Genomic DNA, 461373 nt, shown 5'->3' with positions numbered 1-461373 from the left:
TCTCGGTTTTCCAATATGAGGTACCAAAATCATTTGTGATTGATGAGAGGAATGCATCAACACGCATCGGTTGATCTATTTCGATATACTGCGGTTTGTATGCGATATCAAGCTGGAATGAGAGTGATTGACTGTCCGGATCCGATTCAAGTGCACCAGTGAATAATTTCGCAAGCGTTGATTTCCCGATTCCATTTGGTCCCACCACACCAAGAACCTCCGACTCATAGATTGTGCCAGATTCAACCTCAAGTGAAAACTCATCAGTGCCATATGACTTTGATATTGCTGGATACTCAATAAGTGGTGTCGATTTCGCTGTTTTGCGTGGGGCGTGTTCCTGAAATTCAATTTTATCTGGACGAATCCGCATGTTCTCATTTGAGAGGAATCCCTTGAGATACTCATTAATCCCATTACGAACAGACTTCGGGTCGGTAATAACACCGAAGGCACCGGGTTCACCGTAAGCAACATGTAATGAATCTGCAAGTAAATCAAGGATTGCAAGGTCATGTTCAACGACTAAGACAGCACGATTAGCATCCTCGGCAAGTTCACGAATTAATCGAGCAGCAGTCACACGTTGACCGATATCAAGATACGGTGAGACTTCATCAAGGAAATAGAAGTCACGGTCACGAGCAAGTGTTGCTGCAAGTGCAACGCGCTGAAGTTCACCTCCAGATAATGTGGATAATGGTTGATCAATAACCGGACGAATGTCAAGACGATCAATATATGAATCAAGCGCACCCCGTTCATCTGTTGATTCAAGCAGTTCACCGGTTGTTCCGTCAAACTGTCCGGGGATTTGATCTACATATTGTGGCTTTTGCGCAATAGAAATATCATCAGAGCGTATTCGCTCGATATATGTTTGTAGCTTCGTTCCACGATATCGATCAAGAACAGCATCCCATGTTGCCGTCTCAGCTGCTTCTGCGGTATACTCACCAAGATTTGGAACTAACTCACCGGCAAGCGCACGAACAGCGGTCGTCTTGCCAATTCCATTCGGTCCGAGAATACCTGTTACTGTACCAGGGTCAGGAACCGGTAATCCATAGAGCGCAAACGCATTTTCACCGTACCGATGAACGGGATCGTCCTCAAGTTCAACTGGAAGATTAATTATCTCGATGGCGTCAAAGGGACATTTCTCAACGCAAATACCACAGCTCTCACCAAGACAAACCTCCTCTGAAATGCGAATTTGATTTGGGTCTCCGTCGAATGGTTCATCATCGTCGTAATAATCACTACGGGTAACAATACATTCTTTACCCGTTCGATTCGGCGGACAGTAGTTTGCACACTCGTAATTACAACGATCAGGTTGACATCGATCAAGATCAACAACAGCAATGCTATCGTCCGCCATTGATTTACAGCGTAACTCCTTCAGTCAAAAGAATGCTGAATGTGATGAACCACAGTGTAAATGTCATGAACACCACATAAAGATGGTCCTTCGCGCCGAATTCGTTCACATCAATACCAGCGAGTTTCAACACTGGGAACTGAAGTAGCACAAACGCACCCACCAATATTAGCGTTTGTTGACTTCCAGCAGCAGCAACGCTGGTACCAATAACCTGTCCAGATGTAATCGCAGCGCCGACGCCAGCAAGACAGGCAAGCGTCGTCACTGTGATCCCTCGAAGGTGACCAGACAGGTTGCGACCCGTTTCCGTAGCCATACAGTTATATCTACTATCGGACGTCAAAAGCCGTTCGTTCCACAGGTGTCGACAGCAATGCTGAGCTTTTTGCACACGACTCGCGAAGGTTTATGCCGATTCATTACCTCGTTATCGTATAATGGCTAAGGGAGAGGAGGAGAGGCTTGATGACCTCCCACCGAGTGCAAAGCTGGTATTTAAAGTGCTCGAATATAGTGGTCCCCTCACGCAGAAGGGGATTGTCGAAGAATCGATGCTTTCGGCGCGGACGGTCCGCTACGCGCTTGAACGACTCGAAGATATTGATATTGTGGATGAGGACGTCTACTTTGCAGACGCACGACAGAATTTATATCAGCTTACAGAGGCTGTTCCGAAGGCAGCGACTAGCACTGACGGTGGTGAATCAGGTTCAACGTCATCGCTATCAGATTCAGAATCAGATTCAGAGCCGGACTCAGAAGTCGAACCTCGTCATGCTGAGTGAATTAATTGCCATATATACGCGTGATCAAATAACGCTGAGATAGATGCAGGTATACTGTTGTAACTAGTGGTTTCGATTTGTGAGCGAATCACACTATTATTCGTCAATACTTGTGAGTGTTGTACATCTTTTAGTTATTCTATCAGATATTTTCGAAGGATATGAACATGGATAATGTTTCTTCGGATGATTTCTCACAACTTATCGAATGATGCGATAGAAGCAGGATCAAACGTGCCAATCTTGAGTAGTGTCCTGCGCCAGCAATGGTGAAGTACCTCGGGGGCACAGTAATTCACAGAAGAAGTGGGTGCTTAACTGACATACATCAGTCAGAATAGTCCTCTCGTATCGAATTAGTGAATCAGTTCATCAAAAAGTTGCGTTAATCACTAAACACTCGCCTTGGTTTTATTTGTAGAGACTAGATTTGTCAGTTAGGGCGTGTCATGTCGGATGAACGGTAATTTGTGCTCGACGGTCGATGGCTGTCTCAAGATCATCAGCAATGGCGCTTCCACGTGAGACTTGAATATCTCCCCCGCGACCAACGGTTGCTGTGAACAGATACTCATTATCTGCGCGAATTTCAACAGTCTCACCAACATGTTCGTCAAGTCGAACGACTACATGCCTGGATGTGACCTCAGGCGTGACTGTCATCGTGTCATCCGCAGTGTCACGGGGATTACTATCACTTGAGGCGGTTCCTTGGGAGCTGCCCCCATCGCCTCGATGATTTGATGGGTTTTCTTCGTGTGTTCGGACATCAATATCAATTCCAAGGCGATCTTCGACATCAGCGATGCGTCCACCACCCTTGCCAATTACATATGAGATATCATCTTCCTCAACATATACAATAGCATCATTCTGTCCTTTTAGCTCAACATCGACATGCCCACGCGCAATTGAGCGGATTTCTCGCTCGATCTCCTGTCGTGCAAGTCGTCCAACTCCAGTTTCTTCATTACTTGATTCACCATCCAATGGTACCGTGATAACTTGCCGATTAAATGTATAAATCTCATACGCTGGAATATCTGTTTCAAAGTCTGATATTTGAATAACTGGTCGTGCGAGGTCCTCAGCCGCAAGCCCTTCTGGAACTTTTACCTCTGTTGTGACATCATAGACGGTTTCAACATGACCATCTTCAATATATACCACTGTGTCGACAACTTGCGGGATCATCCCAAGTTCGACACGACCAACAAGTCGTTGAAGTGCATCGATTGCCTCCGTTGCATGGACAACACCGACCATCCCAACACCAGCCAATCGCATATCAGCAAATACACTGAAATCTTTTGTTTTCCGGACTTCATCATAGATGGTATAATCCGGTCGAACAAGTAGCAATGAATCGGCTGTTTTTGCCATATCACCACCGAGTGCAGTGTATTGTGTCACGTCACTACCGACTTGAAGATCACGGGGCTTCTCCATTGTCTTCACAGCATAATCGCTGTCTGTCAGAAACTCCGCGACCGCCTGTGCGAATGTTGATTTTCCAGCTCCCGGTGACCCAGAGATGAGGACGCCGCGTTGTTTAGCTTCAAGTCGCTCCCGAAGGTCATCCGCAAACTCATAATCATCAAGTTCAGTCTTGACAATCGGACGGACCGCGGTAATCTCGATTCCATCCGCAAATGGTGGTCGAGCAACAGCAATGCGATAATCGCGGAATTGAACGATTTTCATTCCTGGTTCACTGAGCTCAACAAATCCATCAGAACTGCTCCGTGCTGTAGCTTCAATATCATCCGCCCACTCTTTCATTGTTGGCTCATCGGTGGGAGACTCAGCAATCTGCTGATAATGCATATCACCAATCGCTCCACGCTTTGCCTTTGGGATAGTATCTGTTTTAAGATGAACAGACATTGTCTGCTCATCAAAGAAATCCTCGACAGCAAGATCACCTGATGTTGATGCAGTCCCACGGGGACGAGGCTCAACATACTCAACAGTAATTCCTTTTGCCTTTGCAACCTCTGATTGGACAACATCACTCGTAAGAAGTGTTGCATTCTCAACATCAGCCACATCACGGATAATAGCATCAATATCAGCGGGACCGTCACGAATTGATGCAGCATCACCGTTTGTCAGTTCATTTTGAGCGTTCCCATCACCGACATATTGCACATCAACGTTTCCAGCATCAGCAAGGGATGCAAGTTGCTGTAGCTCCTCAAGTCCATCCCACCCAGTCTCACGTCCATCATTTGCCTGCGATTCAAGTTCACCAACGACGACCTCTGGAACAACGATTGTCGCCGTTTCTGCCGACTCAACGCGTTCGGACACGCGACCGTCAACGACCGCGCTCGTGTCCGGAACTACTTTCATATGAACTATTTAGTGTGGCAGCGGGATAAGGATGTGACATCACATCGGGCTTTGACCCGTCCGGGCGGTGTCAAATCAACGTGTTTCATCTCCCTGAGACATTTTAACACTGGGGATAGCATATGATAGCATGTCTTTAGAGCACACAAACATTCGCGATGAGCTGGTCTCACTCACACGAACGCTTGTCTCAATCCCAAGTCATCGCGACGCAACTGCTGTCGGTGACGTAATTTACAATTGGATTGAGAACAACACCGATGCAGCGGCGCAACGGGACTCACACGGAAATATCATCGCTCGACGAGGTATAGGCTCGGTGTCGATTGCACTTACTGGACATCATGATGTTGTTGATCCTGATGAACAGCAAGTGACCGATAATGGGGAGTATCAAGTAACAAAGCAGAACAGACGACTATACGGACGCGGCACCGCAGATATGAAGGGATCACTTGCCGCTGCTCTCCTTGCGTTTCGTGATATAGTTCCTGCTGACGGTATTGAGGTTGTATTCGCATCATTCATCGGCGAGGAAGATGGTGGCATCGGTGCACAGGCAGCGATTGAAAATGGGTTTAGCCCAGAGTATGCTATTGTTGGTGAAGGCTCAACGAATTACGCTGGAGTGAAACAAACAGATGTTGTCGTTGCACATAAGGGACGGCGGGGGTCAACACTCACTGCACACGGTGAGGCTGCTCACGCAAGTGAAGTTGATTGTGGCATAAACGCTATTTATCGTGCCTCAGATGCTATCGATATTCTTCAAGAACTGGCTGCTGATGCACCGGTTGCCTCTGTCGGGGAGACAGAGATTTCAGGGAGTGTAGCTGTTACTGAGATTGATGGGGGGACTGCGTGGAACACTATCCCTGATACTTGTCAGATCACTATCGACGAACGGACTGTGCCCGGCAAACGTGCTCCAATTGAGCGGGCAGCTGTCGAAGGTGTAACTTGGAGTATCGACCAAGATCTCCCGCCGATGGCATGTGATGACCCAACCTTTGCTACTGCTGTGACAAACGTAGCAGCGAATATACATTCAGAAACAACGCCAAGAAAGGTGACAAAGCCACATGCAACCGATGCTGGATGGCTTTCGGATGCCGGGACGACTTGTGTTATCGTCGGAGCTGCTGAACCAGGAGAAGCACATACTGCTCAAGAGAGTGTCTCGATTGATGCAATCGAGCGATGTTATCAGATATATCGTGCTGTTCCATCACAACATTGTATCGACAATAATGAATGCTGGTCATCCGATTAGTAGTTCACAGCTGTAATTTTATCACAATAAAGGGTAAAACCCCCTTTCTCGAGGAGTGAGTGAAACGAACGAGTAGCGAGGAGATATGCCCGATGATCATAACGGTAATACTGTAGTCCGATATACACTGATTGTCTAATGTGGAAGTCTTTCAAACCGCTGAATCAGACGGCAACACCATCCGTTCTTGTCGTTTCGCCACAGTTTGGACAGGTAAGCTCAATCGCTCAAGTAAGATGTTTGAAAAAAGAGTCTAGTGAGGGCTGTGAACGCCCTACAGCGGATAGTTCTCTCCAATGTGGAACACTCGGAGATTAAATCAATCTTCACTGAAAGCCCCTTTCCCGTCCTCACAGAAGCCGTCTCCGACGGTTGAGTAGGTCGGGGGAGTTCACAGAGTTACAAGGCGGATACCACGGGACTTAATCTCGAGACAGTTTACCGACGTAATTATTCTCACCTTGACAAATAGTCGGAGTTATGATACACCACCAATCAACGAGCGGTGGGTTGATTGCATTACCGTGGTATATATTGATAATGTCGACAGACGCATACGCGACACTTTGTGAGCAGTATGAGCAGATAGCAAACATTCAGCATGCGCAGGGTGTGCTTTCATGGGATCAACAAGTGACAATGCCAGAGGGTGGAACTCCGGCTCGAACAGCACAACTTTCAGCACTCTCAACTGTTGCACATAACGCACTCACTGATGATATAATCGCAGACGCGCTTGAAACACTGCGTGCTAACAGTGATTCACTCTCGTCTGATGAAAAAGCGACTGTACGGGAGATTCGTCGAAAACACGAACGAGCAGCAGCAGTCCCAGAGTCACTCGTTGCAGAGATGTCGGAGACAGCCTCAGAGGCGCTCTCGGTCTGGGAATCTGCAAAAGCGAACAATGATTTTAATGCATTTGCCCCGTATCTACAGCGGCATGTCGAACTAAACCGCGAATACGCTGAGTATATTGACCCAACTCGTGATGCGTATGCGGTCTTGCTTGAAGAATTTGAGCCGTGCCTTCCACTTGATCACGTAGAATCTGTTCTTCGAGAAATTCGTGAGGCGCTTGTTCCGATGATTGATGCGATTCGTGCATCAGATACGACACTAGCGACGGATGCATTTACCAGACAGGGAACATACTCGTCTGCCAATCAGGAAGCCCTTTGTCGAGACGTTCTGACAACACTCGGATATCCATGGGAGCGGGGTCGTCTCGATACAGCGCCACATCCATTTTCAATGGGGACAAGCTTCGATGCCCGGGTCACGACGCGATTTGATGAGACTGATCCGCTTGGGTCACTTTTTTCAACAATTCATGAATTCGGTCATGCAACTTACACCCTGGGATTATCAGATGATGCATATGCAACGCCGCTTGGTGAGGATCGAGATCTCTCGGTTCATGAGTCACAATCGCGCTTGTGGGAAAATCACGTTGGACGTTCGCGTGCATTTTGGAATGTGCTGTTACCACAAATTAATACTCATTTCCCAAAGACAGATGCATTGAGTGTCAATGAAGCATATGAAGCCGCAAATCAGGTATATAAGGATAATCTCATTCGTGTTAATGCAGATGAACTAACGTATCATCTACATGTTCTAATTCGATACGAAATCGAGCGTGCGCTGATTGCTGGAGACATTGATGTTGCGGAGGTTCCAGCCATCTGGAATGATAAATACGAGGAGTATCTTGGAATTCGACCCGAGACAGATGCTGAGGGCTGCCTACAGGATATTCATTGGAGTCACGGAAATATCGGGTATTTCCCCACATATTCACTTGGATCAGCAATGGCCGCACAACTATATGCTGCTGCTAAGGAATCGATTGTTGAACTTGATTCAAAGGTTGCTGCTGGGTCATTTGATGAGATACGTAGGTGGCTCCAGACAAATGTTCATCAACACGGGGCGCGGTACGAGACTGATAAACTCATCACACAGGCAACGGGCTCATCGTTTACTGCAGACGCGTTCATCTCGTACGTGAGTGAAAAATATGGATCACTATATGATCTTGATCAAGAGTTTCGTGTGGGGAATTGACATTCTTCTCGCGTTCATACGAAAGAATTCCAAGTGGTATGAGTGTCAGATTTCGCGATCCCACCGAATACCAAATTAGTTCGAATCTGATCGGGGTGTTCGTTGGCTGAATCGGGCGGGACTAGTGGTGGTAGCAGGAGAACTCCTGTTCTCGACCATTACCGCGCCCGGTGTTGTTTGTGCCACGACTACGAGGACGTCAACAGTCGTCAGCATACTCAGAGTTACTTTCAGGATGCCTGTAAGCAACCCAGCACGGTATCGATTCAGTGTCGGAACCCAACCATTCATCGGACTGACTCCAAGGATTATCTGATTGCTCGGGACGGACAGACCGCCATCGTCGGACTGGCGGGAATCGCCCTATTCTCACTCGATTCCTACATTATAATATGGGTGTCCGTCAGTCAACAACCTCGGGGTCAGGTCCCGAGGCTTATCGGTAGTCTTGTCGCGTCATACCTGAGTGAGACTCAATATTATTCCCTGTCGAGTTGCAGGCATTCACGAGTCAGCGACCCCAATTTTGGGGCTGGTTGACTGGCAGCCCATGACTAACAACACTTGTGGCTGCTGGTCACTATCGAATCATGCAGGATCGTTAAGAATAGATATTTTGCAACTCAGGTGACCGTTGGCTTCCTCTCCAGGGTCGAGCCTCGGAGTATCCGCCTCAATATCCGATGAAACGTATTGATGTTGAAGCGTGAGTCGCAAGATAACGGTGAAGTACCTCGGGGTCAAGCCCCGAGGCTTCACCGTTTGGGGTCTGCACAGCACCCGCAGGCGAATTTAATTCCCTCCGACCTTCCCCGTGAGGGGTCGGCTGGAATTAACACCCGAACTCCGCGAGGAGTCCGTGGAGGTCGGCGGCTTCACTCTGCCCGTTGAAACCCCCGTCGCACCATCATAGTAGCGGATTTTGAGAGCGGCCACATTTCCAAACTGTCAAACGACCAGCGAAGGAAATGAGGTCTTCATTTCCATACTTTGATGGGTTGTTTCTGGTCGTTGTCGCTATATTGAACGCTAGAAATGGTTAAATTTGTGGCATATAGTGACGGCATTCACCCTCGGGGTCAAGCCTCGAGGCACTCTGCCTGTTAATCTGTAGATTAGCATAAAGAGCAACAGCACGTATCCACGGTTTGAACGTCATGGCATTGTGCCTGCTCAGCATATAACACGCAACTATATTTACGATCCAACACCCGGATCTGCACTAGTCTCAGTCTCAAACCAGCGCCATGCAGCGAGTGCGGTCGTAACACCGCCTGCGACAGCGAGCGCAATCCCACGGAACCCTAGCTCAAACGCCCCGGCTGATCCGCCAAACACATAGATGAGTCCGCTTCCAACGAGCGCATAGAGTAAGCCGATAGCAGTGAGTAGATACATCGGTCCACGAACGAAGCGCATCTCAACAAGAACGCCAGCAATACTTCGTCCGAAGAGGACGAGTCCACCAACGGCTATAGGTGTGAAGTCAAAGAGAACACCAACTTCTGCGGCGACGAAGCCAAATGGAACAAATGCATGCCATATACCAGTCGAATCTGGGTCTGGGTCTGGGTCAGGTTCAGGTTCAGGTTTTGAGTTCTGACGAGAGTCGATGTTCGTAGTGTTGGAAGATGAAGAAGCCCGATTGGTATTTGAATCGCGCGACGGAGTGAAACTCATCGTCGACTGTATGCCCCCAGTTGTCAAGACCGTTTTGTGTGAGTATATGAAACAAATAAATGTTGAAGAATGATGCAGCAGCAGAGTTAGTGGACCGATTAATTATGTATGATTGAGCTGGATATACTGACCTAAGTTAGCGGTAAGCATAAGTAATGGTAACGAGTATCATAATGTGTATGGCATCAGCACCGCCCTCTGATGACGCACTGTTCGATCAGTTTCTCAGTGATCGTGGACATGAGGTAGAGTCCGCTAGCTGGGAGGAATCGTATAATAAGAAACAGTGCCCGGATTGTGGTGCACTGCATGACATGTCGGCAACAGTGTGTTCTGTCTGCGAGTGGACTCCAGAGTCGAACTAGCACCAATATCACTGCTGATAGATTATCTATATTATAATACTCAAGTGCTCAGTAACATGTATCACCACTGAGCATAGAAGCACACGGTTTATCACCAGTAAGAGCGTGTATACGGACAATGAGCGATGCCAACCCGGAAATCACCCGACTGTTCGGTGGTCCTGGCAGTGGAAAGACCACTGCGTTACTTGATGAGGTCGACAAGATTCTTGATGCCGATGATGTTAGCATTCGTGATATCCTTGTTGTTTCGTATACACGGGCCGCAGCCGCAGAGGTTCGCGAGCGGCTTGCCGAGCGACTTGATATCTCTCCACGCGCTCTTCAAGGAAATGTCGCGACGATGCACGCAAAAGCCTATGAGCTATTAAATCTCTCGCGGGGAGATGTCATCGATGATAGTGATAAACAAGAGTTCTGCGAGGAATATGGCGTTGAGTTCGAAGATAAATATGGTGGTGCAGGTCGGCGAACGGCGCGGTCAACAACACTTGGGAATAAAATAATTGCAACCAGTCAATGGCTTCAGCGAACGCGACGCGATGTAGCTGATTGGTATGAAGTTCCATTTCAGTGGAATGTTGAAGAGGTCCGACTCCCACCTGATGTCGACCCAAATGCACAGGAGGGAAATAAGTACACACCAACATGGTCATCTGATGATGACCGTATTCATGTCCCAGAAGTAATCCAGGCATGGCGGGCATACAAAGGGGATCATGGATTGGTTGGATTTGCCGATATGCTCGAACGGGTAAAACAGCGCTCACTTGTCCCGCAAGTAGATTATCTTGTTATCGATGAATTTCAGGATATCACCACGTTACAATATGACGTCTATGAAAAATGGAGGTCGAGTGTTGATCGTGTACTCATCGCTGGTGACGATGACCAGGTCGTATATGCTTGGCAGGGAGCTGATCCAAATCTGTTACTTGATGCTAATCGCGATGAAGACGTTGTACTCCCAAATTCATACCGTCTCCCATCAAAGGTCCTTAGCGTCGTTAATCAAGAGATCCGACATATCGACAAGCGACAAGAAAAAGATCTCCATCCGCGTAAACAAGGAGGCACCGTTGAGGGAATCGAATCCCCATCAATGCTCGATCTCGCACGTAACGTTCGTCATACTGTCGAGCGGAGCGACGGTGAAGAAACGTTAATGATCCTATTTCGTGCTCGATATCAGATGTTCCAATTTATTGATGAGTTCCTCCCATTAGGAATGCCATTTTCAGCACTCACTGACCAGCGGATGTGGACAGATCGACTCACGCAGTATGTTCGTGGAATTGAACAATTGGACCGTGATGAAACTCTCACTGGATTACAGGCGCGGCGACTCGCCGATATGCTTCAGGCATCTGCGTTCGGGACAAAAGAGCGTGATGCACTGTTTGATTATATCGATGATAAAAAAGAAGCTGCCGACGTCGACGATTTAACAGAACTATCGATTGAGCCAGATATTATTTCTGAACATGCGCCTTTCGCTCCGAATACAGCTGCAGCCGGTGATATGCTCAGGAAAGTGACTTCATTCCAACGAAAATCTGTGGAGGCGTATTTCGATGGGGACTATGGTGGAATGGACCCAAGCCGCATTCGTGTTGGGACAATCCATTCTGCAAAGGGTCGTGAAGCAGATCATGTATTTGTTGCGACTGATCTGACGGAGAAGGTCGTCGAACAGATGGCTGCATCTGTTGATGAAAGTGCAGTTCCTGGCGTCGACGAATTTACCGCACGGACCGACCCGGTGCCGATTCTTACAGACAACGAACGACGCGTATTTTATGTTGGGATGTCGCGTGCTCGTGAGCGACTTGTATTACTTGAGAATCTTGTCGGGGGGCACCAACCCTACCAATTAGCGTTCTTCTTCACAATGAGACTCGCCATGAATCGGTTGATGATCTGCTTGCGGCGACTCAAGAGGAGTCAGCTCCAGCCCCTGAACCGGACGCGTGAACGATAATACATCTCTCAAGAGCGCTACTGATGCCGGACTCGGCATAAATGATCCATCAGTTGTCGTCACACCGAGTCGAACGCCTGTTGTTACTGCGATTGAATCTCATGATGCAATTGGGTTTGTAAATATCAATACCACTGAGAGTGAGTACCCCACAGCTTCGTTTCGATACTTGACCGCGATATCATCCTCAAACAATAGTGCCTATGTTCATACAGATTCAGGACCGGTACTCTGTGTACAATCGGAAGCAGCTAAAAAAGCGATACAGGCAGAATACCGTGCTCTTAGTAAACAAATTGAGTATAGTGATTCGCTGATAGCTTGTGATGAAATATCCGCCGCCAGTGAGCCTGGAGATAATCGTGTCAATTCAGACATCGCAATTCCAATCTATCAGGATTCCAGACCAATTGGTGTCCAGGCAGCGGCTGTTCTCGATTCAGCGCGGACAACAGATGCAGAATGTGCAGACACGCAGACAGTACTTGTTCCATCGACAATTCCACACGACAGCGCTATTCATCTTGAACAAGCTGGGTACACACTTCAGTCTACATCGGCGGTGACAAACGCTCGGGTGAAAAAAGATGCTGCTGAACGTCAGGCGATTAAGATTGTACAATCAGCAGGGCTGGCAGCAATCGCTCGTATTGAGACTCAAATTGCGGATATGACCGTAAGTGATGGGCAACTACTCCTACAGGGAGAACCAACTACTACACGACATCTCGAACAAATTGCAGCCGCTGAGCTTGCCCATCGCGGAGTTGGCAGCGGGGATTGCGTATGTATAATAACGACCGAATCAGCAGTGTCACGCCTCTCGAGGAATATCGGATCGGGCGTATTGTCTTCGACATCGATACAATCTGGCGTCCCAATACAGATTGGTGTTTGTCCACGCGGTCCAAATGGATATCATGGACTTATCTGGCGGACCATCGTCGTTGAGAGTGAGGGAGGATGGGAACGACGAGCGCATATTGCTGTTGAGGCTGCGCTTGAGACAGCAATTGAGACAGTCGAACCAGGAATATCGCCTACAACTGTCTATAATGAGGCTCTCGCAGAGCTTGCAGCCTTTGGATTTAATCCAAGTGCATCTGAGGGATCAGCTAAGAAATCTGAGGGTATTAATATTATGATACACGGAATTGGGTTATCGCAGCGAGAGCGTCCTTATATTGACTCTGAAATGACAATGGACCCTGGGACAGTTGTTTCAATCGCACTAGGAGTATTTAATATAGAATATGGTGGTGTCCGACTCTGCGATGTGGTTACTATCGGTAAGGACGGGGTTTCAGTTGCTGGGAGTCGGGCAACTTCATCGAATGATATGAATCGGTCGCTTACACCTACAGCAAACTCATATTCATCCTGATGATGGATTCGGATTTAATGTCAGACTCAGCGTACTAATAAAGATATTGTGTCACTTATTCGACTTAGATATACATATTGAGTGATATGTCTATGTTTTCAACAGTCATAAGAATCTTATTTTGCTGTTTTACTATATTACCCCGATGCTGTCTCAGTGGTTTTTACTCACGGCTGAGTCAGGTTCATCCGTTGTGTCGGTACCATCCGCAGACTGTTCCTCAGTGGAGGTCCCAACTATCCCGATAAGTCGTTTGCTCATTGCAACAGGGATTTCTTTTGGGGTAATCAGACGTTGTGGAAGAATAATCATCAACGCCGCAATTCCAATGAGCGCACTCCCAAGACCGAACTGACCAGTCGCCAACTGCTCTACGCCAAAGATACCGACTGGGAGGGCAAAGATGAGCGTTCCTGCAATCCCAATCATGTCTAATATACCAAGAGACATTGGAGTCACTAATTCAACTCCACCACGAATTGTGCCGAGTAAGTGTAGTAGCGGTGACTGTGTTCCATCAATATTCACTCATAAGAAATGCATTGAATTAATGATTTGTGTCACAAATTGTCAATTCCCAGCTGAGGTCACATTCAATTATCAAGGGAGTCTCTCAATCTGTATACAAAAGTGGTAATGTGCAATCATCATGAGTTAGCTGACCTCCTTGCACTGCCGATGAAATTAATCGAGATTGTCTGAAGCGTCACAGCGATTGCCGATGGAAGATGTCAATTCAGATAAGGGTTAATTAGTGAATAACTAATGCGCATTGGATGTTGCTCAGATACACACGATAATCTCAAGCTTGCTCAACAGGCTATTGAGACGTTCACGAGTGCTAATGTTGATATGATCGTCCATTGTGGTGGTATCGTCTCGCCGTTCACTGCGTCACTGTTTGATACTGGGATACCTCTGCATGCTGTCCGCGGGAACAATGATGGTGAGTGGGCACTGGCGTCAACGATTGAGGGATTCGAAAACGGGTCTGGAACGTACCACGGAGAAAGTGCTCATCTATCACTTGAAAATCATGCAAACGAATCCTCAGATTCAACGGTTGATATCGCCGTGTATCATGGGACCAGTGAGCGTCTTGTTGATGCGCTGCTTGGATGTGGACAATATGATTACGTCCTTCGCGGACACACATGAACAAACAGTCGAACTGTCTGATGGCTCGTCCATGTTAATCCAGGTGGACTCCCGATTTCAGGCGCTGATGATACAAATCATGCAGTATCAACAGATGCAGTGACGGTTCATGCGATCAGTGCTAATGATAATTAGGACAACATTTTCAATAGTTGCATTATGATAACAATTGAACAGATTTGAGGTATATTTACAGATTTCTCACCCTGTGAGCGAATAGTAATCAGTCATCTGCAGCCTCAACTCCAGAGTGATCAGTATCAACGACTCCTACTGGTGACCCGGTAATCCCAACGCCAAGTGTTCGGTTTGTTAATTCAATACTTTCAGCGGCTGTTGCTGATTCGGTCATTGCTCGAATCGCATCAATATTCTCTGGAATAACATCTGATTCCTGATGGATTGCTTGGAAGAAATACAAGTCACGACCTGAGATAGCAATTGATTCACCCCAAACGCAGTTTTCCCAGATGTCTCCCCGTGGACGCCCAGCGTCGTGTGCAAAATCCTTGAGTTTTCCAGCGCCGTCAATCCCCATTCCCTCACTAATAACATAGATTCGAGATTCTTCTTCAAGCAACTGTCGAACGTGTGCTACAGTTACATCAGACTTGAGCGTTACATTGAGTGCATGCACGTGCATCAGTGTTGCTGGAACTTTTAATCCAAGCGTATCAATTGCAAGATCAGGAAAAATCGTCTTAACATCCGGACCATGATGTGAGGGAATTGAGATTGGATTTGGCAGAATGTCATTAATCGGACCACGGGAATTTTGACTGGGATCACCACCACGTCGAACGAGTGTCGTTCGAACCTGTTCGATCCCATAAGCTTCCTGAAGTGGAGCAATAACCCGTGATAATCCAGTAGTGTTACATGAAACAACTCGAACGCTATCAGTCCCACAGGCAGCAGCATAATTCGCCCGAGCGTTGAAGCTCACCTCAGCAATCGTTGCATCTTCACCACCCTGAAAAATGGCGGGGGTGTCGTATGATTCATACAGTGATTTATTCTCCGCACCAATTCCAGATGGTGTACAGTCAATCATGATATCAGCAGCCGCAACCAATTCATCAACCGCACCGGCAAGTTCAACGCCAGCATCCCCAAATAATGGAGCGCGGTCTGGGATTGCAGCATACATCTCATAACCGCGTTGATCAGCGGTGTGGGCCTCAAAATTCGGCTTTGTCTTTGCGACGCCGACGACTTCCATATCGGGTTGCAACGCAACAGCGTCGGCGACACGTTTGCCGATTGTCCCATAGCCGTTGACACCCACTCGTATCATTATTGGACAATCAAGTGAGCACGTCTATAATTATTTCGAAGATATTAAAGAGAAATTAACTACCGGACGAGTACTGTGTTATATCTGGATGATAGCCGCAGTGACCCGAATCCATAACACGACAGCGCTCTGATTATATGATATGCATCAGTCTAAATCCAAACTTGCTGCTGCGGCGACAACGGCCGTTGAGAAGTGTGCATCGCTCCAGCCTACAGAGTCATGTGTGATTATTACAGATCACAATCGCCGTCCAATCGCCGAGGCGCTCTTTGATGCAGCGCAGACAATCAGTGATACAGTCTCATTAATTCAGTACCCGCCAGGATCACAGCATGGTGAAGAGCCACCAACGTTTGTTGCAACAGCAATGAAAAATGCGGATGTGTTTTTTGCACCAACAACAAAGAGCATCAGCCACACTCGGGCACGAGGAGAAGCCTGCGATGCAGGGGCAAGAGGGGCAACGCTTCCTGGCATCACACAAGATGTCTTTATGACAGGATTAGACGCCGACTATCAAACAATTAGTGACCATAGTCGTAATATCTATGACCAGGTTGCAGACGCAAATGAGATACGCATCACCTCACCTGCAGGAACAGATCTCAAAGTGACTCCCGGTGAGCGAGAGTGGTATCAGGACACAGGATCCATTGATACTGCTGGGTCATTCTCAAATCTTCCTGCTGGAGAGGTATTCACCGCACCAGTAACAGCAACAGGTACGTATGTTGTCGACGGCACAATGCGACCACATGGTCGAGTTGACCCGGACGACCTGCTTGAATTTGAAGTGGAAGATGGGACCGTCAGCAGAATAAGCGATGATGCGATTCGCAATCAAATTGAGACTGCAGCAGAGACCGCCGGTGATGCTGCATACAATCTTGCTGAATTGGGGATTGGAACAAATGTTGGTGTGAGCACACTCGGTGGATCGGTTCTTCTTGATGAGAAGGCTGCAGGAACGGTTCATGTTGCGATTGGTGATAATCTTGGTATTGGTGGTGAGACTGATGCACCATTACATCTTGATGGAATTATTCAGGACCCAACCGTTTATGTCGATGGTGAAAAGGTATCACTTCCTTCCTGAGACCGTATAAAATTCATATTTGTTGATAATTAATCATCTATCGTTCAAATCAATATCTCTACATGCTCTTTGGTTATTCCTCTAATTGAACGGTTCAACTCTGTACTGTGTCAACGGGTCATCAATCCACCTACCAGCGAACCCTAAGTTATCTTTTCAGACATCTGATTGCATCGCCCCTACTTCGATTGTCGTGGTTTTTTACTCGAAGCCTCTGTTGGCTCCACAAATAAAAGAAGAGTGAGCTAGGTTCACAAAGTCAATCTGCTGAAAAGGCGGATTTTTACCCATCCATAGAATATCTATGAATATGAGTATGTCACAAAACCGACGTGGTGTTGGATGCCCCTCTTGTTCGCCTTCAGAGCCGACCGTACATGAGGTGCTAAGCAAGGGTGGAGGACGACATACCGTCCGCTGCACCGCATGTGGTCATGTACATAAAGTTTCAGCTGAAACGCAACAGGAGATTGAACGCGATGTTATTATTTCACAGGATGGAGATTCCTTTGCAACGACGACAGAGGTATCGCCTGAGGAGCAGATTGCCGTTGGTGATGAATTCATCGTTGATAGTGATGCTGCGATCATGTTAGTTCGAGTCACTGGTATTGAAGTTGGTCCTGAACAACGGGCAGAGGAGGCATCTGTTGGAGATATTAGAACAATCTGGACTCGTGCAATCGATAATGTCGCCGTGAGTGCAACTGTTAATCCGAAAGAAGGAACGGGAGCGCGTGAATCGACACGGAGTTTTGAGATTCAATTGCCGGGAGATCATGAGTTCACAGTCGGTGAGACAGTGTCATTCGGTGATGAGGAGTTTTTAATCAAGGCAATCCAAGTTCGAAGGGACGCGCCAGAATATAGACATGGGAAGCTTGAGCATGATGGTGACATGGTGTACGCAAGAGATATCAAACGAGTCTATGGAACTGACCAGACAACGTCTGCATGGTCAGCGTGGTGAGTGTAACATCACCTGTCGCTTGTCGCTTGTCGCCTGTCACCAGACGCCAGAGCGTATAGTTGATTAGGACGCATCCGTCATTATACCCATATGGACCCCGCGGTACTCCGTGAAGATATGGTCAACAGCGTTGAAACACAGCTTGATGTCAGCGTCGCTGCGCCTGTTTCTCATGCAATGCGCACTGTTCCGCGGGAACCATTTGTTGAAGATGCGCCCTATCAGAATAGTTCCTCTGAGCATATCGGAACGACAATTCTCGCCCCAAGCGTCGTTGCACGATTGCTTACTGCACTGCACATCTCAACAGAACCAGATATCAATGTCCAGTTGAATTCACCTGAGTCCACGGAAAATCCTGAGAGTGCAGACAAGAGTATAGCCAAGGGTGAGAGTACACATGAAACAGCCTCAGATGATGTGCTTGTTGTTGGTGCTGGTGTTGGATATACTGCAGCAGTGCTCGCTGAGCTTACCGATGAGCGGCATGTTCACGCAATCGATATTAATCGCCAAGTTGTCCATACAGCACGGTCAAATCTTGAAGTAGCTGGATATGAGGGTGTTCTTGTTGATACGCGCGATGGTGCACATGGATTACCTGAGTATGCGCCATTTAACCGAATTCTCGTTGAAGCCGCATCGCTCGAACCACCGAAAGCACTTCTCAATCAACTCACAGCCAATGGGCGATTGGTCATTCCATTGGGAGGACCATCGCAAACAATTGCAACTGTTGATGCACAGGGGAACATACTTACTGAACAGGGTGCAGTCGCACTAGATCCACTGTTGGTTGAAGGTGAAAGCGGTGATGGTCCAGCGCGGAACCGAACGGTCCGTGAAGACGCTGAATTCGATGAGAGTGGATATTTTGCACCAACTGGGTGGGAGCAGGAGTGGATTGATTGGGATAAAAACCAACATTAAATTCCTATCAGGGGCAGTAGACTGTCCTAAATCTACAGAAATGATACTCTTGATATCATATATACTCCACGTTTGATGAATCGCATTTCTCTTAGATATCTCTAAGACACCATATATTAGTATAAATATCGATACAACGAGTGTCAGCGAAGATTACGCATCAAAATTTGTTATATAGTCGTCTTCAGCCCGCTTCCAGTGAGTGGAACCACAACATCATCATGAGCTGCAATTATCTCCCGATCCCGATAGATGTCAAGTGCAGCCGGGGCAATTGCACAGGTGGGCTCAGTATAGAATCCCCGGGCGTGAAGTGCATCGACTGTCGTATCAACAACATCAGCGGAAAGTGCAATTGCATCACCATCAGTGGAATTAATAGCTGTAAGGATCTGCTTACGGCGGACAGGTTCCGCAATCTGGATTCCATCAACACGGTTATTCACTTTTGTCGGCGCTGTTGAAATGTCATGAAGCTCACGTGCGATTGGTGCATGTCCAGTCGCCTGTGCACAAGGAGTCGCGGGAGTGAGTCAATCCATCCCGCGTTCAACAGATCAACAAAGCCACGATATGCGTCAAGGAATAATGTACCGTGACCAAGTGGCATTACAACGACGTCTGGTGCACTCCATCCACGCTGTGCACATACTTCAGCAAATGTTGCTGTCTCCGCAAAGAAGGCGGGATTCCATGCATGTGAGGCATACCACGCCTCATCGGACTTCACGGTTTCAATACACGCTTTTGTGACTTGCTCACGAGATCCTTCGATACTAATCGGCGTTGCCCCAGTGCGTTCAATTGCCCGTCGTTTTGCTGGCTTGATTGACGCTGGAATATATATTTCACTCCGATGTCGGGCGGTTGCGTTGGCAAGGTCGTGGTGAGTTTCGGTCGGTGTCGTACAATCAGTCTAGTCGCTTCAACGTGGATCACAACACGGGCGATGAGGGATTCGTGCGACTCCGACTCGAAAAAATCGGCTGGTTCAAAATACGTGCAAATCGTGACGTACCACCAGCGGGCGATATTGATGAGGGAATCCTCAAGAAAGAGCCGACCGGTGAGTGGTACGTCTCACTCGTCACCACTGTCGAAGACACACCTGAGAAACCGCCACTCACCGAGATTGACCCAGACGACTGTATTGGTGTTGACCTCGGTATCACGAGCTACATCTACACCTCTGAAAACCTGTCCGTGGGTACACTTGACCTGTCGGATGAGTACGACCGTTACGCCCGCGAGCAACGGAAACTCTCACGAAAAGAACACGGCTCGAGTAACTGGGAGAAGCAACACCGAAAGGTCGCTCAAGCGAAACGAGCAATTAAGCGGAAGATGCGTAACTACCAGCACAAACTCACGACGTGGCTGGTGCAAGAGTACGACGTTGTGGCTGTCGAAGACCTAGACGTAGACGTGAAGCCAATGCTGGAAACGAGCCAGAACGCGAAAAACAAGCAAGATGCCGCGTGGTCACGATTTATCGAGTTGCTGGAGTACAAGGCTGACCTACATGGCACCCATGTTGAGAAGGTGAAACCGGAAGGGACGACCAAAGAGTGTGCTGTGTGTAGTGTTGAGACGGAAAAACCGATTTGGGTGCGAGAGCACTCCTGTCCTGCGTGCGGTCATACTGAAGACCGTGAGTTGAACGCAGCGAAGAATATTCTTAATCGTGGTTTGAAGCAGTTAGGGGCGGGACGCTCCGAATTAACGTCGTCCGAGATACGAAGTCTCTCGTGATCACGAAAATCTTCGATTTTCGAACGACCTGTGCAGACTGCGCTCCCTACGTTCACACCTCAGCGAGAGCGTGTGGATGCAAAGTGCGTTCACCAGACTCCGTCTGGTGGGCTGTCAGACGCAGTCTGACAACGTCGTTGAGGCAGGAAGCCCCGGGGCTTGACCTTAGAGTGGGTTCACAAGTGGGGTTAATCCCTCACCAAGGGAGACCGTAGGCTCAACCGGAAGCAGGTCTGTGAATGCCCAAAGTCCATCGGTGGTATCTCTCCATGTCGGTGACGCAGGTGGTTCGCCGTCTGGAGTCTGTGAAACGGCGAAATCCAAGGGCGAACCACAATGACACCGCCATACCCACCTATCGTTATATTGTTGACCACATACATGACAGCATAATTGAAGTGATGTCGGTAATGCTGACATTATTTTCTCAATATGAATCAACGCTCGTTCCGACGGAGCAGACATACTCTCCGGTCGCGACCTGTGGAAGTCGTCGTGATCGCCAAAATACACCGTCGTTATCAGCAGTAATACGCGCTTTCAGTTCACCAAAGATGTCTGTTACTTCAAAGAGTACGTCACCGGTTTTAATCCGCTCGCCAAGTTCAGCTTCGAATTGAATCAATCCACCGGCTGGTGACCCATATTGATCAAAACCTCGTGCACGGGTTTGACGAGATTTTGATACTGTTCCATCGAGAAATCCGTATTCACGAAGGACATTGAACACTCCCCGAACACCAATGTCAATACTCTCACCATCCCAACCAATACATCCACCGAGTTCAGGATCAACCGTTGGAATACCCTCATCAGGGGCGACACGGGCGAGTTGACCGTTTGGACCCTTCTGGTCAAACACATAGCCGCATCCAAATGTTTTTGCAAGCCCAAGACATTCATCGTGGAGTCGATGCCGGCGACCACACCGAACACGCACTTCGTCAATCATTTGTGAGGTTGACCCCTGATGAAGATCTAAGATAAGATCCGCCCGCTTCGCGGCTGCGAATGTAACCGCAGCAATCCGCTCTGATGATGTTCCAGATTCATTACCAGGATACGCTCGATTCATTTTCGTGTCGTCAATTGGATTTCGATGTTCTGCAATCTGAAATCCATGATAATTCACAATACCAACAGCAAGCACAGTCCCAGAGAGAACAGCCGGATCAACTTGAGGAATCACACGGTTTAATACACCAATCCCATTCAATTCATCACCATCAGAAGCAGCCTGTACATAGAGGGTTTGTCCATCAGAAGCTCCTTCAACAACTGCGCAGGGGAGCCCAACAGTTGTCCCATCACGTGTCTCCCCAATCTCAAGTCGGCCCGTATCAATTTCACCCGGGGCCGCACTCGCCGTACCGAGTGTGGTCATTAATGAATAGTCAGTGGCAGTTCCCTTTATGGATTCGGTGTCAGATTCCTTCACGATGAATATTCCACCGTATACTATCGATTTAATTTAGTGGGTGCGCATCCTACGTGGGATGATACCGACATTGATAATCTTTCGAATATAATGAGCAACGAGATACCCGATCGTCCAGAACAATCAGGGCTGATTACTGCGCTGAAAGTGCCTCGAAATGCAATTATCGGTGTTGCTGTTGGCATTGTGCTGGCAATAATTGTTTATGTTGCCCGTATATTCGAAATCCTTGGTCCATTTGCAGGAACTCGACAGTATCCAGTCGTTGGACCGGAGGGTTGGTTTATTGTGCTTGCATTTGTCCTTGCAACATCAACAGCACTGCTTGTAACAACGATACTCACAGTTGTGAGCGCAGTCCGGTTGATTCGGGAATTATAGAATGTTGAAAATTAGAAGCACAGATATTACACCTCGAATGACTGTGGATCGTCGACTGCATCACCAAGCAGCTGTGCACCAGCGCGCGTCCCCTTCGCGATGATGGTATCACCCGCACGGAGTTCGGTCTTTGGTCCTGGCTGTACAACCCATCCATCATCATCGTTACCACGTCGAACGGCAATCACGCGCATGCCAGTTTCGGTCTTAACCTGTTCTGCCCCAAGAGTTCGACCAGATAATTGACTTTCAACGCCAACTGACAGTCGGACGATGACTTCATCAGATTCCTCAACCGCTGCGGCGACAACTGGATGTGCATCAATTCCCCGAAGTACACCCTCGCTGATTTCTAATGCAGCATCAGAGATAACTTCAGTCGCTGAAGCAATATGAACAAGCCCTCGAAGACGAACCGGATCCGCTAGTCTGGTAGCCGCACGCAGCGTCCATGCCTCAAACCGTGATTTGAGTGCATCAACCTCTGCTTCTAATTCTTTTACTTCCTCTGCGACTCCTGTGCTCTCAAATAATACTGCTCCATACGCTAGATCGACAGCAAGTTCACTCATATCCTTCATAAGTGTTATTGAATTGACAGCACGCTCAAGATCATCGATCGGTTCCTTCGTGACAACAGGCGGCTCATATGATTCCCCTGTGGCAGCCGCATATACCGTTGCAACTCCATCTTGTGGTCCACGAAGAAGAACCGAATCGCCCTCATAAAGATGTGTATCAGCTCCAGGGTTTATCAACCACTGCTGTTTTCCAGTGACCGCATTACGACGGATTGCAATCACCCGAACACCGGATTCTGTCTCCATGTTTATTTCGGCGAGAGTATGATCAGCGTACCGTGAACCAGACTCAACTGTCGCTCGAATTAATACTTCGACAGCACCTGGAAGAGAGCCACGAATAGCATTTGGAAGACCGATGTCCTCAACAACGACCTTCGCAATATCACCAGCAGCATTTGAGATCTTCTCTGCAGCCGCCATCACGCCAAGAACAGGAGCGAGTTGTTCTGCATCCTCTGGACGACGTGCCGCCATCAGGAGACTCATTCGTCCCTGTAATTGAAGTCGGTCCATCCGTGCTTCAAGATCGAGAACCTCATCAGCGATTTCGTCACTCTCATGAAGAACAGCGGAGTACGAGAGATCGATAAGTAATTCAGCGGTATCTTTCATCTCCGCAAGAATAGTCTTGACATTAACCGGTTCGTACTCCACATCACGATCCATATGGATTCATTGGTGGTGCGATGATAAAAATAGTTGATGAGTTGTTATACTATTGAAATGTGTATCGAGTGAAATGAGAATATATCTCTAGTTGCGGAATGAATCCAGCGATGAGTTCGCTCACTCACGCTCGAATCATTGTCTGGATACTGTATGCTCATGAACTAGCTTACTTTACCATACCCAGTCATTCACGTGACTTTATTGCAGATTGGGCTTACAAGGAAGTTTCCTATAAGATCTGCCCATATTCAAGCTTAGATGTGTATCAGCCAGTCCTCGTATATACTCAAAGTCGGTGTGATGTACACTATGGTCATGTCAATAACATATTCACGTCTGGATCCTAGGACACTCGATCTGTGCTATCTGTTGGCTTATTGATGGGACAGGCGCTAAAACCCCGTGTGCTTTAGCGCTGTCTCTTACCCACAACTCGAGTCAGGATTTTAGTGGAACGGGATCGGCGAGCACGACTGAAATCCTCGGTATCTACAGTTTCAACATCTCTTTGGAATAATTGTAATGGAGTTGATTACCGGCGTTCTGTCACCCCCAAGCCGATATCACTGTCTGAATCGCCTCTCGCCTCGATTTTTTGCGTTCAAAATACCTCTGAGAGTGTCTGAAACGTCCGGTTACGACTCCACAAACTTATGAATAAGAGACAGCCGCTTACGGCGGGGAGGATGTCACAATTATATTCTGTGTCATTGAGATTGATACATTACATTCGCCATATTTACGCTATGCGCATCGCGTCACAGTCCTAATATACGCATAGACTTCGTTCAATACGCTGAGTGTCGTCTCTGCTCAGAGGAATAACTGTCTGCAATATGCTTTGGTCGGATATTTGGTGATTGTATCTGGCTCAAACGGTCCGTAAACGATAACGCTTTTCTCAGACGGATAAAAATCGAATGGTATGTCAGACGAGGTTAAACGTGGGCTGGAAGATGTTCTCGTTGCTGAGTCGGAACTCAGCTGTATTGACGGTGATGCTGGAGAACTCGTCTATCGAGGATATAGCATCGAAGACCTCGCTCAAAAAGCGTCATATGAGGAAGTCGTCTATCTGCTATGGCATGGTCGACTTCCGACTGGTGATGAACTTCAGTCATTTACTGATGCAATGATTGAGGAGCGAACAATCAATACGGGTGTATATGAGCAAATTGAGCGGTTGGCTGCTGCTGATGAATCCCCAATGGCTGCGCTACGAACAATCGTTTCGACACTTTCAGCATATGACCCTGATGCTGATGCTGAAGTGACAGATCACGAGGCAAATGCGCGAAAAGCGCGACGGATTGCCGCTAAACTCCCAACAGCCCTTGCAGCACTTCAGCGGTGTCGAGAGGGTAATGACCCGGTCACACCACGACCTGATTTAGACCATGCCGCAAACTTCTTATACATGCTGAATGGGTCCGAACCTGACCCAGTACTTGCAGAAACGTTCGATATGGCACTTGTTTTACATGCGGACCATGGACTCAATGCCTCCACATTTTCGGCGAAAGTGACAGCCTCGACGTTATCCGATCTGCATTGCGCAATCACTACTGCGGTTGGAACTCTCTCGGGATCATTACACGGTGGTGCAAATGCAAATGTGATGCGGATGCTCAAAGAGGTTCATGCTAGCGATGCTGACGCAGTAACGTGGATTGAAGACGCACTTGAATCTGGAAGACGGGTTCCAGGCTTTGGTCACCGAGTGTATAATGTTAAAGATCCACGTGCGAGAATTCTTGGTGAGCGCTCAAAAGAACTTGCAGAGGCTGCTGGTGAAATGTGTTGGTATAATTATTCAATTACGATTGAGGAATACATTGACGATCATAAAGGACTTGCCCCGAATGTAGACTTTTACTCTGCATCAACATATTATCAAATGGGAATTCCCATCGATATCTATACGCCAATTTTTGCAATGGCACGGACTGCTGGGTGGATTGCACACACGTTCGAACAATATGATGAAAATCGACTGATTCGACCTCGAGCCCGATATGTTGGCAATGAAGATGAAATGTTCAAATCTGTCGAAGAACGTTGATTCATATACACTCGAATAAGGCGGAGTGAAACTATTGTATAAATAATCCTCTGTCTGTTGATTTTTACTTTCACTCCACATGGCGGATATTTATGTATCTGCGGATTATGATTACACTTGCACGTCACATGCGTGCATTCCCCCTTTCCCCCACTTTTGATATATGATATATGTATGAGTGGTAGCATGTCTTCTCAAGATGGATAGATTCCATCATTGCATAGCTATATTATTAATAGCGACAGTATTAGGCAGCGCTGTACCATCGCATATATTTGAATGCTCGAAGTTGCTGATATCGAAGCCGCGCGCGACCGGATCATGTCGGTTGTGAGACGCACTCCAATGCAGCGCTCACCGACATTTAGTTCCATGACAGGTGCTGATATCCATCTAAAGCTTGAGAATACACAGCGAACTGGTGCGTTTAAAATTCGAGGTGCGACAAATCGTATTGCAAAGCTTTCAGCCGATGAACAAGCTGCTGGCGTCGTCACAGCAAGTGCTGGGAATCATGCACAAGGGGTCGCACTGGCAGCATCACGCGCCGGTGTTGATGCAACGATTGTTATGCCTGAGCAAGCACCTGTTTCAAAAATTGAAGCCACAGAGCGGTATGGTGGTGATACTGTACTTCAAGGGACAGATTATGATGAAGCACAGGCGTATGCACATCAACTCGCTGAGGAATCTAGACAGACGTATGTGCATGCATTCGATGATAAAGCTGTTATGGCAGGACAAGGCACAATTGGACTTGAGATCATCGAGGACTGTCCTGATGTTGAGACTGTTGTAGTGCCTATTGGTGGCGGTGGACTGATTGCTGGTATTGCAACAGCTGTGACCGCGCATAATCCAGATATCCGAGTTATTGGTGTGCAAGCGGAGGGCGCTGCATCTGCTCGGAAATCACTCGCGAGCGGCTCAATTCACAAACTTGAGACAGTAAATACAATTGCAGATGGAATCGCAACACGTCGAATTGGTGATCGTCCATTTGCAGTGATTGATGACCGTGTTGATGATGTTGTGACGGTAACTGATGATGAGATTGCTGTCGCGGTAACGTATATTCTTGAGCGTTCAAAAACGCTCGTTGAGGGAGCTGGCGCTGTTGCAATGGCTGCTGTCCTTGCTGATGCATTTGATTATAGCAATAACGAAACAATTGTTCCAGCATTATGTGGTGGCAATATCGATATGAATCGACTAACCACTGTTCTTATCCGTGGTCTTGTTGAGACTGGACGGTATCTGCGTATCAGGACAGTACTTGAAGACTATCCGGGAGCGCTTGAGGAACTCGTTGCAATCCTCGCTGATTACCAAGCGAACATATATGCCATTCAACACGATAGGACATCTCGAACTGTTGAAATGAACGAGGCAGATGTAGAGATAGATCTTGAAACGCGTGGACACGACCATATCGACACGATATTATCTGCGCTTCGGGAGTCCGGATATACGGTTGAGGTACTCGTATAGCACAGTATCAATGTGGTTTCTTTTTGATTCATCATCATCATAGCATGCAACATGTAGCAAACGATATATTAGAGTAGATAGCTTCAGATAATTTTTCTATGTCGTGTTTGGAGACAGATCAATCATATCTAATACTCTTTGCATTATATTCACATGCTGTGAGTAACAGGGTTTGCTGCTGATTCAGTAATGAAACGGATTATATCTGCACTCCTCTGGGGTCTCCTTGGCATTCTGTTATTTGGTGTATTAATCCAAGCGTATTACTTACTTATCGGACCGGTAAATATCGGTCTCTGGATACTTGTAGCCATTGCAGTGATGATTGGTATCATAGTGGCGAGCACTGCATATATATTCGAGGTCCGGCTATTATCGAACAGAAGATTTTAATCAGCATGATATACTATATTTAAATAGAGCCGGAATGGCCGAGTGGTAAGGCGCACGCCTGGAAAGCGTGTTCCCTCTGGGATCCAGGGTTCAAATCCCTGTTCCGGCGTTTTCTTGTTATTGCTTGGCGAATTTTGTGGATTGAGTGCGCCCAGTCTCAACCTCTAATATTATGGCTTGTTGTGGTTATAACGATGAGTATGACACTAGTATATGTACATGATGTAGTAACAACACATTCGAGTATCGAGAGAGTAGAGTACTTTATGTAAGGCGATCAATAAATGTCACTGAAACGACTTATCAGCGCTACTATTGATAGAGATCACATTAAATCGGTGCTTCTGTTAACACTCATCGTTTTATGCTTGACTGTCGGATTCATCGGCTCGACAACAGCTGTGACAGGAATCGAGCTCACACAGGCAAATGTCGAAATTGAGAGAATCAACGAAAATCAGAGTGCACAAACAGTGACAGTTGGATCTGACTTTACTGTTAGTGGAGTGACAAATCGAGATCCAGATAATGCTGTGATTATCGTTGAATTACGTCGTGATGGCGGTGATATTGTCACGGTCGCGAGTGACGAGCAGTGGGGTGAATCCGGTGAATGGCGCGTGACGATTGAGTTGGGTGACATCGAACCCGGCTCGTATACAATTGAAGCATCGACCGGTGATGAAACAGATATCAAAGCAGTAAATATCGTTGCGTCGACGCCTACTCCGACGGCTACGCCAGATATGACACCAACAGCAACACCGACGGCAACATCAACGTCAACATCAACACCAACGCCGACCCCAACACAAACCCCAACAAGATCAACCATCACAGCGGCACCATCACCCACACAGACAACAGAAACACCTGGATTCACTGCTATCACTGCGATTGCAGCGGTGGGAATTATCCTTATTGCCGCCAGCTTTCGATTGCATAGGCGATGACTCAGACAACTGACTGAAAGGAATAGACAACTGTATTATATTCATCCTCGGGATAAAGTATACTGACGTTCTCTGCAGACGCTAAAAGACGGTATAGTATTTTGTATTCGTAGAACATCACAATTTGATATGTCATTTGTTATTGTCGGGTATGGGCGCGTCGGCGCACGGACTGCACAGATTCTTGAGACAGACGGATACAATGTCGTTGTTGTTGACAATGACCCAGATAAAATTACACATGCTGATAACGCCGGGTTTGATGTCATCGAAGGGGACGGAAGTGATGCTTCAGTGTTGAAACAAGCGGGTATCGATGAAGCCGTTGCACTTGGAGGACTCACCGACGACCCAACGGTTAATTTTGCTGCCTGTTTGACCGGAAAGCAGCATGGTTGTCGGGTCGTGATGCGTATTAGCGAGGATATCAATTCAAATGTATATGAACAATATGAATCTGATGTTGATGACGTAATCGACCCAGAGCGGCTAGGAGCTGCGGGCGCTAAAACCGCACTTCTCGGTGGTAACTTCAACGTGCTTGATGAGCTTACTGAGGGGCTGAGTTTAACAAGTCTTTCAGTCCCGGTTGATGCTCCGATCATTGATCAAACGGTGAATGAGATTGAACTGGGCGATCATGGACGTATATACGCACATGGTCGGGCAAACGAGCCGATGACGATTCCATTACCAGCCACAATAATCAAAAGTGGTGATAGACTCGCACTCGTCGTTGAGCAAAATAACCTTATAGAAGTCCGACGGACACTCATGGGTGATAATTGACTGGTTCTACATCTTGATGTCATCCACACACTAAATTCATGCCCGCCGTGACTGTTTTGGGCGAGACAGAGCTGCCGACCCTCACGGACACAGCAAGTATTCGGGTGTGAATTCCAGTCGATCCCTTCAGGGGGAGATCGAGGAGAATTAAATTCGCCTGCGGGTTCGGTGCGGTGCAGTACAGACTCAAAATGGTAAATCCTCGGGAGCTTGTCCCCGAGGTAATTCAGTTTGCAGGTGGTATATGATCATACGGTCAATCGGTTATCAGGTATTTCACACTGATCTGCATCACCGCGCCCCAGTATGGTCGTTATGCTTCTATCCATGTAGGGGTTAGATGGTTGTATGAATACAGACTCGTGGAGCACGCTTCTCAAGCGGGCAGCTGATTTAATGAATGAACACGGTGATATTGGTCGGACACAAATCAAACAACTGCTTGACGACCGGCGAACAGATAGGTTAGAGTCCTCTGAAAACAGCGAGTATCAGACAGACACTGAACGTCAGACGGGAGATAATAAACCGCCAACGCCGCCCGAGTCAGCATCCATATCTGCACAGGAACCGCAGACAGAGTCTGAGCTGAGTATTACTGAACCGGCTACGGATCCAATGCCGACATCTGTTGTGGTTGATGCGGATGTTTTCGTCGCTGATTTTCTCTGTGGGAGCGATACTGATGCTCGACAAGCAATTGAAATTCTCTGGACGCATTCATGGATGACGCTCTTTGCGAGCAACACATTACTCACCGATGCACAAGCGCTCATCGCAACATTAGCCACAGATCAACTCGCTCGTGAATGGCGAGCGCATATGACAGATTGGTGCTCGATTGTAACACATCCACCTGATGATCATCCGGCACTAGCAACAGCATACCGAGGTGGTGCTATGCATATTCTTTCATTCAATGACCAACTGCGGTCAGTCCAAGCGGGTGCATCGCTTCGTGGGCAGTTCCCGGTCAGCGTTCGTGACCCAGCGGCATATACAGCGGTATTTTCACCTGACCGATTGTATAATGCCACCGTCAGTGATACTGATACTGATACTTACCCCGGTCCTGATCGGGGTTCGCGAATGCAATGATTGCATAATCGCGGCTTGGGCATAATAAGGATGATATAAAGTTACGAGATAGTGTTGACGCTCAGAGTGGTAGGAGATGTCAACGCGCTTGGAACCATTCAGCAAATGCTGTCAACGCGCGACCACGATGTGAAATTTCGTTTTTCTCAGCAGCATCACGCTCAGCAAGTGTCATGCCATCATATTCGAAAATCGGGTCATATCCAAAACCACCGTTACCCCGGGGGGGAACAATACGACCGCTTACTTCTCCAGTGAATAGTTTCACTGGAGGTGTCTCTGTATCTGTATTTGTGTTTAGGTACTCATCATCTGATGGCTCAATTGCCTCTCCATCACAGTATGCAAGGACACATCGAAAAGTAGCATCTCTTGATATCTCAGATTCACTTTCAACGACGCGCTGTACAGTCTTTACACCAAGTGTATTCTCGACAAAGGCAGAGTATGGACCGGGAAACCCATCAAAATCATCGATAAACAACCCAGCATCATCAACGAGCACTGGCGAATCGGTATAATGATATGCTTCATGAGCTCCGGTTGCTGCAATTGGACGGAGGGATGTCGCCTGAATCTCGGTATAATCATAGGACAACGATTTAATTGCGTCTGGGTCAAGATATTGTCGAGCTTCGCGGACTTTCCCACTATTTGTCGTAACGTATCGGAGTATGTCAGCACTCACGAATAGTGCCACCGTGTGTTGATTCGTAACTGCTGTGATTTCACTCGGTATACTGTTGGCATGAACTTCCATATTGACTGTATCAATAAGCGTCGGAATACGCGCGGATCAGTCAACAATAACCTCAACAGGGCTATCATCTTCAGATTCACTGTTACCTCGTTCTTCTTGAAAGAGCAGTAGCCCAACAACAAGAAGTGCAACCCATGACCGCCAGTTTGCAAGGTTGAGTGTATACCCGATTCCAAACGGTTTTTTGACGATCATCCCCGAATCGGGTTGCCAGCGAGCGGCTATTAGTCGCCCGAGCGATGGTCGTTCGAAATTATACGGGACGCCGAATATATCTCCCTGTTTCGTTTCTTCGTCCATATGTATAGCTACGCTAGTCGGTCATAAATTGTTTTTCTATCAGCTAGCGAAACTGCAATCCAATCTATAATCATCATTATGATTCTCTTCGCCCTCATTTGCAGCATGAGCGTGTATTATACCATCGATACTGTCGGTATTAATGGATGAATTATATGCTGAGCAGGCGCAATACCACGGCCTTTAGTACTCCATGAAACATTTTGAACCATCGGTCCGACGCAACAGTATCAGCAGCTACTCTATGACAAGATTTTGAATTGAATTCCTCAATAAGTTTTCAGGAGCACCACAGGCCGTGGATACGCGCCGTCACGCCCCACAAAATCCTACTGTTGTCGCTCGATTCAAATTTCAAAATACATACATTTAAATGACAGGTGATCACACAATAAAAGAGGAATCGGTTGGAAACAGAGCGATTCCCGCCAGTCCTACGATGGCGGCCTGTCCGCCCCAAGCAATCAGGCAATCATCGGAATCAGTCTGGTGAACGGTCGGTTCCGATAATGAACCGATGCAGATGCAGATGCTGTGCCCGACTGCTTGGAAGCAACATTGAAAGTAACTCCGAGTTTGCTAACGCCTGCCGGCGTCCCTGCGGCAAAAACAACGCTTGCGCTTGGACGCCGTACATGGTCGAGAATAGGAGTAGGAGTACCGGCGGCTTGGCACCGCCAGCAGTCCCACCCGCCCCCGCCCCCGCCCCCGCCTCAGACCGCGAACAACCCTTCAGATTCGCACTGGCTGGTTGTTCGGTGGGGGTGGGAGTGTGAAACCTGAAACTCCCACCGCTCGGGATTCCTCCGCGTGAACCCGGAGGAGGATGTCAATGATAGCGTCCACGTGACTCGATATCACGAAGTCGTGATTGAACAGTCGATATTCCTGTTTCAGCGTATCCGGATTCAAATGCAGTGATAAGCGGGGCAGGATCTGATGCAGTTCCAGTTACGCTCTGTATGAAGACGTGAAGATCCATTGCATGGTCCTCAACATGATCAGTGTGATATCCTAACCCAAAATCAATAAGATAATTTTGTGCTGAGTCAACACGAACATTCCGTGTTGTTGGATCACCATGGACGAAACCCGCATTATGTATCCGCCCGAGATGTTGCCCTACCGCATGGCACCGACTCACAGTGAGGTCTGCTGCGAGATCAGTCTCACCGACATATTCAAACACTAACGTTCCTGTCTCGGGGTCAGCATCGAATATAAGAGGCGTTGGAACGCCAAGACGCCGTGCAGCACTTGTCAGTCGTGCTTCCGCCCGTGTCCGTTCAGCACGCAGTCGTGTGTCAAGTTTAGGATGCCGATATGACTTTTCAACACGGCGTTTTACGACGTGATCATTGATACGTCTCACTATCGCCTCTGCCCCTCGTACTGGCGTTTTATCGAGTGTTGCCGGGGTACGGGTCACTGATGTTTCATCATCACGCCACATAACAGTAACCGCATCCGGGCGGAAGGTCGGATCAACAGCAGAATCGTTGACTGAAATTGTCTGTCCAGCCTCATACATCGCTGCACCCAATACAGCAATCATGCCTGCGTTATCCCGAAGAAATCGTGATTCAGGCGCATAAAATGAGGCACCACGAGCAGTACACATTGTTGAGAGCATCTCGCGAAGACGATCGTTCTGTCCGACTCCCCCACCAAGTACAAGTTCATTACTCCCAGTTAAGGAGAGTGCCCGTTCGGCAACTTCAGTTAACATCGCAAAGATTGTTTCTTGCAGTCCTGTACAAACATCAACAACAGGGACCTCATTATCAACGGCATCTTTGGCAGCTGACATGATCCCTGAAAATGAAAAATCCATCCCTTTGACAACATATGGAAGGTCATGATAACTCCCATCAGTCGCTGCCGCTTCGACTTTCGGTCCACCAGGGTGATTCCATCCAAGATGACGGGTGAATTTATCAATTGCATTCCCAACACCAGTATCCATCGTCTCACCGAGCACCTGATACTGACGACGATGATACCCAAGGAGATGTGCGTTGGCTCCTGAGGCATTGAGACAGACTGGTGTTGTAAATCCAGACTGATGACGTCCAATCTCAAGATGTGCAATCATATGGTTTACCCCAATAAGTGGGACAGATAGCGCCTGTGTAAGCGTTCGAGCGGCGGTTCCAACAACTCGAAGACATGGACCAAGTCCAGGACCACGTGAAAATGCAATGGCGTCAATTCCAATTGCATCTGTGTTCCCAGAACTTACCGCGCGCTCAAGAATAGTTGAGATAACCTCCGGGAGTGCTGTACTCATATGTTCAGCCGCTTCCCGTGGATGCAGACCACCGCTGTCAGGCTGATATGGGTCAGACTCAATTACTATTGTTTCATCATGCGTATTGTATAATGCCGCACTTGCTGCCCATGCTGTTCCTTCAATTCCAAGAATTCGCATAATAAATATGATATCTTACTATGATGGATGACTCACACAGTGGGTCCTGAGAATACAGTTATTCATTACCACAATTAATCACTCGTTTGGAGTCACCGGGGTAATACACACACGTCATATGATATCTGACATCTGATATCCGGTATCTACTATCTAGTGATACTATAATAATCAGCCAAGAGTCATCACTGTTATTCGCGAGTGTCCCTGTTATGCTCCTTCTGCTGCACTGTCTTCATCTTCCGATTCGATCTCAATTTTATTTCGCTTAAGCATGTAATCCTGTTCGACTTGACGAGCGGACTGTGGTGAGTCATATACCTTTGCGTATCCAATCGTCTTTCGCATCCCAAATTTGGTATCAAGTTTATGTACAACAACCTCGTCAGAGTCCTTATTTATTTTCGCTGCAAGGCTGTCACGAACAGACAATCGAGATGGGGTTGCATCCTCGTGTGCAATCTCAAATTGAATGTCGGTGCGGTGCAACATCGAATTTTCATCTTCAGAGAGAATATCGACTTCCATTGGTTAGTTAATGCATATTCATTTTGAAACGACTAAAAGGATTTCGAAGCAATGAATTGCCATCACTTCGCGTTCGTTGCCTCTCGCGTTTCGAGTATATAAATGGTGGTGTCGCGAAGAATCTCTTCAGCCGGATGAGACAATAATATTACGTTGCAGCAACTGCAACTGTTTTTGAAGAGGTCTAACCGATGTCAAACACGGAATTTGGAGTGTCCATTTCGGATGAACTCGTTGAGGAACTGGACGATCTGACCGAGCAGTGCGTCGATCTCCAAGCAAGCCGTTCAGAGGTTGTTGAGGCGATTCTGACCGCGTACTTCCAGAGTGACATTGACCACGAAGCACGCGTTCGTGAGTTGATCATTCGTCGTCGAAAGGGGACGCTCTGACTCACTTTCTTCCTGTTGCAGTCACTGCAACCGATTTTGAATCTGTCTCTTAACGATACCTGATGGAACTCACCGCCGGGTTTTAAATACTCGAAACGGAACAGTTCGTTGCTCACAGTGTATGTTGCGGTGTGATATCCTCCCAATCGTAAACGATAGGACCCGATATAACAGATACGTGCTGAATTGAGAGATTGACAGGATATTATTTTGAGGGAATAGCAATACCATACGACTGTACATTGCCTGATGGAGAGAGTGCCTTCCGCAAAAAAGAGGAATCCCCGATGCTGCCTCAGTGAGATACGGCAGAGAGACCGATTCGATTGGTATTCAGTGCATCATAGAATTTCTAAAAACTATATGCAAGCACTGTACTCCGATGCTAAAACGCGAAGTGAGCACCCTATCCTGCCACACTGACGTAACAAACAGATTAATTCAATTATCGATACGATCAAGTCATTTTTTATTGCCACTGCGATCCACTCCAAGCCGGTCAAATGCTGCAGCAGCATCTCCATCCATGCGTTTAAGTAATCTCGACATTGTGGTCTTTGTCTCAGGAGTCACAGCAATACGTACCATCCCTTGGTTGGGTTGTCCATACACGACGGTCCCCCCAGGTCGTGCTACAAGAACCGCCGGGAGTGTTGCAAGGTCTTCTTCGCCGTCGACAACGATCATAACAGATTCAGGTGTTTCGACTGCGGTCTGCAGCGCCTCTAATAGCGCGATAGATATTGTCCCCGGTTGGTTTTCAACATCTATCCGTTTGTTATGCTTCGAGAGCGCTGGTTTGACTGTTTCATCGACGCTTTCACGTTTTGTCTGTCCGTCGATGACAGCCACTGCCGGAGTGTAATCGACTGTCTGGAGGTGATATGTGACGATATCACCAACAGCAATAATCGGTCGACCGGCATCGGCGAGGAATTGGGTGACGTCAGTGTAGACTGGACCAAATGGTGATTTAAATTCCTGCCGGAGTGATGATGGAAGTTCGAGTGGCAGCCTAGCCATTGCTGCTGCGTTAGCGCACCTTTAGCGCGTATCCACCGGGTTCTTTGACATTCATCTCCTCAGCAATTGCTGAATCATCTGGGTGCGTAACAACAACATATCCCGCCCAATCCTCAGTCAGACTACTTGACCCACAGTTCTCACAGGTTTGTGAATCGGCGTGATTGATATAATGACACTCGCGACATGAAAGGCGGGTTTGTACCATCTACTTACCCTCCGCGCCGGCCTCCGTCGTAGCAGCGTTGGCCTGTCGGTCCGCTTGCAACCAGCCATGCTTACCAAGACCAGGTTGTTTCGCGGTAAGACCTATTTTTGAATCACGGGGATTTCGCTCATCAATACTTTTTGTCACAACGCGAACACGCACAGAGTCACCAACACCAAGCGTCCGATTTGACTCTGTGGACGCAAGTTGCTGATTTTCACCGTCGTATGCAAGGTATTCATCGGAAATTTGTGAGACGTGCAACAACCCATCAACCGGACCAATTCCGACAAATGCCCCAAATTCAACAACTTCAACGACTTCACCATCAACGACCTCCTGCATTGCTGGGTCGAATGTAATTGCATCGAATTTAGCTTCGTAGTATACACCAGCACGCCCTGGAAGGACTGCGCCTTCACCAATATCAAGAACGCTGATGACGCTAACAACGCTTCCAATATCTTCATCCATCCGTCCCTCTAATTTGTCTTGTAGAAGTCGCTTAACACGCTGTGGTGTGACATCTGCAAGGTGCCGCGGAGGCACTTCAACTGTATCTGTAAGTTGTACCCGTTTATACATACGTTATGGTTCTGTTATCTCCAATGTGTTTCGCCCCCTTATACCGATTACGCGAACATCATGTTCGTATAATCGATTACGGAGCGGTCTATCTTCTGTGACGACATATTGTTTTATCGTCAAATATTCGTCTTCAGCTATCTCTGTCGTCGCCTCCGCCGTTGACTCCCGGTCGGAAATCTCAATCAGGTCTGCATTTCGGTCGTCACTGTGAGCGTCGGCTTCCACATTAATTTGTCTGCCTGCATGTATATTATTATGGACATTCGTATGTGTACCGATATCTTTCTCATCGGACTGACGATTATGAGTGCTGTCAACTGTAGTAGTGTCAGCACAGATCTCAGTTTGACCCAATACAGTCTCAGTGGTCGCCAACTCGACAATAGCGTCATCAGCGAAATCAGCTTCAGTATCAATGATAGAACAGCGATCAAGTAGGTCGCTACCAACATTTGCTGCTGTCGCTTCAACTCCAGCACCGTCACTGAGATGATGCAGTTCAGCAACAACCGGACGCGGAACAAGTGATATATATGACTCTGTGAGGATCCGATCAAGCTCCTCGAACAGACGAACATCTCGTTCAACAGGCAACATCAATGCGTTTGTATCGAGGATTACGGCGATCATGATGTCAAATACTGAATATTTTATATTTATTCATTACAATGAGATCGTGTTATACCCATGTCATGTTCAGTCCCGCCTGTCATATGCCGCTCTGTTTTGTATCGTGCGTGATATCCGCAGATTGGGTTTGATACCAATGTCAGAGGCGATCGTGTTAATGAATTGTAATTATCACTCACTCAAGCGTCCCAATCCCAATGAGCCGCCATCGGGCGCCAACGCGGCGATTGATTGCAATCTTTGACCCTTCTTCAGCGCAGACTGGTCGTTTAAGTGAGACTTCGGCTTCACCGCTGCGCGCACTTGTGACCGCCCCAACGGTTGTTGCTGTACCAACTGTCAACATCAATGGTTCTCCTGTTGAAATCGTCTCGACATCACCCGCTTCATCACCAACAACTCGGTCAAGCAACTCGACAGTCATAGTAAATGATTCACGCGTCGGTGGTAATGTCCCTGGCTCACCAACAATCTGTCCGGCGAGCGAGTCTCCTTTCGTTAAACTTGGATCGAGACCAGTGCCAACCCCGCATAATCCGCCAGGAGTTACTTCAGGGACGCTTTCACCACCCGCTTGTAATGAGCGAACATCTGTGATGATCGGTTGCCACTCAACCTGCCCGCCTTGGTCAACTTCACGTCCTGGGCGCAATTCAATCTCTGCTCCGGTTTCAAGTCGTCCGCGGGAAACAGAGCCACCGATAACACCACCAGAAAGGTTCTTCCAAGTCGTTCCTGGACGATTAATATCAAATGATCGAGCAGCATAAAGCCGAGGTGACGTATCTGCATCGCGCTCAGGCGTTGGGATTTCACGCTCAATTGCATCAATAAGAAGGTCAATATTGACCGCCTGCTGAGCGCTGACAGGAACGATTGGAGCATCCTCAGCGACTGTCCCCTCAACGAATGACTGGATCTGATTATGTGATTCGATTGCACGCTCACGGTCCACAAGATCAATTTTATTTTGTGCAATAACGACGTTTTCAATTCCAATGATATCGAGTGCCATCAGATGCTCTTCAGTTTGTGCCTGTGGCACATCCTCTGTTGCTGAGACAACAAGAACAGCACCATCCATAATTGCTGCTCCAGAAAGCATTGTCGCCATCAGTGTCTCATGTCCTGGTGCGTCAACAAATGAAACCGTTCGAAGCGTCTCAGTTGGTTCGCCGTCAGGACCTGTTTCGTCAACGGTATATCCCTCTGGTGGATTAACATTAGAAATCATACGGAATGTTGCGTCGGCATATCCAAGTCGAATTGAAATACCTCGCTTCATTTCCTCTGAGTGCTGATCTGTCCATGAACCGGACAACGCTTGAACGAGCGTTGTTTTCCCATGATCGACATGACCGACGAGTCCGATATTCACCTCCGGTTGTTGTGTTTGTTGTGTCACTATTGACCTCCTGAAAGTAATCTTGGAATCAATTCACCCTGAGCGACAGATAAAGTTGCTGTTCTCACCTCGAAGTGGAGTAACACTGTCTTATGGATGGAGTGTTTCTCAGTTGCTGATTTCCGCTAGGTAAAACGATCGATGTAACCAAATCCGTATTTGATCATCGAGTTGTGATCTACGTGGGGCGATGATGACTGATTCCAGAAGCAAACCGTGACGTGTGTTCGTGTGAGTCCCAGAGTTGCTCCGTTACAAGATAAGGACAATTGAGAGAGATAACATTCATATCCAACTTTAGTTTTATCCGTGCGTACATCTGTCTACTCACCATATATTACAGGATAAAATTCCCACGCTGGATTGCCATGAGAATATCAATATATTGAGATGAGAGTGTCATGGAACTCTTATTATCGTTAACTAGCCAGTACGAAATGCACCGAATCAGTTTATTTTTGGAATAAATGTAATGATTGAGCGCGCTAATATAACATGACTTAAGCCAGATCACGGGAGAGTGACCGTCTATGACATCTAGTATACGAATTATTCTCCGGAAGATAATATCAATTTTTTAACCTCGTTACGTAGTGTGGACACGTCAATATCGTAATCAGGTTTACATCGGATAACAAGACGTGGATCACCTCTATTGTTAGTTGACTGTTCAACTTCACTCTCTGGAACTCCAATTTCGTTTGCTATCCTGTTCCGACCTTTGGGATCACAAGTTAATCCCATCCATATTTGTAGCTGTGTTACCTGAGTCCTGATTATTAAACGATACTGTAGAGTTTGATGATCAAGCGCAACATATGGTTTCTGATTCCAAGATGGATCTTGTAGGGAGTCAATAGTAGATAGTTGGCTTACGATCTCTTCTATAAGTTCACCTGTCTCGGGATTCGGTTTCTCTTCTATGTGCCACTTTCGCCCATACACTCGAGAGTGGGAGTCTCTATCTCCTGCTGTGGAGGGTTCTTGTGCTAGAGGCCGTCGGATAGCATCTGTGGCCAGCAACTCAATATCTGAATCGTCGTCGCGGTAGGTACTATGCTCTACAGCGATGACATCAACATCGTGGTTTCGGAGGAAGTCTACTATATTTAATAGCTTATCTTCATCAAATTTGCTGGCGACCAGAATCAACCGCTGTTCAGTATTGAACTCACGGGGTGAGAGTGGCTCATCAAGATCGAAATATTCTGCATGGGCTTCTAGGAGTGAAGGAGGTTCGTCACCATACCCCTGCTCTTCTCTTAGAAAAGAACTGTATCGACTATTTAGATAGTCGTACTCAGCGTCTTGAATCTCACTTGCGTATTCAAGAGCCTGAGCAATCACGCTGCGTGGCGCTTCATTTCGTTTTAATTCCACAACCACTGTATTACCCAGTTCATCAATAGCAAGAATATCAAATATACCACCAGTCTCGATAGTTCCTTGCCGACCAATGTAAAGAAGTTCGACATCGCCGATTTGTGCTGCCTCTGTGCGCACTAATCTATTTTCTAGCTGTTCCTCTTCGTCCAGATTTCGTTCGCTAATACGCGTCATATTGTCTGGTTCAATCCGATATAATTCCATAATTGCAGGAGAATATAGATTTGGACAAAAAGTTAAGTGTTAATTGGGATATGAGATCAGCATGAAAGTCAAACAGCCTTTTTAGCTCACGACACCAAATACATAAACCAAAGAGAGGACCCACTGAATGACAGATCCACTTGAGAACGCGTATCCAAAAGTTGGGTATCAAATTGTTGAATGGGATATGCTAAAACCGCCAGACGAACGGGTAATGCCGCTCACTCATACAAATCGGTTGAAATTATTCGAGATGTCAGTACGGACAGACCGGAATTTGACTGAGTACAGTCTCGTCGATAGCCTCGGAAACACGTACACTGAGGGCGACCTGAACGAAGCCTCCGACACGGTAGACCCTACGAGCGTAAATGAAGTCGTTTCAGATATCGCGTCTTCAGATGGGAAATCACAGCGCGTAGCTCTGGCTCACCTCGCCAAGATGGCAGCAACATCACCTGATGAGTGTATCCCTGCTGTTGATTTGGTGATAGAGCTGCTAAGTGATAGCCACCCTGCAGTACAAGGTGAGGCTCTCGGAATACTCACACGTGTCGTTGAGTCGGACCCAGAACGCACGCGAGCGGGTGTCAAACCGGCAATCCATCTCGTGGATGAGTCTACTCACTCTTTACTCCGGAACGAAGCTATACAGTTTCTTGCTGAATTCGCTGATCATGATCCCACTGTAGTAACTGATGCCATACCGCAACTTGCGAGGTTGCTTCGAGATGAGTCGACAGATACGGACTCAACAGCCCGAATCTTGGCTTCAGTCGGATCCTCACAACCAGACGCATTAGTTGATGTTGTTACGAAGCTAGAGTTGTTCTTAGAGACTGAGCCGGAGCGTGCTCACGTCTGGGTGCTCCGGGCAATCGGCCACCTCAGTAAAGAACATGCGAACGTCACGGTCGACGTTGCCCCGACCGCTGGCGAGTTGTTATCAACAGATCAGTACACGATCCGGTCTAATGCTGCTGGTGTACTCGCAGATATCGCCGACGAGTATCCAACCGAGGTGAAACCTTGGATTCCAGATGTAATAGAGTTGGTGCAAGACCCAGACGAGCTGGTGAGATACAACGCAACATCCATTCTTGCTCGTGTTGCGAAAGAATATCCCGATACAGTGAGTCCGGCCACAGAAGAGTTGCTTGCGGTGCTCAATGACGAATCCGCTGATACGCGGTTCAATGCTTGCTGGGCTCTAAAACGACTAAAAGCGACAAGTGCATTAGAGACGTTGACCGAACTTGCTGCGACTGACCCTGATGAGGATGTTCGGTCAGTCGCACAGATGGCCATCGACAGTATTGAAGAATGATATCCTCGTTGCTTTGATCATTATCGAATCCCCAAATTAGAGAAGAATCAGGGTGTCATAGAACGATTCACACACCTCAGTAGCTTTCAGAAAACCGGCGTCTGAGAGAGAAAATGTTGCCGCTATTCAAAAGCAGCAATAGTCCTCTCAACCGGTGTCAGAAAACCATGTTAACTGTTTTATGACACCCTCTAAAATTTATATATTGTGTTGAGTCGATACATATTAATAAAAAAGTATCTCAGGGTTCGAATTAAATATTAATCCGATACATAATAAAAATCTTGTCAGTGTTCAGATCTCTTATTCAATGGTAATTATGAATATCGCATTTGTCGTTTCTGTTGGTGAAATGACTTGAACTTCGACAGCTATAGCGACAATAGTTGCTTCCTCAGCACGTGATTGTATGATTATTCCATTTACTGGTTGGCACTGACCGAACATACGGTTAGGACCACCCGGGCATTGCATGTGCGCCCATTCGTGAGCATGAGATGCAGCAAAATTGAGTGTGAGTGACCGTCCCTCTTGTATATGATATAATTCAATTTGATGGAAGTCTTCAGTAATATCTGTTCGGACGCGCTCAATTACACGCTGACGTTCATTCCAATTATGCTTTTTACGATCATCAAATACTGCTGCCTGGACAGATGCTGTAAGTTGATTGTGAACTGTATCGAGTGCAATCACAGGTGAGCCTGGATTCACGATTGCCCCTCCAGTATCGATGCGTGACGAGGCTTCATCTGCGGTGTCAAAGCTAATAGAGCCAAGTTGCGTATACGCAAATACCATTGTGAGAAGCGCAATGGCGACGACTGTTGCTGCGACGAGAACGACCTGACCTCGGGTATCACCTGAGGATCGGATCATATTCATACATACCATATCTCAATAGCAACAGTACAGTGATTCCCAACAGATACTGCTCGCCCAGTATACCCGCCCACTGGTGCGGCTGGTCCGATAGTTCCATGTGGCGTTTTTATTTCTGCGAAAACAGTGGGTGGTAAGATTGTTTCTATTCGGTCACGAAGGAGCGTCTGCTCACTCATTGACATTGACGATGAATGACACATAGCTGCGAGGCGTGTTTGACCCGAATTGGAGGAAGTCTCTTCGTCAAGAATATAAAGTGTGTCTGCTGCAAGTTGGTCAAGTTCAGGTGTTGAGTTAGCTGTATCAATTGGAGCCCAAAGAAATCCAGACACGACAGCGAGAATTACCAATGCCCCAACGCCTGACTCAATAAGTGATGTTGCTAGCTGTGCGCGACTATCTACTCGTCTTTGATCTGTCAAGGTTGCCGCTTGATTGTCGCACTGGGAACACTCATCGATATTATCGACTGGCGCACGATTGCTATTTTGTATGTCAAATAATAACCAGCAGACGTTACTCACCGACACGCACCTCCACCCACGCGAGCGTTGTATCTGCTGTCTGCCACGCAATCAGTAGTTTTCCTGAGGTATTACCGGTTGAGACAATCGAGATATTAAGTGGATGTCTCGATGAAGAAATATGATGCTTTTGTACACTGAGTCCCGTTGGATTATGCCTAACTACCCGACCATCTGCCCGGATAGTTTGGACTGTCCGATTCGTAGTTGGTAAGATGGATACAGTCACGTCTCCAACATGTTCTGGAATAGAGATGTTGGACGATTCGCTCCCAGATACGTTGGCGAGTACAATATCCTGAGAACGTGTTGTGTATGACTCAATGAGGACGCGTCGGCGAATTAGTGACTTTGTCGGCGTGCCACGGTCAATAATTGGTGTATCATGAATGCTAACTCGGGCGGATCGACCAGCTAATGATGGGACTGCTGTTGTAAGGTTCGTGATAGTGAGTGATTTAATAGCCTCAACGATGAACCTGCGATAAATCTCGGTGAGGACGTCGAGGTCACGACAGAGACGTCGCACGAGGTCGTAGAGGTCGAGATACTGAATCATGAACGAGGCGGAGTCGTCGGGACGATAGATACGGACAGGAACCTCGACACGGAGAGCGAGACGCTCAGAAACGTCTCGCAGGAGTATCTCGAGGAGGGTATCCCCGTGCTCGTCCCCACGACCTACGAGAACGAGGATGGTGAGACGGCTCACGCCGATGCAGAGGTAATATGATCAAACCAGGAACCACGGGATTCGTGCGAGCGTTCGTTGACGAACTCCCGAGTCCGTTCGACTGTGACCCAGATGTGCTGATCGACCTGCCAACTCACAACTTAGAGCAGGATTGATGACGCGTCAAACGTCTTACCCCGCTATTCCGGGATTTTGGATTAGAGCATTCCGGAGTTTCGCGTTTACAGAGCGAAACCGGTTCTCTGACTAGGTCATCTTCTGGTCAAGAGATGCGAGGCTCTGCGAGTTGAGATGGAATCCGGTGTATCCCTCAGCCCCTCGCCACAAAACCGCGTCTCCTCGGAGTCTCTCGGTCTGTGCCTTAGTCGATGGCAAGGAGGTCTGTCACTTCTTCTTGTAACGCGGCGAACGTCTCCTCTGCTGTATCGAGGTCAGGGCTGCCCGTAATCACGACACGGCCAGAGGCGAAGAGGAGAACGACACTATCGGTACCGGTTGGTCGATAAGTCAACCCAGGGAACTGCTCAGGCTCGTATTCAGTCATTTCGAGACCAAGACCGATTGCGAGTGCATTGAGATTCAACGACTCCCCCAGTTCTGCCGTACAGACGAGGTTCTGAATTCGAAACCACTCGTCATCCTGCTCTGCAATCATCCCCTGCTCTGCAAGCAGACCGAGGAAGCGGTCGCGTATCGAATACGCCTCTTCCTTTGAATCTGCTCCGGTTACGATGTACTTCCCAGTTCTATAGAGAGTAACCAAAGGAGCGTCTTCTTTGAATCTGAAATACACTGCTGGATATTTGTTGGGATCGTACTCACCAATTGCTCCAACATCGCGATATACATTCTCTAGATCTAGTTCAGTGCCGAGAGACCCAGACGTTACGATATTAACGACTTTAACCATTGGAGATTTTACTGAATCAGCGTCTCACAGTGTTCAAGCTTGATCGTTTCTAATTACCGACTCGACAAAACATCTTCTATGGATGGCTCACAGCACTCTTGAGAAATACTCAACTTATGGGGATACAATCCCCGTGATATGGATCATTGGAGTAAACAAGCACTGAGTGAGCTTTCTCTATCATTAACCGAAGAAGGGGTAGAAATTATAAACGAACCACCTGGAAGACCGAAACGCTTTGAGTCAATCACCATAGCAAAATTAATTCAATTTTGCCTAAAAAATGACTTTGTTCCGGTTGACGAACAGCTAGATCTTTCGCACACGAATCATATACCATACCGTCGTGTAACCCAAGGCTCGGGAATAAACCAGCAAGCGGATATCTCGGATCTCCTATCTTGGGTTTCGCCAATTTTTGAAGTCAAGCGAGATCAACAGTCACTGTCTTTTTTTAGAGAAGGAAGTCCGTTCTTACGATCGCGAGACCGGCCAGATTTACTTGTCTATTCGGGGACTTTCGAGATTGAGCAACATTCGGATCCATTCGTAGGAGAGCATGTAATCGTATCTTGGAGTGGAAGCAGTTCAGGTGAGAGGCGGTATAAGACCGAAACCAACTCTAATGGTCCGATCGCCGCAGAAGACCAGGGGGAACCGATTTTCCCAACCCTCGGTATGGAAGTGTCATTAAACAAATCATGTGAGCGTCTAAGAGAACAGGTAGATCTTCTGAGTGAACTAAGAAGCAATAATACTGCCGCCATACTTGAACATTCTAACCCTTGCGCTAGTGGAGAGCTACCAACAGGAACAACAGTTTTGAAGGCCGAAAATAAATATGAATTTCGTAACAATATGGACCGAATAGGAAACCATCTACTTAGAGACGAAACACATGAGTGATAGCGTCATAAGTGGTAGCGGCTTCCATGGCGCCCGTGGAGACTCTGTCCATGCTGGCGATCTTTTTGAAGCTCTAACGAAGGCTTGTGCAGAGCTGACCTTTCCAAAGTCTGAAGATTGGAGGATCGTTCACCAGTACACACCGCAATATTCCGACGCTGATGTTCCCGATGTTTTCGACCTCGGAATATTCAAAGTCGCTGACGGATCACAGACCGCCGACCGCGCGTTAGTCTTAGAAGTTACCCACTGGAAAGACGAGAAGAACGTGTCTGAGGAACCGAATAAGTCGTACAAAGCAATCGAAACACTGGAAGAATTCTCGTTCCTCGGTTCACGAACAAGAGCCCCTGATTCGACCGTTGAAGGACTTCCACAGGATACAGCGTTCGGTGACGTAATATTCGGTAATCGACGATACGTCAGGAAATGGATTCCAACGCAATACGAGCTTTTTCTAGACTTCGTCTCGTACCCCTCGTACGAATACTTAGATTCTGAACCGACTGATCCCGACACTGGAATCAAACAGGCACTTCTTGAAGCGTACGCACCCTTTGACGACCCTGTTGAGTTCGTAACTTGGCTTAAAGACCGTCTCGAAAACAAATCGGACAATGAAATCATAGACCTCGTCGGAGGACGATTACTCGACCGATTCGAACAGTTCAAACAGAATGGCTTCCCTTTGTCTCCATTAGGTCTAACAGAACACCGTGCTCGACATGATTACCGAGGTACCGATGAGCACAAATTGAATATGGCCTTTCTGGATGATCAGATTACCTCGGGAGGGACCCCTGCGGATAGATTTGGACTGAAAGCGGCCTGGAAGAAAATCGGGGATGGAGACGCAGAACTTGATCAGTTCGCCGAAGAGGGTCAGCCCCTTCTCCGTGCCGTTCTCGACAAGGCTGCAGAGGAGATACCCGAAGTCGAAGCGGGACGCGACATTGTGGATAACGCCGAATCGATATTGCCACAGATACGCGACCTTTGTGAGTCCGGTGATATCGATGGCTTGGCGGAGTACTGGAACCACCCGGATGAGACCCAACGTATCGCCTACCGAAACGCACTACGTTCGCTGTATCAACGTCCAGTCGACGATTTCTATGAAGAGACGAGTGTTACTGAACAGAACTTCTCTCGTGAACGATTTGACGACCCTGTCACTCGACGTATCCTCGAGCAGATTGTCGATCAAATCACATCGAACGCTAGCGGGAAATCAAGTTCCGAGTGGGTGAGAACGGGTCGACAACTGATCGGGAGTTCCGTTAATTATCAAGCATATAATGGGACAAATAGCACACCAACTAATTGGGCACTGAGTCATCTGATCGAAGAATCGTCGCTCCAGTTCGGCGATCGGATAGGCACAGGCGGCCGATGGTACTCCTTTATCAAAGACGTACCATATGATGAGTTCGTCGACCGCCTCATTACGTTCCGTGAGGCTGAGGATATGTGGCGCCCGACGTTTGCACGGGCGGAGTTCAGCTTCGAGGATGACGACAGTTCGGTGTACATCAAGTCGAAACCGACGAAGAATGAAGAAGGTCGACGAGCCAGAGAAGAAGGAGGGAAGGGCTGGTTCGGTAAACTCAACCTCCCCGTCCAAAACGGTCAGATTGAGCCAGAATATTCCGACGACGAATGGTGGATGTGGGTGGACGGTGATTGGAGTCACCGTGACAACCTAGAACGACTTGTAGAGTGCGGATGGAGGGTCTATCTCGATCCGTTCACTTTGGTCGAGGATCTGGAGTCGAGATAATTCAGGACTGAAGCCGAGCTCGCTCAAACCACTTCCACACCGTCTCCTCCTCGTCGTCACTTAATCCGTACAACTCCGCGCTTTCCTTCGATAGCTTCCGATACATGTCGACTGGAACTCGTCCCTCTCCTTTTCGGACCTTCGTGATTTGGCGACCTGTGTTAACTAGCACATCAGTATCCATCTGCTTGAACTCCGGGAGCGGAACGTCTTCGAAGTCCTGGTTTTTGAAATGAACAGTTGGATTGATACAGTGCTTGATCAAATACATGCACGGTGGACTGTTGAGCAGGGACAGGAGATCCCACTGCTCACGACCCTCGACTGGGACGAACGGGAAGTCGGCGTCGTAGACTAGTCCGGTTGAGAGCCGAAACACTGGGCAGTTTCGGCCACTCGATGAGAAGTGAATCCCGTCAGTGAAATACGTCTCTTCATTTCTGAGACCGCCTTTCGAGCGGTAGTATGTAACTGCCTCAGCGTCCCATCGAAGGTAGTGTCGAGTGGGAGTCCAGAATGCCGTCCAATCTTTATCTCTGGTTCGCCCGCCTTTATCATATGGTATAAGAACAGGACAATCAGACTCAACGCCATTTTGCTTTTCGCTGTCGTCAAGCGACATCCGAATCTCGATATCATCATTATTTTTATTTTCCATGGCGCTCACGGCGTCGTAGACATACGTCTTGTTCGCATATGTTTTAACACCGCTATACGGCTGATACCCGAGTCCGGGTGGGGTAGTGACTATGTTCGACAGTTCAGACCCATTAATGAATCTATGAAAAGATGCTGGGGCGATCGGGAACTTCTGTGCGGGATAGTCGTGGAAGCGGTCTAACGGCAACTGATAGAGTTGGTTACTGTTTATCGGGATGCTTGTCGCGTCATAGATTGATAGCTGTGGATCCTGTTCGCCCGCTTTCGACCCCACGATCAAGACAACCGGTTCAACTGTAAAAGTTGCATCAGGGAACCAGTCCGGACTGATTTGATATATCTCAATAGACCGATTCAGGCCAAGGAGAAAATCGCGGAATTCTGTATCTGAGCGTGAGAATACCCATGTTCCCGGAAGGAGGAGGCTTAGACATCCGTTATCGCCCAGCAGTTGGAGACTATGATGGACGAAATCCAGGGACAACTCCCGGTAAATCGGTGACCCGTTCGCCTCGGAACTTGTCAGTCCCCACGGTGGGTTCCCGACGATGAGGTCGAAATCAGCGTCCATCGCCGACCAACGCCAGCGGAAGAAGTCGTCATGAGCTAGGTTGACCGTCATCGTCGACTGGTCGTATGCTGCTAGAACATCTTCGGTGGCAGCAAGCGCACGCTCTTCGATATCAACACCGACCAGCTCAAGAGAGATTTCTGGTTCATTTTGAAACCGCTGGGCAATACTGTCTAAGAACACCCCACCACCGACAGAAGGATCAAGAGCAGAGAGCCGCTCAGACGTGTTTCGAAGGCTCAGTCCCCGGTCAACGACGAAGTTTGCCAGTTCTGGAGGCGTGTAGAACGCGCCCGTCGCCTTGCGTTTTGAAACGTCTTCTTGGCGCGAAACAGTCGAATTAGTCCCCGCTCGTTCCACAGATAGCTCATCCTCAAGTGTAGGCGATTCTTTCTCACACATGTTTCAGGCCTCGACGAAATCAGCTTGACCCGCGTCTTCTAAGAGACGCTTGAGTGTTTTTGGAGAGGGAGGATGAACGATTGCATCCATCTCCAGAAGACGTTGAGTCACCTGACTGTGGATATACGCGATTGAATCCGCGAACTCTTTGTGAGAATCCTCTTCGATAACCCCTGATGCGACATCAATGGCGAGTTCCTCACTCTCTTCCTCTGAATATTCGATAATCTCGGATACGGACTCTAAGTCTCTCGGTTTACGTGCGTGGAATACAGGGTCGAACCGGCTCGTTGATCCTGCATACACGGTCTGGTTCTTACTTGCGTGTCCCTTGACAATTCCTGTTACTGCTGGAAGTTCGAACCCAGATTTGAGGAGACGTCGTTTCATCCCTGCCCAAACGAGTGGCGAGGTATTATTAAAGATAATAGATATATACCCCCCCAACTTGAGGACGCGATACGCCTCTTCAAATGCGTCCCCCATCCGATCAAGATATTCCGTCTCAGAAACTGATCGGGTATCGTTGACGACGATTTCGTTCTCTGCCTCAGTGAAAGTGCCAATAAACGACTCTGGGATGAAATTCAATTCTGCGTACTGAAGACTATCACCGAACGGGGGATCAGTGACCACGTAATCTACTGAATCGTCTTTCAGGTCCTCGAGATCTCGCGCATCTCGAACCCCAATGGTCCCTTCCCCACGTGCGGCGATTCCATCAGAGGTCAGCATTTGTTGGGCTTCTGCACCTGACAGTTTAATCTTGAGCTTCCGTACTTTCTTAACCCGTCTTTCGAAAACCCTGAAGACATTCTGTTCGAGGGCTAAGGGTGGGAGATATAGCGTTCCTGGATTATTACTTCGGCCATCTCGTTTAGGCCGGCAGCGAACCATTTTTGAGGAGGTGTAAAGAGACGCAGTAAAGGCAAATTCGAGGGCATTTCGCACCAGATTATTTTCCACTGACTCTAGTGTTTCCCAGAGTTCGACCAATATCTCCCAATTTCGACCAGTGAAGAACGAAGACACCGAGTTTACGTACTCGTGATTGCCGTCACGGTACTGGTCACCCCACTCAGTGCCATCTTCGACGTGCATCATCGGTCGGTCGTAGCGACTCGATCCAACGTCGGAGTCTTCCAGTGCGACAAGTCGATCCTGTTCTGCTGGAGATACCTGCTTTTCGACGGCCTTGCTGTTGCACTCCGAGCATTTATACGCAACTCGAATCGGAACATCTTGACCAGAATGTACGTCGCTCTGTGAGTGTTCTGTGTCGCAGTCTGGACATGTTACTTTACCTCGGCCCGACTGCCCTTCATCAGGATCTAGCGTCCAAGTATTTTCGCATGTTGGGCACTCAAATTCCCACGACCAGACCCAATATCGACCTTCCACTTGCCGTTGGCAGGATCGACAAGCCGTTTTGTAGGTATCTCGGGTCTCTTTGAGGATAGTGAAAACGGTCTCTAATGCATCGTCGATCTCATCTGTCGAGCAAGATTCAGTGTATCCTCGAGCAATATGGACTGCGTAGGGACTAAGATCTGAGATTGAAAAGTCCCGCCCGGAGAGCTTTGCAGCGTATCCTGTTGCGCCGCTACCGCAGAACGGATCAAGTACCAAATCACCAGGATCAGTGTAGTGCTCGATCAGTTGTTTTAGAATAGATGGAGGAACCTTAGTGGGGTAAGGGTGTACCCGGTAAAAGAGGGATCCCTTTCCATTATCTGACATGATTTCCTCGTTCAACGGCGAAATCTCAGGGTTAGAATTCATGATATCACGTCGGTCCAAGTCATATGCAACAATCGCCCGTCATCTATTATAGGGGTTCGGAAAGGTACTATTGTAGTTCCTTGTCGTGAGATTCGACGGAGGCTAACAACGACTCGCGTGTATCACTATCAATGGGAGCGACGCCAACACGTTCGTAAATGAATAGCTCTCGAATGTTCTCTTGCAGGTTATCGATATCACAGCTGGAAATACCAGATCTACTGGTTCCGAGACACCAGATTGCATCCTCATTTACCTCCTCGATTATGTTGTCCCAATCTTCAGCTACAACCTCTCGAAACACATCGGTAGTAAGTAAAATGACGACAGCGTGAAAATCGGAACCAGATTCAATGAGGAGAGAAGTAGCGGCTTCCAGAGCATCCTCATTGGATTGTTCTGGTTCCTCGGACACATTCGATGACCCCGAGATTAAGCTGTTGGAATCTGTGATTATACGAGTCTCAACATCACCGTATGGCTTTATTCGGCTGTGTTGAATCGCTAGGCGGCGTCGGGATGGGTCGTTAAATCAAAGGAGTTGAAGCGGGAGACTGCGAATGTCCATGACGCAAATCTCCCGCTTCACTAGCGAGATTGTCCCGATTTCTCAAAGGGTTACTGGCGACGGAGACGAATCCGCCGCCCCGGAAGGTGGCGGCGGATTCGCCGACTACGCGCTCGTTTCCCTCCATTGTCTCCGAATTTACCTCGACACGTCCTACCGGATGACGATTGACCTGCTGAAGGAGATGCCACAAATAACCGGGGAGATCGGCCTTGAAGCGGCCGATCTCCCCTCACCATCCACGTTGTGTAAGGCGTTCGACCGGATCAGCATGAGCGTCTGTCGAGTGCTGCTGCGCCAGTCGGCGCAGCTGCACGACCCCTCCGAACACGGTGCGATCGACGCTACCTTCTACGAACGCTCAGCTGCGAGCCGCCACTACTGCCAGCGAATCAGCTACCGCGTGCAGAAATTGAAGGTCACGAAACTCGTCGATACAGCGTCGCAGGCCGTCCTCGACGTACACTGTTCGACGAACCGGAAGGGAAGTGACGCAGACCTTGCCGAGCAGATCGCCCGCCGAAACGCGGGCGATCTGCGGTCGCTCGCCGCCGACAAGGGATACGACAAGCAATCGCTCCGCGAATCTCTTCGTGACCTCGGGATTCGCCCGCTCATCAAACATCGTATCTTCGCTCCGTACGACCACGCTCATAACGCCAGAATCGACGAACAACGCTACAATCAGCGCTCAATGACCGAGACAGTGAACTCGGCTGTCAAGCGCTCGCTCGGCTTCGCCGTGCGAGCGCGTACTTGGTTCCGTGAGTTCCGAGAAATCGCGCTGATGTGTGTGGTCTATAACATCAAGCGAGCCGTGAAACAGTGAATTCCACCGCTGTATGGCGATTCAACACAGCCCTTTATTCCATCAATCAATTGTGAAACTGGAAGAAAATTTCCCTGATAGTAATCAACAGCCGTTTCAGCATCACTATTGACTGTTCCTGAGCTCTCTGCGAGTACGAGCGCTCTCATATGTCTTGGAAGAGTGCCGGTAGTTATGTATCCCGGTGAATCATGACTTGGATTAAGCAGATAGTGTAGAGACCGGGGGCAATCGCTCCTGGAAGTCTCGGAGTGTGCTCTATTCGCCTTTAGATTACGACCGCCCTCTCTCAGCGGGTAGCAGACACGATTCTCCCATGTCCGTACACTTCTTCTCGCAGGTGTGTAGATAGAAAGCTGGCCTCGGCACTCATATTCATCTAGATAGCATGTAGGTAGTTTATTAATATATTATCTCTTTTAATTATCCTCTGAGGTTCCCAGCCAATTAAATCCGACAATATAAGACCTAGTGATGAATATTGTTGGGCATTCTATGATGCGACAATGATTTTACCTTCGCTACGACTCATGTTACTTAGATGTGCTAGAGCATGCATGAACTAATCGTTTTATCAACCCATCTGGTTTGAGCGAAAATGTTCGGATCTGAAAGCCTGCATCTCAATATGTAACGCTTCTTCTGATTATCATGTACTCATCGTCCACAAATATCGGTTAATTGTCAATTATAGCTATCTCGAAGTCCACAATAACCTGTGTGTCTAACTTGCTATGTTGATATACAGTTAATATGTCAGTATTCTATTGTGAGAGTATTAGTAGCAAAAGGCGGCAAGAACGGTTGTATTATGGAGAATACTACACAGAAAGCTGTAGATAGTCTCACCGTATTACAATGTATGATTAATGAGAGGAATATCTGATGGAAAAGTTCCGACCGCCACAAAATCGGCTTGGTATATTTAAACAGCTCTCGGATGTCCCAACCGCCCGCCGATTATGCCAGTTCGAGGGACGGTATCAAAATACATCGACTTGGGAGTCATACCGAGCGACTACTGAGCTTTCAGATCGGATGAGCGAAGACTGGGAATTATTTTTACGTCGATGGAGGAAGCATATGTCTGAACAGGGTCGACATTGTATATTAGCTCAACCAACTGATGTTGAAGTATGGTCAGGAAAATTATTATCCCGGTTTTCTCGTGATCGTACATATCAGCACTGGTATGTAATTGAGGGGTTATATGAATGGCTTAAATGGCATGTCAATCACCCTCATACATATAATCCATTCCACATGGCTGCCTCCGTAGCCGGCAGTAGTGCCCACGAAGTCTGGATTCAAAAACAGGAGAGAAATAATGCGTGATTCTGATCGGCAAACAATTGCAGATGCGTTCAATCGCGATTTGGATCCACTTGCAAAGTATACCCAGAAATTTGATTCGATCGAAATAAATCCATTTGAGTTGTATATAGATGAACGACTGTCGAAAAAAGACTTAGCGAAGGGAACGGACGAGGAGTACCGTCGCTCATTTCAGCAATGGCAAGAATTCATGTACAACGAGAAGCGCCATTTTGCATGTCCAAATAAAACCCATGTGAGTCGGTTCATTGATTACTTGCAGGAAGAGCGTGGCAATGCGGCAGGGACGATCAAAAATCGGCTGATGTATCTTAATCAAGCGTACAAATATTGGCAGGATGATGCAGCATTCCCTCACTCACGTGACTACAATCCAATTGATCTAGCAAAAAAAACCGCTGACCTCAGCGGTGAACCGCAAAAGAAGCTACAACGATTAACTGTGAATGAGCTATCAAAGAAATTACAAGAAATCACGAATATTCGAGATCAAGCTTTTGTCTTGATACAACTCAAACTTGGGCTTCGTGCAAGCGAGGTATGCAACATTAAAATCTCAGAAATTCATCTCTCTAATACTGTTATTGAAGATCATTATACTAAAATGGGGACCGCTAAAGCGTTAGATGATCGTAGAAACGCTATTTATATTCCTCACGACAGAGAGCGAAATAAGTCTCGAAAGCCCCGCGTTCTTCCATTGGATTATGAATTGCGTGAAGTACTCTTGAGATATATTTTGATTCGCCCTGATATTAATGAGCCATGGCTGTTCCTATCGAAAATTGGGCGTCAAAAACTTAAATACAGTGACATTAATAAGATATGGAAAAATTATTTTCATCCAGAATACGCTGAGACTGAAAGATTCCGGGCAGTAACAAGTCACTATGGTCGTCATCGATTTACAACTTACTGGGGGGTAGAACAGGATTTGAGCCGAGAGTTGGTTAAATATATGCGCGGTGATACGCCCGGTGGTTCAAAACTAGAGAATCTTGATGTAATGGACGAATATATTCATACATATTATGAGGATATTGAGACAATCTATAGAGAGCAAATATACCAATTTGGATTATAAAATCCTCATCAATAGAGGATTTAGGTGTTATCAACGCCAACATCTCTTCAGATAAGCATGAGTTTGAGGAGAAAGGCAGTCATTCAGGAGAACTTCGACCGTGAACATGAGAAAACTCTGAGCTCAGGAAGACAAAGATGGTAAGGATAGCTCGTGTGAAGGTGTTGTTACTGACGATTAAACTGAGATCAATAATGTGAGAATATGACTCGAAAATCCTGAGAATTCAGTAGGGCTGCTCAGTTGTGCCCTCATGATTGCGAGTTTGACGATTACGGCAGGGTTTATTGGTTAGTGGGTTTTCTCTTCGTTGCAACTTGGACTCCCGGATCTCGACGGACTCGGGGACTCTGTTTCAATCCCTTAGCGGGTTTTCTCTTCGTTGCAACAGACCGTCCGAACCAAGTTAGAAAACTCGTATCGTTTCAATCCCTTAGCGGGTTTTCTCTTCGTTGCAACCAGGTAGTCACTTCACGAATTTCGGTGGATCGGGTTTCAATCCCTTAGCGGGTTTTCTCTTCATTGCAACACTGAGGCAGACCGGTTTCTGTCTTGATCTAGATGGTGTTTCAATCCCTTAGCGGGTTTTCTCTTCGTTGCAACACATGATGAACACTGGCGAGAACTAACCTATTGGTGTTTCAATCCCTTAGCGGGTTTTCTCTTCGTTGCAACACCAACCCTCCGTGATTGTCTTGGACGAAGCCGCCGGGTTTCAATCCCTTAGCGGGTTTTCTCTTCGTTGCAACGAACTCAACGTGTTAGAATCCACGAGGAAAGTGGTGTTTCAATCCCTTAGCGGGTTTTCTCTTCGTTGCAACCAATCAACCACAGACGATCTACGCTCACGACTCATCGTTTCAATCCCTTAGCGGGTTTTCTCTTCGTTGCAACCAATCAACCACAGACGATCTACGCTCACGACTCATCGTTTCAATCCCTTAGCGGGTTTTCTCTTCGTTGCAACCGACCTGGATCATCATGTTGAACTGGCTGATCATCGTTTCAATCCCTTAGCGGGTTTTCTCTTCGTTGCAACTTTTCACCAATTTTGAATTACTATCCTCGCGGAGTGTTTCAATCCCTTAGCGGGTTTTCTCTTCGTTGCAACCGAACAGACAGCACGGCAGCGACTGCCTCCTCGGCGGTTTCAATCCCTTAGCGGGTTTTCTCTTCGTTGCAACAACACGTTGCAGCAGCACATAGCCAATGATAGCAATGTTTCAATCCCTTAGCGGGTTTTCTCTTCGTTGCAACGTCTGTGTTCCCGGTGTTCCCAGTTCACCGGTCAACCAGTTTCAATCCCTTAGCGGGTTTTCTCTTCGTTGCAACGGCTTACTTAGATCCACCACGTCGTTAGCCGTGCTGTTTCAATCCCTTAGCGGGTTTTCTCTTCGTTGCAACATAATACAGTTAAGACAGCGGATTTGACCACGGGGAGTTTCAATCCCTTAGCGGGTTTTCTCTTCGTTGCAACTAAACAGCGATAACGTGGGTTAGCTCATGCAAATAGTTTCAATCCCTTAGCGGGTTTTCTCTTCGTTGCAACGATTAAGGCTGCAAAGAATGCCGTTGAGGCTGAGAGGTTTCAATCCCTTAGCGGGTTTTCTCTTCGTTGCAACACTTGCCGGCAGTGCTGTTCGCCGTCGGCTTTGAAAGTTTCAATCCCTTAGCGGGTTTTCTCTTCGTTGCAACGCTGCCGTGTTTTTCTGAGCAGTGACCAAAACATCAGGTTTCAATCCCTTAGCGGGTTTTCTCTTCGTTGCAACGCTGCCGTGTTTTTCTGAGCAGTGACCAAAACATCAGGTTTCAATCCCTTAGCGGGTTTTCTCTTCGTTGCAACATTCGGCGTAGCTTTCGAACATCATCCCGTGTTGTTTCAATCCCTTAGCGGGTTTTCTCTTCGTTGCAACCCTCTACGGCAGTCAACCCTACGCCAGTTGCCCATGTGTTTCAATCCCTTAGCGGGTTTTCTCTTCGTTGCAACAACAGTATTCACTGGGTCCTCTGTCGGAGTCATGTTTCAATCCCTTAGCGGGTTTTCTCTTCGTTGCAACACAGGTAATCTTATCGATATTCGAGAGTTCCGTGCAGTTTCAATCCCTTAGCGGGTTTTCTCTTCGTTGCAACGAACCCATTTTTCACAGACTGCTCATACATCCAATTGTTTCAATCCCTTAGCGGGTTTTCTCTTCGTTGCAACCTAAAAGACTGTCTATTCCTTTAAACTGTTGTCTATTGTTTCAATCCCTTAGCGGGTTTTCTCTTCGTTGCAACAGCACAAGTTGTTTTACCAACTCCTGTACTTGCATTTTCGTTTCAATCCCTTAGCGGGTTTTCTCTTCGTTGCAACTTTATACCAGATTTATTGTCGTGAAGACGGGGGCTGCGTTTCAATCCCTTAGCGGGTTTTCTCTTCGTTGCAACCATGAGAACCGCAATTTGTACACTTTGGAGAGTTAGTTTCAATCCCTTAGCGGGTTTTCTCTTCGTTGCAACAGCAGCAGAATGTGTCATGGTGTGTGAATGATAATCAGTTTCAATCCCTTAGCGGGTTTTCTCTTCGTTGCAACATACCGATACTGATACAGATGGCAATGCCGTGACAAATAGTTTCAATCCCTTAGCGGGTTTTCTCTTCGTTGCAACCTACTTGGGTGGACGATGCTGCGCTACTTGGGACTGGTTTCAATCCCTTAGCGGGTTTTCTCTTCGTTGCAACGCGGTTGACCGTGCCAGCCCGACAACCAAACGTGGTTTCAATCCCTTAGCGGGTTTTCTCTTCGTTGCAACGACGCTTCACAACGACAGTACAGTCTGAGAGAATTGTTTCAATCCCTTAGCGGGTTTTCTCTTCGTTGCAACATGGCTAGCACCAACCAATCTCGAAAACTGAGGAATGTTTCAATCCCTTAGCGGGTTTTCTCTTCGTTGCAACAAATTGGGTTTGAACTCGAACCTGAGGAAGATAAACGTTTCAATCCCTTAGCGGGTTTTCTCTTCGTTGCAACGATCTTCTGCTGTTTTAGTCGTGAAGACGGAGCCGCGTTTCAATCCCTTAGCGGGTTTTCTCTTCGTTGCAACGCCATCATTCGGTGGTGGCGGTGACGATGATGATAGCGTTTCAATCCCTTAGCGGGTTTTCTCTTCGTTGCAACCCACCGTAGTATGTTCAATTGACCCAGCGATTCGGCTTGTTTCAATCCCTTAGCGGGTTTTCTCTTCGTTGCAACATTAAAGCGGGAGAATTCCGGGAGCTACTTCAATCCCGTTTCAATCCCTTAGCGGGTTTTCTCTTCGTTGCAACCGGCAGGCAGGAGACGCCTGGCAGTCACTCGGTTTGTTTCAATCCCTTAGCGGGTTTTCTCTTCGTTGCAACGATGTCACTGTCTCAACGGTGCACCAAATTAGAAGGGTTTCAATCCCTTAGCGGGTTTTCTCTTCGTTGCAACAGGGGGTTAAAATACGGGTATAATACTCAAAAAGCTTTCTCAGGAGTCAAAATCATACCCCTATTACGTTGACTGTGGCTGTACAGTCATTTAATAAGGGTTGAAGTAGTCTAATCTAGAGCACGTTCGATTGCTCATCAGGTGGTTCCATACCAAGATTGGTCGTCTTGTCCTGACAGGCCTTACACAACCGATAGATCCGAACGCGATCACCGTCATTGGGTTCGATTTTGGCTTCCAGCTCGTTTTCAAGCTCAACACGCTCGGCTTTGGTAATATCGACTTCAAAAACACTGAATTGTCGCCATGCTCCATATCGTTGGAGCGTTTGATACACCTGCCGCCGATTCCCGTCGTCGCTGACGTCGTATGTAATTGCTAAGCGCATGATTATTTTGAGAAGGTCAGGGCATGATACTCGTCCAACTCACCAGTGATTGCTTTCCGCAACAGGATCGCCTGCTGGCGAATCGACTTCCGCCGTGTGACAGTGTACTCAAAATATGGGTGCGTGAACTCCTCCTGCATGAACTCATCAAATTTTGAGCAGTAGGTTTTGAACGCGTCGTCACCCAGATGGTTGTCTTTGGTGAACTGGTCGTGCGTTATGACACCGCGGTTCACCAGCCGAGTGACGAACGCGTCACAAAAGATCGGTCGGAACTCTTCCTGTAGATCAAGAGCAAGTGACGGTCGACCGTGACGGTCGACATGCAGAACACCGAGGAACGGATCGAGGTTATACTGTCGTAACGCGCTCAACACTTCGTTTTTCATGAACACGTAGGTCAGCGAAAGCAGTGAGTTGATGTGATCCTCTGGTGGTCGCTTGGTCCGTTTTTCAAACGTCCAGCCGTCGGTCAGCGTCTCGTTAAGTTGGCTGAAATATCGCCCGCCTGCTTCGCCCTCGACGCCACGGAGGTCATCTTTCGTCGCAACGGTTGTCGCCCGCAAGCCAAGATCTTTGAGCATGTCTGTCCCATAAACGCCCTTTCGTGAGAGCAGCGTCCGAGCATTTCGAATCTTCCCGGCAATCATCGCAGCGGCAATGTCGACCTCTGCGGTCGTCCCAAGCGCGTACTGTGCTCGTCGTACCTCGGCGATAGTGTTCTTTTCGGGCACGAAGCTGCCGCGATACTTCCCGTTCTCAGTGAAGTAATTGAGGATGATCCCATGTTTGTTCGCCTCGGCGACGAACGGTGTTGAGAAGTTGACGCCGCCGAAGACATTGATTGTATCCAGCTTCTCGGTCGGGAAGGAGGCGAGCTCGCCCTCGTCGCCGTCAACGTCCCAGACAACGATGCGACCGCCGTCGGTGCGGACTTGCGTACCCTGTTTGGTGACGTAGACGACCGACTCGTTGAACATCCCTTCGGTGGCTTTCATATCTCGCCCTCCCAACCCGTCCCGCGTGCTTTCTCGGGTTCGAGCATCGCGGTTTCCTCAGGCATGCAGTACTCGCGGGCGGAACAGGCCTCACATTTCGAGGGGTTGTCGGTGAGCGGTGGGATGTTTTTCGCCGACATGGATTGGATCTGCTCCACGATTTTATTGACTGCCTGACGGTGATCCTCAGTTATTCTGATTGAATGTCGCTGATCTGTAGAATATAGATATATGTATCCGAAATTAACGGGCTCATTTATTACATGAGATAACAGCATACAGTAGCCAGCTAACTGGATTTCATCATTAGTGTAGTATCCCCCGCTTTCAGCCCGCTTCCGCTCGATCGGTGTTAGGACACCATCTTCAGATTCAATGACATCAATTTTTCCATGGAGACCGAGTGACGTATCACACAGGTATCGCTCGCTGATCCAGCCGCCTCGGTGAGCAGCATTTTCATGTTTGCTCCTTCCATCAAGTAGTTCATATGGTGTCCCCATCTCATCATGATATCGCTGGTAGTAGAAACGTCGCGGGCAATAAAGATACTCGTTCAGCGCACTCACATGCACAAGCTCATCGTGGTCTGCGATGGAAGTTACTGGTTTCACAGCTCATCCACCTCAGTATTGAGTACATCAGATTCCTGCTGATCTTGCACCCGGCAATACAAATAAAGGGCATCGTGACTGAATGCGATTGCGGCCGGGTCCCCTTCTGGGTTCAATAGTGGGTAGACAAATCCGAATTTACCAATTGGGTATTGTTTTGATATTTCATTGACGTGTCCTTCAATCGGGTAACAGAGGAGTTCAGTTTCACTGAGATTGATCTTTAGTTGACCTAATCCATCGATATCTGGTGATGTTTCTACTTCGAGTCCGGTGGACACTTTGGGCTCTCGGGTTTGTCTTTGTCCTTCGCTCAATAATGAATATAGCTCACCAGTTGGTTTGAAATATAGCTCACGTCCGGTATACTCTCCATCATCGCCGCTGCTATCGCTGTCGTAGGTTCCGTAGTAGATGCAGTATCCAATGCTGTAGCGTTCAACTCGTAACACATCCTCTTCAAGATGATCCGGAACCCGTGTGAGAAATTCATCTCGCCCTAGTAATCGGAGATTTCCATGTCGTAATAAATACGTCATGTTATAATTCTGTACAACTCGTTGGTCCGGATCATAGACTAATAGTTGGAGGCTTTCACCGCGGTACATCTGTAACTTATCAAGGATTTTTGTTTGGACTGCCTCATGACACCGACTCAGATCTTGTTTTGAAATGACAGAGCCGTGCAGTCTGAAAAAGTGCCGGTCAATCCGTTTCCAGCCCTCTTTACGGATCGATACAGTCTCATCTGAAGGCGCGTTCTCGACACGATTTTCAACGTGATGGTATGCTTCGACAGCCGAGTACCGCCAGTCAAACGATTCTGGTGTCGAATTATCAATATAGTGTTGTTTTACCAACTGTTCAAACCTATTTCGGTTGATCCACTCAGTGTCAAATTCCTTGATCTCCTGCTGGAGTTCGTTATATACGTGGGATGGAATGTACGCATAAGCATTAGATGTCTCTTCACGTGTGCGAAGACGACCGAGTCGTTGAAAGAATGATGCGGCACTGTGTGCTGAGAACAGCACTTGATCAGTATCGAAATCGACGCCAACTTCGACTGCTGAATTGCTGATAAGTGTATCGAATCGATCAAGTTTATCTACGATGTCCTTGGAATGAAACCCGTCAATTCGTTCGATAGTATCGAGTTCAGAATCTTGTAGTAATCGGTATACCTCGTCGACCTCATGTATCCCGTCCAGCATCAGAACAGTTCGTCCCTGCGAGAAGCGGTCAACAGTTTCCTCTTGTTCCTCAGATAGGCATGTCGCAGTCTGAAAGGTCGCGGCTGGGTGTAATTGGAGTTCAACTGGTGGTAACACTGGACGGTACGCGGTCGGTAGCTGCCCAGGTGAAAACGCGATAACTGGGTTATCGTCCTCAGTTATTGCTGGGTGTGGTGTATCACGCCATCCAAAATCCGTGAGTGGATAATAAGATGTGGAGACTGCTTTATCGAACCGTTCAGCTAGCTTCTCATCAGGCGTCGCACTGAGGAATATAAGATATGATAACCGACATATTTCAGTATCAGCCTCCTGCATTTCATCTAATAAAAATAGGAGTGTATTTTGTTCCTTCCGTGTCGCTCGGTGAAACTCATCGACTACAGCGACTTCAAAAAGGTTGATACCATCAATTCGTTTGTAATATATTTCACGTCGTAATAGAACGAATATATCCGGATTTGTGAGCAGAATTACTGTCTCAGGACGCTGGAACGCATCTCGTAAGAGGTACGAGAGTACTTTACCGTTCGAATCTACGTCATACTCCGTTGCATGCTCGTCTTGGAGTATTTCACTTGAGATTGGCAATAAATGAACGTCATCACCACCATCTATATTACTTAGCAGTGACTCAATATTTTCGCGTTGATCTTCGATCAGTGCGTTCGTTGGATACACCGTAACCGTGTCTAAGCCTTCTGAAACCGTCGGTGCAAGCCAAGAAAGCGTCTTTCCCGCACCGGTTGGTGCGTCATTCACAAAGGCTCCTGGGACATCATTTGTCAGGGCATCATGTAGTGCCCACTGATGACGATGAGGCAGAATGTCATTGACCGGATACGAACTACTGGAATATTCCCGCAATGCGAGTCCTTTCAATCGAATACTTGATCGGGGTAATTCAGACATCGTCACGTTTTGTTGCCAGAAATTTGGCATCTGCCGGGTAGCACACGCGTTCAGTGGAACCCGCTGGAGACTCTATCGCGTAGTGCTCAGATTTGAATTCACCCTCAAACCAGAGTGGTGTAGGTTGCATTTGACGCATCATGACACCGCCGAGTGGCTTTGCTTCATGATCGTAAATGCTTAATGGATGACCCAATGAAAACTGTCCAGAGTTTCGCTCAGCATTGACGATGCGATATCGAACGTGGCCTTTTCCACGCTTTTTGCCCAGTCGGATATAAGATGGAAGCGTCTCTTTGACCGACTCGGCTGTCCGACCATACGGAAATATATAGAACCGGAAATGATTTCCTGGTGCCAAGGCTCGTTCGCGTTCAAACGTCGGCAGGTTCTGATTAGCCTTCCCTGTGGGATCGTCCTCAGCCGGATAGTTTGGGGTTGCATAGGTATCTGTTCTTGCGTTCCGGTTAGTAGTTAGATATTCTGTTCGGATCGATTCTGTCTTGATTGCAACTGGCACCGCTGGTGTCACATACACCTCGTTTACGATGTTAGCTGTATCCTCTATGTATGTTGGCTGGTGCATGACATCTACGTAGTTACCCCCTGCGAGATTGAGTGCATAGTGCAGTGCGGTGTTGAGGATATACGGGTCGGTGTCAGCCATCCGACCGACTTCTCGGGATGCAAATCCAACTTTCCCGTGTGTTGTCAGGGTTGCTTCGAGTACCTCCATGATTTGGGAATTAATTTTCGTCTGCCGCGATTGCGTCGTCAATGAACGTTTGTGAGTGTGGTTGTTGCGTTTCAAGCACAGTTTGGAGTTCTTCGTCGCCTGTTAGTGTTAGTATCTCATTAAGAATCTTATCATCGACGGGAGCCTGTGCGATTTCCTCCGCACATGCTGCGTCGTAAGCCTCCCGGACGAATGTCGCTGCTTGATCAGCATTTAGCACCGGAGCTTGGACGATATCACCAAGTGTTCGGTCACCCTCACTGGCAAACGAAACAATCGTCTCGGCTGTGAGTTCTCGGTTCGAACAGCCTTCCTCTGAACCAGTATAGAGACCGAGTACACGATTGTTCACCCGACCGAGCCGAGTCGTTGCTGCCCCATACCGTTTATTTCGGCTCGTAATCGCAGTGACGAACGCCACCTCAGCAGGTGTCGCGTCTCGAAGGGTAATAGTGCATGGGAACAACGTTCCTGGCTCAAAAAAATCCGGTTCCCGAATATTCGCAGTTGATCCTTTAGCGTATCCTTCACCTGGTGCGTTCTGGAATTTCTCGTCAATGCACGCACTTGCATCACGGACAGTGAACGCAGTATCGTACATCACTCTCGACGTAACACCAATATCGACATCATCGTCCCCACTGGCTGCACTGCCGTAGAGTGCCGATTCAACAGATTGGGGATTCATATCGTTAACATCCATAGAATCGCTTCGCTCGTATTCCAGTAGTTCCCGCTGAATCGCTTTCCCAGTCCGCCGATCACTACCGGTTTGTTTCCGCATAAACATTAGACCGGGAGAGTACTCAATACTTTCATCTCCGTCAATGATAGGCAGTGAGGTGATGTCTGCATCCTGTCCATTCGTTGTAAAAACGGCGTGACTCTCTAATTCCCGAAGTACCAGAAGTGTCGTATAGTTTGTTCCAGGTGTGTTAGTCATACTATCGACTGGAACGGTACCATCTGCGAGTGCGTTTGTGATATTGTCTGGAATCATTGTCAGGCTTGATCTGCTGTCTGTTTTTCAGCGTTATCTTCGTCGTAGTAGTCCGCTTCGGCTCGAAGTGTCGCACCGAAGAAACCGTCTGCAAGGTTATTTTCGAGTCGTTTCAATTGTGATGGACGTCCGTTTGCGATTCCGTAGAGGATTTTATCAACGAAGTACGTCGCGTATCCCTCGATACGCTCCTGAAGTGGTGTCCCGGCGTCTGAATCCTCAGCGCTAACCGGATAGACTGCATTGCCAGCTTGCCGGTCAATCATCTTCTGAAGCCGACCGGAAACACACATTCTGTAGTCCTCTCGATCAAGTTGCTTTCCTGTCTTCGAGACCGCCTTGACACTCTCACGGAAGACACGTTCGACGCGATGTGGTTTCCGACCATGTCCGCTTGCGGGTCGAATTGCATCGTATGCGAGATTCGCGAGTGTTGTGATTCGATTATGTGGTGTGTCACTCATTTGTGAATTGGATTGTCTGATTGAATTTTGCTGATCAAGCACGACTGCATATCTCATCAGAGCCGGTATATATGGCCCCTCATCTGAGGTCTGGACAGCGCGCTTGAGGAGATATGACCCCGGTAATAGCTCGTTTCGTGTCGTCCGGAGGTATTTAGCAAACAGAGAGTCGTTACGATCGTTGCCTTGGATTGCGTAGCCGAGCTTCACCATGGCAGCCGCTGACTGGAGCACTGGACGTAGGTGGGTGAGCGAAATGGTCTCACCGTAGAAGCTAGTCACCTGTGTAAACCCGCTCCCGATCTTTGCGAACTCCGGAAAATCACGAGAGCGCATTTCTGGCACTGGGGACGAACTCAGATATACTCGCATCCCAGTGTAGGCACTCACGGTGAGAGCCAGAAACGCACTGAAAAACTGGAATTCAGTATCGTTGTCCGGGTTCTTGAAGTAACCGATTGTTTGTGCTCCGAACTGTTGATTACGGTCGAACTGTCGAGAGAGTGATTCGATCATCGTTCTCCCGTTTCCTTCCGGTTGTGTTAGTTCGTTCATTATACCAGTAAACTCTTCAAACGAATCTATGTCGAACACCCGTTCAGCAAGTCGTCCCAGTCGAACCCGGTTTTCACCAGTGAATCGATTGACCAAACGGGAATAGAGCCGCCAAGAGTAGGGTGTATAGAAGTAATCTGGTACTAAATGGAAGAATAGTCGTCCGTTGTCCCGTCTTGATGCTGCCGTTTCACGCAACGAAAATTCGATTCGACAGGTCGAACACAGCAGGAGTTTATCACGCTTCATTCCGCCAACCATTTCTCTGTTCGAGAATCCCCCCTGTAATGTCGTCAGGGATTGCTTCGACTTCATCGGACCAAGATTTCCACCCGCTGCGACGCCACGACTGCACAGTGTACAGGTCTTCCCTCGCGATGATTTTACATACTCGTCGTAGGTGTCAACTGTTGCATTTGTGAGAATGAGATTACCACCGCCGATACGAAGGTTTTCACCGATGAATGACTGAACTTCTGTCGACATGTTCCCTGCGTGTTCGTTCTGAATCTGAGTCTGCCAATCGGTATCGTCACCAACGAGTTCGGTCAGCCCCTCCGACAGTGTCGAAACGATTTCTTTTTCAACGGTAGGAATTACCGGGCCGGTTCCATGTCGATCAAGAAGCCTTTGTGCGATTGCATAAGAGTACTCCCATTTACCGCCACCGGTAAGTTCTGAGTCGATGTCCTCAGAAAGAGCAATCAGATTCTCTGATAGCTCATCTGAAAGATCAAATACAGAGACAGTGGTGCGAATCAGATCGTTTGTAGTTCGATGACTGGGGAGCAGTGGGTCAACAAACCAGCTTTTTATTGTGTTTACAAAACGACCGAGACCGTACTGTTGTTCAGTTTTTTCGAATTCACTACCCAGTTCGGCCTCTAATAGTTTCATCGACTCTGTAGCAGCGTCTGTGGCACCGGTATCTGCGTCGCCATCGGTAATTCCCTTTCGAACAACTGCCTGTAACATTGTCCTGCTACCAGCATAGAAGAAATCAGGCTCGTTCAGACTGTAGAGTCCCTGCGCCCCGACAATCGAAAAGTTTGATTGTAGTTGATCAACATCATCGTATGACGGGTGAGAATCTCTGATGCTGTCTCCCAATCGTGAGGTGATCGCAGCAACGGTTTCTTCGTCAATCTCTAATTGATCTTGCTCGGCTGGTGCAAGGTATACACAGCCATCCTGATACATTGTCAGCAGTTGATACTCGTGCTCCTCTCGCAAATACTCACTTACCGTTTTGTTCAGCAAATTCGTGAAAATACCACTGACATGGTCGGTTTGGTGGTATGCGAGTTCAACGCTTCCGCTGGGGTATGCTTCATGGAATCGATCTTGGACGCGAGCATCCGCTGCTGCCTCCGGTGTTGTCGAAGAAGCCATTGAGTCGGCTAGACGGATTAATGGTCGATACTCTCGCCATGTCGTCGTCACACGAGTCGAATTGGCGTTTTCAGTGTCATGATGATCGACGGCACATGAACGGAACGTTCGCATTGTGAGTGCTGAGTCGGGATCATTTGGAATAGCACTAAAATCGGTCAGCCCAATTTTATCAATAAACGACTCAAGCTCGTCGATTTCGATATCAAACCGTTTGTCTGGATTCTTGTCTTCCTCCCGAAGTTTGTGATAATCGTGAGTGACTGCAAGTGCGACAAGATGGCGGAGCTTTTTTGATGTAATTGGAGGCAGGTTCGTATTCTGCACCTGCCGACCGAGTTGATGTAAAAAGTACACCAGATTTCGAGTATGGTTAACCATCGACTGATCGACTTTCCCATATTCGACGCTCTTGTTTGGGAGGAACGACCAGCCAGCTTCCACAAGCCGTGGATCGATCTCTGAAATATACTCGGTTAAGATGTGATCTAGTTCCGCTTCCGCGGACTCTGAATCGGAGTCACTTCCAAATTCCTTTTCTGGATCTTCGATGAGAGCCGATGAAAAGGAATTGACTCCCTCAACATGAGACTCTTCTTCTGATTCAACTTCATCCAACTTGATCTGTTTATTATTATTTGTCATTGTTTGTTTACGTCTGTACTCACCTGTCCACAGCCCCGAGCCACAGCACTCCCAACACCGGAATACTCAGCGAACAGCGCGAGAGCCGTCACCGCGTTCATAACTGATTCACTAGCATTCTTAAACGCGTATGCGCACGTCCCCGAGAACCCCTGCCTAAATAGAGGTTGTGTCCCACCATCAGGATCGTCGACGCGATTGACCAACACGCTGTGGGTATCGTAACTTCGGGCGTGGGGTTTCTCGATCACCGACTCGATCAGTGTATCCCGACCGACATCGAGTGCCAGCTCATCTGGAGCCGTATTGTTCCACTTCCCGAGCAGGCTGCCGAAGACGGCTCCCCGCGTCGGGAACATTGTCGTTACCGAGCCGGCCTCCTCGATACAGGTCGCCGTCTGGAAAGTCATCTCGATAGTCGGATCGTCGAGTTTGTTGGTCTCCGTGAGCAGTGTCTCGTGAAAGGTGTTCTCGCTCTCGAAGGATTCGACCTGGAGCTGACCGTGTGTCAGTTCCAACGGTTCGTCGGCGAACACCAGCCCGGAAACGAGGGCCTCAAATATCGCTTCGTCGTTGGGATCGGTGACCCCTAGCGAGAGTGTGTACTCTTTGTTGGGGAGTATTTGTTTGTGATACGACCGCTCGCCGTCGCCGAAGGGACCACGGAGCCCACTGGTATGCAGGCTGCCAATCTCGGAGTCATGTACCCGCTGGCTCACCTCATCGTCGGCCGATTGGAGGAGAGCCAACAGCGCGCTGTACACCGAGTAACCGTCCGATTGTGGCACGTCGAACCGCTCGTCAACGCGGAGCGTCAGTTCGATCCGACGTAGGCGGCTAGTTGATTCCGACTGTGTTTCCATAGCGAAGTTATCCAATTCTTACAGCCAATAATGTTAAATGTAGCGACTTATCAAATCAGAAATGTATATACCACAATTGCAGGATACTGCAACACTAAATGTTGGCAGCGACAAGCAGCCGATTATGCAGACGTTCATCTCACCTATCGGCTTCAACACGACCAGCGTGACTCGGAGCCTGCTTGAGCACGGAATTGACAGCGAGGATACAGTGCAACTGATTCGTCCGGCCACTGAAACTAATGATAATCGAGCGACTGAGGCTGTTGAAGATGTAAAAAGACTATTGCAGGAAATCGAACCGAAAATTGTTGTGCATACTGAATCAATACCTCATAATGATTTCGAAGACGCTGTGATGACCTGCAGCAATCTCCTCAGAACAGCGGATGGAGAAGTCGTTGTGAGTCTTAGCGGTGGTGCGCGAGATGTGCTGTTACCGCTGACGGTAGCGACGATGGCTCACGAAGCAGCGATAACGACCACGCTTGGATACAGCGATATTGATGGTCAGGTTCGTGAGTTCGGACTACCATCTGTTTCTACTATGCCATCGAAGGGGGCTTTAGAGACACTCCGAGTAGTTGCTGATGCTAATTCATCAGTAACATTACCTGAATTATCAGATAATCTGGAAGCTGTTAAAAGTACAATTACTAGACACGTTAGTTCACTAGAGGATGCAGGGTATGTCACTTCTTGGATTAAGGAACGGAATAAACATGTGTCGATTACATTGTCAGGACGACTTTGCATTGCAGTAGTTTGATACAGGTTGAAAGATCTCCTACATTGTTCTTGTGGCTCTTGTCTCCCAAATAAAGATCTCGTAGTGAGCTACCCCCGCAAACGATAGATCTGACATACGTAATGACGGAGAGATTACTCCATCTCTTACAAAAATAGGTGACGTAATGATGTTCTCCGTTGATCCAAACAGTGAACAGCTGGAGCATCTCGATAAAAAGCAGTTCGTAAGAACCGGATCTGTTGGAGCGAAAAAAACCTCTAGGAATGGGCTATTGAGTATCCACGTCTCTTGGGTGAGGAATTGTTGGTGATTAGATCGGAGTATGCTCGATTCCAACATCCTTGAGATCGGCTGGATATCCTGGAAATCGACCTGATTGGGAATTTCGCCCGTCTCACTCCAGATTTTCTGGAGTAGTAGTTGACAGTATCATAAAACTACGTTTCACAGACTCGCAAACACTATCTGAGAACATTCCAGAGTTTGCTTGCCAACCACCCGTGGCGGTCCAGCGGTTCCACGACCTGATTGTTTTTGAAGACTTTGATTTTCACTTGGTGTTGCGGTGGACTCTGAGTACTCAAAACGGCTGTATAACCACCCAGATTCATCTCTATGATAAATATTCGGTTTGAAATCGGAGGATATCGGATCATGGTATTGGTGACAGACTGTAGAGGGGTTATCGGACTGATCCTGATGCCGACGGATCAAGTATTTTCCTTGATTTTGTATAATCTGGAGGAGTCCAGCGTGTGAGAATCGCCGTTTTGTTTTAGTGTTTAATGGATCAGTATGACATAGATTTCAATGAGCCAATAGTTGTGGCGCGACGAACGTGTGGACTCATGCATGTGATATCGATCTGAGATAGAGTGTCTCAAGAACGGCTGCGGCGATATTTATACTTCTGTAGTCTAATGAACAACGCTCTTATGAAGTACATTGTTGATGAGTCAGAGAACTTCTCGGACAATCTGTTTCAATGCTTCTTGACCAAGTTTGCGGATAATTCGTCACCGGACTGTGTCATTTCCTCGATTACCCCCAGTTTCTCACTAATGCCGTCCTCCAGCAGGTCCACGCACAGCCTATTTCCGGCGACAGTGCCCATGATACAGAGGACAACCTCACGGTGACTGTCTCATTTAAGAACGGTTCGGTTAGCACCATCTTGTACACTGTGCGATCCTTCGACGTCAAGCGAGTACGCCGAGGCGTTCACTGGGGAATATATACACACGGTCGAGAATTACAAGAACGACCGCATCGTTCCGCTGTCTCATAGTGATTAGTTCGAATAGTTTCACCGACGGTGTCGAATGACGCGGATTCAGCGGCTCCAATCACCGACACGGATAATCACGGCGGTAAAGACTTGCACTAATCACTATCAAAAGAAAGGTCACAATCAGCAGTTCGAGACGCTGGTTGACTACGCACGAGAAGGCGACCCATTCCCGTTCCCGGCGGGCGAACTACTCTGGGGTTCACTGCTTTCGTTCGAGGTGCAACGGTCCATTCGGGAGAATCAAGCCATCGATGTCAATACCAGCGACCTGTTGGACTGAGGATGATGTTTCCGAACCTGTCCACGACGACCGGTTACGCTCGCCCCGAGATGGTCACGTCGGACTCTTCTATCCAGAGACACAGCGTGTAGAGTTTCCAGAGTTTTATCGCGTTCTGCGCTCGCTCCTGGTAGCGGTCGTTAACGAGACTATTGATTGTTTCGACGTCGAACAACCGCTGGATGCGCTCGTCATCAGTCATCTCCTGAAGTTCCTCCATATCTGTTCGGAGTCGAGTATCGTCTGATCTCGATAGGAAAGCCAAAGCCCTCCTTTCGGTAGTCGACGTATTCATCGATCAAGACATCTCGAGCGACTGATTTCAGCGGTGTCTCCAGACCGTCGATCATCTTTTTTGTGAGCGGCTAGCCGAAGTACTCCTCGGTGATGTAGTGTGTGGCTAGTAGTACCCGGACCTCAACGCCGGCCGCCATGCTTGCCTTATCGATATAAGTGAAGTTGTAGCTCGCGAGAAAGCCATGCGGGTCTAGAAACTGCGGTTGCTCGGCACGCGAGGTAAAGTCGCGGTCCCTCAGCAGGTCGTTGATGCGATCTGCGTACGTCTCGTGCTATTCCGGTTGGTCAAGCAGTTAATCAATCTCACTACAATTGAAATAGTAGGTCAGACTATGATGCTTCGCTGGCATCGGGGACTTGAGATATCGACCCGTTCGAGGTTGTAATGATCTTGAACGAGGCGGTGGCAAGCCGGAGGTCACCAGCGACCGGTTGGTGGAGTGCGAACAGGTTGACCCGGCGGTCCTCTAACCTCAAATACGTCTCTATCTCAGCGTCGCCATCGACGGCGTCGCCGACTGGACGGGTGAGGATCCGGAGTCGGTCCGGGCTATGACGATTGGGTCGACGAGCGGCTTGAACATCTCGACGTCGCGCTCTCGGCGGTCAACCGCCGGTCGCCTGGGGTCACGTCGACGAGGTTATCAGAAGGCACGGAGGGTATCGCGACCGACAGACCGAGCGGGGATTGAAGATGGGTCAGTCGGATTGCCGCCTCGATAACTCAGTTTCCGATTCGGCCCCCTATCGGGGGACAAATAAATGAAACGTCGGCGGGAGCGATTACAGCGCGGGTCGTCAACAACTTCATTACCCGGTGACCACGAAAAAATGACGTGTCTTGGAGGGTCTTCGCCGCGATCGCGGTCGCGTGTCTCCTCGCTCTCGCGGGGTATGGGTACGTCGCCCCTGATGACCCCACCCCGACGACAAGTCCGGCGTTGAACTCGACAGCTATCTCCGATGAGACGCTCGCCGACGCCGAGTTCCCGGAGGGGTTCTCCCGGTCTGAGATCGATATCGCGACGGCTCGCAGGCTATCGATCACGTTCCTCCGGACGGAGCCGGTGTCCGGGGTTGCTCTCGAACGGTTCCGTCCCGGCGCGTACGCCGACTACCAATACGAAGCGGGCGCGACGCGGGCCCGGTTCCGTCTCGACGTGCACAACGGGTACGCCGACGTCAGTCAGAACGACGTTTACGTCGAGTCGAACGTTCGACACAGCCGTAGCGGGCGGAACGGGCGGATCGCTTTCAAGATGACGAACGGCTCGGTCGGCGAGACCCGGTTCCGCGCGGCCGACTCGATGTGGGCGGTGGTCTCCAGGATTCTGACGATCGGCGAGTTTCGAGTGATCCAGGTCACCGAGAACACTGGTGAACGCCGCATCCGATACGCAATCACCGATGTCGCCGTCCGAAACGCGACTGACGTTCGAGGGTACCTGACTGTCGACGAGGATGGGGTCGTCCGAGAGGCTCAACTCCTATACGGTCAGGCGGGCGAGCCCAAGCGGTTCCAGTATAGCGTCACATCCCGGTCAGCGAGCGGCGTCGTACCGCCTGCATGGCTCCCCGCTGCTCGCGCGGACAATCACTTCGAGCGGGGATTTGAGGCGAACACGGGATCGATAGTTGATGCAACGAACGACAGCGAAAACGGTAGTCAGTAGGTCACGATCCGCAGATGGCCGAGACCCCGTCATTTGGGCTAACCGGCGTGATTGGTGTCTTCTTCATTTAATTGGCGAGCGCATCCACCTCCGGTAGCCGATTCGTTAGAGAAATATATCCCTCATAGTAATAGCAAAGAGCCGTACCGCTCGCTTTCATTTCGTCGTATGCCCTGAAGAAAGTTGGTGGTGCTCCCGTCCGAATACGATACACTATACCCTGGTATCGGACTGTATGATCCGAGTTCTGGAGGTATTTTAGATGCGAACGAACGATTGGAACAGATACTCTGAATCCAATCGATACGCTACGCAGGCTTTCGGTTGACATGTGCACAGCGAACACGTATCCGCAGTCGGCGACGTCGTGTTTTCTCCTGGAGTCCCTACAGAAATCGCCTTTCAGGACGGTTCTTCTGGTCAAACACAGCCTCACGTGGAAGAATTTGTTCGAGTCAGGATCGACCACAGCGTACAGCCAAAACCGATGATCGTTGAATTAAATCACAGTCTTGCCGGCAGCAATGTGATTCGGGTTCTTGCCGTTGACCGACTGTAGACCGGCTTTCTGTACCCAATTATGATGTGTCCAGCGCCCGCGGGAAGCATCGAACGCGCCGGTAGACAGTCTTGTGTGAAACGGCGGGTTCAGCGTCGAGCTGTTGAATGCTTGTGTTCTGCCGGATATATATATATAGATGGCGAGATACCACATCCTGAGCGGGATTGTAGAGTGTTCGAAGATTGTGCCGGTATTGTGATTGAGCGTCTGGTTGCGATCCTTACAGAGATACCCTTGATACTCTCGATAGCTGCCATGTTTGATGTCTGATCACTGACCCAGACTGGTAGCGCGGGCAACAAAGTCCCTCACGCCAGCAAGCCTGCTACAGCGGCTTCGCGGCGCTCGCCTCCGAACTCAGCAATTCAAATGGGAACATTACATTCAGGTGACGCGTCCGTGTTACCCTTACCTGCCACGCTCTCGTAGCGCAAGATCTGCCCGACCGACAATTTACTTTGGAAAGAGCGAATAAGTGATATTTCTCACAGTGAGTAGTCTGGAGGTAGTGATAGTGATTAGTTCGAATAGTTTCACCGGCGGTGTCGAATAACGCGGGTTCAGCGTCTCCTATCACCGACACGAATAATCACGGCGGTAAAGACTCGCACTAATCACTATGAGTGAGTAATTCACAGCGTCTAATAAATTTAGGCTATTGATATTATCTAGACTTACATCGATATCATTAGGGCGCTTACGCAGCTCTTCGTTCTTTTGACTTTGGACGGAGATTGCTATACCCACATTTACGACATTCACTCGCACGTTGTGGATTCCGTGCATTACAGCGCATACAAATTTGCTTTTCGAGCGTTCGTTTTATTGCAGCTTCATTCCTTGCCATACCCATGATATCCTATACATGTGTATAACAGTTGCGAGGTATCCCGTTTTATTTTCGCTGCGTCTCTGTGATTGTCGAACGTGTGCAACTGTGTCACTGATCATACTAATGAAAATTTCTTATAAATGTGAACGTAAACTGTCCCATAACACCCACTCACTGAGTTGGTAATTTGACCCTCGTGGAGGGCAACGTTGAGTCAGCCTGTAAGGGCTGTATTATATACTGATATTGAATGAAGTGACTATCATTCAGAGTTCGCTTACTGGTATAGTAACGAAGGTGTGATAATCACGTCTATGAAGATGGGACAAACAATAATCATCAACTGATAGAAAGGTACTCACTCTCAGAGTGCTTGCTGGATTGCCGTCTCAATGTCTTCACGTTGAGTAACCCCAATAAATCGGTCAACAACCCCGTCATCATTCTCTATCACAACTGTTGGGAGTGAACGAACCTCATATTGATTCGCAATATCTTGTTTACTATCAACGTCTATTTTTTCGAATGCAACTTCATTGTAATCGGATTCAAGTTCATCAAGAATTGGATCCTGCGTTTTACATGGACCACACCAGTCAGCATAGAAATCAAGTAACTTGACAGTCATCGTATTCAACTAGCAGTAACCATGTTCATCTGATAAACGTTTTCACATTGCCAATGTTCACCTTTGAATCACATATTATTGACAGTTCTTTTTCTCTCTCTCAGAGAAGAGATGACAAGTATTGCGCAATCATACCAAGCAAAATGCTCCACTGACAGGGAGTTTTGCCTATGACTCGAAACGTCTACGCATACAGACGGATGAGGGGTGTAGAGAGACTTGATGTGGATGTAGCAGAGGGTGAAGTTCCACCATATCATCAATTAACCACTGCTAATATATTAGACTCATCAGAAACCCTCAAACATGAATTAACTATCTTAATCCGATGCTGACTGTGAAACGACCGACTATCATATACACACAAGCCGTGTTCATGTCTGGAGAAAGACGTGAATTCAATCGTGTAAACTACTTCACCCTACCGCTCGCCCGGCCGCTCGCGCTTAAGCAAAAAGCCTTAGCGCCTCAATTCAGGTAAATTGGGTTTGTGCATGCATGAGCTATGTAAATATAACGATGAACCAGATTGTGAACAATGCAGTAAACATTCAGGAATATTGAGAGAATAGCAAAGTGAAACCCACAGAGTGTATAGGATTGATACAGAGTATATTATTTACATCCATATATGATTATTACAGAGTCATCCAGCGGGTACCGGTTTATTACCCAACATGAACACAGCAAAATAGCGGGGAGATGCGCCATGCGTTGGGGTAATGATGACTTTGAGTCATTAGATCCAAAGGGCTCACTAGTTACAGCGGCATTTCTGCATGATATTGGATGGCAGGAGTTCGATCAGCAACCACGTCTCAAAAGTGATAAGAAAACAGGGAATCCCACGCCAGTCAATTTTCATGAGCTATCACCACAAACGTGGATTGATATGTATGAGCAAGGGATAGATGCAATTGCCGCTATCGATCCCTATGCAGGGTTAGTGGTGTCATTACATGGGGTCGGATTACAGAATAGACGATATGGGCTTACCCCGGAATGGAGTAATCCACGTTCAGAATTTGATGGATTTATTCAAAGAGAACAGAAGCGTCAACGCCAGTTGATGGAGCAGATATCAGAGCAAGACGGTTTTAACATGAGCTCCAAGGATAGAACAACGCTCAAACAACTTCAGGAGGACGCTCATAATCCAGAACAATATGAGGGACAACTCTGGTGTAATTATAAATTACTCCAAATATGGGATACACTATCCCACATACTGTGTGCAACGACCAATCCAACAGGAGAGACATCAATCGAGAATGTTCCGGTCTCAACGAGCACTGATATCACCATTTCAATCCACTCAGAAACGGCGAACACATATCGAATTGTTCCCTACCCGTTTCAAACCGACCCATTACTCGTCTCAGTAACTGGACGAACAGTCTCTGAGCAAACGGTCAAATCAGGAGAGACCTCAGCAGTTGCACGCGAATACTTTTTGAACACGGACGAAGTCGAGTTTCGAATACATTCCTGATACCTCGACCTTATTGAAGTCAAATACCAGCGTAGCTAGAGAGATGATGCCGCATCAGATTGTCATGCCAGCGATAGCTTTGTACCCCAAGTCGATGGGTATATAGGCGGGCAAATATCTCCTCAGCCCAGAGGTCGTTCATGATAGTCGTGGTCCTCGACGTGGAATCGGTCGACCGAGATGCGCATGACGTCATTCACGACGCGTATAGTGTGATACTCGATGTGAATTTCCGTCGGACCAGCGCGTGGTCTATCGTGTCCTAGTATACCAAGGGCTTCGGAGAAACATTCGACTGATGACGCGTATCTACTAAGCGCTGTAAGAACTGTAGATGGATTGCATGTCAACGACCTCGGTGTCAAGCCCCGAGGCTTATCGGTAGTCTCGTCGCGTCATATCCGAGTGAGGCTGGATATTAGTCTCTATCGAGTTGCAGGCGTTCACGAGTCAGCGACCCCGACTTTGGGGCTGGTTGACTGGCAGCCCATTACTGACAACACTCGTGACCGCCAGTCACTACCGAATTATGGGGGATTATTAGTAATAGATATGTTGCAACTCAGTTGACCGTCAGCTTCCTCTCCGGGGTCGAGCCTCGGAGTATCCGCCTCGATGTCCGATGAAATTCCGAATCTGTGGGAGAGTTCGTTCGCGTTGTCCGACTCACTATGTATCTTGCATAGACCTGAAGTCAGCTGACCTACTGTGTATTTTACATGGGTAAAGACACGATGCGAGACCGCGTATGGAAAACAGTCCATCAATTCAAAAATGGTGATATTGAGCGCGTTGTTAAACCGTTGCGTGGGGAAACCATCGATGGATTCACCAAACGTGAGGTGGACAATGCCGTTGATGCGTCAACCCGGACAGTGCATGATGTATTGAAAACAATGGTCCAATATGGTATCTTGACCGAGACCAACCAGCGTGTGAAAGTGCCGAAAGGAGACAGTGGCACTGCTATTCACGGAACGGTGATTTACAGCGCCGATTCAGCGGACAGACATACCAATATGGAGGAAATTAAGATGAATGATACTGTCAAGTCCGATTCAGATAATATCGCAAGCACATATATCTGCAATGTGTGCGGTGATGGATTTGAGACGAAAGATGCCCTCACAGCACATGTCACACGTAGTGATAATCATCCTCGGGTGAGTCAGATGGACTCATGCCCAAAGTGCGGAAATGAACAGATACTCAAAGTAAAACGGATAGATGATAATAGTCCCACAGATAATGAGACAGTTCTTATGATTGATCATAAGACCGAAATGAAAGAAATGGGCGGGGTAAAGACACTAGACATAACAAATTATTGTCTCGTGAGAGGCGATTATGAGGCGTAGGATATTGTATGCTGTATCTGCATTAGTTGATATCCTCCCCGCCCTGAAGAATGAAATTTTAGCCTTGCATCTCCCATACTCACACGAGCAATCTTATCATAATTCACCGGCAGATAGGTGAAATAAGTATCCGAGAGTTTGGGTCCATCTAACGTATCCATATTTGAGCACCATCCAGTGATATGTCCTCATTCGATAACAGCATGAACTGTCGAGATACCATTCATGTCGAAGTGAGTAATCAAACCCAGATTATATTTCAGTCCAAAGTCAGCATCTAATATTTTGACATCGTCGTTATCGACCACATTACAGAGTAGAATGGTGGTCGATTTCGGGTCATACCGGGTGATGGTGACATCGAGCGCGTCACTCGGATAGACAGTAGTAATCAATTGGACACGATTCCGACTTCCGGTATGGGTATCGATCCACTGTCACAAGTCGTCATCAGGTTTTGATCTGCGAGCGAGTCAGCTCATGCCGGGGAGGTTGTGGGCGACGACAGGGCAACTGTCGCATTTAGCGAGTACGTCCCACCTGGAACCAGCACTACGAGAAAGTTTCTGAATCGTGATACAAATCGGTTGAGTGGACTGTATTTACCAGTAGTGTCCGTATTAGGTAACATCATCCCTGAATTCATTACTTCCAACCCGCTTGATAATATGTGGCAGTTTCAGTGCTTGATTCATACGTAGAATCGACAGAACGGATCCAGCCGGACCAAGCGAACAACGATGGAAATATACATGGTGGAGAGACGGTTCGGTTAATGGACGAATTAGCAGCAATTGCGGCGATGACTATCGCGGGGACAACTTGCGTCACAGCTCACATTGGGAGCGTTGACTTCCAGCATCCAATCCCCGTCGGTGACGTTGCGAAACTGTCGGCATATGTGTATGAGACCGGCAACAGAAGTCTTGGAGTTCGAGTCACCGTCGAGAGTCGTAATCCGCGCGATACAGAAGCCATGCCAGCGACATCAGCCTGTTTCACGATGGTCGCAGTTAACGAGAACGAAGATGACAATGACTCGGTTGCGCTCCCATCGATCGTCCCGCAAACTGACCGTGGTGAGCATCTTGTCGAGACTGTCCCCTGCTGAGGTGTTGATTGGCGATGCGAATTTCATTGATATAAACTGTAGCGAAAACGAGAGCAATACCCATTACGGAGTAGTGACAACCCTCTGACGATCGGAGACATGCGTCCCATTTAAAAGTATTTTATTTGATATGGACGGATCAATTCTCGGTTTTATTCGAAATATTCCTCAATTCGTCATTACTGACAATTCAGTCTACGACAGCAAACAGGATACTGATGAGTGTTGATTGACGTTTTATTAGTATGCGAACAGTCAGCGGACCCTACATGGATAATTTTCTGCCGGAGTGGGGCTTCTCTCCAGTATGACACTCGTCTGGGAGAGACAGTCATCGTTTATATTGAATCCGAAATCCCATTACCGTGATACACGTATGTTTGGATACCGGATTGAGCCTGTTTCCGAGGCTTTCGGTCTGATGACGGTCTAGCTGATAGAGTGTCAGCGTGTAAATCCGTGTATATGTTCATGTATCAAATTGTATATTGCAAGGACAATACTCTTTGAGTCATATTCGTTAGAACTCACAGTTGACTGCAGTAGAGGTGAGCTAAGTTGGATTGAATCGAGTCACCCCGAAACCTGGAGCGGATCACATTTCTCAGAGTATCAGCGTAAACGACCACGGGTCGGGTGACCCCTGGCTTTTCTCATTCCCTCAGCCTACGTCGTAAGCACTCCACGCGAAGCGATTTCACGGGATGAGGATGGGCGGTTTACAGAACGCCCCGACCCAGACAGGCTCACCTTCCGAACAAACGGTTGGGTTTTGCGAGTCCGGTAATTACCCGAGTCAACATCTACGCCAGCATGTTTCGCCCACGCCCACGCTCTCCACGCCACGTTTACACTTGCGTTCCGATCAGCATGGTCTTGCTGAACCTCACACGAATCATTCCTACACCGGAACCGCCGACCCTGACGATATCCCCGATGACTCGAACCACAACTCGAGCACGACTTCGAATTGTACGGCGACTCAACTATCTCACACGGAATCTGGTTCCATGTCGCTTTGTAGCGAACCTGTTGCTCGAACTTGTGGAACGGCAGTTTGTGCGACCGACGGTTCATCTACGTGCCGTAGTTGATGGCGTCTCGAATCTCGCTCAGGTCCTCGAACACGATGACTGGGTTCAAAAACTGTTGGGCGAACTCCACCACGACTCGGGACATTCGGTGAAGAATCCACTCGGTGTAGCGCTCTTCTTTCACACCGAGTTGATTGTGGATGGAGTGTTGACCGTGTTCTTGACAGCGTTTCGTGATGGTGTGGTAGCGTTGGCGTTCGGCTTTCACAGAGCCGTAGTCCAGCACGAGTGTTCCGAGCGTATCCGTATCCATCGTCTCGCGATTAACAGCGGTGAGAGCGATGTTGCGCTCGTTAATATCGACGCCGACAAGTGTGTCAGCGTCTTCGGATTCAGGCACTTCTACCTCTGTTTTAACCGTGACGTGTAGGTAGTACACCCCATCTCGGTACAGAAGTTCGGCCTGTCCCAACGACCACTCATCTTTTGTTAAGGCGGACTCTATGAAGTTGAGGTCTTCCGGTCGTCCTCGAAGATGTCCTTTCACCTTCTTGTATGGTTTCGGACTCACACGGAACTGAACGCGGTCGTCTTCGTCTTCGTCTTCGTCTTCGTCTTCGTCTTCGTCGGTGTCGGTGTCGGTGTCGGTGTCGGTGTCGGTGTCGGTGTCGGTGTCGGTGTCGGTGTCGGTGTCGGTGTCGGTGTCGGTGTCGGTGTCGGTGTCGGTGAGTCATACTGTTGGCTATAGTCACGCGAAGGATTTCGGCACCCGGGGTGTCGGAAATCTCCACGTAGTTATAGCCAACAGTATCAATAGCCTTCGGTGTGTGCCATGACGAGCGGGTATGCTCCTTTCTTGTCTGTGGCTGGTGGCGACGGTTTCCCGACGTGGGTATCGTCTTGGTCGTCCCACCACTCGAGGAGTCTTTTGTAAGAGTCCCACGCTTGCAGGGCTTTCCTGACGACTGCACACTTGTTGTTCCGAAGAAATCCATCACGGTCAACCTCGCGTTGAATCTCGGTTTTGTTGTAGCCTTGTTGTTTGAGTTGGAGTGTATCGTTGGCGATGTCTCGTGCGGTGTAACGGGCATCTTTGAGCCACGACCGCTCACCAGACTCTATGCAGAGTCGGGTACGTGCGGTCTTCGTGACTTCTTCAATACCCATAATTTAATTATTGAATTAAGTGATAATAAAAGTAAAGATTAGAATAGAAGAGTACAGAAGTCATGCAGATTCGATTAGTTTGTGTAAGTATCACTTCGTGTGGTGTCGGAAGTACCGCCAGGGGATGCTGGAGTGAGTTCGAGACGAACTTGCGGAGTTGTTCGAAGGGACTGCTGAACGGTTCGGTCACGAGATTGTGGAAGTGGAAGTGGAAGTGGAAGTGGAGATTGCTCCTGACCACGTTCAGTTGTTCGTGGAGGCTGACTCGAAATGGAGTCCTGCCGAGATTGCCAAGCAGTTCACAGGCTACTCGGGCAGAACGATTCTGAAAGGTCACCCGGAAATCAAACAGCGGTATTTTTGCGGAAGTGGCCTGTGGAAGGATGGCTACGATGTCGGGACGACAGGTGGAGTTTCCGAGGACGTGGTTCGTCGATACATCGAGGAGAAGGAGAAGGAGAAGGAGACGGACCATTAGGCGAGTGTACGCGATTCACCCACGGGTCAGATGAGGTGACCCGTGGAACTCTCGCTGTTTCCTTTAGACCTGCTCGGAAGCGGATCGTGTATCGCTGTCGAAAGCAGTGACAAGTTGTTCCGGAAGCGCCTCAGGTGAAAACACTGAGACTAGGTCCCCCGGCTCAATCTCTGCATCACTATTCGGCGTGATATGAGATCCATCACGCTCAATCCCCACGACGAGGACTTTCTCTGGTAGTAGTCCTTCGCGGTGAGCGTCTGCAAGGGTCATTCCAGCAATACCAGCGGTTTCTGAAACGGTGAATTCAACAAGCTCACCGCCACCTGCGACAGCTTGGAAATCAGTAACCGCAGATGGAGCACGATCCTCCTCAGGAGCGAATCGATGATACGGTTGAAATGTCTCATCAATAACGATATCCTCACGCTGGATACTCAATCCGGCAGCCGATAACTGGTGAGCGATACGATTGATATCATTTGTATCCTCGCCGACAGCGGTGATTACAAGATTATCCTGTCCAGCGAGGAGTTCCCGCACATGAATGATTCCTGGGGTTGCTGCTGCTTTGTCGGCAAACGTCGATCGCTTTCCGACGGGAGCGGTGCAGGTGAATTGTGTGGTTACCTTTCCGTTTGACTGCTCATAATTGATATCGGTGTGATAGCCACGGATAATTCCACTTTCTTCCAGCTGACTGATACGATTACGGACTGTTGCTGGGGTGACATCTACCTCTTCGGCAATCATTGGTGCGGACGTGTCTCTTGCGTTCGCCCCAAGATAATAGAGGATCCGCCGATCGATCTCGTCGGGTCGATAGGTCACGATCTTATTTATCGGTTATTTGGGCAAAGACGTTGTGATACCATGCTCGTTCGACTTACAGTTGATTTGAGAGCGTGCATTCGGTTTGAGAGAGTCGCCGGAGGCAGCGCTGGCAGCGACAGTGAGTCTGACGAGTGGGTGAATCGCAAGCAGGCTACCTCTACCCTCGGAGGAGTCGAACGACCTCATCAGTCACATCCGGTTGGACTGCCAGGATGTATTGGATGCCGGGTTCAAGTATCATGTCTGGTCCTGGGAACGCGCCTGTATGCTGCTCGGCTATGATAACTGCTCCTTGCGGGAAGGAGACAGCATCCAGTGACTTCCCGGCTGCTGGTGCTCGTTCGGCGATCTCTATCTCGATAAGCTCCAGCCGGTCTGTGACCTCCTCGATTGTTCGAACCCCACCGCCGCTGACATCGATAATATCGTTGGCAGCCGTGTGAGCAGCCAGTTCTTCAGGATAGACAACAGCATCGACGATCTGTTCGAACTCCTCATGCTCGCCATGGTCGATTCGGGCGACTGTTTTGATATCGGCGGCGATTCGTTGTGCGGTCATACAGATTCCGACGTTCGTCATTGCACCGTGACTCGTTAGCGCTGCAATGACGTCGCTCCGCTCCAATTGCGCCTCTCTGAGTACACTTGGACGACCACCGTCTCCATGGATTACGGAGGCGATGTACTAATCGCTCAGAAACTGGACGCGGTCACTGTCCTGCTCAATGATGACAAGGTCATGACCACGGTTGCTCAATCGCTGTGCTGTATGGTACCCGACGCGGCCGCCACCGACAATAACGATCTGAAGATCTTTGCTCATGAATGAGTCTGAAGTCCGTATGTGCTGATAGTATGTATTTGTATCATTATGCTAATTATTCAATCCTCTTCGACTGTCTCGCTCATCGTTGAGTCCTCGATAGGGGTAGTCTCTGCATCTGTCGATTGAGTATTCGAAAGCACAGTACGAGTCCGCTCTGAGTTAAGCCCAACGTAGATAACTGCTCCAACCAGTAACCACCCGACTGCGACAGCCCATGTTACCCATGAAATGAATATAGCAAGGACTAAATTGAGCACACAACCGAGAATCGGCGGTGCGGGATAGAACGGAATCTCGAATGGTCGATTCAGATTCGGCTGATCTCGTCGAAGCTTAATTACCGCGAGATTCACTACAATAAATCCAAGTAGTGAGAATAAACTCGCAAGATTGCCGACAAGACTAATTGGAGCAACGATAGTCGCAACAAGCATGATTGCCGCGCTCGCCATTAACGCCGAATACGGCGTTCCGTATTTATGATGGATATTTCCGAGCCGTTCGGGCAATTGACCTTCTCGCCCCATCGCGTACGCCACACGACTTGAACCGATGACAACAGCATTGAGCGCACTGATTGTTGAGAAGACAGCACCGAATGCAATAAGCGCAGCCCCGATTGAGGCTCCAAAGAATGCAACGTCAGGCATGAAGCTAATCGCCGCTTCAACGACGGCTTTTTCCTTTGCGCTGCCGAGTCGAGGAGCCCCTAGTGTCCCGACTGCAACGCCGACGACTAAGAGATATATTAAGACCGTGACGCCGAGACTGATGAAGATGGCTCGTGGAATGTTCTTCTTTGGGTTCTCGACCTCTTCGGTGACCGTCGCAATAAGATCATATCCCTGAAACGCAATAAACGTCAATCCCATTGCCGGGAGAACTTTTGTGGCGCCCTTCGAGAAGAAATCAGACACTGTCGGAGCAGCCCCCGGATCAATTCCGAAAAACGTCGCTGACGAGACAGCACTGATACCGAAGAAGATGAACACGATGAGAATCCCGATTTTGACCAGCGTCACAAGCGTCTCTGCGCCACCGCTGGCTTCCGTAGAGAGTGCGTTCAGCATCACGAATGAAACAACCGCGAGCAATGCGTAACCGACCTGCCAGATTGGTCCTGCCGGCAGACCGCCCCAGTAAAGATGGATAAACTCGATAAAGTTCGAGGAGAATCCAAGTGCGTACAGTGCGCCGGCAGCCATATACGTGAACCATCGGGTCCAGCCCATCACAAACGCAATGGGTGCGGAAAACGTCTCACGAATGTACGCATATCCGCCACCATTTTTTGGGATTGCGCTCGCCAACTCGGCGTACGATAACGCGGTAAAGAGGGTAACGCCGCCGTTCAGAACGAACACAAGAAGCGCTGCAGGACCGGCAATTCTGGCTGCGAGCCCGGTCAGAACGAAAATCCCCGCACCGATCATCGCACCAATACCAACCATTGTCGCATCCAGCAGTCCAAGGCTTGCGGCTGGTGATCGAGTGTCTTGTTCCGATCCCATTATATGCCTCGTCGGTGCAACATGTCGGTCCAAATATCATTTTTGAGGACTGCAGTGAGATGTATGACAAGACCACAGAGCTCAGAATGTCCAGGATATGTATCGAATGTGCCTGTGCCAGCCGAGATCATGATTGGGTAGGACTCCGGATAATGAATGCAGGGTCGTTCGTATTGAGGGGCATCTTAGTCGAGGCGGTTTCAAGAACTGGAGTCTTATTGAGGGGATCTGGGGTCCCTTCACCTATGACGAGAAGATCACATTTGTCCTTCAATTCAACGACACGCTGTCTGACATTGTCGCCTCCTGATACTTGCTGGTAGACTCGATTAGAATCAACGCCTCTTTTGACAAGTTGGTCCGTGGCATTCGTGAGCGTCTCCTCACGGGTGTGGAATAGTATGACCGACGCGTCGACTGCAGCCAATAAATCAGCAACAAATGAAACGATTCGGTCAAACTCCGGTCCGTCTCCGAGCGCGACGAATAGTCGGTCAAGCGAATTCACTTCACCTGTGCTCAGAATCGCGTCACAGTCGTCCTGACGAGCGACACGGTCAATTGCCTTCTCCCGAGCGCTGCTGAACACGAGTCGTGTCTGAACAGGGATATCTGCGTTGTGAAATGGGCGAATGAGGTCAGTGAGCGTCTTACAAGTATCTGTTTCGAGCTGATTGCGTGCTGCTCCCGGCGGAGTCTGCTCTGGCAGTTTGTAATGTCCGAGTGCGACTACCTCTGTCGCTGTGAGCGCCTCAATGAGCACCGATGGGAATGCGTCAGCGTCGGGCAGATCGAATGTAATGAGAACTTTATAACTCATGATTATGCCTGCTCGTCCAATTAAAATGGTGGAAAGTCGATGTTTCATTCATCCAAAAGGAAAGGGAGTCGATTGTGATTCGTTGTTTTGAGTCGGACTCCCGTCCCCGCTGGTCAACAGCAATCGATTGCGGGTTTCTTTTCGTCATGATGATTTCATTTGTACGTGATTTTCTGGAATCAAAAATACTGTGGGTATATATTCTTCGTAAGATGTATCCATTGGTATTTTATTTATGATTAAAAAATGTAGTCGGTAGTCAAAACAAATCGATGTACTAACATTATCTCTGGTCATAAAATATAGTAATATTATGATTGTTAGGACACACACCGACAGAAAGGTAATTAAAATAATATTTTCGCATATCGACTTGACAGTCAGTGGAGATAGCCGGTTATCAACGCTAACGCTGGTATAATAATCTCCTGAATACACTACACCGAAGTATTGAGCCGTCGAATTCTTTCTTAGGAAGAATCGCGGGGACTGACAGCGCTCAGCGCTCAGCGCTTAGTGCGAATTCCATCTAGTTGGTGAATTGATTCAGACGATATACCGCATCTCTCCATGATATCGATTGAACTTGAGTGTAGTCGGAGTCGTTAGTGCGTTCACAATTAATCAGTGAACATGCGATAGGAGATGGGAGCCGAGAGCCGAGGATTTCGACGTGGTGGAGATTGTGACTCTTCAGAAGACAACGGATGATTGAGTATGTCGGTGTAAGTTCTCGAGTGTTCAACAGTGGTTGGCAATATGACCATGCGATGTGTGCTTGTCTGCAAAACCGTACTTACCAGAGTTGAAAACGGAAGTATATGCTCTGTTCTGTTCCAGTCAGTTTGAGTGACGAGACTTACACTGGCAATGACTGTGATATCGAAGACTGAGGGATGAACTTTGTCTGCTGATGCTGATGCTGTGTGACACCATGCGGTGACGTCCTCTGGCTGTGAGGTTTGTGTGTGTTCAAGAAGCTTACCTGATCTATTCACAGGAGAGATTCCGAGGAGTGGTACTCTGAATGTGAACCACAGCGGCGAGATCCTTCCGGGGTTAAGTACATGACATAGTTCATAAACGACTCATTCCACGCAGTCAACAGACAGCGTACGCAGCTTTTTTACTCTTATCAAGATAATGTCGGTACTGTGTCAGACGAGAGTCGTGAGAGGGATATAGATCGACGATCATTTGTAAAGCTCGCGGGTACAGCCACAGCAACTGCTGCTCTCGCCGGATGTGGCAGCAGTGGCGGAGGCGGAGGAGCTGAAGGGGGAGATGAGACGGCTGGTACGTCTCAATCAGGCGAGACAGCAGCAGACACCGACGAATCAACGACAGGGAGTAAGGAATTTCCTGTGACAATCACACAGGGTCAGATGCCCGACACACTGGATCCGCACGACCACCGAAACATTCCAGCGGACATCGTGATGCGACAGTGCTATGAAGGTGTTATATCCCGAAACCGGCAGGGACAAATCGTCTCGATGCTTGCGACAGAATGGCGACGCGTGGAGCCGGGTCGGGCTCGATTCAGCATCCGAGAAGGGCCAACATTCCAACAGACGGATAATCAACTAACGCCCGCGGACATTGCATATACAATAAATCGGATGGTTGATGATGATGTTGGATTCACGAGCCCACAAGCCGGACAGCTCGGTGGCGTTACTGGTGCAGAGGTCGTTGATGACGAGCGGGCTGTCGATGTCCTCTCGGACGGTCTCAATCCAATCGTGTTCGCTGAGTTTGCAATCTATTGTGATGTTGTCGAGCAAGCGTGGACAGAGGAGAACGAGTCATCATATGTCGCACAGAATATGAACGGGACAGGACCGTTCGAACTTGCTGAGTATGAGCAGAACGTGCAGGTGACATTTGACCGATATGATGAATACTGGCGCGAGCCTGCGGAAGTGACTCAACTCACATTCACATCTGCACAGCAAGCGAGTGCACGAGTGAATCAACTCATTGCCGGTGAGACTGATATTATTGTCAATGTACCACCCCAATCAGTCAACCGAGTTGATAGCAGTGAGAGCGTAAGTGTGAATGCAGTCGGCAGCACGCGAATTATTTACAATGGGATGCGAAGCAATGCTGAGCCATTTTCCTCGCTCTCATTCCGCCGGGCAATGAATTTTGCAGTCGATCTGGAGAGTATCATCACGGATGTACTCCAGGAATTTGGTGAGCAGACTGGTCAACCAACCTTACAACCGTTCTTTGGATACAACGACGACATTGAACCGTATGCACATGATCCTGCTGAGGCTGAACGACTTATTGAGGAAAGTGGACATGCAGGAGCGAGTCTGACCTTACATACACCAGTAGGACGATATCTCAAAGACCTCCAGATTGCACAGGCTGTTGCTGGAATGATTGATGATCTCTCGAATGTTTCCTGTGATGTCAAACAACGGGATTTCAACACTCTTGCCTCGGAACTCACTGATGGTGATATCACCACCGGACCGAAGTTCTATCTTATCGGATGGGGGAATGCAACATTCGATGCCTCACAAACAATTAATCCGACACTCACGAGCGATGGAGTATTGACTTCATTTAAAACTAATCAGCTTGATAGTCTTATTACTGAGGCAAACCAAACAGCCGAGAGCGAACAACGTGAGCAACTCCTTCAACAAGCGAATGCATTCAGTCACGAACAGGCGCCTTGGATTTTCCTGAATCGACAATTTGGTGTTTACGGCTCAACGAATCGGATTGACTGGCAGCCGAGGAATGATGAGCGGATCGATGCATACTCAATCAGTTCATCCGAATAAATGGGGTACTCACGCTTTCTCCTAAAGCGCGCGAGCCAGGGTGTCGTTGTCATTTGGGGAGTCGTGACTGTCGTGTTCACATTACGATATATTACACCTGGAAGCCCAGTGACATTCATTGCCCCACTCGACGCGTCACAAGCGCTCAGAGAGGAGATTGCGATGGAATACGGGCTCAACAGGCCGCTATACGTGCAGTATATTGAGTATGTAGTTGGATTACTCCCCCCGAATATCGATATGGGGCAGTCGTTTGCTGCTGGAACGAGTGTGAGTAGTCAGGTGTTTGCTGCACTCCCGCGTTCACTTGAGTTAGCCGTTGCAGCTACCATTGTTGCAGTTGCTTTGTCGATTCCACTCGGAGTGATCAGTGCAACGAACCGTCACGAGCCAACTGACTACGCAGCGACAACATTCTCGTTAGTTGGTATTTCAACGCCGAATTTCTGGCTCGGACTGATGTTGACGCTTTTGTTGGCAGTGCAATTTGATATCTTCCCAACAGGAGGAATGGCTCGGGTGAACGGCACTCCATTATTGCTTGTTGACGCGCTAAGATACCTTTTGAGCGGACGCCCACAGGTTATGCTTAGGTGGCTATCTCATATCACCCTCCCAGCTGTAACGCTCGGGACGTATTTTACAGCGCTTGTTACTCGACTCACTCGAAGTGGCATGTTAGATGAACTCGGCAAGCAATACATTACAGCACTTCGAGCAAAGGGAACGCCGGAGACATTGGTGCGTTTCAGGCATGCATTAAAAAATACGCTTGTGCCAATTGTGACCGTCCTTGGTCTCCAACTCGGGACGCTCATTGGCGGGGCAGTCATAACCGAGCGTGTATTTGCATGGCCTGGACTTGGAAGTCTCTTGATCGATGCTATCAACGCTCGACAATGGGTCATCCTCCAAGGATGTCTGGTCGTCGTCGGGGCTGGTTTTGTGATCGTTAATACAGTCGTTGATGCGATATATGCATACTTGAATCCGGAGGTAACAGTGTAATGCTTTCACCGCGGACATGGCAGAATCTGGTCGGAGAATTGCGTCAGAGTCCACTTGCCAAGCTTGGTGTCAGTCTATTTATTGTCATTCTTGGAATGGCTATTTTTGCACCATTCCTCGCGCCGCATAATCCAAATGTGCAGCATCTTGATCAGAAACTGTTACCCCCAGTGGGACTCAGTCGAGTGACGACAACAACAACAACACAGATGGTGAATGGGTCAGTCACGACGATAACTGAACGAACACAGATCAATGCAACGTGGACGTATCCACTGGGGACAGACCCACTGGGACGCGATATGCTCTCACGAGTACTCTACGGCGCACGGACTTCCATGCTTGTTGGCGTTCTCGGCACAGCACTAGCTACATTGATTGGAACACCAATTGGTCTCATAGCAGGATACTATGGTGGTCTTGTTGATGATACACTCATGCGTTTTGCAGATATTATGCTCGCATTTCCTTCCCTCGTGCTTGCAATATCACTTGTTGGACTATTCGGTCGGATTGCTGTCACGGTCCCTGATCCATGGGTCGTTTTCAATATCGCATCAGCGACAATGCCAGCGACATTCACACTTCCTGGGATGGTAATCCTGGTTATTGGACTGGTCAACTGGGTGTGGATTGCGCGTGTTGCTCGGGGCGAAGCGCTCTCGATTGTTGAAGCGGAGTATATCAAAGCTGCACGCAGTTATGGAACAAGTGATATTCGCATTATGACCCGGCACGTGCTTCCGAATGCGTTGACCCCAATTTTAATTCTCGCGACGATTCTTGTCGCCGCAAATATTCTCCTTGAGAGTTCACTTGCGTATCTTGGGTTCTCCGGTACCACGCTGTCGTGGGGATTCGATATCTCACAGGGGCAACAATATCTGGCAACCTCATGGTGGATCACAACGCTTCCTGGTGTTGGTATTGTCATTGCTGTGATAGGTGTGAATCTCATCGGTGACTGGCTCCGGGATGCACTTGACCCAGGCATTGAGGGTGAAAGCGAGGGAGGACTTTGAATTCATGAGTACTCACGATCTCCTTCGTGTTCGTAATGTTTCAACACGATTTTTGACCGAAACAGGACAGATCAATGCTGTCGAAGATATTTCCTTCACTGTTCGTGATGGCGAGACATTCGGGATTGTTGGTGAATCAGGGTCAGGTAAGTCGGTGACAGCCCACACAATCATGGGATTAATCGAGTCTCCCGGACGAATCACGAGTGGTGAAATTTGGTACCGTGATTCCGCATTAGCTGATGCGGTTGGGGTTGATGAGAGCAATGGTGCGTTTGTCAACCTCGTCGAGCTCGATGCAGAGACGCGACGAGCGCTTCGAGGACCATCTTTTGGTATGATCTTCCAGGACCCAATGTCAAGTATGGATCCCTCTGTGACTGTCGGTGAACAGATTGCACAAGCTGTCGAGGCACAACGCCGGGCTTCGACAAACCCACGGTCGGTCTCGGCGCGGACTCAACAGTATGGTCTCATGCGGTTTGTGGTTGACAGTCTGATTCCACATCGCGGGTATGTGAGCACGGAGAGTAAGCAGCGTGCAATCGAATTACTCGACATGGCTGGCATCCCTGACCCGACTGAGCGGGCTGAGGCTTATCCACATGAGTTCTCTGGTGGAATGCTTCAACGGGCAATGATTGCTCAAGCGCTGGCTGGTGAGCCGGATGTTCTCGTCGCGGATGAACCGACGACTGCACTTGATGTGACTATTCAGGCACAGATTCTTTCGTTATTATCAGAGATACAAGCGGAGACAGATATGAGTGTTATTCTCATTACACACAATCTTGGAGTCATAGCGCGAATGTGTGACCGAGTGGGCGTCATGTACGCTGGAGAGATTGTTGAACGGGGGTCACTTGCGGATATCTTCGAAGACGCAGTCCATCCATATACGAAAGGACTGCTCGGCAGTGTGCCGGATATTGATACTCCAGGCGCACGGCTCGAACCCGTTGCAGGCAGCGTCCCAAGTCTCGTTGATGAAGAGATGGGTGAACGATGTTACTTTGCGGATCGATGTCCCAAAGCGATGGAAGCCTGTCTTGATCCCCCTCCAGAGTTTGACGCTGACACAGGGACCGTAGTTGAACATGACACCGAAAATCGACATGGCGTGAAGTGTGTCTTAGCGCAGCGAGGATATGATCCCGACGCATCGGTATCGATATCCAACGCCAACTCTAACAGCGACAGCGACGGCGACGATTCCAAAAACATGAGCGCAGATAATACAGAAGGTACATTCAATTCAATCAAAAATATAATTAAGAGGATAAGTTCGGAGACAAACGCGAACGCAAACGCAGACGCGGACGCGAATCCGAATCCGAGTTCGAACACCCCAAGCGGAGAGGGTGAACCGTGAGTGAGGACACGTTGGTGAGTGTCGAGAATCTCAAAAAACATTATACGAGCACAAAGACACTCTCTGATAGATTATTTCGTCGTACATCACCACCAATCAAAGCTGTCGATGGGGTCAGTTTTGAGATTACAGCAGGTAAGACACTTGGGTTAGTCGGTGAGTCTGGATGTGGGAAATCGACCACTGGCGAAACGATCCTGGCGCTTCGTAGCCCGACCGGTGGAACGGTTAAATTCGATGGAAAAAAGATCGGTGACCTCTCTAATACAGAGGTCAAAAACTTCCGACGAAGAACAGGAATGGTCTTTCAGGACCCATTCGCAAGTCTAAATCCTCGAATGACTGCCGGTCAGATTATCAGAGAACCACTCAGTGTACACGATGTCGGCACTCAAGATGAACAGCGTGATCGGTCAAAAAGTCTGTTGAAACGGGTCGGGCTCTCAGCAGACCAGTATGATAGATATCCACATGAGTTCTCGGGTGGTCAGCAACAACGTATCGCGATTGCACGTGCACTCGCAGTCGAACCGGATTTTCTCGTACTTGATGAGCCGGTCTCAGCGCTTGATGTATCAGTGCAGGCGCAAATACTGAATCTCTTAGCTGATCTCCAGACTGATTTTGGACTGGCATATTTGTTTATCGCACATGACCTTTCCGTCGTGCGTTATGTGTCTGACCGTGTTGCGGTGATGTATCTTGGTAATATCGCGGAGATTGGTCCAACTGAGGCTATTTTTGAGCGCCCACAGCATCCATATACGAAGGCACTGTTAGAAAGTGTCCCGCGTGCACATCTCAGTGAGTCTGATCGTGAGATAACGACACTCGAAGATGATGTTCCCTCACCTCGTAATCCGCCGTCGGGCTGTCGATTTCGGACTCGCTGTCCCGTGGTGATTCCACCGACCGATATTGATATCGATCAAACTGCCTATCGCGAGGTAATGGATCTCCGAGAGCGGATTGAAGCTGGAACCCTCACAACTACCGACGTCGATAGCACAACATCAAACACAGCAGATGCGGGCACACCGAGCCAACAGAGTATGACAGCTAACTCAGTCTGGCCAGGTGAGATTAGCTCATCATTACATGGAGACAATGCAGCTGTGGTCAAGACCGCCCGTGCTGAACTTCGTGACGGTAATCGACAAGCAGCAATTGAAACACTTCGTGATCGATTTGAAACGGTATGCGAGCATGACCGTCCAGAACACTCAGATAAGACACATCACTCTGCTGCGTGTCATCTTCGTCACTGAGTGACTGCTTGTCTCTACCACAGTGATGTTGAGACACCTGCTGTGTCTGTTCTCAATCTAGCTGGGAGGGACAAAAGGTTTCTCTCCGTCATACTCACTCACTCTGGTCATTCTGTGAGGAATCGGAGGGTGATAGGCGCATCAAAGCTGTGAAGGAAAAAATAACCCTGGCTTGTCATATTGGAACTCGATACGTCTGTCATTTTCAAGCCGACGGAGATACGTTCTTACGCTACCCGTTTCTGCAGTATGTGTCTTGAGTGCTGAGATAGAATCATCTCCGAGGCGGTAGTACAGTGGGAATATGACCGCCACAGTTTCAGACTCTGCACGCATTACGCTCATTAAGAAGACCCCACCAGATGCCTCCGTTGAGAATAGTTCATAATCGGTGATAGTGATATCAGCGATCGTGTTCTCAAGTGTGGCGAACTCATCGTCAGGCAGAAGAACATCGAATCCCCAGAGGTTATTTGACTTCCCGGCGAGCGGGGTGATATGCCCCGGATGAAGCGCCAGTGATTTCCATCCGTCATTATCATACCGAGTCGCTGTTGTTTCAATGTCTGTAAGAATACTGTCCCAGTGATCACCGAAATCTTGAGAGGGGGCATCCACGCCAGGTGATTGATTCACCTTGTCGGTCATATATATTATTACGATGCCAGCCTCAAACACTCTCTTACTGCAGTGTAGTTCAGCTTAGATGGAAACCAGACTGACACTGAAATAACTGTAGCGGCGACTGTGGATGATATCTCACTCTTCAAGCCATGCAGATAACTGCATAATGTTCATTCTTGTCGAGACAGTAACTAAGCTCTGTGACAAAAGACACCCGGCGTGACCGTATTTGGCGCATTGCACTGACGACAGATGGTTTCACAAAGCAGTATATCGAAGATCAGGTCGATGCAAGCAGTCGGACTGTGCATGACGTACTGAAAACAATGGTGGATTATCGCTTTCTCAAGCAAAAAACACAGTACAGAAAGGTCGAACAGAGTTCGTCCGGTAGCACTAGTACTAGCACTAGCACAAAACAGGACGTAACGGTATACCATCCACTAGATATTCGTCCAACACCGCCTGAACCCGGTTTTGAGGATGATATATCCTCTGAGAATATATTTAGCAGTGGTGCAACGCTCGAAGCCAATGCAGATATGTTCACAGGTGTTGGTGAGAAACGACTTCGGAAACTCGAGATGGAGCGACTTGTCACACTGAACGACATTCTTGATGCCTCAATTAATGAGATAGCAGAGGTAGACGGGTTTGGCGAACAAACAGCGAAGACGCTGAAGATTACCACTATTGAGGCGGCTATCAATAAACTCGATATGTCAGAAGAAGATCTGCGTGGGCTGTCGGTGTCAGAATATGAGGACATGTTTAATCTTCGTGAGGAGTACGCAGAAGAATTGAAGCAGAACCTCAATTCAACTCTCCTGTGAATGGTGTATGACAGATTTGCATTTTACAGCCAATATAGAGAGCATCCAGACTCGTTTTCACGGAGATCATTCGTCGACACTGTCCACTCCAGATCACCAACCGGGCAATAATTATCGGATGGTAAGTTATCTCAAAGTCGATGACTTCGTTACTCAAACCACGGATTGGCTTTTCTCCGAGTTATTTGAGAGTGACGGCGTGAGCTGGCTGTTGATTCACATAGACGACGTGGCGAACATTCGGCTGTGTATCTCACAGGGAATATAGTAACCGAAGTATGTATCCACACATCTAAGATATTATCTCGTCATCTTGGGCAGGTCGAATTGGGTATTGTGCCGTGACCACCGCTGCCGTTGAAATACTGTATCTATGCATCGGATAACATCAGCTATTTCGGGTCAATCTTCGCAGCAAGGGTCTGTGTGACGATGTTACCGTCATTGATCACGAATGTGTCTGTTGCATACTCATAGACGTTTTCGTCAGTTTCAGCATTCCAAACAATATATGCGCAGTCGTCATCAACAACCTGTCTTTGTAAGTTGAATTCGACTGCTGTTTCAAACTCATCATACAATGTCTCAAATAATTCTCTGATCTCCGCAGTCCCGTGATACATCCCATCATGAGTGATGACAGTTGCGTCATCCGCATAATCTGACATCGTTGCCTCAACATCTCTCGCGGCGAATACTTCGAGATGATGCTCTAGCACGTCTTCGGTCGTACTCATACACTATATATAATGAATGATCAATATAAATTGTGTGCTATCGGTGCCAATGAATCATCTTGAGGTCATGTCCAAGTCTGGGGCATTCGATTGTATCTTGATACGTATTCTCTTTCAGTAACACAACAGAAGTTGTCTAATGGGACTCGGGTCCAACTCCATACGTGAGTAGTGTCCGAACTTATGAGCGACTATAAACACTGTAGCGGGTGTCTACGCGCCCACACGTAGAACTATGGGATAGTCTCAAAGCCGATTTTATTCGGGTTACCGCTGACAGTGGAGGATCATCACTCCATCAACAGATGTTGGGACTGTGAGCTTCGTTACTCGAATGTGAATCGGAACGCGCTATCGAGCGTTCCAAATGAAACGAACACGATGTCGAAAAGAAATAGTGGTCACATTACCACCGACTGGTGGTATCCAGAGATAGCTGATATTCTGAGGGGAACAGGAGAACACAAAGCACTTGCCACTGCTCTGTCCGAGAAACAAACGCCCGGTGGGGAGTAGGCGTCTGTCTCCATCGATGAGACGGAATGAGAGCTGGTTGACGCGACACCTCAAGCCAAATGTCAGGCAGACGCGTCAACCAGCACAAACTATGACACGACACTGCTACATCCCCGAGAGGGCTTTTTTGCCATAACTGACTCCAACAATCTGATTGTGGTTCGACAGCAATGGCTAGATCTCAGTACCCTCGCAGGATGTAGCAAGAGAGTTAAGAGATTGAGTTACAAAGTTGTTACGCAAGCCAGATATGAGATATATTCCACCGTGACACCGTCTGTCGACGATTAAACATCCATTTTGAGTGCCGTCTTGACCAGTCGGTGACACTCTGAGCAACGATTAGATCTAAGCCCACAGTCAGTTTATCTGGAACGTCTATGTGCGTGTTCCGCTTCAGATAAAAAAATCAAATTACCAACGACTGTTAGCTGAGGACGTGGGTCTTCTTTATGCCGGTTATCAGGACAGAACAGTACAGACGAAGAGTGAACCGCCTCGGGATCACATCAACCCCCTGGCATTCGTCGTGAACAGCTGGTAAAATGCCTCACAAGCCGAAACATTTAGACTATGAAATCATTTAAGTGAATGTATGAGTAGCGGACAAAATTCCGGTGGATTGATGTCCAGTGCAGGTCTTGTACGGTATTTCGACGCTGAAGATCGGAATTCAATACGGATTGACCCGAAGACAGTCGTTGCATTTGGTGTGCTCTTTGGGGTAGGTGTGCTTGTACTGAATGCACTTGCAATCTAGGTAGCAGCGTCTTGTATTTGAACGTCACAGAGATTCAGTCACGGCTTAAACCCATTGGATTTTTATAATTCTGTTATACGGGTTTGAACGGACATCTTTTGTCATTGTGAATCTATCGTATATGTATGATTCAAGCTGGTGTCGTCGCAGTACAGGGCGATGTCTCTGAACATGCGGCAGCTATCCGTCGTGCTGGAGAATCTCACAGCATATCCGTTGAGATTGTTGAAATTAGACAGTCCGGTGTTGTTCCTGATTGCGACGTTCTTTTGCTTCCTGGTGGCGAGTCAACAGCTATTTCACGGTTACTAGATCGGGAAGGAATTGATGCTGAAATTCAAGCTCACGTTGAAGCTGGAAAACCTGTTCTTGCCACATGCGCCGGATTGATTGTTGCTGCTCGCGACGCGAAGGATGATCGTGTTGAGACGCTTGATATTATTGATGTCACAGTTGATCGAAACGCCTTCGGTCGACAGATCGATAGTTTTGAAGCACCACTCGATGTTGACGGTCTTGATGAACCATTCCCAGCGGTCTTTATCCGCGCACCAGTTATCGACGCTGCCGGTGAGGACGCGACAGTGCTTGCACAGTGGGAGGACAATCCGGTTGCTGTCCAAGATGGTGCGGTCGTTGCCACTGCATTTCATCCGGAGTTGACACCGGACAGTCGAATTCATGATCTCGCGTTTTTTGCCAATCAAAACAACAATGTTGACACAGCAGTATCGATTGACTGATCAATCGAATCGTGATGGGCGTTGATCAGTTTCATGTAATGTGAACCCTTCCCCTAAGCGATCATATCTCTGTGTAATGCTTTTTTGAGCAATTGTTCATATGAAATTAAGACAAATACCATGCGGTTTGATGTCGAGGCGATTCAGATGTGTATCGGACGATTCTTTTTCATCTGATGAAAATAATAGCATATGACTGATGATGAATTGCCAAAGACGGTATTTGATGATCTCTTTTCAGTAATTGAATCTCGACGGGAAACGTTACCAGATGATTCATATACTGCATCACTGTTTACGCATGAGAAAGGAGAAAACGCTGCGCTCGAGAAATTAGGCGAAGAGGCAACCGAGACGATCCTTGCAGCAAAAGATAGTGATTCAGCAGCAATCCAGGCTGAAAGTGCGGATCTTATTTATCATCTTTTTGTCGTGCTCGCAATGGAAGAAATAACGCTTGATGACCTCGGGAGGAGCTGCATGGACGACTTTAAAAAGAATTGCTGTTAGTTTCGATATATGCCGTAAATGAGAATATATTCAATATTATACTAGTATCAAAATAAAATCGCGTTTGCTGGGAGAGAATCCGACATAGTAAAGATAACTCTCCTGATTGGGACTTGAGTGAGAATTCAATCCAACCGTGTCAGTCTCACTCCTCTCGATACAGTATGTGGCTTTTGTATCTGAAGAGCACAGCGGGATTTCAATAGGTTACTTGCCCTGTGCACTTTATTTGAAAAGCTGGGCATCATAATAGTATTAATCGAATGTCACACCAAGGTCATGAAGATCTTCATTTTGTTGTGCGACTGTAATCAAAAGTGGAGTCAGTGATTCAACTTCAGCGGCGTTTGCAACGCCTCCGGCATCAAGCGCCCGAAGACCATCAATATCTTCAGCAAGGTCGCCAATCGTTTCCTTTGCTGTTGTATCATCGCCTATTAGTAAGGTATCGATACCAAGATCCGCATCGAGATTGGCAAGTCGCCCCGCTGCAAGGTTGTGAAAGGCGCCGATAACAGGGACTGAGTCAGGTGCGGCATCGGCAACAAGTGCTGTGACACTTCCTGCACTTGGCGGGTGATAATGAAATCCATCCTCATCACGCTTTACACCTGCCGCTGGGGTGACAATGATATCATCGGATGATAATCTATCTGCGGCAACAGCAACTGTATCTGCGACATGATATGGGGGAACGCATAAGAAGACAATCTCTCCGCGATCGGCTGCCATTTCATTCTCAAATCCAGTAATTTTCGTATCAACGCCTTGTTCATTCAATTCGTCAGTATATGCTTCTGCTGCATCATGTGCTTTATCAGGATCACGAGAGCCAATGACAACATCGTGGTTTGTATGAAAGCCAAAACGGAGTGCAAGACCTTCGCCAATATCACCAGTTCCGCCAAGTAATGCAAGACGCATACTCATTCTGTGGTCGGAACTCTAAAAACCATTGTGTGACCGGGGAGGACTGCCGCTGCCAAAGGTCACCTATCTCAAGAAAATAGAAATAATTAGCTTCAGTTTGAAATAAGCATCATCCGAGATTACATTTCGTCTCTGTGCTGTGTGATCTATCGCTTTCCGAGCGCCTTCTCAAATGTCTGTTGTGCGCGTTCATACCCTTCATTTCTTCCGACAATTGGATCAGGATACTCTGGGGCAAACTGTGCACGGTCACCAGGCGACAATGTTGGCCACTCAATAATCTTCTCTGTTGGTGTATCACTCAATTCGGGAACATACTCACGCACAAAGTTTGCGCCATCGTCATATTTCGACAACTGGCTCACAGGGTCGAAGATTCGAACATCAACGGAATCAGTACCAGTTGATGCAATCCACTGCCAACTCCCGTGATTTGAAGCATAATCATGATCGATGAGTTGTTTGGTGAAGTACCGTGCGCCGCGACGCCAGTCAACGAGGAGATGCTTCGTTAAAAAGCTCGCTACCACTTGTCGCGGACGGTTGTGAATATAGCCTTCGCGATTGAGTTGCCGCATGCCAGCATCAACAAGCGGGTAGCCGGTTTGTCCTAGAGCCCATGATTTAAACGCCTCATCATCATCTCGCCACTGTATCTCGTTTGGAATCGATTTATAGTTCGAAACTGCGAGATCAGGGTTATAGTATAATAAGTGATAGTTTTGTTCGCGCCAGGAGAGTTCATATCTATACTTATCGGCATTACGGCGCTCATTTCCGTGTACAGCCTCATATACTGAACTTGCAGCGTCCCATACCTCTCGAATACCAATCATCCCACCAGAGAGATACGGTGACATTCGTGACACTGCTGTTGTTGGTTTCTCAGCAGCCTGTGCGAGGTCATCACGCGTATCATTATAATCATAAATACCTCGGTCACAGAACCGATCAAGGCGGTCTCGCGCAGCCTCATACCCCGAAGGTGGAAGATCGATCTCAACCGTTGGGACAGGGACAGTTTTGCTATCAGTAATATCGACAAGCGTCTCAGCCGGTGGTGAATTATATGCTGACCGTTTTGGAACATCTTCCCAATCATTGTGAAATTGACTATGATTTGGATATGATGCATCAAGCCGACCGGGATCAACAAGCACGTGATCTGTTCGAACGTCAAATGCAATCCCAGACTTATCAAGTTCACTTGCAACACGCTCGCGCCGAGACTGGCGTCCCGGTCGATAGTGCTGATTACAGTGTACACCATCGATGTCATACTCTTCAGCTAATGCTGGAATGATGTCGCCTGGATCGCCAGCACGAACGATAAGATCACTTTCGCGCTCACGATATGCTTCCTTGAGCTCACGAACCGCATGCATCCAAAATGCCTGTTGTCGCTCCCCAATGGCGTCAAATAAGTCTGAATCATATACATATACTGGTAGAACCGACTCAGAATCAGCCCGTGCTGCAGCGGCTAGCCCAGCATTATCTCGAAGCCGAGGGTCGCGCCGATGCCAAAATAAACGCATATGAATATTATGTACTGGAGTGAATAGTAGCCTTCGGCTGCCGATTGGATGGATTGTGGAGAGTATCTCTGAGTCTGAATATATGACAGTTGGCAACCCCCACTAATTTTTAGACCATCGGACATACTTTCAGATAGGATGTCATTCACATCAGATGCACGAAGTGCTGAACAGCGGGATGAGCCATTCTTACTCACCAGCGCTGTGATTGGAGTTATTGGCTGTTTACTCGCTGGTGTGACCCCATTGATTGGTGGTTCATCAACAGCATTTACCGGAAGTATCGTTTCAAGCAGTCTTCTCGGGCTTGTTTTTGCGGTTCAGAGTCTTCGGCTGCTTCGCCGAGATGGTGTCGTTGCGCTTGCTCCAGCAGTGCTAACAACGATCTTTGGAGGTTGGTTTATGGCTGCGCCATTGTTGTATGATGTTGGATTTATTGCAACAGCTGGCACGCAGTTCGCTGGGTTACTTCTCGCTGCGTTTGGACTATATCTGACGCTCGCACGCATTGCCCCAAGTCGGGGGTCATAATACTAACAAGAAGTATATTGAATTTCTCTCATCTTACGCATAGTAGTTATACCACAATACGCTCAACTGCACCCATCATTCAAGAGTCGTTCTGGAGTAAAATCCACTAATAATCGCCAAGTACACCAAGCCGTCGTGCTCGGCGTGTTGAGTAGTGAAAAACAACATAGCCGCCAAGGAGATATACAACTGCAATAGCGAATAACAGACTGATTTCAGTGATGCTAAATTCCCAGAGGCGTGTCCCATCAACCATCACTCGCTGGAGAAGCGCACTTCCGTGTGCTAACGGAAGTGCCCGAAGCCACGGAATTGAGAAAACAGGTGCTGAAACAAGAATAACAAATCCAAATTGAAGAAGTCCGAGCCACGTTCCAACTCGCTTATATAATACCGTGATTCCCCCAGCAGCAAAGCCAAGTCCGAGTACGGACGCAACACTTGCTCCTGCAACCACTATGACTGTTACCGGAGGAAATGCAAGTTTAGTTCCTGTCACTAGCAACATCCCAACAAGGATCACCGCCGATGTGAGAAATGTCCGAACAAGTTTGGCAACACCTTTGAGTAGCGCAACAGGCGCGAATCCGAATGGTGTGGTGACATGTCTCTCAAGTGTCCCCCATTGGACCTCGCTTCCGATATCATTCGATATCGATGCATACGCACCAGATGACAGTGTCCACAGAAAGTAACCGACAACAATACCCTCAATTGAATCAGCTAATGCTCGCCCAGCTAGCAGTTGTCCGCCATAAAATAACACAATAAAAAAGAATAAAGCAACTACAATTCCACCAACCGCGTTTGCCGGATACCGAATAAACAATAAGAACTCACGGAGAAGAACTGCTCGCGTGAGATGATAATACGTGGCTGGCTGTGGGTCTGATTGCTCTGTGTCGTCTTGATGTGCTGTAGAGAAGAGTTGAGAATCGGTCATATATCATGTTCTCGTGATCTGCCCATATCACTCTCAGAATGATTACTACGCTGAATGCTGTCAGTGGATATCTCAGTGCCTCCCGGTGATTTCGCTTCCTGTTGGTTTTTATTGACAGATGGATCACCCACTTTGGTATGTGATTCATCCACACTGCCTACCTGTGTTTGAGTGTCAGCTTGTGATTGAGTACTCGTCAACTCAATTAATGCTTCCTCAAGTCCGACTTCGATTGTCTGAATCTGCTCAATCTCTACATCCGCTCCCTCTAATATATTAAATAATCTATACAATGATACTTCTGAAATCTCAACTTCAATGTGAGGGTCAGAGTCACTATCGATAGTTGCATTGAGTGCTGTCTTTGTGATACGTTCACGAAGTCTTGACACAATGCGTGGAGTTAGATCATTGCTTTTGATCTGGAGTCGGTCACCTCCAACCGTTTCTACAAGTGTTTCAACATCGCTATCGGCAACAATACCCCCATCAGCCATCACGATAACACGGTCACAAACATCCTCAATGACTGCCATATCATGGCTACTGAGGATGACTGTCAGTCCATCTTCAATCGCGAGTCGACGCAATTCACTCCGGAGCGTACGAGATCCCTCAACATCTAATCCAAGCGTTGGTTCGTCAAGAAATAGAAGTTCGGCTCCCCCGGCGAGTACACTTGCGAGAGATACTTTCTGTTTCATACCGCGTGAGAGATCTCGTACCGGTGTATCTGCCCACATAGTGAGATCTAGCCGCTCAAGTAACCGTGCATGCCGAGTAGCGACAGAGTCCGGATTAATACCGCTGATTGTCGCAAAGTATCGAAGGTTTTCCTGTACAGTGAGTCGCCAATAATCGTTTCGAGCACCCTCAAGCATCGCATCAACATTCGCATACGCCGCTCGCCGCTCATTCTTGACATCGGTGCCGAGCACTCGAATTGTCCCTGTATCTGGAAGAACCGTTCCAAGAATAGATTTAATTAGTGTCGTTTTTCCTGCTCCATTTGGTCCAAGTAATCCAACAATTGAACCACGTTCAACACTGAAACTCACATCGTCAACTGCAGTGACAGCACTGTCTCCACTGCCAAATTGCTTACCTACACTATCGACAACGAGTGCCGGTGAGTTATCATCTTGATTTCTCTTGGTCATCGCCTCGAGCGATGTAACCGCACTGCGTCCCATTACAATCATTATATCCGTCGTACAGATAAACGACGCGTTAGTTCTGGTATACGGTTATTGTTTGAACTGACACTGGGGTATTTTCTGCATTGCATACAGACAATATATATGGATCTCGATCGGTTTGCCACGGATACGCCGTCTGATGACGCTCCTGGCGATGGGAGTGTCTGTGTTGTGGCGACACAACCAGATACATTTGAGCGCTGTCGCGATGGTCTCTATCCGTCGCCAAAATCATATGACAGAACCCGTCAGTCATTTGAATATCTTGCGTTCTACCGGACAGCACCAATTTCTGCAATCACACATTATGCACGTGTAACAGACCGAGTTGAACAACATCGTGGGACTGATGGCCCGATGACGGCTGAAGACTGGGAAACGCTCATTGACCCGTTTTCTACAGAACGCACTGTTATTGTATTTATCTGGGATGAGCTTGTTCCACTCGAATCTCCCGTCGAAAATGATGGGCATGGTGTCCGCGGTGCATGGTACTGCTCACTCCGTGATATTCGAGAAGCGGCGACATTATCAGCCCTGTCCGCCCGAGCAGAAACATAGCGAACTCAATGAAATCGAAACCGATTAATTGTCATATCGAATAGTATATATCAAGCCGAGGTAGCCTAGCCTGGTCAAGGCGGCAGATTCGAAATCTGCTGTCCGTTCGGACACGTGAGTTCAAATCTCACCCTCGGCGTTGCAAATATTCTCCTTAGCTTGGATATCAGTGTGACCAGATATGTGTCAAAAATGAAATAGGCACCATATTATATCATATCTGTCATATGTTCTCTCGCCTATTTGCGTGGATACCGCTGAAGAGATATATTGCCACTACACTAGAATATCAGTTTTTCAGGTGGTTTTAGACACCGGGGAATTCGCTTGTCTTGGACACGAGCGTCTTTGTGAGAGTCTGTGTCTGCGTCATTCTTGATCGGTTTCGGTGGTTCTGAGGTGAACGCCGGGGTCAAGCCCCGAGGTAGTCGCCTTGTACTGCCTATACAGACGACTTTCACATCAGCCCCGCGCCAGCGTTTTGAGACGCTAAACATAGGCGCTATTCCCAAACTCCTTGCAAGGAGACTTCATCATTAAGAGCTTCTTCACCGTCGATTTAATACTGATTTCGCATACAGATGTATATATTTATGATTAAATGTAACGGAGCTTGTTCACTGGAGCTTACGGCATTCACCCTCGGGGTCATATTAAAGCGCCAAGACACTCTGCCTGCTATCTCGGTGGATTCGCATTCATTCAACAGATTGGGTCATTGAGAGGGTATATTGCTCGGTTGTTGTATTCCTGTTATTATTGTCGTTCTCAGAGACTCCATCTGTCTCTGATGCGACAGCCATCTTGGGTTGAGTTCGTGGTTGCGATGAGAGCGACGATGGTGTGTATCGCCCAAGCAGATATGCATCAATATCAGATCTATCTGATGGATTTGCTGCTCGGATCCAAACTGTTGCCCTACCACATACTGCAAGCTTCGCAGCCCATTTTTCTGCATCTGCACGGGTATCGAATTGGTGACGACTTCCTTGATCGCGAATGATCTCCCCAACGGATCCATTCGTTCGCCGCGCAGATGGTTTGATATCAACAAGGAACGTGCTCACGGTAGATGTACAAGTATAAGAAGATGAATAACTAGTCGCTTATGATGAAAATTGATACGTCATTAGCTGGCTATCTTTAACAGCGAGAGAATCCCGCTGTTTACCGCGTGAAGGATGTCATCCCTACTTAATCATCAGCAAGACTCACATCATCAGCGTCAACATCGACGTCGGATTCAGAATTCGACGATGTACCACCGGTATCAACTGAGAGGAGTCGATCAAGCGCTTCAACCATTGCCTCAACGCTACATCGTGTGATATCAGAGTCAGATGTTGCAACAGAGACAGTCCGATCACCGCGCGACATTTCAACCTCAACTGTCACCATAGCGTCTGTTCCACCAGTGATCGCATCAACATGATATGAGTCTAATTGTGCATCTGCATCTGTGCCAAGTGCTGCTCGAACTGCTTCAACAGCAGCATCAACCGGACCACTTCCAGTCCCGGACGCAACGCGCTCATTCTCACCAACACGAAGTCGAATTGATGCCGTTGGTGTTCCTCCGCCAGATGCTGCTGTTAAATCAAGAAGCTCAACATGACGGTCTCGCTCGCGCCCTTGGACTTCCTCAGCAATCGTGAGTAGATCAGCATCAGTCACACGCTTATCACGGTCTCCAAGCTCTTTGACACGGTCGACGATGGCTGTGACCTCATCTTCGGACACGTCAATGCGATGTTCATCGAGTGCTGCTTGAACACCTGCGCGCCCAGCGTGTTTCCCGAGAACAAGCCGCCGCTCACGACCAACAGATGACGGTGAATACGGCTCGTACATCGTCTTATCTTTCAGTGTTCCATCCGTATGGATCCCACTTTCATGCGTGAACGCATTTTCACCAATAACCGCTTTATTTGGCGGTAGGGGTATATTAGTCGCTTGTGAGACGGTCTGCGCAAGAGAGTACAACTGATCAAGCGTTGCTGTCTCGATATCGTAACCATGTGCGAGTGCAATTGCGACTTCTTCCAGTGCAACGTTTCCAGCCCGTTCACCAATCCCATTGACTGTACCGTGGACAAGGTCAGCCCCAGCAGCAAGACTGACCCATACATTTGTCATTGCAAGTCCAAGATCATCATGCGTATGTGTTGAGACTGGACCAAGCGCTGCAAGTCGTGACACATACTCATACGTCGTCTCGGGATTAGCGTGTCCAACCGTATCAGCATAACATGACCGGTCGGCACCAGCATCGAGTGCTTCTCGCATCAATCTCTCAAGGAACTCGATATCAGCCCGTGAACCATCCTCACCAATGACTTCAACCCAGAGGTCATGATCTTTGGCATATTCAACCAGCTCAGCGGTCGTTGTGACTACCTCTGATCGTGTTGATCCAACCTTTGTTTCGATATGTTGGTCGCTCGCAGGAACAACGATCGTTACTCCATCAACGCCGCAATCAACTGCGAGTTCAATATCGGATTTGACACCACGAGCGAAACTTGTAACGGTTGCATCAAGATCAAGCCCTGTTACCTGTCGGATTGTCTCTCGCTCACCTTCACCGGTACAGGCGCTGCCAGCCTCAATAAACTCAATCCCAGAGCGGTCAAGTTCACGAGCGATTTCGGCTTTTTCATCGGGATCAAGCGATATACCAGGTGCTTGTTCACCATCTCGAAGTGTTGTATCGAGGAGCTGTACCGTACCGTCAGAATCCAAAGCGGATGCAAGGGGTATGCCGGGGTTACCCCCGAATAAATCGACCACGAGTCATATACTCATATGACTGGTATTTTTGAATGTATATAAACTATCTGTTTTTCGATAATACTCACCTAACAATCCGATAACGTATGCACAAACTCAGATTCTCTGCACTGAGCAGCAGTCGAACACAATCGAGGGATTTTAATGACCCAATGCCGAGAACGTTTAGCAGTATAATCGAGGCGCACACGCGTTTTAATCATCTGCAACAATCCGAACGGTATCGCCAGTGCTAATAGCACCAGCAACTCCGGATGGAAGTTCGATGACTGTATCTCCCTCCGCAGTCCCAATCCCATACCATGCAGAAAGCCGTGTGCATTTTTTAACGATATCATCTTTGAGCCATAGGACGTCAATATCGCTGTAAACAAACAGCATATGTATCGTTCGTTGAGTGACGCGATCGAATTGAAATACGAGTGCAGACCCAACGGAGAAATCTCGGCGGAACATCAATCCACGAATATGTGTACACCAGGTTGCTGCAATTTCGATATCTGTCGCGAGTGTGTCTACAGAACTATCAGTATGAGAGATATGTTTAAGATACATAATATGTTATCAGATACAGTATGAATAAATCTGCTTATAGACACGTGTCTTTAGACATAACAGCGTGATATTACTATTATTCCAGCGGTCGACATATCACATGCGGATTGTATCGATTACTGAGAATCGAGGAGAAAGTCTCGCGCGTTAGCGCCGGAAGGACGTCAGGGCAAGTGATTATACGCTGGTGTATGTAATTTCGATCGTCATTTCAATTATGTATTGACGATACATTGATTTAATTGGCGAATAAGAAATAATTGGACTGAATAATAGAATTATTAGTGTAAGGAAATATCAGCAATTTATTAAATAGTTATTCATCAGTATGATGATAGAATCTCAATATAATGTATAAGACACCAGATGGGACATCTGTCGGTGTTGATGATCCGTATGACCATGCCGATATCTGCGATCATCTGACAGACGATGGCCGATGTCGACTCGCTCTCTCACAGGGTGATAATCATCCTGAATTTGCGACAGACCGACGGGAGGATAATTACGCTTGTCTTGCTCACACATATGAGGAAAAAAACAAAATAACGTCCACAGGCTCCAGTGATGTATCATCATCTGCAGAGCCGTCTATTCCTGTAAGCGCCTTTCGTGAGTGTCCGCATTACCGGTCAACGACCGCTAAGCATGCCTGTGTTCGCTGTGGGCTCGAAGATGTTCGTATCGCGCACGATACGGACGCACAATCGCTTCTTGAAGAGCATCACCTTTCATACAGAGACAATACTACTCAGGGTTCGGGTATCTCAGACACCAGTGAGGGCACCGATGAAACCACACAGAACAATTCGGAATCACAAATAACCTGTAGTCATGAAATAACAGTCGCATTGTGCCGATGGTGTCATTCCAAAGTCCACCAATCGATTGCTCGGTTAGAAGATGATGTGTCACCGGATCCTGAGGCGTTCGCCACTCGGGAACAGCGCCGTGCGCGTGAACAACAAGAACTTGGCTTCTCTCCTGCCAGTGAAAAAAATAATGACTGATCTTTGACAGCGGTTCATGATTAATAATACCTGTACATTACCGGTTATATGCTGAGCAGGCGCAATACCACGGCCTTTAGTGATTCAACAAACTTCTGGGTGAGCTGATTCACTAATTCGATACGAGAGAACTACTCTGACCGGTGCATGTCTAGTTAACCACCCAGTTCTTCTGTGAACTACTACACGCGGAGGAGGATGTCAATTATTCACGTTATATTGAACCACCGCTGAGGTAGATTCATATGCTATTGGCTTATTATCTATGAGTTGTTGAGAATACGACTTTTTAGTTGGTTTGAAGCACAAAATAAATCTATTCCGAATATAGTCACAAACTGTATGATAAAAATAAATAATTCTATATTTTCAACAGCTGTGTTATCAAATCTAGTATTCGTCACAATGTGTCTGTCTGGTTTCGAGACCGGGCGCTTTTTGCCTGTCTTTGTTGTATCCCTGAATACCGAATGACTCATATCGCTGTCATCGATAATCACGGTCAGTTTACGCATCTCGAACAGCGGGCACTCCGTGATCTTGGGGTTGATGTCGAGCTCGTTGATAACACGACATCACCCGAGCAACTAATTCAGACCGCTGATGGGCTCGTCCTCTCTGGTGGTCCCGATATTGATCGAGTTGGTAACTGTCCAGAATATCTTGAATTGGATATTCCAATATTAGGTATCTGCCTTGGTATGCAACTACTCGCGAACGAACTTGGTGGATCAGTCGCTGCTGGTGATTACGGTGGCTACGCCGATGTGGATGTTGAGATTCTTGATGATACCGACCCACTCATTGGATCACTCGCCCCAGAAACGCGTGTGTGGGCAAGCCATGCTGATGAGGTTAAATCCGTCCCCGAGGGGTTTGAACGAACGGCACGATCAGATGTGTGCCGTATCGAAGCAATGAGTAATCGTGATCAAGAGCGGTATGGTGTCCAGTGGCATCCTGAGGTCGCACATACTGAGCGCGGTGAAGAGGTCTTCAAGAACTTCATAGCTCGGTGTCAATAGCGCGTAGTCATCTCAAAATTTTTTTATATGACTACAACACAAAGCGAACTTGCAAATCTGTCACGATACATATTCCGTGCTCCGCGGTGGTACGTTAGCCTTACGTTCGCAATCGTCGTTGCAGCTGCCGTTGGTGTCGCTGCCTTTGATTCTGGCGCGTACGCTACAACATGGCGTGGACTCTTTATTTTTGGTCGTGATGCATGGGAAGGTGTATTCTTTATTGGAATCCCAACAGTTGTTGCTGCCTTTGCAACAACCGGCGTTGATCGGTTCGTGGGAGGTAAGCTCACGGCAAATAGGTCATCACTTCTTGCATTAATCTCTGAACTGATTCTTGTGACTATTGTTGTAACTGCTGCGGTAATCTCAGTCATCACAGGACTTGGTCAGCGATTCATTTTTGATGCTCTTGTCGTTGCGCTCGCCTCCATCTTCGCATTTCGTCTGCTTATTGTGATGGCTGTCTCGCGTTCATCATTAGTGATCGCAGCACTTCCAGCAAGTATCCAGACACTCGTTGCTGCTGTTCTGTTATTTGTCTATAGTGGTACCTTACGCTATATCTCATTTGGCGGACCGTTGCTTGATGCATATATGATGCCATATTTGGCTCGTCCTGAAAGAGCTCCAGCAGAGTTATCTGCGATATCGATGGAGCACTTTGCACTTCTTGGGATTACATCTGTGCTCTATGCGCTTGCTGTGTATGGATTTATTATTGTTGTTGATCGCCCATGGCGTCGGAGTCTTAATGTTTCAATGCTTGATTTTCTTCGTGGATTCATCGGTCACATCGCAGAAGGTTCACGTGAACTTGAGGAATTCTTTCAGCAACTCGGTGAGGATGCATTAATTCCGGTTTCAGTGCTTTCATTCAAGACGTTAGATGATGTTGAGAAAGCTCGATTTGTCCTTCCAATGATACATCCTGGACCAATGGGTGAGATTGGCGGAGGAAATCTTCCTGAGCGAGTGGCTACAGCAGCCAATGGACTTGCATTCCCTCCACATGCAACTGCTGGTCACGATTTTAATCTTGTGACTGAACGTGAGGTTGACACAATCATCGATGCCGTCGAGACCGCAGCCAATCGCATCGAATACGCGACTGAGGCAACACGGAGTGTTCGTACCCACTCTGGAGAGTCATCGATGCTCGGGCAGTGTATTGGAAACAATGGATTGTTAATTTCAACATATGCGCCGGGATTCGCCGATGATATTGCGTATGGTGTCGGTCTTTCAGCGTCGGCTGAAGCTCGGACAACTGGATTAAGTAATGTGATGCTTGTTGATGCACATAACTCTAACAACGGTCTTAGTGGTCCTACTCTAGGGCATGTCACTCCTGGTTCTGCCCGCGCATTTGACATGATTAGTGCGGCTCGACAATGTGGAGATCGCCTTTCAACAGCTGAGCAATACCCGATGGAACTGGGGACTGCATGGGCAGAGACGCCATGGGACCCAACGGATGGTATTGGACCACTGGGCGTCCGCGTTGCTGTCCTGAAAGTTGCCGATAATGAGACTGCATATGTACTTGTTGATGGTAATAACATGGAACCTGGGCTCCGTGGTCAGATAATCGAAGCGATTGTCGATGAGGGACCAGTTGACGCTGCAGAAATAATGACAACAGATACACATATAGTTAATACAGTCGAGGCAAATAATCAGGTTGGTTCGGCAATCGATAATGACATATTCATTAACACACTCACGGAACTTACCACAGAGGCACGTCGTGATTATGAGACTGTGACAGGTGGGATGGCTGTCGAGCGAGTGTCTGTTACTGTCTTTGGCAGTGACCGAACAGAAACGCTCGCAAGCCATGCGAATGCTGTTGTTTCGATTGGTGGAGCGTTTGCCGTGACAGTGGCGCTTGCTGCCATTGCTGTCAGTGTGGTGATTTTTCTGTTTGCTTAGAGCACGGTGTCACTATATCCTGGTATTAATCTTCGCTTCCGTGTGAACGCGGAGGAATCCTGCGCGTGAGTGGTGGAAGTTTCAGGTTTGCAACTCCACCGAGCTCAGACACGGTAGGACTCCAGGTAAATATCTTGCACTGATATCAAATTGATACAAAATAGACGTCTATCTGTTTAGTTACCACACCCAGAGTTGGATTTTCTCCAGACTCCAAGTTAACCTTGTGTCTCATCAAACAGTTCATCAACAGCCGCTTGTGCGGTTCGCGCAGCCTCATCAGCTACATCGTCGGCTGGTGGTGAGACATCATCAGGTATGTTGAGATACACATCAACTTCAAGAACGCCAGATTCAAAACTAACGGTAATATCAACGTCGGTTACCGTCGACTGTCGGTATTCAGCGAAAATAACTCCCTCAGCAGCATCCGCAGCCGTTTGAACTACGGCTTCATCGCTTGGTGTCGAGGGTGACATTACGATAATTTCGTGTTCATGCACCAGCGCCGCCAGGACCCATCGGACCACCACCACCAGCGCCGCCCTGGAGCATCTGCTGAAGTTCTTCTTGAAGACTTTCGAATTGATCGCGAACTCGATCTTCTTGTTTCTGCAGTTGCTCAACACGAATCTCAAGGCTATCAACTTTGTCTGAAAGTTCGTCGTGAGCGGTGTCATACTCCGTCTCAACAAGTAATTCACCAACCTCTCGATACATCATCGTTTCCTCATTAACATCTTCAAGCGCATCAAGCGCCGCTTCAGACTCATTCAGTGTCGACTCAGCTTGATCTTTCTGGGCTGCCACCTTCTGTGCCGTTTCTTGAAGGTCCTGCAGCTCTTCGAGTTTCTCTTGTGCCTCTGGTGGCAGATTGCCCTGCATATTCGTTAATGGGAGATGCGGACTGAAAAAGACCCGTATTCTCGACAGATGGAGTAAGTCGTTTCTCATGGGGCGTTCGCTCAATCCAGAAGAACTGTATGCGATGAAGAGATTGGACCATAATTTCCTCAAGATGAAAATAATTTCAATTAAGTTTTATATAACTTCTCGATTATATACAGATCGAACTATATGCGGACAAGTTATGCTCTCAATCACCGGTCACTCAAGTTTCAGATCATCAGCGCTATTAAATAGTTGTTCTGCGACCGCAACAAATCGTGTCCACGTATTTGCGCCTGCTCGAAGTGCAATTAGATCTGCTGCAGCAATGTTCACTGTGACAGTTGTGCCATTATTCTCGACCTGCGCGCAAGATCGTGCATCGTCAATTTCTCCGACTTCTTGCTCGACGGCTAAGCGCACAACTTGTGCATGCTGCACGCTGGTGTAATCCCATGTTAATTCCAGTGTATGACATTTTTGACTGACACTGTTGGTCTCCCTATCCGTTGTGACCGATGAATGAATATCTGTGATAGTATTATGAGATGAGTCAGCGGACATTTCAATTTTGCCAATATTACCACTGTGATCACTTTTTGCAGTATCCCCATCGATACCCGAATCAATATTCATGATTTTTCGATGATCCTCAGTTGCATACTACATCCTACCGAATATGAATCATCTTAGGGTCACATCAAATCCTCGGAGCAATTTCCTTGCATTCTATGAATTACTACGTCGGATGACGCCTAGAGTTTTCACTGTGTTCTTTAGCGAAAAAGGACCGCAGTCACTGTTTTGAACTGCAAGAAAACGTCTTTGTAGGCTGGTATAATCGATACAATCATTCAACAGGGACTTCTTTAATCTCTGGAGCACGCTCTTTTAATAGCACACGATGTCCACAGAATGGACATCGAACGCCGCCATACTCCTCGAGTTCGACATCACGCTTACAGCGAGAACACTTATAGCTCATTATATGTAAAAATATTTAGTTATCCTCGTCACCATCTGTTGAAAGCGCAGCACGGATTGAGCGCTGCACTTGCTTTCCTCCAGGTGTTTCCGGATTGTACGTTCCACCGGTGAAGAGTTCACCTGTCTCTTCATTTCGCCATATTCCTGTTCCAACACGGGTGACATCATCACCATCGATGCTTGCATTACGCATTTCTGATTCGATTTCTTTGACCCGTCGTCGTGCAACACGTCCATATCGTGCTCCGAATCGACCAGCACTTCCAGTCGTCCGTGCCTTTTCTTCAGCCATAGTATGATATGGTATCCGAGGCGCGAGTATAAATCCTACGAGATGGGGTTTAACGACACTACGAAACTCTGAGGTCAGTCTTTGTGAATACAATTTTGTTTGCTGGCGTGTTATTTATCTGCATATCTTGCGATTACGCTGTGAGGTACCTTGGTGTCACTTCCAGTCTTGGGACACTCACCGTGTTCCATCGCTACATAAGATCGATCGACAATTCGAATATACACAATTCTGTCTCAGAATCACTCACGTAATTCTGCGGCCGTGAGCGCATCGTTGAGGTCATCACGAATGTATTCGCCTGTTTCAACATCCATTGCTGTTGTTACCACACGATTTTCTTGGACGCTTGAACCATCTCGAAGCAATAATCGAACATTTCCGTTATTATCGGATCGGGTGACTTTCGCACGAAGACCACTTTGTGATCCTGTTCCACCAGCATCAATTGGTCCTGGGATTATTTTTTTCACATGTGGATGATCAGCAATGACGCTGATTGCCTTCCGCCCGGGTCGACCACCAATGAGTGTTGAATGTGTCCCACCGATTTTCTCACGTGGTGGCGTTTCAACGACCTCAAGTGATCGCTCACCCCGCTTGTCGAGAACACGCTCAACAGGGCGCTCACCGGCAACACGGTAAAATTCATAATGAACCTGTGCACGCGTCTCACGAAGAACATCACGGTTGCCGGTTGCAAAGACCGTCTCAGGTCGTTTTCGACGAACTTCATCTGCAACCTTTCCAGCAAAATTTCGCAACTCAACGACATGGGTCTCCGGATTATCCTCAGGAACTGTGGTTACAGTTGTTGTTGCGATTGTCGTTTCCGCTTCAAGCATCGTCACATCTGCTCGGTCACGTTCGAACTCAATGACGACTGTATCGCAGTTGGCGGTGTCACAAACTAGACAATAATCGCCTGGTCGTTCTAAGGGCGTTCCACACCGCCGACAGTCCATACAAATATAAACTGGTGCGTAAATAAAAGCACGGTTGTTCATCATCACATGCGTATTGTGTCGTTTAATTGAGTTTCAAGCGCTTGGGTTCGTTATTTTATCACTCTATAGTTGCAGACGTCGCTGAACCACTATCCTTTCATCAGAAGAATTTGGCTCTGTGAGGCTGGGATCTGAGCGCCTACAGATTATGATCATAAAAGATATTATCAAACACGCTCTTTGAGATGAATTAATCTACAGATTGTCAAGTCGACTACCTCGGGGCTTGACCCCAAAGGGTAAAGCCGACACCTCTCAGTGACCCGTAATATGTAATTCGATTGGTAATTAAATAGTGACTGTCATGGTCAGCGTGTCTGGCTGAGAGTCTCATCACATAGGCGGTCAGACACCACGCACCGTCCAACTCAGAGAGGGATAGGACGTCCAAATCAACATCATCCGAGAGATGAAGTCTCCCGTGATCACGAAAATCTTCGATTTTCGAACGACCTGTGGAGACCGGAGCGCACTGAAACGGCTCTCTCAGTGAGAGTGGGTTTGTCAGTTCTGTCGACGAAGCAGGAAGCTTGGGGCTTTGATGTTGATGTGGATATGACCCTGAGGCAGGTTCACAACAATGATGTGATATCTCTAGTTATAATTTTGCCGGGGCAACCTTTAGATACTCCCGAAGAACGGCAGTTGCGTACGCACCAGGCGGAAGCGTAAATACTAATCTATAGTTTTGCCCGGATTTATCAATATTATGTTCATCACTATCGGTATTACAATCAGCTTTCGTAGATATGTTTGTCTGGAGGGCCATAGCACGCCGTGTTCCTCTTGAATCAAATGTTCCTGGAAGATCAAAATCCTCCGGTGTAATGTCATATTCTGCAAGCACACTTTTCTCAATTTCCCCTGGTTTACCGCTTGCAAAGTTAGTCTGAGTTCCAACTAACGGTGCAGTGACAAATGCCCGTCCACGCTCACAATGTCGTTGCATAATATCAACACGACGTTCTGTTGTAAGTTGTGTTCGCGCTGGATCCGGTCGTATCACCTCTGTTGGTGAATTCTGATCTTGAAAGCAAACGATATCACCAGCGATAGGGCGATGAATTGGAATATCGTGTCGAAGTCGCTCACTAATGATCCGATTGAATAGGTCTGACTGCGCTGCATTGACGAAGAGCCGCTGAAGGTTTTTTGGGACTGCCATGAGTGCATGACGCCATGTTGCAGCATCACTGTCTATGTTAGCATTAGCTTCATTCAGTCGGTGTAACATTGATTGTTCAAACCGGAGTGCATTCGGCATTCGTTCAATTGCTTCCTCCCAGTCTGGGCGAGAACTCCCAGCTTGCTCACTCACAAATTCACGAGCTCGCTGTGTTGTCTCGGGCTCACTCTCGAAGGAATTAGCAACATACTGCAATACTGCATCTCGCCATGCATTACGAACAATTGCTCGACCAACGCGATGTGTGATTGGTCGACGACTACCGAATCGCTGATGACCGAAGTAGTTTGGAAATGCGATACTCACTTTGTTCGCATCTCCGGCATACACACTTTGAGTATCATCATCTTGACTGTGATTGTTGCTCACGGTATATGCATGTAATTCAGCGGTTATTGCGTCAACAACACTGGTGTCTGTCGCTCTCCGTACACAAATCTCAAAGCTGTTTCCCCCGAGATCTCCAAACTGAAGCGGTCGTCCAATCCGTCCAAGCACCTCTATATCAGCATTTGGGATTGCTGTAAGTGATTTATTATTCGGATTGATTCGAGCAATAGAAAATAACTGTGTAGTAATTGCGTACTTGTCCTTCGTGCCCGCCCATGAAACTCGTTCCCGACTAATCTCAAGATTATCAGATAGTTGTTGGACAAAGTCGTTTGTATCCCACTTAGAAAGCGTTACGCGAAGTAATACGTGTGGATAATCACCAACCGAAGCATCAATTGGCTCTGGTTCAATTGTCTCAATCTCTCGTACCTGAAAATCTGCTGGGCGAACACGGAGTCGTCCATCTGTCCCATCAGTGTCACTATAATAATACTCAATTCCAACTGTCTGTTCGCGAGAGGGGGAAATGCGCATCGCAAGTGTAGATTGATTATTACTCAATCAGCAAGGTCGCTCCGATTGATACTCTACAGACACACAGAATAGTGCCTGCTTCCGGAGCTATCGTATCCACACGTGCGCCAACATCAATATAAACATGCACACAATGAGGATTATACCAGTTAGTTCGAGACGAACCTGCGGAGTTGCTCAAAGGGACTGCTGAACGGTTCGGTCACGAGATTGTGTCAGTGGAAGTGGAAGTGGAAGTGGAAGTGGAGATTGCTACTGACCACGTTCAGTTGTTCGTGGAGGCTGACTCGAAATAGAGTCCTGCCAAGATTGCCAAGCAGTTCACAGGCTACTCGGGCAGAACGATTCTGAAAGGTCACCCGAAAATCAAACAGCGGTATTTTTGCGGAAGTGGCTCGTGGAAGGATGGCTACGATGTCGGGACGACGGGTGGAGTTTCCGAGGACGTGGTTCGTCGATACATCGAGAAGAAGGAGACAGGGAAGGAGACGGACCATTAGGTGAGTGTACGCGATTCACCCACGGGTCAGGTGAGGTGACCCGTGGAACTCTCGCTGTTTCCTTTAGATGTGAATCCCAAGCATATGTACAGATTATCAAGGCGATTGCCTCGGGGCTTTGATGTTGATGTTGATATTGATGTTGATGTGACCCCGAGGCATGTTCACAACAGAGCTACTCTTGTTCATGTGAGTGATCATCGATTTTCTCACTCCAACTTGATGAAGAACGGGTGGGGTTTATATTGTCTTCATCGCTGTGATCTCTCGATATTCCAGTGAGTCTAAACTGTGCTCCCCCATCGACGCTTTCTCCAACAGTAAGTTCCCATCCGTGTGCGTCTGCGATTGTCGAAACGATATTTAATCCAAACCCTGTACCGCTCTCAGCTGTTGTATACCCATATTTAAGAACCTGATCGCGATCGTCCTCTGGAATACCTGGTCCGTCGTCGCTAATCAGAATACCTCCGTCAATTTTTGAGACGGTCACAGTAACAGTTTCATCACTGTGGACAATAGCATTTTCAAAAAGATTCTCAAAAAGCCGTTGGAGTCTGTGTCTGTCGGCTTCGATTACCCCAAGATTGTCTCTAAGCTTTAATTTCCCATCTCCGCCAACTGTCTTCCACGCATCGTTAACGATTGAATCAAGATGAATAGATTCTATGTCTGTTATCTGTTGATCTTCAGTTACAGCGGTCAGAACATCATCAACAATATTTAGCATTCGGTCATGAAGATCTTCAAGCCGATCAACAAACTCGTTTTGACATCCCGTTTGTTCTCTCAAGTGTGTTGTCTGCGCTTTTGCAGCGTTGAGTGGGTTCCGCAGATCATGACTGAGGACGCTAGCAAGACGTTCTAGCTCAATCTCACGGGTTTTGTACTTTGTGATGTCACGAATGACACTGACGAGATATTCCTGATCATCAATCATTGTTTGTGATACGTTAACTTCTGCCCAGAACGGGTCTCCATCATGTCGCTCTGCACGCCATAAGAATGTCGCACTTCCGACCTTACGAGCTGTTTCATACGCCTCCTGTGCACGCGCTTCGTCTGGTGAATTTGGACCAGCAGTGTAATCGGCAATATCGAGGCTACGAAATTCAGCGGAGGTATACCCGAAAACATCTTCGACAGCATCATTCACTGCAAGAGTCTTGCCAGTCTCAGCGGCTCTGACGACTACAACATCATCAAGCTCATCCAGCAATTGTTGGAATATGCCATCTGCCGACTCCGACTCATTCGCCAACTCTCGCATCATATTTTACTGTGACCGGATATGGTGTAAGTCGTTTGGCCAAATAGAGCTAAATGTGATATCAGGGATATATCCGGGAATACTTAATTACTGCTCAATCACCGTTGTTACCGTTTTATCCGGTTCGAGCAGCCCCTGTGACCCGATCGGTAATCCCAGTTGGCGTCTCAGTCCGTCAGGATTTCTCTCAGATCCTCTCAAACAGCGGCTAAAACGCCACGTTGGGATGCTGTGGACTTATGGTAAGAGGCAAGCCTGAAGACGCGGGTATTCTGCTTGTATTCTATAATGACCGTGATCTCGATACAATAACCATCGAGGAAATGTGAACGGCGTCTCTATGTTAATATAAACTAAGACTGCCTGTGATACGGTCAATATTTTCCTTGCTATCTGGTCCAATAGCAATGCAAGTGACTGTTCCTGGTTCAAGTTGTGTATGCCCAGCATCGCGTACCACAGCGTGTGGAATTCCATCGCGCTCGGCCTCGTCTGCTAATTGAAATAATTTCTTTTCACTATTAGCTTTGAGCACGATCTTCTTTTGACCGCCACCTTTCCACTGCTTTTCTGATCTTGTGCCAGTATCCTCAATAGCAGATAAGGATGCATGTGCGACCTGTGCAGCAAGCTTCCCCTTTCCCATTCCTAGATCAGCACGGGCGACTATAGCTTGTTTCATATGTACGCGTCACTCCCACGCCCACATATCGGTTGCTGCTTGGATCACATATCATAATACAATTATCGGCTGAACGACTGCGAATCCTCATATCCCAGTCCAACGGTGCAGTGTCGCTAGCTTCAGGTATGTTTATTATATGAGCAATGATGATGTGAGTTTTCAATCACAAAGATACTGATATCCTTGTGTGAACTGTCTCGGGTCCCATCAAAGCCTCGGAGGATTTTGCGTGGGCTCCCGTTCTATGCCTCAACAGTGACGGGAGGGTTGTGCTTCCCACTCACGTTTAATATCCCACGATTCAACCGCACATCTACGGATTCGCTTCCATCGTCTGCGTTAATGGCTTAGAGAACTTTTGAAAACTAAGACGTAGCAAGAAAATAACAGACTAAGACAGCTGTGCACCAAGTGCACAGCGATTTAACAGCGTTTTAGGATCACTATTACTCTACAGGAATCTTCTTTTTCTGAGTTACCGGGCTCCAAAACCAGCCGGGAGAAATCTTGATACGGTAATTTTCACCGCTCACGTATAAACCACAAATTCACCGTACCACGCTCCCTGAGAATAACGAATAGAGACCGGTTACCTCCAGAATTGAGAATTAATTTGCAAATCGCGTCGCGGTCATTATCACAGACGACGGAGATGCTGCAAACCGGTGTTCTTCGAAGGATTGTCATGAATGCTGTCCGATAACTCGAACAAGCCATGCTCTGTTCGCTGCTTGAGCAAGGGATTTTATGCTCGAACTTAGATAAAAGATTAAATCAAGACATACTGAACAGAGAGATATGATATCGCAGTTCGTACCTAACGTAGAGTTTAAAAGCACTAATACTCAGTCGCGCTGTGGACGGATTTATGTAAGACATCAAAATCCTAAATTAACGTTTGGGGTAATATCAGTCGGCTCTCTCAGTTCTATGAGAAAATCTATGCCGCGCATCTCGGATCTCTGGGGTCTTTCATGCTTGTCTGAAGATCATTTCAACAGTTCGGTTTCGGTGGCTGTTGCATGATTCTCTCTGATGATGATATTCTTGCCCGACTTGAGACACAAGAACTTGTTGTGGAGCCAATCGATGATCTCGATATGCAGATTCAGCCTGCTAGTATTGACCTTCGCCTCGGCGAGGAATTCCTTGAGTTTCAGCGAACAAACATTTCATGTATCCATCCAAATCGCAAAGAGGAGGTATCCGAGTATGTCTCTGAGACTATTGTCTCCGAAGGTGACGAATTTATTCTCCATCCAGGTGATTTTGTCTTAGGGACAACAAAAGAGCGAGTCGAAATTCCCTCAGATCTCCTTGCGACGGTTGAAGGTCGATCATCTCTTGGCCGACTTGCGGTTGTGATTCACGCTACAGCTGGTGTCGTTGATCCAGGATATTGTGGACAGATCACGCTTGAATTATCGAATCTTGGAACAGCACCTGTTGCGCTCACACCTGGCATGCGCGTCTCACAACTTGTGTTCACAGAACTCACACAGCCATCTGCTCGCCCGTACGGGGCTGCACGCGATTCAAAATATCAAAATCAAACTGGACCGCAGGCATCACGCATTGGTGAGGACCCAGAGTTCGACCAAACAGATGATACAGCACAGCATAATAAAGAAAATACAACATGAAATTTATTGAGGAAGTAGTCGTTGAGGAATTCCTTCCAACATTCCGTTCAATGCTAGCAGAGGACCTTCGTGACCGCGGACTCACCCAACATGAGGTTGCTGAAGCGCTTGGTATCAGTCAGAGTGCAGTCTCAAAATATGCACATGGTGATGTCAGCCGTCGCGATGTCGTTGTAACTGATAATGATGTCAAGACGCTCGTTGACCAGATTGGATCAGGGCTTACAACAGGAGATATCTCACGCGTTCAAGCACTTGTTGAATCTGAGGTACTGATTCGACGACTTGAAGCTGGTGGAGTCATCGCTCGACTTCATGAGGAGTCCATGCCCGAACTCGAAGAATACGACGGGTATTCTCGAATTCATGACCCAGAGGGAGGTCTTCGGACAAGTGAACAGGTTCGTTCATCACTTCGGCGTGCACTTCGTCGATTAACGAATATTACTGGATTCGCCAACCTGATTCCAAACGTAGGTTCAAATCTCGTTGCATGTCTTCCAGATGCGACTACTGTCGATGATGTTGCAGGTGTCCCTGGGCGAATATTTGATGTTAAAGGTGATGCAACTGTTCCAGGAGATCCAGAGTTTGGTGTGAGCGAGCATGTTGCATCGGTGCTGCTCACTGCTCGAGAGAACGGGTTTGAATTTAATAGTGCAATCAATATTTGCTATGAGACAGATCTGGTTGAGCAGCTTTCTACCGCGGGATATAAACTCGTTGAGTTTGACCCCGATGCCGATGCCGATGCGGACCCAATCCAGACCGCATTTTCATCGATCAGGAATAACGACGACGTCCAATCAGATATGACACCTGCTGTTTGTTATCATACAGGTGGATATGGTGTCGAGCCAATCATATACATCCTTGCAGGCGATGCTGAGATAATTGTGGAAATCGTTCAAGAACTTCTTGCGCCAGAAATGCGCGGATGAACTGTTTGGAGTCACAGCCATATCCACAGCTAAGCCTCAGAATAATTATCCTGTCCACCCTGCGGGAATATTGATTTCGAATGGTGAGAGATCTGAAAAGTGCCGTCATCACGAGATGAGCAATTGGATAATGAGAATTGCTCAGTCTGACTATTACCGAACGCTCAATCACTGAAAATACCGATGCGTATCCATGGCTTACTCAGAAACCCATATCAATCAGTCGTCTGCGGGTGCTGCGGGGGTGAAATCAATTGGTGTTGCCTCGCGACCAAGCTCATTGAGACATGCTTGTGCACCACGTTTCCCTGAGAGTAACATTGCACCGAATGTTGGTCCCATCCGTGGAAGTCCCTCAACAGTCGCAACAGCCATTCCGGTCGCAACAACACCGGGATGCACAACACCAGTATGTTCAACGACTTGATCCTCAGATCGACTGACCCACATTGAGTCATGGCCTGGTGAGTCGTGTCCAGGTGCACCGTATTCATCATCAGCAGTATTGTCCATCCCGGTGTTATGTTCATTAGCATGTTCGATGCCCGGTGCATTCAATACACCACGCTCTGAGAGTTTTGAAATCACAACAGCGTCGTGACCGGTTGAATCAACAACAAGGTCGGATTCAACAGCAACGGGGTCAACACAGGTAAGTTCACGTGGCAGAGCATGGACAGGTGTCCAATTGAGAACAATGCCACCGACGCGATGATTCTCACGCGTGACCACATCTGTAAATTCGGTCATATTTTGCACCTCTGCACCAGCATCACAGGCTGATTTGATGAGTGATGAGACAGCATGTGGACCATCAGCAACATACAATCCAGACGCTTCGTCTGATTCCTCGTATGGAACATCAAGTTCATCAAGCACTGACTGGGCAGGATCTCGAACAGTGACCTTGTTCATCAAAAATCCGCCAAGCCAGAATCCGCCACCGAGATAGTTGTTCTTCTCAACGATTGTTACATCAACGCCGCGTTCGGCAAGTTCCTTGGCTGTAACAAGTCCTGATGGTCCACCTCCAACAATAATGACCTCCGTGTCGACGCGATCAATAAATTCGTTACCCCAATCCTTTGCAATTGCTCGAGTGACTTGTGCCTCGCTGACATCTGCGAATTCATCAAACGACATATTACTTGGTGTTATTACCAACTACTAAAATCGTTCGAAAATACATGCGAACTGGGTTCATATCCAATTTTTAGATGAAATGGTGGCGTACAGGCATCAATACGAACGACTTACCCGCATCCAGACGTATATTTATACAATGACATTCCTGACATCCACAGGTGATAATCGATGAATATGCTCGTTGATGGTGAGTGGCGAACTGATGCGTATCAGACGACGAATGACGACGGTGAATTTGACAGACAAGAGACGTCATTCCGCGATGAGATAGTCTCCGATGCAGATGCCGAATTCCCGGCTGAATCAGGACGGTATCATGTATATATCTCCCGAGCATGCCCGTGGGCTCATCGTGTTGCAATGACACGTCGATTGTGTGGTCTTGAGGATGATATCTCTCTTTCAGTTGTTGAACCTGAGCGATATGAGGATGGATGGGAGTTCTCTACAGACTATCCAGACCCGCTGTACGATGCGGAATATCTCCGGGACATCTACACTCGTGCAGACCCCGAATTCACCGGCCGTGTCACCGTCCCTGTGCTGTGGGATGAGCAAACAGAAACAATCGTGAACAACGAGTCTCGCGAGATTATGCGGATGCTCAACACAGCCTTTGAGGGGTCAAATGATGTCGAGTTGTGGCCAGAAGGCTACCGCGAGGAGGTTGATCGCGTTATTGATGAGATATATGACCCAATTAACAATGGTGTGTATCGCGCCGGGTTTGCGGATACACAGGAAGCATATAATGCTGCTGTTGAGGAGGTCTTTGATGCACTCGATCATTGGGAAGACGTTCTTGACGACCAGCGATTCCTTGCTGGCGACAAACTTACCGAGGCAGATCTCGCAATGTTTGTGACGCTAATTCGCTTTGATCATGTGTATCATACCCACTTCAAGTGTAATCGTCGTGCAATCCATGAGTATCCGAATTTATGGAATTATACAAAGGAATTATATCAATTGCCTGGAATTAAATCAACAGTAAATATTGATCACATCATGCGACATTACTATGTTAGCCACGATGATGTGAATCCGAAACGACTTGTCCCAACAGGTCCTGATATTGATTTCAGTACTCCACATAACCGCGATCGTTTGCCCGCAGATCTACCAGACACATTGCAGAGCGAGACGACTGCTGCTGTTGCTGACGATTAAGTTTATTTGAGGAGATGGTATTTCTCGGACCACGACAGCACAGTGGTTGTACGTGGATTATTCGTCTTATATTATCTTAGTAGCCACGATCGTTCACCAGACGCTATGTGGAGGCGCATCTGGATCGTCTTCGTGTCTTCTTCACCCATTATCGCTAGTTGTCCACTCTACCGATAACCGCAGCCGCGAAAGTAAAACTTCACGTCCGGAAGACGTCGAAACAAGACAAAGACGCCAACAGCTGTCTCAGTGATCTAAACAGATATCGAGTTTACTACTTGTCTCTACTGAGCTCTGTGTTGAAGCCGCAATTCAGATACAGCTGTCGCTGGTCGCCAGCCTCGCTTCGCCCGAAGCGAGGCGGCTTACCCGAGTCCGTGTTCGTGCCCTGCTGGTAGTCCCTGGTCGTTCGTCTGGTGTTCATCTTTCCAGCCGAGCTCATCGTCCAGCACCTCTTCGACCCCATGGAGAAACGCGTCGTTGAACGTGAAATCGGTCGGAAGTGCTCGCCCGCCACGCCGTGGCCGGGCGAGCACTGCCCACTGCAACACAACCCACAACTGCTCCAGCAGGAACCCAACGCCCACGTAGAACAGCCGAATTGTCGTCGATGGTGTTGTTGTCAGAGCACGCGCTTTCCGGAATGTCTCGTAGCTCTTCTCAATCTGTGCCCGGTGGTTGTAGACCTGCGCCACTTGCCGCGGCGTTCGGTCTTCCAGACCGTACGCCGCGTATCCTGTCTGTTTGAGCCCTGACTTCCCGCGATCTCCGTTTTGATACGTGACGTTGACCGCCAGTGGATACGTTTGTTCGTGCTCTTTCCCTTCGCAGATTATCTCCTCAGTCATGTACGAGGAACCCGTTGTGAGCTTCTCTTCGAGGGTTTCTTTCCCGGTTCTCACCGGAAAGACCGGCGGTGCTGCCTCACGGAGAACGCCGATTAACTCGCCACAGAAGGCGTCTCTGTCCATGAGAATCTGATCGATCTCGAACGGGTAAGTCTCGACGCGGGCGAGCACACGCTCGACCGCGTCGGCCTTGCTATCTTTGCCATCAACCGGGTCAACCGCCAGCGTCAGCGGTTTCCCCTGTGCAAGAACAAACGCTGTACAGTAGCGGTGACACTTTGTAGTGCCGTCGCGGGCACTCATCCGCCGGAATTCGTCTTCATCGTCTGGACAGCCGTGGAATGGGTTGTTCATGAAGTCGATGCAGATGGTTCTCGACCCGTCGCGGTCGAGAACCGTCATAGCTACCAGCGCGAGAATGTCGTTGACAGCATCAAGCATTGTCTCTTTTTCCAGCGTGTGGAGCCAATCCATCACTGTCTCCCGGTTTGGTGTGTCCTCAGTGCTGGTTGTGACACCGTTGACCGATGTCTGGTCAACAGCAGCTCGTAAAACGACTTCCATGATCTGGTCGGAATCGAGGCCAGAGCCCTCGATTCCTTCCATGGGTATCAACTCAAGCAACTCCATGCTAAGAGATTTCAACTGGCTGTTCGAAATGAACTCGTCCGGATCGGTGAGGATTCGTTTGAGCTTTGGTAGGTTCACGTCACACACATCCGGGCAGCGGATGAATCAGCTTCCTGATTCACCCGCTTCATCTGGCACTATATGTCAGCGACGGCATCACTGAGACAGAGTGGACAACTAGCGATTATACGACAATCGTTTCAAACTGTAATAAATATAGATATGAGGAATAGAGAGCTACCGGAGTCATGCACATTCGGTTAGTTCCTGTAAGTATCGGTATCATTTTGTCTGATGTCGCAAGTACCGCCGCCCGGTGCCCACCGTGGTTAAAGATGATATACGAAAGTTGTTTGATGAGACTGCCGACCACTTCGGAGACAAGATTCTGACGTTGGAGACTGCAGACACAGACGATCACGTGCACCTGTTCGTGCAGTGCGACCCAAAACACAGTCAAGCCGACTTCGCCCGGCAGTTCAAGCCGTACTGTGGTAAGCAGTTGCTGGAGCGGTATCGCGAGATTCGGCAGTCGTATTTCTGGGGTGGCGGATTCTGGACGGTCGGGTAGTATGTGGGAACGAGAGGTGCGGTGTCGGAGGAAGTGATCAAAGAGGATATCGAAGAGACAGAACTCGCGCTGTTTTTCATAAAGAATGCTTATCCGCTTCATATAGTGTATGTATGACACTGAACTGTTATTCCAGAAGGAGTAATCACGATGAGCGTAATTCACCACGTCGTATTTCTTGTTCCGCGCGCTCACGGACTTCATCCGCGTCAAACCTGTTGATAACCGTTGTGAGAGCGACATTATCAGCTTGTTTCAATGCTGATGCATGTTCAGTGATATTTGGCACTGCCCGGATGACATTGTCAATAATAGGGACTGTTGCAGCGAGTGCAGATCGAGAAAGTGGATTGAGGTCAATGACAATCTCGCGCTTTCCAACCGCATCAAGTGCAGCGGCTCGATCACCATCTTCAAGCGGCACTAACACAACATCTGCAGCACCAATTCCATCCGCATCAACAGTCCCACGCTCATGATCAAGCCCAGGGATCTGATCATCAGCTTTTAACCCCTTAACAGTCTGAGCGCCATGGTCGTAGAGGTGATCAGCAATTGCATTCATACGTTTTTCTGTTCGATTGAATAGATTCACCTCAATATCCGCCTCAACCACTTCAGCGAGTTCAACAATCGCCTCTGGAACGAGTGCAGCAACATTACCGTTCACTGAAATAACAGGGTGTTCTGCATGAAGAAGTAGTGCCGCTGCTGCTCGTGCGGCATCGTCCGCAGATGACGTTGTCTTTTCGCCGAGTAAATAATCAAATGCTTCACCACGACCCTCCGCGATGAGACCTTGTGGACTCGTGATTCCAGTGTCGACACCCTCCTCGATTCGGTGTCGTGTTATGAGTGATTGATACCTGGGATGATCCTGCGGTATCTCAGTTTCAGTCTCAGTCTCAGTCTCAGTCTCAGTCTCAGTCTCAGTCTCTTTCTCTGGGTCCTGTGTTGGTGAGGAATCATTCATGACTACTGTGTCATCACTTGAATATCTTGAATATTATACGATATCGCTGGATTACATTTATATCGCCTGTCATATAGCACCTGTTACTGACCTATAATAAAAACAGGTTGGCTTGACATAATTATATCTGCATTGTTCAATGCCAAGTGCACTCGGACTATATGCTGAGCAGGCGCAATACCACGGCCTTTAGTACTCCGTGAAACATTTTGAATCATCGGTTCTACGCAACAGTATCAGCAGCTACTCTATGACAAGATTTTGGATTGAATTCCTCAATAAGTATTCAGGAGCACTACAGGCCGTGGATACGCGTCGTCACGCCCTCCGAAATCCTACTGTCGTCGCTCGATTCAAATTTTAAAATACACATATTTAAATGACAGGCAATCACACAATAACAGAGGAATCGGTTGGAAACAGAGCGATTCCCGCCAGTCCTACGATGGCGGCCTGTCCGCCCCAAGCAATAAGACAATTATCGGAATCAGTCTGGTGAACGGTCGGTTCCGATAATGAACCGATGCTGTGCCCGACTGCTTGAAAACACCACAGAAAGTAACTCCGAGTTTGCTAACGCCTGCCGGCGCCCCTGCGGCAAAAACAACGCTTGGACGCCGTACATGGTCGAGAATAGGAGTATGAGTACCGGCGGCTTGGCACCGCCAGCGGTCCCACCCGCCCCCGCCTCAGACCGCGAATAACCCTTCAGATTCGAACTGGCTGGTTGTTCGGTGGGAGTGTTGAACCTGAAACTCCCACCGCTCGGGATTCCTCCGCGTTCACGCGGAGGAGGATGTTAAATATCTACCTGTGTACAGATACAGATGCAGATAATATAATTATGATGAGTGTTCGATCGTTCGCGGATTATGTTGACCACCGGTTTGATAGTTTCCTTGCTGTTGTATACTCACTCCACCGCTGTGAGTCTGACAAACCACTGGGTCATATCCTGCAGCAGAGAGATCATTACCGAGAGCAAAGACAGTATTTCCGAGCATTGCCATTGCAGCAGTACCACCTGCTGTTTGAACATCAGCAATCACCTCTTGTGCTTTGGGCGTCATCAACTCTGCTTCAACACCAAATTGATGTGCAAGTGTCATGAACTGAGCTGCTGTTGGGGTTGATTGAAGCGTCTCGAGTGCTTGCTCACCCGCAGTCGTTAGGGTATTTGTATCTGCATTTAGTACAGATTCTGTTGAGACGGTTCCAAATGAGCAGTATTCAACCCGCGGTGTGGCGGTAATTCCATCAAGTTGACCAACGTGTGGTGCCCCCGGCTCTACCCGGATTGGAAATCCACCTCGGGCTTGTGCAACGACGTCGCCAAGTCCAGTTCCTGCGCGCACCTCTGCACAGTGGGCAGCTGTAATGAGTGCACTTTCTGCTCGTGTATTGGTTTTATCCGCGACAGCGTTGCTTCCAAATGCAACACCAAGTGTCATTGCACCTGAAACACCAAATCCAGCACCGAGCGGTAATGCTGTTTGTGCATTAACATTGATATCATCTATATCAAGTCTGTCAATGACGTTGTCAACGGCGTCGATAGAGATTGATTTACCATTTAGTGTAATTCCCGGGCTGACCGTTGGTCCACGACATACCTCTAGTTTAACCCCAGTTGTTATTGTGAGACCAGCTCCCCGCGACCCGGTTGTAGCGGGGTCATCTGTGTGGTGTGCGCTAAAGAACCCAGTAATATGCCCTGGGACGAACACTTCCGCCTCGCGAGTAGCGGTCGTTGTCATTTATGGACTTAGTCGCTGTCGATCTCGGGGGAAAAGAACAGCTTCACGGATGTTCTCAAGCCCAAGCATTGTCATCACAAGCCGTTCACCACCAAGCCCCCATCCTGCATGCGGTGGCATTCCGTATCTGAACATTTTTGTATAATAATCGAACTGTTCAGGGTCAAGCCCCTGCTGTTCGAACCCACTGACAAGATGTTCATATCGGTGTTCACGTTGACCACCAGAAACAAGCTCCATTTGCGGATGCATCATATCAAATCCTGTTGAAAGCGTTTTATTATCGTCATGATCCTTGATGTAAAATGGCTTAATTTCAGACGGCCAATCGGTGATGAAGTAATGCGAGCCGACATCCGCGCCAAGTGCTCGTTCGCCATCGGTTGGAAGGTCATCACCCCAGACTAATTGTTCATCGAGCTCACCTGTTGCGTTGATCCGCTCAATCGCCTCTTGATAGCTAATTCGCGGGAATGACTCATCAGGGACACTAAATCCATCACGGAGTCCAAGTGTCTCTAATTCGGTTATACAGTTTTCAGCAACTCCCTGATAAGCGGCTGTGACCACGTATTCACAGGCGTCCATTGCTTCTGTATGATTAATGAACGCTGACTCAAAGTCAATCGATGTTGCCTCATTCAGATGTCGAGGTGTATTGTGCTCTTCGGCACGGAAGATTGGACCAATCTCAAAAACGCGCTCAAGTCCTGACCCAATCATCAATTGTTTGAATAATTGCGGTGACTGGTTCATGAATGCCTCTTCACCGAAGTAAGTGATTGGGAATAACTCGGTCCCACCTTCAGTCCCTGTTGCGACAATTTTCGGTGTATTGATTTCTGTACACCCAAGTTCGCGAAATGCATCTCGAGCGGCACGAAGCACCTCAGAACGGATCTGAAAGACTGCTTTTACCTCTTTTTTTCGCAGATCGAGGGTTCGATTATCGAGTCGTGTTGAAAGGTCAGCATTCACCTTTCCTGATGGGTCAAGCGGTAGTTCAGTATCAGCAGAACTAAGAACTTCAATTGCCGTCGGTACAATCTCAACATCAGTTGGTGCTCGTGGTTCGTCATCGGCTACACCAGTAATGCTAATTACACTTTCACGAGGGACATCAAGTCCCGTCTGGACAATCTCATCATTCATCTCATCCTTTTCAAATTTAATTTGAATCTTCCCGCTTCGGTCGCGGAGAATTAAAAAGGCAATCCCCCCAAGATCGCGGATTTCATGAACCCACCCAGCAACTGTAATCTCATCACCAGGGGTAACCTCAGCCGTGAGCGTTCTATCCTGCATGTATTGGTATTCTCGGTTCTATTCTTAAAAATAGTCGATTCGCAATTGTCAGTATGCAGCATGTCGGAGTCATCCTCTTAGCTCACTGATAGCACCTACAGGAATCGATGCTCAGTTTCGGTGGGTCGGTGTTCATGACGGAGTCAGTCTCAGAATTAACTTCATAGCTTCTCACCTCTCTTATCAGAGATGACGGTGACGAAGAGTCTTAATGATAGTTTTGTATCTGTGTTTGTGGGTTGTAGCCAGACCTGAAGAATATCATGTATCAAAACCAACAGAGATCGATACCAATTGGTGTGAGTTATTTCAGTGAGTGCTAATTTTATTTACCGGATCAAATTCAAATACGGTTCGTATCCCGTGCTATCTATGGTGAGATTTGATAAGATCGTCTATAATTTGATTATTTGATATTTTTATTATTACCAACGGCATTAGATCGAAAGTTAGAGCTAAAATGAGATTATTACGGAGAATCGAGGAGAAAGCCTCGCGCTTCAGCGCGGGGAGGATGTCAAATCTCACCGTCTGCGTGTGCATCTTTGACACCAGCAACAGTCTCACTGACAGCATCGACTCCCTCATCATGGAGTAAATCTCCAACAACAATCGTATCGGCATGGGCTCCCATCTCATATGCAGAATCATACCCCCCAATCCCACCACCATAGAATAATGTTGACTCAGTAAGTGCTGCTGCCGCCGCTGCCACCTTTTTTGTATCACCAAATGTTCCAGAGTATTCGATATAGATAATCTCCTGACCAAACAGTCGTTCAGCAACGGTTGCAAATGCAGCAACGTCTTCTGCTGTCTGATCAGTGTTTGCTTCAGTCACTTCAGCAACAGACGCGTCAGGGTTCAACACAATATATGCCTCGGTTGCCGTTCGCTCCCAGTCAAGTGGACCATCGATTCGGACCCATTCTTTATGTGCTCCAGCCACCCAGAACGCTGACTCAGCGTTGAATACTGTTGGCACAAGATAACCATCAAGCGCGTCTGATTCAACAACAACTGCTGGATTTGATGGTTCCTGGTACAGCGGCATGTCATATCGCGAGCAGGCATCAACTACTTCTTGCATTTTCTCAGTCGTGATATCGAGTGTGCCACCAATTTCAATCGCATCAGTACCTGTCTGACACACATCCTCGAATGTTTCACCATCAACAAGCGGTTTATCAGGATCTACCTTTAATACATGATCCCATTCTGTCCAAGGTCCATTCATTGCAGATATCTCTCCCGGGGCATGGATAAAAATAACGCGGAAGATGGCAATGAAATATCTCTTATCTAACCTCACTCCACTGTTTGGTTTGTATATATCAATAACATAATATAACATAACATAACAATATCATGAGGTTGTGAATGGGGCTCTACTGTCTTGAGACGCTGATTGTCCGGTACCTCTACACCAGATTATAGCTATTTCATCGTTGTCGTGATATAATTGTCCTCCGTCTCAGGGGTAACAGGAACAACCGGCTCCCGGAGTATTGCTCAAGTGCATGTATACACTATTGATATTGACCGTATTGTGCGGATAGATACGTATGAATTAGCTCTACCTCCATGGTATCACGACTCTCGGAAGTATTATGCATTGCGTCATCATATATATGTTTACAATGGCAGAAGGTAAGGTTGATTTTTTCAACGATACAGGCGGTTACGGTTTCATTTCGACTGATGATACGGATGATGATGTTTTCTTTCACATGGAAGATGTCGGCGGTCCGGACCTCGAAGAAGGACAGGAAGTAGAATTTGAGATTGAGCAGTCCCCAAAAGGACCACGCGCAGCAAATCTCATTCGCAACTAATTGGCTAATCGCAACCCAATTTGAAATAATTTATTATAGATATCGGCATCTATAATCATATCAATACACTAATACGGTACTATTGGTGTCTCTTTATTAAAATTCACTTACAGATAGCAGTACTCACTATATCGAGTACATTTTCGATGTATCTGATTATCTGTTGTCAGTTGAATATAATTGACGGTATCAGTGGTGAGTGTTACTCTCGTGCTGACTCTGGCTTCTTCACTCGCTCAGTGTGGAATTAATGATCAATCGATAAATATGCCCAGTAAGAATAATCAACCAGTCTGCAAATCTGGTCAGTCTGCAGTTGATTGCCATTTTCGCAGTCGGTCCACACTGACACCGTCGACACGGTCAGCAAGCGTGTTTGCTTCTGCTGATTTAAGCGCAGAAACAGTATCAACACCAGCGTCTTTTAGCTTTTCAGCTGTCTTTGCACCAATCCCATGAACGCTTTCAAGCGTTGAGCTGTCGGTCTGATCAGATTGATACTCCCGATAGTTACAGATTGGACAGCCGAGTTCCCAGATATCATCACTCTCTTTGGTGGTCTTGTCTTTTGTCGTGTTCTCGTCTGCCTCAAGTATCTGTAATGCAGGTAACGCGTGTTCATCACATATATTATCTGTAACGTCAATCTCTCCTTGTCGTGGAAGGGGCAATGAATACTCACAGTCTGGATATCGAGTGCACCCAACAAGTCGTGACCCAGACCGCAAACGTTTGATTGCAAGTTCACCATCAGCATGGGTGTTGCATTCTGGGCAGGTGCCAATCACACGATCAGCTTGTTCATCCGCTGCTTCAGCCTCACACAGCGGACAGCCATGGACGAAACTGCGCTTTCCAGCAAGCATTTTTATCTGCTGAAGATTGTGTACGTCACACACCGTCTCAAGTATGTGTGGCTTTCCAGTCGAGGGTAATGGGAGCGTGTATTCACAATCAGGATAGCTATCACATCCAATGAAGTGTGACCCAGCCTGACTCTTTCGGGTAATAAGATCGCCTTCACACTGTGGACATGGTCCAATCGTCTTATCTGCCTTCATCGACCGCTGAAGATGATCGCCGATTTCAGCATCTGTGTTCATTAATTTTTTGAATACATCCGTGAGTATCGAGCGTGACGCAGAAGTTACTGACTCAAGTGTTTCCTCACCCTCTGCGATTGCCTGCATATCTGTCTCCAATTGAGCCGTCATTTCCTCACTAACGATTAATTCTGCAAACTCTTCAGCAGCCTCAACAACGGCTCGTGCGAGTTGTGTCGGTCGTGGCGGGTCGCTTTCGATGTATCCTCGATTGTAAAGTTTCTGAATGACGTTGTGTCGACTTGATTTTGTCCCAATCCCCATTGACTCCATTGTTTCGATGAGTCGAGACTGGCCGTACCGTCGCGGCGGTTGGGTTTGCTTTGCCTCGATTCGCGAATCAATCAATCTAAGCGTTTCGCCATCTTCGATATCCGGAATAAGTGATTCCGTTGCGTTTGAGTATGGATATACGGCGTGATATCCAGGATTCAGTAGCCGTCGTCCGTTGGATTTTATTGAATAAGCGTCATCGACAATAGCAACGATACGCAGATGTTCCCATGTTGCTGGATTAGAGACAGTAGCAAGAAAGTGCCTAACAATGAGTTCATACACTTCCCATTTATCATCGTCTAATTCTGAGGGCTTAGGAAGTTCATCGGTTGGATGGATTGGTGGGTGATCGGTCGTCTCTTCATCACCAGTCGTCGGTGAGAGTGTTTCCTGATCAAGGACATCACGTGCATCTGATCCGAATCGAGATCCATTTGTGAGTGCTTCAATAAGCTCTCGAGGATCAAGGTCATCGGGATAGACGGTATTGTCAGTTCGTGGATATGTGATGTATCCAGCCGTGTAGAGGTCCTCTGCAATATCCATCGCCCGCTGCGCGGCGTACCCAATTGATCCTGCTGCACTGATGAACTGTGTTGTATTGAACGGTGCGGGCGGTTCATCGGTTCGTGTCCGGCGCTTCACCGAGTCGACGTGAGCAATAGAAGCTGATTCTAATGTTTCGAATACCGTTTTTGCAGTTGATTCCTCAGTGATTCGTTCAGCTTCAGTTCCATCATCTGCATGATAGAAGTACTGTGCTTCAAATCCTGCTGTAGTATCGTCTGTGCTCACCTCAATAGGTTTGTCTGCTTGCGTGAGGTCAACAAACAATTCCCAGTAGTCCTCAGGATCAAACGCCTCAATCTCGCGTTCGCGATCAACAATCAATTTCAGTGTTGGTCCTTGAACCCGACCGACAGAGATGAAATCACTCCCAAGTTGCCCTGCTGACAAGGATAGATATCGAGTCAATGCAGCTCCCCATACGAGATCAATTACCTGTCGAGCCTCACCTGCTGCTGCAAGATTAAAATCGAGGTCGTCTGGATTTTCAAATGCTGTCGTAACGGACTCTTCGGTGATTGATGAAAATCGAACGCGATCTATTGGAGTTGACTCATTCACTCTGCGAACAAGCTCATATGCTTCTTTTCCAATCAACTCACCCTCTCGGTCATAATCAGTCGCAATAATCACACGGCGTGCCCGCCGAGCGAGTTTTTTCAATGTCGTCACGATATTTTGTTTCGTTGGGTTTTTTTCAATTGGCGCATCAATAAGTTCGATAGGCTCAACATCACGCCAATCACTATATTCTTGTGGGAAATCGACAGCAACGACATGTCCAGAAAGACCGATGCAGCGTTTCCCACCCCATTTATACACATTAACACCCTGCTCGCGGTCTGCTGTTGCTGAGTCACCACTCAGGATATCAGCAATCCGCCGCGCGGCGTTATCTTTCTCGGTGATAATGAGTTCTGGTCCCTGGCTCATTTTAATATAAAAGTGTATGCCGAAGGATAGCCTAAAACTTTCCTACAACAAAATTATATGAGCTACCTCACCCTACTTAGCCGCTGACGCGGCTCCAGTGAGGGTGGGGTTTCCTGTTTCTAGTATCGGTTCGTGGGTCGGTGGGACTGCGCAATAGGACAGTATATTTGAGATGATGACAGTAGAGGGCTTAACACCTGAAAACTGCTAAATCGACCGATTGCAACATAATTGCAATATCACTGTCAAACGTGTGGAATATGTATTTTTATATACTATCGATAGTGATATGACTATTCTTTATTTTTTATCCTCAAGTTGTCCACGAAGTAATGTATTTACTTTGCTTGGGTCAGCACTGCCACCTGTTTTTTGCATTACTTGTCCAACAAGGAAATTAATCGCACCACCCTCACCAGCATGATAATCCTCAACAGCTTCAGGGCTTTCATCAATCGCATCAGTGACTGCAGTGACAACCTCATCTTCATCTGCCCTACCAAGCCCCTCAGATTCAATTACTGCTTCAGGCGTGAGTTCATCATCAAGCATCCGCCGGAGGACAACCTCTTCTGCGTTCTTTGTAGTAATGTCTTCATCATCGACCAATTCAATCAACTGTGTGAACTCGTCGAATCGGTCATCAATATCTCCAACCGTCATATCACGGTAATTGAGTTCACCGAGAAGATTATCAGCAACCCATGTTGCTGCTAGTGCAGGATCAAATTGATCAGCAACACTCTCAAAGAAATCTGCAACGGCTTTCGTTGATGTAAGTTTCGCAGCGGATTCAGAGTCCAATTTATATTCCTCACGAAATCGCTCACGACGGGCATCTGGGAGTTCAGGAATTGAGATTTGATCTTTCCAATCAGCAACTGCTAATGGCGGGAGATCAGCCTCCGGAAAATATCGATAGTCCTTTTCAGCTTCTTTTGAACGCATAGAGACGGTGATCCCACGACTTTCATCCCAGTGTCGTGTTTCTTGTTCAATTGCTCGTCCCCGTTCGACAGCATTTCGTTGTCGTGTTACTTCATACGCAAGTGCCTTTTCAGCGCCTTTATGACTTGAAATATTCTTTACCTCAGTTCGATTTGCTGATTCAAGCGCTGCCGTAGTGATTGACCCATTGTCGATGTCTTCGGTTGGAATCAATGAAATATTTGCATCGACACGAAGGGAGCCATCCGCTGTTGGGTCAAAAATTCCGAGATATTCTAAGACTTCCTCAAGTTTATTAAGAAATGCTCGCGTCTCTGCTGGACTCCGAAAGTCTGGCTCAGTAACAATCTCCATAAGTGGTGTTCCTGCTCGATTATAGTCCACAAGTGTGTATTCGGCAGTATCAATATTTCCACCTTGGTGGGTGAGACTGCCTGGATCTTCCTCAAGATGCGCTCGTCGGATAGCAACCTCTCGACGATTATCTTCGACAGAGATTGACAGCTGTCCATCGGAACAAATAGGAGCATCGTATTGTGAAATTTGGAAATTCTTTGGGAGATCAGGATAATAATAGTTTTTTCGATGGAACTGCGTTTTTTCTGCAATATCAGCATTGAGAGCTTTCCCGACTTTGACTGCTGCCTCAACAGCGGCTTTGTTCAATACCGGTAGTGCACCTGGCAATCCAAGACAAACAGGACATGTTCGTGTGTTCGGTTCGGCGTTATTATCCCGGGTTGAACAGCCACAGAAAATCTTCGTATCAGTCTCAAGCTGGACATGAACTTCTAATCCAATAACGGCAGTGAAATCGCGCTGGGCGAGCGCTGTCGCAGTCATTGTATTTCATTTGATATAGTATGGCTAAAGACTAACGGGACTAATCGGTCACACCAAACTAGTATGAGAAGTCTATCCCATCGCACCTGCTCGTTTTTGATTTATTCTTATTCGTTCACACGACCGAATCCCGAAAGTTGTGATTAGGATATATACTATATTGTATGAACTACGAAGAAATCAAGATGTATATATAATCTCTATGATCAAGCCGACTATCTCTGATGATACCTGTATACAGTTGATATGAAATCAGAGCGTCACATGATATTGCTAAGGTTAGGTTGAATTCCTGTGAGTATAGGATTTACAGATATATCAAAAAGCATTGAAATGTCTGACATACGTTTATATATCCCGATACAAGTGATAATAGCATGAGTAATCGGCTAGAGGAGCTAGAGTCACAGGTCACAGAGTTACAAGCGGCTGTTAACGGGTTGACAGAGGAGCTCGTCGAAACAAAAGAGCGGCTGCATCTGATTGAGGATAATATTGAGATTGATCTCTCAGCTGGAAGCCGTTCGGTTGGTCATGAAGCAGACGAAGCCGCACAATCACAAGAGTCCAGAACAACTGATACCGATACTAACTCTGCAACAGATGCAATGTCTCAGGATGAATCAAAGAGCACTGCAGCATCTGATAGCGACGCAAGCGATAATGAATCGACGGACGATTCAGACATCATCATTGCATAACGACACTTCAAGAGTCATTAATAAACACGCAGTATTGAGTAAACATGCTTGCTATCGAATAATATCCTCACTATGAGATACGCATCGCCGCGGACTCTCTCGTGATTATGTACCTATCCTCTTCATTACATGCATATTAAAACGCTCATCCTTGACGGTTTCAAGAGCTTTGGTCGTGCAACAGAGATTCCATTCTATGAGGATTTCACCGTTGTTACTGGACCGAATGGGTCTGGAAAATCGAATATTATTGACGGTGTCCTCTTTGCGCTTGGACTTGCTCGCACTCGTGGCATCCGCGCGGAGAAATTAACTGATCTTATCTATAATCCCGGACATGCTACCACGGAAGCAGACGGATCCAACTCATCAGAAAGTCCAAATGAGGCAACAGTCACGGTTGTCCTTGATAATAGTGCAGGGACAATCGATCGCACACAGGTTATTAATGCTGCTGGCAGTGAGTCGATTGGAGATGTTGATGAGATCCGCGTTAAACGTCGTGTGAAACAAACCGAAACCAATTATTACTCATACTACTATCTCAATGGTCGGTCTTGTAACCTCTCGGATATTCAAGATCTTCTTGCACAAGCTGGCATTACGCCTGAAGGATATAATGTGGTCATGCAGGGCGATGTTACTGAAATTATTAATATGACGCCACAGCAGCGTCGGAGTATTATTGATGAAATCGCTGGAGTTGCTGAATTTGATGCAAAACGCGATGATGCATTTGAGGAACTCGATGCTGTCGAAGGTCGAATTGAAGAAGCAGACCTGCGTATTGGCGAAAAAGAAACGCGACTTAGACAACTTGCGGACGAACGTGAAACCGCACTCAAATATCAGTCGCTTCGTGATGAGCGAACGGAGTATGAGGAGTATCTCAAAGCAGCAGAACTTGAGTCAAAACGAGCAGACCGGGATGAAACGGTTGAGCAGGCGACGGAAGTTGAAGCTGATCTGACAGAGGCAAATGAGACCCTCTCTCAGCGTCAACAGCATGTCTCTCGACTCACTGCTGAGCTTGATGCAGTTACAGCAGAAATCGAACGTAAGGGTGAAGATGAACAACTGGCGCTTAAATCCGAGATTGAAGAAATAAAGGGTGCAATCAGACGTCGTGAAAATGATATTGAGACAGCAGAGGAGCGGATCACAGAGGCAGAAAACACCCGTCGAGAGGCGTTTGTTCAGCTTGATCAGAAACAAGAACAGATTGAGGAGCTGGATACAGAGATACGCTCAATAAAGGTCGAAAAAGCATCAATAACCACAGAGATCGAATCACTTGAGAGTGACCTTGCCGATGTTGAAGCCGAAATTGAAGATGTTGATGCTACGTATGACGAGCGAAAACACGAACTTGAATCAGCAATTGATCGGGTTAATGAGCTTAAAACGAAGCGTAGCGACGCACAACGTGAAAAAGATCGATTATTGGATAAGACACGGCGGCGAGCAAGTGACATTGCTGATGCAAAAGAAGAGCTGACGAAACTCCGTGAAGAGCTTTCGACGTTACAGGCTGCACTCTCTGACTTTCATTCGGAAGTTGATATTGCTGAAAAGAATGAATCAACAATTGAAGATGCTCTTTCAGAACTACAGCATAAACGATCAGAACTGAAAGATAATCTGGATACAGTTCGATCAGAGATTCAATCGAAGCAATCTGAGTATGCGACACTCGAGGGGCATACAGGCAATGATACTGACACATCCTGGCCTCGCGCTGTGACAACGATTTTAAATGCGAATCGCACTGGTGTTCATGGCACTGTTGGACAACTTGGGTCTGTCGAAAAAAAGTATGCAACCGCATGTGAAACAGCCGCAGGTGGACGGCTCGCGCATGTTGTTGTTGACACAGATACGGTTGGCTCTGATTGTATCGAGTATCTAAAATCCCGGAATGCTGGGCGTGCAACATTTCTCCCAATTACAAAAATGGATGACCGCGGGATTCCACGACAACCAAATCATCACGGTGTAATTGATTTCGCACAAAATCTTGTCAGCTATGATGATACGTATCGCCCCATCTTTTCATATGTGCTTGGGTCAACGTTGATTGTCGAGACAATGGAAACAGCCCGTGAACTCATGGGTGAATATAGAATGGTGACGCTCGACGGCGATCTCGTCGAACGGTCTGGGGCGATGACAGGTGGATCTGGTGGTGGATCACGATATTCGTTTTCAACTTCAGGTGGTGGTCGATTAGAGCGACTGGCAGAGAAGATCGAAACGCTCGAAGACCGTCGTCAGGAATATCAATCGAAGATTCGGACTGTCGATGATGATATATCAGACGCTCGTGAACGGGCAGCAAGTGCCCGCGAGCGTGTGCGTGAACTTGAATCAGAGATTGACGCCACCAAAACTGAGATTGAGGAGACAGAAGCGGCGATTGAACAGGCTGAAAGTCGTATTGCTAATCTTCGCGAGGAGCGCGCAGAGGCTGATAAGACAATGCAGTCTGTTGATGATGATATTGATACTCTTGACGCTGAGATTACAACAACAGAGCAAGAAATACAGACGATTAAAGAAGCGCTTGAGGAATCACCAGTTCCCGAACTTACCGCTGAAGCAGATGAGCTACGCACAGCGATTGATGACGCAGAATCACAAATCGATGATCTCGATGCCCGTCAGAATGAATTTGAATTAGAACGACAGTACGCGAATGAAGCGATTGATGAACTCAACGAGCAAGTCGAGAAAGCACAAGCGAAGAAGGCAGATGCACAGGAAACAATTTCGACTGCCCAAGAGGATATCGAGACGTACAATACAACACTTGAAGCGAAACGCGTCGCTGTTGATGAAATCGAAGATGAACTTATCTCGTTAAAATCTGATCGGTCAGATCTCCAAGCAACATTGGATGCGGCAAAAAACCGGCGTGAGTCGGCGCGTGACACTGTTGACAAATTAGAGTCAAAATTATCGTCACTTCGTGGTGCAATCGAACGGCTTGAGTGGGAGATTGACGAACTTGAGAGTGAAGTCGGAACATACGATTCCACAGATATCCCCGATTATGATACGGTTGAAGCTAATATCGACCGTCTTACCGAAAAGATGGATTCACTCGAACCAGTGAATATGCTCGCAATCGATGAGTATGATGATGTCGAATCACAGCTTGATGAGTTAAGCTCACGACGCGATATCCTTGTTGAGGAACGCGAAGCGATTGAGGAACGGATTAACCGATTTGAATCGCAAAAGCGAGAGACATTCATGAGCTCGTTTCGGGCAATCAATGAGAATTTCACCGACATCTTTGAACGACTTTCCGACGGCACTGGTGAACTCCATCTCGAAAGTCAAGATGAACCCTTTGAGGGTGGCTTGACAATGAAGGCTCAACCAGGAGATAAGCCGATCCAGCGGCTAAATGCCATGTCTGGTGGTGAAAAATCACTAACAGCACTCGCATTCATATTCGCTATTCAACGACATAATCCAGCCCCATTCTACGCGCTTGATGAGATTGATGCTTTCCTTGACGCTGCAAACGCTGAACGTGTTGGAGAGATGGTTGATGACCTCGCAACAGATGCACAGTTTGTCGTTGTTTCGCACCGTTCAGCCTTGCTTGAACGATCTGAGCGTGCTATTGGCGTGACAATGCAAGGAAATAATATCAGTGCTGTAACCGGGATCCAATTACAAAATGATGAGTCACCGGAGGCGCCCGCAGATGACTGATATGGGGTCGAGTCCTCACTCTGAGGAACCAGAAGCTGGGGTGATAGACGATATACGTGGGTATGCTGATCAGAATGATGATACTAGCTCAGACGCAATTGAGCCTGTTGAAGTTCTTGTCCAGTTGGCTGAGGAAGGGAGAATCGACCCGTGGGAAGTCGACATTGTTGATGCAACCGACGCATTTCTCAATCGACTTGATAAAACAGACCTGCGGACCTCTGGACGAGCGTTATTTTATGCAGCAGTTCTCCTCCGTATGAAGAGTGAAGCGCTCATTGAACCTGACGAACCGGCAGATGCGTCTGAGTCTGAACCATGGGAAGTTGCACTTGAGGCGGGAACAAGACCAATCGACGAGTTCGAGAATGCAAACATGACAGATGGTTCTAATTCAACCCCGCATTCCGATAGTGACCCCATAGATGCACTTGAAGATGAGATGGATCGGCGGTTAGAACGAAAAAAAGCCCGTGGATCGCCAGAAACACTTGATGAACTTGTTCGGGAACTCCGTGAGGCTGAACGAGAGTCATGGTGGAAGCGACATCGGGAGTATGACACTTCAGACTCTCCATCAGGATACCAGCGTGGAACACAAACACTTGATTATCATACAGCAGATGACTTTCGCGATGCAGCGGAACCTACAGCTGCTGATGTCACTGATACTGCTCATGGTGAAGATATTGAAACGGAGATCAAAGCAGTGTATGCAGCATTGACAGACCAATATGAGAAAGGTCGTATTGAGGTGTTATTCACCGAGGTTGCTGATGTTGCATCAACACCTGTGAGCACATATCTTGCAGTGCTCTTTCTTTCACATCGTGACAAGGTTATGCTTGAACAGACTGATCTGTTTGGCGATCTTTGGATACAGACCCCAAAGACAAGCGCTGAATCGTCTCCAACAGCCGTTGCAGACGATGATTGACCAGATATAGATACCTGAGTGGGTTCACTTACTCCATCGCGGTCAGATAACATCTATCTCCAATCGGAGACCCTGTGTGGTATCGGTCATATGAATCACTCAAGGATTGGATTAACCTGTTTCTTCACCACCCGTGGTGTCTTCAGATATGTACTCACCAATCAGCAAATCAAGATCCTCACGCGTTGAGTCAGGAATAGCTGCTTTTTCTGTATTGATTGTTCCTGCAAGCGAGGTATGACATGCGCACGTATGCTCAGCCGGGATTGTATTGATGACTGCTGTGAGAACTGATTTAATCGCCTTTTGATTTCGCTCAGCGTTCGATAACACCTCCTCAAGTGTGACTTGACTATCCTCCTTCCAGACATCGTAGTCGGTTACACCAGCGATTGTCACATAAGCAAGTTCGGCTTCACGAGCGAGCTTTGCTTCTGGAATTGTTGTCATTCCAATAATATCCCACCCTTGTGATCGATAGAACTCACTTTCCGCACGAGTTGAAAACTGTGGTCCCTCGATGCACACATACGTTCCGTCTTTGACAATATCGATATCCGCAGCCGTATTTTCCATTGCTACATCAGTGACAATCGAACGAAGCTCTGTGCAATATGGGGTAGCAAACTGTTGGTGGGCAACAATGCCATCGCTAAAGAATGTCGATGTTCGATGCTTCGTTCGATCATAGATTTGATCCGGAATAACAAGCATTCGCGGCGAGATTTCTTCTCGAAGACTCCCAACAGCGTTTGAAGCAATCACATGGGTAACGCCTGCTTGTTTCAGTGCGAAGATATTCGCGCGGTATGGAACTGTCGTTGGGGAGTACTCATGCGATGTTCCATGTCGTGGGAGAAAAATAACCTCGCGACCAGTTTCACCTACTTCACCAACGGTCAGTGGTGCTGCTGGCTCACCAAATGGTGTTTCAATCTCTATTGTGTGTGTATTCTGCAGTCCAAGCGCTTCATAAATTCCACTCCCACCAATAAATCCAATCGTGGTCATATACATGATTCATGCCGCTATCAGCAAGCCATTATTGGTTGTCCGTATTGATGTCAGTTCAGTATATAGTATACATTGTATATTATATCAAATCTAATATGAGTAAACGGTCTGTATGAATACTCATTACAATAATAACGAGTAAGCCAGATGGGATGAACGCGGTGGATGAGTTTCCAGTAGTCTGAGTTATAGATGGTACAGGCGCAATACCACGCCTGGTCACGGCGTGGATAGGCGCCGTCATACTGTGGTTTCCAACCGTTTCTGATGGACAACGGCGCATTGGCTATGACGCCGATGTAGCCGCATGCCCGAAAAGTGGCGGTTCGAGTGTGAGTGTCCGCCCACGCTGGAAACAGGGTGTGCCCCATGTGGGAATCAAACAATAACCATCGGACTCTCGTCAATGATACAAATAACTCCGAGTCTGGTGAACCCGAGTGCCGACCACTGACCACCGCTCCTGTGACACAACCAACACAGGGGCTTTGCCTCGGGTGAGGAGAGGAGTACTGGGGGCTGAGATGTGGCACTCCCTGGAGATTGCGCAGTGACCGGTCACGCACCGATTCCAACGGTGGACTGGCTTGGTATTGGGAGTTTGCAACCAATCCCAAAGCTGACACTCCTAACCCAGCGAAGCGGTTCGGTGCTGTGGGATTCCTCCTGCCTTCAGGTGGAGGAGAATATCAATTACTCTTCTAGTTTAAATAACGGCTCCAGATTTCAGAATGACAATCACAAGTGTCAATACCGGGATAGAAATCATTGTTGAGACAAAGACCGCCGCTGAGACAAACTCTGCTATGGGGACACCGGCAACATCACCAGACCCGAACTCAGCAACAAGAATCATCGGCGTGACCGCTGATGGCATCGCAGATTCAAGCACAAATGTCCGCGCAACGATCGGATCATCAAATCCAATCATAACCGCAGTACTTAATCCGATAACTGGAGCAATGACCATTTTCAATCCAACGCCAAGTCCAACTGCTGACAACGTTGACCCAATGTCTGTTCGTGCCAGGCGAATCCCAACAACTAATAACATCAGTGGAATTGCAGCATCACCGACTAATTTTATCGTTGCCATTGCGGTCGTATCTGTTGATGGCACAATTTGAAATACCCGTGCAATGAGCGCAGCAATGACAGCATACACCAACGGGACGGTGAAGACGCGTTTAATTCCTGCAAGACGGCTTTTCGTTCCTCCACGTGATGCAATATATACACCAAGTGTATACAAAATAATCCCCTGCACAGAGAGATATATGACCGCTGTTGCTCTCCCTGTCGACCCAAACGCGAAGTTTGAGACAGGAATACCATAGTTTCCGGAATTCGGAAACGCAGTCACCAGCATGAGTGCGGCAATTGCTGTCTTACTCTTATTAAATAGTCGTCCAATCCCAGCAGCAACACCCATCGCAAGAAGATGATAAATAATGACTGCAACACTTGCTCGAAAGAGGGTTGATTGAGCTAGTGTTGTTGTTGCAAGACTGTAGAAGACAAGCGCCGGTGCAAGAATATAGACAATAACTGTATTGAGTGCGTCTGTATCAACTGATCGCCACCGCCCAAGTAGGTACCCAACACCTCCAACACCAACAATCGGTAAAATTGCCGTCGCGAAGACAGAAATAAATGAGACCACGTCAGTCGCGGATTACACTCCGACCTCATCGGTCTCAAGAATTCGCCAAGTCGGTTGTGATACGTCATCACCCGTCTCTACCGGCGCGTCTCCGCTGGCTTCGTTTGTAGTGACTGCTTCGACATATCCACGACGTTGCATTTCATCAAGCACTTCTTCCATTCGGTCAGGTTGTGCAATTTCCATTTCGATTCGCTCGACCGAATGATACTCTTTGAGTCCCTCCCGAAGGTCTGGAATCGTAAATGTCTCTGCGTCGGTCTTGCGCATGACACCAGTGAGGAGATCGGTCATATCCTCGATGAAGTTCCACGGATAGACAACCCACGCCCATGTCTCGAGTCGCTCGCCAATGAAGTCTGGTTCGAATGCACTCGTCTGAAGCAATTGTAATGTCGCTGTTCGAACGATGTTTGGATCCCGATCGGTAACGTATTCATATGCTCGCTCAATCGACCCGCCAGTATCGGCGATATCATCAATAATGAGCACATCTTTTCCCGCAACACTACCCTGAGGCATTGGATATCTAATTTCTGGCTCATTTGTTGTTTGCGCAGTCCCAACATAATGTTCCATCTTCAGACTCGTTAAATCATCAAGCCCAAGAAAGTCACAAAGACATCGTCCAGCAAACCAGCCTCCACGGGCAAGTGCAACAACAACATCAGGGTCAAAACTATCAGCCCGAATTTGATTGCTTACGTCACGACACAAATCATAAATGTACTCCCAGTTTGTGATTGTGCAATTAAATTGATCTGGTAAGTCGCTCATATCGGCACGTGGACGCTCTCGTGTATATTGATGACGAATTCATTACTCTGATCGAGACAACCATTTGTATCGAACACTGCGTTTTTTGCCCGTTGAATTTGATTACCAATTAGAATGGACTCATGTCGTGCGCTTCTTGTTGATGCATTTAGTACTGACCCACTCGCCGGGAATCCGGCTGGGGTCATTCCAGACGCTGAGGGATTAGCGGATAATCAACAACGAGCGATTGCGGCCGAACTCGGGGCTAGTGAGACAGTGTTTATAACTGACTCAGAAGTTGCTGAGAGGCGTTTTCGATATTTTTCACCAACAACAGAAGTGGATCTTTGTGGTCATGCAACGATTGCTGCATACGCATATCTCGATGCGACTGGGGAGATCGATCCTGGTACACATACTGTTGAAACAAACGTTGGCGTGATTGAAATTACAGTTGACGACGATGGGACCGTCTGGATGAGACAGCAATCGCCGACAGTTGCTTCAATTGATCTTGCCTATGATGATGTTGCAGATGCACTTAGTATTGATGCTGCCGCACTCCGTGATATCGGAGATGAACTTCCACTCGCCGTTGCTTCAACTGGTCTTCCATTTATTATCGTTCCAGTCAATTTTCTTGAACATATTGGCGATGTGAATCCTGACGCTGCGGCTATTGATACACTCGTGACATCATATGATGCTGCTGGAATGTATATATTTAGCTTTGACACGCTTGAATCAGCATCAACACTCCATGCTCGTGCGTTTGTTCCAAGTCTTGGTATCACTGAAGATCCTGTTACTGGAACCGCTGCTGGTGCATGCACAGCGTATCTCGACACATTCGATGCATTTGATGTGTTTCCCCCGACCGTGCGGTGTGAGCAGGGACATTTTTGTGACCGTCCAGGGTACATCCGCGCGCAATTGATTCAACCTGAACAACAAAATGATAAACTAGACGAATCGAATGACTCGTATGCACAGGGTGGTGTTCGCGTCGGCGGTCATGCTGTTATGACGCTCGATGGGACAGTTGCAATCCCAAGCGCAAATGATAATGACATCCTTGAGCCGTGACCATTTGATGATGACTTGTTTGACATCTTCTCACCCCTTCAGGACTGTCTCTTAATTATAAGCTCACCGAGTCTCAAAGGGCTGTTTCAAACACTTTCGAACCCAATCTGAAATCAAAAGATCGAGGCGAGGAGCGATTCGGGCGTGGATATCGGCGGTGGGTACTGAATGCGGATAAACGAGATCAACAAAATCGTTTCATAAGGGTGTTTCATCTGTGGATATTAGGATTTTTATCAGATTCATCGATCTCGACAGCGACTCAATTTGTGGGTAAGAAACAGGGGTCAAGCCCCGGGGCAGTCGCCTCGACCGCCTGTACACGATACTATCGAAGAAAAAAGCTCAAAATTTCCCGTCCTCGTCCTCGTCTCCGTCCCTGTCTGACGGCGCATATCCACGCCGTAAACGGTATTATATTGTGCTTGTTCAACCTATAATAGGCTAAAATGTCCGTATTTATCAGAATGAAATAAATTTTATAATTAAATTTGTGGGGTGATTACTCAGTTACTCGCATTGCCCGAATCGAGAGTTCATCACACACATAACTGATATGATCGCTGTCTGTATCGCTTACCAGCACTGTTTCATCGACTGTCCAGTTCCAATCCGCCGAAAGTAGTTCACGGCAGGCAAGCAGTTCACCAACACTCCCAACTGATGATGCTCCTGATTCAAAACCAACAATTACGACCGTCTCTTCGGTGAAATGATCGCGTTTACGTAGCCCATCAAACATATCAGACTTATCGACACCAACGCGCTCATCATTCCGATTAAACACGTATGCTGTCCCGGTATGATCTGGATACACCTCTGGTAGCTCCTGTGGTCGTGAAGTGAGACAAACAGCATCAATAGTCGCAGACTCATCATTGCCGCCAATCGAGAGTCCGACTGGGAGATCGATCCACCACTTGCCTGACGGTGACGTATCTGACCGGATAAACGCCTCTCGAAGCTGATTTGACTCCATCCTCACACAATTACACGGTGTCAGAACAAATATAATACCCGTTAATCATCTACCCTAAACGGAAAGTAGCACGAGCGCGCTACCGTTGGGTGGTGCTTCAGTTGAAAAATGTCATCTGTGATTCGTGAATCGAGTGAATTCAGTATATATGAAAATCGTGAGCAGCCATTAATTGATACAAGCGATATTGACGTGCTCCTCCACGTTCACATGGGGGGATCCCACGACACCGCACCGCAAAGTTGGGAGTTTCAGGTGCAGGTTCACAGGTCAGCAAGCTCACACCGTGCGAATCGGTATACAGCTAGGTAACGGACAGCCTCTTTGAATTGGGAGTACCACACCTTACCTCCGGTACTCCTCTCCTCAGCCGAAAACGCGTTCGTGTGTTAGTTTCCCCACAGGAGGGTGGTCGGTGGTCGGCACTCGGGTTCACCGGACTCGGAGTTACTTACGTTGACGCGCCCGGTGATTATTGTTTGTTTTCCACGCGGAGCACATTCTGCTTCCAGCGTGGGCGGACACTCATACTCGGACCGCCACCTTTCATAGTGATTAATGCAAGTCTTTACCGCCGTGATTATCAGTGTCGGTGATGGGAGCTGCTGAATCCGCGTCATTCGACACCGTCAGTGAAACTATTCAAACTAATCACTTTCAGGCATGCGGCTACAGTAGGATCATAGTCAGCGCGCCGACAATTATATATACATCGTGTTGCGACCGTTCGGAAACTCCCGGCTGCGACGGCTCGACCCACGGTCTGAAGCCCGTGTATTGCGCCTGTATCACCTATAATTGCCAGATAACAAACTCAATTATCCAATATAGCGAAGATCATCATCAGTCGGCATGCCCTGTTGTTGTCCTTGCATTTGTTGGATTTTTTCGACAACCTCTTTCATTTCTTCTGCACGCTCCTCAAGCGACTCATATCCAACTTCAAAGCCAACAACTGTCTCGAGCACCTCTAAAACAGCTTGTGCGCTTGTTGGGTCAACTAAATATCCGCTTGTTTCACCCATTAAACATGCTGCTGAAAGACCGCGTCGACCGCCCAAGCCGAGTAATAAGCCACTAACACCGACAATACCGCCTGCTGGTTCGCCCTCGCGAAACTCGACACCAGCATCATTTAGTGGGTCAATCCCCCCGTTGGTAGCAACCGCCCCAAGTACGTCGGGTTCCTCAACGAGTTCACCTGTTGGAACACCTCCGAGTGCGTACACTGACTCAGCGCCCATGTCTTCTGCAATGTCTAAGAAGGTATCGGTCAAATGATAATGACCAGCATGCGATTGTGCTTGATGATCTCCCGTCAGAATAAGAAGATCCGGTCCATCAGTAGATACAGCATGAAATGATGCGTGAGCTAATTCTGTGACACCATCATCATCAACAGTTACCTGTGGTGGGAATTCATCGGCATATATACGAGTGAGTTCTTCTGAGTCAAATTCTTCAATTAGATGCTCGACAGCAAGTTTCCCAACATGACCAACGCCTGGTAACCCCTCAACAAGCACTGGGTCGCGAAGCGTTGCTTCTCCGACTGTCTCAATCTCAATATCTTCCATGTCCTCACTCGCGGACGCGCTGTTTAAGAGCGCGTCGGTACTCACCATAGGCATCTGTCGGATCAAATGGCGCTGGTGCTGTATTCTTTGTTACTGAATTACATTTCGGACAGGTATCAGCGAGTGTATATACTGGTTGTTCGTGATTTTCCTGCCAAGACGCACAGATCTTGATATTGGATTTCATATTAATTATGCTTGCTTCAGTGTAGTGTAGATCAGATATCGCATATCAAACACTTCACATCCCAAATCTATGATTATCTATTAGCGTGAAAGATATTATAAGTGAGATGTACAATCTATCTATTCCTCATCAGACCGCCGTTCACGATGATACTCTGCCGTTCCACCATCAGTAACTGCGGTCTTTGCACGGTCAGCAGCCGCCTCAAGCGCCCCCTCCGCTGTTTTATAATCCGGAGCTTCAACACGAATTCGGTATTCTGGCGCACCGACATAAGTTACGTCTAAATCAATTTCATCACCAATGGTCTGTGAGTCACCCTCTACAGCCTGAAGTGCTGATTGCACTTTGTCAACACCATCGCCGACCGGGCACTCAAGATCAACATACCCGGTGACGGTCACGTATGGGACAGAGACATTTCGACGCGCAGTCTCAACAATCGCAGCAATCTCTTCATCGTCCAGCTCAACAGCATCTAATGCTTCAGTTCCATGTATTGCTGCCTGCTCAAAGCTTGTATACAGACTTTCAAACTCGGCAAGTAATGCATTTGCAACAGCAGTGTAGCGTTCATCATCAATATCTTCACCAAAGGCGATTTCCATCCAGTTATCGGCTTTTTGTTCGTTTTTCCACTCCTGGATTGTTTCCTTACGCTGATGCTCATTGACATCTTTTATTGAGAGATCAATCTGCTTTGCACTCTCATCAACATCGAGCACTTTCGCAACGACTGTCTGTCCTTCGCGCACATGGTCACGAACATTTTTGATCCATCCACTTGCGACCTCGCTAATATGACAGAGTCCGCGTTTGTCTGCATATTCTTCAAGATCAACAAATACACCGAAATCTGCAATTTCATCGACTTCTCCAACAACGGGCTCGCCTGGCTCAGGCCATCCAGTATATTTCATATATACTTCTATCTGTCTACGTGTTTATTTGTATTTATTTTGTATTCCCTGCTGTTTGGAACTCCCTGGTTCAGGAGTTATGGAAGTCTCAAGGCTAAAACCCCGCCCTTCAGGGCTGTCTCTTACCCACAACTCGAGTCAGGATTTTAGCGGAACGGGATCGGGATCGGCGAGCACGACTGAAATCCTCGGTATCTACAGTTTCAACACCTCTTTGGAACAATTGCAGTGGAGTTGATTACCGGCGTTCTGTCACCCCCACAGCCGATATCACTGTTTGAATCGCTTCTCGCCTCGATTTGCTGAGTTCAAAATATCTCTGAGAGCGTCTGAAACGTCCGGTTACGACTCCACGAACTTATGGGTAAGAGACAGCCCTTTAGAGCGGGGAGGATGTCAAACCGTTAATAAAAAATTATGAATCTGCGTCGGTGGGGCTATCATCGACGCGCGAAATTGCATTTTCAACCGAACGTCGCTCAACGGTTTCGATTACCTCACCATTGAATTCGGCGTCGCCACCGGTTGGTGTTGCAAGTGTCGTCCCGCATACAGCACAATTAACGACAGTTGATGCCTTTCCAAAGATAACTTGTTTATTGTTGCAGTCCGGACACTGCAGTTGATAAAAATTCCCTGCCATTAATTACTCCTGAAACCGCAGACGACCAGCACGCCATCCCTCTCTCATGTGTGCTTTTCCACAGTCTGAGCAGATATATTTCAAATTTGTCTTTTTTGTCGGCTTATCCCCACCCGGAACCTTTGAGAACTTTCCGGCATTTCCAATTGTTGATTTTCCACGACGCGTCTGTCGTGCGTTCCATTTCATTCCGGTTGAGCGACCTGTTCGGACCTTTTCAACTTCATGTTCATGATGCGTATCGCAATGTGGACAGTACGTATTGAATCGGCGTGGCATCTCCATAAATATCTACCTTATGTCGGTTTTGCTATCACCAGTTAAAACCCGTTTGGTTCGCTTTGAGTTGGTATAGGCTGGACTATCTCCGAAGCGATTAATACCTGAGTTCGTTAATCAGAGGGCATGAAGAAACTCATCATTCGAGGAAGTCTGGGCATTAACCGCGGGGCAGAAATCGAGGTTGATGGCGAAGAGGTTATCTGCTTTTCGATTGACAAACAAGGGGATTATCATGGACCCAGCAGACCGCAGTTGTGGTGTACTGTCGGTACTGAGGATGAACGCGAAACATTTGAGAAACGGCAATATGTTCCACACTTTCTTGATGTCATTGCTGTTGATGCAGAGGCGATTACCGTCCTTTCCGACCAAGGCATATAGGAGATTATGACGGGAGATCCGATTGATCAACAGCGTAGATAGTGACATTCCCTGAGTGATGTGCAACAGACACCGCATTCATCGAGAATGAAATATTATCATATCGAGCCTGTTCGCCTGGTCCAACCCAGATATACGTAATATTGTATTTGTCGAATAATGTAGCCCGAGTGGATGCATTCGATGTATACATTAAATCGACATCACTGACACGATCACGGTAAGCAGCCTGTCCGCGATATCCAACTTCATGATTCCATCCAGCGACAGTTGGCACACCAGTGAGGCTTGCGGCTGGGTTGCCATACCAACTATAGGTTGCGCGTGCTCGTGAGTCATCGTGATATCGCGTCGTTCCAGGTGCTTCCAATAGCGTTGGCTGCCCGCGACGGTTATCAATCCAGTCGATTGCGACTGCCTCAGTCGGATGTGCCCGATCAACAAATGCGGTCGCATCAAGTGTTGGTCCCCCCGGTGGTGGACCTGCAGCAAGATGTCCACCAATCGCGAGTACACCATACATGCTTGTGCTGATGATCAGACATGCAATCACGACACTGATTATACTCTGTGTTATTGATCCGAACAACTCAGCCGACTGCAAGTTTTCGCCAATCGATGTTGGTGAGTCTGCCTGAGTTGTTGCTGTCACCGTCGCGGTCGGTGAACTGGATGTGTCTGGCTTTGATGATAATTGCTCTGTTGATGATGGTGATGATGATGAGTTTGGAGGCGTTTGCGCCCGGCGTAAGCCTGGGATTGCAATCCCCATTGCTGTTGCCCACAATACCCACACCTGTGCATATGTCTTGAAGACCGTATTCATACGACCTGGACCGGCTTGTTCGTTGAGATACATAATCTCAACCAGTGTAATCAACCCAGCACCGCCGATTATCAAGACTGCTTCATATCCGACCGTGTGGGTTATCCGCGCACCGATCAGCGCCGCAACGAGCACCGGCAGTGTTATAATTATTACAGGGAGGTTTAACCACCAAGTGAGCACAGTGAATCCTCCAACCAGCAGAATCGAACCAGTCACGACACGTGCTCTACTCTCCGAATCAGCGCTCAATTGATCGCTCAATTGTATATAAAGATAACCGACAATTCCAATAATAAATGCACCGTGGACGAGAAGTAACCCTGCAATACTGCTTCGCATTGTCGGGGCAAGGAACTCAATAGTACGCTGTCCGCCCCCAGTGGCTGTCTCAAAAAGGAATGGTGCTGCAAATCCTACTGCAATAGCACCACAAATAAGTGTAATCCCAACGGTCCATCCAATTCGGATAATCTCATAATAAATGCGATCGATGTACGAATTAGTTTTTGGAGCTTCACGTGGGTGCTCAGACCATGGAAGTAGTGTGACCGGATGAGTAGGCGCAACAAGGATAGCAAGACCACCAAGTGCAATGATACTCGGAAAGCTCCATGTGTTCTGAACTGCTTGCCATGCGGCGGTGAGTGGGATGGCTCCAAACACAAGGATTTGTCTTCGTCGTTTTTTATACCTCGATGTCCGATAATATGCGTATCCAATCCCAACCCCGAGTAATAGCGTTTGTGTACTCAGCATGTGGGCATGTAAATCGCCGTTTAACCACGCAAAAAGTGGAAATTCATTAATCGTCCCGTCGATAACGCGAGATGCATCCCAATAGCTGAATGATTGTAACGCTGTGTTAATATTCTGTGCTGAATCACCTGTCTGCTGTGCAATGATTCCTGTAGCCTGACGCTCGAGTGATGCCGGAAGCGAAGCAACCGTGAGTCGGGCGGCTGTTAGTAAGTTTCCAGCGATTCCAGTAAAGAAAGCACCTATTGTCCCGCCAACTCGCCGCGCGTGTCCGTTCGCCTCTGCGATTGCACCACTTACCTCGAATGCGGCTGTCACAAGCGTTGCGTAATATCCTGCGAGTGCAATATTGTATGCGAACCGAGGTGGTGTTTCAGTTAACCATCCAAGAAGTATTGTTGTGAGATGGCCACCATAATAGTATTTCACCGGCTCTCCAGCAAACCAGAAGTCAGTTGGTGGAAGCGATGATGACCGTGATAATGTCTTCAATAACCCAAAGTCAAGGAATTTCTCCCCACCAATAGGGATTACAGCCGGGTCAAATGCCCGAATGAGAATAATAAACGCAAATGACGCGACGAAAACGACTACCGTATCGGAGATAGCTCGTCGACTTGGACGCATCGCCTGAGTGAATCGGATCTGTATCCGCTTTTGTTCATTACGGAGTTTGCTAAAATCAATTATAGCAAGCCCAGCAGAGACGACAAGCACCACAGTCCCAGCAAGTAGCGCTGGAAGTCCCCATCCACCCGGAAGGTGACCAACCCAGTAAGCTGGGAAACTTATGAGTAACAATCCAATTGGGATAGCAAGTCCAACGCCGCGGCTGCTTGTCATTGGAAGCAATCGAGCGGCAATCGGGAGTCCAAAGAGGAATATCGCCGCGTACATAATCAGCCATCGCGCAATAATAATATACTCCATCAGTTGTAGAATAGATGTTGTGATTGCATATCAGGTATCTCAATGATTAAGACCATATTCCAGATTGCTTGCTCTGACCGATATAGGTGCATGACGTCTGTTCAGTCAATCGATATATCTGGTTGTATGCGATTTATGTTTATATCTGTGGTTTTATACATATCCCTTGGATCCATATTTCGGTATGGATTATGATACTCAAATTTCATTGATTTGAATCAAATCCATATTATGTTTTGAATTCATACAAAGAGCGGGTTCTTTTTTACACCACCGAAGATATTGCATATGATGACTCGCTCTATCGGGGTTGTCATTCCGGCTTATCAGCCTGATCCCGAACGTCTCACCTCATATCTTCAACAGCTCGACACACAGGTGACACCATCACCGGCTGTCCTTCGAATTGAGCTTGACGCCCCTTCTTCATCATTACTCAAGCAGCTTTACTCACGGCTTTCTAACTCGACGTTTACTGCATCTGTTGAAATTGCAATTGCTGATACTCGTCGAGGAAAGGGAGCAGCAATCACTGCTGGATTTGAGAGATTATGTGCATGTACAAACACAACTGCGAATTCAACAACAACGACAGTTACGAGTAATAATGAGACGACCGAAAGATCAAATATTGATCCAGGATTTGATCGAGATACAGACGTAACTATCAATCTGACAACAACGCCTCCTGCGTCAACTATTGATATACTTGCATTTGCGGATGCAGATGGCAGTACGCCAGCATCATCATTCGAGACTGTTTTGAGGGCGTTAATCAATGATACTGCCGATGTCGCAACGGGCTCGCGACGACATCCATCAGCTGATGTCACTGCACATCAGACATTAGGGCGAAGATATCTTGGTGATGGGTTTGCATGGCTCGCTCGTCGACTGCTTGATGAACAATTATATGATTATCAATGCGGTGCAAAAGCGATCACCACAGATGCATGGCAGGCAGTTCGGTCACATATTTATGCCTCTGGGTTCGCGTGGGATATTGAGCTGTTAGCAATCAGCGGTGGACTTGGATATCAAGTCGCTGAGGTGCCTGTTCGGTGGGAAGACCAACCTGGGTCAACTGTTTCACCCCTTCGGACAGCACTCAGGCTTGGTCGTGTCCTTGTTACAGCACGTCATCGTGCACGAGCGCTTGCTCATGACCCAGTTCATCGGCTTCTTGCATCAATCGAAAGGTCATCATCACAGCCAGTCATTGACTCGGTTGCTACATCTAAGCCGACGGCGCTGAGCGAGAGAGCAACTAATATTACTATAGATGCTGAGGCTGAGGCTGAGGCTGATGTGAATGTTAATATCGACACAACAGATCAAAGTTCGATTGAGGTAGGGTGAGAATGGGTCGAGGTCGTGGTCGTGGTCGTGATCATGGTATTGTCAATGCGCTTTTTTCACGCATTCGATTCGGAAAATTCATTTCGGTAGGGGCTCTTGGAGCCGTTTTTGATATTATGACGACTACAGCGCTTATCGTTATTTTTGATTTACTTGATGAGTACGCCAAACTTCTCGGAGCGGAAGTTGCAATTATTGTGATGTTTGCGGTGAACGAACGATGGACGTTCGCAGATATGGGTGCTCCAGGAATTGCTCCAACAATAAGTCGATTTTTTCGCTCAAATCTCGTCAGGAGTGGTGGATTAGCCGTCCAGTTTTTAATTGTTCGTGCACTTCGTCAATTTGAGATTACGATACTTATTGCTGGATTTGATGTTTGGCAACTAATTCCAATTCCAATTGCGATTGCCGGCTCACTCGGAATAAATTACATAGCTGAGAGTCTTCTTACATGGCGCGTCACACGGTCATGATTTAAGAACAAACTACCACACAACAGTCGAAACACAATCCTTAACAGGATAGCTGATTGTTTCTTAATTAGCGGGATGGGATAGCCAGGAGATTCCGCCGGGCTCATAACCCGGAGATCGGTAGTTCAAATCTACCTCCCGCTACTATTTTTTTAGATGGGTATCAGTCATATTCGTGAACTCACCACAATCAAGCCTCGGGGGCGGTAATCTTGTACCGTCTGCACATAAACATGATTCAAAAAATGTTGTATACCCCCACAGTGTTTGTGATCCAAGAAGTATCTCAAGATCACATTCGAAACCTCAAGGCACTTAGCTCGATTCTCCTTGTACTGTGTAAACGTCAGAATCCAATCTGAGTCCCTGAAGAAAGGTCACGGTCCTCAGATACTCCTTGGGTAGCCTCTTCCCATTCATTATCAGTCAGGTACACTGTACCATCTGTGACTGTTATATCAAACGTATCTAACACAGCTCCTTCACATGGTCCGAAATCGCAGTGTCCGGTCGATTTCTCAAATGTTGCTCCATGTTTCTGACAGACAACCGTCTCATCGCGAACGAGTGCCCCTGATCCTGAGTCAAGACGAACATCACGCCAGTGTGGACAGTAATTCGTATACGCAACAATTGTATCATCAGAAAGACGGGTGAGAATTCCCTCCGTCGTATCAAATCCTGCTGAGGCAGTAAATACAAGTGTTTCATCCTTTGATACATCTTCACTCGAAGCTATCCGGCATGAATCATTCATCTGTTGTATATAGGACATGACTGAATTCAAGCTTAACGGTAAGCACCGGGTAGTATTCCATGTCAGAGATGGTTACTCTTCGTTTGGGACCTCCCTATGTGTATCGTAATATCGTTTTTCGACTCGGTTTTGAAATGCTTGCTGGAGCAGTGTGGTGAGTGGTCCGCGCCCAATATCGATACCGTCAATCGTCTTAACTGGTCGTATTTCCCAAGTTGTGTTCGTGACAAACGCTTCTTCAGCCTCACGTAGAGTATTAATATCAAAGCTATCCTCACGGATTGGAATTCCCTCCTCAGCAGCAATATCAAGAACAGTTGACCGAGTTATGCCTGGGAGAATCGGTCCATCAAGGCTTGGCGTGCAAAGCGCATCTCCATCAACAAAAAAGATATTACCAGTTGCACCCTCTGCGAGTTGCCCATCTGTATCAAGCATCACCGCTTCGTCGGCATCACTCACGCGTAATTCTGCTCGTGCAAGGATTCCATTGAGGTAATTATGCGTTTTTGCATGCGAAGGAAGAGCGCGATCTGGGATCCGCCGTGTCTTTACCGTCTGCAATGTCGCTGGGCCATCCCATACTGGGTTGCTGTTGACTCCACCACGCGGCAGTGGGCTCGTTTGGACAACAACGGTTGGGTCAACAGTTGGGTCGGGATTTAATTTCCCTGGTTGCACTCCACGTGTTATAGAGAGTTTAACATAAGCCTCATCAAGATTATTGGCGGTGAGCGTTTCATCAATTCGATTCTTGAGTGTCGCCCGTGAAAGTCCGTGTTCAAGATTAATTGCGCTTGCGGAGTCCGCAAGACGGTTGGCGTGTGCTTTCCATCGGAATACCTCACCACCATACGCTCGAAGTGTCTCAAAGACACCATCACCATACATAAATCCCCGATCACGAATGCTAACCGTCGCATCTTCCATGGGAACAAGTTCATTATCAACATGCGCGTATAATGGAGAGTCAGATATAGAGCGATTGCGACTCACTCCGCCTCTCCGTCCGTCTTTGTCTGATCAATCCATCGTGCAATACGCGTCTCAGCGATATCAGTCGCTTCAGCAAGTACTGTGGGCTCTGAAGCAGCAAGATCTGCAACTGAATCAACACCAGCATCTGAGAGCCTTTCTTCATACGCCGAGCCGATTCCAGTTATTTCCTGAACTGATCTTCCAACAGTAGTATCCGGAGTTTCATCTTGTTGCTCGGTTGTTCCGGTGGACACGACCGTTTCTGCAGGTTCCTTCCCAGTTGCCTCATTGATGAGTGAGGCTGTCGATGCTGATGCATCGGTTTCAGTTCCGACCGCATCAGTCGGTGTCTCTGTATTTGAATTGGTATCAGAATCGTCCATGCGCTCAGTATCGGTATTACTAGTAGCTGTCCCTACTGCCTCTGCGGGCTCTTTTCCAGTCGCATCCTCAACAAGTGAACCTGTCGATGCTGACGCATCGGTCTCAGTCGCTGCAGGATGGCTATCAGCGGGATCATCAATACTGGTATCGGTATCATTGCTGGCTTGTGACTCGACGTTGATGTCAGTCCCTTTGACTGTCGCTTCTGTTGATGCATCTGGGCTTGGTTCTGTGTCGTATTTCGGCTCTGGAATAATATCATCACCAGACGAAGATGTTGACACGGCTTCCTCATGTGAATCTACACCAGCGTCGCTGTCAGAACCAACAGTACTATTTGTCTCTTCATCGGATGGATCATACTCAACTGAGACTGTTCCACGTGATGACGGTTCTGCTGCTGACTGTCTGTCACGATCACTCTCACCGAATAATGATCGGATTGCGGATATGACAGTATTAAATATGCTCATATTTATCAGATATGCCTGGTGTATATTTAAATAAATTCTCAGAATATTGAAACAATTATGATTCGCTGATATCGAGTTTTGAGTCGTACTTCCTGTATCGATTACATGCAGTGGAATTGGGTGGATTCGAAGAAAATATGATAACGATGATGTGAATAGTACTCTCGGAGCTGTGCACAAATAGATCGGTGACCACACTCTTGAATATTATCTGATCAGCGAAGAGAATTATTCAGCCAGTCAATTTGGGCTAGCTCATTCTGCAAAGATCTGATCTAGATCTGTATGTTATGGAATATAGATAAACTGGGGAAGTTCATCACGCATCTTCGAGTTCTGCTCTAAGCGCAGCATTCATCTGTTGAATTGGCGCATCCTGCTCGGTCCAAATCTCGAATGCAACAACACCCTGATATAAAAGCATCCATGCCCCGTCAATTGTCGTTGCACCTGCTGCGGTAGCTTCGCGGAGTAATCGGGTTTCGATGGGGGTATATACTGCATCAAGTACGACTAATCCATCGTGTAAATATGACTGTGGAACCGGAGTTTGATCACTGTCTGGATCCATCCCGACACTCGTTGCATTGAGCAATATATCTGCATCAGAAATTTCATCACGGGTGTCAAGCCCGCCAGCAGTTGCTTGCCCACCAATATCTGTAGCAATCGTCTCAGCACGCTCGACAGTCCGATTTGCGATATGAACATGTGCACCGGCATCAGCAAGTGCAAAGGCAGCAGCCCGCCCAGCACCTCCAGCACCAACGACGACAGCATCGTATCCGTCTATGCTGATATTATGATGTTGAAACGCCCGTTTGACACCTGCGACATCGGTATTATATCCACGCGGTGTTTCACCATCGTGAAATTTGATTGTATTTACGGCGCCAACCTCGCGAGCAATATCATCGGGAATGATATGATTAAGCACATCCTGCTTAAATGGAATTGTGACGTTGATTCCAGCAATATCAAGCGCATTAGCACCGTTAATTGCGGTCTCAAGAGTATCCTTCGTCGGCTCAAATGTCACATATCGTGCGTCAATTCCGCGTGCGTCATATGCTGCCTCATGCATTGGTGGTGATAATGAGTGCTCAACTGGATTCCCGATTAATCCATAGATGTCCATTCGTGTATCCTCTTTAGTTTGGTAACATCAATACAATTTCTGTATCGGTATCGGTATCGGTATTGGAACCGATATTCATGACAATGTGGGTATGTCTATTCGTCTTTTCTCGCCACTCCATGCTCTCATTGACTGTGATTTCTCTCTTAGAAGGGATGAACTAACCCTGATATCTTCAGTGAGTAAATCAGGGTGAGGGGTACTGACATGATAACCTGATGACCTGGTGATCTGATAATTCATTAATTGATCTTGTTTGCTTTCATTCGATGAGTTTTACTTTATCATTATCGAATGCCCACTGTGATTGGTCTTGTCGTGAGCAGTGCTGATGCTGCCTCTGTTACGATTAGTGATCAGCTGCATGAACTTGTCGAGTGGGAATCTCACCGTGACGCTGCTGGCGACGAATATGAACAATATGATGATTTCGAAATGCGCACGATTGATGAGTGGCATCTTGAAGCTGAAAATGCGTCTGAATTATTCTCGACGACACCACAAATTATTGCATTTCTCTCACGACATAGTGGCGATACAGGACCGCTTTTAACCACACATTTCACTGGTAATTTTGGTCCGGCGGAATATGGTGGAGAACCTGGTTCATTTGCACAGGCTTGTCCGATGATACAACAGACACTGCTTGAAGCATTTGATTGGTATGCTCCATCGAAATATGACGTTGGTATTGAATGTACGCATCATGGTCCAACCACCGTAGGCGCGCCGTCACTTTTTGTTGAACTGGGGAGTAGTGAAACGGAGTGGAATGATCCTGATGGCGCACATGCAGTCGCACAAGCGATTCTTGAGCTCTCAGGTGAAGATGCACCAGCTAATGTCGAGACTGACCGAACCGTGGTTGGGTTTGGGGGTGGACATTATGCACCGCGATTCGAGCGTATTATTCGAGAAACAGACTGGGTTGTCGGTCATATCGGTGCTGACTGGGCACTCGATTCAATGGGTGCGCCAGCAGCGAATCGTGATATTATCAATCATGCAGTGACCGCATCAGATGCAGATGTTGCACTTGTTGCTGATGATCGTCCAGAGCTAACGAAAGTGATTAGCCAAGCCGATATCCGCGTTGTCCAGGAGAGATGGCTTCGAGAGACCACTGGCGTCTCTCGCCCAATGGTCAGCGCTCTTGAAAATGCCCTTGTTCCGATAGCCGCAGGGCTCCGTCTAGGAACCCCTGCAACAGAATATGACCCTACGACGTCTGATGAATTTGTTATCACTGATAGACACACAGATAATGACGCGGTTGGAACAATTCACACAAAGGAATCAAGTGATATTGATACTGGAACGAATCATAACGTCGATGCAGAGAGAACTGAAAGCGAAGACAGTCATAATATTCGGGATGCAATAGACTGGGCTGGTGCGGATGCTGTGGTACTCGCGTTTCCAACATCACTCATGGAGACGATTACCGGAATCGATATTGAGACAACAAACCAGGTGTTCTCTAAGCACACACTCGCATTTGAGACAACTGAAGGTGGGACAAGACCAACTGGACGTATGATTGTCTCTGATTATCTCTCGGTTGAGTCAATTACTCATGCGCTGATAGATATTCTTAAATTGAAGTATGACCGGGTTGAGCGGACCGATGAAACACTCCGCGTGAGGCGTCAGGTCTTTGACCCTGCAAAGGCGGCAACATTGGACGTCCCTGAAGGTCCAGCATTTGGTCGTCTTGCCGCTGGTGAATCAGTGACAGTTGCGGGACGGACTATTGACCCAGAAGCAGTCCATACAACGGAGACAGTCACATTTCCGGTATTCTCTACCTCAGCCTCATCTTCATCCTCATCCTCATCATCATAGTATCGGCTCCGGTGTTCGAATCTGTGTGAGGGGTATGAACACTATCGAGGATACTGATCTCAGGGTATTAATTACGAGTATAATACGCTCACTCACTTACGAACACCGTGCTTGGAGACAGATTATCACCCACAAACTGCTAAACTGTTATTGAATTGATCATTAATGTCAGCCGTCTGTCTGACATCAAGGGGAAAGATAATTAAGCTGTGTTTGATACGAACGGTTATATCATGGACTCCATCGTCGACGACGCAATAGATGAAGCTGAGAAAACAGGAGGTGGGGACGCCGTCGACGGAGCCGCGGTCGAGGCCGAGCCCGAGTCTGAATCAACTGCCGACACGGGTGCGACCAATGATGGGCTCTCACAAAGCGGGACAATGACTGATGATGAACTCCAGGATGTTCTTGAGGATCTCCAGACCGACATTACCGTCGTCGGTTGCGGTGGAGCCGGAGGAAACACCGTTGACCGGATGCATCAAGAAGGGATTGAAGGAGCAACACTTGTTGCTGCAAACACCGATGTCCAGCATCTTGTTGAGATTGAATCAGATACGAAGATCCTCATGGGTGAGCAGAAAACCCAGGGTCGTGGGGCAGGCTCACTCCCACAGGTCGGTGAAGAAGCAGCAATTGAATCTCAAGAGGAGATTTATAACGCAATCGAAGGATCAGATATGGTTTTTGTCACCGCTGGTCTTGGAGGTGGTACCGGTACTGGTTCAGCACCAGTCGTTGCAAAAGCAGCTCGTGAGTCAAATGCGCTCACGATTGCTATTGTGACAACACCGTTTACCGCTGAGGGTGAAGTCCGACGAACAAATGCTGAGGCAGGTCTCGAACGACTTCGTGATGTTGCCGATACTGTGATTGTCGTCCCAAATGATCGACTCTTGGATTCTGTTGGAAAACTTCCCGTCAGACAGGCATTCAAAGTCTCGGATGAGGTGTTAATGCGTTCTGTCAAGGGGATTACAGAGCTCATTACAAAGCCAGGGCTCGTTAATCTCGACTTTGCGGATGTCAAGACAGTCATGCAGCGTGGCGGGGTTGCGATGATCGGACTTGGTGAGTCTGATTCAGAATCAAAAGCACAAGATTCAGTTAAGAGTGCGCTTCGCTCACCGCTGCTTGATGTCGATATTTCAAGTGCAAACTCAGCACTTGTGAATGTCACTGGTGGATCGGACATGAGTATTGAAGAGGCTGAAGGCGTTGTTGAGGAAATCCACAACCGGATTCACCCTGATGCACGAATTATCTGGGGAACGTCTGTTGATGATGATCTTGATGGAACAATGCGGACAATGATTGTCGTTACTGGCGTCGAATCACCACAGATATACGGTTCATCTGATACCGCTGCACAGTCAAATGCACAAGGTGTTGAGGGAATGCGCGTCGATACTGACGGCAATGGTCGCGTGAACGCCGCTGAAAGTGTTGAGACGGATACAGGGTCGAACGCAGAGACAGATGAGGCTGAGACAGCTACTCGGACTGAGGTCCCATTCCCAGATGAGGACGCCGATTTTATCGAATAATCACCGCTTCAATCTGAGACCGTCGCATAATTGAGTCTATCTCAGGTGTTATCCTTTGCTCTGAGTGTCTTCATATCATCATACTATAGATTTCATCAAGAATCAAGCCGGATACCTCGGGGCTTTGAGATGACCCCGAGGCAGTTGACAGGTCGAGGTACTCAGTATATCTGGAATGATAATATAAATACAGATCCGATAATCCGATTACATCTGAACATGACAACAATCGACATACTCACGCAAATACGAGTGTCCGGAAGTACCTCGGGGACAACTTCAGAGGCACTTGCCTTGCTATCTGTGGATAAGAGTCATTTACTGACACAATAGTCATATCAAATAATTCCATGACGCTACAACGTTAGTCTATTGAGGAGGCACTCTGCAGAACGGTTGATTTGACCGACTATCCCTAGCAATGTTTGTAGAAAGATAGAAAACCCTCGGTCAGATATCTATATACTAAGAATGGACGTCAAAATTGAGTTGAGTAGTTATGTACGGGTGTTAAAGCTTGCAAGCACCCCTTCGTGGAATGAATTCTCTCAGATTGGACTTATTGCTGGCGCAGGAATTGTATTCGTTGGATTCCTTGGATTCCTCATTTTCGCAATAATGACGCTGTTGCCTGGAGGTGTGTGATATACTATGTCGATTTTCGCTGTCAAAACAACTGCAAGTCAAGAACGAACCGTTGCTGATATGATTGCGACCCGCGAGGAGCCGGATATACACGCTGTGTTAGCACCGGACTCATTGACAAGTTATGTAATGGTCGAATCAGACTCAAATGCAGCCATTTCACGAGTACTTGAAGAAATTCCACACGCGCGGGGATTAGTGAAAAGTGGTGGTCAGGCTGGGAAGTCAACAATCGCAGAGGTTGAACATTTCCTCTCGCCAACACCAGATGTCGAAGGGATTGCTGAAGGTGATATTGTTGAGTTGATTGCTGGACCATTCAAAGGTGAGAAGGCTCGAGTCCAACGAATTGATGAGACGAAAGATCAGGTGACTGTCGAACTATATGAGGCAACTGTTCCAATCCCTGTCACGGTCCGTGGAGATCAAATTCGCGTCCTCGACAGCGATGAACGGTGAGAGTAAAGCGAAGACGAAAACATAGTACAGTATCGGCTGACGTCCACGCCAGAATCATTCGAAACGAAATTTTTGTATAATTAATACGATATGTATCTATTAACGCTCCTCGCACCGTTGATGAGATTATGGCTCATAGGTTTGTTATAAGTAGAAATGGATCGAGTGTTCGGATATATAAGTTTACCCTAGGTTAATATTGACATCGATCCACGATAGCGTGAAACTATTAACCTCTTAGACGCAGCGTTTCACAGTGTGGATTCGAAGAATCAATATTACTCGAGATTAGATGGATGGCTGATAATTGTGTGATGCATGTGGTATTATATTTGGTTCACGTGGTAGAGTATGTTTGTAATATAGCATATTTGATATTAATAGTCTCAAATGGTAACTGCTAACCTCACACCATACAGAACAGATAACGTGACTGAGACGACCGCATCGACACGGGTTGATCTTCATGTTAAGGTGTTATCCGACGAGGTCGTCGCCTGTGCAAAAGCAAGAGAAATTGATGTTATTGTGTATGCACCGCATTTCACACGGTTTGATAATATCCGTTCACGCGCCGCTCAATTCTCTGATGATGACCTTCTTGTTATCCCTGCTCGAGAGATTTTTACAGGTAGTTGGCAGACTCGTCGACATATACTTGCCATTGGGCTTAATGAGCCTATTCCGGATTTCATTTCACTTACCGGTGCGCTAGACGCTCTTGATCGACAAGGTGCAGCCACACTTATTCCACATCCAGAATTCATGAATGTCAGTTTTAGCGAGTCAGATATTCAAGCGAACGCCGATGCAGTTGATGCAATCGAGGTATATAATTTCAAGTCTCCAGGATGGGCAAACACCCGTAGTATCTCTCTCATTACCAAAACCAACCACCAACCGTTTGGGTCGTCATACGCACACCTCCCAGGAAGCGTTGGTCGTGTCTGGACAACGTTCGATTGTGCAATTGATTCTGAAGCTGATCTTGTTGAAGCACTCAAATCAGGAGTATCGCGCCGGGTGTATCATGAACGTGGGTTGAGGTATACCGCTCATGAACTCGCTGAGTTCGTTCATCTCGTATATGAGAACTCATGGAAAAAGCTTGATCGACTGTTCTTATCGGGGATGGAGCCGACTCATCCACAACATATTGCATATGATGGAAAATACGATGATGTCGCGGAATATTGAATTCACACTATGTTGATGGATTTGGGCATAGATATAACCGACCACTGATCAGGTAATCCATGCAACTATTGCTGTTATTGTTAGGTATACAATTTCTTTTTTCAAGCTCTGAGAGCGTCGTATATTTCTTAGATTATACGATATTCAGATCCACTGACAACACTCATGACATTAATACGCTTACAACTGCTTCATTGACAACCATTGGTGCGGTATCGAGAGCAATGATATATGTATGAATAATAAATAATACAGCAAGTTCACCAGCAGTCACAATGAGTGTGACACTTGTTGTCCAGCGACTGCTTGTCGCGACACCTATTGGCAGGTCGTACTCGCTTGCTGAAAGTGGATAAAACAGTGCAATCCCACGTTTCGACCCGACAACATCAAGTAAATAATGTGTGGCAACACCGATCCAGACAAACTGGAGATTTCCAAATACCGGTGGAAATAATATAAAGAGCAACAAAACGGGGAGATTGTGTAGCGTCTTTCGATGACGACCAAATGCTGTATCAACATCTGGGAATAACGCTCCAAGAATAATCGGGAGCGAGAATGCAAGCACTGACCGACCGAGTTGTGCGGCAAAATCAATTGATGTCTGGATTTCGTCGCTAGGAGATGGCTTAGCCGTGACACCTGCAGTAAAGAGTCGTTCAGCACTGATTGCAATATCAACTGTCAAAATAAGACCAAGACCAATAGCGAGAAGCGCCGCATTCAATACATGTCCATCTTTGTTCATCGATTATCCATCTGCAGGCTATTCCTACCAGTCTTCTGGATGCTAACCTCCTTCAGGTCAACTCTCATGATCGGGTATCGGGTTGTATTATCTGGAAGTCACCAACAGTAGTATTGAATCGATGTACAGACGATTTTTTGAGTTCTTGATCTTGGAACGTGTCTTGAACGTTCAGACGGTCAGGGTTGTTCTTGAACAGACTCACATAGTAACTCAAGTGCTCGCCGAGCGATTTGCTCTTTAATCGCTGTTCTTTGACCATCGAAGACAGTCCGTTCGACAGTTCGGTATGACTCATTGCTTCCCCAATCACCCTGATATGCAACGCCAATGTACGCAGCACCAATCGGCTCAGCATCTGTCCCACCTGTTGGTCCAGCAATCCCCGTTGTCGCGACACCCCAATCAACATCTGCAGTATCACGGACACCAGCAGCCATCTCACTCGCAACAGACTTCGATACTGCACCATGATCATCAAGCGCTTCTCGAGAGACACCAAGTGCAGTCAGTTTTGCGTCATATGAATAAGTGACAACAGATCGATCAAAGTACGCAGACGCACCTGGAATGTCTGTGAGCAATGACCCAATCAGTCCACCAGTGCAAGATTCCGCAACAGCGACTGTTGCGTCCGCTTTTTCAAGTATCTCACCGACGCGAGCCTCAATTGGTGGGTCAGTAGCAAAATCGTGCATTGCATTCAGATACGGAGAGGGCACTCAAAATACTCATGATGGATTACCGCAAGTTGGCGAAGCCCCCATTTATACTGGGTTTTTCATCTCCACGGCAGACTCTTGCGATACCGCGATGATATTGACAAGGAGTGCGGTCTTTACGGTATCAATTGGTATAAGCTCGAAGTCAGATCGCGAATGGGCGAGAAGAAAGACTGATGCTCAATAAGAAATCTTCCGGTCAAAATCGAGTCTACGTAGATACAAGACGGCAATTAATTCAGATTCCGTGACAAACTCCCATGCAGATGCAGATATGAGTAAGACAGACCAGGGTATGAATGAATATGATGAACCACTTTTCTTCCAAGTGATGCAGTATGCGAGCAATGCTGATCGCGATATCGTTGATATGGTCTCAGGGAATCCTGATTGGGAGCCCCCAGACGCGCTTCGCGATGGACTTCATGAGTATGCCGACGCAGACGCAGCGGATTTTCAGTACGGACCGAGTGAGGGACTTACCGACCTTCGAGAGCAGATTGGCGCCCGTCGGAATATTGACTCTGACAATATCATCATCACTCATGGGGCTGGCGAAGCAAATTATCTTGCGATGGCTCAAGCAGTGGAGTGTTCGGATGTCAATACTCCGGAATTTCTGTTAACAGACCCGGTATATCCGTATTATCCAGGAAAGGCGTCACTGCTTGATGCGACAGCAACACATGTGCCTGTTCATGACGATGGTCATCTCAATATCGATGCAATCCAAGACGCCGCATCAACTGATACTGTCGCAATTGTATTGAATACACCAAATAATCCAACTGGTGCCGTCTATAATCGGGCAGCCCTCAATGACGTCGCGGCTATTGCTGCTGATATTGATGCGCTTGTCATTGTCGATGAAGTGTATGATCACTTTGATTTTACCGGTGATTTTGAGAGTGCACTCACATTGTCATCATATACCGACCGAATCATCGTCACATCTGCATTTTCAAAATCAATGGCAATTACGGGCTTTCGGGTTGGATATGCAGTCTTTCCCCCAGCGCTTGTTGATGCCGCACAGACCCGGCATATGCTTGTCACTGTTTCTGGAAGTCGCCCAGCTCAACGGGCTGTGAGTGATGCACTTGAGAAAACACCGCCATCATATTATGCGTCTGTTCGCAACACCATCCGCGAGCGCATTGATACTTTTACGAACGCACTTGAAACGATTGGGGCTGCGTATACAGAGCCCGAAGGTGCGTTCTATGTCATGGCGCGATTTGATGATTTGCCCGGTACACTGGAGAATGTTGAGTACTTGATTGATGAAGCAGGCGTTGCGGGCATGCCTGGCGAGGCATTTGGTAATGCATACGATGATTGGATTCGATTTTCATTATGTACTGATCGAGTTTCAATTGCTGGCGACCGTCTTATGACGTTCTTCCAAGATAATTAATGTGAGATTATGTGTTCAGTTGTCCTGTTGTAATTGATATCTGATGTTCCGTCACGCCGACCGAGAAGTACACAAACATGGGTCTCGTCGCCCTTCATATGTCGAGTATCGATGTTGATGCAGTTGATGCGGTCGAGGATGACTCGACTGCAGATGATACAACCGAGTCGAATCATGACCACGCAGTTGATGTTGAGATTGTTGATGATGCAACAACACTTCCAGAAAGCGTTGATGCCCCTGAATACGTTCTGTACGGCGGAAAGGGTGGTGTTGGAAAAACAACAATGGCCGCAGCAACTGCAGTAGCCTCTGCAACCGCTGGGACCGATACCCTCGTTGTCTCAACGGATCCAGCGCACTCACTGTCCGATACATTTGATACTGATATCCCACCCGAACCAGCTCGTATTCGGGATGATATACCATTATATGCGGCTGAGATTGATCCCGATTCGGTTGCTGCTGGTCCATTCGCCGGGGAAGAGGGAGAGGGAGATAATATATCTGATAATATCGGCGGAAATGAAGACGCCTCAGCGGGATTTGGTGAACCAGAATCTGGTTTTGAGACCGGGATTGGTGGCGACCCAGATGCGGAGACTGGAATGCCATTTGGTAATCTCGATGAAATGGATGATATGCTTGGAGGGCTCATGGGTCCAGCTAGCGGCGCGGGAGCAATGCCTGGCGCGGATGAAGCAGCAGCAATGCAACAACTACTCGAATATTTGGATGACCCTCGATTCGACCGCGTTATCGTCGATACCGCACCAACTGGACATACACTTCGATTACTCGAACTTCCAGAGTTGATGGATACGATGCTTGGACGCATTGCGTCGCTTCGACAGCAATTTTCAGGCATGATGGGAAGCGTCAAAGGGATGTTTGGGTTTGGTGATGAGACCAATGCTCAATCAGAGGTTGACTTAGATGAACTTCGTGAGCGGATTGAGCGGCTTCGATCAGTCTTGCGAGATCCGACACGAACCGACTTTCGGGTGGTAATGATCCCCGAGGAGATGAGTGTCGTCGAGTCCGAGCGACTTATTACCCGACTAGAAGGATATGAGATTCCTGTTCAAACGCTTATTGTTAATCGAGTGATGGAGGATCTCGTTGATGTCACTGAAATTAATGCGGACGTTGATTCAGAGTGGGTTGTCTCACCGAATCCATCGGACTGTGCGTTCTGCCAACGACGATGGAATGTTCAACAGACAGCAATCCAGCGTGCGACCGATCTTTTTCGTGGACGGGATGTCAAGCGGGTACCATTACTTGCTGAAGAAGTTCGTGGCTGGAATGCCCTTCGCGTCGTTGCTGCATGTCTCAATTAATTACTGGTTCAAGCTGAATCTGGCAATCGCCCCGCAGAAAAACACATAGTATTTCACTACACTAAGACATATGATTCTTCTTGATTTGGCGATCATCGCGAGGAATTCTACCCAGGGGCGTCAGGTATATCATCAAATCACGATTATATCGCTTGGGAACCCCAACCGGACTGTGTATTCATAGCGATTGAAGCTTCTGATAGAGTGTATCTCGCCATGTTGATGGAACAAACCGGGCGAGGACACCAACTCGGGCTGTGGCTCCCGTTTGATATCGCGGCTGTGGACTTGTTGATGATGCGGCATCAAGAATATCCTCAGCAACACGCTCGGCTGATACAGCACCAAATCCTCCACCGCCGACGAGCTTAGTATCGGTGAGTAGTTCATATAATGATTCATACGCACCAGAGCGCTCAATCTGTTGAGTGTCATCCGCTATGCTATTCTCCTTTGTTTCATCTTGGAATTCACGAGCAGCTCGGTCAGGAAACGCCGTTTCAACCGGTCCAGGCTCGATAATGACAACGTCAATATCGTATGGCGCAACCTCATTCCGGAGGGCATCACTCATTGCTTCCAAAGCGGCTTTTGACCCGGCATAAACTCCACCGGTTGGGAATGAAACCTGCCCAGCAACACTAGAGATATTGATGATTGTCCCTGCTTCATTCTCACGCATCTTCGGAAGCACCGCTCTAATGAGTCGATGAGGTCCATATAAATTGACATCAAATTGTCGATGTACCTGTGCTGTCGGGATATCTTCAATTGCGCCAAACTGTCCAAATCCAGCGTTATTCACCAGACATGAGACAGACCCAGATTCATCTTCAATTCGATCAACAACACGGTCAATATCATCACCATCAGTGACATCAAGCGTTGCAATCTGACATCCGCGTTCACCAAGCGTCTCAATATCAGCAGGATTTCGAGCTGTTGCGTAGACACGCCAGTCTGCCTCAAGAAACATATGTGCTGCTGCTCGCCCAATTCCAGACGAACACCCGGTGATAAGAACTGTCTGCTGCATATAGATGGATAGATATTCGAGATGTTAATTGTACGCGATTTGCTCGTGAATAACTCAAGACTGTTTCGATTGGTTGATGTATACTAATTTGTCATACCACCATTTCATGTAATGATTGCCTGGTAGGTCAACTGTAATTGAGTATACCCAGCTTACTTACTGAATAATGAAAACGAGAACGAAAACAAAAACAAAAACAAAGACCAACTAAGATCAAAAGTGACTTGATATTATTATTGCGTGAGTGGTCAATTATCAGAGTACTCACGTTTGATTTCGTCAGCATATGCATCTGCTCGACGGGTTGGCTCAGGGAGTTTATATCCATCACAGAGTGCTTGAGTAATCTTGACTGCCGTTGTAGCTGAAACACGGTGACCAGGGCTGACGTAGACAGGATTAATGATTTTTCGCGAGTCATATTGTCGTGTCTGTAATGCATGCCCAATGACAGTCTCTGTATCGGCATCTTCAACCGTCTCATCAGCATTGATTTGTGTCTGCCATCCTGCAGGTCGTTGTGCTGTGTCTGACTCTGGCGTCCCACACAGGAGGCTTTTAGCAACACCAATGGTTGGGATATCAAGTACGACCCCAATATGCGTTGCAAGTCCTGCCTGCCGGTAATGCATCCGACCACTTCCATCAAACATGGTAATATCCGGTTTTTGTGATATCTCTTCAAATGCAGCAAGAATGGGTCCTCCCTCACGAAAGGAAAGTAACCCAGGAATATATGGAATTGAAAGATCAGTTACCGCTACGACACGGTCAACAACAGTCGCTCCTCGAGTGAGGACAATTGCACTGATAACCTCTGATTGCTCTGTGCGGAATGCCTGGTCAACCCCAGCAACAAGCGGTTGTGTCTCATCTGCGCCTTGATTGGGTATATCAGTCGTTGAGGTCGATGAGTCGATTGTTTTCTGTGTTGTATCTTTTGTCGTCTCGGTGGGTTCCCATCGGATCATCTCAGGATTCACGCTCAATGTATCCTGCCAACATGCAGCATCAGCGATTTGTCGCTGGAGAGCTTTCATTTCATCTTGGCTCATCTCTGGGTCGGGAATGCGTTTTGAATCTGTTGGCTGCATGGTATTCACAAAATCAGAATCGTCGACCAGGACCGCCACCCCGACCGCCACCGCCAAGTTGTAATGAATTCGGAACACCAACTCGGTCACGGACACGAACCCCATATGCTAATCCAATCACGAGCCCAGCAAGATGTGCGAGGTGAGCAACATTTCCACCAATGATCCCACCGCCTGCAGCACCAAATCCAGCAACAATACTGAAGGCTGCAAACCCAAATGTCAAAACCCACAGTGGCATTGGAATAATGAAATACAAATACACTTTTAATTTCGGGTTTAATACGGTCAATACTCCAAGAACGCCCATAATCGCTCCAGACGCACCAACGACCCCTGCGCCTGTTGGACCCATTGTAAGCAGCGTTGATGCAATCTGTGCAAGCCCTGCAATGACTCCAGCACCAATGAATAGTGCAGTGAATCGCTTTGTGTCAAGATACCGTTCAACAACCGGTCCGAAAAAGTACAACGCAATACTATTGAACGCAATATGCGCGAATCCACCATGTGCGAAAATCGAGGTGAGCCATGTCCAGATGTATCCAACGTGATCCGGGGAGAGCACAAAGATAGCTTGCCAAAGTGAGCTACCAGGGAATGCTCCCAATAATGGAAGGATAAAAAACTGAAGTCCGAATGTAATCCACATTATCCCAAGGAACACGTAGCTCATATTCTTGCGGAAGTACCCAAGTGGACCGCCGATATCAGCAAGCTTGCTGGATAATTTACTCGAAGCTGATTGTCCACCAGGATTATTCACTGAATCATCGAATCCGCTGTCAAAGACGCCGGCAGGATCATCCCAGCCATTAAGCCCTGGGCAGTCATGATTCTCGGGGAGCCGATGTTCCGCACAGAACGTGCTTCCGCATCGTTGGCACTGATACGGGAGGTTCTCATGCTTCCCGCACTCGTCGCAGGTAGCCATTATCAAATATACTCGGGGCGGAAGTAAAAGCGGTTCCCCTTGGCAGATTAAACCCGGATATCAATTGTTGGTACTGTGATTTCGTTATTCGAAATAAGACAAATAAAATATAATTCCAACATACGTAATTGTGGCTCCGGATATAATTAGTGACTATATTGCCAACGACTCATATCCGAATCATCACCTGTTGTTCAATTAAGTGGTCAAATAATTGATATAATAGCAAAATGTAATTATTGAGTCAGCATTTCCAACTCAGATGTTCGGTTATCAATGTCTTCATTAACATCTGAGTCAGCATCAACTATATCTAATCCTTGATAGCTTCCAGGAATAACGGTGGGATGTGCAACGCCGAAGTCAGGTTTCTCAGCACTCATCATCATATATTACCGGACCAGTAGACAAAAAATTACTCATGCGCATATCGCATATCAACCCTATCATATATTACTCACATGTTTATTCAATCATTAGGGGTGTCTGCTGGCTAGTATCACTCAGTCAATCTGTTCTTCATACAGTTCCATGGCATGCTCAATCGCATCGGTTGCTGCGTCGGCGCCTTCCCATCCAAGTGTTTCAGTCTGTTTGCCTGTTTCAAGATTCTTGTATGTTTCAAAGAACTCAGCAATTTCAGCCGTTGTTTGGTCGGTAAGGTCATCAAGATCTTCAACATGATCATATCGTGGGTCCTCATCAGGGACCGCAATGACTTTGTCATCCTTTTCACCATCGTCGTCCATCCGCATCAGCGCCACTGGACGTGCCTCAATAATACAGCCAGGGAATGTTTGATCTTCAACAAGCACCATGATATCGAAGGGGTCTTCATCATCATAGTATGTCTGTGGAAGGAATCCATAATCTGAGGGATAATGGACATTTGAGTGCAACACCCGGTCAAGCACAACACCCGGGACGTCTTTATCATATTCGTATTTATTTCGTTCACCTTTCAAACATTCAATAACAGCATAGACAACATCGGGGGCATCCGGTCCTGTCTCCAGGTCTGTCCAAAGATTCGACATACTAGTGACGTTATTGATTAGGTAAAAAATCCTTTCGCATCCACTCTACGGACCGTTTTTGTTTTGTTCAACCTGAGTATTTATATTTCCTGATAATATGAATGTATAAAAGATTAAATGCTTACACTACTTCGTACATCTGTATGTCAGAGGCACAATCAATTACAGATGGTTCCTCATCTGTACGCGACTTGACGGCGTTCCAACAAAATATCTTGGTTATTCTTTCAGAAGAACCAATGTATGGGCTTGCGATTAAACGAGATCTTGAATCGTACTATGGGACTGAAGTGAATCATGGACGACTATATCCCAATCTTGATGATCTTGTTGAGTCTGGTCTTGTCACAAAAAGTGAGCTTGACAAACGGACAAATCAGTACGAACTCACGGATGAGGGATATGACGCCGTTCTTGACCGTCTTGGATGGGTCTTCTCAAAGTTTGTTACAGATGAGTCTCGGGCAAATAGACTTCTTGATCTTGTCGAAGAAGAGCTGTAAGTCTATCCGATAGACATAGACATAGACAAACACAAAGACAAACGCAATCTATGGTAGGCTTCGGGCACCTACCCCTCAATAGTATCGAGCAGTCTAATACTTTCAGAAACGATTGCTGCTTCTTTCTCTGAAGGCCAAACGTTTCGTGTGTAATATTCGTTGATAAATTCCTCGCGCTCATCTTTTGTTGCTTCAGTGACGGATTTGAGATAATGATTTCCCATAAAATCAGCAAATGCTCGGATATTTCTTGCATGTGCTTTTCCATGTTCCTGTCGGATCATGTCAATAATCGTTTTATTGGTTGTTTCGACGTTCTCCCAATCTGCCCCGATAGCTGGGCCTGACAGTGATATTTCGACTGCTCGGTCGGTATTATCGATCTGATCGAACTGTGCAATACCATCTACAAGCCACGACTGTGGATATAACACGAGTGTGTCGTCCGCATCGCGGACTCGTGCAGCATACCCGTGTTCATCAAGCAAGGACTGCCGTTCATTCCGATACGCCGTTATCTCAGCATCAACGGTGGTATTGATACAAAGACGCGTGAGTCGTTCAGCCTCATCAATAACAGACTGTGGAAGTGACGTTCTCTCTGCATCGCCACTCTCTGCATCTGTAATTTCTGCATCGTCTTGTTGACCGTGGTCGCGGTCGTGGTTGTGGTCGCGTTTACCCATTATCAAACGCCTCATTTGCAAGTTTGTCAGCATGACTGTTCACGTCGCGAGGAACATGTTCGATGCTCCAGCGATCGAATGTTTGCAGCAATTCACGGACACGAACACGATATTCACGTAGTGTTGGTTCGTTCGTGTCGTATTCACCAGTCACCTGTCGAATAATTAACTGTGAATCTCCACGGATATCAATCTCAGTAAATCCATATTGACGAGCCATTTCAATTGCACGTTCCAGTGCGGCATACTCCGCTCGATTATTGGTTGTTTTACCAATCTCCTCACCACCATCAGCAATAATACCCTCATTTGTCACAAGGACCCATCCAATTGCCGCCGGTCCCGGGTTCCCTCGACATGCCCCATCAAAATACACGTGTGCCCGACCACCGGTGTCAACTCGTAGGAGTCCCAATAGATCATCAGGACGCGACCCTTGAACAACAACTGTTTCATCATATGCAACAGCCGTCGCCGCACCGCGTTCAGCGCGCCAGCGTTCATACTCAGTATTCCCAGCCATGACCGTGATGCCTGCCTCGGTGAGTCGTTCACGGGCTTCACCTGGGTCACAGTCCACACTTGGCATATGCATAGTATGCCGACCGCAGAAAAGAACCGTTCGGTCCGGTGGTCTCATACTTATCACAATTATTACATACTCGGTTAATCAGCTATCTTTATGTGATTTCTCAGTTCGTTAGGACATAATATGAGCGATATGACCTCACTCAGAACATGGATATACAGCAATTTAGCCAAGATTTAAGTAAATCAAGATATCGAATATAAAAATGCGATGACACGGTCCACCCGCCAGCGGGAACGAGATAGTGAACGAACGCGATGGCAGGGCGAACGGGAAAAGGATACTAATACGGATGAGGCTGTTGACGATATTGATCTTGACAATGTCGACGACAAAGACCTCATTCGTACAGGGGATGGGGAGATTATACACGAGCCAACAGGTATCGTCGTTGAAGAAGAGCAAATCGATAGAGGTCCTGAGTGGCGGGCGTTTAACCACTCTGAGCGGCAATCAAAGTCCCGTGTCGGTGCACCGACGACAAAAACGATGCACGATAAGGGGCTGACAACAACAATCGACTGGAAAGACAAGGATGCCTATGGGCGGTCACTCTCATCTGAGAAGCGCTCACAGATGCACCGGCTGCGCAAGTGGCAGGAGCGAATTCGAACAAAAGATGCCGGCGAGCGGAATCTTCAGTTTGCACTTTCAGAGGTTGATCGTATGGCATCAGCACTTGGTGTTCCACGGTCAGTTCGTGAGGTTGCATCCGTTATTTACCGACGAGCGCTCAGTGAGGATCTAATCCGAGGGCGATCAATTGAGGGTGTTTCCACCTCTGCATTGTATGCCGCCTGTCGAAAAGAAGGGATCCCTCGGTCACTTGAGGAGATCTCAGAGGTATCGCGTGTTGAACGAAAAGAGATTGGACGAACATATCGATATATCTCTCAGGAACTTGGTCTGGAGATGAGACCGGTTGATCCAAAGAAATATGTTCCACGGTTTTGCTCAGAACTTGACCTCTCGAAAGAAGTTCAATCAAAAGCAGATGAAATTATTGAGACAACAGCCGAACAGGGTCTTCTCTCGGGGAAATCACCGACAGGATACGCTGCTGCTGCTATCTATGCTGCGTCATTACTCTGTAATGAGAAAAAAACACAACGGGAAGTTGCAGATGTTGCGCAAGTGACTGAGGTGACGATTCGGAATCGATATCAAGAACAGATTGAGGCGATGGGGATTCCGACCTGAAACGTACCGCTCAGAACCCAGTCTATCCGATATATTGAATTGATAAGCTGATACCCTAGCACGCTGATATTTTGATGTTGCCCACGAATTCGGATAGTGTAGTCGGACCGTTCATATTGTTTGCTCTTTAATTTTCGATGAATACTGATGCGTCTAGATGAGTATGTGGATATTGAGCAAAATAAGCGGGCAGAACGACGTCGACTCGCTAAAAATCGGTCATATGATATCGTTGAGTATCTCGATGATTTTCAGGATCGATTTGAGTCGACTGTCCAGGGAGATTCACTGTATGGTGGGGTTTCTCCATCTATTTTTGTCGGCACATCAAATTATCCGCATGTCTCAACAGGTGTCCTTTCACCAGTTGGGCACAATGATGACGTAAGTCAGTTTATTACATCGGACACATGGTACAATGAGGATATTTCAATTTCGGATGTCTTCGAGCGGCGGGCATCATTACTGAATTCAACAACAACTCGTCCGGTCACAAATGTCGCAGAAACGTGGGATGGAGATGGATTTCTCGGGACGCAACGTGAAATTGCCATTGCTGATCATCCGGTAACTGTCGAAATCGGGCTTGTAAATCGTCCAAATATTGACTTTGATGTGAATCCAGCAGATGTTTCAACACCGGTTGGACCAAGAGCGCGAGCAGAATCCGCAGCGCTTAATGAAAATCCACATGTTCCACGGGCAGTCGAAAAGACAATATCGGATGATGACTGGAACGCAGAAGGAGCGATTACATATCTTTATCGTCGGGATTTCGATATTTATGATATAAACACCATTCTCTCAGCAGGAGCACTTGGGCGAACTGATCAGCGCCGACTCGTCCCAACCCGATGGTCAATTACTGCTGTTGATGATGTTATTGGACGCTATTTGCGCGGTCGAATTCGGACAAATCAAGATATCAATAGCGTTGAAATACATCGTGAGTCGTTTCTTGGGAATGCGTTCTGGGTTATCCTTGCACCTGGAGAGTGGGAGTACGAACTCGTTGAAATGAAAGCCCCCGGGAGCATTTGGAACCCGAAACCGGAGGCAGGAACCGCAATAACAACTGATTGGGAAGGCCGAGAGGGACGAACAAAATATGTCTCTGAAACTGCAGGCGCATATCACGCTGCTCGCCTTGGTGTGCTTGAACATCTCGCTCAGCGAGGACGTCGAGCAAAAGCGCTTATTCTTCGACACATCTCAGCAGATTATTGGGCACCAGTCGGTGTCTGGCAGGTTCGTGAAACGGTTCGCGATACACTTGATGATACACCGGCGATATCAGAAACAATGCATGAAGCAATCGATGGTGTCTGTGAGCATCTGCCCATATCGTCAGCACGTCTGCATCGTGCCTCAACAATTGCTGCCGGACGGCAAGCAACCTTTGATACGTTCACCTGAAATATGTCCTCACTACTATTATCCTGTCGCGTTCTGAGTATATAAAAACGGCGTGAGCCGTTAGTGACGGCCCGTAATGTCTGTGCAATTTGATTCAGCAAACAGGCCGTCAGAAGACGTAACGGACGCCTCTAATATCAATTCTACTGATCTCGTCGCTGACGAACTGTACTCGCTGCTCGACGAAGTCGACAGCGAGTCGATTGCCGATGAGTTCAAGATTGGGCTCCATTCCGACAAACATGACTTCACGAACCACGTCAAGACGGTTGTTCGTGAGGGTCTTGACCCCTCCAGCTCACTCGCTGAACTTGAGGATAAAACCATTGTCGACGACTCACTCGAACACATGCCTAAATCACGGTTTTCAGAACTCACGAACGACCGCGACTACCGTGCGGTCGTTCGTCTCCTATTCGAGTTACTGCACACGCCACAGTTGTATCATCAACGTGGAGTTCAACGAAAACGACTGGGGTGGATGACACGAGGTGTTGTCGCTGTTGATGCCACAAACCTCGAACTTACGCGCTCTGTTGTCGTCTCAGACGAGTTCGTCGGAGACGATGAAGACATCTACGAGATAGACACGGATGGCGGAGGAGTTGAGCTTCACTGTGCCGCACGTGTAGACGGCAAACACAAGCATCCGCTTGGTGCAACTGTCACAGAAGGCGATACCCACGAAAGCCCGCAGTTCGATCTCCTTGAAGACGATGTCGAGGTCTTCGCAGACCTCGACTCGGTCATCTGGACGTTTGACCGTGCATACACGCGATATCTACGGTTCTGTGAGATCAAGCACAGTGACAATGATTTTGTCACACTGATGTACTCAGACGCTCGATTTGAACTCATTGAGACACTCGAAGAGTTTGAAGTCAGCATTACTCCCGAGAGAGGCGCTCAGCCAAGGGATTCTGCTGACGAATCGACACGGCAGGTTCGTGATGAGCGAATTGAGTTAGCCGAGACTGGTGAGGAGTTTCGTCGGATTGTTCTGAACGCGCCAGATGGAGAAGAGATCGAGTACCTGACGACGCTGGCGTCGTCAGCGTACGACCCTATCGATGTGATCAGTATCTACACGCTTCGAACTTGCATCGAGATTCTGTTTCGGGAGCTGAAGCAGTATCTCAACATCGAGAACTTTCACTCGAAATCGCTGAACGGCGTCTTGTTCGAGCTGTTCTGTGCGCTGATTGGCTACGTGCTTGTCGAGTGGTTCCGCCAGTGCCACCCAGTCAAGGGTGGCATGGCGCGTGCAATTCAACAAGTCCGGACCTTCTGGAATAAGACGCTGGATACGTTCGGCTGATTACCACTCAATCACCGGTGACAGCCGTCGCCCGCCAGCGACGGCTGTCGCCCGACCCGTGATTTTCCTCTTCTATGACCCTGAGACGCCGTTTCTCTCGGTCCAACATCTGGTTCATTGGCAGCTTTTCGGAGCTGAACACTCTCGACAATCCTGATCCAGCTACTCTCCGAGAGATTGATTTCTCCGGGGCTTTATTAACTCAGAACGCGACAGCTATTATCTCTGAAGAATTCATATTTAACCTTGGTAATATCAACCGAAATTGAATAGTATCGATGATTGTTGATATGCATATCACAGCGCTGAGATAACTAATGATGCGTATTTGTTATTCTCCAAGCGAGATACTATATGTCAAGAGAGACGGCTACGAGTCTCGATGCTGACTGCAATGAGCACGAACAACAGATTATTCGCTCAATGCTAACAGTGAGCAACTCAACAGTTTTGAGTATCAAGCACAATACTATAGATAGGATGGACATAGCTCATATCCGCATTATAGATCAGCATCTGCAGTCGTATTGTAGGTATATTCTCAGTAATGCAATACAATATCAGTATCAATACTACAGCAATGATAGCTCAATATCGGCTATTTTACTCGGTTTGACCGGTGACTTGTCATGATTCGACAGTCACTCACTGCGATGAAGGAGAATCTAATCTATGTTGTAATCGGATCATTACTGTTTGGGCTCGCATTCGGGCAGATAGCCGGCACTGAGACAAAATCAGTGTTACGAGCCGCTGTTGTGCCGGTGTTATTTGTCATGATATACCCAATGATGATCAATATTGATCTTCGTGAGATCGTGAATATACGTCATCATGCAACAGTGATTGTCGTGAGTCTTCTGATAAATTTTGGAATCGCTCCAATACTTGCGGTGGGTCTTTCGCGTCTCTTCTTTACTGGACAGATTGAATACACGATTGGGCTATACTTTATTGCGCTCATCCCAACGTCTGGCATGACAGCCGCGTGGACAGGACTTGCCGATGGGGATCTCGAGGCAGCGTTAGTAGCCATGTCAGTGAATTTACTTGCGGCTGTTGGCGTTTTACCGCTGTACCTTTCTGTGTTAATCCCAGGAAATGTTGGGTTTGACCCTTCGGCGCTGTATCAGCAACTTGCATTCATTGTTGTCGTCCCGATGATCGCTGGCGTGCTCACCCGAAGTGGTCTTTTACGCCGGTATGGCACCAGCGGATTCAAACGATTCAAACCAATCTTTGGAGGGATTAGCTCACTCGGTGTTATGCTTATTGTGTTTATCGCAATGGCAATGCGATCACAAAGTATTCTCGCAGACCCGCTTGCGTCAATGAGCACGGTTATTCCACTCATCATTTTTTACAGTGTTATTCTTGCTATCGGGGCGTTCTTTGGTCGAATTGTTTTGGATGATGCACGCGGTGTCTCACTCGTATATGCAACGAGTATGCGAAATCTCTCAATTGCTGTTGCAGTCGTCGCAGCCCCTGGATTCCCTCCGGCAGAGGCTGTGCTTCCAATCGCGCTTGCGTATGTCATTCAGCCACCACTTGGTGCAGTGTATATGCATTATCGCCGTGACATCCGCCAAGACGACAGCACTCTTCGTGAGGCAGTTATGCAGCTTGTCTAAGATATCTTATATTACGTTCTCTGCAAGCTCAGTAGCCTCGCGTGATATTGATAGGAGTAGGAGATTAGCGATGAGTATGTAATAAATACTGCTGCTATCACAGTTCAATTGTACTATTCATCAAGAAGCAAGGCGGATACCTCGGAGCTTGACCCCGAGGCAGTTGACCAGTGCTTTATTTCGGTCGTTAATGCTATCTTTTTGTCTCTATTTTTTGTATATGATTATGATGTGATGAAAGGGTGTTAATATCCCCTCACATACCGCTTTGGAGTCAAAGAAGATTCCTGAAACAATTAGCCTGCTTTGGCTATAACATCATAATAACTGGTTTGTATGTAATATGCATGACGATTCTCATGTGTATGTGTCTTTATTATAGTCATAGCGGGATGGGGAGCCATCGAAGCAATCTTAACACCAACTCAGGCGGGAGTACTGGGTCATGCAGCACAAGCCAATCAAGCAATACCAATCCAAGTCCATGAGCAACGATTGAGGGAAGTAACGATTGTGCATGATAATCAACAGCGCCAAACAGAATATCAGTTGGTCCGGACAGGAGTAATTCAATTGGTGGCTTTCCAACGTGATGAAACGCATAGATAATGGGGCTAATAAAAATACTCACTGGACCAATCTCATCACTGATACCAACGCAAAGTAGCCCGCGATAGTATGTTTCTGCGGCAATAACGATAATAAGCTGTTGAATCACATGTGGGAGAAAGTCTCCAAACGCGAGTGTCGTTGACCACATTGGATAATACTCTCGAATACTGGGGAGTGATGACCCAATAAGATAGAATGGAAGGACAAATGCTGCGAGAATAATCGTATCACGAATTACAGTGCGATCAATACGATATCCGAGTTTCCGTCCATGCGTGATTGCAAGCGCCAGTGGAATACAAATGAAAACAAAAACGTCTCGAAAGACCCGCTGTGACAGCGCTGTTGATGGAACTGTCCATACTGTCCACAGCACGGAGCAGAGTGCTCCGATAAAAAGTGTTCGCTGAAGCCAACTAACTCGATCGATGATGTCAAAGACGTGAGTGCGAACCGACACAGCCCGCTCAACACGTGGTTATACTGACTTGATTTAATCCGGTTCGCACGCAGGTGATAGATATCATGATGGTGTTTTGTGTGGTGTATAACATACAATTAATTCAATATGTCGACTTCTCGATAATCGATTATCTCGATTGCGTTTTTCTCGTATGTCATTCATATATTACTGGGTCGGTTGTCTCACAACATCAAATCGCTTCAGCTTCCGGATCCACATCACCATCCGTATTAGTTGTATTATTGCCGTCATCATTGCCATTCGCATCATCACTTTCAGCCGCAACAGGACCGCTCCCGATAACATCCTCAACAAGCGAGACAAATGTCTGTCGTGAATCAATATATGTCTCATCAATATCTGCGAGAATTGACTCAACTTGTTGTGGACCTGATGGCGTTCGGATCATATTTTCACCCTCCTGATTGATAATCCGACTTACCTCATGCGGCCAGGTGAGCCGTGCAGCGACACGCGCAAGCGGTTGCCCTGCGACGGGTGTCTTCTCTCCCAACTCGACGATGGGTTCGTCATCACCGTCGCTTTCCGCTTCGTCTGCCATATGCGCCGGTTTGCTATCCGATGCAATAATCTCTTCGACACATCATGAGTGACATACAGTGAGCGATACCGGAATAATCGCTCTCAATCTGTTGAATATCTGATTCCAACCAATATTTATCTTAAAACATACACATCTCTTTCACTGTCAGACAATCGTCTGACATAGGGTTTTGTGTCTGTTATTCAAATACAATAGCATGACCAGTCTCGCGGAGACATATAATAGTACTAAGGGGGGTCCGAGTCTCCGGCGACTGACATTTGGCCTTACATTATTCCTCATGGGGTCGATGCTCGTCGTCTCTGGAATTGGCGTCACAACGACACAGCTTCTTTATGGGACCGACCCGGCGGCACTCACAGCGAAGCGGCAACTCGGTGGTGTACTTGCTGGCGTTGGCGTTCCAGCTGTGTTAGTTGGGGTATTTGCTATCTTACCTTCTGCACGACTGACGAAGGCTGCGGCTGCTGTTGGGACGGGAATTTCACTCATGGGAGTGCTCTTATTCGACCATGCGTATCCATGTCAGTGGTCTGGTGCTGTTTGTGGAGCTGGAAAGCCAGATTTGACATTGCTCACTGTTGCTGTTTTTTCATTCGGGACGATGGTCACTTTTTGGTGTCTTTTCGTTGGAGTCACGAATCTCCGCGCGACAGATGCTGAATCAGATCCATTTGAGTCATCTCAGAATGCATCCGCTGGAAATCAGTCTGATGCGACTTCAGGAGCCTTCGGGTTGTTTACTACCTCTCGTGATGAGACAAACACAACCCCGACGTCTGATGGTGGGACTGAAGCTGAATCGATTACATCACCGTTTGACCCGACAGCTGCAAGTGAATCATCAGAATCTCCAAGATCTCCACAGACAAACGCAAATCCACGTTCGAACCCACGAGAACAAAGATCAGAGCCATCACCTGTCCAGTCAAAGCGCCCATCACCAACACCACGAAGTTCGTCAGCGCGAACACATCCAGAGAATGAGAAGAATACATGGCGATCAGCAGATGTCGATGCCAGCCTTGGTGATCAATACTGCGGAAACTGTGCACACTTTGAGTATGTCAAAACCGACTCTGGTATCGAGCCATATTGTGCTGCACATGATGAACTGATGGACGATATGGTTCCCTGTGAGGAGTGGGCTTCGCGTATAGACTGATAGTGTTGTTCTGATTATTATTCACATCAGTTATATGATGATTGTACACGCTCAAGCGTCGCTTCGACATCATCCCAGTGACTTCCTTTCCAGAATATCTGTTCACATCTCAGACATTGCCAGCAGTCCTTTTCACTTGGATCGGGCGCATACTCGGGGACTACCACATCTGATGAGAGAGATTCAATACGTCCGTTGCATGCACCACAGCGACTAAGTCGTGGTCGAAGCGTCAAATCATACCCAATAGTAGCGAGTTCATGGAGTTGATCTTCAACATCTCGGGCAGTCAATAAGACTACATCGTCTGCTCGCTGTGCGAGTTCAGTGTCACGTGTGAGGATGGTACGCTTCTCACTGCTTGCGTGTGCGAGGATTTCATCATCGGTTAGCCCACGAGATGAGGGACTCGGAGTAGTGTCCATATTTATTGTATCTCTGTCTTCTTCGACTTCTCGATTAGGGGTTATATCAAGCACATAGGCGGCGTCATGTCCACACATCCGAAGATATGTCGAGAGCGAGCCAAGCATTGCATCAAGAAGGAATCGTTCAGATGATGCCTCAGTGTCTGTCATCGAGTATTACTATCCTGTTTCCATTTCTAATAGTTATTACTCTGCAGATTCACGCAGAAAATAAACGGGTAATATCGGTGATGCAGGTGATCTCGACCGGAGTGAAGCATATCTTGATTTTAATGCAAAAATTCTCGAAGATCTGTGAGATCAAAGCTATTCAATACATCTGGTGGGGTACACCATCCACGTCGAGCAGTATGCACGCCATAACGAGCGTATGCCAGTGACTCCGGTGCATGCGCATCGGTATTAATCGCAATCGTTGCACCGGCATCGCGAGCCACCTGTATGAACGTTCCATGGAGGTCAAGTCGTGTGGGGTTTGCATTTACCTCTAATGCAGTCTCTGCCTCAGCAGCAGCTTTTGCGACGCGTTCAATATCGATATCAAGTCCAGGGCGTTCGTTGATTCGCCGACCGGTTGGGTGACCAAGCACATCGACGCTTTGATGATTCACTGCTCGGATGAGCCGTTCCGTTGCTGTTTCACGCTCTTGTCCAAGCGCAGTGTGTGGCGATGCAACAACAACATCAAGCTCTGTGAGAATATCATCTCCTGTCGAGAGGTCGCCCTCTGCGTCAATATTCGTCTCAACCCCTGCAAGGAGTTCAATCTCATCTCCTCGTGTTTCGCTTGCAGTCTTAATTGCCTCTCGTTGCTCACGAAGGTCGTCATCGCTGAGCCCGATCCCACCGACCATTCCAGGACCACTTGCATGGTCTGTGACAGCGTAATATTCATATCCTCGACCAACTGCGGCATCAACCATCTGCTCACGGCTTGCACGACCATCAGAGCGGGTTGTGTGTGTATGGAGATCACCACACATATCTTCGACTGTCAGTAGCTCTGAGAGCGTTCCCTCGGCTGCTGCTTCAATCTCACCACGATTCTCTCTGAGCTCCGGTGGAATCCACGGTAACTCAAGCGCTTCATACATCGACTCTTCTGTTTTCCCGGCAATCCGGTCACCAATGCGCTGAGTGTTTCTTTCGTCGATATCAGCATCGTTATCAGCGTTATTATTTGTATTGACATCGCTGACGTCAAAGACGCCATATTCATTCATTTTTAGATCGCGTTCGATCGCTCGATTTCGTAATGCAACGTTGTGGTCTTTACTCCCAGTAAAGTATTGCAGTGCAGCGCCAAATTCGTCGGGGTCAACTACCCGAAGGTCGATCCGAACACCCTCAGCACGGAGACTTGCCTTATTTTCGCCGGCTTCGATCACATTTGTTGCTGCTGACCAATCAGTAAATGCGTCGACAACCTGGTTACTCTCGGTTGATGCAGCAAGAACATCGATATCACCAATCGTATCGCGCCATCGGCGAATTGACCCAGCAACCTCACTGGTTTCGACTATTTCACGACGGCGGAGGAACGTGAGGACTTCATCAGCGAGTGGACGGACATCTCCAATTCGTTCACGCTCACCAGCCTGTCGGGCAAACGCCACATTTTCACGAATATTTGTCTCTGTTTTCGCCCCGAATCCACTGACATCGCGGATTTCTTCGGCTTCAGCCGCCGCAGCGAGTTCATCAAGCGTTGTGATCCCTAATTCGTCATAGAGGCTTCCAACGGTCTTTGGACCAACCCCATCGACACGAGTGAGTGCATCAATCTCAACTGGAAGGCGGTCACGAAGCTCATCAAGTTCATCAATTGATCCGGTTTCAATGTATTCAATGACTTTTGAGGCAATTGCATCACCGACACGATTGATTGATTCGACTGCATCTTGTCCCTCTGCTGCAAGGTCCTCAATCGGGTCAGCACACTCACGAATGTTTTCTGCAGCGCGGCGATATGCGCTTGGCTTATATGCAACTCCATCAGCCTCAAGTCGGTCTGCGAACTCCTCAAATCGGCGTGCGATTTCATCATTTCGACGCATTATGATTGTCCTCCATATGTCCCACTACCACTTCCTTGACCGCGACCACCGCGACCGCGACCTGCTCCAACGCCGCTGTCTTCATGCCCGAGTGCCTGTTGAAGAAAGTTCATCCAACGTTTCCGATCAGCAGCAGTCTGTTTTTGGGTTTCTGACTCAAGATCAACACTGCGAAGTTGCTCAAGTGCATTTAGTGCACGATCGATACCAACGATACTATCTGCAAGCTCCTCACCCTGCTCGTATGGAATCTCTCCTGTCTCAATTGTATCCAATCGTTCACGGCGTTCACGACGGAGATTCTTCTTTGCACGGTTGACACGGTCGCGCTCACCAGATGGAATTGTATCTCGTCGGTTAATTTCAAAGACGAAATCACGGAGTTCGACCTCCTCGCCTTGTACCTCGACGACGTCAGGAATATCAACGCCGACGGTCGCTGCCTCACGGTTGACCCGCTCCAATAACCGCTTTCGTTCGAACTCCCTCACGTGTTGATTAATATAATGGTAAGCGACTACTTCGCTCCTTCGCTCCCTCACGTCACATCATAATATAAAACCACACGGTTACATACGTAGTAGTGATCAATAGCAGTAGTCAGTCGCCAGTATTCTTATTCAATCTGTGTATCGGGGTTCGCTGGTATTTGCTCCGATTGTTCCTGTGTTGAGGAAGACTCTGTTTCACTGACTCGACTCATGCGCCGCTTAAATTCATCATCATCAATCTCACCTGATGCATATCGGTGCCGAAGTGTCCTGAGAGGGTCATCATCTGAATGCTCTGCATCCGAGTTTGAATCATGAGCGAATGTCACTGTCTGGTATATCATAACGAGAGAAATGGCGACAACGGTGCTGATAAGCCCGAAAATGGTGAGCAATAACCCACTGAGTGAGCCCCCATGAGGCGCTGCCCTGTGTGGACCTGCATGTGCTGGGGCACTCGCTTCCGGTGGTGGACCGGCACTGACGGGTGGACCTCCACCCCGAAGTAATACTATTAGTGGTTCAATGAATATCACGGCTGTGAAAAATAACACCGCACCAATCATAATGCCGCCGAGGGCTGTCAACGCAAGGGTCTGTTGAGTCGATAGTGACTCAAAACGCTTGATGACTGATTGATTCATATTGGATTCGTGTAACGGCGACGGCTAAAATACCAGGATATGACAAGGAGTGAGTATATTCACCCGTGGAATTGTGATATACGGGTTAGTATCCGACAGTTGAGCCCTAGTTCAACCGATTGTCGTATTTCGTGACAACGACCTCGGTGATGGAGGTCGTGTAATAGATTTTCTGATGAGAATGCAAGAATTCGTCTGAGACAACGGCGGTATCACCCCCGAGATAAAAGCTCTTATGCGGCAGCCTGGAAGTACGAAGTATACATGGGTTTGTTCGATCGATTACGAGGTGAAGACCACCCTCGTGTTGCGTTCGTCGGTATCGACGGCGTGCCATTTAGTCTACTCGCTGATAATCCTGAGGAGTTTCCAACCTTTGCCGCGCTTGCTGAGGAGGGAGCTGGCGGTGCAATCGATAGTATCGTTCCTCCAGAGTCCTCAGCGTGTTGGCCATCATTGACCACTGGGGTGAATCCTGGTGAAACGGGTGTTTATGGATTTCAAGATCGTGAAGTTGGCTCTGATGACACATATGTGCCAATGGGGCGAGATGTCCAAGCAACCCGACTATGGGACCGTGTGACCAATGCTGACCGGATGGCAACTGTGATGAATGTCCCTGTTACATTCCCTCCACAGCGAAATATCCAGCGAATGGTCTCTGGGTTCCTTTCACCAAGCGTTGAGAAAGCAACTCATCCTGAATCCTTTGCCGATGATCTCGCTGCGGCGGATTATCGGATTGATGTCGATGCAAAACTCGGTCATGACGATGACAAAACTGCCTTCATGGAGAACGCTTATGAAACGGTTGATCGTAGATTCGAGGCATTTACTGACATCATTGATCGAGACGATTGGGATCTCTTCTTTGGCGTCTTTATGACAACTGACCGAGTGAATCACTTCTTATTCAAAGATTATGAAGAAGAGCGTGATGATCGCGAGCTATTCATGGAGTTTTATCGCACTGTCGATGAGTATATTGGTCGGATTCGTGAGCAACTGCCAGATGATGTGACACTCGTCATTGCCTCTGATCATGGATTCACGACGCTTGAGTATGAACTCCACTGCAATGCATGGCTTGAAGAACAGGGCTGGCTCTCATATGCGAATGACGATCATGATGAACTTGCAGATATTTCATCTGAGTCACGTGCGTACTCACTCATCCCTGGTCGATTCTACATTAATCTTGAAGGGAGAGAGGCACATGGAAGCGTCCCGGAATCTGAATATGAGGATACCCGCGATGAATTGAAGACAATGTTGGAATCGCTTGAGGGACCTGATGGCAATCTTGTTGCCGACCGAGTTGTTGAACGCGAGGAGGCATTCCGTGGTGATCATGATGATATTGCACCCGATCTTGTCGTTATTCCAAATCATGGCTTTGATCTGAAATCTGGATTCTCAGGTCATGAATCCATCTTTGATACTGGTCCTCGGAACGGAATGCATAGCTTCGATAATGCAACGCTATATGTGGATAATCCTGCGGTTGATATCCAAGACGCAGATATCTATGATATTGCGCCAACGATTCTTGAACTGATGGATATCGAATACTCACGAACTGAATTTGACGGCGCAAGTCTTGTTCGACAATAATTTTCTTCGAGAATACTATCTGATAAAACTGAAACTATAAGTATTGTATCGATATGACAGAGATAATCAGTCGATCGCACTCATGTGTGTAACCGTCTGAATTTCTGAGTTTTTGAGCGTTTGAGCGTTTGAGCGTTCGAGAGCATCAAATGAGAACCGCCCAGTATTTATCGAACGATCGTGACTGGAATCGAAACGCCGCGCATCACATTTTCTGCAACACTGCCGACGATAATTCGCTGGAGACCTGCTCGACCATGACTGCCGATAACAATCTGATCAACATCATACGTATCCGCAGCCTCTTGGATTGACTCGACTGGTTCCCCAAATTCAACGACTGTCTCAATTGTCTGTGAGATAGACTCTGTGTCCGTATCGATGTCGGCATCGTCATTAGATGATTCGTCTGTCTCAGCTTGAAGTATCGACCTCTTCTCAGCTAATAGTGACTCGGCTGCTTGTTGTGCTTGTGTCTTCCAACTGCCCTCTGTTGTTCCATCGTACGCTGCGAATCCACTAACAGGGTCAATAACAGTGAGAAGCGTGACATCGGCTGTTGGAAAGATTCCAGTTACATACTCAACAGCACTCTCTGATTGTGGTGATCCATCGACTGGAACGAGTATGTGCTCAACTGAGGGGTTAGCGCTCGATTCAGTCATCAGCTTTCACCTCGTCTGGGTCACCCTGAACGGCAATATCACGACGGCTTGCAACGACACGTTCAACAAGATCAGACAAGCGTCCAAGGACGATGAGTGTCGGCGGAAGCGTCAAGATTGCTGCAACAAGGGTCAGGAATATCACCCCGACAGTAAGGAAGCCGAAATCTCCAAGAATCGGGAATGGCGACAGCGTGAGTGCCGAGAAGCCAAAGACAGTGGTTAATCCAGACACAGTGATTGCCTTTCCAACTCGTGCTCCCGCTATCTCAACAGCATCAAGTCGTGACACTCCTGATTGTCCGAATTCCTCAAAGTATCGTTCCATGACGATGATAGTGTATTCCGCACCGATTCCAACGCTCATTGCACCAAGTGATGCACCAAGCGGAGACACTGGGATTGAAAGCGCTGACATGTAGAGATTCTGCCACCCAATGACGAATAACATTGGAACTAACGGTGCAACCGCACGGATCAGATTCCGGTAATAGAGTAACAGAGCTCCAAAGACAAACAGGACACCAAGACCCGTCGTCACATTTCTGGTTTCAATCTGGGTAACGATCGATGGTGTTGATACTGCTGCTTGTCCAGTGAGTTCAGCAGTCAGCCCAGCCGGTGGTCGAGTGAGCTCTGAGGAAGATTTTGCAATCGCAAGGAAATCAAGTAACTCATCTGTGTTCATATTCCGTTCACCAATAATGGTGATATGAGCGTATCCATCACTGTAGTAATTCGCACGTTCAGATGCTGGAATATCACTCAATACTCGTTTGACACCGGCTTCTGTTGCTGGGATCTCACCACCGTTGTGTTGTTTAACCAGCGTTGCTGGTGTTTGCATGCCATCTATCAGTGGTTTGTCTGTCGCGATTTGGCGATATTGCTCCATCCATCGCAACGCCGTTGGATCACGGATATTACTCCCAGTGACAAGCATGTCATATTGCACCGCACTTCCACCACCGGTGACTGTCCGGAATTGCTGTAGGTCAACATATGCGGGTAAGTCCTGTGGAATAAATTCTTCAGAGTCTGCAAGCGTTTCAAGACTGTCACCAGCAGCTAATCCACCGCCAAGGAGGACAACAGCAATCAACAGGACTGCAATCGGGTGTGAAGCCACAAACCGAGTTGTCCGTCCGAGTGTCCGACCGAGCATTCCAATATCACCGAGATCTGTATCAGTCGTCGATTCCGTCGGTGTCGTGGTATCTATCGCTTCATCAGCAGAATCTGAGTTTGTTTCTGCGTCTGCATCTGCGTCTGCATCTGTGTCTGTTGTCTCTCCATCACCACGCCAGCGTGCGTACAGCGTCAATATTGGAAGAAGAACAATAATGCCCGATAGGAATGTCAGCCCAATTCCGAACATCGATGTCTGTGCGAACCAGACAAATGCAGGAGTCCCCGCCGAGGAGATCCACGTCGCTCCAAATCCAAGCGTTGCTGCAATCGCAGCAATCGATACGGGTGGTCCAATCCCACCGAGTGCAAGTGGAAGCGCTTGTTTCGGAGGATGTGTTTCCAATTCTTCTTCATATCGTTCATGGAACTGCACCGAATAATCAATGCCAAGTCCGATGAGGATCGGGAATACAGCGCTCGTTAGCGTTGAATTTGGCACGCCCGCATATCCGATTGCCCCAAACGTATAGATGACACCAACAAAGACAGCGACAATCGGGAGTAATCGAAGTCGAACCCCACGGAAAAGGAAGAACAATGCAACGGTCATCAGCCCAACCGCAAGTCCAAGCAATTGTTGTGTGCTCTGTTGAATGAGCGCTGATAATTGCGTCGAGAATGCAGCAGACCCAGTCACAGTCACAGAAACACCAGCAGGGAACTGCACCCATTCTTTGCGGTCAACTGCTTTCGTATAGATTGGTCGTGACTGTTGTTGAGTCATCCCGGCATCACTAACAATGCCGATGACAGCAGTATCAGGACTCCCAATGACACGCTCAATTTTCGTTTGTGAGTCGGGTATCCGTCCGTATTCTTCACGCACCCGATCAGCAGGGCTATTGACCGTTTGGACATCTTCAACCGCGCTCATCCGCTGATCATAGCGATCAATTGCCCGCATCGTCGTTGGGTCCGTCACCTCCCCGCGGACGAGTGTTGCGACACTTCCATAATCAAACTCATCATCAAATGTATCGAGCGTTGGATTCGACCCAACAAATGCACGATCACCGGTGACACTCTCAATCTGACCAGCACCGACGAAGGCAACCCCGATGAGCGCAACGGCAAGCAACAACGTCATAACTGGATGTGCCTGAACAAACCGTCCAATCCGAGAGAAGAATCGACGAGATTGTTTCATTGATTTACACCCGTCTGTAGAGCACGACGCCGCCACCGAGAACAGCAATCACTGCGGCGACACCAATCGGCATCAGTGGAAGCCCACCGGAATCACCAGCAGAGACCGACACACCAATCGGAAGTGATCCAGTGAAGCGTGTGTCACCGTCGGCTTCGTCGTATCGTACTTCGACACTTGATGCGTATTCCTTCGCAATAGCGTCGCTTGATGCACTTACCCGGAATGTCGCCGTTGTTGTCGTCCCTGGTTCAACAGTTCCAAGAAATGCTCCATCATCGGCTGACGATATTGGATCGCTGGTGAATAACTTTGCATTTGCATCTGAAACCGGCTCACTGCCTGTGTATCGCAGTGTGACAGCAAGCGTTGCACTACCACCTGGGGTAACACCTGTTTCAGTTCCAACAATCTCAAATCGATCCTGTTCTGGCTGGATTGTTACGGACTGTCGAATAGGTGTTGTTGTCTGCAACACATCACCATCCTCGTTCTCGTATTCAACAGCGAATGGGAGTGAGATTGATCCGGGCTCAGCTTCGCCCGGAATATTCAGTGTGAATGAAACAGGAGCGCTATCACCAACCGCGAGATCACCAACTGCGGATTCACCACTCGTCACAGCAATCGTTTCTGTCCCACTGACTGAGACAACAGCGTTCTGTGCGGGTGTTGGTCCGCGATTGATGACCGTTGCTTCGATTCGAGCCTCTGGCTCATCGACACGGAAGTCAGTCAATTCGACATTCTCAAGCTCAAATGTTCGCTCTTCGCGCACCGTCACACCAGCTTGTAATGGATCTGATTGTTGTGTAATCCCATTTTCATCCTCATATTCAACAATCGCAGTTACTGTATATGTCCCAGCAGAGACATCCGGACCAGCACCCATTTGAACGGTTATTTGCTCACTCGAATCTGGCTCAAGTGCAGAGACAAACACTGATGTATCAACTGACTGGCTTGTTTGCTTTCCAAAGAAGATACCTGGCGTTTGTGTCTGTAAGCGAACCGTTGCATCGCGTGCGGTTTCGGTTCCGATATTCTGTAAATTAAACCCAATTTTACCGTTATCACCGGCAGTCACAGCATTCGCTTCATCTTCGCTCATATCGAATTCAGGGCGGTCCTCAATACGAATTGTAATTTCCTCTGTGACTGTCTGCTCGCGATTTTGTCGGTCAGTATCTTCGAACTGACCGAAAGCAATCACTCGAGAATGACTGTACGTAATCTCAACAGGAATCTGATATGTTCCTGGTGTCGCGCGTCCGATTTCTAATGCAAAATCAACTGTTTCGCTCTGCCCATCGCTCAGGCTGCCGAGTGTCTGTGTCCCTGTATTAACTTCGATGGGGGCGTCAATTTGATCCTCAGCAATATCAATCTGGACACTTTGTGCGGTCTGCACCTCGTTCTCATATTCGTCTCGACCGCCATCGGTCAGTTGTCCATCATTATTTACTGTCACGCTCAGCGTCGCTGATTCACTGGCACGGAATTGTACATCAGCAGCGCTGGCAGTAATATTCGGAGATCCAACAACAATCTCTTCGGCAGCAACAACCGGTCCAGCAAATCCAGCGGTAATCATAAACAATACAAGAATTGATGTGAGTATCTTCTGTCGCATTCGTTCTTTATGAGTATAATAAGTGTCACGTCGGGGTAGACAGTGGTCTATGTCTACTAGTTTATTGTGTATATACAGTAATTGGCTCTTCGAGTATGAAGGTTCCTATCGAATGGTCGTTATATAATATTATATTCATAAATCCGCTTCATGAATAATAATGCCGAGTTTTCGTTCAATAATATCCGCAAGTGCCTCAGTATCAATCTCGTCGGTCGTCGCCCCCCGAAAAATAGCCCCTTCAATCAGTGTTAATAAGAACTCTGTTGCATCATTTACGCTATCGATATCAAACGTTCCAGCGGCGACACCGGCGTCAAGACACGCATGTAATTCATCTCGAAGTTTTGTTTCATTTGCCTGGATTGTCTCCCGAAAGACCTGATCATGGGCAGCTTGCGCCCGCAATTCGACATACGCCTGGCTATGCGCACCAACATAATGTTTGAATCCTTTCTCAACGGTATGTGACGAGTCTGTGTTCAGATCTGCGTTCTCATCCATATCGCTATCCGGTTTTGTGTCGGTGATATCCCCATCAGCAACGGCAAAAATAAATCCAAAGAAATTCTCAAGACGATGGGCAGGATCATCATCAGAATCACGGAAGTACTCTGAAAGTAACTCGCTGAGTACCTGATCAAGCAATGTCTGGACAATATCGTCTTTATCCTCATAATGATAATAAACGACTGATTTCGCGATATCTGTCCGAGTAGCGATCCGTGAGATTGTCACGCCAGTATACCCACGCTCGCAAAGAACCCGAAAGGTAGCCCGAAGGATTTCAGTATGGGTGTCATCGGGCGCGTTTGGCAGAATTGTTGTGTCGTCTTTCAAGTCTGCTCTTTGAAAATGGATGCGTGCACATCAACCTGTCCTGTTATACACACCGACTCGTCAGCTCATTTGAGGATTTGATTCGCTTTTGAGTGTGGAACTTACTGGTAGACACATCGGCACATATCCCTGTCTAGTCGAGTATAATCACTATTCGATGGTATAGAGATATAAAACCGAAATAATGAATATGACCTCTGCAATCTTCGAAATGGCAACAACAGGACTGAATCCACCGTTGAACATAAAGAATGCAACGATTGTCGCACCGGCATAGCCAGCAGCGATAAGATGCAGTTCACGTCGCCAATATTGAGAGAGATACACACCAATCCCACCCAGAAATCCAATCCCGTTGAGGATAAATAACACAGGAAGTGTTTGCGTGAGGATGGCAGTGATCGATGAAATTCCTCCCTGAGAAAGGAATACGATTCCAAGAACTAGATGCAAAACACCAGTCACAACTGCAGCGACAATTGCGACATATCCCACGCTATTTGTAGGAAGTGAAAATGTCGTTGAACTATCTCGCTGTGTGGTTGACATATGGAATGATTGGTCGCATATCGGATAAATATACCGTGAAAGTGCGGAATGAGTGACTCTTCACTTCAGCTAGTGGGTTATACGCTGAATGATACGGTGATTGACCACGCAAATAAATGAGTCAATTATCATATGTACGCTTCTTTAAATTTGTAGCGTGAAGTGAATATAAATTCCAGCTTATCTTATTTTGAAGAGATAATAAATCATATCTGAATATCACTTATACTAGATTAGATTTAGTATTACAAATATTATGAAATAATAATTAATCTTACTGATTCGAAATCATAAGAAATGATCTGAGCTTTGTGTATATTGTCAATTATTTATGAATCATTTTTCAGTGAAATGTGCATGGAAATCTCGTGGATAATCATACTTTTGTCTCACAGTTTCAGCGATGCTTCGCTAGCTATCGCTTATCGCGAGTGAAAAAATAAAAGAAATTACTTCGAAAGAATCGGACGAACTGCGAGTGTCCGATTAGTTATCAGTTGTTACGGCGAACCGCGAGCAGTGCCGCAGCAACGAGTGCTATCAGTGCAACTACAATACCGAATCCAGGCGTGCCGGTCGGTGTTGAAGTTGGTGTTGCCGTTGGCTCTGGTGTTGCTGTCGGAGTTGGCTCTTCCGTTGCCGTTGGCTCTGGTGTTGCTGTCGGAGTTGGCTCTTCCGTTGCTGTTGGCTCTGGTGTTGGTTCTGGTGTTTCCTGAACCTGCTCAACAACGGTGATTGATGCGCGGTCGGTATTGTCACCGTCGTCAACTTCAACCGTGTAGTTACCTGGTTCGACGCTACTCAATTCAGCGTTAAGGCTGTACACGCCGTCAGAACCCCATGTATCGGTACTCGTGCTGGTAACTACGTTGTCGTCTTGAGTGAGTATTTCAGCAGTGATTGTATTGTCATCAGGTACGCGGTTCGTTTGACCCTGAATCTCTACCGTGCCGTTAGTTTCGACTGGATCGGTAAGTGATTCGATTGTTGTCAATCCATCCGCCTTCCGGAATGTTTCGGTAACAATTAGATCATCGCTTGCCGTATCATCAACGGAGTTGGCGACAATCTGTGACCGAACCTGGTCAGCAGTACCGCTGAAGTTATTATCGACCTGACTGTTGAATCCACTGACACTTGTAGCGAAGTCGTCTCCGAACTCATTATCACGACCGGATGAGATAATGTGTGCTGAGACAGTTCCTTCTGCGAGGCCTGCAACACTTAGATCTTCTTCATCGAATGTGTCGTCGCTGTCAACGGTGATGGCATTTCTTTCAGTGTTTCCGCGTGGACCGACAAATATGACAGACACTTCATCTTTGCCAGGTGCAACGCCCTGAACATCAACAGCATTATTTTCGTCTTCAACTGCAATCTGTCCGTTGTATGTTGTGAAGTTACCATCAAGTTCGGTATCTGTGACAACAATTGAGGTTGCACTACTCACGCCACCATTGAACTCAGACGTAGTTAGTGTATCTCGAACGATGCCGCTATCATTTTGTGCATCTTGTGCATCAATGACACCAAGTCGGTAGTTGCCTGGGAGTGACAACAGACGGTTTCCAAGGTCACCACCGGAACTACTCAGTTGGACATCTTCTTCATCGAATTGATTGTCGCCTTCGACTGCTATTGAGCGGCTATTATCAATGTCGACAAGTTCATAATCACCTTGATCTCGTGCGTATATTGATACATCGTCGATGCCTTCATTTGCATCGCCAGTGATATCAACATCAGATCCGACGATATATGATCCAGCGGGATTCGTAATGCTAACTTCACCTTCGTTAATGCTGAAATCAACATCATCATCTGTTGTAGCGTCAGCGAGGTCACCGCCAGCATTATTTAGACTTGCATTTGTCAGCCTATCGTTCTCTAGGTATGATGGTGATGCTGATGCATTGGATGGAAGCAGATCAACTGTGATCGTTGAATCATCGAGGAACTGTGTCTCAATCGATCCACCAAATCCATCATCCATCTCAACAACGGCAAATGCTGCGTCAACTTCACTTATGCTGCCTGCGCTAACATTGGTGCCGTTGATAATTCCTGTTTGGACTGTATCATCGACATTACGGAATATGTTTTCGGCATCAGAGACATCAATATTATCTCGGAATTCACTTTGGTCAATACGGACCAAATGGAAAGTTCCGGTTTGGCGATTTGTAATTGTGAAGTCAAGATTGCCACCCTGAACAGTCTCTTCTTCAGCAAGGTCTAGGTTTGCCTTCTGATCAGAGACAATCGTTACTGTGGTGCTCTGCGATGCTTCGCCGAAGTCAAGATCATCGTCACCTTCGACAGTGAAGGTGTATTCACCCTCATCGGAATCTGCTGGTGTGATGTTGAATGTAACGTCACCATTCTGTGAAGATCCATTAATTGTGTCAGATTGACTACCACGGAGGAACTCTTGTGTAACTTCTTGACCAGACTCATCTTCAACGGTGAGTGTGATGTTCTCCGAATCTTGGAAGTTGTATTCGACAACGACGTTTGCGCCGGTCTGATCAGTAGTTATCGTCCCTCCATTGACGTCTGTGAAATTATTATTCACGTCAAAGGTCGTAATACGAGGTGTTTGGACGGTGACATTGAAATCATTCTGCGGTGTACTATATTGTCCCACAGCTTGACCTTCTGGAATTGGAAGAGTTAATGTCTCGCCACCAGCCTCAGCGGCCCGTGAGAGTGTTCCAGCTGGAATGGGATCAGTATCATCAGTATTATTACGGAAGACAATATCTTCCTCACCCTGGAAAATAATAGCACCATCTGTAACATTGTTAAACTTCCCTTCGCCTTCTGTGTTCACGTCATACTGGGCATTTCCGTTTCCACGGACAATCTCAGCAGATGCAGCCCCTGACATCGCAATGACGGAGAATACCATCACTGCAGCCAGGATGACTGCACGTAATTTATGATTATTATCGTTTGTCATAGTTTGTTTTTGATTGTATCGTTATCGTAATCGCAATCGTCACCACTGATTTTCTGTCTCGAACTCACACAGCACACCAATGAGCCGATATATCCATACTCGTCGTTGGCGACATAGGTAGGGGTGTAGATTAAAAATACAATGTATCTGGTAAATACTTTGTGTGTTCGACTGCAGATCTGAGTTATATCCACCACATAACAGATTAATTATATTCAAATTCTGACATATATCTGAACTCACTAATGCCGTCGATAGAGGAATGCTACAGCGATTGTTAGGAGGGCTCCAACAGCAATTGCAGCGGGACGCGACAGTCGACCAAGCAATGATGACCTAACAACATTTTCAACGACCGTTCCAAGGACAGCGTCTGCGAGATTGCCGACGACAGCCTGTGGATTCCCCAGAGTCGTCTCTTCTGTTGTACGCTCTGTTTCTGATTGAGACGGGGTTTTCTCTTCAGATTGCCCCTGTCCTCGCCCATCATCAACATCATCACCAAATAATCTGGATATCACACTGGCAATTCGTCCACCACCACCGCCACCCGTGCTGCTCTTTGTATCGGCGGTGGTTTCATTCGGCGTTTCTCTTGACTGCGCATCCGTTCGAACATATCCGATAGCGTAGCCTTCGATCGTTTCGACCCCCGAGCGTGTATCAATCGATTGGAGGGTAAATGACGTATCAGGTGTCATCGAAGAAGCGTTGATGAGCATCTCCCAGGTACGAGTACTCCCAACAGTCGCAGTGACCGTTTGATTGAACGCAGATTGTGAATTATTGGAGCGAAGGTGAATCGATATTTGTGTTCCCGGTGCAACGGTCGTTGTTCCGGTAATCGACTGCTGTGGTGCCGGCAGAACAGAGAGTCCAGAGTCAATCTGTACGTGCCCTGGAAGAACGTTTGTGAGTATTTGCTTTGTTGTTGAATTTGATTCTGTCAGGTAATTATGTAGGGAGACTGTCGTGAGTAGTTCCTTTTGAGGATAGTCTGATTCAATAGTTGAATTTGATTCTGTTGTATTCCCCATCGAGAGGGGCTTTTGATCGATATCAGATGGGACCCTCATTCCAAGATAATAGGTATCATTCGCACTGTCGGTAACTACCCATATGTCTTCACTCGATTGAATGTTGATTGATGAGTTCTCCAGATTCGTTTTTGCATCCGTTCGCATCGCAATACTAACTCGATATGAATCATCAGGGTCACTCACCAGCGCACGAAATGCTTGCGCCGGTGATGTTTCAGCACTCTCAAGACGCCCGCTCAGTCCACTAGCAATGAGTTCATATATAATAGTATCACCCTGAGCAACGATTTCACTCGATATTGATTGATTTGTCTCAGTTATAGTATTCAATCCTGTGAGTGTCCTCGTCTGTGTCCCGGCAGGAGCAGTGTACGATCGAAATCGTTCGATTGTCGGTGGATTCAGTTGTAGTGTCGCGGTATCATTTGGATGTCTCATTCCATGAGTGTAATTCCAGACTGTGAGTTTGTGTTGTCCAGACGACAATATCAATTCCGACTCCACGGCTGTCTCAGTCGCATCTGCGGTATCGTATCCTATATCCTCACTCAGGATAATATCGGTATCAATATTTGATTCGGATATGTTCCCATCCCCCGTTCTCGCTCGTGTCTCAGTTTCATCCCCAATGATAAACACCGACCCAGCGGTGTCATCATCAAGCGCTTGTTGATTCGCAGCGTATGTGTTGATTCGGGGTGTAATGATGCCATCCCCGTTTCGATCATGAATGACTGCAGTCGAATGTGCATACTCATTATCGCTATTGTCAGCATTAGTATCACTACTCTTTCTGATTCTCACTGTGGCTGTCTGATTTACACCAACCCGAATTGGGATTGAGACGGTGCCACCGCGCGTGCCAGTATGTATCGACCGTGTGAATGTTGCAGTCGCGTTTGTATTTCTCTGAAGATTTACTATATCGCTTTGTGTCTGCACCCCGGTTTCGATATCCGTTCCGACGACTGTGTACGCTCCCGGTGTGAGAGTGGACAATGATGCAGGTTCAAATATAAATGACCCAATCCCATCTGGACGAATCTCTGCGGTTGTGTTCATAACAGTTGTTTCAGTTTCATCAGTAAGCGCGAGTGTGATATCTCGTGATGTATTAACAGCGGCGGTGACACGTCCACTCAGTCCCTGTGTGAGTATAGCCGTTGTTTCATCGACTGTCGCAGTGAGTTCCAGTGATTTAAGATTAAGAGTCGTCTCACCTCCTTGATTAGATTTGAGTGTATATTCTCCGAGTTCGTGATTACTCGGGTTAAACACGGCAAATTGGCTTCCTGCCCCCGTTTGAATTTTCTCGAGTGTGACTCCGTCCTCTCCAATGACAGTGATTATCTGTGTGACGTCATCTGATCCAACTGTTCCCGTGAGTACAGCCACTGGATGTGAGTTGGTTGATTCGATTATTTCCGTCCGCGCATTCCGCATAAAAGCAACCTGCTCGATCAAACGAACGGTATGTTCACTCGCATCGATTGTCTCATCAGTTGTTGTATTCTGCACTGCAGCAAGGTCAACCAAAAGCTCATCTGTTGGGTTCAACCGCGCTGATGTTGTAAGCAGTATCTGTCCGGTTTCTGCCCCGTTTTGCAGGAGACGAAACGTCTCTGTGACATTTTCTTCATTGATGCGAACAACAAGGTCAGCACCAAGCACAATCGGGTTATCACTGCGAGCACTCACGATTGGTGCGTTCATCGGCAGTTCAATAATACTCTCAACGTCACTCTGAACCTGAGTGGTGTTATCCGCATGAATCCCGGTTGCGACTCCAGCCTCAAGACGCGACGTTGATGCTCGCGGTGTCTCCGGAGTAGGTGTCGCTGTACCCTCACTTGTTGAATCTCCCGCCGAGTCATCATCGGTATCGGTGTTATCACCCCCTCCGCTGTCACTAGTCGATGTCGCTGGAGACGGTGTCGGTGTCGGGGTTGGTGTTGGCGTTGGAGTCGGAGTTGGGGTTGGCGTCGGTGTCGGAGTTGGTGTCGGAGTCGGTGTCGGAGTTGGCGTCGGAGTCGGAATCGGAGTCGGAATCGGAGTTGGTGTTGGCGTCGGTGTTGGTGTCGGCGTCGGAGTTGGTGTTGGCGTCGGTGTCGGAGTTGGTGTTGGCGTCGGTGTTGGTGTCGGCGTCGGTGTTGGTGTCGGCGTCGGTGTTGGTGTCGGCGTCGGTGTCGGAGTTGGAGTCGGTGTTTGTGTGGGTGTCAGAGTTGGGGTTGCTGTTGGTGAGAGTTCCGCGCTAAATGACGCGTTATCTGTTCGGTGTTCCTGTGCATTCACATCGTAATACCGGACAGTGATCGCATCCCCATCTCCTGCGTTGAGTGTTCCGAGCGCATCTGTCTGACTAACATCAATTGTCCCGGTGAACGTTGTGTCGCCAGCGTGTGATAGAGTAACAGTTTCTCCTTGGTCATATGTTATATCATCAAAACCGCTTGTCTCCCCAGTAAACGATATTGTAACGGTATTATCTAGGTTTACTTGGACAGATTCAATGGAATTTGATGCAAATCCAGTATATTGATAATCAAAATCACTCTGGTTCAGCACGGCATCGTTGTTCCTATTCGAAACTGGATGATTAGTCGTGTAAACACTGACACTCGATGGTAAAGCTTCTTCTCTAAGTATGGGGTTTTCAGTATCAGACCCGATATTTACAATATAATTCGTATCCGTCGACAAATTAGCATCATCAAGCGTGACACGGATATTATCATTTTCATAGTAGAGATTTCTATCAAGCGTGATACTGCTTTGATTTGTTGTTGAGGCTGAACCGCTGCCAATTACATACCAATTTCCTACAACAAGACAGAGGATAATGAACAGTACAACCGCGCGTCCGTAGTTATGATTTGACATTTATAGGCTTAGTTGTGACTATCTTCGGGTTTTAAGTACGTGCTCCCGGTGCACCCAGTGCGCCATCTAAAGACAGCGCCACTATCTGCGTGTCTGAGTAGAATCTAAAATCCGAATCAGTAGTATAAATCCTCTGTTCGGGGTTGGATATCAAAATTGGTTGAATCTGTAATTAATATAAAAATAAATCTTGAACTCGACAATAAAATAGAATAATCATAAGGGGAGATCAAGATATCACAATACCGATATAACCCAATTATCAGGATTGAGTATTCGATTTTGTATCCGTGATTTGGATCAGGCGATAGAGCGGAGTATACACTGGTATTCACTCATGTATGATCACACGCAGAACTCTCAGCTGATTTTGTCGACCCGGAGATACATATTCGAGAAGGTTAGCACTGACGTGCATGGACTCCGCAGATGATGCGCTTGCTGCCCGTCTTGATGCTGTCGAACGCGCTGTCAGTGAATCGACAGTAACCGATACAATCGATTCGACTGAGGTATCATCGGATCACAATAGTGGTGTGAATCTCTCATCAGTGCCAGATCTCCAGGCTATCGACATGTCCGATACAATCGACCCTGAAAGTTCAAATCCGGATTCAACGATTACTGAGGAGACATCGCACCCTGCACATACGAACAGCGACATGTCATCATCAGTATCAGGCGAGGAAACACCGATAGAGACAGAGACAAAGACAAAAACAAAGACAGGTCCAGAGATTATGAATCGAGTCGGAGGGATTGAATCACGTCTCAACGCGATTACCGGTGAACTGGCGGCTATCCGCGGACTTATTGAGAGTGTGAGTGCAGTTGATGAAGCCGTCGAACAACGAGCGAACATTGCGCTTGCGAAAATTGAAGCAGTCGAATCACGGCTTGAAGAGGACGGAACTCAAGACATAACAACAGAATCGGAGACAACACAGCTAAACCAACAATACAAGAATCAAGCACCCTCAAGCGACCGTTCATCGGGAGTTAATCCAAACCAAACCGCGACACACGACATATCGACATGTGCGACCTGTGAAGGGATGGCAACACATCGCCCGAAAGCGCATGATGCGGTGAAACAGCAATCAGTACCGAGATCAACTGCAGAGCGAGACACGCCGACAAGAGATCAAAACAATGCTGAGAGTGAATCACGGTCTCACCGGAATCATAATACATCCGATCAAGAGGACACAGCGGAGAATCACACTGATGACTCGGATGAAACATCATTAGCGGCTCGCCTTCGTGCAGCATTTGAGTGATCCGACTGGTCATTGCGGCTGTGTTACTCCTTGCAACGATGGCGATTGCAATCCCCGCAATTACAGATGCAACACAAACGCGGACGGCGACTGAATATGACGCTGCTGCTGACCGAATTGAGCGCGCCGGTCGCGAATTAGTCATGAATGAGGATGCAACGCGGTCGCGATTGTATGCAGCAACACGGCATGTTGATATTACAATTCCTATACAATCATTGACTGCACCAGAAACCGAATTTGTGGCTATCGGTGGCTCTCCGAATACTGTTGGAAACCAACCTGTAGTTACATACGCTCTCTCAGCGACGTCGGCGAAGACATCGGTTCCTCGTCGCGTGATCTCACTTCCTGTCCCGGTTCGAACACCACAAGGACCTGTCGTTTTTCAATCAGCGGGTTCTCATAATATTATTCTCTCATTCGTCCGTGAGCGATCACGTACGGTGATTGTCATCACACGCGGGTAACATTCTCATTATCACTCGGAATCATATTCACACATAGACGAGCACAGCCTGATGCTCAAGTAATATCCCGTCACCACGCAGTCTGTGTCGATCCTATCTATTGATACTGCGAGTATGACTGGTATCAACGCATATCTCAGACGGATACTGCCATCATCAGTCTGTGAATATCTATCGTCTGTTGTTTCAGCGTCAACAATCGAGATGAATGCACTGTCTGATAATGCAAACTCGGATAAAGAGTCCCGATGTCGCTGTTGTGTTGCCGTTGAAACACCAACTGGAACTGGGGTACCTGATCGAAGTGAACTTGTTGTTGATGCAACGGACTGTCCAGGTAGTGGTGACCTTGCATCCGCATCTGCCTGTCGAGAGACTGTCATTGACGCACTCACACACAATAACGTCGCTATTATTCGAACGATATCCGATGGAATTGAGCGAACATACGCAGATGACGCTGCAGCCACGCTTCAAGCGATTGGGCGGTTTATCGAGCGTGTCCGGTTTCATGACCCAGAGATAGCCACTCGCGCTCGAGAGGATCCTGGAAAAGCCGCATACCACGCAACAGGTCGAGCCGGTCCCGTTGGGGATATCGCTACCGACACAGGCTTTGATTCACTTACAGAGACTGCAGTTGAGACAGCACTCAGTCCATTTGTCGCCCCGACGCTGTCTCGATCACATCTTGAACGCTCTCCACCACCGGATGCAACACTTCTCGATGTTACAGACCTCTCGACTGACGCAACAGCTCGGATGTATTCCACCGATACGAATGTCGATAGCAATACTGAAGCAAAACAGTACTATCATCTTGACCCGGCATTTCATAATCTCGATTCAACCGCAATTGACACACTAGCAATGGCGTATGAATGTCTTGGAACAGGGTCAGTCGATGGCGGTGGTGGAGATGGCTCTCGGGCACCAAGTCGTGCTGTCCGGTATGTCGCCACTGATGAGGATCCTGTTGAAACGTTGACGGCGATTCTGACTCGTCATACCCAGGGACTTGGGGTGATTGAACATCTCTTTGCAGATGATCGTATTTCCGATGTGATTGCGTCATCACCAGTCAGTAAAACACCGATTCGAATTGTCCTTGATGACGAGCGCATGGCGACGAATATCCGTTTGCGACCATCCGGTGCAGCCACGCTTGCCTCGCGATTTCGTCGTGAAAGTGGTCGTGCATTCTCTCGAAGTACACCCACACTAGATGCGACTGTCACTGCTGAGACTGGTCGACAAATCCGTATTGCAGGTATTACAGCACCAGCGAGTGACGGGCTTGGATTTGCATTTCGCGCTCGTGATACGACGCCATGGACACTCACTCGATTGCTCACTGTCGGGTCACTCACCCCCGCTGCAGCCGCATTTCTGTCTGTCGTAACTGCTCGTGGTGCAGCAACGATTGTTGCAGGAACCCGCGGTGCTGGCAAAACAACATTACTCGGGGCGCTCCTGTGGGAACTTCCACATACAACCCGTCTTGTGAGCGTCGAAGATACACCTGAACTTCCTGTTGAAGCATTACGTGAGCATGGTCGTGATATACAACCATTGTATACTGAGACAGACACAACTGGAATTACTGGAGCCACATTTACGCCGACTACCGCACTTCGAACAGCACTTCGACTTGGGAATGGCGCACTGGCGATTGGGGAAGTTCGTGGTGAGGAGGCGGCAGCACTGTATGAGGCGATGCGCGTTGGTGCACACAGTCATGCTGTCCTTGGAACAATCCATGGTGATTCCGGCGTCGCTGTCCGTGAACGGGTCGTTTCGGATCTTGGAGTACCAGCCTCTGCATTCAGTGCAACAGACCTCATTGTAACCTGTACTCGTCGTGGTGATGACCGATTTGTATCTCATGTTGAGGAGGTCAGAACCGGAAAAACAACTGACGATATTCAGTTTGTCTCATTATTCACCCGAATTGATGGGAAACTTACCTCAACCGGCGTGATCGAACGTGGAGATAGCCGTATTATTGAGCGTCTCTGTCGAGGGACAACAGATTCATACGCTGATTTTCGAACCGCACTTGCTGACCGTCATGAGACACTTGAACGCCGCGCTGAGATTGAGTTAGTCAATCCAAAACAAGGTGCTGTCTCGTGGGATACAACAAATCCCCAAAATCTAGGTGAATAATGCGACGAGAACTCATTCTCGATAATACTGCAAGTCGAATCAAGAAGCTCACAAGAATACTCGCCAATCAGTATCCAGGAGATGTCTCAGCGACACCTGAGTTCGTTCGAGCGCTCGCATTTCTAAATGTATCTATCCGTCCAGAGACGATCATCGCCGCTGGATACGTGCTTGCCGTCCCTGTTGGGATACTTACTTCCGTATGCTTGATCGGAGGGATAGCTCTGATTGGCACTTCTCTTTCTCTCAGAGCGCTGTGTGTTGTATTATTGCTATCGGGTGCCATTGGAGTTGGCGTGACATATCTCACTCAGACACTTCCAATTGCACTTGCAACGCTGCGTCGCACTCGGGCACTTGGGGCTACACCAGGGCTTGTTGGTCGGATTGGTCTTCGACTCCAACTTGATGGTCCACCAGAGCGTGCATCTGCATTCGCTGCGCGGACTGGAACAGGACCGCTTGCAGAAAGTCTGCAGGCACATGTTGATCAGACAAACATGGGTCCAACAGCCGGACTGATGCGTTTTGCTTCGGAGTGGAAACCCTGGTTTCGCCCACTTGAGCGGTCACTCACTTTACTTCGGGCAGCAGTCGATACCCCGCCTGAAGATCGTACTGACGCGATTGAGAGTGGAATTGATGCCGTCCTCTCCGGGATCCGCTCAACAACGGCTGGGTTTGCGGGGACAGTCCGTGGACCGGCGAGTGGTCTCTACGCGTTTGGGGTGTTGCTTCCACTTGCACTTGTTGGGGTTCTTCCAGCCGCCCGGGCTGGTGGTGTTTCCATCCCAACGGGTGCATTCGTTTTATTCTATGATTTTCTGCTTCCTATCGGGTTGTTGACTGCAAGCGGGTGGATACTGCTTCAGCGCCCGGTTGCGTTTGCCCCAACACAGATCCCACGCTCACATCCTGCGCTTCCAGCCGGCAGTGTCCGTGGTATTGTTGCTGTATCAGCTGGTGCCCTTATTGGATGGGGTATCGGCTCGACAGTCGTCCCATGGGGTGGTCCAATCGCTGCTTGTGGAATCGGAGTCGGTGCTGGGCTTACCGTTCAATATCACCCTGCTGCGGCGGTTCGAAAGCAAGTTGCAGATATTGAATCGGGACTCGCAGACGCAACCGCTGTTATCGGGCGACGTGTTGGAGCAGGTGAGGCAGTCGAAACATCACTGACCGCTGCTGCGGATGCAACGATTGGTGAGACAAGCACTGTCTTCAAAACAGCTGCCGGTGTTCAACATCGCCTTCGTGTCGATATCCAGCAAGCATTCTTGGGTCCATACGGCGCGCTTTCAGATGTTCCCAGTGATAGAGCACGTGCAACAGCAGTGCTCATCGGGGTTGCAGCACGAGAAGGGCGACCTGCTGGTGAGACGCTTCAGACACTCGCCGATCATCTTCGAACAGTTCAACAAACAGAGTCAGCCGCACGACGTGAACTCGCGAGTATTACTGGAACACTCAGCCACACAGCAGCACTGTTTGGACCGCTTGTGGGTGGGGCAACAGTTTCAATGGCAACAAAAATGGCTGAGGCAAGCGGTTCAACCGATTCGATGAGTGCAACAACAGGACCGGCTCTTGGACCATCTTCACAGCCTCCGACTGTTGGGTCCACCGTCAGCGGTGCAACAGCAATTCCACCAGAGATACTTGGGATTGCTGTCGGTATTTATATTCTTCTTTTAGCAGCTATCCTTACCATTCTTGCCACAGGACTAGAACAAGGGCTTGAACGCTCGCTTGTCGGATATCGTGTCGGACTTGCGCTTCTGTCAGGAACAGCGACGTATTTTACTGCATATATCGGTGCAATAGCAGTATTTTAGCCAATTCGAACATACTGATATGTTACAGTATTATTGATGATATACTTCACATAGAGACAATCAGCAATTCGACTGGTTATAGTAGTACAGGCTATTTCACTCGGTAATATCGCTATATTCTGAGGTGTAGGTTGATATATGACACCGAAACCATTCACAGCATGTTCAATATTCCTGTTGATGCGTGGTATGCTTGGATTGGTCTTTCCATTGCGGGTATTACGCTGATTGGTGCTGTTAGTGGTCTTCCAACAACAAAGCCACCAGATGCAGCGGCTGTTGCAACGACGATTGACCGCGTTGGGGCAGCAGAGTATCCTGCAACAGCCGAACACCCGCTTACTGCAGATGCAATTCGCCTTGGAACATATCGTATTGGACTAAAATCAGATGCTGGAACTGCCCATGCAACGCTTGCATTTGGTCCAGTCACGCCCGTCTTTTCTGAATCGAATAACTCACATGATAACCGCCTTCGTGATATTCTGTATGGCTCACCACCAACATACGTCTTTGACTCAGAAGCTGCATTTCTTGATGCAGTCACAACTGCCCAAGCGAATGGAATGAATGTAACATGGCGTCCTGTCGATGGTCCTGTTGTCATTCGACGTGTCTCATGGAATGACGAAGATGTTGTCCTCGTGGGGGTGTAATATGCGCTCTTGGACACCATTGTCAATATTACCAGATACCTGGATGGCTAATCGTGATTTTAGTCTTGATGTTAATCCTGATTCTATTGAGTGTCGCGCACAAACACCACCAATTGTTGCACTAATTGCATTATTCGCTGTTTGCGTGGGCGTATCACTGTATGCAACGACACTAACAGACATCTTTCAGTCATCATCTGATCGTGAACTCGCCGGACCGACTGCAGATCGAATTATCGATATTCACGCACCCGGTGGTGTGCTTGACCCAACCAACGTGACTGTCGCTCCTACGTCAGCATCGATGTCTGTTCCTCGGGGATATCAAGCGAATATTTCAATTTATACTGACTCTGATGAATGGCAGTATGGACCACACCCACCGGTAGACAATGCTCACACTGACAGTGTCACCCGCTCGGTTGGTGTTGCCGTTGACAGTGGTGTTGATTGGGGTATTATTATTGTTCGAGTGTGGCAATGAATGCAGCCGTTGATGCACTTGTTTGTATTATACTCATTACGGCTGCGATTGCAGGCGTTCTTACCGTCGATCAATCACCACCAACACGGATTGACCGTGCTGATACCGTTGCTAATACACTCACAACCACCACCACAACTGTTGAACACTCACCACGGTTAGAAGTCAATAATCTCGCTGATCAAGCAATCTCTCCTGACCGTCATCACCTCACTCGTCGGACTCATGGGACACTTGCCGGACTTATTACACATGCGACAATCAGCGGAACTCGAACACAAAAAGCACAAATCACACGGATAGATGATATGTTTCGCCTTCGGGTTCGCAACGCTGTCCGCGCTCGAACAGGTGGGCGTGTCCGTGTTGATGCTCGTTGGATACCATATCCAGGGTCGCCTTTATTTGCTCACTTCAGTGTTGGTCCACGACCACTGTCTGATGATGTGCATACCGCGACTGTAAGCATCCCCGTCGGCGTTGAGCCACTCGCAATCGATACCCATGACCAGTTTCAAACTCTTGGAACTGCTGTTGCTGCGCGTATTATTGCTGTTGTTATTCCACCAGGACCAGCACGGGTCATGATGCGTGATGATGAACCAGAGATAACTCTCACTCGGCATCGCTACGCTCAATTGCAGTCATTGACCAATGCATCGCTTGCTGAGCCACTGGCAATAGAGGATACCTCTGAGGCAAATGAACGATTGACAGCGGCACTTGCCCCAGAAATCACGAGTGATCTTCGAGATCGATATGAAACACCAGCAGTGGCAACTGAGGCGGTATCGGTGTCGACGGTCGAGATTGTCATTCGAACATGGGATCATGGCGGTAGATCATAATGGGTCGCTCAATCGGGTCTGATGATCGTGCTCGTGTTCCATTCGCGCTGGTTGGTGTGCTCTTGCTTGTTGGGAGTTCAATGATTACGTTTTCACTTGCGACACCTGGGGCAGCACCAGTTGACCGGACAGCTGATGCGGTTGCCGACCGTGTCGACGCTGAGACAACTGCTGCCCTTCGTGGTGCGATCCGTCGTGCAGCCCATGCTGCAGCCCGAGAGCCTGTTACTATCCCCACTGAGAGCGCTGTTGGACGTGCGCTTGGGACGACTGCCACATTTCGTCGAGCGCTTGAGTTGAGAATCTATCTTCAAACGCGTGAGGCATTGATGAATATTGAGCATCAGCGTGGTCGAAGTGCCGCACGTGTTACACTCCCACAGTATAGTGATATTGAACCGTTGCTTACACACGTCTCCGTTGTAGGTGTTGATGATGGGACTGAGCTCCGCACGACGGTTCGAGGAATACAGTTGACAGTCATGCGTGATAACCGCGTTGTCAATACTCGCGTTATTAATCGAAGCATGACGGTTGCGGTTCCCGTTCTTGCGCTTCATGATCAAACAGTGAAATTTCAGCGTCGACTTGATGCTGATGCGCTTGGGGGTCCAGGTCTTGCTCGACGGACAACAATCGGGTTAAATGCAGTCACACAGGCTCGTGGGCTGGGACAGTATGCTGGTGCACCAATTGAAAATGTTTTATCGAATTCACATGTGACACTTTCAACGAATGCTGGTCTTGTTGACTCACAGCGAGCGGTTTTTGGACGGAGTGACCCCGATGCTGCTGCAGGACTCCGAATAGCAACACTCAATACAGGGATGAATGATGTTCTTACCCCATTGACACCACCGCGTGTTTCCGCTGTGGTTACCGGTGCAATCCCAGGACCAAACGCCCCTGAACGGTTGCGCGTGCGCGAAACGAAGTCAAAATATCCCGATCCAGTCCCCTCAGCAGAGCGGACGATTACAGTCGGGGTGAACGGCACGGCTGATGAGGCATTTCTTGCAGTTATCCGAGAAGGGGATACCACAGCATCATATAAACAGATCAGTCAGACCGGCTATACGGCATGGGCTCAACTCACAACTGATGTCGATATACAGTGGCGTGGGCGTCCGACAACACCTACCCCGCCAGGAGCAAACTGGACGCTTGCTGAGACAGATGTATCACGCAAAGTGACTGTGACGCCTGCCTCTCCAACATGGGTGAGCCCTCGATTTAGTGATGGAATTGGGCGACAAACGATCAATATCGCTGCACGCTCAGTAACAGTTGACTCAACAGTGCAATGGACATGGCATGCACCAGAGAAATCTCCTCGGACAACAACGGACTCGTGGCGTCAGCGCTCGCATGTGCAGATACACCTTACAGGGAGAGTTGTACCACTCGCGGTTCCGACGCGTGGGATTTCCCCCAGTTTTGAACCCGGTGGGGCAATTGACGGTCCGAATCTCGTTGAAACGACGGATGCAGCACAACGACTAATAAAAAATAATGGTGGCTATGACGATATCGCACGACGAGCGGCAGTAAATGGTGATGTGACTGCAACCCGGACTGTCAGGGGTCAACGACCGGAATCACTTTCAACATGGATATATGAGGATGTGAGTTCTCTCCGTGAGCAGGTTCGAACCATCTCGGTGACGGTCAGCGGTGATGATATCGCAACAGGACAAGCAAACGCTGCAGAACAGCTTACAGACATACTCCACCGTCGGCGATATTCTCTGATTGACCCACCACGGCGATATGATGGCGTTGCCGACCGTGTTCGAGTCGCAATGAGAGGGGCGTATATTGACGCTGTCATTGCCCAACTCGAAGAGCAATCAGAGCAGACAACGCAACAAAACAATGGAATAACGGAGAGACTTGATCTGCCAGGGATATCTGCATCTCATATAAACAAACTTGCAGGGTTGACTCCGATGACCACGCCACCCCGTCGAACACTTGGCACTGCCAATGGTGTTTCTGCTCCGCTGACTATCATCCCTGACGGTGATCCCGCATACCTTGGAGTGAGCCCTGTTAATGCAACACTTGTCGATGGTGTTAGTGATGAGACGTCATACATCCCGCTTGCAGCACGCAATCAGAATGTGTTTGCCATTCCATATGCTGATACAGCCGATACAATTGTATCCCAGGTCTTCGGCTCTGGAGGGCGTGTTTCACTCCAAACAGCTGGACAAGCGCTGATTGCAGCGGATACTCGTCTTGCCGTTGCCCCGGATACAACCTTACGCACCCGGCGCAATACACTCGCAGCAGCAATTAATGACTCAATGGAAGATGTTGAACAACAAGCTGACCATACACTCAAATCGGAAACAGATCTCTCGAATGCAGCGCGGACAGCAGCGATTGATGATTCGATTGCAATGTGGGATGGTGGTTCGGTCGCATTAGCCGCTGCGAATGGGTCGCTTGCCAAAGCTATCTCAACGAAAGCACTCAGCCGGGGAAGCGAAGCATATACATATGGACATGAGCATGAGTATGATCGGGTTGAGACCGCATTACGAGTTGACCTTCGAAAAGTAGCAACCAGTAAGTCAGTTCAAGTCCCTAAGCCAGCAGTCGATGACACAATGTCATCACTCAAACAGGGTGCTCAATCAGTCGCCTCTGGGGCGGCGGCGAATGCAACCGAACGTGCTGTAACACGGGCAACAAAAGGAACAGTGACAACAATTCCTGCCGGACTTCCGATACTCCCGACATTCAATCCATGGGTTGCAACGGTCAACCTCTGGATAGTCGATATTCGCGGCGCATATGGGCGGTTTGCCGTTGGCACTGCATCCGGGTCAATGCAGTATGTTCGTGATGGGTCAGCAGTGTCGCTCGATATAGACGGCGATGGAACCACAGAAACACTCGGGCGGAATGAACGGATTGATTTTACCGTTCGAACCGCCACGGTTGTGGTCGTCCCATCTGGTCCATTCGGTGTTGGAGATGTTGATGGAAATATGGATGAGCGTTCTGTTGGGTGGACAGGGGCAGGCGCTGACGCACAATGCACAACCCCGACCGGATACTGCCCACCTGAGTGAGTTATTACCCGTGATAATATAGTATATAGGAATCTTTGAGTTAATCTGAATTTATATCTTGACATTATCTTATGTGATATTTCTATCGGACTCCATTATATCGACCATATGGTAGGAGGTCGCATCGATATGTCAACAACTGTTTTATCGCCGCGGTATTGACAGGCGATATGCTCTATGATGCAGCAGATAATCCTGGTTCACTGACACCTGATGCACTTTGTGCAGCGTATGAACAGCAACTTCATGATGTCATCACCGATGTTGGGGTTGATACTGTCACCGAAGAGACAGACGTTGATGCAAAGACAATTGAGACGCTTTCGAATATCGATCCCGATACAGACACGCCAGTAATCCCAGATCTCCGGACTGAAGATGCAGCAGCAATCCTTGCGGTTCATCAGACTCGTCCTGATGCGGAGTCAGTCATTTTTGAGCTTCGTGATCATCTACTGATGTCAATGACCACAACCGTTGTTGATGTTGATATTATTGCGTCAAATGTTGATCTTGATCTCTCTGGTCAAGAAGTGCAACAGGCACTCGAGGGTCGAGCGGCAATGACGCTTGCACAACTTGCAGCGATTCAGCAGTTCCTTGCTGAACGTAATGATCAGTAATGGCTCATGCCGTTATTATTGGTTGCGGATACGTCGGTATTGAACTTGGCACACAACTTCAGGCAGCCGGGCACACGGTGACTGGTGTTCGACGCTCAGAAAGTGGGCTGAATTCGATTGAGGCAGCAGGATTTCATGCCCAGCAGGCTGATGTAACCCATCCGGAGACGCTTTCGACACTCCCAGATGCTAAATGGATCATATTCGCCGCCAGTTCCGGTGGTCGAGGTGCTGAGTCAGCCCGACGAATCTACGTTGATGGGCTTCGAAATGCAATTGCTACATACGCTGAACGCGAGTCGACAGATCGACTCATATACACATCCTCAACCGGTGTATATGGTGATCATAATGGTGAATTTGTTGATGAATCAACATCGCTTGATCCAACAACTGAGAAAACACAAGTTCTCAAAACAGCAGAATCAATCGCACTCGAGGAAACAGGGGATGTCGGAATCGATGGAACTGTCGCTCGATTTGCTGGATTATACGGTCCAAATCGATATCGATTGACGCGATATCTTTCAGGACCGGTAACTGAGGGATATCTCAATATGATCCATCGCGATGATGCAGCCGGTGTCATTAATCACGTACTTACTGCAGACGTCGCTCGTGAGGAATGTGTCCTTGCCGTCGATGATGAGCCGGCTCATAAATGGACATTCGCTGATTGGATTGCAACGGCATGTGGTCGCCCTGACCCACCCAAACAGACTGTTTCGGAGCGACTTGCGAAATCAAACCTCTCTGAGACAGCACAACGGCGCGTCCGAACGAGTAAGCGATGTTCAAACGATTATCTGCATGAACTTGATTATACGTTTTCATATCCGACGTATCGTGAGGGATACGCTGAACCAACTGCGGCTGTCGCCGATGGAGCAGACCCGGACACGCTCTGATAGTGATTAGTTTGAATAGTTTCACTGACGGTGTCGAATGACGCGGATTCAGCGGCTCCCATCACCGACACCGATAATCACGGCGGTAAAGACTTGCACTAATCACTATGATTCATATCAGAAACAGAGCTACTCGATATCAGATACGCTCAAAGTCACTATCTGTATTTGACATCCACAGATGATGGAGTATATCTATATTTCAGCACCGATGGGCGTTTATCTGCGTGATTGATAAATAATGTATGGCGACGAAGCGGGGTACGTGGAATTATCGAAAACAATTTGGGGAGGAGTTTGGTCGGACATATTTCCGCCGATTTGATCCAGGCGTTACCTCCAGTATTGGGATTGGAACATACCTTGGAGCAGCAACAGATGATGCAGATAACCGCTACTACCGTGCATTAGTCGATGCAATTGAGTCGGGTGTCAATCATCTTGATACTGCAATCAATTATCGATGCCAACGAAGCGAACGGGTTGTCGGAGATGCAATCGCTGATGCAACCGTTGACCGCGATGCGATTGTCCTTGCAACAAAAGGCGGATTTATTCCTTTTGATGGGGAGAAACCAGCAGATCCGGGTGAATACATTACTGAGGAATTTATTCAGAATGGAACCCTGGACGCTGCTTCACTGGCTCGTGGATGTCATGCTCTCACTCCGGCATTTATTGATTCGATGGTTGATCAGTCTCTAAGAAATCTTGGTGTTGACGACATTGATTGCTATTATGTCCATAATCCTGAGACACAACTCACTGTTCGTTCTCAGACAGCTGTCTATGAACAATTAACTGCAGCTTTTGAGCAACTTGAGCGCCGTTGCGCGACTGGGGATATTGGGGGATATGGCGTCGCAAGTTGGAACGCATTCCGTGTCTCTCCGGATCACGACTCATATTTGTCACTTCCACGCGTTGTTGCATGTGCCGAAGCGGCTGCTGATACCGTTGGAGTCGATGAATGTGGATTCATGGCGATACAGCTTCCATTCAGTATTCAAATGTCAGATGCATTTACTACAATGGCACACCCTGACCCAGCACATAGAGACGATACGGCTGTGCAGGGAGATACTACCGGTATTGCTCAAAATCAGAGTATATTCGATAACAATACAAACACAGATACTGAGACGACTACAGAGGTTAGCGCGCTTCAATATGCACAAGAGCGTGGAATCAACGTCATTGCAAGTGCAACGCTTGCGCAAGGTGACCTCACAAATAGAGATGCAATCCCGCCAGCTGTTGATACTGAATTATCAGGGGAAACGCCGGCACAACGAGCAATTAATTTTACTCGCAGTGCCCCAGGAGTCACCACTGCACTTGTTGGCACTGGATCCCCAGAGCATGTCTCTGAGAACGTTGCCGCTGGAACATTTGACCCACTCGGTGCTCAAGCGTTTGATGCGATATTTGAGTAATAGCTACATCCACACACGATGCCCCTGCCTTGTCATTGATTATCCATATCTGAGAGTCTCTGCCGACCGAAAGCCAAGTGATCATCTAACACGACGCAGACAGTTGCCATCGACGTAGGTGCAAACAACACGTTGGCTGTCGTCACTGAACATGGTGAGACGGCGGTGTATCACGCTCGTCCAGAGTTTGAGCGGTTCCTGAGCTATTCTGAGCGAATCGCTACACTCCAATCGGAGCTCCCAGATGACAAGTACACGAGCTGCCGTATCCAATGCCTGTACGAAGAGCGGTCACGAATACGAGATCACAGCCGCAATGCGGCAGTAAAACACGCCACAGAGTGGCTGCTCGAACGGAACATTGACACCGTGTACGTTGGTGAGCTTATCAATGTGTTAGACACGCATTGGAGTGCTGACGTGAACGAAAAGAACTACGCCTTCTGGTCGCATCGGCAACTACTGGAGCGGATAGAACTGACACTCGGTGATGTTGGGATTGCTGTTGAAGAAGTGAGCGAAGCTGATTCGAGTAGTGAGTGTCCGAAGTGCGGGAGTAACGATGTGACTCGGACTGGCGATTCGTTTAGCTGTCATGAGTGTGAATCAAAGGGTCACAGTGACGTGGCAGGGGCGTGGAACATCATGCAGTCTGAAGTTGGGTCGATGGCTCGGCCTGCTGCCCTGTGTGTTGAACGCAACAGGGACGCACCCTCTAATGGGGCGTACTGGAAGTGGAATGAGCACGACTGGATACCCGCCGAATTTGGGGAACAGTCGCGTTCATTTGACCAACCCAGCGTCAGCGAACCCGCAAGTTCACAGCCGGGGTAATCGACTGGTTGGATTACCCACGGAGGAATCCCACGAGTTCAGTCGTGTGGAGGAAGTCAATATCATCGTCACTGCCACCGTCTTATTTTCAATATCAAGACAGGTCTGGCGTCGATAATCCAGATGCTTTTGACCTATCCCAAATAGAGATAATTAAATGGAGTATGTGCAATCATCAATCGCGACTTTGCACGAACTTGATGATCCTCGGCCATCAGCACCAATCGAACGTGCATCTGTAGTTGTTCCAATGACCGAGCGGGAATACGCTGGACTTGCGGCTGACCGTGTGCTCACTACACTCGAAGATCTCAATCCAGCCAGGGTCATTGTCCCACTTCGGGCACCACCAACTCGGGTTACTTCATTTCGACAGTGGCTTGCAACATACGACCTGACACTTGAGGTGCTTTGGTGTGATGGTCCTCGTGTTTCTAAGCTCTTAGAAGGGGCTGGACTTGAGGGACGAAGTGGCAAGGGTCGTGATGTGTGGCTTGCACTTGGTCGTGCAGCTGAAGAAGAATTTGTCGTCGTACACGATGCGGATACAGTGAGTTATGATAGCTCATTTCTCACGCGATTGCTCTTTCCGCTTGCGCACGGATTCAAATTCACAAAGGGATACTATGCACGTGTTGAGGATCGGCAGTTGTACGGGCGATTATTTAGATTATTTTACGTCCCACTTATTCGTGCACTTCGCACGGCACATCCAACATCATATCTCCGCTATTTGGATTCATTTCGATATGCACTCGCAGGAGAGTTCGCCGCAACTGCCGAGATGGTTACACAGATTCGGGCTCCTCGTTCGTGGGGACTTGAGGTCGGAACGCTTGCTGATGCGTTTGATGCTGCTGGATTTGCACATACAGCGCAGGTTGATCTTGGTCGGTATGAGCATGATCATAGGGCTGTCTCTGGACCCACTGGACTCTCAGAGATGAGTCGCTCAGTTGGTGAAACACTCTTTCGAACAATCGCACAACATGATATTTCGATTGACTTCGAAACACTTCCACACCGATATCGAAACACAGCAAAGCAACTTCTTGATCAGTATGCAATTGATGCTACATTCAATGGATTCGAATATCCTCGCTCTCGTGAGCGCGAGCAGATTGAGACATACACAAAGAGTATCCAACCGCCCGGAAGCCCAGATTATCTTCCAGCGTGGAGTGATGTTGATATAACACCATCTGCTGTTGTTGATGCCGCAGTTGCAGATGCTGATGCAGTCAACACTGAATTGACTGAAGATGATACTGATTCATCAATTGAATAAGTAGCTCATTATATCGAAGAGTATACGCAAAATCATACTTGATATTTTATTGAATCAACTATCCTTGTTAATATGTGATGAGCGCAAGCAGGTCAAGATACCTCAGTGTGATTGTATATATATGCATATGTATATGCATCTATGCTATCGATAGTAAGATATGAGATACAGTCCAAAACAGAGATAGACTAATACACCCACACTGTGAGCACTCAAGCAATGACTGAGGAGTTTATCTCACTCGATGAATTGGCTGGTATTGTTGATCTCTTCGGGACATTGACTCACGACGCAGTCGATACTGCAATTGTTGAAATGGCATTTCGACAGGGTATCGAGGTTGAGTCTGACACACGACAGGAGATGATCACAACCGCGATCAATCAATATCGACTTATTATCTATCCATCCACCGAGGATGAGATGCGTTCAATACAACATCCGAATGAACAGTCGAGTGATATCAATTCTAATATCGATGAAACAAAATTAAATCGGATTGCGCCTGGTCCAACCGCATTTCCGACACTTCCGGCGCATGCTGAGGATCTCCCGCGAATTCTTGAGACAGATGGTCAGGCAATCGACCACGAAGCAGCCACTTATGCTGTCATAAATCGACTCCGTGATGATACCGAACAAGCAATCACAAATAATGATATTGAATTAATGAGATATCTCCGTGATGTCACATACGATATTGAAACATGGGCTGGAGTAGCAACAGCAAATGATGACCTGATCAGCGATGTGCGGTGCCGGCTTAATTCTGCATTAGCCGAGGATTAAACAAAATAACTAATTTCTGGCACTAGATTCGTTTGCTCTCTTTATGAGTCTGAGATTGATGAGATGGACTGTATTAACATGCCCCCGAATCATGTGTATAGCTCCGATCAACTGCGAGGATGCTTTTAGAATACCTACGGTTTGATTTTTAGTATCCATGCCATATTATATGCAACCATCACGGCTATACGGGTTGCATAACTAATATGTGATGTTGTACATGAACCTCTCGGCAGTGAATACTCACGCCCCAACACCAGTCATAGATGCTGGTCGACGCGCAGCTGTCATTGCACCAATTGTGCGAATTGGCGCTGAGCGACATGTGTTATTCACGAAACGTGCAGATCATCTTGGTGAGCATCCTGGTCAGATGAGCTTCCCTGGGGGATCGCATGAACCAAGTGACACGGACCTTCGAGAGACTGCGCTTCGTGAGGCAAATGAAGAGATTGGACTTGACTCAACAGAGGCACAATTCCATGGGCGACTTGATGATATCCTTACAGTTACGGACTACGCTGTTCGACCGTTTGTCGTCCGTATTCCTTATCGTGAGTATCACCCTGATGAGCGTGAGGTGGCTGAGATTGTTCCACTTCCAGTCTCAGCGCTCACTGATCTGAGCAATTATGAACTGACTCGGCGCGAACACCCAGTCCATGGTGCGATTCGACTTCATTTTTTCTACGTTAATGGGTATACTGTGTGGGGTGCAACCGGTCGAATGCTCGTTCAGTTACTTGAATTAACAACTGACTGGAGTGCACCGGAAGAAGTTGATCGTGTGATTGATCCTGATTCTGATCTCCCGATATAGTAGATTGTTTCAAATACAATCATTAATTGGTTAATTAACATGGGTCTTCGAGATGATATAACGCTCTCAGTCGGCTCTCTCAGGTATTCACTTCATTTGACATCCTCCATCCGCCTGAAGACGGAGGAATCCCACGGCACCGAACCGCTGGATTGGGATATTAGGGTTTGCAGTCTACCACTTGTTCCCGCGGTGAGAATCCGTGGGACAAGTCATGAAGATAGACTGCTGGCTGTGCCAACCAGCCGGTACTCCTATCTCCACCCAAATCAGGTGCAGACTCGGAGTTACTTTGGTTCAACTCGAAACGGATGTTCTCCGCCCCATTCACATCAGCGTTGAACGCTGCATCGCACGACTCACAGACGTACAGCCCGCGTTCAACACGTTGATTCTCGTCTGTCCGACCGCAGACACAACACGCTTTGCTCGTATCATGCTCATCCACTTCCACGATCTTGATTCCCTCACCCTTCGCCTTGTATTCGAGGATACTGGTGAATCGGTCGAACGCCCATCCATGTAAGTCAAGATTGCCATGTTTGCCCCAGTTTTTCGAGCTACCGTCTTCATCCTCTCGAACACCCTCCAAATCACCGATGTTGATGCGACCAACACCGTTCTCAACGCAGCGTTCAACGATATGTTTCGCAAGGCTGTGGAAAAAGTGAGTGCGTCGTTCTGACCACTTCTTCTGTAAGTTGGTAGCTCGGTTACCACCCGCGTCGTCGCACGTAGCAATCTCTTTCGGAAAGTAGTAGCCGTCTTGTTTCAGGCGGTTCCCGGGGTACAGGTCAGCGTCTTCGGTGCTGTAGGCGACAGCGGCAAAGTTGCTGATACCAAGGTCGATACCCGCCGTCTCGGTGCCGGGAGCGTCGGGTGTCTCAATCTCGTTTTTGCAGACGAGATGGAGTTCCCATCGCTCTTTGTGCTGATCGTAGACGGATCTGACCTGCTGTATGTTCTCGACCGTGATGCCGGGGCGGGTTTCGTATTCGACAAGGATGTACTCCCACGCTTTCGGATGCTCTTTGTGATTCGCGCCCTTAGAGAGGCGGACACGGTTGTTTTCGGGGTCGTGTTTGAATCCGTTTTGCTTCCACGTCACCGTACTGCGTGGGTGTTCTTCGTGGACACGACGACCCTCGTCGTCGTAGTAGTTTTGTTTGCGGTAGCCCGGTGGGTTGTCCCTGTCGTCTTCGGAGCCGTACCACGAGTTGAAGCCTTCAGCGAGTTCCTCCAGAACCCGCTGACTGGACTGTGAGTGCAGTCCCTTGTAGGTTGGATGAGTCTTCAACCCGGCTTTTAACTCCTCATGATCAGGAATATCGCCCGTCTCTTCCCAGACTTCGCGGGAGTGGTAGTTAGCGACGTTCCAGAGTTTACTGGCACTCCACCCGTGACGGTCAAGTGACTCTGCAACCTGACTGTGGTTGCGGATGTTCGCTTGATGGGTGCGGTGGACTTCCAGCATTCGTATGTCTTTACCCCGATGATTCAACTGCCGGCACGGTTTGAGCCCGTGGAATCATCTCATTATCTTGGGAGACCCGCTTGAATTCGCCATAGGGATTGCGTCCCTGCTGGCGCCATGTCGCCAGCAGGGACAGCAACGTTTCGTGAACGAACATCCCGCGGTCATTGCGGAGAGTTCCGATGATTTTCCGGAGAACTACGGGCTCACGGAGGGCGTTTTCAGCCGAATTATTCGTTGGAGAGACCGCTGGCTCACCAATGAAGGTGAGCCAGTGGTCGAGACCCCTTTCGATCTTCCCGAGTAGTGTTGCCACTGGTCCGTCAGGGACTGACCGTTCTATCAGCGATTCAAGCTCTCTCCGCGCCACAAGTTGGAGTTCTGCTCGCTCACGGACTGTCAAGTCGCTCTCCAGCCGGGTCTGGAGAGCGACGTACAGCTGCTTGAGGGCACGGTAGATTGGTTCGCCTTCCACCTGTTTGTCGGCGGCATCTTCAGCCTCCCGTAAAATATGCGCCCAACACCGCTGGAGGTTGCTGCTGAAAGCCGGATACGCCGTCCACCCATCACAGACGACCGTTCCTGCGAAGTCCTCGCCGAGGACTTCCGCGGGAACATCACTTCCTCGACTCTCTCTGACTGCGTACAGCGTGTGTTCCTCGGTAGTGAACGTCCAGATCCATGCCTGTTCGCCGTCGCGTTTGATTCCAGTCTCGTCAACGTGGACAACGCCGGCTTGCTGGATCTGACGGCGAATCTGTTCGTATTCACAGCGACCGGCGCGCGCAGCGCGCTCGGTCGAGTGCCATGCGGACGCGCCTGACAGTTCCAGTCCGTGGAGTTGTTCGAAGCGATCGCCGATCTTCCGGTAGGGAAGGCGGTGATCGTACCGAGAGAGCGCCGCCTGTGCAATGACATTCACCCCGAACTGCCCCTCATCGGGGCAGTCGGGATGTGAGGCGACAGTTTCGGCACCACAAGAGTGACACTCGTAGTGGTGGCGGTTGTACTGTGTGACCTCTGGCGGCTGTGGATCCGGGAGTTCCTCGACGAGTCGGGGGCTGACGCCCGCCGACTCGTCGAACGCTTCACCACAGTCTGGACAGCAGTCACAGGTAACCTCGATTTCTCGATCAGGGTCAGGAGCGTCGCGCCATTCCGGATCATGTCCGGACTTTCGACCAGGGGTGCCACCGTCAGTACGTGGTTGTTCGTCGTCCTCGTCCGGTGTGGACGAGGACGACTCCTCCTGGTCCGATTGGTCTTTGCTCGGTGGTGTATGTGGTCCCTCGTACCACCGAAGCTTGGCTCTGAGACGCTTGTTCTCTTTCCGGAGTTGCTGATTTGCTTGCTTGAGCTCTTTATTCTCCTGCTCAAGTTCATCAATGCGATTTTCGAGATGAGTGATCCGCTCAAGCAGTTGCTCCACCTTCTTATCAGTGACCATCACAATACACCTCAACCAGTGCAGACGACACAGGACGGTCTCCGGCAGGGAGACCGTCCCTCAGAAAACACCTTGTCGTCTGCATTGCTCTATCGCAGAGTCAAGAGCAATTTACTAGAGAGTGGCGAAATCGTTCTGGGAGTAAACACATACCAGCATTCTAAACGTCTGTATAATCGTTTATAATTGTTTTATTATAAAATTTGTGGTCAGACCGTGGAATATCCGGCCATGTTAGTGTGGTGTAGATATGACTCGCCCATGTCGGTTTCATCACCCGCCTGTTCGTCGCTCGGTTACGACCGTCCCGGTCGTAACGCTCGTTCCTCACGGGAAGGCGGGTGTATTCACCTTGCATTTCTATAATCGGTGAGATGAAATAATAGAGCAAATACAAAACGAAATCAAATACAGTTAGTTCACTGCCGCAGGACTGATTTTAGCTATCAGTATCGGGATCATGATTAGCATCATCAGTATTGTTTGCAGTACTCGCGTCTGAGTCACCTGAATCAATCATCTCGTCATGCTCATTATTTTCATCAGCCTCACTCACTGCAACCGTTTGATGACGCCCATCTTTCGGAAGTCGAATCTGAAGAGTCCCATTCCGTCCAAGAGTTGCATTCGCGCGTTCAGGGTCGACAGCGGCGTCATCAGGAAGTGATACAGATCCATCAAGTGAAAGTCCACGACCAGGAAATCGCATCTCAAAATCCTCATAGAAATCACGGAATCGGTCAAGTCGAACCTCAACCTTCCCGTCAAGAAATTGCACTTGGACATCAGTCTGTTCAATACCAGGCGCATCAAAAATGATCAAATACGCTTCATCACTTTCGAGTAGATCATATGGGAGTGGTGTTCGTTCTTGCACCTCTGAGACTCCACGTCCGACTCGATCAAGAACTGTCTGTGCCGCTGATTCACCGAGTTCTGTAAGCCTACTCATAGCTCAATTGCTTCGAGTGTCTCAGTTTCACCACAGTACGGACAGGTAAAGTCGGTTACGCCAACATCATCTGGCATATCATACGTATAGTGGAGTTCAAACATATCTAGCGTACAACTCCCATCAGTGCATTTGACTTCAAGCGTTGCTGGCATGAATGATAATTCACCAGCCATCATCATAAACATCGCGGGCGTGTCGCGCTGGTATGTACTTTATCTCTATCTCTATCTCTATCTCTATCTCTGCTATCTCTATCTCTATCTCTATCTCTATCTCTATCTCTGCTATCTCTTGATCTGTGATGGACTGCCGCTTCGCAACTGAATAGTCCGGGCAAAGTGCTATTACATACTCCTAAGAAGGTGTATATGCTTCCTACCGAATCATAAAGCACCTAACCGTATCAGATACAGTTATATGAGCGTGATATACCCGTGAGAGATGCGACTCTTGGAACTATTTTTGTACTCATTGCTGCTGCGGGATTTGGGACCATCGGAATCTTTGGTGAACTCGCAGCGATTGTCGATCTTGAGCTGGCAGCACTCTTACCGATTCGATTTGCGTTTGCAACTATCATAATTACACTTCTTGCTGTTATTCGCGACTGGTCGCTTCCACCAACCCGTCGTGAATGGGTCATCACATTGGGGCTTGGGGGAATATATACCGCAATGACATTGTTATTTTTCTTTTCGCTTCGTTCACTTACTGCTGGGCTCGCAACGATTGTACTGTATACCTATCCGATATTCCTCGTTGCATTTTCAGTAGTATTGCAAACGGAAACAATGACACCGCAGAAATTAGTTGCTCTCACAACCACAACGCTGGGTGTGATAATCGTCATCGGTATCGACAGTCCCAATATTGACTCATTTGGAATACTCTTATCCCTTGGTGCGGCTCTCTGCTATGCGATTTATACAATGGGAAGTCGAAGTGTTGTCACCCAGGCTACCCCACAGGGATTGACAATTGGTGTCCTCATCGGAACAACGGTCACGATGATCGGATATGGTGTGATTGATGGCGGATTGTCGCTCCCACGTGAACAGACCCACTGGGGAATTATTCTTGGTATTGTTATTTTTTCAACGGTGCTACCCCATATCTTGTTCTATCAGGGTGTGTCTCGGCTTGAGGCGAGTCGCGTCGGGATTATAAGCACGATTGAACCGGTTGTGACTGTCATTCTTGGTGTTATACTCCTGAATGAAGCCCTTACAATCCCGGTTATTATTGGGGGTGGATTTGTGTTAATCGGGGTTGTATTTGCACAACGTCCGTCGGGCAGATCTAGCCCTCAAAGTGATCTTTCTGAATAACACTGAGAGCAATTGCAATCGGTGAAAAGGCGAATATAAGTGGATTTGACGCCAAATACCCCTGAATCATCAAAAACTTAATTTAGCGTATAAGTACCAGAACCGACTTACTGGATACCCCGAGTGATTCGACTTCAATAAACGCTACCCAGAAGCAGTTGAGAAAGTTATAATACACCTCAAGAGAACCTCACAAGTCATAAACAGAAGAATAAACCGAACAGAATCAGTTGTTTAGCTGAAATTTACTCCAGGTATAATAAAATAATATAAAATAATATATTTGAATCTCAGCCTGAATAGATATGTATGAGTGCCTGAGATACAGGTAGGGAATTTCATGAAATCATGTATACAATCTCTCTATGAAATGCGAAATGGATAATTTTAGATCTCTGTTTGGGTCTAGGTTGGCTCACTATATCGAAGCGTGTATGATATTTACAGGCTAGTACTATATTATGCTTGCACACACCATCTATGGTGTTGATTTCTCCGGAGCTGCCCGCGCTGGTGATAATATATATCTCACACGTGGGCGTGTTCCAACTACATCCAGTGATGAAACGCTTCATATTGAGACATGTACCCCTGCACCGACGCTGTTAGACACCACTGCTGATCGTGATGCTGTCTTGTCCGGTCTTCGTGAGTTCATTGCTACTCGCCCAACATCAGACACGGATTCAGTTGCATTCGGGTGTGACTTCGCATTTAGCATTCCAATGGTTCATATTGCCGCTGTTGATGACGTTACCGATTGGCAGTCGTTTCTCCAATGGTTTCCAGGCGATATGACGGATCCATCGACATTCGCATCATGGGCAGGCGATATTGCTGCTGCCACCGAGACAAAACGGACGTATATCCAACGACTAACCGACACCCGTGTTGGTGCGCTTTCACCATATCACTTCTTTATCCAATCACAAACGTTCTATGGAATCCGAGATGTGCTCGCACCACTCGTCAAAACCAATAGTATCCGTGTCCGACCAATGCAATCTCCAACGTCGGATATTCCCTGGATTGTCGAAGCGTATCCCGCAGCGACGCTTGACCGATTTGGGCTTCCAGATGATGGGTATAAATCGACAAGCGATGATGCATATAATCGCCGTCAGATGATTATCGAGGAGATTGATGCTCGCGATGATGTTACCCTTACCCCAGAGGCAAAGGCAACTGCACTCACGGACCCTGATGGTGATGCACTTGATGCTGTTATTGCGGCTGTTGCGACATTTCATGTGGCTCGAGATGGTATCACGATTCCATCATCTGCGGATGACCGATGGCAGTGTGAAGGCTGGATCGTGTCCTGATTCTCAATATAATGTGATCTATGAGATTCCCAGTCGTTGATTCATTGATTATCATACAATTATACACAACACATGAGAATAATATCATACTTTTCGCATATTAAACGCGTGAATGTAATTCAATCACATTATAACTGATATTCGTGAAGAGAGATACCGCTTTGAGTTCAGTACCGTGAACGACTATTCCTACATAGAGTTACGCATGATGTGATTAAATATTATGAGTGTTTGCATAATGAACTTATATATCAATAGGGTAACTAATCATATCATATACATGCTTGATTCTCAATTGTGACATATCAATTCGAGACTCAAAATCAAAGTTGGGTATATTAATCAGAACATACACACCACGTCATACCATATCACCGTATACGACCACACTACACTACACCATTCATGACACACATTCATCCATCTAATCTTTCGGTGACGCTCGTCGATGGGTACGTTGATGAGCCCGCACACTTCGGTGTGCCACCATATATTTCAACGTATCCACGGTTTACTGCCGGTGCGCTCGTTGATGCTGGCGTTCCTCACGATCAAATAACATATCATACAATCGATGCACTTCGAGATGACCGAGGGCGGTGGCGAGATGTTGCGGATGCAGACTTACTGATATATCTTGGTGGAATGACGGTTCCAGGTAAGTACGTCGGCGGGACTCCTGCTGAGCCTGATGAAGTTCGTGAAATAGCTTGGACGGCTGATGGCGTTTCAATGATGGGTGGACCCGTTCGATTTGGCGTTGGTGATGAGAACGCCGGTGCTCAAGAGATGGAGCGTCAGAATCTTGATTATGACTATCTTGCGATGGCTGATGTTGAAGCAGCTGCATACGATCTTGTTGAAAGTGGACTTGAAGGCTTCAATGATCGGTATCGAAGTACTGACGAACTTGATCGGTGGGCATCAAAAGGGGCGTTTATTGTTGTACAACATCCAAACTATCCCGAATATCTTATTTGTGAGATTGAGACCTCTCGTGGCTGTGCCTATCGCTGTTCATTCTGTACTGAACCAATGTACGGCGACCCGTCGTTTCGGACCGCTGATTCGGTCATTCGAGAGGTTGAGTCCCTCGCTGATCGTGGAGTCGCTCACTTCCGAATAGGTCGACAAGCCGATATCCTTGCTTTTGGGGGTGATGGTGAAGCACCCAATCCTGATTCTCTTCGACGATTATACAGCGGGATTCGTGATGTCGCACCTGATCTTCAAACATTACATCTTGATAATATGAATCCAATTACTATCGTTAATTGGCCTGACGCCTCTCGGGAATGTCTTGATATTATCTCTACATATAATACACCAGGAGACACCGCTGCGTTTGGACTTGAGTCGGCTGACCCTGTGGTTCAAGATCAAAATCAACTGAACGTCACCGCCGATGAATGCTTTGAGGCTGTCCGTATCGTGAATGAGGTCGCTGGGTGGCGTCCAGGTGAGGATCCCGCTGATGCCCCAAGCTACGGTATTGAAGCGCCGGATAGACTTCCGAAATTACTTCCGGGCATTAACCTCCTGCATGGACTTACAGGCGAGCGTACAGAAACATTCACACACAACAAGCGCTTTCTTCACCGTGTTTTTGACGCTGGGCTTCTCCTCCGTCGGATCAATATACGACAGGTAATGGCGTTTGAGGGGACTGAAATGGCAGAGACAGGTGCAGATGTCGCTATTGAGCATAAAAAGCAATTCAAGCAATACAAACAGGAGGTTCGTGAGGAGATTGACCAGCCAATGCTTCGACGACTCGTTCCCGCTGGAACTGTCCTTCCAGATGTGTATCTAGAGTATCATCGTGATGGGCGGACGTTTGGTCGACAACTCGGGACGTATCCACTATTAGTTGGGATTCCTGGTGAGCGACCACTTGGAAAGACGATTGATGTCGCAGTTGTTGATCATGGATATCGCTCGATCACTGCTGTTCCATATCCGCTTGACCCGAATGCAGCCTCTATGGATGAGTTGACAGCAATTCCTGGGATTGGATCGCGAACTGCTGGTGATATTGTAATAAACCGACCATATGATGGTCTTGCTGACGTTCCTGTCTCAGACGTTGATTTATCGACATTCGCTCATGCAAGCGGTTATGATGAACCACGCGCAGATTGATATCTAAGACCGGTTAAGACTAGTTGAGACTGGCAATTAATTCATAAATTCTATTATCATAAAGCCACGAATGATACGACCCAATAATAAAGATACTGTTAATTACTCCTCATTAGGGTCAAGACTCCTCCATCGCCAGATCGCATCTGGCGAGCAGTCAGTTCCGCATGACAATGTCTTCAGACGCAGGCGAAGACGGAGATTGAGGCGGAGGCGGAGGAGGATGTCAAAAACGGCATATAGCGAATATTGCCAAGGATTGTTAATCTATGTTATATTTCTTCTTCGATTACTTCACCGACGGCAAAGTTAGATTTGACTTCACTAATCTCTATCTTGACGCGGTCTCCGACCTCTGCGTCGGGAACAATAATCACATAGCCTCGTTCGACACGAGCAATACCATCACCCTGTTTACCAATATCCTCAATCTCGACATAGCGGAGTTCTTCCGGTTCAACCGGTGGTTGAGGCTCTGATGATGGTTGCTCGCGCTCAATCGATTCATCCTCTGAAGTCGCTGACCGCGAGATAAGAGCAACGCGATACGTTTCGTCTGGGTCGAGAGATCCAGTTTCGATCTCACGCTTCGGTACTTCGACGATATATTGATCATCTTCCGCCCGAATATCAGCGTTGAACAGGCACAGGAGTTTATCTGAGATTTCCACAGTATAGACCTCCGATGGTATCTCACGGCGTATCGGTAAAGTAGTACCGTTAAACGGACGGGATTATCTTATTATCTCTGCAAATAAACCCACGATTTGATATTCATTAAATTGATATGATAACGTTGAGCCATGAATTCCCAGATCGTCTACATATAAGCATCTCAAAGAACGGATGAATAACTGCAGGTCAGAGCAGTTCTGTTCTATTCTGATTTTATCCAACTTAATTATCGATTGCTGTCCCATCAGGTCGCTTTGCACCTTCAGAGTCATGAACAACAATACCGTCGGTATTACCTGGTGGTTCGTATGTATCTCTAAGCGAGATTGCTTCCTCAAGTTCGCGAATTGCACGGGTTCGGAGTGTTGCTGCCAACTCCTCGGCTGCCTCACGAGTGATATCACGACCCAGTCCCTCGCATTCATGTGCACGCACCATACCAGCCGTATCAACAGCCTCACCCATTGGTTGGCTGGTCCCGCCAAGGGCAACGCTGAATGGATATGTTGCACAAATTAATGGGCGGTTATCATGTGCCTGACACGACCCAACCCCATCTGCTTCTTCATAAAATACACAATCACCGCATGCATCGGTCTGCAGTGCCCATTCGAACGTTGTTCCGGTTGAGTTCTCATCATCAAGCCCATACGGCATCGGACGGGCAACATCGCGCCATTCAGTCGGTGAATGTGCGTCAGTATCGGCTGTACCATCTCTCATGTTATCCGCTGTTGCCTGTAATTCTCGAACCTCATCAGGAAAAACGGTCGCTGTATGTGGTTCTGTTGATGTTGATGTCGATGCCGACTCCATGGCTACATCGGTATTGGCTTTGTTATCTTGATTACTGACAGTCCGTGTTTGATCATCTGATCCATTGTTATGGCTGACACGACCGTTTTCTGTCGGAGCAGTGACGGCGGGAGCCTCAGTCTTTGATGTATTGTTTATTTGAGTATGTGCTGGCTCCGTTTCATCCTCATGTGCATTTTCTGTTTTTTCATCATTATTTTCTCCACTGTGATGAGCTGTACAACAGGCACCACATCGTGTACACTCAAACCCAATTGATTCAATTGCATCGGCAAGTGACTTGACAGAAAGCGATTTTGCACGCGCCAGTTCTGCTTCAAGACTTTGAACTTCTTCTTGTTCACTATCACTCAGTTCATTCATTTCAGCGTCTTTCATATTTCTCTCACCATTTTTGTCTCTCGATTGAATGCAATACGCCCGTCAGCGTCTAGTTTTTCAAGATGCGCAACAACAGTCGCTCGTGCAAGATCACGCACGCTTGTTATATTCTTATCATATGCCTGGTCAAGAATAGTCTCAACGGATGTGGCATTACCGGTAATCGCGGTGAGTATATTCTTTTCTCTTTCCTGTCGATGCATAAGAAGTCGCATACAGGTTTCTCGTGGATTTGAGATAACCTCTCCATGTCCAGGATACAAACATGCTGGCTGTCGCGCATGCAAACGTCGAAGTGCAACAAAGTATGCACGCATTGCACCATCAGGTGATGTAATTGCGACACTGCCATTTGCGCGGGCAATATCACCACATAATATACCGATTTTAGTCTCGATTCCAATATGATCTGGGGCATGCCCTGGAAGATCAAGTATTTGAACGCTCTCATCAACGGGAAGTATGGTACCCTCTCGGAATGTTTGATCAGGATTGACACCTGTCGTCTCATAAAACCGTTGTACTCGACCATGCCGACACCACACCGTTGCATCGGTTGCATCGGCATATACGCTGACACCACCAACATGGTCTGGATGCGTATGTGTAACAAGAATATGACTTACAGTGAGCTTATCAACTACCATATCAATCTCAGGTGCCTGCGCCGGTGGATCAGCAAGGATTGCCTCTGGGCGTGATCCGGTGTCGCCCTGATGTTCTTCATTTGATGTGATAATGACGTATGCATTTGTCTTTCCTGTCGGAACCTGTGAATCGACACCGACTGGAATACGGCGAACACGTGTCATGACCTGACTGACATTATGTGTCTAATTCGGGTCGACAGTATCATCGTTATGATGTGGACTACGATTATCAATCCGTCTGACAGTATATGTCTAGAGAATCCAAACTTATATTAAGAAATAAAAATCGACTGGATACCGACCAATACAAATTAACTCTGTGTTGTAAGACGCTTGCTCTTGATATAATAAGGGCAACATAGAATAAAACAAGTATACGTCGAGATACAGGTAATTCACGACACTTTTTTTCATGAGAGTCATTCACTTGGTGCAAGCGCGCAGGAGCTGAAAGCGTCGCTGCACCCCTGAGGACAGAGGAACACGACACATCCTCTAACGGAGCAAGTTTTATAATATCAGTCGCAGGTGAATTCACACGTTGAATAAGGCGACTGTCACGGGGCTTGACCCTAAGGCAATTCACACATGATCATTAAGAAAGTACACCTGCTTTCGAGCATCTTTGAAGCTATATCGAGAGCCAATAAGTTCATTCTCCTCTAATCTGCTTAGTGCGTAGCGAACAGTTCGATCCGGTAATAGTGACTCCTCTGCAAGTTGCCCCTGCGAAAGCGGAGAATCAGTCTCAAGTACTTTAACAACAAGTTTGGCACTTGGTGGCAATTCTCGTAATCGACTACGGAACTCTGACTTCGACAGCTGAACTGCATTCTCCGGGTCGACAACACTGGTGCTCATATAACCGAAAATATTAGTATATGGTGTAAAGGTTATCTCGAAGTCTCTTAGTATAATACTAATACCTTATATGTCTTTGATAGGCGTAAGTCCACCAGTGAGAGTGTAACGGGTCATCTGACCCGTGGTCGTTTGGTTGATGACTCTCATAGTAAATGTGACACGCAGATACAAATACAATATCAAGGCGTATCCAATACGGTTTTACTATCTGAGTGAGCACATATGCGTAGTGTGAAAGGAAAAGAGTGGTATCAAGCTGATGACGTTGCGCAAGCATACGAGTCAAAGCGATTCTCACGTGGCGGTCAACTCATCGACCGTCGAGAGAAACGTGCTGTTCTTGACTCACTTAATCCCGTTACTGGCGCCGATATTCTTGAGATTGCTTGTGGGACGGGTCGGTTCACGGCGATGCTTGCAGAAAGAGGAGCGAATATTGTTGGAATTGATATTTCTGATGCAATGCTCGCACAGGGTCGCAGAAAGGCACGCAATAACGGCGTGAACGACACGCTTGAATTACTTCGTGGCGATGCTGCCCGACTACCTTTTCCTGACAATCATTTTGATGCAGTCTTTGCAATGCGATTTTTCCATCTTGCGGAGACACCAGGGACTTTTCTCACCGAAATGGCACGAGTCTCAAACGATATTGTCTTTTTTGATACGTTCAATCACCGCAGTACGCGTATTATCTATAATTGGCTTCTCCCAATGGGATCACACCTATACTCCCGGTCACAGGTAAAGAAACTTCTTTCAGACGCTGAGCTTGCGATGGTTGATGATACTCATGACTTTTTATTACCATATGGATTCTATCGCAAGATACCAAATGACCTTGCTCATGGGTTTCGCGACGTCGATAAATCGCTTGGAGAGAGTGAATTTGGTGATGCACTTGCATCAGTCTCATACTGGACTGCAACGGTGGACACTGATTCGGCGACGACAGATACAGCTGAGACCAATCTTGAAACATCACAGCATACACCCGACGGAACAGTCGCGGCAGATGATTAATATACTGAGTAATGCCTTCATTATCGCTTGATACCTCCAATGTTGACCTTTCGATTGTTATTCCAACATTAAATGGTCGTGAGCAACTTATCGATACTCTTGATGCCATTGCTGAACATGCTCCCGCAGCAGAGGTCATTGTTGTCAATGGTCCTTCCGCTGATGGCACGAGCGGAATGGTTCAAAATCGGACAGATGTTGACGTATTGATTGAGGTTTCAGAACGGACATTGAATGTTGCTCGGAATGCTGGTATTATTGAGGCAACAGGAGAGGCAATTGCGGTTTTGCAATATGATCTTACTATTGAGTCAACATGGGTTGATGCGATTATCTCAGGTCTCTCACGCGCAGCAGTCGTTACCGGACCCGTCCATCAGATGTTAGCTGCCGGAATGACAACGACTGCGTGTGAGCAGACCAATATCGGTTCCAAAACTGTGACATATTTCAATGGCGGAAATGTTGCATTTACTGCATCAACACTTGAGAATATCGATGGATTTGATGAGTATCTGAAGACTGGTGGGGCTCGCGATGCCGCTCACCGATTGGCTGCAGCAAGTGAACGCGTCGCATGGGAGCCGGAGATGTGTGTTCAGACCGAATATGAGACAGATGGTGGAATTAAACAGCGAGACACCGACTGGAAATACCGATCTTTGACTTATCGACTGGTGAAAAACTACGGTATCCGCCCTACTGTTGCCCGCCGAATACTCACCCATATCGGCGCTGATGCGGTTGATGCTGCCAGAGACGTTCTTGCGGATAACCGCGCTCTTTCAACTTATCTTAGTGTGGAGCGTGATGCTGCCACTGGCGCTATTGCTGGTGTTGTAACTGGGTTACAAGCACGGTTTGCTGACCGGTCAACAACTCGAAACCCTCACGGTTGCTCTGCACGCGCTGATCGCGCTGTTTCTCGACATGACTGGCGGTAGTATATCTGTGTGTATCACCAGTAACCAGCAATTGACATCCTCCTCCGCGCAAACGCCAAGGAATCCCAAGTGTGAGGAATTTCAGGTTTCACAGTCCCGCTGGACACCCAATCAGTCCGAATCTGAAGGTGTGTTCATGAGCTGGGCTGTCGCGGGTGGGACTGCTGGCGGTGCCAAGCCGCCGGGACTCCTATTCTCGGTCGCGTATGGCGTCCCAGTGTTGTTTTTGCCACAGGAACGCCACCACAATGTCACCAAACTCAGAGTTACTTGCTAACTTGCGTCCAGCAGTCACACCGCGTCGGTTCATTATACTTATATCAATCGACCGTTCGCCAGAATGATTCCGATTACTGCCTCATTGCTTCGGGCGGACAGGCCGGCATCGTAGGAAACTAGGAATCGCTCTGTTTCCCGCCCAATTCTTCGTTTTATGATAAACTATCTGTCAAATAAATCTTGTTGTGGAAGTTTGATATCACGTCTCTGTGGTTTGTGGCACTCAATGATGGCGCGTATCCGCGCCGTGAACGGGTGTGGTATTGCGCCTGTTCAGCATATAAGAACAAAAGATCTCCCTGATAGCACCAAGTTTATTACTCAGTTTGTACAGTGGCAGTATCGACTGATATACTAATTATGATCATGATTCTCATCTTCACTCTTAATCCAACTATCGAAACGACAATCCCACCGTGGTCTTGCGATCAATTGGTATGTCTATGATTCTCAAATCATTCTCTGTTCGTAAGTTACTTATAGAAGTGCTTGCATTTCTTAGTTGAGGTTTCATAACAATGTCGACACGAATGCAGCCGCTTGCGGTACTGACAGAGGAGAGTGAGCGTACTCGCGGTGAGGATGCACAAGACACGAATGTCCAGGCTGGAAAAGCTGTTGCGAGTTCTGTTCGGACAACGCTTGGTCCGCGTGGAATGGATAAAATGCTCGTTGACTCTGGTGGTGACGTTGTAATCACAAACGATGGAGCGACAATCCTTGGTGAGATGGATATTGAACATCCTGCAGCACAGATGATTGTCGAAGTGGCAGAATCACAGGAGGAATCTGTTGGCGACGGAACAACAACAGCAGCAGTCTTGACAGGTGAACTTCTGTCTGAGGCTGAGTCGCTATTTGACGATGGATTACATCCAACTGTCGTCGCTGAGGGATACAGCAGGGCTGCAGAGCTAGCACACGACGCTATTGATGCTCAGGCGGATAGTGTTGAAATCGATGATGAACTTCTTCAGTCTGTTGCAGAATCATCTATGACCGGCAAGGGAACCGGTGACGTGACCGCTGATCGCTTAGCTGGTCTTGTTGTTGATGCTGTACAACGAGTCCGTGCAGCCAATGATGAATTCGATGCCGACGATATCAAAACACATACTCAGACGGGCGCATCTTCCTCTGCGACAGATCTACTCGAAGGGGTTGTGATCGACACTGAGCGTGCTGCTGATGGAATGCCTACAGCAGTGAGTGATGCGTCTGTTGCAGTAATCGATGTTGAACTTGATCTTCGTGAAGGTGAGGTTGATGCAGAATACGCGATTTCGTCTGTCGATCAACTTGAGGCAGCCGTTGCTGCCGAAGATAATGAACTTCGTGAATATGCATCAACCCTCTCAGATGCCGGTGCTGATGTTGTCTTCTCAACAGACTCAATCAGTGACCGTGTTGCATCATACCTTGCTCGTGAGGATATTGTTGCATTTGAGGACATCGACGATGATGATGCTCGCACTGTTGCTCGTGCGACCGGGGCGTCTCGTCTTGGTCGGCTTGAAGAACTCGAAGCGAGTGATCTTGGCTCCGTCGATAGTGTTTCAACCGAGACATACGGTGAAGATGAACTAACTGTTATTGAGGGTGGTTCTGAAAGCACAGCAGCAACCCTATTAGTTCGTGGAAGTACGGACCACGTTCTTGATGAGCTTTCTCGTGCAATTGATGATGCAATAAACGCAACGACTGTTGCACTTGAGAGTGGTGTGGTCCCTGGTGCTGGTGGTACCGAGATCGCAATTTCCGATGCGATTCGCTCTGCAGCAGCCGGAATCGAGGGGCGACAACAACTCGCTGTTGAATCGTTTGCAGACGCAGTCGATGCTGTTCCTCGGACATTGGCACAAAACACAGGTATGGATCCAATCGATGCTGTTGTTGACCTTCGATCAACATTTGAAGATCAAGACTGTGCTGGTCTTGTGGCAACTGAACAGACCGGTGAGGTTGCGAATCCACTCACAGCAGGAATTGTCGATCCTGCAGGGGTTAAACATGAAGCAATTACCGCTGCGACAGAGGCAACAACAATGATTGTCCGAATTGACGACGTTATTTCCTCTGAGTGAAGTCATTGAGACATGAACTGCCGGTAGTCTGTCGCTACATATCTACAGGCAGAGCAGGACGAGTGCCTCGGGGCTTGACCATATGGGGTGAAGCCCGTCGGAACAGTTACTAAACCGCGTTCCTAGTATATCAGGACAGTCAGAAAACCCAAAAGACGGATTAAAGATCTTAATCTAACGCTGACTGAGACACGATATGGAAATGTGGTATTTCTCAAAACCCGCGTCTTCGACGTGGTGAGACGGACACTATCGGGTCGTGGTAGAGCGACCGACCCTCACGGACACCAACGAGGTGTTCGGGTGTTAATTCCAGCCGATCCCACACTCTCGGGGAAGGTCAAGGGGAATGAAATTCGCCTGCGTCCGTCCGCCCACTTTTCGGGCGACACGGACAAAACGGTGAAGCCTCGGGGCTTATCCCCGAGGTACTTCACCGGCCTGCATCTGCCGCATGTCAGTTGTGTATAATGTATCATCTATATTTGATATTCTCTCCGACCTGAAGAGCGAGGCTCTCTCCTCGATTCTCCGCAATTGCGGGATGCAAACAAGGACTTCAATGCATATTCGCGTCTAGTGTGTAGTGCTCCTGAGAACTTATTGAGGAGTTCAATTCAAAATATTGTCATAGAATAGCTGTTGATACCGTTGCATAGGACCGATGATTTAAAATGTTTCACGGAGCGCTAAAGGCCGTGGTATTGCGCCTGCTCAGCATATAAATCCGGAAGCAAACAGACGCTCTGAGCCGCGTATTTTACTTCACATCTAACAATATCGATGGTCAAAACCTTATTTGAACGGTATCTTTAACCTCAAGTTCAAATATCTCCGTCCCTCGCCCATGGTTGACATCGCACTCAACAAAACCATGACTCCCAACAGTGAGCAATGGGTCACCGGTATCAACATCAGCAAATGTCGATGTTACTTCTGCGGTTGTTGTCCCGACTGTAGCCATCTCACCAGCCCGGTCAGCAAGAAATGATCCTGGAATATTCGTTATTATGTTGCCAAAATCATCGATAACTAATACTTCACCCGTTGCGGTCGTATCGTCAGTGTCGATTGTTGCTGATGGGAACTTACATTGCACTGTTGCCGTGGCAGGAACAGATGTCACTGCATCAAGTGTTTCTACGGAAGCAATCCCACAGTCATGTATCGCGGCGGCAGCTGGCGCAAATACATCACGACCATGAAATGTTGCTGACTGAGGCTCTGTATATTCATACCGGAAGTACTCAATATTATTTTTCAGACCCATTGTTTCATCTTGCAACTGCTCACCGAGTTGACGGGCAACTGGTCGAAGAACACCATTATCTGGACCGATTAGAGCATGATCACCAACTCGAATCATAATCGCATCACGATCAGTTCCAACGCCAGGGTCAACAACAATAACATGAACTGCTGATGGAAAATACGGAATTATCTCTCGACACCAAAACGCCGCCGCTCGGACATCCTGTCGGGGGAGTTCATGTGTCACATCAATGAGCCGGGCATCAGTCGTCTGTAGTATCACACCCTTCATCGCAGCAGGGTACGGTGAGCCAAAATCAGATGAAAGGGTAATCATCGCTCAGTTGTGCCTGGATTCTGGTTTGGACTTGGATTTGAGTTCTCATCCATATCGTCACTCCGTGTCTCGATCTGATCATTGAGTGTATTCTCGACGGTCTCACTCATTTCGGTGTTGTCTTTGAGAGTGTCTGTTGCGCCAAGTCGACGCATTCGTTCAATACCATTTATTTCCTCAATTACATCAATAACCTGAGTTGGGACAAGTGACTGCCAGTCCTCATTGCGCACCATTCGGTCCCGAAGCGTACTTCCTTTCAGGATATCGCGATTAAACATCGGCGATTGTCGAACCTCAACGTCTGCTTCGCTGAATAATTGGATTACAAGAGGATTATTTGAGTATGCAACATCGAATGTTGGAGACATGCTTTGAACATGACTGACCCATACAGAGTTTCGGTCAAGATCCTCAATCGGCACTGCATATGTTGTAATATCAAAATCAGCAACTGATTTCGTCACCATCATTACCCGTTCACCGGCGGTGAATGGATTCCGCTGTGTGTGTGAGTGCCCGGCTGACCCAATCCCAAGCACTAATTCATCGACCTCAGTCGTAATCGCTTCAACCATCTTATGATGCCCGTTGTGATATGGCTGAAATCGACCGATATAGAACCCCCGCATATCTTTCTTGTTGTGACCATCACAAATAAATAATCCGAGTCAACCGGGTTTCCTGATTTGGGTAATATCGGTACTCTCACCGGGGATTATCGCTTGTTTATCACGATGAAATGGGGAGAAAGTATATGAGTGTTCCAGCCTTTATTCTCCATAGCGACGCATTCTATGAGTAACGATACGGACTCAGACGAGAACCCTCCGGCAGAGGGCAGCGGCTTTACCGATGAGACGCCAGACTCGTCACAACATGGCGATGATGGGCTCTCTGAGGAACATGCCAACGCCGAAGCCGGTACTGATACTGATACTGGCGCCAATGCAGGTGCCGATGGCCGTAGCGATGATTCCGGCCGCGAAGACCACGATGATCGCGGTGACCGCGACCGTGGCCATGATAGCTATAATGACTCTGTTGACACGGTTGATCCAGACGGTCCCACAGACCGTGAGAACGGGTCAATTGAAGAACTCGGCAGCGATGTTGAGGTTGACGCTGAGGTTAAAGACGATGTTGACGAAGATGACCTCCTCGGCGGATTAAAAATTAGCTCAACAGCCGAGATTGACGTCCCAGACCGACTTGTCGACCAAGTCATTGGGCAAGAACACGCACGAGACGTCGTCATGAAGGCGGCGAAGCAGCGACGACACGTGATGATGATCGGCTCCCCTGGAACAGGAAAGTCAATGCTTGCAAAAGCAATGTCAGAACTTCTTCCAAAAGAGGAGCTTCAGGACGTTCTTGTCTATCATAACCCAGATGATGGCAATAATCCGAAAGTTCGAACAGTCCCAGCCGGGAAGGGTGACCAGATTGTCGATGCCCACAAAGAGGAGGCACGCAAGCGGAATCAAATGCGCTCGTTCCTTATGTGGATCATCATCGCAATTGTTCTTGGATACTCACTCATCATTGCTGGTCAAATTCTACTTGGGATTCTTGCTGCTGGTGTTATTTACCTTGCATTCCGCTATGGATCGCGCGGTGGCGATGCGATGATTCCAAACCTCATCGTCAACAATGCTGACACGGCAACGGCACCGTTTGAGGACGCAACGGGTGCTCATGCAGGTGCACTCCTTGGTGATGTTCGCCATGACCCATTCCAATCAGGTGGCATGGAAACACCAAGTCACGACCGTGTCGAACCTGGATCAATTCATAAAGCGAATAAGGGTGTGCTGTACATCGATGAGATCAATACCCTTGATATTCGCAGTCAACAGCATTTGATGACCGCTATCCAGGAGGGAGAATTCTCAATTACTGGACAGTCTGAACGATCCTCAGGTGCAATGGTCCAGACAGAGGCGGTCCCAACAGACTTCATTATGATTGCTGCAGGGAATCTTGATGCAATGGAGAATATGCATCCTGCACTTCGGTCACGAATCAAGGGATACGGATATGAAGTGTACATGGATGATACCATTGAGGATACTCCAGATATGCGGCGAAAGTACACTCGATTTATTGCTCAGGAAGTCAATAAAGACGGTCGACTTCCAGATTACAACGCTGAAGCAATTGAGGAAATCATTCTTGAGGCTCGTCGCCGCGCTGGTCGAAAGGGGCACCTCACGCTTGAGCTCAGAAATCTCGGCGGTCTTGTCCGAGTTGCTGGTGATATTGCCCGCGCTGCAGATGCTGATTACGTCAGACGCGATCACGTGCTGCAGGCGAAAGGACGTAGTCGGTCAATTGAACAGCAGCTTGCTGATGACTACATTGAGCGCCGGAAAGACTACGAACTTCAGGTATCCGATGGCTACCAGGCTGGTCGTGTGAATGGTCTGGCTGTGATGGGCGAAGACTCAGGTATTATGCTTCCCGTGATGGCAGAGGTAACACCATCACAGGGTCCTGGTCAGGTCATTGCAACTGGACAACTCAAAGAAATGGCACAAGAGGCTGTTGATAATGTCTCTGCGATCATCAAGAAATTCTCTGATGAGAACATTTCTGAGAAAGATATGCATATCCAGTTTGTTCAGACAGGACAACAGGGTGTTGACGGTGATTCAGCATCAATTACTGTCGCAACAGCAGTAATTTCGGCACTTGAAAACGTTGGTGTCGATCAATCACTCGCAATGACGGGCAGTCTCTCCGTCCGTGGTGACGTTCTGCCAGTTGGTGGCGTCACACACAAGATTGAGGCAGCCGCCAAATCCGGGTGTGAGCGAATCATCATCCCAGCAGCAAATTCACAGGATGTAATGATTGAGGAAGAATACGAGGAAATGGTTGAAATCATTCCCGTCTCACATATCAGCGAAGTGCTTGACATTGCTCTCGAAGGTGAAGCTGAAAAAGACTCACTTGTTGCGCGGCTTAAGAGTATTACCGGATCGGCTCTTTCACAGAGTAAGAACGAAACGGTCTCTGGACCGTCAAACCCAAGTCCGCAATAATAACACGCGGATTACCCGCGGTCTCTTTCTTTTTCTTTTTGTTTGACGTCTATGTTACTATTTTTCAATACGGTATCCGAAGAGACCATTCAAGCTAATTATGCGTCACCATTGAACTAGTATTAATGCCACAATGGGCAACCTTCGTTGGATTTACATTTATTATTACTGCCGGGCTTCTGGTTCTCTCACACGCTTCACGTGGAGCGATCAATACTACCTCAGATATGGACGCTTCGACGATAGCTGGTGATATTACCCAGAATCAGACGGAAGATTCGGAACCACGTTCACATTCATATCAAGATTATGTAGCTGAAGAACTCTCTGAACCCGTCATAACAGCTACACACACAGAATCAGATTCTAACGCAGAGCAGAACAACGAGAGTGATACGAACGATACAGTCGGTCCGACTCAGTCATCTACCAAGACAACTGATCATATTGTACCCTCAGGCGATACGGCAATTACCGATGTAAAACACGCTGATGATGAGCATGAGAGCTATCAGACACGGCTATCAACGATAGCGTTACTTGCTAATGTTACTATTTCACAGGGACTATTCGCAATGTTGTTGATTAGTGGTGCATGGATTGCGCGCATTCCTGTCTCAGCATTTGGTGTTGGGATGGGTCCGACGAAAGCGCTCATACTTGCTTTAGGGGTCGGCACGGGTGTTATTCTATATATTGGCAATGAGGTTGGGTCGGGACTTGGCGCGCACTTTGGGGTTGACAATGGCGAGACACTCCGGTCTGCACTTGCCCCCGAGACATCACGTGGATGGGTTGTGCTTTTGTTTGTTGTGTTACCGATTATTGCGGGATTTGAGGAATTATTATTTCGCGGTGCGCTCATAGGCGTCATTGCCACCGGGTACAATGTCTCACCATGGATTTTAGCGGTTGTTTCATCTCTTGCATTTGCGCTTGGACACGGAGCGCAGGGACGAATCGGGATTGCCGTGACAGGGGTGTTTGGATTTGTCCTCGCGGCTGTTTTTGTTCTGAGTAATAGTCTTCTTATTGTGATTATCGCACATTATATCGTGAATGCGCTCGAATTTATCGTACATGAGGGGTTTGATATTGAATTATATTCTATGTCGGACACGTGATTCTTTGCAGTAGAGAGCAGTATGTGAACTATGACACGAACTGATGTCACAGCAACAACGCACATTGATGCTCCTGTTGCAGTGGTGTTTGAGTATTTGGATGATCCAACAAATCAACCAGAATTCACACCAAGTCTGACGCGCTCTAAACCGATTGAAGAACTCTCGAATGGGGGAAAACGCGTTGCATATACATATTCAATGGCTGGAATTGATCTTACCGGTGAGATCACGGCAACAACGTATGAACCCGAATCAGCCATCCACTGGGAGATGGACGGTGATATTACTGGTGAGATTAAATGGGCTTTTGAGGCTGATGGAGAGACGACCATATTCTCATACACTGCACAGTACGATATTCCCGTGCCAGTTCTGGATTCGGTCGTCAAGCCATTCGCTGAGCGATATAATGAGCGTGAACTTACTACAGCACTTGAGAATCTTCGAACCCGTATTGAGGCTGGATCTGAGGAATAAGAGTTGCTTATTCCCCGTATGTGATCAAAGTCAGACCTAAAAAATGGAAAGGGCAGCGCACACTGTATGGTATCAACTTTGCGGTGGGTGGTCAATACACTGCCAAGTCGGGACAGAATTTTTTGATATGACTCTCATATGTCATTCACGATACTGTTTCAATCTGCTCTATATCTTGAAGTTGTGTAATAACATCCGATGGCGCCCCGCTTGGCGCATCTCGGACACGATGATCAGGAACAATCAACGGGATTGGGTTCTCAGCAAGCGCACGCTGGGCAGTTGATTGATCATCCGTCTTATCTTCATCAAGTCCCGCCATCCGGAGAATGCGGTCGAGACTTACCTCTTCGCCATATGGAACATTTCGTGTTGCCTCCAGCACACGCCGTTGGTCTGTTGGGACAGTGAGTGCAATATCGACGTCTGCGAGATGGTCTGAGTCACCGTTGAGATATGTATTAATACGATCGAGTAATGCGTGATCATCATCAGCATCACTCGGGACTGTCGGTTGAAAATCGACGCTCACGACACGTCCACTTGCAAGCCCGACTGCGATAGCTCGATCAATTTGTGTAAAATACCGAGCGAAAATACCAAGCTCTGTACTCATATGTTGTGGTTTGTGCTACCGCCGTTTGAACGTTAGCCGAGTGAAACACGCAAGCCTTATGTGCAATTCAGTTCATTAATGAACATAGATGGACGCTAGTGAAGAATCTCTTGCACCTGCGGTGCAATCAATTCTTACGGCTGCAAAACAGCGTGCTGGTGGCACATCTCGATGTAGCGTCGATGCAACATCGTTTCAGTCAGCTATCTCAGCAACTGAGGCAGCCGGTCAAACCCCAGTCATTGCAGAGATTAAGCCAACCAGTCCAACAACTGATGGAAAGCGAGATGATGACCCGGTTGCACTTGCATCAGCAATGGTCGAGGGTGGTGCAACTGCATTATCAGTATTGACAGAGCCAGAGCATTTCGGTGGGTCGGTTGAGACTCTTGCTCAGATACGCAATGTGGTTGAGGTTCCGATTCTTCGGAAGGACTTCATTGTGCATGAATCTCAACTTGATGCGGTTGCGGCTGATATGATTCTTCTTATTGCGCGGTTTCTCGATAGACCGGAGACAGATTCACTAAAGCAGCTGTATAACGCAGCACAAAATCGTGGATTCCAGCCCTTGGTTGAGGTTCATACCCGTGATGAACTTGAACGTGCAATTGAAATTGGTGCCAGCATTATTGGAGTCAACAACCGTGATCTTGGTCGCCTTGCGGTTACTCTTCAAACCTTTGAGCAACTGGCACCACACGTCCCTGATGATGTCACACTTATTGCCGAGAGTGGTATCAAGACAATTGAGCACGTTCAACAAATGCGTGCGGCTGGAGCCGATGCATTGCTTATCGGGACGGCTATTATGAACGGAGACGTGCAAACAAATACAAGACGGTTTACAACCGTAACAGACACAGACATACAAGACACAACAACGGAGACACATACATCATGACACAACGATACGCAGACGGGAAATTCGGTGAATATGGCGGACAGTACGTTCCAGAGGCATTGATGCCTGCTATTGAGGAATTAACTGACGCGTATGAGCGTTACGTGTTAGAGAATGAAGACGGATTCATGGATGAGTTCCGAGCGCGACTTCGGGATTTCGGTGGTCGACCAACACCAACGGAGTACGCAGAGCGTCTATCAGAGCGACATGGCTGTGATGTATATTTGAAGCGCGAAGATCTTCTCCACGGTGGTGCACACAAACTTAATAATGCCCTCGGACAGGCGTTATTAGCGAAATATATGGGTAAAGAGCGAATTATTGCTGAGACCGGTGCCGGTCAGCATGGCACAGCAACTGCGATGGCAGCCGCTCATCTCGATATGCCCTGTGAAGTGTATATGGGTGAACGCGATATTAATCGACAGCGTCCGAATGTATTCCGAATGCGACTCAACGGGTCAGAGGTAACGCCTGTTACAATCGGTCGTGGAACACTCAAAGAAGCTATCTCTGAAACGATGCGTGATTGGGCAACAAACGTCGAAGACACACATTATATTATTGGCTCAATTGTCGGTCCACATCCCTTCCCGTCGATGGTTCGTGACTTCCACGCAGTTATTTCTGAGGAGGCACGACGACAGGTGCGTGAACAGACCGGTGGACTTCCCGATGCTGTGTTGGCATGTGCTGGTGGAGGGTCAAACACAATGGGGACATTTGCACACTTTATCGATGATACGGATGTTGACCTCTATGCTGTTGAAGCAGGCGGATCAAGTCTTGAGGTTGACGAAGACGCTGGTGTTGCACCGAATTCAGCATCATTATCAACCGGCGATGAGGGCGTTCTGCACGGTGCGCGAACCAAGCTACTGCAGGATAGTGATGGTCAGATTATGGAAAGCCACAGCGTCTCTTCTGGGCTTGATTATGCTGGTGTTGGTCCGGAACTCGCACATCTTGTCGATACGGACCGTGTGAATCCAGTAAATGTTGATGATGAAGCTACACTTGCTGCATTTCATCGAGTCTCACAACTGGAGGGCGTTATTCCAGCACTTGAGACTGCACATGCCTTTGGATATCTTGAAGAACAGGGGAGTGCTCTCGGCGACAGTATATTAATTAATGTTTCCGGACGCGGTGATAAAGATCTGGAAATAGCGATTGAGGAGACCGCTGAACACGACATCGATATTGCTCCCGATATGTCTGAATTCGCTGGAGGATTGTGAATGTCCAGCGGTAATACACAAGAACAAGAACGGATGGAAGGACAGGGGCTTGCATCTGCATTCTCTGACGGTCCAGCATTCGTTCCATATCTTGCAGCAGGTGACCCAGATTATGAATCTGGGCTTGCATATGTGGAGGCACTTGCACGCGGTGGCGCTGATATCATTGAACTTGGACTTCCGTTCTCAGAGCCGATTGCTGAAGGACCAACAATCCAGAGTGCTATTGTTCGGTCGCTTGAAGCAGGGATGACTCCAGATCAGTTTTTTGAGTTTGTCACCGACCTCGATGTCGATCCAACTGAGGTTCCACTCGTGTGCATGACGTATTATAATCTCATCTATCAATATGGTGATGAGGAGGGTCCGCGACCGTTTGTTAAACGCGCCGCGGATGTTGGACTCTCAGGATTTGTTGTTCCAGATTTGCCCGCTGAGGAATCAGATCCGCTCCGGACAGCTTGTAATGAGTTTGGGCTTGATCTTGTATTTATTGTCGCTCCAACGACGAAAGGCGACCGACTTAATACGATTATGTCACAGGTATCAGGATATGTCTATGTGCAAGCGCGACTTGGTGTGACTGGTGCCCGTGATGATGTCTCGACACAAACCGAGTCAAGCCTCTCGCGGCTTGATGCATACGATGTCCCGAAGGCAGTCGGATTTGGAATTAAGACCGGAGAGCATGCCGAACGGATTGTCGCTGGTGGTGCTGATGGCATCATCGTTGGAAGTGCATTGGTTGATATCGTTGCTTCGGGGACTGAAGCTGGCGATTCAACAACAACGGTTGCTGACCGACTTGAAACAAAGGCTCGCGAACTTACAGATGGGGTCCAGCGAGGGTATCAAAAACGGATGCCAAAGCCGGATACATGAACATATTATACGCATGACTGTGCTGTATTGTTGATTTTTGATATAGAACAATTGTGTACAGGCGGTCAAGATAACTGCCCCGGGATGAGTTCACATATCGAACACTAGTATGGATATGACGGAATATCATTACCTCGAAATGACTATAACCGCCGATTGATACAGGTTAACATATAATGAACACAGGAGCAGGAGCCAGATCAGGACTCATTGCACGACTCAATCGTATCTCGACAGACGGGCGGTACCTCATTGTCCCAATGGATCATGGTATCACACTCGGTCCAGTCAAGGGGCTTGTCGATCTTGAGTCGACTGTTGATGCGATTACTGATAATGGCGCAGATGCTGTTCTCACACAGCGTGGGGTTGCCTCTCGGGTTCATCCAAATAAGAATACAAAGGGGTATATTGTCCATCTAAACGGATCGACCGTTATCGGTCCTGATACGACGGATAAACGACCGACTGGAAGCGTTGAGGGGGCTCTTCGCGCCGGCGCTGATGTCGTTTCATTTCATATAAATATTGGTAGTGATCACGAGCCTGATCAATTGACACAACTAAGTAATCTGACCGAGGAGGCTCACCGCTATGGTATCCCTGTACTTGCAATGAATTACGCTCGTGGACCAGGTATCGATGAACATGACCCAGAGAGTCTTGCTCATGCTGTCCGAATTGCCGAAGAGCTTGGTGCAGATGTGGTCAAAACGGCGTACTCTGGAGAGCCTGAATCATTTGAGCAGGTGTGTGCAGCCACACAGCTCCCGGTTGTCATTGCTGGGGGAAGCCGCGGGACTGATCGCCAAACTATTGAGATGGTCCGAGGGGCAATCGATGCCGGTGCGGCAGGCGTCTCCATGGGGCGTTCGATATTTCAACATGATAATCCTGGGTCAATTACACGAGCAGTCAGTGCTGTGATACATGACGGTGCCAGCGTTGATACCGCACTTGATATTGCTGGACTTGAGATCGAAGTCTGACGCGGATGCATACGACCCGATGTGTGGGGTGTGGGGTGTTGTATCTCTTATTTACTGAAGGTCAATTTCACACCGAGACGCATGGGATTGATTCGCTCATCTGACACAACAGAGAGTCGCCACGTTCAAGCGCGCTGGCCGAGTCGACCCGATAATGACAGAATCACGCTCACATTCACGTCGTGTATGGATAAAAGCAGATAGTGATGTTGGTGACTGGAAAACGCGAAAGCGTCGTATCATAACGGGACTCGAAGCAGGCGTTGACTGTGTGCTTGTCGACCCAGAGGATATCTCACGTGTTCAATCGCTTGGTGATGTTTCAATAGCAGCATTTACTTCGACAGCAGATAGTGAGACCCATCGTAGCGCTGAAACAGAGGGGGTTGAAGAGGCTGACACTGTTGTTATTGGAAAAGAAAGCGAAAGTGACGGGACAGATGATTTCCCGGAAACACTCTCTGCATCAGCTGATCTAAGCGCAATTGAAACTCATAGTAATAACACTGTGGCTGAGACTGGTGCATATATTCGAATTCTTTCAGAAGAGTATGAAGCGTTAGCTGAGACTGCAGCGGCAGATGCATCATATACTATTGTAATTGGTGAGGACTGGACGATTATCCCGCTTGAAAATCTCATTGCACGTATCGGTTCTGAGACGACCCTTATCGCCGGTGTTACATCAGCTGAAGAGGCACAGACCGCCTTTGAGACGCTTGAGATTGGGGTTGATGGTGTCTTGCTTGATACCGATGACCCAGATGAGATACGTGAAACGGTCGCTGTCCGCGACGCTACTGAGCGTGAAACGCTTGAACTTGAATGGGCGACTGTGATCGATATTGAGCGCGCCGGGATGGCTGATCGCGTCTGCGTTGATACAGCGAATCTCATGCAGCATAATGAAGGAATGCTTATTGGAAGCATGAGCCGTGGGCTCATATTCGTCCATGCTGAGACAGCCGAGTCACCGTATGTTGCATCGCGTCCGTTTCGTGTAAACGCTGGCGCTGTCCATGCGTATCTTCGAACGCCTGATGGTGGCACGGCATATCTTTCAGAATTACAAAGTGGTGATACCGTTCAGGTCGTCAATACTGATGGACAAACACGTGAAGCAATCGTTGGTCGCGTGAAAATCGAAAAGCGCCCAATGTTTCGAATTGAACTCGAGTATGATGATGACCGCGTTGAGACACTACTACAAAATGCTGAGACGATCAAGGTCAATACACAGTCAGGACGAACAGCAGTCACAGATCTTGAGTCTGGAGACGAAATTCGGTTATTCTATGAGGAAACAGCTCGGCACTTCGGTGAGGTAGTGGAAGAAAGCATCATTGAGAAGTAAGCTCATTTAGCTCATTCTCGGGTGGTATCAGTATCAATGCGGTGATTCCTTTATTTGAAATGGAGTACCCATATGAGCATTTCAATTCGGATGAGCATGATTTTGAACATAAAAAGTCAGATATTATCAGTGAGTGAATTACCCCACCCGACTCCGCTATCGCTTCATTGAGACTGAGGCTTCCGTGCTCTCGTATCGAACGTTCTGCTTCTGTGATAATATTTGCAAGCGGTACGTCCGGATGACGCGTACCCACAGTGATACCAGTCTCCACAGATGTTCTGAGTCGGACTGCCCCAGCCCTACTCAATAGTAACAATGATAACTCATAGTAATTAGTGCAAGTCTTTATCGCCGTGATTATCCGTGCCGTGATAGGAGCCGCTGAAACCGCGTCATTCGACACCGTCGGTGAAGCTATTCGAACTAATCGCTATCAGGCTGACCGTGGTTGGTATATCACTCTAAGTCAGTCTGATGAATACTGCTCTCACAATTTAGTACGAGAAAGCATGCTAGTTACGTCTTGGCGAGATGATACACGGCGGTATCCCCTCCCTACTCATTCGTTTCACTCACTCCTTGAGGAAGGGGACTTATTCTTGTAATTATTAAATATAGGATTGCTTAGGATTATAAATAGTATATTAGATTTCATTGCGATATGGTTACGACGATGGAGACAAGCAAATTGAAGCGTTTTTATGAGTGAATACTAATGTACAATTACGGGCTGGTAGCTTAGGCTGGTCTAAAGCGTCTGGCTCTTAACCAGAAGATCGAGGATTCAAATTCCTCCCGGCCCGCTTACTATATTGCTTCACTGTGGTCTAATTTCGACATAAGATATTCAATAAGATTGGTATCAATGCATACATATCAGCAAATCTGTCTCTCATAGCGCTATCATAATATACTAAAAGTCGGTACTTCACGAATGAGTCGAAACTTCCAGCGACAGTGACGGCCGAATAGTCATATTCTATATGGTTTCTCGGATGAGTTACAAAAATCAGTGAGTTGCTTTCCACTTCGAACAGAGTACGCACTCAAATAGCTCGTTTCCCCCGTTTTCGACTACTTCTCGAAGAGAGCTGTTGCTCATACAGAGGCAGACTGGCCAGGGCTGACCGTGGTCAGCCCGCGGCCGCTTGGTATGACGGTGGAATACCTGTCCCGTTCATCTTGATCTTCCACCGTCGCTCCAACTGCTCCTCCAACTCCCTCCGAATCCAATCGCAAAACACAGAGAACGTGAACTCTTCAGGTAAGTCGCGCCCGCCCCGCTGCGGGCGGGCGACGACGGCCCAGCGAAGCACCAACCAGAGGTTCTCCAGAATAGCAGCCACGAGCATGAAGGCAAACCGAACGACGGGGTCACGAGTTGTCGTGACCCCTCGTGCCTGCCGAATCAGCCGGTAGGTCGTCTCGATGCCTGATCGTTTCCGATAGATCCGTTCGACCTGTTTGGCGGTATGATCGGTAACGCCGCAAGCCACGTAGCCACGGACAACCTCGCCGTGTTTGTTCCGATCACCGTTCTGGTAGGAGACAGAGACCGCGAGCGGGACACGGAGTTCCCGCTCGCTGTCTTTGTACATGCGGTAGGTCGTCATGTACGACTTGTGCACGTCGAGTTTCTCTTTCATGCGATCTCCTTTCTTTGGAACGTGAACGACTGTGGCAGCGATTTCTCGTGACCGACGAATCACACGCTCATTGAAGAAACCGCTGTCAGCAAGCAGCAACTCGATCTCAAAGGGGTAGTTCTCGACGCGGGCGAGCACGCGCTCGACCGCGTCAGCCTCTGTCTCGTCGTTACGAACGTACGTCATCGCCAGCGTCACCGGTTTTCCGTTGGAAACGACGTACGCTGTACAGTATCGATGGCACGTGGTCGTGCCATCTTTCGGAGCCATCGAGCAGAGCTCTCCTTCCTCGTCGTAGTGGTCGCCGTGATAGGGGTTGTCGATGAAGTCGATAGAGACGATTCTCGACTGCTCTGCGTCGAGAATCGTCATAGCGAGGCGGCTAAGCTGGAGGTTAGCAACGACTTCGAGCCACCCACGATTGAGTGTGTGAAGCCACGCCAGAACAGTATCATCGCAGGGTGTTCCATCGTGTTCGTTGCAGGTTTCCCAGATTGAGGTTTCGTTCACGCAGGCAAAGATAACAACGAGCCAGATATCGCCGGGGTCGAGGGGGCTCCCCTCGACACCCGGCAGTGGGAGCGGAGAAATAACCGCTTCCGCGGTATCTTTGACTTCTGATGCCGAAAGGTACCCGTCTGGGTCTGTAAGGTCTAACACATCCAGAACCAGACATTTCTTTCCGGTTAACTCACCGGATTAATTCGGCCCATTACACCGTTCGTGAAGTACCGAAAGTAGTTGTCATTGAGGATGCTAATCATCCTCAACTTTCGTATGAGTGAGAGTATCGATCATTTCTGAAAGCGTTTTTATGTCGTACTGTCCTGGCGCAGTTGCATCTGTAGGATTGACGGGTGCATATCCGATTCGTGACCCATACAGAGGAGCAACTACTCGAGTATGTTGACCAAGCGCTCCCATCGCCATTGTGGCGACAGTATCACCCCATTGAGATGCCTGTTCAGTCGCGGCGAGCACACGAAGGGCATCACGGTGTGTCTGCGCCGTCACAGCAAGCTTTCCAATATCGCCAAGTTGTGCGGCTGTGTGAAGACGCTCGTGAAGCACAGACTGTTGAGGTGTTGAGGTGAAATCATGTGTCGATGCAATTATAACTGCTCCGCTGTTGCGAATATCGCGAGCAACTCTCTTTCCGTGTTGTGATTTCAACGTTTCCAATTCAATATCAACGGCAATAACAGCATCATGTTTCGCTGCCGTTATCAGCATCTCAAGTCGGTCTATGGTCTCACCATCATAGGCTCCACCTTCCCACTCCGGGCGGTTGGTCACTATCAATGGAAGTGAACTACTGTGATCATATGCTGATATTGCAGTAAGCGGATCTGGAAGTGATGTGTCTGCATATGCAAGGTCAAGTCGGAATTCGACTATATCAGCATAATCACTGGCAGCAGGCTCATCACTGAGATCTGCTGTTGCAGCGGCGAGTTGAAACGTGTCAAATGAGACCGCTTGTGTCGATGTCATTTGGCTTGAAGCGATATGTATACTATGTTCATAATACGGATGGGTTCAATCATATCACACCAGATTCTATTATTATTGATATCCCTGAGTGTGAAATGTACACTTGCTGAGAATAGTTCTTACGAATATCGATAATCGCCGTATAGTCGTCTTGAGAGTAATAATTGAATGTATATGTTTATTTATATTTATATTCATATTCATATTCATGTTTTTGCTTGGGTTTGGATTTGGATTCGGATATGGGATTTAATATTTTTATACCAGTTTGCTCTCAAGATGGTATCCTGTGCGAGTGTGAGGAGAGACAGCCAGAATTTAAAGACGACCAACGTATCATATAACCATTATGAAACCCGGTTTGCGTCTAGATATAACGGTATCTTATGTGGCTCCAACTGCGTCTTTCGCCTCAAGAAGCTCATGATATCGGTTTCGGATTGTTACCTCAGAGATATCGGCTACCTCACTTACTGCTGCTTGTGTTGTTTTTTCATTGGTTAACAGCGCCGCAGCATACACTGCCGCAGCAGCAAGTCCAACTGGGGACTTTCCTGAGTGCACGCCCTTTTCTTTTGCATTCTGTAATAGTTGACGCGCACGAAGCGTTGATTCATCCGAAAGCCCAAGTTCAGAGGCAAATCGAGGAACGTATTGCTCTGGATCCGCAGGCTTTACCTCTAATGATAGTTCTCGGGCAATGTATCGGTATGTCCGTGCAACCTCACTTTTTGGAACTCGTGATACCTCTGCAATCTCATCGAGTGACCGGGGCACACCAGCCATTCGTGCAGCCGCATAGACACATGATGTTGAAACGCCCTCAATTGACCGTCCAGGTAGTAGATCTTCATCGAGCGCCCGACGATAAATCACAGAAGCCGTTTCACGAACATTTTCGGGAAGCCCAAGCGCTGAGGCCATTCGATCAACCTCACCAAGTGCTTGTTTGAGGTTTCGCTCCTTTGAATCACGAGTTCGGAATCGTTCATTCCACTTTCGGAGTCGTTGCATCTTCTGTCGCTGATTTGAGGATAGAGAATTGCCATATGCATCGCGGTCTCGCCAGTCAATATTTGTCGAAAGCCCCTTATCATGCATTGTATTTGTTGTTGGGGCGCCAACACGGGACTTCTGGTCTTTTTCTTTTGCATCAAACGCACGCCATTCAGGACCACGATCAACAGAGTCCTCCGTAATCACGAGACCACAGTCATCACAAATTGTCTCTCCATGCTCATCATCAGCGACAACATTGCCGCTGCATTCTGGGCAGACAAGACTTTCACTTGTTGTCTCCTCTTCTGACTCGGACACAGACTCTTCTTCAGATTCTTTTTCGCCAGGGCGAACCCATCGTTGTCCAACAGTACCACCGTCAGTTCGAATGCGGTCGTGTGCACTGTTTGTTGTTACTTCTGATTCATTATTCGACTCGACTCTCGTTCTCGCGTTCTCGCAAGTGTGTGTGGTTTTCTCGCTCATCGGTATAGAGACGAATGCTTTGAGTTCGTTGTGTAATCTATATGTGGATGTCTGAATCTGATTGCACGGCTCGGAATTGACAGATATCCGAATGATATACTATCGTGCGAATGACTGAGTGAACGACCGCAGACACCCCAAATGACGAGAGACCCAAAGCAGTTCGTACCGGAATAATTGAGTCAACTGATAAAAATAGTTCGGAATACGATTCCATACAAGTCATGTACGACGATATGCAGTATCGTATATGTCATCAACATCTGATGCGACACCACGTGTTGTTGCTGCTGCTCCGAGTGCGAGCGCAATCATTTCACATATGGGGGCAGCTGATATTCTTGTCGGGGTTACCGCACATTGCTCAGTTGACCGTCCTGTTATTGGTGGGTGGCTTACTCCTGATTATGCTCGTCTTGAGACACTCGATCCGGATATTATCTGCACCGCTGATGCACTTCAAGCATCGATCCGTGATGAACTCCGTGACCGTGGCTACACTGTCTGTCATCTTGAGCCCAATACCCTTGATGGAGTTATCAACTCGTTTGAGACACTTGCTGAGGCAATTGGTCGACCAACAGTCGGGTCAACCCTTGCAACACAAACACGTGAACAATTGAACACCGTCCGTCATCGCGTTGCGAGTAACTCAACAGTGACCGTTTATGCCGAAGAATGGGCGGATCCCCCGATGGCGGCTGGTAATTGGGTACCAGAGGCAATTGCCGCTGCTGGTGGACATCACCCATTTTGTGATCCTGGCGAACGCTCTCGTGAGGTCACACAAACGGAGGTTGAGAAAGCTGCTCCTGATCACGTCGTGCTTCATCACTGTGGTCATGGAACACATACAAACGCAGAGGCATTTCATGAGAGAGGGTGGGATATTGATGCATCAGTCCATGTTCTCGATGATGATCTGTTAAATCAACCAAGTCCAGCACTATTTGAGGGGATTGAGATACTTGCCGAGCGACTGCACTCAGAGAGCTGAACTCGGTATCCTCAGCATGTGAACTTTCTCCAGGAGAGTTGTCTGACCGTCTGGGCATAGGGATTGAGTCGAACTGTATCCAGATTTGAGGGCAGGTCAGGGTAGCTTCAGTATCTGCTGAGACATTTATCACTTCCCATTGACAGAACCAACAGGAGAGATAGCGCTGAGTCAGTATCGTCAGTCAGGATTCGTAATATATCAAACGGATACCAACAGATCATCAATCCATCATAGAGGTATTATTAACAATTGCTTCAGCGAGCGTGGAGACAAAATTAAGATGTGTCTAGAGAATCACATGCTGAGCATGAGCAGTAGGTTTGACAGACAGAATTTGCGCAATTAGGACTTTGAGCGGTACAATACTCGCGACCATGGGTGATCATTAGCACGTGCAGTGAGTACTTGAGATCATCCGGAACCAGTTCGTTTAATTCAGTATGTGCTCGCTTATTTGATGCAGTTGAATCAAGAAGCCCAAATCGTTTTGCAAGCCGCTCAACATGCGTATCGACAGCGAACGTTGGCTTTTCAAAGTGAAAATTCAAGACAACACTTGCTGTTTTTGGACCAACTCCTTTGATATCAGTAAGCCACGACTGAGCTGCCTCGGTTGATTGATTAGCGAGAAACATAAGTGTATATTCACCACCTGTTTCCTTACGAATCGCCGTCAACGCACGCTGGATTCGAGCTGCTTTTTGATTTTTTAACCCTGCAACTTCGATAACATCTGCAAGTTCTTCATGTGGTGCGGTCTCCATTGCTCTATAATCTGGATATGCTTCAAATAGTGCGTGTGTTGCACGGGCAGTTTGGGCATCAGCGACACTTTGTGAGAGAATCGTTCCGAGAAGTTGTCGAACACCATCTGTAGTATGTGCTGGGTCTGGACGTTCATGTAAAGAGACAAGATCGCGGTGCAGTTCGCGAATATCAATATCCATATCAACAAATAGAATCCGATGGGCAATAACGCCTCGACTGACAGTGAATATATCTCTTATATTGGGCGGACTGTGCCGGATTATTTAGGTGTGTGGCGATACAATATATCATACTGAATGGATTCAAGAGAGAGACCATCGTCAGTTATGAAATCAAAACAAGACGGTGTCAATCTCAGCGAAGGCAGCGAAAATAGATATCAAGTACATCGATGTACGGTTGATATCAACTCTGACACAATCAGTGATACTATTGATATAAGTATGAATTTTGGATGTACCGATATCAGACATTCCAATGATCAACTAATCTGGTGGAATCATCCTAGTGCTGGCACTGATATAGCTACCACTGATACACGTGGCCCTGACGAATATGATGGATTTAACAGCAATAAGCAAAAGACGAGAATACTACTAAAGAAATGACACAATTAGAAAGCAAAGTGATCATGAACGCACCGCTGACGCAAACACTCGCGAGGAAACAATGAGCGATGATGACGGAAACAGTGAAGAAGAAAAAGATAAATCCCGTATCTCAGATCCGATTCAATCGCCAATACCAGAGTTTGATTCTCCCCAACCAACAGACGAAGATGGGTATCCTACTGGCGAGCCTGTAATTGGTTGTTCGGAGTGTCAGTCTGCGCTTCGTGAGGCAACACGTGAAACAACTGCATTTTTGTTATTAGATGCACTCACAATCCCGATTGTCGGCTGCTCAGAGCATCGCGAAGAGTTTGCATCAATTTGTGGGTTGACGAGTGATGAGGCTGCCCAAGTCGTCGAGTACCTGCCTGCTGGAGGCGTTAATTGCCCAAGTTGCCAACTTGCACCACGCACACCCAATCATCCCGTCATTCCTATTGGAAATGGTGGAGTCGCGATTCTTGCATGCTCTGAGCATCAATCAGAGCTTGTTAATCGATTTCAGACTGGACTTGCAACGCGTGACCAGCTGACCACTAGTCTTGACGCTATACGCTGAGGCATATTGATTGTGCATCCTTGACATCCTCCCTGAAGAGCGGGACTTTCTCCTGGTATTTCCCTAAATCCGTATTCGACTCTTCATGATCGAGGGTACATATTGATATAGAAGTCACAATATAGCGGTTATAGACATCGCATACTTTCACTTCAGGAAAGTGAAAAACGAACGCGACAGTGGAATCAATAATGGATACAGATTCATACTGCTGTCATTCACAGTATGAGTTAATGACAAGTAAGTTGACGAAGCGCAATATACTTCGGCTATTCAGTATCAGTACTGTTGGTATCCTCACAGGGTGCATGACAACGGCGTCTGAACCAGATGAGCAACAAATTGCAGTTCCCGATGAACCGCCGTGTGCTGATGACCTACAGATTAGACAAATCGGAGCCACAGTCGGTGGTGGAACACGTCCGGTCGTTGAGTTCCGGATAAAAAATCAGGGATCAAAGCCAATTAAATACGAATTACAGGTTATTTTTGAACAGGGAACCTCATTGGGAATTGATGCCCGAACTGGGCGGTCAACTGTCTCAGGAACGCTTAGTGCAGGAGAGGCAATCATACAACAAGTGAGTGATGATGCGCGAGATATCCAAAATACTGATAGTTATACTGTGAATGTCGCGGTTACCTGTCCAGATAAGCAGACATGACAACGTTCAGCGGACTTAGCTTACTCAGGAAGGTTGGCTTCCTCCTTCGGGACCGTGAGACACCAGCAGGACGAGCGACAAATGCGTCATTATACGTACTTAATATCATCTTTATCAGTCTCTACGTTATCTCAACATATGCCGTTTCAACACCCTATATCACACTTATTCGTGTTATTGAAATTGGTCTTGGAGTCGTATTTCTGATTGAGTACGTTGTTAGAGTGACCTCCGCATCGAATCCAAAAGCAGAGATAACAGATCCATACACAATTGTCGATTTGATTGCAGTTATTCCGGTATTCGTTATTTTCGGACCTGATATTGGATTTCTTCGGGGACTTCATATCTTGCGTGTGTTCCGGTTTCTCCGATTGATAATGAATGAACAGCAGGTATTCGGCAAATCAATTGAGAGGCGGACCATCCGACAGTTGGAGGTATCGACGACGATTCTACTGATATTTGTTGTTGCGACTGGATTTATTTACGCTGTTGAAGCTCCAACAAATCAAGCGATTTCAAACTTTGGTGACGCATTCTATTATACCGTGATTGCTGTCTCAACGGTTGGATTCGGTGATATTGTCCCACAAACAGTCGCAGGACGATGGGTCACGGTTACCTCAGTGCTTGTTGGATTCGTGCTTGTTCCCTGGTTAGTGAGTCGATTACAAACACCTGAACGGGATCTCACCACAGCAGACCGAATTAAGTGCCCACACTGTGATGGAAGCGTCGTCGTCGTTGATCAATATTGTCGTCACTGCGGCTATGCACTTGATAATAATACCGATGCTGAAAGATGAATTTGAATAGAACCGTTGATAGAACTCTATTATAATTCCGACTCCAATTGCGGTGAGCGCGCATCGTCAGACACGGAAATAGTGTGGATCCGAGTACCGACTATAATAGATCCATTCGCGGTCAATGGAAATACACCCCTAAGTCTAATTGTCAGAAACTAAATACCTGGTTCTGATCTAGCCAAGCCTGTGGGCGCCACCAGAGGCTTAATTGCCTGTGTGAGATCTCTTTTATGAAATCGTTATTTGATTTGACCCCAAAAAGTATCAATAGACTATTATTTAGAGATAGCTGATATTGGAATTTCATTTGTATCGTTGCCACGGGTCGGAAGTTGCCATGTGGTATTAGAGGCATCTGCCATCGGCTGCGGTGTTGAGATTATCTCAAACGTTTTATTATGCACAGCAGGGGTACCAAGTGCTGCGAGGAGTACTCTGGCGACGTCAGCTCGGGAGATTGTTCCCCACAAATTTGTCTTTGATTCTGCCTCAGCAATGGTGGCGATATCGGTTCGTGGTCCATTGGTCAAGACACCAGGTCGGAGGATCACATGTCGGAATGATGCGTTTCGAATTGCCGCCTCTGCATCGGCTTTTGCAGCCTGTATCGGAGCAATAACTGTATTAAATAGCATTGCGAGGGGGTTTGCTGAATTATCACCAACACCAATTGCTGACTCCATACAGAATACATCAACATCAGCAGAAATGGCTGCGTTAACAAGCGCACGGGTGCCGGCGCCATCAACAAACCGATCAGCAGAGCGAATATCATCAACTGTGGACCCAACTGTGCTAATGATTGCATCGACATTTAGGAGTGCACTCTCAAGATCATCTGGGTCAAGTAGGTTATCGACAACAACCTCATCAGCGCCCGCTTGATAAAGCATTGATCGTTTTTGTTCTGATCGGGTAAGAGCCCGGACAGTCGGAATGCGCGATCCAGCAAGCCGCAAAACCGCACGACCGGTATCACCGCTTGCACCGGCAATAAACAGTGTCTGTGGTGGCGAGTATGAATCAATAGTTGGGTCGCTCATATGTAATAGTTCATTTCAAGCGCGAAGAGTCTGCGGGGATTCAGCAAACTCATATGAACGACTGGTACTGGTGGGCGCCTTGATGAGTCTTTCAGTCTGAGAAATTAGAGATGTTATTTCAGAAAGACTGGGGAGAAAAGGTATGATATGTCAGCAATCGATGCCAGAGATATCTCGAAACGGTACGGGACGGTAACAGCACTTGATCGTGTCAGTCTTACTGTTGAATCAGGTGAGATCTTTGGATTCCTTGGACCAAATGGTGCAGGAAAGTCGACATTCCTGAATCTTATGCTAGGATTTACGCACCCATCAGCAGGCTCGATCAGCGTATTTGATTATGACTGCCAGCATGAGGGCGTGATGGCTCGTGAGCGTATCGGCGTTCTACCGGAAGGATATGACGTTATTGATCATCTGACCGGTCGACAGCATATCGAATATGCAATTGAAGCAAAACAGATTGATGATAATGCTGACCCACTGAATGTGCTTGATCGGGTGGGTTTGACCGAAGATGCCGGGCGAATGGCAACTGAATACTCAAAAGGTATGAAACAGCGACTTGTCTTAGGAATGGCACTAACTGGTGAGCCAGACCTTCTTTTACTTGACGAGCCAACTGCTGGGTTAGACCCAACAGGTGCTGCAGAACTCCGTTCAATTATTCGCGAAGAAAACGAGCGCGGTGCAACAATCTTCTTTTCCAGTCATGTGCTTGAACAGGTCGAAGCCGTCTGTGACCGAGTTGGGATTCTTCAGAACGGTACATTGATCGCTGTCGATACAATCCAAGGACTCAGAGGCTCTCTTGGTGGTGGAACGAAGCTCGAAATTACGGTTGATTCACTACAAAATGGGACGCTTAATACAATCCAGGAAATCGAAGGGGTCGAGACAGCAGTGACACCGGATAACTCGACAATTGAGGCAACATGCACGAATGATGCAAAGATGGATATCCTTGTTGGACTTCGAGATGCAGGCATTGATGTCGTTAATTTCCGGACACAGGAAGCATCACTTGAGGATATGTTCATTGAATATACTGAGACTGACCAGTTTCACAATAATAATACGAATCACGACAATGCAGATCATGGAGTAACAAACGCTTCCGGTAAAAAGAAAGAAAGCAATCATGGGTCGCAATCGGGAGAGCAATCAGAGCCAGCAGAAGAGTCAACCGCAGAATCGGAATCGGGGTTAGAATCAGGAGTTCCGTCAGAATGACATCGCAATGGCAGCAAGTCGCGCGACAAGACTGGTCACAGGCGGTTGAGCAACGAAGTGTGAAAGTTTTGCTTGCGTTACCAGTCGTTGTAATCCTGTTATCCGCATATCTTTATCCGGTAATATCTCAATCGCCAATCACGACTGGACGATTCGGGAGTTTTGTTCGGGGGCTACTGCGTGTGGTAATACCGATTGTTGGCGTATTACTTGGATATAATGCTATTGTCGGTGATTTTGAATCAGGATCGCTGTTACTCATGTTATCATTACCGCAGCGTCGTCGAACAATTGTATTTGCCCGATACATAGCACGTGCTGGATTGCTAATTATCCCAACAGTCATTGCAGTCGTTGCTGGGGCAGGGCTGGTTGTGTACCCACTTGGATCATTTGAGCCACTTAGCGTAGTGATGCTAATTAGTATTATTGCTGGTTTCAGTGCCACTTGGGTTAGCGTTGGTGTCGCAGCCTCAACGCTCGTTGCAACAACTCGTCGAGCACTTGGACTTGGATTTGCAACAGTGATTTTATTTGCAATCGTATGGGATACCATTGAGAATGTACTTCGCGGGGTATTATTGAGCACTGATATTATCTCTGGGAGGCTTCCAGAACCGATTCAATTTGTATTTGCACTTTCACCAGGAAATGCGTTCTCAACGCTGATTACTGGGTTTGTTGATACAACACAAGAGGTTACAGGTGCGTGGTATCTAAGTGAGTGGATTGCAGCCATTGTGCTACTCGCCTGGGTTGTTGGTCCACTAGCAATTGGTGTGTTTCGATTCGAGCGGAGGGATCTACAATGAGTGAGTGGGGTTGGCGTATCGATACCACCGGATGGCAGAGTGTTGCTCGAACCGACGCACGGCGAGCTCGGAGAACACCGACGATATTAGTTCTTTTGAGTATTACTATCATCACCTCGATTGGATACAGTATAGCCTATACATACGTTGGACCTAGCGAATTGACATTTATGGGGTTTCTTGATGGGATTACTACACTGCTTTCGTTTATTATCCCAGCCATTGGCTTGCTTCTCGGATATAAATCAGTTGCTCATGCACGGAATACGGGGAGTATCTTACTTGCATTATCATTTCCACAGTCGAGGGCGGGATTGATTATTGGAACTGTAGTTAGTCGATGGGCGCTTCTTGTTGGGGCAATCAGTGCCGGATTGACCCTCAGCGGGGCGATTGCTGCTATACTGTATGGAACTAACGGAATCGTTGCATATCCATTGGTTATCCTGATGACGCTATTGTATAGCGCTGCATTTATTGGAATTGGCGTTGGTATTTCGACGCTGACCACAAGTGAGCGCTGGATCACGCTCAGCACATTTGGAAGTTATTTTTTATTAGTCATTATCTGGGATGGATTGACGACAGCAATACTGCTTATCTTGCATCGATTTAATTTCAATATCCTAGCTTCGCCTCCGGACTGGACGCTATTATTTCAATTACTCAGTCCCGAATCATCGTATAATCTCCTTTTGCGATCGAGTGTCGGTATTGATGTTGCCGGTGAGTATGTTGCAAATACTGCACCAACATATATTGGATGGTGGATTGCGGTCGGTGTGCTGATTATTTGGACGTCACTCCCAGTTATATTTGGGTTCTACAGATTCCAGACAGCCGATCTATAGGGTAGTATCAGTTATAACTCTTCAGCAATCGAAACACAACTTCTCAGTAAACGACCACGGGTCGGGTCGGGTGACCCGTGGCTTTTCTAAGTCCCTCAGCCTACGTCTTAGATCTACACAATATGTGATACAACTCTAATGAGTCAATATTAGATAGCACGAGGTGAACGGCACAATACACTTACTGACGCGTCATCTACATTTATTCGCTGCGTCGTCGCTGCTGTTGGAAAGAGTAACCCGACAGCAAAACGACTCGTGGCGAGACGCAGCGTGTCATAGTTTGGCTTGGTTGATCGTCACACTGCCCAGCCAGAGGCGGGCGTTCCTCCATCGGAACGAAAATATCTGGCAACACTATCATAAAGTGTCTTGTGTTTTGTTTCTCATAGCCATACCAGTTGTTGGGACCTGTAGAATAATGTATACAAGATGAGCGTCATGACAATTCAATTTCCACAGAGTGGTTACCAGCACTAATAACATATTAATCGGATTTCATGAGAAGACGCTCCATGCGCCGTTCAAACGTTGCATCCGAGATATCACCGATAACATATTGACGACGCAACGAAGCAAGCGCACGTGTTGTCTCAATGGAGAGATCGCGTTCAATACTCGCAGGCATCGGCGTGAATCTTGCCGGGAGATGAAAAACACTGATTGGTGGGATTATTTCCTCAACTCTGGCAAATACGGTTGCAAGCTGATAACTTTCAATCTGCATAATCCATTGAAATAACGCCCACAGAAGGCTCATTACTGAGGCAATCCAGAGTATCGCAAAGACTCCAAGCGCAATAATCGCAGGGATAGCGACATCAACAACAAGTTCAGCGAGCGGGGTCGCAGTGATGATTCCTGAGGTAATCGCGATTATTAAATATACAGTCGTAAGTGCAGAAAGTCCAATAGAGAGTACTATACCAAAAAGAGCAACCCACAGCAGTCTGGCGCTGTGTTCTGACATTATCATTGGTATTTGCTTCAAGTATCTATTGATTATTATTTCGAGTCCAGAATATACCTACTAATATCTATCCCGACATGATTAGTAACTCATCAGCAGTTATGTGATTTATCAGTTATATAGAGGTATATTACATGCACCCGATGGTATCAACTACCAGTTGATATGCCAATATACATAATCACTGCTTAGTTTTAGAATTGATTCGCCAATTTTGGGAATACACAATTGGATTCGGAATATTAAATACTATTGAGACAATATGTAATTATGATGAGTGATGATTCCGAACCATCCGATGGTGTGTCGGTCTCGATGAGCCTTTCCGGGGAGTATAATGAGGTTATGTCTAAACTCCGGATTGACACGACAGGTGCGGATATACTTGAGCCATTACTTGCAGATGCCGAGGCAGTGCTTGAGGCAGTAGAACAACTTGATGGTGGCACTCGAAGCGTCGTTGCCGAACAACTCACAGACGAGTCATCATTATCCGATGATGCTGACGCCGTAGTAACATTGCTACAGGTTCTTGAACGGTATGAGTTGGTCCACCTAGATGGTAATACATGGAAACCTGGCGCACGATTACGCGAGTGATAGCCTAATTGATCATAATGATCAGATAGCGTTAATTATACTTCGATAACATCCAATAGGAGTGGGCTCGGGCGGATTTGAACCACCGACCTCTTCCTTGTAAGGGAAGCGTCATAACCACTAGACCACGAGCCCTATTAACTCATATTTGTATTTTGTATTAATATATACTCATGTCATTACGTTTCTACACATGAGATCAGCCGTACGTTTCTAGTCAACCCACTCGCGGTTATAACCGTTTTCAATTTTGCATAGAGCCATCGGTGATCGAACAATAGAATAACGTCTGATATATCAGAGTCTGAATGTCGACACTGTTAGGGCACGGAGGTCAACACTCAAGTATATGAACAGGACGTTATTTTTGCGGGCTGTCATCGTGGCAATCGGTGTTCTTGTTGTCGGGATGATAGTTATTACAGTTATCCCCGGAATCGGACCAACTGGCGAATATGACAGTGAAACAGTCAAGATTACTGATAACAAGACGGGTAACCAATTGGAGCGTGTCTCTGTGCGTATTGCTGATACGCCGCAAAAACGGTATACGGGATTGAGTAACACAGAATCGCTTGCGGAAGATGAAGGGATGTTATTTATTCATGATAGTGAAGATCGTTATGGATATGTAATGCGCGATATGTCATTTCCGATTGATATCATATTTATTGATGCAACAGGAACGATTACACGAATATATCACGCAAAAGTGCCGACAGACACGACGACTGATGAACTTAACCGATATTCAGGGCGTGGGAGGTATGTGCTCGAAGTATCATATAATTATACAGAAAGACATAATATCACAATTGGTGACGAAATACAAATTAATCGTCAATAAATTCAATTCAGAATAACATTACAACTCTAACCTGGATACTGACCCAGACAATGTTGTGCGGTATCTGTTGTTTTTGATTTAGGCACGACAGGCACGACAGCCACGACATTACATGCTAACTGTTCATACTCATTGTGAGATTAATCGCACAGTCGGTGACACTGGGAGTCTCTCCAATGGCTAAGTATAGTGCCCCGTTCTTTTCTGTAAACTGTCTTGGAGTCAGACCCCGTAGCATCCGTCTTGTAACTCTGTGAATTTGGCGAGAAGACAGCAGGCTAAATGGGTTCCGTGCAAATTTATCAACATGAACAATGTTCCAGATGAAGAGCAAGTCGGTGATAATCAAACAGAGGAGGCTGCAGAGACACACGCCGGAGGAGATCAATCAATATCCAAATCAGCGAATAATAAATATGAGAATGTTGATACAGTAGCTGATAACAACACATTAGACGGTCTCAGCGAGTTGGAAGGATGGAGCGTCGACACATATGCAGCTCGCGTTCATTATCAGGGGGAGAGTGATCGATATAGTATTGAGTTCTACGCACCCTCAAATTGTGTGCTTTATTGGAAGGTCAAAGGAGATGGAGAAACGGCAGTTCCAGTCGGTCGGATGACTGTTCCAGACCCACTGCGGACGCGGATTCGATCTGATCTTGCAGATGCAGGGATCGATCCTGCAGTGGAAGATCGAACACTATGATTGTTTACACACATTGTCTTGGGGGTTATTCCCGGTCTCAGCAACCGTTATCCGACCTGAACCCTAAATTATAGTGATGGATGCGGTCCCTGCAGATGATGATGATCCGTTCGAGTCACAGCGCGAACGCGTGTCAAATCCAATGCGACGGCTCTTTTCGACATACGGTCGCGAAAACATACCAGCAATAGCTGTTGGTGTTATCTCAAGTATTGCTGCTCGTGTTCTCGACCTCCTTCCGCCAGTTCTACTTGCAGTCGCGGTGGATGCAATATTTCTCGATGAGCGGACATTCTCATTATGGTTCGTTCCAGCAGCATGGATACCGACCGACCAGGTCGGGCAATTATATATTTCCGTTGCGCTTATTGCCGGAGCATTCTTTGGTGCTGCGGGATTTCACTGGACGCGAAACTGGGGATGGAATGCGTTCGCTCAGCGTGTCCAGCATGCGGTTCGAACAGATACATATAATGAAATGCAGCGGCTGAGTCTCTCATTCTTTGCTGATAAGCAAACCGGTGAGATGATGTCAATTCTCTCGAATGACGTGAATAGATTAGAGCGGTTTCTCAATGACGGGATGAATTCAGCATTTCGGCTTGGAGTGATGGTTATTGGTATTGCTGCGATTCTATTGTATTGGAATTGGCAACTTGCACTTGTCACCCTCAGTGTGGTCCCACTTATTGGGTATTTCACCTATCGGTTTGTGAAGATAATTCAGCCAAAATACGCCGATGTCCGTTCATCAGTCGGACAGTTAAACTCTCGTCTTGAGAATAATCTTGGTGGTATTCAAGTTATTAAGTCTGCACACACTGAAAACTTCGAATCAGACCGAGTTGATGATACTTCTCAAGAATATTTCGACTCAAATTGGGATGCAATCAAAACACGGATCACGTTCTTCCCTGCATTGCGTATTCTTTCTGGGGTTGGATTCGTCTTGACATTCCTCATTGGCGGGGCATGGGTATTGACATATCAACAAACTGGTCAAGCACCGCTTTTCTTCTCAGGATCGCTAACGCCAGGCGAGTTTGTTGGATTTATCCTGTTTACACAGCGATTTATTTGGCCGATGTCACAGTTCGGTCAGATAATCAATATGTATCAGCGGGCGTACGCTTCCGCAGCGCGAATCTTTGGATTGATGGATGAGCCTGCGCGGATTGTCAACGACCCTGATGCACCGGCGCTCGATGTTGATACAGGCACCGTTCAGTACAGTGATGTCACATTTGGGTATGAAACCGATGAAGAGCCGACAATCAAAGATATTTCCTTTGAAATTCCAGGCGGTGAGACGCTTGCACTCGTTGGTCCAACTGGAGCTGGAAAGTCAACGGTACTAAAACTCCTGCTTCGGATGTATGACGTTGATGAGGGGGCAATTACAGTTGACGGAACAGATGTTCGTGAGATAACAATCCCAAGCCTTCGAGAATCAATCGGATATGTGAGTCAAGATACGTTCATGTTCTATGGGACAGTGGCAGAGAATATTCGATATGGGACATTCAATGCCTCTCGCGACGAGATTATTGATGCTGCAAAAACAGCAGAAGCACATGAATTTGTTATGAATCTCCCGGATGGATACGATACAGAGATTGGCGAACGAGGGGTCAAACTCTCTGGTGGACAACGACAGCGACTTTCAATCGCACGCGCTGTTCTCAGGGATCCCGAGATTCTCATACTTGATGAGGCAACCTCAGATGTCGATACTGAAACAGAAATGTTGATCAAACGATCGATAGAGCGCCTGACTGCTGACCGAACAACATTCAGTATTGCACATCGACTCTCGACAATTAAAGATGCAGATCAAATCCTTGTGCTCGATGATGGAGAGATTGTTGAGCGTGGGACACATACTGACTTGCTCGGTGCTGATGGGCTCTATGCACATCTATGGGGTGTTCAAGCAGGCGAAATTGAAGAATTACCTGAAACGTTTATTCAACGAGCAACACAACGCGCTTCACAAACATCGATTGAGACTGATGCCGCAGATGACTGAATCGACCATATAGTAACTGACGCTATTATTTTCAAGTGCGTGCTATTTGTTATGACATACACAGAGAGTGCCATATATTGCACTTTGCTGAATAAATGTATCAGTACGTACGATATGAGGTAATGAAGGTGATTATTAAATGTAAATGATGATAAAATTTAGAAACACACAAGCATGTTGTGAGTGTGCTCGATGACATCATTATGTCTGTATGATATCATTCGTCACTTTCTTCATCGGCTTCTGGGAGTTGATCATGCAATTGTGGTACTGTTGTTGTCAACTCACTGGCAAGCTCGTCGGCCGTATTAATCGATGAAAGTAATTCTTCAACTGACTCAACCTCCGAGCGAAGTTCATCAGGGTCATCAAAGGCATCTGCACGAGTCCCGACAACAAAGGTCTTTTTCGCCTGTCGAAGGTGCTCTTCAGCATCGCCTGCATCAAGCGCTGAGCGAAGTCCATTGAGCGCTCCAAGCACATTATCGGCATTAGTCTGCCACATTGAGGCGGCATCTGGGAGTGCTGCATGAGCGTTATCAAGATGAGCCTCAACCTCTTCACGCATTTCTTCTGCTGCTTCGCCAAATAAGTCATCGTCGCTAAGCGTACTTTGACTGCTCATACGCCTGGATTAGACGCCAAGATTTATAAAGACATGTCCGAGTGCGAAAGTGAATATGACACCGAATTATATGATGAATTTGGTTTTGCTGTCAGGATGAATCATCTGTGGGTGACTCAACGGCAACAATCTCCATGAGTGGATAATCACCATGCATTGTCATCTGCGTTTGCACCCGACAGCGGTTATATTCAATCTGCATTGTTACATCAAGGAACTTTCCAGTCAATTCAGTGTACTCGGCGGACTGTTCAGCAAGCGCAGTTTCAAGACGGTCAGTCCTCACAGTAACGCTGACAGCCTCACAGTGTGGTTGATTTTCGATTGCATCTGCAATCGCATCTTCAAGAGTCGATGCACTGGCTGGGCTCACAGGAGTTCCAGCGAACTGATGATAGAGTGTGCCGAATTTGATACCGGCTTCAAAACATGCTTCCTCGGCGGTCGTTGCTGCAGTAGTCTGCATATGTTTGTCCTCCGCGGTCATGTACGTGAGTTAGTATTGGATATAATGATGCTTGTTGCTATCGCTATGAGTCTTAGAGACTCAAGAGGATTCGAACCGAGGATTTCTTAGCCACGCCTGTCTCAATAAGAGATGAATGGACGAGCCGGTTTTGTTGACGGGAGCTAGTGGGCGGGTCGGTGAGGCAATTTTACGTCACGCTGGTGAAGATTTTGCATGGCGGTTGTTTGACCGCGAACCCGTCCCGCGGGATCGCCGCCCCTCAAGAGTTGCTGCTGACGATGTATTTATATCCGATGTTACAGACACAAATGCGCTTATTAATGCAATTGAAGGATGCAAAGCAGTTATTCATCTTGCAGGTGATCCACGCCCTGAAGCACCATGGAAAAGCGTCTTAGAGAATAATATCAATGGAACACAGGCTGTGTATGAGGCTGCGGTCAACGCTGATGTTGATCGGTTTATATTTGCTTCATCAAACCACGCTGTTGGATCATATGAAACAAACGAACGAACACCAGCAATGTACCGTAGCGATGATACATATCGTCTTGATGGAAGAGAGCTCCCACGACCAAGTAATCTCTATGGGGTGAGCAAGGCAACTGGAGAGATTATTGGGCGATATTATCATGATAACCATGGAATTGCCGTTGCAAATGTCCGTATCGGGAATCTGACTGAGGGTCATCCACCTATCGACTATGAGCGAGGGCAAGCGATGTGGCTCTCATATCGAGATTGTGCGCATTTATTCTCGCGGTGCATTGACGCAGAGTATGAATTCGAAATTATTTATGGGATCTCTGACAATGACCGGAAGTACTACTCGATTGCACATGCAAAGGAGACACTTGGATATAACCCACAGGATAATTCCGCGGAGTGGCAAGGTAAAGAACGGATAGTAAAAAAGGGAGAATAGATGTGATACCGATAGATACCCTCTTTTTGTTGATATGCCCGCTAGTAATGAGTGTCTTTTATCATATGTTGCTTGATCTCATCGTAGGAGTTATTATATAAAGATAGCGTCCCTCTCAGGAGAGAAAAAATATCAATCAAACAACCCATCTATATCCTGTTCACGCTGTCGTCGCCGTTCAACATGGTTATACAGTCGATCATAGATTAGCCGACGGTGGTCGGAATCACGAACGAACACAGAAAGTGTTCCAATGAACCCATCTGATTCGGTATGTGTCCGAGAGTTAGTCCCAACTTCGTCATGACCATACTGGATTGCATCAGCAATAATATCAGTATCAACATCTTCAAGATGAGATGCAATCGCGGAGGCTGCATAACCGATTGCATCAAATCGAAGCGTTGCTACTGTCGGTCGTTCTGTATCAATGTACCATGAGGGAACGCGGCGGCGCTCAATGACCACAGGGTCACTACTGAGCGTCGAAATGTACTCACAAAGCTGATTATGAACGATTGATGGCTGTGAAGTTCTTATCGCAGCGAGTTTTGTGCTTGCATTACTCGCGGCTGTTGCTGCTGAGACCCAATTGTGGGTTTCTGCATTATCAATCGCTGTTGCTGATTCCTTGAAAGCCATACACACGGTCTGATCATCAGTTGAAAGATCTTCCTGTTGATATATTAGGTGACATGCAGTCTGCGCAGGGCGATATTCGCCAGCATTGAATAACACGGCAGCAGCATAGAGTGTCTCATCCACAGTGGTAATATACAATCGAAAAACAATACGCTGTCGACAGTGTTCGATATAAACCGGCGACGAACGTATGAGTGTTCACCACATGGTATTATATGATGACTCGGACGCACGTCACCTGTGTGAACTGCGGAGAAGAGTTTGTTCGTGGAGGAAACTACCACGGTAACTACTGTCCGGAGTGTCACGAAGCGTGGCTAAGCGAGGAACCAGATTACGAGGGCGAGACGGATGAAGGACCACGACCGTTTGGTCATCGCTCACCATCATCAGCCGAATCGGAATCATCAACTGGTACCGAAGATGGAGATGAGAGCACTAACAATGACAGTAATACCAGTAGCGCTTCCTCAGGATTCAACGCGAACGAATAACACAGCTATCAGCTCTATCGGCTATACTGATAAGAACACTATTGCTTTGACATCCTCCACCCCTGAAGGGCTATCCCTTGCTCATAATTCAGTCTCAACAGGTAAGGTCAATTCATTGAGACCTGAAAAGAAGTAAGCGATCAGAAAATTCATTTCTTAGGATCAACAGCACGCGAAACAAAATAACGGCGAGAAACCTACCGATGGAACTATCGAGAGATAGATTGACCTGCAGGAGATGCTGCTGAATGAGAGTTGCTCATTCAGCATCAAGATCGTATCCCTCTGCCCACATGCGAAGTTTCTGCAATCTCTTCCACACTGCCTGCCAGCCTAGCGGAGGGTCTGAGCTGCGATTAAGATACCCGCCTCAAGATAGATCCTAAACAATTCATTGCCTATGATTGATTAGTTGTATCTACATCATCTGAGTGTGAAGATGACGCAATTGTGACCACCGAATCACCTGTTTCAGCACGGATGAGTGAATCAGCAGCAACGGCTGCGATTGAGAGTGTTCCCTGGCGAACGTTCGTCTCAATTGTCACTGTTGCCTCCACCGCAGCATCAGCGTTTTCGATAGTGACAATCATCCCATCCGTGAGATCATGCTTCTTCGCGTCTGTAGGATGGAGTTGGACTTGGGGATTTTCTTTTTCAGTTTCTCCATATACTTCACTTGTCCGACCATTTGTTAAAAGTGTAAATGTTTGCGCAGAATCATCTGTGACCACAGGAATTGGTTGAACGGTACCGAATGACATTTTCCCATCCGAAGTCAGAAACTCTTTGTCGTATAGACGACTATCCGTATGGAATGGCCATTGTTGTCCATCGACACCAACATCTGTATACGAAATACCTGCATGTGGTGGGCTTACTTGTGTCAACTCAGTAAACACTGCCTCGATATTTTGATAATCAAATGTCTCGCCAATGAGCCGACGACCAAGGTCAGAGAGAATTCGAAAGTCAGTACGAGCCTGCCCTGGTGGTGCTTGTGTCTGTGTGAGGCGTTGAACGCGGCGTTCAAGATTTGTGACTGTTCCGCGTTTCTCGACACCTGTCGCTGCTGGCAGAACCACATCTGCATGTTCAGCGGTTGTGCTCCATAGTGGGTCAATAACAACTAGCGTGTCAAGGGAATTCAGTTGATCTTTGACCCAGCTTGGGTCGCGTTTTGACAGTGCTGGATTTTCACCGACGACAAGTGCTGCATGAATATCATTACCAAATCCATCGAGTAATGCCGTTGCAGACGTCCCCGGGGTCGATGGGGGGTCAATACCCCAGACATCACCAACGCGAGCACGAGCTTCAGGATTTTGAATTGATTGGTTTCCAGGAAGGCGGTCCGGCACACAGCCGGTATCCGTCGCTCCCTGTTCATTGATAAGACCACGGAGGACAATCACACCAGATCCGGAACAGCCAAGATTTCCAGTGAGTCCAAGAAGATGTATCAACGCTGCTGGCGCATTAGGGTCCGGCTGGTTGGTCTCAGTATGACCGCTTTCATCGACACCAGTACCGGTGAGCGCAATTACATGATCTGCATCAATAATCGCCTGTGCAACACAGTGGAGTGATTCAGCGTCGATATCTGCGGCAACACGTGCATCATCAGCATCAAGCGTCATCAAAGACTGTTGAAACCGCTCAGCATTTCGAGTTCGCTCAGAAAGAAATGTCTCATCAATACCACCCTGTTCGACTATTATCGTGCTCAGTAGATCGAAAACAGCAGCATCATAACCCGGTCGAGGAGCAAGATGGATATCTGCAAGTCGAGTCGTTTCATTTCCAACAGGGTCAATATGAATGAGTGTTGTACCCTCCGAGACAGCCGGCCGAATAAAACTATTAAATGCAATCGGTTGTCGATCGGCTGGATTTGCACCAGCGGCTATGATAACATCCGCGTCGAGTATTTCATCGAGGCTTGTCGATGTTGCTGGATATCCAAGGCGACTGGCAAGTGTTCGTGTTGTCTCACGATGACAGTGACGTGCGCGATTGTCGATATTATTCGTTCCAAGTGTTCGTGCCAGCTTTTGAAGCAAATAATTCTCTTCATTTGTGCAATGAGGTGCGCCAAGAAATGCAAGCGCATCTGGACCATGTATCTCACGAACTGCGCTAAATCGGTCGCAGATAGTTTCATATGCAGTCTGCCATGAGATACGGCGCATATGAGTTGAGTCCGTGTTATCAGTTGGTTCTGTCTCAGGAAGTGCACATCGGGGATGTATCAATCGACCCGTCTCAGGATTATCAACACCCGTCTTGGCTGCTGTCTCTGGATCATCAAGGCTAAAATCAAATGCATTAATCCCCCGGCGACAAAGCCGACCATTTGGATTCGCTGGACCATTAACTCCTTTTGCACGACCTGTCCTGGATGTGTCCTCTCGACGGCGGAGCCGACAACCAACGCCGCAACGTGGGCAAATGGTCGCAGAATTATCTGATGCGTTATTGGTCATGGTGTGGCAGGTATAGTCGTATATTGATGAATTATAGTTGTGATATACAACTGATGGTTGAAATACAATATATTGAGACTGTGCGCAGATTCAGAATGGCTAATTCTTGATTACTCTTGAAGTCGTCGTCCCTGTGATTTAAGAATGCTGATGAAGTACCCGATCCCAGCACGTGCACGAGACCCTCGAAGGTGACCAAGAACACCGAATAATCCAACTGGTTCTGATTCTCGCTGGGCTTCACTAACACTTTGTAGAAGCTGGTTCAATCCGCGTGCAGTATCCTCATCAATTTCCAACACTGAGAGCGTTTTTGCAAGATCAAGGAGTTCCTCTAGTTGCCCCTCTCGTTGAAGTTCAAGAACGAGATCAAGCGCCTCGACAACCTCTGTGCCGTTATCTTCGAGTATCGCTGATAGCTCTTCGACCTCATTTGATGATAATGAATTAGCGAAGGCAGTTGCAATCATCGCAAGATCATCAAGATGTCCATCACGCTGTAGCGTAACGACAGTATCGAGTGATTCTGAGAGGTCGTCTGCGTTCTTTCCAAGTTCTGTCGCCAGTGCTGCAGACCCCTCTGTGGAGAGTCCATCAGCCGCTTGAATAAGATTTGCCGCTGAGTTCGTGACATATTCAAGCTCTTCTTCATCAGCGGTCGCAAGAACAATTATTGCTGTGGTAAGCGCATCATTTAATTCATCAGTACGCTCGATTGCGGCTGCGAGGTCCTCACCATGTGCGTCAATGGCTGCAGTAAGTGCTGCTGCACCATCGGTGTCGAGTGCCTCCTGGCTGCTTGTATCATCATCTGCATGAAGATTGATGCTACCATTGGTGATGGCCTCCTGTGTGCCATTCGTTGCCGAATTAGGATATTCGTCGGCTGGTTTTGCCATCGTCAGTCGTCTCCTGTACTCATGCTTGTTCGGTCATCGCTACTGAGTGATTGACTCATTGCCTCCTGCCCAGTATCAACGTCAGCATCAAGCGCATCTGCGTCTGCTGGTTCAACACGTACGGCTGACACCTTGTATTCTGGCGTCGCTGCTGTAGGGTCAAGATGCTCTTCATCGGTCAATCTGTTGATTGCGCTTTCAGTGAAGTGAATTGGGACAAAGACATTCTCAGGACCGACACGATCGGTTATTTGTGCTGGAACAACCGTCTCACCACGCCGCGACTCGATTCGGACAGGGTCACCGCCTGAAATACCCATTCCTGCTGCTGTTGCAGGATTAATTTCAACAAAGTCGCTTGGATTATACTGCATGATGCCTTCCTCACGATGAGTCATGGTTCCAGTGTGATACTGATACAGCACACGACCTGTCGTCAGTGTCAGTGGGTATTCCTCAGTTGGCGTCTCTGCAGGTTCGCTGTAACCAACACCTTTGAGATTTACTTTTCCATTATCGGTGTTGAATTCATCTTCATAGAGCCGGACAGTGCCAGGATGGTCCATGTCCCAGCACGGCCATTGAAGTCCACCGTTTTCTTTGACTCGTTCGTGAGAGACACCACCGTAGATTGGTGTTAATGAATTTATTTCATCCATGACTTCAGCCGTTGAATCATAGTCCCAGGAACGACCCATTCTGTTTGCGAGTTCCTGTAAGATAATCCAGTCTGGTCGGGAGTCGCCCTTCGGCTCCATCACCTTATTTACCATTTGGACAGTTCGGTCAGTATTGGTGAATGTCCCGGTCTTCTCAACGAATGATGAGGCTGGAAGGACAACGTCGGCGTATTTTGCAGTCTCAGTTACAAAGAGATCTTGAACAACGAGGAAGTCAAGATTCTCAAGCACATCCTCAGCATGATTCACACCGGGTTCTGACAGTGCTGAGTTTTCACCAATGATATACATGCCACGGATGTTGTCTTCTGCAGCTTCGAGAAACATCTGTGTCGTATAGTAGCCATACTCAGGATCAATCTCACAGTCCCAGGCATCCTCAAACTTGGCACGGACATCATCATCGGCGATATCTTGATAGCCAGGGAAATTATCTGGCAATGGTCCCATGTCACCACCGCCGCCTTGAACGTTATTTTGTCCGCGGAATGGAGAGACACCCGCACCAGGCTTACCGAGATTTCCGGTTATTGCTGCGAGATTTGCCATTGCAATAACATTTTCAGTTCCATGTGAGTGCTCTGTCAGTCCAAGTGTCCACCCGAAGACACAGCCATCAGCGTCAGCAATCATTTCTGCCGCAGAGGCAATCTCATCGTGTGAAACACCGGTAATCTTCTCAACACGGTCAGGGGTGAACTCTTCGACAGAGTCTTTAACCTCTTCAAAGCCAGTCGTCTGCTCTGCAACGAACGTCTCATCATAGAGGTCATGCTCGATGATATAACGAGTGATACCATTGATCCACACTGCATCATACCCTGGTTTAACCTGCGTATACTGAGAGGCGTACTCAGCCATTTGTATCTCACGCGGATCAAAGACGAGCAGATCAGCCCCATCACGAACGTTCTGTTTGATCTGTGTTGCAAGGACAGGGTGTGCTTCAGTCGTGTTCGAACCGGTAAGGAGAATACAATCGGCAATCTCAAGATCATCAGTGCTGATGGATGCTGCACCATATCCATACGTCTGCCCAAGTGCAGCAACCGTCGAGGAGTGACAGAGACGGTTACAATTATCAATACTATTTGTCTGGAGCACCTGCCGGGCGAACTTGCCCATCAGATAGTTCTCTTCGTTTGTTGCCTTTGAGGATGCAATGACTGATAATGCTTCGCCACCGTGGGTGTCACGAATCTCACCGAGTCCATCAGCAACACGTGAAAGTGCTTCATCCCATGTTGCTTCACGGAATTGTCCACTCTCATCACGGACAAGCGGCGCGGTAAGCCGATCATCAGAGTTGATGAAGTCGTATCCGAACTTTCCTTTCACGCATGTGGAGATGCCATTAATCGGGGCGTCTTCATCTTCGGTCGGACGAGCAGCCAGAATTTCCTCACCATCAGAGTACAGGTCAAATCGACAACCGACTGCACAATATCCACAGGTCGTATCAGCAACATTCAGTTCTTCAAGTCGTTTGTCACCGATTGCCTGTGCAATTTCGAAGAGTTTGCCCTCCGGAAATGTATCCGCAGCGATATCCTCAGCGATATTCTCAACATTCGAAAGTGCTTGCTCCTTAGCATGTTGCATGTAGCCAGCAACACCATTGAGATCATTATCGCTACTCATGGCCACTCACCACTCGAAATATCTTTCCAGCCAGAATCATCGGTCTGATTGGTATTGTTCTTATCTTCAGTATTGGAATTTGAATGTTCGACAGATGCTGTCCCACCATCAGTTTGTGCGTTTGCGTTCGCGTTCGCGTTTGTATCTGTTGAGTGCTGTCTTTTTTTCTGTGTCATTGGTTCTTTATCCTCACCAGTCCCCTCAATTGTCTTTCCAACGCTATTTTTCTGGTTAAATCCAGGAAGTGGAATTGTCGTTGCATCCTCAATTCCTTTCTCTACAAGTGACCCGGTTGGACAGACTGTTGCACAATGTCCACAGGAGACACATGTTGAGTCTTCCATTGTTGGAGAGTCATTCTGGAATCCAATCCGAGTATCCTGTCCAGACCCTTCCATTTGGAGCACACCTGCGACTTGAACGTCATTACACGCTTCAACACATCGATTACAGAGGATGCATTTATTCCGATCAATCTGGATGAACGGTGATGAATCATCAATCGGCTCATACTCATCACGATCCTCAAGGACGCCATACCGAGGTTCATCAACCTCCTGTTCAATTGCTGCATCCTGGAGTTCACAGCGACCGTTCTTTCCACAGGCAGTGCATCGCAGATTATGATCTGAGAGGACCAAATCAAGATTGACATCGCGAGCCTCAGCTGCCGCCTCAGCATCTGTCTGAACAGTGAGTCCATCCTCGGCTGGGAAGCTACAGGCGGGAACGATGCCATGCGTCTCGGTTTCAACCATACAGGTCCGACACTCACTTCGAGGACCGATTTGGTCTTCACGCTCGTAACTACATAATGCCGGGACATATTCCTCAGTGTCAACTGCATTGAGCGCGTCAAGGATTGTCGCACCTGCAGCAACAGAAACGACTCGTCCATCAACGGTCAGTGTTGATGATGTTTCCGAGCCAACGTCCGGGTCAGTAGCTGTTCCAGGAGCAATATCTTCTGTTAATGGCGGTGCGTCAGGATGATCATGACCGTGATTAGAATGTGTGTGTGCGTGATTTCGATTATCGCGTTCTGAACTCATTATTGAGCCTCCATAGTTGCAAGACAACTGCCAGTCGGGCATCGACCATTCGCGTGTGCCTCAAATTCGGATTCGAATGCGTTGAGCGCAGTCTGCGTTGGTCGACCTGCATTGACACCGAACTCGCAGATGCTTGTGGTAGTCATAACTCGAATCAATTCATCAATAGCTTCAGGTTGATACGTGCCGTCATACAGCGACCGCAGTAACTCAGCAAGTTGTGTTGTCCCCTCGCGGCAGGGGACACATCGTCCGCAGTTTTCTTCTGCAGCAAATTGGGCTCGCTCACCAACAAACTCGACAACACAACGATCCTCAGAGAGGACATGGACGATGCCTTCAGTCCCAAGATTTGCATCGATGAGCGTTTCTGGGTCAACTGAAATATCAAGATCAGCTGCAAGACCACCGAAACGACCCCCGACACAGGCGGCTTTGATGCCGTCAGTAGTGTCAGCCGCTGCACAAACTGTTTCAAGCGTTGTTGTTTCTGGGACTTCGATGATTGTCCGATCAGTAACATCGCCTTCAATACTCATTATGCGAGTCGATGGGTGAGAATCAATGCTGTCTTCACGAAGCGAAACAGCAAGATGTGCAAGCGTTCGCGCAGTGTGAATCAGAGTCGGGCGACCGTAGAGACCGACTGATTCGGGACCTGGCGGTCGAAGTCGAGCCTCAAGTCGGTGATTTCCTTCAATCGCTTCAAGCGCCATCGTCGGTTCAGCCGCACGATACTCGGCTGGACCGGTGACAAGGTCAATTGCGATTGACGATTCATTCGGATAACGATCGATAGCGGTACGAGCGGTCTCAATCGTGGATTCATCCGCTATGGATGCGAATATGACGATTTCACTTGCATCAACGGTCTGTGCTAGCGACACCGCCCCATCAAGAATCGTAAATGGCACACTAGAGAGCAAAAGGGAATCTCCTGGATTACTATGTGCATTAATAACGATTGCGGCCTCTCCCTCAGCATCGTCGGCATCCATCCATGTCTCAGTAAGTGGGGAATCGTGACAGGCATCTCCCCATCCGCGCCCATGTATGCTCTCACCGGCATCAAAGACGGCATCAGGGTCAATATCTTTTAAAAATCCACCAGCAGCATCATAATCGTCGACATTTGCCGGACGTCGCCATCCGGACCCAGAAAGAACACGACGGGATTCGTCTTGGAAAGTGCTGAGACCAGTGGTGGGCATCTCAGGCGTTTCGGGGTCGTGATCGACAACTGCTGCTGGGTCTGCAACGGTAATGTCACCAGTCTCATCGATACGATGTGCAACGGTTTCAAGACGAGTAGACGAACACGCAGGGTAGAATGCTGTTGTTCCGTCGGTAGTCGCCATAAGAAGTGGTTCGGCTGCTATAGCACCTGTTGAACCGACCGTAGCAACGGGGGACTCAATTGCGGCGTCAAGATCTATCTCGGTGTTATCCAGAGCATCAACGCCAGCAACTCGGAGCTGAAGACCGCCGGTCGGAGTGAGTATTGTCATTAATTATCGTCTAACAACTAGGAAGTATTTGAATAGCATAAATGATTGGGTGTATCATTTAAGTTATTATGTAATATAGTCAATAATTTACATATACAATTATTAAAGTTATCATTGCGGAAATTCACTATACATAGCCAATGAGTTATATCATTATTATCTAATGACTTAATGTGTCTACTACTACCACAGACAAGAACAGATGGCTTATTGCAGTATCAGCGATTTTGATCCACGTCTCAATTGGTGGCATCTATGCGTACAGTATCTATCAGAACCCATTAAGTGAGACACTAGGATGGGCTGTATCGGATGTTACATTAGCATTTACTATTTCAATCTTTGTCCTTGGTCTAACAGCCGCATTCCTTGGGATATTTGTTGAGCGATATGGACCGCGGATTGCTGGTCTTACCGCCGCTATTCTCTATGGGATTGGGACAGTCGGAGCAGGAGTGAGCGTACAACTTCAAAGCCTCCCATTATTCTTTGCAACATTTGGCGTGATTGGAGGAATGGGGCTTGGGATTGGGTATATCTCACCAATCTCAACACTTGTTGCGTGGTTCCCTGATAGGCGAGGTATGGCAACTGGGATGGCAGTTATGGGATTCGGTGCCGGTGCCTTATTGACGGGTCCTGTCGGAAATTTCTTAATTCAGCAATATAGCATATCTACTGCGTTCTATGGACTTGGAGCGACCTACTTCGTGTTGATGACGCTTGGAGCAAGCTACCTCAAGAAACCACCAAACGGATGGCTGCCATCCGGTATGACCGAAGACGACCTCGCAGCCGAAGACGATGAAGGTGGTATTTGGGGCGATCTTGAAGAACTCACCGCACGAGAGGCTCGGAAAACACCTCGATTCTGGATGGTTTGGCTAATTATATTTATCAATGTATCTGCTGGGATCATGCTCTTGGCGTTTGCATCTCCAATGTTACAGTCGATTGGTGGCGCCAGTGCAACAACAGCTGCATTCATCGTTGGGTATATTGGGATATTCAATGGTGCTGGACGAATCGCATGGTCAAGCCTTTCAGATTATGTTGGTCGGACTGCAGTGTATGGAGCGTTCTTTGCGATTCAAATTGTCGCCTTCTTTTTGATGCCACAGGTCAGCGGCGTCTGGATTCTTGCAGGACTACTATTTCTTATTATTACCTGTTACGGTGGCGGCTTTGCTTGCCTACCAGCATATCTGAGTGATCTCTTTGGAACAACCGAGGTTGGAGCAATCCATGGATATAGTCTTACAGCATGGGGACTTGCAGGTGTCGCTGGACCAACGCTTGCATCGGTCATTCTTGAGTCAACTGGTGATTACACGACTGCACTGTATATTATCAATGTTGTCTTGATTGCTGGACTCCTGACTGTGGGGGCACTTCGATGGCGGATTAATACCATTGAAGATGCTCAAACAGCACCGGTGACCGCAGCAGGTGATTAATTGAGAATCAAATATTGAACTGTACTTCTCTATAGGCGGAGCAGGCTGAGTGTCTCGGGGCTTAGATATAACGTCGAGACGATTCACTATCTCAGGGCACTCTAGAGGTGCTCTCGTCCTGAGGATCAGTAATTTAGCTAAATACAGGCGCTAACTCCCCTCCCTCAAGAAGTACCGTAGTCCGCGCAAGTGAAGTACCTCGGGGTCTAATGGCTTAGAGAACCTTTGAAAACTAAGACGTAGCAAGAAAATAACAGACTAAGACAGCTGTGCACCAAGTGCACAGCGATTTAACAGCGTTTTAGGATCACTATTACTCTACAAGAATCTTCTTTTTCTGAGTTACCGGGCTCCAAAACCAGCCGGGAGAAATCTTGATACGGTAATTTTCACCGCTCACGTATAAACCACAAATTCACCGTACCACGCTCCCTGAGAATAACGAATAGAGACCGGTTACCTCCAGAATTGAGAATTAATTTGCAAATCGCGTCGCGGTCATTAAGCCCCGAGGCACTCTGCCTGTTAATCTGTAGACAAGGAGCGCAGCAAGGAGTGGATACAGCACCGCCATCGTCTTCCATACGTTGTTCTATTTCTGACCCACAGGCCCACAGGCCCATCCAATCGTAACTTCTTATTCCAACGGGTATTTTCTGAGTGAGGGTTGAAGTAGCCCGAAGAGACGCCCTCAAATCGCGGAGCGATTCTGATGTACGAATGGGAAATTCGCTCTCGTCAACGCCTGTAGATGTGGATACTGCGCTCCCTACAGACACCAGCTAAGTGTCTGCAAAGCGCGTCGTGGAAATAGGAAGCCCCTGCCTCGAGGAAGCCGCCAACGGCAGCGAGTAGGCAGGGGTAGTTCACATGTGACCCAGCAGTTTACCCGCGGAAGAGTTGAAGCACTTCATCGCTTACCGATGGTTCAACAGCTATCGTATATGTTTCGTCTGGTATCAATTCTGTTTCTGGACCGGCAATACGATTTCCGCCAGTGCTGGCAACAACAAGACATCCGCGAGGGAGTCCGACCTCTTCAAGCGTTCGTTCCGCAACCGGGGCACTGGGTGCAACAGTCACCTCAAGTAGGTCTAAACTACCAGTTGTATCCTCAATAGCCCGCACGTCTGATTCAACAGTATTAGCAGCAACACGTGCTGCTGCATTCTCAGGGAAGACAACTTCATCAACCCAGTCATCATACTCGCCGCGGGTCTCAACATCAGTCCGAAGAATTGTTTTTAGATCAGGTACCATACGAGTCGCTGCAAGGCAGATTGCAAGATTTGTTCCTGTTTCTGCAGTGAGCGCAGCAATGACATCAACACGGTCAAGATTGACTTGTTCAAGGATTGCTGGTCGTGTTGCATCGCCTTCAATAACGGTTGCAACATAATCATCTGCAATTGTCTGTGCACGGTCTGAGTTAGGCTCAATCACAACGATATCATATCCGCGATCACTGAGTATATTTGCTGTTCGTCGACCAACACGACCCCCACCGGCAATGACAGTTCGCGGCTGATTTGATGACATAATCAGACTTCCTCCTGAGCAGTTGTATGTGTGTGGGCCTCTTGAGTGTCGGTATCTCCGGATAGCGATGGGTTCGAGTCTGTAATGGCTGCGTCAATAGGGTCAGATGTCGGAGTTGGGTCTGGGTCTGAATCTGGACCTGGACCGGACCCGGAAGTTGGTCCATCAGGTGTGCTGCCACCACCACCGCCACCACCACTTGGAGTAGGATTAGACCGCGATCGAAGCCAGTTCAATCCGTAGTATGCAAGTAATCCAAGAGCAATCCATCCCACACTAAGTAGTAATGCGAGTTGGTCAGTTTGGGTCAGATACCAGACTAGCACTCCAGTGAGTAGTACATTGAGTATAATTCCAATGATTGGAGGTGCAGGATAATACGGAATTTTGTAAGGGCGAGTCATGTCAGGGCGTTCCCGCCTGAGCTTGATCACTGAGAAATTAACGATAATGAATGATAATAAGAAAAATAAGCTGGACATATTACCGGCACTCGCTGTTGGAAGCGCGACTGAGAAAAGCATGACAGCACCACTAACGATGATTGCAACAAACGGTGTTCCAAATCGGTGATGAAGATTCCCGATTGAGCCAATCAGCTGCCCTTCGCGTCCCATCGCGAAGGCAACGCGTGAGGATGCAATGACAACTGCATTCAATGCTGTTAGCGTTGAGAAAACGGCTCCGAAGACAATGACTGCACCACCGTTCTTGATAATTGGAAGACCTGTTGGCATGAATGATGTCGCTGCTGCTGCAATACCCGCTTCACCAGCCTGTGCCAGCCCGGATGCTCCGAGCGTTCCAATAGCGACAGAAACGACAAGTGCATAAATAATGACAGTTGCAGCAAGACTCAAAAAGATAGCTTTTGGAATATTCTCTCTCGGGTTTTCAACTTCTTCGGTGACAGTCGTAATGAGATCATATCCCTCAAACGCAATGAACGTCAGTCCCATTGCAGGAAGAATACTTAATGCAGATGAATCATCGGGGAACAGTGGATCGAAGTTCTGAAGCGTGAAACTTGTCGGTTCACCACCACCGGCTGAAAGGAATCCAAATAATATGAAAATCAGTAGAATAAGCACTTTCGTGATTGTAAAGAACGTCTCTGCACTCCCACTGGCAGCTGTCGAGAGCGCATTTACGACAACAAGGAATGTAACAGCAATAAAAGCGAGTCCTAACTGAACAGGAATATCAACGCTAATAATCGGAAGGGCAATTGCATTGACAGCGCCTGGTTTCGGTGTGAATCCATAAACATGGAGTAATTCAATGAAATTTGGGGCAAATCCAAGCGCATAAAGTGCTCCTGCAATCATATATGCAAACCAGAGCATCCATCCCAGTAAGAAGGATGAACGATCATCAAAAATCTCACGAACAAAGGCGTATCCGCCACCACTTTTTGGGATTGAGGCAGCGAGTTCAGCGTATGACAATCCGGTAAATGCTGTGACAATTCCATTAAGAACGAACACAAGTAATGCTGCGGGACCAGAGATTTCCGCAGCAAGTCCTGTGAGGACGAAAATCCCCGCACCAATCATCGCCCCCATTCCAATCATCGTGGCATCTAACAGTCCGAGTTCAGCCGTTGGCTCGCGAGTTCCCTGACTCATCGATGTACGATAAGATATGACGCTAAAGGGTTAAATACTGGTAATACGGCACCTATTCAATTCATTAGTTGTATTCGTTGAAATCAAAACGTGATAATGAGTGCAACTGTCATATGGATGATCTGAATGTAGTCACATTTCTCGGGATTTTTTACCTTCGATATGATAACATAGGTTACACATATGAGTATGCGTGCTGCTGTTTACTATGGTCCCCGTGATATCCGCGTTGAGAATGTTGTTAAACCGACGTTAGAAGAGTCAACAGACGCAGTTGTCCGGGTCACACATACCGCTGTCTGTGGGTCCGATTTGTGGTTTTATCGAGGAAAGACAGACCGCGACATTCCTTCTCGAGTTGGTCATGAACCAATGGGTATTGTTGAAGAAGTCGGCGATGATGTGCAGTCTGTTGATGTCGGGGATCGTGTTTTCGCACCATTTAAGATAAGTTGTGGTATGTGTGAATTTTGTCGTCGTGGATTGCATACATCATGTGTGAATGGTGATGGTTGGGGCGATGACAATGGTGGTGCACAAGGTGAGGTGATTCGCTGCCGACATGCAGATGGAACGCTTGTTCGTGTTCCAGATGCTTATGCCAATGACGATAGCGCACTTCGGTCCATACTCCCGCTGACAGATGTCATGGGGACAGGTCATCATGCAGCGGTGAGCGCAGGTGTTAGCGCCGGGTCGACGTGTGTCGTCGTCGGCGATGGGGCTGTTGGGCTCTGTGGTGTGCTTGCGGCTCGCCGGTTAGGGGCTGCGCGAATCGTCGCTGTCGGACATCACCCAGATCGATTATCACTTGCGAGTGAATTTGGCGCTACCGATACAGTCTCCGCACGCGGGCAAGAAGCTATTGAGACCGTTCAAGAGATGACTGGTGGCGGTGCTGAACATGTGCTTGAATGCGTCGGTGCAACGAGCGCAATGGAAACCGCTGTTGAGGTGTGTCGACCCGGAGGGACAGTCGGGTACGTTGGTGTTCCACATGGGCTTGACGATGGTCTTGATCTATTTTCCTTCTTTGGGGATAATATTACGCTACAAGGCGGTGTTGCTCCCGTCCGTGCATATGCAGATGAACTGTTAGCTGACGTCCTTCAGGGGACGCTTGATCCTGCACCAGTGTTTACAAAAACCGTTAATCTTGATTCAATATCGGAGGGATATCAAGCGATGGACGAACGGGATGCAATTAAGGTTCTTGTTGAGATATAAGATCGATATATTGTTGATGTTACTATAGATTTCAGTTGATGCCGCCAACACCTGAGGTCGCGTCAGGAAGGTCATGTGCGTGTGCATCAATATTGAGTGCTTCAAGCGCGGCTGCAAGATGTTTATCTTTTGCATAATCTGCATCATCAGCCACCCGAAGTTCCTGTGCCTTTGCAAGCACCTCCCCCCGACGTTCAGCTGGAATATCGTATTTATCTGTTGATAATTCAATAATCAATCCATTATTATCCTGTGTATATAGTGAGAAGAAAACACCACGGTCAAATACGTTGTATCCCCGACCATCAGCCTCCAGCGCAGCCATCACATCTTCAAAGTCTGACGGCGCGACACTAAAACAGAGGTGGTGGACAGCACCAATACCACCGCGCTGTTGTTGGGTTGACTGACGGTCACCGACAAACACTGTCAGAATTCGACCATCACCAGTGTCAAAAAACAAATGTGTCTGTGATGGATCGTCGAGGTTTGGTTGTCTAAGAACCAGTGGCATTCCAAGAAGCTCTTGATAAAATTCAATCGTATCCGTTTCGTTACTCCCCCAAATCGTGATATGATCAGTCCCAGTCGTCTGAATTGGGCTATCCGGTTGGTCAGCAGTGACTGATGTTGCATCCGTATTATCGACCATATCCTTGATATCGTCGCGAACGGAATAAACGGGGGAGTTGACGAGTACTACTAGTAATAAGCGATAGCAATATTAGCAACAATCCGAGGACTCAAATAATATAGAAGGAGGAAGTGTCTGTATTATATATTTGTCATCTTAAAGTAAACGACCACGGCTCACACAACCCGTTGCTTTTGTTGCTCCCCCGGTCTATTTTATTATCACTCCACGCAAAGCGATTTCGTGGGATGAGAGTGGGCGGGTTTGAATTATCGTAAATATAAGACCGTTTCATATGGTTACAATCGGTACTCACTCTTCCGATTGCTATTCATTCTTCATTCAATCGTCTGCAACGGCGCCTACGAAGCGGTCACGACGGTATCGACAATATTCGCAAAAGAACTGTGCGTACCCTGCTGGTTGCACGCCATTAAGATTCATCTCATTTCCACAGTCGGGACACCAATGTGACCCAATATCTTGATAATTCTGCGCCGACATACATGATTAATTGGGAAGGTCATATAATAGCTTATTGGTTTCTGTCTGGCTATCCGACTCAATTATCACAGATATTTACTTCATTTATTTGATATATCATATATCGATCTAAGTGAATAAAAAAGTGAAGTACCTCGGGGTCAAGCCCCGAGGCACTCTGCCTGTTAATCTGTAGATATCGGTATCAGCGTGGTGGTGAATGTTAGTACCGAGAGGGGAGATAGGCAAATCCAATTAAGAAAACCACAGTAAGTCCGGATGCAATTGAGACGCCCCACAATCCATTCTTCTGTGTTTGATACCGCTCCATAGCTGCTTTTTGTTGTTGGTAACTCTCGAAATTCTGTGTAAGTTGCAGCGTTGAATCACTGGGGAAATGCGCAAGATATGTTTCATCACCGACAGTGATATTATCATTATGCCCAACATCAATTGTATTTGTTCGTGGGGCAGTCCATACGAGCTGAATACTTTCATTCGTCACCGTCTTGATAGTCGTTGTATTGCCCTGATACGCAAGTGTGTCACCCTCTGCGTACGACTGTGTTTCCGGCTCAGGGAAATATTCAGCAGCTGGAATAAGTTCGTTACCATTACGGACAACATATTCTTCGCTATCTTGAGTGACTGTCTCAGTACTTACGTTTGGATCTGCTTCGAGGATCGCTGTTTGATTGATTGACTCACGGAACGTCAAGCGCGTTGGATCATCACCATTGCGGTCAACGAGTACTTGCCATTGTTGTTGATCAACGGTCTGCGTCGAATTATTCTCGAATGAAGCGGCGTACTGTGCAGATTCGTTAGTATACTGAATAGCACCCTGTGTTACTGTTGTTGCTGTTCCCCCATGGTCGCCGCCTTGCTCCATCGTTGAGATTGATGCAACGGTGTATGTTTGTCCACCAAGCTCAAACTGGTCGCTAGAGCTAAGTTCGTATGTTGGATCCTCAAACTCGACATGCGGCGCTTCTGCTGTCGCGATGAGCGAGTAAGCACCCGCACCAACGATAATGAATAGTGCGACATATACTGCCGCAGCACGTCGTTGCATATTCTCGGATTTAGCGACATAGTGTATAACGGTTATCGTTTCGAAGCCACAGATAAGATGTGAAGCGATGCGTCCAAACGGATCGGGTCAGTATGTAGTATAAATGGATATTCGGTTTTTAGGTGGTGCAGAGGAGGTCGGTCGAAGTGCCATCCTGATTAATGATCGATTGCTTCTTGATTATGGGATGCTGACTGGGAATCCGCCACAGTTTCCAATTGAAACACCCCGTCCAGACGCCGTTGTTGTCAGTCACGGTCATCTTGATCATGTTGGTGCTATTCCATCATTGCTTTCCGGAGACCGCAGACCGCCGATTCACTGGACTGCCCCAACACAAGAATTGGCATTAACCTTGGCTCGTGATACGCTCAAACTTCATGGTGGGACGTATGATTGCCCTTTCACACAAGAGGAACTTCATCGCGTCACACAAGTTTCAGAGACACATGGATATCGAGAAACGTTCGATGTTGCTGATCATTCAATCACATTCTATAACGCCGGTCATATTCCTGGAAGTGCGCATGTGCTCATTGATGATGGTGACACACGGTTATTTTACACCGCTGATTTTCATACGGAGAATCAACGGCTCGTCTCAGCCTCAACAGCACGCCCTGAGGCAGACGTTGTCATCTGTGAAAGCACTTATTCAGACGTTCAACATGACCCACGAAAGCAAATTGAAACCCGATTCGTTGAGAGTGTTCGAACAACCATGTGGCAAGGTGGCACCGTTATCGTTCCTGCATTCGCAATTGGACGAACACAAGAATTGTTACTCGTGTGTGCAGCAAACAATATTGACTGCTATGTTGATGGAATGGGAAAACAAGTAACAAAGATGCTCAAAGAATACCCACAGTTTGTTCGGGGTGAGGAGGCACTCGGGCATGCGAAATCGAACGCTCGATTTGTCACTGGTCGGGATGGTCAGCGGAAACGAATCGCAGAACAAAATACGGTTATTGTGACAACAAGCGGAATGCTATCTGGCGGTCCTGCAATGACATATATTCCCGAGATTCGGTCAAATCCAACAAACAAGATTACGCTTACAGGATATCAGGTCGAGGGAACGCCTGGTCGGTCACTTCTGGAGACTGGTCGTGCTGAAATAAACGATCGTATAATGCCGATTAGCGCACAGGTTGAATGGTATGATTTCTCTGCACATGCAGATAAGGATGGTCTCATGGAGCTTCTTAATGAGTATAAAGATACGAGAGTGCTCATTAATCATGGTGATCGCTGTCAGCGATTTGCTGATGAATTGAATGCGAGTGAATTCGATGCCACAGCACCGACGCTTGGGCAAGAAATATCAATCTGAAAGTAAATTATATTGAATCACCCATTGACATTCTCCTCCACGTAAACGCGGAGGAATCTTGAGCGTGAGTGTGAGCGTGAATGATGGAGATTTCAGGGTTGCAGTTCCACCGAACCCCGGCACGGTGAGAATCCGTGTGGGGTTCACGGACTGTGGCGAGTCGAGTGGGACTGCTGGGAGCGCTGGGAGTGCCACATCTCAGCCCCCGGTATTCCTATCCTCCATCGTGTCCGGACTCCCGGAGTTGATTTTACCTTGGGGAGTTCGGCAGACTTCGGTGGACTCGAAGTTGCTTTCTGCGGTGTTGTCAGGCAGTCGGGCACTGCATCTGCATCTGCATCGGCTCAGTATATTATATGAACCGACCGTTCGCCTGACTGGTTCCGATTCCTGTCTCATAGTGATTCGTGCAAGTCTTTACCGCCGTGATTATCGGTGCCGGCGATGGGAGCCGCTGAATCCGCATCATTCGACACCGTCAGTGAAACTATTCAAACTAATCACTATCATTGCTTGGGGTTGCGAAGCAGCCATCGTCGGAGTGACCGGAATCGCCCTGCCCTGTTCCCGATCTGATTCCTACATAAATATGGGACTGCCTGTCAGTTCAAGCTCCGGAGTCCCAAATCTGAGCGTGGCTATTGCAGCGTAGATTTCCTCCGGGGTGTCGGATTTATCCTGCGGCTGAACCCGCAGGTATTCTCCTTGACCCTGTATAATCTCTCATAGCGACTGAGATTGGCAGTTTTTTCTTAAACGATAATAATTAAATGATCTATGTGTGCACATAAAATGCGCTCCCCCAAAACCTATCCGTTGATTGCACAGTGACAATATCACATGACGGATCCATTCGTCGTAATTGGTGGTGACGCTGCAGGATTATCAGCCGCAAGTAAATATCGACGGGAGTCACCAGCGCGGGATGTGGTCGTCTTTGAGCAGGGGTCGTGGGTTTCATACGCACACTGTGGAACACCGTACTTTATCAAAGGCGACGTTGAACACCTTAGGGATTTGCAGTCACTCTCACCCCGTGATATTGAGGAGCGAGGAATTGATTTTCGACGAGATCACGAGGTAACTGCGATCGATACCAGATCCGATGTCATAACTGTGGTGAATAATGGCGAATCCTTCGAATACCCATATGAGGAACTACTGATTGCGACTGGAGCACGCGCCATATCAGCGCCCATTGAGGGAGCTGATCTTGATACGGTCTTTACGCTTCATGGATTGCCTGATGCGACCGCACTTCGGTCGTTCCTGACACCACCAGCGGAGTTCGATAGTGCTAATCTAGGTGGCGGAGCTGCGCTCACGACATCAGTCGCTGAACAGTATGGGGCAATGCAACCGCCAGAGACAATTGCAATCGTTGGTGGTGGATATGTCGGCGTAGAAATGGCTGAGGCATTCAGTGCATGGGATTGCGCAGTACATCTCTTTCAGCGACCAGAGCGGCTGTTACCCGCATTTGGGACAGCAGTTGGCGATGTCATTGCCTCAACATTAAAAAAAGCAGGCGTAACGCTTCATCTTAACAAGGAAGTTGATCGACTTACTGAGACGGACGGGCAGCTAGATGATATTGTCTATGGAGGCGGAAACCGACTCAATGTTGATGCTGTACTCATCGGGATTGGAATCCGTCCAAATGTCGAATTACTCACAGAGACATCAATTGAGCTTGGAACAGCTGGGGCAGTCGCAGTAGATGAATATGGACAGACAAACGTTGAGAATGTATATGCAGCTGGAGACGTTGCTGAACTCAAACAGATCGTCACAGGTGAAACTACATGGAGTCCACTTGGACTTCCAGCAAACCGGGCAGGACGGGCAATCGGAGCCACAGTCGGTGGGTCGCCAACACAGGTTGGTCATGTCGCTGAGACGGCAATGTTAAAAGCATTTGAAGTCGGCTGTGGACGAACGGGAGTGCTTGACCATGACCGAGCAGAAGCAGCTGGATTTGATCCCATCACGAAGACAATCACCGCTGGGTCACGCTCTGGATATTATCCAGGTGCTGAGGAAACAACAGTCACGCTTACCGCTGATCAAGAGAGTGGTCAGCTACTCGGTGGCAGTCTTGTTGGAGCTGACCGTGCCGCTGTTCGCATCAATACTATTGCGACAGCGCTTGGTGCTGGGATGACTGTTGGCGAACTTGAACAGCAGGATCTCGGATACGCACCCCCATTCAGTCCAGTATGGGATCCTGTCCTCGTCGCTGCAAAAGTATTAAACGGAAAATTGTAGTGAAGTGCTCAGGGCATGTAACGTTCAAAACTACAATATACGAGTTACATGTAGTCTGTGATACTCGTTTTGAACAATCTATAAACTATAGTGATATATAATATGCGTTAACTAGGGGAATCAGCGAGATATAGATCCATCATTTATTTCGACGGAGTGAGTTGAGAAAGCGATATCGACTATTTGGGTCATATCCTCTGAATAGGAGACTATTTGTAAGGACTGAGACCGATGAGAGCGCCATTGCCCCAGCAGCGAGGACGGGCTGTAATAATCCAAGTGACGCAAGAGGGATCATCGCAGTGTTGTATCCAAGTGCCCAAAACAGATTTTGTTTGATCTTTGAAAGAGTGCCCTCAGAAATTCGGATAGCGTGAACGACATCAGCAGGGGAATCTCGCATGAGTGTTACTTCGGCTGCTTCAATAGCAACATCAGTTCCAGAACCGAGTGCAGTTCCGACGAACGCCGCCGCAAGTGCCGGTGCATCATTAACACCATCACCGACCATCATCACCCGGCTGTCTTCCGCTGATTGGATTGTCTCAACGGCATCGGCTTTCGCTTCTGGAAGGACCTCTGCGCGGACATTCTCGGGGTCAATACCAACCTGACTCGCGACTGCTTTCGCGGTTCGTTCGTTATCTCCTGTGATGAGATGAACATTTGTTCCGCGGGCACGCAGAGTTTCAACCGCATCCATGGCAGAATCTTTGATTGTGTCCGCATCAGCAATAACACCAACAAGGCGTCGGGTATCGGTTATCTCAGTATCAGTATCAGTATCATCGAGAATCGAGACATCTGGGTTATCAATGACGCCAACAAGCATCGCGGTTTTACCATTGGATTCGAGTTCACGAAGTGTCGACGCTGCAGGGTCGATGTCAATACCTGCATTCTTCAGAAGTCGGTCGTTTCCGACAATGACGGTTTGTTGATCAACAGTCGCGCGGACACCCTGTCCAGGAATTGCATTGAACTCTGTCGCCGTAGGGATATTGAGATCACACTTGCGAGCTGCACTAACAATTGCGTCTCCCAATGGGTGTTCACTGTTTTGCTCAGCGGAAGCCGCAAGGCGAAGAACAGCCATCTCACGAGGGGTTCTCACGAGATCTGGATCTGGATCTATATCTGTCTTTGTTTTTATTTCTGCGTCTACGTCTGCATCCGAATCTGTGTCTATGGATGCACCCGAAGAGCGTGTATTTGAGTCGAGCAAGCCATTATTTTCTGAGTCTAGTTGTCCACCATCTGTCTGTGGATTGAGGGCAATAACATCCGTGACGGACATTTCACCTGTCGTCAACGTTCCCGTCTTATCAAATACAACAGTGTCAATATCTCGAACACGCTCTAATACGTCACCCCCCTCAAATAAGATACCATTTTTTGCACCGATTGTCGTTCCGACCATCGTTGCTGCTGGGGTTGCAAGACCAAGCGCACAAGGGCAGGCGATAAGAACTGCAGAGGCAAACACAAGAACGGCGAATTCAACCGTTGAAACGGTGCCGCCAGCAACAACTGGTCCACCAGCGATAATACCAATTGCTGGAATGAATTCAGTAAGACTCGCTAATGTTGACGGGAAAGCAAACCATAATAATGCCCAAACAACCGCATTGAGGATTACTGCAGGAACAAAGTATGCAGAAATACGATCAGCGAATTGTTGAATATCTGGCTGGCGTGATTGTGCCTCTTTGACTGTTTGGACAATTTGTTGTATTGCGGTATCAGAGCCAATCTTTGTTGCTTCAATAGTAATTACACCATTTTGATTGACGGTTGAGCCAACAACAGTATCTCCGGGGCTCTTTGATACTGGGACAGACTCACCAGTTACCATCGACTCATCAACTGCGGAGGATCCCTCAATAACGGCGCCATCAGTAGGGATTTGCTCACCAGGGCGAACCCGTAGCTGATCACCAACGGTGATATCGGAGACGGGAATAGTTTGCTCGGTGTTATCTTCAATAATCGTTGCAGTATCAGCTTCCATTTCAAGAAGTGCCCGAAGTGCTGATGATGCCTGCCCCTTTGAGCGAGCCTCAAGATAGTTTCCAAGTGTAATGAACACTAAGATAAGTGCAGCAGTGTCGAAATACAATCCTGCCTGCGGAAGAATGTCAAGGAGGGCAACCACAGAGTATAGATATGCGGTTGAGGATCCGAGCGCAATTAGCACATCCATATTCGCCGTTCGGTTACGTACAACTGCGGTGTAGCTATTCTCATAGAACTCTCGACCTAACACTAATTGGATAGGTGTCGCGAGAACAAAAGCAACCCACCCAAATGGAATGTCTAGATATGGGATTGTTGCCGGAATTGCATTTGGCATAAAAAGATGCGCTAAAAGAAACCCAACAAGCGGCGTTGCGAGAACTGCACCGAAAATTGTGAGTCGACGTTGACGGTCTATTTCTGCCGTCCGGGCAGTTTCACGAGCGTCGGTATTGTCGCTCTCGGTGTTTATATCAGTATCATTACTGTTGTTTTCTGTACTTACATCATGACTATTTCGAGGATTTGATCCATCAGCAATCGGCGTGTATCCTGCGCTAGTGATAATATCTGCAAGATCACTCCTCGCCATCATAGCAGGATTATATTGAATTTGTGCTTCATCAATTGCCGCGTTGACATCTGCGGTGAGGACACCAGAAGCCGATTCAAGTGCACTCTCGACTGTTTGCGCACAGGACGAACATGAAAGATCTGTGATGCCGATTGAGGCGCGTTCATCAAGCGGGTCATAACCAGCAGACGAAATTGTATCATACAATTGCTTAACAGAAACTGTGGTTGGGTCATGCGTCACTGCTGCTTCATCCGTCGCAACATTAACTGAGACCGTTTCGACACCGCTAAGCGATGATAGTGCATCTTGAACCGATTGTGAACAAGTAGCACAAGACATCCCCGCGATATCAATGCGTGTGCTCTGAGTGGGCATATTGATATATACGGTGTCTATGCTTACCACGATTTCCCTTTTCAAATCCGGGGTATCAGTGGTCGTTTAGTTTTGATTCTAAAGTTATTATTGTACATCATCACTCCCAGCATTAGTTTTTTATCGGGTATCAGCATCAGCCTCAATTCGGTTATATCGTTTGCGAAAGCGGTCTAAGCATGATGGGCAGCAAAACTGTCGTTTTGTGCCGCCAATTTGTTCACTACGCCCCTCGGTGGTAACGGTATTGCCACACTCAGCGCATGATAGGGCGAATTCGGTCTCGCCGACGGTGGGGCTCCATTCAGCAGTGTCAACGATACTGACATCATAGCTATCAATCCGTGAAGGGTCGACAATATCGTTAATTGCGGCGCGAACGCGGTCTCCACGGACATGAGCAGAGAATGTAATAGTATTATTTGCGGTCATAAATGTGTGTTCAACTTTCGGAGATTCACGAACGGCAGAGTAGACCGAGTCAGCCGCGGATGTCAACGGTCGGAGAGTTACCAAAATAGGGACACCAGCACGGAGTTGTGATCGATCAAGTTCAACAGTAAACCGACGGATAACACCAGACTCACCTAAACGATCAATTCGGTCTGAGACTGCTGGTGGGGAGAGATTGACTACTTGAGCGATGTCGGTGTATGAGCGACGAGCGTCCTCGATAAGGAGTTCAAGAATCTGGATATCGGTCTCATCAAGCATATTTATTAATCTAGCCGATGAAACGACATCTCGACTTTTAGTTTTGATTATAAACATATGACCGCCCATAACAACTGATTCAAAAGTTAAATTGGTTTACATTATAATGTACTACTGCAATATTAGTCGTGAACGAGAATTGATTTCAAAATATATTAGATTAAATTCACCGTGGGAATTAGCCCTGTTGATATACTTCGATAATGTCTCGAAATGAGCGCTAGAGAAGCATGTCGGACAAAAAGTTACATGCAAAATGTTTCTGAAGTAATATGACCCAGTTAATCTACTCGGTCACTTTATGCGTCATCTGAGCCCGATGATTGTGCGTTCTCAACGCGATCAGCGTATGAGTGTAAATCATCAGCAATTGTGCGAGCTTCTGAGGCTGACAGTGTGACTTCATCGGCATGGGCAGGAAGCATTTCAACAGTTGTATGATCAATTTCAACCTGAAGCGTCACATGATCCGGGTTTTTTCGTGGCGCGGTAACGTTTACAACGCCAAGCGTATTTACGTCAAAGTCATGTCCACGGGCACGGACATCGGCGAGGTCGAGTGTTGTGTATGCGTTCACGCGGAGGAGTCGATCACTCATTCGTGTTAGTCGTCCGCGGGTGCAGATGGTCCGGCATCAAGACCGTCATTCTCTGCATATGGATACCACGTACGCTTGGTATTGTGCATCATTGGATCCTCATAATCGGTCTCCTCAGGCGCAACAAATGAATCAAGCTCATCATTATCATGTCTATCGATGAACGCACGGAATGATTCGTCATCGTTACGCTCAGCAGCGAATGTTTCAATCAGATTTGAGATTGCACCGGGAATCTCATCAACAGGAACACGTTGGGTCACCCAGCGTGCGAACTGTGGCTCTGCACCAAGTCCACCGCCAAGACCAACATCGAGAGCCTCAACAGGCTCCCCATTCTTGCGCGTTTTCATCCCTCGAAGGCTGATATCTGCAATCTGTGGTTGTGCACAGGAAGCAGTGCATCCTGATAGGTGGATATGAAACTCGTCAACGTCACCCGGAAGCGTGACATTGTCCTTGAGCCATCGAGCGTATCGAACTTGTCGGTTCTTTGTCTCGACAATGGATAACGAACAGAATTCAGTACCTGTGCAGGCAACAGATCCCCGCATGAATGGAGATGGATCTGGTGAGTAATTTTCGAGAAGTTGCTCACTCGTGAATTCATCAACAGCATCCTTTGGAATATCCGTAACGATGATATTCTGTCGCTGAGAGAGTCGAACTTCACCAGACCCGTATTCAGAGGCGAGATCAGCGAGTTCAAGCACATCAGATGCTCCCATTCGCCCAACAAGGACATTCAATCCAATAAAGTATGATCCGTCGTGCTGTTCATGTACCCCAATCAGGTCATTGCGGTCACCATCTCCGGTATTATATGTGTATTCCTCTCGAACGTCACGTCCAGCCGTGTGTAACTCGAAGTCAACATACTCCGATTGGAGTGTCTCACGAACTTTGTCTGCACCCCACTCGTCGACAAGGAACTTGATACGGGCGTTATATCGATCTTCACGATCGCCGTTATCTCGGAATAACGCTGAAAGTCCACCTGCGACTGTTGACACATCCGCTGGAGGGACCCAAACATCGATGTCACGAGCAAATCGTGGCTCGTTACGAGCAAGACCGCCTCCAACACGAACGTTGAATCCAACAGTCTCCTCACCATCAATCGTTTTGTAGGCTGGTTCAAACGCAAGGTCGTTGATATCGCCTTGACCGGAACCATCAGGCGTACCGGTAACAGAAACCTTCCATTTTCGTGGCAGATTGGAATGATCATCATTCCCCTTGAATGTCTCATTGAGATCATGAATGACTGGCCATGCATCGATAACCTCACGTGCATCCTTACCGGCAACAGGATTTCCAACAATATTTCGCCATGAGTCACCGCATGCCTGTTGTGTCGAAAGCCCGTTTTCTTCAAGCTTCTCGAAGATATCCGGGATATCTGATAATTCAATCCAGTGAAGTTGGATTGACTGTCGCGTTGTGAAATCAGCGTATCCATCACCGAATATTGGATTCACACCAGGACCAGTGGCATATTCGGATGCAATTTCACCGACTACGCGAAGCTGACCAGGCTTCATGACACCGTTTGGTGTCCCGATCCGCATCATAAAGTAACCTTCTTGTCCGTTTCGCTGATGGTAAAGACCCCACCATTTGAACCGCTCAAACCATGCATCTCGTTCATCCTCCGGGATTGTATCATATCCCTCCTCAGCGAACTCAAAGAGATGCTCGCGTATTTCCTGCCCATACACCTCTGATTTCCAGCGTTCGACGTCCGTCGGCATGATAGAATTAATAACGAGGAACAAGAACATAGGTGATAGTGTTTCGTCACCATTCCCCGCTGCTCCCGCTAACCAGAATTTGTTTCCGGTTTTCTTGATTCCCGTGTTCGACGAACAGTTGATTCATCAAATACGGCGAATTCACCGTCTATGACCCGACCAACTGGAAGCCACTCGGTCTCACCGGTTGCACCACAAGCGATACATTGGCCATAGACAATAACTTCAATTGTCTGACCGTTAACACCGACTGTTTGGAAATTTTCAACAACGAAATCAACAAGATCACATGAACAAAAATCAGTTGCTTCAACCCGCCAAAGTTCGCTTACGCTTACTTCTCTATGATCGTTGACGGATATCCATGCACCATCATCAAGTACTCGAAGTCGGACAGTCATAGTATTAACTTGGACCGAACACCACAGTGTGTGACGGAGGATGCAAACGGCGACGATGCCGATGACGTGCACAATCAATCATAATCGCTAGACGGGAGCCGTATGTACCATATAATCTATGTCGCCAATACCAGCATAAAATTCTGGTATTCGGGAGTAGGGGTTGAATTCACTCTTGCAGCGGCTCTTATACAGCAGTAAAGAGATTATTTGAGGTGATGACTGATTTGAATCCACAGTCGGCAATCAACTCGGTTGCTGCAATAGCAATTAAACGAGCGGCGATCGTCGACTCTGGGACGAGAAAAGCTAATACTGAACAGACAAATGAAAATAAGCTCAGATCTGAATCAAAAAAGAATCTTGATGTGACCTCCCGTCAGCATGCGTCCGCAGATGTCGCTCCTGAACTGTATAATGCTGATACACAGGAGTCGTCACAATGACGGGTGTAAGCAGTGATAGTGATCGCCAGATCGATGCTATTGACCCGGAGCAACGCATCGACAGCGACGAACAGGATATAGAGAGTGAGGAATCAAACGTTGACACTGCTTCATCTGACGCTGCATCTACATCAAATGACGAGAGTAGTCACCTCGATGATCTTGCTGATGGTGCTGGATGCACAGAAATCTGGGAACACCTCTCAGAGAGTCGAGATTGACAGGCAGAAGCGGGGTGGAACTTTTACCCGATGCCAGATTATCAATATACGAGATGAGTGAGGATAATTATGACTCTAGTGGGAAACCTAGCAACCGGCTGGATTCAGTGTCGAGACATCGTTCGGAACGAGAGTTCGACATAAACAGCGATATTGATACCAATATCGACGTTGGACCTGAGTCGGATGAGACGAAAATTCAAGCCACTTGTTTAATCACTATCACTGACACTGACACTGATACTAATATTAGCCTCACTATGACACATAATAACAGTAATATTGATAATGATGATTCTGCACCAAGTTTTACTCAACTTCGCAGCGACGGCGGAGACCCCTCAGTTCGTCCACCAGCGGATCGTGAGGAGCCTGTTGGCGAACCAGTTGTTCGGTCTGACCCGGCTATCACAGGACAGCGGGCACGCGAGGCAGTTGAATTTGACCCGACAGACCCAGCAAGTATTACATCGGCTGCACAGACCGTACGGGCATTTTCTGAGAACACTGTTGGTGCTGATGACAATGTGTATATTCTTCGCGGAGCCGCTGCGTGTGCTGCCCTTGTAAGAGGCGTTGGGTCATATAAGCAAGCGGTGGAACGTGCAGGTGGTGATGTTTCAATCTCTTTTGTGCGAAAGTGGGCACGAGTGCATGACCTTCCACAGGCGATTAGACGCCATGTTGCTCGCGGTGATATCGCGCCAACAGCCGCAAAACATATTGCGCGCGTCTCAGGGCTTGATCGGCTTGATCTCGCGTGGGCTGTTATTGATGCTGATCTTACTGTTCGTGAAGTGCGACGGATTGCAAGTGAGGTTGATAATGATACAACCGCGGCTGAAGCACTCGCTGAGCGGGGAATCACTGTTGGATCGATTGAACTTTCATTGCCAATCCCACTATATCGCGAACTGCGACGACGAGCGTCTGTCGAAAATCGTCCGCCGGGTCAAATAGTCAGTAATGCACTCGAAGATACTTTCGAGACTGATTGACATCCTCCTCCGCGTGTAGTGCTCCTGAGAACTTATTGAGGAGTTCAATTCAAAATATTGTCATAGAGTAGCCGTTGATACTGTTGCGTAGGACGATGATTCAAGATGTTTCACGGAGTGCTATGGAAGTGCGGACACGTTACCTCATCTGGTCATCGATGTTCACGGAGATATTTCAGACAATCCTCCTTGTCAGGCAGAAAGATTTCGTTGACACTTTCTCTGCTAACCATCTTGAGATTAGCTACAAATTACGTCCTAAAAAAGTACTCATCGTTACAGATGAGCGATATCTTATATTTTTGCTCACATTGAGTTGCACTGAGATTCCGAACACTACCTCGTCGAACAATATCGGGCTAGACAAAGTACTGGTCCATACCCACCCTTCCGGGGTCTTCCCCCGGTTCAGACACACAGACCACGTGTCACCCGACTTGATATTGTATCAATGTTCCACAACGTCTGCAGAATCTACTTATACTGAATGCAGACTCTAAAACCCTGCCGTCACCAGTATGTTTAGAGGTACAACCCGTCTATAATGCCAATCGAAGCGGTTCATCCGCCCGGTATAACGGACAGTATCAGGAGTTGTATCTGGTCGTTCGACGGTATTCCCGCCGAGTTGATCGCTGTGGAAAGCGTCAGAAAATAAGCAAAGTATTCCCGAATCCACCGTGGATAGAGATAACGGGGTGTGGCACTCCCTGTATCACGACAGGAGACAAACCCGAGGTTTCCAAACTAGCACGGATCGACCGTGCGGGAAAGCCCCGCCGTTCATCAGGAGGATATCACACAAGCATAGTGTGCTAATTGCTCAACATCGCCTCTCCGTCAAGTATAGCTACGAACGCCTACTCAATAAGCGCCTCCATCTGATCAAGATAGTCGGCATATCCTGTGAGTGCAGATTCAATTGGTGCCGCATCAGTCATATCAACACCAGCTGTTTGGAGAATATCGATTGGATATGCTGAGCCTCCAAGTTCGAGTGCACTTCGATAGTCTTCAGCCGCATCTTCTCCGTCTGTATCAATTTGATCAACAATCGCAATAGCGGCTGAAATGCCGGTTGCATACTGATAGACATAAAACGAATAATAGAAATGTGGAATACGCATCCACTCACGAGCGATTCGGTCATCAAGTACCGCTGGTTGATAATATGTTTCTTTCAAGTCACGATATATTTCATCAAAGCGATCAGGCGTGAGTGCGCCACCCTCCTCGATTATTTCGTGAATGGTTGATTCAAATTCTGCAAACATTGTTTGTCTGTAAAGCGTCGAGCGAACACGCTCAAGATACTCATCAAGAATGTGTAAACGAAGCGTGTCATCCTCAAGCGTTTCAAGCAAATGATTAGTTAATAACGTTTCATTGACTGTCGACGCTACCTCAGCAACAAATATTGTGTAATCAGCATACTGCCACGGTTGGGCGTTCTTCGCGAGCTCGGAGTGCATTGAATGACCGAGTTCATGTGCAAGAGTAAACATCGATGAAATATCATCTTGATAATTCATCAGAATAAATGGCTGCGTATCATATGCTCCAGAGGAAAACGCACCAGATCGTTTTCCGCGATTCTCATAGACATCAACCCACCGAGATTCAAGCCCATCAGCGACACGCTGTTGATATTCCGACCCAAGTGGAGCAACGGCATCAGTAATATATGTTGTTGCACGGTCATATGGAATTTTAGGACTCTCATCACCGGTGAGTGAGATGTAAAAATCCCAGGGACGAAGTTCATTAAGATTAAGAGCTGCTTGTTTTAGTCGGGCATGACGATGAAGATGCTCAAGATTATCTCGAACGGTCTCGCACAGAGTATCATATACCGTTACAGGAACATTTGGACCATCAAGTGAGGCAGCACGGGCAGATTCATATCGTCGGGCACGGGCGTATTTGACATCTTTCTTTACGCTGTTTTGTAATGCGGTTCCGACTGTATTCCGAACATCCTTCCACTCATCATAGAACTGCTCGTAAACGGTCTGTCGAAATGCGCGGTCTGGATGTTTTTGTAGCTTTGTGAAGTTTCCAAGAGTTATTTCAATTGTATCCTCACCAGGGTCTGGATGATCAACGGTTGGGAATGTCATGTCGGCATTTGATAACATTCCATAGATATCTGACGGTGAACTCGCGATTTCACCAAGATCTGCAAGCACAGACTCAACCTCGGAAGATCGCGTATGTGGCTTTGCCCGAAGGACATCATCGAAGAAATGTTCATATTGCTTGAGTGCCGGTTCGTGTTCGCAGAATGAGCTTATTTCTTCGCTGTCAAGCTCCTGCAATTCAGGCTCAATGAAACTAATTGCCGAGCGGGCGCGAGATGATAACGACTCAGCTTTCGACTGTCGAGCCTGAGATTCCTGATCACGCGTGTCCTCAGCGCTGCGAAGATTCGCATATGTGCTTACCGTTGCCAATGTTCGGAATATCTCCTCGCGCTGCTCAAGCAACTCCAGAAGTGTTGACGGCGACTCAGTCACATGTCCTTCATATTCTTTGAGATCTGTCAGTTGATCCTGAACTGACTCATACGCTGATTCCCATTCCGCAGCGTCAGTATAGATACCTGAAAGATCCCAGGTATATTCGGTCTCAATCTCGTTTCGTTCGGGAATCGAACTCATATATATAGATAAACGGCAACAGAGGTGAAGCTTATCACTCAATAGTCTGTCTGGACAATCCGGAAGCATTCCACGTTCGACTGATCACCCGAGATTTCAATCCGTGATATTAATTCGCAGACAACTCTCTTCAAAAATAAGAATCAGGCGAGAACGGGGTGATTCTGCCGTGTCCGACGATGGCGGCTTCGCCACTTCGGGCAATCAAACAATGATCGGAAGCAGTCGATGACCGCCCGATTTTCACCGTCTGGATGCATGGTGGGACTGCGACCCTCCAATCCCCACCACTCACACTCACGTTCAGGATTCCTCCGCGCTCACGCCGAGAAAGATATCAATGGCAATGGTATCTTTATTTTATCCAGACCGCGCAATAACCGTGAGAGTGAAGCATGATATGCAGGCGAGATAGGATTTCTATGTTTTCCACAGTTATCATGTCTGTTAGGAGTGTCTCGTTGCACGCGCTTCACGAACGTCAGCACCGTCTCGAACTTTATCATCGCAATTTGGGCATACACGAGGACGATCCAGTTCTTCAGGGGCAAACACGCGTACATACTCCGCGGTGACAAATGAACCACAGTTCTCACAGTGCGGCATTAATTCCGCATCTTTGCCCAACTATCATAATATTTAGGGACAAATACATGAATTTAGGATATTTTATAATGTTTGTATATACGTTTGAGGAATGTTCGTATCATGATATCCTACCAGTCGGTGAGTGTCCGAGTTAGAATATGATACAGTCCGCTCAAGAGTACTACTCAGTGTGATTTCATTGGGTCTATGAGTCGGCATCGTCGTGTACATTACTGTCAGTGTCTGAGTTTGTCACTAGTTCTGATCTGATCCTGATTTTGACACAATGTGCTCAGCAACACGTGCCTGGGTAAGACAGCGCTGATATCGATGTGTAAAAACAGATTTGAGAGAGTTAATTGCACGATTATCTATTCGAAAAGTAGCATCTGGATATGTAACCCTTGTCAAAATAAGTGGTTCCGGGGAGGCTGTCGGAATACCATCTGGACCGGTTTGTGGCACTGTATTCAACAGTCCTGTAAGTGTTTCAATTGTCATCGACTCTGAGCCAACGCCGCGAAGTGCAGACATAAGACGACGAATGAGTGATCGGGGGAATCCATCAGCAGTTATTCGTGCAGTAATGAAGGGATCATCAAACTCGAGTGTGATCGATAACTTGCGTGTCGTGCCATCATCATCGGATGTGAAATTGTGGAAGTCATGCTTACCAGAAAGTATCTCTGCAGCAGTGTTGAGCCGATTCATATCAAGTTCTGGTCCATACAGATAATATGTATATGTCCGTTGGAGAGCATCATGAGTGGCATGAAATCCAGATTGAACATCAGCACTTGCCCATGCCCGGACGCTTGTAGGAAGTTCACTATTTAATGCTCGAGGTGTGCACCATGAGGGGCACTCAAATCCGACTGTTTGTCTGAGTGCTGATACACCAGCATCCGTTCTGCCTGCTGCTGCGTATCCTGATGGCTTCGAATCAGTATCACGGTTAAACACATCAAGTGAGTCAAGTGCATCAAAAAGCGAATCCTCAACGGTTGGCACCGACGGTTGCCGCTGAAATCCAGAGAATGGACGTCCATCGTATGCAAGCCGAAATGCACGCATCTGAGCCGACATCTTAGGGGCGTAATGGCGTGAGCAGGTAGTATTTGAGAGTCATAATACTGTAATATCGGTGAATGATTGATTACACTACGTCTTCGTATGTTGGTGCATCATGATCGCCAGGGAATGCTTCCACAGGAACCGTTGTTTGATCACCGGAATTCATATCTTTAATTGTGATTTCATCATTCTCAAGATCCCGCTCTCCAACGATGATGACTGTCTCAGCGTTAATACTGTCTGCGTAACCCATCTGTGCACCGAAGCTCCGATCAGCAATATCAATCTCGACAGTGTTTTTGCTTACACGTAATTCACGAGCAATTCGAGTGGCAACAGAGCGAGTATCACCGACAGTAAGAATGTAATAGTCTGTTGTCAACTCCTCAGTCGGCCAGACACCAGCACGCTGGCATAACAGTGACAATGGTGCGAGACCAGGAGCAACTCCGACCGCGGGTGTTGGTTGCCCACCAAAACTTTCAATTAAGTTATCATATCGTCCCCCACCAAAGACAGATCGAGATACCTCGCCGGTTGCATCAAAGCACTCAAACACAACGCCAGTGTAATAATCGAGTCCACGTGCAGTTGTTAATGAGATATCACAAAACTCACCGACACCAAGATCATCAACGGCAGCGAGGACCGAGCGCAGATTTTGCACTGCGGTTGTGACTGTATCGTTGCCAACAGTTGCAATTTCATCTAAATCAGCCGTTGTTAGAAGATCATCAAATGACTGTGCTTGGTCATAACTAAGTCCAGCATCGGTGAGTAGTCCGTGATACTCCGCTTGCTCAATCTTCGCACGCTTATCGACTGCACGGATGGCAGCGCGGATATCAATATCGGCATCATCATTCGTAATCGAGGCTAAAAGTCCGCTCAGGATATCACGGTGTGAGACTCGGAACTCAAAGTCAGATGCAGTCAGTCCAAGATTCCTCAAAGCGTCAGCAGCAAACGCAAGAATCTCAGCGTCAGCTATTGGATCGGCAGTACCGAAGATATCGACATTTGTCTGGTAAAATTCTCGGAACCGTCCTTGCTGGACCTGCTCATACCGCCAGAATGGTCGCGTGGAAACCCATTTAATTGGCTTTGAAAGTGCTTGTTGTTTGTCAACAACCATCCGTGCGACCGTCGGCGTCAGTTCGGGTATTAATGTTACATCCCGTCCGCCATCATCGCTAAACGCATACAACTCTTCTTCAATACCCTCACCGCTCTTATCGACATACATTTGTGTCTGTTCAAGCGTTGGCGTCCCCACTTCACGGAATCCATACTGAGTTGCGGTCGTCTCAAGTATATCAATAACTTGCCGTCGAGCGGTCATCTCGGGGGGGTAAAAGTCGCGAAACCCCTTCAATCGGTCATACATACGCCGCGTTTCGGCAGTCTTGCGCTTGAAGCTGTTGAACCACATTAGACAGCATATTGCCAATCACCGATATGACGAGAGTCGATAATCAAATGGAGGTGAGAAGATAGCTCAGATTACGATCATCGTTATTCATCTATGTTATGTGTCATCATTGGAGCGGAGATGATTGACATATGATTGTGTATGCGCTGGGAAGATAGATGTGACAGCCTCAGGTCCGACACGGTCAGCAATCAGTGTGCGGAGTTCTGTTTCATAATCACTTTTCGGAATTTCAACTGAGGGTCCCGTGTCTATACTCAGGCGTTCTGTGACTAGTTCATCAATCGCATGGTGACCAAACCCACTGAGTGGTGAAAGATAATCGATGTCATGGCGATCCTCAAGACTCTGTGCTTGCGCCCGTGAGATAGTTGGGACGCGGTCATCGCGACGTGTCCCATCCGCAATGGCGGTGACATCCAACTGTGCAGCCATCTCAAGTGCATGTTCATGGACACGTTGAATCCCATTTCGCGGATATCCATCTTCGATCATCGTCGTTACGGCTGCTTCAGCGACATCTTGGTCAAGCTCAATTGTTTCAAATGAGTATCCAAGTTGGTCAGCCGCTACAGCAGCATGTTGCCAGTCGTCTGTTATTCCAAAGGAACCAGTGATAAGATGGATATCGTAGAATTTCTCAAGAAGTAATGCTGCAAGTGAGGAGTCTTTGCCACCGCTGTAAAGAACTGCAAGATCCACAACTACATTATCGACGACGAATGTTATAGCTCTTTGAGTCAGGTTTCAACTCTTGAAGCAACTCACGCATTTGATCCTCGTCGATACGGTCCTGAATCCGACCGCTCTGTGCAAGAGTGACAAGTTGCTTTTTTACCTTCTCTGCAAAATCGGGCTTCGACATTTCGATTGCATTCAATCGCTGTCGAGCGCCATCAGTCAAGTGCTGTTTCAACAGAGCCTCCTGCTGCGCTTCAGCCTTCTCACGAGCGGCCTCCTGCGCGGCAGCAGTATTATCAGATGTCTGGCTCTGTTGACCGTCTGCTTGATCGCGGAGTTCCTCCATCCGCTGCTGTCGAAGCTCATCTAAATCATCAGGAGTTTCACTCATCGATATATAATTCCCTCTGATTGTTAAAAACGATTACGGGGTCTGAGTGATGCGCGATCGGTCGAAATTATGGTTTTCATAAAACTGTCTATGCGTAGCGCTCAAGCTCGGGACGGTCCAACTCTTCAAGTACATCAGAAGCAGCGTTATCAAGAAATTGCTGACCCTCTGGTGAGATACGCCGACCTTGCCCTTTTGCGGTTGAAACGAGTCCTTCGTCCTCAAGTTGTTGAAGCGCAGTCCGAATGATGTTTTTACTGCCTGTTGTCGAGTGATCACTGGCAACTCGATATCGATTTGACCCACGCTTACGACCACCGTATTCAGCTGCAAGATGATCAATACCAATCGGACCATTCTTTGCGACTTTGCGCAATAATGAAGCAGCACGGACATACCAGAAGTCATCCTGTTGAGGTGGGAGTTCACGGCTCTGTCCAGACTTTGCATACGCCATCCACTCGGGCTCTTCAATCCGATCGGCAAGTCGGTCGGCGACATCCTCGATAAGGGCATCCGCCGGCACATCATATACACTAACCATATGCATCGATACCTGCCGATATCGTTTAAAGCCATCGTATCACCGCTTCATGGCTCAAGACCGGCGGTTAATCAGTAAAGTAATCCGGTGAGATTACGATGCGCACGATGACAGAACCCTGTGAGCGCAGAGTGAATCGCCTCTCGATCAATCAGGACCTCAAGTTGAGATAGATTAACCTATGTTATTAGTGAGTTTCAATTAGGGCTGCCGATATTAGCACCACTGCTAATCCAAGCGACTACACCACCACCAAGGATAACGGGAACCCAATAGATGGCACCGCGGAAAATGACTACCGCTGTGACTGCAATCGCCTCAGTTACGTGTGGAAGTGGAGCAGCTAATAGCAAAAAGACAAGCACTGTCTCAATCCCACCGGCACCGCCGGGTAATGGCGTCACCCCAGCAATAGTAGCAATTGGGACGATAATCAAAATAAATGTCGTTCGAAGTTCGATTCCAATAGCACGGAATGCAAGCCATAGTGCAGTCATCTGACAGATCCATCCAATCGTTGATGCACCTAGAGCAACAGCGAGTTGTCGGGGGTTTGCAGCAACACGTTCGATTGCTCGAAAGAATCCCTCAATACGAGTTTCAATCTCTGCTTCAGCAATATCCGGCAGGCGAGGAACAATATCCGCAACCCAATGAATCATTGGTGCAAGTGCATGCACAACACGATGTTCAATTTCATATCGATATCGCCACGCAGCGTATGCAAATATCAAAATGGTGGTGGCAAGAGTAATGACCACAATACTCCCAAGAAGTATGTTTGAGCGTGAGCCAAGTGCAACTTCTGTTGTAAAGTATCCCACACCAATTAATGCAATTGTGATTGAGGGAATTAGATTCAATGTATCGACGCTTGCGATTGCTGCAAGACTCGTCTCGTACTCGGCATCGGCAGTCCGTGAAATTAGATATGCGGTGATGGGCTCACCGCCGGCTTGTCCGAATGGGGTGACATTATTGGAGAACATCGCACCAGCAAATACTAAAAACGACGCAGCATACGAGAGATGCACGTCAAGCGTTTGAAGTACTGTATGGAGTGACACACTCCATGCAAAGAGCCAGGTAAGCGTCGCCCCAATGACTAGTGCAACATATTGTGGGTTAGCCGTGCGCACTGTTGCGATGAGCTCTTCAACGCCGGCAAAAGCGAATAGCGCAGCGAAGATGATGATGACGCTACCGAACCCGATGATGGTAGTTCGGATGTCATCAATATTCATATATTTGTACTTTGCTGTCTTGATTATCAACCCATCGAAACCCTCAACAACAGGTTATACTGATTGATATCCTCCTCGTTCTGAATAGCGAGGATTCTCCGCGGGACAACACGCCAACCGTGCGTCTCCAACGGAACCCTGGCTGAGACTATCGGAGGCTCGGTTGTGGTTTGTGAGTACTGCGTCAGACCACCAGAGGTGGTGTGGTATGTCTGAGATTGAGTATCCGTTTGCATCTCACGGGCTATGCCATCGACCCGATTCGATCATGATGTCTGAGTAGAACATTCGACACAAGATTGCTTTTTATTACCCTTATGATGATTTATTATCCACACAGATTGAGATGATATCACGAGATGACAAACGCGTATTACTACAGATGTGATGATACTGTATATGGACGAACGTAACGCGCTTGGGCAAATAGCAAAGACCCTGCCACAGGCAGGCGACGATGCAGCAGTGATCTCACTAGACTCAGTATCACTCGTTATCACGACCGATATGCTCCATGAGACGACAGATTTCCCAGATGGGACCACCAGATACACCGCAGGATGGCGTGCCGTTGGTGCCTCACTTTCAGATATCGCTGCAATGGGTGGACAGGCTACCGCTGCCGTCGCTGTATATGGTGCGCCAGCATTTGATCCAGATGAAATAGACTCATTTATTGCCGGTGCAATTGATGTGTGTGATGCTGCTAATGCTCAGTATGTTGGTGGCGATCTCGACACAACATCGGAACTAACTATCGCAACAACAGCACTCGGTACTGTTACTCATCCATCGTATCGCCACGGTGCACGGATTGGTGATTGTATATGTGTGACTGGCAACCTTGGACGGACAGCAGCAGGCCTGAAAGCATTTGAGACCGGTGATATTGCACATGCAAACGAACTGTTTCGGTTTACCCCCCGCGTGAACACTGGAGCAGCGCTCGCAAAACATACAACAGCGATGATGGATTCGTCTGATGGACTTGCACGGTCGGTTCATCAACTTGCGTCTGCTTCTGAGGTTGGAATGTCACTACACTGGGACGCCATCCCGACACATCCAGATGTGAAAGAATATGTTGATGACGTGTCGACACGGCGGGAACTCACGACAACAGTCGGTGAAGATTTTGAGCTCGTATTGACACTTCCATCATCGGAACTCGCAAATGCTCGTGAGACAACATCAGTTCCGTTACATGTCATTGGCGAAGTCACGGAATCCGATAATGGAATTATAGTAGACGATGAATCACTTCCAGATGAGGGATATACGCACGCCACGAAGTGAACTACACCGTACTCCGCTGTCGCTCCGGTGAGGACGGGGCTTCCGTGCTCTCGTATCGGATATTTTGTTTCAACGACGGAATTTGAAAACAACTCGTCTCGATAACGAGTCCCATCAAAGATTCCGGTCTCCGACAGACGTTCTGATTCGAACTGTCTAAGTCCTAGATTTGAGCCCGCAGAAAACAGTTCTTCTCGCTCAAAATCCACTCACAATTCTTCCGATCCAAGACGCTGAACTTCTATTGAAGTAGTTTGATCTCTGTCTGTTCTGTAACCACACGACGGATAGGAGTGTAGTTGAACCAATAATGGCTTGTCCGATTCGATAACCGCACTCTGCACTTCGCACTTCGCACTTCGTTTTGTCGTGTACCTAACTGACTGTTGCGACTTCAATCGGGACAAGCAAGAAACACAGTGCTCCAAGAGCGAAAGTAAGCACTCCAAGGAGGACCCGAGGAATGCCAAGTGGTGCATCATCAATGGGGTTTGCAGGACCTTTGAACGCAACAAACGCCGAAAGGACTCCCCAGAATGCCCACAGTCCAACCGACTCATTAAATGCATAACCAAGACCGTAGTGCAGATATGCTGAAAGTGCAATAAGACTGACTGGAACAAGAGCGGCAACACGCTCTTGAGTAGTCCCAAGCATCGCTCGAAGAATGTGTCCACCATCAAGTTGTCCAACAGGAAGCAGATTAAGTACAGTAAAAAACATGCCAACCCACCCACCGATAATGATGGGAGATACAGACATACGGGGATCGTTGTACGCTGTTGGCTCTCCAATGACAGTCGCAATTATATCAAGGAGTGGTGGATTATTGAATATAATCATTTGACCGCTTTGCTCCATAGCCCGCGCTGGAATCTGAATGGGTGACTGAGTAAGACCAATGACAGTCACAATCACTGTTGCCGTCAGTCCAGCGAGCGGACCCGCAACACCAATATCAAATAAGGCTCTTCGGTCAGGCATCTGTCCACGCATCCGAATAATCGCCCCGAGTGTACCAAAAGGAAATATAAATGGGATAACGTATGGAAGCGAAACATTAACTCCATGATATCGTCCCATCACGTAATGGCCAAGTTCGTGTGTCGCAAGAACCCCAAGAATAGCTGCTGTAAACGGTAACGCTTGGAGTATACTTAATGGGTTTGCAAGGAGATCTGATGGTGGGATATAGTACCATGTGATTGCACCGACAAGAAGCGTCGAAACAATCGTTGCAAGAAATAGAAGCATATTCTTCCACGGAATCCCATCAATACTGGTATCAATTGGGCGCGCAACGACAACATCTTCACGTGTTTCTGTGGATGCCACTTCAATTTCATAGCCCGCCTCTCGGAACGCTGGCCATGCCTCACGGATTAACATCTGTTCGGGCACGAGCGACTCACCATAATAGAGGATGCGGTCGCCGTCCCGCTGTGTTTCATAAAGATGAAAAACCGATTGGAGGGCATCGACCGGCGGGTCCACTGCCGGGTCGAGTGATTCCATTGAAGATAAATATGATATAGGGACCAATAAACCTCTTGACTAATGTTATCGTTAAAACAATTGGCGGCAGGAAGACTACTTTGTGCTGATGATACAGCATAGAATCAAGCCATTCATGAATCTAGTATTATATTATCTGACTGGTAATATTTCTGATGATTTGAGTATATCAAACTAGTATACTCGATTAACGAAAACACTCGAGATACTCAACCGAGGATAGTTTTTATTGGCAAACATCATTGAGTGTGATCAGTATGTTATGTATGATATATCAGAGAGATTTGCAGAATTATAAGCTGGATGCTATGACCCCGAGGTAGTTTACGCGACTTCAGTGGTGGTTTCAACGCGCCAGGTAGTTGCACTGGTGTATGACCACTTCTCAACACTCAATTCAGTTGCGGAGTCACGAAGTTTGACCATGAGTGCACCAATTTCTTTCGCTGAAAGTCCAACCTCATCAGCGATGAACTTCGATTTAAAGTACATCTCACCATCTTGTGCCTTCGAAACAAGATAGTTCTTCAGACGCTCTTCTTTTGATCGATCCTCGTCCGCGTTTGTGGAGGGTGTTGCAGTTGTGCTCATCGGTAGTACATGTCTACATATATCCCCCGGGAGTATATATGGGCGAGACTGTTCGGTAAAATTCGGTTTTATTCACGATATAGATAGTATTTTCAAATTGTTTATTATTGACTCTGTGAGTTGCTTACTTTTTATAATTGTTTTTGATTGTTTATTTCTGCGTCTCAACAGCAAAATTAAATTGGGGCACAGATAACAATATGTTCGACAGTCGTCAGACAGTCAAAGCAATGAACGGTCTATATACAGAGATTTTTGGATATCTGGCGGAGCAACAATTTATATAGTATCTATTGACCAGCCATAGGTCGATGATTTTTGACTTTTCGTATTCGCCTACTTTAATTAGAAATTATATCAGTTGCGTTCGTGAACCCAGAAGTCCTCCTCAATGGTCGTCTCATGTTTGAAGATTGGAACCTCAGCTTTCAGTCGATTAATTCCATCCGAAACTGTTTCGAATGCTTCCGCTCGATGCCCGGCTAAGACAACGACGAAGACGATGTCTTCTCCGTTGTTGATAATACCTGTTCGATGGAATAATTCGACCGCAAATACACCATCACGTTCGCTTAATTCAGACTCAATTTCACGCATCCGGTTATCAGCGACTGAATCATATGTTTCAAATCGGAGGCGAACAGTTTCCGGGTCATCATCACTGTCACGTGCTCGCACTCGCCCTGTGAAGGTTGCAATCGCACCGGCATGATCTGCATCTGAAGATGACTTCACTCGATCAATGAGTGTTGAAAGAGTGATATGGGGTTCAACAGATTCAATTGCAGTAACAACATCTTCAGTATCGATTGCTGTTGCTGTCTCAGCAGTGAGGACAACATGAGTGGAGTCAGGATCAATATCTGTCACTGCAGTCTCAAGTAATACTGTTGGAATGCGTGCATTTGATGCGCCGATAACAAGTGTATAATCGACCGTCGTTGAGAGTTCATCAAGAATGTCGACCACGCTGTGATTTTCCCCGCTCGCACGCCAGTGACCAGTATCCGCAAGGTCATATCGTGTTGTCACATCATATGATGTGTCGTGTGGATCGTTGAATGTCTGATCTATCGTCTCCTGTGTCTCGATAACTGCAACCGCGCCATCAAGTTGAGCAATGACATCACTACAGAGCGCTCCTGCATCTTGCCCAAGGATCCCGAGCACTTGCATAATTTCCTTCGAGTGACCAATCGGTTTCATATTGTCGGCGCGTGGATTCAGATTATTGAAACCACAGGCTAAAACTCTCTTTCCTCATGGTGAGAAGGATATCAAAGGTTTGGATGTGTGATTCAACTAGCATCAATATTGGTTGATAACTCTTAAGCCCGATTCGAGGCAATCACGTTCAATGAGAGTTGTCGTCTCCATCGGCGGGAGTGTCCTTGCTCCTAATCTCGATGCACGACGCGTTGAAGACCACGCGGCGGTTGTCGAGACGCTTGCCGAGGCGGGATATGATATTGCAGCGGTCGTCGGTGGTGGTGGCGTGGCTCGCGACTACATCGGGACTGCTCGAGATTTAGGCGCAAATGAAGTCCAACTGGACCAAATTGGCATCGATGTGACGCGAATTAACGCACGGTTGCTTATTGCTGCGCTTGGGTCGCGTGTTGACCCTAAAGTTGCACGGGATTATGAGGACGCGGGTGATGCTGTGCGACGCGGTGATATATCCATAATGGGTGGAATTATGCCAGGACAGACGACTGATGCGGTCGCTGCTGCGCTTGCTGAGTACGTCGATGCAGACTTACTCGTGTATGCAACAAGTGTTGATGGCGTGTACGATGCTGACCCAAGTTCACAGGATGAAGCTCAAAAGTATACGCAGTTGCTGCCAACCGAATTAGTCGATGTTGTTGCACCAATGAGTCGTGATGCTGGTGCGTCTGCACCCGTTGACCTTCTTGCAGCAAAGCTCATTCAGCGAGCAGGGATGCGAACAATTGTTCTTGATGGAGCTGACCCACAACACATCGAATCAGCCGTTCTCGATGGTGAACATAACGGAACAGATATTATCCCTCCCGACGGGAAAGATGATTTAGCAACATGGGTTCACGCTGAGCAATAACTACCGATGAATAATGACACACAGACTGCCGAGACAGAGAATGCTGAATCAACAGATGAAGATGAACCACAGACACACGCATTTTGGGCTGCAACCGCTGCGGATGAGATTGAAGAGACTGACCCAACTGATCCGATTGTAATCAAAGGTGGGGTGTCACCATCTGGAGTTGCACATCTTGGGAATTTCAATGAAGTAATGCGGGGGTACTATATTGCTGAGGTGCTTCGAGAGCGTGGTCATGAGGTAAGACAGGTGTTCACGAGTGACGACCGCGACCCATTGCGGAGTCTCCCACAAAGACTTGCTGATGATACTGGTGAGATTGTTGGTTTAGGCGATGTCGACGCCGGTGCTCTTGGTCGGAATTTAGGGCGACCATACACTGATATCCCCGACCCATTTGGCGAATCGAAGTCATACGCCGCTCATTTCACAAAATTGTTAGCAGCCGATGCTGACCGTCTCGATATTCCGGTTGAGATAATCTCGAATACTGAATATTATCAAGAAGGGAAATTTGAGGAGAGTATCAAATGTATACTCGAAGATATTGATACCGCACGTGAAGTACTCAGCGAGTATCAATCAAAGGTAGATGAGGACTACGTTCCATTCAATCCGCTCTGTCAAAACTGTGGAAAAATAACAGAAACTGTCACCGATATTGATCTTGACGCGCAGACAGTCACATATCAGTGTACCGATATGACTGCCGGTGAAAAGACAATTGACGGGTGTGGACATGAAGGTGTAGCGACATTCCGAGAGGGGAAACTTCCGTGGCGGTTCGAATGGCCTGCACAGTGGCAAATTCTTGATGTCGATTTTGAGCCGTTTGGTAAGGACCATGCTGAGGGATCATGGCCGTCCGGAACGGATATCGCCGAAAACGTTCTTGATACTGTTCCTCCTATCCCGATGGTGTATGAGTGGTTCACAGTCAATGATGAGTCATTGTCTTCATCGACAGGAAATATAGTAACAGTTACTGAGCTCCTCACGCTGCTTGAACCAGCCGTTATTCGGTATTTCTTTGCACTTGACCCGCGGCGGGCGCGTGATCTCGATCTTGAGAATCTTGACCAACTTGTTGATGATTTTGACCGATTTGAGCGTGCATACTTCGATGGGGTGAATGATGAGTCAATAAATGAATTTGCTGAACAGGCATATCCATATGTCGTTGAGAATATTGACTCAGAACGTGTTCGGCTTCCATATACTTTTGCGGCAGTACTGGGGATGACGGACGACCGATCACTCCAGATTGAGATGGCACGTAATGAAGGTCATATTGATGCAGAAACGCCTGAATGGGCAGTTACTGATGCGCTCAATCGTATCGAGAAAGCCCGTATATGGGCAGAGCGAATGGATAATACATACAATTATCAATTACAGGAAACCCAACCGGCTATTGATATTGATCCAACATCAGATACAGCAAAAGCCCTCGATACACTCGCTGAGGTTGTTGCAGAGGGAAGTGATGGTGAGGAGATTCAAGAGGCAATTTTTGACATTGCAAGAGATTATGACATTCCCGTTGGTGAGTTCTTCGAAGTCGGATATCAGCTATTTTTCGATCAGTCAGCGGGTCCCCGTCTTGGCAAGTTTCTTGGCGAACTTGATGCTGAGTTTGTTGTGCAGCGCCTCCGCCGAGAGGGGTGACGCATCAATGAAAGCTGAAATCATCGTATACAATCAATATCAATTACACTGAATCACATTGAATTATTTCAGGGTCAACCCTGTGATGATTGAGTTATAGATTTGTAGGGTTCATTCGAAAATACAGTATCACATATTGAATGGATTATACTATAGTCGATTTTGAGTCGATCTTGGTATTATCCCGGTCAGTTATGCTGAATGGATGCACGGCTGAGATGTTATTCAGACTGACGGTTTGGATAGTCAGAGTTCAATATCTTCGATAGCATCGGCAACGATCGTGCCAACAACAGCAAGTTGTGGGTCAATTTGAGTGGTAAACAACTCAATACTGAATTGATCGCGAAGTGAAAGCGCGCCTGTGACTATTCCTGCCTGGGTGCCACCTGATGCAATAATCTCACACGAGAAGGGTAGAATGCTACTGAGAAGACGGCGTGCGACCGCCACTGGGGGTCTATCTTCTCGTAACGTGGCAACGATATGACCATCATCATTGGAGAGTGTGTATTCATGTTGGAGATGGGAGATTACATTACGTCGAACAGTCCCGACTCGTTCGCCGGTCTGGGCATCAATAATATCGTATGTATTTGCTTCATCAACGGTCGCTGTCGGGGTTTCTCGGATACCGAATTGGTCGGTTCCCGTTTGTGGATCACTAAATCGAAAGCTTTCGCTTCGTTGGAGTGTGCTATACGCGGTCTTGAGAATCGGGGTTTCATTTTCATATATGTGATATGCTGTCCCGAAGCCGAACCCTCGACGTACCTCATAATACCGACTCTCGAACATGACCGTGGGTGGTTCTCATTAATATAAACATTCTCGTGCATTCACCTTATTGACAATTTGGTGAGTATATGAGCGAGATCATCAATATAATGACGATCAGTATTGAGTGCTGATATTTTCCCCTGCCATGGATTCAGCATCTCCCTGTCAGTCGGTCATATCACATATCATAACAGACAGGATAGGGTACTGAGAGTGACTAACCCGAACGCATTTCCCCACAGCACGTCTTTTTTATTCTGATGAACACGCTTCTATGGGTGCTTGTTGGTCTTGCTGCATACTCAGCAGGCACATTCTTTCTCTCTCAGCGTGGACTGCTGCCAAAGTTCGTTCAGGTGCAAGGACCGTTTACAACGATTCATACCCAGCGTGGGCGAGAATTCATCGAGTGGATTGCGCAGCCAAAGCGATTCTGGCGAGCATGGACGAACTTCGGTGTCGGCACAGCACTTGTGATTATGGTTGGAATGTTTGCGTTCTTACTTATTCAGGGAATCTCAATTCTTCAGAACCCACCGGCACCATCGGCGGTAAATCAGCCGGAGAACTTCCTCGTCATTCCAGGTGTGAATGATTTTCTCCCATTATCCGTTGCTCCAGAGATTATTTTTGGACTGCTTGTTGGGCTGGTTGTTCATGAGGGCGGTCATGGAATACTTTGTCGAGTTGAAGGGATTGAGATTGAATCAATGGGGGTATTCCTCTTAACGATTATACCGCTTGGTGCGTTTGTCGAACCTGATGAAGAGAGCGAGCGATTCGCAAGTCGAGGAGGACGAACACGGATGTTCGCAGCAGGGGTCACAAACAATTTCGCAATCACGATCATTGCGTTTGTGCTTTTATTCGGTCCGATAATCGGAAGCATCACTGTTGCACCGGGACTGGCTGTTTCTGGGGCGTATGATGAATCACCGGCAGCAACAGCGGGAATCGAGCAAGGTGATCGGATTACAACCGTGGCTGGAACGCCAATTAGTAATGAAAGCGAACTCAATAATATTTTATCGGAGAGAAGTAATCGAGAGATCACCGTCAAGATTAATGATGGGACAAGTGCAGCGAAGCGGGAGTCGCAGACGCTCACCGTTGAGCGAGAATTGATTGTTGCTGGATCGGTTGGTGGGAATCCTGCGGATATTAATGTCGACGCCGAGGGCGACCCAATTGGCGTCGAGACAGTGAATGGCACCGCAGTCTATACACAAGCAGGATTTGCCAATGCTGTTGGGACAGACCGATTCATTGAATTGACCACAACGCGCGGAACGACCACAATTCCTGCTGGAGCATATCTGACACGAGTTGCGTCTGATGGACCGCTTGCTCAGGCTGGTGTTCCAAGCAACCCCGGCGTAATTGTGACTGCAATCGATGGTCAGCGTGTTGTATCTTCGAATGAACTAACAGCAGTTTTAGATACAACACAACCGGGTGAGGAAGTCATGGTTGAGGCTGTCGTATCAGGTGAACGAAAAGAATATTCAGTCCGTCTTGGCGAGAATCCACAAGATGGGAGTGGTTTCTTAGGTGTGAATATATTCCCAGGGACAAGCGGATTATTGTTAACAGACTTTGGTGCGCAATCATATCCTGCCGGAACATATCTTGAATTGCTTGGCGGAGAGGGTGGTCCTGGGGCGATTGGGCTGAGTGGGACAATTGCTGATTCACCACTTGGAGCCGTCTATGTATCGCTTGTATTGCCGCTTGCATCCGTTGTTCTTGGCATTCCAAACTTCCCGGGATTTACTGGAGCAGTACATAATTTCTATGCAATTACTGGTCCACTCGAGCCGATTGGGAGTGGAGTGTTCCTCATAGCAAATATTGCCTTTTGGACGGCGTGGATTAATCTCCAGTTAGGAATATTTAATTTCATTCCTGGGCATCCGCTTGATGGAGGACGCATTCTTCGAACAAGTGCTGAGGCGGTTGTTTCACGATTACCGCTCCCTGCGAGCGGAAAGCGCCGATTGGTTCGAACAATCACAACAAGTGTTGGAATAATTATGCTTTTATCATTGCTACTGTTAGTGTTCGGTCCAACGGTGCTCAGTGGATAGAAAATCTCTATCCATCAAGGTCCATTGGCGGTGGACAACCGCCAGACCACGTGCAAGCACTGTATCCTGGCGCTGAAGCGCAGAGGACTCTTATCGTATATAATAGTTGAATAAGAGAAGACGGCTGACTCGCAACGCACATACAGATGGCGATTGAATATACAGATATGTCAGAGGTTCCGCCGACTGACGAGGGCTGGTTTGTCCTGCATGATTTTCGCACTGTTGACTGGGATGCATGGCGTGAAGCACCAACACACCGTCGAGAGGCTGCAATCGGTGATGGTGTGGAGTATCTTCGAAAACATGAATCGATTGCTGACGCTGAAGAGGGCTCCTCAGCGGTATTCTCTGTGCTTGGACATAAAGCTGACATCCTCATCACACACTTTCGACCGACGCTTGATGCACTCTCACGTGCTGAACGACAATTTGAGCAAACGACATTTGCCGGATTTACAACGCAGCCAACATCGTATGTTTCTGTCGCAGAGATATCAGGATATACGACACCCGGATATTTTGAGAATCCAGATGCCGCAGACGAGGGATTACGGCAGTATATGCAAGGAAAGTTGACACCTGAGATACCTGATAAGGACTATGCTGGGTTCTACCCGATGTCAAAGCGTCGAGGTGAGACGTATAATTGGTATGATCTCCCGATTGATGAGCGAGCTGAAATGATGGAGGCTCACGCTGAAACTGGAAAGGAATACGCAGGGAAGATCAAGCAAGTCATTGCATCCTCAGTTGGCTTTGATGATTATGAGTGGGGGGTAACGCTATTCGCCGATGATCCAACAGATATCAAAGATATTGTCTATGAGATGCGGTTCGATGAGGTGTCTGCAAAATATGGCGAATTCGGGACATTCTATATTGGACAACGCTTCCCGCCAGCTGACCTCGGTGCACTTCTCGAAGGAAAGGCAATTCCGACAGTCGAACAGGATGTTGACGCGCCAACAGCACATGGTGAAGCACACGGACACGCCCATGGGGATTCCCCACACGGAAGCGGAGGGGGTGGGGGCAGCTCCCATGGACAGTCACCTGGAGGTGCCAGTGCCGGCGGATCAGCACATGGGACAGAAGATGCAGATCATAGCGACTCCAGGTCGACCACGAGTGCGGATACAACACAATCAGACACAAGCACAAACACAAACACAAACACAAACACTCAAGATAGCGAAATTCGCGAACAGTTAGCAGAGTATGACATCTATGCAGGACAACCACATGGTGAAGATGTCTATGCAACAGTTCTGTATTCAGAAGCCACTACCGATGAGCTATTTTCAGAGGTTGAGGGACTCAGAGGGAACTTCGATCATTATGAGACACATGTAAAGACAGCGGTATACGAAGCTCGCAATCGCCATCGGAATGCTGTTGTCAGCATTTGGGAGACACAATCAGCCGCAGAGACGGCAGCTGGATTTATTTCAGAGTTACCGGATGTTGTCTCACGAGCAGGTGAAGAATCAGGCTTTGGAACAATGGGAATGTTCTATACGGTGAAATCAGAATATCGCGGTGAATTCAATGACACGTTTGATACTGTTGGGGGGATCCTCACCGAGATGGACGGTCACCAACAGACAGATTTGATGATAAATCTCGAAGATGAGAATGATATGTTTATTTCAAGTCAATGGGATGCACGTGAGGATGCAATGTCATTTTTCCGGTCTGATGAATTCAGTGAAACTGTCGAATGGGGGCGTGACGTTCTTTCTGAGCGCCCACGACATGTGTTTTTAGCTTGAACAGTTCAATTGTATTTGTGGTCCAACACTTAGTTGATTGGTTGATTGGATATGCCTAATCTGATGATGCTGTATTCCGCGGACCACGTGTTGCCCGTTTATTAATTCCAGCAGCACGGATATCTTCACCATCAACAGATGAGCGAAGTTGATCCATTCCATCATCGCGGTCGATCCCGAAGTTCTCTGCATAGAGTGATGATACCTTAGAGAGTTCTTCGGCTGAGAGTTTTGGAACATCGGAGGCAGCTGCCCACGCAGAGATATCCTCGCTAGTGTGGAACGTTGGTGTCACTGTTGGGACTGCATCATGACTGAGGAGATATGCAATCGCAGCCTGACCCATGGTCCGTTCATCATCACGTTCAAGAAATCGAAGTGTCTCAATTTTTTCCCATCCGGTTTCATACCATGCATCCGGTCGGAATCCACGGTGGTCATCAAGATCATACCCTGTTTCGGGTGTTACTTGCTCGTTGAGAATCCCTGATGAGTGAGGGACGCGTGGGATGAGGCTTGTTGAGGAATTTGTGTTTTCGATTGTATTAAGAAAGTGATTGCCGACATCCTGTTCAAAGAGGTTCCAGACAAGTTGTACTGAATCAAACTCTTCGGTGATAGCCAAATCACCTTCAGCCAGCCATCCGATTGAGGGACCAAGTGCCCATCCGATTGCATCAACGAGCCCTTCTTCACGGAGTTCATCTAATGTCTCAAGTACGTCTGCATCGACCTCATCGACATTTGCATTGTGTAGTTGTAATACGTCGACATACTCCATGTCAAGCCGGTCAAGGCTACGACGGGTTGCATTTCGTATCCACTCGCCTGTTATTTCCTTTGGTAATTCGCCGTGTCCAGCTTGTGGATTATTATAGAAATCATAGCCAACTTTCGTTGCAACAGTGACTTCATCACGATACGGTGCAAGCGCCTCACCAATGATTGACTCACTATCACCATGACCGTAGACATCACCTGTGTCAAAATAGGTAATGCCTTGATCAATAGCGTGATGTATTAATTCAATTGAGTCACTGCGGGTGCGATCACCCCACCAATCGGTTCCGACGACCCATGCACCGAATCCAACTTCGCTGACCTCAACACCGGAAGTGCCCAGTGTTCGATAGTGCATACCAAAACAATGCATGCGACTTACTTAGCCATTCTTGTATCGTACGCACACGAGCGGGCGAAGAGATATGCTAGTGTAATGCCCGTCTATCCTCAGATAATCCGACAACAGGTGTAGAAGCATCATTCGAATGATTACTACATCCACGAGCATTTCTACATGTTGCTAACTACACAAACCTACAGAGTGAACCGCCTCGGGGTCAAGCCAAGGCTTCCCGTGGTTTAGTATATACAACATACCCGATGGTGGGCAGGGACGACCACAGTTGTCATGACAACGTTTGACAATCATATCAGCGTGTTCTGTAATAAATAAAGTAGTTGTCGGAATGCAAAGTGACAAACGTCAGGTTCCCTTATAATAAGTAATGAGTGAGTCAGATGATGACCCTACACGGCGGGCACTAACGGTCGCCGTCGTTGAAGAGACACACGCAAACGAAATTCCGGACAATATTGACTCTGACCTCTATACGACAACCCGACCGGAATCATCGTTTACAGAGTTTTCGGCTGCCCCTGATGGCGACTTAGCAGACGCACTGCGACGAAACGGATTCGATGTCTGAACTATATTATCGACTATCGACTATCGACTATCGATTATCGATTGAGATAGAGTTGGAGTTGACATCATTTCTGCCCTGATAATCATAAATATTCCAACGGTACTGTACCGCTGAGTTGGAATGAATAGAGTTTGGAGACGCCTCGATGACGACTACTGGCTGTGCCGACCAACTGGTACTCCTGTGCCGGTAGGGGATCTGGAGGATCTGGAGGTACTTCTTACTGCATGCACCCTATTTCGACATCTTCCCGTGCTTCGGTAATCCATCGTCGTCAGAGAGGACTCAAAAGTGCGCCGACCGGGAATCGAACCCGGACCGCGGGCTTGGGAAGCCCGAGTCCTACCATTGGACCACCGGCGCGAGAAATGAGTATAATATACTACATAGAAATTATCAATGCAATAATCTTAATTGTGACGATTACATCACATGCAGACACTCACAAAGAGTATCTTGATTATGATAGTCAGTGAGTGGTGTTGATACTCGATATCAGATCAGTCATTGTTGCATAATATTCATCGGGGTATATACTCCCAATTGACATTCTCCTCCGCAAGACCGTGGTATTGCGCCTGTATCAGCTATGATAGTGTACTGAAATAGCTTTTTTACAAGGAGGTTGAGAATCGCGTCATCAAAAGGAAGTAGATATTAGTCCGCTGATAATGTATGATTCGGTGATGAGCATGCAACAATCAGTTCTCTCAACAGATGCACCGCTTGATCTTCGATTATCACCGGAAGAGCTCGAAACGGTTGAATCACATGTGAGTCAGTTTATCACTGATATCGTTGCTGATGCAGGAGCAGACGGTGCCGTTCTTGGACTTTCAGGAGGAATCGATAGCACAACAGTCGCATATATGGCGGTTGATGCACTCGGTGCAGAGAATGTACACGGACTTGTGATGCCGAGCGAGGTCAATGATGATGCGAATATGAGTGACGCTGAGTGGGTTGCAGAGGAACTTGATATTCCATATGAGGTTATTGAGATCCAGCCGATTGCTGAGTCATTTTTTGAGGCAATCCCAGAGGCTGCAGATGATCAAATGGCTGTTGGGAATGTGTATGTCCGGACACGAGCAGTGCTCAATTATTTTCTTGCAAATCATGAAAACAAAATTGTTCTTGGAACCGGAAATCGGTCGGAGGCATTGACCGGATACTACACAAAATACGGTGACCAAGCAGTCGATTGCAATCCAATCGGAAACCTGTATAAGCAACAGGTGAGGCAATTGGCTGCATCAGTTGGAATTCCTGAAGAATTAGTAATGAAAACACCTTCTGCAGGTATGTGGGTTGGACAGACTGATGAAGAAGAACTTGGATTAGGGTATGATACCGTCGATGCCATTCTTGCACTGCATGTTGATGGACCATTATCAGTCGATGCGACTGTTCGACAGCTTGATGTGACGTCTGAAGATATCACTCGGGTTGTTGAATTATATGAGAAGAGTAAACATAAACGACAGATGCCACCTGCACCACCGTCACTATCCCTCTGAGACGGCATCATATACATATTTGATTGATATTACATGAGCACAGGAAATCTCATTGAGTAAGAAGAGCTTAGACTATCGTAGTTGGTAATTCGGTATGGATAAGAAATTGTGCTAAGTACGGTCATTGATTCAGATCAATTATATATTCGGTCGCCGTATGGCGGTGATTTTCCAAAGGTCTTTGCCCCTGCCGTAGTTACTTATGTTTAATGGACGATGCCGTGCGGGTCCGTGACGCCGCCCGGGAGGCAGTTATGGATATTGAACCTGGTCCTCTCCGCACGGCGCTTCACACTCGCCTCACAGACACGGCGATGACACCCGCGGTGCTTACACTCGCGAGCGCTCGTGCACTCAGCAGTTCTGATGAGAGTGGCGACACTGATGATATGCAAGACAAGGGTAAAGACCAGGACCGAGATGGACCACCAATCAGCGATGGAGCTGGGAATGCATCTGGAGGGACTCATGGACATATTCCTGAATCCGGGGTCAACGACAGCGAAGTGCATTCTCATGACCCAAATGCCGAATCAAGCGGTAATCTGAACAAGGAATCAGCGGATGAGTCATCCGGTCATCGCCGTCTCACTCAACAGACAGACGCAGCTGAGAATGTGCATCGATTATCGTTAGTTGACCGTGCAGCGGGCGTACAATTAATATATGAAGGATTACGCCTCACCCGAACGCTCGCTGACACAGAACCATGGGTCGGGTCAACAACAGCAAAGACGGGGATAAAAAAAGATATTGACGCCGATCTTGAGGTTCTTGCTGCGGATGTATTCGTCTCACGTGGATTTGCTTTGCTTGCTCGGACTGACGCGGCAGGTCGAGCGGTGGGCGTTGTCCGTGCCTTTGGTCAGGACCAAACGCTCCAGCGGATAAAAGACGATGAGAATACTACATATGATGGAAATCTTGAAGCTGATATCTTTGCACTTGCTGTTGCAGTCGGTGCATCCGCCGTTGGTAAGACGGCTACGCAAGCAGTGCTTGAGTACGCGTCAGAATTATCTCACTCGTATACAGGAACAAGAACAGGAACAGGAACAGGAACAATCGACCAGGGGCTTCCGCCTGAGGAGATTATTTCAGAAACTGTGAAAGAGCGTATTCATATGCTCAATACGACCAACCAGGAAAAGGATAATCCAATGCCATCATCAACGACTGATCAATATTGAGGTTAGACTTGACATCCTCTCCGCCCTGAAGGGCGAAGATTCCCACGGCACCGCGCCGCTGGATTGGGATGTTCAAGATTTGTAGCCGTCTCGATGACGGCTCCTGGCTGTGCCAGCCAGCCGTTACTCCTATCCCGGCATGGGATTCGGAGGTACTTCTTACTGCACCCTGAGTTCCACAACAGAAAGGGGTGCTTTCTGCATGGAATCGGGGAATCCCGATATTATCCGATTAGTGGGGTAGACCGCCTCGGTTATGTATCGATACGGCATCTCGTCACTTAACCCATCCGTTCGACACGTCGAACGTGGTTCACGTAGGGGTTGTCAGATTCATCCCGCCGTGAACGGCTGTCTCTTACCCATAAGTTTGTGGAGTCGTAACCGGACGTTTCAGACGCTTTCAGAGGTATTTTGAACTCAAAAAACCGAGGCGAGAAGCGATTCAGACAGTGATATCGGCTGTGGGGGTGACAGAACGTCGGTAATCAAGCCCACTACAATTGTTCCAAAGAGATGCTGAAACTGTAGACACCGAGGATTTCAGTCGGGATCGCCGATCCCGTTCCGCTAAAATCCTGACTCGAGTTGTGGGTAAGAGACAGCCCTGAAGCGCGGGGGCTTTCTCCTCGCACCGCCGTAATGAGTATGGTTCGTTTTGATATTGAGCCTCCGATACCTATGAAAGAGGGATAGCTGATCTGAGAGTGTTCTCAGAAAGGCTATTTATGAGGGAATGACTCCCAAAACACATCTGGAAGATCTTGGTCGGGGTTTTCCGCAAGATATTCTTGTTTTGTCATATTCGCATTCTCAATGAGTGTTGCTGCTTCGCCCGCCCAGAGATAGAATCCAGTAAGTGTCTCTAGACGCATCTGCTCGAGATCAACTGAGTGATATACATTGATAATACCACCATTTTCTCGGTTGAGTTCAGAGCGGCGTAATAATCCAAGATCAACGAGTTTGTTAAGATACCGAGTGACAGTTGTTCGATCATAATCAAGTTTTGTTGCTACCTCGCTGGCTGACAGCGGACCCTCGCCGATTACACATAAGCAGATATCAAGACCTGACTTTGGAAGTCCAAATACTTGAAATAAGACCTCGCGGATATCTGGGGGCTTGACTGTCATATTGACCTGGTTGATATGTTCCATCGGTTCGTCATGACAGGATATCGGTGGATCATCATGACCGATACTAAGAGCGGTCGTATCACATTGTGTGCATTGCAGAATATTATATGAGTCATCGTCAGGATCGTATTGAACATCTTGTTTATCGGTATCATGGGGTGAGTGATCGCTGGGGGTATTGGACATTGGGATGGATGCTCTATCAAAAAGTAATATGCCGCATCGTTGTATAACCTATCAATATCACGCATCATAGCAGGTGAAGCATCTCAGAGTCAAGCCCCGAGACACTCGGCCTGCTCCGCCTGTAAATAATCAGAAGTTTTGACAATATTTCACTGTCAATCAATCATATATGAATTCCACTCTCTGGATTCGAGCTATTGTATTTTGTTTGCTTCTATCTCTCAATGGGGTGATGATGATTGATTACGCCCATCATGCTGAAAGGCAATCACCGTATCCAACAGCCGAAGAGGTAAAAAATGATTATCAAACACATATCGGCGATCAGGTGAACTTCTGGAGTCAGGTGAGTATAGTTCAAGAGGATACAGTCGGGGTCACGTATGGACAACCGCTGTATATTCAAACGTCTGATCTCTCAGTGCGCTCTGGTGACTGGGTTCAGGTATACGGTGAACTCAACGCAAAGCAGGAACTCGTCGTCGAGCGTATCGTGGTGAGCCCCCAGTCAAACCGCCTGTACATGATAGCCGTCTCCGCAGGAGGTGTGCTACTTGCATTAATTATGTTTGTCCGTCACTGGAAAATAGATACCGAGCGCTGGACAATCGTCCCACGTGACCCATGAGCGACTTACTGACACATGTTCTCAGTATGTATGTTTTGAGCACGCTCGCAGTGTGGCAGATTGACTGGTTTAATCGCCGTTATGTTGGAATCACAATGCTTGGGGCAGTCATTCCAGATGCCGCTAAGGGATTGTTGCTCACAGGACCAGAGTTTGTCGTATTCGGAATCAGAGGGTCCTGGTATGCACTGCAGACGATTGGGTCAGCAGTAGCATTTATATTTGCCGGAGTATTGCTATTTCAGGCTGATGAGAGACCGGCAATAGTTGGAGGTCTCAGCCTCGGTGTGGTGACACATATGTTTCTTGACCTTCTAGTCATCCGGACTGATGGCACTGCACCGGCATATCTATATCCACTCACCTGGGCACGTCTCCCATCAGGAGATATCTATCTGAGTTCCGATATCTGGCCCAGTCTAATCATTATTGGGATAACTAGCATCATATGGTATGTTGACCGGAGATAAGTCTCAATGACTGATCAGACAGTTAGGGTGGCGACTCATCGTCTATCGTCGTGGATGCAAGTCGCGTCGTAGAAGTAGGAAGCCTCGCCCTCACGGAAGCAACGCAAAGCGTTGTTGAGTAGGGGGTAGTTCACACGTATGGAATCAGTTATTTTAGCAAAACAGATAGTGAATTTTCTCATCAATAATTGAACGCTCTGAGATACTCATGTTGTTTCATCTGGAGATGGAAATTCGGCTGTGTGACCACTGAACAACGCCACCGAACTGTTAATCAGGTGGATGCCATAATATAATTATGTCTACACATGTCGCCGTTATCGGCGCGTATGGTAGCGCTGGGATTGCTACTGCACAGCGACTTGCCGAGATGCCAGAAGTTGAAGTGACAATGATCGATGACGGCGAACCTGGGGGCGGGCTCTGTATTCTTCGAGGATGTATGCCATCAAAGGAGGTACTCTCAGCTGCTGAACATCGCTTTGCGGCTCGACATGACAACCGGATAGATGGACCGATACCGGATGTTGATCTCGATGCAGTTGTTGAGACAAAGAATGAGCGTGTGTTAAATTTCGCAGCACATAGACGAGCAGGTGTCGAGAAGCTTGCTGAAAAGGAGAACGTGCAATTTCGTACCGAAACAGCAGAGTTCATCGATGATCGAACACTCTCAGTCGGTGAGACGGTCATTGAGCCAGATTATATTGTCATCGCGACTGGATCGACAGTAAATGAGCCCTCGCTTCCTGGTATGGAGGACGTCTCAATGATGACAAGTGCGGATGTGCTTGATGCGACCGCATTCGAAGATTCAGGAATCGTCATGGGCTTTGGATACGTCGGTATGGAAATGGTCCCATATCTTACTGAGGCAGGGGAGATGGATCTCACCGTAATCGAGCATGATTCTCGACCACTTGATGAAGCTGACCCAGCCTTTGGTGATGCACTGCTGTCGTATTACCGTGATGCATTTGATATCACAGTACTCACTGAAACTGACGAGCGCCGCGTTGAACCGACAGCAGACGGCGGAGTGAGAATGTCGGTCAGGCGAAATGGACACGAAGAGACAATCGAGGCAGACCAGTTATTTGGATTTACCGGGCGTCGACCTGCAGTTGACAATCTGGGTCTTGAACAGACTTCATTGAATCCTGAACCTGGATGGGTTCCAGCGACGATGCAAGCCCGTGGGAGTGACCGAATTTTCGTTGCTGGTGACGCGAATGGACGAGAGCCAATCCTCCATGTTGCCAAGGAGCAAGGTGTCACCGCTGCGGAAAATATTCGTGCACATGCTGCGGGCGACGAACTCACATCGTATCAGAATATTCATCATCATGTTGTATTCAGCGGACTTGGCGTTCTGCCATACGCTCGCGTTGGTCACTCGGTTGAATCCGCAGAAGCAAGCAATCATGACTTTATTACTGTGACCCGAGAGGCGGCAAGCGATGGAGTATTTAAATCAAAAAACGTGCCAGATGGGCTTGCTCGGTTAGTTGTTGATGTTGATGGTACGGTGCTTGGATGGCAAGGATTACATTACCATGCTGACCCGATGGCAAAAACAATGCAAGTTGCTGTTGAATTAGGACTCGATGTTCGAGAACTCCCAGATCGGGCATATCACCCGACAACACCTGAGATTATTGATGGGCTTATTCGTTCGGCGACAGAAAAGATCGAGTCTGTATAGCTATTGGTTAATCAGTGTCGCGTGACGGGCGTATCTGAGAGTATCAACTGCTCAGTCATCCGCCGGTTCAGTATCAGTCTGTGAATCAAGCAGCTTATTGAATACTGTTGTCTGCGCATTTTTAAGACGACGTGTGAATGTTGTTCGACCGATATCTAATGTGTTTGCGACATCCCCCGCTGTTGCACCTTGTGGGCGTGAGAAAAATCCCATTCGTGTTGCAGCCTCCATAGCCTGTCGCTGATATTCATCTAATTCGGTGAATACCTGCGTGTCCACTGACTCACGCTCAATTGTTTGTCGTGACCGGAGATGCATTGCTGGAAACCGTGTTCGGAAGATGTCAATGATGTCCGCAACCTTGAGATCAGTTGGAAGGTGTAAGAGAAATTCTGTTCCACGCGCATTAGCAGAGATAGTAACCACTGTGACCCCCTCGGTATTGAGAGAACGATGAATATCACCCGTCTCAATGCCGATTTGACACCGAGATTGATTCTCATCATCGTTTATCGATATCGGTGTCGTTGCTTTGATTGAGTCGTGTGCCGTTGCTGCTGCAGTCACTGCGTTACATACCGCTTGATCCGCCCGTAAGAGATACCATGTTATCTGACCCTCAGCGCGTACATTAGTGAACGTAAGCGGCGATGATTCTATATCAACATCCACGTCGGCAGTAGTGAGAAGTTGGCTCAGTGGATGTGGTTTGTCCGTATCTGTATTAGCAATGCGGAGTTCGGTCATTTTATCCTCATCAGTATACTTCTCGCGGTAATTGACTGCACGTTTATACGCCAATGCTTCAGCGGTGTCTGTCACCAGATGCTCAACGCGATCATCTGGTGGCGACGCACTCAATATCATGAGGGCGGAGTCAGCAACGTGTTCTGTCATGATCGGCGTCGTAATGAGCGTATATCTCTCATCATCTATAGTAAGTGTCTCAGTACGCTTGTTCTCCTCAGTATATGCGTGTTCTATCGCGTTCGACACTGCTGTATCCGGAATATGGGTGGTCCCATTTGCAACAATAGTCTCCGGTTCACCGCAGCATACCCGTCCTGACCGAACAACTTCAGCGCACTCAATAGTATCAATATCGGTTAGTAATGAAAGTGCCTCCTGAGCGAAGGCGTCGAACCCCTCAAGACGAACTGAGAGTTCCCAGAGTTGCTCAGTTAACTCTAGGTCATGCGATATATTATCAAGTTCCTCTGTAAGGAGAGCCTCCGCTTGTTTTTCAGCAGTGATATCAACAATGACACCCTCAATCATATCAGGATCCTGAGTCGACGAGGGATACGTGGAGACAAGCCCCCAAAACGAATCGGTGCCCGGTGGCGAAAATAACTGTTCAGTTGTCTCTGGGTTCTCTGGAGTTGAGTAATTCGATTGATTACCGATCAGTTGTGGTTGCTGCGCTCCGAATACATCTGATACCGCGTGCTTGTCAATTTGATCCACGTCGCTGATATTAAATAACTCAGCAAACGCTTGATTCATATATACGAAACGTGGTGATGTCCCACGTTGAATTCGAAAAACGCCGACTGGGAGGTCAGCAATCAGACGGTCACGAGATTCAAGTTTGCGCATCCGGGTCAATTGTTCGGTTCGATCACGGAGAAGAAACACTTTGTTTGTGGCTCTATGGCTGCCGACCGTGTGTTGTTGCAGATCAATCTCCTTTCCCGTTGGAGTGGTACGATTCACACCTTCGGCGGTTTCAGCGGATGACTCGGCAAGCCATGAGGGAAGTTGGTCGCCAACCGTGGCATCGACCAATCGTTTCGCTTCCGTATTCATATCACGAATTATCTCAGTCTCATCAGCAAGCACATATCCCTCAGTCGCATTCTCAATGGCGGCGTGTCGCGAGTCCAAAATAATCGTCGTGAGCCCTTTTCGATGCGTCACAGCAGCAAAAAGGATAGTAGCGAGACCGGCGAGATGAGGGGCTAGATTGAATCCAGCCCCTCCAGCAGGGTATATTTCGAACAGTTTGAGCACGCCTATTATCCCTGGTAACGATGGGATTACAGCAGCAAGTGCGACAACCGGAGGGACATATTTTTTATGAACTACACGGGAGAGAGCAATCGCAATTCCAAAAAGAGTTATTGTCCATGCAATACCGGTAATGACGGCCGTTGTGACACTAACTCCATGTTCAAGCGTGACAAACTCACCAACTGATAAGAGATGTGGTGTCGTAAACAGGGCTGACTGTGGAATCAGCATAATGAAAGCGAGAAGTCCAGCGAGAAATGCAATGACGCCACGGTGTAGTTGGGTGCTGGACGCATCGCGATGATATATTCCGATAAAAGAAAAAATACATGTTGAGATTGGAAGCCCAATCCACGCTGCCATCGAGAGTCGGTAAGATAGAATTTTCAATTCAAGACTTGTCGCTGTGAATTTTACTGTCGACATGACTAACCACCAGAGCGATACTCCAATGATTATGCCGACAAATCGAAATGTCAAGTAATCGCCTGATTGACGGCACCTCCGAAGAAGCGCGTATCCCGTACAGAGTAACCCTACAGTCAGTAATATGCTAAAATATGCTACCAGTGGAAACTGAAGAGTCATTATCTCTGACCTCTGGATTCAGTTAGATTGTACGCAATTCTCATGACGATTGCAACGTCGATAATTGATTTTTTATTAATAAGATTACTCGCTGCAGCGATACCCACCGTGATGAGTATAACTGAGAATCCACTGATTTTTGTCACTAATTGCATCACGAGCACCTGAGGTATAATGCTAACGTTTGCGAAAGTATTTGGTTCTGTTGACGAAAGTTAAATGATTTATAATTAATACACGATATGTGAGACGCATGTAGTGTGAATGAACATGACACATAAGCGATGTGAGTAAGATATCGAACTTATTGCATAGACGTAGACGCCGTGATTTTGATTGAGGAAAGAAATTGAGCTTCTTTGCAGAATGGACGAGTACGTGTATGTGAACCCAGAAGAAACGGGCACTCTGCACATCTATGAAGGATTCGCTCCCTGATGAATGAGATGAAATCAGGTTGAATACTGAGTGTATTGTATCAATACCAACTGACGTAATAAAATAACTGCTGCTAGCATTAATTTTACATTTTATGTTTTGATATTAATATGAGATTAAGAATGAATTTATTATCTTGCACATAAATGTGAATGATGGAGAAAGTATCTACTATTGATTGTTGTCAGTATCATTATGATTATTGGGTTGACGCTGGGTGCTCTTGCTGCGCAGCTCAAGAGCTACCGGTTAGGTGGTGTGATGGTTCTCCCGATACTCGCGATATATACGCTTCGTGAGTTTTTCACCCCGGTGATATTTATTATTGGCACGGTAGCCGCTTGGATCTCATTGTGGGTACTTCAAGAGTATACTCTTAATTATGGTCGTCGGCTGTTTTTATCTGCCGTTAGCACTGGTGTAATCGCAACAATATTGACCGGATTTGTTCTTTCGCAGGTGTTTCCGAATCAGCTCTCTTTTGAAACTGCTGAGGCAATCACCAGTATCTTTCCGGGAATCACAGCGTTCAATCTTATGCGAGTAAGTTCTGGAAACCGCCGTGCAGAACTCCTCATCATTGGATGTGGCTATCTCGCGCTCATAGCAGTCGGGGTACTCTTACTCTGGCTCTTCCCAACTTTTGTGACCCAGACGCCCCCTTTTCTCACATTACAGATAAGTGATATCACCGCTTGGATTGAGCTCAGACCGCACGGGAGCCCACACTCAAGAGTTATTCCAGGTTGGATTGTTCTTATCATTCTTCCTATTAGTATATTTATCTATGAGGGATTTCGACAGCGATACGATCACCGCCTCGTTGGAATAGTTATCATTCCCACGTTAGGGTTATTCACCGTACAGTCTTCTTCTGTCGTTATTTTTTATACTCTTGGTGCAACTATTATCTATTACTTTATTACTTACATTCAATATATGACACTTTTTTATGGGCGGGTTCTGCTCACAGTATCGATTCTCCTCGGCACCATCTACAGTCTTATATTCGGAGTTTTCTTCTCTCAGTTAGTCCTCATTCCCGGGGTTTCGCTCTTCTTCACTGGTATATTCGTTGGGATTGGTGCGTATAATCTTAATCGGGTGTCACGGAAAACCCGTCTTGCACATATTCGGATTGATGCTGGATTGTTCGTGATCAGTTATACCCTCTTATTTTTCCTTATTGATATCCCAGTTACTGGTCTACTTCATGACAATCTTGTCTTCTACATCTTTGTTGGCATCATGATTGTTGCACTCGCAGTAATTGAGATGTACCGTCTTGAACAATCAATTCCTGATGCGACGGCATTCGCCAGCGAGTCGGCTTTCGCTCGCAGTTCAGTTGATGGAATTGGATCTTATGAGTCATCGCTAACTGCTGATAATCAAGAGGATAAATAGATATGAGCGATCAACACGGTATTCTCTCTCGATTTCAAGAGACAATCTCCAATTCTGCAAAGACTATGCAGCATGTCATTGGTCGTGGGCGTTCACACTCTGAGCGAGTTGAGCAAACACCATACCGCGTGACTGTTTCTGGTGTACGTGGAAAATCAACGGTCGTTCGGTGGCTTAATCAGGCACTTGTCTCGCGTGGCTTCGAAACATATGCGAAAGTTACTGGCAATCACCCGCTTTCATATCGAAATCTCAATCAATATAAGATTCCTCGAAGTGGATCAACGCGTCTATATGAAAATGAGCGCGAACTTCGAAAATATTCACCTGTTGACGCTATTATTGCCGAAAATCAGGGTATTCGAGAACATACGACACGGCTCGCGAATGAGTTGTTCAAACCCCAGGTTGTTCTGATAATTAATATCCGCCGTGATCATCAATCAACACTAGGCACTGACCTCACTGATATTGCTCGGGTATTTACTCGGACTGTCCCCGCAGGCGCTTGTGTAATCAGCGGTGACCGAAATGAGGCTATCAACCAGTATCTGCGAGAAGAGTTCGAGAAGACGAATAATGAATTTCTCGTTGCCACGCCGCGCCCAGAGTACCCGCATAAGGATGTATTCGGCGCACGATCGGCATTTATTGTTGATGAAACGCTCCGTGCACTTGATCTCGATCCGCTACCACCAGCGAAAATTGAGTCTTATATCAATCGCCTGCACGCCGAATGGGGATGGCAGCGACTCGAAGATGGAGGGATAATTGCAAATGGGGCAATGATGAACGATATCGAATCTACAGAGCTATTGAGACAGTTTCTTGTCGAACGCTATGGCGATACTGACAGTAGCACTGACACAATCACACCATTTATTTACACGCGTCGTGACCGCGCTGGTCGAACGACATCTTTCGTGCATTATCTTAACTGGCTCACTAAACACGAGCTTATTGGTCAGATTCATGTTGCAGGTTCACATGCGAGGCTGTTAGAGCGACGTGTGGATTGCGAGTTCGTCCATCATCCCGAATCAGCAGCTCCGGAAGATGTTCTTAATGTATGTCTTGCTGATGAGTATCCTATCTACGTGATGGGGAATACAGTGTCAGAGTTTATGCGTGACTTTATTTCAGAGGTTAATCAGCGAACGGTTGAATAGGTCAAATAGGGGGTAATCACTCAGTTGAATAATAACGCGCTGGGGTGCTGCTACAGTTGTGTGATAATAGATTGTTGAACCTGAGTTGCCCACAGGATGAGCTGACTGCCGACTATATTATGAGCACGCTTCATAACACAATCAACCGAAACGCAGGACGGTAATGTGGAGAGTGTTGAGTCAGTTTCCGATTGAGCGCTATCATTGGGCTAATTTATCTAAAACTGCCGCCACAGAAAATCCTGCGTGAAAAAGACAGTATCAATTAATAATATCTATATAAATGGCAGATATTGATACTAAAACCCGATCTTAGTTGAATATCTACAATTAAAGTGTAATACATATGATAGGATGGGCATATGGCCACCCAGCCCTAAATGATTACTAGGTATTTGATTGCGTATACGAAGCAATGGACTGCAGTGTTCCGCTCAATAGTATCACGCCGGTTGACCTCTTGTCAGTCACGTCTACCCAGATAAGCGGGGCTCCCTTAGCACGACCTCTCACCCTCGATACTGGTATAATCTATTCGTCATGTATCACTCAAAAGACACTCACCAGCAGCGCGATTGACTCTTTCAGTAACTACGTTTCAAACTGTCGTGGGTTTTTACCCATCAAATATTGTGAACTCAGAGATATTGCTAGCGGCTCTTGTGTGAAGGATATCATAAACGGATTCACAGAGCAGGTCTCACATGAAGTATCATTTATCGATCATAATCTCTCTCTTTCGCGGACAACACTACCACCTAGGTTGAGGGCAGAATGAGTCAGACGGCAAAACCAATTTTCGCGGTTGTTGTCGCATTAAGTGTGCTTATTTCGGGAGTAGCTTTCATTGAGTCGGTGTCTGCACAGCAACCGAACCTGGTTCAGAATGGGAGTTTTGAGAACTCTTCAAACAACTTTGGTTCGGATGAGACAAATAACAAACTCGACGCGGGGTCGACTACAATTGATGGCTGGCGCGTGTCGTCGGGCGAAGTTGATCAAGTAGGAAATTTTTGGCCACCACAGGATGGTTCCGTTTCGATCGATCTCTCAGGCGGCGAACCCGGAGCTATTGAACAGGATGTGACTGAGTTAGAAGCTGAGAAACACTACGAGCTTACGTACTATTATAAGAACAACACGGAATATACAGGAAAGCATGAAGCTAGAGTGGAGATTGCTGATCTCAACATAACGGAAACAGCGAATAGCTCAATGGACTGGACACTGGCGACTCACAATTTCACAGCCGGTAACACAACTGAAACACTAAAATTTACGCAGATAACTCCCACAAGCGGCAGAGCGGGTATGGTTATCGATAACGTCTCGATCGTCGAATCATCTCACCAACCAGACACAACCGCGCCGAACGTGAGTATCGATCAGCCAGCGGGAGGTGCGACGCTCACCACGAGCAACGCTTCGCTCAACGTCAGCGCCAATGAATCGGGCAACTGGATATACAGCGTCGACGGCGGCCCCAATCAGACGGCGACTGACGCCAACGGCACCCAGACGCTGAATGTGACGTTGTCGGGACTCGTCGATGGGTCGCACACTGCGACCGTCTACATCGAAGACAACAGCGGGAACGTCGACACCGACACAGTGAGCTTCACCGTCGACACCGGCGCACCCAACGTCACCAACGTCACGATCAGACGAATCGACGGCGGCAGTGTCGTCACGACGAACGACACCATCGAAGTGAGCGCCACTGTGACCGACGTGTCCTCGATCCAGTCTGTCACTGCCTCCGCGATCGCGTTCGATGCGGGGACAGTGAATCTCAGCGACGACGGCCCAAACTCTACTGCGGCCGACGACGTGTACAGTGCGACGTTCACCGTTGGTCCGGACCCGAGCGAGCAGACCCAGTCGGTGACCGTCACCGCGACTGATGAGGCCGGAAACGGCGGCACGCCACCAGGAGACCTCGTATACGACTCGATCACGGTCAACCCTGAGGGGACGACCGACTTCCGGACCGTCAGGCTTCCGCGCTCGTTCGAGAACCCGGTCGTCATCGCGAAGCCGCTGGAGTCGACTTCATCTAAAAAAGATAGCGAAGACGTGGCCACGGAGAAGCGCGGCCACACCCGTATTCGGAACGTCCAGTCGGATTCCTTCGAGATTCGCGTCGAGGAGTGGTCGAACCAAGACAACGGCCACCCGACCGCGAACGTCTCATACATCGTAGCCGAGGCCGGCACGACAGAACTCGACGACGGGACAAAAGTTGACGCTGGGACGACAACTCTGAGCGAAGGCACGATCAATTCAGTCGCGTTTAACCAGTCATTATCCGGCACGCCAATCGGATTTACGCAACCGCAGACATTCAACGATCCCGACGCGGTGAGCACGCGAAATCAAAACATCGACTCGAACGGGCTGGACGTGTTTATTCAAGAAGACGAAGCGAGCGGAAACGACGGGACGGCACACGGGACCGAGACGATAGGGTACATCGCTATTGAACAGGGCGACTCAGTGCTGGGTGAGACGAACTTCACTGCTGACGAGATCAGCGGGGTCAATAACCAGCTTAAGAAAATCACTTTCGACGACCCGCATCCTGCCGGATTTATTGCTGATCTGCAAGATAGCAGTGGAGGTCAACCAGCCTATCTCCGTTATGATGATCGCACGAAAGACAGTGTCGACGTTCGGGTTGAAGAGGATGCAGCGATTGATAAAGATGGGCACGCACCTACGACTGTCGGCTATCTCGCCTGGAACGCCAGCACGCAGGTGACCGGCACCCGGTCGAACACGCTCGCAGTGGACACTTCACCCCCAAGTATCGATTCGGTGACGATCACACGGACCGGTGGCACCGCGCCGCTGTCGGAGGGAGATACGTTCGATATCAACGCGACCGTGTCCGAGGCCGGCTCAATCACCACTGCCACGGCCGACGTCTCCGCACTGGATGCCGACAGTGATTCCGTCACGCTGACAGACACCGGCAACGGGAACTTCACCGGGAATGTGACTGTTGGGGCGAACCCGGCGCTGTCTCGGGAGGTAATCGTGTCGATGACAGACTCGCTGGGGAACAACGCCAGCGCAACGACGATTGCCGGGAGTCAGGCGTCGTGGGATCACGAGGTCAACGGTACCATCCAGACCGGCACGTTTGCCGGCAACGGGTCGACGGTGGACCCGTACATCATCGACTCGCTCGTCGATCTACAGGCGATCAACAAAAACGCCACCACGCGCGGATACAACTATCAGCTGGGCTCCGACCTCGACGCCTCGGCCACGCGGTCGTGGAACGTGCCCAGCGAACACGGGAAAGGGTTCGCGCCGATCGGTGGGCTGTTTGGCATCGACAGCGGTGCCGCATTTAGTGGCTCGCTCGACGGCGGCGGCCACACGATATCGAACCTGTCGATCGATCAGAGTGCGACTACAAAAAACGAGCTCGGGTTCGTCGGGACACTGGAATCGGGTGGTGTGGTTCGGAACCTCGCTCTCACGAACGTCTCGGTCGTCGGTGACAGACACATCGGTGCGGTGGTCGGAGAAAGCGCTGGGACTGTCCAGAACGTCACCGTATCAGGGACGGTCGAGGGCCGCCGGGAAATCGGTGGCGTCGTTGGGACTGTCACGTCTGGAGGGACTGTGAACAACGTCAGCGCGAGCGTGACTGTCACCGCGAGCGGGCAGTACGCCGGTGGGCTCATCGGTGATCACCAGAGTTCGACGCCGGTGACCGACGTGAACGCCTCGGGGGCTGTCACCGGAACCAGCTACACTGGCGGCCTCGTCGGGCGGGCGCGGACCGGCGTCATCAACGCCTCCGCCAGCGGCGACGTGACGAGCACGTCCGGCGACCGGGTTGGTGGATTGATCGGCAATCACAATCCCAATCAGGCGGCGACGATCAGGAACGTCTCGGCATCGGGTAACGTGTCGGGCAGCGGCAACCGGGTCGGTGGATTGGTCGGCAGCTCGGAGTCTGGCAACCAGATTACTGTCTCTGATGTACACGCCACAGGTGATGTCGTCACAACAAACACTGGCACGTACGCGTACGCCGGGGGGCTCTTTGGCGAGCTTCGACACGCGACCGACGTGACAGACGTCTCTGCTACCGGTGATGTCAACGCTTCCAGTACGCCCGGAAACGGTCGCCGAGTTGGCGGACTGTTTGGCGAACTCCACCACGATCAAGCTAATTATATCGTTGCAAACGCGTCAGCAAGCGGCGATGTTGACACAACTGGACAGCGCGTCGGCGGGCTGATCGGGTATCACGACAAAGGGAGGACGATCAATAACGTTACTGCAACGGGCGACGTATCAACTGTGGGAAAGAGGGTCGGCGGATTACTCGGAGAGACGGACGCTAGCGTCATCCGAGAGTCGTCCGCCAGCGGTGACGTGAATAGCACGTCTGGCAACAAGGTTGGTGGACTGATCGGCGATCACCGCCCCAATCAGGCGGCGACAATCAAGAGCGTCTCGGCGTCAGGCAACGTATCAACCAGTGGCCAGAAGGTCGGTGGGCTGGTCGGCACCTCAGAGACTACCGACCGGATTACCATCTCTAACGCCCACGCTACGGGTGACGTCAACGCGACAGAGACCGGCACGAACTCGTACGTCGGGGGACTCTTCGGTCGACTTCGACACGCTGTCGACGTGACAAACGTCTCCGCCACCGGTGACGTTTCGGCTCAAGACAACTCCTATGGTCGCCAAGTCGGCGGACTGTTTGGCCAACTCCACCACGATTCAGCTAATTACATCCTGACGAACGCCTCGGCCACCGGTGATGTTGACGCGACGGGACGGCGAGTCGGCGGGCTCATCGGCTACCACCAGAACGGTGAGGTGGTGAGAGACGCCACCGCGACTGGCGATGTGTCGGGTGGCGCTGGTTACGCGGGTGGACTGATTGGCGATCATACGAACGGTGAGACAATTGAAAACGTCTCTGCGATTGGTGACGTCGCCAGTGACGGCGACTACACAGGCGGACTGTTCGGACGTGTAAGTGCGAGCGTGAGCAACTCCTCAGCTAGTGGGACCGTGACGAGCACATCCGGCGGGTACGTTGGCGGACTGATCGGCGAACACCGCCCTAATCAGGCAGCGACAATCGAGAGCGTCTCAGCGTCAGGTAACGTGTCGGCCGGGGGTCAGAAAGTCGGTGGACTGGTCGGTGCTTCGGAGTCCGGCAACCAGATCACCGTCTCTGATGCCCACGCTACGGGTGAGATCAATGCAACGGAGACTGGTACAAACTCGTACGCCGGGGGACTCTTCGGTCGACTTCGACACGCCGTCGACGTGACAAACGTCTCCGCCACCGGTGACGTTTCCGCTCAAGATAATTCCTACGGTCGCCGAGTCGGCGGACTGTTTGGCGAACTTCACCATGATTCGGCAAACTACATCCTGACGAACGCTTCGGCCACTGGTGACGTTGACGCGACAGGACAGCGAGTCGGTGGGCTCATCGGGTATCACCAGAACGGTGAGGTGGTGAGAAATGCCACCGCGACCGGCACCGTGTCGGGTGGGGGAGATCATATCGGCGGGTTACTCGGACAGACGGACGCCAGCAACATCCGAGAGTCGACCGCCAGCGGCGAGGTGAATAGTACGTCTGGCGACCGGGTTGGCGGACTGATCGGCGATCACCGCCATAATCAAGCGGCGACGATCACGAACGTCTCAGCGTCGGGTAACGTATCGACCAGTGGTCAGAAAGTCGGTGGACTGGTCGGTACTTCGGAGTCTGTTAACCAGATTACTGTCTCTGATGTACACGCCACAGGTGATGTCGTCACAACAAACACTGGTACGTACGCGTACGCCGGGGGACTCTTTGGCAGGCTTCGACACGCGACCGACGTGACAAATGTCTCTGCCACCGGCAATGTTAATATCTCCAGTGCCTCCGGAAACGGTCGCCGAGTCGGCGGACTAGCCGGCGAACTTCACCATGATTCGGCAAACTACATCCTGACGAATGCTTCGGCCACCGGTAACGTTGACGCGACGGGACAGCGAGTCGGCGGGCTAATCGGCTACCACCAGAATGGCGATAGAGTCGAAACCTCGTATGCACGAGGCGACGTCTCCACTGATGGTGACTACGTTGGTGGACTCATCGGCGATACGAATGGCGGTTCTATCACCGATTCGTACGCGCGCGGTGATGTCAATAGCTCGGGAGACTACGTTGGTGGCCTCGTCGGTGAAGCGAGCGGAGATGTGAAGCGCGTGTACGCCAGCGGACGCGTCGAGGGCGGGAGCACTGTCGGCGGACTCGTCGGGAACAACAACGGAGCACTCTCGGACGCCTACTGGGACAAGGGCGCGACCAACCAGACGGGTGCAACCGGAAGCGGCTCGTCGGCTGGAGCCACTGGCTTCGGGACAGTCGGCGACACCCGCGCCTTGGAGATGCAGGGCCGAGCGCCGACGACGTTCATGAAGCCGTTGAACTACACGTCGCCGTGGAAGCTCACGAGTACGTATCCGGTCTTCCAACGGGAGTCGAACACGACCGGGCCCTCGCTTTCGCCCATCGACTCGATGGAGGCCTCCGACACGACAGCACTGCAGACCGAGCAGACGACGATCGACGTCACCGCGACGGTCGACGGTACCCCTGCTGATGCAGGCTATGTGATCCGTGTCGACAACGCGGACGGCCTCACCGAACTCGCGGACGCCGGGGCCGTGACCGACGCGAACGGCACTGCAACGTTCACCTTCGCCGAATCAGCAATCGGGACGTTCGAGCCGACGTTCGGTGCAGCGGGAGAATCGACCGTCTCGACGACCGCGACGGTCGAGGTGGAGCCGGGCACAGTGCGGACGTACACTCGTGATGACGACACCGAGCTAACGGCGACGTATCCCGGTAACGGGACGGACACGAGCCCGTACCTCCTCGACTCGCTCGCGGATCTCCAAGCGATCAACATCAACGCGACCACGCGTGGTGAACAGTACCGACTCGCCGAGGATATCGACACGTCGGCGACGAACAACGCCTCCTGGAACAGTGGCAACGGCTTCGAACCGATTGCGGGTGAGAGCGGAACATTCGATGGTACGCTCGACGGAGACGGGCACACAATCTCGAATCTATCTGTCAATCGGAGCGACACGAGTACGGCTGGGCTCGTCGGCACGCTCGATTCCAGCGGGGTAATCCAGAATCTGACAATCCAGAACGCCTCTGTCACCGGGAGCGACGACCTCGGTGTGATAGCCGGGACCAGCGACGGAACGATCCAGAACCTGACCATCGAGAACGCCTCTGTCACCGGGAACAACGACGTCGGTGTGACAGTCGGAATCAACACTGGTACCGTCCAGGACGTCACTGCCTCAGGGACGGTTATCGGAAATGACCGGATCGGGGGCCTCGTTGGGACGGTCAACTCTGGTGGCGTCTTAACCGACTCAACTGCAGCCGCGACTACAAGCGGGAGCAAGTCCATTGGCGGGTTAGTCGGACAGAGTAGCGGGGCGGTGAACAATGCCAGTGCGAGCGGAACTGTCACTGCAACCGGGCAGTACGCTGGTGGGCTCATTGGCGATCACCAGAGTTCGACTCCGGTAACCGACGTGAGTGCCTCCGGGGCCGTCACCGGGACAGAGAGCACCGGTGGGCTGATTGGTCGAGCACAGGCTAACGTGACCGATTCCTCGGCGAGCGGGCGCGTGAACGGTACTACCGGATCTAACGTCGGTGGACTCATCGGTGAGCACGACCCAACTCAGGTAGCGACAATTGCAAACGTCTCGGCGTCGGGTGATGTTTCGACCAGTAAGGGCGTGCGCGTTGGTGGACTGGTTGGCAGTTCGATTTCCGGCTCTCCTGTCACTATCTTGAACGCGCGTGCTGATGGTAATGTTACGACATCGGATCTCAGCGGTAACAATGCTTTCACCGGTGGACTCATCGGTGAGATTCAAAACGCAAAGAACGTGACAAACGTCTCCGCCACTGGTCAGGTGAATGCCTCTATCGCCGGAAAACAAGGCGTCAATGGACGTGTTGGCGGACTCATCGGTAGCTTTGAGCACGAATCGGCATCACGCATCGTTGCAAATGCCTCTGCGACGGGCGATGTTGCTACTGACACGAACGGTCAAGTCGGCGGATTAATCGGGACATACAGTGGTGGCGGTACAGTCGAGGACTCGAATGCACGAGGCAACGTCTCTGCGACTGGCCAGAGTGTTGGTGGATTACTCGGATCGGCGGACGCCAGCATCATCCGACGTTCGTCAGCAACTGGGGACGTGAATAGTACTGGTAGTAACGTCGGTGGACTGATCGGCAAGCACGACCCAAGCCAGGTAGCGACAATTGCAAACGTCTCGGCATCAGGTAACGTGTCGACCAGAAACCAGGGCGCCGGTGGACTGGTTGGTGCCATACAGACCAGTCCCGTTAGTATCTCTGATGCGGACGCAAGCGGTGATGTCACCGCGGCAGTCGGCAGCGGTCGCGGGTACGTCGGCGGACTTATTGGCGAAATTCGAAACGCAAAGAACGTGACGAACGTCTCCGCCAGTGGTCAAGTCAATGTATCCGCTAGTACTGGTTTTAATGGTGAGCATGTTGGCGGACTCATCGGGGTAATTGACCACGAATCGGGGGCAAACATTGTGGCAAACGCCTCCGCGACAGGTGATGTCAACGCGGATGCGGCTGGGCCAACCGGTGGGCTGATTGGGGGCACTGAAGGGACGCTCGGTACAGTGCAGGACTCATACGCACAGGGTAATGTCTCTGGGACGGGACCCGTCGGCGGACTCATCGGGCAGACAAACGGCGACACGGCACGCGTGTACGCGAGCGGCCGAGTTGAGGGGAACAGTGGTCTTGGCGGGCTCATCGGTGATAACTCAGGGCAGATCTCCGAGTCTTACTGGGACAAAGGCGCGACTGCCCAGTCGGATGCGACAGGAAGCGGCACGCCGGACGGGGCAACTGGCTACGGATCTGTCGGTGACACCACGCCGGCACCGCAGATGCAGGGTCGGGCGGCGACTGAGCTCATGGATGGGCTACACTACACGACTACGTGGAACGTCACACGGGGCTATCCGGTCTTGCAGGCGCAGTCGACTGGAACCGAACAGCCACCTCGCACAGTCAATACGGTCACCGCTACCAACGCGAGCGCGATTCAGTCCGAGCAGGTCTCGGTTTCGGTCACAGTGACGACAGCTGGCACCAGCACGGCTGAGGGGCTCATCGTGGGCGTTCAGGATACCGGAGGTCTCACCAGCCTTGAGAACGCTACGGCCGTGACGAACGAGACGGGGACCGCAACACTCTCGATCACTGAATCGGATACCGGGACGTTTAGCCCGACATTTACTGTGGTCGGCTATTCGACCGCGACGGCGAACGCGACGGTCACCGTGAGCGATGGGGCGGTACGAACTTACGTCCGCGAAGATGGCGAAGAATTGACCGCGGTGTATAGCGGAAACGGCACCGCTGACAATCCGTACCTGATCGACTCGCTTGCAGATCTGCAAGCAATCGACAACAGCAGTGCTGCGCGTGCTGATAATTACCGACTCGCCGAAGATATCGACACGTCGGCGACGGGCAACGCCTCGTGGAACGGTGGCAGCGGCTTCGAGCCGATTGCGCCATTCACCGGCTCACTTGACGGTAACGACACCACGATTTCGAACCTGTCGATCAACCGAAGCGGAGCGAGCACGGCTGGGCTCGTCGGCGCGCTCGACTCGAACGGGGCGATCCAGAATCTGACAATCCAGAACGCCTCGGTCACCGGGAGCGACGAACTTGGCGTGGTAGCCGGAACTAACGACGGCACAATCCAGAACCTAACGGTCGAGGACGCCTCGATAGACGGGGTCAACGACCTCGGCGTGGCCGTCGGAGCCAACAACGACACGGTCCAGAACGTCACCGCCTCGGGAGCCGTCCGCGGAAGCGATCGGATTGGTGGTCTCGTTGGAACCGTCAATAGTGGCGGTGTCGTTACTGACGCGACCACAACGGCGACCGCAAACGGCAGTCAGTCCATCGGTGGACTGGTCGGAGAGAGTAACGGCGCGGTGAACAACGCCAGTGCGAGCGGGACCGTCACCGCGACTGATCAGTACGCTGGTGGTCTCATCGGTGATCACCAGAGTACGACGCCGGTGACCGACGTGAACGCCTCCGGGGCTGTCACCGGGACGAGCTACATTGGTGGTCTCCTCGGCCGGGGGCAGGCTGACGTGATCAACGCCTCTGCAGGCGGGAGCGTGAACGGCACCTCCGGTGGGTACGTGGGCGGATTGGTCGGTCAGGCGAAGTCAAGTTCCGGGAACCCGATCACCGTCTCTAACGCTCATGCTTCGGGCGTCGTTAACGCGACGAACACGGGGACAGATGCGTATACCGGCGGGCTCGTCGGAGAGTTCCAGAACGCAGGAAACGTGACAGATGTCTCTGCTACCGGTGATGTCAACGCCAGTGACCCCGGAGGCGGGAACCTAGTCGGTGGACTGTTTGGCGAACTTCACCACGATTCAGCTGATCACATCCTGACAAACGCCTCGGCCACCGGTGACGTTGACGCAACTGGACAGCGGGTCGGTGGGCTGATTGGGTACTACAAGGATGGCGATGGTGTCGAAACATCGTATGCACGAGGCAACGTCTCCACTGATGGCGACTACGTTGGTGGACTCATCGGCGATACGAATAATGACGGGTCTATTACCGATTCGTACGCGCGCGGTGATGTCACCACATCGGGCGACAAAGTTGGTGGTCTCGTCGGCGAGACCGAGGATGTAGATGTAACTCGGTCGTACGCCAGCGGACGCGTCAAGGGCGGGAGCACCGTTGGCGGACTCGTCGGGAACAATACTGGGCAACTTTCGGGCGCCTACTGGGACAAAGGCGCGACCAACCAGACGGCTGCGACCGGAAGCGGCTCGTCGGGTGGAGCAACCGGCTTCGGGACCGTTGGTGACGACACTCAAGCCTTAGAGATGCAAGGTCGCGCCCCGACGCAATTCATGTCGGCGCTGGACTACACGTCACCGTGGAAGCTCACGAGCACGTATCCGGTCTTCCAGCGGGAGTCGAACACGAGTGGAAGCCTGCTTGCACCCGTCGACACCATTGAAGCCACCGACGCGACAGCGGTTCAGACACAGCAGATAACAGTCGAGGTCAACGCGACGATCAACGGCAGTCCCGTTGGTCCAGGATACCTGATCAACGTCTCGAATGCGGACGATCTCACCGAACTCAAAGACGAAACGGCTCTGACCGACGCGAACGGCACTGCAACGTTCACCTTCACCGAGCCGAACACCGGGACATTCGAACCGGAGTTCGAGGCGGTGAGCAATTCGGCTGCCTCGGTGACCGCGACGGTTACGGTAGAAAGCGGAGTGGTGCGAACCTACATCCGTGAGGACGGCACGGAACTGACAGCCGTGTACCGCGGGAACGGGACCGTCAACAGCCCCTACGAGATCGATTCGCTGGCTGATCTCCAGGCGATCGACAACAGCACCACGGCACACGACAATCAGTATACATTGGTCGCCAATATCGACGCGTCTGCCACCATCGAATCCTGGAACGGTGGCAGCGGATTCGAGGCAATCGCGAGTGCCACCGATGAGGCATTTACCGGCACGCTCGACGGCAACGGGCACACGATCTCGAATCTCTCGGTTGACCGAAGCGGAGCGAACAGAGCAGGCCTCGTCGGCACCCTCGGCTCGAACGGAACGATTCAGAACCTGACGATCCAGAACGCCTCGGTCACCGGCAACAACGACGTCGGAGCCGCAGTCGGGACCAGCGCCGGTACCGTCGAGAACGTCACCACCTCGGGAACGGTCAACGGAAACGATCGGGTTGGTGGCCTCGTCGGCGAAACTATCGCTGATGGTGTTATTACTGGCTCGACTGCATCCGTGAATACATCCGGAAACCAGGCTATCGGCGGACTGGTCGGACAAAGTAGCGGCGCGGTGAACAACGCCAGTGCGAGCGGGGAAGTCACTGCGAACAGCAAGTATGCTGGCGGACTCATCGGTGATCACCAGAGTACGACGCCGGTGACCGACGTGAACGCGTCCGGAACCGTTAGTGGCACGAGTAGCGCCGGCGGGCTGATCGGCCGAGCACAAGCAAACGTCACCGACGCTACTGCCACCGGCGATGTGGTGAGTACCTCCGGCACCAAGGTCGGCGGTTTGATCGGTAATCATCAGGCTGGCCAGACGATTGTGGACGTCAGCGCCACGGGCACCGTCTCGAGTGACGGTGACGATGTTGGCGGACTCGTTGGATTCACGCGTGCGTCCGTGCGGAACGCCACTGCGAGCGGTGAAGTCGAAAGCACCACCGGAGCGAATGTTGGTGGGCTGGTCGGACGGTTAAGCCACGACGACAGCACCCACGTTACGAACGTTACCGCGACAGGAACCGTCTCTGCAGGCGCTGATCACGTCGGTGGGCTGGTTGGGTTCATCGAGGATTCAGACGACAACGGCAACATCACGATGTCTGGAGCACGAGCCACAGGCGACATCGAGATGACGTCCGACGATGGAGGCCCCGCGTCCGTGGGTGGTCTCGTTGGACGGTTCGAACACGGGTCTGCGATTACCGACGTCTCCGCGACCGGCGATGTGAGTAGTGTCGGCGGAAACGAGGTCGGCGGTCTGATCGGACGGCTAGACCAACTGGCTAGCACTGATGTACTCAAAAACGCCTCGGCAACTGGCGACGTTACTACTACGGGTCAAAAGGTCGGCGGGTTGATCGGATTCCACCGGACCGGGAGTGTGGACAACTCACATGCGCAAGGGAATGTCTCCGCCGGGTCGGGCGACAACGTCGGTGGACTCATCGGAGTTCACGGACGGAATGGGGGCCGCGTCGGTGATTCGTACGCACGCGGGGATGTCAACACTTCAGGCAATAATGTCGGAGGTCTTATTGGTCGGAGCGAGGGCAAAGTGCTCCGCGTCTATGCCACCGGACGCGTTGAGGGCGGTAGCACCGTCGGCGGCCTCGTTGGTAAAAACGACGGCGGACAACTCTCCGAGTCTTACTGGGACAAAGGCGCGACTGACAAGTCGGATGCGACCGGAAGCGACACACCGGCTACAGTGAGCGGCTACGGATCTGTCGGTGACACCACGCCGGCACCGCAGATGCAGGGTCGGGCGGCGACTGAGCTCATGGAGGGGCTAAACTACACGACTACGTGGAACGTCACACGGGGCTATCCGGTCTTGCAAGCGAAGTCGACCGGAACCGAACAGCTGCCTCGAACGGTCGATACGGTCACCGCTACCAACGCGAGCGCGATTCAGTCCGAACAGGTCTCGGTTTCGGTCACAGTGACGACAACCGACAGCAACATCCGTGAGGATTTCGTCATCAGTGTTCAGGATACCGGAGGTCTCACTAGCCTTGAGAACGCCACGGCTGTGACGAACGACACAGGCGTTGCGACGTTTAACATCACTGAATCGTCGCCTGACACGTACACCCCAACATTTGGCGTGGCTGGGTATTCGACTGCAACGACAAACGCGACGATCACTGTGGACAATGGGGCGGTGCGAACCTATACCCGCGAAGACGACACGGAATTGACGGCGGTGTACCGCGGGAACGGGACGCCCGACAGTCCGTATCTGGCTAACTCCCTTACAGATCTCCAGGCGATCAACAAGAACGCCACCACCCGGGATGAGCACTACCAGTTGACGGACGATATCAATGCGTCTGCCACCATCGAGTCCTGGAACGGTGGAAACGGCTTCGAACCAATCGCAAATGCCACTGATGCTGATGAGGCGTTCACCGGCTCACTCGACGGCGACGGGCACACGATTTCAAATCTGTCGATTGATCGAAGCGGGGCAGACGCCGTCGGTCTCTTTAGCGAGCTCGACACAGCCGGGGTGCTGGAGAATGTGACCCTTCAGAACGCTTCGGTCACCGGAGGCGACGATGTCGGATTGGTAGCTGGAACAAGCAATGGAACACTCCGGAACGTAACTACCACGGGAACAGTAACCGGAAATAATCGGGTTGGTGGGCTCATCGGAACAACAGAATTGAACAGCGTTCTCACCGAGTCCTCAGCAGCAGTGAATACGTCTGGAAGCCAGCGGGTCGGCGGATTAGTCGGCACTGCCGGCGGGATCGTGAACACCTCGACTGCGAACGGGACCGTCACCGCAACAGGACAGTACGCCGGTGGGTTAATCGGAGAGTCCCAAGGCACGATTCCAGTGACTAATACGGCTGCATCAGGGAACGTCACCGGAACTGCCGATGTAGGGGGACTTATTGGGCGTACAAATGCGACTGTCCGCAATTCGTCGGCGAGCGGTGTCGTGAACAGTACAAGCGGCGATGGCGTCGGTGGGCTGATCGGTCGTTCGCTGGCTGCTGTCCACGATTCATCAGCGAGCGGTGCGGTAAGCAGTACCGGCGGCAACAGTGTGGGTGGTTTGATTGGAAATGCAAGTGCGGATGTGACGAACTCCGCGGGACGTGGTAACGTCAGCAGCAGTACTGGAAACGAGGTTGGTGGATTGGTCGGACGACTTGAAGGCTCATCTAACATCCGCGATTCGCACGCACGAGGGACGGTTACCGCGGCATCCGATGTGGGTGGACTTGCTGGCACGATCGACACGGGCAATGCGACCCGTGTGTTCGCTACTGGACAGGTCGAGGGGAACAGCGCTGTTGGCGGACTCGTCGGGAAGAATAACGGTGGCACACTCTCCGACGTCTACTGGGACAAGGGTGCAACCAATCAAACGAATGCAACCGGAAGTGCAACACCGACTGGGGCTGACGGCTATGGGTTAGTCAATGATGACACACCAGCCGAAAGAATGCAGGGCGAGGCGGCAACGGCGTTCATGTCTGCATTGAATTACACGACCACTTGGAACACCACACGTGGCTATCCAGTGTTGCAGGCGCAAGCGACTGGGACCGAACAACCGCCTCGCAGAGTCGAGACAATCGATGCCACCGACGCGAGTTCAGCCCAAACCGAACAAGTTGCGATTTCGATCACGGTTACAGCTGCTGACTCCGAATCTACTGACGGATTTGTTATCACCGTTCGTGAATCGGACGGTCTCAGCGGTCTTGAAAATGCCACAGCTGTGACCGATCAGGACGGCACTGCAACATTCAGTTTCTCGGAGTCCAATGCGAACAGTTACAAACCAACGTTCGGTGTCGCAGGTGATACAGCAGTCTCAACGACCGCGAACATCATCGTCAAAGAAGGTGCCGTGCGCACGTACACACGCGAGGATGGTACAAACCTGACAGGGACGTACATTGGCAGCGGCACCCCGGATGACCCGTATCTGGCTAACTCCCTTACAGATCTGCAGGTGATTAACAAGAACGCCACCACCCGGGATGAGCACTACCAGCTGACGGACGATATCAATGCGTCTGCCACCATCGAATCCTGGAACGGTGGAAACGGCTTCGAACCAATCGCGAATGCCACCGATGAGGCGTTCACCGGAACACTTGATGGTAATGGCACGACAATTTCGAACCTGTCGATCGACCGGAGTGGCGCTGATTCAGTCGGTCTCATCAGCGAGGTTGGCACATCTGGAGTAGTGGAGAACCTGACACTCCAGAACGCCTCCGTCATCGGGAGTAGTGATGTTGGAGTTGTGGCTGGCACGAGCAATGGAGCGATCCGGAATGTGACTTCAACGGGGGCGGTCGCCGGTGACAACAAGATCGGCGGGTTGGTTGGAGCGAGTAACTCCAGTGCTGTCATCGCCGACTCGTCGACCGCGGTGACCACGTCCGGCACTCGCCAGATCGGTGGACTTGTGGGTCAAAGTAGTGGTTCAGTGACCAATTCCAGTGCGAGCGGCTCCGTTACTGCGAGCGGAGGCTTCGCTGGTGGACTGGTCGGCGATCTCGATGTGACCACTCCTGAAGAACTTGCGAATGTCAGTGCCTCGGGCAACGTCTCTTCAGGAGGACAGTACGTGGGTGGGCTTGTTGGCTTAGGGACCTCGACCTCATCGTCTGGTAATCCACTCACGATAACTGAAGCACAGGCTAGCGGTGATGTGAACACGACATACAACGGTGGAAATGACGCATACGTGGGTGGTCTCGCTGGCAAGCTCTCTAATGTCGGCAACGTCACTGACGTCACTGCGACTGGCGATGTCTCGAGTACGAGTGGAAACGACGTTGGCGGACTTGCGGGCGAACTAGTGCATGACTCGACATCATTCACATTGAGGAACGCTACAGCGACCGGCGACGTCACCACCACCGGTCAGCGAGTGGGTGGACTCATTGGCGCCCATCGGAATGGACAGGCTCTCACGAATGCCACAGCAACTGGCAATGTCTCGACTGACGGCAACAACGTTGGTGGACTCATCGGCTATCAACCCGATGACAAAACTGTTAGCGATGTCACCGCAACAGGCGACGTGTCAACTGAGGGGAATAATGCGGGCGGACTCATCGGACAGACGCGGGCATCACTCAGTGATGCTACAGCCAGTGGCGAGGTTCAAAGCAGCACTGGAGACAAGATCGGTGGACTCGTCGGATATCTCAAACTCAGTGCGGAAAAGACGACGAACGTCACGGCAACAGGCAATGTCTCGACTGACGGGAACAATGTGGGCGGATTGATTGGGCATGCAGAGGGCGTTGAGAGCACCTCCCAGACCACGATCTCTACTGCACGCGCCAGTGGCGACGTCACGAGCACGGACGGTAATGATATCGGCGGGTTGATTGGGAATGCATCGTTCCAGAACGACGCTGATACAGTCACAAACGCCTCTGCTACCGGCGATGTCGGCACTGATAGCGCTACTGGTTCATCTGTCGGGGGTCTTATTGGGTCTCAATCGGGTGGGCAGGTGCGTAATTCATACGCACGGGGGAATGTCACCACATCGGGCGACAACGTTGGTGGACTCGTTGGCTCGGCTGCTGGTAAGCAGATTGTTGACTCATATGCCCGCGGGAACATTACCACTGAGGGAACGAATGTGGGTGGAATCGCTGGTAAACTGAGCGGAGATGTGAAGCGCGTGTACGCCAGCGGACAGGTCACGGGCGACAACAAGGTCGGTGGACTCGTTGGCTCCGGTGGCACACTCTCGGACGCATACTGGGACAAAGGCGCAAGCACTCAGACGAATGCAACTGGAAATAAAAGCGGACTCGGGACTGGAACACCGAATGGAGTCGCCGGATACGGATCGATTGGATCTGACGTACCAGCGACGGAGATGCAGGGGCAGTCGCCATCGAAATTCATGTCAGCGCTGAATTATACTTCGACATGGTCACTCGTCAACGGCTATCCACAACTTCGGGCTGAGACCGCTCCCAGCTTTGCAAGCGATACGACTCCACCAACCCTCACCTCGGTGACCTCCACGGATGGCACAACCATCCAATTAACAATTGACGGCGGCGTGAGCGGTATCGACACGTCATCGATCGATAACACTGACTTCGCAGTGAGTAATAACTCGATCTCGTCAACTGATACTAGCACAAGCGGTACTGACACTAACACAACGCAAACAGTCACACTGAGTCTTAGTTCATCAGTTGAAACCAGACCTGTGACGGTAGATATTACATCACAGGCTGGGGGGATTACTGATCGGTCCGGCAACAAGCTGAGTAATATCACCACAACGCTGCCAGGCATCGACACCGTCTCTGTCTCAGACGATACGAACGACGATGGTATTGTCACCACAGGCGATCGCGTCCAAGTCACTGTTGAATCTAACACAGACACTGACACTACTCTCTCGTCGGTGACAGTCAATGCCACCGACTATGACGATGAAACAGCCACACTAAGTCCAAATGGCACCAACGTGGAGACTGGCGCTAGCATACACAGTGGTATAATTATTGTTGGATCGACCCCGACCGATGGATCAGATCAATCACTTACTGTGAATGTGACTGATGATACAGGAAACGCGGCTGTTCGCACGATCCAGGTGAGCGGCGTCACTGTCGACACGAAAGCACCGGAGATCACCTCTGTCTCACGCGCAGGTGGAGATTCAGTTGACGTGAGTATCCAAAGTGGGCTGAGCGGTATTGAGAAATCATCAATTAGCGCGGCTGATTTCACTGTTGAACCTGGAAAGGTTGCCAGCGTGGACACGTCAGCAGTCACGGATGGGTCAAACCAGACACAGACGGTTCGAATTGGACTTACCGACGCTATTCGTGGGAAGACCCCGACGGTGAGGATTAATTCGTCGAGTGACGGCATCTTAGATAAGGCTGGGAACGGACAAGGTGAGGATAGTACCAGCAGTAACGAGTCGAGTGACGGCACTGAGTCAGATCAGGGAGATCCTGAGGATGACATTGGCGGAATCAACACAGGAATCGCCCCAGCGGTGACATTGACAACGAGTGATCTCGATTCCAGCACGCTTTCGACGGTCGACGTGACATACAACGCGACAGGCGAGGTCGGGTCGAGTGATGATATTGAGATTCAATTATACAACGATAATAACTCAACAACGACCCCAATCGCGACCCGTACTGTCGGAAGTGTTGAAGGGCTCACAAGTCTCACTGTGCCATCATCAGCAGTCGGCGGCGGCACGTTCACCGGTCGGGCAACGCTTGTGAATACCAGCGCCAACACAGAACTGGCAAATAAGAGTAAACAGATTGTTGCCTATGAAAATGTCTCAACCAGCGTGACAGCGGGATCACTTGGAGGCAAAATCACTGTTAAGCACGACTTCGGGAGTCTTGACCCAGCAAATGCGCAAATCCGGGTCTCTCCAATAACGATCGGAAGCAAATTTACCACACAGACAGTGACTCCGGCTCAAAAACAGGGCACAGTGACAATCCCTGTGCCAAAACAAGCTAATAGCCGATTCAATGTCCAAACAGAAGTTGTTGACACATCGCGAAACCGCCAGATTCAGTCCTCACTGGGCTACGGCTGTGTCGGCTCACAGAAGGACCCGTGTTCAACCGTAAGCGAAACCGGGACCACAGTCGTTGATGCAACAACAGGGAATTCGGTTGGGATCGAAGTGAACGCCACGGTCGATCATAACCGCGGCGCGGTTGAGTGGTATCTTCACCCAACTGGTTCACCGGAGCAGAAAGACATCAGCATCGTCGACGGTGTTGACGCGAGTACGCCGCTTGCGGTGACAATCGCCGTGGACGATTTCGATCCAGTGTTCATGCTTGGAACAGGGAATGCCGATGGGTGGGAGAAGACGAGAGTCGATAAAAACACCAAAGAAATCAGTATCAACGTAACGCCGGCAGAGGCGTACGTCGAACCCGACATTCGAAACCCAGACCCACGTGAGTGGCCATTGAGCGACCACACGGCTTCAAAGCGATATGGCGCGATTGTGGATATGATAGCTGTCTCAATGGAAGGACGGGTGAACCCAGGCTACCGCAACCGTCTCGATGGAGCGTTCATCGGAACCAACGCACAAGCATTCAGTGTGCCGAAATCCAGTGCTGGCGGAAGTGATTCCGCAGGATCACTGAGCATCACCGTTGCAGCCCCACACTATGAGACTGATGGAACCACAGTCAACACAGGATTCTACAATGCCCGAATTCCGAAAAGCGTCCTTGTAGCATGGGGTATCTCTCCTGGACAGGTGACAGCAACATACAAGGGCGAATCCGTCTCAGGGTCGAGTCTGACCGTTGAAGACAAGAAAGGAGCAATATTCGTCTCCATGCCGGTCACGTACTCCTCAGGAACGGTTACCGTCAGCGGATCACAGGACTCCTCAGATACAACGGCACCAACAGTATCGAACGTTTCCCTCGATTCCGATGGGACCGGTAATCTCACTTTCACCGTTGACTCAAACGAGCAACTTGGGGTGGCGACAGATGACGTGTCCGTGAGTATTGATGGACCTAACACAAACGACGTGTATACATTCAATAGAGACGATCTTATCCAAAGTGGATCAGGACCATACACGTACGCGCTTGATCTCGACTCAGCACAACCTTATGATAATGGTGGAGGTACTTACACCGCAACAGTCGACACCGCCACCGATAGCGCCGGCAATGATGGCGGTGGATCGGGACTAACCGACTCACACGACCATACTGTGACCGGATCGACCCCGACGTTCGTGTCATCAGGAACAGTCACGACTCCTGAAAACCCGGGTGGAACTCTCCTTGATGTGAACGCAACTGACGGTGAAGGGGGTCTGTTCGACAGTGGAGTCAAGTATACAATTACCGGTGGCGCGGACAGCAGTTTATTCATTGTTGACGGCAAGACTGGTGCACTGTCGTTCGCTGATTCTGTGGACTTCGAGAGTCCGGCAGATGCTGATGGTGACAATGCGTATGAGCTCGATGTCACCGCAAGCACTGCAAACGCCAATGCCACACAATCAATCAGTGTAACCATTACTGATGTCGACGAACAACCAACAGGTCAGGTTAATCTGACCGGAGGGGACCCAGGTGATCGGACGATATCCATCGTCGGGAACAAGACTGGATACACTTTCGACGCAAGCAAGATAGTCGACCCAGAGGGTACTGGCGTCTCATACAGGTGGGACTTCGGCAATGGTGACACCTCGACAGGTTCGACAGTAACGCGTGATTACGACCCAGGATCGTATCTCGAAGAGACAACCGTTTCGCCGACACTCACCGTCGACGACGGAAGCAAACAGACTGTTATTGACGTCAGCGTCACCTTCTACAGCGATATCGACGGTGATGGATTGGCTGATGATAATGAAGCGACTGGCGTGCCGACGGACAACGATGACGATAATGATGGTATCCCAGATGATGAAGATCAAGAGCCAGCACTCGGAGAAATGAGTTCGATTAGTGGAACCATCACTGATACGAACGGCAGCAGGGTCACTCAGGGCGACGTGACGATAATCAGCTCAGACGGAACTCATCGAGAATCTGTCTCTTTGGACTCAAACGGCAAATTCGATACGACGGTACCAGCTGGGAACTACCGACTCGTCGTTGAGAACACCTCAGCACCGGTCCATGAACGTGAGAATATCACAGTCGGACCACAAACACCAACATCACAGAATCTTACGCTTGAAGGATCGGGGACTGTCGCTGGGAAGTTCATCAATCCTGATGAGACAGTTGCGTCAAATATTCCCGTCCAGATTGCGAGCCGAGACGGGGGTGAAACCTACTATACGAAAACGGACAGCACGGGCGAGTACGAAGTCGCGGTGGAGCCCGGCGATTATGTCGTTGCGCCACTTGGGAATGATTCCGGGAACGCTTCCCGAGAAGTGAGCGTGGAACTTGGTGAAACCATTCAGCAATCCGTGACACTCGATCCGCAGCCAGTCGAGACCGCAGCTTCACTCAGTATTGCCTCTGGTCCGGGAAGCGTGACCGCAGACGGTCATCAGATGGTAGTGATTCCGGAAGTCACTGACGGATTGTTACAGATTCAAATCGCAAATAACAGTGATCCAAACCGAGATATATCCGTTGTTGAGGATCCATCAGAACTGGAAAACTTTGGCGTGACGAATGAAACCAAATTCAGGATTCGGGTGACCGTCACGAATTACACGCCACATACACTGTTCTGGGCGCTTCGAGATGCCGAGTTCAACTCGAAACCGAACGCAACGAACCCAGCAGCGACAGATATCATCATCACGGGCAGTCCGGTGTCATTGGCAACGACATCAACTCAACAAAAGCGCGTCGGACCGCTCGTCAGTGAGGACCCATCAACAGTGTCATGGCCGAGTGGTGCTGCAGATACGGCTGACTCTCAGTATAATCAGACAGTGTACTTCTCGGTGTATGACCTTTCGACAAGACCCGAATCACTTCGTGACCGATTGACGGGATTGATCCTCTCGACAAACGCCCAGCGGATCTCCCTCCCAGAGGTATCGAATGACCGACTGAGAACCTGGATTGCTGGACCACGGTACAAGACAGCCAGTGGCACGAAATACGAGGGATTCTACCAAGCGCAGATCCCACAGTCACAATTAGAGGAGTGGGGAGTGGCGGATCATCCTACCCACCAGTTGTTTGGTGAATACAAATCTAGTGAGCGCAATCTGACCGTCGAGGATGTAGACGGTGGGATTAGTGTCGACGTGTCGAATATCTCCTACTCAGCGTCGTACGTGGATATTAAAGCTGATTCCACGGCTCCAGTGCCTGAATCGGCTCTCGAAGATGATTCCTCGAACCAGGAGAATGTCGATGACCCTCCAAGTCAAGATAGTAATGACCCTCCAAGTCAAAATAATGTGAATAATAAAGCCGACTCGGAAGCCGTCGTTGGGGATGGCGATACTGGCGGGGAATCACAAGCCGGTAGCGATGGCGGAGACAGTGGAAGTAGTAGCAGTAGTAGCAGTAGTAGCAGTAGTAGCAGTAGTGGCGGCAGTGGCGGCAGTGGCAGTAGTAGCGGCAGTGGCAGTAGTGGCGGCAGTGGCGGTAGTAGCGGCAGTGGCAGTAGTGGCGGCAGTGGCGGCAGTGGCAGTAGTAGTGGCAGTAGTAGTGGCGGCAGTGGCACCGGTGGTATGATTGCGGACGCGCTCACTGTTATCACAGCACCATTCAAGTGGTTTGGATCATTGTCAACAGCTGGCAAAGCCGCAGTCGCGACGACCACTGGTGCTGGGGCAGCTGGCGCCGCATATGGACTTGGCGGTGATCGAATCCAGACACCACTGAACATTGCCCGTCGCCGATTCCAGTCGTGGCTCCGGCGCCGGATCCGAGGCTCTTCACGGAGTCAGATCAGCAAGCTACTCGCTCGTCTACGCCGACTCAAGTGGGCAAAAATTCGCACACAGATTGCCGGAGTCCGGAAGTACTTCACCCGGTCGTACTGGCGTGAATTCATCGCGAAGCGCCGAAAACTCGCATCGCGTGAGGGGATGAAAAACTGGTTGAAGAGCAAATATCGGGGGAATCGAAAGCGGAAATACCGTGGCTGGCTCCGTGGTCGTCTGCGTGGTGGTGTTAACTGGGTTGCTGGGGGACTATTGAGAGGCGCAGCGCCCGCATGGCTCGGTGTCGTGTCTGGACCTGCAGCAACAGCCGTCTCAGTGATTACGGGCGAGATCCGCCGCTGGATCGAGGATAAGGCAATGGACCGATTTGATTCAACGCGGAAACGGTATGCGAAGTTGGCAATCCAATCGAGTGCCTGGATAACCACCGTTGAGACCCGGTTATGGCAGCTCCTCAGTGGGGAGGACTCCCCATCCAGTAGTCGGTCATTGGCTGCAATCGCCGGTGAATCTGCAAGCGAATTGAATGAGGTTGGTGTTGAGTCCGTCGACCAGTTAGCCAGCGCTGACCCAGAGCAGCTTGCAAGCGCGCTTGAGACAGATGAATCCGCCGTCGCGGGGTGGGTGAACCGGGCTGGACACGCAAGCGGGAGTACAGAGCGCCCAGCATTCATCGAAACGCGAAATGGGAAGCGAATTCAAGCCCGATATGAGCAGATCGCTGAGATAGTGCAAACGGGCGTCTCCATTCCAACTATTTCGGTGGGATCAGTGCATTCAATAACCGACATCGGGGGCAGGCAATTGGCTCGGGTGACTGGGTGGCTCCAAGGAGATGTCTCCAGCATACTTAGCGGGGCATTTGAGAGGATACAATCATTCTCCCGTCGATTGCTATATCGTGTATCTATATGGATATACGGTCCAAGTGGTGCGCTTGAATCTATCGACGGGATCGGCCCCGAGTACAGCGACCGATTAGTTGAAGAAGGGATTACTGATGTTGCTGTGTTGAGTGCCTGTTCAGCCGAGCGGTTGAGCGAACGGATCAATGTATCTTCGAACCAGACATACCGGTGGATTACGCAGGCGACAGCTGAAACACCTGATACTCGAGGCTTACACCAGCGACTTGTCGCCGGGGTCGTGAGAGTCGAATCAGTGTTCATCGCTATGAAAACAAAGAGCTCAGTTCAACTCGAAAGCAATCGGCTGCGTGAGGATCATTTCTCCTCACAGTCGCTATCCGAGAAAGAAGTGAACCAGTTGGCTGTAGTCGGCATAACTACCGTAAGCCAATTGGCTGCGATCAACCCTGACAGGCTGGGAGCAGGGGTTGGAATCGACGCGAAGACCGCAGAAGAATGGGTTGAGATGGCTCAAGTATATAAAATGCATCTGAATAATAATTCATAATATTTAGGATAATGAATTACACACAAGCACGGTCGTTTACATATGAGATATTTGCCCCGCGATTAGGTGGGCGACTTGGTGCAGCATTTGATTGGGGCATCATGGGGTTGATTGTGATCAATATCATTGCAGTCTTACTCGAGACTGTGGATCCAATTGCAGCTACATATGGGCGTGAGCTGTATTTAATCGAAATTATTTCGGTCAGCGTTTTTACAATCGAGTATCTCGCTCATGTATGGTCAATTATCGAGACAAGAAAGTATGATAATCCTGTTTTGGGGCGCATCCGATTTATTTTCACTCCACTGATGATTATTGATCTCCTTGCCATTCTTCCGTTCTATCTAGCAAGTATCTTTGCTGTCGATACACGCTTTCTTCGGGCGATGCGGTTGGTACGTGTGATCCGGTTACTAAAGATTGCACGTTATTCTGAGTCAATCAGGTCATTTGCAACAGTCCTCCGGTCACAAAAAGAGAAACTGGTTGTCGCAGCGGCAATGAATCTTATTTTACTTGTGTTATCTTCGTCAATTATGTATCAACTCGAACATAATGCGCAACCTGAACTGTTCAGTTCAATTCCAGCGACGCTTTGGTGGGGAGCGATGACGCTGACAACCGTTGGTTATGGAGACATGTACCCAGTAACGCAAGGTGGGCAGGTAGCTGGCTCTCTCATTGCCGTGTTTGGGATTGGATTATTTGCTCTTCCAGCATCAATACTGGCTGCTGGGTTTATTGAGGACTCACAAGCAACAGATGACAATGTCTGCCCTCACTGTGGTGAGGAGTTATCCCAGAACAAATGAACTGAAACTGAATGTATGTTCATGTGTGTTCACACGGCAAAGTCTGGTCTTACAACGGTGTCAATGCTTACAACCGCAATCAGTGGTCTAAAGTGAACTACACTTACATACTTAGCGGCTGACGCCGCTTCCGTGAACTGGGGCTTCCTATTTTTATGATGATATTTGCAGACACCTAATATACGTCACTTCATCAACATGGAGTGCCGGTCTGCAATCTCCAATCGTCTACAGAACGATACGAATTGTATCGGATCGCTCCTGGTCTCACTGTAAATGAACAGGAATTGTTCAAAGGCAGGATACACTAACCTTGTTCATGATTGGAATCTCAATTGTCTAGATGCGCAGTCCTGATGAGTAGACTGATTGAAGACGATTGTATGATATTACTCATTACATACGAATTCTGATACAATAGACATATGTCACACATGAACTCATATGATTCGTCCCCACACCTAAAATAGGGGAGCACAGGGGGATTGCATTTGTCATCTCTCAGTGATCCAAAATTGAGGACCGAGAACACTTCAGTGCAGTCTCATCCTCGACACTTACTTCTTTTACTCTTTCAATCAAATTAAAAAGAAAAAGAAAGCTCACAGCTCAATTTTAGGAGAGTGTCAAAATATGTTGTACTATTAATACTCAATCAATATAAGATTCATTTCATTGGCTATCTCAAACGCTCCAAAATAATTGACGTATATACGAGCAGCTATCAGAATTATTGAGACAGTGAACATGGTTCATACTGTGTCAGGTGTTTACAGGCGGTCTAGGAGAATGCTCCGGGGCTTGACCCCGAGGCGATTCACCTGAAAAATATACTCATATGCTAAGTCCTAAAGTAAACGACCACGGGTCGGGTGAGGTGACCCGTGGAACTCTCGCTGTTTCCTTTAGAATCAATCGATGAGAAATATATCATAAATCATGTATAAAATTGTGAACACTTACAGTATCTTAAGCGAGTCTGAGTGGCATTTTCAATAGAACCTCATCGACAGAATGTGATCATCTCAATACTGACTATGAGTAGTCTATTTATTATTTCTCACGTGCGCGCAGATGAACAGCTTTCGTGATTTCATATTGAGGGATATATAAATAAAGCAAGTTCATCATATGAACTAACATCAGGATATACGCTATAGTATGAATTAGATTCGGCGAAGATACTAGTACTCAGGGAATTTAGTATCGTCCGGTTGTTGAGGGTATCTCTGAATCATCTTAGATTCAATCACTTCACATAAATTGGTCTTAGATAATTCAGAGAACGGGATTGGTGCCTCTGACTACATAATTTTCCCATACCCTCTAATCAACCTAACACAATACGAATAAATAAATTCTGTTTATCTCTTCAGTAGTTGATATACTATCAGAAAATAGATGATGCGTACTATCGGCAATATTTGGTTGTAACACTAAGCTGTATTGTGAATTGAGCTATGCAAACAGCTGCTATCTATGCATAATTAACATTATTGTGATAATTACATGACCAACGGTAAGTGAGAACATCTACCCTGCGTAAAGTACCTCGGGGTCAGATGTAAGCCTCGAAGCACTTTCGTTGTTTTATCTGTGGGTGTCAAGAAGTCATATTAACCGTGATTTTAATGACCGCTAACAACGCTCCGCGACGCGTACTCGCTCAGCGGTGACTACCGCCGGCGAGCACGTCCGTGAGGGTCATTTGACCACGTCCTCAAGTCGTTCCACGGGAAAGCGTTCCAGCTGCTCCATCTCATCGTCGTCAACCATCCGTTTGTCAATGGGAACAAACGAACAACGCTCATGTCGGTCCGTAGCTTCTGCGCGTTGAACGGACTGGAGTTCGCGTACAACCGTCAGATTAAGCAGGTTCTGAAAACGCTGACCACGAACGAAACGAACGTCGAGAGAGGAGTCGTTCTTTGTATCTCCGCGAACACACTGAGCCACTCGAACCGAAATATAAAACGACAATCGAGTTGTGGTTGACACAAATCATGGATGCCGAACGAATCTCGGACAACATTGGACCTGACACATCCGAGAGCCAGAACCGCAACGAACCCAACGATTATGACTCAGACTCGCGTGATAGCAACTAGATATGGCTGCTGAGAGCGATGGAACAAGTCTGCCGGACGATCTGTCATCCGAGGAGGCTAGGCGATACCTGATTCGGCTCCTCAGGAAGCGGTATCTCGACGATTATGAAGAGATTTACAAAGAGCTCGCGTACAAATGACGGTCCATCCGATTCGATAGACGAGTTTTTTCGACACGGCACTCCATCTCTCGCTGGTGACCGTGACGAACAGTTACCCTCTCTGATAGTGATTAGTTCGAATAGTTTCACCGATGGTGTCAAATGACGCGGGTTCAGCGGCTCCAATCACCGACATGCATAATCACGGCGGTAAAGACTTGCAATAGTCACTATGAGATCCAGGTTTTATTAATAGATTAGTCGCATCACAAAATCGTTCAGCCAGTTCTTCGATGAGACACTCTGTCGATTAACTCACGAGCAGATCCACTGCACTGTCTGGGTTGCCGCTACTGGAGGTGAAGTGTAAACTGTTCTGAGGCGCGACCAAGATTTTAGCTGCTAAAAGAATGATTCTCTACACCTTGTTTTCGTCGTCAACCGTCGATGTCATCGTATCCCTTTATATAGATCACTTCGCAGCCAATTTTTAAATGACTTATCTAAAGAGCCGTTCAAATTCTTGTAATCGCTTTACCGCGTCGGTGTTTTTGGGTTGACACCGGGGTCGCGTCCTTGAGTTCGGGCCATAGCTGAAACACAGAAAAGATCTCTAACCGGTGAAATCAAGAGGAAACAGCCTGAGGCGGGATTTGAACCCGCACTCTCGTCCTTACCAAGGACTTACTTTGCCGAGGAGGTCTTCATCCTGAAAGCGGCTACTTTTGCCAAAAACGCACTTTGCGTGCTTCTTGTCCCTCTACTAGCAACGCTACTAAAAAATCGGGTGTTCGACCCCGTATACTGTCTGTGGGCACCGAAAATCGACAAACAAGCTTGGGTGAGCGTTACCGCACCCGCCACATCAGAATCATACGGGGTTCGAGTAGTTCAGATAAATGGCACATTTCATCGAGTCGGGCAAACGTGACGAGAGAACTCAGTCCTGCCGTTGGACGATATACAAATTGACGAGCAATCCGAGGATGCCCAAGACGACACCACGGAGTTGCGGATTGGAGAACTCCCGTTTCTCCGAATCGGAATACACGTAGTACCCGACAGTCAGCCAAAATAGGAGCAGATACAGGCCGATGCAAACCAGCAGACCATTGCACGCGGTCAAGAGACTTATATCGTTCTCACCTCATCGATACGGGAACCATATCGAGAATATCCGTCAGGCAGTGAAAAATATCTGCCGGCGTATTTTCAATCACTTAGTCGTCATCAGCGGTGTACGCGCCGCCCCGACGCTTGATACGTGCGACGACGAGCCGCCCGTCGTCCTGTCGGAAGCTTACCGAGAGCCGAAACTCCCCGACGCGTATTTTCTTGTACGGGCTGTTCTGGAGCGGTTCGCCGTAGTCTGGCGGGTCGCGCCACGGCGAGGAGACGATTTCATCGAGCTTGTCGAGTATCCGGTCTTGCTCGGCGGGGGACAGTCCATCGAGGTCGTCTTCGGCCGTTGAGGAGAGTTCCCACGTCCACCGGTCGTCACTCATCGCTCGCGCCGAACCGCTCGCGGGCCTCCTCGGCGCTCGTCGTTCGTCCCTCGCGGATGTCTTCCTCGGCTTCGAGGAGCGCAACGAGTTCGTCGCGGTCGAACGTCGGGAACTCGACGGCGTCCCGAAGCGTGTACCGGATGAATTCGCTCCGACTGTTGAATCCGCGCCCTTGCCACGTATCGTCTATCTGTTCGAGGAACGACTCGGTGAGTTTGAAATTCACCGTGGCGATGTCGTTCCCATCGCCGTCATTTGTGGCCGCTTCAGACATATAGATATAATACGCTGGTCTTACGAATAGCTGTTTCGGCGGAGGCTCACTCACCGCGTAACCGACGTGGATAGCCGCATCAAGGAGCAGTTCTATCACATTCCTGACCACGGTTCATCGTCCGTCCTGTGAGCGTTGATTAGCGAAGTCCGGGGTGTCGCTTGAGATACCTCGATATAGTCATCATCAAACCACTTCGAGAACAGCAAATCCTCAACTACGCAGAAGCAATCGCCCACCGCAGATTCAACTCATAGAGCCACAGCTTCCAAACCTCAGTCCCCGAACTCGTAGCCCTCCTATCATTACCAAGCACAGATCAAGAAAACATTCTCAACGCAGAAGGATGAACTCGGAAGAAACACGTACACTGATCAAAAGCACAGAAAACCTGAACACCTCATTCCTCGGATACCGTGAAAGCCAGTTAGGAATCGAGGAAAACATCGAACTCACCGACAACTACAGACTAACCCACGTCCTCAACACAGGACCCACAGGGCACAGTAAAACCCAGCTCCTAGTCCACACCGCATTACAGGACTCAATGAAGGGACACGGACTCTGCATAAAGATCTGAGCTGCCAAGTGGAGGAGAGAACCTTCAGCACTTTACAGCCTCAGCGGATCGGCTTCGAGCCATTCACTGGAGAAGAGATCTATGAGGTCCTCGCTGATCGAGCACGAAAATCGCTGGAACCCCGCAGCCTGCGAAGAGAGGCCCTGACCTACATCGCCTCATCCACACAGAACCTGAAGGTCGGACTGACTTGGCTCCGAGTATCTGCACACCACGCAGAAGACGCAATGACAGAAACACTCGTGAAAGAAGTCAAAGAAGAGGTCTCTCAAACTTGCACCAAACACTGGTTACAGAAACTGACTGATCACCATCGGCTGCCCTACCAAGCCATAGAAGAACTCGACACAGAACAGGGGAAGTGTGGAAATGCGACTCCACTCCTCTCCCTCTCCCTCTCACAACCCGCTATTCGTGGTGCAACGGAAGTTGTCAGGTCGTGGTCGTGGTCGTGGTGGAGCGACCGACCCTCACGGACACCAGCGAGGTGTTCGGGTGTGAATTCCAGCCGACTTCGAGAGAAGGAGCTCAAGATCAAGGTCAAGGTCAAGGTCAAGGTCAAGGGGACTGAAATTCGCCTGCGTCCATCCGTCCATTTCTGGACGACATAGACAAAACGGTGAAGCCTCGGGGCTTTGATGTGACCCCGAGGTACTTCACCGTCTCCCAGCCTACTCTGTGACCTCTTGGATGAATCCCTGTAGTCGCTGTATCTGCTTTGTTGGGAGAGTGTTCTGGGAGAACACGCCTTTGAACGAGTCCTCGAAATCGGTGTCAGATATGGTTTGTTCGATGTTCTCCAATACCTGCCTCAGCCTCTCCCGGTCTCCTCTATCGATGTGCTTCTCTACTTCTTCCATTTCTGCGTCTTCGATCAGGGCGACGACATCCCGTGCATCGGTGAGGCGACCGCTGTGAAGCTTGACCGCAATCAACAATTCTTCAGAGGGAACGCGGACCTGCACAGATTCTTCAGAACCCTCGATCTCCTTCTCCACCGAGTGACCTTCGAAATATTGGTAACTCCAAGAAGCGTCGGTCTGCCGGCACTGAAGCTCATCCACCAATAGATCAATCGTAACAGGCAGCTCCTCATCCTTCAGATACGCCAAATACCGGCCACTGTATACCAAGTCCCGATCCGTATCCTTCTCAAAACCTCGCTGTTCCAAAACCTGGGTAAACCATTCCAAGTCCTCCGACCGCAATACGATGTCAGCGTCAACCGAATACCTGTGCTGATACGCAGAAACACCGTAGCCCCCGACAACTACGAAATCCAGGCCTTCAGCCTTAAAGTCTTGAAGAACTCCAAATATCTCGTTTTCTCTATCGATGAATCCACTCATATTTACATCACGTTCCGCTCTCGGTACTCTACACCGAGACCTAAGTCATACATTTCATCCAACATTTCTAACGCGGGCTGAAAGTTTGCCCTGTACTTCTCCGCCCACTCCACCGTCTCAGTTAACGGAGCGACCGACGCACTCTCCACTCGGTCGACCTCCATCTCTTCCTGTGGGTACAAGACGAAGTGAATCCCTTCTGCTTCAGGCCTCTCGCCGACGCTGGTTTTGATGCCGAAGCCTTGGAAGAACTCCCTCCATTCTTCGACGTCTTTCTCGTACACGTCGATGAAGACCGGGTAGACATTTTGGTCCCGTCCGATTTGGTAGCCTCCTTTCGTCCAGATGAATACGGCATCGGTCTTCGAGTACCGGTATTCCATCCCCGCGTAGTTCGGCAACAAGTAGGCATCATCTAAATCCAAGTCTCGCTTCAACACGGTTTGGGCAACGTTCTTGAAGGAGTCGACGAACTCATCGTCCAAGGCTTGGATTCCGTCGTCCCGTTCGAATACGCCGATCTCTTCCAATCGGTTTACCCATTCGTAGGTGTAGCTGTAGGACGAGTCGATCTTCTCGGAGACCTTGTTAATCGAGTCTCCGTCCTCAACCGCCAATAAAATCTTGGCGACGTGCCGATTCACGAAGTCCAAACCCATGCTATCTATATAGCGATAACAACTTGAATACTTTATCGCTATAACGATAACACTTTGACCTAAACTATCAGACATCTCTCCTAATGCTTCTAAGACTTCCCCTGGGATGACCCCCCTGGTTAGATCACCCCGGCATCCCTTTCTCTCTGTCCGTGAGGCCCGCCAGAGTAAAACATGTAGAAGGCCTCGGTCGCTGTTTCGATCACTAATCCACTGTCGCACATCTCTGTAGATTCAACTGCTGGAAAGTCCTCTACCTCTTCAGAGATCGAATACAGATCTAGATTAGCAGAGTGATGACGGGGCATCCTTACACGGGTTATAACGTCCAACTCTCATTAGGATTAGTCCCCTCGGGCGTTAACTGTCTATTCTCTTGAGATCGTGTCGTCTGAAATGTAGGTCAGGTATTTCGCCGTTGTCGAGTTTGACGGTGTATATGAAGTTGTCTTCGCTGTCTCCGGTTACTGAGGCGGCGTCATCGAAGCTTACGTCGATGATTTCTCCGGTTTTGCCGTGAAGGTGTTTGTCGGGTCCAAGTTCTTTGTCGAGTATGAGTTTGACTCGGTCACCTTTCTGGTATGCCTGCGCGATAGATGGATCACTCTGCGGCTTGGTCAAGGAGTTTTTCCTGGGTTGGGTGGAGATGAGGAGCAGGCGTTCCTGCGCGTTCATCTCCTGGAAAGCGTTCTTATACCGGTTTACAGTGTCGCGCGAGACATCGAGCTCTTCTGCGGTCTGTGTCTGGTTGCTCCGAGTGATCGCGTCTATGTACCTGGCTGCTATTTCACGGGAAAGCCCGTACTTTTCAAGCACCTGCTTAATGCTCATTCTGCTATAGAAACTGTTGGGGGATTGATTTTTATTAGAGAACTTGACTGACCGCAGATCTAGAAAATAAGTAGGAAGCGAGTGTTTAGAATGGTCCATCGTTTGACGTCCTCGGTTTGTGAGAGATTACGAGGTGCTGGGTGTGTTGGATTTGTTCTTTGATTTCTCGTTGGAGGCGGGAGGTGTGGTATCCGCTCTGTGTTTTGTTGCCGGTGATGCTGGCTTGGAGTTGTTGGAGTACTTTGTACTGGGTGTTGTACTGGTTGCAGGGGATGTAGTGGATTTCTACGGCGTCAAGTTCGATGAGTATCTTGTGTACAAGAGCGGCTTTACTGGTGCCACGGGGTCCGTGGCGAAGTAAGTTTGGCAGTAGGGTGCCTTGGAGTTCAGCTTCTACCTCTTTGCGCTGGTCTCCGAGGTGTTCGAGTTTTGAGGGTACGTATTCTGGTTGGAGTGCTTTGGTGTTCTGTACGAGGCTCACGGAGACGATGATTTTGGAGCTGTGTTTTTACCGCGTGTTTGAGGCGGCTCGTTTCATATGGATGGTGTCGTTGGAGGAGGGTTCTGTTGTGTATAATTATTCCGAAATATGTAAAAAGTTATTTACGACAAACTTGTTTTACAAAACACACAATGATGACCGCACAACAGACAGATGAAGGAGTCAAAAAGGCTGGATCAGGAGTCTTATTCGGTATTGGAGCGACCGCTTTGGGCGTTTTCTCGGCCTCTCAACCTCTCATTGGCGTTGCGTTTTATACTGTGGCTGTGACCGGGGCAGTTTTGCTCTGGCGTAAAACCGGAGGAGAGAAATCCAAGATTGAGGAATTTAGAGCAGCTTCTCCGGGCGACAAGACTCTGTGGGCAGTTGGAATGGCTTCTGCTATAGGGTTCCCTATACTCGTGGCTGCCGATGGACTTGGATATTTCAACTGGTCAGGTCTCACGGCAGGTATCGGGTTCGCTGTGGCTAGTCTCTACGTCATATTTGGCGGCTTCTCGTTATTGGATCTGTACAACGAGGGAGAGGATTCAATTGCTTGAAAAACCCTCTCAAATCCGACGAGCGATAGCTGTCTTAGTAGTCGCTGGTGGGGTTCTCCTTGCCGGGTTTACGGTGTTCGAACAGCCGTTGATCGGGGTCGGAGCCTATGTTGTCGCTGTTTCAGGGGTTGTTGGTGCTCGGTACCGGGCTGAGAAACCGGTGTTTGATGAGCGTGATGAGGCAATCTCCAGAGATGCTGCCAAGTGGACGCTTATGTTGTTGGGTTTGGGTTCGGCGGGTGTTTTCCCAGTGTTGACAGCAGCGTGGGGAGTAGGGTTGTTTGAATGGCAGCCCTGGCTCGTGGGTGTCGCGTTGTTTGTGGCTGGGCTGTATTTGACATACGGCATTTTTCTTCGCGTTTGCGCGTTGGAGGTGATAGGAGATGAAAAATTCTCTTGATGAGTATCGGAGTGATTTTGATATTAGTCAGCAGGAGCTGGCTAACTATGTTGAGGTGACTCGGCAGACGATCAATGCTATTGAGCGCGACCGTTACGACCCGTCCGTCGAACTGGTATTCAAGTTGGCGGCATTCTTTGAGTGTTCGGTCGGAGATCTTTTTCATCCAGACGTAGGATTAAAGAAGACCATCAGCGAAGTGGAATAGATTATATGATGTTTGAACAGGGCAGTATGATTGCTGAAATCAGTACGAACACCGCGGTCGTGACAGTAGTGATGATGCTGTCAGGAGTCTTCACCGGTTGGCTTGGCTACCGGATCCGATATCGTGGCGACGTTCATCTGATTGCCGGGTATCGGGCCGGTGAGCCCGCCGACGCGGAGGAACTCTCACGAGTAGTCGGAAGATCAGTACTTGTCGTCGCCGTCATAACTGTACTCGCTGGTCTGACATACCCGATGTTGATCATCAGTCCAGGTGCTGAGGTGAGTTACTGGACCGGATACACTATAATCATTCTTATGATCAGCGGGTACGCTGTTTTGACCAGCCGAAAGTATGCCGATGAGCTCTAATCGGTGATATTGATCCTATGTATAATGTAATATGCTTGTTTTTCCTCGAAAACGCATTACTGCGTCGGGGTCACGAAAATAACACCGGGAACTCGTCCTTGCGTCGTCATCTTTCTTTCACCGACGAAGAGCCCGGTAACTACAGGACAGAGAAGGGGGAGAAAGCCTGAGGCGGGATTTGAACCCGCGCTCTCGTCCTTACCAAGGACGCGCTTTACCGCTAAGCTACCCAGGCGCATATATCGCTAGCGTAGATTTGGTTTTACACGTTTCGATTCGTCGCCTCTTGATTCCAGTCTAATCTCACAATATATCCAGGCTGTTAGAAACCAGATCAGGTTTCTCGGTATTCATATAATTGAGACATAACCCAATTGATGGACTCAGACCGTTTAGATTCGAATTATTGATATATAGGGATTATCCGGCAGATGAAATAATCAAAGATTGAAGATCAGGATCAGAGTCAGGATCGGGCAGGTGTAATAATGGCAGGGTATAAATCGTGAATCAGGGGGCTTCGCCAGTCTCAATCGTAAAGTCGTCTTTCGGGTATGCAACACAAGTCAGTGTATATCCGTCCTCGAGTTCTGTATCATCAAGCATTTGCTGGTTATCATGTTCCACATAGTCCTCAGCGTTCCCATCAGAGGTAATTTGACCAGCACAAGAGACACATTGTCCCTGTCGGCAGGCGTAAGGTAGGTCCCAGCTTTCATTTTCGCCAGCTGTAAGAACCGTCTGATTACTCGCCACTTCAATTGTTGATCCCTGTTTTTCAAACTCAACTTCAAAGTACTCGGCCTCCTCATCAGGGATATCACCTGGAACTTGCTCGCTCTCATCGACTTCTGTGTCGGTCTCTTCAAGTTCGCCGCCTCCACCGGTGACCGATCCAGCGGGAATTGCCCCCCCACCAATTGACCGATTCATTGGCTCAGGGAATTCTGTCTCTGGGACAGTGCTTGCGCGCTTTTCAAGCACCTCCTGAGAAATGTCTGCGGTCGGTGTCCATCCGGTGCCGCGAGCGTAATGAAGCGACACCGCAAGGAGGGTAAGGGTCGCTCCAATACCCACTCCGAGGAAATTAATATCGACCATGCGACCGCGTATGAAGCCAGGAGTTAAGGAAATTGTGATTATTCGTCACGGCGGGCAACATCGTGACGACCAAATCCATATCGGAGACGATTCGCCACACGGCGTGAAAAACGTCCATCGGGATCACCTGTTGCCCCGGTCGCGCGACTCCCAAATCGCTCAGCTAGCGCTTGATAAATGAGTGGAACGGGTACTTCCTGTTCAAGTGCTTCTTGCACTGTCCATGTTCCCGTTGACCCACCAGCAATATAATCGGCAACATTACCGAGGTCAACACCCTCAGCGCGAAATGCCTCTTCACAGAGTTCAAGTAGCCATGATCGAATCACAGCGCCGTTGTTCCATGTGCGTGCAACAGCCGCAAGATCAAGATCATACCGCCCATTTGCAAGAAGCTCAAATCCCTCGCCATATGTCTGCATCAGCGCGTACTCAACACCATTGTGAACCATTTTTACATAGTGACCTGAACCAACAGGGCCCATTCTATCATGACCGTCAGGTCCGGTGGCGATAGCATCAAATACTGGTATCAACTCATCATATGCCCACTGTTGACCCCCAATCATCAATGAGAATCCAAGTTCAGCGCCTGCAGGACCACCGGAGGTCCCACAGTCAAGATACGTTGCATCACTCGTCTCTGCACGTCGAATTGACGCCTCAAAATGTGAGTTTCCACCATCAACAATAATATCTGTTTCTGTCAATGATGGCTCCAATTGTGTGAGTGTTGCGTCGACAGCCTCACCGGCAGGAACCATTAGCCAGAGTCGTTTTGTCTCCCCAAGGGTGTCAAGCAGTGTATCAAGACTATCGGCTGGCGTGGCACCGATATCAGCAGCTGTTGCCACAGCTTCCGCATCAAGATCAAACGCAACAATATCGTGTCCTGCAGTGACTAATCTATCAACCACAATCTGTCCCATCCGCCCAAGTCCGACGACACCAAGTTGCATACTGTCGATTCGATTCCCGGATTAAGTAGTGGTTGTGATTATAGTTGTAGTTATATTCATGATTGTTGCTGTGATTCGGGGGATAAGCGATAGTATGAATTTATAGACGAACTGATATGATATAGAGCCCCGAGTTCCTCAGGGGTCAGAATCCAGCACTGAACGAGTGCACCTCTCTGAGGAGTTTTGACCTCCTCGCCTGAAGACGGAGGTATGCGCTATCGGTCTGTATCAGATAATGACCGTCGGTATTTTGATTCACGATGCATAACCAATTCAACATGGACGATCGGATTCACCAGCATGCGTCGGTGCTTGTCGACTGGAGTGCACGCATTACCGCTGGTGACAATGTTGTCGTCAACGTGGCTGAGGGTGCACACGATCTCGCGGTTGCCGTTGCTGACGTGCTCGGTGAGCGAGGTGCGAGTCTCGTGATGACATACAATTCAGCGGAGGTCTCCCGTGCATACCTTCGTGGACATGAGACAGACTTCGAGCCAGCACCAGCGCATGAACGCGCATTGTATGATGCTGCTGATAGTGTGTTAATCCTTGGTGGCGACCGCAATACGACCGCAACAGCCGATGTGAGTGGTGACACAAAACAAGCAGCCGCACAAGCAAACAAACAGATTCGAGAGGCGCGAATGTCAACCGACTGGGTCTCAACAGTACATCCAACACGGGCATTGGCTCAGCAAGCAGGAATGTCATATACACAATATCAAGACTTTGTCTATGACGCAATCCTTCGTGACTGGGAAACATTAGCTGAGGAGATGGAACGTCTCAAACGCTGTCTTGATGATGGCAGTGAACTGCGAGTTGTGAGTGATAATGGCGAGACTGATTTAACAATGTCAATCGAACATCGAACAGCAGTGAATTCAGCAGCATCCGTTGCATATGATTCACATAATCTTCCATCCGGAGAAGTGTTCACCGCACCTGTCGAGACAACTGTTTCGGGAACTGTTCAGTTTGATGTGCCGATGGTGATACGTGATACGCGGATCCGTGATGCAGAATTGACGTTTGAGGATGGGACTGTTGTTGATTATGATGCCACAGCAGGGGTGGAGACGCTTGCTCAGATTCTGAACACCGATCCGGGCGCCCGACAACTTGGTGAAGTCGGAATCGGGATGAATCGTGGAATCGATCAAATAACAAATAAAATATTATTTGATGAGAAGATGGGCGACACAGTCCATTTCGCGGTCGGGCGTGCATATGATGCCTGTCTTCCAGCAAATGAATCCGGAAATGAGTCAGCCGTTCATGTTGATTTGATTACTGACATTGGCTCTGGTGCACAGATTGAAATTGATGATGAAATTATCCAGCGGAACGGGCGATTCAAATGGGACCCTGAGTTTGACCCTTCGGGGGTATGATATCATGAGCATAGTATTGGATCCTCAAGCCATAATACATTTCTATAGACAAAATATGATGAGTGTCCCGAGACTCGACCCCAAGAGATTTGACAATTAACCCGACATAAACCGTCTATCGTATTGTCCTACTTCAGGTCACATCCAACCCCAGGGCAGTCGTCTTATTACTGCTTGTATATTGATTAATCCACAAATTGGACACCAGTGAATTCGAATCGTGCGCCGCCCTGCTCGGTATCATTGGTCACATCAATCTCCCATCCATGGGCGTCAGCGACTTGCTTGACGATCCGCAAACCAAACCCGGTGCCGTTCTCAGCAGTCGAGTATCCCGCGTTGAATATCTTTTCGCGAGCAGATTTAGGGACTCCAGGACCCGTATCCGATACATAGAAGCCATCACTCATGATCCCGGCAGAGACTATTACTTGATCACCGCCATGTTCAACAGCATTTCGATAGAGGTTTTCAAGTAGTTGCTTGAGCCGACTCTTATCAGCTTTAATATATAAGTCCGAATGTGAGCGTTGATCCGCAATAGTGAGTGTTGCCGTTGTCGTTTCTACAGTCTCCCAACATTCCTCAATCATTGTATCGAATCTGATAGGTTCGATATCATCCACCCGATCGCCATCTCGCGCCAGCGTCAGTAGATCTTCAATTAGTCTCTGACATCGCTCGATTGCGTGCCTCGCCTTGATAATATGATTGCCGTTAGCGTCACCGTCAGTATAATTATTACCAACATCCTGGGTTTGAGTCATTGCCAATTCAAGATGACCCTCAGCTACAGCAAGTGGATTGCGTAGGTCATGAGAGACGATGCCAGTAAACTCCGCTAAACGCTCATTTTGTGCTTCCAGCTCCTGTTTGTATTCTTGCAATTCGGTCCTGCGTTGCTTTCGAGCTGAGATATCCTCAAAACTTGAAAAAACCGACTGAACAGTTCCGTCAGCATCGGTGACAACACGATTGTGCCACTCGCAAGTCAGGGTTTCACCAGCTTTTGTGACGTTACTGTTAATGATGTGGCTTCCACCATCAGCATTAAGAAAGCTGTCAACAGCGTTCCCCACTCGCTCAAGATCGGTGTCAGCGACAATGAGTTCCCACGATTCCCCACGTAATTCTGATTCGCTGTACCCGAGAATCTCCTCAGCTTGCCTATTCACGCGTTTAAATTGGCACTTGTCATCCCATTGGACAGCCCCCAGCGGTGATTCTTCAAAAAAGAGCGATAATTCCTTTGCCCGTCGTCGAGCGGTCTGCTCACGGTCGAGGCGATCAAGCGCTGCTACAAGAGCCCCTGCAAGCAGTTCGCCGACAGCAAGATCTTGATCATCGAATGATGCCTTCTCTGTGGACCCAGCAATTAAGATGCCGTGTTCAGCGAGGGGAAAGTAAACATGCCCTCTGAGATTAGTCGTTGGATTATGAGCGTTTGGGTGCTGACGCGCGTCTTCAATAATATCTGGTTCTCCACGTTGATAGGCACGTCCAGCAATACTTTCGCTTACAGAAAGAGTGGGGACCTCATCAAGGAGTGACATGAGCTCGTCGGTCTGCGCTACAGGCACTAGCTGTGTATCCCCCGTTTCAGATACAGATAGATGAAGCGCATTTGCCTGAAAGTCTAAAACATCCCGGGCAGCGGTAACACCGATATCGACCACCTCCTGTTGGGTCTCTGCTGTGAGGAGGTCCTTTGAGACTCGGTTGAGCTCGGTAAGCTGCTGTTCACGCTGATGACTGTCAGTCACATCGTGGATAGCACCTCTAAGTATAGTGATGTCAGTCTCAGTCTCATCCTCAGTCTTCCCCTCGCTCATGCTGTGGCTGGGATGAGGGCTAATTTGGCTCGGTATCGCTGGCGTAAGTGTCACATCCACGATGCGGTCAATGTTGTCCAGCGCTTGAAGACGCCAACTCCCTTGTGTCTGCTCGCCTGTATCGGCTGCCCGGTTGACAGCCTGCCGTACCTCTGGTTGATCGTCTGGATGATAGAGTTTGATGGCTTCTTTTAGCGAGAGGGTGGCGTCGTCAGCCAATCCGACGAGTCGTCGACAGCCATCGGTCATTAAGACTTCACCGGTGTCAACGTTGATTTCGAATCCGCCGGTATCTCCAGCAAACTCTGTCAGACGCATCAACTCGTCTGTTCGCTCGGCTCGATGCCTCTGATGCTGTGTTTGGACAGCATTCTGAATCCGATTAGTCAGCAATTCGTATTGCTCAGTTCCAGGTTGTTTCTGGAGATAATCGGTCACTCCTGCGGAGATAGCATCACTTGCGATTTCCTCACTTCCTTTGCCGGTGAAGAGAATAAATGGGAGGTTAGGATATTCCTCCCGAACAGTCTGTAAAAAGTCGATCCCATCCATCTCAGGCATATCGTAGTCAGAAACGACACAATCAGGTGGTTGAGAGCATTCAATTATTCGCTCCAGCCCCTCTGTTGCACTGATTGCTGTTTCAACAGAGAACCGGTTATCCTCGCGTTCGAGAAATCTTCCTGTCAAGTCTGTGACCGAGGGGTCATCATCGACATGAAGAACCAGAATCTGTTGTTGAGATTCAGAGCGCATGGGAGATAATCGCATGACTGTAATGTATTAGCATTAATCGAGAGTGAAAAGTTGTCGGGAGAGGGTCAAAGTCACAACCATACCTCGCCCACTTCATGGAGAGGATAAATCAGCATAAACCAATCGAGTACCTGATAATTACAGTTGTTTGAAACTAATTATTCTTTGCTCGATCTTAATCCCCGATATATCACAGATTCTCACAGTGATATAGTCTCACCGAGCCATCATCGACAATGGTAGTATCTGTTCAGACAAGCATCACTCTAATTGAATCGGTGAACAGACGACCCCTCACAGTCTCACAAATGTGTTCGTCGATACCGTATTTTCATGTCCAGAGAGAGCACGCTAGAGTCTTGACCGTCCAGCCAGGATATATTTTTATGTCGACGACTCAGTCTGTTGATCCCCCCGCTGAGGCAGCTGCGGTTGCAGAACAATATTATCGGCGCTCCCGCGCACTGACGTATCTTGTTGGTATCATTGTCGTTGGATCTATTACTCTGAGCTTCTTTCTACTCCCATTTTTGCAATGGCTCTTATCTGCAATTATCATTTTTCTCGGTTTTCGGTTCCCGCTGTTTGTCACAGGCGGTCAAACCAAACTTACAACGGACAAACCCCCTGAAACAGTACGCGCAGAGTTTGAAAGTTCAACACCACCAGTTCTGCCATTCTACTGGGGGCTAGCTAATCAGATTGAGTCGACGGATAGTGGTGGTCGATATGTGATCAAGTATTTGCGAGGGCTGCGGTCACTGGAGATGGCTGTTGAATGTCAGCCAACATCGGACGATGCCGCCGATTTTCGATTGGTGGTTACTGCAGGCGATTCGGCATGGGGTAGTTATCAAATCACTATAACCGAGACCGACGAATCTGACAGTTCGACACGGACTACTATCGACATTGATGTGGAGGCAGATCATCGATTTGGGCTACGCCGTCTACCACAACAACTGATATCAAATAACTATCGACCAACTGCAATTGAAGCGCAAGGATACGACGTCGTTGCCTTCGAATCAGGTATATCAGTACGCTGGTGATACCGCTCCCTGTATTGAGTTTTTCGCTCGTCATTCATCCCATGAGGATAGTATCGAAGATTGCCACGCTCTCGTGGGAGGCTTCTCGTTCGATAATAGTGACAATAACACTGTTCGGATATATGGGTAGCATATCCTGGAGGGTATCCATCCATACTCTACGGGTTCTGATCTCTACAAGACGGTGCGAATCAGATTATCAAGTCTGGTTCTTCACTCGCTTGTCTCTTGAGGGGGAAGGTACTGTGAGAATGATCGAATCTGAATAAGATTCAAATAATATGATCTGTAATTTGCGTTATCCAATGATTGGGCAAGATATGAAGCGTGAGTCACCCAATAAACTCAGGAACTACTAGGATAATGCCACCAAGGATAATTACCAGCGCGGTGTAAATACGTATTTTCTAATCAGTTCTTCTTTTGATTTATTATCTTCGCTCATGCATATAAGTGATAATGCGTAATAAAAAGATCTCGGCACGATTTGCTGTCTTAGAATTTCTATAACGCAATAGATACTAATCAAATCGGTCTATCGACCATATCGAATAAGCCGATATTGTGATTCACTCAGTGGTATCTTGATCAAGATTACGCGCGATACTATGAAGTGACGCATTCGGACGAGATGGAACAGAGTACACAACACGGTCACCCGGCGACCGCAAGCCATAGCAGAATCCTGCATCAAGCACATCGACTTCAACTGCATCACCAATCTGGAGATCATGCTTCTCACACCACCCCTCAAGCAGATTTTCTCCCTCACCGGGCGCCTGAGCGACTCGCGAGTTCTTAAACGCACCGCGAATTACCTGCTCATCGGCAGCGGTGATACTAATACGAGCGTGCGTCTGTTGCTCATCAAGCAGAAGCCGTATGACCTCATCCTCTGTGAGCGTGATCTCAGTTGGGAGTTGCAAACACGGACGTCGGATTCGCCCACTCCGAATAAGCGATGCTCGATATGACTGGACCTGGTCATGATCACTTGGAAGACGACCCGCCACAGTAACTACTCGGCGTCAGCTATATCATCGTCATTATCTTCCTCACTTTCTGCGTCGGTGTCAGTCGCTTCATCTGCATCCACATCCGAATCTCCATCATCATCTGCATCCACATCCGAATCTCCATCATCATCTGCATCCTCGGGCTCTTCCTCACCGAGTAATACAGCGATCGGTGTCTCCCCAACAACAGCTGCATTGACTTGTGCTGTCTCATCAGAGACTTGACGACCGCGTACAGTGATGCGTTTCCGCTCACCATCACGGGTTGGTTCATATCCGACGCCACCCTCAAGAAGCAGTTCTTTGAGATCAGATCCGGACACATCCTCACGCATTGGACGACCGGCATCATCTGAGCCACCAGTCAATTCAAGTGTTGCTCCATCAAGTCCAACTGCGTTCCCATCGACCTCATTGCCAAGATTGCGACCGAGGAACCGATTTGCATCTTGTTCGTCGACCTCGAACTGTCGAGTATGACCTGTCTCATCCGAGACGACGACTTTGAATTCAGCCATATTCGTGACCAAGCGACCAGTAATAAAAAGAACGTCGAAAGGGCTGCATGCGGTCTTGAACAGTGATTAACCTGAACCTGTATTGACATCCTCCTCGGTGTGAACGCGGAGGAATCCTGAGCGTGAGCGTGAGCATGAGTGGTGGAGATTGCAGGGTTGCAGTCCCACCAAGCATCCAGACAGTGAGAATCCACCGGGATGCTCGTGACCTCAGGTGGGTTTAGACTACTGGGGGTGCCGCATCTCAGTCCTTGGTGTTCTCCTCGAATCTGTATACCTCAGGTCAGCTACCCACTCGGGTCAAAACCACATTGTGGGAGGAAGCCCACGACTTCAGTCATGATTCTGTTATCAAAGGATGATGAAGATATCACAAGAATTGATACAACCGATTGAATCGACTCACATTACTGTCCAATTACATCAAAACACCGTAAGAGCCGGTGAAACTGCCTCAAGGGAATCCCCCCATGCTACTCGTCCTCGTCTTGTATCGAGTATAACAAACCGTTCTGTAAATTAATTATTCATCGTATTACCAACCACTACTGCGTGGTCAACTCTCGATTGGGATTTCTTTTCCAGCTGTTAACTCATCTTCAATCGGGAGTGTGATCTCGAGTACGCCGTTGCGGTATGACGCTTCAATACTATCATCGATGACGTCCTTCGGCATTCGGAACGTTCGGTGTGTCTGCTGCTTACGACCACGTTCATCATCAACGTGTTCAGCAGAGACATTCAGACGACCATCATACCATCGCAATGAAATCTCCTCGGGTTCATACCCGGGAAGATCGATGCTGAGGACAAATCGGTCGTCCTCTTCATACAGTTCATAGCTACTTTCAGTTCCATTGGCGCGATTCGTCTGAGAACCGAAAAGTCGATTTGGCAGATCAAGACCACTTGTCCATGTTGTTGGCATGTTTTGGACCATTGATCTCACCTCCAAGTGCACTTATTTATATGACATTGAGAAATAAAAATATTGCTCGATATAATGCGACACTATAGCATTAATTACAAGATTATACATATATTAATGTACTATCTTTCGGTCTAATTAGATTATATATTACTTTACATCTAGCTTAGGTGATGATCAGGGCGTATGATATGACAGCAGTGTTCAGGCGGTTTTTATTCTTTCATAGCGTCACAGGAATATGGATAAACGTGAGTCATTTCTCCGTGGTGATCGTCATGAGGATGTTGTCTTATTTCTCGCCGATGGCACGCTTGATGCAGACACTCTTTCTCATCTGACCAACCCAGTCGATAACGGAGATATACTCATAATCAATGGTGAGGACGGGCGACAAGCGTTTGAAGCAGCGACCGGAATCGAAGCGATGTCATTCGCACAGACGGCAATGGAAACACGCGGTCATATTACTCGTAAGCTGACGGGTGGTGAGTGTCCAAAGCGAACCGTGGACGCCGATACGCACGAGACTGAATTCATATTTGCGTTCTCAGAACCACAGAACGATGCTGTTGGTGGGCTTTATGCGCGTGGTGACGTTGTGCATGCGTACGCTCATTGTACGTGTGGCTGCAATTATGCTGATAAATGGGTTATTGGGTCAGAAACTGAAACCGGTGTTCAACCTGGTGAAGACGTTTCAGTTGAGAGTTTAACCGAAGACAACTAACGCTGTTATACAGATAATCAGTATGTTATATACTCAACACCGGATTGTATCGGATGATCGTATATGTATGTATATGTGTACATGTGTATATATATATTTTAGACAGTGATACGAACAGGACAACAGAGAAGCTGAAAGTCGGTTTTAGCTTGAGTTGGGGTCAGTCTCAAGCGATGCAGCGACTTCCTCGAACGCTTGCAAAATAATATGCTTCGCTGGTGACCCTTCTGTTGTCCAATGATGTGCATAATCAAGCATATCATCATAAATATCTGGCTTACACCCTGCTGCACGGGGATGACCCCCACCGTTGAGTCGTCCAGCAACTTCATGTGCACGTTCAAACGTCTCGGATCCACGAATGCTCGCGCTGCCAGCAGGTTTCACCACAACAGCTGCATCAGCACCCTGTGAGCGCAATGTTTCCGCAACCTCGTTCTGTGAACAGCGACCGTAGGTGATTCCAACTGTCCACGGACCAACAGTCGTAAGTTCTGCACGATCAACGGCAGCATCAATGAGTGCATTTTTTTCAACGCGACGGAGTTCAAGATATCTTGATGCGAGGGTTGGAAGATCAGCACCGTATGTTCCGACAACCGTTGCATACTCCTCCGGAGGAGCCCAGTAGGCATAATCAGCGAGGTCATCACTTCGGGCATCTTCTTTTATCCACAGATCATGATCCCGGGTGACAGTTGCCAGTTCACTCCATTGCGATTCGAACTCATATGGAAGTGATCGAAGGGCAACATCAGTTGAGCATTCTTCATCGGATGCACCAATCACCAACTCGACACCACAGTCACGAACCGCATCGGCTGTAGAAGAATCCCATTGATGATGATCATACCATGCAACCGTTTCAGCACGGTCAGCAACCGCAGTAAGTTCTGTTTCGATCCAATTGAACTCATCAGGGCAAAGATCACAGATATAGACATCAACGCCAACTGGCGCTTCCATTGCAACAGTTGATAGTGCATCATCAATTGAGTATGGACTCGCTGTAATGAGTGCAACAGCCGATTCAGGAGATGAAGTGGATACTATATTTTCGTCTTCATCCTTATTGTTATGTTCATTCTCAACTTCTACCTCCGTCTCTGTTTCTTGTGATATTTTTGTGAATTCAGAAGAAGGGTCGTCGGTAGATGCGTCTGTTGTCTCATCGGTGGTATGTGTGGAATCAGTCCCACGTTCCCACCGAGTGACACGATTTGCAACGACTGGTTCAAACGCATCCCACGCAATCGTCGCATCATACATCTCACGAAGTAATGCAACGCAGCCAAGTCCATCAGCATCAGCGTCTGCAATAACGACTACATCCGCATTTGCGACTGCCTCGTGTGTGTCTTCATCGTCATCATCGACCGAATCCGGATAAAAAAATCCAGCCCCTGGGAGTCGAGATTTCCGCGAAAGTGAGAGATGTGCGCTATTAATGAGTTCGTCGTCCATAATTATTGAATCAACAACTACACTATGTGATTGATACTCAAGACAGTAACTGTCTTGATGTCAGTATTGTTGAGCGATACGGACGATTCAGTGGATAAATAAATCAATTGCTCGAATCTGGAGCGGGAAAGATATTGAAACGCAAGTTCGATATTGAAACGCACTTCGTATCACCTACCCAGTTCACTATCAACAAGCGTGTACGTTCGCTACCGATATGCGCGCTGTGGCGATAGATGGAGTATTTACCGAAGGATTCTCGGCACTCATTCCTGAGAGAACGTCACATTCGCTCTGGAGTTCCACTCAATCGTTCATCAGTCTCATCAGCAGCGAGTTGACGAACAGTCAACACAGGGAGTGGGGCCGTTCGGACGAGTTTTTCTGCAACAGATCCAATGAGAAATCGATTTTCACCATGTCGACCACGAGTACCCATTGCGATGACATCAGCATCGATATCACGTGCGTATGCTTCGATTTTATCTGATGGATTTCCATGTTTAATTGCTGTGATAACCTCGTGATTGGCTCGTCCTGCCACGGTATTGACCGCTTTTTCTCCATGTTCATAAAGCGTCATTTGATCATTATCCGAGTCGCTCAGTGGTTTATTGCTATCAGTATTATTCTCATCAACGACATATAAACAGTGAACCGTTGCATCAAACCGCGAAGCAATATCTAACCCAGTATCAACCGCTCGACGAACGCTTTCAGAGCCGTCGGTAGCGATGACGATCGTCTCAAACATAGATAGGTATATCATATTAATTCGTATAAATCCAGTCAACTTTGTGTGGAGATAATGTTCAAGCGATTACAATGAGATTGAGCAAACAGAATGTGAATTGCCGACAGCAGATGGAAAAGCCCGATACTGTATCGAAATGTGGACACGAATCACAGACAGATATGTGAGGATTTTTGCTCTCGGGCGGGAGAAATGCCAGCATGACCGAGAATCGACTGCTGTCTGTAGACCTCATTCTCGCTCCTATCGACGCTAACGAGGAGTCTCTTGACGCCGTCGAGTATGCAAGCGTCATTGCCGCGAAGTACGATGCATCCGTCCATGTTGTCCACGTGCTTGATGAGGATATCGTGCAGGCAATCGAAACTGGAACTGTCGATAAGTCAGCAGTCGCGACTGATGGACAGACAATTACTGAATCTGCAGAGACAATCGCAGCCAAGTACGATATTGCCGTTTCAACGTCTGTTGTCTATGGATTCTCGACTCAAATAAAGACAACACATCCTGGTCGGGTCGTCCTCGACACAGCAGAAGATCTAAACGCAGATTTCCTTGTGGTCCCGCGAGAGCCACTCTCTGGTGATCCCGGTGAAGTACTCTCAAGAGCAGCAGAATACGTATTATTATATGCAAGTCAACCTGTGCTCTCGGTATGACCCCAGATCTTGACCGTGACAATCATAGTAACAATCATTTATTGAAAATAAGCTGCTAATCATGATGCTAATAAAAAGAAGAGTCCTGAGTTAATATGTCTCAGCGTTATCAAGATTGATTCCCATCTGCAGTTCAAAACTTTCTGAATCGCTCACTTCGAATCCAACCTTCTCATATAAGCCAACCGCAGCGTTATTCCATCGCTCTACGGTAAGCCACACTTGCGTGATGTCTGAGGTGATTCCATGACCAAGCAATGCTTCAATAAGATGCGTACCAATGCCCGCTTGTTGATATACCTGAAGGACGAAAATCGCCAACTCATATGATTCGTCATCAGGCACAAGTGTCGCGTGACCAGCAACAGCCAAACCATCCCATGCAATAACATTCAGACATTCAGATGAAAGGATGTTATCCAGCCATTTCCGAATTCGTTCTTCACGACCTGGTGGAATACCCTGTGCCCGGTCTTTCGAGTCGAAGCCACGATACATTTCAACGAGTGCTTCATATTCGTCTTCACTTCCATCATAGACTCGTATCTCAATATCACGACCGGCACGGTCAGTGAATGTACGTGGAGGAAGTGGGAATGGTCCAGCAGAGTCATCCGGACACGTATGATCAGGGCTCATCTGATGAGTGAAACGGTTATCCGCGAGTTCAATAAAATGAATTCAGCAAGGCTTCCGATCTGAATCTTTCCCATGGGACTTCTTTTGCCGCCCCCAATAACGAGTTTATCGAAATCCTCTGATTCAGCCAACTCAACCAATTGACTACCAGGGTCACCATCAAGATGTTGAACTGTTACATCAATCTCTGAGGACTCAATAATCTCATCAACATCTGATCTGGTTCCTGCTACAGACCGATCGGAATCACGAGTGACGATGCCGACTGTTACATCATCGCCAGCCTCTTTGGCTCGTGTGACCGTTTGCTCAAGCGCGTGAAGGGAAGTATCGGTCCCGTCCACGCCAAGAAGAATCTTCATATCGCGGGTGTCGTTGCCAGGATAGAAAAGTCGTCGGGTGATACCCGTATCGTATCTGATTTAATATGTGGTTATTAACATGAACGCACGCAATAGACAATCGCAGAGTATGCTGCATTACTACAACGGTATTGCCAATATCGATATAAGTATAGTTTATATAGTTGCTGAGTGAGCAATCAAGCAGTTTTTTTTTTATTGGCGACAGAACGATTTTTCCAGTGTCGGCGACTGACCTGGGTATGAACAGTGCTGACGAGAACGACAGTGAAATAGAGGAAGATAATGTCACCCAAGATGAGAACCATGACCGCGGTCATCACGAAGAACAGATGACCGAACGGGATGTCACAACACAGGCTAATCCGACAGATAATGAATCGGATGACCACAATAGCGCCACTACTGTCTCGAACACGCCCAGCGACACTCAAGCGGATATGACAGAGACACAGACGGTACCATCGACTGAAGCGGACGATGAAATGAATGCTAGTGGGCAGTCATCACCACCTGATGTAGCGAAGTATGCACGATTCAAGAAGGTCGATGGAGCACAGTATGACCGGGTTAATAATTTTCTCCGAGATCGAACATATATCACTGCTCGGGAGTGGGCTATTGCCCGACTTTGCTCTGACTTCCGGACAGAGACCGGCGTCGAGATGACAAAGATTGGAACAAACCTACCACAATTAGTTCCCTTCATGACAGACACATATACACCACAAGCGGTCAATCAGGCACGATCATCATTTGAGGAAAAGGTCACAAAAGCCGGTGCAACATTTCTTTATGGAGCGATGTCCGGGTTCTTCACCGCTGATGAGCTTGATAAACTGATGTATGAGGTCACAGAGACGGCTAAATTCTTACTTGAGGTTGAAGGGGTTGACCTTTCAGTTGCTGATGAATTAGAAGCCGAAGACCGAATCTCAACTGTGATGCGAGAAGTACGTGAAGCAAGCGATGACCTTCGGACGACCGAAAATGTCGATGCTGACACTGATGCTGATACTAGCACTGAGAGTGGGTCTCATACTGATTAATGCAAGTCTTTACCGCCGTGATTATCGGTGTCAGTGATGGGAGCCGCTGAACCCCCGTCATTCGACACCGTCGGTGAAACTATTCGAACTAATGACTATCAATCTAAAGAATCAGAGAATATAGAATCAACAGGAGAAATATGAATCTGCATTGAACTCGGTCTGTGGTTCGTTTCGATGTATCCAAGTTTCGACCGAGTGTCAATTTCAAATGATATCTATTCGCTAGTAGTCACGTTCATACCGACTGTTGGTCCAAACGACTCGCCATCATATACCACTGTCCCACGAACCATTGTCAATTCTGGGAAGATCCCGTTCATTCCATCAAAGGGTGTCCATGTGCATTTTGAGTGAAGTATATCACCTTTGATTGTTTGAGTAGCAGTCGGATCGATAAGGATAAGATCAGCATCATAGCCAACAGCGATATGACCCTTATTATTGAGCCCAAATCGGGATGCTGGATTACGGGCGGTGACGTCACGAATACGTTCATAACTAATCTCATCTCGACGGGCGCGTTCGAATAATAACGGAAGCATTGTCTCAACGCCAGGTACCCCACTTGGTGCATCCCACAGCGAGGCTGCTTTTTCATCATAGGTGTGTGGTGCATGATCGGTTGCTATCATGTCTATATCGCCAGCAATGAGTCGGTCCCAAAGCTCTTTTCGACGTGCTTCACTCCGAAGTGGCGGGTTCATACGCCCATATGTTCCAAGTTTGGCTGCATTATCACGAGACAAAAAGAGATGATGTGGTGTTACCTCACATGTGACATTACTTGCTGTTGCCGCATCAACACCTGCTGGGGTGCTTGTATGTGCAATATGGATATCGGCACCAACCTCTGTTGCGATTTCAATGGCTCGCTCAATCGCCTTGATTTCAGCTGTTGCTGAGCGATACTGACTCCAAATGTCAACAGCAGCGTCAGTCCCAGTTCCACCTGACTCATGACCATATATATCTGTATTAAATTGTGCTGCATCTTCAGCATGGATCGTCACCGGAATCTCAGTCTTGGCTGCCCTAATGAGCGCCTGCCGAAAGAGAGTCTTATCAATCCCCATCTTTCCGGTTGAGTCGGCAAGAAAAACCTCGCCAAGCGCGAATAATGGGCATTCAAAGAGAGTGTCTGGGTTCCAATCAGGGGTAACACCACCGTTAATGCCATAATCAACGACTGAATCCGCCGCCAGCGCCGCCTTCGATGTGTATGCAGTTTTTGTCGTTGTCGGGGGATTAGTATTTGGCTGATCAACAACAGTCGTCACACCACCGGCTGCAGCGCTTTGAGATCCCGTCTTCCACGTTTCTTTATGTTCTCCACCGGGTTCACGAAAGTGTACATGAACATCAATTGCTCCTGGAAAAAGGAGCATACCGCGTGCATCAAACACGGTCTCATCTGATGCAGGCGAGATCGAATCCGAGACAGCTGTGATCGTCTCATCAGTAACTCGAACATCGCGGATGCGACCATCTGGAAGTCGTGCTGATTTGAATACGCTTGGCATAATTATCTCTCCCAACGAGAATAGGTATAGCTAACCCTCGCAATTCCTGGTATCATACTTGGAGAATAGAATGCTCTCCTTTCGTCAGTTATGTTTTGAGTATAACGGAACGTAACTAATATGTTTGATTTCAATTCTAACTTTGATGTGTCGAAACCGTCGAAACTCTTGGTATTAGTGAACCACTCTACCTACTTATTTGACTGCAGATCGCTTTGTGAGGACAAGAGAATAGCTTATAGCAATTAATTGTAGTGGTGTGGGGTGACTGAAACTGAATCAAACAAATTTGATATCGGCACGTGAGCAGACCTCTCCGAAAAGCCACTCAGCGTGATCAAGTGCGTATTCATGGTGATTTGGTTCAATCGCACCGATTGCATCCTCAATGAGCACCGGACGATAATCTCGAAGTCCAGCACTGCCAGCAGTGTGAAGCACACAGACATTCGCGAGCGTCCCACAGAAGATGAGATCATCAATACCATGTGCACGAAGCCACCCATCAAGTTCGGTATTATAAAATGCATCGTAGGTATGTTTGATGACAACGTGATCCTGTGAGCGAACCTCAAGTCCATCAACAAGCGCCGTTTCCGAGTCTCCTTCGCGGACGTGCTCACCCCAGCGTTCAAACTCATCATAATAGTGCGCATCATCAAATTGACCTGACGGATGCACGTCGCGCGTATACACAACACGAGCACCTGCATCCTGTGCATCTGTGACAAGAGTACGAACGTCATCAACAACGGCCTCACTGCCTGGAGCATACATGTTCCCAGAGGGATCACAAAAGCCTATTTGCATATCAACAACAACGATGGCGGTCGTATCTGTATCAAATGAATAGTCAGCCATATTTGATATTATGATGCGAGCACAAAGGTACTTTTGCGCGTAGACCTGCTGATAAAATACATATTATCATGTCGCGGCGAATCTCACGTGCCTCTATAGCACTCAGTCTCCTCATTGTCCTCGCAGGGTGTAGTGGGGGTGGGTCGCTTTTTAATCCGAATGTCGGAGAAGATTCATCATCCACCGAGTCAGCCACAGCAGAAGGTATCGGACAGAAAAATGGTACTGGTCCACCAGCAGCCGTTGCGACGCCAGACTCAGACTTCAGTGACCCTGCTGGTGATCCACTTGGGTGGGAAGCGGGCTATTGGTATAATGAATCAATCGAAGTTGACCAGGCAGATGGGCTTACAGATGCGGAAATGAAAGCATATGTTGGACGGGCAATGGCTCGTGTTGAATACCTTCGACAACTGGAGTTCAAATCATCAGTCCCCGTCTCCGTTATCTCACGGTCGGAATACCGCTCGCAAAGAGATGAAAGCACACGATCATCAGAGAATCAAGAATTTCAACAGTGGAATAATCAAGTGTGGGAAGCGCTGTTTGCTGTTGGTGAGTCAGAAAGTACACAGCAAGCGATTGAAGAAACACGAGGCTCGTCTGTTGCTGGCTTTTATGATCCTCGCGATGATGCAATCACAATCGTTACCGACACACCAGATACGCCGACAATTGAAAATACAACACTGATTCATGAACTTGTCCACGCAGTACAGGATCAACAGTATGACCTCACGAAAGATCGATACGCAGCAACAACACAAGATGGACAATTAGCTACTGATGGATTAATTGAGGGGGATGCAAGATACGTCGAATCAGCGTATGGTGATCGCTGTGGAAGCAGTTGGGAGTGCGTTGAGCTCCCAGATGATACCGACGAAGATAGCGGGTCAAGTGGTGGTCCATCGAATCTGGGAATCTTTGTAACGATTTTCCAGCCGTACTCAGACGGTGTTGGATATATCAATCATCTCCGTGAGTCAGGCGGATGGGATGCTGTCAATGATCGATTCAAATCACCGCCAGTCGCGAGTGAGCAAGTTATTCACCGAACCGATGAGACACCACAGCCAATTAGCTACACTGATCGATCATCCGCGAAATGGGAGCGGTTTGAATCAGTCGGACAGGATGGATCTGACACTGTTGGAGAAGCGTCGATATTTGTGATGTTTTGGAATCAAGCACGAACTGTCGGTGCTGAAACGGTCAGACCACAAACGCTCACCCAACCGACCAATCAGTATGATGCGTATAATTATATCGCTGACCCATCGACAGGATGGGAAAATGATCGATTGTTCCCATATCAGACACAAAATGGGGTGTCAACTGAATCTGAATCTGAATATGGATATGTATGGGTGACGACATGGGAAAGTAATGAAGACGCGACAGAATTCCGGAATGCATACCGCTCGATCCTCACCGCTCGTGATGCAACGACGCCACAACGAACGGAATCTGAGAATACTGGATCGACAGCAAAAACAGCAAAAACAACAACATATGTTATACCGGATGGAGCATATGCTGATGCCTTTCGAGTCACGCAAGATGGCACACAAGTTACAATCGTTAATGGACCAGATGTTACGTCTCTGGACAATATCCGAGCACAATCAAAGCCATCACCAGCATAGTCCACTCTAATATATTCATTCTTATCACTGCAATCACGTCATGCTCTTACAATCAACACAACATACGGCTTGAACAGCAATTCATGAGTGCTCTTTTTGGAATATCTATCATATGCATAGCTTCCTGCATTGGAGTCTCCAGTAAATGGCTCTGAATGAAAATTTGCTTCAGAGATAATTTCTGAGCAGATGCGCTTTTCACCATGCCGAGTAAACTCAGTGTCATGGATTTTGATATCATCGACACTGAGGCAATTACTTCTGGGACGGCGACAGATGCATATTTTGAGCGAACAGAAACAACACTCCAGCATGCTGATCGAAATCCAACCATTACCGCCGAGGTAACCGCCGATCAATTTCCAGATGGAAATTTCGAGATGATAGCCGGAGTCAAAAATGCTGTTGCGTTACTCGAGGGGCGCAATGTCGATGTCAACTCACTCCTCCCTGGCCGTCTATTCGATGGTGGACCGGTCTTTCGTATTCAAGGAAAGTATCTTGATTTTGCCCGTCTTGAGACATCGATATTAGGATTTTTATCACATGCATCTGGGGTTGCAACAGCCGCAGCGAATGCCCGGAAAGCTGCTCCATCATCAACTGTCCTCTCATTCGGTGCTCGACATGTGCATCCAACAATTGCAGCGATGGTTGAACGAAGCGCACTCATCGCTGGGGTTGATGGATTCTCACATATGGCTGCAGGCGATGTTCTTGACCGTACAGCCGGAGGAACGATGCCACATGCACTGCTAATTTGCTTTGGACGTGGCGAACAAGAGCAAGCGTGGCAAGCATTTGATGAAGCTGTTCCTGAGGCTGTGCCTCGAATTGCACTGTGCGATACATACTCTGATGAGGCTGATGAGGCGCTTCGAGCGGCGCGGACCCTCGGTGACCGGCTCGATGGTGTGCGGCTTGATACAACAGGATCACGCCGTGGCGATTTCCAACATATTATTCGTGAAGTGCAGTGGACGCTGGATACACATGGATACGAAGATGTCGATATTTTTGTCTCAGGCGGACTCAATCCAAATGATCTACTCAATCTTCGCGATGTCGCAGACGGATTTGGTATTGGTGGATATATTTCAAATGCAGACCCAGTTGACTTTGCGCTTGATATTGTTGCTGTTGATGATGAACCGGTCGCCAAGCGCGGAAAGCTTGCTGGCATTAAATCTGTGTACAGAACATCGGAGGGTGGTCATCATATCGGTCTTCATGATCAACCATCACCCGATGACAGTGAATCCCTTCTCAACCCTGTGATCCGGGATGGCAAAGTGGTTGATCATATCGACTTTGGTATCGATGCCGCAGTCGATCGAGCAACCCAAGACCGTAATCGGTGTGGATATGAAATAAATATAGAATAAAAATAAAAATGAAAATAGTATGACCATGTCGATGTTCTCGGGACATCCTCTTCGACTACATATATTGAGCTTTGTACATGCGAGTGACATTCATACAGAGCTGGGATATCCTCTAGTAGTAGACACAGTGGTCAAGATCTCTAAATGTAAATGACTACTGTGTGTTGGGTGACTCTCTCCCGTCGCCATCTCCGAGCCATCACAACTGACGCTTTTTTACATGAACAAAAGGAATCTCAATTCAATATCTCCTGATTACAATTCTTCAATGCTGCCACCATCAGGACGCTCGCGAAATACCTGCCCCTCAAATAACGTTACCGTAGTAGCCTCATCTTGCCAGGCTAATGGGCTGAGTCCAGCCTTCCGAGAGGCGCGAGTGAAAAACTGCTGCTTGTTCCAATCATTCTCAACAGGGATTGTTGGATACATCCATTCGTGTTTATCATTACGATCAATAACAAGCCCATGAGTGCCAAGTTCAACATCCTCGACAGGAGTGTCGGTTGAGACGTGCTCACAAACAATACAAACGGAAACAACAAGATTTGATAACTCAGGTTGTTCGACTTCTGACCCACAAGAGTCACTTGATGCTGCTTGAATTGCTGCATCAACAATAGCATGACCAAGTTGGTCGCTAGTTCGAGATGAACCAGCACATCCACGAAGTCGACCCCGCCCACGGGTTGACCGAATGCGGACGAATGCCCCTGTCCGAGAATAAAAGGAATCGCGCATACTTCCTGGCTGTTCACGTTGTCCATGAAGAACATATGATTCGACAGATTCACGCGCTAACTCGACCGCTCTTGCCCCATCATCATAGGAAAGGGAAACGGCCTGCGCCTTTGGCATATAACCAGACAGTCTCCCTGATAACTTGAACGCTTCCCTTTACTCGATGATATTGTACGGACCGAACAGTTTATTCAATACGTCGGTCTTAAATTAACTGGCAGAGAGAGCTCAGCTCCCGTGGTCGATACAATGGTGAATGATGTATTGACACATCAACTGCCGTATCGGCAAACGAGGAAAGTCCCCCCACCGTCTGGACAGGTGACCGAGCACAAGCTTGGAGTTGGAGACAGCTGGCACTGGAACAGAAACGATACCACTCAGCCTGACCAATGAGACGTGCGAACCACCCCGTAAGGGACGGCAGTTAACCCGTCGAGGGAGCGGCTATGTGACGTGTCGATAACGGAATAAAACCGCATTAGATGGGTGAGAATGGATGGAACGGCGAATCCTCACCGGTGCAAGTCCACGCCAGAAAGGTAGTCCGGACAGGGCGTGGACGCTTAGCCGAATGCTGAGTTGAACAGAAGGGGGCTTACTCCTCTCAGCCACATTATTCTTCAAGTATAGTACAATATTGTATCAATATGACTTGACATCCTCTCAGACCTGAGGATGCCGGAATCCCACGGCACCGCCCGCTGAGTTGGGATATTAGGGTCCGCGGTTCAGACCTATCCTTGTGGGGAGAAACAGCCCTCACTACGGTCGAACAACTGAATCACTGGCTGTGCCACACAGCCGGTATCTTTATCACTACCGTCCCTGGCGAGATTTGGGAGTACCGTTTGCCGAATGTTCTCCACACCACTCATGTCTGCGTTCGCAATCGTGTCACACTCCTTACACACGAATGATCCACGCCCGACGCGCTGTGGTATCGTCAGTGTAACCACACATCAAATATGACTTCGATGTATTGCGCTCAGACTCTAGCTTTCCGTCGATGCCCTCGGCTCCACCCTGTAGTCCAGAAGTGTCCTGAAACGGTTGACGCCCGCACCCGCGTAACTCTATATTGCCATGGTCGTCACAATTCCAGGCTTCACCGTTCTCGTCATCTTCTTGAATACCACCACGGTCAGCAACGACAAGCGTCTCAACATGTTGTTCGACACATACCTCTACGATCGCTCTCGAGTGTGTGTAAGAACTGTGTTCGACGTCCCCCTTCGTTTTGGATCAAGACGGGTGGCTTCACGGCATAAGGAATCGTCGCGCTTGGCTTTCTTTTTATAACTAGTATTCATCCTCTTCGAGTCCGCCACCAGGATACAACACCGATTCCCCGCTGAAGGAGACGGCAACGAAGTTGCAAATCACAAGGTCAACACCAGTTATCTTATTTCCCGGTAATTCCCGGTCGATAGTGGCACGACAGACAAATTACAGTCGCCATTTGTCGCATTTGTAGACAGCACGAACCTGTTGCTAGTTCGTGATGGTGATGGTGACCTCGAAGGTTCAGAAGGTCCGACTCATCTTCTGAGTTCATAACTGGTCATAAACACTGTCTTGGTGACAGTACCAATTGGCGTGAAATATCGGGTTTTGCCATCGACGGTGGATTGGATGGAGACTACCGGATTTATTCCGTGTGAGTAAAGCTACAGGCATTCTCCTCGAATCACTATAATCTATCAGTAAAAGTGACACAGGATCATATTGTAATTCATATTGTAATTCATATTGAGATATCCAGACACTCAAATGTCTCCCGAGATAAATTAATTTAGAAGGATTTGATTTGGGATGACAGAGACACCATATGATGAACAACCGACGACACACGATCATGATGATAATGCTACTCCATCAGTCACTATGGATGCAGTTGAACAAGCGCTTCGATCGGCATTCGGCGGATCACCGGGTGAACGCCGTGTTGTTGCACGACAAGTTCGCGATCTTGCTGACGCCGGTATTGTTGAAATGGATCGTAATGAAACATTGACTGTCGCAACTGTAATTGATAATCTATCAGATGCCCCGGATGATCTAAGCATTGCCGAGCGATGGAACTGGTGGCTTGGAGCACTTGAAACAGCCTATGGTGGCTATCATGAGTTTCAGGTAACTGCAATCCCAGACGCAGAGTAGTTTAATTTGACAAATCCGCCAATCCTTGCTTAAATCTGTAATAAAATATATTATATATCAACATATGGGTGTATGATGAAGATAACTAGCCTTCATATTAACTACTAATGGGACTCTGGTTTTCTGAGTATAAAATGATATTTCAGTCTGTCAATTTAATTGAAGCCAAGGGCCGGATTTGAACCGGCGATGATCCGCTCTGCAGGCGGACGCGTTAGGCCAGACTCTGCCACCTTGGCACTGCTCACTGCATCGATAATACTGTGTATCTGTGTTTAAGCCTAGCGATAATCGTCGTGTAACTGAGGAGTATTATCCGCGTGGCTCCTCATGAATGACTTATTTGAAGTGAAAAGTATGAAAAGCAAGGCGGCGATGAAGCGCTCCCAGAGGATCTCTCACTCCAGTACGTGCTCCAACGCTTGCAGACTTAACCACTGTGTTCGGGATGGGTACAGGTGTTTCCCTGCCGCTCTGGCCGCCTCAAATCCGAACTTACGGAATCGAACCGTATTGTATTGTATTGTATTGTATTGTATTATCACTGCGATCACTTTCCTATCCTGATCTATTCTAATCCGATCTGATCTGGAATGTGCTGTGACACACTGTGACGTGCTGTCTAAAGTGATCCCAGTCGAACCATCGCTCGGTTATACCGCGTCTCTCTTACCTGATCTGTTTTGTGTATGTGTATGCGTGTGCGTCTCTGCATCCGCATATGTGTCCATGTCCGTATATACGCGTGTAATCCAGTTTCCGCCTGAACCCGCTCACGCAGGTTCCAGTGTAGTATAGTGTCAGTGTCAATCAACCCAATCATCTCTCAATCCTATACTGTCAGTTTCGTCTCTCACTCGTGTGTGAGACGAACCAACTCGATATGAGTGTTGTCTGACTTTCAGTATACGTCTGATATACTCTGATATGATACAGTATATTGTAGTACAGTATAATATAGTATAATATGATTGTGGCTTGGATGGTTAGTGCTCGCGGGCTCAACATCTCGTTGCCTCGATGCGTACACCCCGAGTCTATCTACCTTCTCTTCTAGAAGGATCCTTCATGGTACTTCTTTTTGAGGGAGGTTTCGAGCTTAGATGCATTCAGCTCTTACCCTGTGGTGCGTGGCTGCTCGGCAACTGCCCTGTCGGACAACCGATACACCAGTGGCACCCACTCGTAGTTCCTCTCGTACTATACGAGCGTTCCTCGCAAGTACCTTACACCCCCAATAGATAGCAGCCGACCTGTCTCACGACGGTCTAAACCCAGCTCACGACCTCCTTTAATAGGCGAACAACCTCACCCTTGCCTGCGTCTGCACAGGCAGGATGGAGGGAACCGACATCGAGGTAGCAAGCCACTCGGTCGATATGTGCTCTTGCGAGTGACGACTCTGTTATCCCTAAGGTAGCTTTTCTGTCATCAACGGGTCCCATCTCTGAACCTCGTTGGTTCGCTAGACCACGCTTTCGCGTCAGCGATCCTCGTTGGGAAGATCACTGTCAGGCCTCCGTGTGCTCTTGCGCTCGTCTGTGAGTTTCCGACTCACGTGAGGAGACCTTTGGGCGCGCTCGATATCTTTTCGAGCGCGTACCGCCCCAGTCAAACTGCCCGGCTACCGGTGTTTTCCTCCCGGAGTGAGAGTCACAGTCACTGACGGGTAGTATTTCATGAGTGCCTCGGTGATCCGCTGGCGCGGATACCTGTGTAGTGGCTCCTACCTATGCTGCACATCAGCGACCATGTCTCAGCGACAGCCTGCAGTAAAGCTCTATAGGGTCTTCGCTTCCCCTTGGGGGTCTCCAGACTCCGCACTGGAACGTACAGTTCACCGGGTCCAGCGTTGGGACAGTGACGCTCTCGTTGATCCATTCATGCAAGCCGCTACTGAAGCGGCAAGGTACTACGCTACCTTAAGAGGGTCATAGTTACCCCCGCCGTTAACAGGTCCTTCGTCCTCTTGTACGAGGTGTTCAGATACCTGCACTGGGCAGGATTCAGTGACCGTACGAGTCCTTGCGGATTTGCGGTCACCTATGTTGTTACTAGACAGTCGGAGCGTCCGAGTCACTGCGACCTGCTCGGTCAAGAGCAGGCATCCCTTCTTCCGAAGGTACGGGACTAACTTGCCGAATTCCCTAACGCCGGTTGGTCCCGACGGGCCATGGCTTTCGCTGCCTGAGCACCTGTGTCGGATCTTGGTACGGGCGTCGTGTGTTTGTTTCACGGGCTCTTGGTACCAGTGACTTGCGCGGTCTCATGATTCTCCCGCTTCGTGCCGTTACGGCATCCACGAGATTCCATGATTCGACGGGGCGATGGCCCCGTTCACTGTTTCCGAAAGCGTTCGATAAGACACGACGGCACTGGAATATTAACCAGTTTCCCTGTTTGTCTGAGTCGAATTACGGTCAGACTTAGGACCGGCTAACCCTCGGCTGATTAGCAGTGCCGAGGAACCCTTGCTCGTTAGGCCGTCGGGGGTCACACCCGACTATTGCTGCTACTGTGACCAGGATTATCGTTACTGAGCGGTCCATACGAGCTCTCGCCCGTACTTCCATCCGGTCAGTACGCCAAGCCTACGAAGTTACTTGATAATAAGTATTGCAGGGTCTCGGTGGTGGATTTGAGCCCCGATCATTTTGGGCGCCTCGAACCTCGGCCGGTAAGCTATTACGCTTTTCTTAGAGGGTAGCTGCTTCTAAGCTCACCTCCCGGCTGTTTAGGGCTCGAGACAACCTTCAGTTGCACTTAATCCACACTTGGGGACCTTAACCTTGCTCTGGGTTGTCTCCCTCATGGACCACAGGCTTACCCCGCAGTCCGGATTCCCAGCGTCTATGGCGTCTGCAAGTTTGGAGTTTGACAGCATGGCCGACTCCTCTCGGAGGCGGGACATCCAATCGGTAGCTCTACCTCGCAGACTACCTCGGCTGAGGACATACTTCGATATGTGTCGGCTGGAACCAGCTGTTGCCGAGTTCGATGGGCCTTTCACCCCTACACGTGGGTCACGGGAGGGTATTGTAGGACACCATCCCTAACAGGCTTCCACGCACCTTTCGGCACGCTTCACCTTGCCCGCGCGTAGATCACTCGGTTTCGGGTCGCATCCACGCGACTCCCCGCATGTAAGTACGGTGACCCTGGTCATGAGTATGGGATGTCATGACTGCGGTCATATCGGTTTCCCTGCGTCTTCCTGGGTAGACCAGTTAGACTTGCCGGGTGGATGCACTCCCTGGGTCGTTTTTCAAAACGTACGACGCGACATCGGCTTCCCACTCGTTCTACAGTGAGATTGCTCTCAGGTCGTTGTGAGTGGGACCTTGTATGCCTCGTCGTTCTATCACTGACTGAGTTCAGGCCCTATTGCACCGCCCTGTTCGGGGTGCTTTGCAGCGTTCGCTCACGCTACTTGTTCGCTATCGGTCTCGAGGAGTGTGTAGTCTTCGCAGTTGATGTCTGCGGAATTAACAAGGGATAGCCAACCCTTGCGACTCTGGAGTCAACGCGGGATCGCGTGATGACGATACGGGACTGTCACCCTGTGTCGTACTCCGTTCCAGGAGATTTCTCGGTATCGTGCGGTCCGTGGTTGTTGGTCCGAAACACCACATTTCCTTGCGGATTCGGTTTGGACTGTGTCGTGTTCACTCGCGGTTACTAACGATATCGCGGTTGCTTTCTGTTCCTGCCCCTACTAAGATGTTTCAATTCGGGGCGTTCCCGATTACGAGATACCTCGTAATCGCAATGGGGATTCCCATTCGGAGATCCTGAGTTCTTAGCCTCCGTGCGGCTCCCTCAGGCTTTTCGCAGCTTGGCACGTCCGTCGTCGGCTCTCGAGCCGAGCCATTCACCAGCCAGTACAGTAGCCAGTATAGTATATAGTATAAGTATACAGTGTATAGTATAGTCAGTCTCATCTCGATGATAAGACAATCTAGTATGTTACAGTATAGTATAGCATAATGCAGTCTTGATGACTGACATTATTATTGTCGTTGTGACGTTATGGTTGTGTTGAGTTATGTTGTGTTGTTGACGTCCACGATGGAGCCCGTGTGAACGGGTTCAGTGGGCGTCTGGATTACACGCGTACATACGGTTGTCATGGAACGGTCAGATCTAAGTGGTTATTGACGCGTTCATCGAACCCTTCCCATTCGCGCTTTCACGGAATGGTGCATCAGTTCGGAACACCACGACACTTGTGTTGAATGAAATTTGGATTCACTCAAATGGTCAGTGTCGATGGCTGAAATGGACCCACTGGGATTCGAACCCAGGGCATCCTCCTTGCAAAGGAGGCACTCTCCCGCTGAGCTATGGGCCCTAATTAGCTTTGGTGGTTCTAAGGTGCCTGTCTGTCGTCTATGTTTGTGTTGTCTGTTCTGTTGGAATACACGAACAGAGGTACCGACCACTCGGACGGTGCTGTGGTATATATCGTGGTGTATCGTTTCGTCTGTAATATGTGATTGTAACTGAGTGTGATGTGAGATTCAATCAGTGTACAATCGGATCATAGTCGAATTCGCAGTCGAGATTGCGATCGCGGTTGCGATCGTGGTGGGCTAGATACATCGATCTAGTCCCGTTCGTTAGGAGGTGATCCAGCCGCAGATTCCCCTACGGCTACCTTGTTACGACTTAAGCCCCCTTGCGAAGCCCAGATTCGACTATCAGTGATAGCCTCATCCGGACCTCACTCGGGTGCTTTGACGGGCGGTGTGTGCAAGGAGCAGGGACGTATTCGTCGCCTTCTACTGAAAGGCGGCTACTACCGAATCCAGCTTCATGAGGGCGAGTTTCAGCCCTCAATCCGAACTACGACTAAGTTTCGAGATTAGCGTTCTCTGTCGAGATAGCGACCCATTGTCTTAGCCATTGTAGCCCGCGTGTTGCCCAGCTCATTCGGGGCATACTGACCTACCGTTGCCCGTTCCTTCCTCCAGTTTAACACTGGCAGTCCTCCTAATGTACCCAACCAGTCGAAACTGTTGCTGGCAATTAGGGGTGCGGGTCTCGCTCGTTGCCTGACTTAACAGGACGCCTCACGGTACGAGCTGACGGCGGCCATGCACCTCCTCTCTACAGCGTCGTGATGAGGTCATCAACCTGGTCGTCATCACTGTAGTCGGAGCTGGTGAGATGTCCGGCGTTGAGTCCAATTAAACCGCAGGCTCCTCCGGTTGTAGTGCTCCCCCGCCAATTCCTTTAAGTTTCATCCTTGCAGACGTACTTCCCAGGCGGTTCGCTTCTCGGCTTCCCTACGGCACAACAGAGACACGTAGTCTGTGTCATACCTAGCGAACATTGTTTACGGCCAGGACTACCCGGGTATCTAATCCGGTTGGAGACCCTGGCTTTCGTCCCTCACTGTCGGATCCGTTTTCTCGAAGTGCTTTCGCCATCGGTGGTCCGTGCGGGATTATGGGATTTCACTCCTACCCCGAACGTACCCTTCGAGCCTTCCGGTCCCAAGCTGTGCAGTTTCCGTCGGACGCCCACTCGTTGGGCGAGTGGATTTCCCGACGGACTTGCGCAGCCAGCTACGGACGCTTTAGGCCCAATAAGATCGGCCATCACTCGGGCTGCCGGTATTACCGCGGCGGCTGGCACCGGTCTTGCCCAGCCCTTGTTGGTGTACCACCCTACGGTACACGAAAGCGAGGACGATATGCCCTCGCACTCGGAGTCCCCTTATCGCACGTGCGTGCAGTGTAAAGGTTTCGCGCCTGCTGCGCCCCGTAGGGCCCGGAATCTTGTCTCAGATTCCGTCTCCAGGTTCTTGCTCTCACAACCTGTACTGATTATGGGCACGGTGGGCCGTTACCCCACCGTCTACCTAATCAACCGCAGCCACATCCTACAGCGCCGGGGCATTTTGTGATCTCTGCGATTCAAGCCTGAGATCGGTATGACGGGTTAACCTCAGTTTCCCGAGGGTATCCGTCTCTGTAGGGTAGTTTGGCCACGTGTTACTGAGCTCGGTGCCGCGAGTCTGAACTCGCACGACTAGCATGGCTAAATCGGACTCCGATAGCAATGGCCTCCGGCAGGATCAACCGGAATGGGATTCCTCGTGACTCACATGTATGAGTCATGAGGAGGGTGGCGGGATTCGTGGTAACGAATCACCGATGTGACAGGGATACGTATCCTATGTATTGTATCGTATCATTGTCACGGGGTGAGTGTCAGTCTGAGTCTCATTAGATGCTGTATTAGCAGAGAATCAGAGTGACGATTACACACGAAACGTCACGTCATGATATATTCTGATAGTTGATCAGATATTTCGCATTGCATGGTCCGAGTGGTTCGGAGACACCAGACAGGTATCACCGAACCACCAAAGCTAACATCAGATTCCGTCTGTACGGCGGACCGCAGGGATGGAATCCTCATTTCTTTCGGACCTAACCGTAATATATGGGTTCGTATAAACCCATCGGCATCGTCGTCATGGTTAAGTCCACATGTAATTGGAATATACCTTGATTGATCAAATCATCGTTATCAATCAAGTTAGCACCAGGCGACCTGATGCTCTTCCGCGTATTACATACAATGGAAGTCGAACATAAAAACTCGTCGAACTAACACCGTCCCGTCATACGATTTCACACCACGTGGGTATACATTGTGTTACTGAGACTGCGGCAGATATAATGATAATGTGTTCATAATTGTACAGTATCGACACAGCTTCAGCTCATAATAGTGGTGAAAACGTGTTACTGCGGTGATTAGCGCCGGTATATTTATATTATATTGTGTGCTCGCGTGATATAGGGGAACACGACTATGGTACGTGAAGATGGAAAACGAAATTTTGTCATGCTCGAAGATGGTGAAAAGACCCGACAATTCACTGGACGAATGCCAAGGCAGGCAGCGTTGAAAGCTGCACGGCGGCTGGAGGGGTACGATGGGTACAATTCTGAGTCTGCGGCAAAAGATAATCCAACAAAAATTCGATTACTTGAGCGTGGGACAGATCGCATACATGTCTATCATGCATGGGCATGGATGGATGATGCACCTAGTGATAAGCCTGAGTGGATGGAAGGTGAGATATCAACGGTTACGAAGGGAAACGTTTCCAAACAAGAAATTGAGCATCTTGAATAACGTGAAAAGTACAAACGCATGGAATAGCTAGCATCTTTGATTTTTTTGAGTACCAAGTCATAATATTATCTTCGGTGATTCCGGTAATGGTGGGATTACCGATCACGTGGTGTCTTTTCGTACATATGGATGTCGATATACATTTCAGTGTCCTGTTATGAGATGATGATGCGCGGGTTCTACCCGATCTGACCAACCGTCCAAAGCGAGGGATGATGTGTCGGCCTCCGACCGCGCAACAATTTATTCGTTGAGACAGCAGATACTGAGTAATCTCATGTTGATATAATTAATACAATCCATATCCGACGGGATAGCTATGAGATGAATGTGTGAATGTATATGAGTCTATCAATCGGCTGTATGGCTGGTCTATTCGGTCTGTTTCAGGTATATTAGGTGGATACTATTAGGGAGTGCTGTGTTAGCCATGGATGCGCATGGGACCATGGGTCAATAATATATATACTTTCAAAGTAATATTCACTTTGTAAAAGTCAGGACAACAGTTCATGGATATATGTGCACCGCATATAAACAACACTTATGTATGCGCTACGGTGAGTCTCAGCGTAGATACCCGCGATGGTTCGGAAAAAGAAGCTTAGCCCAAGTGGCGCGAAAGATGAAGATGGCGAGTATCACAATGTTCATGTGAATTTGCATGAAGATGAACTCACCGTTGCTGGGATGGAAATTGGTGATGAGGTGTTCGTGCGGGTCAGAGATGAGAAGATCATCATTCAGAAAGCCAATCCAGAATCAGTTGAACACGATTTTTGAGTATTCAGTGATATATACAGAATATTATATGTATTCATACATATCCTCATGTTCGCATTTGTATTCCAATACTTTCTGGGGTGTCCGAGGTGGTAATTAAACAACTCTATCGTGCATTTCGACCGCTATTATTCGCACTCCCGCCAGAAACAGCCCATCGACTCGTCCATACTGGGTTAGAGACCGTTCAACAGACACCAATTGAACATGGTTTTAGCAATCAGTTTCGAGTCGATAATGATCGGCTCCAAGTTGAGGAGTTTGGACAGTCATTTGATAATCCTATTGGCGTCGCTGCTGGGTTTGATAAAAATGCCGAACTACCAGCCATTCTTGGGGCGCTTGGATTCGGACATGTGGAGGTAGGCGGCGTCACCGCTGTATCACAGTCCGGAAATATGCGTCCACGGATGTTTCGATTGGTGGAGGATGAGGCGCTGATTAATCGGATGGGATTAAACAACGAGGGTGCAGATGTTATTGGTGAGCGATTATCCAGTCACCGACGTGAGATTGATCACTGCGGTCCAGTTGGTGTGAATATTGCGTTGTCAGAGTCAACGCCGACTGATGAAGCACCAGCAGATTATCAATATACATATGAACAGATTGCAGAGAGTGCAGATTACGTCGCAGTCAATGTTTCATGTCCGAATAGTGAGGGTATGCAAGATTTACAACAGCGTGATTCACTCAGTCGGATTATGGATGCACTCACTAATGCCGGCGCGGAGACAGTTTTAGTAAAGCTTGCACCGGAGCTTTCTCTCAGTGCGATTGAGGATGTTATTGATCTTGTTGATATATTTGATCTTGATGGCATAATTACAACAAACACGACCACAGAACGTCCTGAGAATCTTGAGTCCACTAAGCAAACAGAGCGTGGGGGACTCTCAGGTGCACCAATTGAAGACCACGCAACAAAGTTAGTTCAACTCGTTGCAAAGCGAACAGATGTCCCTATCATTGGTGTTGGCGGAGTGAGCGACGCAGCAGGAGCGTACGCAAAGATTCGAGCAGGTGCAAGTCTCGTGCAGTTATATACTGGATTGGTATATCAAGGACCGACGCTTGCTCGGGATATCAATATGGGATTACTTCAACTACTGGAGGATGATGGGTTTGATTCAATTGAGTCAGCTATTGGTGCAGATATATAATTAACTGAGAGAGATGTGAGTTTAAGTTGACAGTGAAACGAGAGGGACAAATACGCGAGCACAAAGGTGTAATTCCACTCTCGGTAGGACAGAATGAGATAGAGTAGGTGTGAAAAAGAACAACGATGACAATGAGAATTTTCTCAGAGATTGTCTTTCAGTTCAATTATTCTGGACAATAACAATCACGTCATCAGTGTCAAGATCAAGCATTTCACCGTCACCAGTGTACTGTCGGCGTTTTTGAATGTCAAACATCTCAGGGTCAAGCGTTATACCTTCTGTATGAAGTTGATCATCGACAACCTCGTACTCTCCTGATTCAATAGCTGTTTCAATATCAGAGACAGCATTGCCAAAGGCAGGACCGACAAGGGAGTACTCGAGATCAACGCCAGTGACAACGGATTCAATTGATGGGCGTTCACTCACTGATTCAAGTGTCTCAATATGCATGACGTCCGCGATATCAGACTCAAAACCGTCGATATCTCCCCAAATAAGAACCCGATCAAGTGTTGCGTTCATTGGGAGTTGAGCGTTACTTTTGTATTTTCGAAGCGCACCGACGACCGACATTGCTGCTTCGCCAGCATCGACATTAGCATCAATGCCAAGTGGGTTTGGCCATGACTGACGATGGATGCTATCGCTCGAGATATCGTCCGTCTTGTCGATAGAATTTGAAACGTACATGTCGCGCCATAATTCTTCACTCGCGTGTGCTAGGATTGGAGCAAATAGCTTAAGAAAACGCCGATGTGCAACTGTCAGCGTGTATGCAGCGGCAGCATCGCCGGTGGTCCCTTCCCGTATTCGGTGTTTTGCAATTTCAAGATAATCGTCACAAAACGTGTGCCAGAAGACGCTGCGAAGACCATCTCGAGCTTTTGAGAACTCACGTGATTCAAATTTCTCAGTAAGTCGAGCGATTTCGGTATCGATTCGAGCGAGAAGCCATCGGTCAATCGCCTCAAGATCAGCGTGAGACATTGTTTCAGGGTCAGGTGCATCAGTGGTGAGATCTTCAACGAGTTTTGATGCATTCCATAGCTTTCGAAGCAGCTTTTCTCCAGCACGGATACCTTTTTCAGAATAGGGAAGATCATCACCGACCGCGGATCCAGCTGCCCAATATCGTGCGGCATCAACCGGATATTCTGTGATAACCTCATCAGGGGCAATCACATTACCTTTAGATTTCGACATTTTCTCTCGATTCTCATCAAGAACCATTCCATTAATCATCACACTGTCGAAGGGGACCTCTCCAGTATGCTCATAACATTTCACAACGGTATGAAAGAGCCAAAATGAGATGATATCATGGCCCTGGGGGCGAAGATTAAATGGATACAATCCTGAATCTCCAAACTCAATAGTTTCAGTATTATCATTCCAGTCCCATCCAGCATTGATGAGCGGTGTGAGCGATGAGGTTGCCCATGTGTCAAAGACGTCATCTTCGGGAATGAATGTATCATGATTACACGCAGGACATGATTCTACTGGTGGATCATCACTAAGCGGGTCAACAGGTAATGATTCTTTTTCTGCAATAACAACATGTTCGCATGCATCACAGTACCAGACAGGAAACGGAATGCCTGAAGAACGCTGTCGTGAGATAGCCCAATCCCACTGAAGTCCCTCGATCCAATTTTTATATCGAGTGAACATTTTCTCAGGATACCATTCCATTTCCCGACCAGCAGCGAGATACTCATCAGTTTTATCTAATAATTTGACATACCATTGGTTTTTAACAAGGAATTCGATATTCGTCCCACAGCGTTCATGTACGTTCACTGTGTGTGTGATTTTTCGACGGTCTAAGAGTGCGCCACTCTCTGAAAGGTCAGCGACAATCGATTCGCGAGCTTCAGTTGAATCAAGACCACTATATGAACCTGCAACGTCTGTCATTGTTCCCGATTCGTCAATGGCGATTCGAAGATCAAGGTCGTGTGCCTGATACCACTCAATATCGGTCTGGTCTCCGAAGGTACAACACATCACAATCCCTGACCCAGTCTCCATGTCAACGCGTTCATCTGCAATTATTGGAACTGTTTGATCAAAGAGGGGCACACGAGCATCGGCACCGACGAGGTCCTGGTTATCGTCATCGTCAGGATGAACAAAGATTGCAACACAAGCAGGTAGTAGCTCAGGACGTGTTGTCGATATGGTAAACGTATCTGTCCGATGTTCAGAACGAGGGTTATTTTTGTTTATTAACTCGAATGCAATATCATGAAAATGACTCGGTTGTTCGTCATCTTCAGTTTCGACCTGTGAGATTGCTGTTTCACACTCGGGGCACCAAATAGTCGGAGCGCGTTTACGATACTCGCGACCTTGTTCATAGAGGTCAATAAATGATAGTTGTGATGTTCGTTTGACATCCGATGAAATTGTTTGATACGTCTGATTCCAGTCAATAGAGATACCCAGTTGTTGCATTTTCTCGGTGAACTCAGCCTCATATTGCTGACACACCTCTTGGGTCATTTGTTGGAATTCACGACGTTCATACTCCTGATGACGAACGTTGAGTTCATCTTCAGCAAGTCGTTCAGAAGCAATCCCATTATCATCATATCCGAACGGGAAGAAGACATCTGAACCACGCATCCGTCTGAATCGCGCGACGAAGTCCTGTAGCGTAAATCCATAGACATGTCCCCAGTGAAGATTACCTGATACTGTTGGTGGTGGAGAGTCAATTGAAAATGCGGTATCAGGATCAGCTTCAATATCTACATGTGCTCCATCAGATGAATTATCAAGCGTGTGTTCGTCAGATGATTCAGACTCGGACGCCAAGTGAGGGTCAAACTCAGAGTCAGAAGCACTGACGATGGAAGATGCATATGTATAGGTCTCTTCGTCGACCCAGCGATCTTGCCATTTCGTTTCGACAGCGTCGGGGTCGTATTCTCCGCTCGGCATTACCAAAGAATAATAACGGCGGAAGGCGTGTTAAGTTACTCGATTACACAGGATTTCGAAAGCTTACATACTATTGTGTATATGCGGTGTTGATAGTGATATCACGCTACCGTTACACTCGCTGATATGTGACAATATGAAAGAAAGTCGGTCATTCAATGCGGCAAACAATATTATTGAGCAGGTTTTCTGTGGGTTTTTTATTGGTGGGATCTGACGAGTTACGCTTCCGAGGCAAGCGCTGCAAGTTCAAACTCAAATGCAGCTACAGGGACTGCGAGATCATGCTCAACAAGTACTTCAGGATGTATTTCACCGATGACGCCCACTGAGGTATCATTGATAATAATGGCTGCTGTCCGTCCATCAATGAATGAAGGGTGTGTCGTTGGTGGTGTCTGGAGTGTAGCATCGAATTCACGACATACTGCTTGAAGTGCTGCCTTTGCATCTTCATAAGTTGCATCGTGACGAGCAACAGCACCTGCAACATGGCGGCGTTCAGCGACATGAGTGTTTACAGAGTCATCACGATTAGCAACAACCCCAACTTCCGCAAGATCCTGCGGATATGTACGATGAGTGTTATTTTCAAGAACTTGTACGAGCGATGGAAGGATCCATGGTCGAAGAATGGTGTAATCACCGCTATATGGATCTGTTATTTCAGCGGGAGGTGCTGAGCCAAGGTCTATATCATCGGTTGTTGAATTAAATGTAGCCGGTGACAGTGGGCTCATTCGCATGCGGTTGTATACTGCAGCTTCATTTGTCAGATGGAAGTTCAATAAATCCTCAAATCCAAGTCCTGTCAGTGTTGTCCGAGTTACCGCTTCAAGCCGTGACCGTTCATGTCTCCCGCCGACTGTCCCAATATCGGGGTAGCGTGGTTCAAGTTTATCAAAACCATATGCACGACCGACATCGTCAATTAAATCGAGTGGATGGAGCACATCAACGCGGTATGGGGGAATTGAAACGACATATACAGGAGAATTATTGGACCCATCAATATCCACATTTGATGTTACTGCTGTATCAGTCGTATCAGTGGTAGTCGCAGCAAGTCCAGCACGTTCGAATAAGTCGATGATCTCAGCTGTGTCAAATGAAACGCCGAGAATCGTCTCAATACGGTCATGCGAGATGTGTTTTGTGTCGACTGTGAGGTCAGGTCGGGAGAGGGTCTGTTCAGGATATTCAATATTAACAGACTCGATTGTCGCACCACGCGCTGTGAGTGCATAGCAGATAATCGTGCACATCCGGTCAATCGTCCACTGATCAGTTCCGGTCAGCTCAATTAGGAGATTCCGTGAGTCCGTTGTCACCTCCGTTCGGCGGCCGTTGATTACTGGGGGGAACGAGAACAGTCCAAGTTCATCATAGATAGCCGGATATCGGTCATAATCCGCAATGATATCCGCATATGTTTCGCCCGTTGGGTGCTCATCAAGGACTGCAGCAGGTGTTAGTTCACGATTCGAATCAAGTGGCACGAAGGTATCACCTGTTGGTTCAATGCCGGTGTATGTAATCGAATGTGTTGGAGAGTCAGTCGCAGAAGTATTTGCTTCACGATCTGCGGTAGGTCTAGAGTCAGTAGCAGTATCAACCATCTCGCTTCCACCAGTAATATCGACACCGCTGTCATCAAGTGTGCGACCCTTCAACATTGTGAGGTCGTGAATTCCAATTGCTCCTTTTGCACGTTTCCGACCCATCGTTGCATGAAGTTTTTCCTGCAATTGGATCAGTGAATCAAGCGCATGCTTATCAAGACTTACCCCACGAGCGATAGCGCCGGTGACATAGGGTCGTCTGGTGGGAACAGTATCAGTAACAATAAATTGGAACTCAGGGTTGTTTGTTGACGGAACCGCGATGCCACGGTCATCACCGTAGTGATATCGCAGCGATCGTGCAACACCCTCAACAGAGAGACGATCAAGGCGGTCAGGACCGAATTCAAATTGAAGAAGATCTGTGTCAGTTTTACCCTCGAATTCAAGCCCAAGCTCGAAGAGGTCAGATTTAAACTCTGCATCTGATTTTTCATCATGACCGGTAAGACTCCGCAGTTCGTCCATATTGATATCAACAATTGGCATTAATACGTCACCTCCGCGTTGCGAAGGAATTCAAGGTCAGCAAGTGTTCCATGAAGATCACGGATATCTTCAGCACCGGTGGTCAGCATCGCGAGTCGTTCAAGTGCCAATCCCCACGCCATTACATCGCATTCAACGCCAAGTGGGTCAAGCACTTCTGTCCGAAACATACCAGAGTTACCAATCTCAATCAGTTCACCTGTTTTTGGATGGTGACCGAAGAGTTCGAATGATGGTTCCGTATAAGGATTATAATGTGGCTTGAATTGAATATCAGTGATTCCAAACTGCTCATAGAATTCGACAAATGTACCCATTAAATCGCGGACTGAAAGATCTTCAGCCATAACCCATCCTTCAATTTGGAAGAACTCAAGTAGATGTGTTGCATCAAGAGTATCATTTCGATAGACTTTCTCAACCGAAAAATATCGTTGTGGAGGCTCGAGTTCACCGATTTCAGTACCGGAAAGATACCGCATTGATAATGATGTTGTGTGTCCGCGAAGTGCAATCGCACGCGCGAAATCCTCATCCCATGGTGAGTGATATCCATCACCATCAAAACCAACACCGTCACGATGAGCCGATTCAACAGTCTCGATGAGATCTGCGGGAAGGTCATCAATTGGCGGAACATCAAGCGCAAATCGGTCCCAATGCGTTCTGGCTGGGTGATCCTGTGGCATAAATAGACAGTCATTAATCCAGAAGTCCGCGTCCGCGTGCGGTCCATCCATTTCTTCAAACCCCATTCCAACAAGCACATCACGAACACGTTCTGCTGTCTGTCTGAGGACATGTGTTTTCCCGTTTTGTATGTCGGGAGCGTCCGCCTCAACATTATATTCAGCAAACTCAGCGTCGCGCCACTCACCAGAGGTAAGTAGTTCTGGAGTCAAGCGGTCGATTGTTTCTGTTGATTCAACACCCTCCATAAGAGCAGTAACACCTGCGTCGGTGAGCGAGACTGCCCGTGTCGTGTCTGTCTGTTGCGTGAGTAGACTACGAGTGATGAGTTGTTCAAGAACAGTGTCGTCAATATCAGCAATGCTCTTAGAATCGACACCAGCAGCGTTTTCAGATTCGCCGGCGTCGGCGTCGATAGAATTAATTTGCGCTAGTGCAGTCGCTTCTGGGTCATTATCTGGGTCAATCGACGTTGTGGCAGTGATTTCACCATTATTAATCGACCCGTACGATTTACGCGCAAAGTTCGCAAGTGCAATATCAACCTCAGAGTCGTCAAGATCTGCTGATTGAATTATCAATCCAAGCGGAACCGAATCAGTATCACTGTCAGTGTCAGTGTCAATCGCTGCTCGATAAAGTCGAATTTCCGGCAGTCCATCGACGAGATAACGTTGTCCTTCGTCTGTTAATTCATAGAATGTTGTTTCGGTTTCGGTGATCGTAACCAACCCAGCATCACGAAGTTCAAACGCAGCTTGTGTTGCTGTTGTTGGATTTAATTCAGCATCATCCGCGAGCTGCTCGATTGACGTCTCAGCGGTCGCACTCGCAGTCGTCAAAACTGTGAGTTGTGGGTCAGGAAGTTGCATACTCATAATCGTTTCTGTCGCGTATGTTCGTTATCCAGTTTACTGGTCGGGCGCTAGTTAGCAGTTCCGAAGCACATGGTTGATATATGAACTGTACAGTAATCCGAGAGGTATTCGATCAGTAGTTGCTTAGACCGATTCACTAACGATATTATATTGGTTGTAATCGACTAATACTGTTGATTGATAGCTATGTGTGATTTATGTGTTTTCGTTATCTGTTGAATCAGCAGTGTCACTTGGTGCGACGGTTCGTCGATCAGATATCAACGAAATATCAGCATCCTCAAGTAATGATTCTACCTCTTTTCGTTTTTCTTGATGTTCCTCGAGAAACGCCTGCATCAGCTTAGCCGCCTGTTCTTTACAGCTACCACAGAGGCGGTCTCCGGAAACACATTCATCATATACCTGTGTTGCAAGCGTATCATCATCGTTCGCAAGTAAATACGCATATAATTCATACACAGGACATTCATCAGCTTTACCACCAAGTTCACGCTGTTTTTCTGCTGTTTCTCGACCACCGGTCGTTGCTGATTTTACCTTTTCATACCCCGTTTCAGGGTCGTCAAGAAGCGAAATATGTGATGCTGGAACAGATGAGGACATCTTTCCACCGGTAAGTCCTGTCATAAATCGATGATAAATTGATGACGGCGCGACAAATCCATAGCCACCGTTATTAGTTTCAACCTCACGAGCAAGGTCAGTTGCATCCGCAGCGCTAAGATCAAATGCATCAATATGTTCATCATATCGTCGCTTCTCACCATCAATCGCCGTAATAAGCGCCTCAAACGCCTCATCGGTCGCGTTGGCATCGAGAAACCGAACGCGGGGGCGAAGTGGTTCCATACCAGCATTTTCTAGTTTTTTAATAGTTGATTCAATCACAGCGTCGGGAACTATGATACCAAGTGTGTCGGGTGAAACGTCCGTATCCTCGTTCCGAGCATCATCACTACCATTGTCCACAGGAGTCACTAGATTGTCAACAAGCCACGTCGCTGCTTCTGCACACCGTGGTCGAGACACATCTTCAGCGTATGTTTCACGCTCATCATAGACAGCGGCTACGAGCTCCCGTTCAGACTCTGTCAGTTCAAAGCTGGCATATGCTTTAGTGACTTTAAAAAATCGCATTCGAGCAGCAAGATCGCGAGCAAACCGGACGTGTGGGTCTTGGTCGGGACCGACGGGAATAACCGTTGGCTTTGGTTCTTCAAGCTGAGGATATAGAATATCAGCCATTTGTGTGATGACAGATTGCATATATGCAACATTTGTTTCGCTATCAAATCCATAGATGCCCTCAAACTCTGAGAAGTTTGCTTTTGACCCGAGTTCAAACGCGAAGTCCTGTAGTTCACGATTCTCTGATTGTCGATAGAGTTCACCTGACTCAGGATCGAATCCAAGTGCAAGAAGACTTAATAGGTAATCACGCGCGTGATCATCAATTTCGCTCCAACTCAGTCCACGAGCAGCATGTGCTTCAAGATCCGCAATCAGAGCATATGCATCCGCACCCCGTTGTTGATGCCAGATAATCTCATCAAAAACTAACTTATGCCCAATATGAGGGTCGCCGGTTGGCATAAATCCCGAAAGGACAGCCACAGGATCGTTATTCTGTAGCGCCTCAGCAACGGGGTCGTATCCGCGATGTCCGAAAATAACACCTCGACGCATGAGATAATGCGGGTTTGGAACGGCTGGAAGGACATCATCAAATGTTTCGATTCCAAATTCCGTGAAAAGTTTTTGATAATCTGAGACTGTGGAGGATCCCCATGGGTCAAGTGCAACGTCATCAGCGCCCGCTGCACCCCCATCAGAAACGGCTGTAGCTGTAGAGAGAGCTGCTACATCTATATCATCGTTATGAGTATCTACGTCCGTACCGATGTCAATGGCATATCCACTCTTGGTCTCGATATCAATATCAGCGTCTGTTTCTGTCTTTGTTTCTGTTTCTGTCTCTGAACCAGTGTTAGTGATGTCGTCTTCAGTGTCACGTGTCATAAAGTGAGTCGGGCTACCGAAAGCCAGTGTATATCGCCGTTGGCTGGGGTGAGCGCAAAAACCATTCGCTTGCGGACCCCACCAGCCAATCTGATATCTAACGATAAATCGCGTGGATATATTTTCATATCGGTTTGACAGACACGGATGAGATCAGTTGAATGATCGAGTGAGTCGATCCCATCAAATGTTGTATAAACGCGGAAATCCGCTCCGAATTTAAATCCACTTTTCGGAACAGTGTCATGATTTCTCAGTGCTGCATACACACGGAGACGACGGTCAAACCGCTCACCCTCAACATCACGTCCGATAGCAACAATTGTGGCTGTATCGACTGCGATTACACCCTGCTGGGCAAGGTATGCAGCTTCAATAAGTGAAAATTGAATTGGACCTGTATCGGCGTTACGACCGAATAATCGCTGTCCATAGAAATTCTCGTCATACAATGAATCAGTGGCGTCATAACAGACGACGCGATCATGAATCACGTCAGCGCTTAGATCTGCTGGAAGCGATGATTGGTCTTGAGTTGTTCGATTATCACTGATTTCACTTGGATCAATATTTTTGGAATCTGTATTATCTTCGTCATGAGAGATGACCTCATGGAATGCTGAGTTAGAATCAGTCTCAAAGTATGTCAACTCGCCGTCTTCATCAACAACTGCAAGAACAACATCACCAAGGGTCGACATTGACACAGTCTCGCGTTCACCGATGACGCAGATTTGATGGGCGACTTCATCATCATGTGGTCCCATGCCACGTGGATAGACAATAAAATCGATCTGATTACCAACTGCTGGGTCAACACCAGGCCATGATGAGCGGGCAGGTGAGAGATAAAATCCGCGGTCACGGAGATCTTTATACACCGCAAATTGACGGGCTGCATCTGTATATGCAAGGAACCCTCGAAATCCGACGTGATATGTCGATGAGTCATCTGCTGAGTGTGGTCCAGACGTATCGGATGCACCGATATGTGGTGTGGTATTTACGTCATCTACCGAAGCTGTCTCACCCGCAGATGAGGATGCATCGATGATGACTGTCTCAAGATCGCCACGGGCAAGCAAGTGTGCTGCTTCGACGGGGGCGAGTTCAACTATTGTGCTATCGCGCATGCGCCCGTATCCTCGAGCATCATGAAAGCGCTGTTTGGCGTCTGCACCAACCTGAACAGTTCCATCAACAAGTGTCCCTTCCATCTATTCTTATATTATCGCAGTGGACTTCTATCTTTGTTGCAATCGCTCCACGGTGATTTATTCACTGAGCGAACAGACGTATTTGACACTCTCTTCCCTCCGAAGGTGGAGGAATCCAAAGAGTGGGGTTGGATATTACCGTTTGCAGTCGACAGATGAGCAAGGCGAATGCCTCGGGGCTCTGATGTTGATCTGACCCCGAGGCAGTTTAGAAGTTATGCCTGCGGTTGGAATCCAGTAAACAAGTCATACAGGGAGACTTCGGGCTGTGGCAACCAGTTGGTACTCCTATCCTCGGACAGCCACCCGAAAGATCCGGAGTGACTTTCTGTGTTGTTGATGTCGAGATGGATGTTCTCCGCCTCATTCACATCAGCGTTGACCGCATCGTCATATTAAATGTGAGCATATGCCGATTCACGTCGTAGAGAGACTTTGAGATAGACTGAGGAAGCCGGATCCTTACTCTATCATAGAAATGGAATGTCTCATATAGCTGTATTGAAGAAGAAACGTCTTTTTCGCTTGGGGACTCGATAAACAATGTGAGTCTATCTGTTCCAGGTCTGCTAATCAGCGGTAATTATCATACATATTATAAGTGTAAGAACAGACACAACCGTCAATTCCAGTGCTCACATCGATTTCAGTGTCAAGTCAGTCGAAGGTGGTGGTGCGTGCAGGATAATAAAACGAGATGCGAATACAGATTCATACATGCCTGTGTATGTCGGTGTCGAAGCAGGTATCAACGTCGTTGGGAAAATCAGTCCACACATGTTGGTAGACGGATTTCACATTGGGAGGGTAATGCGTGAAAGTTGCAGATGTTGTCCCAGAATTTGCTGATGCGTTCAGTTTCGATGAATTCAATCAAATGCAACAAGAGGCAGCACCAGGGATTCTACAAACCGACTCAAATGTTGTTGTTGCTGCACCGACAGCTAGTGGGAAGACTGCCCTCGCAGAGTTAGCAATATGTCGGGCGTTGCGTCACAATGGAACAGCATTGTTTATTGCCCCACTGCGAGCGCTGACAAACGAAAAAGAGTCCGAGTGGGATAGATTTGAGTCACTTGGGTACTCAGTGTATGTCGTTACTGGCGAGCGTGAACTCAACACCCGACGAGCAGAGCGAGCCGATATCCTGGTCATGACTCCAGAAAAAGCCGATTCAGCGACACGAAAGCACGACTCGGCACGATATTCGTTTATTACTGATATTGACTGTTGCGTTATCGATGAGGTTCATCTCCTTGACTCTGACAGGCGAGGTGGTGTTTTAGAAGTCACAGTGTCACGGCTTCGTCGGTTGTGTGATCCCCGAATTGTTGCACTCTCAGCAACGATGTCGAATGTTGATGATGTCGCTGGGTGGCTCGATGCATCGTCGGAAACAACATTTCAATTTGGAGAGGATTATCGTCCGGTAGAGCTACACACTGGCATTCAGCTGTACACCCACGGTGACAATACGTTTGCAGATAAGTATCGACGACTCTATCGGGCACTCGATTGTGCTGAGGAACACCTCCGGGATGGTGGACAAGCACTTGTCTTTGTGTCATCGCGCCAAGACGCGGTCCGTGCTGCTGGGAAGGCACGGGATGAAATTGCACAACGAGATATTCCAATGGGTGCACGTGGAGAGTATGAATTCCATACGAGTGCGAAGGAATTAGAAAATGATGCACTAAGCAAAGCAGCCCCTGACGGTGTTGGGTTTCATCATGCAGGACTAGCAAAAGACGATCGTGACCGTGTTGAATCATGGTTTAAATCTGGAGAAATTCAATTACTTTTCTCAACGTCAACACTAGCGTGGGGTGTGAATCTTCCTGCACGATGTGTAGTTATCAGAGATACAAAGTATCATGACCCGCTCGAGGGAGAAGTCGATATCTCACCACTTGATGTGCTACAGATGCTTGGGCGAGCAGGACGACCAAGCTATGATGATGTTGGATACGGGTGGGTGGTTTGTGACCGCTCAGAAGCTGAAAAGTATCGTCGATTACTCGCAGAAGGAAAGGAAATCGAATCTCGGCTTGCTGAGGATCTTGATTCACATCTCAACGCTGAAATTGCAATGGGGACTATCAAAGATCTTGATGACGTCCTTACATGGCTTGAGACGACGTTCTACTATCGACGTGCTGAGTCAAATCCTGGTGCATATGACTTTGATACACTCAAAGAACGCATGCGGTCGACACTCGATTCACTCGTCAACCGGGGATTTGTGGAGATGGATGATGACCTCTCTGTCAGTGGAACAACTCTTGGGCGACTTACCTCGAAATATTACCTGCGATTGTCGACTGCCGAGAGATTTGATTTGCTTTGTGATCAGGGGACACTCACCGCAACTGGGATTCTTGAGACCGTTGCTGGTGCAGGTGAGTTTCATGCTGTCTCAGCTCGACAATCAGAATCTGATGCTATTGATAAGGTCCTATCGGATGCGTCCATCTCGACCGAGCTTGAAGATGGGTCAAAAAAGGTGCTTGCAATCCTCTATGCTGGGATGAATGGGGCAACACCTGCGGATCTTCGATCAGATGCATGGATTATCCGACAGAACGCCCGTCGACTGCTTTCGGCACTTCGGGAATTTCTTGACTCCTTCGCAGGACCGCGAGCAGCGAGTCTAGCACGCCGGGTCGCAGCACGCGTAGAACACGGGGTTTCGCGTGATGCTGTTGCGCTGACTGCTATTGATGGAATTGGTGCAACACGAGCAAATAAACTTGCAACTGGTGGGTTGCATAGTCCAGCGGACATTATCGACGCTGGGGTAACGGAACTCCAGCGCGCAGGACTGACTGAAGGTGTTGCAAAGCAGATCGTGACAAATGCACGGGAGTTTCCCGATATTGATGTGAGATGGGAATCGCTCCCTGATGAAATCACTCGTGGCGCGAATGAGATTTGTGAGGTCACAATTCGAAATGTTGGTGGTAGTGGGTATGTCGGAATTCGTATTACAGTTAATAATATTGAGATGACAGCAACAGAGACATACCTGGATAATACAACAACTGTTCCAGTCGGGGTTTTCGGTGCAGATACTGAGAAACTGGAATTTACGATTGAGATAACATTTCCGGCGGAGCCACTACATCCAGTCCGTGCGCAACGAGCAGTATCAGTGGTCGATAATGAATAACAGCGAGTCATCCCCGGGTGAAATCAGGGGATCGTGTATCCGTTTTACTTGAAGTAAATTCGCGCGAATGCTTATGTTATAATTAGCACCCAACACCGGTGTGGATAAAACAATCCGGGTCTTTGCCGGTGACTGTACAACAACATTTGAGGGATCAGATGACCAAACGCAACGTGGACGTGTCGTTGTAATTATTAAACCTGATCAAACTGTCCTCGTTCACGACACTGATGGATATCAGCCTGTCGCATGGCTTACACGCTCTGATTCAATCACAGTTGAGAGTGATGTGGGTGGGTTTGGAATTACCGCACGGGCGGGTGAACAGGTTCTGCGCATTATTGGACACGAAGTTACTGGTCACGCAGAGTATCCGGTGACGGAGGCAGGTATACCAGTCGGGAGACACCCAAAGAGTGGTGAGTCACTCATTCAGACCGGTAATATGATTACTGTAATCAATTCTGATATCAAATATCCTCTGCCAAAGGGTGCAACTGTGCAAGATGAGTGTTGTGAGAGTTGTGGGCTACCAATGATCGAAGCAACAGCTGGCGAACGGTTTAGTATCTGTCTTGATCGCGAGTGTGAGTCGCTTGATGACGCTGTTCGAGAGCGATTTGATGATGAGTGGACATGCCCAGACTGTGGAGCGCCGATGCAGATTATTCGGCGGAGTGGTCGATTACTCGCGGGATGCAGTGGATATCCAGCATGCGAGACTGCGTTTGCAATCCCCACAGGTGTTGTTGTTGATGTCTGCTCGTGCGGATTACCAATATTCGAGACATCGCGGGGACAGCAATGTCTTGATGGAACGTGTGAGTTACTGAACAAAACTGACGAAGGATAGCCCGATACTATCATCAACATCCTTCCCGCGGTGAAAACGCAAGGCTCCTCTCGCGAGATAGCATGCCAATCATGCGTCCCCAACATATTCTGATCGAGACCGCCGGAGTCTCGGTTGTGTTTTTGGGTAGTGCGTCGGATCTCCGAAGGGAGACATGGTATATTTAGGATGGGGTATCCGCTTGCACCTCATAGACCGTGACATCGACCTGACTCAACCACCATGTGTGAGCAGGACACTCGACGCAGGGTTGCTTTTTATGAATATAGATCTCGATCTAACCCCATTTCGGGTTTCGTCTGCTGTATTTATTTCAGTATGCTGTCGGAAGTCATAAAATCCGTAGGTGATATCTTTGTTGTCGGAGTCATCCCGCGGTGAACTGCCCATACCTACTCGGCTCCGCGTGATTATATTACGCTGGGTAGCTAAATCTGTGGGATTATATATGAAGTGTATAAATATAAATATTTTATATGTAATAATTTATGTATAATCACCGATAATAGTATCTGTACGAGGATCGAGCAGTGTCGCCTTGTCTTCCCGCTTGTTGAGGCGGTTCACTGTTATAGCTCAGTTAAATAATATTGTGCTCCTCAAAAACATGCATGAGCTGATCCATTGAGGCAACGACGACGTCACATGCTGGACGGACAGCATCCTTTGGAGTAAACCCAACAGCAAGACCGGCTACCTCAAGCATCGGGAGGTCATTTGCTCCATCACCAATGGCAACGGTCCGATCAGGTGAAACATCACAGTCTGTTGCAAGTGATAAAAGAGTGTCATTTTTTGTCCCATCAATAAGCGGTCCATCGACGGTTCCAGTGAGCTCACCATCAGATGTCGGAAGCCGATTAGCGACAATTGTATCGACAGTGGTATTTGTTTTATCTAATGCTTGTTCAACACCGCGTTCGAATCCACCAGTAAAAATAGCAACATGGTGACCAGCATCACGAAGTCGATCAATGACCATGCCAGCACTTGGTCGGAGTTGGACAGCGTTGAATGCCTTGTGAGCTTTCTCGTCATCAAGCCCTTCTAGCAGTGCAGCACGCCTTCGGAGACTCTGTGCATACGAAAGTTCATCATTCATTGCACGATCTGTAATTGATTCCATCTCGTCAGCGACACCACATCGACCGCCAAGAAGAACGGTCATCTCTGAGTCTGAGAGAGTTCCATCAAAGTCGAACGCAATGAGTCGCATATTGGGGTGTCGATAGCCAATGATTTGAGCTTAGCGTTTAGATAAGCACTGATTGAAATATAGGCTATTTTTCTGTTGATCAGCTGTATGAATTATATCCTAACTGGCACACATACATAATTAACAGTTCACAGACAGCTGTATATCCCGATGAAGAAACGTTTAACCGAAGACCGGGGATGTGATTATGCACATGCAGGTACTCGTCACGGACCCAATCGACGATGCTGGACTTGAACGGCTTCGAGCCGCCGGTCATAGCGTTGAGACGGCCTATGACATCGGAGACGAGGCGCTTTTAAATACGATTACGGACGTTAACGCGCTCGTCGTTCGGTCCGGAACCGACGTGAATGAAGCTGTCTTTGAGGCTGCCTCAGATCTGATTATTGTTGGACGGGCTGGAATTGGGGTTGATAATATCGATATTGATGCTGCGACCGAACATGGCGTCATTGTTGCGAATGCCCCAGAAGGAAACGTTCGCGCAGCAGCAGAGCATACTGTTGCAATGACCTTTGCAGGAGCACGATCAATTCCACAAGCACATGCCCGTTTGCGAACTGGTGAGTGGGCAAAGAGCGAATATCTTGGTACTGAGGTAAACGGAAAGACGCTCGGTGTCGTTGGGCTTGGTCGGGTCGGGCAGGAGGTTGCAAAACGACTTGAAAGTCTTGGGATGGATCTTGTTGCGTATGATCCATATATTAGCGAGGATCGAGCCGAGCGGCTAGGTGCTGAGCTTGTTGAATTTGATACGTGTCTTGAGCGCGCAGAGTTCCTGACAGTCCACACTCCACTTACATCTGAAACAGCAGGAATGATTTCAACGGCAGAACTTGAATTGATGGATGGTGGATATTTGATCAACTGTGCTCGTGGGGGCGTCGTTGATGAGGACGCACTTGCCGCAGCAGTTGAAGATGGAGTGCTTGATGGTGCGGCAGTAGATGTCTTTGCAGATGAACCAGTCGCACCCGATAGTGCCTTACTCAGCGTTGATAATATTGTTGTTACACCACATCTTGGCGCATCAACCGAAGCGGCTCAAGAGAATGTTGCAACGTCAATCGCTGATCAGATTGATGCTGCATTTGCTGGAGCGCCGGTGATGAATGCGCTGAATGCGCCATCAGTCGATGAGAGTGTGTTCCCACGGATTCGCCCATATATTGACCTTGCAGAAACAGCCGGAAAGATCGCTGCACAACTACTTGATGGGCGTATCTCATCAGTCTCGGTTTCATATGAGGGTGATATCGCAGATGAGGATGTTGAACTCGCCACCGCTTCAGCACTGAAGGGTGTATTTGAACCATTAGAGTGGCAGGTGAATGCGGTTAATGCGCCACAAATTGCTGAAGAGCGCGGAATTGATGTCACCGAGTCAAAACGTTTGCAATCGGATGACTTCCAGAGTGTTGTCACCGTCGAGGTAAGCAACGGTGACGATCAACTTGCGGTAAGTGGAACGCAGTTTACTGGAGGTGAACCGCGGATTGTGAAAATCGATGGATATCGAGTCGATGCAGTCCCACATGGTAAGATGCTTGTCGCGCGAAACGCTGATAAACCAGGTGTCATTGGATTTATTGGGTCAGTGCTCGGTGAGCATAATATTAATATTGCCGGGATGTTCAACGCACGACGCGATATTGAAGGGGGTGAAGCATTGACAATATACAATCTTGATGATTCTGTCCCAACCGATGTTGTTGAGCGACTTCTTGCCGACGAGCGGATGATTGATGTTCGGTATTTGACTCTCAACGGTGCTTCAGATACTAAATAGCTCAAGCGATATCTGAATGTATAATTTGGGCAATTGCAAGTTGATCAATGCTGGCGTCGGCGTGATTTTGCGTTGGACGAGACTACGTACTCATTCACCTCCTCAACAAATTGATCAAGGCTCGATCGGTCGGGAAGTTCACATATCGGTATGACATAGCAAAAGGACAGTTAGTCACAGAATGCTGTGAGTATGTAATTGAAATACCTCAGAGTCACATCTGAACTCCGCGGCACTCGCCTCGACTCTCTGTATATGCGGTGAGTGGATATTCTCTGTTTGAGTGTCGATATGATGTATAATTCTGGGTAATGTCAATTCGCGCCGATATGCTCTAAGACAGCGTCAGTGTCACCGCCAACGGGTTCTGGATTACCGCCAGCCTTGAATGCTTCATCGGGGTCCTTTAGCAGATGTCCGGTGGTAAGACAAACAACGTCTTCATCACTGTCGATTCGACTCCGACCACGGAGTTTCTTTAATCCAGCAACAGAGGCTGCGGATGCGGGCTCGACACCAATACCCTCCCGTGCAAGATCACGTTGAGCAACAGTAATCTCATCATCAGTCACTGCAATAGCTGTGCCGCCGGTTTCACGAATCCCTGGAAGCGCCTTTGGAGCGTTAACTGGATTTCCAATCCGAATTGCTGTTGCTCGGGTTTCAACATCATCCCAGCGCTCGATATCCGACCATCCATGCTCAACCGCTTCAACCATTGGTGCTGCGCCTGCCGCTTGGACGCCCGTGAGCTTTGGAACTTCACTTGGTCTGAGTGCTCCCGATTGGACCAACTCGCGGAACGCTTTATATAAAGCTGAAGTATTACCGGCATTACCAACCGGAAGGATAATTCGATCAGGGAATCGACCATACTCCTCGTAAAATCGTTCGAGAATTTCAAGCCCGATTGTTTTCTGTCCCTCAAGTCGGAATGGATTTAATGAGTTCAACAAATACACTTCACCACGCCGAGCAAGATCCTGGACGATATCGAGACAATCATCAAAGTTGCCATCGACTTCTAAGATACGGGCGTCATGAAGTGCGGCTTGAGCGATCTTTCCGGCTGCAACCTTTCCAGCGGGTAACAACACAAGCGTTTGCATCCCACCGCGCGCACCGTATGCGGCAAGTGCGGCAGATGTATTCCCCGTTGATGCACAAGCGAGCCGTCCAACGCCGAGTTCTTTCGCAACTCGGACACCAACAGTCATACCACGATCCTTGAATGATCCAGTTGGGTTCATCCCTTCATGTTTAATACGCAATGAGCGAACACCGGCTGCATCCCGAATACTGGGTGCTCGATGAAGTGGTGTATCTCCCTCAGGAAGGCTAACTCCATTCTCAAACGGAAGAGCAGCGTGATACCGCCAGACACCGCGACCCTGTCCCTGGAAATCTTCAAATGTTGGAAGGTCGGCATACCGAACCTCAAGTAAATTATCCTCATCGCTCGTATAGCGGATCTCCTCGAACGGGGCGTATGTTTCTCCCGTTTCGATATCCGCGAGCCAGACACCGTCGGTGGCCTCCGGGGGGATGGCTGGAGCGGCGGCGCTAAGTTCAAGACTCATTATAACTTTCACTGAACCCCGTGGTGAAAAAGAGGACGGTGTGAAGCGCAAAATTAACCCAGATGTGATGGTATATGTTGTTTATATAATATTTTTCCACGGAGTATCGGTTCAGATTGATACTCTGTATAGGAAACGCAGCTTTATATTAATATTCGCAGAACATCACAACAGGAATTACGATGTGGAGTGTTCATCTCCATAGTCCTCAATGCTCTGATGAACATGTTCGACCCATTGGTCGAGCGCATCATGAAGGAGTGACTTTGCCTCCGGAAGTTCTGTTGCAGTATATTGATATACATAACCACCGGGATCAAGTAACCGGCGCTGGCGCTCTGCAAGTCCTTTGTCCAACAGCGTGGTCAGTGATCGGTTAACGTTGCTTCGGTCGCGTTCAAGTACATCTGAGAGCTCTGCAACTGTACTTTCGGGATGGTCAAGCAGAACAAGATATGTCCGGCTTTCATGCTGTTGTATTCCAAAAACGCATGCCAACACCTGTTGAAATCCAGGTTCATCAGTATCCAACAGGTCGCTCATCGCTGGCGCGTTACTCATGCATAATAGATAGAGACTCAGATAAATAACGATTGTCGGTCAATCAATGTCGGATCGCGCGACCACTGTTAATAGGATCATTGGGTAGCCTCTGGTTCTATCCCGCTTTTTTTCATAATGATAAATTAGTTATTAGTTGATTTCGGCGGATTAGTAGTAGACGTCGGGGGTTCAACACCCTCGGCAGCCTCTGCGGTTTCAGTCTGTTTTTTCGTATCAACGTGCCATCGAGTTACCTCATCATCATAGTCGGTCAGACGGTTACTAACAGCAGTTTTAAGTTCATCATCGTTGATATTCACCTCAAAAATAAACGCCACAGCAGCGTCTCCACGGGTAGTTTTTTGAATATTTGCGCTGATTAATGTATTATCAAAATAATATGGTGCGAGCTGAGTCATCACACGCTGGTACACAGTATCTTCAACACGACGCAATGCTCGACGTCCTGCAGAGTCGGCCGCTCGTGCGACATATCCAAGTGAGTCAGACCACCGTTCAACCGCAGAGTCACTTTCGCCAGCCTCAACATGATCATATGAATCAGACAACATTTCTCCGGCTGTTTGGAGGTCTTCATCTGGCGCTTTTCCAGCACGTTCACCCTTGCCCTCACTGACGCTCGCTTGTGCGGCTGTCTTTTGACTTACATCCTCACCAAGACGCTCATGTGACTTTGGTCGCCATTCATTCCATTCATCAAATGCTTCACCATCAATATCCGCATCGCGGAGTGCACGAGTGATTCGCTCACCATGTTCAACAACATCACCCCATGTTCCCCGAACTTCGAATCCGGAGACACTTTCTTGCATCGCTATCGCAATATACGTGTCCGGACATATAAAGTACTACGCTACTGTGTCTAAATGTCAAAAAAGACAAATTGATGGCTAATATCTCACTTTGTATCACGATTGTCGAGAAAACGCCATGCAAACGAATCAAGCTTTGTTGTAAGGGTGCTGAGCCACGCTCCTGGAGATACTTTCCGAAGCGTCTCATCATCAACTTCAATTCGATTATCACCAAACGGACTATCGTGGTCGGTCGTGTCGATACTTGCATCAACAACTGCTGACATTGAACAACGACCACATGATTCAGTATTATCGTCTGTCTTCATATATTATCATAATTATTTGCTGTGATTAAATATTTGTCTCCAGTAATATATTATCATACTGTCGTGACGGGTTCCTGACCGCCCGTGCGCTTTTTTACGCTGATACAGAGGGAGAGGTATGGGATATCAGGTTGTCGATCCTGAGACTGTCACCCCAGTCGATGGTCGACCATGTGAACTCCGTCGGTTGAGTGCAGCCACAGAACTCTCAAATATTGCAATTAATAAATTTCATGCAGAACCGGGTGAGCAACTTCCACTCGCATACCACTATCATGAAAGCCAACAAGAGGCATTCTACATTCTTCATGGAACGCTTTCTGTTGAAACACCTACACAAATAGTTACTGTTGAGACTGGAGAATTACCCACCGTTGATACAGAGAGCCCACAGCGATCATATAACTCTCGTGATGCCGAGGAGGATGTAGTCGCTCTTGCTGTTGGTGCGCCGGCTGTTGATGGTGATGTTGTTGCGTATGATCCAGAGACCGGGAGTTAATTGATGTATATAAATATACTTAGCATCATAGAAACGATGCTAGATTCGACTCAGACAATATACTCAATTCCGGTCTCGAATCAGAGAAGTCAAATTACAATTAAACCGGATGAGGGTTCCACAGCAGAGATACGATTGAAGCAATTATGTGTCGGTGTGTACACCGAGGGATATATGAATATGTGCTCCACTGGGGAGATGAATAGATGACTACTGACACGGACAGGACAATGAATACAGAGTCGGATACAGACAGAGTCGACCCAGTAGCAGCGGCTGAGGAAGCAGGCATCGATCTTTCAGGGGTACCTGAGTGGGACGATACGTATCTTGATCGTGTCTCTGATCGGTTATTATTCAACTATGATCTCACGCAGAATAAGCAGGTCAATGGTGAGACATTTAACATGTATGCCGAAATGCGACTTGAAAGTCACAAGCATTTCTTCCATCCGGCACTGGACTATGCGAATCATGAAACACATGAACATGTATTTGTCACTCAGATTGATCGACCACATGTTGAGACCGTTGAGCGATTTATTACGCTTGGACATGATCTTTCGGATGATTCTACGTGGCTTGATCCTGATGAGGAGCATTTTGGGACTGAATTCACTTTTGTCGTTATTGCCGAGACGGTGCCAGAGAGTGTCGAATCATTCGTGTCATCATTTCGTGACCGAAATCTATTGAAATTCGGGTATTATGGTCATTATGAAATTCATCTCATAGTTGTTGCTCCAGATCGTCAAGAAGCCGTTGCAAGTGAACAGGCTGATACTATTCAAGCCTTCACGCTGTGGCAGGATGTTACTGATGAGCAATCCGGTCTTATCAGTCGGATTCGCGGTATGCTCAACTTCTGAGGCTGATTATATGTACTATGGAGTTATCATTTATATCTCAATTATTAATTAAGAGGATAACTGATACTTCGTGAGATTATGTTTATTTATTAACTGGTACACTCACATGAACACACCCATCGGGATATCCGAAATACGCTACCGAGTGCATATATTTCGCTATGATGTTGGAAAACCTCTGAAAATAAGCGAGAGTTTCACGAGTCACCCGGTGACCAGTTACGAATGAAACAACGGGTGAGTTCACAGGAGCTGAACTACAAGTAGTCAGTAATGAATTAAAAAAGCAGCGAACAGGCAATTTAGGATGTTTGGTTATCCAAATAGCTTAATTATGTTCAGTCATCGCTGAGTGAGAATGCACCGGTTCCATCGCCTTCGCGAACGTTCTGGACATTTTCATAGCCCATCCTCACAAGTGAGAGTCCAAGATAGATGAGCACAAACGCTAGTGAAATCTGTGCTACTGCAGACAGTATCTGGACGATAGTCGCCTCAGCCATCCATGCATCATTAAGGAATTTGGTGTAAATATTGCTGTAGAAAGCAAGCCAAAGAAGTCCTGAAACAGTGATACCAACCATCACAGCCATTGGACCGCCGGTGCTGAGTAGCTGCTTTGACTCATCCCAGTTAGCAAGCCAGACAGTCGCAGTGAGAAGTGCAAGTGCTGCGAGAAGTTGATTCGCACCACCAAAGAGTTGCCACAGCGTTGCCCACGATCCGCTCGCAATGAGGACATATGCAGGAATAGTTTGGACTGCTGCATTCCCATAACGATCAGCAGCAAAGGACTGAACCGATGATTCTGGCGTTCCAATGATCTCTTCCATCATGTATCGACCCAGGCGAACTGCCGTATCAGTCGAAGTGAGAAGGAAGCTCACAAGGACTAACGCCATGAATGGAGCACCGAAACTTGTTGGGATACCAAAACTAGTGAGTAAGATGCCTCCACCAGTCGCAAATGTTGGAAGTGCAAGACCGATTCCACCGCCAACATCAGGTGCAACGAGCGCAACGGTGACAAGTGCAACTGTCGCAAGAAGCCCCTCACCAAGCATACCACCATACCCGATTGCCCGAGCATCACTTTCACGGCTAATTTGTTTTGCTGTTGTTCCTGATGAAACAAGTGAGTGAAATCCGCTAATCGTTCCACAGGCAATCGTAATGAACAGAAGCGGGAACAGTGGTGCACCGTTCTGTCCAATAAATCCATAGAATGGGGCAAGATTGGTTGTGAGTGGTTGGTTCGCGGTTCCAAGAACGGTTCCTACAATGACAGCTAAGAGGGCTCCGCCAACACCAGTGTAGAGTAGGAATGATGAAAGATAATCACGAGGCTGCAAAAGGGTCCATACTGGAAGCGCACTTGCAATAGCGCCATAAATCAGCACAATCGGAATCCATGCTGCAGTGTTCGCACCGAACGCACCTGCGGCTGGAAGCCAGGATGGCTGTGAGCCTAACAGGACAATCGTCTGTGCAGGGTAATCACCGGGAACGAGCGCAAGCGGGTACTGAATACCGACCCAAACGCCGACGAACATCAAACTGACGAATATAGCTGTTCCGGCAATAAATGGAAGATCGAATTGGTAGAGCCATGCACCAAGCAGGACGGCAAGACCGATATATATCAAACTTGCAGTCGCTGCCTGTGGGTATGCATTAAACACAATTGCAACGACCAAGGCGAAAACAGCGACAACGAGAATGATGGTCAAGAATGCGAACCACAAGAGCATGTTTTTGCCTCGTTCACCAACATACTCACCAACAATATATCCAATTGATTTTCCTTCATGTCGGAGACTGGCTGACAGTGAGACAAAGTCATGAACGCTTCCCATCAGTGGATTGCCGATTGCAATCCATGCAAGTGCTGGGACCCACCCCCAGAGAACTCCAGCGGTGATTGGACCAACGATTGGCGCACCACCAGCAATGCTTGAGTAATGATGTCCGAGTAAAACCGGTTTTGCTGATGGGACGTATTCTTGTCCATCTTCATACTTATGTGCCGGTGTTTCGCGACTATCGTCGAGATCGACGAATTGTGAAAGATATTTTGAGTATCCAAGATACCCAACAGTGAACAGTGCCATTACTGCCACAACAAGCCAAATAATTTGAACCATGTGTTAAGTCCTCAAGGATTTATAATGTAACGTTCCGGTATAATGCTAACGATTGATGATTCAATACATAGGACGGCTTAAAAACAGACTATCCTGATGAGACAGTATCGGGTGATACCTGATCGACATCAATTGCCAGTTCCTCCGCAACTGTGTCAAGTATTGTACCTTTTACTTCTGAAACCCGAGTTTGAATTTCAGCAACGACTGGTGGGTCAATATTCTCATGAAGTTCATTTAAGCGCTCACGCTCTGTTGCAACTCGATCACGAAGAAAACGCGCTCCACGACCATTCTCATTAGGGTCAGGTTCGGGTGTGAGCCGATTCACTGCAAGTCCACGAACCTCAAGGTCATATGATTGGAGTTCATCGATGGCACGCTGCGTCTCTCGAATAGATAACTCATCAGGATTTGCAACAAGGAAAAAAGCTGCATTTGTCCGAAGCGTCTCACCAGCGAATTCAAATCGTTCTTTTCGTGTTGTGAGTCTATCGAGAATCGGGTCACCATCCATTATACGACGTGGTTCCTCATTCCCGATTGCAGCACGCTCATACAGATCAATCGATTGCTCGCGCTTGTATACTAGTCGATCAATCCATCCCTCGAGCATATCAGGAAGTGAAAGCAATCGAAGCGTTCCACCCGTCGGAGATGTATCAAAAACAATACGATCGTACTCATTAGAATTCCGCATCACATCAATGAAGCGATCCATGAGTGCTGCTTCATACGCGCCTGGCGTCTGGTGTGCCATCTCAATTTGACGATCCACTTCATTGACCATCGCAGGGCTTACCTGGTCACTCAATGCTCGCTTTGTCTCCATTAAATGTCGCTCAGTCTCAGCCTCAGGGTCGATTTCCATTGCATCGAGATTATCAACCCTTTCAACAGCAGCCGGTTCATCAGTGAAGTTCTGATCAAAGACGTCTGATATGCTGTGTGCTGGATCTGTCGATACAATGAGTGTATCAATACCAGTGCGTGCACATTTTAGTGCATATGCCGATGAAACAGTGGTTTTGCCAACACCGCCTTTGCCGCCAAAAAATACGTGAGTGCGCATGAGGTATCTTAGAAGTGATATTGCTGACCTTTTCGTTCAAGTAGCGATCCTCGATTCCACATTCGTCTTTCCCATGCATCAAATTCATCTTCAAGATATGGGAGCAGTTCTGCGGTATAATATGATACCGGCGATGGAATACCAAACGCTTCAGGGAAGCATGCGAGCATAAATGTATCTTCAGTATCCTCAGCCTCTTTTTCAACCTTTTCATACGCGGGATGTGTGATGAGCCCATGATAAAGCCCGCGTAGCCAATGTCGAAGCTCCGCTCGGTACCGTTCTATCGTGGTCGAAAGTGACATATATTCACTATAGATACTCACTAGTCAAGAATCTCTGGGTTAAGACATCTGAAAGGTATACCATGATGGTAAGTAGGGTATCTAACTGAATAGTGGATAGTGAATATCTATAGACGCATGCTCAAGTGACCATGGTGTAAATATATGCTATGTCGGATACTTCGATAGAAACTCCTGTAACAATCTTAACTGGAAGTCTTGGCGCTGGAAAGACGACCTTACTCAATCGATTGCTTACGAAATCAGATGATCGCTCTATTGCCGTATTAGTCAACGATATGGGTGAGTTGAATGTGGATGCTAATCTTATAGCCGAACAGTCTGCACTCACGGAGACAGATGATGCTATTGCTGAGCTCTCAAATGGGTGTATTTGCTGTGAGCTTCGTGATGATCTTGAACGCGCTGTTGTCCAACTTGCAGGCGAATATTCCTTTGATTATCTTGTAGTCGAACCATCTGGGATTAGCGAACCAGCACCCGTTGCGCGGTTATTCACTGGGGGCTCTTCGGCGGCTGCGCGATATCAGATCGACGCTATTGTTGCTGTTGTTGACGCGTATCAGTTTTCAGATATTGTTGATGAAGGTAACGCATCGGATGATGAAGTACTCAAAAATACCAGCAATGATGATGTTGATGATAATCAACGACCACTTTCCTCACTGCTTGTCGAGCAGGTTGAGTTTGCGGATGTAGTCATCATAAATAAGACTGATCTCGTTGATAATGAACAGCAGACAAATGTCAATGAAATTATCGAGACACTCCGACCGGATGCGAGAATTCTCACAACAACGTACAGCAAGGTTGATCCAGCAATAATACTTGGAATCAATCGGTTCGACCCAGCAACAGCCGCAGAGCGAGCAGGATGGAAACAAATATTGAACACAACACACGATGAGCAAATAAAACAGAGCGTACAGGATACTCACAGCCAGAATCATGCGAGTAGAGACAATCATGATCATGAACATGATCATAGCCATACTCATCCAGCAGATAGGTATGGGATTAGCTCTTTCAGCTATGAACGGCGAAGACCGTTTCATCCCAGTCGTATTGCTACCGTACTGAGTAATCTTCCGGCAGCCGTTGTCCGGTCAAAAGGTCATCTCTGGGTTGCTGGACGAGAAACAGCACAGCTAACGTTCAGTCAAGCAGGCCCATCAGCGATTATCTCAGTGACCGGTCGATGGATAGCAAGTCTGCCCGAGTTTGAACAAGATGCATATCGGAATAATCGCTCTGAACTTGAGTTTGAGTGGGATGAGGAATGGGGTGACCGACGGACGGGACTAGTTTTCATCGGGTATGATATTGATACAGAAGCGCTGATTGCTCAACTTGATGACGCCATTGTTACTGACACAGAATTTGAAAAGAATAATTCATTGTGTGGGCTTGAACAGTTCCCGACGGATCCTGATGAAGAACTCACTCTCACTGGACCAACAATGCAATAGTGCGAAAAGAATCAACCTGACAGAATATCCCAGATTTAGATCTGACTAGCAGGCACACCCGGTTGAACTTGGTGAGCGTTCAAGTGTCATTTCATTATCACACTCCGGACAATTCGGCGTTTTCATTTCATCAATATCACTTGCAGGAATCCGCTCATTGCAGTCATGACACCAGTATGCCCCTCGAGACGAATTATCTGTTCCCCGGTTTGGTGATTCTGTTGAGGCTTCAAACGTGTCGATGAGAGTACTAATCAATCCCATGATTATCTATTATATTTGTGAGGGAGGTATAAATCTCGCTCGCTCGTCCAGACAGAATACACAAGCGCTCGAAGTAACGCTCATGAGAGCACATTACACCGTCTCATCAGGCAATCATCACAGCAGCGATAAATGCAAGTATAATAAGTATCGTCCCAAAGATAACTCCACCAAGGCAGAGGCGATGAAATCGAATGCCAGCAGGGAGGCTATCTTGTACCGCTGGATCAACGGTCCAGACAAAACGCCGATATGCCCACGATGAAGCAATTACTGCAAGTATTGCACAAGTAAGGAGACCTTGGGTCCATGGTATTCCGAATAAATCGAGATACAATGGTCCGAATGAAAGACATAATAACCAGGTTGATCCAGTGATTACAATAAATGGAACCGGATCCACTGTCTCACCATGACGGTTTGTGATGAGATACTCATAATATGACTTTTTCATGTAGTTGTAACTAACCAGAGATGTGTCATAAAGTTGTCTAGTGAGATTTCATATCTCAATATGTATTCCAAATAAAAGCTGGCGTTTTAGTTCACACGCGGGTCGGCAAGGTGACGCAATAACATAAGTACCCATACCATTATGCTTCACGTATGGAGAAACGTTCAGACGGAGACCCGCGAGTACTCTTCGCGATGAACATTATACTCTCTGCAGTTTTTGGAACCGGGATTATCTGGGGTCTGAGCTTCATAGAGATTGCAACGTTCTCGCTGATAAACGTAGTCACACTAACACTCATCATTGCAGCCGTGACATACGCAATTGTTATGTGAACATCGACATATCCTGAGGGCACGATATGGTATTGTGCCTGGACGCAAAGTCAGAGCATCTGTTTGATAAAGTGAGGATAGATAATGAGCAAAATAACCCCGGGAGTTATGATGATGGGCAATCCGGATTTGGTCAGGATGCCTATTGAAGATCGAGACAACGCGTATCTTATCACACATGCACTTGCAAAGGACACCCTCTCGCAACTTCGAGACATTGAAACAGAACAGGTTGCTTTCCGCAAGGGACTGGTTAAGCTTGGGCGGATCTGTGGATATGAGATTATCGACGGCGCGATGGAAACTGAGTATGCGCACGTTCAGACACCATTAACAGAGACAACCGGAGAGCAAGTAAGTGGACTTGATAATATTGTTATTGTCAATGTTCTCAGAGCCGCAACACCATTTGTTGAGGGACTATTAAAGGCGTTCCCGCGCGCGAAGCAGGGTGTAATCAGCGCAGGACGTGATGAGGCCGCTGGGATGAATAAAGACGGTATGTTTCCAATTACCATTGATTATGTTAAGTTACCAGAAATTACTGCTAATGACACTGTTGTGGTCGCAGATCCAATGCTTGCGACCGGATCAACGATGTGTGCAGTGTTGGATCATGTTAATGATGCCGCAGAAAGTAAACCAAAGAATCTCTTTGTGCTCTCAGCAGTATCAGCCCCAGAAGGGCTTCTCCACGTCGGATCAGAGTTCCCAAGCGCAGATCTGCTGACTGTTGCAATCGATGATTATCTTGATGATGAGGGATATATCGTCCCTGGATTAGGGGATGCAGGGGATCGAGCCTTTCGGACGGTCTAGATCACTTCAAGATGTGATATAACGTATTCAATTTATTCTATTGAATATATTATGATGGATTGAGTGGTGACTCCTGGAAAAACTCATAGAATTTCGGGGCAGAAACCCGTTCTTAAGAGGTTGTCCGTTCCCTGGGTGCCTACCGATTCCCACGGTGCGTGAGTTTGGCAGTCTGTGAATCTGCACCTGAAACTCCCAACTCAGCGCAGCGCTGCAGTGCCGTGGGATTCCCCCGCGTTCACGCAGAGGAGGGTGTCAGGTGTAGAGCAACCCCTCTGTTTCACTTAGAGTGTCGTATTCGTCTGTTGGTCTACTATCGAATCGAAGCAACTGAATCGCCCCACAATTGGATAATTGATTACTACTGTGGGTAATATTCACATAATAGTATTATATTAAATAGATCTCTCAAATGATACTCTCATGATCAATTAGCGTTTAATTTGAGCTCAGAGAGGCAGCTATGTATCAATCGTTGCCCGTCCGCTTGTTGCACTTTGAATCTGATCACAAAGCGTTGCTGTCTTGTTGGTTGGAACATCGACAGAGAAGGTAACAACAGTATCATATGATGCTTCAAATTCAATATCAGCGCTCCTCAGGAGACGACGAACGGTCCCAGAGTCATCGTACTCAACTGTGATGGTGATATATTCATGTGGCTTTTTTTCGACGACATCTGCTCCCTGAATTGCATCAGAAACAGCACGGCTGTATGCTCGTGTGAGTCTTCCAATCCCAAGATTTGTTCCGCCGTAATATCGGATTACCGCTGTAACGACATTTCGAAGCTCTTCCTGAACGAGAACATTGAGTGCCGGTTTTCCCGCTGAGCCTGCTGGCTCTCCGTCATCGGATTGATATTCTCGCAAAAATGACCCAATAGCAGATTCAGTGTCTATTTTTGTTGTTGTAGTATTAGTTCTGTCAGGTACACGGTATGCAGGAACGACATGCGTCGCATCAGTATATTCTTCTTGAATCATATTAATGAAGTTTTCAGCTTCAGCGACTGTTTTAACAGGAGCGACCACCCCAATAAACTCTGACCCACGGATACTGAAAGAGACACTTCCACGAGTTTGCACCGTTCGGAATGACTGAGTGCCATCATTGGTTGAAGAGGGAGATGGGTCGGTCATGATATATTTACGGAACCGTGGAATGCGGGTGCTTGTCGCCGTGTTTGCGGTAATCGGGCGGGTTCATTTTTATGTCTCCGTTGCGTTGTTTGCCGCACCGACCGGTGAACGCCTCAGCGAGTTCTTGAAGAACTTGCTGACTTGACTGAGAATGCAAATCATCATAGCGTTCGTGGGTTGTGAGATATATGATAAGTTCGTTGTGGTTGGGAATGCGATCAATTTCATCCCAGATGCGACTGTATACCCACCGTCCGACGTTCCAAGGATTCAAAATGGCGAACCCGAGTAAATTAAGATGGTTTTGCATCTGAGACTGGTTCTGTATGGACGCAGTGTAGGTGCGAGTAACGACCTGTTCCGCCATGCGTAGCCCATATAGACAAAGTTATTTGAAGATATGTATTGACACAGTGTGGAATATCTAGCTGTGTCATCGAACGGTAGAGTGTGAAGGGTAGTGTCGGATTCATCTCAACGGTAAAATGTGAGACTTTCTCCTCGATTCTTTGTAATTCACGCAAGTGAAATTCGATAAACGAATGAGAGTTCGGTAAGCTCATTTACTAATTCACCAGGAATTGGATCATCGGTGACAATATATAACTTTGGATCATCAGTAAATTCAGGATCCTCGCTAATTGTCTGGCGAATTGAAATGTTTCGGTCGGCAAGACGGGTGGCAATGGCAGCAACGAGTCCAGGTTGATCGGCGTTATTTACTTCGACAATGAGTGCCGAAAGATTAAGCACAGGAGCAAGGTCCATTAGGCTTGGAATTGAGGAAATATTTTGGAAAATACGTCTTAACTCATCATCATTAAGAATTGCCGTTGTAGTTGAGTCAACGACCCGGCGATCAACGTCAATTTCGCGGGCAATGCCCGTGTTTGGAATTTCGATTCCACCAGAAACAACCCGACCCTCATCATTGACAGAGAATCCCCGTTGAAGAAGCAATCGGATGACAGCCTGCTGGCTTGGGCTTTCTTCAAATTTCTGCATAATCTCATCAAACATATTATTCACTCTGTAGGGGTGCACAAAAGAACTAGTGTAGGGCGCCTATAGGTGACCTATATTTTGTCTATAAATAATGTTCTCGAATCCAGTCAGCAGGCGAAAAGACAGTAGGGAGAAACATTTCAAGAGCAGGTGGGTCAAGAGTTAGTTGATATAGTATAGCTCAATATCTAAGTTCGATTCGACCGATCCTGATAGGATTATAGTTCACCTTTCGTACTTGGGGTATCACCCCGTCGAGGGTCGAGTTGTGTTGCTTCATCGAGCGTTCGCGCGAGTGATTTAAATAATGCTTCGACCTCATGATGTGCATTTATTCCTTCAATAGACGCATGAAGTGTTATTTCCGAGTGCATTGTGAATGAATAAGCGAAATGGCGTGCCATGTCGCTGGTGAATCCGCCGATCTGCGGTTGTGAGAATGAACCTGAAAACTCGAAGTGTGGGCGACCACTAATATCAGCTATTACTGTCGCGACCGCTTCATCAAGTGGAACTGAGCGATCAGCATAGCGGACAATTCCTCGCTTCTCACCAAGTGCATTATTAAATGACTTGCCAAGAACAATCCCAACGTCTTCAACAGTATGGTGATCATCAATATCGAGGTCGCCATCACAGCGGACAGTCAGATCAAACAGTCCGTGTTTTGCGAACGTTTCAAGCATATGATCGAAGAATCCAATTCCTGTATCGACCGTTGCTTCTCCATCACCATCGACTGCGAGTGTCACGTTGATTGTGGTCTCGGCGGTCTCACGTGAAATTGCGGCTGTTCGATCATCTGCACCTGCACCGGTTGATGATGTTTCCGTATCCTCAGTCATACCTTAATTTCGTTATCCGCCTGTATCATCGTTCCGTCTTTTTTATTTGATATAAGCTGTGGAGGTTAGATAACTGTCGACTCATCTGGAATGTTGGGGGATACTTCGATGCAGTGTATATAGACAAGGAGTCAACGCAGTATGAGTCTATCTCAGATAATTTTGCGTTAATCAGATTCACACACTTCCATTGCATCTGCAAGCGTGAATTTATTCTCATATAGGGCAGTGCCGACCACAGTTGCTGCCGCGCCGGTCATATGCAGTGTCTGGATATCATCAAGTGATGCAACACCGCCAGAGGCAATAACAGGGATATCGACTGCATCAATGACACGGGCAGTGACACTTGATTGAATTCCCGCAAGTTTCCCCTCGACATCAACGTCGGTAAATAAGATACCACAAGCACCATAATCTGCAAATCGAGCCGCAGCGACTGCAGGGTCAATGCCAGTCGACTCTGTCCATCCTGAGACAACAACCTCACCATCTGCAGCATCAAGACTCACAATGATACGACCTGGATATGACTCGGCGAGTTCAGCGACAAGATCAGGATTTTCGACAGCTGCAGTACCGAGAATCACTCGGTTGACACCGCGATCGAGTAGTGAAGCGGCATCATTAGCCGTTCGGATCCCTCCACCGAGTTGAACGGGAATATCAACAGCGTCAATGATCGCGTCAACAGCAGTTGCATTCATTCGGTCACCCTCAAAAGCACCATCCAGATCAACGAGATGAAGTGTCTTGGCACCAGCCTCAACCCATTGCTTTGCTGCGACAACAGGATCGCCATATCGTGTCTCTGTCCCCCGTTCACCCTGTACGAGTTGAACAACATCGCCATCTTGCATATCTACAGCTGGAATAACCTCAAATGACTCGAACAGCGTGGACATGTACGCATGAATGTTGATTTGACTGAAACCTAAATACACCGATAATGATAAAAGATGTATTATATCGTAATCCAAGCACCACAGGTTATTTTATCAACAGACAAGGCGAATAGCCCGACGCTTGACCCCGAGGTGGTTCACCAGGGTGAAACTGGATGTGATCGTTGGTCTATAAATAATCGTTAGATTACGTCATAGTCCGCAATCGCTTTTAGGTCGGCACATGAGCACTGAGATATGAAGCTGTTCGGTTCGAGTGGCACTCGAGGGGTTGTTGGGGAGGGGATAACACCTGAACTCGTACTACAAGTCGCGAAGGCGGCTGGGACGGTATGGGAGGCTAATCAGGCTATCATCGCACGTGATACTCGAACAAGCAGTCAGTCCTTCGTGAATGCGGCTGTGAGTGGGCTTACAAGTGTCGGGATTGATGTCATACGACTTGGAGTGACTCCAACTCCTAGTGTGGTCCATTATGCCGGTGAAACTGATCGCCCTGGCATAGTAATCACCGCATCACATAATCCACCGGAGTATAATGGAGTGAAGCTCATCGGAGAAACTGGGGTTGAGATTGGGGTTGAGGGGCTCGAACGGATTGAAGCATGTGTACTCAACGAGGATTTTACACCGGCATCATGGGATAATATAGGATCGATAACGCGGACTGAAACGGTCAATACTGAATATATCGATAAGTTGCTCACTGCACTTGAACAAGATGGGTCTCGTGAGGCAATTGCAGATGCTAATCTTACTGTCGCTATTGATCCAGGACATGGAGCAGGATGTCTGACCAGCCCACAGTTTTTTCGTAAACTTGGATGCGATGTCGTGACGGTGAATGCAACACCGGATGGTCATTTTCCTGGTCGCCCGTCTGAACCAATCGCTTCAAATCTTACTGCGCTTCGGTCGCTTGTGACCGCCTCGAACGCCGATATTGGTATTGCACACGATGGTGATGCCGACCGCGCTGTCTTCATTGATGAACAAGGGAAACAAATCGCCGGTGAGGCATCACTTGCTGCACTTGCCGCGGCTGAACTTGATAGCAATAGCGCAACCGTTGCTGCGGTAAATGTATCACAACGCCTTGTTGACGTATGTAACCGTGTTGACGCTACACTAGAACTAACCCCAATTGGGTCAACAAATATTATTACAAGGATTCAGGAATTACAGAAATCCGGAGTGTCAGTTCCAGTTGCTGGCGAAGGTAACGGAGGTATATTTTTTCCGAAGTTCCGGTTGGTTCGTGATGGAGCATATATCGGAGCGAAGTTCCTGCGGTTAATTTGTGAACAGCCAGCGAGTAGTATCATTGAGCCATATACTAAGTATGCAAACGCCCGAATCAATATTGAACATGGTTCTGAGAAAGAGCTAGAGGCGTTAATGAGAGGTGCGGAGGAGTTTGCAGAGGAAGCTGATGTAACACCAAACACGATTGATGGGTATCGGCTTGATTATGGTGACGCATGGGTGCTTATTCGACCGTCAGGAACAGAACCGGTAATACGGGTGTACGCAGAAGCAACAGAACAGACTCAAGCACAAAACCTTGCTGATGACGCTGCAGGTAAATTGTATGACGCTACTGATGATATTGGATAGCATCAAATGAAGCCCTCTATCAAACGGCGTGTCACAATGACAGATAACTAATATATTCAGATTGATTATCGATTATCATACAACAAATGAAAGTTTGTATAAATATATGATAACACATATGCCGGCTATTCGACTTGTGACTGGGTTTGAGTAAGCGCTTCTGTAAGGCGAGTGCGAGCAGTGACAAGCGCATCGCGCTCATCAGCCATCGTTCCGGTCTGGAGTCGTTCACGTTCATCAGCACTCAGTTCAATTTGTGCGCGAAGAGCAGTTCGAAGTTGGGTATATGAGTCATCATAGCTTTGATCTCGAAGCGCTCGGAGACGAGCGATTGTTTTTTCACTCGCGAATCGTCCAAGTATCGATATCGCCTCACCAGTAAATTGACGAAGTGTACCAGCAGTAGGTGGGGGTCGTTCAATCATAAGTGGCTCTGCGTCAAGACGCTCAAGAAATGTCTGATGTACTGCAACCGTTGTTTGTAGTAACGCTGGATCTGTTGCATAGTGATCAAGTTTAGACCCGGAATATGATGCAAATTTCAGTAATGTTGGAATTGGCTCATCCGAATCAGGACTCTCACGAGCAAATCGCCTGAGATCAGGCGGCGGGGATTGAAACGGAACAAGTGGAAATGAATCAGCATATTCAAGAAAGTCAATGACTGTTGCCGTTGATTCAGTTGTAATAAACTCATCAAATTCTGAATGAAGTCGATCATTATATGTCTCAATTGGGTCTAACAGTTGCTCAACGGGAGCATCGAGATTAATATCTGCAAATAAAAGCGCCTCATCATGCGCATCAATTGCATCGGTGAGCTTGCGACGGTGCAGTGTGACATTCCGACGAGCGGTTTTGACTGCCTCTACTGTCTGGTTATATGACTCAAGTTGCTCAATGTATCTCTTTGCCGGAGCAAGGTCCTCACGAGCGGACGCAAAATCGCTTTTACTAAGTCGACGGCTGTCAAGTCGGTCTGCGGCGGTCTCAAATGCTCCACGCGCTGGGAGTTCATCGGGTAACTCCTCAACACAACTAAGAAACTTGTCTTGGAATTCAACGTATGCTTGAAAATCACCTGTTCCAGTTGCTGAGTCAATATATCGGTCGAGAAGTCCTGTTGCTCGGCGATATGCGTCCGCCGTTTCGACAACAGCATCATGCCCTGTGTCGCTGATCTGGGTTGTAATGGATTCATGTTGCTCCGCAGCGTCTTGTAACTCCGCGAGTACCGATTCAGTAGTCTCAAGTAAATCGATTACCGCATCAGAAGCATCATTATCAAGATCAGCGATGGGCATACTTGCCTCCGTTATCACTCATAAACTGTTTCTGGGTCAAAAACACGCTCAGTTACCTCCGTTCCATCGAGAGTGCGGTAGAAACATGATTGACGACCTGTATGACACGCTCCGCCAGTTTGTTCGACTAGATATAAAATAGTATCAGCATCGCAATCGGCGCGAATCTCTCGAATATGTTGCGTGTGACCGCTCGTTTCGCCTTTTTTCCACAGTTCTTCTCGGCTCCGAGAATAATAGTGCGCCTGCCCGGTCTCGCGTGTTCGTTTGAGTGCCGTTGGTGAGACGTATGCAAGCATCAATACCTCACCAGAATCAGCATCCTGTGCAATGGCGGGCACAAGCCCATCTGAATTGAACCTAATTTCAATCTCAGCATCATCTTGACTCCCAGTCACAGCATCATTAGTCATCGAGTCAATATGAGATGATTGTGGCCGATAGGTCTTGCGTCCAAACAGTATTTATGTTACTCACTCTCATAATGCTGATCAGCGTCATAGTGTAATTCATCGATATTTGTCTCCGTTTTTATTTTTCACTTCTATCAGAAAAATTATCTACTCTTCCAGGAAAGTGAGCGGCGGACAGTGAAGTACCTCGGGGTCAAGCCCCGAAGCACTCTGCCTGTTAATCTGTAGATGTCGATTGTGATCATATATCTAGTCAATGAGGAATTGAATGATACTGCCAACATTCTTGATTCATGATCGCTATCATAGAGGTTTCACAGCATGAGTATGAAATTCTCACACGCAATCTCAAGAGCTGTTCTTACTCACCGATTGGCATCTAACAACCTGCGAGGACGGGTTCCCCGGTCTACCGGGTCGCTTGCCGAGCAGAGAGTGCTATTGTACGGCTGAGGGAGGGAATAAAAGCTTCGAGGCATAGTAATCCATAGAAGAACTGGGTGATTAAGTAGACATGCATCGGTCAGGGTAGTTCTCTCGCATCGAATGAGTGAATCAGTTCACACAGAAGTTTGTTGAATCACTAGCACGCCCGAGGCTGCTTACTGTGAGTCGAACAGAGAGACACAGTAGTGAATATATCACATGTAAAGTGAAATAACGAGCCCAAACAGTATGTCACCGTAGGTAAATGCAATAATCGTACCAAGACAGATTGGGACGAGGAACGGGATTCCTGGAGAAACCCATACAGTCTGTCGGTCGGGAGCTGAGAGAAGCGTCAGTGTGTTTCGGAGCTGTGTAGGTGAACTTCCATACGCGCGATGATTGACAGCCTCAAGGAATCTATCAGCACCCCAGACGTCTGTTGCATCGACTGAATCGAAGTCCGTCAGATCGGAGGACCTCATGTCCGTGTGAGATTTAGCAGATGTTCTTTCTGCGGATGAATGATCTGGCGTGATACTAACAGCACCATCCGTCGGGGCGTATGTTTGAATAATGCTCGCAGGGTTGCGATGTGTCGTCGGTGACTCACGAATTGCACTGAGTGTCGTACCGCGCCATCGAAGATACATCCGGAGCGCGTCAAGATCAATTCCGTTTCGAGTGATACGGTCTGATGTTTCAGCCAGTTGCCCGTGTTCAGTATCAAGATCATCAATACTGACCGGTCGGGCAAAAAGTGCCGCCGGGAATTCCCACACCCGGTCAGTGATGTTATGAAGTATCAAATTAATTGGATATGCGGTGGTAAGTACCACTGTATTTGTGAGGATTGTCAGTGAGAATACGCCCAATGGGGCTGTGATCACAGGAAATGTCATGCCTAGAAACTGATATATCGGCACTGTCGGAATGAGGATTGCGAGTGTCATCAGCACTTTTGCATCTGCCCCGCCGAAGCCCCCGATAGCCCAGAGGCCATACGAGAGTGGGATAATGATTAAACAGCTAACACTAACGCGAAAAAGAAACGTAATAGCAATTGGGGTATAGATAGGCGAAAGTCCCGAGAAATACACTGATGTATCCCAGACAAGAAGCACCACACCGAGCATAACAAGCGGTGGCCAGAGGTATGATGGGAGACGACGAGTTTTCACATCACGCCAAGCAGCCCACACGAGAATAGGCATGATACATAATCGAAGGAGATCAGAAATACTAGCAATCATACTGGAACCGCGAGAGGTATCGTATTGTAGTTTCCGTCTCCCCAGTAATCACTGATATGTTTCGAGGCCATCACAAGGAATCCATCATGAATAGTTGCTTCCAACAACATCACGAATTCGGGTTGCAGTGACAGCACCGACACCGTCGACTGCTGTAAGGTCATCTTCACCTGCTGTCATCACAGCTTCAACAGTACCAAACGCATCAAGCAATGATTGTGCAGTCACAGGACCGATATCGGCAATTGAAGAAACAACATACTCCTGTTGTTCTTGTAATGTTTTGGCGCTTTTCTCTCCATGCACGCTCATGCTTCGATCGCGTGAGGTCTGTTCACGGGTTGCGATTGTCTCAAGCATATCCGCTGTATCACTATCATTGCGCGTCTGAAGAATACTTATGTCAAAATCAACTGCAAGCGATGCAAGTGCCCCTTGAATTGCGCTTGGATCGATATTCCGTTCTGTATACAGTGTGGTCAATTCCCCTTCAAGAATAAGCACTGGTCGTCCATACGCTCGAACAAGATCACCAGTCTGTTCGAATAATGACCGATTGCCATCAAGTAACGTATCAAGAAAGTCAGTTGCTGATTTTCGCTCAACAGCAACACGATCTGAGAGCACATAATCACCGACAGCAAGCGTTTCTAAGCGAGTCTGAATAGCATCACGGGTCGAGAGGCTTCGTGGGACCGTCGAGTCAAGCTCACGCTGGTCAACAACAATTTCAATCGTATCCTCACTGATGTCAACGTCCGGTGTTGGAGGAGACTCAGAGACAGCAGTATTCGTTTCAGTGTCTGTGGAATATACTTCCTCAGATGCTGTCTCTGCTGATTGTGCCTCTCTCTCTGTCTCTGTCTCTGTCTCTGTCTCTGTATTTGACAGTTCGGAATCGTTAGGAGCAAAGTCTGTGATCCCTGATTGACTGTCCTTCGCAGAATCTGCTATTTTTTGTTTGGATATATCAGAGTCAGAGTCAGAGTCAGAGTCTGAGTCTGTTTCTGCATCTGTGTCCTCATCCGACGCTTTAGCATCGGTTTCGGTCGATAAATCATGATTGTATGTTGTCAGTTCTTCTTGTGGGGAGATAATCGAGGACTCGATATCGTCAACAGATTGTTTGAGCGACCGTAATTCAGATTCCATCTTTTTTTGTCGTCGTCGCGAGATCCAAAAGTAGGCTTCATCTCGTGTATCTTCAGCAAGAAGGACAACCACACGCCCCTCAGTTTGGCGACCTGTTCGACCCTTTCGTTGTATTGACCGAATTGCTGTCGGAACGGGTTCAAAAAATAACACAAGATCAACTTCAGGAACATCAAGCCCCTCTTCTGCGACTGAGGTTGAAACAAGCACCTCAAATTCGCCTGAACGGAATGCTGTAAGTGCCTTTTGCTGCTCGCGTTGGGTCATGCCTTCGGAACGACCGGTGTCATTTTGTCCGACAAATCGCTGGACATCGAATGACGCTGAGAGAAACTCAGTAAGCGCCTCAGCGGTATCTCGTGACTCTGTAAAAATAATCACGCGCTCACCACCCTCAATACCAAGTGTTTGTGCAAGAATAATCCGGGTCCGAGAAAACTTCGGATGCGTCCCATCAAATGATTCCGCAAGCTGCATTGATTGACGAACCTTCGGCTCAGCAATAAGTCGTTGACTAGCTTTTGAGGCTCCCGATGATTGTGCTGCATTACGTTGACGTTCGAAATACCGACGAACGGATTCAACTGACTGAGTCTCAACAAGTTCAACAGCGCGACGTAATTTCATGACCTCTGCGTGCGTTGACATCCCAGCGTACCCATCTGAATTATCTGCGTCAATCAGCTTCTGTAATTTCCCCCGCATTTGGTTCAGTTGCTTTTGTGAAACATCAGGCTGGGTCGTGTCTGCAACTCCGAGGGATTTCAGTTGTTGCAGTCTATCACGAATTACATCGTTGAGCGCGTCTCGAATCTGTATAATCTCATCAGGAAGTTCAATATGCTTCCACTCGACATCCGTGGTGTATGTGTATTCAGCTACATCCGCATCATCTTCTGTCATCACCTCAACCGCTGAGACACCGATATTGTTGCATACAGTCACGATTCCTTCCTTATCACTGCCTGGAGAGGCGCTCATACCGGTCACACGTGGATTTGTCGCGTCGTCGTGATATCGCTCTGCAATGTAGACGTATGCATACTCGCCGGTCGCGCGATGGCATTCATCGAATGTTAAATGCGTGACTGAATTGAGCGAAATTCGATTGCCAATAAGATCATTTTCAATCACCTGTGGGGTTGCGATGACGACTTGTGCGTCATCCCAGAGCGCTGCTCTATCATCTGGACTTACCTCTCCGGTGAACACAACGATATCTTCGTCAGGAATTGTAAGCGCATTACGATAAAACTCAACATGTTGACGAACAAGCGGTTTCGTCGGGGCGAGAAATAACGCAGTGCCACCGATAGAGTTCAATCGGGTTGCTGTAACAAGTAAGCTTACCGTTGTTTTTCCAAGCCCTGTGGGGAGACAAACGAGAGTATCCGTCTTGCGGGCAGTTCCTGCAAGCTGAATTTGATACAAGCGTTGCTCAATGAACGACGAGACAAGAAGCGGATGGTCCACATACGCGGAGTCATCGGTGGCAGCCATCGAGATATATTATATTAAGCAGGGACTAACAGTTATCGGTTAATTATACATCCGGTGGTGTGGGTAATATGATTTAGCATAGTAAAAGAGAAGTCTCCCCCACGCTCAAAGGGTGAACGGCAAAAGTCGTGAGTAAGCATAGGGATAGTTCAGAAATAGCAACCGGATAACCGCTCTCACCAGACTGCCTGCATTCGATCCATCCATGAAACGATGACGACATGCGGCGCAGTAAGCGCTGCAATGCCGACTAAATAGAATGCAGCAAGAGACTCAATATTGTTTGGCTGACGAGGAACAAGAATATATAAACTAGCAAAAAAGAGGAGAGCAGCAGCAGTAAGGGGTACTGCATCGCGAACGAATCGCCAGACTGCAGGGCGAATATGCGCTGAGTCAAGCGCCTGCCGAGACGGATGATCAATAATCGCAAGTCGGGCAATATGCCGGAGTGAGTGCCAGATGCAGAAATAGACGCCAACAGCAAATATAGGGGGCAAAGCAATAAAAAATGCCCATAACAGACCAATTTCACCGGCATCAATGAGATATGGGCGAGCACTCGCCCCTGTGTAAACACGCCATGCACCGGCAGCGATAGTCATTATACTGAGACCGATAATCACAGCAGTGACAACGTTACGAATCGGTGATGAAAATAGAAATCCAATTGATACGGTGCTCACACTGAAGAGTTCAATAAACCCAATTAGGACACGCTGATACGACATCGGATGTGCAATGAGTGGAATAAGCATTGGCATCGCCCCGCGAGTTACAATTGAGAGCGCTCGCTCAAATCGGGTTGGAAGGTGATCAGCGTCAAGAAATGATAAGATTGCATAAAGGTCACCTTGTCCCCAGTGAAGTAACGTAATGAATACAAACATAATCGCAGCACTGGTTGGAGCGAAGAACCACCAGCCAAGATACACTCCACCGATGCTGAGATATAATCCACCAACAGATAGCATTGAGCGAACCGTGACTGGTGTATTAACTGTTCGTGCTGGTGTAAGGTGGTCAACCGCACCATGTGGAAGTCCAAAAATAAGCAGACTCAAAGCAAACGGAAGATAGCGCAACCGCGGCGAGAGTGATTCGACAAGTGGTGCAAGGAGAATGCAGCCTATCAGTATAAGCCACGCAGGTATGAAGACACTGCGCTCAAGCACCTGACGGGTAGTGTCTGAGAGCGATTCACTTACAGCCACTCTCGGGACACCTCCGGTCCAATAGCGTCTGGGTGGTGATACCAGTAATCGATAATCCACTCAAAGAGAATTAAGCCATATACAATGAGTATATTCGTTATAAGAAAGAATACAGCTTCTTCAATTGGAAGACCGAGAAGGTTAATCCCAGTTGAATACTGATCGGAGATTGTCCAGACACCAAGGGCAATGGCGATGCTATCTATCATCCATAGATATACTGTTGGGATAGCAATAGCAAGCGACCATTCACGCCATCGTCGAGTAAGATATCCGCCACCAACAGCCCACTGGAGTGCCACAACTGGACAAGCCCACGCTAAGATTGCACCGAGATAAAATCCGGACTCAACTGTAAGAAGGACAGTACCAATAATACCAAACCCAAGCCATACGAGAGCACCGAGTGTTCGAGGTCGACGATCAAAATCACCATTACGATATGTGGCATCAGGCGTGAGCGTTGTAACCCACAGTCCAGTGAGGATTGGTTGAAGAATAAAAAATAGATACTCACCAACGGGTGCCTTCCAGATACGAGCAAATATATCACCTGGACCATACCACCACACGCCGCGCTGTATAAGATAGTTGTCCCACGGTGTCGTGTATATCACCGCGACGACGGTCATAAGTATAATTCCGACACGGGCAACTCGGCGGGTCGGAGTCGTCCCAAACACAAAGAGGTACGCAAGTGGCGGGAGTGTGAATAAGACATGAAACCCCGCATATGAGAGTCCACTCACAAGTGGCTGAACTGATAACGACAATTACGGAGGTAATGCATGAGTTGAGATAGGGATGGTTCAGCAATAAGTGTAATGTTAACCGATGAGTTCGGTTGAAATAAATATCAAGATAATACTGAACTACCTCAATCTGCCCCGGTTTGCTCCTTGAGGAAGGGGACTTAGCCTGTATTAGCTAAAATATGGACAGCAAGCGAAATATTATTTTGACAATTTATATTCAGATTTATATTGACGGGTAAAGAGCGTCACTAATTACCACTCATATCACCCTCGACTATGCTCGATTAATTTCAATTTCCGATTTTGATTCCGGGAACTCAGAATTTTCTGTATCCCCAGAGCGAATAAAGAATCATCTCAGATTTCCACAGTACTAAGAAAAAAATCGGTTGTGCTGAGTGAACGACCCCGACCTGCTCAGCCGTCAGAATCTGACCAGATTTATGAGCAGAGAGAATTATCCGTTGTGGGGCGTCCACGAGCCGCTGTGGATTCTCTTTCTCAAACATCTTGTTCAAGAGACTAAGCGTACCTGTTTGAACAGTGGCGAAACGACAAGAACGAATGGTGTTGCCGTCTGTATTAGTAGTTTGAATTAGTTCCACGTTAGAGAATAACTTGTCTGTTAGCTTAGATATTAATTGTTGTAGTCTGTCAGGTGTATCCCCTCGCTACTTGTTCGTTTCACTCACTTCTTGATGAGGGGTCTTGCCCTCAAATTTAGATAATCACGATCCGCCACAGCATATAAATTGTGAGAGGACAACATGTTATGTGGGTATGGCGACACCAGGCTCAGAAGCGACCTGGCTGTGGATTGGAACCATCGGAATGGTGCTAGGAACAGTGTATTTTGCAGTGCGAGGGCGAGGATCAACTGATCCCGAACAGCAGACATACTATATTATCACAACCCTGATTCCAGCGATTGCAGCAGCCGCCTATCTCGCAATGGCGACTGGACTGGGGGTCATTTCGATGCCAATAAGAGGAACTGAAGTGATCGATATCTATTGGGCACGATATGCTGATTGGCTATTGACAACGCCACTTTTGATAATTGATTTAGCATTAGTTGCAGGCGCGAGAAAACAGACACTGTATAAATTGATCATCATTGATGCAATCATGATTCTCGGTGGACTCGCCGGGTCGATGATGCAGCAAGGTGCTGTCATTAGAATCGTATGGTGGGCAGTGAGTACTGCGGCATTTATTATTTTATTATATTATCTACTCGGCGAACTCTCAGAACGCGCCAGAAGCCGATCAGCAGAGACGGGTATAATATTCAACCGACTTCGTAATATTACACTCGGACTCTGGGCACTATACCCAATCGTATGGATTCTTGGAACAGGCGGTGGATTTGGTATAATCGCTGTCACCACAGAAATAATGCTATACGTTATGCTTGATATTGGAACAAAAATTGGATTTGGTGCTGTTTTACTAGGGAGTCAAGATATTCTTCAGGCTGCTAGTCATCCATCGTCGACGAACGATATAAAATCACACTGACACTTGCGGAGATCAATCGAGACAGTCATAAGTGGGTATTTAAAATGCATGACAGAATCATAATAGCGCTGTGTCTCCGCCTCACTCACTCATTTCGCTCGTTCCTTGAGGACGAGGAAGGGGGGTTAGCGCCTATTAAATGCTAGAATATTGAATGATAAATAAAAATATGATTCATCAGTTTATTTTGATACATGGCTCAAAGCCATGTTGATCCCTATATGTGAAAATATTAGACGATTTGCTCGCCATCGTCATCATACACTTCAATTGCGTCAACTGGACAGACACGGGCAGCGAATTTCGCTTCGAATTCCACATCTTCAGGAACCTCACGCTCAAATATCCCATCTTCGACTTCATCTGCCTTGGCTAATTCAGCCTTTCCAGCGTCAATATTTTCCTCAAATGCATCCCATTCATTAACGCACTGAAACATTCCAATACATGTTTCACGATTATATCTGATTCGCATATCTGTTATCGACGATGTAATAATATAGTGGTGACGCTGTAGGGCGTGCATCAGAGCGTATGCAAAGCGCCTAGAGATTCCGGTTTCCTGATATCACTAGATACTATTCAACAGTCAGTCGAATATAACTTATTCACTATACCTCGGAACTCAAACCTGAAAATTACTAATGTACCGAATGCATTACCCACTAATTTTCCATATAAAGAGCAAGTCACCGACGACGCAGTCCGGCAGTCGCCTGCAAGGATGAGTATCTTGAAGATAGTAAACGAGCGGATATTAGATGATAGTCACTCAAAGTGTGACTCTGGTGAGCTGCAAGAAGCGTATTAACCCCTGAATTACTATCAGCTTTCAGAAGAAGCGAGAAAGATTATCGAGGAAAGAAGTCATAGACTGCCTCAGGATCAGCTATGTGGTATTCGCCTTGTAACTCTGTGAAGTATGTCGAGTCCCCCGAGAAAAATTCAATTTACAGACTAGAAATTATATCTGCAATAGCGGCTGTGACACTCGATGAAATAAAATAATAACCCAATATTAACGGCGTTAATATTCGTGAAAGACACGTCCGCAATCAGAACATTTTATTTTTGCACTGCGGAAGAACGGATTTGATTTAATAACTGGACCATGGCAGTCCGGACAAACGCCGGTTGCATCACCACTTGCAACGCGCGCGGAGAGATCCAACACAAGGTCCTCAAGCTCTTCAATTCGGTCACCTTGTTCCTCAACAGTATTTTGAAGCGCCTCAATGGATGCTTCTTGCTCAGCTGCTGCCTCAATATCAAGCGTTGTTTCTGGTTCAGTTTCGGTTTCGGTCTCAGTCTCAGTCTTTACTGTAGTGTCTGTCCGTGTCGTTTCATCTTCGGATTCAACTTCTGTCGTCTCATCTCCGCTCATAATTTTTTATTGGATAGCTAACCGCAGGGTTGATTTCGGATATTTGATAGTGCTCATTTGATTCCACACACATGAGTTGTCTCCAGTCTATATGGGTTTACTCTACAATTTTATTGTACGTACCATCTAAATTTGATGGGTACTGGACTTAAAATTTATTGCCGGGTCGGCGAATATCGTTAAGTGTGAGGAGCACATACTGGACAATGCAATGTCTCAGCTGGCGCTGCAAATGAGCAGTCTCGGAGTAGAAGGCGAGGGCATATGGCTAGCCCTTGGAACAATTGGAATGTTACTTGGGATGCTGTACTTCATTGCTGACGGATTGGATGTCCAAGATCCCCGTCAGAAGGAGTTCTACGTCATCACAATTCTCATTCCAGCAATCGCAGCTGCATCGTATCTATCAATGTTCTTTGGCTTCGGATTGACCGAAGTGTCATTGGCGAACGGACGTGTCGTTGACGTGTATTGGGCACGATATGCTGACTGGCTGTTCACAACACCACTGCTTCTGCTTGACATTGGCCTCCTTGCCGGTGCAAGTCAGCGCGATATTGGTGCGCTTGTCGGTATTGACGCATTCATGATCGTGACTGGTCTTGTGGCAACGTTGACAAAGGTCGTGGTCGCACGATATGCTTTCTGGACGATAAGCACTATCTCAATGGTGTTCCTCCTATACTACCTGGTTGCCGTCTTCGGTGAGGCAGTTAGTGATGCAGATGAGGACACGCGGTCGACATTCAACGCGCTTCGAAATATTATCCTTGTAACGTGGGCAATATATCCAGTTGCATGGCTTGTTGGAACTGAAGGGCTTGCACTCACCGGTCTCTACGGTGAAACGCTTCTCTTCATGGTTCTTGATTTGGTCGCGAAGGTTGGATTCGGATTTATCCTCCTACGCAGTCGAGCTATTATGGGTGGCGGCAGCGAGCCAACACCGTCAGCACAAGAAACCGCTGCGGACTAACGACTACCTAACAACAATTATCGATTGTTGCGGTAACAATGACACCACATATCGTGGTTGTCATACAGTATATGACCGCAATTCACTCCGAGTATAGCTTTTCATTTTTTGATTTGTCACACACGAGAGATAGCCCAGGCTCTGTGACTTAGCACAATACGTGCAGTAATTATTGTTTGATTACAAACAATATGATCTTTTGATAGTATGCTCTATTCTCATAGACACTCACTTATGCTGTGCATCATCTTGAGATAACCATGAGCATAGCGAGTAGGTTCAAGTGTTCATAAATACATACTATATTTGTTGACTATCAAATGACCATGAATCAAAATGATGGCGAGAAAGAACCGCTTGCGCCGGAATCATTGAATCAGCAGGCACTCATTGGCTTAATCCTTTCTGTGATTATTGGCGTTGGAGGATTGTTTGCACTGCCAGCAATCCAGGCGATTTTTCAGTTACAGTTTTTTCCAGCATTTACCATTGTGCTTGTGATTGAACTTATTGCGACAGCTGGTGTTGTCATCTCAATGTTCCGACTACATCGAGAACAGCACTTCGGTTGACATCCTCCCCGCGCTGAAGCGCGAGGATTCCCACGGCACCGCACCGCTGAGTTGGGATATTGTGGTTTACGACCTAACCCGTTCTTCAGGTGCAAACGCACCAGTCTCCTTGTCAAACAGGAACGTCGATGGCTGTGCCAACCAGCCGTTACTCCTATTCACCGACAGATTCAGTGAACTCAGAGATACTTTCTGTCGGATATTCTCAGCCCCGTTCACATCAGCGTTCGCTACCGTCCCACAGTCATCACAGACGTACAACCCGCGTTCAACACGGTTCGCATCACGCTTGCGACCACAGCACGAACACGACTTCGACGTGTCCTCCTCAGAGGCTTCCTCGACGGTGATTCCTTCCATCTCCGCCTTGTATTCGAGAAGGTCGGTGAACCGGTCAAACGCCCACGAGTGCAAGTCGAGATTACCGTGTTTCCCCCAGTTTTTCGACTTGTTGGTGTCATCATCTTCGCGGATCCCCGAGAGATCTCCCACTACGATCGTTCCAACGCCTTCCTCAACACACCGTTCAACAATGTGTTTCGAAAGCGTATGGAAATAGTGAGTGCGACGAGCCGACTTCTTATGATTCAGCCGGGTGGCCTGCTCGGAGTTCGAGTCATCACACCGGGCAATCCGTTTGCTAAAGTAGTAGTCGTCCTGCTTCAGACAGTTCAGCGGATAGAGCTCGCCGTGGCCGTCTTCATACGCGAGCGCGGCGAAGTTGTTGATCCCGAGATCAACGCCTACCGTATTCTCACTGGGGGCTTCAGCCACGTCGATTTGGACCTTACAGACGAAGTGTAGTTCCCATTCCGTACCCGTCCAAACTATTCGCACCTGTTGGACGTTCTCGACAGTGGAGAGATCGACGTCGGGGCGGGTTTGGTACTCACAAAGAATGAAGTCCGACCAGTAGTCCTTGAGGTTCGACCCCTTTGAGAGTCGAACGCGGTAGTACTGGGTATCGAGCTTGAAGCCAGCAGCTTTGAATGTGACCGTGGAACGTGGGTGGTCATCGCCGTGTTTGCGGTAGCCGGGCGGATTCGCGTTCGTGTCCCCGTTGCGTCGTTTACCGTACCAACCGTTGAACGCTTCAGCGAGTTCTTGAAGGACTCGCTGACTTGACTGCGAATGCAGGTCATCGTAGCGTTCGTGGGTTTTGAGGTACGTGGTGAGTTCGTTGTGGTTCGGGATATGATCGATTTCATCCCAGATCCGACTACACGTCCACCGTCCGACGTTCCAGAGCTTCGAGGCAGCGAACCCGAGCGAATCAAGGTCGTCTTGCACCTGAGACTGGTTCCGTATGGAAGCGATGTAGGTGCGGGTGACGACCTGTTTCGCCATACGTAACCTATGTAGATAAACTAATTTGAAGGGTAGGGTTGGGTTGGAGTAGCGTGGAATGTCCAGCTGTGACATTAGCTGGTGGAGTGTGAAAGGAAGTGTCGGATTCATCCCAGCGCTGAAGCGCGAGGCTTTCTCCTCGGCTCTCCGTAACCTGAAGCACCTCTGGGTCAAACTCCAAGGCACTCGCCTTATTCCACCTGTACAGTCCACATACAGTTATCTCCCCAATTACGAGCCAGTCCCGTCAAATGATGCATATCGCTCTCTTGCGGTTGCTGATAGTGACGGTCCAATACGGTCAAGTGCTGCATCAACGTGGCGACGATGAATACGGACAGCTTCAATAGATTCAACGGCTTCAGGGGTCGCACTCGACGAGGTACTCTGACCCGAGTTGGGTTCAATAGTTCTTGTCTCATCATTTATCTCAGATTCAGCTGCACCAAGGTGCTCTTCAAGTGCAAGCAGACTTGCTTCCTGTAAGACAGCACTAATATCGCTTCCGGAATATCCCTCGGTCTTTGTTGCAATCTCATCAATATCGAGTGGCTCAGTCGGTCGATCACGGGTATGGATGCGGATAATCTCCTGACGGGCTTCAGGATCTGGGAGTGGAACCTCAACAACACGGTCAAATCTTCCAGGTCGAGTAAGTGCATCATCGATACGATCAGGGCGGTTTGTTGCGCCTATGACCGTCACTTGTTCACGAGGATGAAGACCATCAAGTTCGGTTAGTAGCTGTGATACGACACGCTCTGTAGCAGAGGAATCCCCGTCGCCTGCGCGGGCAGATCCGAGTGCATCAACTTCATCAAAAAAGACGACCGCCGGGGCACTATCTCTCGCACGGGTGAATAATTGTCGGACACGGCGTTCGCTCTCGCCAACGTATTTATTCAGAAGTTCCGGACCGTCGACAGTCAAGAAGTTTGCATCTGTTGTTGAGGCGACTGCGCGTGCCAACATTGTCTTTCCAGTTCCTGGTGGTCCGTAGAGCAGAACCCCAGCAGGCGCATCAACACCAAGTCGAGAGAGCGCCTCTGGATATTGGAGTGGCCACTCAACGGCTCGAGTAAGTTCGCGTTTTGGTGCTGCAAGTCCACCAATATCCTCAAATGATGTTGACGGGACTGAACCGGTCGTTTCAGCGGCACTTGGTGTCGTTTTGGTAATTGCTGTCTCAATATCTGCTGGAAGAACTCTGAATTCTGTTTCTGCCATTTCTTCTGTGGAGTCAACATTACACCGGGTGAGTGCTGCCTCAATTGCACGTGCACGTAAATTGAGAATATCTGCGGCAACATATCCAAGGGTCTGCTCAGCAACAGCGGTATAATCGATATGAGAGGTAGTCGGTATGTCATTAAACAAAACCGAGATAATGGCTGCACGATCATCCGGGGTTGGAGCAGTGACCGAGATTATCCGTGAAAGTCGACCACCACGGGTAAACATTGAATCAATCGCGTCTGCGTCAGTGCATTCAGCAACAACAGTTGCTGAATCAAGTTGTAGCGTTTTCTCAATCCATGAACTAATTTGACGGGCGACTGTATCGTTGTCCTCACCAATTATATCAAGATTATCGATAAGAACGATTGTTGATGTTGCGTTGCCCGTCGTAATCGCTGCTGTATGTGAATCAAGTTCATCAGTGAGATCAGAAGGTGATTGTGAAGCAAGTGTTGCACAGTCAATCGTTCGAATCGTTGCATCTGCATACCATGCAGTGTGTCGGATAAGATGTGTCTTACCAACACCAGATTGTCCCTCAAGCAGGACGCCCGAGGCTGCCGAGCGGTCGTCGACATGATATGCATCGGAATATATTAGCGGATCTGCAATGGTATGTTGACATGTTTCGATGATTTCATCATAACCGCCGACTCCTGACGGGGGAATTGGAGCTTGCTGTGGAAGTGTCAAGTCAGGTGCCGGACCAGACTCTAATTTGAGTTCTGTCTTTGCTGTGATAGCAACGGGACCGTCTGGGCGGGTTTCAGTGACGCGAACCGGGAGCTCAAGTGATCCATCCAGGAATACAGTTGGAATAGTATCACCACGAACGAGTGGCCGAGTATCGAGTGCCTGACGAACTGTCTGTTCACCCCCACTAATCGACAACTCAGCAACCGGTGCAACGGTAAGTTGATGTGCGGGCGAGACGCTTACTGGTTCAACGGTCGCGACATGGTCAGTTTGAGCATTCTGATCCGAATCAATAGTCCTGCCCGTATCAGTTTCTGAAGTGTTTTTTATATCTGCAGAAATATCAAGTGCTGCTGCAAGATTTGATGATACAGCAATGGTATCAGGGTCAATCATCGAATCAGGACGAACGACCGCAGCGGTCATCCGACCATTACTGGTCCGAAGTTGAACAACATCTGCATCTAACGGAGATGCGGAGTCATTGGTTGTGCTGTCTGCTATGTCATATGTATGAGTCGTCGCATCAATTGGAGGCCAGCGGAGGCGAACAGTATCAGGTGGGAGTTCTGGGTCGATAGTAACTGTCGCAGCGACGCGTTTCATAAGTTACTGCCTCATGCTCTCAGGATACGGACTCCCATGAAGGAAGTACCGAACAGCACCGAATGCAAGGACTGCAACAGGACCTGCGAGGATTGTTAAATAGATTGTCGTTCCAACAGCATATCCGATAATATTTCCAAGGGCCATTACAACGGCGGCTGAAACAAGTGGGAGCTTATCTCGGGGATCTATCGATGCCATGGCGTTTAATTGAATTTTATTCAGAGACGAGGCGGATTATACTTGTTGTCCACTCAATTTCTCAGTAATAATATTTTTGATCGTGTCGAGGTAAATATGATCCATATCATATATTATATTTCGTGCAATATCATGCAAGTAGGCAACACTGAATGAGTATATCGACACTGTGAGCGAGTGTCGAACTACATAAGAATGCATAATTCTCATTAGAATAATTGTCAATCCTGATTAATTTCGTCTAATATCAATGAGTAGCTCTTTATTCCAAGAAATGAGTAATAATTGCCATCCCGTGATGCTGAGATGTGGGAGATCTAGTTGAATCGAGCGACGATGGGAGTAGTTTATATTCTGTCAATATATTTAGTATCTCATTCATCCAGACGGGATTAAAACAAGCATGCTGATAACGCGGAGCCGTCAAGGTCTATATGGCTGCCATCATACGCCTAATTATGTCAGATGATACGTCACAACAGTCAACTCTTCGAACAGATGGAGGAATATCATCCATTGAGATTGGATTTCCAGCGATTGCGTTTGGATTACATGCGATTCTTGCACTTGCTCTTATTCCGTTTGCATGGGATGCTCTACAAGCAGGAAACTTTCCACTCGTCGGATCGCTGGCACTGTTATCGACACTGATACTCATATTAGGAGCAATGATACGGCGGGTCGCAAAACGGCGATTTTGATGCTTGTAGACTCTGTCTTCTCACTGACATCCTTCCCGTAGTAAAAACCGCCGGGTCTTGCGCCTGGTCATCGGATAACCAACAATGATTAATTGACAGTAATGTGAATATATATTAATGGAACCTGACGACGTCTCCGGATTGCCCCCGGGCGTCTCTGACAAACTTCGTACAGAGGGCGTCACAGAGCTGTATCCACCACAAGAATCAGCCGTCAAGGCAGGGTTGACTGATGGGGAGAGCCTTGTTGCATCAGTACCAACTGCTTCTGGAAAGACGCTTATTGCCGAGTTAGCAATGCTTGCAGCAATTGAGCGTGGTGAAACAGCGTTATATATTGTACCGCTTCGAGCGCTCGCCTCAGAAAAACAAACTGAGTTCGAACGTTGGGAAGAGTTTGGTGTTGACATCGGTGTTTCAACCGGAAATTACGATTCTAGTGGTGAGTGGTTAGCTTCGCGAGATATCATTGTTGCAACGTCTGAAAAGGTTGATTCACTTATTCGGAATGATGCACCGTGGATCAATCAATTAGGATGTGTTGTTGCTGATGAGGTTCACCTTGTTAATGACCGGACGCGTGGACCAACGCTTGAGGTAACGCTTGGGAAACTTCGTCAACGAAACACTGCACTTCAAGTCGTTGCGCTCTCTGCAACGATTGGAAATGCAGATGCTATTGCTGAGTGGCTAGATGCATCACTTGTCGATACAGATTGGCGTCCAATCGAATTACAGATTGGAGTTCACTATGGAAATGCGATTACATTTGATGATGCTACTCAACAGCGGGTTCCAGTTGCAAATGGAGAACGACAAACGCCGGCCCTTGTTGCAGACACACTTGCAGGTGATAGTGAAGACGATCAAGGGTCGACGCTTGTATTCGTCAATTCACGACGAAATGCAGAATCCGCTGCAAGACGGCTTTGTGATGTTACGACATCAGCTTTGACCGAAAAGGAACAAGCATCATTAGCGGAGATTGCCGCGTCGATTCGAGAGGTTTCAGATACTGAAACGAGTGAAACACTTGCAACATGCGTTGAAAAGGGGGCTGCATTTCACCATGCTGGGCTGGCAGCAGAACATCGCTCACTCGTTGAAGATGCCTTTCGCGATCGTCAACTAAAATGTATTGCTGCAACACCGACACTTGCTGCAGGCGTTAATACACCAAGTCGTCGGGTGATCGTTCGCGATTGGCGGCGTTACGATAGCGAGTATGGGGGAATGAAACCACTTGATACACTTGAGGTTCATCAAATGATGGGTCGGGCAGGTCGACCTGGTCTTGATCCATACGGTGAAGCGGTCTTGCTTGCTGGGGATACTGAGACGCGTGATGAGCTGTTTGATCGATATATTGATGCGGATCTTGAATCAGTGCGTTCAAAGCTTGCAAGTGAGCCTGCGCTTCGGACACATGCACTTGCAACAATCGCAACAGGGTTTGCACGAAGTCGGACAGAGCTCCTTGCATTCCTGAAAGAGACATTATATGCAACACAAACAGATACTAATGGGCGATTAAAAACGGTTACAGACACCGTTCTTGACTATCTAAAGCGAAATGAATTCATCATGCAGGATGGGGAGACCCTCTCAGCAACCGGACTCGGTCATACTGTCTCACGATTATATCTTGATCCGATGAGTGCTGCAACAATTATTGATGGATTACGATGGGCTGAAAAGAATAAGACTACACAACGCAGTGCACTTCAGGACAACTCAACCGAACAAGCTACTGGGAGCTTCCAGCCAGCGAGTGAACTTGTCAACTCAAAACATGATACACATCAAGACAGTGATGAATCGACAGTGAGATATCCAACAGCACTTGGATTGTATCACCTTGTTTGTCGGACACCGGATATGTATGAATTGTATCTTAAATCGGGTGATAAAGAGCGTTTTACCCAAGTCTGCTATGAGCGCGAGGCTGAGTTGCTCGGACGGACGCCCTCTGAGTACGACGATGTTCGATTTGAGTCGTGGCTGTCGGCACTGAAGACTGGGCGATTACTTGAAGATTGGGCGGATGAGACATCTGAAGACCAGATTACAGAGCAATATGACGTTGGACCTGGTGATATCAGAGGAAAGGTCGACACAGCAAGTTGGCTCCTCGGGGCAGCAGAACAGTTGGCTGGTGAGCTTGGAATGAAGACGAAACCTATCGCTGATGCTCGACGGCGTGTCGAGGATGGGGTTAGAGCAGAGTTACTTGATCTCGTTGATATCCGTGGCGTTGGGCGGAAGCGTGCTCGACGGCTTTTTGATACTGGCATCCAGGACAGTGCAGATCTTCAAACAGCTGAAAAGAAAACTATCCTTCGGGCACTCCGGGGTCGGCGAAAGACAGCTGAGCGTATTCTTGAAAACGCTGGACGCACAGATACCTCAATGGATAGTGTTGATGAAGTGTCGAAGGACTCCACTAATTCAGACACAGGGAATGAGACACAATCGAACACAGGTGGAGGTGCCACGACAGAGGGGACGCGACAAGATCGCGATATGGATAATCAAGATGGAAATCAGGCTGGACTCGGGGACTTTTCATGAAACTCGTCTGTGGTAAGGTGACTATTGAGGATGTGGATGAGTTTGTTTCAATTGTCGATAAGATTGAGAAAGGAACGGGTGCAACAATACAGGCGTTCGACGCTCGATATATTGTGAATCAAAAACATATTAATCGGGCTATCGAGTGTGCTGACCGAGCCCGACGCCGGAATAATAATATTGCACGGGATAGATCAATCGAGATGTTGTTATACGCGGCTGGTCGCCGACAGATTACTGAGGCGCTTGAGATTGGGGTTTCATCCGGTCTAAATCGTATTGTGGTCGCTATCGATGGTGGTAATGAAATCGAAGCTGCAAAATCTATCGAATCAAATACACTTGATACACCTGCCGATGAAGTTCTTGGGTCATATGACCCTGATTTGGTGCAGCCGTATTTTGATATTACTGCTAACGAGATTGATGTTGTCAATGGCGATACTGAATCGCTCGTTCTTGAACGGGTTGCATTACTTGCTGTTGAGCGGTGAGTCCGATGTGTACCCACCCCTCTATTTCTACTGGAGCCCCGCTATTTTATGTACTATAAGCATCTGTAATCCAGATTTTAATTCGAATGGAATAGTAACTTCCATCTTTTAGCAATCATAGAGTTGATATGAGACCGACGAGTAAATAATATTCAAATCCCCCAGTGTCTATTATGTAGGCACAGAGGAGTTATCAGTTGAACAGAGTGAAAAGTAGTCCCACCAAGATTCGAACTTGGGTCATTGCCCCCAGAAGGCAACAGGATTGGCCACTACCCCACGGGACTATCTTCAGCTAATACTAAGATTGGATTCTATTTGAGTGTTGCGAAGCAGTGAGTGATATCAATATGATAGCCATATCAGCATATATTACTACGCTCATCGTCGAACACTGGTATGTATCTTGGTCGCTTCATCATTATTGGCGAGACAACTGCGGTATATCGGGTTTCATCACGGTCATATCCAAACCGACAGATTATCTCTCGAGATAACATGTTGACCGTCGTTCCAACGTCAGAAGCAGCCCAAACTAATAATCCATACGTATCATATAATTGTATGCGCCAAGGCGGAGAGAAGATTGTTATCGGGAATGGATCGCACGTTGACCCCATTGCAGAGAAGATTGATCGAGGATATCCAGCAAGAGATGCCCTTGCAGAAGCATTACTTGCGCTTGATTATGAGAAAGATGATTATAATACCCCCCGAATTGCCGGAATCGTTGGGTCCTCCTCATATGTGGGAATCATCCGTCAAGACGCGGTTATTATTAGATCAATCTCAGAACCAACACTTGTGAGTACGTATGAGAATGATGCTCCAACAACAGCGCAATTGTCACTCAAAGGTGACATTGAAGAAATTGCACAGAAAGCATACGAACTAGAGTATGAGCATCCAGTATGTGCTGCTGCGGTTACACATCAGGGTCAGGGTGAGGGTGAGGGTGAGAGTGGGGATATTGTAGCTCAAATATACAATGGCAAGTAAACTACCCCACTCTCTCAGCCGTCAGAGACGGCTTCCATGAGGAACGGGGATGGGGGTTCCAGTAAAGATTATTTCAAACCCCAACAGATCAAGATCGGAGAGACTTATTCGCTGTAGGGCGTCCACAACACATTCTACACCCCCCAGAACTGAATAGTTCCGAATTGGGCTTGCCTGTCGAAAATATGGCGAGATGACGAGAACGAACATTGTTGCTATCTATCTTAGTAGTTTGATTGACATCCTCCTCCGCATATACTGCTCCTGAAAGCTTATTGAGGAATTCAATTCAAAATCTTGTCATAGAGTAGCCGCTGATACTGTTGCGTAGAACCGATGGTTCAAGATGTTTCACGGAGCACTAGCTGCGGAGGAATCCTGAGCGTGAGTGGTGGAGATTTCAGGTTTCCAACCCCACCGAACCACAGTGCGGTAAGAATCCGTGTGGGGTTCGTGGACTGTAGCGGGGAGAGTGGGACTGCTGGGACTACTGGGACTACTGGGAGTGCCACATCTCAGCCCCCAGTACTTCTATCCCCTGTTATGTTGGGACCCCTAGAGTTGTCTGTGCCCCAGAGAGTCCAGCAGACTTCAACGGACTTGGAGTTACTTTCTGTGGTGCGTACAGCACTCAGACACAGCATCTGCCTCGGTTCAGCATAGGAACCGACCGTTCAGCTGACTGGTTCCGATTACTGTCTCATTGCTTGGGGTGGACAGGCCGCCATCGTCGGAGTGACCAGAATCGCTCTATTCCCAGTCTGATTCCTGGCTATCCACAGGGTTGCCTGTTAGTTTAATTCACGGATTATCAAATTTCCAATCGGCTATCACTGCGTGGACGAGTTCAGAGTTGTCGGATTCATCCTGCGGCTGAAGCCGCAAGTATTCTCCTTGATATTCGATAATTTCTACGTCAGATAATGTCAACGCACGCCAGGCTACAGTATTGCTGTTATGATTATTGGGCGTATCCCCTCGCTACTCGTTCGTTCTACTCACTCATTAAGAAGGGACTCCTGCCCTTGGCTATGATAAAGTGGCACTCGAAGCGGTTCTTGCTGCGATGCCTCCGGTTGATCAAATCGTATGTGCTGGAGATATCATTGAGTATAATCCAACACGTGAACTACCTCGGGATCACATCGAAGCTCTGAGACACTCTGTCTGTTATCTCGGTAGAGAGTCAATACGGTTTCCGACTCACCGTGACCTGTTTGTGACTATTGATTATATTTTAGAACTTACTTTGGACGATCGAGAGCGTCTCTTCACGGTCATCCCAGGCGACGAAAACGGCCACAGATGTTGCAGAAGTGATAACATCACGAATATTTATTCCAGCTTCTGCGATTGGTCGGACGATATCCAGAATCACGCCAGGACGATTAGGAAGTTCACCGCCAGTGACTCTGATAACTGCAATACCATCATCAACAGTGACAGATGAAAGCGTTTGATTATTTATGACCTTCGCGTGAAGTAGGTTTTCTGCTTTCGAAGCAATATCCTCGGAGATATAGAATGTAATTGAATCCATGCCAGATGCAACAGCATCAATATTGATACCATCGTCGCGAAGCGACTGCGAGAGATCTGCGAGAATACCCGTGCTGTTTCGAATTGACCGCCCAGCAACAGTCACACATGCAAGCATATCCTCTTGCATGTCTATGAGATTCTCAAATTCTCCTTCAATCAGTGTTCCACCGGTAAGCAGATCACCATGTTGATAATGCACGACCCGAACACCAAGGTCGTCATTTTTATATGTGAGTGCTGATGGCGCAACCACTTCTGCACCACGAAATGAGAGGTTTCGAAGTTCATCAACTGTAATCTGTCCGACGTTACGAGCACCTTCAACAACCCGTGGATCGCCGGTCATCACACCCTCAACATCGGTGACGATAACAACCTCATCGGCGTCGGTATAATGTCCAAGCATGACTGCGGTCGTGTCTGATCCGCCGCGACCGAGTGTCGTTGTTGTCCCATCATGTGATTCCGCAAGAAATCCCGTGAGAACAGGAACAACATTGTCAAGATTACTCGCGAGATCAGCGGCTCGACGCTGTGTTTCACCAACATCAACCTCACCACGTTCATTCGTAATAATCGGCCAGTCATCACTGCCCGGTTCAAGAAATTGCGCAGTTACACCACGTGCAGAGAGTGCGCCTTTAAGCATCCGAACGCTTGTCCGTTCACCCATCGACACAATCTCAGCACGGTCTTTATCCGCGGCGTCATAGTGAATCTCATCAAGGAGATAATCAGTCGTACTCCCCATTGCAGAGGCAACAACAGCGATTTCATGACCTGCGTCAATTGCCGCCGCGATTGAGTCTGCAGCCCGTGTGATTCGGTCACCATTTCCGAGTGAAGTGCCACCAAACTTTGTGACTATGCGCATACACTGGACCTCCAGGTATGCATAGATGCATTATGCAACATTGAGCAGAGAGACTGGAATAATACGGATGAAAATGGCTGTGACCTTACTTGTATTTGTGCCCATTGCATTTGTGCCCACGACAATCTCAAAGATAATGTCGGTGTCGACATGCTATCAGATCGTGTCAATAGAACAAAAATATGGGATGTAGAGAACTGTTGCTTAGACATAGCCAGGGATTGCGTGGGGGGGGATAAAATATTGTCTGCTCTCCAAACGGTTGCCGAGTTCTCACCGTGATTAAACATATCGTATGTGATATTTTATGACTGGATAATAATAAAAATAGTAATTATATTGTCTGCAAGTATTAACCGCATCCGTGTGTAACGGTACCATATGGATATGGACGTTCGGGATGCTGTCGAGTCTGACGTTGAGACACTCGGTGCAATCGCCGACCTTCCTGCAGACGCGCTTAGAAATGTCGTTCATGACCGAACAGTTCGAGTCGCGGAGCGACAGACAACAGATACAGAGTCACATACAGACGCTCATGATGAGACAAACCGATTAACAACTAGTGGCGAGCAAACAGGGAATGAAGCCGATGAGAGCACTGCTGAAGAATCAAATGAAAACAAACCAGACATAATTGGGTTCGTTGCCTTTGATGTCAGAGATGGAACCGTTCATGTCACACAACTTGCAGGCGAGACAACAATCGCTGAGACCTTACTTTCAGAGCCAATCCGGTTTGCGGCGACTGAGGGATTTGATGTTGAGTTTGTTGTCCCAATGAGTGAGGAGAATGCGACTGCTGCTGCAGAGAACGCAGGGTTTGAACCGATTGGTCGAGGACCGCGGTTCGGGGATGAAACAACAACGCGATATCGCTTTGATGCGGAGTGAATACACCACCCAATCTTATTCCATTCACTTGGCGAGCAGGGAGTGCCAGTATATGGCTGAGAGGATAAAACGCCTCAGATTATTCCCCCAGGCTATTTAGATACTTTCACATGTTTCACGATCAGATGACAATTATATGATTACATGGACTCACAGGAATTTGCGAACAGTCATTTCAAGCGTATCTAGATCGATAATTGGCGCATACCCTACATCAGGATCAATATTCACCGACCGCTGAAATGCTGTCTGTGCCTGCCAACATCCAGAGTTCACTGCAAGCACATCATGATATTTTCCCCAGCCAAGCTTATGTACGTGACCGGTATGAAACACATCTGGGATTTCATCGATTATTAAGTAATCACTATCTTCAGGGGCGAGACGTGTCCGCTCACCAAATTGAGGAGCGATATGTCGTTTTTTTAATAGCTGATACATCGCCTTGTGAGGTTCATCATAATTTGCCTTCGGTGATGGGAGTTCAGCAATAACTTCATCAAGAGAAACGCCGTGATACATCAATATTTGAACGCCCTCAATGGTGACAAATGAAGGGTTTCCAGAGATACGTGCATCATGTGCTGACATGATTGAACGGAGTTCATCATCAAATCCAGGTTGTGGCTCAGCAAGCCTGACAGCGTCGTGATTTCCGGGTATCAGAAGAATTTCAATATCGCCAGGGACAGACTTGAGATGCTCAGCAAACGTTTCATACTGCGCATAAATATCAACAATATCAAGTTCATCATCCTGATCAGGATACACTCCAACACCTTCAACCATATCACCCGCAATCAGCAAATACTCAATAGCGTCGGCCTCGTCTGTGTGAAGCCATGCAGCAAATCGCTCCCAGGCATCATAAACGAATTCTTGACTCCCGACGTGGATGTCAGAAATGAGCGCCGCTTGAACATGCCTGTCAGCAGTATTTGGGGTATGATTATGCGGAATGTCAGGGAAGTGAATATCGTTCGCAAAGAGTATTTCTCCATCTCCCGAAAGTGTGCCTTCGATTGCAATACACTCATCAAACAATAGTTCATTAACAACATCAGCGAATGACCGGTCTTTCATGACAAGACACGGAAATATACCTGTTGTATCTTCCAGTTCAACAATCCAGTGACCATTTTTTGTCGATCGAATATCATTAACTAACCCAATAATCGCTGTATCCGTTTCACCAGACATTGAACCAATAGCTTGTGTAGGTCGATGGTTGACACGGCTCCGAAGGTGTGATGAAAGACGCTCATAGCGGTCTCGAAAAACCGACACAAAGTCATCGTATGATCCGGTGCCTGTGCTTCGTCCGGTAATGTCACCATTGATATCAAATGAATTTACAGATTGATCTGTCTCTGGTGTTGATGTATGAGCCTTTTGAGATGGTTGTGACGCACCCGTGGTTTGCTCCGGTGATGAATCTAAATCAGGTGTTATATTATTCGGAGAAGTCGATTGGGACGGGAGATATTGTGTCTTTTGATCGGATATACTCTGATCTTGGGCATTATTATCCCTTGTCGAGTCTTTGTTCACGGGTTCGGTTATGCTTGAAAGATCTGATGGTGTTGAGTCAATCACAGGGCGAACATCAGCAGCAGTAATCCGAAGCGTATCATCCGCGATTAAATCTAACACCTCTTCGAGTGCAGTATTAGGATATTTAGCACCCGCAAGGAGTGTAACAGCTTCACGATCTGCATTATATCCATGCTGTGCAAGTGCGGAAACGATACGCGCCGATAACTCCGAAGGCACGTCACCTCTGAGGAGACCATATGACAAAAACATATTGAATAGAGTCATGATAATTAATTGTTAGGATAATCATGAGAAGATTGAATTAACTGAACCGTAACATCGAGTATCATATGATTGGTTGGTCTTTGTTGGTTGCGAATCAACAGTCTCCTCGGTGCTGTGAGTCTCAAGACTTTTATTACCGTAGTCGGTTGCTTCAGAAGTTTCAAACACAACGACGCTGATTATTAATTGAATGACGGAGAAGTCCGGAGACGATGAATCACCGGAGCGGTGGGATTCAGAGCACGCTACCGGCATTGATGACTCCGGGATAGAGGATGACCATACAGATTCAAACGTAGAGCTAGATGCGCGTTCAGATGTAAATATAGAGTATAACCGAAAGAATGACAGAGAAAATGAAAACAATCCATATGATAGAGCAAGGCGAGAGCCAAAGCATACCGCAGAATCCAGTATATTAACACGGATAAGACGGGGGGCGGTTACAACACTTCGAGAAACACTGTATAGCGTTATTGTCGTGGTTGCTATTGGACTTATTCTGTTTGCGATTAGCGGAGTTTGGCCGCCAATGGTTGCAGTTGAAAGTGGAAGCATGGAACCAGAAATGTCGCGTGGTGATTTGATACTGGTGAGTGAAACAACACGGTTTACGCCAAGTTATGCGCATGAGAACACTGGTGTCGTCACGGCTGAAGTAGGACAATCGCGTGGATATCAAACGTTTGGTGGGACCGGATCTGTGATTATTTATGATCCCCCACAGCGGGTAGGGTCACCAATTATTCATCGGGCGCATTTCTATGTCGAAGATGGTGAAAATTGGTATGAAGAGGCAAACTCAGCATATCTAACGGCAAGTGGGTGTGATGAACTACGGAACTGTCCAGCTCCACATGCCGGGTTTATCACAAAAGGTGATGCAAATGCCCGATATGACCAAGCAACAGGAATCGCTGGTCCAGTCAGACGAACATGGATTCGCGGAGCAGCACGGTTTCGCATTCCATATCTTGGGTACGTCCGGCTCCAGTTGGCTGGAGCACTTACAGTCAATCCAGTATTGTGGGTCTCAGGAATACGATGACAGTGAATACAATCATTCTGTGTCTTGAAGTGAATTAATTGTCAAATCGAGCTTGTACGAACGGTTGCGCATTCTCAATATTTCCAAGTCGAGAGTCTGATAACAAGACTGTTTCAGTCTCTTCGATCGGAACTGATAGTGAAATCTCTTTTGTCCGACCGTATCGACCTTTTGATACAACAATAGCATTGACAATTCCAAGCATGTCCAGTTCTGAGATCAAATCAGTGACACGGCGTTGTGTCAACACATCGGTATCAAGCTCTTCACAGAGTCGTTTGTATATATTGAATACTTCACCGGTATTGATGCTATGTACTCCATTTTTCTCTAGAAGGATGATTGAATAAAGGACAATTTTTGATTGTGTTGGGAGTGTTCGCACGACCTCAATGACCCGATCAAGCTCAATTTTATCTTGCGCCTGTCTAACATGATCCTCTTCAACAGTATTCGTTTGACTTCGTTCTGCAAGCTCACCAGCTGTTCGAAGTAAGTCTAACGCACGGCGTGCATCACCGTGTTCTTGAGCAGCGAAAGCAGCACAAAGTGGAATAACGTCATCTGTAAGTGCGTCAGATTTGAATGAAACATCTGCACGATACTGAAGAATATCGCGAAGTTGGTTTGCATCATACGGCGGGAAGACAATCTCCTCTTCACCAAGACTCGATTTAACACGTGGATCAAGGAAGTCGGTGAACTTGAGATCATTAGAGATGCCGATAATCGAGATACGTGAATTGTCGAGTTCAGAGTTCATTCGCGAAAGGTTGTAGAGCGTGTCATCACCAGATTTCTCAACAAGCTTGTCAACCTCATCAAGCATGATTACAGCAACACGTTCATGATAATCAACAGCGTCAAAAAACGTGGAATATACCCGATCAGTCGGCCATCCTGTCATCGGAACCAGTTCCATTTCTTCACGGTCAGCACGGAGTGATTCGATTCGATCATCAAGATCGCGAGCCGAATCAAATGGCGAGGCAATATCACTGAGATTAATATATTCACCCGTTGATTCATCAGGTGATTTTGAGATCGTATCATCAGCTGTATCTACTGAATCTATCGATTCTGTTGATGAAGCGGAGCCAGAAAGGTATTCCTCGCTTGATTGAAGAGTTTTTAATTCATCAATCCGCTTATCGATCTGATTTCGATTTTTCTCGATAAACTTGTTTGCAAGCTGTGCAAGCACGCGATACTGTGTATCAGTTACCTCACAATTAATGTATTCGACTTCACATGCAACATCATACTTTTGAGATGTCGACTCCAATTCTTGACTGACAAACTTAGCACTAGCAGTCTTTCCAGTTCCTGTTTTGCCATAGATCAAGATATTCGAGGGAGTATCACCGCGTAGAGCTGAAACAAGAATTGTAGCCATTTGATTAATCTGCTCAGTTCGATGCGGAAGCTTTCGAGGTGTATATGATGGCCTGAGTACCTCTTTATTTTCGAATATTGGCTCACCCGAGAGTAAATTGTCGAATAGTCCCTGCTCTTCTCTATTCTCGGAGTGATCGATATCATCTTCGGATGCACTGCTAGTTCTGTTTCTGGTATTTGAATTAGCAGTATCGCTATGATTGTTGTCTTGACTCATATCTTCATCAAGAGTGAAATCACCAGATTCTGTCGGTGATGTTGATGGATTGTCTCTTTTATCTTCATGAGATGATTCGAGATTATCAGATGAAGAGTTGTTATGTATTCTGTTATTATGCATTTGGTAATTCCCCCGTCCACCCGTCTACATCCCCTTGATTTCAGGTGGAAATTCCAATGACAGCGTCCAAATGAGGCGGGTTTAGGTATTGAAACGGTCAATATATTGCTCTGATCAATTAGACCGATATACAATTGATGCAATGGAAATCGATGAGTGCACGATACAAAAATCTATCTCTTGTAGTTACGACCATCCTAACATCCCTGTGAGGTATAAGATGCAACAAACCAACACAGTCGATAGTCGATAGTCGAGTGAATATGTCACAATGATACGCCTACCTGTTGAACGCAAGTTTGGTCTGACAGATCCTTAAGATACTCAGATAATCGATATGATGTATCCATCCAACCGGTCAGCGGGATCATCACTTAGGAATGATAGTGGCATCTTCTGTTCGCTGTATCAAATACAATACCCCCCAACCCCTTTGTTTCAACTGGAACTGTAATCACAAGGGGGTGGGTGTTCGATTATATACAGTACTAATGGGCAAAACTTTATATAATATACTATATAACAATACCCGTACTGCAACTTAGTAGTTGTGTACGTCGTATATTATGTTGTAATTAAGTATAAAGAGTTAGAAGATTGTCACAATATCTCGACTGATCAGTAACCGCACACTCTTCTTAGCATCTCCACCTGAAACAGAGGGGTGGGGGGCACACGGCATAACCGAGTATCAAGCGGATATTATCAATCGAAACCGATTT

At 48.0% G+C, this 461373-nt stretch carries 372 protein-coding genes, 10 tRNA genes, 3 rRNA genes, 1 other RNA gene, 18 pseudogenes and 1 CRISPR repeat array (1 of these 405 only partly in view); of the genes and pseudogenes, 184 read left to right on the top strand and 220 right to left on the bottom strand.

What is annotated here, in order from left to right; all coding sequences use genetic code 11:
• Together HQRW_RS02030 and HQRW_RS02025 are read right to left on the bottom strand one after the other, a co-directional pair.
• On the bottom strand, positions 1-1384 hold the 5' portion of the coding sequence (locus HQRW_RS02030) for a ribosome biogenesis/translation initiation ATPase RLI (RefSeq protein WP_014555259.1). Its footprint begins 464 nt before the window's first position; 1384 of the gene's 1848 nt are visible here — the first part of the coding sequence; its start codon is at positions 1382-1384; the stop codon falls past the left edge of the window.
• A 4-nt stretch (positions 1385-1388) separates the two neighbouring features.
• Positions 1389-1703, bottom strand: a complete 315-nt coding sequence (locus HQRW_RS02025; RefSeq protein ID WP_011570654.1) for an EMC6-like membrane protein — start codon at positions 1701-1703, stop codon at positions 1389-1391.
• A gap of 121 nt (positions 1704-1824) precedes the next feature.
• Between HQRW_RS02025 and HQRW_RS02020 the strand changes: the two genes are divergently transcribed.
• Entirely contained in the window at positions 1825-2172 is a 348-nt protein-coding gene (locus tag HQRW_RS02020; protein ID WP_011570653.1) for a MarR family transcriptional regulator, read from the top strand.
• A 447-nt stretch (positions 2173-2619) separates the two neighbouring features.
• Here HQRW_RS02020 and HQRW_RS02015 read toward each other — a convergent pair whose 3' ends face one another.
• Entirely contained in the window at positions 2620-4527 is a 1908-nt protein-coding gene (locus HQRW_RS02015; RefSeq protein ID WP_014555258.1) for a PINc/VapC family ATPase, read from the bottom strand.
• A 130-nt stretch (positions 4528-4657) separates the two neighbouring features.
• On the opposite strand from HQRW_RS02015, the gene HQRW_RS02010 reads away from it, so the two are divergent.
• Complete coding sequence (locus tag HQRW_RS02010) at positions 4658-5800, top strand: M20 family metallopeptidase (protein WP_014555257.1); 1143 nt, start codon at positions 4658-4660, stop codon at positions 5798-5800.
• 540 nt (positions 5801-6340) lie between these two features.
• On the top strand, positions 6341-7870 hold the full coding sequence (locus HQRW_RS02005; RefSeq protein WP_049891544.1) for a carboxypeptidase M32: 1530 nt from the start codon (positions 6341-6343) through the stop codon (positions 7868-7870).
• 1197 nt (positions 7871-9067) lie between these two features.
• On the opposite strand, the gene HQRW_RS02000 is transcribed toward HQRW_RS02005, so the two are convergent.
• Positions 9068-9550 (bottom strand): DUF7541 family protein, encoded by a 483-nt coding sequence (locus HQRW_RS02000; protein ID WP_014555255.1) that lies wholly within the window; start codon positions 9548-9550, stop codon positions 9068-9070.
• Positions 9551-9729: 179 nt separating this feature from the next.
• Here HQRW_RS02000 and HQRW_RS01995 point away from each other — a divergent pair, with 179 nt between their 5' ends.
• The 3 genes and pseudogenes from HQRW_RS01995 to HQRW_RS01985 all read left to right on the top strand — a co-directional run bounded on the left by HQRW_RS01995 (position 9730) and on the right by HQRW_RS01985 (position 13280).
• Positions 9730-9915 (top strand): HVO_0416 family zinc finger protein, encoded by a 186-nt coding sequence (locus HQRW_RS01995; RefSeq protein ID WP_014555254.1) that lies wholly within the window; start codon positions 9730-9732, stop codon positions 9913-9915.
• A gap of 118 nt (positions 9916-10033) precedes the next feature.
• Positions 10034-11889, top strand: a pseudogene (locus HQRW_RS01990) (UvrD-helicase domain-containing protein).
• Positions 11886-13280 carry a M24 family metallopeptidase gene (locus tag HQRW_RS01985; protein WP_014555252.1) on the top strand — a complete coding sequence of 465 codons (1395 nt, stop codon included), beginning with the start codon at positions 11886-11888 and terminating at the stop codon, positions 13278-13280. The pseudogene HQRW_RS01990 and the gene HQRW_RS01985 overlap by 4 nt, the downstream one beginning before the upstream one ends.
• 153 nt (positions 13281-13433) lie before the next feature.
• Here HQRW_RS01985 and HQRW_RS01980 read toward each other — a convergent pair whose 3' ends face one another.
• Positions 13434-13808 carry a DUF7533 family protein gene (locus HQRW_RS01980; protein ID WP_231852392.1) on the bottom strand — a complete coding sequence of 125 codons (375 nt, stop codon included), beginning with the start codon at positions 13806-13808 and terminating at the stop codon, positions 13434-13436.
• A gap of 237 nt (positions 13809-14045) precedes the next feature.
• Here HQRW_RS01980 and HQRW_RS01975 point away from each other — a divergent pair.
• Positions 14046-14573, top strand: a pseudogene (locus HQRW_RS01975) (YfcE family phosphodiesterase).
• Between the two features lie 88 nt (positions 14574-14661).
• Here HQRW_RS01975 and HQRW_RS01970 read toward each other — a convergent pair.
• A complete protein-coding gene (locus tag HQRW_RS01970) occupies positions 14662-15735 on the bottom strand; it encodes a type II glyceraldehyde-3-phosphate dehydrogenase (RefSeq protein ID WP_014555249.1) in 1074 nt (357 codons plus the stop codon).
• A 142-nt stretch (positions 15736-15877) separates the two neighbouring features.
• On the opposite strand from HQRW_RS01970, the gene HQRW_RS01965 reads away from it, so the two are divergent.
• From HQRW_RS01965 to HQRW_RS01955, 3 genes are all read left to right on the top strand, one after another.
• Positions 15878-16834: an aminopeptidase gene (locus HQRW_RS01965; RefSeq protein WP_014555248.1), complete on the top strand. Its 957-nt coding sequence runs from the start codon at positions 15878-15880 to the stop codon at positions 16832-16834.
• Positions 16835-17138: 304 nt separating this feature from the next.
• On the top strand, positions 17139-17804 hold the full coding sequence (locus tag HQRW_RS01960; RefSeq protein WP_049891543.1) for an HVO_0476 family zinc finger protein: 666 nt from the start codon (positions 17139-17141) through the stop codon (positions 17802-17804).
• A 90-nt stretch (positions 17805-17894) separates the two neighbouring features.
• On the top strand, positions 17895-18734 hold the full coding sequence (locus HQRW_RS01955) for a protein-L-isoaspartate O-methyltransferase family protein (protein ID WP_014555246.1): 840 nt from the start codon (positions 17895-17897) through the stop codon (positions 18732-18734).
• 170 nt (positions 18735-18904) lie between these two features.
• On the opposite strand, the pseudogene HQRW_RS14760 reads toward HQRW_RS01955, so the two are convergent.
• Positions 18905-19587: pseudogene (locus HQRW_RS14760) on the bottom strand (pyridoxal-phosphate dependent enzyme); the annotation flags it as partial.
• 2 nt (positions 19588-19589) lie between these two features.
• Here HQRW_RS14760 and HQRW_RS01940 point away from each other — a divergent pair.
• A pseudogene (locus tag HQRW_RS01940) lies at positions 19590-20615 on the top strand (RNA-guided endonuclease InsQ/TnpB family protein); the annotation flags it as partial.
• A 36-nt stretch (positions 20616-20651) separates the two neighbouring features.
• Here HQRW_RS01940 and HQRW_RS16320 read toward each other — a convergent pair.
• Positions 20652-20810 carry a hypothetical protein gene (locus HQRW_RS16320; protein ID WP_231852386.1) on the bottom strand — a complete coding sequence of 53 codons (159 nt, stop codon included), beginning with the start codon at positions 20808-20810 and terminating at the stop codon, positions 20652-20654.
• A gap of 103 nt (positions 20811-20913) precedes the next feature.
• The gene (locus HQRW_RS01935; RefSeq protein WP_014555244.1) at positions 20914-21870 is read right to left on the bottom strand and encodes a succinylglutamate desuccinylase/aspartoacylase family protein; all 957 of its coding nucleotides are present in this window, start codon (positions 21868-21870) and stop codon (positions 20914-20916) included.
• Positions 21871-22014: 144 nt separating this feature from the next.
• Between HQRW_RS01935 and HQRW_RS01930 the strand changes: the two genes are divergently transcribed.
• Entirely contained in the window at positions 22015-22305 is a 291-nt protein-coding gene (locus HQRW_RS01930; RefSeq protein ID WP_014555243.1) for a DUF7536 family protein, read from the top strand.
• Between the two features lie 26 nt (positions 22306-22331).
• Here the strand turns inward: HQRW_RS01930 and HQRW_RS01925 are convergent, their stop codons facing one another.
• Complete coding sequence (locus tag HQRW_RS01925; protein WP_014555242.1) at positions 22332-23555, bottom strand: potassium channel family protein; 1224 nt, start codon at positions 23553-23555, stop codon at positions 22332-22334.
• Positions 23556-24483: 928 nt separating this feature from the next.
• Here HQRW_RS01925 and citZ point away from each other — a divergent pair.
• The 7 genes from citZ to HQRW_RS16875 all read left to right on the top strand — a co-directional run bounded on the left by citZ (position 24484) and on the right by HQRW_RS16875 (position 30344).
• Positions 24484-25620 carry a citrate synthase gene (citZ, locus tag HQRW_RS01920; RefSeq protein ID WP_014555241.1) on the top strand — a complete coding sequence of 379 codons (1137 nt, stop codon included), beginning with the start codon at positions 24484-24486 and terminating at the stop codon, positions 25618-25620.
• A gap of 279 nt (positions 25621-25899) precedes the next feature.
• Positions 25900-27111, top strand: a complete 1212-nt coding sequence (gene ilvA, locus HQRW_RS01915) for a threonine ammonia-lyase (protein ID WP_014555240.1) — start codon at positions 25900-25902, stop codon at positions 27109-27111.
• 189 nt (positions 27112-27300) lie between these two features.
• Complete coding sequence (locus tag HQRW_RS01910; RefSeq protein ID WP_014555239.1) at positions 27301-27504, top strand: hypothetical protein; 204 nt, start codon at positions 27301-27303, stop codon at positions 27502-27504.
• A gap of 28 nt (positions 27505-27532) precedes the next feature.
• Positions 27533-27613 (top strand) — tRNA-Ser (locus HQRW_RS01905).
• Positions 27614-27788: 175 nt separating this feature from the next.
• On the top strand, positions 27789-28457 hold the full coding sequence (locus tag HQRW_RS01900; RefSeq protein ID WP_014555238.1) for a Gmad2 immunoglobulin-like domain-containing protein: 669 nt from the start codon (positions 27789-27791) through the stop codon (positions 28455-28457).
• A gap of 129 nt (positions 28458-28586) precedes the next feature.
• Positions 28587-29246 (top strand): potassium channel family protein, encoded by a 660-nt coding sequence (locus HQRW_RS01895; protein ID WP_014555237.1) that lies wholly within the window; start codon positions 28587-28589, stop codon positions 29244-29246.
• A gap of 618 nt (positions 29247-29864) precedes the next feature.
• Entirely contained in the window at positions 29865-30344 is a 480-nt protein-coding gene (locus HQRW_RS16875; protein WP_049892212.1) for a PIN domain-containing protein, read from the top strand.
• Positions 30345-30423: 79 nt separating this feature from the next.
• On the opposite strand, the gene HQRW_RS01885 is transcribed toward HQRW_RS16875, so the two are convergent.
• From HQRW_RS01885 to HQRW_RS01870, 4 genes are all read right to left on the bottom strand, one after another.
• Positions 30424-31020, bottom strand: coding sequence for a non-canonical purine NTP pyrophosphatase (locus tag HQRW_RS01885; RefSeq protein WP_048066926.1), 597 nt, complete (start codon positions 31018-31020; stop codon positions 30424-30426).
• A gap of 120 nt (positions 31021-31140) precedes the next feature.
• Positions 31141-31404 carry a DUF5808 domain-containing protein gene (locus HQRW_RS01880; RefSeq protein WP_014555235.1) on the bottom strand — a complete coding sequence of 88 codons (264 nt, stop codon included), beginning with the start codon at positions 31402-31404 and terminating at the stop codon, positions 31141-31143.
• Positions 31405-32233: 829 nt separating this feature from the next.
• Complete coding sequence (locus HQRW_RS01875) at positions 32234-33835, bottom strand: bifunctional N(6)-L-threonylcarbamoyladenine synthase/serine/threonine protein kinase (RefSeq protein ID WP_014555234.1); 1602 nt, start codon at positions 33833-33835, stop codon at positions 32234-32236.
• 210 nt (positions 33836-34045) lie between these two features.
• Positions 34046-34363: a 30S ribosomal protein S24e gene (locus HQRW_RS01870; protein ID WP_011570625.1), complete on the bottom strand. Its 318-nt coding sequence runs from the start codon at positions 34361-34363 to the stop codon at positions 34046-34048.
• Positions 34364-34554: 191 nt separating this feature from the next.
• Here HQRW_RS01870 and HQRW_RS01865 point away from each other — a divergent pair, with 191 nt between their 5' ends.
• Entirely contained in the window at positions 34555-34755 is a 201-nt protein-coding gene (locus HQRW_RS01865) for a hypothetical protein (RefSeq protein ID WP_014555233.1), read from the top strand.
• A gap of 462 nt (positions 34756-35217) precedes the next feature.
• Here HQRW_RS01865 and HQRW_RS01860 read toward each other — a convergent pair whose 3' ends face one another.
• The 6 genes from HQRW_RS01860 to HQRW_RS01835 form a co-directional block, all read right to left on the bottom strand.
• A complete protein-coding gene (locus HQRW_RS01860; protein WP_014555232.1) occupies positions 35218-35778 on the bottom strand; it encodes a GTP-dependent dephospho-CoA kinase family protein in 561 nt (186 codons plus the stop codon).
• Between the two features lie 10 nt (positions 35779-35788).
• Positions 35789-35986, bottom strand: a complete 198-nt coding sequence (spt4, locus tag HQRW_RS01855; RefSeq protein WP_011570623.1) for a transcription elongation factor subunit Spt4 — start codon at positions 35984-35986, stop codon at positions 35789-35791.
• Complete coding sequence (locus HQRW_RS01850) at positions 35987-36571, bottom strand: DNA-directed RNA polymerase (protein ID WP_011570622.1); 585 nt, start codon at positions 36569-36571, stop codon at positions 35987-35989.
• Between the two features lie 3 nt (positions 36572-36574).
• Positions 36575-37204: a hypothetical protein gene (locus HQRW_RS01845; RefSeq protein ID WP_014555231.1), complete on the bottom strand. Its 630-nt coding sequence runs from the start codon at positions 37202-37204 to the stop codon at positions 36575-36577.
• Between the two features lie 175 nt (positions 37205-37379).
• Entirely contained in the window at positions 37380-38609 is a 1230-nt protein-coding gene (locus tag HQRW_RS01840; RefSeq protein ID WP_014555230.1) for a translation initiation factor IF-2 subunit gamma, read from the bottom strand.
• Positions 38610-39158: 549 nt separating this feature from the next.
• Positions 39159-40199, bottom strand: coding sequence for a PDDEXK family nuclease (locus HQRW_RS01835; protein ID WP_014555229.1), 1041 nt, complete (start codon positions 40197-40199; stop codon positions 39159-39161).
• 127 nt (positions 40200-40326) lie between these two features.
• Here HQRW_RS01835 and HQRW_RS01830 point away from each other — a divergent pair, with 127 nt between their 5' ends.
• Complete coding sequence (locus HQRW_RS01830) at positions 40327-41526, top strand: HEAT repeat domain-containing protein (protein WP_014555228.1); 1200 nt, start codon at positions 40327-40329, stop codon at positions 41524-41526.
• A gap of 303 nt (positions 41527-41829) precedes the next feature.
• Here HQRW_RS01830 and HQRW_RS01825 read toward each other — a convergent pair whose 3' ends face one another.
• From HQRW_RS01825 to HQRW_RS01805, 4 genes are all read right to left on the bottom strand, one after another.
• Entirely contained in the window at positions 41830-42405 is a 576-nt protein-coding gene (locus HQRW_RS01825) for a DUF7261 family protein (RefSeq protein ID WP_014555227.1), read from the bottom strand.
• Between the two features lie 2 nt (positions 42406-42407).
• A complete protein-coding gene (locus HQRW_RS01820; RefSeq protein WP_014555226.1) occupies positions 42408-42935 on the bottom strand; it encodes a DUF7262 family protein in 528 nt (175 codons plus the stop codon).
• Positions 42928-43647: a DUF7263 family protein gene (locus HQRW_RS15770; RefSeq protein ID WP_158307729.1), complete on the bottom strand. Its 720-nt coding sequence runs from the start codon at positions 43645-43647 to the stop codon at positions 42928-42930. The genes HQRW_RS01820 and HQRW_RS15770 overlap by 8 nt, the downstream gene beginning before the upstream one ends.
• Positions 43648-43990: 343 nt before the next feature.
• Positions 43991-44539, bottom strand: coding sequence for a TATA-box-binding protein (locus HQRW_RS01805; protein ID WP_014555225.1), 549 nt, complete (start codon positions 44537-44539; stop codon positions 43991-43993).
• Between the two features lie 138 nt (positions 44540-44677).
• Here HQRW_RS01805 and HQRW_RS01800 point away from each other — a divergent pair, with 138 nt between their 5' ends.
• A complete protein-coding gene (locus HQRW_RS01800; RefSeq protein ID WP_014555224.1) occupies positions 44678-45445 on the top strand; it encodes a hypothetical protein in 768 nt (255 codons plus the stop codon).
• Positions 45438-47225 carry a hypothetical protein gene (locus tag HQRW_RS01795; protein ID WP_014555223.1) on the top strand — a complete coding sequence of 596 codons (1788 nt, stop codon included), beginning with the start codon at positions 45438-45440 and terminating at the stop codon, positions 47223-47225. The genes HQRW_RS01800 and HQRW_RS01795 overlap by 8 nt, the downstream gene beginning before the upstream one ends.
• Before the next feature lies 1 nt (position 47226).
• On the opposite strand, the gene HQRW_RS01790 is transcribed toward HQRW_RS01795, so the two are convergent.
• From HQRW_RS01790 to HQRW_RS01780, 3 genes are all read right to left on the bottom strand, one after another.
• On the bottom strand, positions 47227-48858 hold the full coding sequence (locus HQRW_RS01790; protein ID WP_014555222.1) for an N-6 DNA methylase: 1632 nt from the start codon (positions 48856-48858) through the stop codon (positions 47227-47229).
• A 3-nt stretch (positions 48859-48861) separates the two neighbouring features.
• Positions 48862-50640 (bottom strand): DNA methyltransferase, encoded by a 1779-nt coding sequence (locus tag HQRW_RS01785; protein ID WP_014555221.1) that lies wholly within the window; start codon positions 50638-50640, stop codon positions 48862-48864.
• Positions 50641-50707: 67 nt separating this feature from the next.
• Positions 50708-51055: a hypothetical protein gene (locus HQRW_RS01780; protein WP_049891537.1), complete on the bottom strand. Its 348-nt coding sequence runs from the start codon at positions 51053-51055 to the stop codon at positions 50708-50710.
• A gap of 151 nt (positions 51056-51206) precedes the next feature.
• Between HQRW_RS01780 and HQRW_RS01775 the strand changes: the two genes are divergently transcribed.
• The 3 genes from HQRW_RS01775 to HQRW_RS01760 all read left to right on the top strand — a co-directional run bounded on the left by HQRW_RS01775 (position 51207) and on the right by HQRW_RS01760 (position 54456).
• Entirely contained in the window at positions 51207-52037 is an 831-nt protein-coding gene (locus HQRW_RS01775; protein ID WP_014555220.1) for an IS5-like element ISHwa3 family transposase, read from the top strand.
• Positions 52038-52922: 885 nt separating this feature from the next.
• Entirely contained in the window at positions 52923-53372 is a 450-nt protein-coding gene (locus HQRW_RS01765) for a hypothetical protein (RefSeq protein WP_014555219.1), read from the top strand.
• Positions 53365-54456, top strand: a complete 1092-nt coding sequence (locus HQRW_RS01760; protein ID WP_014555218.1) for a tyrosine-type recombinase/integrase — start codon at positions 53365-53367, stop codon at positions 54454-54456. Before HQRW_RS01765 ends, HQRW_RS01760 begins: the two co-directional genes overlap by 8 nt.
• 352 nt (positions 54457-54808) lie before the next feature.
• Positions 54809-57908: direct repeats of the CRISPR family, unit length 37 nt; unit sequence GTTTCAATCCCTTAGCGGGTTTTCTCTTCGTTGCAAC.
• A 115-nt stretch (positions 57909-58023) separates the two neighbouring features.
• Here HQRW_RS01760 and cas2 read toward each other — a convergent pair.
• Genes cas2 through cas6 form a run of 8 tightly spaced genes read right to left on the bottom strand, consistent with a single transcriptional unit; the run spans position 58024 to position 67710 of the window.
• The gene (gene cas2 / locus HQRW_RS01755; RefSeq protein WP_014555217.1) at positions 58024-58296 is read right to left on the bottom strand and encodes a CRISPR-associated endonuclease Cas2; all 273 of its coding nucleotides are present in this window, start codon (positions 58294-58296) and stop codon (positions 58024-58026) included.
• 2 nt (positions 58297-58298) lie between these two features.
• Entirely contained in the window at positions 58299-59294 is a 996-nt protein-coding gene (gene cas1, locus HQRW_RS01750; protein WP_014555216.1) for a CRISPR-associated endonuclease Cas1, read from the bottom strand.
• Positions 59291-59908, bottom strand: a complete 618-nt coding sequence (cas4, locus tag HQRW_RS01745) for a CRISPR-associated protein Cas4 (RefSeq protein ID WP_014555215.1) — start codon at positions 59906-59908, stop codon at positions 59291-59293. Before cas4 ends, cas1 begins: the two co-directional genes overlap by 4 nt.
• Complete coding sequence (gene cas3 / locus HQRW_RS01740) at positions 59905-62055, bottom strand: type I-D CRISPR-associated helicase Cas3' (RefSeq protein ID WP_014555214.1); 2151 nt, start codon at positions 62053-62055, stop codon at positions 59905-59907. The genes cas4 and cas3 overlap by 4 nt, the downstream gene beginning before the upstream one ends.
• The gene (cas5d, locus tag HQRW_RS01735) at positions 62048-62791 is read right to left on the bottom strand and encodes a type I-D CRISPR-associated protein Cas5/Csc1 (protein WP_014555213.1); all 744 of its coding nucleotides are present in this window, start codon (positions 62789-62791) and stop codon (positions 62048-62050) included. The genes cas3 and cas5d overlap by 8 nt, the downstream gene beginning before the upstream one ends.
• Positions 62792-62801: 10 nt before the next feature.
• Entirely contained in the window at positions 62802-63791 is a 990-nt protein-coding gene (cas7d, locus tag HQRW_RS01730; RefSeq protein ID WP_014555212.1) for a type I-D CRISPR-associated protein Cas7/Csc2, read from the bottom strand.
• A gap of 2 nt (positions 63792-63793) precedes the next feature.
• Entirely contained in the window at positions 63794-66847 is a 3054-nt protein-coding gene (gene cas10d, locus HQRW_RS01725; RefSeq protein WP_014555211.1) for a type I-D CRISPR-associated protein Cas10d/Csc3, read from the bottom strand.
• The gene (gene cas6, locus HQRW_RS01720; protein ID WP_014555210.1) at positions 66844-67710 is read right to left on the bottom strand and encodes a CRISPR system precrRNA processing endoribonuclease RAMP protein Cas6; all 867 of its coding nucleotides are present in this window, start codon (positions 67708-67710) and stop codon (positions 66844-66846) included. Before cas6 ends, cas10d begins: the two co-directional genes overlap by 4 nt.
• 61 nt (positions 67711-67771) lie before the next feature.
• Here cas6 and csa3 point away from each other — a divergent pair, with 61 nt between their 5' ends.
• The 3 genes from csa3 to HQRW_RS15985 all read left to right on the top strand — a co-directional run bounded on the left by csa3 (position 67772) and on the right by HQRW_RS15985 (position 70279).
• Positions 67772-68479, top strand: coding sequence for a CRISPR-associated CARF protein Csa3 (csa3, locus tag HQRW_RS01715; protein ID WP_149031507.1), 708 nt, complete (start codon positions 67772-67774; stop codon positions 68477-68479).
• A gap of 1304 nt (positions 68480-69783) precedes the next feature.
• Entirely contained in the window at positions 69784-70032 is a 249-nt protein-coding gene (locus tag HQRW_RS01710; RefSeq protein ID WP_049891534.1) for a hypothetical protein, read from the top strand.
• Positions 70004-70279 (top strand): hypothetical protein, encoded by a 276-nt coding sequence (locus HQRW_RS15985; protein WP_162470312.1) that lies wholly within the window; start codon positions 70004-70006, stop codon positions 70277-70279. The genes HQRW_RS01710 and HQRW_RS15985 overlap by 29 nt, the downstream gene beginning before the upstream one ends.
• A gap of 431 nt (positions 70280-70710) precedes the next feature.
• Here the strand turns inward: HQRW_RS15985 and HQRW_RS16315 are convergent.
• A pseudogene (locus HQRW_RS16315) lies at positions 70711-70821 on the bottom strand (phosphate signaling complex protein PhoU); the annotation flags it as partial.
• 344 nt (positions 70822-71165) lie between these two features.
• On the opposite strand from HQRW_RS16315, the gene HQRW_RS01700 reads away from it, so the two are divergent.
• Complete coding sequence (locus HQRW_RS01700) at positions 71166-72002, top strand: hypothetical protein (protein ID WP_014555207.1); 837 nt, start codon at positions 71166-71168, stop codon at positions 72000-72002.
• Between the two features lie 587 nt (positions 72003-72589).
• Here the strand turns inward: HQRW_RS01700 and HQRW_RS16310 are convergent.
• The 3 genes and pseudogenes from HQRW_RS16310 to trxA all read right to left on the bottom strand — a co-directional run.
• Positions 72590-72943, bottom strand: a pseudogene (locus HQRW_RS16310) (transposase); the annotation flags it as partial.
• A gap of 318 nt (positions 72944-73261) precedes the next feature.
• Complete coding sequence (locus tag HQRW_RS14755; protein WP_011570611.1) at positions 73262-73411, bottom strand: 50S ribosomal protein L40e; 150 nt, start codon at positions 73409-73411, stop codon at positions 73262-73264.
• Between the two features lie 349 nt (positions 73412-73760).
• Positions 73761-74024, bottom strand: coding sequence for a thioredoxin (trxA, locus tag HQRW_RS01695; RefSeq protein WP_011570610.1), 264 nt, complete (start codon positions 74022-74024; stop codon positions 73761-73763).
• Between the two features lie 631 nt (positions 74025-74655).
• Here trxA and HQRW_RS01690 point away from each other — a divergent pair.
• Positions 74656-75516, top strand: coding sequence for a DUF3891 family protein (locus tag HQRW_RS01690; RefSeq protein WP_077260052.1), 861 nt, complete (start codon positions 74656-74658; stop codon positions 75514-75516).
• Between the two features lie 19 nt (positions 75517-75535).
• Here HQRW_RS01690 and HQRW_RS16670 read toward each other — a convergent pair whose 3' ends face one another.
• Positions 75536-75658 (bottom strand): hypothetical protein, encoded by a 123-nt coding sequence (locus HQRW_RS16670; RefSeq protein WP_269448493.1) that lies wholly within the window; start codon positions 75656-75658, stop codon positions 75536-75538.
• A 577-nt stretch (positions 75659-76235) separates the two neighbouring features.
• On the opposite strand from HQRW_RS16670, the gene HQRW_RS01685 reads away from it, so the two are divergent.
• Both HQRW_RS01685 and HQRW_RS01675 read left to right on the top strand, forming a co-directional pair.
• A complete protein-coding gene (locus HQRW_RS01685) occupies positions 76236-76874 on the top strand; it encodes a hypothetical protein (RefSeq protein WP_231852385.1) in 639 nt (212 codons plus the stop codon).
• 670 nt (positions 76875-77544) lie between these two features.
• Positions 77545-77985 (top strand): acyl-CoA thioesterase, encoded by a 441-nt coding sequence (locus HQRW_RS01675; RefSeq protein WP_011570607.1) that lies wholly within the window; start codon positions 77545-77547, stop codon positions 77983-77985.
• A gap of 666 nt (positions 77986-78651) precedes the next feature.
• Here HQRW_RS01675 and HQRW_RS16870 read toward each other — a convergent pair.
• A pseudogene (locus tag HQRW_RS16870) lies at positions 78652-79620 on the bottom strand (RNA-guided endonuclease TnpB family protein); the annotation flags it as partial.
• On the opposite strand from HQRW_RS16870, the gene HQRW_RS16055 reads away from it, so the two are divergent.
• A complete protein-coding gene (locus tag HQRW_RS16055) occupies positions 79555-79767 on the top strand; it encodes a hypothetical protein (protein ID WP_049891529.1) in 213 nt (70 codons plus the stop codon). The pseudogene HQRW_RS16870 and the gene HQRW_RS16055 sit on opposite strands and share 66 nt — an antisense overlap.
• Before the next feature lie 55 nt (positions 79768-79822).
• Here the strand turns inward: HQRW_RS16055 and HQRW_RS01660 are convergent.
• Positions 79823-80186 (bottom strand): annotated as a pseudogene (locus HQRW_RS01660) (RNA-guided endonuclease TnpB family protein); the annotation flags it as partial.
• Between the two features lie 43 nt (positions 80187-80229).
• On the opposite strand from HQRW_RS01660, the pseudogene tnpA (HQRW_RS01655) reads away from it, so the two are divergent.
• Positions 80230-80664, top strand: a pseudogene (gene tnpA, locus HQRW_RS01655) (IS200/IS605 family transposase).
• A 63-nt stretch (positions 80665-80727) separates the two neighbouring features.
• On the opposite strand, the gene HQRW_RS01650 reads toward tnpA (HQRW_RS01655), so the two are convergent.
• From HQRW_RS01650 to HQRW_RS01635, 4 genes and pseudogenes are all read right to left on the bottom strand, one after another.
• A complete protein-coding gene (locus HQRW_RS01650; protein ID WP_014555202.1) occupies positions 80728-81495 on the bottom strand; it encodes an Lrp/AsnC family transcriptional regulator in 768 nt (255 codons plus the stop codon).
• Between the two features lie 160 nt (positions 81496-81655).
• Positions 81656-82321, bottom strand: a pseudogene (locus HQRW_RS01645) (potassium channel family protein).
• Between the two features lie 59 nt (positions 82322-82380).
• Positions 82381-83835, bottom strand: a complete 1455-nt coding sequence (locus tag HQRW_RS01640; RefSeq protein ID WP_011570601.1) for an APC family permease — start codon at positions 83833-83835, stop codon at positions 82381-82383.
• Between the two features lie 127 nt (positions 83836-83962).
• On the bottom strand, positions 83963-84655 hold the full coding sequence (locus tag HQRW_RS01635; protein WP_014555200.1) for a hypothetical protein: 693 nt from the start codon (positions 84653-84655) through the stop codon (positions 83963-83965).
• Between the two features lie 1154 nt (positions 84656-85809).
• Between HQRW_RS01635 and HQRW_RS01625 the strand changes: the two genes are divergently transcribed.
• The 5 genes from HQRW_RS01625 to HQRW_RS01605 are packed head-to-tail and all read left to right on the top strand — an operon-like array spanning position 85810 to position 92132.
• Positions 85810-87462, top strand: coding sequence for an ABC transporter substrate-binding protein (locus tag HQRW_RS01625; RefSeq protein WP_014555198.1), 1653 nt, complete (start codon positions 85810-85812; stop codon positions 87460-87462).
• On the top strand, positions 87463-88470 hold the full coding sequence (locus HQRW_RS01620; protein ID WP_014555197.1) for an ABC transporter permease: 1008 nt from the start codon (positions 87463-87465) through the stop codon (positions 88468-88470).
• The gene (locus tag HQRW_RS01615) at positions 88470-89492 is read left to right on the top strand and encodes an ABC transporter permease (protein ID WP_014555196.1); all 1023 of its coding nucleotides are present in this window, start codon (positions 88470-88472) and stop codon (positions 89490-89492) included. The genes HQRW_RS01620 and HQRW_RS01615 overlap by 1 nt, the downstream gene beginning before the upstream one ends.
• Before the next feature lie 4 nt (positions 89493-89496).
• Positions 89497-90864: an ABC transporter ATP-binding protein gene (locus tag HQRW_RS01610; RefSeq protein ID WP_014555195.1), complete on the top strand. Its 1368-nt coding sequence runs from the start codon at positions 89497-89499 to the stop codon at positions 90862-90864.
• A complete protein-coding gene (locus HQRW_RS01605) occupies positions 90861-92132 on the top strand; it encodes an ABC transporter ATP-binding protein (protein ID WP_014555194.1) in 1272 nt (423 codons plus the stop codon). Before HQRW_RS01610 ends, HQRW_RS01605 begins: the two co-directional genes overlap by 4 nt.
• 141 nt (positions 92133-92273) lie before the next feature.
• On the opposite strand, the gene HQRW_RS01600 is transcribed toward HQRW_RS01605, so the two are convergent.
• Entirely contained in the window at positions 92274-92780 is a 507-nt protein-coding gene (locus tag HQRW_RS01600; RefSeq protein ID WP_014555193.1) for a DUF7529 family protein, read from the bottom strand.
• 176 nt (positions 92781-92956) lie between these two features.
• Here HQRW_RS01600 and HQRW_RS01595 point away from each other — a divergent pair, with 176 nt between their 5' ends.
• The gene (locus tag HQRW_RS01595) at positions 92957-93589 is read left to right on the top strand and encodes a hypothetical protein (RefSeq protein WP_014555192.1); all 633 of its coding nucleotides are present in this window, start codon (positions 92957-92959) and stop codon (positions 93587-93589) included.
• A 392-nt stretch (positions 93590-93981) separates the two neighbouring features.
• On the opposite strand, the gene HQRW_RS01585 is transcribed toward HQRW_RS01595, so the two are convergent.
• Positions 93982-94326, bottom strand: a complete 345-nt coding sequence (locus tag HQRW_RS01585) for a nuclear transport factor 2 family protein (protein ID WP_014555191.1) — start codon at positions 94324-94326, stop codon at positions 93982-93984.
• Positions 94327-94662: 336 nt separating this feature from the next.
• Here HQRW_RS01585 and HQRW_RS15340 point away from each other — a divergent pair, with 336 nt between their 5' ends.
• From HQRW_RS15340 to hisE, 4 genes are all read left to right on the top strand, one after another.
• Positions 94663-94842 (top strand): hypothetical protein, encoded by a 180-nt coding sequence (locus tag HQRW_RS15340; protein ID WP_149031505.1) that lies wholly within the window; start codon positions 94663-94665, stop codon positions 94840-94842.
• 595 nt (positions 94843-95437) lie between these two features.
• Entirely contained in the window at positions 95438-95602 is a 165-nt protein-coding gene (locus tag HQRW_RS01580; protein WP_014555190.1) for a preprotein translocase subunit Sec61beta, read from the top strand.
• 125 nt (positions 95603-95727) lie between these two features.
• On the top strand, positions 95728-96345 hold the full coding sequence (gene pdxT, locus HQRW_RS01575; RefSeq protein ID WP_014555189.1) for a pyridoxal 5'-phosphate synthase glutaminase subunit PdxT: 618 nt from the start codon (positions 95728-95730) through the stop codon (positions 96343-96345).
• A 192-nt stretch (positions 96346-96537) separates the two neighbouring features.
• A complete protein-coding gene (gene hisE, locus HQRW_RS01570; RefSeq protein ID WP_014555188.1) occupies positions 96538-96855 on the top strand; it encodes a phosphoribosyl-ATP diphosphatase in 318 nt (105 codons plus the stop codon).
• Positions 96856-97110: 255 nt separating this feature from the next.
• Here the strand turns inward: hisE and npdG are convergent, their stop codons facing one another.
• Positions 97111-97779, bottom strand: coding sequence for an NADPH-dependent F420 reductase (gene npdG, locus HQRW_RS01565; RefSeq protein ID WP_014555187.1), 669 nt, complete (start codon positions 97777-97779; stop codon positions 97111-97113).
• Between the two features lie 152 nt (positions 97780-97931).
• The gene (locus HQRW_RS01560) at positions 97932-99323 is read right to left on the bottom strand and encodes a cryptochrome/photolyase family protein (RefSeq protein WP_014555186.1); all 1392 of its coding nucleotides are present in this window, start codon (positions 99321-99323) and stop codon (positions 97932-97934) included.
• 138 nt (positions 99324-99461) lie between these two features.
• Between HQRW_RS01560 and HQRW_RS01555 the strand changes: the two genes are divergently transcribed.
• A complete protein-coding gene (locus tag HQRW_RS01555; RefSeq protein ID WP_014555185.1) occupies positions 99462-99854 on the top strand; it encodes a hypothetical protein in 393 nt (130 codons plus the stop codon).
• 106 nt (positions 99855-99960) lie between these two features.
• Here the strand turns inward: HQRW_RS01555 and HQRW_RS01550 are convergent, their stop codons facing one another.
• Both HQRW_RS01550 and HQRW_RS01545 read right to left on the bottom strand, forming a co-directional pair.
• Positions 99961-100797, bottom strand: a complete 837-nt coding sequence (locus HQRW_RS01550; RefSeq protein WP_014555184.1) for an ABC transporter permease — start codon at positions 100795-100797, stop codon at positions 99961-99963.
• A complete protein-coding gene (locus HQRW_RS01545) occupies positions 100794-101990 on the bottom strand; it encodes an ABC transporter ATP-binding protein (protein ID WP_394324570.1) in 1197 nt (398 codons plus the stop codon). The genes HQRW_RS01550 and HQRW_RS01545 overlap by 4 nt, the downstream gene beginning before the upstream one ends.
• Positions 101991-102098: 108 nt before the next feature.
• Here HQRW_RS01545 and HQRW_RS01540 point away from each other — a divergent pair, with 108 nt between their 5' ends.
• Complete coding sequence (locus tag HQRW_RS01540) at positions 102099-102557, top strand: hypothetical protein (protein WP_014555182.1); 459 nt, start codon at positions 102099-102101, stop codon at positions 102555-102557.
• Positions 102558-102611: 54 nt separating this feature from the next.
• A tRNA-Ser gene (locus HQRW_RS01535) sits at positions 102612-102696 on the top strand.
• A 559-nt stretch (positions 102697-103255) separates the two neighbouring features.
• Here HQRW_RS01535 and HQRW_RS01530 read toward each other — a convergent pair.
• The 3 genes from HQRW_RS01530 to HQRW_RS01520 all read right to left on the bottom strand — a co-directional run bounded on the left by HQRW_RS01530 (position 103256) and on the right by HQRW_RS01520 (position 105902).
• Positions 103256-103624, bottom strand: a complete 369-nt coding sequence (locus HQRW_RS01530; RefSeq protein ID WP_014555181.1) for a hypothetical protein — start codon at positions 103622-103624, stop codon at positions 103256-103258.
• Positions 103625-103751: 127 nt separating this feature from the next.
• Positions 103752-105299 carry a (R)-citramalate synthase gene (locus HQRW_RS01525; protein ID WP_231852382.1) on the bottom strand — a complete coding sequence of 516 codons (1548 nt, stop codon included), beginning with the start codon at positions 105297-105299 and terminating at the stop codon, positions 103752-103754.
• 243 nt (positions 105300-105542) lie between these two features.
• Positions 105543-105902, bottom strand: a complete 360-nt coding sequence (locus HQRW_RS01520; RefSeq protein ID WP_014555179.1) for a DUF192 domain-containing protein — start codon at positions 105900-105902, stop codon at positions 105543-105545.
• Positions 105903-106252: 350 nt separating this feature from the next.
• On the opposite strand from HQRW_RS01520, the gene HQRW_RS01515 reads away from it, so the two are divergent.
• From HQRW_RS01515 to HQRW_RS01505, 3 genes are all read left to right on the top strand, one after another.
• Positions 106253-106912 carry a DUF7097 family protein gene (locus HQRW_RS01515; protein WP_014555178.1) on the top strand — a complete coding sequence of 220 codons (660 nt, stop codon included), beginning with the start codon at positions 106253-106255 and terminating at the stop codon, positions 106910-106912.
• A 470-nt stretch (positions 106913-107382) separates the two neighbouring features.
• Positions 107383-107937 (top strand): GMP synthase subunit A, encoded by a 555-nt coding sequence (locus HQRW_RS01510; protein ID WP_014555177.1) that lies wholly within the window; start codon positions 107383-107385, stop codon positions 107935-107937.
• A gap of 27 nt (positions 107938-107964) precedes the next feature.
• Positions 107965-109872 (top strand): DUF2070 family protein, encoded by a 1908-nt coding sequence (locus HQRW_RS01505; protein ID WP_014555176.1) that lies wholly within the window; start codon positions 107965-107967, stop codon positions 109870-109872.
• A 218-nt stretch (positions 109873-110090) separates the two neighbouring features.
• On the opposite strand, the gene HQRW_RS01500 is transcribed toward HQRW_RS01505, so the two are convergent.
• From HQRW_RS01500 to truD, 7 genes are all read right to left on the bottom strand, one after another.
• Positions 110091-110351, bottom strand: a complete 261-nt coding sequence (locus HQRW_RS01500; RefSeq protein WP_048066643.1) for a DUF3194 domain-containing protein — start codon at positions 110349-110351, stop codon at positions 110091-110093.
• 16 nt (positions 110352-110367) lie between these two features.
• On the bottom strand, positions 110368-110757 hold the full coding sequence (locus HQRW_RS01495; protein WP_011570574.1) for a prefoldin subunit beta: 390 nt from the start codon (positions 110755-110757) through the stop codon (positions 110368-110370).
• A gap of 222 nt (positions 110758-110979) precedes the next feature.
• Positions 110980-111396, bottom strand: coding sequence for a KEOPS complex subunit Pcc1 (locus HQRW_RS16050; RefSeq protein ID WP_014555174.1), 417 nt, complete (start codon positions 111394-111396; stop codon positions 110980-110982).
• Between the two features lie 214 nt (positions 111397-111610).
• Positions 111611-111745 carry a DNA-directed RNA polymerase subunit P gene (locus HQRW_RS01485; RefSeq protein WP_011570572.1) on the bottom strand — a complete coding sequence of 45 codons (135 nt, stop codon included), beginning with the start codon at positions 111743-111745 and terminating at the stop codon, positions 111611-111613.
• Between the two features lie 15 nt (positions 111746-111760).
• Complete coding sequence (locus HQRW_RS01480; RefSeq protein ID WP_014555173.1) at positions 111761-112039, bottom strand: eL43 family ribosomal protein; 279 nt, start codon at positions 112037-112039, stop codon at positions 111761-111763.
• A 242-nt stretch (positions 112040-112281) separates the two neighbouring features.
• Positions 112282-113004, bottom strand: coding sequence for a DUF2103 domain-containing protein (locus HQRW_RS01475; protein WP_011570570.1), 723 nt, complete (start codon positions 113002-113004; stop codon positions 112282-112284).
• A gap of 640 nt (positions 113005-113644) precedes the next feature.
• Positions 113645-115099, bottom strand: a complete 1455-nt coding sequence (truD, locus tag HQRW_RS01470) for a tRNA pseudouridine(13) synthase TruD (protein WP_014555172.1) — start codon at positions 115097-115099, stop codon at positions 113645-113647.
• Positions 115100-115236: 137 nt separating this feature from the next.
• Here truD and tnpA (HQRW_RS14680) point away from each other — a divergent pair.
• Positions 115237-115599, top strand: a pseudogene (gene tnpA, locus HQRW_RS14680) (IS200/IS605 family transposase); the annotation flags it as partial.
• A gap of 175 nt (positions 115600-115774) precedes the next feature.
• Here tnpA (HQRW_RS14680) and HQRW_RS01465 read toward each other — a convergent pair.
• The 3 genes and pseudogenes from HQRW_RS01465 to HQRW_RS16865 form a co-directional block, all read right to left on the bottom strand.
• Entirely contained in the window at positions 115775-116872 is a 1098-nt protein-coding gene (locus HQRW_RS01465; protein WP_014555171.1) for a sensor histidine kinase, read from the bottom strand.
• A gap of 340 nt (positions 116873-117212) precedes the next feature.
• Positions 117213-117551 (bottom strand): peptidyl-tRNA hydrolase Pth2, encoded by a 339-nt coding sequence (gene pth2, locus HQRW_RS01460; protein ID WP_014555170.1) that lies wholly within the window; start codon positions 117549-117551, stop codon positions 117213-117215.
• Between the two features lie 245 nt (positions 117552-117796).
• Positions 117797-117895 (bottom strand): annotated as a pseudogene (locus HQRW_RS16865) (RNA-guided endonuclease InsQ/TnpB family protein); the annotation flags it as partial.
• Between the two features lie 681 nt (positions 117896-118576).
• On the opposite strand from HQRW_RS16865, the gene dcd reads away from it, so the two are divergent.
• On the top strand, positions 118577-119197 hold the full coding sequence (gene dcd / locus HQRW_RS01455) for a dCTP deaminase (protein WP_011570566.1): 621 nt from the start codon (positions 118577-118579) through the stop codon (positions 119195-119197).
• The gene (locus tag HQRW_RS01450; RefSeq protein ID WP_014555169.1) at positions 119194-120138 is read left to right on the top strand and encodes a thiamine-phosphate synthase family protein; all 945 of its coding nucleotides are present in this window, start codon (positions 119194-119196) and stop codon (positions 120136-120138) included. The genes dcd and HQRW_RS01450 overlap by 4 nt, the downstream gene beginning before the upstream one ends.
• A 219-nt stretch (positions 120139-120357) precedes the next feature.
• Here the strand turns inward: HQRW_RS01450 and HQRW_RS01445 are convergent, their stop codons facing one another.
• Complete coding sequence (locus tag HQRW_RS01445) at positions 120358-121281, bottom strand: thiazole biosynthesis protein (protein ID WP_011570564.1); 924 nt, start codon at positions 121279-121281, stop codon at positions 120358-120360.
• 171 nt (positions 121282-121452) lie between these two features.
• Between HQRW_RS01445 and HQRW_RS01440 the strand changes: the two genes are divergently transcribed.
• Positions 121453-122454, top strand: a complete 1002-nt coding sequence (locus HQRW_RS01440) for a glutathione S-transferase family protein (protein ID WP_011570563.1) — start codon at positions 121453-121455, stop codon at positions 122452-122454.
• 365 nt (positions 122455-122819) lie between these two features.
• Here the strand turns inward: HQRW_RS01440 and HQRW_RS01435 are convergent, their stop codons facing one another.
• Entirely contained in the window at positions 122820-124019 is a 1200-nt protein-coding gene (locus HQRW_RS01435; RefSeq protein ID WP_014555168.1) for an ISH3-like element ISHwa12 family transposase, read from the bottom strand.
• 142 nt (positions 124020-124161) lie between these two features.
• On the opposite strand from HQRW_RS01435, the pseudogene tnpA (HQRW_RS01430) reads away from it, so the two are divergent.
• A pseudogene (gene tnpA / locus HQRW_RS01430) lies at positions 124162-124620 on the top strand (IS200/IS605 family transposase).
• Positions 124621-124648: 28 nt separating this feature from the next.
• Here the strand turns inward: tnpA (HQRW_RS01430) and HQRW_RS01425 are convergent.
• The 4 genes from HQRW_RS01425 to HQRW_RS01410 all read right to left on the bottom strand — a co-directional run bounded on the left by HQRW_RS01425 (position 124649) and on the right by HQRW_RS01410 (position 129775).
• A complete protein-coding gene (locus HQRW_RS01425) occupies positions 124649-125476 on the bottom strand; it encodes a 4-phosphopantoate--beta-alanine ligase (protein ID WP_014555167.1) in 828 nt (275 codons plus the stop codon).
• 842 nt (positions 125477-126318) lie between these two features.
• Positions 126319-127233 carry a pantoate kinase gene (locus tag HQRW_RS01420; protein WP_011570561.1) on the bottom strand — a complete coding sequence of 305 codons (915 nt, stop codon included), beginning with the start codon at positions 127231-127233 and terminating at the stop codon, positions 126319-126321.
• Complete coding sequence (gene aspS / locus HQRW_RS01415) at positions 127234-128538, bottom strand: aspartate--tRNA(Asn) ligase (protein ID WP_014555166.1); 1305 nt, start codon at positions 128536-128538, stop codon at positions 127234-127236.
• Positions 128539-129055: 517 nt separating this feature from the next.
• Complete coding sequence (locus tag HQRW_RS01410; protein ID WP_011570559.1) at positions 129056-129775, bottom strand: phosphoglycerol geranylgeranyltransferase; 720 nt, start codon at positions 129773-129775, stop codon at positions 129056-129058.
• 403 nt (positions 129776-130178) lie between these two features.
• Here HQRW_RS01410 and HQRW_RS01405 point away from each other — a divergent pair, with 403 nt between their 5' ends.
• Complete coding sequence (locus tag HQRW_RS01405; RefSeq protein ID WP_011570558.1) at positions 130179-130373, top strand: cold-shock protein; 195 nt, start codon at positions 130179-130181, stop codon at positions 130371-130373.
• 305 nt (positions 130374-130678) lie between these two features.
• Here HQRW_RS01405 and HQRW_RS01400 read toward each other — a convergent pair whose 3' ends face one another.
• Complete coding sequence (locus HQRW_RS01400; RefSeq protein WP_014555165.1) at positions 130679-133252, bottom strand: DNA topoisomerase I; 2574 nt, start codon at positions 133250-133252, stop codon at positions 130679-130681.
• A gap of 300 nt (positions 133253-133552) precedes the next feature.
• Positions 133553-135043, bottom strand: coding sequence for an Asp-tRNA(Asn)/Glu-tRNA(Gln) amidotransferase subunit GatB (gene gatB, locus HQRW_RS01395; RefSeq protein WP_014555164.1), 1491 nt, complete (start codon positions 135041-135043; stop codon positions 133553-133555).
• A gap of 377 nt (positions 135044-135420) precedes the next feature.
• On the opposite strand from gatB, the gene HQRW_RS01390 reads away from it, so the two are divergent.
• The 3 genes from HQRW_RS01390 to HQRW_RS01380 all read left to right on the top strand — a co-directional run bounded on the left by HQRW_RS01390 (position 135421) and on the right by HQRW_RS01380 (position 140407).
• Positions 135421-135744 (top strand): DUF7518 family protein, encoded by a 324-nt coding sequence (locus tag HQRW_RS01390; protein ID WP_014555163.1) that lies wholly within the window; start codon positions 135421-135423, stop codon positions 135742-135744.
• Positions 135745-135873: 129 nt separating this feature from the next.
• On the top strand, positions 135874-139470 hold the full coding sequence (gene smc / locus HQRW_RS01385) for a chromosome segregation protein SMC (RefSeq protein WP_014555162.1): 3597 nt from the start codon (positions 135874-135876) through the stop codon (positions 139468-139470).
• A complete protein-coding gene (locus HQRW_RS01380; protein WP_394324569.1) occupies positions 139436-140407 on the top strand; it encodes a segregation/condensation protein A in 972 nt (323 codons plus the stop codon). Before smc ends, HQRW_RS01380 begins: the two co-directional genes overlap by 35 nt.
• Positions 140408-140518: 111 nt before the next feature.
• Here the strand turns inward: HQRW_RS01380 and mtnP are convergent, their stop codons facing one another.
• The 3 genes from mtnP to HQRW_RS01365 all read right to left on the bottom strand — a co-directional run bounded on the left by mtnP (position 140519) and on the right by HQRW_RS01365 (position 143861).
• On the bottom strand, positions 140519-141418 hold the full coding sequence (gene mtnP, locus HQRW_RS01375) for an S-methyl-5'-thioadenosine phosphorylase (RefSeq protein ID WP_049891511.1): 900 nt from the start codon (positions 141416-141418) through the stop codon (positions 140519-140521).
• A gap of 709 nt (positions 141419-142127) precedes the next feature.
• Complete coding sequence (locus tag HQRW_RS01370; RefSeq protein WP_014555159.1) at positions 142128-143084, bottom strand: AEC family transporter; 957 nt, start codon at positions 143082-143084, stop codon at positions 142128-142130.
• Positions 143085-143096: 12 nt separating this feature from the next.
• Positions 143097-143861 carry a phosphoribosyltransferase gene (locus HQRW_RS01365; RefSeq protein ID WP_014555158.1) on the bottom strand — a complete coding sequence of 255 codons (765 nt, stop codon included), beginning with the start codon at positions 143859-143861 and terminating at the stop codon, positions 143097-143099.
• Positions 143862-143975: 114 nt separating this feature from the next.
• Here HQRW_RS01365 and HQRW_RS01360 point away from each other — a divergent pair, with 114 nt between their 5' ends.
• Positions 143976-144929, top strand: coding sequence for a PhzF family phenazine biosynthesis protein (locus HQRW_RS01360; RefSeq protein ID WP_014555157.1), 954 nt, complete (start codon positions 143976-143978; stop codon positions 144927-144929).
• A 502-nt stretch (positions 144930-145431) separates the two neighbouring features.
• Here the strand turns inward: HQRW_RS01360 and HQRW_RS01355 are convergent.
• The 6 genes from HQRW_RS01355 to HQRW_RS01330 all read right to left on the bottom strand — a co-directional run bounded on the left by HQRW_RS01355 (position 145432) and on the right by HQRW_RS01330 (position 149520).
• Entirely contained in the window at positions 145432-145908 is a 477-nt protein-coding gene (locus tag HQRW_RS01355; protein ID WP_014555156.1) for a hypothetical protein, read from the bottom strand.
• Between the two features lie 818 nt (positions 145909-146726).
• On the bottom strand, positions 146727-147485 hold the full coding sequence (locus HQRW_RS01350; RefSeq protein WP_014555155.1) for a proteasome assembly chaperone family protein: 759 nt from the start codon (positions 147483-147485) through the stop codon (positions 146727-146729).
• Positions 147486-147489: 4 nt separating this feature from the next.
• Complete coding sequence (locus HQRW_RS01345) at positions 147490-147672, bottom strand: RNA-protein complex protein Nop10 (protein ID WP_014555154.1); 183 nt, start codon at positions 147670-147672, stop codon at positions 147490-147492.
• Between the two features lie 119 nt (positions 147673-147791).
• Positions 147792-148592, bottom strand: coding sequence for a translation initiation factor IF-2 subunit alpha (locus HQRW_RS01340; protein WP_014555153.1), 801 nt, complete (start codon positions 148590-148592; stop codon positions 147792-147794).
• 415 nt (positions 148593-149007) lie between these two features.
• Positions 149008-149235, bottom strand: coding sequence for a 30S ribosomal protein S27e (locus HQRW_RS01335; RefSeq protein ID WP_014555152.1), 228 nt, complete (start codon positions 149233-149235; stop codon positions 149008-149010).
• A 3-nt stretch (positions 149236-149238) separates the two neighbouring features.
• A complete protein-coding gene (locus HQRW_RS01330) occupies positions 149239-149520 on the bottom strand; it encodes a 50S ribosomal protein L44e (protein WP_011570543.1) in 282 nt (93 codons plus the stop codon).
• A 120-nt stretch (positions 149521-149640) separates the two neighbouring features.
• On the opposite strand from HQRW_RS01330, the gene HQRW_RS01325 reads away from it, so the two are divergent.
• Entirely contained in the window at positions 149641-149898 is a 258-nt protein-coding gene (locus HQRW_RS01325; protein WP_011570542.1) for an HAH_0734 family protein, read from the top strand.
• A 4-nt stretch (positions 149899-149902) separates the two neighbouring features.
• Here HQRW_RS01325 and HQRW_RS01320 read toward each other — a convergent pair whose 3' ends face one another.
• Positions 149903-152413 (bottom strand): DUF2298 domain-containing protein, encoded by a 2511-nt coding sequence (locus HQRW_RS01320; protein ID WP_014555151.1) that lies wholly within the window; start codon positions 152411-152413, stop codon positions 149903-149905.
• Positions 152414-152701: 288 nt separating this feature from the next.
• On the opposite strand from HQRW_RS01320, the gene HQRW_RS01315 reads away from it, so the two are divergent.
• The 3 genes from HQRW_RS01315 to HQRW_RS01305 all read left to right on the top strand — a co-directional run bounded on the left by HQRW_RS01315 (position 152702) and on the right by HQRW_RS01305 (position 154392).
• Complete coding sequence (locus HQRW_RS01315; protein ID WP_014555150.1) at positions 152702-153772, top strand: glycosyltransferase family protein; 1071 nt, start codon at positions 152702-152704, stop codon at positions 153770-153772.
• A 2-nt stretch (positions 153773-153774) separates the two neighbouring features.
• Complete coding sequence (locus tag HQRW_RS01310; RefSeq protein WP_011570539.1) at positions 153775-154248, top strand: GtrA family protein; 474 nt, start codon at positions 153775-153777, stop codon at positions 154246-154248.
• Positions 154249-154317: 69 nt separating this feature from the next.
• Positions 154318-154392, top strand: a tRNA-Met gene (locus HQRW_RS01305).
• A 202-nt stretch (positions 154393-154594) separates the two neighbouring features.
• Here HQRW_RS01305 and HQRW_RS01300 read toward each other — a convergent pair.
• From HQRW_RS01300 to HQRW_RS01285, 4 genes are all read right to left on the bottom strand, one after another.
• Entirely contained in the window at positions 154595-155005 is a 411-nt protein-coding gene (locus HQRW_RS01300; protein ID WP_049891507.1) for a Rieske (2Fe-2S) protein, read from the bottom strand.
• Positions 155006-155077: 72 nt separating this feature from the next.
• Positions 155078-156001: an aminotransferase class IV gene (locus HQRW_RS01295; protein ID WP_014555148.1), complete on the bottom strand. Its 924-nt coding sequence runs from the start codon at positions 155999-156001 to the stop codon at positions 155078-155080.
• The gene (locus tag HQRW_RS01290) at positions 155998-156840 is read right to left on the bottom strand and encodes a helix-hairpin-helix domain-containing protein (protein WP_014555147.1); all 843 of its coding nucleotides are present in this window, start codon (positions 156838-156840) and stop codon (positions 155998-156000) included. Before HQRW_RS01290 ends, HQRW_RS01295 begins: the two co-directional genes overlap by 4 nt.
• A 319-nt stretch (positions 156841-157159) precedes the next feature.
• Entirely contained in the window at positions 157160-157978 is an 819-nt protein-coding gene (locus HQRW_RS01285; protein WP_014555146.1) for a shikimate dehydrogenase, read from the bottom strand.
• A gap of 294 nt (positions 157979-158272) precedes the next feature.
• On the opposite strand from HQRW_RS01285, the gene HQRW_RS01280 reads away from it, so the two are divergent.
• The 5 genes from HQRW_RS01280 to HQRW_RS01260 all read left to right on the top strand — a co-directional run bounded on the left by HQRW_RS01280 (position 158273) and on the right by HQRW_RS01260 (position 163674).
• Positions 158273-159823 (top strand): D-aminoacyl-tRNA deacylase, encoded by a 1551-nt coding sequence (locus HQRW_RS01280; protein ID WP_149031504.1) that lies wholly within the window; start codon positions 158273-158275, stop codon positions 159821-159823.
• Between the two features lie 233 nt (positions 159824-160056).
• Positions 160057-161373 carry a cell division protein FtsZ gene (ftsZ, locus tag HQRW_RS01275; protein ID WP_014555144.1) on the top strand — a complete coding sequence of 439 codons (1317 nt, stop codon included), beginning with the start codon at positions 160057-160059 and terminating at the stop codon, positions 161371-161373.
• Positions 161374-161844: 471 nt separating this feature from the next.
• Positions 161845-162018: a protein translocase SEC61 complex subunit gamma gene (locus HQRW_RS01270; RefSeq protein ID WP_011570532.1), complete on the top strand. Its 174-nt coding sequence runs from the start codon at positions 161845-161847 to the stop codon at positions 162016-162018.
• A 6-nt stretch (positions 162019-162024) separates the two neighbouring features.
• Entirely contained in the window at positions 162025-162477 is a 453-nt protein-coding gene (locus tag HQRW_RS01265; protein ID WP_011570531.1) for a transcription elongation factor Spt5, read from the top strand.
• A 390-nt stretch (positions 162478-162867) separates the two neighbouring features.
• Positions 162868-163674 (top strand): PHP domain-containing protein, encoded by an 807-nt coding sequence (locus tag HQRW_RS01260; protein WP_173362462.1) that lies wholly within the window; start codon positions 162868-162870, stop codon positions 163672-163674.
• Between the two features lie 163 nt (positions 163675-163837).
• Here HQRW_RS01260 and HQRW_RS01255 read toward each other — a convergent pair whose 3' ends face one another.
• The gene (locus tag HQRW_RS01255; protein WP_014555142.1) at positions 163838-164425 is read right to left on the bottom strand and encodes a metal-dependent hydrolase; all 588 of its coding nucleotides are present in this window, start codon (positions 164423-164425) and stop codon (positions 163838-163840) included.
• Between the two features lie 179 nt (positions 164426-164604).
• Positions 164605-165123 (bottom strand): CinA family protein, encoded by a 519-nt coding sequence (locus HQRW_RS01250; protein ID WP_014555141.1) that lies wholly within the window; start codon positions 165121-165123, stop codon positions 164605-164607.
• Positions 165124-165442: 319 nt separating this feature from the next.
• On the opposite strand from HQRW_RS01250, the gene HQRW_RS01245 reads away from it, so the two are divergent.
• Entirely contained in the window at positions 165443-166564 is a 1122-nt protein-coding gene (locus tag HQRW_RS01245) for a pyridoxal phosphate-dependent aminotransferase (RefSeq protein WP_014555140.1), read from the top strand.
• Positions 166565-166662: 98 nt separating this feature from the next.
• Positions 166663-167907 carry an ArsA family ATPase gene (locus HQRW_RS01240; protein ID WP_014555139.1) on the top strand — a complete coding sequence of 415 codons (1245 nt, stop codon included), beginning with the start codon at positions 166663-166665 and terminating at the stop codon, positions 167905-167907.
• A 178-nt stretch (positions 167908-168085) separates the two neighbouring features.
• On the opposite strand, the gene HQRW_RS01235 is transcribed toward HQRW_RS01240, so the two are convergent.
• The 5 genes from HQRW_RS01235 to HQRW_RS01220 form a co-directional block, all read right to left on the bottom strand.
• Entirely contained in the window at positions 168086-168943 is an 858-nt protein-coding gene (locus HQRW_RS01235; protein WP_014555138.1) for an SDR family oxidoreductase, read from the bottom strand.
• A 248-nt stretch (positions 168944-169191) separates the two neighbouring features.
• Entirely contained in the window at positions 169192-170037 is an 846-nt protein-coding gene (locus HQRW_RS01230) for an endonuclease V (protein ID WP_014555137.1), read from the bottom strand.
• A 13-nt stretch (positions 170038-170050) separates the two neighbouring features.
• The gene (locus HQRW_RS01225; RefSeq protein WP_014555136.1) at positions 170051-170971 is read right to left on the bottom strand and encodes a rhomboid family intramembrane serine protease; all 921 of its coding nucleotides are present in this window, start codon (positions 170969-170971) and stop codon (positions 170051-170053) included.
• 236 nt (positions 170972-171207) lie between these two features.
• On the bottom strand, positions 171208-171354 hold the full coding sequence (locus HQRW_RS16045) for a hypothetical protein (protein ID WP_014555135.1): 147 nt from the start codon (positions 171352-171354) through the stop codon (positions 171208-171210).
• A 120-nt stretch (positions 171355-171474) separates the two neighbouring features.
• Positions 171475-172008, bottom strand: coding sequence for an inorganic diphosphatase (locus tag HQRW_RS01220; protein ID WP_014555134.1), 534 nt, complete (start codon positions 172006-172008; stop codon positions 171475-171477).
• A 143-nt stretch (positions 172009-172151) separates the two neighbouring features.
• Between HQRW_RS01220 and HQRW_RS01215 the strand changes: the two genes are divergently transcribed.
• Positions 172152-172511: a PadR family transcriptional regulator gene (locus HQRW_RS01215; protein ID WP_011570520.1), complete on the top strand. Its 360-nt coding sequence runs from the start codon at positions 172152-172154 to the stop codon at positions 172509-172511.
• A 68-nt stretch (positions 172512-172579) separates the two neighbouring features.
• Here HQRW_RS01215 and HQRW_RS01210 read toward each other — a convergent pair whose 3' ends face one another.
• Both HQRW_RS01210 and rnhA read right to left on the bottom strand, forming a co-directional pair.
• Positions 172580-173197, bottom strand: coding sequence for a DUF7108 domain-containing protein (locus HQRW_RS01210; protein WP_014555133.1), 618 nt, complete (start codon positions 173195-173197; stop codon positions 172580-172582).
• Complete coding sequence (gene rnhA, locus HQRW_RS01205) at positions 173190-173786, bottom strand: ribonuclease HI (protein ID WP_014555132.1); 597 nt, start codon at positions 173784-173786, stop codon at positions 173190-173192. Before rnhA ends, HQRW_RS01210 begins: the two co-directional genes overlap by 8 nt.
• Before the next feature lie 210 nt (positions 173787-173996).
• Between rnhA and HQRW_RS01200 the strand changes: the two genes are divergently transcribed.
• The 4 genes from HQRW_RS01200 (at position 173997) to HQRW_RS01180 (ending at position 179354) form a co-directional block, all read left to right on the top strand.
• Positions 173997-174986, top strand: a complete 990-nt coding sequence (locus HQRW_RS01200; RefSeq protein ID WP_014555131.1) for a transcription initiation factor IIB — start codon at positions 173997-173999, stop codon at positions 174984-174986.
• Positions 174987-175133: 147 nt separating this feature from the next.
• Positions 175134-176402: an Nre family DNA repair protein gene (locus HQRW_RS01195; protein WP_014555130.1), complete on the top strand. Its 1269-nt coding sequence runs from the start codon at positions 175134-175136 to the stop codon at positions 176400-176402.
• A 76-nt stretch (positions 176403-176478) separates the two neighbouring features.
• Positions 176479-177720, top strand: a complete 1242-nt coding sequence (locus HQRW_RS01190; protein WP_014555129.1) for an IS4-like element ISHwa9 family transposase — start codon at positions 176479-176481, stop codon at positions 177718-177720.
• Positions 177721-178349: 629 nt separating this feature from the next.
• Positions 178350-179354 carry an arsenic resistance protein gene (locus HQRW_RS01180; RefSeq protein WP_011570516.1) on the top strand — a complete coding sequence of 335 codons (1005 nt, stop codon included), beginning with the start codon at positions 178350-178352 and terminating at the stop codon, positions 179352-179354.
• A gap of 382 nt (positions 179355-179736) precedes the next feature.
• Here the strand turns inward: HQRW_RS01180 and HQRW_RS01175 are convergent, their stop codons facing one another.
• Both HQRW_RS01175 and HQRW_RS01170 read right to left on the bottom strand, forming a co-directional pair.
• Complete coding sequence (locus tag HQRW_RS01175; protein WP_014555128.1) at positions 179737-180342, bottom strand: CPBP family glutamic-type intramembrane protease; 606 nt, start codon at positions 180340-180342, stop codon at positions 179737-179739.
• Positions 180343-180619: 277 nt separating this feature from the next.
• Positions 180620-180991, bottom strand: a complete 372-nt coding sequence (locus HQRW_RS01170) for a DUF5789 family protein (protein ID WP_014555127.1) — start codon at positions 180989-180991, stop codon at positions 180620-180622.
• A 199-nt stretch (positions 180992-181190) separates the two neighbouring features.
• On the opposite strand from HQRW_RS01170, the gene HQRW_RS01165 reads away from it, so the two are divergent.
• Complete coding sequence (locus tag HQRW_RS01165) at positions 181191-182159, top strand: DUF7139 domain-containing protein (protein ID WP_014555126.1); 969 nt, start codon at positions 181191-181193, stop codon at positions 182157-182159.
• 26 nt (positions 182160-182185) lie between these two features.
• Here the strand turns inward: HQRW_RS01165 and HQRW_RS01160 are convergent, their stop codons facing one another.
• From HQRW_RS01160 to HQRW_RS01145, 4 genes are all read right to left on the bottom strand, one after another.
• Positions 182186-182737 (bottom strand): Mut7-C RNAse domain-containing protein, encoded by a 552-nt coding sequence (locus HQRW_RS01160; RefSeq protein ID WP_014555125.1) that lies wholly within the window; start codon positions 182735-182737, stop codon positions 182186-182188.
• 119 nt (positions 182738-182856) lie between these two features.
• Entirely contained in the window at positions 182857-184644 is a 1788-nt protein-coding gene (polX, locus tag HQRW_RS01155; RefSeq protein WP_014555124.1) for a DNA polymerase/3'-5' exonuclease PolX, read from the bottom strand.
• Positions 184644-185135: a DUF5788 family protein gene (locus tag HQRW_RS01150; protein WP_014555123.1), complete on the bottom strand. Its 492-nt coding sequence runs from the start codon at positions 185133-185135 to the stop codon at positions 184644-184646. The genes polX and HQRW_RS01150 overlap by 1 nt, the downstream gene beginning before the upstream one ends.
• A 125-nt stretch (positions 185136-185260) precedes the next feature.
• The gene (locus HQRW_RS01145) at positions 185261-185779 is read right to left on the bottom strand and encodes an SHOCT domain-containing protein (protein ID WP_014555122.1); all 519 of its coding nucleotides are present in this window, start codon (positions 185777-185779) and stop codon (positions 185261-185263) included.
• Between the two features lie 264 nt (positions 185780-186043).
• Between HQRW_RS01145 and HQRW_RS01140 the strand changes: the two genes are divergently transcribed.
• On the top strand, positions 186044-187393 hold the full coding sequence (locus HQRW_RS01140; RefSeq protein ID WP_014555121.1) for an alkaline phosphatase family protein: 1350 nt from the start codon (positions 186044-186046) through the stop codon (positions 187391-187393).
• A 167-nt stretch (positions 187394-187560) separates the two neighbouring features.
• Here the strand turns inward: HQRW_RS01140 and HQRW_RS01135 are convergent, their stop codons facing one another.
• The 7 genes from HQRW_RS01135 to HQRW_RS16180 all read right to left on the bottom strand — a co-directional run bounded on the left by HQRW_RS01135 (position 187561) and on the right by HQRW_RS16180 (position 200300).
• Positions 187561-188058 carry a universal stress protein gene (locus HQRW_RS01135; protein ID WP_014555120.1) on the bottom strand — a complete coding sequence of 166 codons (498 nt, stop codon included), beginning with the start codon at positions 188056-188058 and terminating at the stop codon, positions 187561-187563.
• On the bottom strand, positions 188051-190396 hold the full coding sequence (locus tag HQRW_RS01130) for an efflux RND transporter permease subunit (protein WP_014555119.1): 2346 nt from the start codon (positions 190394-190396) through the stop codon (positions 188051-188053). The genes HQRW_RS01135 and HQRW_RS01130 overlap by 8 nt, the downstream gene beginning before the upstream one ends.
• A 4-nt stretch (positions 190397-190400) precedes the next feature.
• On the bottom strand, positions 190401-192029 hold the full coding sequence (locus HQRW_RS01125) for a COG1361 S-layer family protein (RefSeq protein ID WP_014555118.1): 1629 nt from the start codon (positions 192027-192029) through the stop codon (positions 190401-190403).
• Positions 192030-192164: 135 nt separating this feature from the next.
• Entirely contained in the window at positions 192165-192869 is a 705-nt protein-coding gene (locus tag HQRW_RS01120; RefSeq protein ID WP_014555117.1) for a TetR/AcrR family transcriptional regulator, read from the bottom strand.
• A 150-nt stretch (positions 192870-193019) separates the two neighbouring features.
• The gene (locus tag HQRW_RS01115; protein WP_014555116.1) at positions 193020-193418 is read right to left on the bottom strand and encodes a DUF7475 family protein; all 399 of its coding nucleotides are present in this window, start codon (positions 193416-193418) and stop codon (positions 193020-193022) included.
• 493 nt (positions 193419-193911) lie between these two features.
• Positions 193912-196380, bottom strand: a complete 2469-nt coding sequence (gene csg / locus HQRW_RS01110; RefSeq protein WP_014555115.1) for an HVO_2072 family ArtA-dependent S-layer glycoprotein — start codon at positions 196378-196380, stop codon at positions 193912-193914.
• 242 nt (positions 196381-196622) lie between these two features.
• Positions 196623-200300, bottom strand: coding sequence for a BGTF surface domain-containing protein (locus HQRW_RS16180; protein ID WP_014555114.1), 3678 nt, complete (start codon positions 200298-200300; stop codon positions 196623-196625).
• Positions 200301-200716: 416 nt separating this feature from the next.
• On the opposite strand from HQRW_RS16180, the gene HQRW_RS01100 reads away from it, so the two are divergent.
• The 16 genes and pseudogenes from HQRW_RS01100 (at position 200717) to HQRW_RS01030 (ending at position 217823) form a co-directional block, all read left to right on the top strand.
• The gene (locus HQRW_RS01100; RefSeq protein WP_014555113.1) at positions 200717-201580 is read left to right on the top strand and encodes a DUF7310 family coiled-coil domain-containing protein; all 864 of its coding nucleotides are present in this window, start codon (positions 200717-200719) and stop codon (positions 201578-201580) included.
• Positions 201577-202050 carry a DUF7311 family protein gene (locus tag HQRW_RS01095; protein WP_014555112.1) on the top strand — a complete coding sequence of 158 codons (474 nt, stop codon included), beginning with the start codon at positions 201577-201579 and terminating at the stop codon, positions 202048-202050. The genes HQRW_RS01100 and HQRW_RS01095 overlap by 4 nt, the downstream gene beginning before the upstream one ends.
• Before the next feature lie 114 nt (positions 202051-202164).
• On the top strand, positions 202165-204219 hold the full coding sequence (locus HQRW_RS01090; RefSeq protein ID WP_231852380.1) for an ATPase, T2SS/T4P/T4SS family: 2055 nt from the start codon (positions 202165-202167) through the stop codon (positions 204217-204219).
• On the top strand, positions 204219-206054 hold the full coding sequence (locus tag HQRW_RS01085; protein ID WP_014555110.1) for a hypothetical protein: 1836 nt from the start codon (positions 204219-204221) through the stop codon (positions 206052-206054). Before HQRW_RS01090 ends, HQRW_RS01085 begins: the two co-directional genes overlap by 1 nt.
• Positions 206055-206215: 161 nt before the next feature.
• The gene (locus HQRW_RS01080; RefSeq protein WP_014555109.1) at positions 206216-206710 is read left to right on the top strand and encodes a DUF7283 family protein; all 495 of its coding nucleotides are present in this window, start codon (positions 206216-206218) and stop codon (positions 206708-206710) included.
• A 1-nt stretch (position 206711) separates the two neighbouring features.
• A complete protein-coding gene (locus HQRW_RS01075) occupies positions 206712-207194 on the top strand; it encodes a DUF7285 family protein (protein ID WP_014555108.1) in 483 nt (160 codons plus the stop codon).
• The gene (locus tag HQRW_RS01070; RefSeq protein ID WP_014555107.1) at positions 207191-208042 is read left to right on the top strand and encodes a DUF7284 family protein; all 852 of its coding nucleotides are present in this window, start codon (positions 207191-207193) and stop codon (positions 208040-208042) included. Before HQRW_RS01075 ends, HQRW_RS01070 begins: the two co-directional genes overlap by 4 nt.
• Positions 208042-211125: a DUF7286 family protein gene (locus HQRW_RS01065; protein WP_014555106.1), complete on the top strand. Its 3084-nt coding sequence runs from the start codon at positions 208042-208044 to the stop codon at positions 211123-211125. Before HQRW_RS01070 ends, HQRW_RS01065 begins: the two co-directional genes overlap by 1 nt.
• 170 nt (positions 211126-211295) lie before the next feature.
• Entirely contained in the window at positions 211296-211748 is a 453-nt protein-coding gene (locus HQRW_RS01060; protein ID WP_014555105.1) for a DUF5791 family protein, read from the top strand.
• Positions 211748-212656 carry an SDR family oxidoreductase gene (locus tag HQRW_RS01055; protein ID WP_014555104.1) on the top strand — a complete coding sequence of 303 codons (909 nt, stop codon included), beginning with the start codon at positions 211748-211750 and terminating at the stop codon, positions 212654-212656. The genes HQRW_RS01060 and HQRW_RS01055 overlap by 1 nt, the downstream gene beginning before the upstream one ends.
• A 245-nt stretch (positions 212657-212901) precedes the next feature.
• Positions 212902-214092, top strand: a complete 1191-nt coding sequence (locus HQRW_RS01050; RefSeq protein WP_014555103.1) for an aldo/keto reductase — start codon at positions 212902-212904, stop codon at positions 214090-214092.
• 96 nt (positions 214093-214188) lie between these two features.
• Positions 214189-214473, top strand: a pseudogene (locus HQRW_RS16665) (transposase); the annotation flags it as partial.
• Entirely contained in the window at positions 214462-214926 is a 465-nt protein-coding gene (locus HQRW_RS16660) for a zinc ribbon domain-containing protein (RefSeq protein ID WP_338042664.1), read from the top strand. The pseudogene HQRW_RS16665 and the gene HQRW_RS16660, both read left to right, overlap by 12 nt.
• Positions 214927-215083: 157 nt before the next feature.
• Positions 215084-216214: a glycosyltransferase family protein gene (locus tag HQRW_RS01040; RefSeq protein WP_014555102.1), complete on the top strand. Its 1131-nt coding sequence runs from the start codon at positions 215084-215086 to the stop codon at positions 216212-216214.
• A 219-nt stretch (positions 216215-216433) separates the two neighbouring features.
• Positions 216434-217003 carry a DUF7109 family protein gene (locus tag HQRW_RS01035; protein WP_014555101.1) on the top strand — a complete coding sequence of 190 codons (570 nt, stop codon included), beginning with the start codon at positions 216434-216436 and terminating at the stop codon, positions 217001-217003.
• A gap of 220 nt (positions 217004-217223) precedes the next feature.
• The gene (locus HQRW_RS01030; protein ID WP_014555100.1) at positions 217224-217823 is read left to right on the top strand and encodes an NUDIX hydrolase; all 600 of its coding nucleotides are present in this window, start codon (positions 217224-217226) and stop codon (positions 217821-217823) included.
• A gap of 160 nt (positions 217824-217983) precedes the next feature.
• On the opposite strand, the gene HQRW_RS01025 is transcribed toward HQRW_RS01030, so the two are convergent.
• From HQRW_RS01025 to HQRW_RS16040, 4 genes are all read right to left on the bottom strand, one after another.
• Entirely contained in the window at positions 217984-219297 is a 1314-nt protein-coding gene (locus HQRW_RS01025; RefSeq protein ID WP_014555099.1) for an RNA-guided endonuclease InsQ/TnpB family protein, read from the bottom strand.
• A 10-nt stretch (positions 219298-219307) separates the two neighbouring features.
• Positions 219308-220744 carry an IS66-like element ISHwa10 family transposase gene (locus HQRW_RS01020; RefSeq protein WP_014555098.1) on the bottom strand — a complete coding sequence of 479 codons (1437 nt, stop codon included), beginning with the start codon at positions 220742-220744 and terminating at the stop codon, positions 219308-219310.
• A gap of 439 nt (positions 220745-221183) precedes the next feature.
• Positions 221184-221696, bottom strand: coding sequence for an Hsp20/alpha crystallin family protein (locus tag HQRW_RS01015; protein WP_011570472.1), 513 nt, complete (start codon positions 221694-221696; stop codon positions 221184-221186).
• Positions 221693-221851, bottom strand: a complete 159-nt coding sequence (locus HQRW_RS16040) for a DUF7559 family protein (RefSeq protein WP_011570471.1) — start codon at positions 221849-221851, stop codon at positions 221693-221695. The genes HQRW_RS01015 and HQRW_RS16040 overlap by 4 nt, the downstream gene beginning before the upstream one ends.
• A gap of 282 nt (positions 221852-222133) precedes the next feature.
• On the opposite strand from HQRW_RS16040, the gene HQRW_RS01005 reads away from it, so the two are divergent.
• From HQRW_RS01005 to HQRW_RS00995, 3 genes are all read left to right on the top strand, one after another.
• Positions 222134-223027, top strand: a complete 894-nt coding sequence (locus tag HQRW_RS01005) for an EamA family transporter (RefSeq protein ID WP_014555097.1) — start codon at positions 222134-222136, stop codon at positions 223025-223027.
• Between the two features lie 461 nt (positions 223028-223488).
• Positions 223489-224352: a DUF429 domain-containing protein gene (locus tag HQRW_RS01000; protein ID WP_014555096.1), complete on the top strand. Its 864-nt coding sequence runs from the start codon at positions 223489-223491 to the stop codon at positions 224350-224352.
• A 405-nt stretch (positions 224353-224757) separates the two neighbouring features.
• Positions 224758-226494: a radical SAM protein gene (locus HQRW_RS00995; RefSeq protein ID WP_014555095.1), complete on the top strand. Its 1737-nt coding sequence runs from the start codon at positions 224758-224760 to the stop codon at positions 226492-226494.
• 272 nt (positions 226495-226766) lie between these two features.
• On the opposite strand, the gene HQRW_RS00990 is transcribed toward HQRW_RS00995, so the two are convergent.
• From HQRW_RS00990 to HQRW_RS00975, 4 genes are all read right to left on the bottom strand, one after another.
• On the bottom strand, positions 226767-227165 hold the full coding sequence (locus HQRW_RS00990; protein WP_011570467.1) for a TRAM domain-containing protein: 399 nt from the start codon (positions 227163-227165) through the stop codon (positions 226767-226769).
• 226 nt (positions 227166-227391) lie between these two features.
• Positions 227392-228363, bottom strand: a complete 972-nt coding sequence (locus HQRW_RS00985; RefSeq protein ID WP_014555094.1) for a YkgJ family cysteine cluster protein — start codon at positions 228361-228363, stop codon at positions 227392-227394.
• A complete protein-coding gene (locus tag HQRW_RS00980; RefSeq protein ID WP_014555093.1) occupies positions 228360-229178 on the bottom strand; it encodes an MBL fold metallo-hydrolase in 819 nt (272 codons plus the stop codon). Before HQRW_RS00980 ends, HQRW_RS00985 begins: the two co-directional genes overlap by 4 nt.
• A gap of 420 nt (positions 229179-229598) precedes the next feature.
• Positions 229599-229877, bottom strand: a complete 279-nt coding sequence (locus HQRW_RS00975; protein ID WP_011570464.1) for a winged helix-turn-helix transcriptional regulator — start codon at positions 229875-229877, stop codon at positions 229599-229601.
• Between the two features lie 234 nt (positions 229878-230111).
• Between HQRW_RS00975 and HQRW_RS00970 the strand changes: the two genes are divergently transcribed.
• The 3 genes from HQRW_RS00970 (at position 230112) to thsA (ending at position 234210) form a co-directional block, all read left to right on the top strand.
• On the top strand, positions 230112-230903 hold the full coding sequence (locus tag HQRW_RS00970; protein WP_011570463.1) for a class I SAM-dependent methyltransferase: 792 nt from the start codon (positions 230112-230114) through the stop codon (positions 230901-230903).
• 11 nt (positions 230904-230914) lie between these two features.
• On the top strand, positions 230915-231847 hold the full coding sequence (locus tag HQRW_RS00965) for a glycosyltransferase family 2 protein (protein ID WP_014555092.1): 933 nt from the start codon (positions 230915-230917) through the stop codon (positions 231845-231847).
• Positions 231848-232644: 797 nt separating this feature from the next.
• Entirely contained in the window at positions 232645-234210 is a 1566-nt protein-coding gene (gene thsA / locus HQRW_RS00960) for a thermosome subunit alpha (RefSeq protein WP_014555091.1), read from the top strand.
• A gap of 787 nt (positions 234211-234997) precedes the next feature.
• On the opposite strand, the gene HQRW_RS00955 is transcribed toward thsA, so the two are convergent.
• A complete protein-coding gene (locus tag HQRW_RS00955) occupies positions 234998-235798 on the bottom strand; it encodes an SAM hydrolase/SAM-dependent halogenase family protein (RefSeq protein ID WP_014555090.1) in 801 nt (266 codons plus the stop codon).
• Positions 235799-235929: 131 nt separating this feature from the next.
• Positions 235930-236430, bottom strand: a pseudogene (locus HQRW_RS00950) (nicotinamide-nucleotide adenylyltransferase); the annotation flags it as partial.
• Positions 236431-236595: 165 nt separating this feature from the next.
• On the opposite strand from HQRW_RS00950, the gene lonB reads away from it, so the two are divergent.
• The 3 genes from lonB (at position 236596) to HQRW_RS00935 (ending at position 240449) form a co-directional block, all read left to right on the top strand.
• On the top strand, positions 236596-238845 hold the full coding sequence (gene lonB / locus HQRW_RS00945; protein ID WP_011570458.1) for an ATP-dependent protease LonB: 2250 nt from the start codon (positions 236596-236598) through the stop codon (positions 238843-238845).
• A gap of 125 nt (positions 238846-238970) precedes the next feature.
• The gene (locus HQRW_RS00940) at positions 238971-239969 is read left to right on the top strand and encodes a CPBP family intramembrane glutamic endopeptidase (protein WP_014555088.1); all 999 of its coding nucleotides are present in this window, start codon (positions 238971-238973) and stop codon (positions 239967-239969) included.
• 30 nt (positions 239970-239999) lie between these two features.
• Positions 240000-240449: an SRPBCC family protein gene (locus tag HQRW_RS00935; RefSeq protein WP_011570456.1), complete on the top strand. Its 450-nt coding sequence runs from the start codon at positions 240000-240002 to the stop codon at positions 240447-240449.
• A gap of 145 nt (positions 240450-240594) precedes the next feature.
• Here HQRW_RS00935 and HQRW_RS00930 read toward each other — a convergent pair whose 3' ends face one another.
• Positions 240595-241065, bottom strand: coding sequence for an MGMT family protein (locus tag HQRW_RS00930; RefSeq protein WP_014555087.1), 471 nt, complete (start codon positions 241063-241065; stop codon positions 240595-240597).
• 88 nt (positions 241066-241153) lie between these two features.
• Between HQRW_RS00930 and trpC the strand changes: the two genes are divergently transcribed.
• The 6 genes from trpC (at position 241154) to HQRW_RS00900 (ending at position 247244) form a co-directional block, all read left to right on the top strand.
• On the top strand, positions 241154-241969 hold the full coding sequence (trpC, locus tag HQRW_RS00925) for an indole-3-glycerol phosphate synthase (RefSeq protein ID WP_014555086.1): 816 nt from the start codon (positions 241154-241156) through the stop codon (positions 241967-241969).
• Positions 241966-243213 (top strand): tryptophan synthase subunit beta, encoded by a 1248-nt coding sequence (gene trpB / locus HQRW_RS00920; RefSeq protein ID WP_014555085.1) that lies wholly within the window; start codon positions 241966-241968, stop codon positions 243211-243213. The genes trpC and trpB overlap by 4 nt, the downstream gene beginning before the upstream one ends.
• Positions 243214-243246: 33 nt before the next feature.
• Complete coding sequence (gene trpA, locus HQRW_RS00915) at positions 243247-244095, top strand: tryptophan synthase subunit alpha (protein WP_014555084.1); 849 nt, start codon at positions 243247-243249, stop codon at positions 244093-244095.
• Between the two features lie 176 nt (positions 244096-244271).
• Positions 244272-245084: a 2-amino-3,7-dideoxy-D-threo-hept-6-ulosonate synthase gene (locus HQRW_RS00910; RefSeq protein WP_014555083.1), complete on the top strand. Its 813-nt coding sequence runs from the start codon at positions 244272-244274 to the stop codon at positions 245082-245084.
• 154 nt (positions 245085-245238) lie between these two features.
• Complete coding sequence (locus HQRW_RS00905; RefSeq protein ID WP_014555082.1) at positions 245239-246438, top strand: 3-dehydroquinate synthase II; 1200 nt, start codon at positions 245239-245241, stop codon at positions 246436-246438.
• A gap of 730 nt (positions 246439-247168) precedes the next feature.
• Positions 247169-247244 (top strand) — tRNA-Lys (locus HQRW_RS00900).
• Between the two features lie 330 nt (positions 247245-247574).
• Here HQRW_RS00900 and HQRW_RS00895 read toward each other — a convergent pair.
• The 3 genes from HQRW_RS00895 to HQRW_RS00885 all read right to left on the bottom strand — a co-directional run bounded on the left by HQRW_RS00895 (position 247575) and on the right by HQRW_RS00885 (position 251066).
• Positions 247575-248747 carry an ISH3-like element ISHwa13 family transposase gene (locus HQRW_RS00895; RefSeq protein WP_014555081.1) on the bottom strand — a complete coding sequence of 391 codons (1173 nt, stop codon included), beginning with the start codon at positions 248745-248747 and terminating at the stop codon, positions 247575-247577.
• A 96-nt stretch (positions 248748-248843) separates the two neighbouring features.
• The gene (locus HQRW_RS00890; protein ID WP_014555080.1) at positions 248844-249581 is read right to left on the bottom strand and encodes a type I 3-dehydroquinate dehydratase; all 738 of its coding nucleotides are present in this window, start codon (positions 249579-249581) and stop codon (positions 248844-248846) included.
• A gap of 384 nt (positions 249582-249965) precedes the next feature.
• Positions 249966-251066, bottom strand: a complete 1101-nt coding sequence (locus tag HQRW_RS00885; protein ID WP_011570448.1) for a transcription initiation factor IIB — start codon at positions 251064-251066, stop codon at positions 249966-249968.
• Positions 251067-251316: 250 nt separating this feature from the next.
• Between HQRW_RS00885 and HQRW_RS00880 the strand changes: the two genes are divergently transcribed.
• Positions 251317-252063 carry a helical backbone metal receptor gene (locus HQRW_RS00880; protein WP_014555079.1) on the top strand — a complete coding sequence of 249 codons (747 nt, stop codon included), beginning with the start codon at positions 251317-251319 and terminating at the stop codon, positions 252061-252063.
• Positions 252064-252341: 278 nt separating this feature from the next.
• On the opposite strand, the gene HQRW_RS00875 is transcribed toward HQRW_RS00880, so the two are convergent.
• Entirely contained in the window at positions 252342-253013 is a 672-nt protein-coding gene (locus HQRW_RS00875; RefSeq protein ID WP_014555078.1) for an endonuclease III domain-containing protein, read from the bottom strand.
• A gap of 490 nt (positions 253014-253503) precedes the next feature.
• Here HQRW_RS00875 and HQRW_RS00865 point away from each other — a divergent pair, with 490 nt between their 5' ends.
• The 3 genes from HQRW_RS00865 to HQRW_RS00855 all read left to right on the top strand — a co-directional run bounded on the left by HQRW_RS00865 (position 253504) and on the right by HQRW_RS00855 (position 255478).
• Positions 253504-254004: a hypothetical protein gene (locus HQRW_RS00865; RefSeq protein WP_014555076.1), complete on the top strand. Its 501-nt coding sequence runs from the start codon at positions 253504-253506 to the stop codon at positions 254002-254004.
• Positions 254005-254237: 233 nt separating this feature from the next.
• On the top strand, positions 254238-254669 hold the full coding sequence (locus HQRW_RS00860; protein WP_231852379.1) for a hypothetical protein: 432 nt from the start codon (positions 254238-254240) through the stop codon (positions 254667-254669).
• Complete coding sequence (locus tag HQRW_RS00855; RefSeq protein ID WP_011570442.1) at positions 254666-255478, top strand: ion transporter; 813 nt, start codon at positions 254666-254668, stop codon at positions 255476-255478. The genes HQRW_RS00860 and HQRW_RS00855 overlap by 4 nt, the downstream gene beginning before the upstream one ends.
• Positions 255479-255756: 278 nt before the next feature.
• Here HQRW_RS00855 and HQRW_RS00850 read toward each other — a convergent pair whose 3' ends face one another.
• Positions 255757-256524 carry an NAD(P)-binding oxidoreductase gene (locus tag HQRW_RS00850; protein ID WP_014555074.1) on the bottom strand — a complete coding sequence of 256 codons (768 nt, stop codon included), beginning with the start codon at positions 256522-256524 and terminating at the stop codon, positions 255757-255759.
• A gap of 147 nt (positions 256525-256671) precedes the next feature.
• Here HQRW_RS00850 and HQRW_RS00845 point away from each other — a divergent pair, with 147 nt between their 5' ends.
• From HQRW_RS00845 to HQRW_RS00835, 3 genes are read left to right on the top strand one after another with little or no spacing between them, the layout of a single operon-like run.
• Positions 256672-257757 carry an ABC transporter ATP-binding protein gene (locus HQRW_RS00845; RefSeq protein ID WP_014555073.1) on the top strand — a complete coding sequence of 362 codons (1086 nt, stop codon included), beginning with the start codon at positions 256672-256674 and terminating at the stop codon, positions 257755-257757.
• The gene (locus HQRW_RS00840; RefSeq protein WP_014555072.1) at positions 257754-258569 is read left to right on the top strand and encodes an ABC transporter permease subunit; all 816 of its coding nucleotides are present in this window, start codon (positions 257754-257756) and stop codon (positions 258567-258569) included. The genes HQRW_RS00845 and HQRW_RS00840 overlap by 4 nt, the downstream gene beginning before the upstream one ends.
• Positions 258566-259420 (top strand): ABC transporter permease subunit, encoded by an 855-nt coding sequence (locus HQRW_RS00835; protein ID WP_014555071.1) that lies wholly within the window; start codon positions 258566-258568, stop codon positions 259418-259420. Before HQRW_RS00840 ends, HQRW_RS00835 begins: the two co-directional genes overlap by 4 nt.
• Positions 259421-259907: 487 nt before the next feature.
• On the opposite strand, the gene HQRW_RS00830 is transcribed toward HQRW_RS00835, so the two are convergent.
• Positions 259908-260396, bottom strand: a complete 489-nt coding sequence (locus HQRW_RS00830; RefSeq protein ID WP_014555070.1) for a gas vesicle protein GvpG — start codon at positions 260394-260396, stop codon at positions 259908-259910.
• A gap of 267 nt (positions 260397-260663) precedes the next feature.
• On the opposite strand from HQRW_RS00830, the gene HQRW_RS00825 reads away from it, so the two are divergent.
• The gene (locus HQRW_RS00825; RefSeq protein WP_014555069.1) at positions 260664-260990 is read left to right on the top strand and encodes a hypothetical protein; all 327 of its coding nucleotides are present in this window, start codon (positions 260664-260666) and stop codon (positions 260988-260990) included.
• Positions 260991-261052: 62 nt separating this feature from the next.
• Here HQRW_RS00825 and HQRW_RS00820 read toward each other — a convergent pair.
• Positions 261053-261125: transfer RNA gene (locus HQRW_RS00820), tRNA-Val, on the bottom strand.
• Between the two features lie 214 nt (positions 261126-261339).
• Between HQRW_RS00820 and HQRW_RS00815 the strand changes: the two genes are divergently transcribed.
• The 3 genes from HQRW_RS00815 to HQRW_RS00805 all read left to right on the top strand — a co-directional run bounded on the left by HQRW_RS00815 (position 261340) and on the right by HQRW_RS00805 (position 264575).
• Positions 261340-261837 (top strand): DUF192 domain-containing protein, encoded by a 498-nt coding sequence (locus HQRW_RS00815; protein WP_014555068.1) that lies wholly within the window; start codon positions 261340-261342, stop codon positions 261835-261837.
• Between the two features lie 391 nt (positions 261838-262228).
• Positions 262229-262546 carry a DUF7538 family protein gene (locus HQRW_RS16035; RefSeq protein WP_425433056.1) on the top strand — a complete coding sequence of 106 codons (318 nt, stop codon included), beginning with the start codon at positions 262229-262231 and terminating at the stop codon, positions 262544-262546.
• Between the two features lie 76 nt (positions 262547-262622).
• Positions 262623-264575 carry an ABC transporter ATP-binding protein gene (locus tag HQRW_RS00805; RefSeq protein WP_011570433.1) on the top strand — a complete coding sequence of 651 codons (1953 nt, stop codon included), beginning with the start codon at positions 262623-262625 and terminating at the stop codon, positions 264573-264575.
• 217 nt (positions 264576-264792) lie between these two features.
• Here HQRW_RS00805 and HQRW_RS00800 read toward each other — a convergent pair whose 3' ends face one another.
• Both HQRW_RS00800 and HQRW_RS00795 read right to left on the bottom strand, forming a co-directional pair.
• On the bottom strand, positions 264793-265200 hold the full coding sequence (locus tag HQRW_RS00800; protein ID WP_011570432.1) for a DUF5790 family protein: 408 nt from the start codon (positions 265198-265200) through the stop codon (positions 264793-264795).
• Positions 265201-265291: 91 nt separating this feature from the next.
• Positions 265292-265666 carry a dihydroneopterin aldolase family protein gene (locus HQRW_RS00795; RefSeq protein WP_014555066.1) on the bottom strand — a complete coding sequence of 125 codons (375 nt, stop codon included), beginning with the start codon at positions 265664-265666 and terminating at the stop codon, positions 265292-265294.
• Positions 265667-265802: 136 nt separating this feature from the next.
• Between HQRW_RS00795 and azf the strand changes: the two genes are divergently transcribed.
• Positions 265803-266594: an NAD-dependent glucose-6-phosphate dehydrogenase Azf gene (azf, locus tag HQRW_RS00790; RefSeq protein WP_011570430.1), complete on the top strand. Its 792-nt coding sequence runs from the start codon at positions 265803-265805 to the stop codon at positions 266592-266594.
• Between the two features lie 132 nt (positions 266595-266726).
• Here the strand turns inward: azf and HQRW_RS00785 are convergent, their stop codons facing one another.
• Positions 266727-267359 carry a hypothetical protein gene (locus HQRW_RS00785; protein ID WP_014555065.1) on the bottom strand — a complete coding sequence of 211 codons (633 nt, stop codon included), beginning with the start codon at positions 267357-267359 and terminating at the stop codon, positions 266727-266729.
• Between the two features lie 92 nt (positions 267360-267451).
• On the opposite strand from HQRW_RS00785, the gene HQRW_RS00780 reads away from it, so the two are divergent.
• Positions 267452-267730: a DUF7564 family protein gene (locus HQRW_RS00780; protein WP_231852378.1), complete on the top strand. Its 279-nt coding sequence runs from the start codon at positions 267452-267454 to the stop codon at positions 267728-267730.
• Between the two features lie 398 nt (positions 267731-268128).
• On the opposite strand, the gene HQRW_RS00775 is transcribed toward HQRW_RS00780, so the two are convergent.
• The 5 genes from HQRW_RS00775 to HQRW_RS00755 all read right to left on the bottom strand — a co-directional run bounded on the left by HQRW_RS00775 (position 268129) and on the right by HQRW_RS00755 (position 275996).
• Positions 268129-270216: a molybdopterin oxidoreductase family protein gene (locus tag HQRW_RS00775; RefSeq protein WP_014555064.1), complete on the bottom strand. Its 2088-nt coding sequence runs from the start codon at positions 270214-270216 to the stop codon at positions 268129-268131.
• Between the two features lie 110 nt (positions 270217-270326).
• The gene (locus HQRW_RS00770) at positions 270327-271115 is read right to left on the bottom strand and encodes a DUF1641 domain-containing protein (protein ID WP_014555063.1); all 789 of its coding nucleotides are present in this window, start codon (positions 271113-271115) and stop codon (positions 270327-270329) included.
• 2 nt (positions 271116-271117) lie between these two features.
• Positions 271118-273436, bottom strand: a complete 2319-nt coding sequence (gene fdhF / locus HQRW_RS00765) for a formate dehydrogenase subunit alpha (RefSeq protein ID WP_014555062.1) — start codon at positions 273434-273436, stop codon at positions 271118-271120.
• Positions 273433-274488, bottom strand: coding sequence for a 2Fe-2S iron-sulfur cluster-binding protein (locus HQRW_RS00760; RefSeq protein ID WP_014555061.1), 1056 nt, complete (start codon positions 274486-274488; stop codon positions 273433-273435). The genes fdhF and HQRW_RS00760 overlap by 4 nt, the downstream gene beginning before the upstream one ends.
• Positions 274488-275996: an NADH-ubiquinone oxidoreductase-F iron-sulfur binding region domain-containing protein gene (locus HQRW_RS00755; protein WP_014555060.1), complete on the bottom strand. Its 1509-nt coding sequence runs from the start codon at positions 275994-275996 to the stop codon at positions 274488-274490. Before HQRW_RS00755 ends, HQRW_RS00760 begins: the two co-directional genes overlap by 1 nt.
• A gap of 173 nt (positions 275997-276169) precedes the next feature.
• Between HQRW_RS00755 and HQRW_RS00750 the strand changes: the two genes are divergently transcribed.
• A complete protein-coding gene (locus HQRW_RS00750; protein ID WP_014555059.1) occupies positions 276170-277453 on the top strand; it encodes an L-lactate MFS transporter in 1284 nt (427 codons plus the stop codon).
• 885 nt (positions 277454-278338) lie between these two features.
• Here the strand turns inward: HQRW_RS00750 and HQRW_RS00745 are convergent.
• Positions 278339-278992, bottom strand: coding sequence for a potassium channel family protein (locus HQRW_RS00745; protein ID WP_014555058.1), 654 nt, complete (start codon positions 278990-278992; stop codon positions 278339-278341).
• A 2-nt stretch (positions 278993-278994) separates the two neighbouring features.
• Positions 278995-280620, bottom strand: a complete 1626-nt coding sequence (locus tag HQRW_RS00740; protein ID WP_014555057.1) for an APC family permease — start codon at positions 280618-280620, stop codon at positions 278995-278997.
• Positions 280621-280809: 189 nt separating this feature from the next.
• On the opposite strand from HQRW_RS00740, the gene HQRW_RS00735 reads away from it, so the two are divergent.
• On the top strand, positions 280810-281847 hold the full coding sequence (locus HQRW_RS00735) for a zinc-dependent alcohol dehydrogenase family protein (RefSeq protein WP_014555056.1): 1038 nt from the start codon (positions 280810-280812) through the stop codon (positions 281845-281847).
• Between the two features lie 31 nt (positions 281848-281878).
• Here the strand turns inward: HQRW_RS00735 and HQRW_RS00730 are convergent, their stop codons facing one another.
• From HQRW_RS00730 to HQRW_RS00725, 3 genes are all read right to left on the bottom strand, one after another.
• Entirely contained in the window at positions 281879-282499 is a 621-nt protein-coding gene (locus tag HQRW_RS00730; protein WP_011570418.1) for a VOC family protein, read from the bottom strand.
• Positions 282500-282823: 324 nt separating this feature from the next.
• Entirely contained in the window at positions 282824-282985 is a 162-nt protein-coding gene (locus HQRW_RS15765) for an HVO_2142 family zinc finger protein (protein WP_014555055.1), read from the bottom strand.
• A gap of 202 nt (positions 282986-283187) precedes the next feature.
• Positions 283188-284039 carry a hypothetical protein gene (locus HQRW_RS00725; protein ID WP_014555054.1) on the bottom strand — a complete coding sequence of 284 codons (852 nt, stop codon included), beginning with the start codon at positions 284037-284039 and terminating at the stop codon, positions 283188-283190.
• Between the two features lie 103 nt (positions 284040-284142).
• Here HQRW_RS00725 and HQRW_RS00720 point away from each other — a divergent pair, with 103 nt between their 5' ends.
• Together HQRW_RS00720 and HQRW_RS00710 are read left to right on the top strand one after the other, a co-directional pair.
• Complete coding sequence (locus HQRW_RS00720) at positions 284143-285375, top strand: MBL fold metallo-hydrolase (RefSeq protein WP_014555053.1); 1233 nt, start codon at positions 284143-284145, stop codon at positions 285373-285375.
• Positions 285376-286215: 840 nt separating this feature from the next.
• Entirely contained in the window at positions 286216-287643 is a 1428-nt protein-coding gene (locus HQRW_RS00710; RefSeq protein WP_014555052.1) for an FAD-dependent oxidoreductase, read from the top strand.
• A gap of 139 nt (positions 287644-287782) precedes the next feature.
• Here HQRW_RS00710 and HQRW_RS00705 read toward each other — a convergent pair whose 3' ends face one another.
• From HQRW_RS00705 to HQRW_RS00685, 5 genes are all read right to left on the bottom strand, one after another.
• Positions 287783-290611 carry a heavy metal translocating P-type ATPase gene (locus HQRW_RS00705; RefSeq protein WP_014555051.1) on the bottom strand — a complete coding sequence of 943 codons (2829 nt, stop codon included), beginning with the start codon at positions 290609-290611 and terminating at the stop codon, positions 287783-287785.
• A 120-nt stretch (positions 290612-290731) separates the two neighbouring features.
• Entirely contained in the window at positions 290732-291325 is a 594-nt protein-coding gene (locus tag HQRW_RS00700; RefSeq protein WP_014555050.1) for an AsnC family transcriptional regulator, read from the bottom strand.
• Between the two features lie 299 nt (positions 291326-291624).
• Positions 291625-291924, bottom strand: a complete 300-nt coding sequence (locus HQRW_RS00695) for a DUF6360 family protein (RefSeq protein WP_014555049.1) — start codon at positions 291922-291924, stop codon at positions 291625-291627.
• 5 nt (positions 291925-291929) lie between these two features.
• Positions 291930-293678: a nitrite/sulfite reductase gene (locus HQRW_RS00690; RefSeq protein WP_011570411.1), complete on the bottom strand. Its 1749-nt coding sequence runs from the start codon at positions 293676-293678 to the stop codon at positions 291930-291932.
• A gap of 68 nt (positions 293679-293746) precedes the next feature.
• Positions 293747-294079, bottom strand: a complete 333-nt coding sequence (locus HQRW_RS00685) for a hypothetical protein (protein ID WP_014555048.1) — start codon at positions 294077-294079, stop codon at positions 293747-293749.
• Positions 294080-294297: 218 nt separating this feature from the next.
• Here HQRW_RS00685 and HQRW_RS00680 point away from each other — a divergent pair, with 218 nt between their 5' ends.
• The 3 genes from HQRW_RS00680 (at position 294298) to HQRW_RS00670 (ending at position 295744) form a co-directional block, all read left to right on the top strand.
• Positions 294298-294525, top strand: a complete 228-nt coding sequence (locus HQRW_RS00680; RefSeq protein ID WP_014555047.1) for a hypothetical protein — start codon at positions 294298-294300, stop codon at positions 294523-294525.
• Entirely contained in the window at positions 294522-294746 is a 225-nt protein-coding gene (locus tag HQRW_RS00675; protein WP_014555046.1) for a hypothetical protein, read from the top strand. Before HQRW_RS00680 ends, HQRW_RS00675 begins: the two co-directional genes overlap by 4 nt.
• 260 nt (positions 294747-295006) lie before the next feature.
• On the top strand, positions 295007-295744 hold the full coding sequence (locus HQRW_RS00670; protein ID WP_394324574.1) for a DUF7119 family protein: 738 nt from the start codon (positions 295007-295009) through the stop codon (positions 295742-295744).
• Between the two features lie 860 nt (positions 295745-296604).
• On the opposite strand, the gene pepF is transcribed toward HQRW_RS00670, so the two are convergent.
• The 8 genes from pepF to HQRW_RS00635 form a co-directional block, all read right to left on the bottom strand.
• Positions 296605-298404 carry an oligoendopeptidase F gene (gene pepF, locus HQRW_RS00665; protein WP_014555043.1) on the bottom strand — a complete coding sequence of 600 codons (1800 nt, stop codon included), beginning with the start codon at positions 298402-298404 and terminating at the stop codon, positions 296605-296607.
• A gap of 447 nt (positions 298405-298851) precedes the next feature.
• Positions 298852-299010: a DUF7563 family protein gene (locus HQRW_RS17130; RefSeq protein ID WP_011570405.1), complete on the bottom strand. Its 159-nt coding sequence runs from the start codon at positions 299008-299010 to the stop codon at positions 298852-298854.
• 237 nt (positions 299011-299247) lie between these two features.
• The gene (truA, locus tag HQRW_RS00660) at positions 299248-300066 is read right to left on the bottom strand and encodes a tRNA pseudouridine(38-40) synthase TruA (RefSeq protein ID WP_014555042.1); all 819 of its coding nucleotides are present in this window, start codon (positions 300064-300066) and stop codon (positions 299248-299250) included.
• Positions 300067-300148: 82 nt separating this feature from the next.
• Complete coding sequence (gene hisS, locus HQRW_RS00655) at positions 300149-301453, bottom strand: histidine--tRNA ligase (protein ID WP_014555041.1); 1305 nt, start codon at positions 301451-301453, stop codon at positions 300149-300151.
• Positions 301454-301594: 141 nt separating this feature from the next.
• Positions 301595-302200, bottom strand: a complete 606-nt coding sequence (locus tag HQRW_RS00650; protein ID WP_011570402.1) for an alpha hydrolase — start codon at positions 302198-302200, stop codon at positions 301595-301597.
• Positions 302201-302207: 7 nt separating this feature from the next.
• Positions 302208-302570, bottom strand: a complete 363-nt coding sequence (locus HQRW_RS00645) for a DNA-binding protein (protein WP_011570401.1) — start codon at positions 302568-302570, stop codon at positions 302208-302210.
• 88 nt (positions 302571-302658) lie between these two features.
• Complete coding sequence (locus tag HQRW_RS00640) at positions 302659-303114, bottom strand: 30S ribosomal protein S19e (protein ID WP_014555040.1); 456 nt, start codon at positions 303112-303114, stop codon at positions 302659-302661.
• 197 nt (positions 303115-303311) lie between these two features.
• A complete protein-coding gene (locus HQRW_RS00635) occupies positions 303312-304358 on the bottom strand; it encodes a lysylphosphatidylglycerol synthase transmembrane domain-containing protein (RefSeq protein ID WP_014555039.1) in 1047 nt (348 codons plus the stop codon).
• Positions 304359-304757: 399 nt separating this feature from the next.
• Here HQRW_RS00635 and thiL point away from each other — a divergent pair, with 399 nt between their 5' ends.
• The gene (thiL, locus tag HQRW_RS00630; RefSeq protein WP_014555038.1) at positions 304758-305654 is read left to right on the top strand and encodes a thiamine-phosphate kinase; all 897 of its coding nucleotides are present in this window, start codon (positions 304758-304760) and stop codon (positions 305652-305654) included.
• 375 nt (positions 305655-306029) lie between these two features.
• Here thiL and HQRW_RS00625 read toward each other — a convergent pair whose 3' ends face one another.
• From HQRW_RS00625 to HQRW_RS00615, 3 genes are all read right to left on the bottom strand, one after another.
• Positions 306030-307169 (bottom strand): site-2 protease family protein, encoded by a 1140-nt coding sequence (locus tag HQRW_RS00625; protein ID WP_014555037.1) that lies wholly within the window; start codon positions 307167-307169, stop codon positions 306030-306032.
• A gap of 324 nt (positions 307170-307493) precedes the next feature.
• Entirely contained in the window at positions 307494-307760 is a 267-nt protein-coding gene (locus HQRW_RS00620; RefSeq protein ID WP_011570396.1) for a DUF7123 family protein, read from the bottom strand.
• A gap of 357 nt (positions 307761-308117) precedes the next feature.
• A complete protein-coding gene (locus HQRW_RS00615; RefSeq protein WP_014555036.1) occupies positions 308118-308936 on the bottom strand; it encodes a molybdopterin synthase in 819 nt (272 codons plus the stop codon).
• Between the two features lie 181 nt (positions 308937-309117).
• On the opposite strand from HQRW_RS00615, the gene pyrH reads away from it, so the two are divergent.
• Together pyrH and lysS are read left to right on the top strand one after the other, a co-directional pair.
• The gene (pyrH, locus tag HQRW_RS00610; RefSeq protein ID WP_011570394.1) at positions 309118-309843 is read left to right on the top strand and encodes a UMP kinase; all 726 of its coding nucleotides are present in this window, start codon (positions 309118-309120) and stop codon (positions 309841-309843) included.
• 6 nt (positions 309844-309849) lie between these two features.
• Positions 309850-311517 carry a lysine--tRNA ligase gene (gene lysS / locus HQRW_RS00605; RefSeq protein WP_014555035.1) on the top strand — a complete coding sequence of 556 codons (1668 nt, stop codon included), beginning with the start codon at positions 309850-309852 and terminating at the stop codon, positions 311515-311517.
• Positions 311518-311763: 246 nt separating this feature from the next.
• Here lysS and HQRW_RS00600 read toward each other — a convergent pair whose 3' ends face one another.
• Positions 311764-312315 carry a hypothetical protein gene (locus HQRW_RS00600; protein ID WP_014555034.1) on the bottom strand — a complete coding sequence of 184 codons (552 nt, stop codon included), beginning with the start codon at positions 312313-312315 and terminating at the stop codon, positions 311764-311766.
• Positions 312316-312557: 242 nt separating this feature from the next.
• On the opposite strand from HQRW_RS00600, the gene HQRW_RS00595 reads away from it, so the two are divergent.
• Together HQRW_RS00595 and HQRW_RS00590 are read left to right on the top strand one after the other, a co-directional pair.
• The gene (locus tag HQRW_RS00595; RefSeq protein WP_014555033.1) at positions 312558-314384 is read left to right on the top strand and encodes a site-2 protease family protein; all 1827 of its coding nucleotides are present in this window, start codon (positions 312558-312560) and stop codon (positions 314382-314384) included.
• Positions 314385-314551: 167 nt separating this feature from the next.
• Entirely contained in the window at positions 314552-316159 is a 1608-nt protein-coding gene (locus tag HQRW_RS00590; protein WP_014555032.1) for a heme-binding protein, read from the top strand.
• Between the two features lie 55 nt (positions 316160-316214).
• Here the strand turns inward: HQRW_RS00590 and HQRW_RS00585 are convergent, their stop codons facing one another.
• Positions 316215-317297, bottom strand: a complete 1083-nt coding sequence (locus HQRW_RS00585) for an aldo/keto reductase (protein ID WP_014555031.1) — start codon at positions 317295-317297, stop codon at positions 316215-316217.
• A gap of 370 nt (positions 317298-317667) precedes the next feature.
• Here HQRW_RS00585 and HQRW_RS00580 point away from each other — a divergent pair, with 370 nt between their 5' ends.
• Positions 317668-317868, top strand: coding sequence for a hypothetical protein (locus tag HQRW_RS00580; protein WP_014555030.1), 201 nt, complete (start codon positions 317668-317670; stop codon positions 317866-317868).
• A gap of 292 nt (positions 317869-318160) precedes the next feature.
• Here HQRW_RS00580 and HQRW_RS00575 read toward each other — a convergent pair.
• Positions 318161-318231: transfer RNA gene (locus tag HQRW_RS00575), tRNA-Gly, on the bottom strand.
• Positions 318232-318560: 329 nt separating this feature from the next.
• Between HQRW_RS00575 and HQRW_RS00570 the strand changes: the two genes are divergently transcribed.
• The 3 genes and pseudogenes from HQRW_RS00570 (at position 318561) to HQRW_RS00565 (ending at position 320578) form a co-directional block, all read left to right on the top strand.
• The gene (locus HQRW_RS00570; protein WP_014555029.1) at positions 318561-319388 is read left to right on the top strand and encodes an NAD+ synthase; all 828 of its coding nucleotides are present in this window, start codon (positions 318561-318563) and stop codon (positions 319386-319388) included.
• Positions 319389-319597: 209 nt separating this feature from the next.
• Positions 319598-319804 (top strand): annotated as a pseudogene (locus tag HQRW_RS17125) (DUF7114 family protein); the annotation flags it as partial.
• Positions 319778-320578 (top strand): DUF7114 family protein, encoded by an 801-nt coding sequence (locus HQRW_RS00565; RefSeq protein ID WP_455429226.1) that lies wholly within the window; start codon positions 319778-319780, stop codon positions 320576-320578. The pseudogene HQRW_RS17125 and the gene HQRW_RS00565, both read left to right, overlap by 27 nt.
• A 722-nt stretch (positions 320579-321300) precedes the next feature.
• Here the strand turns inward: HQRW_RS00565 and HQRW_RS00560 are convergent.
• The gene (locus tag HQRW_RS00560) at positions 321301-321903 is read right to left on the bottom strand and encodes a helix-turn-helix domain-containing protein (protein ID WP_014555027.1); all 603 of its coding nucleotides are present in this window, start codon (positions 321901-321903) and stop codon (positions 321301-321303) included.
• Between the two features lie 232 nt (positions 321904-322135).
• On the opposite strand from HQRW_RS00560, the gene HQRW_RS00555 reads away from it, so the two are divergent.
• The 3 genes from HQRW_RS00555 to HQRW_RS00545 all read left to right on the top strand — a co-directional run bounded on the left by HQRW_RS00555 (position 322136) and on the right by HQRW_RS00545 (position 324706).
• Positions 322136-322531: a hypothetical protein gene (locus HQRW_RS00555; protein WP_231852377.1), complete on the top strand. Its 396-nt coding sequence runs from the start codon at positions 322136-322138 to the stop codon at positions 322529-322531.
• Entirely contained in the window at positions 322528-323001 is a 474-nt protein-coding gene (locus tag HQRW_RS00550) for a hypothetical protein (protein WP_011570383.1), read from the top strand. Before HQRW_RS00555 ends, HQRW_RS00550 begins: the two co-directional genes overlap by 4 nt.
• 298 nt (positions 323002-323299) lie before the next feature.
• Complete coding sequence (locus HQRW_RS00545) at positions 323300-324706, top strand: dihydrolipoyl dehydrogenase family protein (RefSeq protein WP_014555025.1); 1407 nt, start codon at positions 323300-323302, stop codon at positions 324704-324706.
• A gap of 51 nt (positions 324707-324757) precedes the next feature.
• Here the strand turns inward: HQRW_RS00545 and HQRW_RS00540 are convergent, their stop codons facing one another.
• Complete coding sequence (locus tag HQRW_RS00540; RefSeq protein WP_338042647.1) at positions 324758-327145, bottom strand: bacterio-opsin activator domain-containing protein; 2388 nt, start codon at positions 327143-327145, stop codon at positions 324758-324760.
• A 795-nt stretch (positions 327146-327940) separates the two neighbouring features.
• Between HQRW_RS00540 and HQRW_RS00535 the strand changes: the two genes are divergently transcribed.
• The 6 genes from HQRW_RS00535 (at position 327941) to HQRW_RS16030 (ending at position 357669) form a co-directional block, all read left to right on the top strand.
• A complete protein-coding gene (locus HQRW_RS00535) occupies positions 327941-329152 on the top strand; it encodes a poly-gamma-glutamate biosynthesis protein PgsC/CapC (protein WP_014555022.1) in 1212 nt (403 codons plus the stop codon).
• Between the two features lie 2 nt (positions 329153-329154).
• Positions 329155-330321 carry a hypothetical protein gene (locus HQRW_RS00530; RefSeq protein WP_014555021.1) on the top strand — a complete coding sequence of 389 codons (1167 nt, stop codon included), beginning with the start codon at positions 329155-329157 and terminating at the stop codon, positions 330319-330321.
• 774 nt (positions 330322-331095) lie between these two features.
• Positions 331096-354606, top strand: a complete 23511-nt coding sequence (locus HQRW_RS00525; RefSeq protein WP_014555020.1) for a GLUG motif-containing protein — start codon at positions 331096-331098, stop codon at positions 354604-354606.
• An 11-nt stretch (positions 354607-354617) separates the two neighbouring features.
• Complete coding sequence (locus tag HQRW_RS00520) at positions 354618-355421, top strand: ion transporter (RefSeq protein ID WP_014555019.1); 804 nt, start codon at positions 354618-354620, stop codon at positions 355419-355421.
• A 1749-nt stretch (positions 355422-357170) separates the two neighbouring features.
• On the top strand, positions 357171-357416 hold the full coding sequence (locus HQRW_RS16860) for a hypothetical protein (protein ID WP_394324573.1): 246 nt from the start codon (positions 357171-357173) through the stop codon (positions 357414-357416).
• A gap of 115 nt (positions 357417-357531) precedes the next feature.
• The gene (locus HQRW_RS16030) at positions 357532-357669 is read left to right on the top strand and encodes a hypothetical protein (RefSeq protein WP_014555017.1); all 138 of its coding nucleotides are present in this window, start codon (positions 357532-357534) and stop codon (positions 357667-357669) included.
• Positions 357670-358850: 1181 nt separating this feature from the next.
• On the opposite strand, the gene HQRW_RS14715 is transcribed toward HQRW_RS16030, so the two are convergent.
• Both HQRW_RS14715 and HQRW_RS00505 read right to left on the bottom strand, forming a co-directional pair.
• Complete coding sequence (locus tag HQRW_RS14715; RefSeq protein WP_014555016.1) at positions 358851-359135, bottom strand: type II toxin-antitoxin system RelE family toxin; 285 nt, start codon at positions 359133-359135, stop codon at positions 358851-358853.
• Positions 359128-359409: a ribbon-helix-helix domain-containing protein gene (locus HQRW_RS00505; RefSeq protein ID WP_014555015.1), complete on the bottom strand. Its 282-nt coding sequence runs from the start codon at positions 359407-359409 to the stop codon at positions 359128-359130. Before HQRW_RS00505 ends, HQRW_RS14715 begins: the two co-directional genes overlap by 8 nt.
• A gap of 346 nt (positions 359410-359755) precedes the next feature.
• On the opposite strand from HQRW_RS00505, the gene HQRW_RS00500 reads away from it, so the two are divergent.
• Complete coding sequence (locus HQRW_RS00500; protein ID WP_014555014.1) at positions 359756-359989, top strand: hypothetical protein; 234 nt, start codon at positions 359756-359758, stop codon at positions 359987-359989.
• A gap of 671 nt (positions 359990-360660) precedes the next feature.
• Here the strand turns inward: HQRW_RS00500 and HQRW_RS00490 are convergent.
• From HQRW_RS00490 to HQRW_RS14710, 3 genes are all read right to left on the bottom strand, one after another.
• Positions 360661-361338 (bottom strand): hypothetical protein, encoded by a 678-nt coding sequence (locus HQRW_RS00490; protein WP_014555013.1) that lies wholly within the window; start codon positions 361336-361338, stop codon positions 360661-360663.
• A 2-nt stretch (positions 361339-361340) separates the two neighbouring features.
• A complete protein-coding gene (locus HQRW_RS00485; protein WP_049891485.1) occupies positions 361341-361997 on the bottom strand; it encodes a helix-turn-helix domain-containing protein in 657 nt (218 codons plus the stop codon).
• A 360-nt stretch (positions 361998-362357) separates the two neighbouring features.
• Complete coding sequence (locus HQRW_RS14710; RefSeq protein ID WP_049891482.1) at positions 362358-362828, bottom strand: hypothetical protein; 471 nt, start codon at positions 362826-362828, stop codon at positions 362358-362360.
• A gap of 118 nt (positions 362829-362946) precedes the next feature.
• Here HQRW_RS14710 and HQRW_RS00475 point away from each other — a divergent pair, with 118 nt between their 5' ends.
• From HQRW_RS00475 to HQRW_RS00455, 5 genes are all read left to right on the top strand, one after another.
• On the top strand, positions 362947-363189 hold the full coding sequence (locus HQRW_RS00475; protein ID WP_049891480.1) for a hypothetical protein: 243 nt from the start codon (positions 362947-362949) through the stop codon (positions 363187-363189).
• 272 nt (positions 363190-363461) lie between these two features.
• On the top strand, positions 363462-363872 hold the full coding sequence (locus HQRW_RS00470; protein ID WP_049891476.1) for a hypothetical protein: 411 nt from the start codon (positions 363462-363464) through the stop codon (positions 363870-363872).
• The gene (locus tag HQRW_RS00465; protein WP_049891475.1) at positions 363865-364272 is read left to right on the top strand and encodes a hypothetical protein; all 408 of its coding nucleotides are present in this window, start codon (positions 363865-363867) and stop codon (positions 364270-364272) included. Before HQRW_RS00470 ends, HQRW_RS00465 begins: the two co-directional genes overlap by 8 nt.
• On the top strand, positions 364256-364480 hold the full coding sequence (locus tag HQRW_RS00460; RefSeq protein ID WP_014555009.1) for a helix-turn-helix transcriptional regulator: 225 nt from the start codon (positions 364256-364258) through the stop codon (positions 364478-364480). The genes HQRW_RS00465 and HQRW_RS00460 overlap by 17 nt, the downstream gene beginning before the upstream one ends.
• Before the next feature lie 5 nt (positions 364481-364485).
• Complete coding sequence (locus HQRW_RS00455) at positions 364486-364851, top strand: DUF3784 domain-containing protein (protein WP_014555008.1); 366 nt, start codon at positions 364486-364488, stop codon at positions 364849-364851.
• A 163-nt stretch (positions 364852-365014) separates the two neighbouring features.
• On the opposite strand, the gene HQRW_RS00450 is transcribed toward HQRW_RS00455, so the two are convergent.
• The 3 genes from HQRW_RS00450 to HQRW_RS00440 form a co-directional block, all read right to left on the bottom strand.
• Positions 365015-365086, bottom strand: a tRNA-Thr gene (locus HQRW_RS00450).
• Positions 365087-365361: 275 nt separating this feature from the next.
• A complete protein-coding gene (locus HQRW_RS00445) occupies positions 365362-365952 on the bottom strand; it encodes a 2Fe-2S iron-sulfur cluster-binding protein (RefSeq protein WP_014555007.1) in 591 nt (196 codons plus the stop codon).
• A 38-nt stretch (positions 365953-365990) separates the two neighbouring features.
• Complete coding sequence (locus HQRW_RS00440) at positions 365991-366911, bottom strand: decarboxylating 6-phosphogluconate dehydrogenase (RefSeq protein WP_014555006.1); 921 nt, start codon at positions 366909-366911, stop codon at positions 365991-365993.
• Between the two features lie 281 nt (positions 366912-367192).
• Between HQRW_RS00440 and HQRW_RS00435 the strand changes: the two genes are divergently transcribed.
• Positions 367193-368311, top strand: coding sequence for an aminopeptidase (locus HQRW_RS00435; protein ID WP_014555005.1), 1119 nt, complete (start codon positions 367193-367195; stop codon positions 368309-368311).
• 185 nt (positions 368312-368496) lie between these two features.
• Here the strand turns inward: HQRW_RS00435 and HQRW_RS00430 are convergent, their stop codons facing one another.
• A complete protein-coding gene (locus HQRW_RS00430; protein WP_394324568.1) occupies positions 368497-370899 on the bottom strand; it encodes a hybrid sensor histidine kinase/response regulator in 2403 nt (800 codons plus the stop codon).
• Between the two features lie 386 nt (positions 370900-371285).
• On the opposite strand from HQRW_RS00430, the gene HQRW_RS00425 reads away from it, so the two are divergent.
• The gene (locus HQRW_RS00425; protein WP_014555003.1) at positions 371286-371951 is read left to right on the top strand and encodes a hypothetical protein; all 666 of its coding nucleotides are present in this window, start codon (positions 371286-371288) and stop codon (positions 371949-371951) included.
• Positions 371952-372520: 569 nt separating this feature from the next.
• On the opposite strand, the gene HQRW_RS00420 is transcribed toward HQRW_RS00425, so the two are convergent.
• The 3 genes and pseudogenes from HQRW_RS00420 to HQRW_RS00410 form a co-directional block, all read right to left on the bottom strand.
• Positions 372521-372964, bottom strand: a complete 444-nt coding sequence (locus HQRW_RS00420; RefSeq protein WP_011570368.1) for a DUF7112 family protein — start codon at positions 372962-372964, stop codon at positions 372521-372523.
• Positions 372965-373083: 119 nt separating this feature from the next.
• Positions 373084-373485, bottom strand: a pseudogene (locus HQRW_RS00415) (30S ribosomal protein S6e); the annotation flags it as partial.
• Positions 373486-374041: 556 nt separating this feature from the next.
• A complete protein-coding gene (locus HQRW_RS00410) occupies positions 374042-374425 on the bottom strand; it encodes an Hsp20/alpha crystallin family protein (protein ID WP_011570366.1) in 384 nt (127 codons plus the stop codon).
• Positions 374426-374654: 229 nt separating this feature from the next.
• On the opposite strand from HQRW_RS00410, the gene HQRW_RS00405 reads away from it, so the two are divergent.
• Positions 374655-375143, top strand: a complete 489-nt coding sequence (locus HQRW_RS00405; protein ID WP_014555001.1) for a DUF5807 family protein — start codon at positions 374655-374657, stop codon at positions 375141-375143.
• 144 nt (positions 375144-375287) lie between these two features.
• On the opposite strand, the gene HQRW_RS00400 is transcribed toward HQRW_RS00405, so the two are convergent.
• Both HQRW_RS00400 and HQRW_RS00395 read right to left on the bottom strand, forming a co-directional pair.
• Entirely contained in the window at positions 375288-376607 is a 1320-nt protein-coding gene (locus HQRW_RS00400; RefSeq protein ID WP_014555000.1) for a DHH family phosphoesterase, read from the bottom strand.
• Between the two features lie 283 nt (positions 376608-376890).
• A complete protein-coding gene (locus tag HQRW_RS00395) occupies positions 376891-377361 on the bottom strand; it encodes a universal stress protein (RefSeq protein WP_011570363.1) in 471 nt (156 codons plus the stop codon).
• A gap of 200 nt (positions 377362-377561) precedes the next feature.
• Between HQRW_RS00395 and HQRW_RS00390 the strand changes: the two genes are divergently transcribed.
• Positions 377562-378020, top strand: coding sequence for a universal stress protein (locus tag HQRW_RS00390; protein WP_014554999.1), 459 nt, complete (start codon positions 377562-377564; stop codon positions 378018-378020).
• A gap of 90 nt (positions 378021-378110) precedes the next feature.
• Here HQRW_RS00390 and HQRW_RS00385 read toward each other — a convergent pair whose 3' ends face one another.
• The gene (locus tag HQRW_RS00385; protein ID WP_011570361.1) at positions 378111-378659 is read right to left on the bottom strand and encodes a GNAT family N-acetyltransferase; all 549 of its coding nucleotides are present in this window, start codon (positions 378657-378659) and stop codon (positions 378111-378113) included.
• Complete coding sequence (locus HQRW_RS00380; protein ID WP_014554998.1) at positions 378656-379021, bottom strand: universal stress protein; 366 nt, start codon at positions 379019-379021, stop codon at positions 378656-378658. Before HQRW_RS00380 ends, HQRW_RS00385 begins: the two co-directional genes overlap by 4 nt.
• 242 nt (positions 379022-379263) lie before the next feature.
• Between HQRW_RS00380 and HQRW_RS00375 the strand changes: the two genes are divergently transcribed.
• Positions 379264-380070, top strand: a complete 807-nt coding sequence (locus tag HQRW_RS00375; protein ID WP_014554997.1) for a DUF5806 family protein — start codon at positions 379264-379266, stop codon at positions 380068-380070.
• 218 nt (positions 380071-380288) lie between these two features.
• On the opposite strand, the gene HQRW_RS00370 is transcribed toward HQRW_RS00375, so the two are convergent.
• Together HQRW_RS00370 and HQRW_RS00365 are read right to left on the bottom strand one after the other, a co-directional pair.
• Positions 380289-381593: a dihydroorotase gene (locus tag HQRW_RS00370; RefSeq protein ID WP_014554996.1), complete on the bottom strand. Its 1305-nt coding sequence runs from the start codon at positions 381591-381593 to the stop codon at positions 380289-380291.
• Positions 381594-381872: 279 nt separating this feature from the next.
• Positions 381873-382454 (bottom strand): cysteine hydrolase family protein, encoded by a 582-nt coding sequence (locus HQRW_RS00365; RefSeq protein WP_011570357.1) that lies wholly within the window; start codon positions 382452-382454, stop codon positions 381873-381875.
• A 68-nt stretch (positions 382455-382522) separates the two neighbouring features.
• Here HQRW_RS00365 and HQRW_RS00360 point away from each other — a divergent pair, with 68 nt between their 5' ends.
• Both HQRW_RS00360 and HQRW_RS00355 read left to right on the top strand, forming a co-directional pair.
• Positions 382523-384103: an Hvo_1808 family surface protein gene (locus HQRW_RS00360; RefSeq protein WP_014554995.1), complete on the top strand. Its 1581-nt coding sequence runs from the start codon at positions 382523-382525 to the stop codon at positions 384101-384103.
• Positions 384104-384327: 224 nt separating this feature from the next.
• On the top strand, positions 384328-385488 hold the full coding sequence (locus HQRW_RS00355; protein ID WP_014554994.1) for a nicotinate phosphoribosyltransferase: 1161 nt from the start codon (positions 384328-384330) through the stop codon (positions 385486-385488).
• 255 nt (positions 385489-385743) lie between these two features.
• On the opposite strand, the gene HQRW_RS00350 is transcribed toward HQRW_RS00355, so the two are convergent.
• Positions 385744-386346, bottom strand: coding sequence for a TIGR00296 family protein (locus HQRW_RS00350; protein ID WP_014554993.1), 603 nt, complete (start codon positions 386344-386346; stop codon positions 385744-385746).
• 99 nt (positions 386347-386445) lie between these two features.
• Here HQRW_RS00350 and rnpB point away from each other — a divergent pair.
• Together rnpB and HQRW_RS00340 are read left to right on the top strand one after the other, a co-directional pair.
• Positions 386446-386842, top strand: an RNA gene (rnpB, locus tag HQRW_RS14215) — RNase P RNA component.
• Between the two features lie 1202 nt (positions 386843-388044).
• The gene (locus HQRW_RS00340; protein ID WP_014554992.1) at positions 388045-388392 is read left to right on the top strand and encodes a hypothetical protein; all 348 of its coding nucleotides are present in this window, start codon (positions 388045-388047) and stop codon (positions 388390-388392) included.
• Positions 388393-388555: 163 nt separating this feature from the next.
• Here the strand turns inward: HQRW_RS00340 and HQRW_RS00335 are convergent.
• From HQRW_RS00335 to HQRW_RS00315, 5 genes are all read right to left on the bottom strand, one after another.
• Positions 388556-388631 (bottom strand) — tRNA-Cys (locus HQRW_RS00335).
• A 125-nt stretch (positions 388632-388756) separates the two neighbouring features.
• Positions 388757-388878, bottom strand: a 5S ribosomal RNA gene (rrf, locus tag HQRW_RS00330).
• A 482-nt stretch (positions 388879-389360) separates the two neighbouring features.
• A 23S ribosomal RNA gene (locus tag HQRW_RS00325) occupies positions 389361-392291 on the bottom strand.
• A gap of 380 nt (positions 392292-392671) precedes the next feature.
• Positions 392672-392743, bottom strand: a tRNA-Ala gene (locus tag HQRW_RS00320).
• Between the two features lie 270 nt (positions 392744-393013).
• Positions 393014-394485 (bottom strand): 16S ribosomal RNA (locus HQRW_RS00315).
• The 16S, 23S and 5S rRNA genes sit together here with 2 tRNA genes alongside, the layout of an rRNA operon.
• A gap of 735 nt (positions 394486-395220) precedes the next feature.
• Here HQRW_RS00315 and HQRW_RS00310 point away from each other — a divergent pair.
• The 3 genes from HQRW_RS00310 to HQRW_RS00300 all read left to right on the top strand — a co-directional run bounded on the left by HQRW_RS00310 (position 395221) and on the right by HQRW_RS00300 (position 397493).
• A complete protein-coding gene (locus HQRW_RS00310; protein ID WP_011570352.1) occupies positions 395221-395547 on the top strand; it encodes a non-histone chromosomal MC1 family protein in 327 nt (108 codons plus the stop codon).
• A gap of 585 nt (positions 395548-396132) precedes the next feature.
• A complete protein-coding gene (locus HQRW_RS00305) occupies positions 396133-396330 on the top strand; it encodes a hypothetical protein (RefSeq protein WP_011570351.1) in 198 nt (65 codons plus the stop codon).
• A gap of 89 nt (positions 396331-396419) precedes the next feature.
• Positions 396420-397493, top strand: coding sequence for a quinone-dependent dihydroorotate dehydrogenase (locus HQRW_RS00300; RefSeq protein WP_014554991.1), 1074 nt, complete (start codon positions 396420-396422; stop codon positions 397491-397493).
• 162 nt (positions 397494-397655) lie between these two features.
• On the opposite strand, the gene HQRW_RS00295 is transcribed toward HQRW_RS00300, so the two are convergent.
• The 5 genes from HQRW_RS00295 to endA form a co-directional block, all read right to left on the bottom strand.
• Complete coding sequence (locus HQRW_RS00295) at positions 397656-400448, bottom strand: valine--tRNA ligase (RefSeq protein WP_014554990.1); 2793 nt, start codon at positions 400446-400448, stop codon at positions 397656-397658.
• Positions 400449-400669: 221 nt separating this feature from the next.
• On the bottom strand, positions 400670-402559 hold the full coding sequence (gene pheT, locus HQRW_RS00290; protein WP_014554989.1) for a phenylalanine--tRNA ligase subunit beta: 1890 nt from the start codon (positions 402557-402559) through the stop codon (positions 400670-400672).
• The gene (pheS, locus tag HQRW_RS00285) at positions 402559-404121 is read right to left on the bottom strand and encodes a phenylalanine--tRNA ligase subunit alpha (protein WP_014554988.1); all 1563 of its coding nucleotides are present in this window, start codon (positions 404119-404121) and stop codon (positions 402559-402561) included. The genes pheT and pheS overlap by 1 nt, the downstream gene beginning before the upstream one ends.
• Positions 404122-404322: 201 nt before the next feature.
• Positions 404323-406149: a tryptophan--tRNA ligase gene (locus tag HQRW_RS00280; protein ID WP_014554987.1), complete on the bottom strand. Its 1827-nt coding sequence runs from the start codon at positions 406147-406149 to the stop codon at positions 404323-404325.
• Complete coding sequence (gene endA / locus HQRW_RS00275) at positions 406146-407366, bottom strand: tRNA-intron lyase (RefSeq protein ID WP_014554986.1); 1221 nt, start codon at positions 407364-407366, stop codon at positions 406146-406148. Before endA ends, HQRW_RS00280 begins: the two co-directional genes overlap by 4 nt.
• Positions 407367-408180: 814 nt before the next feature.
• Here endA and HQRW_RS00270 point away from each other — a divergent pair.
• Both HQRW_RS00270 and HQRW_RS00265 read left to right on the top strand, forming a co-directional pair.
• Positions 408181-410535 (top strand): DEAD/DEAH box helicase, encoded by a 2355-nt coding sequence (locus HQRW_RS00270; protein WP_014554985.1) that lies wholly within the window; start codon positions 408181-408183, stop codon positions 410533-410535.
• Positions 410536-410635: 100 nt separating this feature from the next.
• Positions 410636-411388 (top strand): endonuclease NucS domain-containing protein, encoded by a 753-nt coding sequence (locus HQRW_RS00265; RefSeq protein ID WP_014554984.1) that lies wholly within the window; start codon positions 410636-410638, stop codon positions 411386-411388.
• Between the two features lie 580 nt (positions 411389-411968).
• On the opposite strand, the gene serB is transcribed toward HQRW_RS00265, so the two are convergent.
• On the bottom strand, positions 411969-412604 hold the full coding sequence (gene serB / locus HQRW_RS00260; protein ID WP_014554983.1) for a phosphoserine phosphatase SerB: 636 nt from the start codon (positions 412602-412604) through the stop codon (positions 411969-411971).
• A gap of 193 nt (positions 412605-412797) precedes the next feature.
• Between serB and serA the strand changes: the two genes are divergently transcribed.
• A complete protein-coding gene (gene serA / locus HQRW_RS00255; protein ID WP_014554982.1) occupies positions 412798-414396 on the top strand; it encodes a phosphoglycerate dehydrogenase in 1599 nt (532 codons plus the stop codon).
• Positions 414397-414710: 314 nt separating this feature from the next.
• Here the strand turns inward: serA and thrC are convergent, their stop codons facing one another.
• The 4 genes from thrC to HQRW_RS00235 form a co-directional block, all read right to left on the bottom strand.
• Entirely contained in the window at positions 414711-415976 is a 1266-nt protein-coding gene (gene thrC / locus HQRW_RS00250; RefSeq protein ID WP_011570340.1) for a threonine synthase, read from the bottom strand.
• Between the two features lie 177 nt (positions 415977-416153).
• Positions 416154-416537: a helix-turn-helix domain-containing protein gene (locus HQRW_RS00245; RefSeq protein WP_011570339.1), complete on the bottom strand. Its 384-nt coding sequence runs from the start codon at positions 416535-416537 to the stop codon at positions 416154-416156.
• Positions 416538-416662: 125 nt separating this feature from the next.
• Positions 416663-417352 carry a DUF5828 family protein gene (locus tag HQRW_RS00240; protein WP_011570338.1) on the bottom strand — a complete coding sequence of 230 codons (690 nt, stop codon included), beginning with the start codon at positions 417350-417352 and terminating at the stop codon, positions 416663-416665.
• Positions 417353-417438: 86 nt separating this feature from the next.
• A complete protein-coding gene (locus tag HQRW_RS00235; protein WP_014554981.1) occupies positions 417439-417663 on the bottom strand; it encodes a hypothetical protein in 225 nt (74 codons plus the stop codon).
• 118 nt (positions 417664-417781) lie between these two features.
• On the opposite strand from HQRW_RS00235, the gene HQRW_RS00230 reads away from it, so the two are divergent.
• Together HQRW_RS00230 and HQRW_RS00225 are read left to right on the top strand one after the other, a co-directional pair.
• Positions 417782-418165 carry a cupin domain-containing protein gene (locus HQRW_RS00230; RefSeq protein WP_014554980.1) on the top strand — a complete coding sequence of 128 codons (384 nt, stop codon included), beginning with the start codon at positions 417782-417784 and terminating at the stop codon, positions 418163-418165.
• 206 nt (positions 418166-418371) lie between these two features.
• On the top strand, positions 418372-419034 hold the full coding sequence (locus HQRW_RS00225; protein ID WP_014554979.1) for a hypothetical protein: 663 nt from the start codon (positions 418372-418374) through the stop codon (positions 419032-419034).
• A 338-nt stretch (positions 419035-419372) separates the two neighbouring features.
• Here HQRW_RS00225 and HQRW_RS00220 read toward each other — a convergent pair whose 3' ends face one another.
• The 3 genes from HQRW_RS00220 to HQRW_RS00210 form a co-directional block, all read right to left on the bottom strand.
• On the bottom strand, positions 419373-421178 hold the full coding sequence (locus HQRW_RS00220; RefSeq protein WP_014554978.1) for a carbon starvation CstA family protein: 1806 nt from the start codon (positions 421176-421178) through the stop codon (positions 419373-419375).
• Positions 421179-421266: 88 nt separating this feature from the next.
• On the bottom strand, positions 421267-422250 hold the full coding sequence (locus HQRW_RS00215; RefSeq protein ID WP_014554977.1) for an ArsA family ATPase: 984 nt from the start codon (positions 422248-422250) through the stop codon (positions 421267-421269).
• 8 nt (positions 422251-422258) lie between these two features.
• Positions 422259-422555: a hypothetical protein gene (locus HQRW_RS00210; RefSeq protein WP_011570332.1), complete on the bottom strand. Its 297-nt coding sequence runs from the start codon at positions 422553-422555 to the stop codon at positions 422259-422261.
• 149 nt (positions 422556-422704) lie between these two features.
• Between HQRW_RS00210 and HQRW_RS00205 the strand changes: the two genes are divergently transcribed.
• Positions 422705-424024: a CobW family GTP-binding protein gene (locus HQRW_RS00205; RefSeq protein WP_014554976.1), complete on the top strand. Its 1320-nt coding sequence runs from the start codon at positions 422705-422707 to the stop codon at positions 424022-424024.
• Positions 424025-424069: 45 nt separating this feature from the next.
• On the opposite strand, the gene HQRW_RS00200 is transcribed toward HQRW_RS00205, so the two are convergent.
• On the bottom strand, positions 424070-424288 hold the full coding sequence (locus HQRW_RS00200; RefSeq protein ID WP_014554975.1) for a hypothetical protein: 219 nt from the start codon (positions 424286-424288) through the stop codon (positions 424070-424072).
• Positions 424289-424394: 106 nt separating this feature from the next.
• Positions 424395-424742: a YozE family protein gene (locus HQRW_RS00195; protein ID WP_014554974.1), complete on the bottom strand. Its 348-nt coding sequence runs from the start codon at positions 424740-424742 to the stop codon at positions 424395-424397.
• A 152-nt stretch (positions 424743-424894) separates the two neighbouring features.
• Between HQRW_RS00195 and HQRW_RS00190 the strand changes: the two genes are divergently transcribed.
• Complete coding sequence (locus tag HQRW_RS00190; RefSeq protein WP_014554973.1) at positions 424895-425077, top strand: hypothetical protein; 183 nt, start codon at positions 424895-424897, stop codon at positions 425075-425077.
• 138 nt (positions 425078-425215) lie between these two features.
• Complete coding sequence (gene upp / locus HQRW_RS00185) at positions 425216-425896, top strand: uracil phosphoribosyltransferase (protein WP_014554972.1); 681 nt, start codon at positions 425216-425218, stop codon at positions 425894-425896.
• Between the two features lie 461 nt (positions 425897-426357).
• On the opposite strand, the gene HQRW_RS00180 is transcribed toward upp, so the two are convergent.
• From HQRW_RS00180 to hisA, 5 genes and pseudogenes are all read right to left on the bottom strand, one after another.
• Positions 426358-427038: an IMPACT family protein gene (locus HQRW_RS00180; protein WP_014554971.1), complete on the bottom strand. Its 681-nt coding sequence runs from the start codon at positions 427036-427038 to the stop codon at positions 426358-426360.
• Between the two features lie 13 nt (positions 427039-427051).
• Positions 427052-427405, bottom strand: a pseudogene (locus tag HQRW_RS00175) (RNA-guided endonuclease TnpB family protein); the annotation flags it as partial.
• 149 nt (positions 427406-427554) lie between these two features.
• Positions 427555-428058 carry an ACT domain-containing protein gene (locus HQRW_RS00170; RefSeq protein WP_014554970.1) on the bottom strand — a complete coding sequence of 168 codons (504 nt, stop codon included), beginning with the start codon at positions 428056-428058 and terminating at the stop codon, positions 427555-427557.
• 203 nt (positions 428059-428261) lie between these two features.
• Positions 428262-428888, bottom strand: a complete 627-nt coding sequence (gene hisB / locus HQRW_RS00165) for an imidazoleglycerol-phosphate dehydratase HisB (RefSeq protein ID WP_011570323.1) — start codon at positions 428886-428888, stop codon at positions 428262-428264.
• 167 nt (positions 428889-429055) lie between these two features.
• Positions 429056-429793: a 1-(5-phosphoribosyl)-5-[(5-phosphoribosylamino)methylideneamino]imidazole-4-carboxamide isomerase gene (hisA, locus tag HQRW_RS00160; RefSeq protein ID WP_014554969.1), complete on the bottom strand. Its 738-nt coding sequence runs from the start codon at positions 429791-429793 to the stop codon at positions 429056-429058.
• A gap of 237 nt (positions 429794-430030) precedes the next feature.
• On the opposite strand from hisA, the gene glmM reads away from it, so the two are divergent.
• Positions 430031-431410, top strand: a complete 1380-nt coding sequence (gene glmM, locus HQRW_RS00155) for a phosphoglucosamine mutase (RefSeq protein ID WP_014554968.1) — start codon at positions 430031-430033, stop codon at positions 431408-431410.
• Between the two features lie 125 nt (positions 431411-431535).
• Here glmM and HQRW_RS00150 read toward each other — a convergent pair whose 3' ends face one another.
• From HQRW_RS00150 to HQRW_RS00125, 6 genes are all read right to left on the bottom strand, one after another.
• Positions 431536-432714, bottom strand: coding sequence for a DUF7118 family protein (locus HQRW_RS00150; protein WP_014554967.1), 1179 nt, complete (start codon positions 432712-432714; stop codon positions 431536-431538).
• 14 nt (positions 432715-432728) lie between these two features.
• On the bottom strand, positions 432729-433127 hold the full coding sequence (hisI, locus tag HQRW_RS00145) for a phosphoribosyl-AMP cyclohydrolase (RefSeq protein ID WP_014554966.1): 399 nt from the start codon (positions 433125-433127) through the stop codon (positions 432729-432731).
• Positions 433128-433768: 641 nt separating this feature from the next.
• Positions 433769-434806: an A24 family peptidase gene (locus tag HQRW_RS00140; RefSeq protein ID WP_014554965.1), complete on the bottom strand. Its 1038-nt coding sequence runs from the start codon at positions 434804-434806 to the stop codon at positions 433769-433771.
• A gap of 84 nt (positions 434807-434890) precedes the next feature.
• Positions 434891-437458 carry a DEAD/DEAH box helicase gene (locus HQRW_RS00135; RefSeq protein WP_014554964.1) on the bottom strand — a complete coding sequence of 856 codons (2568 nt, stop codon included), beginning with the start codon at positions 437456-437458 and terminating at the stop codon, positions 434891-434893.
• Positions 437459-437634: 176 nt separating this feature from the next.
• Positions 437635-438672, bottom strand: a complete 1038-nt coding sequence (locus HQRW_RS00130; RefSeq protein ID WP_014554963.1) for a Brp/Blh family beta-carotene 15,15'-dioxygenase — start codon at positions 438670-438672, stop codon at positions 437635-437637.
• Positions 438663-439421 (bottom strand): lycopene cyclase domain-containing protein, encoded by a 759-nt coding sequence (locus HQRW_RS00125; protein WP_011570315.1) that lies wholly within the window; start codon positions 439419-439421, stop codon positions 438663-438665. Before HQRW_RS00125 ends, HQRW_RS00130 begins: the two co-directional genes overlap by 10 nt.
• Before the next feature lie 786 nt (positions 439422-440207).
• Here HQRW_RS00125 and HQRW_RS00115 point away from each other — a divergent pair.
• Complete coding sequence (locus HQRW_RS00115) at positions 440208-440948, top strand: bacteriorhodopsin (protein WP_014554962.1); 741 nt, start codon at positions 440208-440210, stop codon at positions 440946-440948.
• A 232-nt stretch (positions 440949-441180) separates the two neighbouring features.
• Here HQRW_RS00115 and HQRW_RS00110 read toward each other — a convergent pair whose 3' ends face one another.
• Positions 441181-441423 (bottom strand): ferredoxin, encoded by a 243-nt coding sequence (locus tag HQRW_RS00110; RefSeq protein ID WP_014554961.1) that lies wholly within the window; start codon positions 441421-441423, stop codon positions 441181-441183.
• 552 nt (positions 441424-441975) lie between these two features.
• Complete coding sequence (locus tag HQRW_RS00105) at positions 441976-442332, bottom strand: hypothetical protein (protein ID WP_011570312.1); 357 nt, start codon at positions 442330-442332, stop codon at positions 441976-441978.
• Positions 442333-442543: 211 nt separating this feature from the next.
• Between HQRW_RS00105 and HQRW_RS00100 the strand changes: the two genes are divergently transcribed.
• Entirely contained in the window at positions 442544-443308 is a 765-nt protein-coding gene (locus tag HQRW_RS00100) for a bacteriorhodopsin (protein ID WP_011570311.1), read from the top strand.
• 326 nt (positions 443309-443634) lie between these two features.
• Positions 443635-443880 (top strand): hypothetical protein, encoded by a 246-nt coding sequence (locus HQRW_RS00095; RefSeq protein ID WP_231852372.1) that lies wholly within the window; start codon positions 443635-443637, stop codon positions 443878-443880.
• Positions 443881-443946: 66 nt separating this feature from the next.
• Here the strand turns inward: HQRW_RS00095 and HQRW_RS00090 are convergent, their stop codons facing one another.
• From HQRW_RS00090 to HQRW_RS00080, 3 genes are all read right to left on the bottom strand, one after another.
• The gene (locus HQRW_RS00090; protein ID WP_011570309.1) at positions 443947-445227 is read right to left on the bottom strand and encodes an RNA-guided endonuclease InsQ/TnpB family protein; all 1281 of its coding nucleotides are present in this window, start codon (positions 445225-445227) and stop codon (positions 443947-443949) included.
• 231 nt (positions 445228-445458) lie between these two features.
• Entirely contained in the window at positions 445459-447768 is a 2310-nt protein-coding gene (locus HQRW_RS00085; protein WP_014554959.1) for an AAA family ATPase, read from the bottom strand.
• Between the two features lie 3 nt (positions 447769-447771).
• Entirely contained in the window at positions 447772-447969 is a 198-nt protein-coding gene (locus HQRW_RS00080) for a hypothetical protein (RefSeq protein ID WP_011570307.1), read from the bottom strand.
• Between the two features lie 458 nt (positions 447970-448427).
• Here HQRW_RS00080 and HQRW_RS00075 point away from each other — a divergent pair, with 458 nt between their 5' ends.
• The 3 genes from HQRW_RS00075 (at position 448428) to cgi121 (ending at position 451735) form a co-directional block, all read left to right on the top strand.
• Complete coding sequence (locus HQRW_RS00075) at positions 448428-448670, top strand: hypothetical protein (RefSeq protein ID WP_231852370.1); 243 nt, start codon at positions 448428-448430, stop codon at positions 448668-448670.
• Positions 448671-448787: 117 nt separating this feature from the next.
• Entirely contained in the window at positions 448788-451241 is a 2454-nt protein-coding gene (locus HQRW_RS00070) for an ATP-dependent DNA helicase (protein ID WP_014554958.1), read from the top strand.
• Entirely contained in the window at positions 451238-451735 is a 498-nt protein-coding gene (cgi121, locus tag HQRW_RS00065) for a KEOPS complex subunit Cgi121 (RefSeq protein ID WP_014554957.1), read from the top strand. The genes HQRW_RS00070 and cgi121 overlap by 4 nt, the downstream gene beginning before the upstream one ends.
• 214 nt (positions 451736-451949) lie before the next feature.
• On the opposite strand, the gene HQRW_RS00060 is transcribed toward cgi121, so the two are convergent.
• Positions 451950-452022: transfer RNA gene (locus HQRW_RS00060), tRNA-Gln, on the bottom strand.
• 112 nt (positions 452023-452134) lie between these two features.
• On the opposite strand from HQRW_RS00060, the gene HQRW_RS00055 reads away from it, so the two are divergent.
• Positions 452135-452734 (top strand): IMP cyclohydrolase, encoded by a 600-nt coding sequence (locus tag HQRW_RS00055; protein ID WP_014554956.1) that lies wholly within the window; start codon positions 452135-452137, stop codon positions 452732-452734.
• Positions 452735-453971: 1237 nt separating this feature from the next.
• Here the strand turns inward: HQRW_RS00055 and HQRW_RS00050 are convergent.
• A complete protein-coding gene (locus tag HQRW_RS00050; RefSeq protein ID WP_014554955.1) occupies positions 453972-455150 on the bottom strand; it encodes an aspartate kinase in 1179 nt (392 codons plus the stop codon).
• 381 nt (positions 455151-455531) lie between these two features.
• Here HQRW_RS00050 and HQRW_RS00045 point away from each other — a divergent pair, with 381 nt between their 5' ends.
• On the top strand, positions 455532-456044 hold the full coding sequence (locus tag HQRW_RS00045; RefSeq protein WP_394324567.1) for a hypothetical protein: 513 nt from the start codon (positions 455532-455534) through the stop codon (positions 456042-456044).
• A gap of 150 nt (positions 456045-456194) precedes the next feature.
• On the opposite strand, the gene HQRW_RS00040 is transcribed toward HQRW_RS00045, so the two are convergent.
• Entirely contained in the window at positions 456195-457817 is a 1623-nt protein-coding gene (locus HQRW_RS00040; protein WP_014554953.1) for a DNA-directed DNA polymerase II small subunit, read from the bottom strand.
• Positions 457818-458055: 238 nt separating this feature from the next.
• Here HQRW_RS00040 and HQRW_RS00035 point away from each other — a divergent pair, with 238 nt between their 5' ends.
• A complete protein-coding gene (locus HQRW_RS00035) occupies positions 458056-458913 on the top strand; it encodes a S24/S26 family peptidase (RefSeq protein WP_014554952.1) in 858 nt (285 codons plus the stop codon).
• Positions 458914-458947: 34 nt separating this feature from the next.
• Here the strand turns inward: HQRW_RS00035 and HQRW_RS00030 are convergent, their stop codons facing one another.
• On the bottom strand, positions 458948-460651 hold the full coding sequence (locus tag HQRW_RS00030; protein ID WP_014554951.1) for a Cdc6/Cdc18 family protein: 1704 nt from the start codon (positions 460649-460651) through the stop codon (positions 458948-458950).
• Between the last annotated feature and the right edge of the window lie 722 nt (positions 460652-461373).

The sequence above is a fragment of the Haloquadratum walsbyi C23 genome (assembly GCF_000237865.1).
In the GTDB taxonomy this organism is placed as follows: domain Archaea; phylum Halobacteriota; class Halobacteria; order Halobacteriales; family Haloferacaceae; genus Haloquadratum; species Haloquadratum walsbyi.
This window is presented reverse-complemented; position numbering and strand designations above follow the sequence as displayed.

What these genes read in the sequence shown, in the direction of transcription:
- HQRW_RS02025 (WP_011570654.1), bottom strand. Translation starts at nt 1,703, where the DNA reads ATGGCTACGGAAACGGGTCGCAACCTGTCTGGTCACCTTCGAGGGATC.
- HQRW_RS02020 (WP_011570653.1), top strand. Translation starts at nt 1,825, where the DNA reads ATGGCTAAGGGAGAGGAGGAGAGGCTTGATGACCTCCCACCGAGTGCA.
- HQRW_RS02015 (WP_014555258.1), bottom strand. Translation starts at nt 4,527, where the DNA reads ATGAAAGTAGTTCCGGACACGAGCGCGGTCGTTGACGGTCGCGTGTCC.
- HQRW_RS02010 (WP_014555257.1), top strand. Translation starts at nt 4,658, where the DNA reads ATGTCTTTAGAGCACACAAACATTCGCGATGAGCTGGTCTCACTCACA.
- HQRW_RS02005 (WP_049891544.1), top strand. Translation starts at nt 6,341, where the DNA reads ATGTCGACAGACGCATACGCGACACTTTGTGAGCAGTATGAGCAGATA.
- HQRW_RS02000 (WP_014555255.1), bottom strand. Translation starts at nt 9,550, where the DNA reads ATGAGTTTCACTCCGTCGCGCGATTCAAATACCAATCGGGCTTCTTCA.
- HQRW_RS01995 (WP_014555254.1), top strand. Translation starts at nt 9,730, where the DNA reads ATGGCATCAGCACCGCCCTCTGATGACGCACTGTTCGATCAGTTTCTC.
- HQRW_RS01970 (WP_014555249.1), bottom strand. Translation starts at nt 15,735, where the DNA reads ATGATACGAGTGGGTGTCAACGGCTATGGGACAATCGGCAAACGTGTC.
- HQRW_RS01965 (WP_014555248.1), top strand. Translation starts at nt 15,878, where the DNA reads ATGCATCAGTCTAAATCCAAACTTGCTGCTGCGGCGACAACGGCCGTT.
- HQRW_RS01960 (WP_049891543.1), top strand. Translation starts at nt 17,139, where the DNA reads ATGAATATGAGTATGTCACAAAACCGACGTGGTGTTGGATGCCCCTCT.
- HQRW_RS01955 (WP_014555246.1), top strand. Translation starts at nt 17,895, where the DNA reads ATGGACCCCGCGGTACTCCGTGAAGATATGGTCAACAGCGTTGAAACA.
- HQRW_RS01935 (WP_014555244.1), bottom strand. Translation starts at nt 21,870, where the DNA reads ATGACCACACTCGGTACGGCGAGTGCGGCCCCGGGTGAAATTGATACG.
- HQRW_RS01930 (WP_014555243.1), top strand. Translation starts at nt 22,015, where the DNA reads ATGAGCAACGAGATACCCGATCGTCCAGAACAATCAGGGCTGATTACT.
- HQRW_RS01925 (WP_014555242.1), bottom strand. Translation starts at nt 23,555, where the DNA reads ATGGATCGTGATGTGGAGTACGAACCGGTTAATGTCAAGACTATTCTT.
- citZ (WP_014555241.1), top strand. Translation starts at nt 24,484, where the DNA reads ATGTCAGACGAGGTTAAACGTGGGCTGGAAGATGTTCTCGTTGCTGAG.
- ilvA (WP_014555240.1), top strand. Translation starts at nt 25,900, where the DNA reads ATGCTCGAAGTTGCTGATATCGAAGCCGCGCGCGACCGGATCATGTCG.
- HQRW_RS01910 (WP_014555239.1), top strand. Translation starts at nt 27,301, where the DNA reads ATGAAACGGATTATATCTGCACTCCTCTGGGGTCTCCTTGGCATTCTG.
- HQRW_RS01900 (WP_014555238.1), top strand. Translation starts at nt 27,789, where the DNA reads ATGTCACTGAAACGACTTATCAGCGCTACTATTGATAGAGATCACATT.
- HQRW_RS01895 (WP_014555237.1), top strand. Translation starts at nt 28,587, where the DNA reads ATGTCATTTGTTATTGTCGGGTATGGGCGCGTCGGCGCACGGACTGCA.
- HQRW_RS16875 (WP_049892212.1), top strand. Translation starts at nt 29,865, where the DNA reads ATGCCGACATCTGTTGTGGTTGATGCGGATGTTTTCGTCGCTGATTTT.
- HQRW_RS01880 (WP_014555235.1), bottom strand. Translation starts at nt 31,404, where the DNA reads ATGGACGAAGAAACGAAACAGGGAGATATATTCGGCGTCCCGTATAAT.
- HQRW_RS01875 (WP_014555234.1), bottom strand. Translation starts at nt 33,835, where the DNA reads ATGCGAATTCTTGGAATTGAAGGAACAGCATGGGCAGCAAGTGCGGCA.
- HQRW_RS01870 (WP_011570625.1), bottom strand. Translation starts at nt 34,363, where the DNA reads ATGGAAGTCGATATTCTCTCTGAAGATGAAAATTCGATGTTGCACCGC.
- HQRW_RS01865 (WP_014555233.1), top strand. Translation starts at nt 34,555, where the DNA reads ATGTCAAACACGGAATTTGGAGTGTCCATTTCGGATGAACTCGTTGAG.
- HQRW_RS01860 (WP_014555232.1), bottom strand. Translation starts at nt 35,778, where the DNA reads ATGGCTAGGCTGCCACTCGAACTTCCATCATCACTCCGGCAGGAATTT.
- spt4 (WP_011570623.1), bottom strand. Translation starts at nt 35,986, where the DNA reads ATGGTACAAACCCGCCTTTCATGTCGCGAGTGTCATTATATCAATCAC.
- HQRW_RS01850 (WP_011570622.1), bottom strand. Translation starts at nt 36,571, where the DNA reads ATGTATAAACGGGTACAACTTACAGATACAGTTGAAGTGCCTCCGCGG.
- HQRW_RS01845 (WP_014555231.1), bottom strand. Translation starts at nt 37,204, where the DNA reads ATGATCGCCGTAATCCTCGATACAAACGCATTGATGTTGCCTGTTGAA.
- HQRW_RS01835 (WP_014555229.1), bottom strand. Translation starts at nt 40,199, where the DNA reads ATGGAATTATATCGGATTGAACCAGACAATATGACGCGTATTAGCGAA.
- HQRW_RS01830 (WP_014555228.1), top strand. Translation starts at nt 40,327, where the DNA reads ATGACAGATCCACTTGAGAACGCGTATCCAAAAGTTGGGTATCAAATT.
- HQRW_RS01825 (WP_014555227.1), bottom strand. Translation starts at nt 42,405, where the DNA reads ATGATCCGATCCTCAGGTGATACCCGAGGTCAGGTCGTTCTCGTCGCA.
- HQRW_RS01805 (WP_014555225.1), bottom strand. Translation starts at nt 44,539, where the DNA reads ATGGTTAAAGTCGTTAATATCGTAACGTCTGGGTCTCTCGGCACTGAA.
- HQRW_RS01800 (WP_014555224.1), top strand. Translation starts at nt 44,678, where the DNA reads ATGGATCATTGGAGTAAACAAGCACTGAGTGAGCTTTCTCTATCATTA.
- HQRW_RS01795 (WP_014555223.1), top strand. Translation starts at nt 45,438, where the DNA reads ATGAGTGATAGCGTCATAAGTGGTAGCGGCTTCCATGGCGCCCGTGGA.
- HQRW_RS01790 (WP_014555222.1), bottom strand. Translation starts at nt 48,858, where the DNA reads ATGTGTGAGAAAGAATCGCCTACACTTGAGGATGAGCTATCTGTGGAA.
- HQRW_RS01785 (WP_014555221.1), bottom strand. Translation starts at nt 50,640, where the DNA reads ATGAATTCTAACCCTGAGATTTCGCCGTTGAACGAGGAAATCATGTCA.
- HQRW_RS01775 (WP_014555220.1), top strand. Translation starts at nt 51,207, where the DNA reads ATGACGCAAATCTCCCGCTTCACTAGCGAGATTGTCCCGATTTCTCAA.
- HQRW_RS01765 (WP_014555219.1), top strand. Translation starts at nt 52,923, where the DNA reads ATGGAAAAGTTCCGACCGCCACAAAATCGGCTTGGTATATTTAAACAG.
- HQRW_RS01760 (WP_014555218.1), top strand. Translation starts at nt 53,365, where the DNA reads ATGCGTGATTCTGATCGGCAAACAATTGCAGATGCGTTCAATCGCGAT.
- cas2 (WP_014555217.1), bottom strand. Translation starts at nt 58,296, where the DNA reads ATGCGCTTAGCAATTACATACGACGTCAGCGACGACGGGAATCGGCGG.
- cas1 (WP_014555216.1), bottom strand. Translation starts at nt 59,294, where the DNA reads ATGAAAGCCACCGAAGGGATGTTCAACGAGTCGGTCGTCTACGTCACC.
- cas3 (WP_014555214.1), bottom strand. Translation starts at nt 62,055, where the DNA reads ATGTCTGAATTACCCCGATCAAGTATTCGATTGAAAGGACTCGCATTG.
- cas5d (WP_014555213.1), bottom strand. Translation starts at nt 62,791, where the DNA reads ATGGAGGTACTCGAAGCAACCCTGACAACACACGGGAAAGTTGGATTT.
- cas7d (WP_014555212.1), bottom strand. Translation starts at nt 63,791, where the DNA reads ATGATTCCAGACAATATCACAAACGCACTCGCAGATGGTACCGTTCCA.
- cas10d (WP_014555211.1), bottom strand. Translation starts at nt 66,847, where the DNA reads ATGACAAATAATAATAAACAGATCAAGTTGGATGAAGTTGAATCAGAA.
- cas6 (WP_014555210.1), bottom strand. Translation starts at nt 67,710, where the DNA reads ATGGAAACACAGTCGGAATCAACTAGCCGCCTACGTCGGATCGAACTG.
- csa3 (WP_149031507.1), top strand. Translation starts at nt 67,772, where the DNA reads ATGTATATACCACAATTGCAGGATACTGCAACACTAAATGTTGGCAGC.
- HQRW_RS01710 (WP_049891534.1), top strand. Translation starts at nt 69,784, where the DNA reads ATGACGCGGATTCAGCGGCTCCAATCACCGACACGGATAATCACGGCG.
- HQRW_RS15985 (WP_162470312.1), top strand. Translation starts at nt 70,004, where the DNA reads ATGTCAATACCAGCGACCTGTTGGACTGAGGATGATGTTTCCGAACCT.
- HQRW_RS14755 (WP_011570611.1), bottom strand. Translation starts at nt 73,411, where the DNA reads ATGGCAAGGAATGAAGCTGCAATAAAACGAACGCTCGAAAAGCAAATT.
- trxA (WP_011570610.1), bottom strand. Translation starts at nt 74,024, where the DNA reads ATGACTGTCAAGTTACTTGATTTCTATGCTGACTGGTGTGGTCCATGT.
- HQRW_RS01690 (WP_077260052.1), top strand. Translation starts at nt 74,656, where the DNA reads ATGATTATTACAGAGTCATCCAGCGGGTACCGGTTTATTACCCAACAT.
- HQRW_RS16670 (WP_269448493.1), bottom strand. Translation starts at nt 75,658, where the DNA reads ATGAACGACCTCTGGGCTGAGGAGATATTTGCCCGCCTATATACCCAT.
- HQRW_RS01685 (WP_231852385.1), top strand. Translation starts at nt 76,236, where the DNA reads ATGGGTAAAGACACGATGCGAGACCGCGTATGGAAAACAGTCCATCAA.
- HQRW_RS16055 (WP_049891529.1), top strand. Translation starts at nt 79,555, where the DNA reads ATGTCCTTTCACCTTCTTGTATGGTTTCGGACTCACACGGAACTGAAC.
- HQRW_RS01640 (WP_011570601.1), bottom strand. Translation starts at nt 83,835, where the DNA reads ATGGGATCGGAACAAGACACTCGATCACCAGCCGCAAGCCTTGGACTG.
- HQRW_RS01635 (WP_014555200.1), bottom strand. Translation starts at nt 84,655, where the DNA reads ATGAGTTATAAAGTTCTCATTACATTCGATCTGCCCGACGCTGACGCA.
- HQRW_RS01620 (WP_014555197.1), top strand. Translation starts at nt 87,463, where the DNA reads ATGGGGTACTCACGCTTTCTCCTAAAGCGCGCGAGCCAGGGTGTCGTT.
- HQRW_RS01615 (WP_014555196.1), top strand. Translation starts at nt 88,470, where the DNA reads ATGCTTTCACCGCGGACATGGCAGAATCTGGTCGGAGAATTGCGTCAG.
- HQRW_RS01610 (WP_014555195.1), top strand. Translation starts at nt 89,497, where the DNA reads ATGAGTACTCACGATCTCCTTCGTGTTCGTAATGTTTCAACACGATTT.
- HQRW_RS01600 (WP_014555193.1), bottom strand. Translation starts at nt 92,780, where the DNA reads ATGACCGACAAGGTGAATCAATCACCTGGCGTGGATGCCCCCTCTCAA.
- HQRW_RS01585 (WP_014555191.1), bottom strand. Translation starts at nt 94,326, where the DNA reads ATGAGTACGACCGAAGACGTGCTAGAGCATCATCTCGAAGTATTCGCC.
- HQRW_RS01580 (WP_014555190.1), top strand. Translation starts at nt 95,438, where the DNA reads ATGAGTAGCGGACAAAATTCCGGTGGATTGATGTCCAGTGCAGGTCTT.
- pdxT (WP_014555189.1), top strand. Translation starts at nt 95,728, where the DNA reads ATGATTCAAGCTGGTGTCGTCGCAGTACAGGGCGATGTCTCTGAACAT.
- hisE (WP_014555188.1), top strand. Translation starts at nt 96,538, where the DNA reads ATGACTGATGATGAATTGCCAAAGACGGTATTTGATGATCTCTTTTCA.
- npdG (WP_014555187.1), bottom strand. Translation starts at nt 97,779, where the DNA reads ATGCGTCTTGCATTACTTGGCGGAACTGGTGATATTGGCGAAGGTCTT.
- HQRW_RS01560 (WP_014555186.1), bottom strand. Translation starts at nt 99,323, where the DNA reads ATGCGTTTATTTTGGCATCGGCGCGACCCTCGGCTTCGAGATAATGCT.
- HQRW_RS01555 (WP_014555185.1), top strand. Translation starts at nt 99,462, where the DNA reads ATGTCATTCACATCAGATGCACGAAGTGCTGAACAGCGGGATGAGCCA.
- HQRW_RS01550 (WP_014555184.1), bottom strand. Translation starts at nt 100,797, where the DNA reads ATGACCGATTCTCAACTCTTCTCTACAGCACATCAAGACGACACAGAG.
- HQRW_RS01545 (WP_394324570.1), bottom strand. Translation starts at nt 101,990, where the DNA reads ATGGGACGCAGTGCGGTTACATCGCTCGAGGCGATGACCAAGAGAAAT.
- HQRW_RS01540 (WP_014555182.1), top strand. Translation starts at nt 102,099, where the DNA reads ATGGATCTCGATCGGTTTGCCACGGATACGCCGTCTGATGACGCTCCT.
- HQRW_RS01520 (WP_014555179.1), bottom strand. Translation starts at nt 105,902, where the DNA reads ATGTATCTTAAACATATCTCTCATACTGATAGTTCTGTAGACACACTC.
- HQRW_RS01515 (WP_014555178.1), top strand. Translation starts at nt 106,253, where the DNA reads ATGTATAAGACACCAGATGGGACATCTGTCGGTGTTGATGATCCGTAT.
- HQRW_RS01510 (WP_014555177.1), top strand. Translation starts at nt 107,383, where the DNA reads ATGACTCATATCGCTGTCATCGATAATCACGGTCAGTTTACGCATCTC.
- HQRW_RS01505 (WP_014555176.1), top strand. Translation starts at nt 107,965, where the DNA reads ATGACTACAACACAAAGCGAACTTGCAAATCTGTCACGATACATATTC.
- HQRW_RS01500 (WP_048066643.1), bottom strand. Translation starts at nt 110,351, where the DNA reads ATGTCACCCTCGACACCAAGCGATGAAGCCGTAGTTCAAACGGCTGCG.
- HQRW_RS01495 (WP_011570574.1), bottom strand. Translation starts at nt 110,757, where the DNA reads ATGCAGGGCAATCTGCCACCAGAGGCACAAGAGAAACTCGAAGAGCTG.
- HQRW_RS16050 (WP_014555174.1), bottom strand. Translation starts at nt 111,396, where the DNA reads ATGAATATTGATTCGGGTATCGATGGGGATACTGCAAAAAGTGATCAC.
- HQRW_RS01485 (WP_011570572.1), bottom strand. Translation starts at nt 111,745, where the DNA reads ATGAGCTATAAGTGTTCTCGCTGTAAGCGTGATGTCGAACTCGAGGAG.
- HQRW_RS01480 (WP_014555173.1), bottom strand. Translation starts at nt 112,039, where the DNA reads ATGGCTGAAGAAAAGGCACGGACGACTGGAAGTGCTGGTCGATTCGGA.
- HQRW_RS01475 (WP_011570570.1), bottom strand. Translation starts at nt 113,004, where the DNA reads ATGGACTGTCGGCGGTGTGGAACGCCCTTAGAACGACCAGGCGATTAT.
- truD (WP_014555172.1), bottom strand. Translation starts at nt 115,099, where the DNA reads ATGCGCATTTCCCCCTCTCGCGAACAGACAGTTGGAATTGAGTATTAT.
- HQRW_RS01465 (WP_014555171.1), bottom strand. Translation starts at nt 116,872, where the DNA reads ATGATGCGAGAGTTGGCGAATGAGTCGGAGTCGGCAGATGGCATATTC.
- pth2 (WP_014555170.1), bottom strand. Translation starts at nt 117,551, where the DNA reads ATGAAACAAGCTATAGTCGCCCGTGCTGATCTAGGAATGGGAAAGGGG.
- dcd (WP_011570566.1), top strand. Translation starts at nt 118,577, where the DNA reads ATGATTCTCTCTGATGATGATATTCTTGCCCGACTTGAGACACAAGAA.
- HQRW_RS01450 (WP_014555169.1), top strand. Translation starts at nt 119,194, where the DNA reads ATGAAATTTATTGAGGAAGTAGTCGTTGAGGAATTCCTTCCAACATTC.
- HQRW_RS01445 (WP_011570564.1), bottom strand. Translation starts at nt 121,281, where the DNA reads ATGTCGTTTGATGAATTCGCAGATGTCAGCGAGGCACAAGTCACTCGA.
- HQRW_RS01440 (WP_011570563.1), top strand. Translation starts at nt 121,453, where the DNA reads ATGAATATGCTCGTTGATGGTGAGTGGCGAACTGATGCGTATCAGACG.
- HQRW_RS01425 (WP_014555167.1), bottom strand. Translation starts at nt 125,476, where the DNA reads ATGAATGATTCCTCACCAACACAGGACCCAGAGAAAGAGACTGAGACT.
- HQRW_RS01420 (WP_011570561.1), bottom strand. Translation starts at nt 127,233, where the DNA reads ATGACAACGACCGCTACTCGCGAGGCGGAAGTGTTCGTCCCAGGGCAT.
- aspS (WP_014555166.1), bottom strand. Translation starts at nt 128,538, where the DNA reads ATGCAGGATAGAACGCTCACGGCTGAGGTTACCCCTGGTGATGAGATT.
- HQRW_RS01410 (WP_011570559.1), bottom strand. Translation starts at nt 129,775, where the DNA reads ATGAATGGACCTTGGACAGAATGGGATCATGTATTAAAGGTAGATCCT.
- HQRW_RS01405 (WP_011570558.1), top strand. Translation starts at nt 130,179, where the DNA reads ATGGCAGAAGGTAAGGTTGATTTTTTCAACGATACAGGCGGTTACGGT.
- HQRW_RS01400 (WP_014555165.1), bottom strand. Translation starts at nt 133,252, where the DNA reads ATGAGCCAGGGACCAGAACTCATTATCACCGAGAAAGATAACGCCGCG.
- gatB (WP_014555164.1), bottom strand. Translation starts at nt 135,043, where the DNA reads ATGACTGCGACAGCGCTCGCCCAGCGCGATTTCACTGCCGTTATTGGA.
- HQRW_RS01390 (WP_014555163.1), top strand. Translation starts at nt 135,421, where the DNA reads ATGAGTAATCGGCTAGAGGAGCTAGAGTCACAGGTCACAGAGTTACAA.
- smc (WP_014555162.1), top strand. Translation starts at nt 135,874, where the DNA reads ATGCATATTAAAACGCTCATCCTTGACGGTTTCAAGAGCTTTGGTCGT.
- HQRW_RS01380 (WP_394324569.1), top strand. Translation starts at nt 139,436, where the DNA reads ATGATGAGTCACCGGAGGCGCCCGCAGATGACTGATATGGGGTCGAGT.
- mtnP (WP_049891511.1), bottom strand. Translation starts at nt 141,418, where the DNA reads ATGACCACGATTGGATTTATTGGTGGGAGTGGAATTTATGAAGCGCTT.
- HQRW_RS01365 (WP_014555158.1), bottom strand. Translation starts at nt 143,861, where the DNA reads ATGAGCGACTTACCAGATCAATTTAATTGCACAATCACAAACTGGGAG.
- HQRW_RS01360 (WP_014555157.1), top strand. Translation starts at nt 143,976, where the DNA reads ATGGACTCATGTCGTGCGCTTCTTGTTGATGCATTTAGTACTGACCCA.
- HQRW_RS01355 (WP_014555156.1), bottom strand. Translation starts at nt 145,908, where the DNA reads ATGGAGTCAAATCAGCTTCGAGAGGCGTTTATCCGGTCAGATACGTCA.
- HQRW_RS01350 (WP_014555155.1), bottom strand. Translation starts at nt 147,485, where the DNA reads ATGGAAGATATTGAGATTGAGACAGTCGGAGAAGCAACGCTTCGCGAC.
- HQRW_RS01345 (WP_014555154.1), bottom strand. Translation starts at nt 147,672, where the DNA reads ATGAAATCCAATATCAAGATCTGTGCGTCTTGGCAGGAAAATCACGAA.
- HQRW_RS01340 (WP_014555153.1), bottom strand. Translation starts at nt 148,592, where the DNA reads ATGAAATATACTGGATGGCCTGAGCCAGGCGAGCCCGTTGTTGGAGAA.
- HQRW_RS01335 (WP_014555152.1), bottom strand. Translation starts at nt 149,235, where the DNA reads ATGGCAGGGAATTTTTATCAACTGCAGTGTCCGGACTGCAACAATAAA.
- HQRW_RS01330 (WP_011570543.1), bottom strand. Translation starts at nt 149,520, where the DNA reads ATGGAGATGCCACGCCGATTCAATACGTACTGTCCACATTGCGATACG.
- HQRW_RS01325 (WP_011570542.1), top strand. Translation starts at nt 149,641, where the DNA reads ATGAAGAAACTCATCATTCGAGGAAGTCTGGGCATTAACCGCGGGGCA.
- HQRW_RS01320 (WP_014555151.1), bottom strand. Translation starts at nt 152,413, where the DNA reads ATGGAGTATATTATTATTGCGCGATGGCTGATTATGTACGCGGCGATA.
- HQRW_RS01315 (WP_014555150.1), top strand. Translation starts at nt 152,702, where the DNA reads ATGATGACTCGCTCTATCGGGGTTGTCATTCCGGCTTATCAGCCTGAT.
- HQRW_RS01310 (WP_011570539.1), top strand. Translation starts at nt 153,775, where the DNA reads ATGGGTCGAGGTCGTGGTCGTGGTCGTGATCATGGTATTGTCAATGCG.
- HQRW_RS01300 (WP_049891507.1), bottom strand. Translation starts at nt 155,005, where the DNA reads ATGAATGATTCATGCCGGATAGCTTCGAGTGAAGATGTATCAAAGGAT.
- HQRW_RS01290 (WP_014555147.1), bottom strand. Translation starts at nt 156,840, where the DNA reads ATGAGCATATTTAATACTGTCATATCCGCAATCCGATCATTATTCGGT.
- HQRW_RS01285 (WP_014555146.1), bottom strand. Translation starts at nt 157,978, where the DNA reads ATGGACATCTATGGATTAATCGGGAATCCAGTTGAGCACTCATTATCA.
- HQRW_RS01280 (WP_149031504.1), top strand. Translation starts at nt 158,273, where the DNA reads ATGCCCACTGTGATTGGTCTTGTCGTGAGCAGTGCTGATGCTGCCTCT.
- ftsZ (WP_014555144.1), top strand. Translation starts at nt 160,057, where the DNA reads ATGGACTCCATCGTCGACGACGCAATAGATGAAGCTGAGAAAACAGGA.
- HQRW_RS01270 (WP_011570532.1), top strand. Translation starts at nt 161,845, where the DNA reads ATGGACGTCAAAATTGAGTTGAGTAGTTATGTACGGGTGTTAAAGCTT.
- HQRW_RS01265 (WP_011570531.1), top strand. Translation starts at nt 162,025, where the DNA reads ATGTCGATTTTCGCTGTCAAAACAACTGCAAGTCAAGAACGAACCGTT.
- HQRW_RS01260 (WP_173362462.1), top strand. Translation starts at nt 162,868, where the DNA reads ATGGTAACTGCTAACCTCACACCATACAGAACAGATAACGTGACTGAG.
- HQRW_RS01255 (WP_014555142.1), bottom strand. Translation starts at nt 164,425, where the DNA reads ATGAACAAAGATGGACATGTATTGAATGCGGCGCTTCTCGCTATTGGT.
- HQRW_RS01250 (WP_014555141.1), bottom strand. Translation starts at nt 165,123, where the DNA reads ATGCACGATTTTGCTACTGACCCACCAATTGAGGCTCGCGTCGGTGAG.
- HQRW_RS01245 (WP_014555140.1), top strand. Translation starts at nt 165,443, where the DNA reads ATGAATGAATATGATGAACCACTTTTCTTCCAAGTGATGCAGTATGCG.
- HQRW_RS01240 (WP_014555139.1), top strand. Translation starts at nt 166,663, where the DNA reads ATGTCGAGTATCGATGTTGATGCAGTTGATGCGGTCGAGGATGACTCG.
- HQRW_RS01235 (WP_014555138.1), bottom strand. Translation starts at nt 168,943, where the DNA reads ATGCAGCAGACAGTTCTTATCACCGGGTGTTCGTCTGGAATTGGGCGA.
- HQRW_RS01230 (WP_014555137.1), bottom strand. Translation starts at nt 170,037, where the DNA reads ATGCAGCCAACAGATTCAAAACGCATTCCCGACCCAGAGATGAGCCAA.
- HQRW_RS01225 (WP_014555136.1), bottom strand. Translation starts at nt 170,971, where the DNA reads ATGGCTACCTGCGACGAGTGCGGGAAGCATGAGAACCTCCCGTATCAG.
- HQRW_RS16045 (WP_014555135.1), bottom strand. Translation starts at nt 171,354, where the DNA reads ATGAGTGCTGAGAAACCTGACTTCGGCGTTGCACATCCCACCGTTATT.
- HQRW_RS01220 (WP_014555134.1), bottom strand. Translation starts at nt 172,008, where the DNA reads ATGTCGAATCTTTGGACAGACCTGGAGACAGGACCGGATGCCCCCGAT.
- HQRW_RS01215 (WP_011570520.1), top strand. Translation starts at nt 172,152, where the DNA reads ATGTCAGAGGCACAATCAATTACAGATGGTTCCTCATCTGTACGCGAC.
- HQRW_RS01210 (WP_014555133.1), bottom strand. Translation starts at nt 173,197, where the DNA reads ATGGGTAAACGCGACCACAACCACGACCGCGACCACGGTCAACAAGAC.
- rnhA (WP_014555132.1), bottom strand. Translation starts at nt 173,786, where the DNA reads ATGCCAAGTGTGGACTGTGACCCAGGTGAAGCCCGTGAACGACTCACC.
- HQRW_RS01200 (WP_014555131.1), top strand. Translation starts at nt 173,997, where the DNA reads ATGACACGGTCCACCCGCCAGCGGGAACGAGATAGTGAACGAACGCGA.
- HQRW_RS01195 (WP_014555130.1), top strand. Translation starts at nt 175,134, where the DNA reads ATGCGTCTAGATGAGTATGTGGATATTGAGCAAAATAAGCGGGCAGAA.
- HQRW_RS01190 (WP_014555129.1), top strand. Translation starts at nt 176,479, where the DNA reads ATGTCTGTGCAATTTGATTCAGCAAACAGGCCGTCAGAAGACGTAACG.
- HQRW_RS01180 (WP_011570516.1), top strand. Translation starts at nt 178,350, where the DNA reads ATGATTCGACAGTCACTCACTGCGATGAAGGAGAATCTAATCTATGTT.
- HQRW_RS01170 (WP_014555127.1), bottom strand. Translation starts at nt 180,991, where the DNA reads ATGGCAGACGAAGCGGAAAGCGACGGTGATGACGAACCCATCGTCGAG.
- HQRW_RS01165 (WP_014555126.1), top strand. Translation starts at nt 181,191, where the DNA reads ATGACCAGTCTCGCGGAGACATATAATAGTACTAAGGGGGGTCCGAGT.
- HQRW_RS01160 (WP_014555125.1), bottom strand. Translation starts at nt 182,737, where the DNA reads ATGACAGACACTGAGGCATCATCTGAACGATTCCTTCTTGATGCAATG.
- polX (WP_014555124.1), bottom strand. Translation starts at nt 184,644, where the DNA reads ATGCGTCGAAATGATGAAATCGCACGCCGATTTGAGGAGTTCGCAGAC.
- HQRW_RS01145 (WP_014555122.1), bottom strand. Translation starts at nt 185,779, where the DNA reads ATGAATCAATCAGTCATCAAGCGTTTTGAGTCACTATCGACTCAACAG.
- HQRW_RS01140 (WP_014555121.1), top strand. Translation starts at nt 186,044, where the DNA reads ATGGGTTTGTTCGATCGATTACGAGGTGAAGACCACCCTCGTGTTGCG.
- HQRW_RS01135 (WP_014555120.1), bottom strand. Translation starts at nt 188,058, where the DNA reads ATGACTGAATCGAGCGCTAACCCCTCAGTTGAGCACATACTCGTTCCA.
- HQRW_RS01130 (WP_014555119.1), bottom strand. Translation starts at nt 190,396, where the DNA reads ATGAAACAATCTCGTCGATTCTTCTCTCGGATTGGACGGTTTGTTCAG.
- HQRW_RS01125 (WP_014555118.1), bottom strand. Translation starts at nt 192,029, where the DNA reads ATGCGACAGAAGATACTCACATCAATTCTTGTATTGTTTATGATTACC.
- HQRW_RS01115 (WP_014555116.1), bottom strand. Translation starts at nt 193,418, where the DNA reads ATGTCAACCACACAGCGAGATAGTTCAACGACATTTTCACTTCCTACA.
- csg (WP_014555115.1), bottom strand. Translation starts at nt 196,380, where the DNA reads ATGACAAACGATAATAATCATAAATTACGTGCAGTCATCCTGGCTGCA.
- HQRW_RS16180 (WP_014555114.1), bottom strand. Translation starts at nt 200,300, where the DNA reads ATGTCAAATCATAACTACGGACGCGCGGTTGTACTGTTCATTATCCTC.
- HQRW_RS01100 (WP_014555113.1), top strand. Translation starts at nt 200,717, where the DNA reads ATGGACTCCGCAGATGATGCGCTTGCTGCCCGTCTTGATGCTGTCGAA.
- HQRW_RS01090 (WP_231852380.1), top strand. Translation starts at nt 202,165, where the DNA reads ATGACTGGTATCAACGCATATCTCAGACGGATACTGCCATCATCAGTC.
- HQRW_RS01085 (WP_014555110.1), top strand. Translation starts at nt 204,219, where the DNA reads ATGCGACGAGAACTCATTCTCGATAATACTGCAAGTCGAATCAAGAAG.
- HQRW_RS01080 (WP_014555109.1), top strand. Translation starts at nt 206,216, where the DNA reads ATGTTCAATATTCCTGTTGATGCGTGGTATGCTTGGATTGGTCTTTCC.
- HQRW_RS01075 (WP_014555108.1), top strand. Translation starts at nt 206,712, where the DNA reads ATGCGCTCTTGGACACCATTGTCAATATTACCAGATACCTGGATGGCT.
- HQRW_RS01070 (WP_014555107.1), top strand. Translation starts at nt 207,191, where the DNA reads ATGAATGCAGCCGTTGATGCACTTGTTTGTATTATACTCATTACGGCT.
- HQRW_RS01065 (WP_014555106.1), top strand. Translation starts at nt 208,042, where the DNA reads ATGGGTCGCTCAATCGGGTCTGATGATCGTGCTCGTGTTCCATTCGCG.
- HQRW_RS01060 (WP_014555105.1), top strand. Translation starts at nt 211,296, where the DNA reads ATGCTCTATGATGCAGCAGATAATCCTGGTTCACTGACACCTGATGCA.
- HQRW_RS01055 (WP_014555104.1), top strand. Translation starts at nt 211,748, where the DNA reads ATGGCTCATGCCGTTATTATTGGTTGCGGATACGTCGGTATTGAACTT.
- HQRW_RS01050 (WP_014555103.1), top strand. Translation starts at nt 212,902, where the DNA reads ATGGCGACGAAGCGGGGTACGTGGAATTATCGAAAACAATTTGGGGAG.
- HQRW_RS01040 (WP_014555102.1), top strand. Translation starts at nt 215,084, where the DNA reads ATGGAGTATGTGCAATCATCAATCGCGACTTTGCACGAACTTGATGAT.
- HQRW_RS01035 (WP_014555101.1), top strand. Translation starts at nt 216,434, where the DNA reads ATGACTGAGGAGTTTATCTCACTCGATGAATTGGCTGGTATTGTTGAT.
- HQRW_RS01030 (WP_014555100.1), top strand. Translation starts at nt 217,224, where the DNA reads ATGAACCTCTCGGCAGTGAATACTCACGCCCCAACACCAGTCATAGAT.
- HQRW_RS01025 (WP_014555099.1), bottom strand. Translation starts at nt 219,297, where the DNA reads ATGCTGGAAGTCCACCGCACCCATCAAGCGAACATCCGCAACCACAGT.
- HQRW_RS01020 (WP_014555098.1), bottom strand. Translation starts at nt 220,744, where the DNA reads ATGGTCACTGATAAGAAGGTGGAGCAACTGCTTGAGCGGATCACTCAT.
- HQRW_RS01015 (WP_011570472.1), bottom strand. Translation starts at nt 221,696, where the DNA reads ATGAGTAGGCTTACAGAACTCGGTGAATCAGCGGCACAGACAGTTCTT.
- HQRW_RS16040 (WP_011570471.1), bottom strand. Translation starts at nt 221,851, where the DNA reads ATGCCAGCAACGCTTGAAGTCAAATGCACTGATGGGAGTTGTACGCTA.
- HQRW_RS01000 (WP_014555096.1), top strand. Translation starts at nt 223,489, where the DNA reads ATGCTTGCACACACCATCTATGGTGTTGATTTCTCCGGAGCTGCCCGC.
- HQRW_RS00995 (WP_014555095.1), top strand. Translation starts at nt 224,758, where the DNA reads ATGACACACATTCATCCATCTAATCTTTCGGTGACGCTCGTCGATGGG.
- HQRW_RS00985 (WP_014555094.1), bottom strand. Translation starts at nt 228,363, where the DNA reads ATGAAAGACGCTGAAATGAATGAACTGAGTGATAGTGAACAAGAAGAA.
- HQRW_RS00980 (WP_014555093.1), bottom strand. Translation starts at nt 229,178, where the DNA reads ATGACACGTGTTCGCCGTATTCCAGTCGGTGTCGATTCACAGGTTCCG.
- HQRW_RS00975 (WP_011570464.1), bottom strand. Translation starts at nt 229,877, where the DNA reads ATGAGCACCAGTGTTGTCGACCCGGAGAATGCAGTTCAGCTGTCGAAG.
- HQRW_RS00965 (WP_014555092.1), top strand. Translation starts at nt 230,915, where the DNA reads ATGCCTTCATTATCGCTTGATACCTCCAATGTTGACCTTTCGATTGTT.
- thsA (WP_014555091.1), top strand. Translation starts at nt 232,645, where the DNA reads ATGTCGACACGAATGCAGCCGCTTGCGGTACTGACAGAGGAGAGTGAG.
- HQRW_RS00955 (WP_014555090.1), bottom strand. Translation starts at nt 235,798, where the DNA reads ATGATTACCCTTTCATCTGATTTTGGCTCACCGTACCCTGCTGCGATG.
- lonB (WP_011570458.1), top strand. Translation starts at nt 236,596, where the DNA reads ATGAGTAACGATACGGACTCAGACGAGAACCCTCCGGCAGAGGGCAGC.
- HQRW_RS00940 (WP_014555088.1), top strand. Translation starts at nt 238,971, where the DNA reads ATGCCACAATGGGCAACCTTCGTTGGATTTACATTTATTATTACTGCC.
- HQRW_RS00935 (WP_011570456.1), top strand. Translation starts at nt 240,000, where the DNA reads ATGACACGAACTGATGTCACAGCAACAACGCACATTGATGCTCCTGTT.
- HQRW_RS00930 (WP_014555087.1), bottom strand. Translation starts at nt 241,065, where the DNA reads ATGAGTACAGAGCTTGGTATTTTCGCTCGGTATTTTACACAAATTGAT.
- trpC (WP_014555086.1), top strand. Translation starts at nt 241,154, where the DNA reads ATGGACGCTAGTGAAGAATCTCTTGCACCTGCGGTGCAATCAATTCTT.
- trpB (WP_014555085.1), top strand. Translation starts at nt 241,966, where the DNA reads ATGACACAACGATACGCAGACGGGAAATTCGGTGAATATGGCGGACAG.
- trpA (WP_014555084.1), top strand. Translation starts at nt 243,247, where the DNA reads ATGGAAGGACAGGGGCTTGCATCTGCATTCTCTGACGGTCCAGCATTC.
- HQRW_RS00910 (WP_014555083.1), top strand. Translation starts at nt 244,272, where the DNA reads ATGAACACAGGAGCAGGAGCCAGATCAGGACTCATTGCACGACTCAAT.
- HQRW_RS00905 (WP_014555082.1), top strand. Translation starts at nt 245,239, where the DNA reads ATGACAGAATCACGCTCACATTCACGTCGTGTATGGATAAAAGCAGAT.
- HQRW_RS00890 (WP_014555080.1), bottom strand. Translation starts at nt 249,581, where the DNA reads ATGACATCGACACAAGCGGTCTCATTTGACACGTTTCAACTCGCCGCT.
- HQRW_RS00885 (WP_011570448.1), bottom strand. Translation starts at nt 251,066, where the DNA reads ATGAGCGAGAAAACCACACACACTTGCGAGAACGCGAGAACGAGAGTC.
- HQRW_RS00880 (WP_014555079.1), top strand. Translation starts at nt 251,317, where the DNA reads ATGTCATCAACATCTGATGCGACACCACGTGTTGTTGCTGCTGCTCCG.
- HQRW_RS00875 (WP_014555078.1), bottom strand. Translation starts at nt 253,013, where the DNA reads ATGGATATTGATATTCGCGAACTGCACCGCGATCTTGTCTCTTTACAT.
- HQRW_RS00865 (WP_014555076.1), top strand. Translation starts at nt 253,504, where the DNA reads ATGAGCGATGATGACGGAAACAGTGAAGAAGAAAAAGATAAATCCCGT.
- HQRW_RS00860 (WP_231852379.1), top strand. Translation starts at nt 254,238, where the DNA reads ATGACAAGTAAGTTGACGAAGCGCAATATACTTCGGCTATTCAGTATC.
- HQRW_RS00855 (WP_011570442.1), top strand. Translation starts at nt 254,666, where the DNA reads ATGACAACGTTCAGCGGACTTAGCTTACTCAGGAAGGTTGGCTTCCTC.
- HQRW_RS00850 (WP_014555074.1), bottom strand. Translation starts at nt 256,524, where the DNA reads ATGAGCGACCCAACTATTGATTCATACTCGCCACCACAGACACTGTTT.
- HQRW_RS00845 (WP_014555073.1), top strand. Translation starts at nt 256,672, where the DNA reads ATGTCAGCAATCGATGCCAGAGATATCTCGAAACGGTACGGGACGGTA.
- HQRW_RS00840 (WP_014555072.1), top strand. Translation starts at nt 257,754, where the DNA reads ATGACATCGCAATGGCAGCAAGTCGCGCGACAAGACTGGTCACAGGCG.
- HQRW_RS00835 (WP_014555071.1), top strand. Translation starts at nt 258,566, where the DNA reads ATGAGTGAGTGGGGTTGGCGTATCGATACCACCGGATGGCAGAGTGTT.
- HQRW_RS00830 (WP_014555070.1), bottom strand. Translation starts at nt 260,396, where the DNA reads ATGATAATGTCAGAACACAGCGCCAGACTGCTGTGGGTTGCTCTTTTT.
- HQRW_RS00825 (WP_014555069.1), top strand. Translation starts at nt 260,664, where the DNA reads ATGAGTGATGATTCCGAACCATCCGATGGTGTGTCGGTCTCGATGAGC.
- HQRW_RS00815 (WP_014555068.1), top strand. Translation starts at nt 261,340, where the DNA reads ATGAACAGGACGTTATTTTTGCGGGCTGTCATCGTGGCAATCGGTGTT.
- HQRW_RS00805 (WP_011570433.1), top strand. Translation starts at nt 262,623, where the DNA reads ATGGATGCGGTCCCTGCAGATGATGATGATCCGTTCGAGTCACAGCGC.
- HQRW_RS00800 (WP_011570432.1), bottom strand. Translation starts at nt 265,200, where the DNA reads ATGAGCAGTCAAAGTACGCTTAGCGACGATGACTTATTTGGCGAAGCA.
- HQRW_RS00795 (WP_014555066.1), bottom strand. Translation starts at nt 265,666, where the DNA reads ATGCAGACTACTGCAGCAACGACCGCCGAGGAAGCATGTTTTGAAGCC.
- azf (WP_011570430.1), top strand. Translation starts at nt 265,803, where the DNA reads ATGGACGAGCCGGTTTTGTTGACGGGAGCTAGTGGGCGGGTCGGTGAG.
- HQRW_RS00780 (WP_231852378.1), top strand. Translation starts at nt 267,452, where the DNA reads ATGATGACTCGGACGCACGTCACCTGTGTGAACTGCGGAGAAGAGTTT.
- HQRW_RS00775 (WP_014555064.1), bottom strand. Translation starts at nt 270,216, where the DNA reads ATGACCAATAACGCATCAGATAATTCTGCGACCATTTGCCCACGTTGC.
- HQRW_RS00770 (WP_014555063.1), bottom strand. Translation starts at nt 271,115, where the DNA reads ATGGCAAAACCAGCCGACGAATATCCTAATTCGGCAACGAATGGCACA.
- fdhF (WP_014555062.1), bottom strand. Translation starts at nt 273,436, where the DNA reads ATGAGTAGCGATAATGATCTCAATGGTGTTGCTGGCTACATGCAACAT.
- HQRW_RS00760 (WP_014555061.1), bottom strand. Translation starts at nt 274,488, where the DNA reads ATGAGTTCAGAACGCGATAATCGAAATCACGCACACACACATTCTAAT.
- HQRW_RS00755 (WP_014555060.1), bottom strand. Translation starts at nt 275,996, where the DNA reads ATGACAATACTCACTCCGACCGGCGGTCTTCAGCTCCGAGTTGCTGGC.
- HQRW_RS00745 (WP_014555058.1), bottom strand. Translation starts at nt 278,992, where the DNA reads ATGTCATCAAATCAGCCGCGAACTGTCATTGCCGGTGGGGGTCGTGTT.
- HQRW_RS00740 (WP_014555057.1), bottom strand. Translation starts at nt 280,620, where the DNA reads ATGAGTCAGGGAACTCGCGAGCCAACGGCTGAACTCGGACTGTTAGAT.
- HQRW_RS00735 (WP_014555056.1), top strand. Translation starts at nt 280,810, where the DNA reads ATGCGTGCTGCTGTTTACTATGGTCCCCGTGATATCCGCGTTGAGAAT.
- HQRW_RS00730 (WP_011570418.1), bottom strand. Translation starts at nt 282,499, where the DNA reads ATGGTCGATAATACGGATGCAACATCAGTCACTGCTGACCAACCGGAT.
- HQRW_RS15765 (WP_014555055.1), bottom strand. Translation starts at nt 282,985, where the DNA reads ATGTCGGCGCAGAATTATCAAGATATTGGGTCACATTGGTGTCCCGAC.
- HQRW_RS00725 (WP_014555054.1), bottom strand. Translation starts at nt 284,039, where the DNA reads ATGCAACGACGTGCTGCGGCAGTATATGTCGCACTATTCATTATCGTT.
- HQRW_RS00720 (WP_014555053.1), top strand. Translation starts at nt 284,143, where the DNA reads ATGGATATTCGGTTTTTAGGTGGTGCAGAGGAGGTCGGTCGAAGTGCC.
- HQRW_RS00710 (WP_014555052.1), top strand. Translation starts at nt 286,216, where the DNA reads ATGACGGATCCATTCGTCGTAATTGGTGGTGACGCTGCAGGATTATCA.
- HQRW_RS00705 (WP_014555051.1), bottom strand. Translation starts at nt 290,611, where the DNA reads ATGCCCACTCAGAGCACACGCATTGATATCGCGGGGATGTCTTGTGCT.
- HQRW_RS00700 (WP_014555050.1), bottom strand. Translation starts at nt 291,325, where the DNA reads ATGCTTGATGAGACCGATATCCAGATTCTTGAACTCCTTATCGAGGAC.
- HQRW_RS00695 (WP_014555049.1), bottom strand. Translation starts at nt 291,924, where the DNA reads ATGAGTGATCGACTCCTCCGCGTGAACGCATACACAACACTCGACCTC.
- HQRW_RS00690 (WP_011570411.1), bottom strand. Translation starts at nt 293,678, where the DNA reads ATGCCGACGGACGTCGAACGCTGGAAATCAGAGGTGTATGGGCAGGAA.
- HQRW_RS00685 (WP_014555048.1), bottom strand. Translation starts at nt 294,079, where the DNA reads ATGACTGTCCGACTTCGAGTACTTGATGATGGTGCATGGATATCCGTC.
- HQRW_RS00680 (WP_014555047.1), top strand. Translation starts at nt 294,298, where the DNA reads ATGACTGATTTGAATCCACAGTCGGCAATCAACTCGGTTGCTGCAATA.
- HQRW_RS00675 (WP_014555046.1), top strand. Translation starts at nt 294,522, where the DNA reads ATGACGGGTGTAAGCAGTGATAGTGATCGCCAGATCGATGCTATTGAC.
- HQRW_RS00670 (WP_394324574.1), top strand. Translation starts at nt 295,007, where the DNA reads ATGACACATAATAACAGTAATATTGATAATGATGATTCTGCACCAAGT.
- pepF (WP_014555043.1), bottom strand. Translation starts at nt 298,404, where the DNA reads ATGAGTTCGATTCCCGAACGAAACGAGATTGAGACCGAATATACCTGG.
- HQRW_RS17130 (WP_011570405.1), bottom strand. Translation starts at nt 299,010, where the DNA reads ATGCCGCACTGTGAGAACTGTGGTTCATTTGTCACCGCGGAGTATGTA.
- truA (WP_014555042.1), bottom strand. Translation starts at nt 300,066, where the DNA reads ATGCGTGCATTTCGGCTTGCATACGATGGACGTCCATTCTCTGGATTT.
- hisS (WP_014555041.1), bottom strand. Translation starts at nt 301,453, where the DNA reads ATGTATGACCGATTGAAGGGGTTTCGCGACTTTTACCCCCCCGAGATG.
- HQRW_RS00645 (WP_011570401.1), bottom strand. Translation starts at nt 302,570, where the DNA reads ATGAGTGAAACTCCTGATGATTTAGATGAGCTTCGACAGCAGCGGATG.
- HQRW_RS00640 (WP_014555040.1), bottom strand. Translation starts at nt 303,114, where the DNA reads ATGGTTAGTGTATATGATGTGCCGGCGGATGCCCTTATCGAGGATGTC.
- HQRW_RS00635 (WP_014555039.1), bottom strand. Translation starts at nt 304,358, where the DNA reads ATGAATATTGATGACATCCGAACTACCATCATCGGGTTCGGTAGCGTC.
- thiL (WP_014555038.1), top strand. Translation starts at nt 304,758, where the DNA reads ATGGACGAACGTAACGCGCTTGGGCAAATAGCAAAGACCCTGCCACAG.
- HQRW_RS00625 (WP_014555037.1), bottom strand. Translation starts at nt 307,169, where the DNA reads ATGGAATCACTCGACCCGGCAGTGGACCCGCCGGTCGATGCCCTCCAA.
- HQRW_RS00620 (WP_011570396.1), bottom strand. Translation starts at nt 307,760, where the DNA reads ATGAGCACAACTGCAACACCCTCCACAAACGCGGACGAGGATCGATCA.
- HQRW_RS00615 (WP_014555036.1), bottom strand. Translation starts at nt 308,936, where the DNA reads ATGCAAGTGCTCGGGATCCTTGGGCAAGATGCAGGAGCGCTCTGTAGT.
- pyrH (WP_011570394.1), top strand. Translation starts at nt 309,118, where the DNA reads ATGAGAGTTGTCGTCTCCATCGGCGGGAGTGTCCTTGCTCCTAATCTC.
- lysS (WP_014555035.1), top strand. Translation starts at nt 309,850, where the DNA reads ATGAATAATGACACACAGACTGCCGAGACAGAGAATGCTGAATCAACA.
- HQRW_RS00600 (WP_014555034.1), bottom strand. Translation starts at nt 312,315, where the DNA reads ATGTTCGAGAGTCGGTATTATGAGGTACGTCGAGGGTTCGGCTTCGGG.
- HQRW_RS00595 (WP_014555033.1), top strand. Translation starts at nt 312,558, where the DNA reads ATGAACACGCTTCTATGGGTGCTTGTTGGTCTTGCTGCATACTCAGCA.
- HQRW_RS00590 (WP_014555032.1), top strand. Translation starts at nt 314,552, where the DNA reads ATGTCAGAGGTTCCGCCGACTGACGAGGGCTGGTTTGTCCTGCATGAT.
- HQRW_RS00585 (WP_014555031.1), bottom strand. Translation starts at nt 317,297, where the DNA reads ATGCACTATCGAACACTGGGCACTTCCGGTGTTGAGGTCAGCGAAGTT.
- HQRW_RS00580 (WP_014555030.1), top strand. Translation starts at nt 317,668, where the DNA reads ATGAGTGAGTCAGATGATGACCCTACACGGCGGGCACTAACGGTCGCC.
- HQRW_RS00570 (WP_014555029.1), top strand. Translation starts at nt 318,561, where the DNA reads ATGCAACAATCAGTTCTCTCAACAGATGCACCGCTTGATCTTCGATTA.
- HQRW_RS00565 (WP_455429226.1), top strand. Translation starts at nt 319,778, where the DNA reads ATGCAAGACAAGGGTAAAGACCAGGACCGAGATGGACCACCAATCAGC.
- HQRW_RS00560 (WP_014555027.1), bottom strand. Translation starts at nt 321,903, where the DNA reads ATGTCCAATACCCCCAGCGATCACTCACCCCATGATACCGATAAACAA.
- HQRW_RS00555 (WP_231852377.1), top strand. Translation starts at nt 322,136, where the DNA reads ATGATGATTGATTACGCCCATCATGCTGAAAGGCAATCACCGTATCCA.
- HQRW_RS00550 (WP_011570383.1), top strand. Translation starts at nt 322,528, where the DNA reads ATGAGCGACTTACTGACACATGTTCTCAGTATGTATGTTTTGAGCACG.
- HQRW_RS00545 (WP_014555025.1), top strand. Translation starts at nt 323,300, where the DNA reads ATGTCTACACATGTCGCCGTTATCGGCGCGTATGGTAGCGCTGGGATT.
- HQRW_RS00540 (WP_338042647.1), bottom strand. Translation starts at nt 327,145, where the DNA reads ATGTCGACAGTAAAATTCACAGCGACAAGTCTTGAATTGAAAATTCTA.
- HQRW_RS00535 (WP_014555022.1), top strand. Translation starts at nt 327,941, where the DNA reads ATGATTATTGGGTTGACGCTGGGTGCTCTTGCTGCGCAGCTCAAGAGC.
- HQRW_RS00530 (WP_014555021.1), top strand. Translation starts at nt 329,155, where the DNA reads ATGAGCGATCAACACGGTATTCTCTCTCGATTTCAAGAGACAATCTCC.
- HQRW_RS00525 (WP_014555020.1), top strand. Translation starts at nt 331,096, where the DNA reads ATGAGTCAGACGGCAAAACCAATTTTCGCGGTTGTTGTCGCATTAAGT.
- HQRW_RS00520 (WP_014555019.1), top strand. Translation starts at nt 354,618, where the DNA reads ATGAATTACACACAAGCACGGTCGTTTACATATGAGATATTTGCCCCG.
- HQRW_RS16030 (WP_014555017.1), top strand. Translation starts at nt 357,532, where the DNA reads ATGGCTGCTGAGAGCGATGGAACAAGTCTGCCGGACGATCTGTCATCC.
- HQRW_RS14715 (WP_014555016.1), bottom strand. Translation starts at nt 359,135, where the DNA reads ATGAGTGACGACCGGTGGACGTGGGAACTCTCCTCAACGGCCGAAGAC.
- HQRW_RS00505 (WP_014555015.1), bottom strand. Translation starts at nt 359,409, where the DNA reads ATGTCTGAAGCGGCCACAAATGACGGCGATGGGAACGACATCGCCACG.
- HQRW_RS00500 (WP_014555014.1), top strand. Translation starts at nt 359,756, where the DNA reads ATGAACTCGGAAGAAACACGTACACTGATCAAAAGCACAGAAAACCTG.
- HQRW_RS00490 (WP_014555013.1), bottom strand. Translation starts at nt 361,338, where the DNA reads ATGAGTGGATTCATCGATAGAGAAAACGAGATATTTGGAGTTCTTCAA.
- HQRW_RS00485 (WP_049891485.1), bottom strand. Translation starts at nt 361,997, where the DNA reads ATGGGTTTGGACTTCGTGAATCGGCACGTCGCCAAGATTTTATTGGCG.
- HQRW_RS14710 (WP_049891482.1), bottom strand. Translation starts at nt 362,828, where the DNA reads ATGAGCATTAAGCAGGTGCTTGAAAAGTACGGGCTTTCCCGTGAAATA.
- HQRW_RS00470 (WP_049891476.1), top strand. Translation starts at nt 363,462, where the DNA reads ATGATGACCGCACAACAGACAGATGAAGGAGTCAAAAAGGCTGGATCA.
- HQRW_RS00460 (WP_014555009.1), top strand. Translation starts at nt 364,256, where the DNA reads ATGAAAAATTCTCTTGATGAGTATCGGAGTGATTTTGATATTAGTCAG.
- HQRW_RS00455 (WP_014555008.1), top strand. Translation starts at nt 364,486, where the DNA reads ATGATGTTTGAACAGGGCAGTATGATTGCTGAAATCAGTACGAACACC.
- HQRW_RS00445 (WP_014555007.1), bottom strand. Translation starts at nt 365,952, where the DNA reads ATGGTCGATATTAATTTCCTCGGAGTGGGTATTGGAGCGACCCTTACC.
- HQRW_RS00440 (WP_014555006.1), bottom strand. Translation starts at nt 366,911, where the DNA reads ATGCAACTTGGTGTCGTCGGACTTGGGCGGATGGGACAGATTGTGGTT.
- HQRW_RS00435 (WP_014555005.1), top strand. Translation starts at nt 367,193, where the DNA reads ATGGACGATCGGATTCACCAGCATGCGTCGGTGCTTGTCGACTGGAGT.
- HQRW_RS00430 (WP_394324568.1), bottom strand. Translation starts at nt 370,899, where the DNA reads ATGCGCTCTGAATCTCAACAACAGATTCTGGTTCTTCATGTCGATGAT.
- HQRW_RS00425 (WP_014555003.1), top strand. Translation starts at nt 371,286, where the DNA reads ATGTCGACGACTCAGTCTGTTGATCCCCCCGCTGAGGCAGCTGCGGTT.
- HQRW_RS00410 (WP_011570366.1), bottom strand. Translation starts at nt 374,425, where the DNA reads ATGGTCCAAAACATGCCAACAACATGGACAAGTGGTCTTGATCTGCCA.
- HQRW_RS00405 (WP_014555001.1), top strand. Translation starts at nt 374,655, where the DNA reads ATGGATAAACGTGAGTCATTTCTCCGTGGTGATCGTCATGAGGATGTT.
- HQRW_RS00400 (WP_014555000.1), bottom strand. Translation starts at nt 376,607, where the DNA reads ATGGACGACGAACTCATTAATAGCGCACATCTCTCACTTTCGCGGAAA.
- HQRW_RS00395 (WP_011570363.1), bottom strand. Translation starts at nt 377,361, where the DNA reads ATGTTTGAGACGATCGTCATCGCTACCGACGGCTCTGAAAGCGTTCGT.
- HQRW_RS00390 (WP_014554999.1), top strand. Translation starts at nt 377,562, where the DNA reads ATGACCGAGAATCGACTGCTGTCTGTAGACCTCATTCTCGCTCCTATC.
- HQRW_RS00385 (WP_011570361.1), bottom strand. Translation starts at nt 378,659, where the DNA reads ATGAGCCCTGATCATACGTGTCCGGATGACTCTGCTGGACCATTCCCA.
- HQRW_RS00380 (WP_014554998.1), bottom strand. Translation starts at nt 379,021, where the DNA reads ATGAAGATTCTTCTTGGCGTGGACGGGACCGATACTTCCCTTCACGCG.
- HQRW_RS00375 (WP_014554997.1), top strand. Translation starts at nt 379,264, where the DNA reads ATGAACAGTGCTGACGAGAACGACAGTGAAATAGAGGAAGATAATGTC.
- HQRW_RS00370 (WP_014554996.1), bottom strand. Translation starts at nt 381,593, where the DNA reads ATGCCAAGCGTATTCAAATCAGCACGACTTCCAGATGGTCGCATCCGC.
- HQRW_RS00365 (WP_011570357.1), bottom strand. Translation starts at nt 382,454, where the DNA reads ATGGCTGACTATTCATTTGATACAGATACGACCGCCATCGTTGTTGTT.
- HQRW_RS00360 (WP_014554995.1), top strand. Translation starts at nt 382,523, where the DNA reads ATGTCGCGGCGAATCTCACGTGCCTCTATAGCACTCAGTCTCCTCATT.
- HQRW_RS00355 (WP_014554994.1), top strand. Translation starts at nt 384,328, where the DNA reads ATGGATTTTGATATCATCGACACTGAGGCAATTACTTCTGGGACGGCG.
- HQRW_RS00350 (WP_014554993.1), bottom strand. Translation starts at nt 386,346, where the DNA reads ATGCCAAAGGCGCAGGCCGTTTCCCTTTCCTATGATGATGGGGCAAGA.
- HQRW_RS00340 (WP_014554992.1), top strand. Translation starts at nt 388,045, where the DNA reads ATGACAGAGACACCATATGATGAACAACCGACGACACACGATCATGAT.
- HQRW_RS00310 (WP_011570352.1), top strand. Translation starts at nt 395,221, where the DNA reads ATGGTACGTGAAGATGGAAAACGAAATTTTGTCATGCTCGAAGATGGT.
- HQRW_RS00305 (WP_011570351.1), top strand. Translation starts at nt 396,133, where the DNA reads ATGGTTCGGAAAAAGAAGCTTAGCCCAAGTGGCGCGAAAGATGAAGAT.
- HQRW_RS00295 (WP_014554990.1), bottom strand. Translation starts at nt 400,448, where the DNA reads ATGCCGAGCGGAGAATACGACCCCGACGCTGTCGAAACGAAATGGCAA.
- pheT (WP_014554989.1), bottom strand. Translation starts at nt 402,559, where the DNA reads ATGCCAATTGTTGATATCAATATGGACGAACTGCGGAGTCTTACCGGT.
- pheS (WP_014554988.1), bottom strand. Translation starts at nt 404,121, where the DNA reads ATGCAACTTCCTGACCCACAACTCACAGTTTTGACGACTGCGAGTGCG.
- HQRW_RS00280 (WP_014554987.1), bottom strand. Translation starts at nt 406,149, where the DNA reads ATGACACGTGACACTGAAGACGACATCACTAACACTGGTTCAGAGACA.
- endA (WP_014554986.1), bottom strand. Translation starts at nt 407,366, where the DNA reads ATGGAAGGGACACTTGTTGATGGAACTGTTCAGGTTGGTGCAGACGCC.
- serB (WP_014554983.1), bottom strand. Translation starts at nt 412,604, where the DNA reads ATGCGACTCATTGCGTTCGACTTTGATGGAACTCTCTCAGACTCAGAG.
- serA (WP_014554982.1), top strand. Translation starts at nt 412,798, where the DNA reads ATGCAGGTACTCGTCACGGACCCAATCGACGATGCTGGACTTGAACGG.
- thrC (WP_011570340.1), bottom strand. Translation starts at nt 415,976, where the DNA reads ATGAGTCTTGAACTTAGCGCCGCCGCTCCAGCCATCCCCCCGGAGGCC.
- HQRW_RS00245 (WP_011570339.1), bottom strand. Translation starts at nt 416,537, where the DNA reads ATGAGTAACGCGCCAGCGATGAGCGACCTGTTGGATACTGATGAACCT.
- HQRW_RS00240 (WP_011570338.1), bottom strand. Translation starts at nt 417,352, where the DNA reads ATGCAAGAAAGTGTCTCCGGATTCGAAGTTCGGGGAACATGGGGTGAT.
- HQRW_RS00235 (WP_014554981.1), bottom strand. Translation starts at nt 417,663, where the DNA reads ATGAAGACAGACGATAATACTGAATCATGTGGTCGTTGTTCAATGTCA.
- HQRW_RS00230 (WP_014554980.1), top strand. Translation starts at nt 417,782, where the DNA reads ATGGGATATCAGGTTGTCGATCCTGAGACTGTCACCCCAGTCGATGGT.
- HQRW_RS00225 (WP_014554979.1), top strand. Translation starts at nt 418,372, where the DNA reads ATGACTACTGACACGGACAGGACAATGAATACAGAGTCGGATACAGAC.
- HQRW_RS00220 (WP_014554978.1), bottom strand. Translation starts at nt 421,178, where the DNA reads ATGGTTCAAATTATTTGGCTTGTTGTGGCAGTAATGGCACTGTTCACT.
- HQRW_RS00215 (WP_014554977.1), bottom strand. Translation starts at nt 422,250, where the DNA reads ATGCGCACTCACGTATTTTTTGGCGGCAAAGGCGGTGTTGGCAAAACC.
- HQRW_RS00210 (WP_011570332.1), bottom strand. Translation starts at nt 422,555, where the DNA reads ATGTCACTTTCGACCACGATAGAACGGTACCGAGCGGAGCTTCGACAT.
- HQRW_RS00205 (WP_014554976.1), top strand. Translation starts at nt 422,705, where the DNA reads ATGTCGGATACTTCGATAGAAACTCCTGTAACAATCTTAACTGGAAGT.
- HQRW_RS00200 (WP_014554975.1), bottom strand. Translation starts at nt 424,288, where the DNA reads ATGGGATTGATTAGTACTCTCATCGACACGTTTGAAGCCTCAACAGAA.
- HQRW_RS00195 (WP_014554974.1), bottom strand. Translation starts at nt 424,742, where the DNA reads ATGAAAAAGTCATATTATGAGTATCTCATCACAAACCGTCATGGTGAG.
- HQRW_RS00190 (WP_014554973.1), top strand. Translation starts at nt 424,895, where the DNA reads ATGGAGAAACGTTCAGACGGAGACCCGCGAGTACTCTTCGCGATGAAC.
- upp (WP_014554972.1), top strand. Translation starts at nt 425,216, where the DNA reads ATGCCTATTGAAGATCGAGACAACGCGTATCTTATCACACATGCACTT.
- HQRW_RS00180 (WP_014554971.1), bottom strand. Translation starts at nt 427,038, where the DNA reads ATGACCGACCCATCTCCCTCTTCAACCAATGATGGCACTCAGTCATTC.
- HQRW_RS00170 (WP_014554970.1), bottom strand. Translation starts at nt 428,058, where the DNA reads ATGTTTGATGAGATTATGCAGAAATTTGAAGAAAGCCCAAGCCAGCAG.
- hisB (WP_011570323.1), bottom strand. Translation starts at nt 428,888, where the DNA reads ATGACTGAGGATACGGAAACATCATCAACCGGTGCAGGTGCAGATGAT.
- hisA (WP_014554969.1), bottom strand. Translation starts at nt 429,793, where the DNA reads ATGTCCACGCTGTTCGAGTCATTTGAGGTTATTCCAGCTGTAGATATG.
- glmM (WP_014554968.1), top strand. Translation starts at nt 430,031, where the DNA reads ATGAAGCTGTTCGGTTCGAGTGGCACTCGAGGGGTTGTTGGGGAGGGG.
- HQRW_RS00150 (WP_014554967.1), bottom strand. Translation starts at nt 432,714, where the DNA reads ATGCCCATCGCTGATCTTGATAATGATGCTTCTGATGCGGTAATCGAT.
- hisI (WP_014554966.1), bottom strand. Translation starts at nt 433,127, where the DNA reads ATGACTAATGATGCTGTGACTGGGAGTCAAGATGATGCTGAGATTGAA.
- HQRW_RS00140 (WP_014554965.1), bottom strand. Translation starts at nt 434,806, where the DNA reads ATGATTGCTAGTATTTCTGATCTCCTTCGATTATGTATCATGCCTATT.
- HQRW_RS00135 (WP_014554964.1), bottom strand. Translation starts at nt 437,458, where the DNA reads ATGGCTGCCACCGATGACTCCGCGTATGTGGACCATCCGCTTCTTGTC.
- HQRW_RS00115 (WP_014554962.1), top strand. Translation starts at nt 440,208, where the DNA reads ATGGCGACACCAGGCTCAGAAGCGACCTGGCTGTGGATTGGAACCATC.
- HQRW_RS00110 (WP_014554961.1), bottom strand. Translation starts at nt 441,423, where the DNA reads ATGCGAATCAGATATAATCGTGAAACATGTATTGGAATGTTTCAGTGC.
- HQRW_RS00105 (WP_011570312.1), bottom strand. Translation starts at nt 442,332, where the DNA reads ATGAGCGGAGATGAGACGACAGAAGTTGAATCCGAAGATGAAACGACA.
- HQRW_RS00100 (WP_011570311.1), top strand. Translation starts at nt 442,544, where the DNA reads ATGTCTCAGCTGGCGCTGCAAATGAGCAGTCTCGGAGTAGAAGGCGAG.
- HQRW_RS00095 (WP_231852372.1), top strand. Translation starts at nt 443,635, where the DNA reads ATGAATCAAAATGATGGCGAGAAAGAACCGCTTGCGCCGGAATCATTG.
- HQRW_RS00090 (WP_011570309.1), bottom strand. Translation starts at nt 445,227, where the DNA reads ATGGCGAAACAGGTCGTCACCCGCACCTACATCGCTTCCATACGGAAC.
- HQRW_RS00085 (WP_014554959.1), bottom strand. Translation starts at nt 447,768, where the DNA reads ATGAAACGCGTCGCTGCGACAGTTACTATCGACCCAGAACTCCCACCT.
- HQRW_RS00080 (WP_011570307.1), bottom strand. Translation starts at nt 447,969, where the DNA reads ATGGCATCGATAGATCCCCGAGATAAGCTCCCACTTGTTTCAGCCGCC.
- HQRW_RS00075 (WP_231852370.1), top strand. Translation starts at nt 448,428, where the DNA reads ATGTCAGATGATACGTCACAACAGTCAACTCTTCGAACAGATGGAGGA.
- HQRW_RS00070 (WP_014554958.1), top strand. Translation starts at nt 448,788, where the DNA reads ATGGAACCTGACGACGTCTCCGGATTGCCCCCGGGCGTCTCTGACAAA.
- cgi121 (WP_014554957.1), top strand. Translation starts at nt 451,238, where the DNA reads ATGAAACTCGTCTGTGGTAAGGTGACTATTGAGGATGTGGATGAGTTT.
- HQRW_RS00055 (WP_014554956.1), top strand. Translation starts at nt 452,135, where the DNA reads ATGTATCTTGGTCGCTTCATCATTATTGGCGAGACAACTGCGGTATAT.
- HQRW_RS00050 (WP_014554955.1), bottom strand. Translation starts at nt 455,150, where the DNA reads ATGCGCATAGTCACAAAGTTTGGTGGCACTTCACTCGGAAATGGTGAC.
- HQRW_RS00045 (WP_394324567.1), top strand. Translation starts at nt 455,532, where the DNA reads ATGGATATGGACGTTCGGGATGCTGTCGAGTCTGACGTTGAGACACTC.
- HQRW_RS00035 (WP_014554952.1), top strand. Translation starts at nt 458,056, where the DNA reads ATGACGGAGAAGTCCGGAGACGATGAATCACCGGAGCGGTGGGATTCA.
- HQRW_RS00030 (WP_014554951.1), bottom strand. Translation starts at nt 460,651, where the DNA reads ATGCATAATAACAGAATACATAACAACTCTTCATCTGATAATCTCGAA.